Source organism: Sphingopyxis sp. GW821-FHT12F08 (genome assembly GCF_058806755.1).
This window is the reverse complement of record NZ_JBXAQA010000001.1, coordinates 112,962-554,576: the sequence shown is the minus strand read 5'-3', so window position 1 is coordinate 554,576 and position 441,615 is coordinate 112,962. Positions and strand designations below refer to the sequence as shown.

Below are 441,615 nucleotides of genomic sequence, written 5' to 3'. Positions count from 1 at the left end.
GAAGGTCAGCACGACGTCGGCGCTGCCATCGGGAACCTTGGGCCCGGCGCCGGTCGCGGGAAATTCGGCGAGCTTCAGCGCGCCATAGGTCGCGGTGTCGGCGGCCTGCTTGTCCTTGAGGCGGTTCAGGCCCCTGTCCAAGGGCGCGGCGACATAGAGGGTGCCGCCGCCCGCCTTCGACAGCGGGGCGAGGATTTCGGTATACCAGCCGCCGCCGGGCCACAGCTCGACCACGGTGTCGCCGGGCTTGACCCCGAAGAAGGCCAGCGTTTCGGCGGGGTGGCGATATTGGTCGCGGACGACGTTCGCCGGGGTGCGCGTCGGCGCGGCGACCGCTGCGGCGATCGCATCGCCGGGCTTGGCGGCTTCGCTGGCGGTGGCATTCGACGCGGGGGCGCTGCACGCGGCAACGGCGATCAGCGCTGCACTTGCAACGGCATGGAAATGACGCATATCGGGCACCTCTCTCGGGGAGCGGGCCGGTCGGTGCCGGCCCGGTTGGGGGACCGCCATAGTGCGAAGGGAAGGGCTCGGATGCAAGTGTCCATGCTGTCGGTGAGCATCGGCGCCGCCATATTGTGCGCCGTCGCCGAATGGGCGAACTGGCGGCGCAACAATCGGCGCGACGTCGACAATGTCGGCTTCATGCCCTGGCGCGGGATCGCGCTGGCATCAGCCTGCGTGACGATCTTCGCGCTCGCCTTCTGGGTGCATCAGAGGTGACGTCGCCCCCCGCGAAGGCGGGGGCCGCAATAGGCTTGGCCCGGCACCGCTGTATAGGCCTCCAGCGGCCCCCGCCTTCGCGGGGGCGACGCGCGGGTCAGAGGCACGCCTCGAGATAGGGCTGGTCGAAGCCGAACTGGCGCGCCTTTTCGAGCGTGTAGGGGCGCAGGCCCATCGAGCGATATTCGCCCATGATCTTCCCGTCCTTGTCCTCGTCCATATATTCGAACTTGAACAATTCCTGGGTGACGATGACGTCGCCTTCCATGCCGATCACTTCGGTGACGTTGGTGACGCGGCGCGACCCGTCGCGCAGGCGCTTGATCTGGACGATCAGGTCGACCGAATCGGCGATCTGCTTCGAAATCGCTTCCTTCGGGATCTTGATGTCGCCCATCAGCACCATATTCTCCATACGGCCGAGGCATTCGCGCGGGCTGTTGCTGTGGAGCGTACACATCGACCCGTCGTGACCCGTGTTCATCGCGGCGAGCAGGTCGAAACATTCGGCGCCGCGGACCTCACCCATGATGATGCGGTCGGGGCGCATACGCAGCGCGTTCTTGACGAGGTCGCCCATGTGGATCGCGCCATTGCCCTCGAGGTTCGCGGGCCGCGTTTCGAGCGGCAACCAGTGCGGCTGCTGCAGGCGGAGTTCGGCGGCGTCCTCGATCGTCAGCACGCGTTCGCCGGGGTCGATCATTTTCGACAGCGCGTTGAGCATCGTCGTCTTGCCCGAACCGGTACCGCCCGAGATGACGATATTGAAGCGGCTCGCGCCCGCGATCTTCAGCGCGGTGCACATCTTCTGGCTCATCGCGCCCCATTGGCACAGCATGTCGAGCGTGATCGGCTTGGCCGAGAATTTACGAATCGAGATCGCGGTGCCGCGCAGGCTCAGCGGCGGCACGATGACGTTGACGCGGCTGCCGTCCTTGAGGCGGGCGTCGGCGAGCGGCGTGGTCTGGTCGACGCGGCGGCCGACCATGTTGCAGATGCGCTGGGCAATCTGGAACAGATGCTGCTCGTCGCGGAACTGGATCGGCGCGATGACCAGCTGGCCCTTGCGTTCGATATAGGTCTGGTACGGTCCGTTGACCATGATGTCGCTGATGTCGGGGTCGGACAGCAATTCTTCGAGCGGGCCGAAGCCGAGCAGTTCGTCGACGAGCACTTTTTCGAGCGCGAACTGTTCGCGGCGATTCAAGGTGATGCGAAGCTCGGCGAGCACCTCGAGGATGATCGGGCGGAATTCCTCGGTCAGCTCGTCCTTGCTGAGCGTCGCGGCGGCCTCGGGATCGACGCGTTCGAGCAGGCGCGGCAGCACCTGTTCCTTGATCTTGTGAACGCTGGCTTCGAACCCTTGCGCCTTTTCGGGCTCCATCGCCTCGGCGGAAGAGCGCTGGTTCAGCCGCTCCATCGCTTCCATTTCGGGGGCCGCGCCCGCCAGCGGGTCGGGCAGCGGGGCCGCGTCGATCGCCGGGAACTGGCCGCCGCCCGAAGGCATGCCCGCGCCGCCCTGCATTGGCTTCGCCACGCCAAAGGCGGGGCGTCCTGCGGTACCGGGGCGGCGTCCGAATGCGCTCATGATGCTGTCCTGCTTTCGAATCATATCCATGGATGTGTCGCCGCCAAAGCAGACGAACCCCCAATCGACAGGGTGAATAGAGCGGAAACTTTGACATTCTCCTAATGCGGCGCGTCGGTGGGCTGCGTGCGTCGAGAGAGGTTCACGCGGAGGCGCAGAGATCGCAGAGATAGAAAAGGAGCGGCGAAGCCGCTCCTCCCCATTTCTCTCTGCGTCTCCGCGTCTCCGCGTGAACCAAATCCTCGGCGTTCTCTGCGCCTCTGCGCGAATATTCCTGGTCCTGACGCGGAGCATGAAAAAGGGGGCCGTGGCCCCCTTTTTGCGTTTCGTCATTCGCCGGCGTTTCAGCCGGCGATATGCTCGGCGAGGACGGTCAGGCCCGCCTCATTGACCTCGGCGAAGCCGCCTTCGACCTCGATCGTCTCGGGATCGGCGCCCTGCTTGGCATAGATGGTCAGCGGGCCGTTGCGCAGCGTCGCCATGAAGGGCGCATGGCCTTCGAGCACCGAGAAGTCGCCTTCGCTACCCGGCACGGTGACCATATAGACGTCGGCGGTCCGCTCGAGGCGGGCGGGGGTGACGAGTTCGAACTTCAGAGCCATGGGCTTTTCCCTTTAGCCCTCTCCCCTTCAGGGGAGAGGGTTGGGAGAGGGGGAGTCTCGCTTCGGAGCGGTCCCCTCTCCAACTCCGGCTAGGCAACCAGTTGCCGAGCCTTCGTATCCTCTCCCCTGAAGGGGAGAGGACCAGTATTACGCGTCTTCGGCGAGCTTCGCGGCCTTGGCGACCGCTTCGTCGATGCCGCCGACCATGTAGAAGGCCGCTTCGGGCAGATGGTCATATTCGCCATCGACCACCGCCTTGAACGACTTCACCGTGTCTTCGATCGCCACGAACTTGCCGGGGATGTTGGTGAAGACTTCGGCGACGTGGAACGGCTGGCTGAGAAAGCGCTGGATCTTGCGCGCGCGGGCGACGACCAGCTTATCTTCTTCCGACAGCTCGTCCATGCCGAGAATCGCGATGATGTCCTGCAGCGACTTGTACTTCTGCAGCGTTTCCTGAACGCGGCGGGCGGTCTCATAATGCTCCTGGCCGACGATCGCGGCGGTCAGCACGCGGCTGGTCGAATCGAGCGGATCGACCGCCGGATAGATGCCGAGTTCCGAGATCGCGCGGTTCAGCGTCGTCGTCGCGTCCAAGTGGGCGAACGAAGTTGCCGGGGCCGGGTCGGTCAAATCGTCCGCGGGAACGTAAATGGCCTGCACCGAGGTGATCGACCCCTTGTTGGTCGAGGTGATGCGTTCCTGCAGCGCGCCCATGTCGGTCGACAGCGTCGGCTGGTAACCCACGGCCGAGGGAATACGGCCGAGCAGCGCCGACACTTCCGAACCCGCCTGGGTGAAGCGGAAGATGTTATCGACGAAGAAGAGCACGTCCTGGCCTTCCTGGTCGCGGAAATATTCGGCGATCGTCAGACCCGAGAGCGCGACGCGCGCACGCGCACCCGGCGGCTCGTTCATCTGGCCGAACACCAGCGCAACCTTCGAACCTTCGGGGGTCGGGTTGCCGTCCTTGTCCTTGGCGATAACGCCGGCGTCGAGGAACTCGTGATACAGGTCGTTGCCTTCGCGGGTGCGTTCACCGACGCCCGCGAACACCGACGTACCGCCATGGCCCTTGGCGATGTTGTTGATCAGTTCCTGGATCAGCACGGTCTTGCCGACGCCCGCGCCGCCGAACAGGCCGATCTTGCCGCCCTTGGCATAAGGGGCGATCAGGTCGATGACCTTGATGCCGGTGACGAGGATGCTCGTTTCGGTCGACTGGTCGACGAACTCGGGAGCCTTGGCATGGATCGGCGCGACGCTGACGGCGTTGACCGGGCCCTGTTCGTCGATCGGCTCGCCGATGACGTTGAGGATGCGGCCGAGCGTCTGCGGGCCGACGGGGACCGAGATCTGCGCGCCGGTGTCGGTGACGGGCTGGCCGCGGGTCAGGCCGTCGGTCGCGTCCATCGCGATCGTGCGGACGGTGTTCTCGCCGAGGTGCTGCGCGACTTCGAGGACGAGGCGGTTGCCGTTGTTGTCGGTTTCGAGCGCGTTCAGAATCGCGGGCAGCGTGCCAGTGAACTGGACGTCGACGACGGCGCCGATGACCTGCGCGATGCGGCCCGTGGCGGTGCCGGCGGTCGCGGCGGCCCTGGGAGCAGCAGCCTTCTTCGGTGCAGCGGCCTTGGGCGCGGCGGCCTTCTTGGCAGGAGCCTTCTTTTCAGCGGGAGCGGTAGCCATGGTCTTCTTCCTTGGGTTGATCGATTAGAGCGCTTCGGCGCCCGATTTCTTCGCGGAGCTACAGCGCTTCCGCGCCAGCAATAATTTCGATGAGTTCGGTGGTGATCGCCGCCTGACGCGTGCGGTTGTAGATGATGGTCAGCTTGTTGATCAGGTCGCCCGCGTTGCGCGTCGCATTGTCCATCGCGGTCATCGACGCGCCCTGTTCGGACGCGGCGTTTTCAAGGAGGCCCTTGAAGATCTGGATCGTGATGTTGCGCGGGAGCAGGTCGGCGAGGATCGCTTCCTCGTCGGGCTCATATTCGACCGCGGCGCCGCTCGACGCCGGAACGTCGACGGGCGCGGGAACCGGGATCAGCTGCTGGCCGGTCGCTTCCTGGAGGAGTGCCGAACGGAACTTCGAATAGAAGAGATGCGCGACGTCGAACGCGCCGGCTTCGTAAAGCTCCATGACCTTCGCCGAAATCTCGTGCGCCTGATCGAAGCCGATGTCGCGGATGCCCGTCGTCTCGTAGAGCTCGGTGATCTGGCCCGCGAACAGGCGCCCGATCACCGGACGGCCCTTGCGGCCGATCAGGTAGAAGAGGACCTTCTTGCGCTGCGCCTGCAGTTCGAGCGCCTTGTCGCGTGCCGCCTTGACGATGTTCGAGTTGAACGCGCCGGCGAGGCCGCGGTCGCTGTTGAGCACGACGAGCAGGTGGGTGTCGCTCTTGCCGGTGCCGGCGAGCAGTTGCGGCGCCGAATCCGACGCGCCGACCTTCGACGCCAAGCTGGCGACGACGCCTTCGAGCCGCGTCGCATAGGGGCGCGCGGCTTCGGCCGCGGCCTGTGCCTTGCGGAGCTTGGCGGCCGCGACCATTTTCTTGGCCTTGGTGATCTTCTGGGTCGATTTGACCGAGACGATGCGCCCTTTGAGTTCCTTCAGACTGGCCATAAGTCCCGTCTTTACCCTTTGTTCGTCACCCCGGCGAAGGCCGGGGTCTCACCGTCGAGATCCCGGCCTTCGCCGGGATGACGAGGTTGATGGTTACGCGAAAATCTTGCCGAAGGCGTCGAGCGCCGCGACCAGACCCTTTTTGGCGTCGTCGCCAAGGTCCTTGGTGTCGCGGATCGTCTTCAGCACATCGGCATGGTCGCTGCGCAGATAGGCGAGCATCGCCTGTTCGTAACGCGACACGTCGGTGGTCGCGACAGTGTCGAGATAGCCGTTGGTGCCGGCAAAGATCGACGCGGTCTGCTCTTCGAACGGCATCGGCTGGAACTGCGGCTGCTTCAGGAGCTGCGTCAGGCGCGCGCCGCGGTTGAGCAGCTTCTGCGTCGATGCGTCGAGGTCCGAACCGAACTGCGCAAAGGCTTCCATTTCGCGATATTGCGCGAGTTCGAGCTTGATCGAGCCCGACACCTTCTTCATCGCCTTGGTCTGCGCGGCCGAGCCGACGCGCGACACCGACAGACCCACGTTGATCGCGGGGCGGATACCGGCGTTGAACAGGTTGGTTTCGAGGAAGATCTGGCCGTCGGTGATCGAAATCACGTTGGTCGGGATGTACGCCGACACGTCGCCGGCCTGCGTTTCGATGATCGGCAGCGCGGTGAGCGAACCCGCACCATTGTCGCTGTTCATCTTCGCGGCGCGTTCGAGCAAACGCGAGTGCAGATAGAAAACGTCGCCCGGATAGGCTTCGCGGCCCGGCGGGCGGCGCAGCAGCAGCGACATCTGGCGGTAAGCGACGGCCTGCTTCGAAAGGTCGTCATAGACGATCACGGCGTGCATGCCGTTGTCGCGGAAGAACTCGCCCATCGTGCAGCCGGTGTAGGGTGCGAGGAACTGCAGCGGAGCGGGCTCCGACGCGGTCGCGGCGACGACGATCGAATATTCCATCGCGCCATTTTCTTCGAGCTGGCGCACGATCTGCGCGACGGTCGAACGCTTCTGACCCACGGCGACGTAGATGCAGTACAGCTTCTTCGATTCGTCGGTGCCGGCGTTCGCCTGCTTCTGGTTGATGAAGGTGTCGATCGCGACGGCGGTCTTGCCGGTCTGGCGGTCGCCGATGATCAGTTCGCGCTGGCCGCGGCCGACGGGGACGAGCGCGTCGAGCGCCTTGAGGCCGGTCTGGACGGGTTCGTGCACCGAGGTGCGCGGGATGATGCCCGGCGCCTTCACTTCGACGCGCATGCGCTTGTCGGCCTTGATCGGGCCCTTGCCGTCGATCGGATTGCCGAGGCCATCGACGACGCGGCCGAGCAGGCCCTTGCCGACGGGGACGTCGACGATCGTGCCGGTGCGCTTGACGGTGTCGCCTTCCTTGATCTCGGCGTCGCTGCCGAAGATCACGATGCCGACGTTATCGGCTTCGAGGTTCAAGGCCATGCCCTGCACGCCGTTGGCGAATTCGACCATTTCACCGGCCTGGACATTGTCGAGGCCGTGGACGCGGGCGATGCCGTCGCCGACCGAGAGCACCGAACCGATTTCGCTGACCGTGGCGTCGGTCCCGAAATTGGCGATCTGGTCCTTGATGACCTTGCTGATTTCAGCGGCGCGGATTTCCATTATTCAGCCTTTCATCGCAGTCGCGAAGCTATTGAGACGGGTACGGATGCTGCCGTCGATCAGCTGGCTGCCCAGCTGGACGACGAGGCCGCCGAGGATGGCGGGATCGACGGTGGTGGCGACCGCGACATCGCGGCCGACACGGGTTTTGAGGTTCGCCGTCAGCTCCTTGAGCTGCTCGGCGGTAAGCGGGTGCGCGCTGGTGACCTTGGCGGTCACTTCGCCGCGGTGATCGGCGACGATCGCGTCATAGGCGTCGATCATCCTGGGCAGATCGGCGAGACGGCGATTCTCGGCGAGCACGCCGAGGAATTTGGTGGTCAGCGAATCGAGCTCCATCGCCTTGGCGACGGCATCGATGGCGTTCGCCGCATCGCCGCGGCCGACGACCGGGCTCGCGATCAGCGCCGACAGGTCGGCCGATTCGGCAAGGCCCGCGCGCAGGTCGGCGAGGCTCTTCGACACCGCGTCGATCGCGTTCGATTCGCGGGCCAGATCGAACAAAGCGACCGCATAGCGGCCCGCGAGGCCTGCCGTGATGTTGCCCTGAATGCCGCCGGAATTCTCCACGCGTGAAAGTCCTTTGCTACGATCCCGTGGGGGATTGGGTCGCGCGGGTTTTTGGCGGATATTCGGAAATATCCCCCGCAGCGAAGTCGCGGCGCGCCTAGCAACGATTGTGCGGCAATGCAAGGTGGGGGTTAGGATGAATCCTACCCCCTCGCACACCCATTTGCCCTGAGCTTGTCGAAGGGCCGTTCTTTCTTCAAAAGCCCTGCCAGGAAGGACGGGACTTCGACAAGCTCAGTCCGAACGGAAGAGGGGTAGCTTATGGGCGAGATGATCCGGATGACGATGGACGATGGCGCCGGGATCGCCGTCTATCATGCCGAGGCCGAGGGCGAACGCCGCGGCGGGCTGGTGCTGATCCAGGAGATTTTCGGGGTCACCGACCATATCCGCGAGCTGTGCGACGAATATGCCGCCGACGGTTACGAGGTGCTCGCCCCCGCGATCTTCGACCGCGAGCATCCGGGGTTCGAGAGCGATTATTCGGGGCCGCAGTTCGAGCGCGCGGTGCAGCTGGCGCGCGAGCTGCACCCGTTCGAGCAGAGCCTCAAGGATGCGCAGACCTGCATCGATGCGCTCAAGGGCCGGGGGCCGGTGTTCATCACCGGCTATTGCTATGGCGGCTCGGTCACGTGGCGGATGGCGCAGATCAGCCCCGACCTCGCCGCGGCCTCTTCTTATTATGGCAGCCTCGTTCCCGCCCAGTTCGCCGACCAGGCGCCGGCCTGCGCCACCGTCGCGCATTTCGGCCGCTACGATGCGGGCATCCCGATGGAGGGGGTCGAGGCGCTGATCGCGAAGGACCATCCGACCGTGCAGATCTTCGTCTATGACGCCAACCACGGCTTCAACAGCGACCGCCGCAAGGATTATCACGAAGCGTCGAGCGAACTCGCGCGCGAACGCACGCTGATGCTGTTCAAGGCGTGCGGGGGATGAGGCTCGTCTTCATCCACGGCCCCGCGGCGTCGGGCAAGCTGACCGTCGCGAAGGAACTTGCGGCGCTCACCGGGCTGTCCTTGTTCCACAATCATCTGGTGGTCGATGCGCTGCTCGCGGTGTTTCCGTTCGGCAGCCCGGGCTTCGTGACCTTGCGCGAGCGGATGTGGCTCGACGTCTTCGCGGCGGCGGTGGCCGAGGACCGCCCGCTGATCTTCACCTTCCACCCCGAGGCGAGCGTCGCGCCCGATTTCCCCGTGCGCGCCGCGGCGCTGGTCGAGGGCATGGGCAGCCGGGTCGATTTCGTCGCGTTGACCTGCGCGCCCGGGGTGGTCGCGGCGCGCGTCGAGGCGCCATCGCGGCAGGCGGGCGGGAAACTCTCGTCGCTCGCGATGCTGCGCGAACTGGAGGCGGCGGGGGCGTTCGCTTATCCGCCGCTGCCGCCGCCCGCGATCGCGATCGACACCGGCGTGGTCGAACCCCGTGAGGCGGCGCTTCAAATCCGCGCGGCGCTGGGTCTCGGCTGAGGCGGCCGGTGAAGATCGCGATCAACCTGCTGCTCTTCCTGCTCGTCTTCGCGCTCGCCGCGACGGCGATCCTCCATACCCAGCAGCGCCGCTTCATCTTTCCCGCCCCGGCGCAATATCCCGCCGCGCCGCCGCCGGGCTTCGAGCTCGTGCATACGCAGACCGACGACGGGTTGCGCCTGTCGGCCTTTTACCGCCGCGCGGCGCCGGGCAGGAAGACCTTGCTCTTCTTCCACGGCAACGGCGACAATCTGCTCGGCGCGATCCAGGCAACGCGCGGCCCCGCGGCGAGCGGCACCGGGCTGCTGCTCGCCGAATATCGCGGTTACGGCGGCAATCCGGGATCGCCGGGCGAAGCGGGGCTGTACGATGATGGCGAAGCGGCGATGCGCTGGCTTGCCGGCGCGGGGGTGGCGCCGCACGACGTCATCGTCGTCGGCAATTCGGTCGGTTCGGGCCCGGCGACCGAGCTGGCGCTGCGCCACGACGTCGCGGCGCTGATGCTCGTCTCGGGCTTTTCGAGCCTGCCCGACGTGGTGCGGAGCCAGGTGCCGCTGGTCGGCGGGCTCGTCCGCGACCGCTTCGACAATGCAGCGAAGCTGCCCAGGGTGAAGGCGCCGGTCTTTCTGATGCACGGCGATGCCGACACTTTGGTGAAGCCCGACAATCTGGCGCGGCTGCGCGCGGCGCGGCCCGACGCGACGGTCGTGCTGGTCGCGGGCGCGGGGCACGAGCTCGCCTATACCGCACCCGCGCAGGCGATCCTGACGCGCTGGGTCGAGCGATTGTCCCGGCCGCCGGGCTAACGCGTTCGCAACGCTTTTGAGCGATGGCGGGGCGGGAGGAGAGTATGATGTCCTTCGCCCTCGCGCTGATGCTGCTGACCGATTTCGGGCTCGATCCGGCGTGGAAGCCGGTCGCCGATCCGATTGCAGAAGGGCGGGGCGGCAAGGTCCAGTGCACCGAACCCGACCCGGCGGCGCGAACGTGTCGCGCCATGACCTGGTACAGCAGCGGCACCGACGGCCGGGTCGAAGTGCGGCAAGTGTCGGTGCTCGACAATATGCCCGCCTATGCGGCCGAGGTCCGCTTCGCGCTCGATCGCGACGGTGCGGCGCTCTGCACGATCGTCGACGACCGCTATATGGCGGGATTTCGCGTCGTCAGCAGCCGCGCGCCCTATGCGCCGGCCAGCGACCGGCGCCTCTACCTGCTGTTTCGCGAGGCGCTGGTCGAGGCGATGTGGAACCGCAAGGTCTGCGCCTACGGCTTTGCCCGCGCGGACGATTCGCTGCAGCAGGGTATCGGCACCGTCGACGGCCAGCTCGCGGGTGAATTGATGAGCCTCTATAGCTGGATCGACCCCAGCGCCGGCTGGCGGCTCAAGGCGCCGCCGCAGGGCTGACCACCGCGCCCTTCGCCAGCTTCTGGCACGAATAGACCAGCCGCTCGTTCGGCGACGGGGGCAGGACCGCGCGGATCGCGTCCTGCTGGGTCGCGAGGCTTGCGAGCTGGTCGGGCGCGACGCTGCAGCCCTTGATCTCGACCCCCGCGCGGACCTCGCGCGCCTTCGCCATCGTCTCGGCATCGAGCAGATAGCGGTCGACGCGGTAATCGGTGCCCGCGCCGTCGATCGACGCGATCGTCACCGTCGCCTCCTCATTGGGGACCAGGATGCGCTGCCAGCGGCCGTCGCTGCCTTGCGCATATTGGGTGCGGCCGTTGATGCAGCCGTCCTTGCCGATCGCCACCGGCACATCGGGGGTTTCGGACACGGTGATGCGGCTGCGGTCGGGGTGGATCGTGCAGAGCAGATTGCCCTCGACAAGCGCGGGGGGCAGGTCGGCGCCGGCCGTCCCCGCCTTGGTGTCGGCGGGCAGGTCGGCGTGCGCGCTCGGCCGGGTGGCGAAGAGGATCGCGGCGACCAGCATCAGCGCCGCGCCCGCGCCGCCCGCGATCTTCGCGTTGCGGACATTCTTCTGATTGTGGAACATCAGCCCCGCGCCCGCCGCGAGCGCGCCGATCACGAAAAGCACGCCGGCCAGCGCCATGCGATTCTCGCGCGCCGCCTGCGCATCTTCGTCGGCGCGCGTCTCGCGCAGCTCGCGGTCGAGCGCGGCGGCGGCTTCCTTGTCGGCATTCGCTGCGGTCTTGGCGCGCGCATCGGCGTCGCGCGCGGCGCGGTCGCGCGCGTCGGCCTCGGCCAATGTCAGGCACGGGGTGCCGATACTGCCGAAATTCTGCCCCGCGTCGGTCAGGAAGCGCGTCAGCTCGCGGTTGGCGATCGCGAAGGAAAAGGGCGAATCGCCGTCGTCGGCACGCGTCATCGCATTGTTGATGCCGACGATGCGCCCGCACTGGTCGACCAGCGGCCCGCCCGAATTGCCGCGCGCGATCTGCGCGGTGTGGACGAGCATCGCGACCCCGTCGACGCCCTGCGTGTTCGAGAGATTGCCTTCGCTGCGCACCGGGGTGCGCGGGGTGATATAGTCGCCCGCACCGCGCGCGGTCGCGGCGTCGACATTGCCGGGATAGCCCAGCGCGACGACGTCGGCACCCGATTCGAACGGCCCCGAGTAGATCGCGGCGGCGGGCACGCGCCCCTCGGTGATCTCGATCAGCGCGAGGTCGCGCTTGGTGTCGATCGCGATCAGCTTGGCGGCGTAGCTTTTCTGCCCCTCCGACGGGACGACGCCGAGCGCGACATTGTCGGGATAGCGCGCCGCCGATTCGACGACATGCGCGTTGGTGACGATGCGCGTCGGCGAGATGGCGATGCCGCTGCCATGGCCGAACCCGACGACCTCGCCGTCGACCATCGCGACGGTGACGACGCGCACGACGCTGCGCGACGCGGCGCTGATATCGTCGGCGCGCGCGGGTGGGGTCAGGGCGAAGAGGGCGAGCAGCAGCGCGAGGAGGCGGGTCATGGCGGCGAACCTAGCCGCTGGCCGCGCGAAGACAAGCTGGAGTCTGCCCTAAATATGGGGGCCCCACATCACCATCCACGCGCCCGCGCTGCCGGCGAGGATGATGACGCCGCTGACGGTCAGCAGCGCGGCGACGCCCTTTTTGGCGAGCGGCGTGCCATGCGCCCCGGCGCGCAGGTAAAGTTCGGCGACGGCGAGCGGCAGCAGCGAATTGGCGAAGGCGAGGAAGATGTCGAACGGCCCGTCCATCGCCTTGCCGATCCCCGCGCCGCCGGTGGCGATGCCCCACGCCATATAGCCGACGCGCATGAACCACACCGCGCTCGCGACGACGAACAGCCGGATCGCCCAGCGGCGATGCTCGGCGAAGCGGCGCGCGCGGGCGGCGCGCCATGCGAGGGCGGCGAAGCCGAGGATGAGCAGCGCGTCGAGCGTGATCCCGACCGCGCCCGCGAGGTTGAGCCAGGTGCCGCGCCCCCAGGTGAGCCACAGCCCGCCGAGCGCGAGCGTCAGCACGCTGATCAGATAGAGCCGCCCGTTCCAGCGGTGCACCGCCGGCCAGCGGCTGCGGATCGCGGGGATCAGCTGGACGAGGCCGCCAAGCGTGATCACCGCTGCCATCAGCACATGCACCGCGAAGAAGAGATTGCCGCCGGTGTCGCCGGGGACGAAGCCCTTGATCAGCGGCTTGGCGTTCCACGCCGCGAAATCGCCCGACAGCGAGGAGGGATAATAGAAGAGCAGGATGAAGGCGGTGAACAGCAATTGCCCCGCCGCGATGCTGAGGTAGCAAAAGGTCGCTGCGCGGCCGAGCCAGTCGGTGCCGCGCGCGGGGCGGCTGGATGCGAAGGATGCGTCGATGGTCGCCATGCTGCCGACTCCCCGGGTTCGGTGGCGAAGGTGGCGGATTGGCAATGGTGTGTCAATGTTATAATACAGTGATACGGTTTGCGGGTGAGAGGGAGCGAACAAGAGCGATCCTCCCCCAACGGGGGAGGGGGACCACCCGAAGGGTGGTGGAGGGGCACAGGAGGTTTGCGCAGCGCCAAACCGACAAGCCGCTCATTTCCGGCGACGCAGCGAAAGTGCACCAACTCACCGGCAAGGCAAACCGCCAGTGCCCCTCCACCAGCTTCGCTGGTCCCCCTCCCCGTTCCGGGGAGGATCGTCATCGCCAAACTTTGAACGCAAGCATCGGGACGCGGCCGCCGCCGCACCCGGTCATAAGGGCTCCAACGCAGTGAAAGGACCCCTCATGACCTACCAGATCACCGGGCTCGACCCCGACCCCTTCGCGCCCTATTTCGCGATGGACGATGCCGGGCTCGCCGCGGTCGGTGCCCGCCGCGTCACCGCCACCGCCGACCGCGGCTTCCCGTGCCGCATCAGCCTTCAGGACGCGCGCGCCGGCGAGGCGCTGATCCTGCTCCACCATGTCAGCCACGACGTCGCGACGCCCTATCGCAGCGCCTATGCCATCTATGTCCGGCCGGGCGTCGAAGCGGCGACCTATGTCGATACGCCGCCACCGGTGTTCGAAGGCCGCCCGCTCGCGCTCCGCGCCTTCGACGCCGACGGCATGCTGCAGGACGCGCGGCTCGCGGGACCGGGCGAGGCCGACGCGGCGATCCGCGACCTGTTGGCGGGCGAGTCCATCGCCTATATCGACGCGCATAATGCCGCGCACGGCTGCTTCGCCGCGCGGATCGAGAGGAATTGACCATGGCCTTTTCCACCATGACCGACGACGAACGCTGGGAAGCGGTGCAGGCGCGCGACAAGGCGCAGGACGGCCGCTTCGTCACCGGGGTGCTCACCACCGGCATCTATTGCCGCCCGAGCTGCGCCGCACGCCATCCCTTGCGCCAGAATGTCCGCTTCTTTGCCGACGGCGCCGCGGCGCGCGCGACGGGGCTGCGCCCGTGCAAGCGCTGCCTGCCCGACGACGTCGCACGCGACGAGAGCGCGGTGATCAAGGCGATCGCCGCGATCAAGGCGAGCGAAGAGCCGCTCGCGCTCGCCGACCTCGCGGCGCGCACCGGCTATTCGCCGACGCATTTCCAGCGCGTCTTCACCCGCCACACCGGGCTGTCGCCCGCCGCCTATGCCCGCGCTTTGCGCGAGGAGCGCGCGCGGCAGGCGCTGAGCGGCGGCGGCAGGGTGACCGACGCGATCTACGACGCGGGCTTTTCGGGGCCGTCGCGATTCTATCAGAATATGGAGGGACGCATGGGTATGACGGCTTCGGCGTGGGTCAATGGCGGCAAGGGCGCGACGATCCACTGGGCGGTGGTGCCGACCAGTCTCGGCGACATGCTCGTCGCAGCGACCGACAAGGGCGTGTGCCGGCTGAGCTTCGCCGAAGGGCGCGAGGCGCTCGAGGAGCGATTCCCCGCCGCAAACCTGATCGAAGGCGGTGACGACTTCGAAGCGCTGCTCAAAGAGGTGGTCGCCGCGGTCGAGGCGCCGGTGAACGGCTTCGACCATATCCCGGTCGACGTGAAGGGCACTGCCTTCCAGGAAGCGGTGTGGCGCGAGCTGCGCAAGATTCCCGCGGGCGAGACGCGCAGCTACACCGATATCGCCGCCGCGGTGGGCAAGCCCGGGGCGGTGCGCGCGGCGGGCAGCGCCAATGGCGCGAACAATGTCGCGGTGCTTATCCCGTGCCACCGTGTGGTACGCAGCGACGGATCGCTCGGCGGCTATGCCTATGGCCTGCCGATCAAGGACGAGCTGCTGCGGCGCGAAGGCGCGCCGGGGCAGCCGCGCCTCGACGAATTTTGAGGGGCGGCGGCTGATGGATAGCAAGCAAGCCGCGCTCGCCGTCTGGCGCGCCTTCGCGACGCGCGACGCGGCGAGCATCCGTGCGGTGCTGACCGACGATGCCGAATGGCGCGCGCCGGCGGGCAATGCGACCGCGGTCGCGCTCGGCGTGACCGACCATATGGTCGGCGCCGAGGCGATCACCCGCTTCATCCTCGACGACTATCCGCGGCTGTTCAGCAACGGGAGGCGGATCGATCCGATGTCGCTGACCGCCGAGGGCGAACGCGTCGTCTTCGAGCAGCGCCAGAGCGCGACGCTCGCCAACGGGCGCGCCTATGCGCTCGACTATGTCTTCATCTTCGAGATGCAGGGCGCGCGCGTCCGGCGCATCCGCGAATATATGGACACGAAGAGCGGCTATGATCAGGTCTTCGGATCGGCGCCCGCCGTGATGATCGCCTGACACGCCCATCGACCTTTATCGACAACAAGGGAGTTCACTATGACCGACAAGATTGCCCAGTTCAAAGCGCTGCACGTCCCCGGCGATCCGCTGATCCTGATCAACATCTGGGATGCCGGGAGCGCGAAGGCGGTCGCGGCCGCGGGCGCGAAGGCGATCGCGACGGGCAGCTGGGGTGTCGCCAGCGCACAGGGGTCTTCCGACGGCGAGAATTTCCCGCTCGACGACGCGCTCGACAATCTCGCGCGCATCCTGACGGTCACCGACCTGCCGGTGACGATCGACATGGAGGCGGGTTATGGCGACGACCCCGCGGCAGTCGGCGCGTCGGTGGCGCGCGCGCGCGCAGCGGGCGCGGCGGGGATCAACATGGAGGACCGGCTGCCGGGGCAGAAGGACCTGCTGCCGGCCGCCGAAGCCGCCGCGCGCTACCGCGCCGCCGCCGATACCGGCCTCTTCGTCAACGCGCGCTGCGACCTGTTCCTCGGACGGGACGCGGCCAAGGACGGCGACGCGCTGGTCGCCGCGACGCTCGAACGCGCGCGCGCCTATGCCGATGCCGGCGCGGGGTCGCTGTTCGTGCCTTTCCTGCTCGATCCCAAATGCATCGGCGCGATCTGCGACGCCTCACCACTGCCGGTGAACATATTGCGCGGCAAGGCCGGCCCGACGCACCGGGAGCTCGCCGCGCTCGGCGTCGCGCGGATCAGCCACGGCCACCAGCCCTGGGCGGCGGCGATGGCGTGGCTCGGCGGGCAGGCGGCGCAGGTGCTGGGCGGCGAAGAGCCCGATTATTGAGCCGAGCTGGATCCGCCGCCGAGCGATCTGATGCGGGCCATCGCCTCCTCGACCTCCTCCGGTCCCCCGTGGGGGATGTTGGCGACGGGCCGCAGCAGCGCGACAGCGTCCTCCGTACGCCCATCGCGCAGATAGAGATCGAGCAGCTCCAGCGTCCATTGATGATTGTTGGGATCGATCGCCAGCGCCTTCGCCAGATAAGCGATCGCCGCGTCCGATGCGCCTTCGTCCTCGCGGATATTTTCGAAGGTCGCGTATAGCGCGTCGATATTGCCGGGGTCCTGCCGTAGCACCTCGTCGAGCATCTTGCGGGCGGCGGCGATCCGGCTCGGGAATTGCGCCGGCGGGCCTTCGTCGGCACCGCGGGTGATCACTCGCGCGCGCAATATCCGATCGTCCGCCGTGGTATCTGCGGGCCCGAGCATGGCGTCGAGTTCGTCGGCGCGGCTATGCCCGTTGTCGTACGCGAGCAGCATCTTGACGGAAAAGGCGCCGACCACCGGATCGTCGGGATGCGCAGCAGCGATCTTTGCGATGCGTGCCAGCATGTCTTCCTGTGCCTTCACTCCGGTGGTGAAGTTGCGGACGGTCGATTTCTGACGGTAGAGTTCCAGCCGCATGCCGACCAGCGCCACCTCGCCCGACGTCAGGACGCGCGACCGGATGACTGATGCATCGGCGGGCGGCAGGACGGCAATCTTCTCGGGCGGCATGCCGGCTGCGAACCAGGCGTCGAGATCGCGGTCAAGCTGTGCCGCACCCCCGGCGAGCAGCGACGCATCGGCTTTCCCGCCCTTCGCCTTTGCATCGAGGTAGGCGCCGATATTCGCCGCCTGGCTGCCGCCCATATAATGATGGCTCGTGACCAGCCAGCCTTGGGCGTAAAAGCGGCCCATTTTCTCGCTATCGGAAAGGAGGCGCGAGGGGCGTTCCAGTTCGGCGAAGGCCATGCCGCCGACTTCCTTGAGGAAGCCGGTGATTTGCGGTGATGCCGCGCCATAGCGCATCATGCCGTCCGTGCCGCGATGGGCGGTCTCGAAGAAGGAGGCGGCGCCCTCCATATACCAACCGGGCAGCCAATTGCCGACATGCCGCAGCATGAAATAATGGGTGTATTCGTGGCGCAGCGTTTCGATTGGGTCGAAGCCGGCCGAGGGGTCCGGCGTCGCGGGCAGCAGGATGAAATTCTCGATCGGATTTGCTTCGAAAAAGCCGGCGGCAAACCCCGGCATGCCGGCCTCTGTCATCAGCTGTTCATGGTCGCCATACATGATCATTTCGACCCGACGCCCCCGACCGCGACCGGAAACGCCGAACATCTGTCTCAACAGCAGGTCGAGGTCGAGCAATTGCACGCCGAGCGTGCGGAGCGCCTCCGGCTCCATGTCGGCTTGGAGTACGAATTCCGGCGTTTCGATCCGATGCCATTCGGCGCGGGCGTCTTGCGGCTGAAACAGCAGCAAGAACATCGCTGCGGCAATCAGCGGAGCGATCCAGCTCCCGCCCGTCATGCTCTTGCCGAATATCTCGATTCCCGCCATCCGGCCCAAACCGGTTTTGCTCATCATGCTGCGCACCCTCCCCTAGATCGGGCGATGTGCCAGCGCGCCTCGGCGCTGTAAAGCGCTGGGGCGGCTATACAAAGCTATATGGATCAATATCTATCGCGAGCCGCGCTTTTGCGGGCCAGTCGATGCTGTTCACCCACTCGCGGATCGTGCCCTGCAGGTCGAAACTGCGCGGCGCATGAAGCAAAAGCCGGAAACGGTGGCGCCCGCGCAGCATCGCGAGCGGAGCGGGCGCGGGGCCATAGACCGCGAGGCCTTCGGCGACCGGCGCCTTGTCGCCCAGCCTTTTGGCGACGCCGCGCGCGACCTCGATATCCTCCGACGAAATGACCAGCGCGGCGAAGCGACCATAGGGCGGCGCGCCGGCGAACCTCCGCGCCGCGGCCTCAGCGGCGTAGAAACCGTCGCGGTCGTTCGCGACCAGCGCCGCCATCACTGGAGCGTCGGGAACACGCGTCTGTATCAACACCGCCCCCGCCTTCACTCCGCGCCCGGCGCGCCCCGCGACCTGCGCGATCTGCTGGAAGGTGCGCTCCGAGGCACGGAGGTCGCCGCCGTCGAGCCCGAGGTCGGCGTCGACCACTCCGACGAGGGTGAGGTTCGGGAAATGATAGCCCTTGGTGACGAGCTGCGTCCCGATGATGATATCGACCAGCCCACCCTCGACATTGTCGACGAATTCCGCCGCTTTCGCCGGCGACCAAAGGGTGTCGCTGGTGACGATCGCGACGCGCGCCTCGGGAAAGCGCAGCGCCACCTCGTCGGCGACGCGCTCGACCCCGGGCCCGCAGGCGACGAGGCTGTCCTCGTCCTCGCATTCGGGGCAGAGCCGCGGCGGCGGCATCACATGGCCGCAATGATGGCACGCGAGGCGGTGGACCAGCCGGTGCTCGACCATCCACGCGGTGCAGTTGGGGCACTGGATGCGGTGGCCGCAGGTGCGGCACAAGGTGAGCGGCGCGAAGCCGCGGCGGTTGAGGAACAGCAGGCTCTGCTCGCCCTTGGCGAGGCGGTCGGCGAGCGCCTCGACGAGCGGCGGCGCGAGCCAGGTGCCGCGGTCGGGCGGATCGTGGCGCATGTCGATCGCGGCGAGGTCGGGCAGCGTCGCGCCGCCGAAGCGCGCAGGCAGCTTGATGTGGCGATAGCGCCCCGCTTCGACCTGCGCGAGGCTTTCGAGCGCGGGGGTCGCGCTCGCGAGCACCACCGGCAGCCTCTCGAAATGCCCACGCATCACCGCGACGTCGCGCGCATGATAATGGACGCCGTCCTCCTGCTTGAAGCTCGTCTCATGCGCTTCGTCGACGACGATCAGGCCGAGATTGGCATAGGGCAGGAACAGCGCCGAGCGCGCGCCGACGACGATCTTCGCCTCGCCGCTCGCGATCGCGTGCCAGGCGCGGCGGCGCTCGGTCGCGCGCAACCCCGAATGCCAGGGCACCGGCTCGCAGCCGAAGCGCGCGGCGAAGCGCGTGAGCATCGGTTCGGTGAGCGCGATCTCGGGGAGCAGGACGAGCGTCTGCTTGCCCGCGTCGACCGCGGCGGCGATCGCTTCCATATAGACTTCGGTCTTGCCCGATCCGGTGACCCCATCGAGCAGCAGCGTGTCGAACTTCGCGGCGGCGACCGCTTCGCGGAGTTCTGACGCCGCCGCCGTCTGTTCGTCCGACAGCTCAGGTGGGGCGAAGCCCGGATCAGGTTCGGGATAGGGGGCGTCGGCCGACACGCTCACCGCCTCGAGCGCGCCCGCATTTACGAGCCCGCGGATCACCGCGTCGCTGACCTCGGCGAGCGCGGCGAGTTCGCGCACCATGCCCTGCCGGTCGCCGATCTTTTCGACCGCGACGGTGCGTTGCGGCGTCATCCGCGCGGGCAATTCGCCGGTGGCGCGATATTCGACGATCGGGCGGCGCGCGTCCGAAAAGGCGGCGCCGGGCAGCACCATGCGCAGCACCGCGCCTGGCGGCGCGAGATAATAGTCGCTCGTCCATTCGACGAGGCGGCGCAGCGGCGCGGGGATCGGCGGGACGGGCACGACTTCGTAGAGGTTGCGCAGGCGATTGTCGCCGACGGCTTCGGGCGCGCCGAACGCGCTGTCCTCCCACACCACGCCGCCCATCTTGCGCGGACCGAGCGGCGCCACGACGACGCTGCCGAGCGGCGCCTCGCTGCCATAGGGCACGCGATAGTCGAGCGGGCCGAGGGCGGCGGTAAGCAGGAGGACGCGGGCGCGGGTCATGGGACTGCGCAGGATATAGGGCGGCGGGTAAAATAGGAAAGCGGTGAAGGGGCGATGCGCGCAGAGGCGCGGAGGGCGTGGAGATTTTGTTCACGCGGAGACGCGGAGGCGCGGAGATCATTGAATGAACCGTTCGCCCTGAGCTTGTCGAAGGGCCGTCCTTCTCTTCGACGTAGCAAGAAAGAACGGTGCTTCGACAAGCTCAGCACGAACGGGCTCGGGTATCCTCTCCGCGCCTCCGCGTCTCCGCGTGAACCTTATGAGGTCACCGGCGTCGGCTGCTTCGGCGTTCGTTTCACCGGCTTCGGCCGCTTGAACCAGAAGCTCCATACCGCAAAGCTGCCGAGCATCGTCATCGCGAGGCCTGAGATCGTCAGCAATATCCGCCACGCCCAGCCGCCGACCTTAGACGCGTGGATCGGGAAGGCCATGTTGAATGCCTGCGCCCCGCCCGGCAGCGCCAGTGCGTCGCGCGCGGCGAGCAGCTCGCCGGTCGCGGCATCGAACGCCAGCGTCGTGCGGCCGTTGGGCAGCCATTCGGCGGGCTGCTTCATCCGCAGGCTGATCGGGTCGCCGGGCTTGCGCGGCAGGCTGAGGATACGGAATTCGGCGTCGGGGAAGCGCTGCCGCGCTTCGGTCAGCATCGCGGCATAGCCGGGTTTGTCGGCGAGCGGGCCGCCCTTGTATTTCGGCGGCTCGAGCGCCTTGGCGGTCTCGGCGACCGGACCGAAGGGCGCGACGACACCGAGCGCGAAGGGACGGAAGATCATCATCGTGCCGGTGACGATCGAGATCAGCAGCAGCGGCGCGGCGATGATGCCGATATCGCGGTGATGCCACATAATCGACGGGCGGCTCATCCGCTTGGGCCACAGCCTGAGCTGGAAGGTCCGCCGCGTGCGCCACCACAGGATCGCGCCGCTGATCACGAAGAACAGCCCGCACAGCCCGGCGATGCCGATCACCCATTCGCCGCTGTCGCCGGCGAAGAGATGGTGGTGGAAATCGAAGATCCAGAGCTCGGGCCGCTCCCACTGGCTCGCCCAGCGGACGGCGATATCGCCCGACTGGCTGGCATAGGCGCCCGCCTCCTTGCCGATGCGCAGCTGGTGCAGCCCGACGCGCGCGTCGGCATAGATGATCCCCTGCGCGCCCGGGGTCGCCATCAGCCGCTCGGTGGCCGCGGCGACCGTGGCGAGGTCGCCGCGCAGCGGGTCGCCACTGCCCGGCACCCAGATCCACAGATGCTCGTAGAGCAGGATCGTGCCCGAAAGCCCGAGCAGCACGAGCACGAGGCCGATCAGGCCTCCCGTCCAGCGGTGCAGCGTGTCGAGCAACGCCATCATTTAAAAACGATAATCCCAGCCGAGCGTGAAGCTGCGCCCCCGGCCGGCGAAATAGGACAGCTGATCGTTCGGCAGCCGCGTGTCGCTCGAATAGTCGATATACTGCTTGTTGAAGAGATTCTGCACCGACAGGCTGAGCCCGCCGACGCCGGTCTGGTAGCGGATCGAGGCATCGGTCAGCGTATAGCCGCCGAAGTCATTGTCGGCGAGCTTGAGCGGGTGGTTCGGATTGGCGTCGTCGGCGGCGCGCGCCTTGCCGTCGAAGCGGCGTTTCAGATAGACCTGCGTCTGGATGCGGGCCGAGAAGGGACCGCTCGCATAGCTCGCCGCGAGGTTCAGGCGGTCGGGCGAGATATTGGTGCCGTCGAGGTCGCTGTCGACGATGCCGTCGGGTACCGCGTCGCTGTCGAAGCGGCCGATCAGATGTGCATAGCCGAGGTTGAGCCTGAGCCCGTCGATCGGCGTCTGGACGCCGAGGTTGAGTTCGAGCCCCTGGATTTCGACGCGCAGCCGCTGGACATCGAAGATGCGGTCGGGGCGGGCGATCAGCAACTGGCCCTTGTCGCTCGACGACCAGAAATAGGTTGCGCTGGCATCGAGCGGGCCGCGCTTCAATTCGATCCCGATCTCGCGGTTGTTCGAAATGATCGGGGCGATATCGAGGAAGGTGTCGATATCGACCCCGGTCCGGTTCACGGCGCGGGTGATGCGGCCGATGTCGGGGACGGTGAAGCCCTCGGCATAGCTCGCATAGGCGCGGATGCCGTCCCACGGCTCGACGATGACGCCGCCGTTGATCAGCAGGTCGTCGAACTTGGGCTTGCCGCCGGCGACGTCAACGCCGCCATAGGTCGACACGCCGCAATTGGTCGTGACGGTTGCCGAACAGGCGACGAAGGTCGTCGACGCGAGGGTGTGGAAATCGTCGATCTTGATCGTGACATTTTCCCAGCGGACCCCGCCGGCGAGGCGGACGACACCGTCGAACAGTTTCAGGTTCGCCTGGCCGAAGGGCGCAAGGCTGCGAAAGTCGCTCGGCGGCACCCAGACGCGGTCCGTCGCGATCAGCGCCTGTTCGGTCCGGTCGACCAGCGCGTCGAAGCCGATCGTCAGCGTCAGATCCTCGAAGCCCGGCAGCGCGCGTTCATAGCTGATCTTGGCGCCCAGCTTGCGGCTGCGGTTCTGCGACTGGTCGAACACATCGCCGATCGGACCGAGCGTCGGATCCTGGAAGGTTGCGATGTAGCGGCCCAGTGCATCGCGCGTTTCGCCGCCGAAGGTATCGCGGCTGCGGTTGAAGAAGATCTGGCTGACGAAATTACCGCCGCCGAGGTCGCTGTCGGTGAGTGACAGCGCGACGCTTTCGGTGCGGTTCTGTGCCGGTTCGCCCGGCGGATTGCCGCGCACCGCGCCGGTGGGCAGCCCGGTCGCACGATTGCCCGCAACCGCGACATAGTCGCCGTCGCCCTTCAGCTCGAAACGGCTCGCGATCAGGTCGAGCCGCATCGTATCGCTGACCTCGTAGCCGAAACGCCCGAAGAGCGAGAGCGTCTTCGAATCCTGCGTTTCGCCCTGCGTCAGGTTGAGCCCGATCGGGCGCCCCTTGGCGTCCGAAAAGACGCCGCGGATTTCATAGGCCGCGCCCACGGTCGCGTCGAAGCGGCCGGCTTTATACTGGACCAACCCGGCCGCCTTGCCGCCCCTGCCCGCCTTGGAAAAATCACTGTCGGCGGTGCCCTGCATCAGCACGCGGCCCGACAGGCCGTCGACCCTGGGCGCGCCGACGGTGACCTGGTTGACGATGCCGCCGGTGCCGCCGATCCCCTGCAAGGCGTTCGAGCCGAAGATCAGCTCGACGCGGTCGATGAAGAAGCCGTCGATGGTGAAGCCGTCGCGGCTGCCGTCGCGCAGCGGGGTCGACTGCGGAATGCCATTGATCGCATAGAGCGGCGAGCGGCCGCGCAAGGTCTCGCCCGCGCCCGAGAGCTTCTGCCGCGTCGGCGAGAAGCTGGGGGTCAGCGTCGCGACCGCGTCGGTCACCGAGCCCGAGATCGCGAGCTGCTGGTCGAGGCTGTCCTTGCCGATGATGTCGATCGTCAGCGGCAGCGCATTGGGCGGCAGCGCGGTGCGCGCGGCGGTGACGACGATCGCCTCCTTGCCGATGTCGGCATCGGCCGGCGCCGCATCCTGCGCGAAGGCGGGGAAGGGCAGCGCGGTGCCGGCGAGCGCGGCGGCGAGCAGTTTGCGATTCATTCTCAACTCCTGTTTGTCGTGCCGCTAGTGCGACACATTCGCAAAGGCAAGGATTTTCGGGCGTCGGGTGGGGATGGCGGGTTTTGGGCGGTAGCGGACGTTCCCCAGCCCCTCCTCTTCAGAGGAGGGGCCTGCGAGACTTACGAACTTGTTCGTTAGTCGCAGCGGGGTGGTGGTCTCGGGCGTGGCTTAGACCCTCGGCCACCACCCCGTTCGACTAAAGGCCCGGCTGCGCCGGACCAAGTCTCTCTGCCCCTCCTCTGAAGAGGAGGGGCTTGAGGCCTGCTCCCCACGCCCAAACCGCCCCCTCAGCGCAAAGGGTGACGCCGCACCCCAAATCGCGCTATCACTCCGGCCATGCGCGAGAAGGAATTGCGGTTTGCCCTGATTTGCTACGGCGGCATCAGCCTGGCGGTCTATATGCACGGCGTCACCAAGGAGATCTGGCGGCTCGCCGCCGCGTCGCGCGCTTTTCACGACGGCAGCGGCCAGCGCGGGTCGGGCGCGGTCTATCGCGACCTGTTGATCGCCATCGCCGAGCGCGGCGGAACGCGGCTGCGCGTGCTTCCCGACATCGTCGCGGGGGCGAGCGCGGGCGGGATCAACGGCGTCTTCCTCGCGCGCGCGCTCGCGACCGGCCAATCGCTCGACCCGCTGACCGAGCTGTGGCTGAAAGACGCCGACGTCGACAGCCTGCTCGATCCCGATGCGCGGCCGCTGTCGGCGGCGACCAAATTCTGGGCGGTGCCGATCGCCGGCTGGATGATGAAGAAGCGCGGCAACGTCATCGACCGCACGGTGGGCGAGGGCGCGCAGGACGAGGTGCGCGCGAAGCTGTCGCGCTTCGTGCGCGCGCGCTGGTTCGAACCGCCCTTCGGCGGCGAGACTTTTTCGAACCTGCTGCTCGACGCCTTCGACGCGATGGAGAAGGGACCGCAGGGGCCGGTACTCGTGCCGCCGGGGCAGCCCGTCGACCTGTTCGTGTCGGTCACCGATTTTGCCGGGCACCGCGTGGCGCTGTCGCTCAACAGCCCGCCGCGCGTGACCGAGGACGAGCATCGCCTCGTCCTTCATTTTCGCGCCGATGGCCGCTCGGGCAAGCCGCTCGATGACGTCCCCGGTCTCGCGGCGGCGGCGCGCGCGACGGCGAGTTTCCCCGGCGCCTTCCCGCCCTTCACGCTGCGCGAGCTCGACACCGTGCTCGAAAAGCGCGGCGTCGCCTGGCCCGGCCGTGACGCCTTCATCCGCACCCAGCTTCCCGCGGGCGGCGACGGCGACCCCGCCGACCGCGTGCTGATCGACGGCTCGGTGCTCGCCAACGCGCCCTTCCGCCCGGCGATCGCCGCGCTCAAGCAGCGGCCGGCGCGGCGTGAGGTTGATCGCCGTTTCATCTACATCGACCCCAAGCCCGATTATCGCGCGATCAGCATCGGCACGCCCGGCGAGGCGGCGGAGGGCGAGACGCCGCGCCTGCCCGGTTTCCTGCCGACGATCCTCGGCGCGCTTTCCGAAATCCCGCGCGAACAGCCGATCCGCGACAATGTCGAGGCGATCGAAGGCATGTCGCGCCGCATCCGCCGCATGCAATATATCGTCGACGCGATGAAGGTCGAGGTCGAGGAACAGGTGGCGGCGCTGTTCGGCACCACCTTCTTCCTCGACACGCCGACCACCGCCCGCCTCGCCAAATGGCGCGCCAAGGCGCAGGAAGAGGCCGCCGCGCGCGCGGGCTTCGCCTTCTCGCCTTATGGCCATCTCAAGCTGTCGGCGATGGTCGAGGAACTGGTCGGCATCGTCGACCGGCTCGTCCCGCCCGAAGGCGACATCCACCGCGGCATCCGCCGCCAGAACATCTGGGACGAAGTGCGCGCGCGCGGGCTCGACCGCATTTCGGGCAGGCGCGGGGCGGGGGCGAGCGGCGACGCGGTGACCTTCTTCCGCACGCACGACCTCGGTTTTCGTATCCGCCGCCTGCGCTTCCTCGCGCGCGAACTCGACCGGGTGGTCGAGGCGCAGCGCGATGGACGCGATCCCGCATGCGATGCGATGCGCGACACCATCTACGACGCGCTCGGCCTCTATCTCGAGCGCGAGGGCTACAGCTGGTTCGCCGATCTCGACGTGCCCGCCGACGCCGATGCCGGGCAGTGGATCGACGCCATCGCCGCGCGGCGCGACCTGATCGGCGCCGACGCCGCCGCCGATACGCTGATCGCCGAAGGGCTGGGCGCGCTGCCCAAGGATGACCGGCGCGCGCTGCTGCTCGCCTATCTCGGCTATCCCTTCTACGACATCGCGACCTTGCCGCTGCTGCAGGGCGAAGGGTTCGACGAATTCGACCCGATCAAGATCGACCGCATCTCGCCCTCCGATGCGACCGCGATCCGCACCGGCGGCGCCGCGGCGATGCTCAAGGGGATCGAGTTCAACGCCTTCGGCGCCTTTTTCAGCCGCGCCTACCGCGAGAACGACTATCTGTGGGGGCGGCTCCACGGCGCCGACCGGCTGATCGATATCGTCGCGTCGAGCGTCACCGGCGAGGGCGCACTGGCGGGCGAGGAACTGGCTGCGATCAAGCGCCGGGCGTTCCACGCGATATTGGACGAGGAGGAGGGGCGGCTGCCCAAGATCGCGGCGCTGATCGCCGAACTCAGGGGCGAGATCGGGCCGATCTGACGGGTGTCAGTGCGAATGCGGCCCCTCGCCATGGTCGTGTTCGCCCATCACATCCTTCGACCGGTCCGGCCGGTGGCCGCGCGGATGGCCTTTTTCGCTGTTGAAGACCGACGCGACGAAGCCGTCGGTCGGCATGAAGCCGCCCTTGATCTCATATTTCGCCGCGAGGTTCATCGCGGTCACCTCGTCCTGCGTCTTGCCCGCCGCCCTGGCGCTTTCGACCGCGGCGATCACGTCGGCGAGCATCGCGCGGTACGCCGCGAGGTCGGCCTTGGTCGCGAGCGGGCCGTGCCCCGGGATGATCACGCTCGTGTCGTCGGCGAGCGCGAGCACCTTGTCGGCGGCGGCGACCACGCCATAGGCCGACCCGCCGCTGTCGAGGTCGATGAAGGGCAGGCTGACCTTGTGGAAGAACAGGTCGCCCATGTGGAAGATATTCGCGCCCCGCCAGTGCAGGATCGAATCGCCGTCGGTGTGCGCGTGCGGCGCGTGTATCACCTTGATCGTATCGCCGTTGAGGTGGAGCGTGATCCCGTCGTGATAGGTGAGCACCGGCAGCGCTTGCTTGGGGCTCGGCGGGACCGGCTTGCCGCGCACCAGCTGGTCGCTCGCCATGCGTTCGCGGACATGGTCGTGCGCCATGATCATCGCGCCCGCCTTGCCGAAATTCTCGTTCCCGCCGCTATGGTCGCCGTGCCAGTGGGTGTTGATCAGCCATTTGGCGGGGGTCGCGCCGAGCGCCGCGATCGCCGCCTCGATCTTCGGGGTCAGCGGCGCATATTGGTCGTCGACCAGGACCGTGCCGTCGGCGCCGTGGCTGACCGCGATATTGCCCCCGGCGCCGAACAGTATCGCGAGGCCGGGCGCGACGTTTTCGCTGCGGATCTCGACCTTCGACCAGTCGGTCTGCGCGAGCGCGGGCAGCGGGGCGGCGAGCAGGGCCGAAGCGAGCAGGGCGGCACGGATCATGGGGAGCCTTTCGCGGAGGAAGGCGCGAAGGTTACCGAAGCAAGGTTGGAATGCAAAGTCCTTCTCCCCTTGCGGGAGAAGGATAGGGAGCCTTATCGCGAAGCGATTAGGCGGACTTGGATGAGGGGGTCTGCGAGCCTCCGGCTCGCGCGGTCCTCTGGGCCGCGACCCCTCACCCAGCTTCGACTAGGCGGCAAGCCGCCAAGTCCGCACCCCCGCAAGGGGAGAGGGAGAAGCTAGTCCGTCAGATCGTCCCACATATCCTTGATCTTCGAGAAGAAGCCCTGGCTCGCGGGGCATTCGTCGCCGGTCTCGGTCTCGCGAAACTCGGCAAGCAATTCCTTCTGGCGCGCGCTCAGCCTGGTCGGCGTCTCGACGTCGACCTGGATGACGAGGTCGCCATGGCCGCGGCCGTTGAGCACCGGCATGCCCGCGCCGCGCTGGCGGAGCTGCTTGCCCGACTGGAGACCCGCGGGGATGCTGATCTCGTGCTTCTCGCCGTCGAGCCCGGGGATGGTGATGCAGCCGCCGAGCGCCGCGGTGGTGAAGCTGATCGGCGCGCGCGTGAACAGCGTCGTGCCCTCGCGCTCGAACAATTTGTGCCGTGCCATGTGGAGGAAGATATAGAGGTCGCCCGGCGCCGCACCGCGCGCGCCGCTCTCGCCCTCGCCCGACAGGCGGATGCGCGTGCCCTCGTCGACCCCGGCGGGGATGTTGACGGTCAGCGTCTTGCGCCGGTCGACGCGGCCCTCGCCATGGCAGCTATTGCAAGGGTCGGCGATGACTTCGCCCGACCCCTGGCACTGCGGGCAGGTGCGCTCGATCATGAAGAAGCCCTGCTGCGCGCGGACCTTGCCGTGGCCGGCGCAGGTGGTGCAGCGGTGGGTCGAGGTGCCGGGCTTGGCGCCCGATCCGTCGCACGTATCGCAGCGCGCGGCGACGTCGACCTGGATCTCGCGCGTCACGCCGGTGAAGGCGTCCTCGAGCCTTATCTCCATGTCGTAGCGCAGGTCGGCGCCGCGCGCGGGGCCGCGCTGCTGGCGTCCGCCGCCGAAGGCCGAGCCGAAGATCGATTCAAAGATGTCGCCGATATCGCCGAAATCGGCGTTTCCGCCGCCGAAGCCGCCCGCGCCGTTGACGCCCGCTTTTCCGAAGCGGTCGTAGGCCGCGCGCTTCTGGGGGTCCTTGAGGCAATCATAGGCCTCGCTGATCGCCTTGAAGCGTGCTTCGCTGTCGCCGCATCCCGGATTCTTGTCGGGGTGGTATTTCATCGCGAGCTTGCGATAGCTCGCCTTCAGCGCCGCGTCGTCGGCCGTGCGCTCGACTTCGAGCAGTTCGTAATAATCGATGTCGAGCGACATAATCTTATCGGCCCCTAGCCTTGCCTCTCATATCCGTTTGCCCTGAGCCTGTCGAAGAGCCGTCCTTTCTTCGCGGCGGAAGAGGAAGGACGGTGCTTCGACGAGCTCAGCACGAACGGCATGAGGGGATAGCCCTTTACTTCTTGTCGTCTTCGACTTCCGAGAATTCGGCATCGACGACATCTTCGTCGGCCTTGGCTTCGCCGGCTTCGTCGGCGCTGGGGGACGCCGCGGCCTGCTGTTCCTTCTCGTAGATCGCCTGGCCCAGCTTCATCGCGACCTGCGCGAGCGCCTGGGCTTTTTCGGTCATCGCGGCGGGATCGCCGCCCTCGACCGCGGTCTTGGCTTCGGCAACCGCCGCCTCGATCTCGGACTTCAGCGCCTCGTCGACCTTGTCGCCATGCTCGCGGAGCTGGCTTTCGGTCGAGTGGATCAGGCTTTCGGCGTTGTTCTTCGCCTCGGCCGCCTCGCGGCGCTTCTTGTCCTCTTCGGCGAACTGCTCGGCGTCCTTGACCATCTGGTCGATGTCGGCGTCGCTGAGCCCGCCCGAGGCCTGGATCTTGATCTGCTGCTCCTTGCCCGTGCCCTTGTCCTTGGCGTGGACCGACACGATGCCGTTGGCGTCGATATCGAAGGTCACCTCGATCTGCGGCACGCCGCGCGGCGCCGGCGGGATGCCGACCAGGTCAAACTGGCCCAGCGCTTTGTTATCGGCGGCCATTTCGCGTTCACCCTGGAACACGCGGATCGTCACCGCCGACTGATTGTCGTCGGCGGTCGAATAGACTTGGCTCTTCTTGGTCGGGATGGTGGTGTTGCGGTCGATCATGCGCGTGAACACGCCGCCCAGCGTCTCGATGCCGAGGCTCAGCGGGGTGACGTCGAGCAGCAGCACGTCCTTGACGTCGCCCTGCAGCACGCCCGCCTGGATCGCGGCGCCGATCGCGACGACCTCGTCGGGGTTCACGCCGGTGTGCGGTTCCTTGCCGAAGAAGTCCTTCACGACTTCGCGGACGCGCGGCATGCGCGTCATGCCGCCGACGAGCACGACTTCGTCGATCTCGGCGGCGCTGACGCCGGCGTCCTTGATCGCCTTCTTGCAGGGCTCAAGCGTGCGCTTGACCAGCTCTTCGACCAGCTTTTCGAGGTCCGAGCGGGTGATCGTCTTGACGAGGTGCTTCGGCCCGTTGGCGTCGGCAGTGATGAAGGGCAGGTTGACCTCGGTCGTCGCGGCCGACGAAAGCTCGATCTTCGCCTTTTCGGCGGCTTCCTTCAAGCGCTGGAGGGCGAGCTTGTCGCCGCGAAGATCGATGCCTTCGTCCTTCTTGAAGCCGTCGGCGAGATATTCGACGATCTTGCTGTCGAAATCCTCGCCGCCGAGGAAGGTGTCGCCGTTGGTCGACTTCACCTCGAACACGCCGTCGCCGACCTCGAGGATCGAGATGTCGAACGTGCCGCCGCCAAGGTCATAGACCGCGATCGTCTTGTTCTCGGTCTTGTCGAGGCCATAGGCGAGCGCCGCCGCGGTCGGCTCGTTGATGATGCGCAGCACTTCGAGGCCCGCGATCTTGCCTGCGTCCTTGGTCGCCTGGCGCTGCGCGTCGTTGAAATAGGCGGGGACGGTGATCACTGCCTGCTCGACCTTTTCGCCCAGATAGGCTTCGGCGGTTTCCTTCATCTTCTGAAGGATATAGGCGCTGATCTGCGACGGCGAATAATCCTCGCCGCCCGCCTTGACCCAAGCGTCGCCGTTGGCGCCCTTGGCGATGGTATAGGGGACGAGTTCCATGTCCTTCCTGGTCATGGGATCGTCGAAGCGGCGGCCGATCAGGCGCTTCACCGCAAAGATGGTGTTTTCGGGATTGGTGACCGCCTGGCGCTTCGCCGGCTGGCCGATCAGGCGCTCGCCGTCCTTGGCGAAGGCGACGATCGAGGGCGTGGTGCGCGTGCCTTCGACATTTTCGATAACCTTGGGTTTGCCGCCTTCCATCACCGCGACACAGCTGTTCGTGGTGCCGAGGTCGATCCCGATCACTTTTGCCATTGAATATACGTCCTTGTTGCTTCTTTGGCGCCCTGAAAAGGCACGCCGTCCATGGGTTTATGGGGGCGATATAGGTGCGCTAATCCTTGGCACAAGGACTCATTGGGCTTATCGGGAACAGGAAAATCACGCCTTTTACGGAGACTGATGCCATGAAGCCCTTCGCCTCCCGCCTGTTCCTCGGCGCCGCGCTCGCCGGGACCGCACTGTCACTGACCGCATGCGAGGAAAACCTGGGCAAGGGCCAGCCGCTCAACGTCGTCAGCGGCCATATCGTGATGGGCGCGACCCCCGACCGCCCCGCCGTCGGCTATTTCCGCGTCGAGGGCGGCCCGGTGCCGGTCGAACTGGTCGCGGTGACCGCCGACCTCGCGCAGCGCGTCGAGATGCACGAAAGCGTCAAGGAAAATGGCGTGGTGACGATGAAGCCGCTGTTCCGCGCCGATGTCCCCGCCAAGGGCGAGCTGATCTTCAAGCAGGGGGGCAAGCATCTGATGATCTGGAACATCAACCCCGCCGCGGTGCGCGCGGGCAAGCTGCCGATGGCCTTCGTCTTCACCAACAACAACAATGAGCGCATCCTGTTCGACATGCCGATCAAGCAGGCGTCGGCCGCGGGCGCCGACGGCAGCGCCGCGACCGCGCCCGCCGCGATGGACCATGCCGCGATGGGGCATGGTGAGCCGGCGGACGCGGCGAAGAAATAAGCCGGATATGGCGAGGGGCGGGGATCGCGAGGGGCGCCGGCTGACCGAAGGCGAGGTTGCGCTCGCGCGGAGCGTCTTCGGCGATGCGATCGACTATGAAGCGGTGCGCGTGCGCCGCCGCAAATGGGTCTTCTTCCAGCCGCGGCAGATCGTGATGGCGCCGATGGGGCATCTGCACTTCCACCCGAAGGGCGACGTCTATTGCGACGATTTTTCCTGCCCCGCGAAGGACGAGCTGCAAGCCAAGGGGCTGTTTATCCACGAAATGACGCATGTGTGGCAGGCGCAGCAGCGCGGCCGCTGGTACCTCGTCCTGATGCGCCACCCCTTCGCGACCTATGACTACAGCCTCAAGCCCGGCTGGCCGCTCTACCGCTACGGGCTCGAACAGCAGGCCGAGATCGTGCGCCATTACTGGATGCTCAAGGAAGGCATGACGATAGGCGGCGCGGCCGACCTCGCCGCCTATCGTGCGATCCTGCCCGCCGAATGGAAGGCCGCATGAGCGATTTCGAGTTCGTCTTCGCGCTCTACAGCCTGCTGCTCGGCCTCTCGATGGTCGAGCTGCTCGGCGGGCTAGGGCGTGCGATCGAGGCGCGTTTCGCGGCCGAGGCGACAAGCGCGCGGTTCACGATCGGCTGGCTGACCCCGCTGCTCGCGGTCTTCGTGATGCTCGACCTCCTGTCCTTCTGGAGCGCGGCGTGGGTCGCGCGCGATGATATCGCGGTGTCGAACACCACGCTGATGGCGGTCGCCGCCTTCGCGAGCCTCTATTTCCTCGCCGCGCGGCTGGTCTTCCCTTCGCACCCCGAGGGTTTTGCCGATCTCGACGTCCATTATTTCCGCATCCGGCGGATCGTCCTCGGGCTGCTGCTCGTCCTGCTCGCCGCGCAGCTCGGCTATTATCTCGCGCAGCCCGACCTCGCCGCCAATCTGGCGCGCCCGCTCGCGTGGATCATGACGCTGGTGCTCGTCGCGCTGATGGTCGCGGCGATGTGGGTCAGGAGCCCGCGGTGGAGCGCCGCGCTGCTCGCCGCGCTGGTCGCGCGCTATGTGGTGATTTACCTGCTATAGGTCTTTCGCCAGAGTTTTGAGCCTAGGAGAATGCGATGCCCGAAATCCTCGACCGCTTCCGTTCCTCGACCTGGGGGTGGCTGCGCGGCACCTTGCTCGGCTGGCTGACGCTGGCGCTCTGCCTCGTCGGGGTGGGCTTGATCATCATCGCGGCGATCTGGGTCCACAATCTGATGGTCACCTACGAGCTGACCGAGGACCGGCTGATCCTGCGCAAGGGGATTTTCGTGAAGAGCATCGACGAGGTCGAACTCTACCGCGTCAAGGACATCCGGCTCGATTTCACTTTGGTCAACCAATGGGCAGGGATCGGCACGATCAGCGTCGATTCCTCCGACGAGACGACGCGGAGCGGCGCGCTGGTCATGCCCTATATCGAGCGCGCGGCCGAACGGCGCGAGGAGCTGCGCCGGCTGGTCGATGCCGCGCGGCAGAAGCGCCGCGTGCGCGAACTCGACGTCGCGAGCGATCTGCTCTGATTTTTGCGGCTAGCCAAGGCGGCGCTGTTCGTCCTATGTTCCACGCATGGACATGCTGTCGCTTCTGCTCGCCCTTGCCGCCCTCGCCATCGGGGCGTTGATCGGCTGGCTCTTCGCGGGGCGGCAGGCGGGGGCCCTCAAGGCCGAGCGCGACGGGCTCGCCGAGCGGTTCAAGACCGCGGTGACCGATCTCGCGGCCGAGGCCGAGGCGCGCAAGGCGGCAGACCTGCAACTCGCAGGGCTGGTCAGCGAACAGCGCGCGCGCGACGAAGCGCATGAGGCGCAGATCGCGCAGCTCAAGGACGCGCAGGCGGCGCTGACTGCCCAGTTTCGCGAGGTCGGCCAGACGATGCTCGGCGAGGCGCAAAGGGCGTTCCTCGAACGCGCCGACGCGCGCTTCAAGGAAAGCGAGACGACAGCGGGGCAGAATCTGAAGGCGTTGCTCCAGCCGGTACACGAGCGGCTGGAAAAATATGAAGTCGAGGTGCGCAAGGTCGAGATCGAACGCCAGAGCGCTTTCGGCCTGCTCCACGGCCAGATCGAATCGATGCGCGCAGGCACCGAACGCGTGTCGAGCGAAGCGGCGAAGCTGGTCAACGCGCTGCGCAACGCCCCCAAGGCGCGCGGGCGCTGGGGCGAGCAGCAACTCCGCAACGTGCTCGAAAGCTGCGGGCTCAGTGAACATGCCGATTTCCAGACCGAGGTCAGCGTCGCCGATGGCGACGGCGGCCGGCTGCGCCCCGACGTCGTCGTGCGCGTGCCCGGCGGGCAGAATCTCGTGATCGACGCCAAGGTTTCGCTCAACGCCTATCAGGACGCGTTCGGCGCGGTCGACGAGAGCGACAAGGCGGCGCATCTCGCCGCGCACGCCGCGGCGATGAAGGCGCATGTCAACGCGCTCGGCGCCAAAAGTTACTGGAACCAGTTCGACGATACCCCCGACTATGTCGTGATGTTCGTCCCCGGCGAGCATTTCCTCGCCGCCGCGCTCGACCATGACGCCGGCCTCTGGGACTATGCCTTCGACCGCAAGGTGCTGCTCGCGACCCCGACCAACCTCATTGCGATCGCGCGCACCGTCGCGGCGGTGTGGCGGCAGGAAAAGCTCGCGGGACAGGCGCACGAGATCGCGGCGCTCGGCAAGGAACTCTACGCGCGCATGTCGGTGATGGGCGGACATATCGCGCGCGTCGGCAAGAATCTCGACCAGGCTACGGGGGCGTATAATGCCTTCGTCGGCAGCTTCGAATCGCAGGTGCTGACGCAGGCACGGCGCTTCGAGGCGCTCGATATCGAGACCGGCGACAAGGAGATTCCGGCGCTGCCGGTGGCCGAACAATCGGCGCGCCCGCTGGCGAAGCTCGCGAGCGCCCCGGCGGCGGTCAACGACGGGGAATAATTCCCGTCATCCCCGCGGAGGGCCCGGAGAGGCGCGCGACTCTCCAAGCGATCCAGCTTTTTCCTTCTTTGCGTTCCTTGCGCCTTTGCGTGAGATAAATTTGAATCACGCAAAGGCGCAAAGAACGCAAAGGTCTTGGGTTCAGCCGTCGGCGCCGATCAGCAAGCGAAGCAAGAAGGCTGGATTCCCGCTTTCGCGGGAATGACGATATGGGATGTGCAGGCCTCTTAGATCGCCCGCTTCAGCACCGCCGTGCGCCCCTCGGCGCCGGTCAGGATCAGCGTGCCGTCGCTCGGGAAGTCCAGGCTCACCGGCCCGCGCATCAGCGCGAAGAAGGCGTTCTCCTGCGTCATGCCCGGCCCGGGGCACGCCATTTCGGTCGCCGTCAGCGGCCCCGCGGTCAGCGTGCCGCCCTCGCGTTCATAGCTGCCCGAAAAGCGGTTGCACCCCGCGCTGCCGCTGAGCCTCCCGGCTTCGAAGACCAGCGACGTCGGCCGATCCTTCGCGACCGCGACGCCGCCGATCGACACGAAGTTCCAGTTGGTGCCCGCGAGTTCGGTGGGCGGCAATATGCCGCCGCCGCAGCCCTTCACCGTCTTGCCGTCGGCGGTCAGCGTCACTTGATCGCGGTAGCGGCGGTCGCTCATCCCGTCGCTGCACTCGCCGTGCGTGATGTCGACCGTCAGCCGCGGCGTGACGTAGCGCTCGCCGTTGAACGCGGGCCGCGCGCCGGGGTTGGGGACGAGGATCTTGGTGTCGCCATAGTCGCCGTCGTAGTTGAGCAGCCCGGGACTGATCTCGAGCGTCCAGCCGGGCTCGGTGCCGAGCGCGAAATAGCTCGCCGCGGGCGGCGTTCCGGAAGCCTGCGGCGCCTCCGCGGTGGGCACGCAGGCGGCGAGGGTTAGGGGCAGGGCCAGCGCAATAAATCGGACCATCGAACCAACTCCTGACTTCGTCATGCCGAACTCGTTTCAGCATCCATGGTCGACCTTCTCGTTCAGCGCGGCGCTTGCGGAGGGCTCTGGCCATGGACCCTGAAACGAGTTCAGGGTGACGAGGTTTCCTGGGGCACTGTTACTATGCGATGTCGAATGTCGCGTCGCTGAACGGCTAGCCCCGCCGCCGCTGGTTCAGCACCTCATAGGCCATCACCGCCGCCGCGACCGCGGCGTTCAGGCTGTCGGCCTTGCCCATCATCGGCATCTTCACGCGGACGTCGGCCGCCGCAGCACAGGCCTCGGGCATGCCCTGCGATTCGTTGCCCACGAGCACGAAGGTCGGCGCGGCATAAGCCACCGCCTGATAATCGACCGTGTCCTCGCCCAGCCAGGTTGCGACCAACTGCCCCGGGCCGCCGCGCAGCCAGGGCAGGAAATCATCCCATTCGGCCTGCACCAGCTTTTGCGTGAAGATCGCCCCCATGCTCGCGCGCACCGCCTCGACACCATAGGGATCGGTGCTCTCGCCGAGCAGGATCAGCCCGCCCGCGCCGACCGCGTCGCCGGTGCGCAGCATCGTGCCGAGATTGCCCGGGTCGCGCAGCCGCTCGGCGACGAGCCAGATCGGCGCCGCGTCGCGGTCGAGGTCGGCGAGCGCGGTCCGCGGCTCGGCGTAAATGGCGACGATCGCCTGCGCATTCTCCTTGCCCGACAGCTTCGAGAGGATCGCGGGCGTGGTGTCGATCACCTCGCCGCCCGCTGCCAGCGTCGCCGCCACGAGCGCCTGCGCCAGCGGATGCGCGGCGCCCTCTTCGGCGAGGAACAGCCATTTCGGCAGCTCCCCCGCCTCGCGCGCTTCGGTCGCGATGCGCAGCCCTTCGGCGAGGAACAACCCCTCGGCGCGGCGATGCCGCTTTTCGCGCAGCATCCGCATCCGCTTGACCAGCGGGTTGGAAAAACTCTCGATGCGTGACCGGCGGCCCGTCGGGGTCATGCCGTCAATCCTCGCCAAAGCTGTCCTTGACCAGCCCGACCAGCTTGAGCAGCGCCGCGTCGGCGCCGTCGCCGCGCGTGTGGATCGTGATCGAATCGCCCTTCGCCGCGCCGAGCATCATCAGCCCCATGATCGAGGTGCCGTTGACCCGCGATCCGCCTTTTTCGACCTCGACCGACACGCTTTCGGGCAGGCGGCTGACGAAGGTCACGAATTTGGCGCTTGCGCGCGCGTGGAGGCCGCGCTGGTTGGTGATCTCGACCGTCTCGCTGATTTCGCTCATGGACCCACCCCCAGCATTTCGGACGCGACGGAGATATATTTCTGCCCCGCCTCTTTCGCGGCGATCACCGCCGGGCGAAGTTCCATGGTCTTGCGCGCGCTTTCGAGGCGAATCAGCATCGGCAGATTGACCCCCGCGATCACTTCGGTGCGCCCGGGTTCGAGCAGGCTGATCGCCAGGTTCGACGGCGTGCCGCCGAACAGGTCGGTCAGCATGATCACCCCGCGGCCTTCGTCGACCTTGCGGATCGCATCGGCGATTTCCTTGCGCCGCATCTCCATATTGTCGTTGGGGCCGATGCACACCGTCGCGATCGCGCGCTGCGGGCCGACGACATGCTCCATCGCGGTCACCATTTCCTCGGCCAGCCGTCCATGCGTGACGAGCACCATTCCAAGAAGCGGCAATGCCTTGTCCGTGCCCATGCAGTCGAAACCCTTATGCTTGTTTGCCGCCGGTTGCGGGAGACGCGGACGGGGGCCTGCCCTCAAGCCCATCTTGCGGGGCGGAGTCAAGGTTGCGGTGGGTCACCGTCGGTGCATGGCCCGCCGAGCGTAGCGTGGCGGCAACACGTTCGGCGACATGGACCGAGCGGTGGCGCCCGCCGGTGCAGCCAAAGGCAATGGTGACATAGCTCTTCCCCTCGGCGCGGTAGCGCGGGAGGAGGGCGAGGAGCAGCTCCTCGATCTGCGCCACCGTCGCCGCATAGGCGGGGTCGGCCATGACATAGGCCGCGACGTCGGGGTCGAGCCCGGTGCCGGGCTTGAGCTTGGGGTCCCAATGCGGATTGCGCAGGTAGCGCATGTCGAACACCAGGTCGGCGTTGCGCGGCAGCCCGCGTGCGAAACCGAAGCTCAGCACGCTCAGCACCGGTTCGTCGGTCCCCGCCTCGCCGAAGCGCTGGCGTACCTCCTGCTGCAGGTCGTTGCTCGAATAATTGGTGGTGTCGATAACATGCTGCGCCCAGCGGCGGAGCGGCTCCATCGTCTCGCGCTCGCGCGCGATGCCGTCGGCGGCGGGGCGGTCCTCGGCCATCGGGTGGCGGCGGCGCGTCTCGGAGAAGCGGCGTTCGAGCTCGGCACCGGCGCAGTCGAGGAAGAGCGTGTCGATGTCGCGCCCGCCCGCCTCGCGCAGTTCCTTCATCCGCTTGACGAGCGGCGCGGGTTTGAAACCTCTACTACGACTGTCGATCCCGATCGCGAGCGGACGCGCCTCGCGCCCCGGCCCCGCGGGCGCCGCGAGCAGCGCGTCGAGCAGCGCGGGGGGCAGGTTGTCGACGACCTCCCAGCCGAGGTCCTCGAGCACTTTAAGCACCGTCGACTTGCCCGCGCCCGACAGGCCGGTGACGAGCAGCAGGCGCTGGCCCTCGTCGCTCATGCCGTGCTGCCCGGCCGGTCGCCAAGTCGATCGAGCGCCATCAGCACCTTGATCGGCGCCGACGCCTCGAACCCCGCGAGCAGCAGCGCGGGCAGCGCGTGCCCCGCGACACTCTCGCTCTGGCCCGCGGGGGGCATGCGCTCGGGGCGCTCGGTCAGCCGCACCGCCAGCGCGAGCGGGACCGGCGCGGTGAAGGGCTGGTCGACGATGCCGATGCCGCGCACCTCCATCTTGCCCGCCAGATTCGCCGGCGGGCGGCACCACAGGCGCCCGCGGTCGAACCAGATGTCGCAGCGGTCGTCGGCGACCAGCCGCGCGCCGCGGTCGATCAGGCGGAGCGCGAGGTCCGATTTGCCCTGTCCCGACGCGCCGAGAATCACGATGCCGCGGCTACCCGCCGCAACGCAGCTGGCGTGGATATTGACGATATCGAGTGCGGTCCGGCGCGGCAGCATGGCGCTCAGGCTTACCGGCGTGTCAGCGGCGGGGCAAGGTGATTGGGGACCAGATCCTCCCCATCGCGAAGGCATGGGGAGGGGGACCGCGCCCGCAGGGCGTGGTGGAGGGGTCGAAAGGTCGCACCGACGCCTGACGGCGTCGACCCCTCCGTCAGCGCTTCGCGCTGCCACCTCCCCATTGCTGCGCAAAGGGGAGGATCGGATCAAGGCGCCTCGCCATTCCCCTCCGCCGCCGGCAAGGTGATCAGCAGGCTCGCCCCCGGCTGGCCGTCGTCGCGGTCGCGCGCGGCGATATGGCCGTTGTGGCCCTCGACGATCGTGCGTGCGATCGCGAGGCCCAGCCCGCTGTGGCGGCCGAAGGCGCCCTCGGGGCGTTCGCTGTGGAAACGCCGGAAAATGGCGTCGCGCTGCGCGGGTTCGATGCCGGGGCCGTCATCGTCGACCCCGATATGGACGTCGCTGCCCAGCCGCGTCGCGCGCACGCAGACGAGCCCGCCGGGGGGCGAGAAGCTGATCGCATTGTCGATGACATTGTCGATCACACGTTCCAGCCGGTGGCCGTCGCCCATGACCATCGTCGTGCCCTTGCGCGGGCGCGCGAAGGCGATGCGCGGCTGCGGCGGGTCGCTACCCTCCGCCCGCGCCGCCCGCGCCGCGAGCATCGATTCGATCATCAGCCCGACGTCGACCGGCTCGAAACTGGTGCGCGACAATTGCGCGTCGATGCGGCTCGCGTCGCTGATGTCGGTGACCAGCCGGTCGAGCCGCCGGACATCCTCGTCGGCGATGGCGAGCAGCTGCGCGCGCTGCTCGTCGGTCTTGACGCGCCCCAGCCCCTCGATCGCCGAGCGCACCGACGCGATCGGATTCTTGAGCTCGTGCGTCACGTCGGCGGCGAAATGCTCGCCGGCGTCGATGCGTTCGCGCAGCGCCTGCGTCATGTCGCTCAATGCGCGGGCGAGCGTGCCGATCTCGTCGCGGCGGCTGGGCAGGCGCGGCACGACGACCTCGCGCGCGCGCCCCAGTCGCACGCGCACCGCGGCGCGCGCGAGCTTGCGCAGCGGCCGCACGATCGTGCGCGCGAGGAAGAGCGACAGCAGCACCGAGGCGAGCAGCACGATCGCGACGACCACCGCGAGGCGGAAGCGCTCGGCGCGCACCGTGCGCGTGATGTCGCGCGCATTGAGCGTCATCAGCATCACCTGCGGCGTGTCGAGGTCGACGACGCGCGTCGCGGTGAGCAGGGGCGTGCGTTCGGGGGCGTAGCGGAAACGCGTCGTGCCCGTGCCGCTCTTCAGCGTCTGGGTGACCTCGGGCCAGGCGGCAGCGCGGTCGACCTCGGGCTCCTCGAAATCGGGATAATTGGGCGCGCCGACGATCCAGTCGATGCCGCGGTCCATCGCGCGCGCGGCGTCGCGCTTCCACGGCTGGATAGTGGGGTCGCGCAGCGTATAGGTCGGCGGCCCATGCTCGAAACTGTCGTAGCTGCGCGCGCCGCCCGTCGCATAGAAGCGCAGCCGCGACGCGGTCGCGCGGGTGAAGGCGTCGATCAGCCGCTGGCGCTGGTCGGGGCGCGCGGCCTCGAGCGCGTCGTCGAGCATCGCGAGCTGCTCCTCCATCACCCCGATGCGCGTGTCGACCAGCCGGCTGCGATAGGTGTCGAGATAGAAGAAGCCGCCCGCGAGCAGCGCGATCGCGACGATGTTGACCGCCAGGATGCGCGTGGTCAGCGACCAGCGCGCCGACCAGACCAGCGGCTGGTCCTCGGCGTCGCGCGCGGGATCAGCCTTCGTCGGCAAAACGGTAGCCCGCCCCATAGAGCGTCGCGATCGCGTCGAAATCGGGATCGACTTCGCGGAACTTGCGCCTGAGCCGCTTGATGTGGCTGTCGATGGTGCGGTCGTCGATATAGACATCGTCCTGATAGGCGGCGTCCATCAGCTGGTTGCGGCTGCGCACGATGCCCGGGCGGCCCGCCAGCGTTTCGAGGATCAGGAATTCGGTGACGGTCAGCGTGACGTCCTTGCCGTCCCATTCGACCTTGTGCCGCGCGGGGTCCATGCGCAGGCGCCCGCGGGTGATCGGGTCGGCGACGGGTTCGTCCTCGGCGCCCGGCGCATTTTTGTTGAGCTCGACGCGGCGCAGGATCGCACGGATGCGCGCGATCACTAAGCGCTGGGAGAAAGGCTTGGCGATATAATCGTCGGCGCCCATCGCGAGGCCCAGCGCCTCGTCGATCTCGTCGTCCTTGCTGGTCAGGAAGATGACGGGCAGCTGGCTTTTTTCGCGGAGGCGCCGCAGCAGTTCGAGCCCGTCCATGCGCGGCATCTTCACGTCGAACACCGCGAGGTCGGGCGGATTGTCGATCAGCGGCTTCAGCGCCGCCTCGCCGTCCGAATAGACGCGCGTGACGAAGCCCTCGGCCTGGAGCGCGATCGATAAAGATTGCAGGATGTTGCGGTCGTCGTCGACCAGCGCGATGGTTGCCGTCATGCTCTTTCCATATGGGCGGGCTGCCCGGCAACTAGCCGATCCGCCGCCCGGTCACAACATCGCGCGCTTGATACCGGTTCCCTTACGGCGCGCGCCGCACCCGCACGCCCACCGGCCTTTAATCTTTTGACCTCATCCTGTAACCTCGCTAACGCGACCCCGATTTCGGAATCGACGTGACGTCGGCACCCATGCAGATGCGGGCCCAGCGCTTTCGCTTGGCAGTCGTTGCATAGGTATGCAGAATGGGCACGGGATATGGGAAAGGCCAAGGCAATGACGGATGTGGTGATCGGTTCGACGACCGTGAAAACGGCGGCGGAAGTGGCCGAAAACTGGGGCACGCCGCAGCTGATCGAGGAAGCGGTCCGCCAGGGCGAAGGCCGACTCGCCAAGGACGGCCCGCTCGTCGTCGCGACCGGCAAGCACACCGGCCGCAGCGCCAGGGACAAATTCATCGTCCAGGACGACGAGACTCGCGACACCATCTGGTGGGGCAAGACCAATGTCCCGATGACCCCCGATCATTTCGCCGTGCTCAAGGCCGATTTCCTCGCGCACCTTGCCGAGCGTCCGCGCCTCTATCGCCAGCAGCTGTTCGGCGGCTCGCAGGGCGAGCACCGCGTCGCGGTGCAGGTCGTCACCGAATTCGCCTGGCACAGCCAGTTCATCCGCACCTTGCTCTGCCGCCCCACCGCGGCGGAGCTGGCGGCGTTCGCGGCCGAATATACGATCATCGACCTGCCGAGCTTCCGCGCCGACCCGGCGAAGCACGGCACGCGCACCGAGACGGTGATTGCGGTCAATTTCAGCGAAAAGCTGATCCTGATCGGCGGCACGCAGTACGCGGGCGAGATGAAGAAGTCGGTGTTCGGCATCCTGAACTATTTGCTCCCGGTAAAGGGCGTGATGCCGATGCACTGCTCGGCAAACATCGGTCCGGACGGCGACACCGCGGTCTTCTTCGGGCTCAGCGGCACGGGCAAGACGACGCTGTCGGCCGACGCCTCGCGCACGCTGATCGGCGACGACGAACATGGCTGGTCGGACACCGCGGTCTTCAATTTCGAGGGCGGCTGCTACGCCAAGATGATCCGCCTCTCGCCCGAGGCCGAGCCGGAGATTTACGCGACCACCAAGCGCTTCGGCACGGTGCTCGAAAATGTCGTGATGGATGCCGAGACGCGTGAACTCGATTTCGACGACGCGAGCCTCGCCGAGAACAGCCGCGGCAGCTATCCGATCGACTTCATTCCGAACACCTCGGAACAGAATATGGGCCCGGTGCCGCAGACGGTGATCATGCTCACCGCCGATGCCTATGGCGTGCTGCCCCCGATCGCGAAGCTGACCCCCGACCAGGCGATGTATCATTTCCTCTCGGGCTATACCGCGCGCGTCGCGGGTACCGAGATCGGCGTGACCGAGCCCGAGGCGACCTTCTCGACCTGCTTCGGCGCGCCCTTCATGCCGCGCCACCCGTCGGTCTATGGCAACCTCCTCAAGGAACGCATCGCCAAGGGCGGGGTCCAGTGCTGGCTGGTCAACACCGGCTGGACCGGCGGCATGGCGACGATGGACGGCATCAAGCGCATGCCGATCAAGGCCACGCGCGCGCTGCTCAACGCCGCGCTCGACGGCAGCCTGAACGACGCCGAATTCCGCAAGGACCCCAATTTCGGCTTCCAGGTTCCCGTCGCGGTGCCCGGCGTCGATTCGGGCCTGCTCGACCCGCGCGAAGCCTGGGCCGACAAGGCGGCCTATGACCGCACCGCGCAAACGCTGGTCGGCCAATTCATCGACAATTTCGCGCAATTTGCGGAGCATGTCGACGAAGGCGTCCGCCAGGCCGCGCCGCAGGCGGCCGTCGCGGCATAATTGACCCGGATCTCTTCCGGGTGCTCATTCACCCGGAAGGACCGGACCGATGACCACCGAATATTCGCCGCGCCTGTTCGCAGGCGACCATGAAATCCGCGCGATCGGCGAGGGCCTGCTCGCGCGCACCCTGCCGCGCGAGGCGTGGACGCACGAAGCGCACCTCGGCGCCTGTCTCTGGCTGCTCAGCGAGCACTGCGACGTGGACGTCGATGCTGAGATCGCGGGCGTAATCAGCCGCTACAACGAGAGCGTCGGCGGCGTGAACGACGACACGCAGGGCTACCACGACAGCATCACCCACGCCTATGTCGCGGGGGTGCGGCGCTTCCTGTCGGAGACCGAAGAGACGAGGCTCGCTGCGCGCGTCAACGCGATGCTGCTGTCCGACGTCGGCCGCCGCGACTGGCCCTTGCGCTTCTACAGCCGCGAGCTGCTGTTCTCGGTGGAGGCGCGGCGGGGGTTTGTGGAGCCCGACCTGATGCCCTTGCCGGCCTAGAGCGTCATCCCCGGCACCCAGCCGCTTTCGGCGAGGAAGGCGGCCGGGTCCTTCATCTCGATGATCGCGCGGATCGCCGCGGCTTTGTCGGCCGACCGCGCATAATGCGCCTTGGCGACGCGATAGCCGACCCAATAGCCAAGGTCGCCCGGCCAGCCGTCGCTGCCCTGCTGATTGTACAGCCAGCGCGACCCGTTCGCCTTGCCGTCCTTTTCGGCGAGGAAGGCGGTCTCGAGTTCCATTTCGCGCCCCGCTGCCCAGGCGTGCAGGACGGGATAGGCGACCGCCCCGGTCATCTGCTCGGCGACGAACTCGGCCGCGCCTTCGACGAGTGCGGCGTGGAGCACGGTGTCGTCGGGGCTCTCGACCTGCGCCAGCGGCTGCTGGGCGTGGACATATTCATGTGCGATGACATGCACGAACCGGTCTTCGTCGTCGGCTTCCATGAACCGGGCCATGCAGAGCGTTTCGAGCCCGATGTAGAGTCCTTTGGCGTTCGCGGTTCCTGCCGTCGTTCCGCGCCCGATCGCGATGGTGATCGGCGGGAATTTGGCCGCGGGGTAAAGCGCCGCGAGCCGGTCGGTCGCTGCGACGAGGCGGGCGCGGACATTGCCGAGCTTCGCCGCGCAGCCGCGCGCATCGCTGTACAACTGCGGCTTGTCGCGGAGCGCCGTCGCCAGCCGCTCGGGCGTGATGCGGCGCAGCGCCATGAATTCGACGAGCCCGGGCGACGGTTCGGCAAGATAGCGCGCGGCCAGTATGTCGGGCTGCGTCGCGATCACCGGATCGTCGTAGAGCGCGAAGAAACGGTCGACATCGGAGGTGACGATATCGACGCGCGCCGGGCTGTCCGACGCGCGGCCGGCACCGCTCGCGAGCAACAGCGCCGGCAGCGCTGCCAGCGCGGCGAGGCGGCGCATTACCCCTTCGCCCCCGCGACATATTCGGCGACATTCAGCGCCAGCACGTCGAGCGGCACGTTGCCACCCTTGACCACGACGTCGTCGAAATCCCTGAGGTCGTATTTCGCGCCCAGCGCCTTTTGCGCCAGCCCGCGCTGGCGGACGATCTCGCTGTGTCCGACCTTGTAGCCGCACGCCTGCCCGGCCCAGCTGCAATAGCGGTCGACCTCGCTCGCGACCTCAAGCGGGTTCGAGCCATTCTCCCTGACAAAATATTCGACCCCCTGCTCGCGCGTCCAGCGCTTGGCGTGGAGGCCGGTGTCGACCACCAGGCGGCACGCACGAAAGGCGAGCGACTGGAGATAGCCGAGCCGCCCGACCTCGAAATCGTCGTAGAGGCCGAGCTCGTCGGCGAGTTGCTCTGCGTACAAAGCCCAGCCTTCGCTATAGGCGTTGAACGCCAGCATCGTGCGGATCAGCGGCATCGCATGCGCATATTCGCCCTGCCACGCGTGCCCCGGGATCGCCTCGTGCATCGTCAGGTCGGGGAGCGAATATTTGCTGTGCAGTTCGGTGGTGCGCAAATTGATCCAGAAGCGCCCCGGGATGCTGCCGTCGATCGACCCCGCGCCGCCATAGGCCGCGGGCGCGCCGGGCTCCTCGGCGAGCGGCAAGCGCTTCACCTCGACATTGCCCTTCACCAGCGTGCGGAAGGCGCGCGGCAGCTCGGCGCGGATCTTGCCGAGCCAGGTCTGGATGTAAGCGACGATCTCGGCGCGCCCCGCGTCGTTATCGGGGAATTTATATTTGGGGTCCTTGGCGAGAGCGTTCATCCGGTCGCCGACCGAACCGTCGGTGTAGCCGATCTTGCGCAGGATCGGGTCCATCTGGCCGTGCAGCGCGGCAAGTTCCTCGCGCCCCATCATATGGACCTCGTCGGGGGTCATGCGCGTCGTGGTGCTCGCGCGCAGCCCCCAGGCATACCATTCGTCGCCGCCCGGCCGCGCCCATAGGCCCGCGTCCATCGTCGCTTTGGGACGCTGCGCTTTCAACTCGGTGAGCTGGCGTTCGAGCGCCGCGGCGACGGGCCCCTGGACGATCTTCGCCGAACGCGCCCCCCAGTCGCCCGCGATCTTCGCCTCGCCCGCGCGGCGGACGAGGCTTTCGACCATCGACCCACCCGCCTTGGCATCGGTCAGGCTCGCCTCCATCTGCTTGACCGCCTTGTCGATCAGGAAGGCGGGGGCGATCAGCCCCGTGCCGCCCGCGGCCTTGAGCCGCTCGGTCTCGCCGTCGAGCACGCCGGGAAAGGCGCCCAGGCGCGACAGATAGGCCTCGGCGTCGGCGGCGCTCTTCACCGGATGGTCGCTGTCGAGGAATTTAGGGATGTCGAGATAGGCGCCGACATTCTGGATCACGACATAGGGCGTGTTGCGCCAGCCGCCGACCGCGACGTCGCCATAGGGCAAAGCGAAGCCGTCGAGCGCGACGCTGTAGGCGCTGTCGACCACCGCCAGGCTGGTGCGCGTCTTATGGTCGAGCCCGGTCTTGTCGAAGGCGCGGACGCGCGCGACGTCGGTCTTCAGCGTTTGGGCGAGCGCCTGCATCCCCGCCGCCGAACGGTCGCCGAGCTTGCCGCGTTCGGCGGCGCGCGCGCCGGTATCGATGCCGAGCGAGGTCGCACCCTCGGGCGACTGTGCCAGCAGATTGTCGGCGATCGACTGGAGCAGCGTGTCGGCGGGGCTGGTGCGGGTCCCCGTGACGATCGTCTCGGCGGCCGCGGTGCCGGCAACGGCGAGGCTTGCGGTCCCCGCGCCGAGCGCGGCGAGCGTCTGGCGGCGGCTCAGGGGGGTGGAAAGCGGATTGGACACGGGCGGCTCCCTTGCGCGACTTGTTTCTTGTGAAACCTGTCTAGGCAGGTGCGCGCGGCGGTCAACGAAAAGGGGCCGGGGAAAAAGAAAAGCCCCTCCCCTTCAGGGGAGGGGTTGGGGTGGGGTCCATCGGTCTTGCGCAAGGCCGATGGACCCCACCCGCTGCGACCAGGCAGCAAGCTGCCAAGTCTCGCTGCCCTCCCCTAAAGGGGAGGGCAAAATAAGGGTCAGTCGGTGAGGTCGGCGGGCACCGTGCCGCCGTTCGCGGCCAGCTCGCGCATCACCGCCTTGTGCAGCCAGATGTTCATCTCGGCGCTGCCGTCGAGTTCGCCGGTATAGCCGAGCTCGGTCGCGAGCTCCTTGCGGTTGGCGAGGCTCGGGTCGATGTCGAGCAGCTTCATCAGGTCGACGATCGAGGTGCGCCAGTTGAGCTCCTGCCCGGCGTTCGCGGCCTGTGCCGAGAGGATCGCCTCGACATCGACCTCGCTGATCGCGACCGGCGCGGCGGGGACGGGCTGCGGCGCGGCGGGCGCGGCTGTCGTCGCGGGGGCGGCGGGAGCAGGCGTTGCGGCCTCCGCCTTCTTGCCGAAAATCGCGTCCTTGATCTTGCTGAAAATACCCATCGTTATGCTCCCACATTGATGCGGCGGTGCGGAGTCGCACGGCCACAGACTAAGCTTGGGCACCGGGAGATGACAGCTCAATGAACGGCTCGTCCCCCGCCCGCGCGCTGCTATGATAACGCCCATCGGCGCCTTTCGATCCCTGCGCCGCAGTGGGAGCATAACATCATGAATCTGACCGATATCTTGGGCCAGGCCGGCGGCATCGAATCGATGGCCAAGGACCTCGGCATTCCCCCCGCACTCGCCAAGCAGGGCGCCGAGGCGCTGCTCCCCGCGATCCTCGGCGGCTTCAAGAAACAGGCGCAGGCGAGCGGCGGGGGCGCCGCCGGACTAGAGGGGCTGGGCGGGCTGCTCGGCCAGCTCGGCGGCGGCGGACTGCTCGACGCGGTGCTCGGTCCGCAGCCGACCCCGGTCGAGCAGGGCAACGACGTGCTCGGCCAGATTTTCGGCACCAAGGACGTCAGCCGCAGCGTCGCGGGCGATGCCGCGGCGAAGACCGGCATCGACGCCGGCACGCTCAAGAAGATGCTGCCGATCCTCGCGATGCTCGTCGCGGGCTATATGGCGAAGCAGGGCGGCAGTGAAGGCGGCGGCGGGCTGGGCGGCATGCTCGGCAATGTGCTCGGCGGCGCGATGGGCGGCGGCGCGGCGCCCGCGGCGGGCAGCGGCGGCGGCGCGCTGGGTGGCCTCGGCAGCCTGCTCGACCTGGACGGCGACGGCAACCCGCTCGACGACATCATCGGCATGGCGGGCAAATTGAGGGGGTAGATCAGGCTTTCCCCTCCCTTCCAGGGAGGGGTTAGGGGTGGGTGCGAGCGTAGCGAGCCTCGGCTCTATCCCGCGTACCCACCCCCGCTACGACTAGGCAGCAAGCTGCCAAGTCTTCGCACCCCTCCCTTTCAGGGAGGGGAGGTCATCACGCCGCCAGCAGCCGCAGCTCCTGGCGAAAATCCTCTTCCACCCCGATGCGGTCGCGCATCGGGGTGACGGCGCCGTCGTCGCTATCGCCTTCTTCGAACAGCGCGCACTCGGCTTCGCCGCCGCGCGCGAGGCTGAAGCGCTTCGCCACCTGCCCGGTCGGCCGGAAACCCAGCTTGCGCAGCACCGCGCCCGACGCCGGATTGTCGAGGAAATGGCCCGCCGAAAGCTTGGGCAGCTGCATCGCGCGCGCGATGCGCACCAGCTGGCGTCCCGCCTCGGTCGCGAAACCCAGCCCCCAATAGGGGCGCGCGATCCAGTAACCCATTTCGAGCGGACCCCCAGGATTGTCGGCGGGACTTGGCGAAATGCCGCAGCCGCCGACGAGGCGCGGCGCGCCGCCGGTGCGGCTGAAGATCAGGAAGCGCGGCTCGGCCGGGTTGATCGGCTTGGCGAGGAACTCCATCGCCTGCGCCTCATGATAGGGCCAAGGCGCGGTCGCGAGGTTGCGAACCACGCTCTCCTCGCCGATCGCCTTCGCCAGCGCGGGGGCATCTTCGATCCAGCCCGGCCGCAGCAACAGTCTTTCGGTACGCGCGAACATGTTTCTTCACTCCCAATTGCCTGTCGCCGTGGCGCCAGATGGTGACGCTTTGACGACAGTCCAGATGCGAGGGAGATGATCGGCCCGATTTTCGCGTCCGTTTGCCAAGTGATGGATAACGGGCAAGAAAAAAGGGAGACCGGGGGTGACCCGTCTCCCTCTTTTCGAACCTGGTTTCCGCTTGTGGCGGAAAGGACAGCTCCGGGTCATCCCTGGGGACGACCCTTTGGCGATCGTCCTTATTCGGCGGCTTCGGCCATCATGTCGACCGAGACATATTTGCGGCCGAGCTTGCCGTCGTGGAATCGCACACGGCCCTCGGCGGTGGCGAACAGGGTATGGTCCTTGCCCATGCCGACGTTGACGCCCGGGTACACCTTGGTCCCGCGCTGGCGCACGATAATATTGCCGCCGATCACTTCCTGACCACCGAACTTCTTCACGCCAAGGCGACGGCCGGCTGAGTCGCGACCGTTGCGCGAAGAACCGCCTGCTTTCTTATGTGCCATGACTGATGCTCCTTAATTCTTGGGCCGAGCCGCGGGTACGCGCTCAGGCTTCCTTCTTGGGGGCTGCCTTCTTGGCAGCGGGCTTCTTGGCGGGCGCTTCGGCAGCGGCTTCGGTCTTCGGAGCAGCGGCCTTCTTGGGCGCGGCTTCCTTCTTCGGAGCTTCCGGGGCCGGTGCAGCCTTGGCTTCGACGGCCGGAGCAGCCTCTTCCTTCGGCGCGGCTTCCTTCTTCGGCGCGGCCTTTTTGGCTTCGCCGACGGCGAGGATACGCAGCAGCGTCAGCGACTGGCGGTGGCCATTGCGGCGGCGATAATTGTGCCGACGGCGCTTCTTGAACACGATGACCTTTTCGCCGCGCGTCTGCGCGATGATCTCGGCCGAGACGGTGAGGCCCTTGGCATCCTTCACCTCGCCGCCGTCGCCGGCCAGCAGGATGTCGCCCAGCGACACGGTGTCACCGGCTTCACCCTCGATCTTCTCGACGGCGATCTTGTCTCCAGCGGCGACGCGATACTGCTTGCCGCCCGTGCGCACGATTGCGAACATGGTCTTCCATCCAATCAAAAAACTAAATCACCCGCGCACCAGTCACCTGCCGAAGCAGGCGATTTTTCCGGCATGCGGGAAAGTCAGGCCCACTAGCGAGCGCGGGCCGCGCTGTCAACCGCATATTTCCGTGCTTTTGCGGCTTTTTGCGGCTTGCGTTCGATTCGCCCCTTGCTGTCCGATTCGGCGCTTGCCGCCTTCGCCGCGCGCCCATATCAGGGACGGTAATGAAGCGCATCGCCCTTTTGCTGCCCGCGGCCCTTGCTGCCTCGCTGTCGCTGACGGCTTGCGCCGCCGCGCAAAATAGCGCCGCGCCGTCGCTCGCCAAGCGTCCGGTCGAGGGGCGGCTCAACGTCGCGCCGCCTGCGGTCGTCGTGCCGCCGCCGGGGCCGCTTCCCGCTGATCTCGCGGGGCGCCTCGCGCGCTGGGACGCCGATGGCAGCGCCGCGCAGCAGGCCTTCGCCGCCGAGCGCGATCCGACGGTCGCAATGGTCAATGCCGCCGCGGGCGCGTCGGTCGCCAGCGAGGCCTGGGTCGTCGCGCAGCAGGCGATCTCGCGCCTCGTCGCCGCGCGCGCGCCGATCACCGCGGCGCTCGCCGACATCGACCGGCTCTATGTCGAACGCACCACCGACGAAGCGATCGACGGCCTGCCCGACATCTACGCGCTGCGCGAGCGGCTGGCCGAGACGGTGTCGGCGCAGGATGCGGTGATCGAGGCGCTGAGCCGGCAGTTGCCGGGGGAGTAAGTCTGACAATCGAGATAAAATCCCTCCTCCCCCTTGATGGGGGAGGCAGCGAGACTTGCGAACTTGTTCGCTAGTCGCAGCGGTGGGGGTGCAGTCTCGGCCTGAAGCGTCGGTGCAAGGGCGCACCGTCACCCCCATCCAACTTCGCCTAATCGCTTCGCGATAAGGCTCCGTATCCTTCCCCCATCGAGGGGGAAGGGGGTTCAGTTCAACCCATGCTTCTTCAGCGCATGGCGAATCTGGTCGTAACTCAGCCCCAGCGCCTCGGCCGCGATCTTCTGGTTGAAGCGGCAGCGCGCCATGGTGTCGGACAGGATCTGCTTTTCATAGGCATCGACCGTCGCGCGCAGGTCGCTCACCGATCCCGAGGGCGGGGCAGCGAGCATGGGCGCCTCGGCCGACGCCCCCGTCGGAGCCGCGGTCGGTTCGACCTTGGCGGCGGGTTTTCGCACCGCCGGCTGCCACGGGCTGGCGAACGGATCGAAGCTCAGCGCATCGACGGGCTTCGCCGGATCGGCCCAGCGATAGATGGCGCGCTCGATCACGTTCCTGAGCTCGCGGACATTGCCCGGCCAGTCGTGCCCCTCCATCGCGGCGAGCGCGCGCGGACCGAAGCCCGGCCATTCGTCCCAGCCGAGCACTGCCGCCATGCGCGTCCCGAAATAGGTCGCGAGCACTTCGATATCGCCCTCGCGCGCGCGCAGCGGGGGCAGGGTGATGACCTCGAACGACAGCCGGTCGAGCAGGTCGGCCCTGAACCGGTTGTCGTCGACCAGCGCGGGCAGATGTTCGTTGGTCGCCGCGACGATGCGCACGTCGACGCGGATCGGGCGCGACGAGCCCACGCGCGTGACCTCGCCATATTCGACCGCGCGCAGCAGCCGCTCCTGCGCGCCCATCGACATCGTCGCCAGTTCGTCGAGGAAGAGCGTGCCGCCGTCGGCCTCCTCGAAGCGCCCCGCGCGCGTCCGCGTCGCGCCGGTGAAGGCGCCTGCCTCGTGCCCGAACAATTCCGACTCGATCAAGGTCTCGGGCATCGCGGCGCAGTTCATGATCACATAGGGACGGTCCCAGCGCGTCGACAGGCGATGCAGGCGCTCGGCGATCAACTCCTTCCCGGTGCCGCGCTCGCCGATGATCAGGACCGGCCGGTCGAGCGACGCCGCGAGGCTGGCGCGTTCTACCGCGTCCTGGAAGGTGGCCGATTGACCGATGAACTGCGTTTCGCGCTCCATTCCCAATGATTGGCAAATTTTCCCGCTGATTGGCAAGGGAAATTGTCAGGGGGATGCAATTCGGTGTGAAGTTGCGCTGTTTTCAGCCGATTCCGGCAATTGGCACGCCCCCTGCATAGTGTCTTGCGAACCGGCGCAACTCGCACCGGTGCAGCGAAAAAGGGACGGACGACATGAAGACGATTTTTGCCCAGGCCACCACCTTCGCGCTCAGCGCGACCGGCGCTCTGGCGATCCTCGTCGGCGTGATCGACCAGCCCAAAGTCGCCTTCGACATCGCCGCTTCCCCGGGCGGGATGGCGCTGGCGGCCGCTGCAGCCACCCCGGCGGTCGGCCAAATGGCTTGACCGGCACTGGTGCCGGGGCACTCTCCCCCCTTGCCCCGCCCCGGCACCAGCATTTTTAAACAAGACAAGGTCTCAAATATTTCGTCAGGAGTTAGTCAAATGGGTATTTTTTCACGCACCCGCGACATCATCGCCGCCAACGTCACCGACCTGCTCGACCGTGCGGAGGATCCCGAAAAGATGATCCGCCAGATCATCTTCGAGATGAACGAGACGCTCGTCGAAGTCCGCGCTTCCGCCGCCCGCACCATCGCGGACCAGAAGGAAATGCGCCGCCACATCGCCAAGCTCGAAAGCCTGCAGGACAGCTGGAAGGAAAAGGCCGAGCTCGCGCTGTCGAAGGACCGCGAAGACCTCGCCACCGCCGCGCTCGTCGAGAAGCAGAAGGCCGGCGACATGGCCGAGCGGCTGAAGGCCGAGATCGCGGTCCTCGACGAGGCGCTCGCGGGCTATGAAGCCGATATCGCCAAGCTGCAGAAGAAGCTCAGCGAAGCGCGCGCGCGCCAGTCGAGCGTCGTCAACCGCCTCGAAAGTGCCGAGAATCGCTACAAGCTGCGCGAGATGACCAACGGCGACCGCGTCGAGGATGCCTTCTCGCGCTTCGAAATCCTCGAGCGCCGCGTCGACGAGGCCGAAGGCCGTGCCGATGCGCTCGGTCTGGGCTACAAGAAGTCGCTCGACGAAGAGATCGCCGAGCTGCAGTCCGCCGACAAGGTCGCCGACGAACTCGCCGCGCTGAAAGCCGCGCAGGGCAAGAAGTAAGGAGCCGGACCGATGGAAGAAGTGATCATTGTCCCGATCGTCATCGGTACGCTCTTCCTCGGTCTGCCCTGGCTGATCCTCCACTATGTCACCAAGTGGAAGCAGGCCAAGACATTGACCGGAGAAGATGAGCAGTTGCTCGACGAACTCTACGATACGGCTCGCCGGCTCGAGAATCGTCTCCATACTGTGGAACGCATCATCAGCGCCGACCATCCCGATTTCCGCCCCGCGGTTCGCAGCGATGAAGATCTGGCGCAGCTCGAAATGACCAGGAGGAACTGAGATGTCTGCCAGCCGCACCAAATTCTACCTCGACAAGCAGAACGCCAAATGGAGCGGCGTGTGCGCCGGGATCGCCGACTATAGCGGGATCGACGTCCTCTGGGTCCGCGTCGGCGCCGTCCTGCTCACCCTGATGGGCGGCTTCCCCTGGACGCTGATCGCTTACTGGATGGTCGCCTGGATGGGCACGGCCAAGCCCTTCGCGCTCTACGGCTCGAACGAGGAAGCGAAGTTCTGGCAGGGCGTACGCTCGAACCCCGCCGCCTCGACCCGCGACATCCGCTCGCGCTTCCGCGACATCGACCGCCGGCTCGCCGACATCGAACTCTATTACACCAGCCACAACCGTCGGCTCGCCGACGAGATCGACAGCCTGCGCTGACAAGCGGCTGACGGGCAACAGGGAGAAGACACATGAATTTCGGTGGAACCGGTTTCGTCCTCGCCATCATCGCATTGTCGATCGGCGGCTGGATGTTCACCACCTGGATCCGCGCCAAGCATGGCTATCCGGTCGAGAATGAATGGGGCGGCACGGTTCATCGAACCGACCCCGACGCTGATCGAAAAATCAAGCTGTTGACCGACGACAATGCCAAGCTCGCCAGCCAGATCGGCCGGCTCGAAGAACGGATTTCGGTGCTGGAACGCATCGCGACCGAAGAGGGCGGTCAGGCTGCGCAGCTCGCCGACCAGATCGACCGCCTGCGCTGAGGGGAAAATCCATGAATCTCGATCTTCTGAACGCCATTGCCCCCGTCGCCGCGATCGTCGGCCTGGCCGGGGTCGGCGGCTGGGTCTTCACCACTTGGCTCCGCGTCAAGAACGGCTACCCGCTCGAAAACAGCTGGGGCAAAGCGGTCTATCCCAGGACCGGCGACGAGGCGATGGAACGCGTCAAGCTGATCAGCCAGGAAAATGCGCAGCTGCGCGCCGAACTGGGCTCGGTCAAGGACCGGCTCGCGGTGATCGAACGCATCGTCACCGACGAAGGCCATAGGCTGAGCCACGAGATCGAGGCGCTGCGGCACCCCGCGAACTGAGGAGGCTCCGATGGACAACCAATCTTTCGTTCTTGGCATCATCTTCTTCGTGGTCGCGGTGCCGACCATCATGGGGATCGGCTACGCCGCCTATGAGCGCCACCTGAAGTTCAAGGAAAGGCAGCTCAAGGCGATCACCAACGAGACCGCCGAAAAGGCCGCCCAATATGCGGCGCATACCGAACGGCTCGAGCAGCGCGTCCGCGTCCTCGAACGCATCGTGACCGACAAGGGAATCGATGTCGCCGACGAAATCGAAAAGCTGCGCGACGCGCCGCTCAACTGAAACGACAGGAAAGGAGCCTCCCCATGGGTCCGTTTGAAATGGTTGTCGGTATCGTCCTGATCGTGACGATCGGCGGTATCATCAAGGCCAAGCACGGCATCCGCCGCGACAACAAGGGCAATGAATATTTTGTCGGCAACGCCGCCGACAAGGAAGAGACCAAGGCCCTGCTCGCCGAAATCCGCACGCTCAAGGAGCGTATCCAGGTGCTCGAACGCATCGCCACCGACGGCAACCGCGCCGCGACCCTCGACGAAGAGATCGAGCGGCTGCGCGACCGGCCCTGAACCCGCCAAAACCCGAACGCCGACAAAGGAGCAACGCTCATGGCTTTCATCACTCCCGACCTCACCGCCGCCGCGGTCGCGCTGTCCGCGCTGGCGATCGTCAGCCTCGTCGCGCTGCGCGGCTGGCGCGACTGGATCCAGCTCAAGCGCGACGAACTCGCCGCGGGGCATGTCGCGGTCGCGCACGACGCCACCGTCCCGCACGCCGGCTCGCGCATCGAGATCGCCGACCTCAAGGAACGGCTGCGCAAGCTCGAAGCGATCGCCGCGGGCGTTGATCTCTGACGCTTTTCCTTCTCCCGTCGGGAGAAGGATAGGACGCCCGGCCGGCTTTGCCGGCCAGGCGGAGTTGGATGAGGGGCTCCCCACCCGTCGGCGGCCCCATCCCCTCACTGCTGCGACCAGGCATCAAGCCGCCAGGTCTCGCCGCCTCTCCCGACGGGAGAGGAAAAATGGGCCCCTTCCCACGCTCCCCCAAATCTGTCACTGGCGCGCCCATGCGCAGCCTCGACGATATTTTCGAAGAATATGACTTCCTCGACGGCGATGATCGCTATCGCCTGCTGATCGATCTCGGACGCAGCCTCGATCCGATGCCCGATGCGCTCAAGACCGACGCCACGCTGGTGCGCGGCTGCTCGGCCAGCGTCTGGGTCTATCCGGTGCCGCAGCCGGGCGGAGCCTTGCATTTCCTCGCCGACAGCAATGCCGCGATTACCAAAGGCATCGTCGCGCTCGTCCTCGCCGCGGTGCAGGACCGGCCCGCCGCCGAGGTCGCGGCGATGGACGTCGCCGCCGCGCTCGCCCCCTTCGACCTGACGCGCCAGCTGTCGTCGAACCGCACCCAGGGCGTCCCCAATATGATTGCGCTCGTCCAGGACACTGCCCGGCGTATCGCCGCGGGCTGAGCCATCGCGCCGCTGCGCCGGCCGGCGCCGGACTTTGCTTCTTCAAGGCAAAGAAAAGGGCGCGGGAGTTGCCTCCCGCGCCCCTTCTTCTGGCCGAAGCCGGCCGGCTTAGAAGTTGACCCGCACGCCGACGCGGATGCCGTAGAGCGACACGCGGCTGGTCAGCACCTCGTTCGGCGACAGCACGTTGCTGTACTGATACTGGGTGCAGTTGGTGCCGCTGGTCGCCGCGCAGGTCACGCGGACGATTGCCGAGTTGTACGGGAAGGCGACCTGACGGAGCGAGCCCCAGTCGCTGTCGATGAAGTTCAGCACATTCTCGACGTCGGCGAACAGCTTGAACTTCGCATCGCCGACGAACGCCGGGAGTTCCTGGCTGAAGTGCAGGTCGACCTTGAAGAAGTCGGGCGACGTCTGCGTGTTCTTCTTCACGATGCCGCCGCGATATTTCTCGAGCCCGAGCTGCGTGATCAGGCTGTCGAACGCCGTCTTCGAAGCCGCCGAATCGAAGGTCACCTTCGGATCGACGCCTGCGGTCGGAACATAAAGCAGCATGTTGCCGAGGTTGCCGACCGTGCCGAACACCGCGCCGCGACCGCCGCTGTTGTCCAGCATCGTGACGCTGTACGGACGGCCCGAACGATATTCGCCGAACAGGCTGATCCGCGTCTCGTTGTCGCCGAAGAACTCGCGCTTGAAGTCGATCCCGCCCTTCCACTGGTGGGTATATTCGTAGATCGAGCGGCCATAGGCGGCGCGGTTCGGATCGACGAAGGCGTTGTTGCCATAGTTCGACGAGGCGGTCGACGAGGTCAGCGCCCCTTCGTCCTTCACGTTCGAATAGGTGTAGCTGCCGTCGAGTGTCAGGCCGAAGTCGAACGCCTTCGAGAAGCGTGCGGTCGCAAAGAAGGCACGGCCGCGTTCGCTGTTGGTCAACTGCAGGTCGCGGTTGGTCGTCGCGACACCGTTGAAGGCACCGTAACGGGTGCGGCCATCGGGCAGCGTACCGATCGGAATCGAACGCAGGTCGGTCCAAGTGTAGCCATAGATGTTCTTGTCGTACAGGAACTGGCCGCCCACGAACCAGCCGCTACCGATCTCATAATCGGCCTGCAGCGAGGCCTTCCACTTGCGTGCGATCTTCAGGTCGGGATCGATATTGTCGGTCGGCGCCAGCGCCAGCGATGCGGTGTTGGTCGCCAGGAAGTTGTTGACGCTCGTCGGGATGATCCCGTCGTCGATGCCGTTGAGGGCATCGCAGGTCACCGATCCGGCACAGTTGGCACGCGTGATGTCGACCGAGTTGGTCAGCAGGCCGGTGTTCGAGAAGCTGTTCGACAGGAACACGTCGGGCGTGCCGCCCGAGAAGATGCCGACGCCGCCGCGGACGATCAGCTTGTCGGTGGCCTGCCAGTTGAAGCCGAAGCGCGGCTGGATCACGTCGCGGCCGTTGAACGTCTCGCGGTTGTGGAAACCGTAACGCGCGAGGAAGTTCGGGTTGAGCGGCGGCTTGGCATCGTTGCCGAACAGGTCGTAACGCACGCCAAGCGACAGCGTCAGGTCGGGCGTGGCCTGCCAGTCGTCCTGGATTCCGATGGTGTAGTTCTGCGTGCCGAAGCTGGCCGCGGCATCGTCGGGGTTCAGGCTGGGAACGGCGTTGCCGTAGCGCAGGCGGTTGGCGTTGCCCGCCGCGAAGTCGGCAAGGCTGTCGAAATAGAAGTCGCCGAGCGAGCGTTGCAGGAACAGGTTGAACACGCTCACGTCGGTGTAGCCCGCCATGAAGCGCAGCGAATGATCGCCGGCGTCGACGCGCGCGGTGAAGTCGAACGACAGGTTTTCGGTGTTCAGATCGTTCGAATGGCGGCTCACGTCGGGACCGAAGAACAGGCGCGTGCCGTTACAGCTGGTCGCCGAACCGGCCGAGGTCGCGTCGGTGCAGACTTCCATCTGCGGGAAGTCGCGGCCGCCGAACGGGGTCTGGTCGCGGTTATAGTCGCGATACGACGCGCGGAAGGTCGTCGAGAACTGGTCCGACCAGGTCGAGTTCAGCTCGAAGATGCCCGTGTTGACTTCTTCCGCCAGCTCATAGCCGTTCGACTGCAGGCCGAGCGCGAAGGGCGAGGTCAGGAAGGTGTTCTGCTGGAACTGCTGCGTGCCGACGTTGCGGATATAGGTCAGCGAGGCGCGCTGCGTGTCGCTGATGTTCCAGTCGAGCTTGCCGATGATCTTTTCGTCTTCTTCGACTGCGTTGGGCGAGAGGCCGAGGGTGTCATAGCCGTAGCGCGACTGCGCCGTGGCGCTGACCTGGTCAATCACAGCCTGGGTGAGGCCGGGAACCTGGTTGGCGAAACCGGGGCCGAAGCCGTCGTCGAACGGGTCGGTTTCCTCGGTCTTTTCATAAGCGAGCATGAAGAACAATTTGTCCTTGATGATCGGCCCGCTGATGTTGGCGCCATATTGCTTGCTGTCGAAGTTCAGCGAGATGTCGCGGCCGCGGGTGCGGTCGCCGGTCAGGCTGTCGTCGGTATAGGTGAAGAAGGCGCCGCCGTGGAACTTGTTGGCGCCCGAGCGGAGCACGACGTTGATCGCGCCGCCCTGGAAGTCGCCTTCGGCGATGTCGAAAGGTGCGACCTTGACCGAGAATTGCTCGATCGCGTCGAAGGGAACCGGGCCGCGCGAGGTCGGCAGGCCGCCGTTGTTGAGGCCGAAGTCGTCGCTGAACTGGACGCCGTCGACCGAGAAGCGGTTGAGGCGGCCGTTGTTGCCGGCGACTTCGATCGTGCGCGCGTTGGTCAGGTCCATGGTGACCAGCGGGTCACGACGGGCGAGGTCGCGGATGTCGCGGTTGACCGAGGCGACGCCTTCGATCGCTTCGCGGCCCAGCGCGGTGATCGGGCCGTTCGACTGTTCGAGCGCGCCGCCGACCGACGAGGCGGTGACGACGATCGCCGTGTCCTCGAGCATGATCGGCAGGCGGTAGGGCTGGCCGGCCTGCAGGAACAGGTCGGTGACCTGCGCCGAGTCATAGCTGTCGGAGGTCACTTCGACCGTGTAGGGGCCGCCGACGCGAAGGCCGTTGGCGCTGAAATTGCCGGTGCCGTCGGTCGTGGTGCGCGCGACGGTGCCCGACGGAACGTGGGTCACGGTGACCGTGGCGTTCGGAACCGGGCCGCTGGGCGATTCGACGGTACCGCGGACCGACGAGCTGGTTTCCTGCGCCTGTGCCGGCGCCGCGATGACCGTCGCGACGCTGATAGCCATCAGGCTCGCGGCGATCGAATAACGAAGTTTCATGAATGTCCCCTTTGGTGCATCTGGCAGGCACGCGATGAGGGGCGCGCCTGACCTGCGAGCGCCCCTGAAGCCCGCATGTGGCACGATTGTGACAGCAAATGTGACAGTGCAAGCCGCGAGCGGCGGGCCGTTTGGCCAAAGGTCAAAAAAACGCGAATTTGCGTCGCGCCGCGCGACTTATCCACAGGCGCGGCGGCGTTTTTCCCACGGGGTGTTGCTGCAATGCAACATCGCTGGCGCGCGCCGCATCGGCGCGCGCCGCGACTCAGGCGGCGTCGCCGGCGGCTTCCTTCGCCTTGTCGGCATAGACGCGCACGGGGTCCTTGCGGCCCTCGACGACATCCTTGTCGACGACGATCTCGACCACGTCGGTCAGGTCGGGCAGGTCGAACATCGTGTCGAGCAATATCGCCTCGACGATCGAGCGCAGCCCGCGCGCGCCGGTCTTGCGTTCGATCGCCTTCTTGGCGACCGCGACCAGCGCATCGTCGGTGAAGGTCAGCACGACCTCTTCCAGGTCGAACAGCTTGCGATACTGCTTGATCAGCGCGTTCTTGGGCTCGCCCAGGATCTTGACCAGCGCATCGATGTCGAGATCCTCGAGCGTCGCGATCACCGGCAGGCGCCCGACGAATTCGGGGATCAGGCCGAATTTCAGCAGATCCTCGGGCTCGATGCTCTTCAGCACCTCGCCCTGGCGGCGCTCGTCGGGGCCGGCGACATGCGCGCCGAAACCGATCGATTTGCCCTGCAGGCGGTCGCCGATGATCTTTTCGAGGCCGCTGAACGCACCGCCCGCGATGAACAGGATGTTCGTCGTGTCGACCTGCAGGAATTCCTGCTGCGGATGCTTGCGTCCGCCCTGCGGCGGCACCGACGCGGTCGTGCCTTCCATCAGCTTGAGCAGCGCCTGCTGCACGCCTTCGCCCGACACGTCGCGGGTGATCGACGGATTCTCGGCCTTGCGGCTGATCTTGTCGATCTCGTCGATATAGACGATGCCGCGCTGCGCCTTTTCGACATTATAGTCGGACGACTGGAGCAGCTTGAGGATGATGTTCTCGACATCCTCGCCGACATAGCCGGCTTCGGTCAGCGTCGTCGCATCGGCCATGGTGAAGGGCACGTCGAGGAAGCGCGCGAGCGTCTGCGCGAGCAGGGTCTTGCCGCTGCCGGTCGGGCCGACGAGCAGGATATTCGACTTCGCCAGTTCGACGTCGTCGCCGCGGCCGCTGTTCGCGAGGCGCTTGTAATGGTTGTGCACCGCAACCGACAGCACGCGCTTGGCGGTGTTCTGGCCGATGACATAATTGTCGAGGTGCTGGCAGATTTCGAGCGGCGTCGGCACCGCGCCGTCCTTGCGCGCGGCAACCCCGCCCTTGATCTCCTCGCGGATGATGTCGTTGCACAGTTCGACGCATTCGTCGCAGATGAACACGGTCGGCCCGGCGATCAGCTTGCGCACTTCGTGCTGCGACTTGCCGCAGAAGGAGCAATAGAGGGTGCTCTTGCTGTCGGAGCCAGAGAGCTTGGTCATAAAATTCCTTTTGGGGCCGGGCGAATCGTCGCCGGGCCCATGCTGGCGCCGCCCCCGCTGGAGACGCCGCCGATCATCCTAGCCCCCGTCACCCCGATTACAATATGGCAATTGGGTGACATGGATACAATGTCCCGGCTAGCAACGGGGGGCGAACGGGGCGTCAAGAAACGCGGTTACCGAGGGCTTGCCGCCCGTTCGCCTGTCCCGAATCAGGGCGTCGGGCCCTCGCTCACATCCTTGGGCGCGTCGTCGCCGGGCGCGCCGGGACGGCGGTCGAACACCTGGTCGACGAGGCCGAAAGCCTGGGCTTCGTCGGCTTCGAGGAAGGTGTCGCGGTCCATCGCCTTTTCGATCTCTTTCAGCGACTTGCCGGTATATTTGACATAGAGGTCGTTCATCCGCTTGCGGATGCGCAGGATCTCGCGCGCCTGGATTTCGATGTCCGACGCCATGCCGCGCGCGCCGCCCGACGGCTGGTGGATCATCACCCGCGCGTTCGACAGCGCGACGCGCATGCCGGGCTCGCCCGCGGCGAGCAGGAAGCTGCCCATCGACGCGGCCTGGCCGATGCAGACGGTACCGACGCGCGGGCGGATATATTGCATCGTGTCATGGATCGCCATGCCCGCCGTGACGACCCCGCCCGGCGAGTTGATGTACATATAGATGTCCTTCTTCGGATTTTCCGATTCGAGGAACAAGAGCTGCGCGACGATCAGCGAGGCCATCTGGTCCTCGACCTCGCCGGTGACGAAGACGATCCGTTCGCGCAGCAGACGGGAGAAGATGTCGAAGCTGCGTTCGCCGCGGCTCGTCTGTTCGACGACGACGGGAACCAGTGCGCTCAGCGGGTCGATCATTGGGAATTCGTCCTTCGTTGTTCGGGATGCCGCGCCGGAGAATCCGGTGGGCCTACCCCTCGCCATCTACATCGGCGGGTCGCCGCGCGGTTTCAAGGGGGCAAAAAGAAGGGCGGGAAAGTCCCGCCCCTCCGAAACCATGTGTGCCGACCTCAGTCGCCCTCGCCGGGCTCCGCCGAGAAATGCGTCTCATACTTGCCCTCGACGCCCTTATATTCGTCGGCGTCGGCGGGGGTTTCCTTCTTGACCGTGATGTTCGGCCATTCGGCGCTGAACTTGGTGTTGAGCTCGAGCCATTTTTCGAGCTCGCTCTCGGTGTCGGGCAGGATCGCTTCGGCGGGGCATTCGGGCTCGCACACGCCGCAGTCGATGCATTCATTGGGGTTGATGACGAGCATATTCTCGCCCTCGTAGAAGCAGTCGACGGGGCACACCTCGACACAGTCCATATATTTGCACCGGATGCAGGCGTCGGTGACGACATAGGTCATGGGTATTGGCTCCCTTTGAAGGCGGCGTTTGCGCCGTCCGACAGATGCGATTCCAGCGCCTCTAAGCCGCGCGGCGCGGGTGCGTCAACGCTAAGCGACTGTTGCGAATCACTCTCACCGGCTAGCCGCTTTTCCCGCTTTTGGCGCCACAGCTTTTCTGGGCGCGCCGATAGCTCAGCTGGCGGCGGGGGCCGCTTCGCCCAGCCGCACATAACAGGCCTGCGCCTCGGGCGCGGGGCCGCGGCGCTGCGGCAGCGACAGCAAGCGGATGACCTCGATCCGCTCGCCGACCGGCAGCACCAAAGTCTCGCCCGCGTGGACGGCGGCGGAAGCGCGGGTAATGCGCCGCCCGTCGAGCCGGATATGCCCCGCGGCGACCATCGCCTGCGCGATGCTGCGCGAACGTGCGAAGCGCAGATACCACAGCAATTTGTCGAGCCTGATGCTCCCCGCGGCGCCCGGCGTCGGCATCAGTCCTTCCGCGCGTCGGCCAGCAGCGCGGCGAGGCCGGCGAAGGGGCTGTGCGGCGAGGGGCCGCGGCGCGCGGCGCGGTCGGGCCGCTCGGGACGATCCTGCCGCGGCGGCGGGGCGCCCGGCTTGCCCGGTTTGCGCCGCTTGTCCTTGCGCGGCTGGCCCGGCGCCGCGACCGGCTGGCCGTTCCGCGCGGCATCGTGGCGGCCCGGCTGCTGCGGGCGTTGGCCCGATTTTTGGCCCTGCTTGTGCCCCTGCTTGTGCCGGGGTTTCTTGTCGCGGCCGCGATGTCCCGACCAGCGCCAGCGGTCGAGCTCGGGCTCGCCGACGGCGCGGAAGCCGAAGGCCTGGAGCAGCCCGCGCCGTGCCATGGTGTCGAGCCCCAGCGAGGTGGCGAGCGCGGGGTCGATCGCGAAGCCGGCGGGGGGCGGGGCGGCCTCGACTTCGTGACCGTCATCCTCTTCGCCGCCGGCGATCGGCGCCGCGGGCTTGGCGTCGGCCTGGAGCCGTGCGGCGTGCGCCTGGCGCGCGAGGCGCTCGGCCATGTCGATGCGCAGCCAGCCCTCGCCGCAGCGGCGGAACCCCGCGATGCCGAGCCCGACGACTGGGCCTTCCTTCTGCCACACCGCGCCATGCGGAGGGAGCAGGGGCAGGCGCCCGCCCTGCTGCGCGGCGAGCAGCGCGGCGCGCCAGCGCACCGCCTCGGGCTTCAGCAATATCGGGTGGAACAGGTCGAGCGAACCGATGGTGAGCCCGATCTTGCGCAGCAAGGGCCGCTCCTCGGCACTCATCGCCGCAAGCTGTTCGTCGACGCTGTCGCGCGCGACGAAGCCGCCGCCGTCGACCAGCGCGGCGAGCAACGCCCGGACCCGAGGAGGCGTGAACAGGTCGCCCGCGGCCTCGCCCATCGCGGCGAGCGGGCCGGCATGGCGCGCGAGCTGCGCCGCGACGAAGCGCTGCAGCCGCTCGACGATCGCCTGCACCTGCGGCACGTCGAGCCGGCGCAGCGCGGGTTCGACCAGGATCGCGGGCTGCACCAATGTTGGCCCCTTGGCGAGCGTTGCGATGACGTCGCCGTGCCAGGCGATGCGCGGCGTCTCGCCGGGCTCGCTGACCAGCGCCAGCACGCTGTCGTCGCCCTCGGCGAGCGACGTCGCGCGCCGCGCCAGTTCGGCGCGCAGATGCTTCTCGGCCGCCGCGAGCAGCAGCCGGTGGTCGGACGCGCGCGCCTGGGCGTCGACCTTGAATTGGAAGCCCTTCAGCGTCCCGATCGCCTCGCCGTCGACCGCGACGGTGCCGTCGGCGCCGACCGCGACCGGCAGCGCGGCGTGGCGCTGCCCCGCGTCGCGGATGAGGAGTGCGAGGCGGCGGTCGACGAAGCGCTGCGCCAGCGCGGCGTGCAGCGCGTCGGAGAGGCGCGTCTCGAGCGCCTGCGTCTGCTGGGTCCAGCCCGCGGCGTCGGCGATCCAGTCGCCGCGCTGTGCGATGAAGCAGAGCGTGCGCACCGCGGCGATGCGGCTCGCGAGCTGGTCGATATCGCCCTCGACGCTGTCGAGCCGCGCGAGCTTCTTGGCGAACCAGTCGGGATCGATCGTCCCGTCGCCGCTCGTCCGCCACTGCCACAGGCGGAGCACGGTGCGGCTGTGATGCTCGGCGCCGAGCTGCTCGAAATCGGGGAGGCCGCAGGCGTCCCACAGCCGCTGCACCGCGTCGAAATCGCTGCCGCGCGCACGCACCTCCATGTCGCCCGCCAGATGTTTGAGCACCGCGAGGTCGACCGCCTCGGGCGCGGCGCGCAGCCGCGGATGTGCGGGCGGCTGGGCGAGGTCGGTCAGCAATTGCTCGAGCGTCGCAAAGCCCGGGGTCGGATTGCGCCAGTAGACGCTTTGCATCGGCGGGAAATGATGCCCCTCGATCGCGTGGATTTCCTCGGGGGTGAAGCCGCCCTGAGGCAGGCCGACGGTGCCGAAGCTGCCGTCCTGCTGGTGCCGCCCGGCGCGCCCGGCGATCTGCGCCATTTCGCTGGTCGTCAGCCGGCGGAGGCGGCGCCCGTCGAATTTCTGGAGACTCGCGAAGGCGACATGCTGGACATCGAGGTTGAGCCCCATGCCGATCGCGTCGGTTGCGACGAGATAGTCGACCTCGCCCGCCTGGAACATCTCGACCTGCGCGTTGCGCGTGCGCGGGCTCAGCGCCCCCATCACCACCGCGGCGCCGCCCGCGAAGCGGCGCAGCATTTCGGCGATCGCGTAGACCTCCTCGGCCGAGAAGGCGACGACCGCCGATCTTTTCGGCAGCCGCGACAGCTTGCAGGTGCCGGCATAGCTCAAGGTCGAAAAGCGCGGGCGGGTGATGATTTCGGCCTCGGGCACCAGGTCGCGCACCAGCCCGTGGATGCTCGCCGAACCGAGGATCATCGTCTCCTCGCGGCCGCGCGCGCGCAGCATGCGGTCGGTAAAGACATGGCCGCGCTCGGGATCGGCGCCCAATTGCGCCTCGTCGATGCCGACGAAGGCGACGTCGCGCTCGATCGGCAGCGCTTCCATCGTCCCGAGCAGGTAGCGCGCGTCGGGCGGCATGATCCGCTCCTCGCCGGTTACCAGCGCGACCTGTTTCTCGCCCTTGATCGCGACGACGCGGTCGTAAACCTCGCGCGCCAGCAGGCGCAGCGGAAAGCCGATCATGCCGCTCGACCGGGCGGTCAGGCGCTCGACCGCCAAATGGGTTTTGCCGGTGTTGGTGGGGCCAAGGACGGCCTTGACCGGGCTGGAAGCGGGAGACGACATTTTCTTGGGGTCCAAGCTGGCATGCGCCGCGCTGCGGTGCAACAGGGGATCGACGGACGGCGACACTTTTCCCTCCCCCTCGATGGGGGAGGCAGCGAGACTTGCCCCGGATTTGATCCGGGGCTTGGTCGCAGCGGTGGGGGTGGGCTCTCGGCGTGACACGATGGTGAAAAGCGGCGCCCTCACCCTCATCCAACGCCGCCTAATCGCTTCGCGACAAGGCTTCGTATCCTTCTCCCATCAAGGGAGAAGGAGGGCTGACACGCCATATCCCGCCTCCGCCACGGCTCGCCGCAACGCCCGGCGGCGCTCCGGCCATTAAATTGACTTTAACGACCTTTCTTTACAGACGGAGGCACGGAAACATCTTCGGCGACCGGGCACGGGAGGTGCCGCGGGCGACCGGGCGGGGGTTGCAGTCTTTGTTCCAGCGTCACGAACCCATTGCGGGCATGACCGGCAACGCGGCCGCGCTGTCGATGACGCAGGCGATTCCCTTCGGGCGCAGCGGCATCGCCGACCCGCTTCCCGAGCTCAAATGGCATGAGGCGCTGCGCGATCGGCTCGCGGGGCTCGACCTCGTCCCCGATCTCGGCGACAATATCGGATCGGCGGCCTGGTGGCGCGGCCTCGCGACGCTGACCCTGCTTTGTGGCGGCGCGATTGCGACCTTCCCCGGCGTCCAGCCGCTCGTCGCGGGCGGCGCCCCCGCGCTCGACACCGCCGATTTCAACGAGGCGCGCGCGCAGATGATCGTGCCGCTCGCATTGGGCGGCGACACCGGGCGCCACATGGCCGCGACCGACGCGGTGCGCCCGCTGACGCAAACCCCCGAACGCCCGCAGATCGAACTCACCGCCACCTTGGGCAGCGGCGACAGCTTCGCGCGCCTGCTCGAACGCTCGGGGGTCGGCAGCGCCGATGCCGCGGCGCTCGCGCGGCAGGTGTCGAGCGCAGTACCGCTCGCCGACATCGCGCCGGGCACGCGCATCGACCTGATCCTCGGCCGCCGCGCCGCGCGCACCATGCCGCGCCCGGTCGACGCGCTCGCGATGCGCGCGCGCTTCGACCTGCGCATCGAAATGGAGCGGATGAACGGCCAGCTGGTGATGCGCCGCATCCCGATCACGGTCGACGCGACCCCGCTGCGTATCCGCGGCCGGGTCGGCAGCAGCCTCTATCGCTCGGCGCGCGCCGCGGGCGCCCCAGCCGAAGCGGTGCAGGCGTACCTCCGCGTCATCGGCAAGCAGATTTCGGTCGGCAGCGAGATTCGCGCCGGCGACGAATATGACATCATCGTCGACTATCGCCGCGCCGAAACCGGCGAGACCGAGGTCGGCAAATTGCTCTATGCGGGGCTCGTCCGGAACGGCAAGCAGCGGCTGTCGATGGTCGAATGGACCGTCGACGGGCGCCTCCAATGGTTCGAGGCGTCAGGCGCCGGCGAGACCAGCGGCGGCATGGTGCGCCCGACCAACGGCCGCCAGACCTCGGGCTTCGGCATGCGCCGCCACCCGATCCTCGGCTACAAGCGCATGCACAGCGGCATCGATTACGGCGGCGGTTACGGCGCGCCGATCTATGCGGTCACCGACGGCACGGTGACGATCGCCGGGCGGCACGGCGGTTACGGCAATTTCGTCAAATTGAGCCACGGCGGCGGCATGGGCACGGGCTATGGCCATATGAGCCGCATCGCGGTGCGCCCGGGCCAGCGTGTCAACCGCGGCCAGCTGATCGGCTATATCGGCTCGACCGGGCTGTCGACCGGCCCGCACCTCCATTTCGAGGTCTATCGCAACGGCCAGGCGGTGAACCCCGCCTCGGTCAGCTTCGTCACCCGCGCACGGCTCGAGGGCAAGGCGCTCGCCGACTTCCGCGCGCGCATCCGCCAGCTGACCGCGGTTGCCCCCGGTGCGGCGCTGACCCCCGTGGCGGCGAAGCAGGCCGAAGGGCCGAAGCTCGGCGGCCTCGCCGACATCGCCTCGAAGCGGGCCGGCGGCGGGATCTGAACCCCCTTAAACCCCTCCTCTTCAAAGGAGGGGCAGCGAGACTTACGAGCTTTGCTCGTTAGTCGCAGCGGGGTGGTGGCTGACAACTAACGCCAAGCCGCTGCACCACCCCAACCCCTCCTCTTCAGAGGAGGGGCTTTATGCCCAATATCCATTTGCCCCGCGGCGCCACCCCGCTATGCACGCGCCATGACCCACGCCGCCTTTCCCGACCTGCGCCTTCGCCGCACGCGCCGCACCGCGTGGAGCCGCGCGATGGTGCGCGAAAACCAGCTCACCCCCGCCAACCTGATCTGGCCGCTCTTCGTCTGCGCGGGCGAGAACAGCGAGGAGCCGATCGCCAGCCTGCCCGGCGTGTCGCGCTGGTCGGTCGACCTGATCGTCGAGCGCGTCGCCGAGGCGATCGAAGCCGGCATCCCGTGCATCGCGCTCTTCCCATACACCGAGGCCGATCGCCGCAGCGCGGACGGCGCCGAAGCGCTCAATCCCGAAAACCTGATGTGCCGCGCGGTGCGCGCGATCAAGGCGGCGCATGGCGACGCGATCGGCGTGCTCACCGACGTCGCGCTCGATCCCTATACCAGCCACGGGCAGGACGGGCTCGTCGACGACGCCGGCCATGTCCTTAACGACGAAACGGTCGCCGTGCTCGTCGGGCAGGCGCTCAATCAGGCGCGCGCCGGCGCCGACATCATCGCCCCCAGCGACATGATGGACGGGCGGATCGGCGCGATCCGCGCCGCGCTCGAGGGCGAGGGTTTCGGCCATGTCCAGATCATGAGCTATGCCGCCAAATATGCCTCGGCCTTCTACGGCCCCTTCCGCGACGCGGTCGGCTCGCGCGGGCTGCTCAAGGGCGACAAGAAGGGCTATCAGATGGACCCCGCCAACGCCGAAGAGGCGCTGCGCGAGGTCGCGCAGGACCTCGCCGAGGGCGCCGACAGCGTGATGGTCAAGCCGGGTCTTCCTTATCTGGACATCGTGACCCGCGTGAAGGCGGCCTTCGAGGTCCCCGTCTTCGTCTATCAGGTGTCGGGCGAATATGCGATGATCGAGGCCGCGGCGGCGGCGGGCGCGGGCGACCGCGACGCGCTTGTCCTCGAAACCCTGCTCGCCTTCCGCCGCGCCGGCGCCTCGGGCGTGCTCACCTATCATGCGCTCCACGCCGCGCGGCTGCTCGGCGCGTGATCGAAACCCCGCGCCTGACGATGCGCGCCTGGCGCAACGCCGATGTCGTGCCCTTTCAGGCGATCTCCAGCGACCCCAAGGTCATGGCGACGCTCGGAGCCCCGCTCGACCTCGCCGCGACCGAAGCGCTCGTCGAGCGTATGCGCGCAGTCCAGGCAGAGCATGGCCATTGTTTCTGGGCGCTCGAACGCAAGGAGGACGCGCGGCTGATCGGCTGGTGCGGGCTGATCCGCGGCCACGCCGGCCCGGTCGAAGGCCAGGCCGAGATCGGTTGGCGTCTCGCGAGCGACTGCTGGGGCACGGGCTATGCCAGCGAGGCGGCGCGCGCCGCCACCGCCTGGGGTTTCGCGAACCTGCCCGACGACGCGATCTGGTCGATCACCTGGCGCGGCAATGTCCGCAGCCGCGCGGTGATGGAACGGCTCGGCATGACCTATCGCGCCGACCTCGATTTCGACCATCCCCGGCTCGCCGCGGACAACCCGCTGCGCCCGCACGTCACCTATGCGCTGCCGCGCGCAGTTTGGAACGCTATATGACCGCTTCGCCAAGCCCGCGCCGCTGGCTGTTCGTCGCGACGATCCTCGTCGGCAGCTTCCTGCTCTTCCTCCTCCAGCCGATGGTCGCGCGCATGGTGCTGCCCAAATTGGGTGGCGCGCCCGCGGTGTGGAACAGCGCGATGCTCGTCTATCAGGCGCTGCTGCTCGGCGGCTATGCCTATGCGCATTGGCTCGGGCGCTTCACCGTGCGGCGCCAGGCGGTCATCCATGTCGCGCTGCTCGTCGCGTCCGCGCTGTGGCTGCCGATCGGCATCGCCCATATCGCGCCGCCATCGGCGGGGCAGGAAGCACTATGGGTGCCGCTGCTGCTGATCGCGTCGATCGGCCCGGTATTCTTCGCAGTCTCGGCGCAGGCGCCGCTGATGCAGCGCTGGTTCGCCGCCGACGCGCGCGCGGGCGACCCCTATTATCTCTATGCCGCCTCGAACCTCGGCAGCTTCGCCGGATTGATCAGCTATCCGGCGCTGGTCGAGCCCAATTTGCCGCTCGATGCGCAAAGCTGGGGCTGGACCGCGGGCTACGGCCTGCTCGTCGCGCTGGTCGTCGCGGTCGCCGCCGCGCGCCGGCACGCCGCGGCGCAGGTGCCCGCGAATGAGGTGGCGGCCGACGAAGAGCGCCCGACCCGGCGGCGCCAGCTCCACTGGCTGCTGATCGCCGCGGTGCCCTCGGGCCTCATGCTCTCGACGACGACGCACCTCACCACCGACATCGTCGCCATGCCCTTGCTGTGGGTGCTGCCGCTCGGCCTCTATCTGCTCAGCTTCGTGCTCGCCTTCTCGACCGTCAGCTGGCCGACGCAGATCGTTACGATCATCGCCCCGGCGGTGCTGCTCGCGGTCGGCGGCCTCGCGCTGCTCAGCACCGGCGGCGGCACGATGCTCGTCGCGCTGTCGAGCCTGCTCATGCTCTTCCTCGTCGCGACCTCGCTACACGGCTATCTCTATCACCTGCGCCCGGCGCCCAGATATCTGACGCTTTTCTATCTGGTCATGTCGGCGGGCGGCGTGGTCGGCGGATTGTTCGCGGCGCTGGCCGCGCCGCTGCTCTTCGACTGGGTCTATGAACATCCGCTGCTGGTGCTCGCAGCGGCGCTGCTCATGCCGCTGCCGGCGCTCTTCCCCTGGAACAAATGGCTGAAACTCTCGCGCGGACCCGCCATCGCGGTCGTCGCGCTGCTCGTCGCGGTCGCGGCGTTCGGGGCTTGGCGGATGACCGGCGAATGGGAAGGGCAGCTCGAAGGCACGGCGGCACTCTGGGCGCTGGCGATCCTTGTCGTCGGGCTGCTCGTGACCGGCTGGCGCTGGGCCTATGTCGCGGTGCTCGGGTGCCTGATGCTGGGGCTCGGCGGCTGGGACACGCTGCAGGAGAGCTTCACCGACAAGCGCGTGCGCAGCTATTTCGGCGTCTATACGGTCACCGACGACGAATATCGCCAGCAACGGCGCCTTGCACACGGGACGACGCTGCACGGGCTGCAGCGCACCGATGCCGGATTCGCGATGCAGCCGACCACCTATTATGGACACCAGTCCGGGGTCGGGTTGACGCTCGACAAGGCTGAAGTGCTCGCCGGTCCCGATGCGGCGGTCGGCATCGTCGGGTTGGGGACGGGCACCTTGTCCTGCTATCGCAAGCCCGGCCAGCGCTGGACGATCTTCGAGATCGACCCGGTGATGGCCGATATCGCGCGCGACCCGACGAAATTCACCTTCCTGTCGAACTGCGCCGGCGACACGCCGATCGTGCTCGGCGACGCCCGGCTTCAGGTCGCCAAGATGCCGCCCGCGCAATTCGACATCCTCGTCATCGACGCCTTCTCGTCGGACGCCATCCCGCTCCACCTGCTGACCAGCGAAGCGATCGGCATCTATGCGCGGTCGCTGAAGGCCGACGGCATATTGCTGATTCATATCTCGAACCGCTTCTTCGATCTCGAACCCGTGCTCGCCGCCGAGGCGAAGGCGCGCGGCTGGGCCTCGGCGATCCGGATGGACGATTCGGGCGCGACCGAGGCCGAGAATTATCTGACCTCGTCGAACTGGGTCGCCCTCACTGCGACGCCGCAGCGGCTGCGCCAATTGACCGGCGGCCTGCAGCCGCGCGAAAAGGGCCTCGAACGCGGCGTCTGGGTGCCGCTCGAGGCGCGCGACAATTTCTCGCGCTGGACCGACGATTATGCCTCGACGCTGCCCATCCTGTTGTGGGAACATATATTGGGAGGTCGCGGCGAATGATCCCGGAGCGTAACGACATCAGCATCATCACCGTGAACGGCAAGACGCCGCAGATCGACCCCAGCGCTTTCATCGCGCCCGGCTGCCGCATCATCGGCGACGTGCGCATCGGCCCCGACGTCAGCATCTGGTACAATTGCGTGCTGCGCGCCGACGTCAGCCATATCGTCGTCGGCGCGCGCTCGAATATCCAGGACGGCAGCGTCGTCCACTGCGACGGCCCGATGCCGCACCGCCCCGACGGTTATCCGACGATCATCGGCGAGGATGTGCTGATCGGCCATCTCGCGATGGTCCACGGCTGCACGCTGGCGGATCGTGCCTTCGTGGGGCTGAAGGCGACGGTGATGAACGGCTGCATGATCGGCAGCGACGCGATGCTCGCCGCGGGCGCCCTGCTCACCGAGAACAAGGAAATCCCCAGCCGCGAACTCTGGGCGGGCTCGCCCGCGCGTCGCGTGCGCGAGATCGGCGACGAACAGGCCGCGGGCATGCAGGTCGGCGTCGCGCATTATGTGCTCAACGGGCGAATGCACAAGGCGGCGGTCGAGCAAGGCTGACCTCCCTTCCCGCAAGCGGGAGTAGGATAAAAAAGGGCGCCCCGGTCTCCCGGAGCGCCCCTCTCTTAGACCGCTACTGCCAGCTCAGCTGAAGTTCACCATCGCATAGAGCATCGGGATCGACAGCAGGGTGTTGGTCCGCGAAAAGATCATCGCGGTCTTGCCGGCCTTGGCCTTGGTCGCATCGTCGGCTTCGACGAGGCCCAGTGCCTTCTTCTGGTTCGGCCAGATCACGAACCACACGTTGAACGCCATGATCAGCCCCAGCCACATGCCGACGCCGATCAGCTTATACGGGTCCTGCAGGCCGAGTGCGGGGATCGCATATTTGGCGTGGAAGGCGATGGCGAGACCGAGCAGCACGGTGATCGCCGCGGCCCAGCGAAACCAGAAGAGCGCGGCGGGCGCGATATGTTTCGACACGCCGGGTTTCAGCTCGGCCGGAATCTTGGGCATCGTCGGGATCTGGACGAAGTTGAAATAATAGAGCAGCCCGATCCACAGCACGCCGAAGAAGGTGTGGAGCCAGCGCATGATCGCATTGCCCGCGGCGATGCCGTCCTCGAAATTCTGGCCATTGAGGCACAGCATCAAGATGATCGCAAGCACCAGCCCCGCGCCCAGCACGGCGTGTAGATTACCGAAAAATTTGTCCATTTCTTTCCCCCTCGTTTGTTGTGGGGCGCGGCGCGACCCGGTGCCCGGGCCACGCTATGCCAGCGACGAGGGGAAGGCTCAAGCTTGCTTCACAGATCCTCCCCGCTCGGGGGGGGGGGAGGCCGAAGGCGGTGGAGGGGGCTGGCGGCCTGAAGCAGCGTTGCGCAAGGACGCCGCCGCCCTCCGTCAGCGCTTCGCGCTGCCACCTCCCCACAAGTGGGGAGGATTATGGCGATTATTTCTCGGTCGCCTCTTCGGGCAGCGCCAGCCCGTTCTTCAGCATCACCGGCAATTGGGTCAGCGTGAACAGGAAGGAGAGGGCGGTGATCCCCCATACCTTGATCGTCAGCCACAGGTCGAAGCTCATCTGCTTCGCCTGGATCAGCTCGTACATCACATGGTTGGCGATGCCGAGCGCGGCGAAGAACAGCCCCCAGTTGCGCGACAGCAGCATCCAGCCGCGTGTCGTGATCCCGTCGAGCGCCGACTGAAGCAGATATTTGAGCATCGGCTTGCCCGCGAAATAGCCGCCGAGCAACAGCGCGGCGAAGGCGCCATAGATGATCGTCGGCTTCATCACGATGAAGCTCTCGTCGTGGAAATAGACGGTCAGCGCGCCGAAGCCGACGACGAGGATGCTCGACAGCCATAGCATCGGCGAAATCCGGCCGAGCTTCCATTTCGACACCGCCATCGCGATGACGATCGCGACCATGAAGGCGACGGTGCCCTTGATCGCCGCGGTGGTCGCGGCGAATGCTCCCTCGCCGCCCGAGCTGAACTTATAGGCGAGAAAGAAGATCAGCAGCGGTCCGAAATCGATCGCGAAATTGAGCGCGCCATGCTTGGCGGGGGGCGGCGCGGGGACGGCCTCGGGGCCGGTCGGCAATTGGTCGAGCTGTTCGCTCATCGGATATTTCCTGCAATGATGCCCGCGATCTCGTCGGCATCGAACGGGCGAAGGTCGTCGATGGTTTCACCGATGCCGATCGCATGGATGGGAAGCCCGTGGCGTTCGGCCGCGGCGACGAGCACGCCGCCGCGCGCGGTACCGTCGAGCTTGGTCATGACGAGGCCGGTCACCCCCGCGACCTCGCGGAACACATCGATCTGCGACAGCGCATTCTGCCCCGTCGTCGCGTCGAGCACCAGCACGACATCGTGCGGCGCGGCGGGGTTGAGGCGGCCGAGCACGCGCTTGATCTTTTCGAGCTCGTCCATCAGCTCGCGCTTGTTTTGCAGCCGCCCGGCGGTGTCGACGATCAGCACGTCGATGCCCGTCGCGGTCGCCTGCTTGACCGCGTCGAAGACGATCCCCGCGGCGTCGCCGCCCTCGGGCCCCGCCATGATCGGCACGCCCAGCCGCTCGGCCCAGACCTTGAGCTGGCCGATGGCGGCGGCGCGAAAGGTGTCGCCCGCGACCAGCATCACGCCATAATCCTGTTCCTGGAACAGATGCGCCAGCTTGGCGATGGTCGTGGTCTTGCCCGACCCGTTGACCCCGATCACCAGGATGACCTGCGGGCGCGGGAAGGCGTCGATTTCGAGCGGTTCGGCGACCGGGCGCAGCACCGCGGCGATCTCGTCGGCGACGATCCGGCGCAGCTCTTCGGTGCCGTTCGCTGTCGCATCGCGCCGCGCCGCCAGCCGCTCGCGGATGCGCCCCGCCATCGCGGGTCCCAGGTCGGCGGTGATCAGCGCTTCCTCGATGCGGTCGAGATCCTCCTCGTCGAGCCGCGCCTTGCCGGTCAGCCCTGAGAGATTCTCGCCGAGCCGCTCGGACGTGCGCTTGAGCCCGCCGAACAGCCGCTCGCTCCAGCTCGCGCCGCTCATGCGGCCATCTCCGCGGTCAGGCGGTCGCCGTCGCGTGCGCCGATCCGCACCGGCACGATGCTCCCGGGGGTTGCGGGCTTATCGAGCATCAATCCCACGAAATTCTCGCCATGGCCGGTCAGCCCGTCGCGTTCGACCAGCATGTTCGTGCGTCTTCCCACTTGTTCGTCCATCCATTTGTACTGCCGCCGCGCATTGGCCTCGCGCAGCGCCGCGGCGCGCTCGCGCGCGACCGTGCGCCCGACCTGCGGCATGCGCGCGGCGGGCGTCCCGGCGCGCGCGCTATAGGGAAAGATATGGCCGAAGACGATGTCGCAATCGTCGATCAGCGCCAGGCTGTTCGCGAACATCGCGTCATCCTCGGTCGGAAAGCCGGCGATCAGGTCGGCGCCGATCGCGATCTCCGGCCGCGCCGCCTTCAACCGCGCGACGAGATCGACGACCTCGGCCCGCCGGTGCCGCCGCTTCATCCGCGTCAGCACCATATCGTCGCCCGCCTGCAGCGACAGATGGACATGCGGCATCACGCGCGCCTCTTCGGTCAGCAGCGCGAACAGCGCCTCGTCGATCCGGTTCGGGTCGAGCGACGACAGCCGCAGCCGTTCGACGGGCAGCGCCAGCAAGGCCTCGACCAGCGCGGCGAGGCTCGTCCCGCTGTCGTCGCCATAGCTCGCGAGGTCGACCCCGGTCAGCACGATCTCGCGCTGTCCGCGGTCCAGCGCAACGCGCGCGCTGTTGAGCACCGCGTCGACCGTCGCCGACCGCGCCGTCCCGCGTGCGATCACCGTCGCGCAAAAGGTGCAGCTGTGCGAGCAACCCGTCTGCACGCCGAGGAAAGCGCGGGCATGGTCGGCGCCCGAAAGTGCGGGAGTGTAGCCTTCGCTGCGCACCGCAGGCGCCCCGGCGCCATAGCTTTGCGCCAGCCCCTTCACGTCATTGCCGACCACCCGCGCGCCCATCGCCGCGAAGGCGTCGCGTTCCAGCTCAGCCGCGCACCCCGTCACCACGACGCTGGCCCCGGGCCGTCCGCGCAAAGCCCGCCGCACCGCCTGCCGCGCCTGCCGCACCGCCTCGTCGGTCACCGCGCAGCTGTTGAAGATGATCGCATCCTTGGCGTCCGCCGCGGTCGCCGCGGCGCGCACCGCTTCGCCCTCGGCGATGTTGAGCCGGCACCCGAAATTGACGACCTTGGGGCCGTCCATAACTTCTATGCTCATCCGAACTGCGCCCAGTCGGTCTCGCCCTCGAACACGCGCGTCGCGGCGCCGCTCATCACGATCGGCTCGCCGGGCGCCCAACGGATGATCAGGTCGCCGCCGGGCAGCGATACCGTCACCGGCGACTTCACCTTGCCCGCGCGGATCGCGGCGACCGCGGTCGCGCAGGCGCCGGTGCCGCACGCCTGCGTCAGGCCGACGCCGCGCTCCCACACCCGCAGCTGCAGGCAATCGGGGCCGTCGAGGCTCGCGACATTGACGTTGACGCGCTCGGGGAACAGCGGGTCGGTCTCGATCCGCGGGCCGAGCTCGCCAAGCGCGACCGCATCGGCCTCGGGCACGAAGAAGATGATGTGCGGGTTGCCGACGTTGACCGCCGCGCCATGCTCCAGCTCGTCCCACGCGACGGGCATGTCGCGCGTGTCCATCGGCATCGCGAGCGGGATATGCTCCCAGTCGAACACCGGCTCGCCCAGCACCACCTCGGCGCCGCCGTCGGCCGGCGTCACGCGCAGCATGCCGCCCAAGGTCTCGATCACCGACGGCTGGCCGAGCAGGGTCGCGACGCAGCGCGTGGCATTGCCGCACGCCTCGACCTCGCTGCCGTCGGCGTTGAAGATGCGCATCTTCACATCGGCATGGGTCGAGGGTTCGAGCAGGATCAGCTGGTCGCAGCCGATGCCGTGGCGCCGGTCGGCGATCGCATGCGCGCGCGCCGGGGTCATCGCGACCGGCGCCACGCGCGCGTCGATCACGACGAAGTCGTTGCCGAGGCCGTGCATCTTGGTGAAGCGATCCGCCATATCCCGCGCATGTAAGGCGGCGGGGAAGGGAAGTCTAGCGAGGCGGGGCCTTCGGGTGGAGTGCCGTTTTTTGTTTCGCGCAAAGACGCAAAGACACGAAGAGGTCGTGGTTGCCGCGAAGCGGCCTTCTCCTGCGGCAAAGCGTCAAACGCGACGCAGGATTAATATGGGGCCTGCCGGCCCGTGCTGCCTTCTTAGTGTCTTTGCGTCTTTGCGCGAAATTTTCAAATCACCGCCATCGCGGTGATCAGCCAGCCTTGCGCCGCTCGTCCGCGCCGGTGTCCCCCGCGTCCGGCGCCACCGGCGAGCGCAGCAGCCCGCGCTCGGCCAGCAGCTTCGCGGTCGCCATCGCCGACGCCGGCTTGCCATAATGCCAGCCCTGCGCCTTGGCGCAGCCGAGCCGGGTCAGTTCGATCGCGGTCGCCTCGTCCTCGACGCCCTCCGCGGTGATCGGCATCGCCAGGCTCTCGCCCAGCCGCACGATCGCGACGACGATCGCCTGCGCATCGGGGCTGCCCTGCATCGCCGCGACGAAGCTCCGGTCGATCTTGATCCGGTCGAAGGGCAACGCGCGCAGATGCGACAGCGAGCTGTAGCCGGTTCCGAAATCGTCGAGGCTCAGCGACACGCCCTGGTTCTTGAGGCTGGTGACGATCGAGCGCACCAGCGGCAGATTCTCGAACAGCGAGCTTTCGGTGATCTCGACCTCGAGCTGGCTCGCGGGGAACCCGGTCTCGACCAACAGCTTGGTAAGCTTCTGGCTGAACCAGGGGTCCTTCAACTGCTGCGGCGAGATATTGACCGCCAGCGTGATCGACGGGTCCCAGCCCTTGGCGATCTCCATCGCGTGGCGCACGACGCGCAGCGACAATTCGCCGATCAGTCCGCTTTCCTCGGCGACAGGGATGAAGCGGTCGGGCTCGACCATGCCATGGTCGGGCGAATCCCAACGCATCAGCATCTCGAACCCGACGAGGCGGCCGGTCGCGATGTCGACCTGCGGCTCGAAGAAGGGGACGAACTCGTCGCGCGGCATGCCGCTGCGGATCCCGGTCTCGATCTGGTTACGGACCTGAACCGCCATTTCCATGCCCTGCTCGAACCAGCAGAAGCGGTTCCGCCCCTCGTCCTTGCAATGATACATGGCGATGTCGGCCTGGCGCACCATCGTGTCCATCGACGTGTCGGCGGCGGTCGCCAGCGACAGGCCGATCGACGCGCCGATGCGGATCAGCTGGCCGTCATGCGTCACCGGTTCCTCGAGCGTGGCGACGATCTCGGCCGCCAGCGCCTCGATATGCGGCTTGCCCGCGGGTTCGAACATCAGCATCGCGACGAACTCGTCACCGCCCAGCCGCGCCATCAGCGCGCTCGGCGGCAGCACCCCCGCGATGCGCTCGGCGGCGACCTTCAGCATGCGGTCGCCCGCGGCGTGGCCGTGGATGTCGTTGACCGTCTTGAAATGGTCGAGGTCGAGCAGGAACAGCGCGACGTGGCGCCGCTCGGCGGCGGCGCTCTCGATCAGCGCCTGCCCCTGGTCGAGCATCGCGCGGCGGTTGAGGAAATCGGTGAGCGGGTCGCGGTCGGCGAGGTAGCGCGCCTGCTGCTCGGCCTCGGTGCGCGCGCGGATTTCGCGGTGGAGATCCTCGTAGCGGCGCCAGCCGAACAGGATCAGCGCGATATTGAGGATCAGCGTCGCGGCGAGCACCTGGTCGGTGCCGCCGCCGATCCCCGACAAGGCGCGGACGACCGACTGCATGACGCTGCTGCCGGTGCCGACGAACAGGATGGTCGCGGCCACGACGATGCCGCCCGCGACGATATCGCGTTTCGCCCCTTCGGCGCGGTCGGGCCCTTTCGGCGGAGCGGCGGTCGCCATATTTCGCATGTCCCCCACAATCAGCGGCCCTTTTGCGCCCCAAGCGGTGAAATTTGCGTTAAGTGTCGGGCGGAATGCTTTCCTCTTCCCGGAAGGGTGGGGCGACAAGAAGCGGGGGCAATATGTCGGTAATCGCAACTATTCTGATGCTTATACTGGGATGGTTCCATTGGTCAGGCTGGTGGTCGATACCGTTGGGCCTGTTTTCGTTCTGGGGTGCCCACCGCGCGCTTCCCTCGGAATCACATCGGATCAACCGCGTCGGGCTCCCGCTCTATATAGTTGGGGCCTTCTTGCTGATGAAGTTCGCGGGATGGTTACAAACCGTGATCAGCTAATTTCAAACTGACCGGCTGGCGGAGGGAGGCGACTTGCCTTTCCCCGCCATTTCCCGTATTGGCGCCCCGTTCGGCGGCATCTCGCGGCCGGGCATATCGACATCCGCGACGGAAAACCTGTCCACGGATACCGCTGGTTGGCGAGGTTTCGCTCACCGGCGTGTTTTGCGTTGCGGGCGTCGAAGACAAGGATTTTGGCTGTGTTCGATAGTCTGAGCAACCGGCTTGGCGATGTTTTCGGAAAGCTCCGCGGCCGCGGCGCGCTGACCGAGGCCGACGTGCGCGCCGCGATGCGCGAAGTGCGAATCGCCCTGCTCGAAGCCGACGTCGCGCTGCCCGTCGTGCGCACATTTGTCGACCAGGTCACCGAGCTCGCGATCGGCCAGAATGTCCTGCGCTCGGTCACCCCGGGACAGCAGGTGGTCAAGATCGTCAGCGACGCGCTGACCGAGATGCTCGGCTCCGAAACCGCCGAGCTCGACCTCGCGGTCACCCCGCCCGCCATCATCATGATGGTCGGTCTGCAGGGCTCAGGCAAGACCACCACGACCGCGAAGATCGCCAAGCGGCTCAAGGAAAAAGAGCGCAAGAAGGTGCTGATGGCGTCGCTCGACGTCAATCGCCCCGCCGCGCAGGAACAGCTCGCGGTGCTTGGGGCACAGATCGACGTCGCGACCTTGCCGATCGTCGCGGGCCAGCAGCCCACCGAAATCGCGCAGCGCGCCCTGCAGGCGGCGAAGCTCCAGGGCTATGACGTCCTCATGCTCGACACCGCGGGCCGTCTCCACGTCGACCAGCAGCTGATGGACGAGATGCAGGCGGTGTCGCGCGCGGCGAACCCGGCCGAAACCCTGCTCGTCGTCGACAGCCTGACCGGGCAGGACGCGGTGCAGGTCGCGCAGCGCTTTACCGACCAGGTGCCGCTGACCGGCGTCGTGCTCACGCGCATGGACGGCGACGCGCGCGGCGGTGCCGCCCTCTCGATGCGCGCCGTCACCGGCAAGCCGATCAAATTCGCGGGCACGGGTGAAAAGCTCGACGGGCTCGAACTCTTCCAGCCCTCGCGCATCGCGGGCCGCATCCTCGGCATGGGCGACGTCGTCAGCCTCGTCGAGCGCGCCGCCGAAACGATCCAGGCCGAAGAGGCCGAGGCGATGGCGGCGAAGATGGCCAAGGGCATCTTCGACCTCAACGACCTCCGCACCCAGCTGGGCCAGATGCGCCGCATGGGCGGCCTCGGCGCGCTCGCCGGGATGATCCCGGGGATCAAGAAGGCGCAGGTCGCGGCGGCGCAGGGCGGCGCCGACGACAAGATGCTGATCCACTTCGACGCGATCATGGGGTCGATGACCCCGAAAGAACGCGCCAAGCCCGAAATCCTGACCGCGAAGCGCAAGATTCGCATCGCCAATGGCTCGGGCACCACGGTGCAGCAGGTCAACAAGGTGCTCAAGATGCACCAGGAAATGGCGACCGCGATGAAGAAGATCCGCAAGATGGGCGGGCTCAAGGGGCTCGGCGCGCTGTTCGGCAAGGGCGGCGGCATTCCCGGAATGGGCGGCGGGGGCGGTGGCCTCGGCGGGCTGCCCGGCCTCGGCGGCGGGGCGATCCCGCCCGAACTCGCCAATCTGATGAATAAAAAGAAATAACCCGATTAATCGACACTATGCATTTGAATTAGAAAGAAGGACTTACATCATGGCTACCTCCATTCGCCTGTCGCGCGGCGGCTCCAAGAAGCGCCCCTATTACAAGATCGTCGTCGCCGATTCGCGCAGCCCGCGCGACGGCCGTTTCATCGAGCGTATCGGCAGCTACAACCCGCTGCTCGCCAAGGACAATCCCGAGCGCGTCAAGCTCGACGCAGAGCGTGCGAAGCATTGGCTGAGCGTCGGCGCCCAGCCGAGCGACCGCGTCGCCCGCTTCCTCGACGCCGCGGGCGTCCAGGAACGCGCTGCGCGCAACAACCCGAACAAGGCGGTCCCGGGCGACAAGGCCAAGGAACGCGCCGAGGAAAAGGCGCAGAAGCTGGCTGATGCCGAGGAAGCCAAGGCCGCCGCGGCCGCCGCTCCTGCCCCCGAGCCCGAAGTCGAAGCGCCGGCCGAAGAAGCTGCCGCTGACGAAGTCGTGGCCGAAGCGGCTCCGGCCGCCGAGGAAGCGCCTGCTGCTGAAGAAGCCGCCGCTCCCGAAGCCGCCGAATCGCCCGCGGCTCCCGAAGCCGCCGAATCGGACGCGACCGGTTCGGTGAAGAGCGAAGAAACCGCCGAAGCCGTCGCCGAGGCGGTGGCCGACGAAGTTCCCGCCGATGCGACCGCCGAAGACGCGACCGCGATCGCCGAGGAAGTCGCCGAGGGCGGCCCGGTTGCCGAAGAGGCTCCGGCCGAAGAAGCCCCGGCTGCCGACGCTGGCGAAGAAAAGGCCGAAGGCTAAGCCTTGGCCGACGCAAACCGCCCCGTCACCCTCGCCGCCATCGCCGGCGCGCACGGGGTGCGGGGCGAGGTGCGCCTCAAGCTGTTCGGCGAAGGCGCGGACTCGCTCCGCGCCTTTTCCGTTTTCCAGGCCGGCGAACGCAAGCTGACCTTGAAGTCGGTGCGCCCCGCGAACCAGGGCGCGGTCGCGACCTTTGCCGAGATCGCCGACCGCAGCGCTGCGGAAGCCCTGCGCGGCACTTTGCTCACCGTCCCGCGCTCGGCGCTGCCCCCACTCGCCGAGGGCGAATATTATCACCACGACCTGCTCGGCCTGCCGTGCCGCTCGACCGACGGCGCCGCGGTCGGCACCGTCGTCGCGGTCGAGAATTTCGGCGCCGGCGACATCCTCGAAATCGAGAAGGCGGCCGAAGCCGGCAAGAAGCCTGCGCGCTTCATGGTGCCGATGAACGCGCAGGCGGTGCCCGCGTGGGACGCCGACGGCGTGACCGTGAACGCGGCGTTCGTCGAATAGCGCCGCCTTCCACTAAAATTCGTTCGCCCTGAGCTTGTCGAAGGGCCGTTCTTCCTTTCTATGTCGGAAGAAAGAACAGTGCTTCGACAGGCTCAGCACGAACGGAGGTTTGGGATGCGTTCGAGTCTATCTTTTCTGATGGCTATCGCGCTTGCCGCCCCGCTCCCCGCCTTCGCCCAGGACCCCGCCCCGAAAACCCTCGACCAGCTCGCGCCCGAAATCGACGCGCTCTTCGCCAGATATCAGGCCGACGCGCATGTCCCCGGCCTCGTCTACGGCATCGTGCAGGACGGCAGGCTCGCCTATGTGAAGGGCGTCGGCGTGCAGGACCTCGACGCCAGGCGCCCGGTCACTGCCGACAGCCGCTTCCGCATCGCCTCGATGACCAAGGCCTTCACCGCGCTCGCGATCCTGAAACTGCGCGACGACGGCAAGCTCCGCCTCGACGACCTGGCCGAGCAACATATCCCCGAGATGAAAGGCTGGACCTATCCGACGAAGGACAGCCCGCGGATCCGGATCAGGGATTTGCTCCAGCATGTCGGCGGCTTCGTCACCGACGATCCGTGGGGTGACCGCCAGCAGGTGCTGCCGCAGGCCGAGTTCACCAGGATGATCGCCGCGGGTGTGCCGTTCAGCCGTGTGCCGCAGAGCAGCCACGAATATTCGAACTTCGGTTATGCGCTGCTCGGCCGCATCGTGACCAACGCCTCGGGCATGACGTACACCGACTATGTCCGCCAGACGATCCTCGCCCCGCTCGGCATGCGTGCGAGCGGCTATGACGTGACCAAGGCGCCCAAGGACCAATATGCCCGCGGCTATCGCTGGGAGAATGACGCCTGGGCGGCGGAGCCCGAAATGGCCGACGGCGCGTTCAACGCGATGGGCGGCTTGCAGGTCAGCGCGAACGACTATGCCAAATGGGTCGCCTTCCTGCTCTCGGCCTGGCCCGCACGCGACGATCCTGACACCGGGCCGGTCAGGCGCGCGACGGTGCGCGAACTCGCGCAGGGGCTGAACTTCACCGCGGTCGTCAATCGCACCGGCGCGAGCGGCGCCGAAGCGTGCAAGCTGTCGAGCGCCTATGGCATGGGCTGGCGCGTCGCGCAGGATTGCGACCTCGGGCTGACGCTGGCGCACGGTGGCGGCTATCCGGGTTACGGCAGCCATGTGATGCTGATGCCCGACACCGGCACCGGCGTCTTCGCGCTCGCCAACCGCACCTATGCCGGCCCCTCGGCGCCGGCGTGGGATACCGCGGTGGCGATGGACAAGGCGGGGCTGCTCGAAAGCCGTGCGGTCCCGGTCTCGCCGGCGGTCGCCGAGATGTTCGCGGCGACGCAAGCCGCCTATGCCGCGGGCAATCTCGAACCGCTGGACGGCAAGCTCGCGATGAATTTCCTGCTCGACCGCTCGGCGGCCAATTGGGCGGCCGAACTCGCCAAGCTCAAGGACCAGGTCGGCGCTTGCCCGACCGCCGAACCGCTCGCCCCCATGGGCGCGATGTCGACCGCCTTCCGACTCAACTGCGACAAGGGCAAGCTCGACGGCCAGCTGCTCCTCGCCCCAACCGCCCCCGTCACGATCCAGGCGCTCCGTTTCCGTGTCGCGCCGCCGGAATAGCCATGGCCTTTCTTTTCATCCTCGTCTTTTTTGTCCTTCTGTTCCCCGTGCTTGGTGCGGCGCTGGGCTGGTTCTTGCTCCGTCGTGTGTCTTTGCCGCTGGCGTGGCTCGTCGGTGTGCTGGCCGGCGTCGCGCCGGTCGCACTGTTCGCAGCCGCGATCTATCGGGGCGAAGGCGACGACCTCGACCCCGACCCGCTATTATTTCTACAATTGTCGATCGGCGTTGCCATGCTGGTAGCGTTGACGACGCTGATCGGCTGCCAGGCTGCAATGCGGCGACCGGACTGACGCATGGCTAAGCCGCCGCGATGAACACCACCCGGTCGCGCCCGCTTTCCTTCGCGGCATAGAGGTTGATGTCGGCCGACTTCATCGCCGCGCCGAAGCTCGTCTCGCGCGCGATATGGACCAGCCCCATGCTCGCAGTCACCGGCCGCTGCAGCGACGGCACCATCTGCCGGATATAGGCGCTGACGCGCTGGCGCAGCCGTTCGGCTTCGCCCGCGACCGCGCTCGCTTCGCACCGGAACAGCAGCGCGAACTCCTCGCCGCCGATCCGCGCCGCCAGTGCGCTGCCCGATCCCAGCGCGACCCCCGCGGCAAAGATCACGCGGTCGCCGACGTCGTGGCCGTGGCGGTCGTTGATCGCCTTGAAATGGTCGAGGTCGACGATCGCGATCGCGACCGGCGGCTCGGCCCTGTAGCTTTCCTCGATCGCGCGGCGGTTGGGCAGCCCGGTCAAGGGGTCAGTGTGCGCGATGACGCGCATCGCCTCGGCCTGGGCCTGCGCCTCGGTGCGTTCGCGGCGCAGGCGCATCAGCCGGTCGAGGATGCCGAGCGCGGTGAGCATCACCTCGAGCCCCAGCGCTGGGAAGAGCAAAAACAGGAACGCCTCGAACGGCGCCTGCAAAATGATGTCGTGGAACAGGCTCACCGCGTAGACGCCGCCGATGCCGCTCCACGCCGCGGCCTGGTAGCGCGCGGTGCGGCTGCCGCGCAGCAGCGCGATCGCCACCGTCGCAACGCCCAGCGCAAGCATCGCAACGAGCAGCAGGTTGCGCAGGGCGAAATAGAGCGCGGGCGGGTCGGCCATTATCGTCACCGGCGTCGTCAGCAGGATCAGGAAGGGCGGCCAGCCGAGCAGCGGCAAAAGCCGCTTGGGGATCGTCCCGGGTTCGAGATAGGCGCGCAGAAACGGCCCCGACACCGCGACGCCCAGATCGAAGAAGAGGGTGATCCACACTTGCCGTGCGAAACCGTCGGGGGCGAGCGCGGACCCCATCGCCAGCGGCGACAGCCCGATCGCGAGCGCGAGATAGGCGGCGGTGCGCACGCTCTGCCAGATCAGGAACCGCTCGCGCAGCAGCGCATAGAAGGCCGCGTTATAGGCGAGCGAGAAGAGGAGGAGGCCGAGGAAGATGCCGGTGAGCACGCCGTCCCAGGTCATGCTGGTGGCGTCGGCGAAGGAGGATTGCGCATGCGCAGGGGCCGCGGCGCCCAACAGCGCCGCTCCGGCTCCCAACCCTCGCGCCCATCGCGTCATCTTGCCCCCTGGTCAGATGGCGGAGATTAGGCGCGAACCCGCTGATTTTTGGTTAATGACATATTGGCCAACAGGCCGAAAAGGGGATCGCCCGGCGAGGGACCACCGGGCGATCGGGGCGTTCGGCCGCCCGGTCTTGGGACGCCGGCGACATGGCACGCCGGCTGGGACTGGCCCGTCAGGCCTTGGCGCGGTGCTGGCGGTCTTCCTCGACGGTGCCCGGCGTCGCCGGATTGGCCGCGCGCGGGCGGCGGACGCGTGCGGCCGGGCGGCCTTTGCGGCGCAGCGTCGACGCCATGCGTCCTGCCGCTTTCACGAAAACGCGGTCCTCGCCGGGGGCGCTGGGCAATGCGATCCATTCGCCGAAGCGCCGCAGCGCCCCCAGCATGCGGGTCAGCCCGCGGTGGAGATCGGCGCTGAAGCGATCGTGGCCCTGGTTCCAGCTGCGCATGAAATGTTCTTCCATCATCGATCGTCTCCTCGTTTCTTCGATGCCCAGGTAATGCCTGCTCGCGCCGCCCGCCGCCAACAAAAGCTTTGCATGACTATATAAGTCTGCCTTATATGATGCATGCCCAGGCTCCCGCCCCTCGCCGCCGTGAGAACCTTCGAAGCGGCCGGTCGTTTGCAGAATTTCTCGCGCGCGGCGGAGGAATTGGGGATGACGCAGGCGGCGGTCAGCTATCAGGTACGCCAATTGGAGGATCGGCTCGGCCGCGCGCTGTTCGTGCGCGAAAAGGGACGCGTGCATTTGTCCGAGACGGGGCGGCGGCTGCTCCCCGCGATCAGCCAGGCCTTCACCGCGATGGGCGACGCCTTCGCCTCCTTGGGCAGCGACGAGGCCGAGGTGCTGACGATCGACGCCGCGACCAGCTTTGGCGGCACCTGGCTCAGCGCACGCATCGGCGGTTTCCAGCTTGCCTACCCCGATCTCGCGGTGCGGATGGCGATGAACAACGCGCTCGTCGATTTCGACACGTCGAACGTCGACGTCGCGATCCGCATCGGCCGGGGGGTGTGGCCCGGGCTGCGCGCCGATTTCCTGATGCGCCAATATCTCGCGCCGATCGCATCGCCCGCCTTTATCGCGGAACATAGGATTCGCGAGCCCGCCGATCTGCTGCGCGTCCAGCGGCTCGCGCCCAACGACAGCTGGTGGGCCGCCTGGTTTGCCTTGGCCGGGGTCGCGACGCCGCCCGCGCCGTCGCGGCGGGGGATCGAGCTCGACAGCCAGTTGCAGGAGGCGAGCGCGGTGCAGGCGGGCTTCGGCGTTGCGATGATGACGCCGCTCTATTGGCAGGCGGAGCTCGCGAGCGGTCGCATGGTCCAGCCTTTCGATACGCTTTACGTGTCGGCGTCGTCCGCGATGTGGCTCGTCCACCGCGAAAACCGTGTCGGGGTGCGCAAGATCGAGCGCTTCCGCGAATGGCTGCACGCCGAGGTCGCCAAGGATCGCCACATCCTGCCCGAGGCGCTGTGGCAGCCGCCGAACTAGGCCAGACTCGACAGGCGATACTACCGCGTATATACATCATGTATATACGGAGCTTGCCATGACCAAAGAATATCGAGCGAAAGTCTTCAAGTCGGGCAACTCGCTCGCGTTGCGCTTGCCCAAAGCGCTTGGTCTTGAGGAGGGGACCGAGATGATCGTCCGCGAAGAGCGCGGCGAGTTCCGCTTTGAGCCCGCCGACAAACCGAAGGCGAAGATCGACGTCAGCGGCTTCGCGGGCAAGGCGCCTTGGCTCAAGCCGCTGCCACGCGAACTGCGCGAGTTCGACGAACGCCCGAGTACAATTGCGGCGCGCCAGGCGGCCGAGGAGGCAGCGAAGAAAGCGTGATCCGCTATCTAATCGACGCTGACAGTTCGATTTATGCGATGGTTGATGCCGCCTCGTCGGTAAACCGCCGCATTGCCGACTGTGCACCCGGCGAAATCGGAATCTCGGTGATCAGCTTTGCCGAGATCGCGCTGGGATCGCAACTGGGCAAGCCGCCACCAGCGCCCGTGCTCGACGCCTATATCGAGGCCATCCCTCTCATGCCCTTCGACGAAGCGGCTGCGCGCGCCTATGCGCAACTGCCGTTCAAACGCGCCCGTTTTGAGCGCCTGCTGGCTGCGCACGCGCTGAGCCTCGGCGTGACGGTAATAACCAACAACGAAGCCGACTTCGCCGACGTTCCGGGATTGAAGGTCGAGAATTGGACGCTGCCATGACCTTCGCCGCCGTCCCGCTGACCCTCTATCCCGACATGTTCCCCGGCCCGCTGGGGCACAGCATGGCGGGCCGCGCGCTCGAGGCCGGGGTCTGGTCGTGCGCGCCGGTTCAGATTCGCGATTTTGCGGCCGACAAGCACCGCACCGTCGACGACACCCCCGCGGGCGGCGGCGCCGGCATGGTGCTGAAGGCCGATGTGCTGGCGGCGGCGATCGACCATGCGACGACCGCCAATCCCGACCTGCCCATTCTGGCGATGACCCCGCGCGGCGCGCCCGTCACCCAGGCGCGCATCCGCACCCTTTCGGCGGGTCCGGGCGCGATCATCCTCTGCGGGCGGTTCGAGGGTTTCGACGAGCGCATCTTCGACGCGCGGCCGATCGAGCAGGTGTCGATGGGCGACATCATCCTGTCGGGGGGCGAGATGGGGGCGCTTCTACTCCTCGACGCTTGCATTCGCTTGATTCCCGGCGTAATGGGCGCGGCTTCAAGCGGAGACGACGAATCGTTCGAGAATGGTTTGCTCGAATATCCGCACTATACCCGACCTGTGACATGGGAAGGGCGCACGATCCCCGAAGTGCTGCGATCGGGGGATCATGCGAAGATCGCCGCCTGGCGGAAACAACAGGCGGAAGATCACACACGGTTACGCAGGCCGGACCTTTGGGAGCGTCATATCGATGCTCGGGACCGACCTGCCTCTGGCGCGCGGCGAAAAGAAAAGGACTAGAGGACATGAACCTCATCCAGACGATCGAAGCCGAAGAAATTGCCAAAGCGGCAAAGACCATTCCGACCTTCCGTCCCGGCGACACGCTGAAAGTCGGCGTCAAGGTGGTCGAAGGCGAACGCACCCGTGTCCAGAATTTCGAAGGCGTGTGCATCGCACGCTCGAACAAGGGCATGGGCTCCAACTTCACCGTGCGCAAAATGTCGTTCGGCGAAGGTGTCGAGCGCGTGTTCCCGCTCTATTCGCCCAACATCGACAGCATTACCGTCATCCGCAAGGGTGCCGTGCGTCGTGCGAAGCTCTACTATCTTCGTGGCCGCACTGGTAAATCGGCGCGTATTGCGGAGCGCCGCGATTACCGGTCGGAAGCCGGCGAAGGCTAAGGAGAGCTTCTCTCACCAAAAGCCGAAACAGCTTTCCAAAACGACCGGTTCCGCCAACAGGCAGAACCGGTCGTTTTTCATTTGGGCAACGCAAATCCATGCAGCAGTCCGCGTCCTTTCAGCCATCACGGCGCGCCGTCCTCGGCGCGGGGCTGTGCTTTGGGGCGCTCGGGCTGGCGGGCCGGGCCGCGGCGGCGACCACCGCCGAACGGCTCGTCGCCGCGGCGCGGCGGCAGGTCGGCGTCACCTTGGCCTATGATCCCGCCTACACCATGCTCGCCTTCCCGAACGGCGACGTCGACCGCGCCAAGGGGGTGTGCACCGACGTTTTGATCCGGGCCTATCGCGACGCGTTAGGTGTGGACTTGCAGGCGCTTGTAAACGCCGACATGAAGGCCGACTTTGGGGCCTATCCCAGGAACTGGGGCCTCCGCCGTCCCGACCGCAACATCGACCATCGCCGCGTCCCCAATCTCGCGACCTATTGGACGCGCCAGCGCGCGCGGCTTCCCGTCTCCGCCGATCCCGCCGACTGGCGGCCGGGCGACATCTTCACCGCGATGACCGGCGGGCGCTTTCCGCACACCGGCATCGTCTCCGACCGAACTACGGCAGCGGGCCGCCCGCTGATCATCCACAATATCGGCCGCGGTGCCCGCGAAGAGGATGCCTTGTTCGACCACCCGCTGACCGGCCATTTCCGCTGGAAAGTCTGACCGAATTTCACCAAGTTTTCGACGCTGAGGAGTGAGTAAATGGGTTATCGTATCGTTGTCGCCGGCGCGACGGGCAATGTCGGGCGCGAAGTGCTCGCCATCCTGTTCGAACGCGAATTCCCGATCGACGAACTGGCGCTGGTCGCCTCGTCGCGCAGCCAGGGCCTCGACATCGAACTCGGCGACACCGGCCGCACCGCCAAATGCCAGAATATCGACAATTTCGACTGGACCGGCTGGGACATGGCGATCTTCGCGATCGGCAGCGAAGCCACCAGGATCCACGCGCCGAAAGCCGCCGCCGCGGGTTGCATCGTGATCGACAACTCGTCGCTCTATCGCATGGACCCCGACGTGCCGCTGATCGTGCCCGAGGTGAACCCCGACGCGATCGACGGCTATAAAAAGCGTAACATCATCGCCAACCCGAATTGCTCGACCGCGCAGATGGTCGTCGCGCTGAAGCCGCTCCACGATGCTGCGACGATCAAGCGCGTCGTCGTCGCGACCTATCAGTCGGTGTCGGGCGCGGGCAAGGCGGGCATGGACGAGCTGTGGAACCAGACGCGCCAGATCTTCGTCGGCGACGAGAAGGACGTGCAGAAGTTCACCAAGCAGATCGCCTTCAACGTCATCCCGCACATCGACAGCTTCCTCGATGACGGTTCGACCAAGGAAGAATGGAAGATGGTCGTCGAGACCAAGAAGATCCTCGATCCCAAGATCAAGGTCACCGCAACCTGCGTCCGCGTCCCCGTCTTCGTCGGCCATTCGGAAGCGATCAACATCGAGATGGAGAATGAGCTCTCGGCCGAGGACGCGCAGCGCATCCTGCGCGAGGCGCCGGGCGTCGTGCTCCACGACAAGCGCGAGGACGGCGGCTATATCACCCCCGTCGAATGCGTCGGCGACTTCGCGACCTTCGTGTCGCGCGTGCGCGAGGATCCGACTGTCGAGAATGGCCTCAACCTCTGGTGCGTCAGCGACAACCTGCGCAAGGGCGCCGCGCTCAACGCGGTGCAGATCGCCGAGCTGCTGGGGCGTCGGCATCTCAAGAAGGGCTGAGGCACGAATATCCTCCCCATCGCGAAGCGTTGGGGAGGGGGACCGCCGCCACAGGCGGTGGTGGAGGGGTTTCGACATCTGCGCCAAAACCCCTCCGTCAGCCCTTCGGGCTGCCACCTCCCCATGGCTGCGCCAAGGGGAGGATCGGATTGCCGACGGCGAAGTCTTCGGGCTATGCCGACGGCATGACCAACCCCACAAGCTTCACCCACGCCATCGTCCGCACTCCCGCCGCCTCGGCGATCCACGGTATCCGTGCCGATGGCGGCCCCGATCCCGATTTCGCCGCGCTCGCCGCCGAGCATGACGCCTATGTCGCCGCGCTCCGCACCCTCGGCCTGACCCTCACCGTCCTGCCGCCGCTCGATGCCTTCCCCGACGCGCTGTTCGTCGAGGATGTCGCGCTAACCTTTCCCGAGGGCGCGATCCTGCTCCGCCCCGGCGCGCCCACGCGCGCGGGCGAGGTCGCCCATGTCCGCGAGGCGCTGACCGCGCGCCACGCGGGCCTGCTCGAGCTGACCGTCGGCCAGGTCGACGGCGGCGACGTGCTGCGCCTCGCCGACCGCGTCGTGATCGGCCTTTCGGCGCGCACCGACCGCACCGGCGCCGAAGCGCTCGCCGGTCTCCTCGCCGAGCTTGGCTACAAGGCCGAAATCGCCGACACCCCGCCCGGCGTGCTCCATTTCAAGACCGGCTGCGGGCTGATCGACGCGCAGACGATCTTCGCCGTCCCCGCGCTCGCCGGCTGCCCACAATTCGCCGGGCTCGAGGTCGTCGTGACGCCGCCCGGCGAAGAGGAAGCCGCCAACCTCCTCCGCATCAACGACGCCATTCTCGTCGGCGATCGCTGGACCGCGACCCACGCGCTGTTGGCAGCGCGCGGCCACGATATCCGTCCGCTTCCAACGACCCAGATCGCGCGCATCGACGCGGGGCTCAGCTGCATGTCGCTGCGCTGGTGACGGCGGTTCCGGACCCAATTCCCGTTTGTGTCGAGCGAAGTCGAGACACGCTGGCGCCCGGCTTCACGTCCCTCGACTTCGCTCGGGACGAACGGGGAGGGGAGCGTCTGTGATCCGGGCCTTCACCGCCCTCCCGCGCGCACAAAAGGCGCTCCTCGGCCTCCTCGCCGCGCTCCTCCTGCTCGCGCAGATCGCGCAGCCCTATCCCGAGATCGCGCTGCTCCAGCATATCCCGACGCTCGCCTTCCTGCTCGCGTCGCCCTCGCTGCTGCGCCGCTGGCCGCTGTCGATGGCATCGCTTGCCTGTATCGCCGCCTTCCTCGCGCTCCACACCCTCGGCGGCCGCTACGCCTACAGCAATGTCCCCTATGACGACTGGGCGCGCGCGCTGACCGGCACGACGCCCTCCGAAGCCTTTGGCTGGACCCGCAACCACTATGACCGCCTCGTCCACTTCGCCTTCGGCGCGCTGTCGGTCGTCCCCGTCGCCGAAATATCGCGCCGCTGGGGCGGGCTGACCCCGCGCGGCGCCACGCTGACCGTTCTCGCCTGGGTACTCGCGCTTTCGTGCCTCTACGAGATTTTCGAATGGCTGCTCACCATCGTCGCGGCGGGCGAGACCGCCGACCGCTACAACGGGCAGCAGGGCGACATCTGGGACGCGCAAAAGGATATGGCGCTCGCGGCCCTCGGTGCGATACTGCTGCTCCCCGTCCTTTGCAGGAGCCGATGATGCGCAACCTCACTACCCTCGTCCTGATCGGCCTGCTTGCCGCCTGCAAGCCCGCCGCCGACAGCGCGCCCGCGGACAAGGAGCCCGCCGCGCCCCCCGTTCCCGCGGCGAAGGCCGACGGCCCCGCCGCGGCGACCACCGCGGTGAGCCTCGACGGTGAGGGGCTGCGCTTCGTCGACAAGGCCGGCGGCAAGACCAGCCTCCTCGCCTTCGGCGTCCCGCGGGCGCAGGCCGAGGACGCGCTGGCGCGCGTGATGGGCAAGGAGGACGACCGCAGCAGCAACGAGGAATGCGGCGCGGGCCCGATGGAGTTCACCCGCTACGACGCGATGACGCTCAATTTCCAGGACGGCAAATTTGCCGGCTGGTTCCTCGGCAACGAACCCGGCGCCGAAAATTATTCGACGATGAGCGGCATCGCCGTCGGCACGACGCGCGCCAAGGCGGGCACATCGGCGACGATCGTGATGGCCGAGGACAGCACGCTGGGCGAGGAGTTCAGCATCGGCACGAGCGAGAATAGCGTCGGCGGCATGTTCGCCGCGCCCGGCGACAGCGCGAAGATCGACGCGCTGTTTGCGGGGGTGAATTGCTTTTTCCGGTGACGGGTGGAAGTGGTCGTTCCCAGTTTCTCCCCGGAACGGGGAGGGGGACCATGCGAAGCATGGTGGAGGGGCCGGGACGGTGCGTCATGACGCGAGGTTTCGACCCCTCCGTCAGCCCTGCGGGCTGCCACCTCCCCGTTCCGGGGAGGAATTGCATGCCCGCTCCCCCCAAAACCCACCGCCCCTAATATTCGACGATGATCCGCACCTTGTCGGCACTCACGCCGAGCGCGCGCGCGATCTGTTTGCGGCTGCGGTCGATCAGCTCCTGCATCTTGTCGGGCGCCGCCTCGCCCAGCAGTTCGGCGGCCGGGACGCCCAGGATCTTCGCGAGCGCCGCCATCCGGCTGCGCTTCGGCCGCACCCGGCCCTTTTCCCAGCCGAGGACCGACGCCGCGCTGACGTGCATGCGCTTGGCGACGTCCGCGCGATCGATCCCGGCCTTGGTGCGGAGCCGCTGCAGGCGGTCGCCGAAGGACTCCTCGGTTGCCGGTCCCGCGTCCTTTTTTTCCTCGACGCCGGGCGCGGGTTCGGTGGCGCTCTTGAGCTCCACGGCGCTCAGCGTCGCCCGCGATACCGGGCCTTCGAACTGGCATCCGAAGTGCCGTCCGCTGGCCCAGATGACGACGGCCGTGATGTCGCCGGCATGCGGAAGCTCGATCTCGATCCGGTCGCCGGCCGCCAGCTTGATGTCGCTTTCGAACAGCAGGCCCGTTCCTGAGATATTGTGGATCTGGACGTCGATGCCCCGGCTGTCGTGACGCGCGCCCTTGGCAAGCAGGCTGAGTTTCCGGCGCCCGCCATGACGCCGGTCGGCGCCGGGCACCGATGGCAGAAAATATCCGGAAATGGCCATGCAGGTTTGTTGGAGTCGGCCGGTTAATAGTTGGTTAGCGCGAGGCGGAAAGATAGCGCTCGCTTAGCCTATACCGTCACTCCGGGCTTGATCCGGGGCCTGCCTTGTCTTGAAGAAAGAGGCGGATCCCGGATCAAGTCCGGGATGACGAAGAGTGGAACCCCAACGTCCGCTCGTCCCCCGGTCCTGTGGCCGCCCCTAAACCAGCCGCCGCCCCGCCACCGCGACCGTCGCGCCGGCGGGCGTGCCGTCCTGGCCCGTTTCCTGAGCCCGTAGTTCGTCAATGCCCCATATCCGCCACCGACGCCTTCTCGGCCCCCGGTTTCGGCGGGCGTAGCAGCAGCACCAGCGGCACCGACGCCAGCGTTACCCACATCATCAGCCAGAAATCGTCGACATAGGCGACCATCGCCGCCTGCCGGTTGATCTCGGCATTGACCATCGCCATCGCGGTGTCGCCGGCGATCCCGAACCGGTCGGCGGTCGACGGGTCGAGCAGGCTGACCGAAGAATTGGTGACATGCGCCACCAGATCCTCGTGGCTCGTCTGGATATTCGCGCCCAGCAATGTCGTGACGGTCGAAATCCCCACCGACGCGCCGATGCTGCGCAAGAGGTTGAGTAGGCTCGACCCGTCGGTGCGGAACTGCGGCGCGATCGTCGCGAACGCCATGGTGTTGAGCGGGATGAAGATCAGCCCCATGCCCAGCCCCTGCACCACGCCGCTGACGATCACCGGCTGCATCCCCATTTCGAGCGACCAGTGGCTCATCTGCCACAGCGATAGCGCGGCGATCAGCAGGCCGCTGCCCACCATCCAGCGCGCGTCGATCTTGCCCAGCATCTGCCCCGCGAACCACATGCTCGCGAGGATGCCGACCCCGCGCACCGCCAGCACGACGCCGGTGTCGATCACCGGCCAGCCGAACAGATTCTGCAGCATCGGCGGCAGCAGCGCCATCGACGCGAACATCACGACGCCGATCACGATCATGAAACCCATCGCGGTGACGAGGTTGCGGTCGGCGAGCATCTTGCGGTTGAACAGGGTGTCGCGCCGCGAGGTGAACAGATGCACCGCGAACATCCACAGGCAGGCGATCGCGACCCCGCATTCGATCCAGATTTCGATGCTGTCGAACCAGTCCTGGTGCGCGCCGCGGTCGAGCATGAGCTGGAGCGCGGCGAGGCCGAGCGCGAGCATCGAGAAACCGAACAGGTCGAACTTGCGGTCGCTCTTCTTCGTCACGGGCAGCAGCGCCCACATCATCGCGATCGTCAGCAGCCCGACGGGCAGGTTGACGTAGAAAACCCAGCGCCAGTTGACGCTCTCGGTCAGCCAGCCGCCGAGCAACGGCCCCAGGATCGGCCCGACCATGATCCCCATGCCCCAGATCGCCATCGCCCGCGCCTGCTTGTCGGGCGGGTTGATGTCGAGCATCACCGACTGCGACAGCGGCCCGATGAAGGCGGCGCTGACCCCCTGCAGGAAACGAAAGACGACCATCTGCTCGAGCGACTGCGCTGCGCCGCACGCCATCGACGTGACGATGAAGCCCGCGATCGCGGCGAGGAACAATTCGCGGCGTCCGATGCGGTCGGCGAGCCAGCCGGTGATCGGCATCGCGATCGCGCTGGCGAGGATATAGCTGGTGAGCACCCAGGTCACCGTCTCGCTGGTCGCGCCCAGCGCCGACTGCATGTGCGGGATCGCGACATTGGCGATGGTGGTGTCGAGGATCTGCATGATCGACGCGCCCATGACCGCGACCATCAGGAGGCCGCGATAGCGCACGCGCTCGTGGAGCGGGACCGTATCGTCGGCGGGCAACGCCGCGGCGGGCGAACGGCGGGGGAGGGAGCGCGAGGCCATCAGGACGCCTTTGCCCTCTCCCCTTCAGGGGAGAGCATATGCAGGCTTGCGAGCTTGCTCGCTAGCCGGAGTTGGAGAGGGGGATGGATGCCGCTTTCCCCTCTCCAAGCTGCGCTAGTTCCTTTGGAACAAGCTTCGCTACCCTCTCCCCTGAAGGGGAGAGGGCAAGAGGGGCGCATCATCGCCATCGCCCTACTTCCCCGCCACCGCCCCGCTGCCGGTAAACACTCGCACATCGGCCGACAGCCCCGCGATCATGTCGCGCGCCGGCTTTTCGTCGAAGGCGATCTTCACCGGCACGCGCTGGGTCACCTTGACCCAGTTGCCCGTGGCGTTCTGCGCCGGCAGCACCGAAAATTCGCTGCCCGTGCCCGCGCCGATCGTCAGCACATGGCCGCGGATCTTCAGCCCCGGATAGGCGTCGAAGCTTATCTCGGCGCGCTGGCCGACGCGCATGTCGGCAAGGTCGGTTTCCTTGAAATTGGCCTCGACCCACGGATGCGCGGTGTCGACGAGGGTCACTGCGGGCAGCCCCGCGACCATCATCTGGCCGATCTGCAGCCGGTCCGACTGCGCGACGCGGCCCGCGCTCGGCGCGCGCACCTCGGTGCGGCCGAGGCTCACCTGAGCCTGCGCGCGCTGGACGCGCGCCGCCTCGACCTGCGGGTTGATGCCGGTTGCGGGGCCGGCGGCGAGCTTGGTACGCGCCTCGGCGGCGGCGGCCTCGGCCTGGCGCACGCGTTCGCGCGCTTGGCTCACCGCGTGGCGCGCCGCGTCATAGGCGGCCTTGGTCGTGAAGCCCTTTTCCATCAGCGCCGCCTGGCGCCCGAAATTCACCTCGGCGAATTTCACATCCTCGCGCGCCGCGGCGATGTCGACCGTGCTGGTGTTCGCGCTCGCCGACAGATTGCCGACCTCGACCTCGGCCGCGTCGATCGCCGCGGTCGCCTGCGCGACGTTCAGCCGATAGGGCTCGCCGTCGATGCGGAACAGCAATTGTCCCGCCGTCACATCCTGCCCGTCCTTCACCGCGACTTCGGTGATCCGCCCCCCGACTTCGGCGGCGATCGACACCTTGTCCATCTGGACATAGGCATTGTCGGTCGACACCGACCCGCCGCTGGTCAACCACCAGCTGACACCGCCCGCGATCAGCAGGGCGGGCAGGCCGAACATCAGCAGCCGCGTGCGCCATGTCGGTTTCGCGGCGGCGTCGGACGCGGCCGCTTGCGGCGCGGGCACGGGATCGGCCTTGGGCGCCGCCTTCGGCGGCTTGGCTTCTTCGGCTTTTGGCTGGGTGGTGGAGAGCTGGGCCATCAGATCGTCTCTTTTTCTTTTTGGCATTCGCGGCGCGACAAATTGGCGCGGACGCGCTCGACCAGCGCGGTCAGCGTCGCGCGCTCGTCGTCGCTCATCCCTTCGGTGGCTTCGGCGACGACCGCGCGCGCGGTCTGGCGCAGATGGTCGAGCAGGGGTTCGGCCTGCGCGGTCAGGTGCAGCTGCCAGGCGCGGCGGTCGGTCGGGTCGGCGCGGCGCTCGACCAGCCCGCCTTCCTCCAGCCGGTCGACCATGCGCGACAGGGTGATCGGCTCGACCTCGATAAGTTCCGCCAGTGGTCCCTGCCGGATTCCGGGGTAGCGCGCCAGATAGGTGAGCACCCGCGACTGCAACGCCGTGATCCCGCTGTCGCGCGTGCGCGCGTTGAAATCGCGGCGAAACATCCGCGCGGTGTCGTTCAGCAGGAAGCCGATGGTCTCACTCATGGCATGCGATATAATAGCAATTGCTATTAATTGCAACTACGCCCTGCGCGGCACTTTCGCCAACTTCCGCGATCATCGACAAATCGCCCGCCCGCGCTAAGATGCGTCCATGGCCCTCACCGCCGATCTCTTCTGGTCGTTCCGCTCGCCTTATTCCTATCTCGCGATCGCCCGCTACCGCGCGCTCGCCGCGAGCCACGACCTCGCGATCAACCTGCGCCCGGTCTATCCGCTTGCGATCCGCCAGCCCGACTTTTTCGAGCGCAACCATCCCAATTGGCTGAGCTACACGATGCGCGACATGATCCGCGTCGCGCAGTTCCACGGCATCCCCTTCGGCCCGCCGCGCCCCGACCCGATCGTGCAGGACATCGCGACGCGCGAGATCGCCGCCGAGCAGCCGTATATCTATCGCCTCACGCGCATCGGTCAGGCCGCCTCGCGCCGCGGCAAGAGCCTCGCCTTCGCGCATGAGGCGGCGCAGCTGATCTGGGGCGGCGCGGTGGACTGGCACCTCGGCGACCATCTCGCGGGCGCCGCAAAGCGCGCCGGGCTCGACCTCGCCGAACTCGATGCCGAGGCGACAAGCGATGCCGAGGCGCTCGACACCGAGATCGCCGCCAACCAGGTGGCGCTCGAAATCGCCGGTCATTGGGGTGTCCCGACGCTGGTCTTCGACGGCGAGCCCTTCTTCGGGCAGGACCGCATCGACATGGCGCGCTGGCGCATGGAGCAAAAGGGCCTGTTGCCGCGATGACCGACGCCGATTATTTCGAAGCGCGCGACGGCGTGCGCCTTGCGGTGCGCGAGATGGGCCCAGAAGACGATGGCGCCCGGCCGGTGCTGCTGCTCCACGGGCTCTTCTCGAGCGCCGAGGTCAACTGGATCAAGTTCGGCACCGCGGCGAAGATCGCCGAAGCGGGCTTCCGCGTCATCATGCCCGACCTGCGCACCCACGGGTCGAGCGAGGCACCGCACGAGGAGGAACATTATCCCCCCGACGTGCTCGTCCACGACCTCGAAGACCTGGTCGCGCATTATGGCCTCGACGATTTCGATCTCGGCGGCTTCTCGCTCGGCGCGCGGACCAGCGTGCGCGCGGTCGTCGCGGGAATGAAACCGCGCCGGCTGATCCTCGGCGGCATGGGGCTTGCGGGGCTCGCGGGCTGGCAGCGGCGCGGCGCTTTCTTCAAGCGTGTCATCGCCGAATATGAAAGCGCCAAGCGCGGCGACGACACCTGGCTGTCGATCCAGTTCATGAAGACGATGAAGGTCGACCGCATAGCGGCGGGGCATCTCCTCGACAGCTTCACCGATACCGCGCCCGACATGCTCGCCGCGATCTCCATGCCGACCTTGCTCGTCTGCGGCGAGCAGGACCAGGACAATGGCTCGGCCCCCGAGCTTGCCGGGGCGCTGCCCGACGCACGGCTGGTGACGATCCCCGGCACGCATATGTCGAGCGTGACCCAGCCCGAAATGGGCGAGGCGATGGCGGCTTTCCTCGCGGCTTGACCGCTCTGGCGGGCGGGTCCAAACAGCCGTCATAGCGCCATAGAGCGCCCCCACCAGACGAGGATCGCACCCCCCATGAAAGCCATGATTTCGACGATGTCGCTCGCCCTGTCGCTCGCGCTCGCCGGCCCCGCGCTGGCGGCCGAAAAGGCGAAGGACAAGCCCGCGGCGTCCAAGTCGGCCCAGCCCACCGCGGCCGACGCCGACGCCTTCATCGCCGCCGCCGAAAAGGACCTGTTCGACTATACGGTCGAGGCGAGCCAGGTGAACTGGGTCAACAGCACCTACCTCACCGAGGACACCGACGCGATGGCCTCGCGCATCAACGCGGTGGGCACCGAAAAGGCGGTCAAATATGCGCTCGAGGCCGCGAAATATGCGGGCGTGCCGGGGCTCAGCGCCGACACCAAGCGCAAGCTCGACATCTTGCGCAACGGCCTCGTCCTCCCCGCGCCGACCAAACCCGGCGCCGCGACCGAGCTCAACAACATCGCGACCGACCTCCAGTCGCAATATGGCAAGGGCCGCGGCACGCTGAAGGGCAAGGAGATCTCGGGCTCGGACATCGAGGCCGAGATGGGCAATCTCCAGCACACTCCCGCCGAATTCGCCGAAATGTGGACGAGCTGGCACGACAATGTCGGCGCGCCGATGAAGGACGATTATGCCAAGCTGGTCGGCATCGCCAATGAAGGGGCGAAGGAACTGGGCTTCGCGAACACCGGCGCGATGTGGCGCTCGGGCTACGACATGCCGCCCGAGGAATTCGCCAAGACCACCGAGCGGCTGTGGCAGGAAGTGAAGCCGCTTTATATGGCTTTGCACACCTATGTCCGCTGGAAGCTCAACGAGAAATATGGCGACGCGGTGCAGCCCAAGACCGGCGCGATCCGCGCCGACCTGCTCGGCAATATGTGGGCGCAGGAATGGGGCAATATCTATCCGCTCGTCGCGCCCGCGGGCTCGGGCGACCTCGGCTACGACATCGGCGACCTCTTGACCGAAAAGGGCAAGGGACCGCTCGACATGGTCAAGGCGGGCGAGAATTTCTATTCGTCGCTTGGCATGGAAGCGCTGCCCGAGACCTTCTGGAAGCGCAGCATGTTCACCAAGCCCGCCGACCGCGAAGTCGTGTGCCACGCCTCGGCGTGGGACATCGACAACAAGGACGATATTCGCATCAAGATGTGCATCAAGGTGAATGCCGACGATTTCGTCACCATCCACCACGAGCTCGGCCACAACTATTACCAGCGCGCCTATCAGGAACAGCCCTTCCTGTACCTCAACGGCGCCAACGACGGCTTCCACGAGGCGATCGGCGATTTCGTCGCGCTGTCGATCACCCCGCAATATCTGGTGGATATTGGTTTGCTCGACGAAGCGAAGGTGCCGAGCGCCGACAAGGACACGGGGCTGCTGCTGCGCCAGGCGATGGACAAGGTCGCCTTCCTGCCCTTCGGCCTGCTCGTCGATCGCTGGCGCTGGGGCGTGTTCGACGGCACGATCAAGCCCGCCGATTACAACAAGGCCTGGACCCAGCTGCGCACCCAATATCAGGGCATCGTCCCGCCGGGGCAGCGGCCGGCGAACGCCTTCGACCCGGGCGCCAAATTCCACATCCCGGGCAACACGCCCTACACGCGCTATTTCCTCGCGCGCATCCTGCAGTTCCAATTCTATGAGGCGGCGTGCAAGCAGGCGGGGTGGCAGGGGCCGCTCCACCGCTGTTCCTTCTACGGCAACAAGGAGGTCGGCGCGAAGCTCAATGCGATGCTCGAAATGGGCGCGTCGAAGCCCTGGCCCGACGCCTTGGAAGCCTTCACCGGCAACCGCGAGATGTCGGGCAAGGCGATGGCCGAATATTTCGCGCCGCTGAAGGACTGGCTCGACGAGCAGAACAAGGGCAAGCCGACGGGGTGGTAAGTGCCGCGCTTCGACGAATATCCGGTGGCCGGGGACGCGATTCCCCGGCCATTTTCATTGCGCCTCGATGCGCTGCTTGAAACGCGCGAGCCGCGCGCTCGCGGCGGCGGCGTGGGGGCCGATCCAGCGGTCGTGGATGTCCTGGATCGGCATTGCGTTGAGATGGTTCCACCGCTCGCGCCCGCGGCGCTCGGCGATCACCAGGCCGGCATCCTCCAGCACTTTCAGATGCTGCATCACCGTGCAGCGGTCGATGTCGGCGAAATGGTCGCACAGCGTACCCGTCGTGAGCGGCTGGTCCTTGAGGTCGTCGAGAATCTGCCGCCGGATCGGCGAGGCGAGCGCCTTGAAGGTCGCGTCGAACTGGTCGTGAATTGACATGTTATATAAATATAACATAAAAGGACGCGACTCAAGCGGAGAATGGCTATGGAACTGAAATTCCGGGTGGCGGCGCGGATCGCGAAGCCGGTGCACGAGGTGTTCGAGGCGGTCGCCGACCCCGCGAAGCTGTCGAATTATTTCACCACGGGCGGCGCCAAGGGCCGGCTCGAGACCGGAGCGACGGTCGAATGGGATTTCCACGATTTCCCGGGCGCCTTCCCGGTCTATGTCATCGAGGTCGTGGCGGACGAGAAGATCGTGCTCGAATGGCAGGCAAGCGAGGGTGAGGCGCACAATGTCGAAGGCAGTGAGCCCAAGGATGCGGACTATCGCACGCGCGTGACGATGAGCTTCAAGGGCCTCGACGACGGCCGCACGCTCGTCGAGATCGCCGAGGAAGGCTGGCGCGAAAACCAGGGGGCTTTGAGCGCGTCTTATGGCAATTGCCAAGGCTGGTCGCAGATGCTGTGCGCGCTCAAGGTCTGGATCGAGCATGGCATCAACCTGCGCGAGGGTATGTATAAATAGATCGATCCTCCCCACGCGCAGCGATGGGAAGGATCTTTCAGGCCGGATATTCCAATCTGAGTTCGCGCGTGCCCAAGGGCGCCCCCGTGTTCGCGTCGACGACGACCGGCCGGACCGGCTCGCCGGTCTCGACATCGATCTGGCGCGTCAGCGCGCCGGCGCCGTTGTGCTTGCGGCCCCAGGCGCCGATCGCCGCGAGGATCGGCAGGAAGTCGCGCCCGGCTTCGGTGAGCAGATATTCGTCGCGCGGCGGCCGCTGGCTGTAGCGGCGCTTCTCGATCAGCCCCGCCTGGGTGAGTGCGGCCAGCCGCCGCGCCAGGATGTTCGGCGCGATGCCCAGGCTGGTGCGGATCTGGTCGTAGCGCGTCAGCCCGCGGTCGATGTCGCGCAGGATCAGGACGCTCCAGCGGTCGCCGACGCGCATCAGCCCGCGGTCGACGGGGCAGGTCCCCAAAATATTTTCGTCCATAGCCATTGAAGCCATATGGAGCAGTCACTATCATTTTGCAAGCGACTGACGCCGGGACTTCTCGGGGGCCGCCTTTGAAGGAGCAAAATGATGACCATCCCCACTGGAACGGCCCTGATCACGGGCGCCTCGACCGGCCTTGGCGCCGTTTATGCCGACCGCCTCGCCGGGCGCGGCCATGACCTGATCCTCGTCGCGCGCAATGGTGCGCAGATGGAGGAACTCGCGGCAAAGCTGCGCCTCGCGCACGGCGCCCAAGTCGACGTGATCGCCGCCGACCTCACCAAGAGCGACGACGTGACGCGGATCGAGCAACGGCTGATCGACGATACCGCAATCACTTTGTTCGTGAACAATGCCGGCATGTCGCTGAACGGCGGCACGCTGGAGAATAGCGCCGCGGAGATCCAGACGATCATCGCGCTGAACATCACCGCCGCCGCGCGGCTGGGAATAGCGGCGGGCAAGGCGTTCGCCGCGCGCGGCACGGGCGCGATCGTCAACATCGCCTCGGTCCTCGCGCTCGCGCCCGAGACGTTCGAGGGCGTGTACAGCGGGTCGAAGGCCTTCCTGCTCAACCTCAGCCTGTCGCTCGCGGGCAGCGTCCGCGACCGCGGCGTGCTGGTGCAGGCGGTGCTGCCCGGCGCGACGCGCACCGAAATCTGGGAACGCTCGGGCAAGGATATCGACGCCTTTCCGGCCGAGATGGTGATGGATGCCGGCGATCTGGTCGATGCGGCGCTCACCGGACTCGACCGCGGCGAGGAAGTGACGATCCCGCCGCTCGCCGACGCGGGGCAGTGGGAGGCTTATCAGGCGGCGCGGCTGGCGATGGGGCCGGGGCTGTCGCGGCGCGAGGTGGGTGCGCGTTATCGGGTTAGCGAGGGGGTTTGACGGGCGATCCTCCCCCCGTGTCGATAGTGCGGTAAAGATTCTCCCCTTGGCGCACCCATCGGTCGCGCTCGACATCGGGGTGTCTCGACTTCGCTCGACACGAACGGAAAGAGAAGGCGGCGTTGAACCGGAACGGGGTGGGCTTTCACCCACCCCGCCTGTCTCAGATCCCGTCGACGGCCTTGCTGACGAGGATGTTCACCGCGACGCGGCGGTTCTGCGCCTTGCCTTCGGGGGTCGAATTGTCCGCCGCCGGATCGGCTTCGGCCATGCCCGTCGGGGTCAGCATGCGATAGGGCTTCCAGCCGCACGCCTGTTGCAGATAATTGACGACGCGGCTGGCGCGCTTTTCGCTGAGCTCCTGGTTGAGCTCCTCGCTGCCGGTCGAATCGGTGTAGCCGACGACAAGCAACAGCGCATTGTCCGTGCTGTTGGCCTGGCTTGCGGCGGCGCAGAGGTCGGCCTTCGCCTGTTCGGTCAGCACCGCCTTGCCCGTGTCGAAATTGACGTTGGTCGTGGCCTTGACGTTATACTGGTCGATGTCGCCGACGCGGCCGCGCAGCGCCTCGGTCGCCGCGGTCTGTTCGGCGAAGCGCTGGTCGGTGCCGGTGCGGATCATCGACGCGGTCTTGAGATCCTTGGTCTTGAGCGCGATCTGGTTGGCGACGAGGCCGCCGTCCCATTGATAGGTGTCGATCGTCACCGGCAGGCCGTTGAGCAGCGCATCGGCGGCGAGCTTGTTGCTGCTGAGGCCGAGGAAGCCGCCGCTGCCCTTGATCTTCGTATAGTCGGCGATGGCGATGGTCTGGTTGCTGCCGTCGGCGGTGGTGACCTGCATCCGGCCGTCGGTGCGCGCCGAGATCAAGCCCTCGACCTTCGGACCCTTGGTCATCTGGTCGGGGGTCGGCAGCTGCCCATAGACGGTGGCCATGGGCTCGGCTTCGGTAGTGTCCTGTGCGGCGACGCCGATCGACGCCGTGCTGGCCAGCATGGCGACCGCCAGCATGAGTTTCGGACTGCGGGAAATGGCCTTCATATATTGCTCCTTCGAATGAACGGGCCGGACTGGCCCTTGCCCGTGATCCTCGCGTCAACCTTTGCGGTGGGCGAAAAGTTCAGCGGGGCGGTGCAGGAGCGGGGTGACGCGAGCGCATCGCGCGGCGAGCCGTGCAACGGACGCCGCGCTCGCGGATTCTTAGGGTTGATATCTTCGACACCGTGCAAACGCCCTGTTTTGCGCGGCTTTTGTTGCGCTCAGGCGTTGCGTGCCATCAGCCCGCCGTCGACGGGGATCACCGCGCCGGTGATGTAGCTGGCGGCGGGAAGCACGAGGCTGAGGGTGACATGCGCGACCTCCTCGGGCTCGCCATAACGGCGGAGCGCGGTGCGGCGCCTGGCAAAGACCGCCTTATCCTCCTCGGGCACCTTGTCGGTCATGCCGGTGCGGATCGGTCCGGGGCAGATGCAGTTGACCGTGATGCCGTCCTTGCCGAGGTCGACCGCGAGGCCGCGGGTCAGCCCGGTGACGCCGGTCTTGGCGGCGACATAGGGCGTGTCGCCGGGGGTCGCGCCGAGCCCTTCGGTCGAGGCGATGTTGACGATGCGCGCGGCGTCGCTCTGGCGCAGCCAGGGCAAAGCGGCGCGGACCATGCGCTGGTGCGCGGTCAGCATCACCGCGAGCGCGCGGTGCCAGATCGCTTCATATTCGTCTTCGGCATCGAGCGGCGCGAAGCTCGATACGCCGGCGTTGTTGATCAGGATGTCAATGCCGCCGAAATGTGCCGCGATCTCCGCGACGGTGCGCTTGATCGCCTCGCCGTCGGCGACGTTGAGCGCGAAGGCTCTGGCATTGGCGCCGGCTTCGGCGGCGACGGCTTCGCACGCGGCGAGGCCCAAGTCGGTGACCGCGACCTTTGCGCCTTCGCTCGCGAGCAGCAACGCGGTCGCGCGGCCCATGCCGCTCGCGGCGCCTGTGACGATCGCGACGCGACCGGCGATGGAACGGGAGAGATTGGCGAAGTTCTGCATGGCCGGATTCACTCCCTTCTCGTCATGCTGAACTTGTTTCAGCATCCATGGCCGGCCCTCGCCTCAGACGCGGCGCAGGCGGCAACGCCGGGCCATGGACCCTGAAACAAGTTCAGGGTGACGAAGAATAAGGAGGCATGCCGTCATACTCAACGGAAGGGCGGCTCGTTGAACGCGCGGAGTTTGCGGCTGTGGAGCTTGGCGCCCTCGTCGCGCATCGTCTCGCACGCGCGGATGCCGATCTGGAGATGCGCGGCGATCGCTTCCTCATAGAAGCGGTTCGCCTGGCCGGGCAGCTTGAGCTCGCCGTGGAGCGGCTTGTCGCTGACGCAGAGCAGGGTGCCGTAGGGGACACGGAAGCGGTAGCCCTGCGCCGCGATCGTCGCAGACTCCATGTCGATGCCGATCGCGCGCGACTGCGAGAAGCGCAGCGCGCTGTCGGTGTAGCGCAATTCCCAGTTGCGGTCGTCGGTGGTGACGACGGTGCCGGTACGCATCCGCTTCTTGAGGTCGGCGCCCGTCGCGCCGGACACCGCTTCGGCGGCGGTCGCGAGCGCGACCTGCACCTCGGCGATCGGCGGGATCGGGATGGCGACCGGCAGCACGGCATCGAGGATATGGTCGTCGCGCAGATAGGCGTGGGCGAGGACATAATCGCCGATGCGCTGGCTGGGGCGGAGGCCGCCGCAGTGGCCGATCATCAGCCACGCCTCGGGGCGCAGCACTGCGAGATGGTCGCAGATCGTTTTGGCGTTCGAGGGGCCGACGCCGATGTTGACGAGGGTGATGCCGCCGCCGTCGGGCGCGATCAGGTGATAGGCGGGCATCTGATGCCGCCGCCACGCGCTATCGGCGACGAGCGCGCTGGCGTTGACGCCGGGTTGGTCGACATAGAGGCCCGCGGCGCCCGCGAGCGCGGTGTAGCGGCCGTGGCCGACCTGCGCGCCCGCCCAGGCGACGAATTCGTCGACATAGCGGTGATAGTTGGTGAACAGGATATAGCGCTGGAAATGCTCGGGCGCGGTGCCGGTATAGTGGCGGAGGCGCGCGAGGCTGAAGTCGGTGCGCAGCGCGTCGAACAAAGCGAGCGGCTGCGACGCTGCGGGGTCGGCGCCGAAGAGGCCGTCGGCGAGCTCGTCGCCGATGTCGGCAAGCTCGGTGGTCGGGAAGTGGCGCGCGAGCTCGAGCGGGGTGATGCGGCCCATGTCCGACCCGTCGCTGGCGTCGAGCACATAGGGGAAGGGGATCTGCTGCCCGGTGCGCGTGACCTCGAGGGTGATGTCGTAATGCCGCGCGAGGAGGGTGAGCTGGTCGCGCAGATAATCGGCGAACAGGTCAGGGCGCGTCACCGTCGTCTCGAAAACGCCCGCGCGCTCGAAGCGGCCGAAGGAGAGATTGTGCCCCTTCTGCCCCTCGCGCTGCTCGCCGGTGGTGGTGAGGCGGATCGCAGGATAGTCGAACAGCCCCGTCGCCGCGGCGTCGGCGGGCGGCAGCGTGCCGTCGTGGACATAGGCGGCGATCGCCGATTTGAGGTTGGTGACCGAGGTGCGGAACCGGTCCTGCAGTTCGGCGATGATCCCTTCGACCAGTGCGTCAACGGGGGCGGCGGGATCGGCGATGTTCTGGTTGTGCGATGAGTTGGATGTCATCGCGACGCTGTTGCACGAAATTGTGACAAAAGGGAAGGGGCGGGAGAAGATCCTCCCCACGCGAAGCGATGGGGAGGTGGCAGCGCGAAGCGCTGACGGAGGGGTTTCAACGTTGCATATCAACGCGACGTCGCGACCCCTCCACCACCTTCGGTGGTCCCCCTCCCCACGGCTTCGCCGCAGGGAGGATCGGGTTTCTCACAGCTGCTCGAGCATATGGTCGGCGCTCGACACCTTGAATTCGCCCGGCGCCTCGACGTTGAGCTGTTCGACGACACCGTCGTTGACGATCATCGAGAAGCGCTGGCCGCGCTTGCCCATGCCGAAGGCCTTGCCGTCCATGGTCAGGCCCACCGCTTCGGCAAAATCGCCATTGCCGTCGGCGAGCATCGTCACCGTGCCGCCGGCGTCGCCATTCTTGCCCCAGGCGCCCATGACGAAGGCGTCATTGACCGCGGTGCAGACGATTTCGTCGATGCCCTTGGCCTTGAGCTCTTCGGCCTTGTCGACGAAGCCCGGCAGATGCTTGGCCGAGCAGGTCGGGGTGAAGGCGCCGGGGACCGAGAAGAGCGCGACCTTGCGGCCCTTGAAATAATCGGCGGTGCTGACCTGTTCGGGGCCGTTTTCGGTCACCTTGACCAGCGTGGTTTCGGGCAGCTTGTCTCCGGTCTGGATCGTCATCGTCGGCATCCTTTTTCGTTTGAGGGGATTTGGATCGGCGCAGACATTGGTTTGCGGCGCGCGGGAGTCAAGCTTGTCGGAGGAAATTGGCGCGGTAGAGAAATCGGGTAAAGGACTGGACCGCGAACGCCCCGCGGGGCAAGACGGGGCGATGGATAGCGCGCCTCCCTGGTTCACCGGCCAGCTGCTGCTGGCTTTGCCCGGAATCGGCGATCCGCGCTTCGAGCATTCGGTGATCGCGATGATCAGCCACGACGAGGACGGCGCGATGGGGATCGGCATATCGGACCCGATCGAGGGCATGACCGTCGGCGCGGTGCTCGATCAGCTGGAGATCGCGCACGACGGCGATCCGCTCGACATGCCGGTGTTTCTCGGCGGGCCGGTCGAACAGTCGCGCGGCTTCGTGCTGCACAGCAGCGACTGGGGCGGCGAGGGAGCGGTCGAGGTCGCGGGGCGCTGGACGGTGTCGAGTTCGCACGACATTTTGCGCGCGATCGGTGCGGGGCGCGGACCGTCGCGCTGGCTGGTCGCGCTGGGCTATGCCGGCTGGGCCGGCGGGCAGCTCGAGGACGAGATGGTGCGCCACGGCTGGCATGTGACCCCGGGCAGCGATGCGCTGCTGTTCGATACGCCGCCCGAGCAAAGATGGCAGGCGGCGTTTGCCGAGGCCGGGATCGATGCAAGGCTGCTGACGACCGAGGGCGGCGAGGCTTAGCACAAGAAAAACCCTCCCCCGAAAGGGGAGGGGCTTTTCAGGATATCAGCGCGCCAGTGCGAGCAGCGGGCGGCCCTCGGTCAGATTGGCGAGCGCGGTGCGCGCGGCCCAGCGCGAATCGACGTAGCGGCCGCTGGCGAGTTCGAGATCGTAGCGGATCGGGCTGCCGAGCGCGGCGGTATAGGCGGCGGCGGCATCGTCGTGGCGACCCAGACGCGCATAAGCGGTGCCGAGGTTGATCAGCCGCGACGGGTCGCGGGCATCGAGCTTGGTCTCGCCGGTCAGCTTGGCGACCGCGGCGCGATTGTCGCCGGCCTTGAGCTCGGCATAGGCGACCGGCAGCGTTTCCGAATCGGCCTGCGGCCCCGTCACGACGATGATCGATTGCGCGCCGGCAGGGGTCGCGAAGGCAAGGGCGACGAGCGGCAGCAGGATTTTTTTCATCTTTGGTATCTCCCCGAAAACTTGGGAGGATTTTCTGCCTGCCGCGACAAAAAGTCAATATTTCGAGCCATATGTAACACTGATGTCACAAAGGGAAATTAAGCTAAACGCCAAGGCGCATTATAAGTCAGGATTTTCAGAATCTTGGCCGCGGCGACTCGCCGTCACATTCGGGACGCGCGAAGTGTCACAATTGCGCCTGCCGAAAATTTATTTTCACGGCCTCGCGATTTTGCGGCGGTTGAGCCGTGTCCGCGGTGCGGGATTCGCGGGATGAATATCCCTCCCCATCGCAAGTCGATGGGGAGGATCGTTACGGTCGCGAGCCGCCCAAATGCTCTTCGCATGCGATATAAAGAAAAGTTTATATTTGATCGGCGGCGGCGTTTCGGCTAGGGCGCGCACGATAATTTCGTGGCCGCTCGCCTGCGGTCGTCATTTGCCAATATGGAGAATCCCCGTGGCCACTCTCGCCGCCGACACCCGTGATTATGTCGTTGCCGACATCAGCCTCGCCGATTTCGGGCGCAAGGAAATCAACATCGCCGAAACCGAAATGCCGGGCCTGATGGCGCTGCGCAGCGAGTTCGGCGCGGCACAGCCGCTGAAGGGCGCGAAAATCGTCGGTTCGCTGCACATGACGATCCAGACCGCGGTGCTGATCGAGACGCTGACCGCATTGGGCGCCGAAGTCCGGTGGGCGACGTGCAACATCTTCTCGACGCAGGACCATGCTGCCGCCGCGATCGCCGCGACGGGCGTGCCGGTGTTCGCGGTGAAGGGCGAAAGCCTCGCCGACTATTGGGACTATGTCGGCCGCATCTTTGACTGGGGTGTCGAGGACGGCACGACCTGCAATTTGATCCTCGACGACGGCGGCGACGCCACGATGTTCGCGCTGTGGGGCGCGAAGCTCGAGGCCGGCGAAACGATGCCGGCGCCCGAGAATGAAGAAGAGATCGAGATGCAGCGCGCGCTGAAGGCGTTTGTCGCGGCGAACCCCGGTTACCTCACCAAGACGGTCAAGGCGATCAAGGGCGTGTCGGAAGAAACGACGACCGGCGTCCACCGCCTGTACCACATCGCCAAGAAGGGCGAGCTGCCCTTCCCCGCGATCAACGTCAACGACAGCGTCACCAAGTCGAAGTTCGACAATCTCTATGGCTGCAAGGAATCGCTCGTCGACGCGATCCGCCGCGGCACCGACGTGATGCTCGCGGGCAAGGTCGCGACCGTCGCCGGCTTCGGCGACGTCGGCAAGGGCTCGGCGCAGTCGCTCCGCAACGGCGGCGCGCGCGTGCTGGTCACCGAAATCGACCCGATCTGCGCGCTGCAGGCGGCGATGGAAGGCTTCGAGGTCGTGTCGATGGACGAGGCCGTCCGGCGCTCGGACATCTTCGTCACCGCGACGGGCAACGCCGACGTGATCACCGCCGAGCATATGGCGGCGATGAAGAATATGGCGATCGTCTGCAACATCGGCCATTTCGACAGCGAGATCCAGATCGCGGCGCTCGCCAACTACAAGTGGACCGAGGTCAAGCCGCAGGTCGACCTGGTCGAATTCCCCGACGGCAAGCAGATCATCATCCTGTCGAAGGGTCGCCTGGTCAACCTCGGCAACGCCACGGGCCACCCGAGCTTCGTGATGTCGGCGAGCTTCACCAACCAGACGCTCGCGCAGATCGAGCTGTGGACGCGCAGCGAGCAGTACGGCAACGACGTCTATGTCCTGCCCAAGCATCTCGACGAAAAGGTCGCGGCGCTGCACCTCGAGAAACTGGGCGTGCATCTGTCGAAGCTGAGCCAGAAGCAGGCCGACTATATCGGCGTGCCGGTCGAAGGCCCGTTCAAGCCCGACCATTATCGTTATTGATCCGTCTGGCCTTGGCGCGGAAAATATTCGCGCAGAGGCGCAGAGATCGCAGAGAAAAGAAGGGGGCGGCTTTGCCGCCCTCTTTTTATTCTTTCGCCACGCGGCGACGACAAAATCATGATCTTCTCGGCGATCTCTGCGTCTCTGCGCGAATCCTTTTCCACAGCCGCGCGCCAGGCAGAAGGCCGTACGCGGCAACCGGCGATGACATGCGATTGAAACATGCACCCATCGTCTTTACGGCTGGCTGTCATGGCACGGGCGTCGGCGGCGGAAATGCGGGAGCGTGACGGAGGATGAGCGGCACGCTGTCCCCGACGCTGACGTTTGCGCTCGGCGGCTTTGCGGCGCTGTGGCTGATGCTCGGCATCTGGGCCGCGGGGCGCGGGCTCGCGATGCAGCGGCGCGCGGCCTTTGCCGCGGCGCAGACCGAGCGGCTCGCGAGCCTGGTCGAGGCCTCGCCCTATCTGCCCGTGGTGGTGCGCAGCGACTGGCGCATCGAGGCGAGCGAGCGGCTCGGCCGCTGGCTCGGGCTCGATAAAGGCCCGCGCAATTTCGACGAGCTGCGCGGGCTGAACGCCGGGATCGAGGCGAGCGAGCATGAGGCGCTGCGCCAGGCGATCCTCGGCGCGCAGCGCGGCGCCAAGCCCTTCACGATGAGCCTGCGCCCGCAGGGCGGGTCGCGCAACATATTGGTGCGCGGCGGTCCGGCGCCGACCGCCATCGGCGGGGCGGGCAGCGTGCTGCTGTGGCTCGACGACGCGACCGACAGCCTCGCCTCGCAGATCGCACTGAAGCGGGAGCGCGACGAGGCGATGGCGGCGTTCGACGCTTTGTCGGGGCTGATCGAGGTCGCGCCCTTCCCGATGTGGTTCCGCGATCCGCGGCTCGACCTTGCGCTCGTCAACCTCGCCTATGTCCGTGCGGTCGAGGCGCCGAACGCCGCGGCGGTGATCGAACAGGGGATCGAACTGCTCGAACCCGTCGCCGGGGTCAGCGCCGCCGAAGCCGCGCAGGCGGCGCGCGTCGCGGGGGCGGCGCAGATGCGCACCGTGCCGGTCACCATCGCCGGCGAGCGGCGGATCATGCGCGTCGTCGACGTGCCGCTGGCGCCCGCGGGCGGCCAGCCGATCGGCATCGCGGGTTATGCGATCGACGTGCAGGAGCTGGAGAGCGAGCGCGGCGCGCACCGCCGCTTCGCCGACACCCAGCGCGAACTGCTCGACCGGCTGTCGGCGGCGGTCGCGCAGTTCGACGGCGAGCAGGCGCTGGTCTTCGCCAACCAGCCGTTCCGCCGCATGTTCGACCTCGACAATGACGCGGTCGCCGAGGCGCCGCCGCTCGCGCGGCTGCTCGACGCGTGGCGCGAGGCGGGGCGGATCCCCGAGGTGCGCGACTATCCCGAATGGCGGCAGGCGCATGTCGACTGGTTCGCCAGCGCCGAGGCGAGCGAGGAGGACTGGCTGCTGCGCGACGGCACGCATCTGCGCGTCGTCGCCCAGCCGACCCCCGACGGCGGGCTGCTGCTGATCGCCGAGGACCGCACCGAGCAGGTCCAGCTGGCGGGTGCGCGCGACACGCTGCTGCGCGTGCGCACCGCGACCTTCGACAATCTGTTCGAGGCGATCGCGGTGTTCGCGCCCGACGGCAAGCTGCACCTGTGGAACCAGCGCTTCCGCCGCCTGTGGGGGGTCGACGAGCCGACGCTGGCGGCACATCCGCGCGTCGATGCATTGATGGGCGGGCTCGCCGACCGGCTCGCCAAGCCGAACCAGGTGAGCATCGTCCAGGAGGTGATCCGCGCCGCGACGATGGAGCGCACCCAGCGCGCGGGCGAAATCCTGTTCCGCGACGGGCGCCATTTCGACTTCGCCGCGATCCCGCTGCCCGACGGCAATGCGCTGCTGATCATGCTCGACGTCAGCGACAACCGGAAGATGGAAAGCGCGCTCCGCGAACGCAATGAGGCTCTTGAAGCCGCCGACAAGGTCAAGACCGCCTTCCTGTCGCGGATGAGTTACGAGCTGCGCACGCCGTTGACCTCGATCGGCGGCTTCGGCGAGATGCTGCAGGCGGGCTATGCGGGCAAGCTCGGCGACCAGCAGCGCGCCTATGTCGACGCGATCATGGATTCGGTCGCAGTGCTGTCGCGCCAGATCGACAATGTCCTCGACCTCGCGCAGGGCGAGGCGGGGACGCTGACGGTCGAGCACGCGCCGGTTGACGTCGCCGCGTTGCTGAATGGCGCGCTGGATGAGGCAAAGCCGTTCGCCGTGGCCGAGAGGGTTGAGCTGGTCGGCAATATCGCGGCGGGGCTGGGCGCGATCCAGGGCGATGCCGCGCGGCTGTCGCGGCTCGTCGCGGGGCTGCTCGACAATGGGGTCCGTTATACGGCTCCGACCCGCAAGAAGGGCGGCCGCGTGCTGCTCCACGCCGAGGGCGACGCGGGGGGCATCGACATCATCGTGTCGGACAATGGCCCCGGCATGCCCGAGGCGGTGGTCGCGGTGACCAAGGGCCGGCAGGCGGGCACCCAGAGCGGCGGCATCGGCCTCGCGCTCGCGCGCCAGCTCGTCGCCGCGCACGGTGGGACGATGGAGGTGCTGAGCGAGAAGGGGCAGGGGACGCTGGTGCGCGTGAGCCTGCCGCGGGGTGGGTAATGGTGGACGAGGTTTGGTATCACCGCGCGCTTGGAAAGGATTCGCGCAGAGGCGCAGAGGACGCAGAGATTTTTTGCTCACGCGGAGACGCGGAGACGCGGAGAGATAGCTATTGCCGCGAAGCGGCATTCTCCCTGCGGCGGCGCGCCTCAGCGACAACTTCGCGATGGGAAGGGGCCTGTCGGCCCGAACACACTCCTCCGCGCCTCCGCGTCTCCGCGCGAACCAAATCCATTTCTTTGCGCACTCTGCGCCTCTGCGCAAATCCCTTCCACGATTCCGGCCGGCAATCCCGCCGATGAATGTCACCATTCCCTACACCCTCGCCGAGGCCGAGCGCATCGGCGCCGCGATCGGCGCGGCATTGATGCCCGGTGACGTCGTGCTGCTGTCGGGCGACCTCGGCGCGGGCAAGACGACGCTGGCGCGCGCCATGCTGAAGGCACGCGGGCTGGCGGGCGAGGCACCGAGCCCGACCTTCGCGATCGTCCAGCCCTATGCGCCGCCCGAGGTCGACCTCGCCATCGCGCATGTCGACCTCTACCGGATCGAGGCCGAGGACGAGCTGATCGAGCTGGGGCTCGACGACTATCTCCATGACGGCGCGATACTGATCGAATGGCCCGAGCGGCTGGGCTCGCAGGGCTGGCCCGACGCGCTGGCGCTGGCGATTTCGGGGAGCGGCGACGCGCGCGTCTTGACAGCTGCGGTGCCGACGTCTTGGGGGAGCCGATGGCCGCTCCGATGATTCCGCCCGCGCATGCGCCCGCCTTCCTTGCCGCGCATGGCTGGGGCGGGGCCGAGATATTGCCGCTCGCGGGCGACGCGTCGTTCCGCCGCTATTTCCGGATCGTCGACGGCGACCGCCGCGCGGTGCTGATGGACGCGCCGCCGCCCGAGGAAGACCCGCGCCCCTTCATCGCGGTCGCCGAATTCCTCTGCGAACAGGGGCTCAACGCGCCGACGATTTTCGCGCGCGATCTGGAGCGGGGCATGCTGCTGATCGAGGATTTCGGCGACGTGCGGCTGCGCGAGACGGTCGACGCCGCGCTCCACCGCGAAGAGGCTTATTACGCCGGTCTCACCGATCTGCTGGTCCACCTGCACGCGCGGCCGCCGATGGACGGGCTGCCGGTGCACGGGCTGGAGCAATGGCTGGGCGAGGTGATGCTGTTCAGCGACTGGTATTGCCCGGCGCTCGGGATCGAGGTCGACCGCGACGCCTTTCGCGCGGCGTGGCAGGCGGCGCTGCTCCCCGTCGAAAACGACGGCCTGTCGCGGGTTACCGTGCTGCGCGATTTCCATGCCGAGAATATCATGCTCGTCGCGGGCGCCGAGGGTGCCCAGCATTATGGCCTGCTCGATTTCCAGGATGCGCTGATCGGCCACCCCGCTTACGACCTCGCCTCGGTGCTCGAGGACGCGCGGCGCGACGTGACCCCGGCGGTCGAGGCGGCGATGCTCGCGCGCTACCAAGGGGCGACCGGGACCGACATCGAAGGTGCGTACTGGGCGCTCGCGGCGCAGCGCAACACGCGCATTCTGGGGGTGTTCGTGCGGCTGTGGAAGCGCGACGGCAAGCCCGGCTACCGCCAGTTCCAGCCGCGCATGTGGGGGCTGCTCGAACGCGACCTCGCGCATCCCGCGCTCGCCCCGGTGAAGGCGTGGTTCGACGAGAATGTGCCCGCGGACAGGCGTGCCGCGGCGTGGGAAGACTATCGGGCATGAGCGCGAAGATCGAAAGCGCGATGGTGATGGCGGCGGGGCTGGGCAAGCGCATGCGCCCGCTGACCGCGACGCGGCCCAAGCCGCTGGTGCGCGTTGCGGGCAAGCCGCTCATCGACCATAGCCTCGACCGCATCGAGGCGGCCGGCGTCGGGCATGTCGTGGTCAACGTCCATTATCTCGCCGACGCCCTCGAGGCACATCTCGCGGCGCAGAAGCGGGGGTTCAGCATCGCGATTTCGGACGAGCGCGACCTGCTGCTCGAAACCGGCGGCGGGATGATGAAGGCGCTGCCGCAGCTGACCGGCGACCCGATCCTGATCGTCAACAGCGACAATATCTGGACCGACGGGCCGCAGGACAGCATCGAGCAGCTCGCGCGCCACTGGGACGGCGAGCGGATGGACGCGCTACTGCTGGTGATCCGCCAGGCGAGCGCGACCGGGCACGGCGGGCGCGGCGATTTCCACATGGATCCGAACGGCCTGCTGTCGCGGCGCAAGCCGGGGCGGATCGCGCCCTTCGTTTATACCGGGGTCCAGCTGGTGTCGCGGCGGCTGCTGACCGATGCGCCCGCGGGGCCTTTTTCGACCAATATCTTCTGGGACCGCGCGATCGCCGCAGGGCGCCTGTTCGGGCTGTCGCACATGGGGCAGTGGTTCGACGTCGGTACCCCGGCGAGCATCGCGCCGACCGAAGCCGCATTGACGGATGGCTGACGCCAAACCCACTATCTTCTCCATCCCGGTTCACCGGGCGTTCGCCGACGCGCTCGCCGCCGGGCTGATCGCGCGCTTCGCCGATGGCGCGCTCGGGCTGGCCGAGGGGCTGATCCTGCTGCCGAGCAACCGGGCGCGCAGCGCGGTGCAGGCGGCTTTCGTGCGCGCGGGCGGACAAGGCCTGCTGATGCCGCGGCTCGCGGTGATCGGCGACGCCGATCTCGACGAATCGGTTGCGCTCGCGCTTGATCCGATCGACGAAAGCGCGGCGCTTCCCCCCGCGATCGACCCGCTGCGCCGCCGCCTGCTGCTCGCCGAGTTGATCGAGCGGCATACCCCCGCGGGCGAGGATGCGATCCGCGGCGCGGCGGCGTTCCAGCTCGCCGATGGCCTCGCGCGCGTGATCGACCAGCTCCATTATGAGGAAGTGCCCGTCTCGGCGCTGGTCGACCTCGACCTCGGCGCCTTCGCCGATCACTGGCGCGCGTCGCTGGGCCGGCTGCGGCTGCTCGTCGACCATTGGCCCGCGGCGCTCGCGGCGACGGGGCACATCGACCGCGCCGCGCGCCGCAACCGGCTGCTCGACCGGGTGACCGAGGGCTGGCGCGCCGCGCCGCCCGCGCGCTTCGTGATCGCGGCGGGGATCACCACCGCGGCGCCCGCGATCGCGCGGCTGCTGCGGACCGTCGCCGACATGGCGCGCGGCATGGTCGTGCTGCCCGGACTCGACCGGATCATGGACGACGCCGAATGGGAGGCGCTGGGGCCGGCGCGGCGCGATGCCGACACGCCCGGACGCCCGCTCGAAACGCACCCGCAATATCATCTCAAATTGCTGCTCGATCGCATGGGCGCCGCGCGCGGCGAAGTCGCCGATTGGGACGCATCCTCGCCCTTCGACGGTCCCGAAGCGCGCGCGCCCTTCGTCTCGCTGCTCTTCGCGCCCGCCAAGTTCAGCGCCAGATGGCAGGCGCCGGGCGACCTGTCGTCGGCAACAGCTGGAATTTCGAGCGCGGTCTTCGCCGACGACGGGCAGGAAGCGCAGGGAATCGCGTTGTTGATGCGCGAGGCGATCGAGACGCCGGGGCGGACCGCGGCGCTGGTGACGCCCGACCGCGGGCTGGCCGAACGCGTCGCCGCCGCGCTCGCGCGCTGGGACATATCGGTCGACGACAGCGCGGGTCAGCCGCTGGCGCGCACGCCGCCAGGAACCTTGCTACTGCTGCTTGCCGAGCTTGCCGCGGGATTCGATCCGGTCGTGCTGGTGTCGCTGCTCGGCCATCCGCTCGTCCGCAAGGGCGAGGCGCGTACCGCGTGGCTCGACCGGCTGCGCGCGCTCGACCTGTTGCTGCGCGACCCGGGGCTGGAACCCGGCTGGGACGGGGTGCGTGCGCGGATCGCCGAGCGAGGCGCGAGCGAACGGAAAGGCGAGCGCGCGGCCGCCGCCGAGCTGGCACCCTGGTGGGATGCGGTCGCCGACGCGCTCGGCGCGGCGCTGGCGCCCTTCGCCGCGCCCGCGCCGCCCGCGGCGCTGCTCGGCGCGCTGCAGGCGGCGCTCGAATGGCTCGCGGGCGATGCCGTCTGGGCGGGCCCCGCGGGGCGCGCGCTATCGGGGCTGTTCGACCAGTGGGCGCTCGCCGAAGGCGCGGGGCCGGCGCTGGTCGATCCCGCCGATTTCCCCGCGATGCTGGGGCAATTGCTGGGCGGCGAGAGCGTGCGGCCGCCGTATGGCGGGCATCCGCGGCTGTTCATCTGGGGCCTGATCGAGGCGCGGCTGCAGCGCGCCGGGCTGATGATCCTCGGCGGGCTCGACGAGGGGCGCTGGCCCGCACTGGCGCAGCCCGACCCCTGGCTGGCGCCGGGCATCCGCAAGCAGCTGGGCCTGCCCGCGCCCGAGCGCCAGCAGGGCATGGCGGCGCATGATTTCGCGGGCGCGCTCGGCGCGGGCGAGATCGTCGTGACGCGCGCGCTGCGCAGCGGCGGCGACCCGGCGGTCGCCTCGCGCTTCTGGCTGCGGCTGACCGCGCTCGCGGGCGAGCTGCCCGAACCGGCGCCGGGCGGCGTGCCGGTGACGCGGCTCGCGGCGATGCTCGACGTGCCGCCGGGCGATCCGCAGCCCGAGCGCCGACCCGCGCCGCGGCCCCCAGCGGAGGAGCGGCCGCGCCGCATCAGCGTCACCGGCGTCGACCGGCTCGCGCGCGATCCTTTCGCCTATTATGCGAGCCAGATGCTCGGCCTGTCGGCGCTCGCGCCGCTGAGCGCCGCACCCGATCCACGCTGGCGCGGGACGCGGGTGCATATATTGTTCGAACAATGGGTGCGCGCCGGCGCGAGTGCCGCGGCGTTCGAGGCCGAGCTCGAAGCGCTGGCCAACGATCCCGCGCTCGATGCGATCGCGCGCGCCTTCTGGCTGCCGCGGATCGAGCCCGCGCTGCGCTGGGCGGCGGCGCAGCTGATGGGCGCCGAGGGGCGCGAAGCGCTGGGGGTCGAAGTGCGCGGCGAGCGCACCGCCGACGGGCTGACGCTGCACGGCAAGGCCGACCGTGTCGACCGGCTGCCCGACGGAAATCTCGCGATCGTCGATTACAAGACCGGCGGCGCGCCGAGCGCCAAGGCGGCGTTCGAGAAGCTGGACAACCAGCTCGGGCTGCTCGGGCTGCTCGCGCGCGAGGGCGGTTTGGCGGGCATCGATCCCGCGGCCGTGGGCGCGCTCGAATATTGGAGCCTGCGGCCCGACCGCCGTGCCGACGGCGCGGGCAAGATTTCGAACAGCTATGGCCCGCGCAGCGAGCTCAAGAGCGCCGAGGCGGCGATCGATCATGCCGCCGACGCCTTGAGCGAGCTGGCGGCCGCCTATCTGTTCGGCGACGCGCCCTTCGTGCCCGGCGAAGCTGCGGGCTATGGCGATTATGACCAGCTGATGCGCCGCGACGAATGGTTCGGGCGCGGCGAGGAGGGGGCATGAGCGGCCCCGCGACCCTCGCGACGCTCGACGCGCGGCAGGGTGCCGCCGCCGATCCCGCGCATCATGTGTGGCTCGGCGCGTCGGCGGGGACGGGCAAGACGCAGGTGCTGTCGGCGCGCGTGCTGCGGCTGATGCTGGGGGGCGAGGCGCCCGAATCGATCCTGTGCATCACCTTCACCAAGGCGGGCGCGGCCGAAATGGCGCACCGCATCCACGAGCGGCTCGCCGCCTGGGTGCGGATGAGCGACGGCGACTTGCGGCTCGACCTGCACGCGCTCGGCCTCGACTGGCAGCAGCCGGGGCTGATGGCGCACGCACGCGCGCTGTTCGCGACGGTGATCGACAGCCCGGGCGGCGCGATCCGCGTTCAGACGATCCACAGCTTCTGCCAGACCCTGCTCGCGAGCTTTCCGCTCGAAGCCAAATTGCTCCCCGGCTTCCGCCCGATCGAGGAGGATGAGGCCGCGGCGCTGCAGCGGCAGGTGCTCGGCGAGCTTTTAAGCCCCTCCCCTTCAGGGGAGGGGTTGGGGGTGGTGGCGCGCGACAGCGCGCGCGGCGGTTTACACCACCCCGCTGCGACTAGGCCCGGCTCCGCCGAACCAAGTCTCGCTGCCCCTCCTCTGAAGAGGAGGGGTGAGAAAGAGGAACTGCGCGCCGCTGCGGCGAACCTGTCGCGGCGGCTGGGCCCCGAGGCGGCGCTGTCCTTCCTGTCGGGTTGCGCGAGCACGTTCGGCGGGCCGCGCGCGTCGCTGCCCCCCGCGGCGCATGACCTGCGCGCGGCGTTCGACCTGCCGGGCGGCGATCCCGACGCCTGGCTGGCTGGCGAACTCGCGGGCGGGGCGATCGCCGACGCCGATATCCGCGCGGTGGCGACGAGCGGCGCGAACTGGGGGACCAAGACCGGCGAGGCCTGTTCGGACAGGATGATTGGCTGGCTGATGGCCGATGCGGCGGCGCGTGTAGGCATGCTCGACGAACTGCTCGGCTCTTTCCTCACCGGCAAGGGCGAGCTGCGCGCCGATTTCGCGGGCGACAAGGGCCGGATGACCGATTGCGCCCAAAGCGCGGTGCGGATCGTCGAGGCGGCGGGCGCGCTCCGCGGCACCGCGGCGGCGATGCGCGTCGCCGACGAGCTGGCGGCGGCGTGGAAGCTCGGCAGCCGCTTCGCTGAGGGCTATGCGCTGGCGAAGCGCGAGAAGGGGCTCGCCGATTTCGACGATCTGATCACGCTCGCGGGCTCGCTGCTGCGCGTCAGCAGCTTCGGTGAATGGGTGCGCTTCAAGCTCGACCAGCGCACCGACCATATATTGGTCGACGAGGCGCAGGACACCAATATGCGCCAGTGGGGGATTGTGCTGTCGCTCGCCGAGGAATTTTTCGCGGTGCACGGCGCCGATGCCGAACGCGCGCGGACGCTGTTCACCGTCGGCGACCGCAAGCAGGCGATCTTCGGCTTTCAGGGGACCGAGCCCAAGGCCTTCGCGACCGCGCGCGACCTGTTCCATGCGCTGGGGACACGCGCGGGGCAGGATTTCCGGCAGGTCGACCTCGTCTCCAACTATCGCTCGACTCCCGCCGTGCTGGCGGTCGTCGACGCCTGGCTGGCGGCGGGCGGAACCGCGGCGATGGGGCTGGACGGCAGCGAGCCGCTGCACCGGCCGTTCCGTGGGGGCCATGCGGGGCAGGTCGAGCTGTGGGAACCGCTGCCGGTCGGCAAGGCGCTCGACGCCGCGGCCGAGGATGCGGGCGAGGAGGAGGGCGCCGGCGACGCGAGCGCGCCGGCATCGGACCCCGCGAGCATGCGGCTGGCGCGCGCGATCGCGGGCGAGGTGCGGCACTGGATCGACCATGGCAAGGACGGCCGGCCCGTCGCGCCGGGCGATGTGATGATTCTGGTGCGGCGGCGCCGCGACCTTGCGGCGCGGATCGTCGCGCGGCTGCAGGCGCTGCACGTCCCCGTCGCGGGCGTCGACCGCTTCGCGCTGACCCAGCCGCTTGGCGTTCAGGATCTGATGGCGGCGATGCGCTTCGCGGTGCAGCCGCTCGACGACCTCAACCTCGCGTCGCTGCTCGTCTCGCCGCTGCTCGGCTGGTCGCAGGATGAGCTGTACGCGCGGACGAAGGCGCGCGGCCGGACGTCGATCTGGGCGCATCTGCGTGGACACGAGGAGGCGATGCCCGCCGCGACGATGGCGGCGCTGCGCGACCTGCTCGGCATGGCCGATTATACGACGCCCTTCCGCTTCCTCGAAACCTTGCTGTCGGGGCCGATCGACGGGCGGCGCAGGCTCCATGCGCGGCTGGGGCGCGAGGCGCGCGATCCGATCGACGAACTGCTCAGCCAGGCGCTGGCGTTCGAGGCGCGCGAGACGGTGTCGCTGCTCGGCTTCCTGACGCAGGTCGAGGGCAGCGCCGCCGACATCAAGCGCCAGACCGAGGCGCGCAGCGACGTCGTGCGCGTGATGACGGTTCACGGGTCGAAGGGGCTGCAGGCGCCGATCGTCATCCTCGCCGACGCGACCGACGACGCCGCGATCGGGCACCGCCCGTTCAGCGTCGACGTCGCGGGATGGGAGAAATTGCCGGTCTTCGCCGTGCCCGCCGACGAGCGCCACGGGGCGCTCGCGGACGCGTATGAGAAGGCCGCGAAGGCGGCGTCGGAGGAGCATTGGCGGCTCTTCTACGTCGCGATGACGCGCGCCGAGGAAATTCTCGTCGTCGCGGGGGTGACGAAGAAGGCCGACCGCAGCGTGCCCGAGGGCAGCTGGCACGCCGCCGCCGATGCGGTGCTGGCGGACATGGGGCTCGACTGGGAGGAAGCGGGGCCGGCGTGGAGCCGCCGCCGCGTCCACCGCGCCAATGCGGGCAAATGGGCGAGGAAGGAAAAGGCAGCGCGCGCGGTGCCGCCGCCGCTCGTGCTGCCCGCCTGGGCGATGGCGCCCGCGCCCGAGGAAGCGCGCCCGCCGCGCCCGCTGGCGCCCTCGTCGCTCGGCGAGGACGATGTCGCGGTCGCGCCGCAGGGCGCGCTCCGCGCCGCCGCGGTCGAGCGCGGGCTGTTGCTCCACGCGCTGTTCGAACGGCTGCCGCCGGTCGCGCCCGAACGGCGGCGCGCGGCGGCGCTGCACTGGCTGGCGGCGCAGGCCCCGGCGCTGGACGAGCGCGCGCGGGGTGCGATGGTGAGCGAGGTGCTGGCGGTGCTGGAGGACCCGGCGCATGCCGCGCTCTTCGGCCCCGGCAGCCTCGCCGAGGTGCCGCTGTCGGCGGTGGTCGACGGCCTCGTCGTCGCGGGGATCGTCGACCGGCTGCTGGTCACCGACGCGGCGGTGACGGTGATCGATTACAAGACCGGGCGGCAAGTGCCGGCCTCGGCCGACGATGTCGCCCCGGCGTATCTCCGGCAGATGGCGGCCTATCGCGCGGCGCTCGCCATGATCTTTCCCGGGCGGCGGATCGAGGCGGCGTTGCTCTACACCGCGGCGCCGAAGCTGGTCTTGCTCGGCGATGCGGTGCTGGCGCCGCACAAGCCGGGCTTGGCGGCAACCAAGGCGAATTTGCCGGGTTGAGGACTTGAGCCGGACGCGCCGACTGCCTAGCTTGGAGCTAAGCAGAATTTCAGGAGACCTTCCATGGGTACCAAAGCGATTACCGACGCCAGCTTCCAGAGCGACGTCCTCGACAGCGACACCCCCGTCCTCGTCGATTTCTGGGCCGAATGGTGCGGTCCGTGCAAGATGATCGGCCCCGCGCTCGAAGAGATTTCGGACGAGCTCGCGGGCAAGGTGGTGATCGCCAAGCTCAACATCGACGACCATCCGGGCGCGCCGGGCAAATATGGCGTGCGCGGCATTCCGACGATGATCCTGTTCAAGAACGGCGAGATCGCCGACACCAAGGTCGGCGCCGCGCCCAAGAGCGCGCTCAAGGGCTGGCTCGAAAGCGCGCTCTGATCCGTCGCCCCGGCGCCGGATCGTCGGCGCCGGGGGCTTTCTACCGGTCAGTCACGCCAATAGTCGTGCCGCTCCGAACCGTCGAAACCGGCCCGAAGTCAGGCAACAGGCGCGGAAACCTCCGGCCCGAGCCGCAGGGACATGGGTCCTTGCGGCCGAGTTTCTCGATCAGCTCGACATCGCCGTGAACGAAGCGATGTCCCCGCTTGACCTGCGTTTCCGATGGATAACCTTTGCGTCGCTTCGAACTAGGCTCGAAAGCACGGCAGGTCGGCGAAGTCTTGTTCATATGCCATGACAGCCTCCTGTGGTTGACGCGCATCAAGTAGCACGCGGTCGCCGCCTAGCAGATCGCTCTCAGCTCCGATAGTCGGCGTTGATGCTGATATAGCCGTGCGTCAGGTCGCAGGTCCACACGGTCGCGCGGCCGTCGCCGAGGCCTAGGTCGGCGCCGATGCGGACTTCGAGCCCCTTGAGGTGCGCTGCGACGGGGGCCTCGTCATAGCCGTCGACGGGCAGGCCCTGCTTGGCGACCCAATGGTCGCCGAAGCGGATCGCGAGGCGGTCGCGGTCGGCGGGTTCGCCTGCCTTGCCCACCGCCATCACGACGCGGCCCCAGTTCGCGTCCTCGCCCGCGATCGCGGTCTTGACCAGCGGCGAGTTGGCGATGGCGAGCGCGACGCGCTTGGCGCTATGGTCGTCGGCCGCGCCGCTGACCTGGATCTCGATGAATTTCGACGCGCCCTCGCCGTCGCGCACGACCTGGTGCGCGAGGTCGAGCGACACCTGCCGGATCGCCGCGTAGAGCGCATCGGCGCCGGCGTCGTCCCACGATTGAAGCACTGGATTGCCCGCCTGTCCGGTCGCGAAGAGCAGCACCGTGTCGCTGGTCGAGGTGTCGCTGTCGACGGTGATGCTGTTGAAGCTGGTGCCGGTCGTCTCGCTCAGCATTTCCTGCAACAGCGCGGGCGCGACCGCGGCGTCGGTAAAGATGTAACCGAGCATCGTCGCCATGTCGGGGGCGATCATCCCCGATCCCTTGACGATGCCCGCGACGTGGACCGTGCGGTCGCCGATGATGGCGCTGGCGCCCGAACCCTTGGCGAAGGTGTCGGTGGTGCCGATGGTCTCGGCCGCCGCCTCCCACGAACAGGGCATGGCGGTCAGCGCGGCGTCGACCCCCGCGCGCGCCTTGTCCTTGGGCAGCGGCACGCCGATGACGCCGGTCGAGCTGACGAAGACGTCGCTTGGCGCGCAGCCGAGGTGGGCGGAGACCTGCGCCATGATCTGCTCGACCGCCTCGCGTCCGCGATAGCCGGTGAAGGCATTGCTGTTGCCGGCATTGACGATCAGCGCGCGCCCCGCGCCGTCCTTGACCTGCTCGCGCCCGATCTCGACCTCGGACGAGCAGCAGATGTTGCGCGTGAACACGCCCGCGACCGCGGTGCCGGGCGCCAGCTCGACATAGGCGAGGTCGCAGCGATCCCATTCCTTGTACCGCGCGCGCGCAACGCGGAGCGTCACCCCGGCGATAGCGGGGAGTGTGGGGAAGACGGCAGGGGCGAGCGGGGAGCGCGTGGTCATGATGGGGTGCGTGTAGCGGCTCTTCCTCCAACGCAAAACCCCTCCTCTTTAGAGGAGGGGCAGCGAGACTTGGGCGCTTGCGCCCTAGTCGCAGCGGGGTGGTATTTGCCGTCAGGCGCCGGCGCCGAAGTCCACCACCCCAACCCCTCCCCTAAAGAGGAGGGGCTTTAAGGATCAGGCCGGGATGCCGCTGATGGCTTTGACTTCCATGAAGTCCTTCAGCCCGAACAGTCCGCCCTCGCGGCCGTTGCCCGAGGCCTTGTAGCCGCCGAACGGCGCGCCGGGGGCAGGGCCCCAATTGTTCACCGCGACCATGCCCGCGCGCAGCTTGGGTGCGACCTTCGCGGCTTCGGACGGGTCGCCCGAGATCACCGCCGACAGGCCATATTCGGTGTCGTTGGCGACCGCGACCGCCTCGTCGAGCGTGTCATAGGCCATGACCGTCGCGACGGGGCCGAACACTTCCTCCTTGGCGATGCGCATGTCGGGGGTGACGCCCGAGAAGACCGTCGGCTTGATATAATAGCCGCGGTTGACGTTGGCGGGCAGGCCGGTGCCGCCGGTCTCGAGCGTCGCGCCTTCGTCGATCGCCGACTGGATCAGCCCCTGGATCTTGTCGAACTGCGCCTTGTTGACCACCGGGCCGATATGCGCGCCCTCGCTCAGCGGATCGCCCACCGCGGTGCCGTCGAACATTGCCTTGATCACGCCGACCGCGGCCTGCGCCTCGTCCTTCTGGACCAGGATGCGCGTCGGGGCGATGCAGCTTTGACCGGTGTTGACCAGCACGCCCGACACCGTCGGGGGCAGCACCGCGGCAAGGTCGGCGCCGGGCAGCACGATGTTCGGCGACTTGCCGCCGAGTTCCTGATGGACGCGCTTGACCGTGTCGGCCGCCGCCTTGGCGACGAGGATGCCCGCGCGGGTCGATCCGGTGAAGCTCACCATCTCGATGCCGGGGTGCGACGAGATCGCATTGCCGACGGTCGGGCCGTCGCCCTGCACCAGGTTGAACACGCCCGGGGGGACGCCCGCGGCGTCGAGGATTTCGGCAAAGATCGTCGCATTGCCGGGGCATTCCTCGCTGGGCTTCAGCACCATGCAGTTGCCGCCGGCGAGCGCGGGGGCAACCTTCAGCGCGATCTGGTTGAGCGGCCAGTTCCACGGCGTGATCATGCCGACGACGCCGATCGGCTCATAGACGATGGTGTTCGCGCCATGCTGTTCGGTGAACTGGAAGTCCTTGAGAGCCGCGATGGTGCCGAAGAAACCGCCGAGCCCGGCGGGCGCCTGCGCTGCGGCGGCGAAGCTGACCGGCGCGCCCATTTCGGCGGCCATCGATTTCGCGAGGTCGGGGATGCGCTTCTTATATTCCTCGACGATGCGGCCGAGCAGCTCGAGCCGTTCCTCGCGCGTGGTCTGCGAAAAGGTCTTGAACGCTTCCTTGGCGGCCGCAACCGCGGCATCGACGTCGGCGGCGGTGCCGAGCACGATCGTCGTCGTCGCTTCCTCGGTCGAGGGGCTGATGACCTGATGTTCCTTGCCGCCCTGGCTGTCGACCCACTGGCCGCCGATGTAATTTTGTTTCAGGTGCGTTTCGAAGCTGCTCATTTTCTCTCTCCCATCGGCGGTTCCGGATGCGTATCGGAATGCTACCTAATCACGGCGGCGAATGAATCAAGCGCGGCCGGGCGTTATATTCGTCGACCTCAGCGCTTTTCAGCCGCGAGACGTGACATCAATATGGCAGCGCGTGTCGCCTGGCGCCCGATGCTCGGCAGGTCGACCGCTTCGCCCGGGGCGTGGTCGCCGGTCGAATAGGGGCCGAGCCCCGCGAGCCCGTCGACGTCGGCGGCGACGAAGCTGATGTCGCCCGCGCCGCGCTTCAGCGGATCGAGCGGCGCCATTTCCGCGAGCCCGAGGTCGCGGTTCACGCCGTTGAGCTTCGCCAGCAGCGCACGGTTGCCGTCGGTCGGCGCCATCGAGGGATAGCCGCCGGGGTCGAAGCTCAGCTTGGCGTCGGTCAGCGGCGTATGTTCGGCGACGATCGCCGCCATCTTGGCCTTCACCCGCTCGATCTGTTCGGGCGACAGCGCGCGCAGGTCGCCGCGCGCGATCGCGATCGGCGCGATGATGTTGGTCTTGCCGCTGGCGGTCGCGCGTATGCCGCCTGCGTCGAGCACGGCGTCTTGCCCGCCCGCGATCAGCCCGACGTTGAAGGTCAGGTTGGGTTCGGGCAGCTCGGTGCGGAAGCGCGCGATGATGCGCGCCAGCTCGTAGATCGCGCCGTCGCCCGCCGCGGCGCTGAAGATGCCCGAGCTGTGCGCCGACTTGCCCGTCGCGGTGACGGTCCAGCTGTCCGACGAGCGCCGCGCGACCGATCCCATGTCGGCGTCCTTGTCGCGGACGAGACCCTCGAAATCGAGCGCGACGTCGCTGCGCCTGCTCGCGTCGATCAGGTCGGCGCGTGCCTTTTCGATCGGGTCGCCGGCGTCTTCCTCGTCGCCGGTCATGTGGATTTCGATATTGGCGTCCTTGAGCGTGCCCGCCGCCTGCATCGCGCGGAGCGCGGCGACGATGACGACCATCCCGCCCTTGTCGTCGCCCGCACCGGGGCCTTCGCCCTTGTCGCCCTTGCGCATAAAGGTCTGGAAGGGCGAATCGGGCTCGAACACCGTGTCGAGATGCGCGATCAGCAGCAGGCGCTTGGTCTCGGGCTTGCCCTTGTGCACCGCGATCAGGTGGCCGGCGCGTTTGGTTTCGGGCATCGGTTTCCACGTCACCTCGAAACCCAGCGGTTCGAGCTCGGCGCGCATCATCGCGCCGACCTTCTCGACCCCCTCGAGGTTCAGCGAACCGCTGTTCTGGTTGACCAGCCTTTCGAGCAGCGCGATCGAGCGGTCCTGTTCGGCGGCCACGGTCTTCGCCATCGCGGCTTCGGCCTTCGAGAGCTTGGCCTCCGCCGCGGGGGCGAGCGTGAGCGAAGCGGCGAGGAGGGCGGCAAGCGACAGCGATTTCATGAAGGAGCTCCTGAGGGGGGAACTCCATAGTGGCGCGCGATGCCGCGCGCCGCAAGCCCGCGTCAGGCGGGTTCCTTCACCTCTTCGAAATCGTCGAGCTTGTTCAGCGCCTGGCGCGCGATCGCATGCATCTTGAGCGTATTGACGGTCAGCCCCTTGGTGTCGTGGCCGCTCATCTCGTCGACGGTGAAGGCGACGCGCGTCTTGTTCGCCGCCAGCTCCTCGAAGGTGAATTTGAGCCCGGTCGACAGCGCGCCGTCGTCGACGCTGTAGAGGATGTGCGTCTCGCGCGGGATTTCCATCGCCACTGTGAATTTGACCTTATAGGCCTCGGGGCGCTCGCGCGGCGCGACCGATGCCCATTCGGGATCGTCCTTTTCGACCACCAGTTCGTAGAGCCGCGTCGATCCGCCGTTGGTGACCAGGGGCAGGCCGGTCTCATGGTCGTCGCCGAACATCTTGGCGAACACCTGTTCGCGCGGCGCCGCGACGGTTTTGGTCTGGCTGACCAGCTCGCTCGCGCCCTGGCCGCAGCCGGCGAGCAGCAGCGCCGCCGCGATCATCATCTTGCGCATCATCACCCCGTCCTCCGCAAATCCCGCCCGCGTCCTAGCAGTGCCGCCTTACGAAAGCGTAAGTGCGCCTTGTAAAGAATGTTTGACAGGCGCCTCCAGCAACCTGTAAAGAGCTCTTGACAGGCAAGGGAGCGAAGGTTGGAAAACCGGGTGCGCGAATATCGCGAGGCGGCGGGGTGGAGCCAGGGCGAGCTGGCCCGGCGGCTGCGCGTCTCGCGGCAGACGATCAACGCGGTCGAGACCGACAAATATGACCCCAGCCTGCCGCTCGCGCTGCGCATGGCGGGCCTGTTCGGGCTCGAGGTGCGCGCGCTGTTTATCGACGACTGGAAGCCGGAGGACGAAGGATGAGCACGGCAACGACCGAGGACCGGAAGCGCAAGTGGAAGAAGGCCGGGGTCAGCGCGCTGATCGGCGCCGCGGTGGGCGCGGGCGCGGTGTCGCTCGCGATGTGGCTGGCCGGCGACGGCATGCTGGTCGCAATGGGGTCCTCGCGGATCGTGCTCGGCGGCATCGGGCTGGTCTTCGTGCTGATCGCCGCGATGGTCGGCTTCGGGCTCGCGGCACCGCGCGCCGGGGCGAAGGTGCTCAATGTGGGCGACGCCGAGGAACTGATCGACGACCGGCCGAAGCTCTTGAGCTCGGCGCTCTACATGGGCTGGATCGGGGTCACGCTGCTGCTGCTCGCGCTCGCGCGGACCCCCGATTTTCCGGGCGGGATCGTCGCCCCGGGCGCCGCGCTCGCGGCGCTGGCGATCCTGATCGTCGCCAGCCTGCTCTCCTATTACTGGATGCGCTCCTACGACGAGTTCGACCGCCAGCTGGGGCTCGAGGGCGCGTCCTGGGCGTTCCTGATCGCCGCCGCGGTGCTGCTCCCCTGGGCCGCGTTCGACGCGCTCGGCTGGAACGCGCCGCTTGGGCCGCTCGACGTCATCGCGGTGCTCGCGGTGTCGCTGATCGCGGGCAGCTTCGTCGCGGTCGCCAAGCGCGGGATGATGGTGCGCTAAACGCTCAGGGCGTGATCCCGAAGCCCGAATATTCGGCGTCGATCCGCGCCGCCTGCAGCCGTGCGAGCGCGAGATCGGCCTGGCCGCCCGCGCGGTCGTCGCCGCGCAGCTTGACGATGCCGCGCATATAGAGCGAGCCCGGCATGTTCGGGCTGATCTTGAGCGCGGCGTCGAGGTCGGCACGCGCCTCCTCCATCCGGCCGAGGCGGAAGAAGACCATCGCGCGGCTGTCGAGCACCGCCGCCGGATCGTCGGTGAGCTCGATCGCGCGGGTGCAATCCTTGAGCGCCGATTCGAGCGCGAACGACCGCGTGCCCTTGAGCCAGCAGAGGCCGTTGAGCAGGCCCGGGTCGCCCGGCCGCTCGGCGAGCGCCTCGGTGAGCAGCGCCGCGCCTTCCGCGGCGCGCCCCGCCTTGCCGAGCGTTTCGGCCTTGAGCGCGACCCAGCCGCGCTTGTCCTTCGCCGATGCGATCTGCTCGTCATTGAGCGCAAGCGAATCGTCATATTGCTCGAGCTCGGCGAGCAGACGGATTTTGTAGTCGAGCGCGCTTTCCGACCCCGGGTCGAGTGCGAGCACCTCGTCGGTATCGGCGAGCGACGCCTTGAAGTCGCCTGTGTCGAAATAGAGGTCGGCGCGGCGCAGATAGGTCGCGGCGTCGGCCTCGCGCTTGAGCGCCTCGCTTAGGTCGGCGATCGCGGCCCTGGGCTCGAAGACGCCGCCGTAGAAGGCGGCGCGGTTGAGATAGCCGTTGGCTTCCTCGGGTGCGTCGTCGATCGCCTTCTGATAGGCGGCGAGCAGCGGGGCGAGGCGCTTCGCCTTCTTCGCCTCGGCGATCTCCTCGGTGCGCGAGGGGAAGCCGGCGGGCGCGCGCAGGCGGAACTCGCGCTGCTTGGCGGCGGCGGTCTGCGCGCGCGCGGCGGGCAACTGGTCGACCGCGACCTCGCGGCCGGTGGTCCAGATCGTCTCGCGCTGTTCGAGCATATTCCCGGCAAGCTTTGCGTCGCGCTGCATCCCGATGCCCGCGATCATCAGGTCGGCCTTGGCGTCGCCCTCCATCGCGAAGCCGTCGGCGCGCGGCAGCTTCAGGCTGATTTCGCGGACGATCAGGCTGGGCTGGCCGCCCGTGACGGGGATGCTGCGCCACGCCGCGCGGCTGCGGTCGGCGCTGACCTCGAAATCGCCGACCAGCCCGTCGAGCTTCACATAAGGACGCTGCTCGTCGCGGACCCACGGCAGGTTGCCGATGCCCGACGCGCGGATCGTCGCGGTGCCCGCGGCCTCGTCGACCGCGATCGAGCGCGTGTGGATCTGGCCGTTGTTGACGAAATCGCCGAGCGCGCCCTGCGCCAGCTCGCGCAGCTGCTCGGGGGTCGCCTGCGCGCCCATGCTCGCCATGCGCGTCGCCATCTCGCCGCGCATCGTGAACGCCATGTCAAACAAGGGCGGGAAGGCGGTGCCCGCCGACTGGTCATAGGCGATGCTGACGGTCATGTCGGGACGCGCCGGGCGCCGCACCGGCAGCGCGGCGAGGTCGGCGCCCGCGCTGGTCAGCGGCAGCGCGTGGCGGAAGGGCGGGACGTCGGCGAGATCCTCGACATGCGTGCCCGCGGTGGTGCCGTCGAGCCAATAGTCGGTCCCGTCGATCACGGCCTGGACGACGACATGGTCGAAGGCGCCGAGCGTCGGCAGCCGGTCGGGCAGCGCGTCGCCGAGCGTCGAATGGACGAGCGTCGGCTGCGCGGCGACGCCGAGGCGATCGAGCACCGCGAGCAGCAGCAAGGTCTTCGCCTTGCAGTCGCCATAGCGCAGCGACCAGGTCGCCTCGGGGCTTTGCGGGACATAATTGCCGTTGGCGAGCCCGTTGTAGAGATAGCGGATCTCGTTCTGGACGAAGGCGAGCGCGGCGGCGGCGCGCGCCTTGGGATCACTCTTCGCGGCGGCGATCTTGTCGATCGCGGCGGCGAGCGTGCCGCCGTCCTTGACCGTGCCCGTCGTTGCGTAAAGTGCCGCGACGGTGCGCGACAGGTCGGTCCAGCTGGCGAAGGTCGAGAATTCGAGACCGGGCGGGCGGCGATAGCGCAGCGGCGCGTCCTGCGGCATCTCGTCCTGCTTGATCACCGGCTGCGCCTGGGTGAGGATGTGATACGCGCCCTTGTCGGTCTCGACCGGGGCGACACCCTTGCCGAACGCCTTCCACTTCACCGGCAGCGCCTTGGGCCACAGCACGCGCAGCGACCCCTGCGCGATCGCCGCGGGTTTCGCCTGGATATCGGCAAAGGCCTCGCCATTGCCCGCGAGCACGTCGCTGCGTTCGACGATCGTCACCGAAAAGCGCACCGTGTCGCCGACGCGCAGATCCTCGATCGGCGCGGTCGCGGTGAGCAGGCCGTCGATCGCCTTCTGCTCGAAATCCTTTTCGCGGCGGAGCACGGTGAGCTTGAGGCCCTGCGCGAGCAGGTCGATCGTGGCGCCGCCGCGCACGATCTCCAGCTTGTGGACGATCAGGTCGTCGCGGTCAGGCTGCCACACGAACTGCAGATCGCTCCAGTTGCGCAGCGCGTCGGTCGAGGCGATACGAAAGGCGTGGTCGGTGAAGGTTGAGCGCTTGTCGGCCTCGATCAATATCTGTTCGTCGCTGAGCAGCCAGGGCGTCGCGGCGTCGCCCGCGGGGAGCGGCCCGGCATGCGGCACGACCCACGCGGCCGGCGCGCCATAGCCCGGGGTGTCGGCGGCAAAGGCGGGCGCGCCGAGCGCGAGGGCCGAGGCGGCCAGAAGAACGGCAAATTGACGCACGAAATGAAACTCCCCCTGATCGCCCTCATCTAGCTTGGATCATGGGCGTTACCAATGTCTTTGCGGCCGGGTCGCTGCAAAAAAAGAATAAGGGTCGATCAAGCCCCTTGGCGCCTTAAGGTCACAAAGTTCCCCGGTCGTGCGCGACTATTTTGTTACCTTTGTGCCCTTAGCGGGCGCGGCCGGTTCGCGGATCGCGGCGTTGACGAGGCCCATGTTCGGGCCGCAGTTGATGTCGACCGCGCCGCCGCGGAAGATGCGCACGGTGGTGACGCCGTTCAGCGCGCGCTCCATCGCATAGTCGAACATCCGGCCGCGGCCGAGATCGAGCGCCTGGTCCCAGGCGCAGGCGAAACTGTCGGCATCGTCGCGACCCCGCAGCTTGTACGCCGAGCGCCGGCTCATGCCGACCGCCTTCGCCGCGGCGCCGACCGACCCCATCGCCTCGAGCGCGCGGATGAAACGTTCCTGCGTCAGCGGCGTCCAGCCGTCGGCCCGGCGCCGTTGCTGCGCAGCGGGGGTGAAAGCCAGGATGCTGCCTTCGAGGAGGCGGGCGGGGGTGCCGGGGGCGGGAGTCGGATCGGTCATCCGACAGTATGGAGCATGGCGGAATAAATTAGGAAAGGGGTTTCGTGGGGGTGGGTGACGAAATAGGATTTTGGGGGGAGGTGGCGGCTTTCGGGCGGGGGGCGATCGTAATCCTCCCTGCGGCGCAGCCGTGGGGAGGGGGACCGCCGAAGGCGGTGGAGGGGCCGATGCCATAAGCGTCGGTTCAAGGCCGCGCCGCCCCTCCACCACCGCTTCGCGGCGGTCCCCCTCCCCATCGCTTCGCGACAGGGAGGATTAAGAGCGTCCGCTCCGCACTCCAAAGCCAACCCCGCGCTGGCGATCAGCGCTTGCCGCCGCTACGCTTGCCGCAAACACCAACCGGGAACCCCATCATGCCGCTCCACCGCACCGCCCTCCTCGCCACGGCGCTCGTCGCTATTGCGCCCGCCGCCGCACAAGAAATACCCGCCATTTCCGCCGCCAACCTCACCGAAACCGTGCGCACGCTCGCTTCCGACCAGTTCCAGGGCCGCGCGCCGGGGACCGTCGGCGAGGAGCGGACGGTCGGTTATCTGATCGGGCGGCTCGAAGCGCTGGGGCTCGAGCCCGCGGGGACGGGCGGCGGCTGGACGCAGCCCGTGCCGTTGCTGCGCACGCGGCTCGGCACGCCCGCGAAGCTGCAGTTCGAACGCGGCGGCACGGCGCAGCCGCTGAGCTTCGGCACCGACATCTATCTCTCGACGCTGCAGCCGGTCGATACCGCGGCGGTCGCGGCGGCGCCCTTGGTCTTCGTCGGCTATGGCGTCAGCGCGCCCGAGCGCGGCTGGGACGATTTCAAGGGCGTCGACCTCAAGGGCAAGGTCGCGGTCTTCCTGATCAACGATCCCGATTTTTCGGCCGCGGCGCGCGAGCCCGTCGCGGGCCGGTTCGGCGGCAAGACGATGACCTATTACGGCCGCTGGACATACAAGTTCGAGGAAGCGTCGCGCCGCGGTGCGATCGCCGCGCTGATCGTTCACGACACCGAGGGGGTCGGATACGGCTGGAACGTCGTCAAGGCCCCCGCCGGCGAAAATTACGGACTCGTCGTGCCGCCCGAAAAGCGGACCTCGCTGCAGCTGCAGGGCTGGGTCGCGCACGACGTCGCGGACAATCTGTTCGCGGGCGCGGGGCTGAACCTCGACAAGCTGCGCGTCGCGGCGCGGCGCAAGGATTTCAAGCCGGTCGCGCTGCCCGGCGTGGCGCTCACCGCCGAGATCCCGGTGCAGCAGGCGGTGGTGCGGAGCCAGAACGTGCTCGCCAAAATCCCCGGCACGACGCGCGCCGACGAGGTGGTGATGTACGGCGCGCACTGGGATGCCTATGGCGAGGGCAAGCCCGACGAGCAGGGGCGCATCTATCGCGCCGGGGCCAATGACGATGCGCTCGGCGTCGCAGGGCTGTTCGAGATCGCACGCCTGTTCAAGGCCGCGCCGCCGCCCGAACGCAGCCTGGTTTTCGCCTTCTGGACCGCCGAGGAGCGCGGGCTGCTGGGGTCGGAGGCCTATGCGCAGAACCCGCTGTTTCCGGTCGAGAAGACGGTCGCCAACCTGGGGCTCGATATCTTGCAGACCGCGGGTCGCGCGAGGGACGTGATCCTCGTCGGCAAGGGGCAGGGCAGCCTCGAGGACGATCTGGCGCGGCACGCCGCGACGCAGGGGCGGACGGTGTCGGTCGAGAGCCTGCCCGAACGCGGGCTCTTCTACCGCGCCGACCATTTCTCGATGGCGAAGCGCGGGGTGCCGGTCCTGCTGATGATGGGCATCGCGGGCGCTTCCGATCTCGTCGAGGGCGGTAAGGCGGCGGGGCAGCGCTGGGTCGATGACTATACCGGCCGCTGCTACCATCAGGCGTGCGATGCGTGGGACAAGAGCTGGAACCTCGATGGCGCGGTGCAGGATATCGCGCTGTTCTACGGCATCGGCGATGAGCTGGCGCGGTCGGCGAAATGGCCGGGGTGGAAGGCTGGGTCCGAGTTCAAGGAGATTCGCGATAGAAGTGCTGGGGTGCGGGAGTAGGTCGACCCCGCTCTCTCCCCTTCAGGGGAGAGATATGCAGGCTTGCCGGTTTACCGGCTAGCCGGAGTTGAGAGGGGTTTGCTGCGCTGGCGTTTTTCTCCCTCTCCAAGCTTCGCTAGCTCCTGACGGAGCAAGCTCAGCTATCCTCTCCCCTGAAGGGGAGAGGGCTTTGGGGCTCACCCCATCCCACCAAAAACGAAAAGGGCGCCCGGTCCCCCCAGACCGGACGCCCTTCACCGCGGCGCTGACCCGAAGGATCAGGCGCTGTAATACATGTCGAACTCGACCGGGCTCGGGGTCTGTTCGACGCGGTAGACCTCGTCCCACTTCAGTTCGACATAGGCCTCGATCTGGTCCTTGGTGAACACGTCGCCCTTGAGCAGGAAGTCGTGGTCGGCGAGCAGGCTGTCGAGCGCTTCGCGGAGGCTACCGCAGACGGTCGGGACTTCGGCGAGCTCCTCGGGCGGCAGGTCGTAGAGATTCTTGTCCATCGGGTCGCCCGGGTGGATCTTGTTCGCGATGCCGTCGAGGCCCGCCATCAGCAGCGCCGAATAGCAGAGATAGGGGTTGGCCATCGCGTCGGGGAAGCGGAACTCGACGCGCTTCGCCTTGGCGCCCGCGCCATAGGGGATGCGGCACGAGGCCGACCGGTTGCGGCTCGAATAGGCGAGCAGCACCGGGGCTTCGAAGCCGGGGACGAGGCGCTTGTAGCTGTTCGTCGTCGGGTTGGTGAAGGCGTTCAATGCCTTGGCATGCTTGACGACGCCGCCGATGAAATAGAGGCACATGTCGCTGAGGCCGGCATAGCCGTTGCCGGCGAAGAGCGGCTTGCCCTTTTCCCAGATCGAGATGTGGGTATGCATCCCGCTGCCGTTGTCGTCCTTGATCGGCTTGGGCATGAAGGTCGCGGTCTTGCCGTAAGCATGGGCGACCTGATGCACGACATATTTGTAGATCTGCATGCGGTCGGCGGTTTCGGTCAGCGTGCCGAAGGTGAGGCCAAGCTCATGCTGCGCGGCGGCAACCTCATGGTGATGCTTGTCGCAGGGCAGGCCCATTTCGAGCATCGTCGAGACCATCTCGGCGCGGATGTCGACCGCGCTGTCGACCGGCGCGACGGGGAAATAGCCGCCCTTGGCGCGCGGCCGGTGGCCGAGGTTGCCGCCTTCGTAGCTGCGGCCGGTGTTGGTCGGCAACTCGATGTCGTCGATCTCGAAGCCCGACTTGTTGTAGCCGGTTTCGAAACGGACGTCGTCGAACATGAAGAATTCGGCTTCGGGGCCGACATAGACGGTGTCGCCGACGCCGGTCGAGGCGACATAGGCCTCGGCGCGCTTCGCGGTCGTGCGCGGATCGCGGGCATAGCCTTCGCCGGTCGACGGCTCGACGATGTCGCAGAAGATCACCATCATCGGGGTGGCCGAGAAGGGATCGTCATAAACCGCGTCGAGATCGGGCTTGAGGATCATGTCGGACTCGTTGATCGCCTTCCAGCCTTCGATCGACGAGCCGTCGAACATCAGGCCGTCCTCGAGCGCGTCCTCGTCGATCACGCCGGCGCACATGGTCAGATGCTGCCACTTGCCCTTGGGATCGGTGAAGCGCAGGTCCACCCACTCGATGTCATTGTCCTTGATGCGTGCGATGATGTCCTTGGGCTTCGTAGCCATGGTCTGAACTTCCTTCTTGCGATGTTGTCCGGGGCGACCCGGGGTCTTGTTGAACAGGTTGGGGAGTGCCGGTGCGCCTAGAGCGCGTCCTCGTTGCGTTCGCCGGTGCGGATGCGCAGCGCGGTCTCGACCGGAATGACGAAGATCTTGCCGTCGCCGATGCGGCCGGTCTGCGCGGCGGCGGCGATCGCCTCGACCACGCGCTCGGCCATCGAATCCTCGACGATCACCTCGAGCTTCACCTTGGGCAGGAAGTCGACGACATATTCGGCGCCGCGATAGAGTTCGGTGTGGCCCTTCTGGCGGCCGAAACCCTTGGCCTCGGTCACGGTGATGCCGCTGACGCCGACTTCGTGCAGCGCTTCCTTCACTTCGTCGAGCTTGAATGGCTTGATGATCGCCTCAATCTTCTTCACGCGTCTAGTCCCCCACTGGGCTATTATCGATGCCTGCAGCCAGAGCCGGATCAGGCCCGCCTGTCCGGTTCGCACCCACCTATGAGTCGCTGCGAGGCCCCGTCATGTTGCACCAATCAAAAGCCGTGCCAATTGCCGAATCGCAAGCTTCCGGTAAGAATTTTGAAAGCAAATTGCGCCGCTGCCCAAGGGGTGAGCAGTGGCGTGGTGTTGGTGCCTAAAAAAGCGGCATATCAGCGCCCCATCGGCGCCGCGCTGTCGGCGAGGTTCGCCTTGGTCCAGTTCGAGCGGTCGATGACATAGGCGCGCAGCGCCTCGGCATCGGCGGGGGTGAGGACGTTGGCGAAGCTCACCATGCCGCGGTCCTTGAGCATGCCCTCCAGCACCACGCCCTTCCACGCATCGGCGTTGGCGAGCGTGCCCGAGACGCGGAGGTCGGGGGTGAAGCCGTTGCCGATCGCGCTGTCGCCGTGGCAGACGATGCAATAGCGCCCGAAATGCGCCTTGCCTGCGGCGACCTGCGCCGCGGTGCCGAACTGCGGCGGCGGGTTCCAGGCGAGCGTGGTCGCGACGGGCGGCGCGGGAAGCTTGCCGGTGCCGCCGAGCTTGAGCACGACGAGGCGCGGGATGTTGGGCACCTTGCGCGTCACCCCGCCCGCGACCCCGGCGACGAGCGGAAAGGCGCCGCCCTTGCTGGTCATGAAGGCGACGTACTGCACGCCGCCGACGCGGAAGGTCGAGGGCGCGCTGACGATCCCCGACTGCATGTCGATGTCGAGCAATTGCTTGCCCGTATCGGCGGTATAGGCGCGGAAACGGCCGGTGCTCGTGCCTTGAAAGACGAGGTTGCCCGCGGTGGTCATCGTGCCGCCGTTCCATGCGGCGGGATGCGCGACGCTCCACGCGACCTTGCCCGTCCGCGGGTCGAAGGCGACGAGCCGCCCGGTGGTCGCCGCGACTGCGGCGCGGAAGGCCGCCTTGTCGTCGGGCAGCATCGTGCCGGTCAGCGTGGTGCCGATGTTGAAACCGACGACCTTGCGCTTGTCGAGCTCGGTCATGTCGTTGAGATAGCCCTGTGGAATCTGCTGCGCGGGGATATAGACGAGCCCGGTCGCCGGATTATAGCTCATCGGGTGCCAGTTATGCGCGCCCAATGCGCCGGGGATTGCGATGAAGGGCTTGCCGGTCTTGTAGAAGCGCGCGTCCGGGGTCTCGATCGGGCGCCCGGTCGCCATATCGTAACCCGTTGCCCAGTTGATCCCGTCGACGAAGGGCTTGGCGTCGATCAGCTTGCCGTCGTTGCGGTTGATCGTGAAGAAGAAGCCGTTCTTCGGCGCGTGGTACAGCACCTTGGTCGGTTTGCCGTCGACTTGCTGTTCGGCGAGAATGATCGGCTGGGTCGCGGTATAGTCCCAGGTCTCGCCCGGGGTTTCCTGATAATGCCATTTATACGCGCCGGTCGAGGCGTCGAGCGCGACCACCGAGGAGAGGAACCAGTTGTCGCCTTCGCCGTTCGAGCGCGTGCCGTGGTTCCACGGATTGCCGTTGCCGACGCCCAGATAGACCTGGTCGAGATCCTTGTCGTAAACGATCGCGTCCCACACGGTGCCGCCGCCGCCCGAGGTCTGCCACTCGCCCTTGTCCGACCATGTCGCATTGGCCTTGCTGGCGAAGATGTCGTCGCTCGCCGCGCCGTCCTTTTCCTTCTTCGGATTGGGCGCGGTGTAGAAGCGCCAGCGTTCCTTGCCGGTGTCGGCGTCGTAAGCCGTGACATAGCCGCGCACCCCGAACTCGGCGCCGCCATTGCCGATCAGCACCATGTCCTTCACCACGCGCGGCGCGCCTGTGATGGTGAAAGGCCGCTCGGCGTCGAAGGTCTGGGTCGACCAGACCTCGGTCCCGGTCTTCTTGTCGAGCGCGATCAGCCGGCCGTCGAGCGCGCCGACGAAGAGTTTGTCGCCCCACACCGCGACACCGCGGTTGACGACGTCGCAGCACGCGTGGACCGCACGCTCGCCGGGGACCTTGGGATCGAATTTCCAGAGCAATTTGCCCGTCGCGGCGTCCCAGGCGGACACTTTCGACCAGGCGTGGCTGACGTACATCACGCCGTCGACGACCACGGGGGTCGCTTCCTGTCCGCGCGCATCGTCGAGGTCGGCGGTCCAGGCGATGCCGAGCTGGCCGACGTTGGACACGTCGATGTCCTTGAGCGGGCTGAAGCGCTGTTCGTCGTAGCTGAAACCGATCGCGCCCCAGTCGTCGCCGTTGCCGCCGGTCTTGAGCAGGGTCTCGCTGGCTTTCTCCGCGTCGTCGAGCGAAGCGCCGCCCGAGATGCTCTCATTCTTCGATGCGTTGCATGAAGCCAATGCCAAAGCCGCGCAGCCCAGCAGCGCAGCCGAAAAGACCCGTTTCGCCATCCCATGCTCTCCCGTTCGACGCCTATGCTTGACGTTAACGTCAAGACTGCGCGCGAAGGGGCGGGGGCGCAAGCGGGAAAATGGGGGGTGGAGGGAGGGGGGGCGATTGATCCCTCCCCCTTGATGGGGGAGGCAGCGAGACTTGCGAACCTGTTCGCTAGCCGCTGCGGTGAGGGTGAACTCTCGGTCGGAGATATCGGTGCAGGGACGCGCCATCACCCTCATCCAACTTTGCCTAATCGCTCCGCGATAAGGCTTCGTATCCTTCTCCCATCAAGGGAGAAGGAATCAGGTCCAAGGCGGCGCGTTCAGGCCCTTGGGGCTGGCGGTGAAGATTTCGCAGCCGGTTTCGGTGATGCCGATGCTGTGTTCGAACTGCGCCGAGAGGCTGCGGTCGCGGGTCACCGCGGTCCAGCCGTCGGCGAGCATCTTCACCGCATATTTGCCGGTGTTGATCATCGGTTCGATCGTGAAGAACATGCCGGGGCGGAGTTCCGGCCCGGTGCCGGGGCGTCCGGCGTGGACCACCTCGGGTGCGTCGTGGAACATCTGGCCGAGGCCGTGGCCGCAGAAGTCGCGGACGACCGAATAGCGGTGCTTTTCGGCGTGGGTCTGGATCGCGTGGGCGACGTCGCCCATGCGGTTGCCGGGCTTCGCCTGCTCGATGCCGCGCATCAGGCATTCATAGGTGACCTCGACCAGCCGCTTCGCCTTGATCGGCACATCGCCGACCAGATACATGCGGCTGGTGTCGCCGTGCCAACCATCGATGATCGTCGTGACGTCGATGTTGACGATGTCGCCCTCGCGCACCGGCTTGTCGTCGGGGATGCCGTGGCAGACGACATGGTTGATGCTGGTGCAGCAGCTGTGCGTGAAACCGCGATAGCCGAGCGTCGCAGGGATGCCGCCGCCGTCGAGCATCATCGTGCGGACCAGGTCGTCGATCGCCGCGGTGGTCACCCCGGGCTGGACGAAGGGAACGAGCGCGTCGAGGATTTCGGCCGACAGCCGGCCGGCCTTGCGCATGCCGACAAAGCCCGCCTCGTCGTGCAGCTTGATCGTGCCGTCGCGGACGGGGGTGGGCGCGCCGGTGTCGGCGGTGGTTACGGAAACATAGTCGTACATGCGGGTCATATAGTCGCTGGGGGCTCAAAAAGCGAGGGGCGGTGCAAGCCCCTCCCCTTCAGGGGAGGGGTTGGGGTGGGGGCTCGAAGCCTTGCGCAAGGCCGATGGCCCCCACCCGCTGCGACTAAGCCAGCAAGCTGGCAAGTCTCGCTGCCCTCCCCTGAAGGAGAGGGCTTTAGCTTTTTACTCCGCCGCCTTCTTCGCCTTGTCGGCTTTCGGTTTGCCCTTGCTCGCCTTCGGCGGGGCCGAGACGATTTCGAAGGTGAGCGGGTTGCCGACCTTGGCGTCGTCGCCGGTCTTCATCTTCACCTTGACCTCGCCGCCATGGACCAGCTTGCCGAACAACAGTTCCTCGGCGAGCGGCTGCTTGATCTTTTCCTGGATCAGGCGGCCCATCGGACGCGCGCCATAGAGCTTGTCATAGCCCTTGACGGTCAGCCATTCGCGGGCGCCGTCGTCGAGCTGGATGTGGACGTTGCGGTCGGCGAGCTGCAGTTCGAGTTGCAGGATGAACTTGTCGACGACGCGCGCGACGACCTCGGGCGGCAGATAGCCGAAGGGCACGATCGCATCGAGGCGGTTGCGGAATTCGGGGGTGAACATGCGCTTCACCGCTTCTTCCTGCACATCCTCGCGCGTCGACGCGCCGAAACCGATCGACTCGCGCGCCATGTCGCTGGCGCCCGCATTGGTCGTCATGATCAGCACGACGTTGCGGAAGTCGACGGTCTTGCCGTGGTGGTCGGTCAGCCGGCCATGGTCCATCACCTGCAACAATATGTTGAACAGGTCGGGGTGCGCCTTTTCGATCTCGTCGAGCAGCAGCACGCAATGCGGATTCTGGTCGATCGCATCGGTGAGCAGTCCGCCCTGATCGTAGCCGACATAGCCCGGGGGCGCGCCGATCAGGCGCGACACGCTGTGGCGCTCCATATATTCGGACATGTCAAAGCGCTGGAGCGGGATGCCCATGATCGAGGCTAGTTGTTTGGCGACCTCGGTCTTGCCGACGCCGGTCGGACCCGAGAAGAGATAGTTGCCGATCGGCTTCTCGGGATCGCGCAGGCCCGCGCGGCTGAGCTTGATCGCCGACGACAGCACCTCGATCGCGGTGTTCTGGCCGAAGACGACGCGCTTCAGGTCGGTCTCGAGCGTTTCGAGCACCTTCTTGTCGTCGCTCGACACCGACTTGGGCGGGATGCGCGCCATCGTCGCGATGACCGCCTCGATCTCCTTGGCGGTGATCGTCTTCTTGCGCTTCGACGGGGCGACGAGCATCTGCATCGCGCCGACCTCGTCGATCACGTCGATCGCCTTGTCGGGCAATTTGCGGTCGTTGATGTAGCGCGCGCTGAGCTCGACCGCGGCGTTGATCGCATCGGGGGTGTAGCGCACCTGGTGGTGGCTCTCGAACGCGCTGCGCAGGCCCGCGAGGATCTTCTTGGTATCCTCCAATGTCGGCTCGATCACGTCGATCTTCTGGAAGCGGCGCAGCAGCGCGCGGTCCTTCTCGAAATGGTTGCGGAACTCCTTGTAGGTCGTCGAGCCGATGCAGCGGATGACGCCGCCCGACAGCGCGGGCTTGAGCAGGTTCGACGCGTCCATCGCGCCGCCGCTGGTCGCACCGGCGCCGATCACCGTGTGGATCTCGTCGATGAACAGGATCGCGTGCGGCAGGCCTTCGAGCTCGGTGACGACCTGTTTCAGCCGCTCCTCGAAATCGCCGCGATACCGCGTGCCCGCGAGCAAGGCGCCCATGTCGAGCGAATAGATGACCGCGGGCAGCAGCACCTCGGGCACATCGCCTTCGATGATCTTGCGCGCGAGGCCTTCGGCGATCGCGGTCTTGCCGACGCCCGGGTCGCCGACATAGAGCGGGTTGTTCTTGCTGCGGCGGCAGAGGATCTGGATCGTCCGGTCGACCTCGGCGCTGCGGCCGATCAGCGGGTCGACCTTGCCGCCCTTCGCCTTTTCGTTGAGGTTGACGGTGAACTGGTCGAGCGCGGTTTCCTTCTTGTTCTTCGCGTCCGACTTGTCCTTCGTCTCTTCCTTCTCCTCGGGCTCGGCCTGCACCGCGGGCTTGCCGCCCTTGCCGACGCCGTGGCTGAGGTAGGACACCGCGTCGAGGCGGGTCAGGTCCTGCTGCTGGAGGAAATAGACGGCGTAGCTCTCGCGTTCGGAGAAGAGCGCGACGAGCACATTGGCGCCGGTCACCTCATCCTTGCCCGACGACTGCACATGCAGGATCGCGCGCTGGACGACGCGCTGGAAGCCGCTCGTCGGCGACGGGTCGCTGTGCCCCTCGACCTTCAGACTGTCGAGCTCGGTGTCGAGATAATGGACGACCGCCGACTGCAGGTCGTCGAGCGCGACGCCGCAGGCGCGCATCACTTCGGCGGCATGGTCGTCGTCGATCAGCGCATAGAGCAGATGCTCGAGCGTCGCATATTCGTGGTGACGCTCTGAAGCGGCCTTCAATGCGTTGTGCAGGGTCTTTTCGAGGCTCTCCGAAAAGGACGGCATTAGCTTATCTCCTTGGGGACAAGCCGGGGAGAGGCCCGCCCGATCAACACAAGGTGGCGATGCCGCCGTCGGCCTGCAAGGGAAAAGCGGTCAGCGACACGAATTTGCGCAGATGAGGGTTGGAATATGGTTAACGCGGCGTTGAAGTTTTCGGTGTTTCGGCCGCGCAATTTTATTCCAAAGGTCACGAAGGTCACGCTACGTACCCCCTCGTTTAACCCCCTATGCGGCGCGGCGGCGTCGCAGGGGTGATCGAGGCGGGGCGGCAAAACGGGCATGAGTCGATGAAGGCTATGCGCGCCGAATATATTAGGACAGCGGTTTTTTCGGCTTGGGCCAAATGGGGGCTTTGGGAATGGGGAGCGGACCTCAAACTCCTCCTCTTCAGAGGAGGGGGTGAGGAAGGTCCGCTAACGCCCGGAACGGGTCGTTGAAATCCTTGCTGCCTTATGCGGCCAGGCCGGGTGGTGCGGCTAACCCTTCTTGAACAGGGCGTCGGCGCTTGCCTTGTGGCTCGTCGCGAAGGTGATCCGCGCGCGGGTGCGTTCGATCTCGCCCTCCAGCACCGCGATGCGATCGTTCAACTCGTCGACCGACAGCGGGTCGAGCGGCTGTTTGACGAGCGCCGCCAGTATATCGTCGCGGCGGCGGGGAAGGTCGTCGTCGTCCATTGCGGGCATCCTCCTCTTTTCGCGGGCCGAACTTGTTGACCCGCCGCCCCGGCCTGTCAATAAGGCGCCCCCAAGGGAACGGGGCGAAGCAGGGGGATTTGACGTGACCAGCGTGCCGGACAGCATGACCGCCATCGCCATCAGCGCGCCGGGCGGACCCGAGGTATTGATCCCCGAAACGCGGCCCGTGCCGCGGCCGGGACCGGGCGAGCTCCTGGTCCGCGTCGCCGCGGCGGGGGTCAACCGCCCCGACGTGCTGCAGCGCATGGGCTTCTACCCGCCGCCGCCGGGGGCTTCCGACCTGCCGGGGCTCGAGATCGCGGGGACGGTCGTCGCCGTCGGGCCGGGGGGCGACACCGGGATGCTGGGGCAGGCGGTCTGCGCGCTCGTCGCGGGCGGCGGCTATGCCGAATATTGCGTCGCGCCGGCGGGAAGCTGCCTGCCGGTGCCCGCGGGTTTTTCGATGGCGGAAGCGGCGGCGCTGCCCGAGACGGTGTTCACCGTGTGGCACAATCTGTTCGAGCGCGCGTGGGTGATGGAGGGCGAGACCGTGCTGGTCCATGGCGGCACCAGCGGCATCGGCACCACCGCGATCGGGCTGTGCAAGCTCTTCGACATCAGGGTGATCGTGACGTGCGGCAGCGCCGACAAATGCACTGCGGCGACCGCGCTGGGTGCCGATCTGGCGATAGATTATTCGAGCGAGGATTATGTCGAGGCGGTGAAGGCTTTCACCGGCGGCACCGGCGTGAATGCGGTGCTCGACATGGTCGGCGGCGACTATGTGCCGCGCAACCTTGAATGCCTCGCCGAGGACGGACGCCACGTGACGATCGCCTTCCAGCGCGGCGCCAAGACCGAGATCGACATTTCGCAGGTGATGCGCCGCCGGCTGACGATGACCGGCTCGACGCTCCGCGCGCGCAGCGCCGACTTCAAGGCGGCGCTGGCGGACGAAATCGCGCGCACCGTCTGGCCGCGCCTCGCCGAGGGCGCATGGAAGCCTGCTATGGACCGGAGCTTCCCGCTGACCGACGCCAGCGCCGCGCATGCGCGCATGCAGGCGGGCGCGCATGTCGGAAAGATCGTGCTCCGCGTGGGGTGAACCGAGGAACGCGCGTGGCCTTCGGGCGGTTGGTCAGGGGCGGCGGGGGCCGTTCTTGCCACCCCTAGGAGATAGTCAATGCGCCTTTCTTATGCTTCGGTCGCGGTCCTCGCGCTCGGCCTCGCCGCCTGTTCGCAGCCGGCCACCGACCAGTCCGCGGCGCAGCCCCAGAAGAGCGCTGCCAGCGACGCGCTGCCGCCGCCGATCAAGCCCGCCGACATCCCGACCAAGGGCGGCGACGGGTCGCCGATCGAGCTGGGCGGCCTGACCCCGGCCGATGTTTCCGCGGCCAAGCTGCCGGGCGAGCTCGGGTGCAGCTTCGCCGCCGGCGCGGCGACCCCGCCGATCCTGGTCGCGATGGGCGATGTCGCCTCGAACGATCCGGCGCGGGGGATCGTCAAGCTCGGTACCACCATCGAGCGCGTCGCGGCGCCGGGCGGGTTCGGCGGCATGGCCAAGGGCGCACGCTTTACCGGCAAGGGGCTGCAACTGCGCCTCGCGCTGACCGGCCCCGCGAGCGGCGGGGGCGAATCGCCGCCGAGCCCTGCGACGCTGACCGCCGACCGTGCCGACGGCGCAGTGCGCGTCTTCGCGGGGGTTTGGACCTGCGGCCCGTAGGTCGGCTTGCGGCCTGAGCCTGATCGCAGCATAGAGGCGCGTGCGATGCCGGGGGGCATCGCAAGCGCCTTTGGGGGGAAGCGATGAGCGACTGGCCGATCCTTCACGAATATGCCGCGAGCGGCAATTGCTACAAGATCCGTCTGACCGCGGCGCTGCTCGACTATCCGATCGAGCGGCGCGAATATGACATCATGAAGGGCGAGACGCGAACGCCCGAGTTTCTCGAACAGGTCAATCCGAACGGGCGCATCCCGGTGCTGCAGGTCGGTGGGCAATTCCTGCCCGAGAGCAATGCCGCCTGCTTCTGGCTCGCCGACGGCACGCATCTGGTGCCGCACGACCGCTTCGCGCGCGCCGACATGCTGCACTGGATGTTCTGGGAACAATATAATCATGAGCCGAATGTCGCGACTTTGCGCTTCTGGATGAAATGGGTCGGCGAGGCGAATCTGAGCGACGTCCAGCGCGCGCTGGTGCCGGTGAAGCGCGAAGCGGGCGCTGCGGCGCTGAAGCTCATGGACGAGCATCTGGCGACACGCGCGTGGCTGGCCGGCGCGGGGCTGACGCTCGCCGATATCGCGCTCTATGCCTACACGCATGTCGCCGAGGACAGCGGGCTGTTCGCGCTAGCGGACTATCCCGCGGTGCAGGCGTGGATCGCGCGGGTCGAGGGCGAGCCGGGGTTTGTGGCGATGGGGGCTTAGGTGGATCGGCATTGGCTATTTTTGGTGGCGTCGCTGTTTTGCACATCCTGTGACCGCCTGGCGATCGAGCCAGCCGACAGTCTGGTCGGGGCGGCGGACTTGCCGTCGGCGAAGCAATTGTCGCAGGAGGCGATCGAGATCAACCGCGGCTTCGGTGGAGGATACGGCTTTGGCGAGCATTTCCTTTCCTATCAATTGCGGGCCGATGACCTGCTGACCGTCGTCTGGACCTTTCGGCCCGACGATGACGTCAGGGGGCGTGAGTCATTTCAGCTCTCGCGGCAAGTCGCCGACAAGGCTCGGCAAGCGTTGTGGCGGGTGCGGCCGAAGGACGCCGGAGGCATGGACCATGATGTTCGGCCAAAGGGGTGTACAAGCCACTCGCCCCATGATTTGGGCGAGATGGTAGTCCTATACACGGAGCCTTCCCAAGAGCGGTTCCGTCTGTTCACGCTGCCCTATCCTGGAAGTTGCGACAACGCTGCTGCCAGGGAGGCGCGGAAAGTCATCCGCGAGGTGCTGACGACTTTCCCGCATTCGGAGGTCGCTGCGGCCTATTCCCGAGCTGAAGCTGCGGACGAAGCGCGATAGGGGCATCGGCGGGCGCCGAATCCCCACACTTGCCCCTTTTTCGAAACCGGCATATAGCGACGCCCAATGTCCGGCCGCCCCGCGAGGGGCGGCCCTTATTATTTCCGCCCCGCGAGGGGCGGGGCTTTCATTTGCGCTTTTGGAGAGCAGTCATGGCCAATGCCGATGCCACCCCGTTGATGCCGCACGCGACCGCCGCCTGGCTGGTCGACAACACTGGCCTCACCTTCGTCCAGATCGCCGAATATTGCGGCATCCACATCCTCGAGGTCCAGGCGATCGCCGACGAGACCGCCGCGACCAAATATACCGGCCGCGATCCCGTCCGCGCGCACGAACTGTCGATGGACGAGATCGAAAAGGGCCAGAACGACCCGAACTACAAGCTCAAGATGAGCAAGCAGGCGCAGGACACGATCCGCCGCACCCGCGGTCCGCGCTACACCCCGGTCAGCAAGCGCCAGGACAAGCCCGACGGCATCGCGTGGATCCTGAAGAACCATCCCGAGGTGTCGGACGGCGCGATCGGCAAGCTGATCGGCACGACGCGCAACACGATCGGCGCGATCCGCGACCGCAGCCACTGGAACAGCGCCAATATTGTCCCCAAGGATCCGGTGACGCTCGGCCTCTGCTCGCAGCGCGAGCTGGATGCCCTGGTTGCCAAGGCGGCGAAGAAGGCGGGGATCAAGGCGCCCGAGGACAGCCGTTTCGAGGGCGACCGCGAGGCGCTGCTCGAGGAGCTGCGCGCCGAACGCACCGCCGCCAACGAAGCGCGCGCCGCCGAGGAAGCCAGCGAAGCCGCGCTCGCCGCCGCGAACGACGAAACGGCCGCATAAGGCGTGGCCTCGGTCAGCGACGAAGAGGGCATTCCGGCGGCCAGCGGCTCGCCGGACGCCTCGCTGACGCAGGACGACAGCTTCACCGCGACGAGCCGCGCCGGGCTGACCTATCCGTGGGGCGACGCCGCGCCGGGGGCGGGCGAGACGATCCGCATCGCGCCGGGGATCAGCTGGGCGCGTATCCCGATGCCGGGGTCGCTCGGCCATATCAACAGCTGGCTCCTGGATGATCATGATGGCGTTGCGGTGGTCGACACCGGGGTCTGCCTGACCATCTGTTCGGACGCATGGAAGGCGCTCTACGCCGGGGCGCTCGCCGACACGCGGATCACCCGCGTCATCGGCACCCACCTGCACCCCGACCATATCGGCCTCGCCGGATGGATCGCGAAGAAGCAGGGCGTGCAGCTGTGGATGACGCGCGGCGAGATGCTGACCGCGCGGATGATCGTCGGCGATACCGGAGAGACGGTACCCGAAGAAGCGCTGGTGCAATCGCGCGCCGCGGGCTGGGACGACGAACAGATCGAAGCGCAGAAGAACGGCGGCTGGGGCCGTTTTGCCATGGTGATGTATCCGCTGCCGCGCAGCTACACCCGGATCAAGGACGGCGACTTGCTCGACATGGGCGCGCAGCAATGGCGCGTCGTCGTCGGGTCGGGGCACAGCCCCGAGCACGCCTGCCTGTGGAACGAGCGCGAGGGTGTGCTGGTGTCGGGCGACCAGGTGCTGCCGCGGATCAGCTCGAACGTGTCGGTCAACATCACCGAGCCCGACGCCGATCCCTTGGGCGAATGGCTCGCCTCGATCGACAAGCTGATCGCGACGGTGCCCGGCGACGTGATCACCTGTCCGGCGCACGGCGAGCCGTTCAAGGGGCTGCACGTCCGGCTGATGGCGCTGCGTGACGAGCATCGCATGCGGCTCTATAATCTGGCCGAAGCGATCGCCAAGGCGCCGATGCGCGCGGTCGAAAGCTTTCCCTTGCTGTTCAACCGGCCGATCGGCCCCGACCAGCTGGGCATGGCGACCGGCGAGGCGCTGGCGCACCTCAAGCGGCTGATGGTCGAGGGGCGGGTCCGGCGCGAGGACCGCGACGGGGTGTGGTGGTACCACGGGGTCGCGTGAGGTTTCCGAGATCCCAAGCGGATTGTCGGCTTCCGGGTGGCGAACCGGCGTAGCCTTCTTTTGTAGTCCCGGCGTGTATCCGGTTGGCGTGAGTGCCACGTGACATTCCAAAGTTCAGTAAAGTTCAGCCCTGCGCGCGCCCCGCTTTGGACCTCGCGGCGTGCTGGACGCGCCCGTCGCGGCACGCCGTGGCCGCATCGGCCAGCGACCGCATTCATCCACCAAATGAAGGCTGGCACAGCCGGATAATGTAGGAAAGGCTTATTTGAAGGGATGACCGCTTTGGGGTGGGGAGCGGGCGTAGCCGATCCTCCCCGGAACGGGGAGGGGGACCAGCGAAGCTGGTGGAGGGGTACAGGCGGTTTGCCTTGCCGATGAGGTGGCGTACTGCGGCTATGTCACTAAAATGGAAGGCACTTTCGGTTTAGCGCTGCGTAAACCTCCCGTACTCCTCCACCACCCTTCGGGTGGTCCCCCTCCCCGTTCCGGGGAGGATCGCTTTTGCCCGCAATCGGTCGTTTGCTGACCTCCGTCAAAGCAGTGCCGACAGGTGTGTCCTTTTTTGTTTCGCACAAAGACGCAAAGACACGAAGAGGCTGGTGCGCGACCGCTATGTCGCCTCTTCATCAACGCTGCGTCATGATGCGGCATGGGAGGAAAAAGCGGCTTCGCGGCCCGCGCGACATCTTTGTGTCTTTGCGTCTTTGTGCGAAACCGACAGGACCGACATTCGCGACATGGCGGTCCGTATCGGTCTTGCGCGACCTCCAGTAACGTCTTTTACTTCGGCCGGTTCATCACCCAGCTGAACGCGAGTCCGTTGAAGACGGTGTAGAGGCCGTAGAGCAGCAGCGCGGTGAACCAGTTGCGCGTCGCGATCGCCATCGCGCCGACGAGCAGCAGGAATTCGAAGACATAGGTGATGTTGGGCCCGGCCTTGTCGGCGAGCGGCTGGATCATCTGGCGGATCAGCGGGTCGTCGCTTTCCATGAAGGCGCGATGCATCGCGAAATTGCCGATGCCGGCGCCGAAAATGGCGATGATCGCGATCCACATAGCTATGCAAATGGGGCGCGCGGGGTGGAAATGCCAGCGGATTTGCGGTTAAGACCGGCACGGATGCGGGGCCGCCCGCCGTCCCAACGATCGCCGGACCCGGATCCTGCCCCAGGAAGGACGTCTTCGATGACCGCTCTCCCCCGTTTCGCGGCGCTCGCGCTGCTCGCCGCCGCCGCGCCGCTCGCGCTCGCCGCCCAGCCCGACGCGCCGCCGCCAGTGACGACCGATCCCGTGCTGACCAACCCGGTGCCCGTGGTGCCCGCCGATCCCGCGCCGAAGCTGCCCGATGCGGTGCGCGCGATGATCGACGCGGCGGTTGCCGGCGGCAAGGAAGCCGATGTCGATACCATCGCGAAATTCGCGAAGGACACCAATCCCGGGGCAGGCGAGGAGATCGAGCTGATCGTCGCCGACTTCCGCGCGGCGCGCAGCAAAGCGAAGGAAGCCGAGGCCGCGGCAGCACAGGCGAAGCTCGCCGAGGCGAAGATCTGGCAGAACTGGAAAGGCGAGGGGCAGATCGGCGGGTCGCTGAGCAGCGGCAACGCCAAGTCCGCGGGGCTGAGCGCCGGCGTCGCGCTGGCGCGCAAGGGGATCGGCTGGACGCATAAATTGCGCGCGCAGGCCGATTACCAGCGCACCGACGGCAAGACCTCTGTCGAGCGCTATCTGGTCGAGGTCGAGCCGCAGTACCGCATCGACGAGCGCGGTTTCGCTTATGGGCTCGGCCGCTGGGAGCATGACCGTATCCTCGGCTACGACGCGCGCTGGAACGCCTCGGCGGGGCTCGGTTATAAATTGCTCGACGGCAAATCGGTCGCGCTGAGTCTCAAGGGCGGGCCCGCGTGGCGCCGCACCGAATTCCTGCGCGGGGTGACCGAGGACGAGCTCACCGGTTTTGCGGGGCTCGATTTCGGCTGGCAGATGTCGCCGACTTTGCGGCTCACCCAAGTTGCCTCGACCGTGGTCGGCGAGGCGAACAGCTCGACCAGTTCGCTGACCGCGCTCAGCGCGAAACTCTCGGGCAAGCTGTCGGCGCGCCTCGCCTATGCGGCGCAGATCGACTCGAGCCCGCCGCCGGGGGTCGAGAGCGTCGATACGCAGACGCGGTTTACGCTGGTGTATGGGTTTTAGGCTTCTCCCCTCCCTGCAAGGGAGGGGTCGGGGGTGGGTGCGCGCGTCTGTGCGCCTAAAAGAAATCCGGTTCGAGGACGCAAAGCCGAGGTCGGGGCATCGAGCCCCGACCTCGGCTATAACCCACCCCTAGCCCCTCCCTTGCAGGGAGGGGAACGAGATCAGCTCAATCGAACACCTCGGCCCCGCCGATCGTCTCGCCCTCGGCGAGCAGCCCGGCGCCGGGGACATGGTTGAACTCGATACGGATGCCGTCGGGATCCTCGAACAGGATCGAATAATAGCCCGGCGCCCAGGGTTCCTCCTGCGGGCCGTGGACGAAGACGATGTCGCTGCGGTCCTTCAGGAAGCCATGGATGCGATCGACCGCGGCGCGATCGCGCAGGCGGAAGCAGGCGTGGTGGAGCCCGGGGGCGCCCTGGTCGAAGCGCTTGCCCGCATTTTCGGGGCTGCCGGTGCGGATGCCGATCGCGGTGCGCCCGCCGACGCCATAGAGCATCGCGTCATTGTCGAGCACGAGCTTCAATTCGAGGTAGCGAATGACGTCGCGCCAGAAAGCCGTCGAGCGCGCAAAGTCGCCCGCGGTCAGGATGACGTGGGCGACCCCGTTCAAATCGCTCATTTTATCGCCGCGAGCGTGTAGAGGAATTCGGCGAAGCCCATCGTCGCGTCGACCAGCCCGGCGACTTTGGGATTGGTCGAATCGACCAGGAAATATTCGTCGGGGGCGTGCGCGCCCGATCCGTGACCGATACCGAAATGCGCGGCGGGGATCGACACCGGCGGCGATGTGAAGGTCGACCCCGGCCAACTGCCCGCCATGCGCGGGTTGACGCTCGTCGCGATGCCGAGCTTCTTGTAGGTCGCGAGTTCGGAGCGGACGAGGCGGCTGTCCTCGGCGACCTCGGTCGGGTCGTAGCCGCCCGACACATTGACCTCGACGTCGGTGAAGCCATGCTTGTCGAGATGCGCGCGCAGCTTCTTCTCGGCCTCGGCGCGCGTCTGGTTGGGGACGAGCCTGAGGTCGAGCTTGGCGACCGCCTTGCCCGGCAGGATCGTCTTGCCGCCGGGGCCGGTATAGCCCGCGACCAGCCCCTCGATATTGACCGTCGGTTCCTGCGCGAGGCGGATCAGCGCGTCGTCATAGGTCAGGTTGTCGATCCAGTGGGTGACCCCGAGCGCCTGTTTCTGCTGCGCTTCGTCGCCCGCCTTCGCCGCGGCGCGGATCAGCTCCTTCTCACGGTCCGTCAGCGGGCGGACATTTTCGAACCAGCCCTCGATCGCGGGTTTGTTGCCGCCGTCGGTGACCAAGGTCTGCAGCGCCTGCACCAGCCGCCAGGCGGGCGAATCGACCATCGCCTTCAGGCTGGAGTGCACGTCGCCCTTCGGCCCGCGGCCCCATTTCTCGCCGCTCGCGATCAGTTCGAGCTCGATGATCCCCTTCGATCCCAGGTTGACCGTGACATTGCCCGACTTGCCCTGCGAGGCGAAGGGGATGAAGATGCCCTCGCACTTCTTGAGCGCGGCGAGGATATTGGGCTTGGTCGCGATCTGGCGGAAATGCGGCGAGCCGATCTCCTCCTCGCCCTCGCACACGAGGACGATGTTCACCGGCAGCCTGGCCTTGGCGGCGCGGATCGCGTGGAGCGCGGCGAGGAAGCTCGCCTCGGGGCCCTTCTGGTTCACCGCACCGCGGCCCATGATCGCCTGGCCGAAACCCGGGCGGTCGACCATCTTGCCCTCGAGCGGCGGCGACGACCATTCGGCGGGGTCGAACTGCTTCACGTCGTACATGAAATAGATGCCGAGGGTGCGCGGCGCGCCGACGTCGATCGTCCCGAAGACGCCCGGATGGCCGTCGGTGGGCACGATCTCGACATTGGTGAAGCCCGCGTCTTTCGCGAGCTCGGCCATATAGGCCGCGCCCTCGGCCATGGCGCGGTTCTCGGCGGCGATCGAAGGGAGCGCGATCCAGTCGCGGATGCGCTTGACCGACGCCTCCTTGCCCAGTTCGGCGGCGCGGCGGATCGCCGCCATCGGCCCGTCGGCGGCGAGCCCCGGCAGCGGACGCATCAGCATCGCCCCGGCGGAAAGCATCGCGCCGCCGCGAATCAGATCGCGGCGGTTCCAGGCATTGACGTTACGGAAATCCATGCGGCGTCCCCTTAAGCTGTTCGTATGCGAAGCAGTTTGGCCTATCGGCGGCGGAACGCAAGCCGCGCGTTGACGGCCTCGCCGCGCAGCGCCTAACGTCTTCGTCAGGGGAGGCGGGCGATGAATTTTGCAGGCAAGAGCGTCGTGATCACCGGCGGCGCGACGGGCATCGGTTTCGCGCTGGCGAAACGGCTCGGCGCCGCGGGGGCGCGGGTGATCGTCAGCGAACCGCGCGCCGAGAAGCTCGCCGAGGCGGTCGCCACCCTGGAGGCGCTCGGCGTCGACGCGCTCGCCTTTGCGGGCGACGTCACCAATGCGGCGTCGGTCGAGGCGCTCGCCGATTTCGCGTGGGACAAGCACGGCCGCGCCGACGCGGTGATCGCCAATGCCGGGATCGGCGGCCCGCGCGCGTCGGTGATCGATTGCGACCCCGCCGAAGCGCGCGCCTTGTTCGAGGTCAATTTCTGGGGCGTGTGGAGCACGCTCGCCGCCTTCGGCCGCCGCTTCCAGGCCGACGGCAAAGCGTCGGGCCTCTATGCCACCGCGTCGGAGAATGCCTTTTTCAACGCGCTGCGCGTCAACGGCGGCGCTTATGTTGCGAGCAAGCATGCGGTGCTGGGGTTGATGGACATGCTGCGGAACGAAGTGTCGCCCGCGATCGAGGTCGGGGTGATCATTCCCGGCTGGGTCAAGTCCGACCTGACACGCCACGCCGAGCCCGCGATGGACGCCGATGCCTTTGCGGGTCGCATCGTGCCGCAGATGGAGGCGGGCGAGTTCTACCTCGTCAGCCACCCCTATAATGTCGTGCGGATGGAAGAGCGCTGGGATGAGGCCTATGCGGCCTTCGCGAAATATGCGCCGCGCGTGCCCGGCGACGAAGCGTGGGATGTACAGACGGTGATCGAATCGCAGATGGTGATCAAGCGGCGGGACTAGGGTAAGCCACCCGTCATCCCGGCGAAGGCCGGGATCCCACCGTATCGTATGGACGCACCGGCGAGATCCCGGCCTTCGCCGGGATGACGGTAGTTTAGACCGTCTCGCCCGCGGCCATCGGCGCGGCGTCGCTCACCCATTCCCAGCAGCAACGGCTCTGCGGGGTCAGCTTGAACGCGGCGTTGAGCGCCTCGACCGCGCCGCCCGGCAACGCGCTGATCCACGCGCCCTGATCGGTCCAGAGCCAAGCGAAGCGGCGGCCAGTGTTTGCGGCGTCGAGCCGCGTCGCGAGCGCGTGGTGGATGTGGGTCGAGAGATATTTGACGTGGCCGGCATAGTCGAACGTCACCGGCTCGCCGTTGACGGTCATCGCGATCGTCACCGGAATGTGGCGGTCGGTTTCCGTGCCATGCTCTATGCGCACGTTGCCGACGTCGAGGCCTCCGCCCGCGAGGCGGACGAGGTCGGCGATCTGGCCTGCCTCATCCTGCTCGGCCTTGCTGTCGTGCATCACCAGATTGGCCATCCACGCTGCGGGATCGGCGTCGGGGTGATAGTAGGACGCTTCTTCGACAGTGGTCAGGATCGTGTCGGGCTTCACGCTCTCGTCCATGTCGGCGACCCCGGCGTAGAGCAAAGCCGGGTCGGGGGTGTCGGGAGCAAAGACGCCATGCTCGGCCATGACAGCAACGACCCTGCGCACGGCGGTCCTTCGCGCCGGGCTCAGTTCGGGTGGCGGCCTGCGCGGCGGCGACGGTCCTGTCTGCGGCGCTTCGCGGCGGCGGAACAGGCCGGCGATATCGCGGACGAACGACACGATGATCGCCGCCCCGCCGGTGATGAAGGCGCCCATGAGGATCGAGAAGAACGCCTTTGCTCCGACGCCAGTGCCTTCGGAAAAGGGGACGACGAAGAAAAAGAGGAGGGCGGTGACGACGCCCGCAGCGACAAAGAACATCCGCTGTTTCGTCAAGATGCTGCCCCTCCCCGTCATCCCGGCGAAGGCCGGGATCTCGCCGTTCGAGCCTTACGTCAGCTCAGGCGAGAAGGCTATCGAACAGGTCGTTCCACTCGGGATTGGCTTCGGTAATCAGTCGCCGTTTCCAGTCGCGATGCCATTCCTTCAGCGCCTTTTCGCGCGCGATGGCTTCGGGCATCGTGGCGTGGAATTCGGCATAGACGAGTTTTCGGATATTGTAGCGTCGGCAATGCGTGGCTCCCTTGCCCGCACGATGCTGCATCATGCGCGCCGCAATGTCGCTGGTGACGCCGACGTAAAAGAGGTGATTGCTGCGGTTGGTCAGGATGTAGACGCAGGGCTGGTGCATGCGCCAATCGATACACATCGTTCCCATCATCGTCATCCCGGCGAAGGCCGGGATCTCGCCGTATCGGATGTGATTGGCCGTGAGGGGGAGACCCCGGCCTTCGCCGGGGTGACGGAATGTTTGAGACGTAGTTTGCGGTTTTGTTGTGAGCGGCGTTTCAGCCACTCGGCTTCGGCGCCTTCTTGAGGTTCTAAGTCGAGCCAATTGATGTCCATCGAGCGATCCCTGATTCGTTGTGGGATCGTCTCAATAGCAACATGTGTGACCCTTGCTCCAAATGGTCTCGTTGTAAGTCGCGGGTTTACAACGCAAGCCAACCCACGACCGATATCGTCATCCCGGCTTTCGCCGGGATGACGGTTAAGGGTGGCGCTCACGCCTTCTCGAGCAGCCCCTCGTCCTTGATCCGTTTCTGCCACAGCATCGGCGCGTTGACGTGGACGTTCTGACCTTCGCTGTCGACCGCGACGGTCACCGGGAAATCCTGCACCTCGAACTCGTAGATCGCCTCCATGCCGAGGTCGGCGAAGCCGACGACCTTGCTTCCTTTAATGGCACGCGCGACGAGGTACGCCGCGCCGCCGACCGCCATCAGATAGGCGCTCTTGTGCTTCGCGATTGCCTGCGTCGCGGCGGGGCCGCGCTCGGCCTTGCCGACGCAGGCGAGCAGGCCCTGATCGAGCATCATGTCCATGAACTTGTCCATGCGCGTCGCGGTCGTCGGGCCTGCGGGGCCGACGATCTCCTCGCCGACCGGGTCGACCGGGCCGACATAATAGATGACACGGTCGCGGAAGCTGACCGGCAGTTCCTCGCCCTTCGCCAGCATCTCGGCGATCCGCTTGTGCGCGGCGTCGCGGCCGGTGAGCATCTTGCCGTTGAGGAGTAGCCGGTCGCCCTGCTTCCAGCTCGCGACGACTTCGGGGGTCAGATTGTCGAGGTCGACGCGGATCGCCGCCTGATCGGGCTTCCAGTCGATCTGCGGATAGTCGGCGAGCACCGGCTGTTCGAGGAAGGCCGGGCCGCTGCCGTCAAGGGTGACATGCGCGTGGCGCGTCGCGGCGCAGTTCGGGATCATGGCGACGGGTTTCGACGCGGCGTGGGTCGGCCAGTCGGCGATCTTGACGTCGAGCACGGTCGCGAGGCCGCCGAGCCCCTGCGCGCCGATGCCGAGCGCATTGACCTTTTCATAGAGCTCGATGCGCAGTTCCTCGGTCGGGTTCGCGGGGCCCCGCGCGAGCAGCTCGGTCATGTCGATCGGGTCCATCAGCGACTGTTTCGCGAGCAGCATCGCCTTTTCGGCGGTGCCGCCGATGCCGATACCGAGCATGCCCGGCGGGCACCAGCCGGCGCCCATCTGCGGCACCATTTCGAGTACCCAGTCGACGATCGAATCCGACGGGTTCATCATCTTGAACTTCGACTTGTTCTCGCTGCCGCCGCCTTTCGCCGCGACGTCGATCACGACCTTCGCGCCCGGGACCATTTCGACGTTGAGCACCGACGGCGTATTGTCCTTGGTGTTGACGCGGCTGAACGCGGGGTCGGCGAGGATCGAGGCGCGCAGCTTGTTTTCGGGGTGGAGATAGGCGCGGCGCACGCCCTCGTCGACGACCTGCTGCAGGCTGCGCGGGCTGTCGAGGCGGCAGTCCATGCCCCATTTGATGAAGATAGTGACGATGCCGGTGTCCTGGCAGATCGGGCGATGTCCCTCGGCGCACATGCGGCTGTTCGAGAGGATCTGCGCCATCGCGTCCTTCGCGGCGGGCGACACTTCGCGCTCATAGGCCGCGGCGAGCGCGCGGATATAGTCCATCGGGTGGAAATAGCTGATGTACTGGAGCGCGTCGGCGATGGTTTCGACGAGGTCGTCCTCGCGGATGATGACGGTCTTCATGGGTGCAGCCCCTTTGCCCTGTTTCAGGATTCGCCCGAGTCCCTAGACCCGGCGGCGAGCCACGGGAAGGGGGTTAGACGTCGCTCTTGCGACGGCCGAAGCTGCGCGGCGCGGTGCCCGGTGGCGGCGGTGCTTCGGGTTCGCCCAAGTCGGCGGCGCGGCGCTGGGGCGCCTCGGGCTCGAAATCGACCAGCGGCGCCTTTTTGACGAGCGCATAGCCGCTGCCGATCGCCGCGGTGCCGAGCAGGCCGATCCAGCCCGCGCCGATCGCCGCGGTGAGCGTCCAGCCGAAGGCGGGGGGCGAGACGAGTGCCATCGGGACGGTGAGCAGGGGAACGAGGATCAGCGTGCCCGCGAGCTGCCAGCGCCGCGACATCTGGGTCAGCGCGGCGCCGATCGCGGCGTTGGCGAGTGCGAGCAGAAGGAACTTCGCCGCGACGGGCCAGGGCAGGCTGGCCATCGACGGCGAATATTCGCCGACGGTGAAGGCCGCCTGGATGTCGAAGAGCAGCCAATTCTCATAGGCATCGCACAGCGCGCCGGCGACCGGCAGCAGCGCCGCGGCGAGCAGCCAGCGCAGGCGGAGCTCGCGCCACAGCGCGACCAGCCCGCTCGTCACGAAGGCCGCGTAGAGCAGCATGAACAGATAGTCCTGCTCGTTTCCCGCGCGCATCGCCGCGAGCCGCGCGACCTGTCCGGGGTCGCTTTCGGGCCCGAACACCGCGAGCAGGTCGGCCTGGCTCCGCGCGAATTCGAACGCGATTACAGGCGCGCCATAGCCTGGAGCGTGGGCATAACCGGCCTGCGGAAAAACCTGCCCCAGCGACAGGCCGAAGAGCAGGGTTGCGAGGCCGAGTGCGAGCGTGGCGTACCACCAGCCGGTCGGAGCGGGCGCTCGCAGGCGCTGGGCCTCGACCCAGCGCTGGAGCCCGCTGCTCAAATTATTGGCACTCGGCGCATTTGCCGCGCACTTCGATCACCGGCCGTTCGGCGGCGAAGCCCGTCGCGTCGGCCGCGGCGCGGACGCCGTCGGACAATTTGTCGTTGTCGATGTGCACCGCGCTGCCGCAATTGTCGCAGATCAGGAAGATGCAGTCGTGCAGGCAGCCGGGGTGGCTGTTCGCGACGAAGGCGTTGGCGCTCTCGACGCGGCGGACGAGGTTGTTCGCGACGAACAGGTCGAGGATGCGATAGACGCTGTTCGGCGCGACGCGCTTGCCGCGCTTTTTCGACACGATGTCGGCGATTTCATAGGCGCTCGCGGGTTTGCCGATTTCGGCGACCGCGTCGAAAATCTGCGCGCGCATGTCGGTCCAGGCTTCGCCCGCGCCCTCGAGCGCGCTTTGCGCGGCGTTGGCGAGCGAGGCGCCGCTGGCCTCGACGTGCGGATGGTCATGCTTGCCCATTGGCGGTTCCTCACGCGCGGGGTCGTCCCGCGCCGACTGACAATCTATCGCGGATAATGCCGCGCTAACTAGCGTTCAATGTAGGCTGTTTGCGGGGCGCCCGCAAGCCGCGGACGGGTCCGTTCCGGCGCCGGTCAGTTCCGCGCGCGGCGGTTGAGGTCGTGACCCAGCGCGACGACCGCGACGCCGACCATCGTCGCGAGCACTTCGCTGCCGTCGTGCGGCCGCGACAGTGCCCCGGCCATCATGCCGAGCCCGAAGCTGCCGACCGCGAAGGGCATGATATAGCCGTGGCTGAGCACGCCCGAGAGAAGCGTGACGAGCGCGAAGCCGATCGCGATGACCAGCCCGACTTCGTGGAACAGGTGATTGTCGAGGAACACCCCGCCGACCGAGGCGAGCGAGGCGACGAAGACGGTGGTTGCGAGGCAGTGCACGAGGCACAGCCCCGACAGCCCCATCGCCAGCTGGTCGCCCGAAAGCGAGGTCAGCGGCCGCGAACCGCGCGCAGCCCGGACCACCGCGCCGAGGCGCGTCAGGACAGGGGCAGGGCTGGCGACGCGGGTCACCCGATTCTCCGTTCAACGATCTTCGCACTTGATATGGCATAACATAGCAAAGGTTACAACATCACATGCCGAATCTTTTCTTTTCGCCCCGGTGGCCGGTTCGGGCTAGCATTTTGCCGGACGAAATGGGGGAGCACGCCGAATGACCGATCTTGCCGAGCCGCTGACCTTGCCCTGCGGCGCGGTGCTACCCAATCGTATCGCCAAGGCGGCGATGACCGAGGGGATGGCGACCCCCGATGGCCGCGCGACGCCCGAGCTCGACCGGCTCTACGGCCTGTGGTCCGACGGCGGCGCGGGGCTGCTGATCGGCGGCAATCTCGTGATCGACAAGGATCATCTCGAACGCCCCGGCAATGTCGTGATCGATCGGCCGCCCGACGCCGATGCGATGGCGCGGCTGACGCGCTGGGCGGCGGCGGCAACGCGGGGCGGCAATCATTTCTGGCCGCAGCTCAGCCACAGCGGGCGCCAGACGCAGGCGAACGTCAACCGGCATCCCAAGGCGCCGTCGGACGTCAAGCTGGGGCTGTCCGGCGGCCAGTTCGGCGAGCCGGTGCCGCTGACGCTCGAAGAGATCGGCGATCTGGTGCAGCGCTTCGCGGTCGCGGCCGATGCGTGCAAGCGCGCGGGCTTCACCGGGGTGCAGATCCATGCCGCGCACGGTTATCTGGTATCGCAGTTCCTGAGCCCGCGGAGCAATGTGCGGCGCGATGCTTATGGCGGCTCGCTCGAAAATCGCGCGCGTTTCCTGATGGAAATCGTCGCGGCGGTGCGCGCGGCGGTCGGCCCGGCCTTTCCGGTCTCGGTCAAGCTCAACAGCGCCGATTTCCAGAAGGGCGGCTTCGATTTCGACGACAGCCTGCAGGTCGCGCGCTGGCTCGAGGCGGCGGGGGTCGACCTGATCGAGATTTCGGGCGGCACCTACGAGCAGCCCAAGCTGCTGGGGATCGCGGGCATGGAGGGCGAGGCGGCGCAGAATGTCGCGCCGTCGACGATCGCGCGCGAGGCCTATTTCGTCGATTTCGCGCTGGCGATGCAGGCCGCGGTGTCGGTGCCGCTCATGGTCACCGGCGGTTTCCGCACGCGCGTGGCGATGGAGCAGGCGCTGGCGAGCGGTGCCGCTGACGTCATCGGGCTCGGCCGGCCGATGTGCCTGATCACCGACGCGCCGAACCGGCTGCTCGCGGGCGCCGAAGACCTGCCGCGCTACGAGAACGACCGCGGGCTGGTGCCCGGCTGGCTCGGCTTCCTGAAACGCTTCCAGATGGTGAAGGCGATCGACGGCTTCGCGGGCATCTACTGGTTCTACCAGCAATTATGGCTGCTCGGGCATCAGGGGCGGACCGATCCCGCGCTCACCACCTTCCGCGCCTTCCGCATCCTCGAGGCGCGCAACAAGGCGATCCTGAAGGCGCGGGCGAGCCTCCCTCCCCCTTGATGGGGGAGGCCGCGAGACTTGGCAGCTTGCTGCCTAGTCGCAGCGGTGGGGGTGGTGGTGCGTCCTGACGCAACCGCGCAAGGACGCACGACCACCCCCATCCAACTTCGCCTAATCGCTTCGCGATAAGGCTGCGTATCCTTCCCCCATCAAGGGGGAAGGGGTTTGCGGGTTAGGCCGCGCCCTCTTCCGCCCGCAGCGCCTTGCGGTCGAGCTTGCCGATCATCGTCTTGGGCAGGTTCAGCCGCACCTCGACCGCGCTCACCCGCTCGTGCTTGCCGAGCTGCGGGTTGAGCCAGGCGGCGAGCGCTTCGCCCGAGACGTCGAAACCTTCCTCGAGCGTCACGAACGCCTTGGGCACCTCGCCGCGATAGGCGTCGGAGACGCCGAGCACGATCGCTTCCTTGACGGCGGGATGCTCGTAGAGATGCGCTTCGATGACGCTGGGGTAGACCTTGAAGCCGCCGACCGCGATCATGTCCTTCAGCCGGTCGACGATGCGGACGTAACCGTCCTCGTCGATCGCCGCGACGTCGCCGGTACGCAGCCAGCCGTCGGTGGTGAAGCTGTCCCCGTCGGTTTTTGGGTCGGCGTCGGGGCGGTTCCAGTAACCGCGCATGATCTGCGGGCCTTTCACCACCAGCTCGCCGGGTTCGCCCGCCGGGGCGTCGCGCATCGGGTCCTCCTTGTCGACGAGGCGGATATGCGTCGCGGGGAGCGGCTGGCCGATCGTGCCCGCCTTGACCGGGCCGTCATAGGGATTGGTCGAGACGACCCCCGCGCTTTCGGTGAGGCCATAGCCCTCGACGAGCGCGGCGCCGGTCGCGGCGACGAATTTCTCGCGCAGCTCGGCGGGCATCGGCGCGCCGCCCGAGATGCAGACGCGCAGCGAGGAGAAGTCGGTCTTGCCGAGGTCGGGGTGGTCGAGCAAAGCCTGGTACATCGTCGGCACGCCGGGGAGTGCGGTCGCCTTGGTGCGGCTGATCGCCTGCAGCGCCTGTTTCGCATCGAAGCGCGGCAGCATCGCGATCATCCCGCCGTTGAGGACGGTGCGGTTGAGCACGCAGGTGTTGGCGAAGACGTGGAAGAAGGGGAGTACGCCGAGGATGCGGTCGTCGGCGTCGTGATCGGGGTCGATGCTGTTCACCTGCCGCGCGTTGGCGGTCAGATTCTGGTGCGTCAGCATCGCGCCCTTGGGCGTGCCGGTGGTGCCGCCGGTGTACTGGATCAGCGCGATATCCTGTTCGGGGTCGATGGTTACCGGATCGGGTTTCCCGTCGTTGTCGACGAGCGCCGAGAAGCGCGTGACGCGGCTGTCGTCGGGCAGCGCCGACACCTCCTTGCGGCGGAGCATGCGGTAGAGCAAAGACTTGGCGCCGGGGAGGCCGCCCGCGACCGAGCCGACGACGAGATGCTTGAGGCTCGACCCGTCGAGCACCTTGAGCGCGGTCGGAAGCAGCGCGGTCGCGCTCATCGTGAAGAGGATGTCGGTGCCCGAATCTTCGACCTGCGCCTCGAGCTCGGCGGCGGTGTAGAGCGGCGAGAAATTGACCACCGTCGCCCCCGCGGCGAGCGCGCCATAATAGGCCGCGACATAATGCGGGACATTGGGCAGGAACAGGCCGACGCGCGTCCCCTTGCCGATGCCGCGCGCCTGCAGCCCCTTGGCGACGCGCGCGACGCCGCGCGCGACTTCGTCATAGCCGAAATGGCGGCCCATGAAGTCGAGCATCGGCGCGTCGCCCTTTCGCGCGACGCTGGCGGCGAGCATGGCGGGAAGCGAGAGCGGCGCGAATTGCTGGTCCCAGGCGGTCGGGTGGTTATAGCTCGTCGACCAGTCATAGGGGCTTGTCATCGCGGCACGTCGTCCTTCTGCGAGGTGGGAGAGGGATATCGGTCTTTACCTAGGCACGACGCGCGCGCATCGCAATCGGGGGGTGCGGCGCTTGCAGCGTTGCGGCGTCGCGGCTAGACCGGGGCCAACATGTCTGCAGGCCAATTTCAGGGGGTATCGATGCTGCATCCGTCTTTCCGGCTGATCGCGCCGCTGGCCATTTTGGCCGCGACCGCCTCGGTTCCCGCCGCCGCCAAGGACAAGGCGCCGCCGCCGGTCCCGGCGCAGATCAAGGAACTCTACGCGTGCCGCGACATTGGCGACGCTGCGGCGCGCCTCGCCTGTTTCGATCGCGAGGTCGGCGAACTGTCGGCGGCCGACCAGGCGAAGGAGATCGTCTTCACCGACCGCGAAACCGCGAAGAAGACGCGGCGCGGGCTGTTCGGCTTCTCCTTCCCCAAGCTCGGCGGGATTTTCGGCGGCGACGAGGACGAGATCAAGGAGATCGAGGCGACGATCCGCTCGGCGAGCATCGACCGCTCGGGCAAATATACGCTGGTGATGGAGGATGACGCGGTGTGGGTGCAGATCGACACCACCAAACTGCCGCGCCAGCCCAAGCCCGGGCAGAAGGTCAAGATCAAGGTCGCGACGATGGGCAGCTATTTCGCCACCATCGACGGCGGCCGCACGATCCGCATGAAGCGCGACCGCTGACGCCAGGGAGCGGCGCGGCCCGCCCGCGGCGACCGACATGAGCCACTCCGCCGCCTTGCCGCTGCCCGGCCCGGGATGCGCCCCCTTCGTGCTGCTCGACGATGCGCGGGCCGAGGGCGCGGTGGCGGCACGGCTGTTCAGCGACCCGGTCGAGGTCTTGCGCGCGGACGGCGCGGCGGAGGTCCCGGCGCTGCTCGATGCGCTCGAGGCGGCAGGGCGGCGCGGCCTCTATGCCGCGGGCTATCTCGCTTATGAGGGCGGCAAGGGGCTGGCCCCGGCATGGCGCGGTGCGCCGCCGCCGGGGGACGCCGACGCTCCGCTCGGCTGGTTCGGATTGTTCGAGCGCGTCGAGCGGATCGACGCCGATGCGGTGCCCGCGCTGCTCCCCGATCCCGCGGGCTGCTGGATCGGCTCGGTCGAGGCGGGGATCGCGCGCGCCGATTACGAAGCGGCGGTCGCAGCCGTGCTCGCCTATATCGCGGCGGGCGACATCTATCAGGCGAACCTGACCTTTCGCGCCTCGGTACCGCTGCTCGGCAATCCGCTCGCCGTCTATGCGCGGCTGCGGCGGACCGCCCGCGCGGGCTATGGTGGTTTCGTGTGGACCGGCAAGCAGGCGGTCGCGTCGCTGTCGCCCGAGCTGTTCTTCGGCTTGCGCGGGCATGAGGCGATCGCGCGGCCGATGAAGGGCACCGCCGCGCGGCTGGCCGATGCGGAGGCCGATGCGGCGGCGGCGCGGACACTGGCGGCGGACCCCAAGCAGCGCGCCGAAAATCTGATGATCGTCGACCTGATCCGCAACGACCTGTCGCGCGTCGCCGCGCCGGGTTCGGTCGCGGTGCCCGACCTGTTCCGCGTCGAGAGTTTCCCGACGATCCATCAACTGGTGTCCGACGTCACCGCGCGCCTGCCCGAAGGCAAGGGTGCAGTCGACGTGCTGCGCGCCGCCTTTCCCTGCGGATCGATCACCGGCGCGCCCAAGGTGCGCGCGATGGAGATCATCGACGAACTCGAGGCGAGCCCGCGCGGGCTCTATACCGGGTCGATCGGCTTTATCGAGCCCGGCGGCGATGCGGCGTTCAACGTCGCGATCCGCACGCTCGTGTTTCCTGCCGTCGTTCCGCCGCTAACCGGCTTGCAGGATCGACCGATTCGCGCCACGCTGGGACTGGGATCGGGAATCGTCGCCGACAGCTTACCATCTGAGGAATGGTATGAATGTCTGGCCAAGGGGGAATTTGTGGGGGCAGCGCGTGACAGTTTCGATCTGATCGAGACGATGCATTTCGACCCCGTCGACGGGGTCCAGCGGCTCGAGGGGCACCTCGCGCGGATGAAGGCGAGCGCCGAGGCGCTGGGCTTTACCTTCGATCGGCATGGCGCGCGCAACAGCCTGCAATCGGCGACCTTTCGCATGCGCAGCGCGGCGCGGGTGCGGATGCGGCTGGCACCGTCAGGAGCGCTCGCGGTCGAGGTGTCGCCGCTGCCGCGGCTCGCCGAGCTGCCCGTGCCTGTCGCGGTGCGCCCCGCGCCGATGGCGGCCGACGACTTCCGCCTGACGCACAAGACCAGCCTGCGCGCGCTTTATGACGAGGCGCGGACCGAGGCCGGGGCGGCCGAGGTCGTCTTCGTCGACGAGCCGGGCTTCGTCACCGAGGGGAGCTGGAGCAATATCTTCGTCGAGCGCGACGGCGTGCTCCTCACTCCGCCGCTGTCGCTCGGCCTGCTGCCCGGTGTCTTGCGCGCCGAGCTGATCGAGAAGGGCCGCGCGGCCGAATCGCACCTCCGCCTCGCCGACCTCGCCGACGGTTTCTTCATCGGCAATTCGCTGCGCGGGCTGGTGCCGGCGCGGCTGGCGAATCCGGTCGAAATCTGAATTGTCATCCCGGCGAAGGCCGGGATCTCGCCGGTGATTTCGAACGGCAACGGAGAGATCCCGGCCTTCGCCGGGATGACGGACATTCAGATGGTTACTTTTGGTCTGCTTGCTTTCGGCCTGCATAGGTAAATTATCCCCACGTCGCCTTGCGCATTGCAGGCATAGGCTCTAGGCGCGGCCCCGCGCAATTTCCTGCCACTTCGCATAGTCCAGGGGGACTTCCGCCATGTCGACCTTCCCGCCCCATGTCTCGGCCGCGCTCGGCCGCATCCAGCCTTCGGCGACGCTCGCCATGACCGCGCGCGTGACCAAGATGAAAGCGGAGGGGATCGACGTCATCGGCCTGTCGGCGGGCGAGCCCGATTTCGACACCCCCGACTTCGTCAAGGAAGCCGCGATCGAGGCGATCCGCAACGGCCAGACCAAATATACGCTCGTCGACGGGACGATGGCGCTGAAGGACGCGATCCGCGGCAAGTTCCGCCGCGACAACGGCCTCGACTATGGCGCCGACCAGGTCACGGTCAACGTCGGCGGCAAGCATACCCTGTTCAACGCGCTCGTCGCCACGGTCGATCCGGGCGACGAGGTGATCATCCCCGCGCCCTATTGGGTGAGCTATCCCGACATCGTCGCCTTTGCCGGCGGCACACCGGTGTTCGTCGCGGGCACCGCCGACCAAGGGTACAAGATCACCCCCGAGCAGCTCGACGCCGCGATCACCGCGAAGACGCGCTGGATCATCTTCAACTCGCCGTCGAACCCGTCGGGCGCCGCTTATTCGCCCGCCGAACTCGACGCGCTGGGCGAGGTCGTCCGCCGCCACCCGCAGGTGATGGTGATGTGCGACGATATGTACGAGCATGTCTGGTACGCCGATTTCGAATTTTCGACGCTGGCGCAGCGCTGCCCCGACCTGATCGACCGCATCCTGACGGTGAACGGCTGTTCGAAGGCCTATGCGATGACCGGCTGGCGCATCGGCTATGCTGGCGGCCCGGCGTGGCTGATCAAGGCGATCGGCAAGCTGCAGTCGCAGTCGACCTCGAACCCCTGTTCGATCGCGCAGGCGGCCGCCGCGGCGGCGCTCGGCGGGCCGCAGCAGTTCCTCGACGACCGCAACGCCGCGTTCCGGCGCCGCCGCGACCGCGTCGTCGCGATGCTCAACGATGCGCCGGGGCTCAGCTGCCCGACCCCCGACGGCGCCTTCTACGTCTATCCCGACGCCAGCGGCTGCATGGGCAAGACGACCCCCGACGGCAAGCGGATCGACAGCGACGAGGCGCTGATCGACTATTTCCTGGGTTCAGCGCGCGTCGCGGCGGTGCACGGCGGGGCTTTCGGTTTGTCGCCGGCGTTCCGCGTCTCCTATGCGACGTCCGAAGCGGTGCTCAAGGAAGCCTGCGTGCGCATCCAGCAGGCCTGCGCGGCGCTGAGCTGACGCTGAAAAGCCCCTCCTCTTCAGAGGAGGGGTTGGGGTGGTGGCGCGCGATAGCGCGTGGCGACGCCCGCACCACCCCGCTGCGACTAGGGCCAAAGGCCCAAGTCTCGCTGCCCCTCCTCTGAAGAGGAGGGGTGGCCATCGTTCCTGAACGCCGCACAACATCCCGGTTCACCGGAAAGTAAGGCCTGCTGGCTAAAGGTGATCGCCATCACTGACGCATGGTTCGGGGCGAGCCATAGGGTCGGGGTAACCAAAGCGGCTCCGGCCGCGAAACAACTAGAGATGACAGGAACAACCCATGCTCTCCATGCTTCGCTCCGACTGGTTTCCGACCATGCTCGCCGGCTTCGCGATCGGCGCCATCTTCGTGATGACGCAGCAGCCGGGACTCGTGCTGCCTTTATGATCGCAGCCCGGCGCTCGCTTGGCGTGGTGCTCGCCGCGGCGGTGGTCGCGCAATGCGCGCCGCCTGCCGCGAGCGCCGAGAGCGTCGTCAAGCTGCCCGCCGCCGCCGTCGACCCCGCGGTGCCCGGCAAGAAGGCGACCGCCGTCCTCGCGGGCGGCTGCTTCTGGGGCGTCGAGGGCGTCTTCGCCAATGTGAAGGGCGTGATCTCGGTCGAATCGGGCTATCATGGCGGCAGCAAGGCGACCGCCAAATATGAGCTGACCCACGACGGCAAGTCGGGCCATGCCGAGGCGGTGCGCATCGTCTATGACCCGAGCGTCGTCAGTTACGGCACGTTGCTGCGCGTCCTCTTCTCGGTGATCGCCGACCCGACGCTCAAGGATCGTCAGGGTCCCGATCGCGGCCCGCAATATCGCGCCGCGATCGTCCCGCTCGACGCGGCGCAGCGCCAGGTCGCGACCGCCTATCTGGCGCAGATCGGCAAGGGCAAATATTTCGCCAAGCCGATCGTCGTACCGGTCGAGACCTATAAGGCGTTTTACCGGGCCGAGCCTCTCCACCAGGACTTCATGCGCAAGAATCCCAAGAACAGCTATATCGCCTATTGGGACGCGCCCAAGCTCGCGGCGCTGAAGCGGCTGTTCCCCGACCTCGTGCGGGCGAGCCCCGCTCCCTGATATCCCAGCGGTTCCGCTGCTCATCGCGCACAGGGAATCGTTCGTCGCAAAGCACTGGTCGCCGCATCCTGCGTGCGGGACGGTCGCCATCGGCCAAAAGGGCCGGGGGACAGAATGACGGTCGCAGTCGCGGGGTTTGAATGAAGGTGAAGGTTTCGGGCAGGCATCTGCTCGCCATGGGGGCGAGCGCCATAGTGCTCGCCGGATGCGTCAGCAGCGCGGCGATCGTGCCGGCGCCGCGCGCGCCGCAGCCCCATCCCCAACCCGTCCGCAGCAGCGCAGGCGCGGTCACCGTGCCGATCGGTCCGCCGGTGCGCAGCTCGACCCCCGCGCCGCAGCTTCCCGCCGACCCCGGCTTCCGCCGCCCGCCGCCGGGACTCGACGATCGCCTGTTCCAGATATGGAAGGCCTTTCCGGGCAAGACCGGGATCGCGGTGCAGCGCATCGACGGCGAATGGACGCTCACCCAGCGCGGGAACGAACTCTTCCCGCAACAGAGCGTGTCGAAGCTGTGGGTCACGCTCGCCGTGCTCGACGCGGTCGACAACGGCCGGTTGCGGCTCGACCAGAATGTGCGCATCGGGCCCGAGGATCTGACCCTGTTCCACCAGCCGGTCGCCGATCGCGTCCGCGCCGCGGGATCGGTGACGATGACGGTGCGCGAGCTGATCGAGACTGCGATCACCCAGAGCGACAATACCGCGAACGACAGCCTGCTGCGCACCGTTGGCGGCCCCGACGCGGTGCGGCGCTTCATCGACAAGCAGGATCTGGGGGCCATTCGGTTTGGCCCCGGCGAGCGGTTGCTGCAGGCCGGCGCCGCGGGGCTCAAATGGCAGCAAAGCTATTCGGTCGGCCGCAGCTTCCAGGCGGCGCGCGCGGCGCTGCCCGAGGCGACGCGCAAGGCGGCGATGGACGCCTATCGCGCCGATCCGCCCGACGGCGCCAGCCCGGCGGCGATTGCGAACGCGCTCACCCGGCTGGCGCGCGGGACCTTGCTGTCGCCCGAATCGACGCAATTCCTGCTCGGCGTGATGACGCGCACCAAGAGCGGGCCGCAGCGGCTGAAGGCCGGGTTGCCCGCCGGCTGGACCTTCCTGCACAAGACGGGTACGGGGCAGGATTATCGGGGCATGACGGTCGGTTACAACGACATCGGCATCGCCACCGCGCCCGACGGCACGCGCTATGCGATCGTCGTGCTGATGGGCGAGGCGAGTTCGCCGGTGCCCGCGCGCATGGCGACGATGCAGTCGGTGTCGCGCGCGGTGGCGGAGTTCCATGGAAAGTAGGGCGATGAAAAAACTGCTGCTGATCCCGACGCTTGCCGCGCTGGCGCTTGCCGGCTGCGCGACGCCCGAGACGCGGCTGCGCAATGGGCTGCACGACGCGGGCCTCTCGGCGCCGATGTCGGCGTGCATGGCCGAACGCATGGTCGACCGGCTGTCGCTGGTCCAGCTGCGCCGCCTGTCGGCGCTCGGCAGCCTCAAGGACCGGCGCCTCGCCGACCTGTCGCTCGACCAGTTCCTGCACAAGGTCCGCGCGCTCAAGGATGCCGAGATATTGGCGGTGACGACCAGCTCGGCGGCGGTCTGCGCTTTTCGATAGGGTAGAAAATCTGTCGGTGCGCTGGGGGCGCCTAGGGGTAGCCACGCGGCCTGACTTGTGCTTAGGCGGCGCCGATTATCTCCCGCTCCAGAGTCGAAAGGCCCGGCAGACCTCATGAACATCCACGAATATCAGGCGAAAGAACTGCTCGCGAAATTTGGCGTCGCCATCCCCAAGGGCATCGCCGCGATGAGCGTCGAGGAAGCCGTCGCCGCCGCCAGGCAGCTGCCCGGGCCGCTCTATGTCGTGAAGTCGCAGATCCACGCCGGCGGCCGCGGCAAGGGCAAGTTCAAGGAACTCGGCCCCGATGCGAAGGGCGGCGTCCGCCTCGCCAAGACCATCGAGGAAGTCGAAGCGCATGCCAGGGACATGCTCGGCAACACGCTGGTCACGATCCAGACCGGCGAAGCCGGCAAGCAGGTCAATCGCCTCTACATCACCGACGGCGCCGACATTAAGCAGGAATTCTACCTCGCCTTGCTCGTCGACCGCGCCACCAGCCGCATCGCGGTCGTCGCCTCGACCGAAGGCGGCATGGACATCGAAACCGTCGCGCACGACACGCCGGAAAAGATCCACACGATCACCATCGACCCCGCCACCGGGATCCAGCCGCACCATGGCCGCAGCGTCGCCGCGGCGCTCGGCCTGTCGGGCGACCTCGCCAAGCAGGCGGCCAAGGTTCTCGCCGGCCTCTATGACGCGTTCCTCGCGACCGATGCCGAGCAGATCGAGATCAACCCGCTCGCGGTCTGCGAAGGCCCGAACGGCGACGAACTGCTCGTGCTCGACGCCAAGGTGGCGTTCGACGGCAATGCGATGTTCCGCCACAAGGATCTGGCCGAGCTGCGCGACCTGACCGAAGAAGACCCGGCGGAGGTCGAGGCGTCGGAATATGACCTCGCCTATATCAAGCTCGACGGCAACATCGGCTGCATGGTCAATGGCGCCGGGCTCGCGATGTCGACGATGGACATCATCAAGCTGAACGGCGAATTCCCGGCGAACTTCCTCGACGTCGGCGGCGGCGCGAGCAAGGAAAAGGTCACCGCGGCGTTCAAGATCATCCTCAAGGATCCCGCGGTGAAGGGCATCCTCGTCAACATCTTCGGCGGCATCATGAAGTGCGACATCATCGCCGACGGCATCGTCGCGGCGGCGAAGGAAGTAAACCTCTCGGTACCGCTCGTCGTCCGCCTCGAGGGCACCAACGTCCAGCAGGGCAAGGACATCCTGGCCAACAGCGGCCTGCCGATCGTCGCGGCCAATGATCTGGGCGACGCGGCAAAGAAAATCGTCGCCGAGGTCCGGCAGGTCGCGTGATAACGGGGTAAACCCTCTCCCCTTGCGGGAGAGGGTTGCGGAGACTTGCGAGCTTGCTCGCTAGTCGAAGCCGGGTGAGGGGTTGCGAGCCGAAGGCTCGCGCGGCGCAAGGCGCCGCTCACCTTCATCCAAGTCCGCCTAATCGCCTGCGGCGATAAGGCTCCCTATCCTTCTCCCCTCAAGGGAGAAGGGGTTTAGGGGACTGCTGGTTGACGTTTACGTAAACGCCAATTATGGCGCAGTGCACAATTTTTGAGAGGAGCTGAAAGAGCCATGAAAATCCTCGTCCCCGTCAAGCGGGTGCTCGATTACAACGTCAAGCCGCGGGTCAAGTCCGACGGCACCGGCGTCGACCTGGCCAATGTGAAGATGTCGATGAACCCGTTCGACGAGATCGGTGTCGAAGAAGCGATCCGGCTGAAGGAAAAGGGCGTCGCGACCGAAATCGTCGCGGTGTCCGTCGGCCCGGCGAAGGCACAGGAAACGCTGCGCACCGCGCTCGCGATGGGCGCCGACCGCGCGATCCTGGTGCAGACCGACGATGCGGTCGAGCCGCTCGCGATTGCCAAGATCCTGAAAGCCATCGCGGACGCCGAGCAGCCGGGTCTCGTGATCCTCGGCAAGCAGGCGATCGACGACGACAACAACCAGACCGGCCAGATGCTCGCGGCGCTGACCGGCTGGGCGCAGGGCACCTTCGCCAGCGCGGTCAACGTCGATGGCGATCATGTCAACGTGACCCGCGAAGTCGACGGCGGCCTCGAGACGGTGAAGCTGAAGCTTCCCGCGATCGTCACCACCGACCTTCGCCTGAACGAGCCGCGCTATGCTTCGCTGCCGAACATCATGAAGGCGAAGTCGAAGCCGCTCGATAACAAGACCCCCGCCGATTACGGCGTCGACACCGCGCCGCGGGTCAAGGTCGTCAAAGTGTCGGAGCCGCCGGTTCGCTCGGCCGGCGTCAAGGTCGCCGACGTCGATGAACTGGTTGCCAAGCTCAAGGCCATGGGAGTGCATTCATGAAAACGCTCGTTTGGGTCGAACACGACGGCAAGGCCGTCAAGGACGCCACGCTCGCAGTGGTCACCGCCGCGTCGAAGCTCGGCGAAGTCCATCTGCTCGTCGCCGGCGAAGGCGTCGATGCGGTCGCCAAGGAAGCGGCGGCAATCGCCGGCGTCGGCAAGGTCCATGTCGCCGACAATGCCGCCTTCGGTCACAATCTGCCCGAAAATGTCGCGCCGCTCGTCGCCGAGCTGATGGGCAGCCACGACGCGTTCCTCGCGCCCGCGACGACCACCGGCAAGAATATCGCGCCGCGCGTCGCCGCGCTGCTCGACGTGATGCAGATTTCGGAAATCCTGTCGGTCGAGGGCGAGAAGAGCTTCACCCGTCCGATCTACGCCGGCAACGCGATCGCGACCGTCGAGAGCTCGGACGCCAAGCTCGTCCTGACCGTGCGCGGCACCGCGTTCGAAAAGGCGGCGACCACGGGCGGTTCGGGCACGATCGAAGCGGTATCGGCGGGCGGTGACGCCGGCACGTCGAGCTTCGTCGGCGCCGAGATCGCCAAGCAGGACCGCCCCGAACTCACCTCGGCGAAGATCATCGTGTCGGGTGGCCGCGCACTGGGTTCGAGCGAGAAGTACGAAGAAGTGATCGTCCCGCTCGCCGACAAGCTCGGCGCCGCGCTCGGCGCTTCGCGCGCCGCGGTCGATGCGGGCTATGTCCCCAACGACTATCAGGTCGGCCAGACCGGCAAGATCGTCGCGCCGCAGGTCTATTTCGCGATCGGCATCTCGGGCGCGATCCAGCATCTCGCCGGCATGAAGGATTCGAAGACGATCGTCGCGATCAACAAGGACGAAGACGCGCCGATCTTCCAGGTCGCCGACTTCGGCCTCGTCGCCGATCTGTTCAGCGCCGTTCCGGAGCTGACCGGCAAGATCTGATCGATCGTGCAAGAATAGCAATGCGAAAGGGCGGTTCCGGCGGGGCCGCCCTTTTTCTTTGTCCACGGCCTGCTAGTCTCCTCTCTTCAATCGTCATTCCGGCGAAGGCCGGAATCTCGCCGATGCGTCAGGGCGCGAGGATGGGATCCCGGCCTTCGCCGGGATGACGGGGAAGGGAGATTGCATGCGTAAAATGGCTTTCGCTTTGGCCGTGGTATTCATGCCGTTGGCGCTTCCGGCGTCCACCGCCCATGCGCAAGTCGCCCCATCCGAAACGCTCTCGATCGACAAGGCGCGCATCGACGCTGCGCTTCGGCAGATGATCGCCAGCGACCGCGCGGGCGGCGTCTCGGCTTTGGTCTGGCAGGACGGGCGCGAGGTCTATCATGGCAGCGCGGGCTTCGCCGACCGCGCCGCGAACCGCCCGATGGCGCGCGATACGATCGCGCAAATATACTCGATGACCAAGCCGGTGACCGGCGTCGCGCTGATGCAATTGTGGGAACAGGGCAAGTTCCACCTCGACGACCCGCTGGCGAACTATCTGCCCGAATATGCGAATATGCGCGTCTATGCGGGCAAGGATGCGGCGGGGCAGCCGCTTTATGCGCCCACGAACCGCCCGATCACGGTGCGCGACATCCTGCGCCACACCGCGGGTTTCGCTTATGGCGCGGGATCGACCCCCGCGCACGACGCCTATGTCGCCGCGGCGCCGCTGGCGCTCGACATCGACCTTGGCGAAGCGAGCCGTCGCCTCGCGACCGTGCCCTTGCTCTACCAGCCGGGAACGCAGTGGGAGTATAGCATCGCGGTCGACGTGCAGGCGGCGCTGGTCGAGAAATTGTCGGGCCAGCGCTTCGCCGACTATGTCCGCACGCATATCTTCGAGCCGCTGAAGATGGGCGAGACCGCGTGGCGCCAGCCTAATGCGAAGCTGCCGCGCTTCGCCGCAATGTATGTGAAGCAGGACGGCAAGATGGTGCAGCAGGACGCCATGACCGCGCAGGCGCTGAACTTCCGCGATCACGAGCTGACCCCCGGCGGCTTCGGCCTCGCCTCGACGCTCGACGACTATCAGCGCTTTGCGCGCATGTTGCTGAACGGCGGCGAGTTGGACGGCGCGCGCATCCTCAAAGCTGCGACCGTGAAGCTGATGGCGAGCGACCAGCTCGACCCCGCGATCAAGGAGCGCTCGTGGCTCCCCGGCAAGGGCCATGTCGGTTTCGGCTTCGACTTCGCGGTACGCAAGGGCCCGCCGCTGAGTGCCGAGGAAAGCCGCGGCGCGGCGGGCGAATATTTTTGGGACGGCATGGCCTCGACCTTGTTCTGGGTCGATCCGGCGAACAAGCTGACCGCGGTCTTCTTCGTCCAGACTTTACCCTATGACGGCACGCTCCACCGCGACTTTCGCGCAGCTGTCTATGGGCCGGGTTACAAGGGGCCGGCGGGCGACTGAAAAAGATCCTCCCCTTGGCGTAGCCATGGGGAGGTGGCGGCGCGAAGCGCTGACGGAAGGGCAATGGCGCAACGTTGCTGACCCCTCCACCACGCCCTCCGGGCGCGGTCCCCCTCCCCAACGCTGCGCGATGGGGAGGATCGCGTCGGCGTCATTTTTCTGTCATCGACTTGGGCTTGAGCGGCTCGTCACGTCTCGGTTAGTCATCGATGGCGACGAGGAGATTCTGCCATGGCCCAGTCCGACAAACGCGCGCTGCTCGCCGAGGGTCTCGCCGCCGGCGACGATGACGCCGCACTGTACGCGCGGCTCGTCGGCGCGGGGGTGTCGGCGGCGTCGGCGAAGTATGAGATCGACCGGCTGGGCAAGGACCCGATGGCGGCGATGCTGCGGCGGCAGGCGGCGCGCGTGGCCAAGCAGGAGTGGCTGTTCGCGAACCAGCGGCGGCTCGCCTTCGAGGCCGAGGGCGGCTTTGGGCTCGACACGCTCGATAAACCCGACCCCGACTTCTTCTATCGCCACTATTATGAGGCGGGTCGCCCCGCGAAGCTCACCGGGCTGATCGACCATTGGCCCGCGCTCGCCCGCTGGTCGCTCGATCATTTCGCCGCGGTCGCGGGCGACGCGGTCGTCGAGGCGCAGGTCGAGCGCGAGGGGAATGCCGACTACGAACTCGCCAAGGACGATCATCGCCGCCTCGTGCGCTTCGGCGAGCTGGTCGACTGGCTGCGGGGGGACGAGGCGAGCAACGACATCTATCTCACCGCCTATAACAGCGGCACCAACGCCGCGGCGCTGGCGCCCTTGTGGGACGATATGGCGCCGATCGCGCTGCTCGCGCCGCGCGAACGCGACGGTTTCTTCTGGCTGGGGCCCAAAGGCACGCTGACCCCCTGGCACCACGACCTCACCAACAATCTGCTGGTCCAGGTGCTGGGCCGCAAGCGCGTGCGGCTGGCGCCGCCCTGGGCCTTTGCGCGGATGCGGAACAGCCGTCACTGCTTCTCTGACTGGGGCAATGAAGCGCTGCCCGCGGGCGAGGGCGATGCCGCGACCCCGCCGGTGCTCGAGACGGTCATCGGTCCCGGCGAGGGCATCTTCCTGCCCGTCGGCTGGTGGCACCAGGTCGAGGCGCTCGACCTGTCGGCGAGCATGAGCTTTACCAGCTTTCGCCGGCCCAACATCCATGTAGAGGATTATGCCTCTTATGGAGAAATAGCCTGATGTCCCTCGTCCTCATCACCCGCGACGATGCGGTCGCCACCGTCACCCTCAACCGCGCGCAAGCGATGAACGCGCTGTCGAAGGCGCTGCGTGCCGATCTCGCCGCCGCGATGCGCGAACTCGCTGCCGATGCGAGCATCCGCGCGATCATAGTGACCGGGGCGGGGGAGCGCGCCTTCACCGCGGGGCTCGACCTCAAGGAACTCGGCGCCGACACGAGCAATCTTGGCGCGGCCAATGCGACCGATGCCGACCAAAATCCGGTGAAGGCGATCGAGCTGTGCCCGCAACCGGTGATCGGGGCGATCAACGGCGTCGCGATCACCGGCGGGTTCGAGGTCGCGCTGGCGTGTGACATCCGCATCGCCTCGACCCATGCGCGCTTCGCCGACACCCATGCGCGCGTCGGGGTGATGCCCGGCTGGGGGTTGTCGCAGAAACTGTCGCGGCTGATCGGGATTTCGCGCGCCAAGGAACTCTCGCTGACGGGCAATTTCCTCGATGCCGAGACGGCATGCGCCTGGGGCCTCGTCAATCGCGTCGTCGCGCCTGATGAGCTGCTCCCCGCGGCGCTGGCGCTGGCGCGTGATATCGCGAGCGCCGACCCGGATATGGTGCGCGCGTATAAGGCGCTGATCGATGACGGCTACGCGCTGCCTTTCGGCGACGCGATGGCGCTCGAGGCCGAGCGCTCGACCGCCGCGAACCGCGCGGTCAGCGCCGACGCGGTCGAGGCGCGCCGCCTCGCGGTGATGGAACGCGGCCGCGAACGCGCGGGCTGAACCCATTATCACTGTGGTAACTGCCGCCGCGCTAGACGCGGCGTGAAGGGGCAGGCGTATGTTTCTCGTCAGCGACTATCAGCGGCGGCAGATCCGCGACGGCGAGCTCCGGCGCTTCGACCGCTGGTTCGTCGACACCGCGATGGGTCCCGCCTATCGCGGGCGCGACGGGCGGCTGCGCGGGGTGAAGGCCGAGGAGGCCGCGCGCTGGCGCGCCGACCTGGAGGCGCATATCGACGCGATGATCGCCGGCCTGCCGGTCCATGCGATGTGGGCGATCGGCGGCCTGCTGGCGGTCGTCTTTCTCGGCGGCTGGCTGCTCGATACGCTGGGCATCGCGCCGCGCCTCCACGCCCCCGCGATCGGGCTTGCAGTCTTCCTCGTCGAGGCGGGGACGGTTGGAATCGAGGCCTGGGACTATGTCGGCGGCTGGCGCGACCGGCGCGATACGATCGAGGCCGCGGTCGCGGCGCGCGCGCCGCTGCCGATCGATCCCCGGCACGTCGGCAGCGGGCACAACTGGTTCCAGATCGCGCTCTATGGCGTCGTCGCCTCGCTGATCCTGATCGCGGTCTTCGGCCATGTCGGGGGCGAGACGATGATCGAACGCATCCAATGGGGCTGGTTCCTCGCTGCGGCGCCGCTGGCATGGGGGCTGCATTTCGCCGCGAAATGGCACGACCGGCGCGCCAAGGACCGGTTTCGGCGCTGAAAGCGATTGGACCTTGCGGCGCGGGAAAATCCTTCGCAGGGATAAGGAATGACCGATCTCGCCCCGCTGCTTGCCGCCTTCATGACCCGCACCCTCGGACCCGGCACCCTCGCCGGCCTCGGCCGGCTGTCGGGCGGGGCGAATATGGAGAGCTGGGCGTTCGACTGGACCGGCCCAAAGGGACTGGGTGCCTATGTGCTGCGCCGTGCGCCGTCGGCCGAATATATGGCGGACCGTCCCTATGGCCATCCGACCGAGGCGGCGCTGGTCAAGGCGGCGCACAGCGCGGGCGTGAAGGCGCCCGAGGTGGTCGGCGTACTCGCCGACGGCGACGGCATGGGCACCGGCTATGTCATGCGCCGCGTGATCGCCGAGGTCAGCCCGGCGAAGATCCTCGCGAGCCCGCCGCCCTCGCTGATCGCCGATCTGGGGCGCGAACTCGCGCGCATCCATGCGATTCCGGCGGACACCGTCCCTGATGCGATCCCGCATATGGACACCGCCGCGGCGCTCGCCGAGCTCAAGGCGCGTTTCCTGACTTACGGTGGCGACCGGCCCGCGATCGCGCTCGCGATCAGATGGTGCGAGGATCATCTGCCGACGCCCGCGCCGCCGGTCCTCGTCCACGCCGACTATCGCATGGGCAATATCATGGTCGATGATGATGGGTTGGCCGTGGTGCTTGACTGGGAGCTGGCGCATCGCGGCGACGCGCATGAGGACCTCGCCTTCGGCTGCATGACCGTGTGGCGCTTCGGCCGGCTCGACAAGCCCGCGTTCGGCGTTGGCAGCCTCGACGAATATTTCGCCGCCTATGAGGCTGCCGGTGGCACGCCCGTCGATCGTGATCGCTTCCGTTTCTGGCTCGTCTATCGCACCCTTTGGTGGGCGCTCGGCTGCCTGCAGATGGGGCAGGCGTGGCGCAGCGGCGCCGACACCACGGTCGAGCGCGTCGTCGTCGGGCGGCGGACCGCCGAGCAGGAACTCGACCTCGTCGCGCTGCTCGAAGCGGAAGCGCCCGAGGCCGAGCGCGCGCGGGCTCTGCCGCCACCGACCGCCGCCACGCCGGAACCCGTCGGCGAGCCGACGAACCGCGAAATGGTGCAGGCGGTGCGCGACTGGCTGAACGAGGAAATCAAGCCGGGCGCCGCGGGGCATGGCAAGTTCCAGGTCGCGGTCGCGATGAACGCGCTCGGCATCGTGATGCGCGATTTGGGCGCCGGGACGCGCGCCGAGGATCGGACGCTCGCCGAGGCGCTGATGGCGGGTACGACGACGCTCGCCGAGCCGGGCCTGCTCGCGCGGTTGCGCCGCGCGGTGCTCGACAAATGCGCGGTCGACAGCCCCAAATATGCCGCGCTCGCCGCGGCGCGCGGCCGCTGGGGCGGATGACCGCGGCGGCGCATCCGCTCTGGGCTGCGCTCCGCGATTATCGCGTCGGTCCGGCCGACGCCGTATTGACCTTCGAGGCCCGGCTGGCGCGCGAGAATGGCTGGTCGGCGGACCATGCCGCGGCGGTGATGGACGAATATCGCCGCTTCCTGTTCCTCGCGGTGACCGCCGGTCATATGGCGGTGCCGTCCGAAGCGGTCGACCAGGCGTGGCACCTGCACCTGACCTATAGCCGCGATTATTGGGACCGCCTCTGCGACGAGATATTGAAGGCGCCGCTGCACCATGGTCCGACCGCGGGCGGCAGCGAGGAGGGACAGCGCCATTTCGCTCTCTATGCCGAAACGCTCGCCAGCTACGAGCGGCTGTTCGGCGAGCTTCCGCCCGAAGAAATCTGGCCCTCGGGCTGGCAGCGCTTCCACGTCGATCCGCGCGCGCGCCGCGTCGCGCTGGCCGACGTCTGGATCGTCCCCAAGCGCATCGTTCGCCTTGGCGCCGCCGCCGCGGCTGTGATAGCGCTGGCGGGGGTCGCGCTATGGGCATGGGGATGAGGATGCGCCGGAGATGAATCCGCTCGATTGGGACCCGCTGGCCTTTATCGGGACCTATTTTGCCTTGCTGATGGTCGTGGGGCCGGTCGCCTGGCTCCTGCCGCGGCTGCTTCGCCCGGCGGGCCGAACGCAGCGGCTGCGCGACCCCGACAGCCTCGCCTATCTCGCCGGGCGCGAGACGCGCTTCGCCGATACCGTCGCCACGCGACTGGTCGCGTCAGGCGCGGTCGAGGTCGATGGCAAGCTCTTTCGCACCGCCGCCGCGACGGGCGCTCCCGGAGCCGATCGGGCAGTGCTCGCGCTGCGCTCGCCCTTCGTCTGGAGCGATATTGTCGCCGCGCTCCGCCCCGAAGCCGCGACGCTTCGCCGTCGGCTCGAATCGGCCGGGCTGCTGCTCGACACCGACGAGCACCGCCGCCTGCGGCTGCTCGCGATCGCCCCCTATGCGGCGCTGCTGCTCTTTGGCGGAATCCGGCTTCTCGCCGATATCGCGCAGGGCGGCCCGCTCTTCGTGCTGTCGGTCATGCTGCTGCTGACGCTCCTTCCGATGGCGATCCGCTGGCGCTTCGTCAGCGACCAGACGCGCGCCGCCCGCGCCGCGCTCAAGGACGCGCGGCGCGAGAATCAGCGGTTGCAGCGTGCGCCGACGGTGCGCGAGAGCGACCTCGCCGTCGCGCTGTTCGGCACGAGTGTCCTCGCCGGTTCGGCGCTCGCAGCCTTCCATCAGCTGCGCAACCCGCATAATTCGCCCGAGGGATCGAATTCGAGCGGCAGTTGCGGCAGCAGCTGCGGCGGCGACAGCGGATGCAGCAGCGGGTGCGGTGGCGGCGGGGATTGATGCGCGGGCGCTCTCATTAAAAAGATTAGCTAGCGAAGCTTATTGCCCTTTTGTCGCCCGGCGAACGCTGGCAAGGCGGGGCGACAGCCAAGGGAGAGCGACATGGATTTTGCGATTGCACCCGACCTGCAGGCGTATCTCGACGAACTCGACGCCTTCATCGAGGCCGAGATCCGGCCGCTCGAGCTCGCCGACGACAATGTCCGCTTCTTCGACCATCGCCGCGAGCATAGCCGCACCGACTGGGACAATCAGGGCCTGCCGCGGCATGAGTGGGAGCAGCTCCTCAAACAGGCGACGCGCAAGGCCGACGCCGCGGGGCATTGGCGCTTTTCGGCGCCGAAGAAATATGGCGGCCAGGACGGCTCGAACCTGTGGATGGCGGTGATCCGCGAACATTTCGCGGCCAAGGGCCTCGGCCTCCACAACGACCTGCAGAACGAGCACAGCATCGTCGGCAATTTCCCCTTCGTCGAGATGTTCGAACAGTTCGCGACGAGCGACGCGCAGAAGCAGGAGTTCATCCTCGGCGGCTTCGAGGGCAAGCGCCGCACCGCCTTCGGCCTCACCGAACCCGACCATGGCAGCGACGCGACGCATATGGAAACGCGCGCGGTGCGCGAGACCCGCGACGGGGTCGAGGGCTGGCGGATCGACGGGCGCAAGATGTGGATCACCGGCATGCATGTCGCGACGCACTGCGCGACCTTCTGCCGCACCGGCGGCAAGGACGGCGATGCCAAGGGGATCACCTGTTTGCTGGTGCCGACGGGCACGCCGGGGATGACGGTCGACGAATATATGTGGACCTTCAACATGCCGACCGACCATCCGCGCATGACCTTCACCGACGTGTGGGTGCCCGACAGTGCGAGGCTCGGACCCGAGGGCGGCGGGCTGTCGATCGCGCAGAGCTTCGTCCACCAGAACCGCATCCGGCAGGCGGCCTCGTCGCTTGGCGCGGCGGTTTTCTGCATCGAGGAAAGCGTGCGCTACGCCCGCGAGCGTAAGCCCTTTGGCGAGGCGCTCGCGCGCAACCAGGCGATCCAGTTCCCGCTCGTCGAGCTCGCGACGCAGGCCGAAATGCTCCGGCTGCTGATCCGCAAGACCGCGTGGGACATGGACAATATGCCGCACAAGGAGGTCGAACATAACCTCAGCGACAAGGTCAGCATGTGCAATTACTGGGCGAACCGGTTGTGCTGCGAAGCCGCGGACCGCGCGATGCAGGTGCACGGCGGCATCGGCTATTCGCGGCACAAGCCCTTCGAACATATCTATCGCCACCATCGCCGCTACCGGATCACCGAGGGGGCGGAGGAGATCCAGATGCGGAAAGTGGGGGCGTATCTGTTTGGGTATCTGGGACCGCGCAAGGGGACATTGGGATGATCGCTTTCCCCTCCCTGCAAGGGAGAGGGAGAGCTAGCGCTTCCTTACAAACTCCGCGCGCAGCACCAGGCCCTTGATGCCGTCATATTTGCAGTCAATTTCCTGCGGATCGCCGGTCAGGCGGATCGATTTGATGAGGGTGCCCTGCCGCAAAGTCTGCCCCGCACCCTTGACCGTGAGGTCCTTGACGAGCGTCACCTGATCGCCATCGGCGAGCAGATTGCCGACTGCGTCGCGAACCTCGACCCGGCCTGCGGCTTCGCGTTTTGCGGCGAGTTCGGATGCGGGCATCCACTCGCCGCTTGCGTCGTCATACACATATTCATCGTCAGCCACAGGAGCGGTCCTTTCGGTTGTTCATGAGAGCGAGGATCGGGCAATCGCCAGCGCTGCGTCATAGTCGCGCGCGTGGCGGACGGTATTCGCCGAACGCCCGAGGCCGCTGCGCTTGAGCATGCGAAACGGGCGCGCCTGCACGCTGGCGAGAATGACCATCGTTCCATCGCGGCGCGCTTGCACCACAAATTCGCGCAGCGCTGCAATGCCGCTCGCGTCGAGATAGGGCACAAGCTCCATCCGCAGGATGATCGCGCGCGGCGTCCGGCCGATGCGTTTCAGTGCGTCGAGCAATTCCCCGGCAACGCCAAAGAAGAAAGGCCCGGTGATACGGAACACCTCGACCCCGGCCGGCAGCGCCTCGCGTTGCGCCGCATCCTCGCCCTCGCTTCCGGTGACGGTCACGGTCTCGCTCATCCGCGCCATGAACAGCAGGCTGGCGATGGTGACGCCGACGCCGATGGCGACCGTCAGGTCCACCAGCACGGTCAGCCCGAAGGTCAGCAGCAAGATGCCACGCTCGCCGATCGGCATGCGCAGCAAGGCGATGAAGCGGCCGGCCTCGCTCATCCCCCAAGCGATCATCAGCAGGATCGCGGCGAGCGCGGCCATCGGCACATAGGCCATAAGGTCGCTTGCGAACAGCACGAAGGCCAGCAGGAAGAGGGCGTGAAGCATCCCTGCGACGGGTGTGCGCCCGCCGGATTTGATATTGGCGGCGGTGCGCGCAATCGCACCCGTCGCGGGCAGCCCGCCAAACAATGCCGAAGCAAGGTTCGCGGCGCCCTGACCGACCAGCTCTTGATTGGAGCGGTGACGAAATCCGGTCATCCCGTCGGCAACGACGCACGAAAGCAACGCTTCGATTCCGGCGAGGAAAGCGATGGTAAAGGCAGCAGGCGTCACCTCTTGCACTTTGGCCAGCGAGAGGGTGGGCAATACAGGCGCCGGCAGGCCTTGCGGCATGTGCGGGAACCGCGAGCCGATCGTTTCCACGGGCAGATGGAGCAGCGCGACCGCTGCCGAGGCGAGGACGATGACGGCCAAATAGGCGGGCAGCTTCGGCGCGTAGCGCCGCAGGGCGACGATCAATGCCAGCGTCGCGATTCCGATGCCCGCAGCGGCGGGTGTGATGCTGTTCGCGGCTTGGACGTAAGCGATCCATTTGGGAAGGAAGTCGGCAGGCACGTCGGCGATCGCGAGACCCAGAAAATCCTTGATCTGGCTCGATGCGATGATGACGGCGATCCCCGCGGTAAAGCCGGTGATGACCGGATGCGGGATATAGCGGATCAGCCCGCCCAGCCGCATATAGCCTGCGGCGATCAGGATGAGACCCGCAAGCAGGGTCGCGAGCACCAGCCCGTCATAGCCATGCGCGGCGATGACGTTGAACACGACGACGACAAACGCCCCCGTCGGCCCGCCGATCTGGACGCGCGAGCCGCCCAGCATCGAAATCAGCAACCCGGCGACAATCGCTGTGATCAGCCCCTTGTCGGGCGAAGCGCCCGAGGCGACGCCGAGCGCCATCGCGAGCGGTAGCGCCACCACCGCGACGGTCAGTCCGGCAAAGGCATCGGCCCGAAACCGGTCGAACCCATATCCCTCGCCAAAAATGGTGAAGAGCTTGGGCGTGAAACCGCCGGGATCGCCCGGCGGGCGCCGCCTTTCCTTGCGCGTCCCATCGATCCGATCCGTCATGGTCTCGAAGATCGGCATCGCGGTCAGCCTTCCCCGGCGGTTTTGGGGACGGCCGCCGCACGCAAGCGCACGCCGCGCCCGCACCCGGTGCTCGGCTGGTTCTCGCCGATCAGTTCGACGCCCCCGGCCTCGATGGCGGCGATCACCTTCACCAGCGTGTCGATGACACCGCGCACCACCCCATCCGACGCTTCCATGCGCTGGATGGTCGGAAGCGACACGCCCGCGCGTTCGGCAAACTGCCGCTGGTCGTCCCCGAGCAGCGCACGAGCGGCGCGAAGTTGGCTGGCTGTTATCACGAGTATCAATCCTGATGCTTAAAACATCATAGATGATGGCTGATGCGCTGCCAAGCCCCCTGTCATTTGTGACTCACGCCCTGGGCCGCCCCGCCACCCCTTGGCATATCGGATATCCATGATAGGTTTCTCCCTGAAACGAAAAAATCGGGAGAGCGGAGATGTTTGATCTGGTGATTCGCGGCGGCACGATCGTCGATGGAACGGGCGGCGACGCTTTTGTCGCGGACATCGCGATCGACGGCGACCGGATCGTCGCCGTGGGCCAGAGCCTCGGCGCGGGGCGCGAGGAGATCGACGCCGCGGGCCGGATCGTCACCCCCGGCTTTGTCGACGTCCACACGCATTATGACGGCCAGGCGACCTGGGATCGGGAAATGGCGCCGTCGAGCTGGCACGGCGTGACCACCGTCGTGATGGGCAATTGCGGCGTCGGCTTCGCCCCCGCCAAGCCCGACCGCCACGACTGGCTGATCTCGCTGATGGAGGGCGTCGAGGACATTCCCGGCACCGCGCTGGCCGAGGGCATGTCGTGGAATTGGGAGACCTTCCCCGAATATATGGACGCGCTCGAGGAATTGCCGCGCACGATCGACGTCGCGTGCCACGTCCCGCACGGCGCGGTGCGCGCCTATGTGCTCGGCGACCGTGAAAAGCCCGGCGCGGTGCCGACGCCCGAGGACATGGACGAAATGTCGCGCATCGTCGAGGAGGGCATCCGCGCCGGCGCGCTCGGTTTCTCGACCAGCCGCACCGTGCTCCACAAGTCGATCGACGGCGAGCTCGTCCCCGGCACCACCGCGACCGCCGAGGAGCTGATCGTCATCGGCCGCGCGATGGGCCGCGTCGGGCACGGCGTGTTCGAAATGGCGAGCGACCTGCGCCGCGAATGGAACGAGTTCCAGTGGATGGGCGACCTCAGCCGCGAAACCGGGCTGCCGGTGACCTTCGCCGCGCTGCAGTCGATCGCCAAGGAATTGCCGCTCGACGAGCAGATCAAGGAAATGCGGCGCCAGAATGCGACCGGCGCGAACATCGTCGCGCAGATCGCGCTGCGCGGCAACGGCATCATCATGGCGTGGCAGGGCACCGTCCACCCCTTCCGCTTCAAGCCTGCGTGGAACGAGATCATCGACCTGCCGTGGGATCAGCAGCTCGCGAAGCTGCAGGACCCGGCGTTCAAGGCGCGGATGATCGCCGAACCCAATGTCTGGCCCGAAAGCGACATCATCGATTTCCTCCACATCGTCGCCGAGGGCTGGCCGGTGCATTTTGAAATGGACCCCGACTTCAACTACGAGCCGCGGATGGACGAAAGCATCATGGCGCGCGCCGCCGCCGCGGGGGTCAGCCCGTCCGAATATGCCTATGACCTCCTCATGAAGGACGACGGCAAGGGCTTCATCTATTTCCCGATCCTCAACTATCAGGACGGCAACCTCAATTTCCTCGAGGATCTGCAGCATGCCGACGACACGGTGAACAGCCTGTCCGACGGCGGCGCGCATTGCGGGACGATCTGCGACGCCGCCTCGCCGACTTTCATGCTCCAGCATTGGGTGCGCGATCGCAATGGCAACCGCATCGGCCTCGAACATGCGATCAAGCGCCAGTGCCGCGACACGGCGATGCTCTATGGGCTCGAGGATCGCGGGCTGCTCGCGCCGGGCTATCTCGCCGATCTGAACGTCATCGACATGGACGCGATCAAGCTCGGCAAGCCTTGGCTCGCCTTCGACCTGCCCGCGGGCGGCAAGCGCCTGCTGCAAAAGGCCGACGGCTATGTCGCGACGATCAAGTCGGGCAAGATCACCTTCCGCGACGGTGCAATGCAGGGGCCGACCCCCGGCGGCGTGATCCGCGGGCCGCAGCGCGTCGAAATGGCGATGGCGGCGGAGTAACACATCCCGACTCCGTTCGTGCTGAGCTTGTCGAAGCACTGTTCTTCTCTTTGACATCGCAAAGAAAGAACGACCCTTCGACAGGCTCAGGGCGAACGGTTTCAGGGGTGCGCCAAAACCGTTATGGTCCGCTCCACATCGGCCAGGTCGTTATAGGCGTGGAACGACAGCCGCATGATCGTGCCGCGGAAATCGGCATGGAGGCCATGGTCTTCCAGTGCCGCCGCGACGCGCGGCTGGTCGGCGCCGGTATCGATGCACAGCGTCCCGCCGATCGCGCCCGCCGGCCAGCGCCACTCGGGCGCCTTCGACTCCAGTGTCGCGCGCAGCATCGCCTGCAGCGCGCGGTTGTGCGCAGCGATCCGCTCGACACCGATCGCCGCAATCTCGGCAATCCCGGCGGTCGACAGGATGAAGGGCGCGATGTCGGGGGTGCCGCCCCACCAGCGCCGCGCATCGGGCGCATAGCGGAAATCGCGAATGTCCATCTCGAACGGATTCTCGTGGCTCCACCAGCCGCGTTCCATCGGGGCGAGCGCGGTACGGTCGTGCGGCGCGACCCACAGCCATGCCGCGCCGGGACCGCCGCACAGCCATTTGACGCTGGTGCCGAGCACGGCATCGACGCCCCATAGCGCGGGCGTCACCGGCGCCACCCCGACCGACTGCGCGCAATCGGCGATGCAGCGCGCGCCCGCCGCTTTCGCTGCCGATGCGACGGCGGCGATGTCGGTGAGCGCGCCGCTCACCGAACTGACGTGCATCGCGACGATCAGCGCAACGTCGTCGTCGAGCGCCGCGGTCCAGTTGGCGGCGTCGCGCACATCGGCGTCGGCGGGCAGGTAGCGCGTCTTCCATCCGGCTGCCGCGAGCCCGCTCGCGACATAGCCGATCGTCGGAAAGGCGCTCGGCGCGAGCAGGATCGTGCGGCGCTCGGTCGCCTGTCCGAGCGCCGAAATGTAGCGCGACAGACCCGTGCTGACATTGGTCGCGGGGCAAAGGTCCTGCGCTTCGACCCCGATCAGCGCCGCCAGCGCCGCGCGCCACTGGTCTATGGCATCGAGCCAGTGCGGCCACGCCTCACCCGTCTCGCGCCACGGCGCCAGCAGCCGGTCGCGGAGCAGCGCCTCGGCGGCGCGCGGCTGGCAGCCGACGCTGTGGCTCTTGAGATAGACGCTGCCGGGCGGCAGGTGGAAGCGCTCTGCGACCGCGGGCTGCAGCAGTGCGGGCGTCATAGCCCGCTCCCGTGCCCCGCCGCGCCGCCGCTGATGCTGTCGCGCTTGACGCCATATTCGGCGCCCCACCGGTCGGTCATCTCGGCGCGGATATCCCATAGTTCGGGGAAGAAGCGGTGGCGCGTGCCGGCGTTGAGCAGTTCGACCGGGCGCCCCTTGAGCGACTTCGACCCCATGCCGATCGAGCGGTGGATCAGGTAGATATGGTGCGCGCGGAAGATCTGGAACAATTCGTCGAACTCGATCAGCGCCTCGGCGACCATATAGGCCTCGTCATGCTTGTAGCCGGTGTCGTAGACGTCGGCGACGGTGCGGCCCGCGGGGTCCAGATAGGCCGCCTTATAGCGCGCCCAGAGCGGCTGCGGCAGGGTGAGCAGCAGCTGGAAACCCGGGCTTTCCTGCCCCGATCCGTTGCCGAGCTGGAGCCGGATCGACTGGTAATCGAAGGGACTCATCGTTTCGAGCAGCGAGAGCTGGTCGGTCATCATCCGCATGATGCGGTTCACCCGGTCGAACAGGCTGAGCACCCGCATCGTCTCGCCCGCGGCCATATGGCCGTCGATCTCGGTCAGGGTGAAGGCCATCAGCTTCATCCACAATTCCTCGACCTGGTGGACGATCTGGAACTGGAGTTCGTCGGGGGTGCAAAGCTCGGCGAGCGGCTTCTGGCACAGGAGCAGGCGGTCGACCGCGAGATAGACCCCATAATCCTTCATGTCGGGGGTTTCGATGCGGCGGTGGGTTTCGGTCTTGTCGAGCATGGGGCGGTCCCCTTTTTGATCTAGGGCTGTAACATTGTTCGTGACCGTAGCCCTGAGCTTGTCGAAGGGCGCTTCTCGGATAAGCGCCCTTCGACAAGCTCAGGGCTACGGCATTGATGTCAGCCGCGCGGCGCGACCCCCGCCGGGGGGCGCCGCGGCGAGCCCGACTGGCCGAGCCAGAGCAGGGGCGCCGCCCGGCTCACCGCGCCAGCAGGTCCGACGGCAGCGTGGGCTCGCCGATGATCAGCGCGAAGCGGCGCCAGATTTCGTCGCGGTCGGGGTCGCCGCGCTCGATATAGGCGCGCACGATTTCCTCGCCGAGGCCGTAATTGATCACATAGCTGCGATACTGGTCGGTGAAGCTGACCGACTGTTCGGCGCGCGCGGGCGAGACGAGCTGGTATTTCTCGGTCAGCGCGACCGCGGTCGGGCGGTCGATCAGCCCGTCGAGATATTGCTGCGCGATCGTCAGCCGCGCGCCGGTCAGCGCCTTCATCGCGTCGAGCAATTGCCAATATTGGTCGTCGGCGGGCGGCACGATGCCCGCGAGCGGCATCAGCACGTCGCGTTCGGTGTCGGGGCGCGTCTGGCCGGGGAAGGCGAGGTCGATGCCGTAATTGGCGGTGCCCTCGGCGATCAGGCTCTGCGGGCTGTACAGCGGATAAACGCTGTACTCGATCCAGCCGCGCCCCTTCACCATCTGCTCCTCGAGCTTCATGTTGAGCAGGTGATGGCCCGGATATCCCTCGTGGCAGCCGAGGTCGAGCGCGCGCGACAGGCGGATCGGCAGGTCGGTGTTGACCTGGATGATGCTGTGATAGCCGCCCTGATAGTAGTTGTAGCCGCTCCAGCTCTTGCCGGTGACGAACTGCAATTCGAAACTGTCGCCGGGTGCGAGCGCGACATGCGCGACGGTGCGCCCGCGGCAGCGCGAGATCGCCGCTTCGAACACGCCCTGCAACCGGTCCTTGGGGATGGTGAAACGGTCGAGATAGGTCTCGACCCGCGTCGCGAGCGGGCCGTCGCCGGGGACGAGCGCGTCGATCGTGGCGAGCGCGGCGTCATAGCTTTTGAGTGGGCGCAGCACCGGGCGCACGCCGAACAGGCGCTCGGCCTCCTCGGCGAAGGAGAAGCGCGCCCCGCCCATCATCATCAGCCGCGTCTCGGCGGCGCGGAGCTGCGCGGCGAGGAAGGCGCTGCGCTGGCGCTCGATGGGATCGGTCAGGTCGGCGGCGACTTCTTCGAGCTTCGCGATCAGCTGGCGCGTCGACACGAGCAGGGCCTTCTGGTCGCGGGGCGCGGCGATCGACGCGTCCATCAGCCCCTGCGGACCGTAATAGGCGTCGATATAGCCCTTTTCGTGCGTCCCGATTTCGAGGCTCAGGGACACATAGGCGGTCGCGACCGCGTCGACCGTCTGCCCGGCGAGCGTCGCGGCGGCGGGGTCGGTCGCGGCGGCGCGCACCGGCCAGTCGGCGGCGGGCGCGGGCGGCGGCGGCAGATCGGAGGGCGACCCCGACGGCGGCGGCAAGGTGGTCAGCCCGGGCACGATCGTCGCACGCGGCTCGCCGGGCGTTGCGGGCGCAGTCGCGCCCGACGGCGGCGGCAGGGCGGTCATGCCCTTCACCACCTCGATGCGGCGGACGTCGACTTCGGGCACCGCCGGCTCGGTCGCGGTCGTTTTGGCCGGGGCCGGGGATGGGGGTGCGGGCGTGGCGCTCGCCTGCGCCTTGCGCGCTTCGACGCTGCGCTTCATCTCCGGGTCGAGCGCGTAGCAGCCCGACAGCGTCGCGGTCGCCAGCAGGGCGGCGAGAGGAAGGTGCAGGCGTTGCATCATGCGGGAAGCGGCTCCGACGTGTCGCGGACGTCGCCGTCGTCGATGATCTCTTCATCGGATCGGGCTTCGACCTCGCCATGCTGCGGGTGCAGCGGCGCGAGGCGCAGTACCGCAAAACCCGCGAGCGCGGCAACCAGCGATCCCATCAATATCCCGATCTTCGCTTCTTCGATGAGCAGCGGATCGCCGGGGAAGGCGAGGCCGCCGATGAACAGGCTCATCGTGAAGCCGATGCCGCAGAGCAAAGATACGCCATAGACCTGCAGCCAGGTCGCGCCGCGCAGCTTGCCCGCGATACCCAGCTTCACGCTGAGCCACACGCTGCCGAAGATGCCGACCTGCTTGCCGAGGAACAGCCCCGTCGCGATGCCCAGCGGCAGCGGGGCGAAAAGCTGCTCTGCGGTCAGCCCCGAAATATCGACCCCCGCGTTGGCGAAGCCGAACAAGGGCACGATCGCGAAGGCGACCCAGGGGTGGAGCCCATGTTCGAGCCGGTGGAGCGGCGAGGCCGCGCTGTCGGGCGCGCCCGGCGTCGCCTCGAACGGGATCGCCATCGCCGCGAGCACGCCGGCGATCGTCGCATGCACGCCTGAGAGCAGCATCGCGTACCAGAGGATCGCGAACAGCAGCAGATAGACGGTAAGGCGCTTCACGCCGAAGCGGTTGCAGGCGCACATGATGCCGAGCACTGCGCCCGCCGCCGCGAGCGCGAGCAGGTTGATCTTGGCGGTATAGAAGAGCGCAATGATTGCGACCGCGCCCATGTCGTCGACGATCGCGACGGTGACGAGGAACAATTTGAGCGAGGTCGGCGCGCGCTTGCCGAGCAGCGCGAGCACGCCGATCGCAAAGGCGATGTCGGTCGCGGCGGGGATTGCCCAGCCTTGGATGAGGTCCACTTTCTCGCCTGCAAAGAGCATGTAAAGCGCGGCAGGAACCGCCATGCCCGCCGCCGCCGCGATGAACGGCAGCCGCCGCCGGTCCCAACTCGCCAGCCGCCCGTCGACGAACTCGCGCTTGATCTCCAGCCCGACGAGCAGGAAGAAGATCGCCATCAGCCCGTCGTTGATCCACAGATGGACCGTCATCGGCCCCAGCTTGTCGCTGAGCACCGGTCCGGTCACCGCGTGGATCATATGGTGGTAGCCCTCGCCGAGCGCCGAATTGGCGATCAGCATCGCCAGCGCCGCCGCGGCGATCAGCAGCATGCCGCCTGCGCTTTCGCTTTCGAGGAAATCGCGCAAGGCGGACGGGGCGATCGAACGGCGGGCCATGGCGAAGCTTCCTAGCCCGGCGCCCCGCGCGCGTCACCCTCTACCCGCTTTCACCGCCATATCGGCACAGTTTCCCTTTGCGCCGATGGAATTTTTGACTAATTCTAGTCGCTTGCGACGATATGACGTCAGCGGGGGCAGGGCGCTACATGGAGATGTCGACCGCGGGACTGGAAATTCTGGTCGGGCTGGCCAGTCACGAGCTGATGCTCTTCGCGTCGGTTGGTATATTATTGATCGGCTTCGACGATCTTCTTTTCGATATTCTCTGGATCGTCACGCGAAAAGGCCGCGCCGGGCCTGCTTATCTGCATGATATGCGCAAGGGCGAGCAGGTGGCCGGGCCGCTGGCGGTTTTCGTTCCCGCGTGGGACGAATCGGACGTCCTGCCAACGATGATCTGGCGCACGCTGTCGGCGTGGCAGGGCGAGAATTTTCGCGTCTATCTGGGCTGCTATCCCAACGACGCCGCGACGCTGTTCGCGGTGTCGCCGCTGGTCGCCGCCGACCCGCGGCTTCGCCTCGTGATCGGCCAGGCGGACGGGCCGACAACCAAGGGCGACAATCTCAATCGGCTGTGGGCGGCGATGGGCGCCGACGAGCGCGCCGAAGGCATCCGCTTTGCGGGGGTGGTGTTGCACGATGCCGAGGATGTCGTGCACCGCGCCGAACTGGCGCTCTATCGCGCGGGCCTCGCGCATCATGCGATGGTCCAGATCCCGGTGCTGCCGCTGCTCGGGCTCGGCCAGCAATGGGTCGCGGGCCATTATGCCGACGAGTTCGCCGAGGCGCACGGCAAGGACATGGTGCTGCGCGCGCGGCTCGGCGCGCCGCTGCCCTCGGCGGGGGTCGGCTGCGCGCTCACGCGTAATGCGCTGACCCTCTTGTCGCTCCGGCGCGGCGGTGCGCCCTTTCGCCCCGACAGCCTGACCGAGGATTATGAGATGGGGATCCTCATCGGCACCCACGGGATGAGCACCGCCTTTGTCGCGGCGGTCGACGACGAAGGCGAATGGATCGTGTCGCGTGGCCCCTTTCCCGCGACGATGTGGGGCGCGGTGCGGCAGAAATCGCGCTGGATCGCCGGGATCGCGCTCGCCGGATGGGACCATCTCGGCTGGGAGGGGCCAAAAGAAGGAAGCTGGGTCGCGCGCTGGATGCTGTGGCGCGACCGCCGCGCCCCGCTCGCGGCGGCGGTGATCCTCGCCGCCTATGGCGCGCTGGTCGCCGGGACGCTCAGCCTCGCTGGTCACGCATTGCTCGGCTGGCAGGCGCGCCCGCCCGCGGCGCTGTTGCAGTTGCTGATGGGATTGTCGGGCGCGCTGCTGCTCTGGCGGCTCGGCATGCGCGGCCATTTCGCGGCGCGCGCTTATGGCCTGCGCCAGGGGCTGTTTTCCATCCCGCGCGCCTTCGTCGCCAATCTCGTCGCGATGTTCGCGGCGCGCAAGGCGGTCGCCGACTATTGGCGCATGCTGCGCTCGGGCCGGGTGGTATGGGACAAGACCCGGCACGACGAGGGTGATGCGCTGCTGATTGCGGCGCCCCCGCCGGTGCGCGCGCGATGACGGGGGTGGCGGCCGGCCCGAACTCGCGCCGCGACGCGCGGGCGCTGCGCTTCCTGCTGCTGCTGCTCGGCGGCTGGACGGTGGTGCGCGTGATGGCGCACTGGAACCCGGCGGTCCCCTTGCCCCGGCACCCGGCGGCCGCGGGTTTTGCGGCAAAACCCGCCGAACCGCGCTGGGCGCCCGTCGCCCGAGTGGGCGATCGGGCGATGCCTGGCCCCCTGCTGGCCGTGTCGACCGTGCGTTCGCCGCGCGCCGACGCCATGATGACCATCGCGCCGTCCGCGGCGTCGGGCCGCACGGAGCATGGGCCGTGGGGCGATGGCCTCAACGCCATGCGGTCGGCGATGCTCGTACGGCTCCTGCCGCCGCTGCCGGGCGGCGCGAGCCGGGCAGCGGTCGCTGGCCCGGCGTGGGTGAAACCCGATGCGCTGCCCTATGCCGGGCCGCCGGGAACCGGCCGGCCCTATTGGATGAAACGCCAGCTCGCCGGCTGGTCGCTCGGCAGCTGGGCCTATCTGCGATCGGGATCGGGCCGCGCGCCGGGCGGGGGCATCGCCGCCGCGAGCCAGCTCGGCGGCAGCCAGGCCGGCGCGCGGCTGGCCTATGGTTTCGGCGAGAGCGGGCGGGTGCGCGCCTATAGCCGCGTTACGCTGGCGCTCGCCGAGCGGCGGCAGCGCGAACTGGCATTCGGCCTGGCCTTCGCGCCGCTCGTGCATCTGCCCGTCGATGTCGCGATCGAACAGCGCGTCGCGGCGGGCAGCGAGGGACGCACCGCGCTCGCGGCGATGGTAGTCGGCGGGGTCGGGGATGTCGCGCTGCCGGCAAACTTCCGGCTCGAGGCCTATGGGCAGGCCGGTATCGTCGGGGCGCGGCGCCGCGACGGTTTCGCCGACGCGGCGGTCGTCGTCGACCGCGAAGTCGCGCGGGGACCGAAGGGCAGCCTGCATCTCGGCGCGCTCGCGGCGGGGTCGGTCCAGCCAGGCGCGGCGCGCGTCGACGTCGGTCCGCGCGTCACGCTGCGCCTTCCCGAGGTGGGGGAGGGGAGCCGCGTCGCGCTCGACTGGCGACAGCGGGTGGCGGGCGATGCAAGGCCTGACAGCGGCCTCGCGCTGACCCTCGCCGCCGACTTCTGATTTTTGCCGATTTTCGGCTCGTCGGCGATTCCCCGCCCGCCCAAACTGGTCTAGGGTCGGCCGCAGCGCTCCATCAGGGGGCGTCCATCATGTCCGGGGCCCATGGATCTCTACCTTCCCGTCGCCAATTTGTCGGTCAATGCGCTGGTCATCATCCTGCTCGGCGGCGGGGTGGGGTTCCTGTCGGGCATGTTCGGCGTCGGCGGCGGTTTCCTGACCACGCCTTTGCTGATCTTCTACGGCATTCCGCCGACGGTCGCGGCGGCCTCGGCGGCGACGCAGGTGACGGGGGCCAGCGTGTCGGGCGCGCTCGCGCATCTCGAACGCGACGGGGTTGACCTGCGCATGGGCGCGGTGCTCGTCGCGGGCGGGCTGATCGGCTCGCTGATCGGCGCCGGCCTGTTCGAATTGCTCACCGCTTGGGGCCAGATCGATACGACGATCAATATCCTCTACGTGGCGCTGCTCGGCACGGTGGGCAGTTTCATGGCGCGCGAGGCATGGGGGACGCTGCAGGCCGCGCGCGCCGGGCTGCCCGCGCCAGCGCGCAAGCGGCGCCATCACCCGATGGTCGCGAACTTGCCGCTGCGCTGGCGCTTCTATCGCTCGGGCCTCTATATCTCGCCGCTCGCGCCGCTGCTGCTCGGCATGGCGGTCGGCGTGCTGACGATGCTGCTCGGCGTTGGCGGCGGTTTCATCATGGTCCCCGCGATGCTCTATCTGCTCGGCATGGGGACGCAGGTCGTCGTCGGCACCTCGCTGTTCCAGATCCTGTTCGTGACGATCGCGACGACGATGGTCCATGCGCTGACCACCGGCGCGGTCGACATCGTGCTCGCGGGGCTGCTGCTGCTCGGCAGCGTCACCGGCGCGCAGATCGGCGCGCGTTTCGCGCAAAAGGTGAAGCCCGAATATCTGCGCATGGCGCTCGCGGCGATCGTGCTGCTCGTGGCGCTGCGCATGGCGGTCGACCTCTTCATCCGCCCCGAAGAAATCTATACCGTGCAATGACGCGGCTCGGCGCCCTGCTGCTCGCGCTGACGCTGGGCTGGTTCGCCGCCGCGCCGGCGCGCGCCGCCGACCCGCGGCTGGTGCCCGACGTGTCGAGCCGCGCGATCGACATCCAGTACAGCTTCACCGGCGAGGAACTGCTGCTGTTCGGCGCGATCCTCTATCCCGGCCAGCGGCTGCCCGACGACCGCGCCGACATCGTCGTCGTGCTGAAGGGGCCGGTGCGTCCGATCATCCTGCGCGAAAAGCGCCGCGTCGCGGGCATCTGGGTCAATGCGAACAGCATCCGCCTGCGCACCTCGCCGGGCTTTTATGCGATCGGCTCGTCGCAGCCGATCGACCGGCTGGTCGACGAACGCACCGCCGCGATCTTCGAACTCGGCCTCCAGAATCTGTCGATGTCGCCGACGGGCTTTTCGGAAAGCGGCACGCTCGAACGCTTCGAAAAAGGGCTCGTCGATCTCTATCGACGGCTGGGGCTGTTCTACGAAAATCCGGCGGCGGTCGAGATTACCGAAGGCGTGCTCTATCGCGCACGCATCCCGGTGCCGGCGCGCGTGCCGGTCGGCACCTACCGCGCCGAAACCTTCCTGATCAGCAAGGGCCGCGTGCTCGCGGTCGCCTCGCGCAACGTCGAGATCCGCAAGGCGGGTTTCGAGCGGTTTGTCGCGCTTGCGGCGCAGCGCCATGGCTTTCTCTATGGCCTTGCGGCGGTCGCGATGTCGCTGCTGCTCGGCTATGCGGCATCGGCGGCTTTCAGGCGCCGATAACGCTAACTTTACCATCAGCTGCGATACCGGTGTCCGGGATGTTCGGGACAATCAACAGACGGGGCCGGGTAATGGATATGCAGGACGGTGGGTATAAGGCCGGCGAGGCCACGCCGGTGCAGCACGTCCGGCTGGCGGGCGGCGGCGCGACCGCGGCGCCGCTCAATCCGGCCGCGGTGCACCATCGCGACGACCTGCTGGTCGGCGAAGTCATCGACATTTCGGGCTCGTCGTCGCGCATCCTGCTCGACGCCGCCGCGCTGCGGCGCCTGTCCGAATCGGCCGACCCCGCGGTCGCGATGGCAGGGCAGGTCGGGGCGCAGATCAAGGTCCGCGTCGGCAATGTCTGGCTGCTCGCCAGCATCCGCGACCAGCAATTGCACGAACGCGGCGAGGGGCTGATCGCCGCGTCGATCGACTTTCTGGGCGAAGGCGACGAGGAAAAGATCACCGGCCGCATCCATAATTTCCGCCGCGGCGTCACGCGCTATCCGGTGCCCGGCAGCCAAGCCTATGCCGCGACCAGCGCCGATCTCAAGCAGATCTACGCCGCCGACGACCGCGCGCATGTCGAGATCGGCACCGTCTATCCGACCAAGGATATCCGCGGCTCGCTCTATGTCGACGCGATGCTCGGCAAGCATTTCGCGCTGCTCGGATCGACCGGTACCGGCAAGTCGACCAGCGCTGCGCTGATCCTCCACAAGATCTGCGAGCTCGCGCCGCAGGGCCATATCGTGATGATCGACCCGCACGGCGAATATTCGGCGGCGTTCAAGGGCACCGGCGCGCTCTTCGACGTCGACAATCTCGCGATGCCCTATTGGCTGATGAATTTCGAGGAGCATTGCGAGGTCTTCGTGACCAGCGAGGGCCGCGACCGCCAGGGCGACTGCGACGTGCTCGCCAAATGCCTGCTCCAGGCGCGGCAGAAGAACCGGCTGGCCGAGGGCATGACCAAGCTCACCGTCGACTCGCCGATTCCCTATCTGCTCTCCGACCTGCTCAACATCCTGCAGAACGAGATGGGCAAGCTCGACAAGGCGACCTCGTCGGCGCCCTTCATGCGGATCAAGGGCAAGATCGAGGAAATGCGCGCCGACCCGCGCTATAATTTCATGTTCTCGGGCATGCTCGTCGCCGACACGATGGCGGGTTTCCTCGGCAAGATTTTCCGTCTGCCGTCCGACGGCCGGCCGATTTCGATCATCGACGTGTCGGGGGTGCCCAGCGACATCACCGGGGTGGTGGTCGCGGTGCTGTCGCGCTTGACCTTCGACTATGCGATCTGGTCGCGCGGCGAACCGCAGCGCCCGGTCCTGCTCGTCTGCGAGGAAGCGCATCGCTACATCCCGTCGAAGGACGTCGGGCAGGGGCAGGCGGTGCGCAAGATTCTCGAGCGTATCGCCAAGGAAGGCCGTAAATATGGCGTGTCGCTGGGTCTCATCACCCAGCGCCCGTCGGACCTCGCCGAAGGCGTACTGTCGCAGTGCGGCACGATCATCTCGATGCGCCTCAACAACGAACGCGACCAGCAGTTCGTGAAGGCGGCGATGCCCGAGGGTGCACGCGGCTTCATCGATTCGATCCCGGCGCTGCGCAACCGCGAATGCATCATCTGCGGCGAGGGTGTGTCGATCCCGATCCGCGTCTATCTCGACACGCTCGCCGAGGAAAAACGCCCGGCGTCGAGCGACCCGCTCTTCTCGAAACTGTGGCGCGAGACCGGCGGCGAGGCCGAAATCCTCGACCGCGTCGTCAAGCGCTGGCGCAGCCAGGGACGGTAACGCCTTTCGATCGCTTCATGCTCTCTCCCCTTCAGGGGAGAGATACGCAGGCTTGGCAGCTTGCTGCCTAGCCGGAGTTGAGAGGGGTTTCGACCACTGCCCGGTCATGCCCCTCTCCAAGCTTCGCTAGCTCCTCACGGAGCAAGCTGCGCTATCCTCTCCCCTGAAGGGGAGAGGGGCTTTAGGCCCTCACTTCCGCCATTCGCCGCTCTTGTTGAACTCCTCGCGGACCTGCCCCGAACGGTTGAGCCGCGGGTCGGCGTAGGTCGGCGCGGGCGCGGCGGCTGCGGCCGCCGGCGTGCCGATCGGGCGCTCGGCCGCCGCCATCGCCTGCGGCGTCGGCGCGGGGGCGCTGGCTGGTAGCGCCGCAACCGACCCGCTGCCTTCGGGGAGCAATCCGGTCGCGGCCGCGCCGCCGCCCTTGCCCGACAGCACCGCCAGCTGCTGCGCGACCGGCGTATAGGGACCCGGCACCGGCTCGCGGCCCATATAGGGCGCACGGAACGCGTCGGGCATGCCCCAGCGGCCGCGCCAGCGGTGGAAGATATGCGCGCCGACGATGTTGGTCATCACCAGGCTCTTGCCCCAGCGCGGCCAGATCGCCTGCGTGTGATAATGGGTGGCGAGGCCGACGCCGGGGAAGACATAGCCGTTCAGCGCCGCCGACGCGACGCGGCTCGCGCGGAGCCAGTTCGGCCGGCTCGGCGCGCGCGCCATCGCGCCGTCGCAGCTGAAGGTGAACTGGCACACGCCGACGCGCTGCGATCCCTGGAAGACGACGCCGCAAATGGTGTTCGGAAAGCTCGGGTGGCGGGCGCGGTTGATGATCACCTGCGCGACCCCGCGCATGCCGTCGTCGCTCTCCGACGCCGCCTCGTAATAGATGGCCGACGTCAGGCAATAATGCGCGCGCTCGCGGTCGAGCGCGGTGACGCCGCGAAAGACATAGGATTTGGCCGGCGGCCCGACGAAGGCTTCCTCGCGCAGCGTTGCCGGATCGACCGGCGGCAGCGCGGCGGCGTCGCCGAAGCCGACGCTGTCGGGGTTCGGCAGCGTCGGGTCGAGCTTCAGCGCGTCCTCATAATCCTCGGCGTTCATGATCGCCCAGCGCGTCGGGTCATAGGCTTTGAAGTCGACCGGCACGCTGACGCTGTACGGCCCCGGGGTGAAGGCGCGCAGCTGCCCGGTGGTCGCGACGAGCGCGAGGCACGCGAACAGGCTGGCCAGCGCGAGCCCCATCCACCAGCGCCGGTCGGGTCCGGCGGGCGCGAAATCGGCCGCCGGGTCGAGCCAGGGCGATTGCGCGCTGAGGTTGAGTTCGGGCTTCATGCGGCGTTCGGCGTCTCGTGCGGCGCCCGCGCGAGTGATTCGCGCGGGGGTAGGCAGCCTGTCTTATGCCGCGAGGTGCGAATAAAATGTTGCGCCGCGGTCAGGGTGTCCCGCGAAGGGACGTTGCTGAAGGCGGGCGTTAAGGGTCGTGGCCGCGATCAGGCGGTCGATCGGTCCAGCTCGGCGATACGCTCGCGCGTCGCGGCATCGACCAGCCCGCGCATCTGTGCGAGCAGTGGGTGCTTCCCCGTATGCTGCGCGCCATAGCCGAGGTTGAACCGGTAATCGAAATCCGGGGCGTTTCGCCCCAGAAGATGCTGGAGCATCGTTTCGAGCTTGTCGAAACCCTTGACCATCTGCGCTTCGGGCGTCGCGGCGGCGCCATATTCGTCCGAAAGGGCGAGTATCTCCTGGCCTAGATCGGCGGGGAGGGGCGCGCATAGGGCCTGGAGGTCGGCGCGTTCGCGCGCTGCGCGGCCGTCGCCCGGCTGCTGGCACGTCGCGGGGACGTCGCCCGAAATCGCTTCGCCCAGATCGTGGACGACGCAGAGCTTGATCAGTTTGAGCCGGTCGTATCCGGCAAGCTCGCGGTCGAACAGCATCGCCATCAGGCACAGCCGCCAGCTATGCTCGGCGGTGCTTTCGGTGCGGCCGCCCGAGGTGATGCCGCTGCGCAGCGTGTCCTTCAGCTTCTCCGCCGCCTGGAGAAAGGCGAGGATCGCGGCGAGGCGCGACGGGTCGATGGCTTGCTCGGTCGTCATGCGGCTAGCTTAGCCCGCCGCGATGCCGGCTCAACGGCAGGAATATTTTATGCGCGGCCCCTGCGTGCGCCATCCTCGACGAGCCGCGCGAAGCTTCCGTCCGACAGCGGCATGCGCGTGTAGCGCAGGCGGCCGGCGGCGATGCTCAGTTCGGCGAAGTCGGCGTCTTCGGTCTCGACCACGACCGCGGGCGCGACCGGCGCGTACCAGCCGAGCGCATCGAGCGCCGCCTCGCCCGCGGCGATTCCCGGCGAGGCGAAGCGCCACAGCGAGCGGCCGGCGAGGTCCTCGACCCCGACCCGCCACCCGGCGATCCGCGCCGGCGACGCGGCGAACAGCCGGTGGGTGAGGTCGCAGATCAGGTGCACCGGGCGCGGTGAGTGGCGCACGAGGTCGAGCAGCGCGCGATCGGCGGCCGAGGCCGGCCTTGCCGCGAGCAGCTGCGTCACCCGGTCCTCCTCGCGCGGGCCGAGCGGCATGGTTCCCGCCTCCCACCGCGATACCGTCGTCTGCGACACGCCCAGTTCCTCGGCGAGCGCGGCCTGCTTGACGCGGTTGAGCGCGCGCCACCGCCGCAGCGAGGCGCCCAGATGGTCGCGGCAGGGCAGGATGGCGTGGGTCACGCCGCGCAGCATAGCGCGCCGTGCGCCGCGCCGGAACGCCCTTGTTAGGCAAATATTGGGAGCAGCAGCCTAGGGTCGCTCCATGACCGCGCTCGCCTTCCCCGCCTATCGTCGCAGCGCGCGTACCGATTTCCGGATGTGGCTGCTGCTCATCTTCGGCGCCTTCTTCTTCTGGGCGGGATCGGTGATCGATCCGCGCGACAATTGCAGCGAGGATGGCCGTGAATGCGCGCCCTGGCTGGTGCCGCTGGCGCAGAGGCTGGGCGCATTGGCTGGCCTCGGCGCCGCGCTCAACATGCTCGCCAACCCGAACCGCGGCAGCTTTATCGATCCCGCGACGGGCGACCTCGTCTGGTGGCAGGGTCGCATCGGCGCCGCGGGCGGCGACGAAGGCCGCATCCACCCCTCGCGCATCGGCAAGGTGAAGATCATCCGGCAGGACGAGAGCGACGATTCGGTGTCACTCTACGATCTCGACGGCGAACGCCTCGCGTGGTTCAATGAAGAGGTGATCCCCTGGCCGTACGAGCGCTGGGCGGGGACACTCGCGGCGCTATGGCCGCATATCGTGGTTGAAGTGGTGGATGATGACCCCTCGGCGGGGCGGGACGATCGGCCGTAAGCGCAATCGGACCTATCGGACGGATTTCCAGCCTGATGTAAACGCGCTAGAAGAAACCTGCCATTTGATCGTCGATCGGAAGTATCACGGACTTGGTAGGAGCTAATTATATGGTGTTTCCCTTTGGGTTGGTCGCTCATCTTGTAAAGCTTGCTTATGAAACATACGAATCGCAGCAACGCATGGACGACAGTTTTATGGGTACGCCGACGGGGGCGGCGGGAAAGATGTTGTTCGCCGCGTATAGCGACAAATTTCCCGCCAATTTCTTAGGCAGCAGCAATGATGCAGGCTTTGCTCTGATTTGCTGGCTCGAACGGGGGAATTACAAGATTACCGACGGTCGCACGCTGATCGTTTCGAAAGGCGGGTCGGTCAGGAAGATTGCGAACTGGAGTTCAAAAAAATACATATATCGTGAAGACGATACGCTGCGGTATAAATCGGATTTGACCTGCTATCCGAACGAAATCGGATCAGCTGGCTTCAAATGCTTCGAGGTAAACTGGGAAAAGGCCGTCGATCCCTGCTTTCCTCTCGCTCATAGCTGCGGCTTCGGCGAAGTCATATTGAATGACACAAGAATGGGAGAAGTGACGGCCACGATCTACGGAGAGTGGATCGGCCTGGGCATCATCGACGATCATTTCCAGGCGCGCGGCGCTTTCGCGGGGCTGCCATATGCGGCGGATCTCATGAAGCGTGCAGAGCAAAGGCATCGCCAGCGCTGATCGGGGCGCCGCCCGAAATAGAGACTGCGCTCATTCGATGGATTTGGCAGGCGCTGCCTCAAACCCCCTTGCCCGAATCCCCACCCTCGCCTATATGCGCCCTACTTCTTGACATGGTTAGCCAGTTGGGACGTCGGGGCCGCGGGCCGCGGCGGCTGTTCCTGCATGGTTTTTCCGGTCACCAAATTTGAAAGACCCGCTTGGCCGACCTCGACGTCCTCAATGCGATCATCGCGCCCGAAGCCGAGGCGATGGGCCTTGCGCTCGTGCGCGTCGCCTTCTTCGGCGGCGAGAGCGACCCGACGCTGCAGGTGATGGCCGAGCGCCCCGACACGCGCCAGCTGACGATCGACGATTGCGCCGACCTGTCGCGCCGCATCTCGGCCCAGCTCGACGCCTTGGAAGAGGCGGGCAAGGACCCGATCGAGGTGGCGTACCGCCTCGAAGTCTCGTCGCCCGGCATCGACCGGCCGCTGACGCGCCGCGCCGACTTCGCCGACTGGGCGGGGCATGAGGCGAAGATCGCGCTCAAGGAAAAGCGCGACGGGCGCCAGCGCTTCAACGGCGAGCTGATCGGCATCGATGGCGATGTCGTGACGATTTCGGATAAGGAAGGGGTGGAGCACAAGCTGCCGTTCGACGCGATCGACACGGCGAAGCTGGTCCTCACCGACAAATTGATTGCCGCAACCGTCCCGCTCTCGATCGAGGGCGCCGACGAAATGGAAGAAGAAGGACAGGACTGATGGCCACTGCCATTTCCGCCAACAAGGCCGAGCTGCTCGCGATTGCCAATTCGGTCGCCAGCGAGAAGATGATCGACAAGGGCATCGTCATCGAGGCGATCGAGGAAGCGATCCAGCGCGCCGCGCGCGCGCGCTACGGCGCCGAGAACGACATCCGCGCCAAGCTCGACGCCCAGACCGGCGACCTGCGCCTGTGGCGCGTCGTCGAGGTCGTCGAGCAGGTCGAGGATTATTTCAAGCAGGTCGATCTGGCCGCCGGCCAGAAGCTGCAGAAGGACGCCCAGCTGGGCGACTTCATCGTCGACCCGCTGCCCGCGGTCGACCTCGGCCGCATCGACGCCCAGTCGGCGAAGCAGGTGATCTTCCAGAAGGTCCGCGAAGCCGACCGCGAGCGCCAGTATGAAGAGTTCAAGGACCGCGGCAACGAGATCATCACCGGCGTCGTGAAATCGGTCGAGTTCGGCCACATCGTCGTCAACCTCGGCCGCGCCGAGGGCGTCATCCGCCGCGACCAGCAGATCCCGCGTGAATTGATGCGCGTCGGCGACCGCGTCCGCGCGATCATCCTGTCGGTGCGCCGCGAAAACCGCGGCCCGCAGATTTTCCTCAGCCGCGCGCACCCCGACTTCATGAAGAAGCTGTTCGCGCAGGAAGTGCCCGAAATCTACGACGGCATCATCGAGATCAAGGCCGCCGCCCGCGACCCGGGTTCGCGCGCCAAGATCGGCGTCATCAGCTATGACGGCAGCATCGACCCGGTCGGCGCCTGCGTCGGCATGAAGGGCAGCCGCGTCCAGGCGGTCGTCCAGGAAATGCAGGGCGAAAAGATCGACATCATCCCCTGGTCGGAAGATACCGCGACCTTCGTCGTCAACGCGCTCCAGCCCGCGACGGTGCAGCGCGTCGTGATCGACGAGGATGACGGCCGCATCGAGGTCGTCGTTCCCGACGACCAGCTCAGCCTCGCCATTGGCCGCCGCGGCCAGAATGTCCGTCTCGCCAGCCAGCTCACCGGCAGCCAGATCGACATCATGACCGAGGCCGACGCGAGCGAGAAGCGCCAGCGCGAATTCGTCGAACGCTCGACGATGTTCCAGGAAGAGCTCGACGTCGACGAGACGCTCGCGCAGCTGCTCGTCGCCGAGGGCTTCAGCGAGCTCGAGGAAGTCGCTTATGTGCCCGCCGAGGAACTCGCGGGCATCGAAGGTTTCGACGAGGAACTCGCCGAGGAGCTGCAGAGCCGTGCGACCGAAGCGCTCGAACGCCGCGAAGAAGCCGCGCGCCAGGCGCGCCGCGAACTGGGCGTCGAGGACGATCTCGCCACCATGCCGCACCTGACCGAGGCGATGCTCGTCGTGCTCGGCAAGGCCGGGATCAAGACGCTCGACGACCTCGCCGATCTTGCGACCGACGAGCTGATCGCCAAGAAGCGGCAGGACAACCGCCGCGGCCCCTCGCGCGAACGCACCGAGGACAAGGGCGGCGTGCTCGGCGAATATGGCCTGAGCGAAGAGCAGGGCAACGAGATCATCATGGCGGCGCGTGCGCACTGGTTCGACGACGAACCGGCAACCGGGGAGGCCGCCGATGCGGACCCCGCACAATGATCAGCTGAGCGAACCAGACCGCGCTGGACGGCGCGGCCAGCATGTGCCCGAAAGGCGCTGCGTCATCACCGGCGAGGTTTCGCCGGCGGAGCAGCTCGTCCGCCTGGCGCTCGGCCCCGACGGCGGCATCGCGCCCGACGTGCTCGGCAAGGCGCCGGGGCGCGGCGCGTGGATCGGCGTCACCCGCGCCGACCTCGAAACCGCGCAGGCGAAGGGCAAGCTGAAGGGCGGGCTCGCGCGGGCGCTGCACGAGGGCCAGTTCGTCATCCCCGACGACCTCGGCGCGTGGATCGAGGCGCAGCTCCAGCGCGCAACGCTCGACCGGCTCGGGCTCGAAGCGCGCTCGGGCACGCTGATCAGCGGCAGCGAAAAGATCGAACAGGCGGCGCGGCGCGGGCAGGTTCGCCTGCTGATCCACGCCAGCGACGCGGGCGAGGACGGGCGCAAGAAACTGGCGCAGGCGTGGCGCGTCGGCGAGGACGACGAAGGCTCGGGCCGCGAAGGCAGGGTCTTGCCGGTGGACCGCGCGACCTTATCTATGGCATTGGGGCGCGAGAATGCGGTGCATCTGGCGTTGACCGACGCCCGCGCCGCGGCCCGGGTGCTCGCGCATTTGAGCCGCTGGCAGTTTTTCACAGGATGGAGTAGGGACGCGACCAATCGCGATTCCGATCCGCAAAACCCGTCGCTTGGCGACGGATCAGAAATTGGGGCGGCGCCAGACGGCACCGCCGCTTCGGACGCGTTTTGAAGGAATGATGGTTTTCGATGAGTGACGAACAGGACAAGCCGACCCTCAGCCGCAAGCCCCTCGGGCTGAAGCGGACGGTCGAGGCCGGACAGGTGCAGCAGCAATTCAGCCACGGCCGCCGCAACACGGTGGTGGTCGAGGTGAAGCGTCGCCGCGTGCTCGGCCGTCCCGGCGAAGCCGCGCCCGAGCCCGTGGTCGAAGAGGTCGAGGCTGCTCCGGCGCCCGCCCCGGCCCCCGCGCCTGCCCCTGCGCCGAAGCCCGCCCCGCGCGCGAGCGAGGCCGACAGCCTGATGTCGCGCCAGGAGCGCCAGGCGCAGCTGCTGCGCGAAGCCGAAGAAGCGCGCATGAATTCGCAGGAGGAAACGCGCCGCCGCGAGGAAGCCGCGCGCGCGCGCGCTGCCGAGGAAGAAAAGGCCCGCGCCGAAGCGCGCGGCGAGCAGTCGGCGGCCCCGGTCGCCGCGCCCGCCGCCGCGCCCGCGCCCGCCGCCGAAACCGCGCCGGTCGTCGAAGCGCCCGTCGCCAAGGCCGAGGAAGCCGAAACCCCCGCGCCGCGCAGCACCACCAGCGCCGCCCCGGCGCCGCGCCGCTTCACCCCGGTCGAGGCGCCCAAGCGCCCCGAACCCAAGCGTCCCGAGCCCAAGGCCACCCGCGGCGCCGACAACCGCCGTCAGTCGGGCAAGCTGACCGTCACGCGCGCGCTGAACGAGGACGAGGGCGCGCGCGCGCGCAGCCTCGCGGCGCTCAAGCGCGCCCGCGAAAAGGAAAAGCGCTCGCACACCAGCTTCTCGGGTCCGCGCGAGAAGCAGGTCCGCGAAGTCGTGGTGCCCGAAAGCATCACGGTGCAGGAACTGGCGAACCGCATGGCCGAAAAGACCAACGACCTGATCAAGGCGTTGTTCAAGATGGGCAGCCCGGCCGCCGGCACCGATACGATCGACCAGGACACCGCCGAATTGCTCGTCACCGAATTCGGGCACGAGATCACGCGCGTCAGCGAAGGCGATATCGACATCCGCCACGACGAGGATGTCGACGACGCCGAACATCTGAAACCGCGCGCCCCGGTCGTGACGATCATGGGCCATGTCGATCACGGCAAGACCAGCCTGCTCGACGCGCTGCGCGGCGCCAATGTCGTCGCGGGCGAGGCCGGCGGCATCACCCAGCATATCGGCGCCTATCAGGTGAAGACCCCCGACGGGTCGCTCGTCACCTTCCTCGATACGCCGGGCCATGAGGCCTTTACCGAGATGCGCCAGCGCGGCGCGAACGTCACCGACATCGTCATCCTGGTGGTCGCCGCCGACGACGGGCTGAAGCCGCAGTCGATCGAGGCCATTGCCCACGCAAAGGCCGCGGGCGTGCCGATCATCGTCGCGATCAACAAGGTCGACAAGGAAGGCGCCAACCCGCAGCGCGTCCGCGAGCGCCTGCTCGAGCACGAGCTGGTGGTCGAGGAAATGGGCGGCGACGTCCAGAATGTCGAAGTGTCGGCGCTCAAGAAGACCGGTCTCGACAAATTGCTCGAGGCGATCGCGGTGCAGGCCGAGATCATGGAGCTGAAGGCCAATCCCGACCGCGCCGCCGAAGGCACGGTGGTCGAGGCGAAGCTCGACAAGGGCCGCGGTCCGGTGGCGACGATCCTCGTTCGCCGCGGCACGCTCAAGGTCGGCGACATCTTCGTCTGCGGCGCCGAAAGCGGCCGCGTCCGCGCGCTGATCGACGACCAGGGCCAGCAGATCAAGGCGGCGACTCCGTCGATGCCGGTCGAGGTCCTCGGCCTCGGCGGCGTCCCGATGGCCGGCGACACGCTGACCGTCGTCGAGAATGAGGCGCGCGCCCGCGAAGTCGCCGCCTATCGCCAGGAACAGGCGACGCGCAAGCGCACCGTGCAGGCGCCCGTCAGCCTCGAGGGCATGTTCGAGGCGCTCGCCGACAAGGCCAATGTCATCCAGTATCCGGTGGTCATCAAGGGCGACGTGCAGGGCTCGGTCGAAGCGATCGTCAATGCGCTCAACAAGCTGTCGACCGACGAGATCCGCGTCCGCGTGCTCCAGTCGGGCGCCGGCGCGATCACCGAAAGCGACGTGACGCTGGCGGCGGCGAGCAATGCGCCGATCATCGGCTTCAACGTCCGCCCGAACGCCAAGGCGCGCGAGATCGCGAAGCGCGAAAAAGTGCGCTTCATGTATCATGACGTCATCTATCACCTGACCGACGAAGTCAGGAAGGAAATGGCGGGCGAGCTGGGTCCGGAGCGGATCGAAACCGTCGTCGGCCGCGCCGAGGTCAAGGAGGTCTTCCCGGCCGGCAAGCGCGACAAGGCGGCGGGTCTGCTGGTGCTCGAAGGCATCATCCGCAAGGGGCTCCACGCGCGCCTCACGCGCGACGACGTCATCGTCTCGGCGACGACCATCGCGTCGCTGCGCCGTTTCAAGGACGACGTCGCCGAAGTGCGCGCCGGCCTCGAGTGCGGCGTCGTGCTGGCGGACACCAACGACATCAAGCCGGGCGATCACCTCGAAGTCTTCGAAGTCGAACTGCGCGACCGGACGCTCTGACGGGCGTCCGCTCCGCATAACAGGGAGGCGGCACCATGGCGCGCTACGTCGCCCTGTTCGGCAGCATCAACGTCGGCGGCAACCGGCTGAGGATGGTCGATCTGCGCTCGGCGTTCGAGGCCGAGGGGTTCAGCAACGTCGAGACCGTCGTCGCGAGCGGCAATGTGCTGTTCGACCATGATGCGCGGCCGACACGCGGGCTCGAGGAAAAGCTTGGCCTGATGGTCGACGACCGTTTCGACATGACGAGCGCGGTCGTGGTGCGCGACCGGGACGAACTGGCCGCGGGCGTCTTGGACAATCCCTTCGCGGGCACGAACGAGGACCGGTTCGTCCACACCATGTTCCTGACCGACCAGCCGACGCAGGCGCAGTTCGATCAGCTGGTGGGCGATCATCTGGGTCGGGGCGGCGAGAAGCTCGCGCTTGGCCAGCGCATGCTGTTCCTCGACTATGGCGACGGCGTCGCCGACAGCAAGCTGACCGGCCCCTTCATCGAAAGGCGCTTGGGCTGCAAGGGCACCGCGCGTAACATGCGCTCGATCGCGCGCATCGTCGCGAAACTGGACGAAGAGAAGAAGGCCAAGTGAAGAAGCCCGAAAAGGACAAGGGACCTTCGGTCCGCGTGCTGCGCGTCGGCGAGCAGGTGCGCCACCTCCTGTCCGAAATCCTCGCGCGCGGCGACGTCCACGACGATGTGCTTGCAAAGCAACCCGTCAGCATCACCGAAGTGCGTATGTCGCCCGACCTGCGCCACGCGACGGTGTTCGTGAAGCCTTTGCTCGGCAAGGACGAGGAAGCGGTGCTGAAGGCGCTGCGCACCAACACCGCCTATCTGCAGAAGACCGTCGCGTCGAAGGTGCGGATGAAATATGCCGCGAAGCTGAAATTCCTGGCGGACGAGAGCTTCGACGAAGCGAGCCATATCGAAAAATTGCTGCGTGATCCGAAGGTGGTGCGCGATCTGGAGGACAGGGACGCCGAATGAACGGCCGCTGGATCGCCGTGGTGACTGCGACTTTGATCGCGATCGCGGTGGCCATCGGTGTTCCCTTCGTCGGCGGCGAGCAGAAATGGCATGTCGCGCGCGGCGCGCTCGATGCCGATTGCAACAATAGCGGCGCTAATCCCGACGGCAGCGTACAGTTCATGGTGCCGTGCCCACGGTCGGTCATGTCGCCCGATGGGCGCTGGAGAATCGTCCAGACCCCGGCCACAGGCGGCGAACGAGAAATTTACGACGTTCGGATCGAGGAGGCGAGCGGGCGCATCATCGGTTCGATCCCTGCGCTCAACGACAGCATGCCTTTCGTGCTGCAATGGTCGCCGCGGCGCGACTGGTTCCTGATCAATCACTATATGGGGTCGGGGTTGGAGCGGCCGCGCATTTTCGAGATTACGTCGCGCGGCATCGTCGAGCATGATCGCTTTCTGAAACGCGGTGAAGACATGGCTCGACGCATCTCGCCTTGCCTGCCCGGACCGAAGCCATGGCTCTGGGTCACCGGCACAGGGCTTCGATGGTCTCCCGACGGACGCCAGTTGGCATGGGTCTTTGTGACACGTCCGGACGCATGCATCGATCACGACAATTGGGAGGGCGGCCCGATTTCTGCCGACAAGCAGTGGAAACCGTTCCTGATGATCTCGGACATCGAGACCGGCGCCGTCGTCGAGGCCTCGATTCGCCTGCTGCCGGACGACGGCAAATGGGATTTCCCGGTCGACGGACCCTATGCCGATTTCTGAGGCACTGCGCGGCTACTTCCCCTTGGGCGTCTTGATCCCTGCCGCCGCTTCCAGCTCGACCAGCGCTTCCTCCAGATAGTCGATCATCCGCTGCGCGTGCGGGACGCTGCGGCGGCAGGCGGTGATGCCGAAGTCGATATTCTCGAAATTCGACACCTGGGTGATGTTCATCGCCATGCCGTCGACGGGGATGCTTGCGGGATACATGCCGTCGAGCCGCGCGCCGTTCCAGTACATCTGCTCGCGCGGGCCTGGGACGTTGGAGATCGTCACCGAGTAAGCGGGGAATTTGTCGGCGGTGCGCGTCAGCGCGGTGAGCATCATCGGGAAGCTGGTGATCGCGGTGTAGAGCTGGATCTGCGACGCGGTCATCGCGCGCAATTGCGCCTTCGCCGAGTTCATCGATTCCTGGATCGCCGCCATGCGGCTCGCCGGATCGTCGATATGCGTCGCGAGGTTCGCGGTCACCGACGCGACCGAATTGCCCGAATCGATGTCGTCCTTGGGGCGGATCGACACCGGCGCCATGGCTTTCAATGGCTTGTCGGGCAGTTCGTTCAGCGACTGGAGATATTTGCGCATCGCCCCCGCGCACATGCCGAGCACCGCGTCGTTGATCGTGCCGTCATAGGCCTTGCCGACGCGGCGCACGCGTTCGAGCGACCAGCTTTGCGCGACGAAGCGGCGCGCGCCGGTGATGTTGCGGTTGAAGCTGGTGCGCGGCACCCCGGCGAACGGCGTGACGAGCCCGTCGCCGCCCAGCCCGACCATCGCCGCGACATATTGGTTGAGCGCCTTGGTCACCCCGACGCTGTTGCCCCATTGCTCCTTCAGGAAATCGCCGATCGCCGCGATGTCGGTCAGGCTGGGGCGCGGGGCCTTCTTCGGCGGCGGGAATTTGCGCTTATAGGCTTCATAGGCCTCGACCGAGAGCGGCGAGGCGGTGCGCCGTTCCTTGGGATCGGGCGACAGCATCGAATTGTAGAAATGGATGCTCGCCGCGCCGTCCATCAGCGCATGGTGGATCTTCTTGAAGGTCGCGATCTGGCGGTTGGGCAGCCCCGAGATGAGCGTGATTTCCCACAAAGGCCGGGTGCGGTCGAGCAGCCCCGAATGGAGCCGCGAGGCGAGCTCGAACATCTCGCGGTAGCGCCCCGGCTTGGGCAGCGCCGAGGCGCGGACATGGTAATGCATGTCGATGTCGCGGTCGGGCTCGAGCCGGATCGGGCCGTACTGGCCGAGCGCGGTGAGCTTGAGCACCTCGCTGAACGGCCGGCGCAGCCCCTCGGACTGGCGGAGCAGCGCGAGCTGTTCGTTCAGCCAGTCGGTCTCGTCGACATCGTCGGGCAGGGTGTAGAGGTTGATGCCGCCGATATGCATCGGCATCTCGCGGCTTTCGCCCACCAGGAACATCGCATCGCTGATCGGCATCAGGCGCATCGGCAGCTCTCCCCACTGATTGTGCTGCATATTTGTGCGCAGCATGACAGGGGGCGGCGAGGTGTCAAGCGACAGCGGCCGGCCGTCACCATTCAATAGTTGACATCGGCAACTATTTGACCGACGAAGATGGCATGACCGAAGCCGCTGCCCTCCCCCCGAATCCCGCGCTCACCTCCGCCGTTGCCGCACTCAGGCGCTTCAACCGCTTTTATACCCGGCGGATGGGCGCGCTCGATCCGCACTATATGGGCAGCGAGCTGTCGCTGGTCGAAGCGCGGATATTCTATGAGATCGCGGTCGGCGAACCCGTGCTGGCCAAAGCGATCCAGGAAGCGGTCGGGGTCGATGCCGGTTACCTCAGCCGCATCGTCGGCAAGTTCGCCCGGCGCGGCTGGATCGAGCGCGGGCGCGGCGCCGATGCACGCGAGCGGCCGATCATGCTCACGCCCGAAGGCCGCGCCGCCTTTGCCGCGCTCGACGCCCGAACCTTCGACGAGACGGCACGGCTGCTGGACGGGTTGCCGGGGCACGACATCGCGGCGCTGAACGCCGCGGTCGACTGGATCGCCGACCGGCTGGGGCGTGCCGAAGGGCAGGCCTGCCATATCCGGACCTGGACGGTCGGCGACATGGGCATGGTCACCGCGCGCCAATCGATCCTGTATCAGCAGGCCTATGGCTGGGGCACGCGGATGGAGGCGCTGATCGGCGAGATCACCACCGCCTTCCTTCGCGACTTCCAGCCCGGGCGCGAGCAATGCTGGATCGCCGAGCGTGCGGGGCGCATGCTCGGCTCGGTCTTCCTCGTCGCCGAGGACGAACGCGTCGCGCGGCTGCGCCTGCTCTATGTCGAGCCCGAGGCGCGCGGGCTGGGGATCGGCGCCGACCTCGTCGGGCGCTGCGTTGAGTTCGCGCGCGCGGCGGGCTATCGGGAGATCATATTGTGGACGCACGCCGTGCTGACCAGCGCGCGGAAGATCTACGCCGCGCAGGGATTCGTCGTCGAGTCGGTCGAGACCCATGACGATTTCGGCAAGCCCGAAGTGAGCGAAAGCTGGCGCCTGATCCTCGCCGACTGAACGGGGTGGAACCGCGCCGGGATTGATCCTAAGCAGCGGCGCATGGCCAAGCTCTATTTCTACTACGCCAGCATGAACGCCGGCAAATCGACGACGCTGCTGCAGGCGGATTTCAACTATCGCGAGCGCGGCATGGAGACGATGCTGTGGACCGCGGCGCTCGACGACCGTTATGGCGCCGGACAAGTGACCAGCCGCATCGGGCTGATGGCCGAGGCGCACAAGTTCGATCCCGACAGCGACATCGCCGCCGCGGTGCTCGCCGAGAACCGCCAGCGTCCGCTCGCCTGCGTGCTCGTCGACGAGGCGCAGTTCCTGTCGAAACGCCAAGTGTTCCAGCTCGCGGCGCTCGCCGACGAAGCGAATATCCCGGTGCTCTGCTACGGCCTGCGCACCGATTTTTCGGCCGAGCTGTTCCCCGGCTCGGCGGCATTGCTCGGCATCGCCGATGCGCTCGTCGAGCTGAAGGCGGTGTGCGAATGCGGGCGCAAGGCGACGATGAACCTGCGCGTCGACGAAACGGGCCGCGCGGTGGTCGAGGGCGCGCAGACCGAGATCGGCGGCAACGACCGCTATGTCGCGATGTGCCGTCGCCATTTCATGGCGAAACGGCGCGAAGCTGCGGCGGCGCCAAGGGAGATAGGCGCCGATGCTTGACCGTCTCTATGCCGAACTCGCCGATGGCGACCTGAAACTGGTCAAGCTCGCCGAGGAGCACCGCGAGGCGCTGCGCACTGTCTGCGCGGCCGATGCCGACATCTGGCCGATCTATTCGTCGAGCTTCGGTCCCGGCCATTTCGACGCCAGTTTCGACACGCTGATCGGGCGCGGCGGCCGCATGCCCTATGCGGTGTTCGACGGCGCCCGATTGATCGGCATGACCGCCTGGCTGCGTCCCGATATGTCGGCGCAGACGGTCGAGATCGGCAACAGCTTCATCCATCCCGACGCGCGCGGCACCGGCTTCAACGGGCGATTGAAGAAGCTGATGATCGATCATGCCTTCGCGGTCGGCATCCGCCGCATCGAATTCCGCATCGACGAGCGCAACGCGCGATCGCAGGCCGCGGTCGCCAAGCTCGGCTGCACCAAGGAAGCGACGCTTCGGTCCGAGCGTATCACCTGGACCGGCCATGTCCGCGACACCGCGCTCTGGTCGCTGCTGGCGGGGGAGTGGGCGGGGCGCCCTTAGTCTCGTCATCCCGGCGAAGGCCGGGATCTCGCCGGTGCGTCAGTACGATAGGGTGAGATCCCGGCCTTCGCCGGGATGACGAAAGATACAGGTCAGCCCTAGTTCAGATTCTCCGTGCTAAAACGCGCCGCATGATGAAACAGAAACTCGCACTCTCCCTGGCCGCCTTGCTGCTTCCCCTTTCTGCAGCGGCGGCCGACGAGCCCGCCAAGGACGCGCGTGCAATCGGCGTCGAGGCGAGCATCGCCTTTCCCGCCTATGGCACCGTCCGCAATTTCGAGGCCGACGGCGACGACGGCATCTGGATCGAGGACCAGCGCCGCGACTGGTATTATGCCAAGCTCACCGGCTATTGCCCCGATCTCGACTTCGTCCAGGCGATCGCGATCGACACGCGCGGCACGTCGCGGCTCGACAAGTTCGGTGCGATCATCGTCAACGGCCAACGCTGCGCCTTTACCTCCTTCGTCACCGCCGAAAAGCCGTTGCCGCGCAAGGAGCGGCTGAAGCTCGCCAAGGAAGCGAAGGAAGCCGCGAAGGCGTCCGACTCAAATTGACAAGCGGCCCCGCCGCGCCCAAGCGCGCGCGGCAATGAACGGCTGGATCATCCTCGACAAACCCCTGGGGCTCGGCTCGACGCAGGCGGTCGGCGCGGTCAAGCGCGTCTGCCGCGAGGCGGGGTTGGGCAAGGTCAAGGTCGGCCATGGCGGCACGCTCGACCCGCTCGCGACCGGGGTGCTGCCGATCGCGCTCGGCGAGGCGACCAAGCTGTGCGGGCGGATGCTCGACGCGAGCAAGGTCTACGACTTCACGGTCCGCTTCGGGGCGCAGACCGACGGGCTCGACGCCGAGGGGGCGGTGGTCGCGACGAGCGACATCCGCCCGACGCTGGCCGAGGTCGCGGCGGTGCTGCCGCGCTTCACCGGGCCGATCGAACAGGTGCCGCCGGCGCACTCCGCGATCAAGATCGACGGCGAGCGCGCCTATGACCGCGCGCGCAAGGGCGAGACGGTCGAGATGAAGGCGCGGGGGGTGACGGTCTACAGCTTGGCGATCCTCCCCGGAACGGGGAGGGGGACCAGCGAAGCTGGTGGAGGGGCACTCTCGGCCCAGCGCTCCGCCGATGCCTTGCGCAAACCGCCTGTGCCCCTCCACCATCCTGCGGATGGTCCCCCTCCCCGTGCCGGGGAGGATCTGGAGGAAATCACCCTCACCGCGCATGTCTCGAAGGGCACCTATATCCGCAGCCTTGCGCGCGACATCGCGCTGGCGCTCGGCACCGTCGGGCACGTCACGATGCTGCGCCGCGCGCGCGCGGGGCCGTTCACCGTGGAACAGGCGATTTCGCTGGACAAATTGAACGCTTTCGGCCAAGGGGCCGCCCAATCAGAAGTAATTCTGCCGCTCGAGGCAGGGCTGGTCGACATCCCGGCTCTGAACCTTTCCCCGGAAGCGGCAGGGGCGATCCGCCAGGGTCGTGTCTGGACCGGGGTAAGCGCGGATGACGGGCTCTATTGGGGACGCGACGGCGACAATCGTCCGATCGCCCTGATCGAGGCTTTGGCGGGAACGCTGAAGGTCGTGCGCGGCTTCAACCTGTAAAACACGATGTTCGAAGGAAAAAACTATGTCGATTACCGCCGAGCGCAAGGCCGAAGTCATCAAGGAACATGCCCGCGAAGCCGGTGACACGGGTTCGCCCGAGGTCCAGGTCGCGATCCTGACCGATCGCATCAACAACCTGACCGATCACTTCAAGGCGAACCACAAGGACAATCACAGCCGCCGCGGGCTGCTGATGATGGTCAACAAGCGCCGCAGCCTGCTCGACTATCTGAAGAAGAAGGACGAGGGCCGCTACGCCGACCTGATCGCGAAGCTGGGTCTTCGCAAATAAGAATGCGAGGGCGGCCCCGGATCACCGGGGCCGCTTTCATTTTGGTTGCTCGCATAGCGCGCGACCGCAGGGCCGCTCCCGCATCCGGCGGGACCGCCACAGGGGCATCAAAGCGCCCCGTACCGCCCCGGGCCGGATTGCCCGGACACAGAGGCCCCGCCCGGCATAGGGCCCGGCGGGCGAAGGAAACACCATGTTTGACGTGAAAAAAGTATCGATCGAGTGGGGCGGTGAAACGCTGACCCTCGAAACGGGCAAGGTTGCCCGCCAGGCCGACGGCGCGGTTGTCGCGACGCTCGGCGAAACGATGGTCCTGGCCGCGGTCACCGCCGCCAAGACGGTCAAGGAAGGGCAGGATTTCTTCCCGCTCACCGTCCATTATCAGGAAAAATATTCGGGCGCAGGCCGCATCCCCGGCGGCTTCTTCAAGCGCGAACGCGGTGCGACCGAAAAGGAAACCCTGGTTTCGCGTTTGACCGATCGTCCGATCCGTCCGCTGTTCCCCGAAGGTTTCTACAACGAAATCAACGTCATTGCCCAGGTCCTGAGCTATGACGGCCACAACGAGCCCGACATCCTCGCGATGGTCGCCGCGTCGGCCGCGCTCACCATCTCGGGCGTGCCCTTCATGGGTCCGATCGGCGCCGCGCGCGTCGGTTATGTCGACGGCGAATATATCCTGAACCCGACCGACGAACAGGTTGCCGCGGGCGATCTCGACCTCGTCGTCGCCGCCACGTACGACGCGGTGATGATGGTCGAATCCGAAGCCAATGAGCTGTCGGAAGAGATCATGCTCGGCGCCGTGCTGTTCGCGCACGATGCGTGCAAGGAGGTCGTCAAGGCGATCGTGAAGCTCGCCGAACAGGCGGCCAAGGATCCCTGGGACATGGCCGAACAGGCCGACCTGACTGCCGCCAAGGACAAGCTCAAGAAGCTGATCGGCAAGGACATCGCCGCCGCGTACAAGCTGACCGACAAATCGGCCCGCTCGAACGCGCTGAACGCTGCCCGCGCCGCCGCCAAGGCTGCCTTCGCCGACGCCGCGCCGCAGGACCAGATGGCCGCCGGCAAGCTGGTCAAGAAGCTCGAAGCCGAAATCGTTCGCGGCGCCATCCTCAAGGACGGCAAGCGCATCGACGGCCGCACGACGACGCAGATTCGTCCGATCCTTGCCGAGACGCACTTCCTGCCCCGCGCGCATGGCTCGGCGCTGTTCACGCGCGGCGAGACGCAGACGATCGCAACCTGCACCTTGGGCACCAAGGACAGCGAGCAGATGATCGACGGCCTCAATGGCCTGTCCTACTCGAACTTCATGCTGCACTATAACTTCCCGCCCTACTCGGTCGGTGAAGTCGGTCGCTTCGGCGCCCCCAGCCGCCGCGACATCGGCCATGGCAAGCTGGCCTGGCGCGCGCTGCACGCGGTGCTGCCGACGAAGGACGAATTCCCCTACACGATCCGCATCACCAGCGACATCACCGAGTCGAACGGCTCGTCGTCGATGGCGTCGGTTTGCGGCGGGTCGCTCGCGATGATGGACGCCGGTGTGCCGATCAAGCGCCCGGTTTCGGGCATCGCGATGGGCCTGATCCTCGAAGGCAAGGATTATGCGATCCTGTCGGACATCCTTGGTGACGAAGATCATCTCGGCGACATGGACTTCAAGGTCGCGGGCACGTCCGAAGGCATCACCACGATGCAGATGGACATCAAGATCGCGGGCATCACGCGCGAAATCTTCGAGGCCGCTTTGAACCAGGCGAAGGAAGGCCGCGCGCACATCCTCGGCGAAATGGCGAAGGCGCTGGGCGAAGCCCGCACCGAGCTGTCGGCGCACGCGCCGCGCATCGAAACGATGCAGATCGACAAGTCGAAGATCCGCGACATCATCGGCACCGGCGGCAAGGTGATCCGTGAGATCGTCGCGACCACCGGCGCCAAGGTCGACATCGACGACGAAGGCCTGATCAAGATCTCGTCGAGCGACCTCGACCAGATCGAGGCGGCCCGCAAGTGGATCAGCGGCATCGTCGAGGAAGCCGAAGTCGGCAAGATCTATGACGGCAAGGTCGTCAACCTCGTCGATTTCGGGGCGTTCGTGAATTTCATGGGCGGCAAGGACGGTCTCGTCCACGTCAGCGAAATCAAGAACGAGCGCGTCGAAAAGGTCGCGGACGTCCTCAGCGAAGGCCAGGAAGTCAAGGTCAAGGTCCTCGAGATCGACCAGCGCGGCAAGGTCCGCCTGTCGATGCGCGTCGTCGACCAGGAAACCGGCGAGGAACTCGAAGACACCCGCCCGGCGCGCGAACCCCGCGAACCGCGCGGCGATCGCGGCCCGCGCCGTGATGGCGGCGACCGCGACCGTGGCCCCCGCCGCGACGGCGGTGGCGGTCGTGACCGCGGTCCGCGCCGCGACGGCGGCGGCGACCGCGGCCCCCGAAGCGAAGGGCGCCGCGAGCGTAGCGAAGGTCCCGAAGACCAGGGCCATGTGCCCGACTTCCTGAAGGACTGAGCGCTTCTTTTATCGGAACAGGAAAGGGGCTGCCGAGAGGCGGCCCCTTTTTTGTCAGGTTTGGGGTAGAGGAGCGGCCACCCTAATCCTCCCTGTCGCGAAGCGATGGGGAGGGGGACCGCCGCGAAGCGGTGGTGGAGGGGTGGCAGCCTGAAGCCGACGCCCAAGGCCTCGACCCCTCCACCATGCTTCGCATGGTCCCCCTCCCCACGGCTATGCCGCAGGGAGGATTATTGCGTCCGCTCCCGCCCCCTATCCGCCCAGCCGGCGCGCGGCGTCCTCGCGGTACGGCGTCCAGTTGGTGGGGCAGGCCTTTACCGCCTTGGGCACCGCCTGCATGCCCTCGGTGACCCAGCAGTCGCCGTAGATCGAGCAATAACAGGCGCGGATATCGAGCTTCCAGCGCTCGCGGTTGAACGCCAGCCAGACGGCTTCGCTGTCGGGCGTGCGCGGCAGGCCGATGAAGCGCAGCTGTTCACCGGGGCGCACGGCGATGCCCGTCGACGGCGAGGTGGCGAAGGACATGCTCTTGGTGTCGCCGCCGCTGCAGCAGCTTTGCAGCAATTCGCCCGGCCCGGTGATCGCCTTGCCGCGATAGCGGATCTCGACCGGCCCCATGATCGCCGGGCCGACGCCATTGTTGGTCATCGACAGCGAGATATTGGCCTTGCCGTCATCATCGACATTGCTGGTGCCCACGGTGACGAAGGGCATCACCCCGCCGGTCTGCATCTTGCGCGTCGCATCGGCCTGGACGAAGGCGAAATAGGCGAGCGCGAGCGAGGCGATCAGCGCGGGCAGGCCGATCAGGAAATGAGCCACGGTGACGATCGGCAGATAGCGCAGCAGGCGGACGGGAAAGTCCGGCGGCGGCGCAGCGGGCGGGGGTTCGGGCGTGTCGCTCATCGCGCCATGCTAGCGCGACCCCGTCGCCGTTCCAATCGCCAGATGCAGGGCGGTCAGCGCGGTGCGGCGACGGGTGCCAGCTCGGCCTTCAGAAAGGCGACGATCTTCGGCCAGCTGTCGGCGCGCGCCGCGGCATTGCCCTCGGCGGTGCCGCCGAGCTTGCTCCAGTGCTTCGCCTCCGCCGCCACGGCAAAGGGCACCCCCATCACGCCGTGGCCGGCATCCTTGTAGCGCAGCACCAGCGGCGCGGCGGCGCCCTTGGCCTTCGCGCGCGCGGCGATCTGGTCGGTCATCGGGCAGCTCGGCCATAATGTCTCGGCCTCGCCGCAGACGAGCAGCAGCTTGCCCGCATATTTCTCGACCGGGATGGCCGCGGCGGGATTCTGGTCCAGCTCCTTGAGCCCGTTCACGAACACCGGCATCAGCCCGTCGCCACCGGGTTGGCCCTTATAGGCGAGGTGCGGCACCGGTTCGCCCTTTTCGCTCCACGACGAGCTGAACGAGCCGAGCATGTAATTCTCGCCGCTCATCCCGTCCCATACGACGCTCGACGGCATGCCGAGCGCCGCGACGCGGATGCCGGGATAGCGTGTCGCGACGAGCAGCCCCGCCTCGGCGCCCTTCGAATAGCCGACGATGCCGACGCGTTCGGCATCGACCCCAGGCTGCTTCTTCAGCCAGTCGAGGCCCGTGTAGAAATCCTCGAGTGGGATGTTCTTGAGCTTCGCCGATTTGCCCGGCGCGTTATGATAGGCGAGCTGGAGCGTCGTAAAACCCTCGGCCTGCAACGCCAGCGCCTGCGCGCGCATGTCCTTGCCCAGGCCGCCTTCGGAGCCGCCGAGCAGCAGGATCGCGGGGTGCGGGCCCGGGCCGCTCGCGGGATAAAAATTGGCGAGGATGCCGTCCGCGGCGATCCGCTGGCCGGTCGGACCCGCTTCGACGGTCCTGGCGGGCTTGGGGTCGGCGGTCAGCATATAGGCGAAACCGCCGCCGCCCACGACAACGAGCGCGCCCAGCACGCCCAACGCGATCTTCCATCTCCGCTTCATGGGCCACCCCTCCCTGTTGCTGTATTATCGATATAGTACAGCGCGGCGGATGGCTATCGAAAAATGAAGGGGCCGCGCGACGCGGCCCCTTCCGATCCTGCCCGTCGCCTGCTCAGCTTGCAAAGCGCGCAGCATAGTCGCCGCGCAGCCGCACCCAATTGTCCCAGTGCGGCGCCGGGGTCGTCCCGCGCAGCCGCGCCTCGAGCACGTCGACATGCGCGTGCCAGCCGGCGCTGACGTTGAGGCGGATGTTCAGATCCTCGATGCGTTTGTGGACGATCGTCAGCAGCACCTCGTCGCCGCGTTCTTCGAGGCGGAAGGTGACGCCGCCGGTGCTGCCCCAGCTGATCGACAGGTTGTGCGGCGGCGCGATCGCGGTGATCTCGCACGTCATGCGATGTTCGGTGTCCATGCCCTCGGGCCGCGCGCCGGGCGGATCGGTCAGCGCGTCGTTGCGCCAGACGAACTCGACCGGGGCGCCGACCTTTTCCTCCATCGCGCCCGCGGCGAGCCACTGGCGGCGCAGCTCGCCGTCGGTGAGGTAAGCCCAGACGCGCTCGATCGGTCCGGGGAGCAGACGCTGAAGGGTCAGCGTCGCGGGTTCGGTGAGCATGCCGTAATTGTCGTCGGCCAGCATCGCGGTCATTTCTCTTCTCCTTCTTTCCCGGGGAGGGGTTTCTTCGGCAGGGGTGGGGTGTCCTCCGCGCGCAGCAGCGCTTCGAGAGTGTCGAGGCGGCCGGTCCAGAAGCGGCGATAGACGCCGAGCCACTGGTCGGCGCTCATCAGCGGCGCGGGGTCGAGGCTGCAGACATGCGTGCGCCCGCGCACCTCGCGGCGCACCAGCCCGGCGCGTTCGAGCATTTTGATATGCTTCGACGCCGCGGCGAGCGACATGGCGAAGGGCTCGGCGAGCTCGCCGACGCTGCGCTGCCCGGCGGCCAGTTCGCCGAGCATCGCGCGCCGCGTGGCGTCGCCGAGCGCGTGGAAGATCGTGTCGAGGGTCTGCGAATCATATTCAACCATAGGGTTGAATATGAGCGATCAGGCGATATTGTCAACTGATTGGTTGAATTAAGTCCCGGGCAGGCCTGGCGCTATGCGAGCTTCGCGCCCTTGACCGTGAGTTTCAGCGATTTGAGCTCGATCGCCCCCGCGACGAGGTTGAAGCCGACGAACAGCGGGCCATAGCAATTCGCCGGTACCGGGATGATCGCGCGCGTTCCGATGGCGAAGCTTGTCGGCGAATAGGGCGGCGGGGTCGCGCCCTCCGCGAGAGGCGCCTCGGCCGCGGCGGTGTTGCGCGCCGCCGAACTGCCGCCGAGCTTGCCGATCAGCGCGCCCGGACGGCAGGCGGTGACGACGAACGCCGCCGGATCGAGCGGCACGCCCGCGATTCCGTCGGGCCCGCAGGCGATGCCCGGCGCGCCGAACAGGCTCCATTCGCCCTCGGCCTCGATCAGCAGATGGTCGAAATCCTCGAAGGGATCGGTGGCGACGGTCCAAGGCGCGGTGATCGGCCCCGCGCCGATGTCCTTGGTCGTGATGGCGGTCCAGGTCATGGTCATAAAATTGGTCCACAGGGCTTGGTCGATAATTTGGGCGGCGATGCGGCGATCTCGGCCGCGCGCTCCGGCGGGACGCCGACGACCGCCATGCAGGCGGCGCCGGGCGCGCCGCACAGCGGCGAGACGATCTGCACCGGCGGCGCGTCGGCGGTCTTCGCGGGGCAGAGCCAGACGTTGCGGCCGGCGCGGGCGGCGTCGCGGTTCGCGGCGTCGTCCATTTCGAGCAGGACGGGGACGAGGCCCGGACGGGTGCGGTTCGACGGAATGCTCGCCGAGTTCGACGCCCCGATCCGCGCGCCGGGGGCAACCGCCTTGGTCAGGTAGCGCGCGCCGCCGGAGAGGACGACGTCGCCGCTGTCGATCAGATGCCCCTGCGGCAAGGCGCGCGCGGCACGCATCTCGGGCACGGGGTCGTTCTTGAGCCACAGCAGGAGGAGGGCGCCCGCGATCAGCAGGGCCAGATAGAGCATCGCGATAAAGTCACCCATTCTCATGCGCTCGGTCCCGGATAATGATAGACGAGTTCGACGCCGCTGTCCGCGACGCGGGCATTGTGCAGCTTGCGCCACAAGGCGCGCTCGGCCGAGCGCGTCGTCGGCGGCTTGAGCTTGAGCAGCGGAAAGACGTCGAGCCGGTAGCGGTCGACCGCCGAATTGACGCTGTTCGCGAAGCGCACTTCGCTCTGCACCGCGAGCTCGTAGAGCGCCGCGAGCACGACAGGCGCGAGCACGCCGATCAGCACGAAGGCGGCGAGCGACTTGTTGGCGATCACGATATAGGGCAGCCAGAAGGCGGGGACGGTCACCGCCAGCGCCAGCAGCAGGACGGCGAATTCCACCTGCGCCGACCCGTCGACGACCGTGCGCGGCAGGCCCTTGTCTTCATCGGCCTCGCCCGCGCCGTTCATCGCCAGCAGGACGCGCGGCCAGAGGAAGGAAAAGGGCACGCCATAGGAATCGCGGCAGAAACGGTCGCAGAGCTGGCGCGCATCGCCGAAGCGCGTCGGTTGCCAGTCGACCGGATCGTCGAGGAAGGCGCGCGACTGGGCGGCGTCGCGGCGGTGCCTGTACTCGCTCTCGATCCGCAGCATCGCTTCGTCGAAACCGGTCTGCGTCCGGTCGAGCCGCTGCGACCAATCGTCCTGCTCGTCGGCCGAGCAGGCTTCGAGCGCCTTTTGAACCGTCGCGGCCGTGGCGTGCAGCCGCGCCTCCAGCGCCGCGCCCGGCTCGGTCGCCTCGATCAGCCGCGCCACCGCGGCGTCGAGATCGGCCACCGCGGTTTCGGCGGCTTCGATCGCGGCGAGATCGGGCTGCGGCTTGGCCGCGCCCACCTCGCGGGCGTTCTGGAGCCTCTCGATCAGGCCGCCGCGCAGCGTCTGCACCTTTGCATAATCGATGCGTGCCGCGTTGATCGCTTCGGCGTCGGCGTTCCAGTCGGCGAAGCGCGCCTTGCGCAGCGACTCGTGCAGACGCTTCGGCATCACCGACCCGTCGAGGATCGCCCCGGCGATCGTCGTGACCGGCGCCAGCGCATAGGCCAGGAACAGGATTGCGGCGATGGCGACGACGGTCGTACCGGGTTCGCTGCTCACCGCCGTCACGACCCACGCGCCGACATCGACCGGCACGACCGCGTCGGCGATCGCGGCATGCACCGCGGCGACGATCGCGACGGGCAGGAAGGCGCCCAGCCAGAAGGCCCGGCTGAAAAAGCCCTTGAAGCTGGTGAGCAGGTCGCCGACGCCCATCTCAGTTCACCAGGTCGACCGGCACATTTTTGTGATGGTTGCAAAAACCCGTCTTGATCAGCGTTCCCGGCGCGAAGATGTGGTTCTTGTTCTTGCGGCACTGCCAATAGGAGGTCCGCGCTTCGAGCGGCGCGCCGACGCCTTCCTGGATGCTGATCACCTGGGCCTGACCGCCGCCCGTGCCGCCGATGCCGAAGCTCGCTTCGTGCATTTCCAGCGCGTCGTGCGTGCTGGCGTCCATCCCACGCAGCGGCGGAGGCAGCGTCACCGACCGCTGCGTCGGCTTCGCGCCGCCGATCACCGAGATATTGCCCTTTGCGGCGTTGCGCAGCGCTTCGACGTCGATCACCGCGGGGATGCCCGCGACGCGTGTCACGCAGGCCGAGGTGCCGGCGGCGTTCATCCGCTGCAGCGCCTTTCCGATGCTCATGCCCGCGGGCAGCACCGGCAAGGTCAGTTCGCGCATCTCGGTCTCCCTTCCTACCAGCCGGCCGTGCGCAGCGCGTCCTGGAACTGCAGCGCATAGCGCGCGATCAGCTTGGCCTTGTCGCGGCCGCCGTTGATGATGTCGCGCGCGGTGATGAACTGCGCGAGGGTGCCGTCGCCGCTTTCGGGCAGGTGCCGCGCCAGCGTATGGCGTCCCTGGCCGTCGCCGCGAAACCAGCCCTCGATCATCCCGCGCCGCATGACGCGCGCCGCGATACCGGGTTCGAGCGCGCGATCGAGGTTGGCGACGAGCGTGCCGCCGAGGCCGAGCTTGGTGTCGGCCTTCTGATAATTGCTCTTGTGCGTCAGCTGGACATAGCCGCGGCCATAATGCGGATAGTAGCTGAGGTTGGCGCGGCGCCAATTCTCGCTGAGCCAATAGGCCTCGCGCACCGGTTGCATCGTCGACGCGGTTTCATGATAGGCGGTCGCGAAGGCATAGGCGCAATAGGCGATGGGCAGCGCGTCCATCGCGTTCAGGATCGCCTCGCATCCCGAAACTTCGTCGTTCGAAAGCGTTGGGCCCAATATGCCGCCACGAAGCGTGCTGAAAAATTTCGTCCGATCCATCGATTCCCCCCGAACCAAACCCCAGGAATCGCGACCATTATTATTATGGTTCTGCCGAAATTATCATGATCCCGGCCGGCCGGCAAACCAATACTTGAATATCGGGGAGCGGGCGCGCGGCGCGACTCTCGCTGGCGTCGTGCCGATGGCTACGGCGCGGCGCGATGCTCGAAACATCTTCCGTCCGCCCCGCCATGGCTTCATAAGGACAAGATGATCGCCAGCCTTCTCGCCACGCTCGCCCTCGCGGCCGCCGAACCCGCCGCCCCGCCGCCGCCCGACCCGCAGCCGGTCGCCGCCACCCCGCAGCCCGCGGCGCCCGATACGCGCCCCTATGTCGCGCTGGCCACCGACCTCGGTACCCTCACCGTCCGCCTCGAGGACAAGCGCGCACCGGTCAGCGCCAGGAATTTCCTGCGCTATGTCGATTCCAAGCGGATGGACGGTTTCAGCTTCTATCGCTCGACCAGGAGTTGGGGGCCGGCGAGCCAGCTGATCCAGGCGGGCAACCGCGGCGACGCGCGCAAAAATTATCCGCAGATCGCGCACGAGCCGACCAACGTCACCGGCCTCACCAATTGCAAGGGCGCGCTGGTGATGGCGCGGCTCGCGCCGGGCGACGCGACCACCGACTTCTTCCTGTTGCTCTCGGACATCCCCGGCTTCAACGCCGATCCGGCGCAGAGCGGCGACAATGTGGGTTTCGCGGTGTTCGGCGAGCTGGTCGGCGGCGCGGATGTGGCCGAGAAGATCTTCACAGCGCCGATTTCGCCGACCGCGGGCGAGGGCGTGATGGTCGGGCAGATCCTCGATCCGATGATCGTGATCAAGAGCGCACGCCGCGTCGCGGCTCCCGCCGACGCGCCGAAAGGCTGTATCGTCAAGGCGCCGTAATTCCGCGCCCACATCCCGATCATTTATTTTGCGTTCATGCGCGCTGTGGCTATACCGCGCGCATGACTCAGCGTCCCACCCTGCGCGCCTCGACGCGCCTGCTCGCCGCCGCCCTTGTGATCACCCCCCTGCTCGCCGCCTGCGGCGGCGGCGCCGGCGTCAAAAAGGACACGCGCTATGTCGCGCGCGACGTCAGCACGCTCTATCGCGCGGCGCAGGACCGGCTCGACCAGGGCAATTACGGCCTCGCCGCGGCGCTGTTCGACGAGGTCGAGCGCCAGCATCCCTATTCGCCCTGGGCGCGCCGCGCGCAGCTGATGAGCAGCTTCAGCTATTATATGGACCGCGAATATACCCCGGCGATCGAGGCGGCGCAGCGCTTCCTCGCGATCCACCCGGGCAACAAGGACGCGCCCTATGCCTATTATCTGATCGGGCTCAGCTATTATGAGCAGATCAGCGACGTCACCCGCGACCAGAAGATCACCCAGCAGGCGCTGGCTGCGCTGGGCGAGGTAATCCGCCGCTATCCCGACAGCCGCTACGCCGCCGACGCGCGGCTGAAGGTCGACCTGGTGCAGGACCATCTCGCGGGCAAGGAGATGGAGATTGGCCGCTTCTACCAGCGCAGCTCGAACTGGCTCGCCGCGTCGATCCGCTTCCGCGAAGTGACCGAGAAGTTCCAGACGACCAGCCACACGGCCGAGGCGCTCTATCGCCTGACCGAATGCTATCTCGCGCTCGGCGTGCCGTCCGAGGCGAAGAAGTCGGCGGCGGTGCTCGGCGCCAATTATCCCGGCAGCGAATGGTACGACCGCGCCTATAAGCTGATGCAGAAGCATGCGCCGACGGCGTGATGCGCGCGGCGTAGATTCGCTTTTTGTTCTGCGGTAAGGGCTTGTCATGCTGACGGCCCTGTCCATCGCCAATATCGTCCTGATCGAACGGCTCGACCTCGATTTCGCGGCCGGGCTCGGCGTGCTCACGGGCGAGACCGGGGCGGGCAAGTCGATCCTGCTCGACGCGCTGGGCCTCGCGCTCGGTGCGCGCGCCGACAGCACGCTGGTGCGCCAAGGGAGCGACAAGGCGCAGGTGACGGCGAGCTTCGCGCCGCCCGCACCGGGGACCGCGCTCGCTGTGCTGCTCGCCGACAACGAGCTCGAGCTCGAGCCCGGCGAGCCCTTGCTGATCCGCCGCACCTTGAAGGCCGACGGCGGCAGCCGCGCCTTTTTGAACGACCAGCCCTGCTCGGCGGCGCTGCTGCGCGAAGTCGGCGGGCATCTGGTCGAGATCCACGGCCAGCACGACGACCGCGGCCTGCTCGCGCCCGCGGGGCACCGCGCGCTGCTCGATACCTATGGCCGGTGCGACACGGCGGCGGTCGCGGCGACGCACGGCGAATGGCGCGCGGCCGCGGCGCGGCTCGCGGCGGCGCGCGCGGCGCTCGACGAGGCCGAGCGCGATCGCGAGTGGCTGACGCACTGCGTTGCGGAGCTGGCGGCGCTTGCCCCCCAGCCGGGCGAGGAAGCCCAACTCGCCGAGGAACGCGCGACGATGCAGAAGGGCGAGCGGATCGCCGAGGACATGGGCGCGATCATGGCGGCGTTCGAGGGCAGCGACAGCGGCCCCGCGCAGCTCCGCGCCGCGGCGCGGCGGCTCGACCGGCTCGCGGGCGATCATGTCCTGCTCGCCGAGGCGCTGGCCGGGCTCGACCGCGCGATCATCGAGGCCGACGAGGCCGAGCAAAGGCTGAACGAAGCCGCACGCGCGCTCGAATATGATCCCGCGCGGCTCGAGGAGACCGAGACGCGGCTGTTCGAACTCCGCGCGATGGCGCGCAAGCACCATGTCCAGCCCGACGCGCTGGCGGAGCTTGCGGGCGACCTCGCCGCGCGGCTCGATGCGATCGAGGGCGGCAGCGAAGGCCTCGCCAAGCTCGAGGCCGAGGTCGCGGCCAAGGCTGCCGCCTACACCCACGCCGCGACCGCGCTGTCGGACGCGCGGAGCAAGGCCGCGGCGCGACTCGACACCGCAGTCGCGGGCGAACTGAAACCGCTCAAGCTCGACGCCGCGCGCTTCCAGACGCTCGTCGAGCGCCTGCCCGCCGAGCGCTGGGGCGAGGGCGGCATGGACCGCGTCGAATATCTCATCTCGACCAACCCCGGCGCGCCATTCGCGCCGCTGGTCAAGATCGCGTCGGGCGGCGAACTCTCGCGCTTCATCCTTGCGCTCAAGGTCGCGCTCGCCGAGGAGGGCGGCGCGGACACGATCATCTTCGACGAAATCGACCGCGGCGTCGGCGGCGCGGTGGCGAGCGCGATCGGCGAACGGCTCGCAAGGCTTGCGGGCGCGGGCAAGCAATTGCTCGCGGTGACGCACAGCCCGCAGGTCGCAGCGAAAGGCGCGGCGCACTTCCTGATCGCCAAGTCGAGCGAAGGCACGGTGACCCGCACCGGCGTCCGCGCGCTGGGCGAAGCCGAACGCCGCGAGGAAATCGCGCGCATGCTGTCCGGCGCGGAAGTGACCGACGAAGCCAGGGCGCAGGCCGAACGGTTGCTGGAGACCGTGGGGTGAACCGCCATGGAGATCCCAAAACCCCTCCTCTTCAGAGGAGGGGCAGCGAGACTTGGTCCGGCGTAGCCGGGTCTAGTCGCAGCGGGGTGGTGCAATGAACCGCGCGCGCTATCGCGCGCCAACACCCCAACCCCTCCTCTGAAGAGGAGGGGCTTTAATGGTGAGCCGCAAGACCCTGCTGGACCGCGCGGCCAATATGCGGCGGGAACCGACTGAGGCCGAAAAGCGGCTATGGCGCTACCTGTCTGGCGCGAAGATCAATGACCTTAAATTCAGGCGGCAGACGACGATCGGCAACCGCATCGTTGATTTCTTTTGCCCTGCAAAAGGACTCATCGTCGAAATCGACGGGAATACGCACGACCGCGAACGAGATGACGCGCTGGACCGCCGGATAGCGGCACAATATGGACATCATACCATCCGCGTGACGAATGAGGACGTGCTCAAGAATATGGACGGCGTCGCAAAATATATCGAAGATGTCGCTTCCCGATTGCCTGACCGATGGCCATCGCACGGTAACTCCGAATGACGACCGCCCATCCCCTCGACCGCCCGATCTGGAACATGCTCACCGGCCGTCAGGCGCATCTGGCCGAGGGCGACGCGCGCGCCGTCCGCATCGACCGCGGCTATGGCGTGTTCGGCGTTGCGACCGATACCGGTCCCGACGCGCAGGCGGCGCTTGCTGCGCTGGTCCCCGATGACGGCGAATTGTGGATCGTCGAGGGCGAGCCCTGGCCGGTGCCGCCCGGCGCGCACGAGGTGAAGCGCGCGGTCCTGACGCAGATGGTCGCCGAGGGCTCGCTGCCCGCACCGCGCGCCAGCGAGCCGCCGATCCTCGCGCTCGGCGACGCCGACGCCCCCGAAATGGCGGCGCTCGCCGATCACGCCAAGCCGGGTCCATGGGGACCCAAGACGCATCTTTACGGCCCCTTTTTCGGTGTTCGTGAGGATGGGCGCGAAAACGGCCGTCTGCTCGCCATGGCCGGCCAGCGCATCCTGTTGCCCGGCATGGCCGAGGTCAGCGGCGTCGCGACCTGGGAGGATTGCCGTGGCCGCGGGCTCGCGCGCGCGCTGATCGGGCATGTCATGCGCGCGATGGTGGCGCGCGGCGAAACGCCCTTCCTGCACAGCTATGCCGACAATGCGGGCGCGATCGCGCTCTATGAATCGCTCGGCTTCCGCATCCGGCGGCAGGTGCATGTGCTGGTGATCGCGAAATGAACCGCCGCGAGCATCTCGCGCTGCTCGCGATGGCTGCGGCGCTGCTGCCGACCGCGAAGCTTCGCGCCCTGGAGGACATCATGGAAGAAGCCGACCCGCAATATGGCCTGCTCGGCCAGATGATCGCGCAGCCCGGCAAGCGCGCCGAACTGGTCGCGGCGCTCGCCGAAGGGACGGGCGAAATGCCCGGCAATATCGCCTATCTGATCGGCGAGGACAGCGCGAACCCCGACGCGATCTGGATCGTCGAACTGTGGGACAGCAAGGAGGCGCATGCGGCGTCGCTGGGGCTGCCCGCGGTGCAGGCGGCGATCAAAAAGGGGCGCCCGCTGATCGCGGGATTTGGTACTCGCGCCGAGTTCAAGCCGGTGGCAAAGACCGGTGCATGACCGAGATTGAATCGCTGTCCGAAGCCGATGCCGCCAATGAATTGATGCGGCTTGCGAAGACCATCGCCTATCACAGCAAGCGCTATCATGCCGAGGATGCGCCCGAGATTTCGGACGCCGATTATGATGCACTCGTCCGCCGCAACAACGCGCTCGAAGCCGCTTTCCCGCACCTGATCCGCGCCGACAGCCCGAACAATGCGGTCGGCGCCGCGGTCGAGGCGTCGCCGCTCGCCAAGGTCACGCACCGGCAGCGGATGATGAGCCTCGACAATGCGTTCAGCGGCGAGGATGTCGCGGAGTTCGGCGCGCGCGTGCGGCGCTTCCTGAACCTCGGCGAGGGCGACACTGTCGCGCTGACCGCCGAGGACAAGATCGACGGCCTGTCCTGCTCGCTGCGCTACGAAAAGGGCAAACTCGTGCAGGCCGCGACGCGCGGCGACGGCAGCGTCGGCGAGGACGTTACGCCGAACGTCGCGACGATCGCCGACATTCCGCAGCAGCTGGCGGGCAAGACCCCCGACGTCTTCGAGATCCGCGGCGAGGTCTATATGGCCAAGACCGACTTCGCCGCGCTCAACGCGCGGCTGATGGAAGAAGGGCAGGCGCTCGCGGTGCAGCGCGAGGTCGAATTCGACCCCGCGACCGTTCGCCAGTTCGCCAATCCGCGCAACGCCGCCGCGGGCTCGCTGCGCCAGAAGGACGCGAGCATCACCGCCTCGCGCCCGCTGCGCTTCCTCGCGCACGGCTGGGGCGAGGTCAGCGATGTGCCCGCCGACACCCAATATGCCATGATGAAGCGCATCGAGGCCTGGGGCGTGCCCGTGTCGCCGCTGCTCCGTCGCTTCGAAAGCGTCGCCGATGTCCTCGCGCATTACCGGACGATCGAGGCGACACGCGCCGAACTGCCCTACGATATCGACGGCGTCGTCTACAAGGTCGACCGGCTCGACTGGCAGGGCCGCCTCGGTTTCGTGGCGAAGGCTCCAAGATGGGCCATAGCGCATAAATTCCCCGCCGAACGCGCGCAAACGACGTTGGAAGCCATCGACATCCAGGTCGGCCGCACCGGCAAGCTCACCCCGGTGGGACGCCTGACCCCCGTCACCGTCGGCGGCGTCGTGGTGTCGAACGTCACGCTCCACAACCGCGACGAGATCGGCCGCCTCGGCGTGCGCCCCGGCGACCGCGTCGTCATCCAGCGCGCCGGCGACGTGATCCCGCAGGTGGTCGAGAATCTCACCCGCGACGAGGATCGCGCGGCATACATCTTCCCCGACCACTGTCCGGTGTGCGGCAGCGAGGCGGTCGCCGAGGAGGGGGAGGTCGATGTGCGCTGCACCGGCGGCCTGATCTGCAACGCGCAGAAGTTCGAGCGCTTGCGCCACTTCGTCAGCCGCGGCGCGCTCGATATCGAGGGGCTGGGCGAGAAGAGCATCCAGGAGTTCCTCGACCTCGGCTGGCTCGACAAGGGGCCCGCCGACATCTTTCGGCTGAAGGCGCATCGCGAGGAATTGCTCATCCGCGAGGGGTGGAAGGAAAAGTCGGTCGACAATCTCTTCGCCGCGATCGAGGCGAAGCGGCAGCCCGACGCCGCGCGGCTGCTCTTCGGGCTCGGCATCCGCCACGTCGGTGCGGTGACCGCGCGCGACCTGCTCAAGGGCCTCGGCGACATCGCGCGGCTGCCCGAAAAGGCGGCCGAGCTTCACGCCTGGCTCGAGGAAAATCCGCAGGGCGAGGGCGAATCGGACGGCAAATATGCCGGCCGCAAGCTCGATGCGATCAAGGCGATCCTCGAAGTCCGCGCCGATGGCATCGGTCCCGCGGTCGCCGAGGCGCTCGGCGATTTTTTCCACGAGCCGCACAATCGCGCGCTGTGGGACGATCTGCTGTCGGAAGTATCGCCGCCGCCCTATGTGGTCGAAACACGCGAAAGCGAGGTGTCGGGCATGACCGTCGTCTTCACCGGCAAGCTCGAAACCATGAGCCGCGACGAGGCCAAGGCGCAGGCCGAAGCGCTCGGCGCCAAGGCCGCGGGCAGCGTCAGCGCCAAGACCGACCTGGTCGTCGCGGGCCCCGGCGCAGGGTCGAAGCTCAAGCAGGCGTCCGCGCTCGGCATCCGCGTGATCGACGAGGGTGAATGGGCCAAGATTGTGGAGGCGGCGGGGTGAGATCCTCCCCGGGACGGGGAGGGGGACCATGCGAAGCATGGTGGAGGGGCACGTGCAGTCCGGCGCGGCGTATGACCTCTCGTGCCCCTCCACCACCCTTCGGGTGGTCCCCCTCCCCCTTCGGGGGAGGATCGGTTAGGACGATAGTAAGCGGTGCGCGGCATCACAGACGGCGCGGCCGAAATGCCGTGAGGGGGAAACATGGCAAAGCGTGATTATCTCAACGCCCTGATGCGCGATCTCGAATCGCACACCGAAGTTCGCCGCTTCGGCAGCGGCTGGCTGTCGGGCTTTTTCGCCCTCCTCTTTGCGGTCGTCGGCTTCGGGCTGGTGATCGCGCTGCGTTTTCCCGACTGGTTCGCGACCCCCGAGCTAGAGATCGTCAAGGATTGGGGCGGGTTTCGCGGCGTCGTGCATCTGGTGCTGCTCGCCAGCTACGCGCTCGCGCTGCTCAGCCTGTTGCTGCGGCCGCGCAAGGTGCTCGGCGCGACCGCGCTGATGATCGCGCTCGCCGCGACGCTGATCGGCGGCGCGAATGTCCAGCCGGCGGAGACGCGCGATTGGGGCATTTTCTTCGGGCTCGATTTCTTCGTCGTCAATTTGCTGATCACCGGCTTCATGTTCGCGCCGCTCGAGCGCGTCTTTCCGCATCGCCGCGCGCAGCGGCTGTTCCGCACCGAATGGCGCGAAGATCTTTTCTATTATCTGGTCAGCACGATGTTCGTGCAGGTGCTCGGCTTCCTCGCGCTCGCGCCCTCGACGATCATCAACGAGAATACGAGCAATTGGGAGGCGTTCCGCGCCGCCGTCGCCTCGCTGCCATGGATCGTCCAGTTCGCCATCGTGCTCGTCGCGTCGGACATGGCGCAATATTTCTTCCACCGCACCTTCCACCGCTACCCCTTCCTCTGGGGTTTCCATGCGGTGCACCACAGCGCGAAATCGATGGACTGGCTCGCGGGCTCGCGGATGCATTTCGCCGAGATCATCCTGCTCCGCGCGATCACCTCGCTGCCGCTCTTCACGCTCGGCTTCAGCCCCTCGGTGATGCAGGCCTATATCGGCTTCGTCTATGTCTGGTCGTCGCTGCTCCACGCCAATGTCGGTGGGAATTTCAACCGGCTGGGCCACTGGATCGCGACCCCGCGCTTTCATCACTGGCACCACGGGCTCGAGCGCGAGGCGTTCGACGTCAATTTCGCGATCCACTTCCCGTGGATCGACAAATTGTTCGGCACTTTCCATCTGCCCAAGGACCGCTGGCCCGAAAATTACGGCATCCCCGAGGATGTGCCGCGCAGCTATTGGGGCCAGCTGCTCTATCCCTGGACGCGCACGGGCAAGAAGACCGACGAGACGCCGGCCGAATAGGACCGCGCAGAGGCGCAGAGGTCGCCGAGATTTGTTCACGCGGAGGCGCGGAGGCGCGGAGAAAGAAGAAGGATCGGTGGCATGGCCGCCCTTTTCCTTCTCCTCTGCGTCCTCGGCGCGAATCGCTTCTTTTTTCTTCTCCGCGCTTCCGTGTGAACCTAAGGGCGGGGCGGCTTGCCACCCGGTTTGGTAGGGCATAAGGCCCCCGCGTGGGTCTCCTCGCCGCCTTTCGCCGTCCGGGCATCTTCCTCCTGCTACCGCTGCTGCTCGCGCTCGCCGCGCGCATCCTCGTCGCGCCGGGCTGGATGATCGAGACCGACGCGTCGGGGGCGATCATCGTGCGCGTCTGTTCGGACCCGAGTAATCCCGGCGGCACGATGACGATCCCGATCGAAAAGGTCGCGGGCCACGACGGGTCCGCCTCCGAGCAGCATTGCCCGTGGGGCGCGCTCGCGGCCGCGCCGATCGTCCCTGCCGAGCCCGCGCTGCCTGCCGCGCCGATGGTCATCGAACCCTCGCCGGTCGCGGTCCCGTCGCTCGGCTACGCCCCCGGCATCGCCTCGCCGCTGCCGCCGAGCACCGGACCACCTTCCCGGGCATGATCCGTCACCCCGGCAAAGGCCGGGGTCTCGCCCTCGCGTCTCGAGGCGCCGTCGTGATCCCGGCCTTCGCCGGAGTGACGATCAGTTGTCGTGCCGTCGCTGGCGCGACCTATGCCTGTAATCCTGGGAAGATTGTCCATGAAACACCACGCCTGCCGCGCGGCGCCTCTGCTTGCGCTCGCCCTTTCCTTGTCCACCGGCGCCCGTGCCGAGGACGACAGCATAATCATCGTCACCGCCCCCACCAACAGCGACGCCGCCGAGGATCGCGCGTCGCGCACGCCGGGCGGCACCGATGTCGTGCGTCACGAAGATTATGCCGACAAGTCGGTCGTCTCGCTCCGCGATACGCTCGCCTTCTCGCCCGGCGTCTATCTCCAGCCGCGCTACGGACAGGAGGTGCGCATTTCGATCCGCGGCTCGGGCCTGTCGCGCGGCTTCCACATGCGCGGACTGACGCTGCTGCAGGACGGGGTGCCGATCAACCTCGCCGACGACAATGGCGATTTCCAGGAGCTCGAGCCGATCTTCTTCGACCATCTCGAAGTCTGGCGCGGCGCCAATGCGCTGCGCTTCGGGTCGGGTACGCTCGGCGGCGCGGTCAACGGCGTGACCCCGACCGGGCGCACCGCCGGGGGGCTCTATCTGCGCGGTGACGTAGGGAGTTTCGACAGCGTGCGCGGCCTCGTTTCGGCGGGCGTCGCGGGGACGCGGGTCGATGGCTGGGCCGCGATCAGCGCCGACCGCTCGGACGGCGACCGGGCGCATGCGAAGCGGCGCAGCCTGCGCTTCCGCGGCAATGTCGGGCTGAAGCTTAGCGATACCGTCTCGACCCGCTTCTATGCGAGCTACAACGACATCGAGCAGGAGATCCCCGGCGCGCTGACCTTCGATCAGGCGCTGACCAGTCCGCGCATGGCCAGCGCGGCGGCGGTGGCGGGCGATCAGGCGCGCGATATCGTGTCGCTGCGGCTGCAGAACCGCACCGCGTTCGACTGGGGCGCGCTCCGGCTCGACGTCGGCGGCTTCGTCAATGCCAAGTCGCTCTATCACCCGATCTTTCAGGTGATCGACCAGGATTCGCTCGACGTCGGCGGCTTTTTCCGCGGCGACTATGCGGCGGGGCCGGTCGAGGTCGCGCTCGGTGGCGAAATCCGCCGCGGCGCCACCGACGCGCGTCAATATGCGAACATCGCCGGCCGGCGCGGCGCGCTGACCTTCGACGCCGACCAGCGGGCGCAGACCGCGACGCTCTACGGCGAAGTCCGCGTGCGGCCGGTCGAGGCGCTGACGTTGGTCGCCGGCGGCGTCTATGCCGATGGCTGGCGCGAGCGGACGGTCAATTTCTCGAGCGCCCCCGCGGCCAGCGGCCGGATCGCTTTCGACGCCTTCTCGCCCAAATTCGGGCTGCTGTTCGAACCCGCCGCCGATATCCAGTTCTTCGCCAACTACAGTCGCTCGGCCGAATTCCCGGGTTTCGGCGAGGTGTTCCAGACGATCGGCACCCCGCCGACGAGTAGTCTCGTGTCGGACATCCGCCCGCAACGGGCGTGGACCGCGGAAATCGGCACCCGCGGCAAGCGCGGTTTCGCGAGCTGGGACATTGCGCTGTATCGCTCGGCGCTGCAGGGCGAGATGCTGCAATTCACCACCAACACGAGCGTCCCCGCCGCGACCTTCAACGCCGGCCGCACGCTGCACCAGGGCGTCGAGGCCGGACTCGACCTCGCGCCAACCGGCTGGCTGCGGCTGCGGCAGGTCTATTGCTACAGCGACTTCCGCTTCCGGAACGACGCCCAGTTTGGCGACAACCGCCTGCCGGTCGTGCCCCGGCATATGTACCGCGCCGAGCTGCGCCTCGGCACCGACGCGCTGCATGTCGCGCCGAACCTCGAATGGGTGCCCGACGGACCCTTTGCCGATTACCGCAATCTGGTCCGCACGCCCGGCTATGCCTTGCTCGGCATGACCGGCGGCGCGCGGATCGCCGAGGGCATCGACGCCTTCGTCGATGTCCGCAACATCACCGGCAAGAAGGCGATCGGCGACATCAGCGCAGCGATTGCGGTAACGCCCGCGTCGGCGATCTACTACCCTGTCGAGCGCCGCGCGGTCTCCGCCGGCCTTCGCGCGCGCTTCTAAGGGGGGGCAGGGGATGACCGACACCAACCACATTCCGCTCTATCGCACGATCTGGCGCTGGCATTTCCATGCCGGGCTGTTCGTCATCCCCTTCATCCTGACCCTGTCGGTGACGGGCGCGGCCAATCTGTGCAAGCCCGAGCTCGACCGGTGGGAGGAGCGCGCCTGGCGCGACCTGCCGACGGCGGGCGCGCCGCGCTGCGCGACCTGCACGCGGTCACGGGCTTCTGGGTCTCGGGCCTCGCGGCGATCCTGCGGCTCCTCGCTGCCGCTGCTCGCCGCATCGCTGCTCTTGCTGTGGGTCGCCGAAAGGCTCATCCTGCCATGCCTGCCGCGTGCGGCCCGCTGGCTCGGAGTCGCGCGCGGGTAAAGGTTTCATTTGCAACCATCTCGTGCTAGGCTCTGGCGCATGAAAGACGGCTTTACCCACGTCCACGAAACCCCGCCGCCCGGCGCCGCGGCCGACTGGACGATTTCGCAAAACTGGGATGCCTTCACCGCCGACGAACATGCAATGTGGGACCGCCTCTTCGCGCGCCAGTCGGCGATGCTGCCGGGGCGTGCGTCGGAGGCGTTCCTGCGCGGCATCGACGTGCTGCGGCTCGAAAAGCCCGGCATCCCCGATTATCGCGAGCTCAACGCGCGGCTGACGGCGGCGACGGGGTGGCAGGTCGTCGCGGTGCCGGGGCTCGTCCCCGACGAGGTCTTTTTCGACCATCTCGCGAACCGCCGCTTCCCCGCGGGCAATTTCATCCGCACCCCCGAACAGCTGGACTATCTGCAAGAGCCCGACGTCTTCCACGACGTCTTCGGCCATGTCCCGATGCTCGCCGACCCGGTGTTCGCCGACTATATGGTCGCCTATGGCGAGGGCGGGCTGCGCAGCCTGAAGTTCGACGCGCTCAAGCAACTCGCGCGGCTCTACTGGTACACTGTCGAATTCGGGCTGATCCGCGAGGCCGGGGGCCTGCGCATCTACGGCGCGGGGATCGTGTCCTCCTATGCCGAGAGCGTCTTCGCGCTCGACTCGGACAGCCCCAACCGGATCGGCTTCGACCTCGCGCGCGTGATGCGTACCGACTACCGGATCGACGATTTCCAGCAGAATTATTTCGTCATCGACAGCCTCGATCAGCTGCTGGGCACCACGGTGAACACCGACTTCGCGCCGCTCTATGCTGCGAACGACGCGCTGCCGCCGATCGCCATCGCGGACATATTGCCCGGCGACGAGGTGATCACGCGCGGCACACAGGATTATGCGCTCGCCAAGAGCGGTTAGGCGCTACCAGCTGCCGAAGCTCGCGTCGGCCGGGTCCGAGCGGTGAAAGGCGCGCTCCTTGCGGCGATATCCGTAGCGCCGCCGCTTGACGAGCAGCAGGCACGGCCACTCGGCGCTGCCGCCGCGTGCGGCGAGACGGAAGCCATGTGCGCGATAGGCGGTGAGCACCGGCTCCATCTGGCGCGCGATCAGCCCCGCCAGGATCGCGCGGCCGCCCGGCGCGGTGGCGCTCGCGATATCGGGGGCGAGGGTGATCAGCGGACCCGCGAGGATATTGGCGATGACCAGATCATAGGGCGCGCGGTGGCGGATCGCGGGATGGTTGGTTCCCGGCGCGACCGCGACCGCCAGCCGCCCGCCGCCACGCCCCAGCGGCACGCCGTTGACGCCGGCATTGTCCCTGGTGACAAAGATGCTCGCGGGGTCGATGTCCGACGCGATCGTCCGCGCGCGCGGCCATAGCGCCATCGCGGCGAAGGCGAGCAGCCCGGTGCCGGTGCCGATGTCGGCGATGTTGCGCGCCGCGACGCCCTGCCGCGCCAGCCGGTCGAGCATCGCGAGGCAGCCCGCGGTCGTGTCGTGCCCGCCGGTGCCGAAGGCCTGGCTCGCGTCGATCAGGAAGGCGGTCGCGCCCGCGGGTACGCGGTCGGCGTGGCTGCTGGTGTGGACGAAGAAGCGCCCCGCCTGCACCGGCTCCAGCCCCTGCTGCGACAGCGTGACCCAATCCTCTTCGGGGAGTTCGGCGACGACGGGTGTGGCGCCCTTCGCGCTCGGCACCAGTGCCTGGAGCAGCTTCAGAAGCACCGCGCCCGGCTTGTCGTCCATATAGGCGTCGAGCTGCCATTGCCCGGCATCTTCGTCGATCTCGCGCGTCACCACGACGGGTGCCTCGGCCAGCGCGTCGAGCTCGGGGATTTCGCCCGACAGCGCCTCGGCCTCGGCGCGCGTGCACGGCAGCGAGACGATCCAGCTCATTTGGCGGCGGCTTCCTTCGCCAGCCGGTCGTCGAGCCGCTTCGCCGCCGCTGCGGCATAGGTCTTGCAGCCGGTCGCATCGACCAGCGGCGCTTCGCCCGCCAGCCGCTCGAACAGCGCGCTCGCGCCCGGATGCGGGGTGATCAAGAGGTCGCAGGGCAGCGTCGGCACCTTGGCAAAGGTCGCGCGCATCATCGCGACATAGTCGGGATGATCGCTGAAGCGGTAGGCATCGCCCGACACCGCCGACAGGCTGTCGACATAGGCGATGGTACGGCAATCGCCCGCCTCGCACGACCGCCAGGTCCAGCTGGTGCTGCCCGGCGTATGCCCCGGGGTCGCGTGCAGCGTCAGGCGAAGGTCGCGGATCGGAAGGGCCTCGCCGTCCTTGAGTTCGCGCGCGACCTTCACGCCGCGGAAGGGCGGGATGGCGCCGCGCTGCGGGTCGATCGCCTCGGGCTCGCCGCTGGTCAGCGTCGCCACCGCTTCCTTCCGGGCCAGCACCGACGCGCCGGTCGCGTCCTGCAGCGTTTTCAGCCCGCCGACATGGTCGAGATGCTCGTGACTCGCGAGCAGATAACGGACGTTCTTCGGGTCGAAGCCCAGCCGCTGGATATTGGCGAGGATGCCTGGCGCGGCTTCCTCGGTCGCGCCGTCGATCAGCACCAGCCCGTCGGGCGCCGCGATCAGCAGCGCGGTGATGCCGCAGGTGCCGACATAATAGGTGTTGCCGTGGATCTTGGCGGGCGGGGCAGGGTCGCTCCATCCGTCGCGGCCCTCGCAGGCGGCCGCGAGCGCCTTGCCCGTCGGGGCGGGCGCGGCGGTTGCGGGCGCCTGCTGCGGCGCGCAGCCGGCGAGCGCCAGCGCGGCGAGGATCGCGAGCCTAGCGGACATAGCTCGCCCCGTTCACGTCGAGCACCGCGCCGGTCATCGACGCGGGCGCATCCAGCGCGCACCAGCGCGCCATTTCGGCCACTTCCCTGGGCATCGCAACGCGCCCCAGCGGGATGTCGGCGAGCAATTTGTCGCCGCCGCGGCTGGTCAGATACTCCTCGGCCATGCCGGTCATGGTGAAGCCGGGGCAGATCGCGAACGCCAGGATATTCTCCTTCGCATAGGCGCGCGCGATCGTCTTGGTCATCGCGACCATGCCCGCCTTCGACGCCGCATAATGCCAGTGCGCGGGGCTGTCGCCGCGATGCGCGGCGCGGCTTGCGATATTGACGATGCGGCCCGCGGCCTTCCGCTCCTGCCAGTGCAGCACCGCGCGGCGGCAGAATAAGGCGCTCGCGGTCAGGTTGATCTGCAGCGTGCGGTTCCAGTTCGCGAGCCAGTCGGCATCCTCGGCATCGACCGAATTCGCCTCGAACACCCCGGCGTTGTTCACCAGCACGTCGATGCGGCCGTCCAACTGCGCGAGAGCGCGGTTCCAGATGCGGTCGGGGACCGCGGGGTCCGCCAGGTCGCCGTCGATGCTCGACAGCGCGATGACCTTGGTCGTGTCGGAAACCAGCGCCTCGGCGATCGCCGCGCCGATGCCGCGGCTCGCGCCGCTGATCAGGATATGGGTCTGCATGGGCTCGCCTTAAGGCAGGCGGGCGGCGATTGCCAAGTTCGAGAGACGCGACGCAACCTCTTTATTCGTCATCCCGGCGAAGGCCGGGATCTCACCGATGCGTCATTGCGATGGGGTGGGATCCCGGCCTTCGCCGGGATGACGATCCAAAAGACGTGCGTGTCAGGCCACCCGGCGGCTGAACTCGCTCGCGGCCTGTTCGAGCGACTGCAGCCGCTCGCCCATGCGCGAGAATTCCTCGCTCAGCACGCTGATCTCGCCCGCGACCATGCCCGAATCGTTGCGGATGCTCGCGATCGTCGACGACATCGAGTCGGCGGCAAGCGCGGTCTCGTCGACCGCCGCGGTGATCGAGGTGACCGTCTGCGCCTGCGCGTCCATCGCGTCGCGGATCCGCTGTGCCGACTGCTGGACCTCGACGATCGTCGCCTGGATCGACTGGTTCGCGCTCACCGACCCGCGCGTTGCCTGCTGGATCGCGGTGATCTTGCCCGCGATATCGTCGGTCGCGCGCGCGGTCTCGTTGGCCAGGCTCTTCACCTCCTGCGCGACGACGGCAAAGCCACGCCCCGATTCGCCCGCGCGGGCGGCTTCGATGGTCGCGTTCAAGGCGAGCAAATTGGTCTGCCCCGCGATCTCGCGGATCAGGCCCAGGATCGACTCGATCGATTCGGCGTGGTGCGACAGCGCTTCGGACATCGCGACGGCTTCGCCTGCCTGTTCGGAGGCGCGCGTCGCGACGCTGGCCGAGGCTTCGACCTCGCTCCGCGCATCCTCGATCGCGCGGATCAGCCCCGCGGCGGTCGAGGCGGCTTCGCGCATCGCGATCGCCGACTGTTCGGACGCCGCGGCGACCTCGCTCGTCTTGGCGATCATGCCCTTCGCCGCCTGGTCGGCCGAGGCCGCCTGCTTGGCGAGTTCGCGGCGCACCCCGTCGGTGTCCTGTACGAGCGACGCTATGGATTGGTCGAAATCGCCCGCGAGCGCCTGGCGCTCGGACGAGACGACCGCGCGGTCGAGCTTTTCGGCATAGCGCTGCATGATGTCATATTCGAGCAGGCCCAGCCGGTTCATCGCGCTCGCCAGGCGGATCAGCCGCGCCTCGTCGCCGCGGCACGCCTCGGCGATATATTCGAAGGTCAGCCGCTGGCTTTCGGCCATGCACGACAGCACCGACGCCAGCGGCAGGTTCACCCGCCGCGCCATATGCGTGTTCTGGCACGCGATCGTCGCGACTTCCTGGCCCGCGGCGTCGCGATATTTGACCGCGCTGTGGTGCGCGCTGCCGCGGACATAGCTGTCGTAGAGGTCGCCCTCGACGCGGCGGTCGACCGAGGGCAATTCGTTGAACACGTCCCAATAGGCGCGCGCGATCGCTTCCTCGCGCCCCGCGATGATCTGATAGATTTCGGCGCCGTCGGCGGCGAGCCGGCCGTCGAGGTCATAGAAGGGAAAGCGCTCCGACATCGAAATCGGGTCGATCTGCTGCTTATGAATCGGATTTTCCTTCACCATGATCCTGCTTCCCTCACCATGTTCGTGGCGCGCGGCGCTGCCGTCCGCTGTCACCGGCGAAAATCATGACCGATCTATGTGGGGAAGGGGTAAATTCGGCGTTAACCAGCCCCGCGAAATTTGGCCTCAGCCGTCGCCGCGCACCGGATAGCCCTCGAACGCCTTGATCGTGCGCAGCGCAAAGGCGCTGTGCATCGCCGCGACGCCGGGCAGGCGCGACAGGCAATGGCGGTGCAGCCGGTCGAAATCGGCGACGTTGCGCGCCGCGACGCGCAGCCGGTAATCCGACGCGCCCGACAAAAGCTGGCACTCGAGGATTTCGTCGAAACTCTTCACCGCCGCCTCGAACGCGGTCAGCGCTTCTTCGCTTTGCGAATGGAGGCTGATGTCGACGAAGACGTCGAGCCCCAGCCCGATCTTGTCGGGGGCGAGCCGCGCGGCATAGCCCGTGATGATCCCCTCGGCCTCGAGCGCGCGGATGCGGCGGTGGCAGGCCGAGGCCGACAGCCCGACCTTTTCGCCGAGCTCGGCGGCGGGGCGCGGTCCCTCGCGTTGCAGCAAGTCGAGCAGCCTTGTGTCGATCCGGTCCATGATCGTGCGCGTTTCCCGAATATGGCGCAAAAATTGTGCGTCCTTCTCGGCAATCCGCCGGCGATATGCAAGCACCTCGCGCAACAATTTTGCTATTAGCGCGTCATCACAAAAGGGTGCCGGCGGTGAGCGACCGCGGTGCCCGCGGATGGAGAGCGACCATGATCATCGGCACCCCCAAGGAAATCAAGAACCACGAATATCGCGTCGGCCTGACCCCCGAAAGCGCGCGCGAGCTTCACGTGCACGGCCACCGCGTGCTGGTGCAGACCGGTGCGGGCGAAGGGATTGGCGCGCACGACCGTTTTTATGTCGAGGCGGGCGCCGAGATCGTCGCGACCGCGGAGGAAATCTTCGCGCAATGCGACATGGTAGTGAAGGTCAAGGAACCCCAGCCCGGCGAGCGCGCGATGCTGCGCCCCGGCCAGATCCTCTACACCTATCTCCACCTCGCGCCCGATCCCGACCAGACGCGCGACCTGATGCAATCGGGCGCGGTGTGCATCGCTTATGAAACGGTCACCAGCCCGCACGGCGGCCTGCCGCTTCTGAAGCCGATGAGCCAGGTCGCGGGGCGCATGTCGATCCAGGCCGGCGCGACCGCGCTCGAGAAAGCGCATGGCGGCCGCGGCGTGCTGCTCGGCGGCGTCCCCGGCGTCGCGCCAGGCAAGGTGTGCGTGATCGGCGGCGGCGTCGTCGGCTTCAACGCCGCGCAGATGGCGGCCGGCCTCGGCGCCGACGTCACGATCCTCGACCGCGACCCCGAAGTGCTCGAACGCGTCGGTACCTTCTTCGAATCGCGCGCCAAGACGCGCTTCTCGAACCGCGCGAACCTCGCCGAATGCGTCGCCGAGGCGGACCTCGTCATCGGCGCGGTGCTGATCCCCGGCGCCGAGGCGCCCAAGCTCGTCACGCGCGACATGCTCGGCACGATGCAGGCCGGTTCGGTGCTCGTCGACGTCGCGATCGACCAGGGCGGCTGTTTCGAAACCAGCCACGCGACGACGCATGCCGAGCCGACCTATGTGGTCGACGGCATCGTCCATTACGCGGTCGCGAACATGCCCGGCGGCGTTGCGCGTACCAGCACCTATGCGCTCAACAACGTCACCCTGCCGCACGCGCTGCGCATCGCCGACCTGGGGTGGAAAGAGGCGCTGAAGCGCGACGTGCATCTTGCGCAGGGACTCAACGTCTGGAATGGTAAGGTGACGTTCGAAGCCGTCGCCGAAGCGGTCGGGACGGACTATGTGCCTGTCGCGCAGGCGCTCGCGTAAAACAAGGACTTGAGACGGACATGACTCCCCAGGACGACCTCCCCGACACCGGCACCGGCGAAGAAACCGAAAATGAGGTTCTGCGCGCCGCGCGTGAACTCCAGGCGCAAAAGGAAGCCGCCGAGGCGACCGAGGCGGCCGACAAGAGCGCGGCGGCGGGGAATGGCAAGAAGATCGGCTGGAAAACCGCCGCCGCCGCCGCGGGCATCGGCATCGGCTCGGCCGCGGTGCTGGCGGCGCTGCTTTACGCAAACCGCGGGAAGATCAAGTAGGGGGCGTTGCCTGCCGCTCCGGGTTGCGGCTTTGGGGGTGAGCGGCTTCAAAGATCCTCCCCATCGCGAAGCGTTGGGGAGGGGGACCGCGCCCGAAGGGCGTGGTGGAGGGGTCTCGACGCCGGCGATATTACCCCTCCGTCAGCGGCTAAAGCCGCTGCCACCTCCCCATGGCTTCGCCAAGGGGAGGATCTTACTGTCCGCTCCTGCCCGAACAATACCGCTCACCACCCCGCCCCCCAAAATTACTCCCTCACCATCCTAAGCATTTGCATATCCCGGCGGGAAGGCTTAACCGGCCCCATCGACCGATTAGAGTCAGAAAAGCGGGGCTGATATGGCTGGCAAGGAAACGAGCGGGCGACCGCGCTCGCCGCATTTACAGGTGTATAAATGGGGACCGGCGATGACGGTCTCGATCCTCCACCGCATCAGCGGCGACGGTCTCGCGATCGTCGGCGCCAGCATGTTTCTCTGGTGGCTTTACGCCATCGCCGCGGGGCCCGACGCCTATGCGGCCTTCTTGGCGATCGTGTGGAAGGACCCCAGCCCCGAAATCACGCTGGTCCACCAGATCACCAATATCCTGGGCAAGGTCGTGCTCGTCGGGTTGACCTGGGCCTTTTTCCAGCATCTCTTCTCGGGCCTCCGCCACTTCGTGCTCGACACCGGCGCGGGTTACGAGCTCAAGACCAACAAGCTCTGGTCGGCGGTCGTGATCGCCGCCGGGCTGTTCGCCACCGCCGCGACCTGGCTCTTCATCCTGTGGGGGAACCTCAATGGGTAACGGCACGCACCTCGGCAAGGTCCGCGGGCTCGGCTCGGCGCAGCATGGTTCGCACCACTGGCTGCAACAGCGGCTGAGTGCGCTCGGCAATCTGCTGCTCGTCGGTTTCCTTGTCGTCTCGCTCCTCCGCCTGCCGCTCGGCGACCATGACGCGGTGTCGCGCTGGGCGGCCGATCCGCTGGTCGCCTTCGCGCTGATCATGCTCGTGGTCAGCGTCTTCTGGCACCTGCGCCTCGGGCTGCAGGTGCTGATCGAGGATTATGTCCATGGCGACGCGACGCGGCTGCTCGCGCTCGTCGCATTGAATTTCTACGCGATCGGCGGCGCTGCCTTCGGGGTCTTCACGATCGCCCGCATCGCGCTGGCGCCCGTGGTGCCCGGCCCGGGGGGGATGTGAGATGACCGACGCGTACAAGATCATCGACCATGTCTATGACACCGTCGTCGTCGGCGCTGGCGGTTCGGGCTTGCGCGCCACGATGGGCAGCGCCGAAGCCGGCCTCAAGACCGCCTGCATCACCAAGGTGTTCCCGACGCGCAGCCACACCGTCGCGGCGCAGGGCGGCATCGCCGCCTCGCTCGGCAACAATTCGCCCGACCATTGGCAGTGGCACATGTACGACACCGTCAAGGGCTCCGACTGGCTCGGCGACCAGGACGCGATCGAATATATGGTGCGCGAGGCGCCGCAGGCGGTCTACGAACTCGAGCACGCCGGCGTGCCGTTCAGCCGCAACGCCGACGGCACCATCTACCAGCGCCCCTTCGGCGGCCATATGCAGAATATGGGCGAAGGCCCGCCGGTCCAGCGCACCGCCGCCGCGGCCGACCGCACCGGTCATGCGATGCTGCACGCGCTCTACCAGCAGTCGCTGAAGTACGACGCGGACTTCTTCGTCGAATATTTCGCGCTCGATCTGATCATGGAAGATGGCGCGTGCCGCGGCGTGATCGCCTTGTGCATGGACGACGGCAGCATCCACCGCTTCCGTTCGCAGGCCGTCGTGCTCGCGACCGGCGGCTATGGCCGCGCCTATTTCACCGCGACTTCGGCGCACACCTGCACCGGCGACGGCGGCGGCATGGTGCTGCGCGCCGGGCTGCCGCTGCAGGACATGGAGTTCGTCCAGTTCCACCCGACCGGCATCTATGGCGCGGGCGTGCTGATCACCGAGGGCGCGCGCGGCGAGGGCGGGTACCTCACCAATTCCGAGGGCGAGCGTTTCATGGAACGCTATGCCCCGTCGGCGAAGGACCTGGCGTCGCGCGACGTCGTATCGCGCTCGATGGCGCTTGAAATCCGCGAAGGCCGCGGCGTCGGCCCGCACAAGGACCATATCTACCTGCACCTCGACCATATCGATCCCGCGGTGCTGCACGAACGGCTGCCCGGCATCACCGAAAGCGGCAAGGTGTTCGCGGGGGTCGACCTGACGCGCCAGCCGCTGCCCGTCGTGCCGACGGTCCATTACAACATGGGCGGCATCCCCTGTAACTATCATGGCGAGGTCGTGACGCTGCGCGACGGCGATCCCGACACCGTCGTCCCGGGCCTGTTCGCGGTCGGCGAGGCCGCGTGCGTGTCGGTCCATGGCGCGAACCGCCTGGGCTCGAACAGCCTGATCGATCTCGTCGTCTTCGGCCGCGCCACCGGGCATCGCCTCCGCGACATCATCAAGCCCGGCGCCGCGCAAGCTGCGCTGCCCAAGGACAGCGCCGACCTGGCGCTCGGTCGTCTCGACCATTTCCGCAATGCCAAGGGCGGTTCGCCGACCGCGGTAATCCGCGACGAGATGCAGCGCGCCATGTCGGCGCATGCCGCGGTGTTCCGCACCGACGAGCTGATGGCCGAGGGCAAGGAAAAGCTCGCCCAGACCTACCAGCGGATGAACGACATCGGCGTCACCGACCGCAGCCTGATCTGGAACACCGACCTCATCGAAACGCTCGAGCTCGACAATCTGATCAGCCAGGCGACGGTGACGATGCATTCGGCGTTCAACCGCAAGGAAAGCCGCGGCGCGCACGCGCACGAGGATTTCCCGAACCGCGACGACGCCAACTGGATGAAGCACAGTATCAGCTGGTTCGACGGCTGGGGCGGCAAGGGCGGCGGCGTCCGCCTCGATTACCGCCCGGTCCACGAATATACGCTCTCGGACGATGCGGAGTATATCAAGCCGAAGGCGCGCGTTTATTGATGGTTTTTATTGACCTGACAAAACCGGGCGGCGCAACACTTCAAGAGGTTAGGAAGCTCTTGGAGAGCAAGGATGACTCCGAGCATCGGCAGTTGCGTGTAACTTCGGCGGGCATAGCGTTTTTGTCAGACGAAGTTGGTGCGGAAGACATCGATGGCCTTTGCTTTCGCTTCGAAACTTGGACTGCGGGCAACGGTTATTGCGGTGTAGAAGCAGCCGCAGACGACAAATATGTGATGTCGGTTCAGACCGATTTGAACGACAATTGGCCAGATCCAAAAGACAGCTATATCGACTGGTAATTTACGCAATCGGGTTCGTCCGTCGCATTACCAAAAATCTTCAATTTCATCCGGCACATCCTCGCGCTCGTGAAGGATGCGCACAACGATCAGTTCGGCGTCGGTGCAACGGTAGATAGCGCGATGAAATCCTGAACGGACTTTGCGGTATGTCGAAGGCAGTCCGAATGCCTCGCTGCCGATACCGGGAAACTCCGCAGCGAACGCGATCTGGCGACGAATATCTTCGATATAGCCTTTGGCTTGGGCTTCTCCGTGCTCGGCCTTGGAATATTGCGCAATCGCCAGGATGTCCGTCGCGGCCCGAGGCCGAAGGACAATTTTAAGCATTCGGAAATTGTTCGGCGATGAACGCATCCCAATCGAAAGGTTGCGGCGGGCCGCTCTCTTCGCCTTCCCTTATAAGCTGTCGCAGCCTCTCTACACGCGCATCGCGGGCCTCAGCGCGACGCAGAGCGTCGCGGATCACTTCGCTCACCGATCCAAATTCGCCCGACGCGACCTTGCGACGCGCATAATCGGTCAATTCATCGCTAAGGGCGATGGAGGTGTTCTTCGCTGCCATGATGCCAGATTACCAAAATTTGGTAACAGCGTCCAGTGACACTCTCCAAACTGGACCCATATAGAAATGCCGCTTTTCAGTAGTCCTATTCGAACCAGCCGTGGATCGGATTGAGGTCGGAGAAGGGCTCGTCGACGTTCTGGCCCAGGACCCATAATTTCTGGCAGGCGATGGTGAAGAAGATCAGCGCGATCGTCCAGACGATGATCGTCTTGATGACCTGCCAGCGCTTCGCCTCATAGGCCGCGCGCGCGCGCGCCTTATAGTCGATGCCCAGGTCGCCTTCGAACTCGGCGACCAGCTGCGCGCGCCGGGTGCGCGAAATATTTGCGAGGCTCGCGCTCTGTTCGTCACTCGTCGGTCGGCGAGTCGCCATCGTCCCTACCCTGCGCAAAACGCTAATGTCACCTCTTCCACGATAAGGCCTAGCCCCTGACAAAGGGTTAACCGCCGCCGCCTCTTTGCGATCGACTCGTCGCGATTGCGATCAGCTTGATGCGCGCACGCGCGCCGCGCAGCAGCGTGAGATCGCGGCGGGGCAGCTCCAGCGCCGCGGCGAGCAGCGTCAGCACCGCTTCGTTCGCCGCGCCGTCGGCGGGCGGTGCCGTGACGCGCAGCGACACGGTCTCGCCCTCGATCGACACCGCGTCGCGGCGCGCGCCCGGCGTCACCCGTACCTCGATCCGCCCGGCGGGCGCCGCAAGCGCGTGCAGCGCCGCCGTCAGCGCGGGATCGGGCCGGTATTTCAGATGGTAACGACCAGCTTGCCCACCGCGCTGCGGTCGCCCAGCTTGGCGATCGCCTTGCCGCCTTCGGCGAGCGCGAAGCTTTCGGTGACGCGCGGGCTGATCTTGCCCTGCTCCCACAGTGCAAACAGCCGCGCGATGTTGGCGCGGTTGCGCTTCGGTTCGCGCGCGACGAACGCACCCCAGAAGACCCCCGCGACGTCGCAGCTCTTGAGCAGGGTGAGGTTCAGCGGCAGGCGCGGGATGCCTGCGGGGAAACCGACGACGAGGTAGCGGCCTTCCCACGCGATCGAACGCAGCGCGGGCTCGGCATAGTCGCCGCCCACCGCGTCATAGATGACGTTGGCGCCGTTCGGGCCGACGGCTTCCTTGAACTTGTTCGCGAGCTCCTTCGACTGGTCCTTGTCGAACGGCTGGCGGCCATAGACCACCACCTCGTCGGCGCCGGCAGCCCGCGCGATCCCGGCCTTTTCTTCGCTCGACACCCCCGCGACGACACGCGCGCCGAACGCCTTGCCCAACTCGACCGCGGCGATGCCGACCCCGCCCGAGGCGCCGAGGACGAGCAAAGTGTCGCCCTCCTTGATATGCCCGCGGTCGACCAGCGCATGGATGCTGGTGCCATAGGTCATGAGCAAGGAGGCCCCTTCGGCGAAGCCGTGGCTCGCGGGCAGGTGATAGACATTGTGCACTGAAACCGCGATCGCTTCGGCCATTCCGCCATTGCCGCAGCCTGCGATGACCCGGTCGCCGACCTTGAAGTCGGTGACACCTTCGCCAACTTCGGCGACCAGCCCCGCGACCTCGCCGCCGGGGGCGAAGGGGCGTTCGGGCTTGAACTGATATTTGTCCTCGATGATCAGCACGTCGGGGAAATTGACCGCGCAGGCCTTCACGTCGATCACGATCTGCCCGGCGCCCGCGGTCGGTCGCGGCAGTTCGCCCAGCGCCAGCGTTTCGGGGCCGCCGGTGGCGGTCGACAAGAGAGCCTTCATCATCTTCTCCTCACACGGGGTTTACAGCGAAGGTTGCAGCCAGGGCCGGTCCTGCGCCAGCTTCTTCTCATAATCGCCGATGGCGGCGTCGCTCTTCTCGGTCAGCGAAATCTCGTCGAGCCCTTCGAGCAGGCACAGCTTGCGGAAGGGATCGATCTCGAAGGTGAAGCGGTCCTGGAACATCGTCGTCACCGTCTGGTTTTCCAGGTCGACATGGATCGGGTCGGTTGCCGCGACTTCGAGCAGCCGGTCGATGGCCGATTGAGGAAGCACGACGGGCAGGATCCCGTTCTTCACTGCATTGCCCGAGAAGATGTCGGAGTAAGAAGGCGCGATGACGACGCGGATGCCGAGGTCGCCCAGCGCCCAGGCGGCATGCTCGCGGCTCGACCCGCAGCCGAAATTGTCACCCGCGATCAGGATCGGCGCGCCCTGATAGGGGGGATTGTCGAACAGATTGTCGGGGTCGGCGCGCAGGCTCTCGAACGCCCCGCGTCCCATGCCCTCGCGGCTGACGGTCTTGAGCCAGTGCGCGGGGATGATCACGTCGGTGTCGACATTCTTGAGCCCCAGCGGGATCGCGCGGCCGTCGACTTCGTTCAGCGGGGTCATGCCATCAGCTCCCGCACGTCGGTGAGCCTGCCGGTCACCGCCGCCGCCGCCGCCATCGCGGGGCTGACCAGATGCGTGCGGCTGCCGGGGCCTTGGCGGCCGACGAAATTGCGGTTGCTGGTCGAGGCGCAGCGTTCGCCCGCCGGCACCTTGTCGGGGTTCATCGCGAGGCATGCCGAGCAGCCGGGTTCGCGCCATTCGAGGCCGGCGTCGGTGAAGATGCGGTCGAGCCCTTCGGCCTCGGCCTGCGCCTTCACCAGCCCCGATCCGGGAACGACGATCGCCCATTTGACATTGTCGGCCTTGTGGCGGCCCTTGAGCACCGCGGCGGCGGCGCGCATGTCCTCGATCCGGCTGTTGGTGCAGCTGCCGATGAAGATATTTTCCACCGGCACGTCCTGCATCCGCGTGCCGGGTTCGAGCCCCATATAGGCGAGCGATTTCGCGGCGGCCGCCTGCTTCGACGGATCGGCGAAGCTCGCGGGATCGGGAACGACGCCGGTGATCGGCACGACATCCTCGGGGCTGGTGCCCCAGGTCACGCTCGGTGCGATGTCGGCGGCGTCGATGACGACGGTCTTGTCGTAGGTCGCGCCCGGGTCGGTCGCGAGGCTTTTCCAATAAGCGACCGCTGCATCCCAGTCGGCGCCCTTCGGTGCATAGGGACGGCCCTTCAGATATTCGAAGGTCGCCTCGTCGGGCGCGATCAGGCCCGCGCGCGCGCCGCCCTCGATCGCCATATTGCTGATCGTCAGCCGGCCCTCGATGCTCAGCGCGCGGATCGCACTGCCGGTATATTCGATGACATGGCCCGTGCCGCCCGCGGCGCCGATGGTGCCGGTGATATGGAGGATGATATCCTTCGCCGACACGCCGGGGCCGACCGCGCCCTCGACGCGCACTTCCATCGTCTTCGACGGCTGGAGCAGCAGCGTCTGCGTCGCCAGCACATGCTCGACCTCGCTCGTCCCGATGCCGAAGGCGAGGGCGCCGATGCCGCCGTGGCACGCGGTGTGGCTGTCGCCGCAGACGATCGTCGTGCCGGGCAGCGAAAAACCCTGCTCGGGGCCGACGACATGGACGATGCCCTGCTCGGGCGCGGTGGCGTCGATATAGCGGATGCCATATTCGGGCGCGTTCTTCTCGAGCGCCGCCAATTGCGCCGCGCTTTCGGGATCGGCGATCGGCAGCTTGTTGCCGTTCGCGTCGAGCCGCGCGGTCGTCGGCAGATTATGGTCGGGCACCGCCAGCGTCAGGTCGGGGCGCCGCACCGCGCGCCCGCTCGCGCGAAGCCCCGCGAACGCCTGCGGGCTGGTGACTTCATGGACGAGATGGCGGTCGATGAAGATCAGGCAGGTACCATCGGGGCGCTGTTCGACGACATGCGCGTCCCAGATTTTCTCATAGAGGGTGCGGGGCCGAGTCATGCGGACCACTTAAGCCGCCTGCATAACAATGCAAGCGAGTGGCGATCAAAAACGCAATTTTCGGTCGCGTCCGTTGGAGTATAAGCGGGCCATGTCGCCGCTCGTAATCATCCTGCTCGTCCTCGCCACCGTCGTGGCGATGGAGGGCGTCGCCTGGGGCAGCCACAAATATATCATGCACGGCTTCGGCTGGGCCTGGCACCGCGACCATCACGAACCGCACGGGCATCTGCTCGAAAAGAACGACCTGTTCGCGATCTTCGGCGCGGCGCTGAGCATCGGCATGTTCGTGGCGGGCAGCCCGATGATCATGGGCGCTTCGGCATGGGAGCCGGGGACGTGGATCGGCCTCGGCGTGCTCTTCTACGGCATCATCTATACGCTGGTGCACGACGGCCTCGTCCATCAGCGCTATTTCCGCTGGGTGCCGCGCCGCGGCTATGCCAAGCGGCTGGTGCAGGCGCACAAGCTCCACCATGCGACGATCGGCAAGGAAGGCGGGGTCAGCTTCGGCTTCGTCTTCGCGCGCGATCCGGCGAAGCTGAAGGCCGAGCTCAAGGCACAGCGCGAAGCGGGGATCGCCGTAGTGCGCGAGGTGCTCGCCGACTAGGGTCAGGACCCATTGATTGCACGATCGAGGCGTCGAAATGGCGAAGATATTGGGTTCGGGTGGCCGCCGCGGGTAGCATCGCTACCCGTAAGGCTGCGCGGACCCAAGATCGAAGCCATTTCGGCGTCCCTTCGGGATTTGATCGATTTTGTCCATTGCTTCGTCGGCAAGTCTGGAAATATCGACATATTCCTGCGCCTTGCCTCCTCGCACTGAACAAAATCGCTTCAAACCTCGATCGCGCAATTAATGGGTCCCGACCCTAGCGGTAGGCGTCGACCGTCTCGAACAGCGCCGCGACGCCCCTGCGATCGCCTTCGCTGAGTTCGGGACGCCACACGTCGAAGATCAGCACGACGCGGTCGCTGTCGGCGTCGTTCCACGCCTCATGCTGTACCGAATCGTCGAAGATCAGCAGCTTGCCTTCTTCCCACTGCCGTGCCTTGCCGGCAACCTGCAGCGCGCCGGCGCCGGGAACGATCAACGGCAGGTGACAGATCAGCCGCGCGTTGATCATACCGTGATGCGGCGCGATGCGTGCGCCGGGCTGGAGCAGCGAGAACATGATCGAGGGCGAGCGCACCGAAATGCGGCACAGCGGCGCTGCCGCGAGCGCGGCGAGCGTCGCGGGAAAACGCGCTGCCATCTCGGGGATCGGCGCGCCATTGTCGATCAGGTGCAACGCCGACCACTGCGGATTGTCGTGCATGCCGTCGAAATCGACGCGCGGGCGGCCCGGCTCGTGGGTGAGATAGGGTTTGAACAGGCCCGGATCGGCCAGCGCGGCCCTTAGCTCGGCCCGGATCGCCGGGGTTTCCGCCTCGACCGCAGGCGCCCAGTCGAACTGCTCGCGCTCGTAAAAGGCGCGTTGCGGCAGGCCCGGAAAATAGAAGTTCGACGGCTTCTGCAGCTCCATCTCGACCTGTTCCTCGCCACGCACAATTGCGATCGACCGGGCAAAAGCGGGGCTGCGTGCCTCCGGCGGAAGGCCGCGTTCGGCGAGCCCGGCCTCCAGCGCGGCACCGAATTCCGCGTCGAGTTCGGCGCGCGAGGCTTCGGCCACATCGATCAGCGGCGCCACCGACGGCGGCAGGACCGCCATCGTCCCGGCGAGCCGGATCGCGTTGACGTACCAGCTGGCGGCGGTCCGCCGGTCGCCCGCGGCGCGGCGGCAATCGCCTTTCCAGACGATCGCCCGCAGCGCGCGCGCATCCTGATCGAGGATGGCGTCGGCAGCGGCTTCCTGCCCCGCACGGTCGCCCGTCAGCCGGCACGCCTCGCCCAGCATCATCCAGATCTGCGCATTGGCGAGCCCCGCATCGGCGACCGGCTGCAATGCCGTTCGTGCCGCGTCGGCGTCGCCGCGTTGCAGCGCCGCGCCGCCCTGCTGCGCCAATCGGCTCGCTTCGGCGACGGTCAGTTTCGCATCAGCCATGACGATAATCCGCCGTAATCACCCCCGCTGCCGCCAGTTCGACCTCATGGCTCTCCTCGCGCCAGCTTTCGGCGAGTGCCTGCCGCTCCCATTCGACTATCGCGGGATGCGCGAGGATGTGGTCGACCCACGTGTGCCCTGCGCCGACGTCGAGACCATAGGTGCGGATGCGAAAGGCAACCGGGGCGAAAAAGGCGTCGACCACCGAGAAATCGGGTCCCGCAAGCCACGGCCCGCCGAAGCGCATCAAGCCTTCCTCGAACAATTCGCGGATCCGCGTCACGTTCGCGCACAGCGCATCGGACATCGGCTTCGGCGTCACGCGTACGCCGACGTTCATCGTGCAATCGCCCCGCAGTGCCGAAAAGCCGCTGTGCATCTCCGCCGTCGCGCATTGCGCCCAGGCGCGCGCGTCGGGATCGGTCGGCCAGATGCCGTCGTGCCGGTCGGCGAGATAGAGCGCGATGCCGAGCGAGTCGTGGATCGTCCGCCCCTCGTGCAGCAGCGCGGGCACCTGCCCGGTCGGCGAGAAGCTGCGGAACGCATCATAGTTCACCGGCTGCGCAAAGGGTTCGATGCGGTCCTCGAACGCGATGCCCAGCCCCTGCATCAGCATCCATGGGCGGAGCGACCAGCTCGAATAATTGCGGTTGGCGGTGATCAGCACATACATGCTTCGCGCTCCTGACGGGCGATGGGGGAGGTGTAGTCGGGGTCGTGCGCGAAGGGCAGCGCGCTGCCGTCGCGGAGCGCCGCGAGCACGCTCCCGAAGTCGGTCTTGGCGCGCCAGCCGAAGCGGCACTCGGCGCGCGACGGGTCATAGACGCGGTCGACCGTCTCGGGCAGCACCCAGCCCGCCGCGGCGTAGAGTTCGGCGGCGTCGGGATGGTGGCGTGCGATCACCGCGCGCGCGTCGCGCGCCAGTTCCTCGGCCTCATCGCGGACGAAGGGCGGCGGGGCGGAGAGGATGAAGGTGTCGCAGCCGATCGCCGGCGCGGCTTCGAGCGCCGCGAGATGCGCGGCGGCGGCATCCTCGACCGTCAGGCGGCGGTTGAGCAGCTCGTTTGCCTTGAGGTTCGGGCCGCTCGGCACTGCGTGCGTGTCGTCATCCTCGGGGAAGAAGCGTCCGGTGCGCAGGATCGCGACGTTGATGCCGTGCTCGCGGTGGACGAGCCGGCACGCCTGCTCGGCAGCGAGCTTGGTGATGCCATAGATGTTGCGCGGCTCGATCGGACCGAAATCCTCGTCCATCCACCAGGCGCCCGCGTCGCCCGCGCCCGCGCGGACATCGGCGCGCACCATCAGCGAGGTGGTCGAGGTGAAGAGGAAGCGGTCGTTGCCCGCCGCGACCGCCGCCTCGATCAGATTGAGCGTGCCGGTGACGTTGACGTCGACGAACGCCTGGCGCGGATAGCGTATGATGTCGGGCTTGTGCAGCGCGCCGCCGTGGATGATCGCTTCGATGCCGTGGTCGCCCATCACCCGCTCGACCAGCGCGCGGTCGGCTACGGTGCCGACGATGTCAGTGTCCGGACCGGGCACGACGTCGAGCCCGGTAACCGCATGGCCCTTTTCGGCAAGCCGCGGCGCAAGAGTGCGGCCGAGCCAGCCCGACGATCCCGTCAGCAGCACGCGCATCGATGATTCTCCTCCGGTCTCTCGACGCGCGCCTGATACACAGGCAGTGGGCGGGGGGAAAGCACGTCCGGCGGCCCGTGCCTCAGCCGTGCGAATCCTCGGCGACCGCGCTGGTCCCCGCGGCGTGCCCCGCCACCGGGGGCAATTCGCTGAGATCGAGCCAGCGCGCACCCTCGCGCCGGTGATAACTGTCGATCGCCGCAAAGGGGACCCGGAACGGGAACCCCCAATCGCTGTTCCACAGCACGACGACGCCGGTCCGCGTCGCCGGTTCGAAGATCATCGTCGCACGATAGCCCGCGACCGCGCCCGAATGGCCCTCGAGCCGGTGGCCGCCATAGGCGAAGCTGCGCCAGCCCAGTCCATAGGATGCATCGCTGGTGGCCTGGCGCAGCGCGCCGCCATAGAGGCGCCCGGTGCCGACGCGCGGGCTGTGCGCCAGCTGCAGCACCGTGCCGGGCAGCACATCGGGACGCGTGCCCATCATCGCCTGCATCCAGGTCGCGAAATCAACGATATCGCTCTCGACTCCTGCCGCGGCGGGGACGCGCCAATAGGCCTCCTTGACCTCGCGGACGTGCTGGCCGTTGCGATGCGGCTTCGCCCAGTCCCTGGCGCCCGTCAGCCGCGCCATGCCATAGCCCGCGCTGACCATGCCGAGCGGGCGGAAAAAGCGGTCCTCGACCGCGTCGGCAAAGGGTTCGTTCGCGGCCTCGGCCAGAATCTCGCTCGCGGTGTCGAAGGCGATATTCTGATAGGTATAGCAGGTGCCGGGTTCGCACTGCAGCGGCGCGGCGGCGAGACCCGCGCGCAGCAGCTGGGGGCTCTGCCCGTCCTCCAGTTTCTCGTCATAGGCGTTCTTGGTGAGGCCGGTGCGCTGGGCGAGCAGGTCGTCGAGCCTCAGCTGTTCCTCGGCACCACCCGGCAGGCGCAGCGACGAGCTACGCCATCCCGCGACCGGGCGATCGAGGTCGACCGTGCCGTCCTTCGCCAGCTTGGCCGCCAGCACCCCCGTCGCGGTCTTGGAGACCGAGGCCCAGCGAAAGACCGTGTGCGGCGTGACCGGCGCCCCGGTCGACGCGTCGGCGACGCCATAGCCGCGCACGAAGCTGAGCTTGCCGTCCTCGACCACCGCCACCGCGAGCCCCGCCATTTCGGGGCGCTGCGCGAGGTCGCCGAGCTGCTTGTCGAGCGCGCGATAGTCGATCCGCCCGCGCCATTCGGCGGGGGTGTCGGGCAGGTTCGCGGGCGGCTTGATCGGGATGGCGACGCTGGCGAGCGCCCGGTGGTCGCCGCTGGGCGCGCGCAGGCCGAACCAGCCGGCCGATCCCAATGCGGCGATCGCGACCAGCGCGGCGATGACGCGCTTCGTGGCCTTGTTGTTGGACTGTTGCGACTTCATATTTTGGCGTGGTCTTAGCCGCGACGAGCCCTGCCGTCACCCCCGCTGCGGTCAACGCCCCAGAAAGTGCCACGCCTTGAGGGTTCCGACCGCGTAGACCGCGCCATAGACGAGTACGATCAGCGACGACCAGAGCGCGAAAGCGTCGCTATGCTGCGGCCGCCAGAAATGGAGCGGCACGAACAGCAGCGCGCGCAGCAGGTAGATGGCGGTGATCACGACCAGCCCCGTGCGCAGCAGCGGCAGCCTCGGCAGCGCACCGGCGCCTGAAAAGGCATAGGCGGCCCAGATCAGCAGTACGGCAGCAATGCCCAGCGTGATCAAAGTCGGGTGCAAATCGCCACGCGCCGCGGCGCGTGCCATGCCTTCGCCGGCACCGAAGAAGCGGTACCAGTCGGGTCCGCCGAAGATGCAGGCGATATGGAGCAGCGCGGCCGTGACCGACAGCCACCCCCCGACGATCAGCCAGGGGGTGCCCGGGCTGGCCGCGACGTCAGGCAAGATAATGCGCGGTCGTTTTTGCTGCGACTTCCCCGGCGGTCACCCCCGGCGCGAGTTCGATCAGCTTGAACGGGCTGTCGTGGTCGTCACGCCGGAACACCGCGAGGTCGGTGATGATCATGTCGACGACATTCTTGCCGGTCAGCGGCAGCGTGCACGCCGGGATGAACTTGGGGCTGCCGTCCTTGGCGTTGTGCTCCATCACGACGATGATCTTCTTGACCCCGGCGACGAGGTCCATCGCGCCGCCCATGCCCTTGATCATCTTGCCCGGGATCATCCAGTTGGCGATGTCGCCATTTTCGGCGATCTCCATCGCCCCCAATACGGTCAGGTCGATATGCCCGCCGCGGATCATCGCAAAGCTGTCCGCCGAGCTGAAATAGGCCGACTGCGGCAGCTCGCTGATCGTCTGCTTGCCCGCGTTGATCAGGTCGGCATCCTCGTCGCCTTCGAGCGGGAAGGGGCCGATGCCGAGCATGCCATTCTCCGACTGCAGCGTGACCGTCATCCCCGCGGGAATATGGTTCGCGACCAAAGTCGGGATGCCGATGCCGAGGTTGACGTAATAACCGTCCTGCAGTTCCTTCGCGGCGCGCGCCGCCATGTCGTCGCGGGTCCAGGCCATTATTGCGGCTCCCATTGCTTGTCGGAGGGGAAGGCGTCGTCCCAGCCCAGTTTTTCCCACGGGCCGTAGACGGGGTTGGGGAACAGGAACCAGCCCTTGTCCCAGAGTGCGGTGGCGCCGGCGCTCGTCGCGAGCGCCATGCGCTGCGCCGCGGGCAGGTCCTTGACGTTGAACTGCTGGCTGAAATCGCCGAGTTGGTCGCCGCCGAGGATGATCACGCAATATTTCGATGCGATCGTCGCGCGGCGCGGATCCTTGCTCGACCCGCCGGCATCGTCGCCCATCAGGAATAGCGTCTCGCCATGCTTGAACGCGCCGAGACCTGCGGCGCGCAGCGTGTCCTCGCTGCCCTTGGCATTGACGGCGCTGCGGTTGGTGTTGGCGATGACGGTGATCCCCGCGGCGCGCAGCCTGTTCACCATCTCCACGCTGCCGGGCATCGCGACCGCCTTGCCCGCGCCGCTCTTTTCCCACTGGTCCCAGATTTTCGGATCATAGGCCGATTGCGCGAAATGGCGCATCGGTCCCAAATTCCAGATCAGGGTCTCGTCGGCATCGAACACCGCGGCAAAGGGCTTGTCGCCGCACGGCTCGAACGCCGGCGCGTCCATCGACGCGCCGGGCGCCAGCACGACGCTGTCCTTCGGCCGCTCTCTGATCCGCCACACGCCATAATCGGCGATCCGCGCATTGGTCGCGCGCACCGCCACCGCCGCCTCGGGCGAGCCATAAAGATATTGCAGCGCCACTGGCGGCTTGGCGGCCTCGACAGGCACAGCGGCCGGCGGAGCCGGCACCGTCGCCACCTCGGCCGGCGCACTCGCGCAGCCTGCCAGCAACAGCGCGCTCGTTACGGCGAGGCCGCGCATCATGCCGTCTCGCGCGGGCGCACGGTTCGGAACTCGATCTTCTTGTCATAGGGCGCGCCGACGATCATCCGCTTCACATAGATGCCGGGCAGATGAATCGCATCGGGATCGAGGCTGCCGGTCGGGACGATTTCCTCGACCTCGGCGACGCAGATCTTCGCCGCGGTCGCCATCGGCTGGTTGAAATTGCGCGCGGTCTTGCGGAAGATCAGGTTGCCGCTCTCGTCGGCTTTCCACCCCTTGACGATCGCGAGGTCGGCAAAGATGCCGCGCTCGAGGATATAATCCTGACCGTCGAAATTCTTCACTTCCTTGCCCTCGGCGACCAGCGTGCCGACGCCGGTCCTGGTGTAGAAGCCGGGGATGCCCGCACCGCCGGCGCGGCAGCGCTCGGCGAGCGTGCCCTGCGGGCAGAATTCGACCTCGAGCTCGCCCGCCAGATATTGCCGCTCGAACTCCTTGTTCTCGCCGACATAGCTGCTGATCATCTTCTTGATCTGCCGCGTGCGGAGCAGCTTGCCGAGCCCTTCGCCGTCGATCCCGGCGTTGTTGCTCGCGATCGTCAGGTCCCTGGTGCCCGCATCGCGGATCGCGTCGATCAGCCGTTCGGGGATGCCGCACAGACCGAAACCGCCCGCGCAGATCTGCATGCCGTCGAAGAGCAGCCCTTCGAGTGCAGCGGCGGCGTCGGCATAGCGCTTGTTACCCATGAACGGACTCCTCGTGGTTGCGGCGCGGCGACTTTGGCCGATAAAATCCATCAATTCTAATTGTTCTATTTTTCGATTATGCATAAATGATGTCTATCAGTCGCGTCTCGCTCTACCATCTCGAAACCCTGCTCTGGATCGACCGGCTCGGCACCTTTTCGGCGGCCGCCGAGCGGCTCAATACGACGCAGCCCGCGGTATCGGCGCGGATGCGCGAACTCGAAGCGCGGCTCGGTTCGACGCTGTTCCGCCGCGACGGGCGGACGATGTCGCTGACCGCCGCGGGGCGCAAGCTGGTGCGCGACTGCGACCCGCTGCTGCGCGACATGCAGCTCGCGCTGCTCGGCAGCGGCGGTTATGGCGAAGCGAGCGGGGTGGTGCGCATCGGCGCGGGCGAGATCGCGGCGGCGAGCTGCCTGCCGGGCTTCGTCGCGGCGCTGAAGGCCGATATGCCGGGTGTCGGCCTCGAGATCGAGATCGACCTCACGGCGAACCTGATCCAGCAATTGCTCACCGGGCGCACCGACATGGTCTTCGCCGCGGGACCGGTCGCGCACCCCGCGCTCAAGACCAGCCCGATCGGCGAGGTCGCGCTCGTCTGGCTCGCCAGCCCCGCGGTCGCGGCGACTTTCGGCGAGGGCGCGAGCGTCCCCGTCTGGTCGCTCGCCAGCCCGTCGCCGATCCATGGCCGGATGCGCGAGGCGATCGCGGCGTCGCGCATCGCGCAAAAGTCGCTGAACCTCTGCAACAACGCGCGCACGATGATCGACATCGCGCGCACGGGCGGCGGCATCGGCATCTTCCCCGAACCGATGGTGCGCGGCGAACTGGCCGGCGGCGCGCTGGTCGGGATCGCCGATATGCCCGCGCTGGCGCCGGTCGAATTCCATGTCGCGATGCGCGTGTCGGACAGCGAGCCGGTGCTCGCGCAGATTTTCGAACGCGCGACGGCGCTCGATCTCGCCGAGGCGTCAGGGTAGCGGCAGGCCCAGCACCGCCGACAGGTCGGCGAGCGCCTGTTCGCCGCTCGTCACCTTGATCGCATGCATGCCGAGCGCCGCCGCGGGTTTGCAGTTGATGCCGAGGTCGTCGAGATAGACGCACTCCGCAGGTTCGACGCCGAGCGTTTCGCACATCATCAGATAGATGCGCGGGTCGGGCTTGCGCACCCCCGCCTTGCTCGATTCGATGACATGCTCGAAGCGCGCCATGATGCGCGCCACCACGGTCGCGGCCTCGTCGCTGCGCGTCATGCCCGCGCCCTTGACGCCCTTGCCGCCAGGGACATTGTTGGTGATGCAGCCGATGTGGAAACCCTTCGCCCTCAGCGTGTCGAGCGCCGCGACCATCGCCGGGCGCACCGCACCGGCGATCACGGCGAGCACGGCTTCGCCTTCGAGCTCGCACCCCAGCGCGCGCGCTTCTTCGGCGAACAGGCGGCCGAACGCCGCGGCGTCGATCTCGGCGCGCTCGAACTTCGCCCAGGCATTGTCGTCGGGGTTCGCCGCATTGACCCGCCGCACGAAATCGCGCGGCAGTCCGCGTTCCGCTTCCAGCCGGTTGAAGGCTTCAAAGGGCGAGGCGGTGATGACCCCGCCGAAGTCGAAGATGACGGTGGTGAAGTTCATGGCAAAACGACGATCCCCGCCTTGGGGTCGGCGGCACCCGACAGCATTTCCTGATAGGCGCCGAGCGCGGCCTCGCCCCCGCCGCGTTTGTCGATCGCCGCGAGCCGGGGCGCGACGTCCATGAAGGCCAGCCAGGCTTCGGCGATCTTCTGCCCGAAAGCCGGACCGCCCCAGTCGGCGATGCGCTTCTGGCTGCGGCCGGGGGCGAAGAAGCCCTGGCGTTCGGGTCCGGGCAGCCCCTCGACATCGGCCTGCGCGTCCCAATGCGATTTGCCGACGATGATCGAGGCCCTGAGCTGGCCCCCGAAATGACTGTGCACGACGCGCGTCACCGCGCCATTGCCCGCCATGTCGACCAGTGCCGCGGGGCTTGCCGGGTTGAGCGTCATGATCTGGTCGTAGCTGATCACCCGGTCGTAGATTCCCTGCGCCGCGAGCGTCTCGACATTGGCGGCGCTGGTCAGCCCGATCGTTTCGGGGCGATGCCCGGGCCGCTGGGCGAGCGAAAAGCCGAGCCCGATCGCGGTCTTGCTCGACGCGCTCGCGATCAGGATCTGCGCCGCGCCATAATCGCCCTCATCCTCGAACTGGTCGGCGATCAGCCAGCCAGTGAGGAAGAGCGGACGGAACACCGGCCAATAATCATGGTCGGCGGCGCGATAGTCGTGCAGTGCGCCGACGCGCTGATAATGGTTGTAGATCGGCGGCAGGGTGGTGCGGCGCGGGGTGACGTCGGTGAAGCCGCCGGGCCCGGCATTGGCGGTGGTCAGTACCGCGTGGCTCGCCATCGGATAATAGCCGTAGAAACTCTCGCCGACCGCGAACCCTTCGGCGGTGCTCTCGGTCACCGTTGCGAATCCCCACACCGGCAGGCGGCCCGGCGCGTCGCGTTCGGCGAAGAAATCCCAATAGCCCTGGTCGTTCCCGAACAGCCCTGCGGGCCTGCCGAACACCGCATAGGTGATGTTGTTCGCGGTCATCGCATAGCTGTCGATGCGCACGCGGACCTGCCCCGGCGCCAGCGGCTCCGCGGGATCGGCGACCAGTTCTGCACGCGCAATATCGTCGCGATCGATGTCGATCGCCCATCCGGTTTCGTTCATCTGCGGACCCCTCCGGCTGCTTGCCCGCGGACGCGGGTTCGGCGATAGTCATACAGATGGCAGCGCCCCTGACAATCGCGGTCAAACGCATCCACGATCCCGTAGCGGCAAGCGACGGCGCGCGTTTCCTCGTCGACCGGCTGTGGCCGCGCGGGGTGTCGAAGGAGAAAGCGGCGCTCGCCGCGTGGCTGAAGCCGCTGTCGCCGAGCGACGCACTGCGCAAGACCTATCATGGCGCGACGGTCGATTCGGATGACGCGTGGGATGCGTTCCGGCTCGACTATTTTGCCGAACTCGATGGCGGCGGCGATGATGTGAAGGCGGCGCTCTTCACCCTCGACGCGGCGGCGCAGGCGGGCCCGGTGACGCTGCTTTATGCCGCGAAGGACGCCGAGCGGAACAATGCCGTCGCGCTGCGCGACTGGCTGCTTTCGCGCTAACCCGCGACCGTATCGAACAGCGAGCCGATCGCGGTCGTCGCGGCCATCGCCATCGCGCCCCAGAAGGTGACGCGCGCGACGGGACGCAGCATCGGCGCATTCCCCGCCCAGGCGCCGAGCGCGCCCAGAATCGCAAGGAAGATGAGCGAGGCGGCGGACACCGTGAGGGGTAGCGTCTCGCCGCTGTCGACCAGCACCGTCGCAAGCGGTAGCGCCGCACCCGTCGCGAAACTCGCCGCCGAAGCCACTGCGGCTTGCACTGGTCGCGCCGCCGTCGCGTCGGTCATGCCAAGCTCGTCGCGCAAGTGCGTATCGAGCGCATCGTGCGCCGTCAGCTCCACTGCGACCTGTTCGGCGAGCGCGCGGCTCAGCCCGCGCTGCTCGTAAATCTGCGTCAGCTCCTCCAGCTCGAATTCGGGGTCGGCCGCGAGATGGCGCTTTTCCAGCTCGACATCGGCCCTCTCGGCATCGCCCTGCGAACTCACCGACACATATTCGCCCGCCGCCATCGACATCGCGCCCGCGACGAGCCCCGCGACCCCGGTCAGCACGATCGCATGCGGCGCGGTGCCCGCCGCGGCGACTCCCGCGATCAGGCTGGCGGTCGAGACGATCCCGTCATTGGCGCCAAGGATCGCAGCGCGCAGCCAGCCGATGCGTGTGATGGCATGGGTTTCCTCGTGCATGCACGACCCCTTACCAGAAGCGGGTGACGCCGAACTGGTCGAACAAGGCTTCGTTGGAAATAAGCGTCAGGCCCTCGATCTGGGCTTGGGCGATCAGCATGCGGTCGAAGGGATCGCGGTGGGGGATTGGCAGGGCGCCGGCGAGCCGGGCGTGGTCGGTGGTCAGAGCCAAAGACTCGAGATTGTCCTTGGCGATTTCGTCGGAGAATTCGAGCGCATGGGCTCGCGCGAAATCGAGTTTTCCAACGCGATGTTTCTGCGCGATTTCAAAAGCGGAAATGGCCGACGCATAGATCGGCGCGTCCCGCCGTTGCAGAAGGTCTCTGACCCGGGACGGCAGCATGTCGGGTGAATAGGTGGCCCACAACAAGCTGTGGGTATCGAGCAAATAACCCTCGCTCACAGTTTGTCGTTGGGATCATCGGCGTCGCAATTCCACAACGCGAGGTCTTCTTCCGGCAGCGGATCCCAGAAACCGTCTTCCAGGGGATCCTTGCCCGGTGGAATCAGGTGGGCGAGGCGGCCGAGTTGCCGCTTCGGCTTCACCACCTCTTTCACCGGCATCAGCTTTACCACCGGTTCCTTGCCGCGCGCGATCGTCACCTCTTCGCCCGCGAGCACGCGGGCGATCAGGCGCGACAGATGCGTCTTCGCTTCGTGGATGGTCACGATCGTCATGCCATCAGCTTAGCTAAGTCACTTGACTAAGTCAATGCGGCAGCTTCAATCCCGGCCGCGCCCAGCGCGTCTTCACCAGCCGCCCGGTCCCCGACAGCGTCAGATAGGCGTCCTGCATGTCGCCGCCGCCGAAGGCGATGTTGGTGGTGAAGATATCGTCGGTGGTGACGAATTCGACCAACTCGCCCTCGGGTGAGACGACGCTGATCCCGCATTCGCCGATCGTCGCGACGCAGATATTGCCGTTCGCCTCCATCGCGAGGCTGTCGAAGAATTTATAGCCCGCGGGGCGATAGAGCGGGATGCCCGGGCCGCCGGGACCCGCGTCGGGGGCGACCTTGCCCGGGGCGATGATGTTGAACTGGGTCAGGCGGCAGGTATAGGTTTCGGCGGCGTAGAGCCTGGTGCCGTCGGGCGACAGGCCGATGCCGTTGGGGTTGTAGCTGGGGTAGATCACTTCCTCGACGAAGCTGCCGTCGGCCTTGCCATAGAAGATGCCGACGATGTCGTGGCAGCGCTTTTCATAATCGACCTTGCCATGGTCGGTGAACCAGAAGCCGCCATGATGGTCGAACATGATGTCGTTGGGGCCGCGCAATATGATGCCCTGGTCGCCGGTCTTGTAGAGGATCTCGACCTCGCCGGTGTCGATGTCGATCCGCTCGATCCGCCCGCCCGAATAATCGTCGGCGATACCGTGCGGCGCCAGATAGCCGTCCGATTCGAGATAGTTGAAGCCGCCGTTGTTGCAGCAATAAAGCTTGCCGTCGGGGCCGATCGCGAGGCCGTTGGGCCCGCCGCCGGGGGTCGCGACCACCTCCTTGCGCCCGCCGGGCCAGCAGCGCGTGATCCGCCCCGCCTCGATCTCGACGACGATGACGCTGCCGTCGTCCATCGCCACCGGCGCTTCGGGAAAGCGCAATCCGTCGGCGATCAGTTCAAACTCGGCCATCCTCGTCTCCCTTGCTCTCAGTCATTCGCTGTGCTTTCGGATCATCATGCCCGTTCGTTCGCTCTTCGCCAGCCTTTTCTACGAAGCCGACGCCGGGTCGGCGGACCTTCTTGAAGAGTTGGAGCATAGCTGCCGCCAACTCGCCGAGGACGATCTGGCCGGCCGGCGCTGGAGCCGCGAGCATGGCTATAAGGGCTATACCAGCTATGCGAGCCTCGGCGACCTGCCCGAGCGCGATCCGGCGTTCCACGACCTCAAACGCCTGCTCGACAGGCACGTGAAGGCCTTCGCCAAGGCGGCGCATTTCGACCTCGCCAAGCCGCTGAAGCTCGACAGCCTGTGGGTCAATATCCTGAAACCCGGCGGCACGCACAGCGGGCATATCCACCCGCACAGCATCGTCTCGGGCACCTTCTATGTCGCGGTCCCGCCGGGATCGGGGGCACTCAAGCTCGAGGACCCGCGCCTTGCGATGCTGATGGCCGCGCCGGGGCGGACCGACGATGCGCCCGAGCACCTGCACCCCTTCGTCTATGCCGAACCAGCGGCCGGGCGCGTCTTCCTCTGGGAAAGCTGGCTGCGGCACGAGGTGATGCCGCACAGCGGCAAGGGCGAGCGGATCAGCATCAGCTTTAACTATCGCTGAGGCGGCCTATATGGGGCGCATCTGACCAACCCCCATCCCGTTCGTGTCGAGCGAAGTCGAGACACGCCGGCGCAGCGCGAGAGGCATCTCGACTTCGCTCGATGCGAACGGAATAGTTAGAAAGTCCTCCATGACCGACACCGCGACCTACGACGCCGACCTTCAGCTCTTCATCGCCGGTGCCTGGCGGAGCGGCGAGGGGCGCGAGGCGCGGCCGGTGTTCAACCCGGCAACCGCGGGCACGATCGCCGAGCTGCCCGTCGCGACCGCCGCCGACCTCGACGAGGCGCTCGCCGCCGCCGAGCGCGGCTGGCCGAGCTGGCGCGCCAAGACCCCCGACGAGCGCGCCGCGCTGATGCACAAGGCCGCGGGGCTGATCCGCGAGCGCGCCGAGCATATTGCGACCTTGCTGACGCTCGAACAGGGCAAGCCGATCGGCGAGGCGCGCGGCGAGGTGCTGTCGGCGGCGGGGCTGCTCGGCTATTTCGCCGAACAGGGCAAGCGCATCGAGGGCCGCGTGCTCCAGCGCCCGCTCGGCCAGCGCGCGATGGTCACCAGGCATCCGGTCGGCCCGGTCGCGGGCTTCAGCCCGTGGAACTTCCCGGTCAACCTGATGGTCAAGAAGATCGCGCCCGCGCTCGCCGCGGGCTGCGTCGTGATCGCCAAGGCGCCCGAGGAAACCCCGGGCTGCACCAGCGCGATCATGCGCTGCCTGGTCGACGCCGGCATCCCCGGCGACGCGGTACAGCTCGTCTATGGCGACCCCGATCAGATCAGCCGGCACCTGCTGGGCAGCCCGGTGATCCGCAAGGTCAGCTTCACCGGCTCGACCGCGGTCGGCAAGCATCTGATGAAGCTCGCCGCCGACGGAGTGAAGCGGATCACGATGGAGCTGGGCGGCCACGCCCCGGTGCTGATCTTCGACGATTGCGATCTCGAGGCGACGCTCGACAAGGTGGTGTGGCAGAAGTTCCGCAACGCAGGGCAGGTCTGCATCTCGCCGACGCGCTTCTACGTCCAGCAGGGTATCTATGACGCGTTTGTGAAGGGCTTTGCCGAGCGCACGGCGAAGGTGAAGATCGGCAGCGGTCTCGACGCCGATACCCAGATGGGCCCGCTCGCCAACGCGCGCCGCATCCCCGCGCTCGAAGCCTTGGTCGCCGATGCCAAGGCGAAGGGCGCGCGCGTGATCGCGGGCGGCGAGGCGACGGGCAACGGCTATTTCTTCCAGCCTACCGCGATCGCCGACGTGCCGGTCGAGGCCGATGCGATGAACCACGAACCCTTTGGCCCGATGGCGCTGATCCGGCCCTTCGGGACCGAGGAGGAAGCGCTCGAGCAGGCGAACCGACTGCCCTACGGCCTCGCCGCCTTTGCCTTCACCGAGAACGGTCGCCGCATCAACCGCATCGTCGATGCGATCGAAAGCGGCATGGTCGGGGTGAACAGTTTCGTGATTTCAACGCTCGACACGCCGTTCGGCGGGATCAAGGAATCGGGCTTTGGCAGCGAGAGCGGGCCCGAGGGGCTCGATGGCTATCTGGTGACCAAGGCGGTTCATATTTATTGAGCTCCAAGATTCTCCCTGTCGCGAAGCGTTGGGGAGGGGGACCGCTCGCGAAGCGAGTGGTGGAGGGGTCGGCAACGTTTGCGCCATTACCCCTCCGTCGGCGCTTCGCGCTGCCACCTCCCCTTGGCTTCGCCATGGGGAGGATCTTTTCAGTCTCTTTCCAGCCGCACAAAATCCCGCGCCATCGGCGCCAGGTGCGCGCCGCCGTCGACGAAGATCGTTTGCCCGGTCACCGCCTCGGCACGTGCAAGCCAGGCCACCGCATCGGCAATCTCGGCCGGAGCCGGCAGCACACCCAGCGGCATGCGCCGCGCAAGCCGTTCGACCTGCGGCGCCGAATAGTCGTCGGTCGCCATCGTCAGCCCCGGCGCGACGGCATTGACCCGCGCACGGCCGCCGAACGCGACCGCGAGCGTCGCCGTCGCCTGCCACAAGGCCGATTTCGACAGGCTGTAGGCGATCTGGTCGGGCACCGGATGCCGCACGCGCTGGTCGACGATATTGACGATCGCGGGGCGCTTGCCTTTGCTCGCCGCGACCAGCGCTTTCGCGAGCATCACCGGCGCCGACAAATTTACCTGCATCATCTCGGCCAGCGCCGCCGCCGACAGGTCGGCCCACTCGCCTTCGGCAAAATGTGCCGCATTGTTGACCAGCAGGTCGGGCGCGCGGCCGAATTTCTCGATCACCGCCGGGATCAGCGCATCGACCGCGGCGGGGTCGGCGAGGTCCGCAGCAAAGCGGTGACTGAGCGCTCCGGTCTCCGTCAGTGCGTCGGCCAGCACCGGATCAGCGTCGCCGGGGCTGCGCTTGTGCAGCGCCAGCGCATAGCCCTCGCGCGCCAGCCGGGCCGAAATCGCGGCGCCGACGCGGTGGAGGCCCCCCGTCACCAGCGCCAACTTCTGCGTCACTTGCGCGCCCGCCGCATCGTGATGCCGATTTCTTCGCCTTCCTCGGCGATCGCCAGCTTGACGATCTTGACCTCGACCTCGTCGACCTTGTCGTCCTGCAGGAACAGCGTGTCGATGATATGGTCGGCGACGCTTTCGATCAGCACGAAATGCACGTCCTTGGGCAGGCCGTCGGTCGCCGCGAATTTGAGGTGCATATAGTTTTTCGAGCGGCTCAATGGCGTGGTCGGCTCATAATGGTCGGCCATCGCCAGCCGCGCGCGCACCGAAATGCGCAGCGGCTGCGGCAAATGCGTTTCTTCGGAATAGATGCCGGTGAGGACATCGACGGTCAGCCCGTTCACCTCCAGCCACAATGTATCGGTCACAAGAAATTCCTGTTCGGCGGGGACGACATTCGGCTTTGCATCGCCGCGCCGCGCCCCTAAAGCGCCGCCGCATTAGCGAAAGGGTGCGCGTTGGTCGAGTTACTTCCATTGTCCGATATCGAGCCGCAGGCGGTCGAGCACCTGCTCGACGAAGCTTTCGGATCGGATCGCTTTGGACGAACCGCCTACCGTATCCGTCAGGGCATGGATGCGGTTCCGGCACTGAGCTTCGCGGCCGTCGAGGGTGGCGGGCTGATCGGTACGATCCAGTGCTGGCCCGTTGCGCATCATGCCGCCGACGGCACCGCGATCCCGCTAGTCATGGTCGGCCCTGTCGCGGTGCGCCCCGATCTCCAGCGCGGCGGCCACGGCCGTGTGCTGATGGCGCAGATGCTCGAAGCCGCCGGGACCGAAGCCGACGGCGCGCTGATGATGATCGGCGATCCCGAATATTATGGCCGCTTCTTCGGCTTCACCGCCGATGCGACGGGGACGTGGGACCTGCCCGGACCTTATGAGAAGCACCGCCTGCTCGCGCGTGCGGTGAATGGGCACGCGCTGCCGACGGCGGCGGGTATGATCGGGCCGCGGTGAAATTTGTTCACGCGAAGACGCGAAGAGGCCGCGTTTGCCGCGAAGCGGCCTTTTTCATGAAGACCTTGCGGAACACCGACCCGTCGCAGGAATGAGGGGCCTGCCGGTCCGAACCTTCTTCTTCGCGTCTTCGCGTGAACCAGATTCGCGCCGCGCCGTCGGACTTGCGCCTCGTCTCGCGGTAAAGCCGACTTGCACCCTCCGCACGTCCCCCTATGTCGGATGGATGGTCACCCCCGCGCCATCGCTTCCCAAGGACTTCGCGCAGCTGTCGCTGATCGAGGCCGCCGAACTGCTCGCGGCGCGCAAGCTGCCGCCGGTCGAGAGCTGGCATCCCGAACGCACGGGCGACAGCGCGATGGAGATTCGCGCCGACGGCAGCTGGTATCACGAGGGCGGGCGCATCAACCGGCCGGCGATGGTCAAGCTCTTCTCGACGATCCTGCGCCGCGAGCCCGACGGCGGCCATGTCCTCGTCACGCCGGCCGAGAAATTGTCGATCGCGGTCGAGGACACCCCCTTCCGTGCGGTCGAAATGAAGAGCGAGGGCGAAGGCGAGAACCGCCAGCTGCTATTCCGTCTCGATACCGACGACCTCGTGATGGCGGGCGCAGACCATCCGCTCGGCTTCGGGAGCGATCCCCATGATCCCGACCCGCGCCTCCATGTGCGCGGGACGCTCGGCAATGGCCTCGAGGCGCGCATCGACCGCGCGCTCTATTATGAGCTCGCCGAGCTGGCGCTGGCGGAGGACGAAAAGTCGCCCGCCATCTGGTCGAACGGCGCGCGCTTCCCATTGTCGAGCGCCGCCTGATGCTCTCCGAAAAATTGCGCGTCGCGCTCGAAAATCTGCTGCCCGGCGACGACGAGGACGAAACCTATCTCGGCACCCCGACGCTGCGCGATGCGGCGGTACTGATCGCTTTCACCGACCGCCCCGACCCCGGGGTGATCCTGACCCAGCGCCCGCAATGGCTGCGCAGCCACGCAGGACAAGTGGCCTTTCCCGGCGGCAAGATCGACCCCGGCGATCGCGACGCGGTCGACGCGGCGCTGCGCGAGGCCGAGGAGGAGATCGGGCTCCACCGCCGCGACGTGACGATCGCCGGCACGACCGAGGCCTATCGTTCGGGCAGCGGCTATCACATCACCCCCGTGCTCGGCGTGATCCCGCCCGACCTGCCGCTCGACCCCAATCCCGACGAGGTCGAGGACTGGTTCGAAGTGCCGCTGGGCACGCTGTTCGACCCCGCCAACTACCACCGCCAGCAAGCGCATTGGCAGGGCCATGATCGGCACTATTATGACATGATGTGGCAGGGACGGCGGATCTGGGGCGTGACGGCGGGTATCATCGTCAATCTGGCGCGGCGGCTGCCCGCGGGCTGGCACCGCTGAGGATGGGGACGACCCTGCTGCCCGACGCCGAATGGCGCCACCGCGAAGGCCTCAAGCGCATCGTCGCGGCGCTGACCGCGCGCGGCGGCGCGGTGAAGCTCGTCGGCGGCGCGGTGCGTGACACGCTGCTGGGCCTGCCCGTCGCCGACATCGACCTCGCGACCCCGCTGACCCCCGACAAAGTCACCGAAAAGCTCGAGGCGGTGGGGATCAAGGTCGTGCCCACCGGCATCGCGCACGGCACCGTCACCGCGATCGCCAGCCACGACCGGCACGAGATCACGACGCTGCGCCGCGACGTCGAAACCGATGGCCGCCGCGCGACAGTGGCTTTCGCCGACGACTGGCGCGACGATGCCGCGCGGCGCGATTTCACGATCAACGCGCTCTATGCCGACCCGAAGACGGGCGCGGTGGACGATTATTTCGGCGGGCTCGCTGACCTCGAAAGCGGGTGCATCCGCTTCATCGGCGACGCGGCGACGCGCATCGCCGAGGACCATTTGCGCATCCTGCGCTTCTATCGCTTCGTCGCGCGCTTCGGGCACGGGGTGCTGGACGCCGATAGCCACGCGGCGGTGATCGCGGCGCGCCAGTCGCTGAAAAGCCTGTCGCGCGAACGTGTTGCCGACGAACTGACCAAGATGTTGGCGCTTCCCGATCCGCGTGCGATCGTCGGCCAGATGGTCCGCGACGGGATTTTCGAAGTGATCCTGCCCGAGCTGTCGCCCGATTTCGCCGATACGCTCGATCGCTTGATTGCGAACGAAGCCGCTGTCGCCGCGGAAACCGACGCGCTGCGGCGCCTCGCCGCGCTCTTGCCTCCCGAGGCGGCGATCGCCGACCAGGTCGCCGGTCGCCTGCGCTTTTCGACGCGGCAGCGCAAGCGCCTCGCCGTGCTCGCGGGGCATCGCGCCGAACGATTGCCGCCGCCGCGCCGGCTGGCGCACGCGATCGGAACCGGCGCGGCCGCCGACGTCTATCTGCTTGCCGGGGACAGCGAAGCCGCGATGGAGGCCGCGCGGCAGCTGTCGGGCTGGCATGTCCCCGAATTGCCGCTGAAGGGCGGCGACATCGTCGCGCGCGGGGTCGCCGCGGGTCCCGAGGTCGCGCGGCTGCTCAAGGCCGTCGAAGCCGAGTGGGTGGCGGAGGATTTTCCGGATGCGGCGCGCGTCGCCGAACTGCTCGATCAGAATATCGGGCGGCTGAGCGACTCGCGCCAGTAAACGAACGCTTCATCCTCGGCCATCGGCCGCGCGAACAGGAAGCCCTGGCCGAAATCGCAGCCGAGTGCCGACAGCAGCCGCGCCTGGTCGGCGGTCTCGACTCCCTCCGCCGTGGTCTTCATCCCCAGTGCCTCGGCCAGGCTCTGGATCGTGCGGACGATCGCCACCTTGTCGCGGTCGTCGACCATATGCTCGACGAAGCTGCGGTCGATCTTGAGCACGTCGAGCGGCAGCCGCTGGAGATAGGCGAGGTTCGAATAGCCGGTGCCGAAATCGTCCATCGCGACGCGCGCCTGCAGCGCCTTCAGTTCGCTCAGCACCGACAGCGCGAGGTCGGGGTCGCCGATGATCGCGCTTTCGGTGAGTTCGATCATCAGCCGCTCGCCGCCGATGGCGTTCGCGGCCAGCGCCTGGCGCACCACCGCGGCGACGTCGTCGCGCACCAGCTGGATCGCCGAGACGTTGACCGAGAAATAGCAGTCGACCGGCACGCCGCCGTTCTTGGCGTCCCATTCGGCGAGGGTGCTCGCCGCCTTGGCGATCGCCCATTGGCCGAGCGGGACGATCAGCCCCGAATCCTCGGCGACGGGGATGAACTCGGTCGGCGATATCGACCGGTCTCCATCATTGTCCCAGCGCGCGAGCGCCTCGAAACCCGCGACCTTGCCCGTCGAAAGCTCGACCAGCGGCTGGAAGGCGAGGTGGAGGCGGTCTTCCTCGATCGCGTTACGCAGCGCGGTTTCGAGCCCGAAGCGATTGTCCGAGAGCATTGCGGCTTCGGGCTCGTAAATCTCGATGCGGTCGGTCTGTTTGGCGCGCTTCAATGCGATCTGGGCGTGGCGGATCTGGTCGGCGACATCGGTGTCGCCGCCGGGCTGGATCGTGCAGCCGAGCGCGCAATCGACGCTGACTTTCAGCTCGCCGATGCGGAAGGGATGGTCGAAACAGCCGCGGATACGCCGCGCGATCTCGCGCACGTCGGCCCGTCCGCCCGCGATGCGCGACGAGATGGCGAATTCGTCGCCGCCGGTGCGCGCCAATATATCGCCGCTGCGCAGGCTCGATTTCAGCCGCCGCGCCACGGTGATGATCAGCTCGTCGCCCGCGAGCGGGCCGATATGTTCGTTGATGCGGCTGAAACGCGCGAGGTCGAGCAGCAGGATCGCATGGTCGGCTTCGCCGTCGGCGGCGATGCGCTCTTCGACCAGCTCCTCGAACCCGGCGCGGTTGGGCAGCCCGGTCAGGCTGTCCGACACCAGCTCGCGGCGCAGGTTGCGTTCGGTCATCATTTCCTGCGTGCGATCGATCAGCGTCAGCAGGAAGAGGTTTTCGTCGCCGCATTCGCCGGACAGCACGCCGATCGACCCGCGCAGGTCGCGCGCGGCGGGGCCGTCGCCCAGCTGGCAGGCGAATTCCTGGCCGTCGTCGGGGTTCTGCGCGATGCGTTCGATTGCGCGGCGGAGTTCGATCGGGGCGTTGGCGCCGGCGGGCGAGAGGTTCAGCCGGTCGAAGGCGGCGTTGCTCGCGTGGAGGCGAAAATTGCCGCGCGCCAGCGGCCGGATAAGCGCGGCGGGTACCGGAAGGGCGTCGATCCAACCGACGAACAGGAGCGGCCGGTCATCACCGGTGCGATCAATGGGCATAAAAGAGGGTTTTGTGCGACCTTTCCCCATGGCCTCATGGGCGTAGGGGCGGGGAGTAAAAAAGCTATTTACGGCAACATGGAAAAGCGATCAGTCGAAGCGGTTGCTCCTCGGAAAGCCTTCGGGGGGATTGCGCCCCGCGGCGCCGCGCGCGACGCGCCATAAAGAGACGTCGACATTGCTGCGCATCCGGCCCGTTTCGCCGCCCATTTTCCAGCTGAGCCCGTCGGCCAGCACGATGGTCGTCGCATCGGACAGCCCCCCGTCGCGAAAGCGTTGCAGCGCGACGCCCTGGCCGCGCGCCATCACCGGCACTTCGCTCAAGGGAAAGACCACCAGCTTGCGGTTCTCGCCGATCGCCGCGACGCTGTCGTCGCCCGCGCCGACGGGGCGAACCACGGCGAGCTGCGCCTTGGGTTTCAGATTGACGACGTTGCGGCCCTTGCGCGTCTCGGCGATCAGTTCGGCCATTTGCGCGATAAAGCCGTGCCCGCTCGTCGAGGCGAGCAGCAGGCGGCCTTCGGCACTCGCGGGCATCATCGCGACGATCCGCGCTTCGGAATCGATGTCGACCATCAGCCGCAGCGGCTCGCCGAAGCCGCGCCCGCCCGGCAATTTGTCGGCGCCGACGGTGTAGAAACGCCCGTCGCTGGCCGCGATGAGCAATTTGTCGGTGGTCTGCGCGCGCACCGCGAACAGCAGTTCGTCGCCTTCCTTGAACTTGAACTCGCCCCACCCTTCGGGCGCGACATGGCCGCGCTGGGCGCGGATCCAGCCGCGTTTCGACAGGATCACCGTCACCGGCTCCTTCTCGATCATCGCATCGAGCGGGATGTCGCGCGCCGGCGCCGCCTCGGCGATCGTCGTGCGGCGCACGCCGAGCAGGGTGTCGAGGCCGTAGACGGCGCGCAATTTCTCGAGGTCCTTGCGCAGCCGCGTCTTCTGCCGCGCCGGGCTTTCGACCAGCTTCGCCAGTTCCTCGCGCTCGGCGACGAGGTCGGCCTGTTCGCGCTTGAGTTCCATTTCCTCGAGCTTGCGCAAGCTGCGGAGCCGCATATTGAGGATCGCCTCGGCCTGGCGGTCGGTCAGCACGAACTCCGCGATCATCACGGGCTTGGGCTCGTCCTCGGTGCGGATGATCTCGATGATCCGGTCGAGATTGAGGAAGGCGATGATGTAGCCGGCGACCAGTTCCAGCCGGTCGTCGATCTTCGCGATGCGGTGCTCGGCGCGGCGGACGAGCACGACGATCTGGTGCTGCAGCCATTCGGTGAGCAGCTGTTTCAGCCCCATCACCTTGGGCGTGCGCGTCGCGTCGAGGACGTTGAGATTGAGCGCGAAGCGGTTTTCGAGATCGGTCAGCCGGTAGAGGCTTTCCTTCAATATGTCGGGGTCGACGTTGCGGCTCTTGGGCACGATGACGATGCGTAGATCCTCGGCGCTTTCGTCGCGGACATCCTCGAGGATCGGGAGTTTCCTGTCGGCGATCAGCTGCGCGATCTGCTCGATCAGCTTGCCCTTGGCGACCCCGTAAGGGATTTCGCCGATCACCAGCTGCCAGGTGCCGCCCGCTTGCCGCTCGATCCCCGTTTCCTCCCAGACGCCGTCGGCCTTGCCGAGCGAAAAACGCGCGCGGACGCGAAAGCCGCCGCGGCCGGTCGCATAGGCGTGGGCAATCGTCTCGGCACTGTCGACGACGATGCCGCCGGTCGGGAAATCGGGACCCTTCACATGGTCGAGCAGTTCGGCGAGCTCGGCGCGCGGGTTCTCGATCAACACCAGCGCGGCGTCGATCACCTCGGCGGCATTGTGCGGCGGGATGTTGGTCGCCATCCCGACCGCGATCCCGCTCGCGCCATTGGCGAGCAGGTTCGGGAAGAGGCCGGGCATGATCTCGGGCTCTTCGTCCTCGCCATTATAGGTCGGCTTGAAATCGACGGTGCCCTCGTCGAGCCCCTGCATCAGGTCGACCGCGACGCGCGTCAGCCGCGCCTCGGTGTAGCGATAGGCGGCGGCATTATCGCCGTCGATATTGCCGAAATTGCCCTGGCCGTCGACGAGCGGGTAACGCAGCGAGAAATCCTGCGCGAGGCGGACCATCGCGTCGTAGACCGCAGTGTCGCCGTGCGGGTGGAACTTGCCGATGACGTCGCCGACGACGCGCGCCGATTTCTTGTAGCCCTGCGACGGATCGAGCCGCATCGCGCGCATCGCCCACAAGAGGCGGCGGTGGACGGGCTTCAACCCGTCGCGCAGGTCGGGCAGCGAGCGCGCGGTGATCGTCGACAGCGCATAGACGAGGTACCGCTCCGACAGCGCGCTGTCGAACGGGGTGTCGCTCATGCCGGGAACGGGGTCGGAAGCTGGAAGATCGTCGTCGGTGGTCGCCATTGTCCGGGGCGGATAGCAAGCCCCGCGCCGCATGGCAAAGGGCGATGGCGTTTTCACACATTCGTTCGGGTGACATGCGGCGGGCCTTGATTTGTTTTGCGTGAAGACGCGAAGAAGGTGGTGCGCGATCGAGCGGAGATTACCGATCCTCCCCGGAACGGGGAGGGGGACCATGCGAAGCATGGTAGAGGAGTACGCGAGGTCATACGCTGCGCCTGACTGCCCGTACCCCTCCACCACCCTTCGGGTGGTCCGCGTCCCCCTGCGGGGGAGGATCGGCGAGGTCCGCTAACGCCCAATAACCGCCCTCCAAGCCTCACCCTTTTTGCGACTTTGCGGCTTTGCGCGAACCTTGTTCTTGCCCGGCCTCCACGTCGTTCGCGGGCGCGGGAAAGCCGAAGAAGGCGCGGCGGGCGACCTCGCCGGCGGCGCGGAGCGGGGCGAGTTCGGCGTTATAGGCGGTTTCATAGGCCTCCACCTCTTCGGGATCGAGCTCGCGTTCGTAGTCGGGGTCGCCGAATTGGCCCTCCTCGTCGCCGATGAAGTCGCCCGGCGGCGGGAAGTTGGTGCGCAGTTCGTTCTTTTCCTCGTCGTGCCAGACGGTCATCGCTTCGGCCTCTTCCTCGGGGGTCCCGTCGGGCAGCGGCTCGGACTTGAAACCCTCGGAAAACTGCGCAACTTCATTCGCGATCGGGGTATTTTGCCACAGCGCGGCGAGCGGGTTGGCGTGGTTGTCGCGGCCCGCAAGCCAGCAGGCGAGCGCCGCGCCGGGGCCGGATGGGGCGTCGCCCTCGTCGCCTACAGGAAAATCGAGGTCGAAGAGCGCGAGGAAGCCCGGCCAGTCGCCCGCGACGATCTGCGCCAGCATCGCCTCGCCCGCCCTGGCGCGGGTTTCGACCATGCGGTCGAGCCGCGCGAGCATCGCGAGGCCGAGGCGGCCGTCGTGCCGGCGCCGCCGCGTGAGGCGGCGGTCGTCGAGCGGGTCGACCTGGCTCGTTTCCTCATAGCCCCAGATCGCGCGCTCGAGCAGCTCGTCGGCGAGCCGGTCGCGCGCGATCAGCGCCGCCGCCGCCCAGCCGATGCGGAACGCCGCGCCTTCGGGCCGCTGCTTGAGCTGATAGGCCGCCGAGGGCGACATGCTGACCATCGCCGCGGCGCTGATCACCGAGCCCGTGGCGGCAAGGGTTTCGAGGAAGGTCCGCTGGAGCGCGGGGGTCCAGTGGTAGCTGCCGGGCGCGGGGATGTCGGCGGGGCTCGGCGTCCGGGTATCGAGGTTTTCCATCGAGTCGCTCCTTTTGGTGATGTGAAACTGACATAATGAACCATATGGGCACATTTTAGGAAAGGGCTGTTTCGTCCGGGGTGATCCTATTTTTGTCGTGCGGCGGTTTTTTGGGCAGCGGGTGTCCATATTTTTCGCGCAGAGGCGCAGAGGGCGCAGAGATGTCGCACCATCGCCTCTGCGGTCTCTGTGCCTCTGCGCGCATTAATTTCACCAGTGCGGTGTGGCCGGTTACGCGTGGGATCTGCCGTAACGATCTTCCCCGCTTGCGGGGGAGGGAGACCGCGCCCGAAGGGCGTGGTGGAGGGGCTATCCGCCTGACGCGCCGCTTGAGGACGCGAGCCCCCTCCGTCAGCGCTGCGCGCTGCCACCTCCCCACAAAGTGGGGAGGATCGTCTTAAATCCGCTCCCAAAAGCCGCCCCGCCCGGGGGCGCAGGTTCGAATGGCCTTGCGGACTATATTGCAAATGAATTGCAATAACGATAATAGCGACCCATCGCAGCACAAGGATCGATCATGAGCGACCGTATCGCCGCCGCCGCCAAGCTCGCCCCCTCCGCCTCGCTGACCGTCGAGGACGTGAAGAGCGTCCGCCACTGGAACGAGCATCTGTTCAGCTTCACGATCAGCCGCCCGGCGAGCTTCCGCTTCCGGTCGGGCGAGTTCGTGATGATCGGGCTGCCCGGCGGCGAGGGGCGTCCCCTGCTGCGCGCCTATTCGATCGCCAGCCCCGCCTGGGCCGAAGAGCTGGAATTCCTGTCGATCAAGGTGCCGGGCGGCCCGCTCACCTCGCGGCTCCAGCTCATCCAGCCCGGCGATCCCGTCTATCTCGGGCGCAAGCCGACCGGCACTTTGGTCGCCGACGCGCTGACCCCGGGGCAGCGGCTGTTCCTGCTGTCGACCGGCACCGGCCTCGCGCCCTTCCTCAGCCTCGCGCGCGATCCCGATATCTATGAGCGGTTCAACCAGATCATGATCGTCCATTGCGTGCGCCGGGTCAGCGACCTCGCCTTCCGCGACGAGCTCGAAAGCCAGCTTGCGGGCGATCCGCTGGTACAGGATCAGGCGCTGCTGCAATTCCATTACCTGCCGACGGTGACGCGCGAGCCCTTCCGCACCATGGGCCGGATCGACGCGCTGATCGACAATGGCGCGCTGTTCGGCCACTCGCTGACCGGCCCCGCCGCTTTCGATCCGGCCAGCGACCGCATCATGATGTGCGGCAGCATGGCGATGATCCGCGAGTTGCAGGCGCGGTTCGAGGCGCTGGGCTTTACCGAAGGATCGAACGCTTCGCCCGGCGACTTTGTGATCGAGCGGGCGTTCGTGGGCTAGGGCCACTGCCTCTCCCTTGATCGGGGAGGCAGCGAGACTTGGCGGCTTGCCGCCTGGTCGCAGCGGTGGGGGTGCGGTTTCGGCCTGCGCTGACGGTGCCGTGACGCGCCATCACCCCCATCCAACTCCGCCAGATTGTCTTGATCGCGAAATCCCCTTCGCAAACGAAGGGAGCAGAATGCGCCAACCCCGCAAGGCGCCTTGTTTTTCTTGCGCGGCTTTCGCCTTTCGCGCATCCCGGCAACGGGAGAGGACCGTTTGTGACAGCTTTTGACGACAATCCGCCGGGGCTGGTGGCGCGCGCCGTGCGGCGCCTGCTGCTGGCGATGTACCGGCTGCGCGGCTGGAAGGCCGAGGGCGAGGTGCCCGAGCCGCGGCGCTTCATCATCATCGCCGCGCCGCACACCAGCAACTGGGATTTCGTGAACTTCCTCGGCCTCACCGCCGACCTTGGCGTGCGCGCGCATTTCATGGGGAAGCTGTCGCTGTTCAAATGGCCGATCGGCGGCTTCATGAAACAGATGGGCGGCATCCCGGTCGACCGCCACAATGCGTCGAACGCGGTGCAGCAGATGGTCGAGCAATTCGCGCGCCGCGCCGAATTCATGCTGACCGTCGCCCCCGAGGGCACGCGCGGCAAGGCGAAGAAATGGCGCACCGGATTCTACCAGATCGCGCTGGCGGCGAAGGTACCGATGGTCGTCGGCTTCATGGACTATGCGAAGAAGACCGGCGGGCTCGGTCCGCTGATCTGGCCGACCGGCGATTTCCGCGCCGACATGACGAAGGTGCTCGAAGTCTATAAAAGCTGCATCCCCAAATTTCCGGAGCGTGCGGTGACGTCGATCGATGATATCGTGGGGACCGACTAGAGCGCGGTGCTAAAATAACCCGTTTGCCCTGAGCTTGTCGAAGGGCTGTTCTTTCTTTTCAATGTTGCAAAGAAAATACGGTGCTTCGACAAGCTCAGCACGAACGGGGTTAGTGGGCAGCGAGGGCAGGAGACGGCGATGACGAGCGTGGGAATCGTGCTGGCGACCAATTTCTTCGGGCTGATCCTGGTCATCGGCCTCTTGTGGCTGATCGCGCTGCAGATCCGCGACGTGTCGTTCATCGATGCCTTCTGGGCGTTCGGGATGGTGCTGCTGGCATGGGGCACCGCGGCGCAGGTGGGCAATGCAGGACTGCGCGCGCAATTGCTGCTCGGGCTGACGACGCTCTGGGGGATGCGGCTCGCGATCCATTTGTTCGTCCGGTGGCGGCGCAGCGGCGAGGACCCGCGCTACCAGAAGATCATCACGAGCATCATGAAGAAGCGCCACTGGGGCTGGGAGGTCACCGCGCTGGTCAGCGTCTTCCTGACGCAGGCGCCGCTGCTCTTCATCACCAGCCTGCCCGCGCAGATCGGCATCTGGGCGAGCGCGGCGGCGCCGTCGTCGGCGATCGGTATCCTCGGCTGGATCGGCGTCGGCGCGGCGCTGGTCGGCATCGCCTTCGAGACCGTCGGCGACTGGCAGCTGGGCCGCTTCCGGGCCGATCCCGCGAACCAGGGAAGGGTGCTCGATACCGGGCTGTGGCGCTACACGCGCCATCCCAATTATTTCGGCGACGCGCTGACCTGGTGGGGCATTTTCCTCGTCGCCGCCGACGCCGCGATCTGGGTCGCCGCGGCGAGCGTGGTCGGGCCGCTGTTCCTGAGCTTCACCCTCACCAAATGGTCGGGCAAGGCTTTGCTCGAACGCGGCATGAAGCACACGCGCCCGGGCTATGACGATTATATCGCGCGCACGTCGGGCTTCATCCCCTGGCCGCCGAAAAAACATGGCGCTTGACCCGGGCCTCGACGCCGACGCGCCCGTTCCGGCCGACGTCAGCGCATTGGGCGACGCCCAGCGCATCCGCGCGATATTGACCGAAGCGGCGCGCGAAGGGCGCAGCGTCAGCTACTCCGAGTTGCTCGGCGACCTGGGCTTTCGTTTTTCGCGGCCCAAGATGCGCGCGGTATGCCGCACGCTTGAAGAGGTCGACCGGCTGTGCGCGGCCGACGGCGAGCCCGACATGGCGGTGCTGGTGGTGCGCGAGAGCGACCGGCTGCCGGGGCAGGGCTGGTGGGTCGGCGGGACCGCGCTGCTGCTGGGTTACGACGGCCCGTGGGAGGGCGCAGCGGCTGCGCGCTTCATTCGGGAGCAGCAGCAGGCGGTGTTTGATTTTTGGGCGGGGCGGTGAGCGGCCGAAAGCGATCCTCCCCGGAACGGGGAGGATCGGCAACGTCCGCTCCCCACCCCAAAGCTGACACGCGGCGGGCCTATTTCTTCAACCCGATCTCGCGCAGCCGTTCCTGCAGATATTCGTCCGCCGTGATCGGCGTCGGATAGAGGTTCGGGTGCGACGCGCCGATGCAATTTTCCAGCGTCTCGATCGGATAGTCCGAGCGGAAGTGGAGGAAGAAGGGCATCGAATAGCGCGCGACGCTCGCGCGGCCGGCGTCGGGGTTGCGCACGCGGTGGGTGGTCGAGGGCAGGCGGTTGTTGGTCAGCCGCTGGAGCATGTCGCCGACATTGACCGCCATCGCGCCCGGCGGGGGGCTGACCGGGAGCCAGCTGCCGTCCTTGTCGAGAATCTCGAGCCCCGCTTCCTCGGCGCCGAGCAGCAAGGTGATCGTGTTGATATCCTCATGCGCCTCGGCGCGGATGCCCTTGGCGGGGGCCTCGACCGGCGGGTAATGGAGCAGGCGCATCACGCTGTTGCCGTCCTTCACCGTGTCGTCGAAAAAATCGGGGTCGAGCCCCAGATAGCGGGCGATGCCCGACAGCAGCCGGCCGCCGACGCGGTCGAATTCGGCGAAGAGCTTGTCGTATGCGGTGCGGAAGCCCGCGACCTCGGCGGGCCAGACATTGTTCGGCTGCTGCGCGGCGAGAGGATGGCCCGCGGGCAGGTCGCGGCCGACGTGCCAGAATTCCTTGAGATCGACCTCCTTCGCGCCCTTGGCGATCTCGGTCCCGAAGGGGGTGTAGCCCCGCGCGCCCCCGCCGCCGGCGATATGATAGGCGCGCTTCTGTTCCTCGGGGAGCGCGAAGAAGGCCTTGGCCTTGTCCCACGCCTCGTCGATCAGGCCGGGGTCGATGCCATGGTCGGTGATCATCGCGAAGCCGAAGCGTTCGAAGGAGGCGCCGAATTCTTGCGCGAACCGGTCGGCGGGAAGGGCCATGGAGATTATAGGGACGGCGGCGGTCATAGGTTCATCCATATCAGGGCGGGACATGGCCCGCGACTCTGTTTCCGCATGTAGGAGCGTCGGGGATGGAGGGAAAGAGGCTCGCTCTTTTCAAGTGGGGCGGGCATGCCTAGAGAACCAAAGCCCCTCTCCTTCGGGGGAGGGGCAGCGAGACTTGGCAGCTTGCTGCCTGGTCGCAGCGGGGTGGGGTTTCGCCACCTTGTGCAAGGCCGGCAGACCCCACCCCAACCCCTCCCCTGAAGGGGAGGGGCTTAGAAAAGCGCACCGACATGGCAAAACAATATTGGCTGATGAAATCCGAACCCGACGCCTATGCGTGGGAGCAGCTCGTCAAGGACGGCAAGGGCATGTGGGACGGGGTGCGCAACCACACCGCCAAGCTGAACATGATGGCGATGGAGGTCGGCGACGAGGCGCTCTTCTATCACAGCAATATCGGCAAGTTATGCGTCGGGATCATGGAGATCGTCGAGACCGCCTCGCCCGATCCGACCGCCGACGAAGGATCGCCCTGGGTGATCGTGCGCGTCGCGCCGGTGCGCCCGCTCGCTTATCCGGTGACGCTCGCGGCGATCAAGGCCGATCCCAAGCTCGCCGACATGGACCTGATCCGCCAGTCGCGGCTGTCGGTCGGGCGCGTCACCCCCGCCGAGTGGAAGCATATCCTGAAGAAGTCGGAAAAGCCCGAGGGCTGAGCGCTCGGCCCCTCGCGTTAGGAGTGGGTGCAATCATCACCGTAGCCCTGAGCCTGTCGAAGGGCGCCTCACCGAGAAGCGCCCTTCGACAGGCTCAGGGCTACGGTTTGTTCGATAGAAAGCTGCTCAGTCCTTGAGGTGGCTCAGCGTCGCCTGCATATGCTGCGCGACCGACGGGTGCAGTGGCGACACGAATTCGCAGCCGAAACCGATGCCTTCGGCGCGGCGCACGATCGCCTCGATCGCCTGCAGCCCGGGCAGGTTCACCCAGACGTGCATACCGATGCGCAGCCGTGCGAAGGTGACGACGCGAAAGCCCGTCGCCGACAGGTCGAACAGCTCGACGTCGAAGGGATTGCACCCCGCCTCGCGCATCCGCGCGCGGCCGCCGACCTGCGTACGCGTGTCGCGGCGGACATTGCCGGCATCCTTGATCGTGAAATTGGGCTGGTACGTCACGGTCCGCTGCGTCCCATAGAAGATGGCCATAGAAGGTGGAGCGGCCACCCTAGGCGCCGATGCTTTCCGCGGCGTAACCGGACATGGTAAATTTCGTTAAAGCCGGGGTTATCCGTCCCGCGGCGGGACGCTTATTTGTCCCAGGGCGATTTTTCGGCATCGCCGCTGCTGCCGCCGTCCGACTGTTCATAAGCGCGATCGGCGGCGCGGTCGGCGGCGACGATCACCCCGGCACCCATCATCCCGCAGCCGACGAGGCCGAGGATGCTGAGGCAGCCGAGCCCCATCAGGATCGAACGGACGATATCGGTCATCGCTTGGGCCCCATGCTGAACATCGGGGCGGGATTAGCCGGGCAGGGTAAAGATCGGGTTTACTCTGACGGACGGACGCGGCCGCGGCCCGCCTTGACCGCGCTGCGCGCCTTCTTGCCGTCGACGCGCCGCGCTCTGGCTGCCTTGCTCGGCTTGGTCTTGATGCGTTTTTCGGGGCGGATCAGCGCCTGGTCGACCAGCGCGTTCAGCCGCGCGCGGGCGTCGGCGCGGTTCGCCTCCTGCGTGCGAAACTGGCGCGCGAGGATGATCAGCTCGCCGTCGGTGGTCATCTTGCTGCCCGCGAGAGTCTTCAGACGCTTATAGGCTTCGGGGTCGAGCCCGAGCGCATAGACGTTGACGCGCAACTGGCACGCGGTCGCGACCTTGTTGACATTCTGTCCGCCCGGACCGGTTCCGGCGAGGAATTTCTCCGAAAGCGCGCTTTCGGGAATGTCAGCCACGCGTCGGCTCCGCGCCCTCCGGGGCGGCAAAGCCCAGCGCGATGAAGCGGTCGGGGAAGGGGGCTTCGGCGACGATCGGCGGCTTCTCGCCGCGCCGGACGACCAGGCGTTCGGCGTGGAGCATCGTGCGATCGCGGGGGCCGCCCTTGCCATAGACGGGATCGCCGACGAGCGGAAAGCCGAGGCCTTCGAGCGCATGGACGCGGAGCTGGTGCGTGCGGCCGGTTTCGGGGCGGAAGCGCAGCAGGCTGCGGCCCCCCGCCTCGGCGAGCTTTTCCCAATGCGAGATCGACGGTTTGCCCCCCAGTTTCCGGTCGCCGTCGCCGACCATGCGCCAGCCCTCCTCGGCGGTCGATACCTTGGCGAGCGGCAGGTCGATCGTGCCGCTTGTCCCTGCGACGGCGCCGTCGACGATCGCGAGATAGGCCTTTTCGACTTCGCGCGCCTCGAACGCCTGGGTGAAGCGGCCATGCGCCTTGGGATTGCGGGCGAGCAGCAGGCAGCCCGAGGTGTCGCGGTCGAGCCTGTGGACCGCGAGCGGCCAGCGCTTGAAGCCGAATTTCAGCGTGTCGAGATGGTTGATCAGGCTGATGCCGCCATCGCGCGGGGCGTCGACGGGCAGGCCCGCCGGCTTGTCGACGACGATCGCTTCGCCATCGAGGAACAGGATATGATCGGTCAGCAGCATCGGCGGCCTATAGGCCGCGCGCCGGTCAGCCGAAAGAATAAACGTCCATGCCGAGCAGGCCATAGGTGGTGCTGGCGTGGAGGCGCTCGGCGGCGAACGGCGTGCCGCCCCCATTCGCTCCGGCGCCCATCGCGACGAACAGCGGCAGGATATGGTCGGGCGTGGGGTGATTGTCCTTGCCGTGCGGTGCACGTTCGACCGCGTGCAGCACATCGTCGACGGCGCCTGCTGCCATGCGCTCCGCCACCCAGTCGGTGAAGCCGGTCACCCACGCCGGCGCGGGGGCTTCGATCGGCTGCCGCGAGGAAAAGAGCGCGCGGAGATTGTGGGTGATGCTGCCCGATCCGACGATCAATACGTCCTCGTCGCGGAGCGGCGCGAGCGCCTGCCCTAGCGCATAATGAAATTCGGGCGAGGCGTTCGACGCGATCGAGAGTTGGACGACCGGGATGTCGGCCTGCGGATAGGTGAGCGAGAGCGGTACCCACGCGCCGTGATCGAGGCCGCGTTCGGGGTCGGCGGTGACCGCCAGGCCGTGCGCGCCGAGCAGCTCGACGATCCGGTCCGCCAGCGCCGGGTCGCCCGGCGCCGGATAGCGCATCGCGAAGAGTTCGTCGGGAAAGCCGCCGAAGTCGTGGATCGTCGGCGGGTTCGGTGAGGCGGTGACCGTCGCCCGCCCGCCCTGATAAGCGGCATCATGATGCGCCGACACCATCAGGATCGCGCGGGGGCGCGGCAGATGGGTACCCAGCCCGGCGAGGAAGGTCCGCGCCGGGCTGGGCTCGAGCGCCATCATCGGCGAGCCGTGCGAAACGAAAAGGCTCGGCAGACGGCGCATCGGTTCAGGCCGCCTGCTGCAGCGCGTCGATCGACGCGGTGGCGCGGGCGATCGCCTCGCCGTCCATCATCTGCTGGTCGGCGGCGATGATCGACACGTCGGTGATCCCGACGAAGCCGAGGACATGGCGGAGGTAGCCGGTCGCGAAATCATAGTCGCTGCCGACCGGCACGCCGCCCGAGGCGACGACCAGATAGGCCTTCTTGCCCTTGAGCAGCCCTTCGGGGCCGGTCTCGGTGTAGCGGAAGGTGCGGCGGGCGCGGGCGATCAGGTCGACCCACGCCTTGAGCGCGGCGGGGATCGCGAAATTATAGACCGGCACGCCGATGACGATCGTGTCGGCGGCTTCGAGCTCGGCGATCAGCTCGTCCGACGCGGCGAGGGCGGCGCGCTGGTCGTCGCTGCGGTCGGCATCGTCGGTGAAGTTCGCGCCGACCCAGGCTTCGGTGAGCAGCGCCGGCGGGGTGAGCGCGAGGTCGCGCTGGGTGACCGCGGCGCCATAGCCCTGTTCGACAAGGCGGGCGACGAGCTGGTCGGTGAGCTGGCGGGTGGTCGAACCGGCGTTGCGGGCCGAGGCGTCGATGCGAAGAATATGGGACATGATTTTACTCCTTTGGCTTGGACTTGGGGAAGAAGGGGGTGCCGCGAGTTCATTTTACCGGGGGGAAGGGGAACTCGCGGCACAGGGGTGGGCCGCCGCCGGGGGAGGGGGAGGCGGCGGCCCGGGGTTTCGTCAGAGGCTGTCGACCAGCACCAGTTCGGCGTCGTCGATCGCCTCGACCTCGATCGTGCCGACATCGCGGATCGCGATGCCGTCGCGGGGGTTCGCGTCCTCGCCATTGACGCGGATGCGGCCCTTGGCGGCGACGAGGTAGGCATGGCGTCCGGCGGGCAGGTCATAAGAGACCTTCTCGCCGGCGTTCACCGTCGCCGCCGCCACGCGGGCGTCGGCGCGGATCGGCAGGGCCTCGTCGCCTTCGATGCCGCTGGCCAGCGTCACGAACTGGCCAGAGCGATCGGCCTGCGGAAACTGGCGCGCCCCCCAGCCCGGATTGCCGCCCTCGCGGTCGGGCATGATCCAGATCTGGAACAGCGTCGTTTCCTCATCCTCCAAGTTGAACTCGCTGTGCGTCACGCCGGTGCCCGCGCTCATCACCTGGACATCGCCCGCCGCGGTGCGGCCGCTGTTGCCCATCGAGTCGCGGTGCGTGATCGCGCCGGTGCGGACATAGGTGATGATTTCCATGTCGCGGTGCGGGTGCGGGGGGAAGCCCGCCTGCGCCGCGATGGCATCGTCGTTCCACACGCGCAGCGCGCCCCAGCCCATGCGCTTGGGGTCATGGTAGCTCGCGAAGGAGAAATGGTGACGGGCGTCGAGCCAGCCGTGGTTGGCGTGGCCGAGGCTGTCGAATTTGCGGATGTCGATCATGGCGTCGTCCTTTCGTATCTTGTCGATCTTCACCGCCACCGCGTGGATGGAGGTGAGCTGTTGAGGACAAGATAGCGATGGCGATCGTTTCTAAAATAGCATAGATGGAAATGGATCGTTTCCATTTGGAGTGTATATGGCGCTTCCCGATTATGAAGGCTGGGCCTGTTTCGCCGCCGTCGCCGACAGCGGCAGCTTTACCGCGGCGGCGGCGGCGCTGGGGCTGTCGAAGGCGAGCGTGTCGAAGGCGGTGACGCGGCTCGAGGCGTCGCTGGGCATCACCTTGCTGCACCGCAGCTCGCGCACGGTCACCGTGTCGACCGCCGGCGCGGGGCTGCTGGGCGAGGCGCATGCGATGGTCGCGGCGGCGACCGCGGCCACTGAAGCTGCGCGCGGCGACCGCGTCGACCTGGCCGGCCCGATCCGGCTCGCGGCGCCGATGAGCTTCGGGATCAAGGTGCTGGGGCACCCGCTCGCCAGCTTTCTGGAAATGCATCCCGCGGTCGAGATCGAGGTGATGCTGAGCGACGCACGCCACGACCTGGTCGGCGAGGGCATCGACCTGGGGCTGCGCATCGCGAGCATGGAGGATTCGAGCCTGCTCGCGCGCACGATCGCGCCGGTCGCTGCGTCGGTGATCGCGAGCCCCGCCTATCTGGAGAAACATGGCACGCCGCGCCACCCGCTCGACCTCGGCCGCCACCGGCTGATCGGATATGGCCACCGCGAGAAGGCGATGCCTTTGCGCTTCCACCGCGAGGGCGAGGAAGCGACGGTGATCCCGACCGGGCCGCTCTTTACCAACAATGGCGACGTGATGATCCCGCTACTGATCGCAGGGGGCGGCATCGCGGTGCTGCCCGATTTCATATCGGCCGAGGCGCTGGCGACGGGGGCGGTGGTGCGCATCCTGACCGATTGGTCGCTGCCGCAAGCATATCTTCACCTTCTTTCGCCACCATCGCGGCTGCGCCCGGCGCGGGTGAAGGCGCTGTCGGACCACCTGGTCGATACGCTCAAACGCTCGTGCACCGGTGCGCACGCGCAGCATCTGGCGCTCGGGACGGGCGTCTAGACGGTTAAAACTGTGGCATGGAATCCTCGCGACTCGCGGATTCCTGCGGGTTAAATCAAAATTAACCTTTTCCCTTCATTGCTTTCATGGTTAATGTTCCGGCAGTCCCGCAACAGGGGTCCCGTCGGCGCATCACGCAGGTGATCAAGCGGACGGGTCGCGGGGTCATCGTGGGAAACAGTTAAGGGGTGCCCAATGCGCGTATTGCTGATCGAGGACGAGCCGACGACCGCCAAGGCGATCGACACGATGCTCACGACCGAAGGCTTCAACGTCTACACCACCGATCTGGGGGAAGAGGGCTTGGACCTGGGCAAGCTCTATGATTACGACATCATTTTGCTCGACCTGAACCTGCCCGACATGCACGGTTACGACGTGCTGAAGAAGCTGCGCACCGCCAAGGTGCAGACGCCGGTGCTGATCCTGTCGGGCATTTCCGAAATGGATTCGAAGGTCCGCTCGTTCGGCTTCGGCGCCGACGATTATGTCACCAAGCCGTTCCACCGCGACGAGCTGGTCGCCCGCATCCACGCGGTCGTCCGCCGCTCGAAGGGCCACAGCCAGAGCGTGATCAAGACCGGCAAGCTGGCGGTCAACCTCGACACCAAGACGGTCGAGGTCGATTCGACCCGCGTGCATCTGACCGGCAAGGAATATCAGATGCTCGAGCTGCTCTCGCTCCGCAAGGGGACGACGCTGACCAAGGAAATGTTCCTGAACCATCTTTATGGCGGCATGGACGAGCCCGAGCTCAAGATCATCGACGTCTTCATCTGCAAGCTGCGCAAGAAGCTGGCGCTGGCCTGTGGCGGCGAAAATTACATCGAGACGGTGTGGGGCCGCGGCTATGTGCTGCGCGACATCGACGAAGAGGGCAATGAAGTGCGCCGCGTCGCCTGACGCCCGGCGCGCTTTTCATAACAGGTACACACGGGGGAGCCGGCGCGGAGCGATCCGCGCCGGTTTTCCGTTGTGTGTGGGCCTTCCTCCCCTCCCTTCTTCAGGGAGGGGCTGGGGGTGGGTTGGCGAGCGCAGCTCGCCGTTCTAATCTGCTTGCATGCGCCGCATTTCAAAGGAAATGACCGGCCGTGCCCGCGAGCTGCGGCGCGAATCGACGCCCGCCGAACGCAAGCTATGGCGCCTGTTGTCGCGTTATCGCCCTGCGTTCACCCGGCAACTGGTTGTGGGAAACTATATCATTGACCTGGCCTGTCGCGAGGCAAAGCTGGCGGTCGAACTCGATGGCAGCCAACACCTTGATCAACAAGTTTATGATGATGAACGAACGGCATATCTGGAGCGTGCAGGCTGGCGCGTCATTCGCCTTTGGAACAGTGATGTATTGACCAATCCCGAGGGTGCTGCCCGGGTCGTGCTCGACCGCGCCGCCGAGTGCCTCGGCGGCACCCACCCCCAACCCCTCCCTTCCAGGGAGGGGAGGATAAGGACGTCGCGGTCGCGCCAGAAAGGCTAGGGGCCTCAGCGCATCCGCCAGTCGCTCTTGTGCGGATCGATCGGCGTCGCCGCGCCCAGCGACAGGCCGGGGCGCCGCGCGACGACCTTCGGCGGCGGGACGATGCGGAACTCGATGCTGTTGTCGGCCGACGGGACGCTGCCGCCGTGGGCGGTGCGCAGCTTGTCGATGTGGATTTCGCCGTCGGTCTCGATCCCGAACCGCTGGTCGCAGACCCAGCGCACCGTGCCCGCCATCGGCTCGTGACCGGGCAGATGAACGGTGAGCCTTTCGCCATTTTGCAGGCTGTGCGGGCCTTGGCCACCGATCCCGGTCGGCGAGACGTTGCGCACGGTCACGTCGAAGCGGCCGAAACGCGCGTTTTCGAGCGCCGCCTTCACGAGCCGCGACTGGCGCGGCTGGCGCTTTTCGGATGCAGAATTGTCGGCGAGATATGACATGCGCGACCCAGTACAAGCCGTCCGGTTCCCACTCCGGGCGACGAAATTGGTCCCATCGCCCGCTATAGCGGCAGATGGTAAATATTCGGATAGCACGCGCTGCGGCTGTCCCCTTTTCGGCCTATTTTTGGGGCGGCAGGCCGCCGAAGGTGACGATGCTTTCGGCGCCGCCGGCCGATACCGCCGCGACCCCGAAGAAATGGTCGTCGATCTGGACTCCTTTCAGCAGGACCTCGGTCGAATCGCCCGGCACGATGCGGCTGTCGGTCCAGTCGCTCTTGTCGGCGCGGCGCCAGCGGATGCGATAGGATGCGGCGTCCTTGACCGGGGTCCAGGCGATCGCCGTGTCCGAACTCACGGCGCCGTCGATGCTGACGCCTGCCGGCGCGGGCGGCGCGTCCGCCAGTTCGCGGGCCAGCGCGACGTTGAGCGCGGTCACCCTTGCCAGATAAGGAAAGTCCATTTCGTCGACCGTGTCGCCATATTTGCGGCCGTTCTCCGTGCGCAGATCCTGGTGCTGATGGTCGTAATCCTCGACCCCGACGGTGAAGCGGATCGCGGGATAGCCGAGTTCGAGCGCGGGCAGATGGTCGCCGCCGCGGCGGAAGCGGTCGGGGCGGCGCACCGCGAGGACTTCGAGTCCGATGGCAGGATTGGCCTGCCCCGCGCGGATCGCCGCCTTGGCGAGCGCGCGCGACGGGCCGTCGTCCTCGCCCCCGATGCCGCGCCGCGCGAGCGCCGCCGCCAGATCCTCCGACGCGCGGATGCCTTCGCTGAACACGCGGACGCGATTGTCGACGATCGTGCCGTCGGTGCCGTGGGTGCCGCCGACGATGTCGTTGTTGAGCAGCGCGGCGACCTCCCAATTCTGCTCCTTGGCGTGGCGCGCAAGCAGTCGGCCGCCCCACAGCCCCTGTTCCTCGCCCGAGAGCAGGGCGTAGACGATCGTCGCGCGGTGCTTTTGCTTCGACAGCAACCGCGCCGCCTCGATCACCAGCGCGGTGCCCGATGCGTCGTCGTTGGCGCCGGGCGCGTCGGCGGTGAAATTCATCGGATCGGTGACGCGGCTGTCGATATGGCCCGCGATCATGACGACATGCGCGGGATCACCCGTCCCCTTCTGGATGGCGAGGATATTTTCGACGATCACTCCCGCGGGCGCGCGCGGTCCTTCGAAGCGGTCCGAAATGCGCGAGACGGTCAGGCAGCCGCCGCAGGCCTTTGAAATACGCTCGAATTCGCCCGCGCCCCAGCCCCGCGCAGCGCCGATGCCGCGCTTGGGATCGGTCGCCGAGGACAGGGTGTGGCGGGTGCCGAAGGAGACGAGCTTTTCGACGTCGGCGCGGAGGCGCGCGGGGTCGGCGGCGGGGGTTTCGTCCTTCGCGAAGGCGGGGGCGGCTGCGGTCAGCAGCAGCGCGGCGAGCAGGGCGGGTCTGATCATGCCGCTTCATGCGGCGCGTGATCGTCAAAGAAAAGGAGATTGTAACGATTGCGCGTTCGTCATTGGATGGTGACTTTGGGGTGGGGAGCTGCCGTTGCCGATCCTCCCCGGCACGGGGAGGGGGACCACCCTTCGGGTGGTCCCCCTCCCCCGTTGGGGGAGGATCGCTCTTGTCCGCAACCGCCCGATATCAGCCGCCCGCTGTCTTGCTTGATAGCCAAAGAGAAAAGCCCCTCCCGGTGAGGGGAGGGGCTTTGCTGGTTTTTAGCGCAGGCCCGAGAATCGGATGTCCTGTACGCGGCCGTAACGGACGTCGCAGCTGAAGCGACCGCGGTCGTAATAACCGCCGCGGCCCCAGCGACCGCCGTAGCCGTCGCGGACGACGACCTGGCCCTTGATCTTGTAGCCGTCGCGCTTGCGGTCGATGCTCGTCACCTGGGTGACGTCGGTGTTGCCATAGCGGCGGCTGCCGCGTTCGACGGCGTTGACGCACTGGTTCACCGCGCTGCGGCTGTTGCCGTAGCGGCCATAGTCATAGCCATAGCCATAGCGCGAGTCGTCGTAGCGGCCGCGATAATCGTCGCGATAGCGGCCATCATAGCGTCCACCGCGATCGTAGCGGTCGTTGTCGCCGCTCGACAGGATCGCGGCGAGGCCGCCGAGGACGACGGCGCCGGCGATCACTTCGCCCGCACTGATCCCGTCGCCGTCGCGGTCGCGGGCCATCGCGGGGGTGCTGCCGAGCATCAATGCGCCGGCGGTGGCCGCACCAACTGCGGCCTTGGTCATCTTGGTCATAGCCATGGTTCGGTCTCCTTCAACGCAGGGGGCAGAGTTCGCCGCCTGTTGATTCGCTTTATAGAAGGAGGGGGGTGTCGCGGGTCTGAACCCCCCGCTTATCTGCGGTTCAGACTTGGTTTAGCGGGGGTTCAGGAAAAAAATCCTCCCCACGCGCAGCGATGGGGAGGTGGCAGCGCGAAGCGCTGACGGAGGGGGCGACGCCCTCAGGCGTCGGTGCAAGTTTTCAACCCCTCCACCACCGCCTGCGGCGGCGGTTCCCCTCCCCATGGCTGCGCCAAGGGGAGGATCCGGATGGTCAGCTGTTAAACGTCACGTCCACCACGCGGCCACCCCGGTAGCTGCACCCGAAGCTGCGCACCTCGTCGCCGAGGCGTGAGGCAGTGCCGGTCACGTACCAGCCGCCGTTGCTGGGCTCGGTGCCGGTGACGCTGTCGACGCGTGCGTCGTCGCCCATTTCGCCCTCGACCGCCCAGCTGCACGCATCGGTGGCGCGCGCCTCGGCTTCGTCGCCGCCATAGGCGCCGGCGGGGGCGGGCGTTTCGTCGGCCTGCGGCTCGTAGCGCGGGACTTCGCGATACTCGTCATTGTCCTGGTAGGGCGTGTCGTAGCGTTGCTCGCGGCGCTCCTGCTTGTCCTTGCTCGCGGCGCTGGCGATCGCCGCGATCGCGCCGATCACGAACAATCCGCCCAGCACTTCGCCGGTGCTGATATGGTCGCGGTCGCGGTGGTGCCAGCCGCCGTAGCGCTTGCGCGCCTCGGCGGGGGTCGCGGCGAAGGAGGTCATGAGGACCGCGGCGGCGGCGGCGAAAGTGGTGAAACGGCGCATAGAGAATAGTCCCCAAGCTGCGGGCACGGGAAAGGTCCCGCCCGCCATCGGCTCTTGGTAGGGAAAGGATGCTTTCGCGCCGCTGAACCGCCCCCTGCGCGCGGCGAAGCGTTGGCGGGCAGCAAAAGGCCCGCCGTCCCTCGCGGGAGGCGGGCCCACTGGTCTGGCTGGTCCGTGGCTCAGCAGACGCAGCGCGGCTTGGGTCTCGGCTTCCACTTCTTCTTGGCGACGTAGCGCTTCCGCACCGGGACATTCTCATAATAGGTGCGGGTCGAGGTCTCGACCGTCTCGGTCACCACGGGCGCGCCGGTGGTGATCACCGTCGTCACGACGACGCCCGGCGTATAATAGCCATAGGGGGCGCCATAGCCGTAGTGGCCGTAGCCGCCCTGCTGATAGACGGTGGTCGAGCCATGGCCGTAATAGGCCGGCGGGGGCGGGTAGCCGCCGCCGTGATGATAGCCCTGCTGGTAATAGCTGCCGCCCTGCTGGTAGTGGCCGCGGCTGGCCCACCAGTCGTCGCAGCGCTTCTTGTCCGCCGCGCTGCCGATCGCGCCGCCCGCGACTGCGCCGAGCGCGCCGCCGATGATCGTGCCTTCGGTGCGGTTGCCTTTGCCGGCGATGCGGTTGCCGGCGATGCCCCCCACAAGCCCGCCGACAACCGCGCCGCCAACTGTGCCCCCCCGGCCACAGCGGCGCTCCATGTCGGCGTCATAGCGCGCGTCGTATCCGCCGCGGGTGCCATCGTCGCCGTCATAATAGGGATCATAGGCCGGCGGCGGCGGGGCATAGCTGGTGCCCGCGCCTTCCACCGTGCCTTCATATTCGCCGTCGTAGCGGCGGCCGTCGGGCGCTTCGTAAGTCCCGTTCCAGGTTCCGGTCCAGCGCCCTTCAGCGTCGTAGGTGCCGTTGACCTGGCGATAGTCGACCTCGCTCGGCACGCGGTCGGGATAGCCGGTGTAGACGCGCGTGTCGGACACGGTCGGTGCGCCGTAGTCGAGCCGGGCCTTCTTGTCGCCGGCGTGCGCGTGGCCGGTCAGCAGCAGCGATCCGGCGGCGATTCCCAGAAGAAGTGCGGTGCGCATGGCGTAACTCCCTGTTTCCTTGGACCGCGCCCGGGGCGGCGCGGGCCATTGGTTAACAAAGTGTTTAGCAAATGCACAGCTTGTCGGCGAATCCGTTTACCTTGACCTGTTTGTCTCGATTTGGGGCAGATTCCATAGCTGAGCGCGGCCTCCCAATCCTTCTCCCTCGATGGGAGAAGGATACGAAGCCTTAGCCGCAAAGCGGCTTAGGCGGAGTTGGATGAGGGTGATGGCGCACCTTTGCGCCGCTGCTTCAGGCCGAAACCGCACCCCCACCGCTGCGACTAGCGAAGAAGTTCGCTAGTCTCGCTGCCTCCCCCATAAAGGGGGAGGGTTATAAGGCGAGCGCCGCCGCGATCCGCGCGATCAGCGCCTCGGCGCCGCTCTGGTCGTCGGGGGTGAAGCGCGACGGCAGCGGGCTGTCGAGGTCGAGCACGCCGACCAGCCGGTCGTTCGCGACGATCGGGACGACGAGCTCGCTGCGGCTGTCGGCGTCGCAGGCGATATGGCCGGGAAAGGCGTGGACGTCGTCGACGCGCTGCGTCGCGCGCAGCCGCGCCGCGGCGCCGCAGACGCCCTTGTCGAGGGGGATGCGGATGCACGCCGCCTTGCCCTGGAAGGGGCCGAGCACGAGCTCGCTGCCGTCGAAGCGGTAGAAGCCCGCCCAGTTCAAATCGGGGATCGCCTGCCAGATCAGCGCCGCGACATTGGCCATGTTCGCGATGGCGTCGGGCTCGCCCGCGACGAGTGCTTCGGCGGCGTCGGCGGTTTCGGCCCAGCGGGCGTCGGCGGCGGTGGCGGTCGGGGCGAAGGCAAAGGACATGGGTTTCTTTCGGATCAGAGGCGGCAGGTCGGCATGAAGACCGGCGCGGCGGGCGCGTCGCCGCGCCAGCTCAGCCGGAAGACGACATATTGGGCGGCGTGGTCCGAAAGAACAGGGCCATTCTTCCCGTCGAAGAGCGTCGCGACCGCCAGCGGCTCGACGCGGAGTGCATCGGAGCCGCGATAGCCGAGCAGGTCATAGGCGTCGGTCCAGGCGCGCGCGTCGGTCATCGGTGCGGGGCGGGCGGCGAAGCGGGTGTCCTTGGCGGCGAGGTGGAAGGCGGGGTCGGCGGCGAAGCGACCGCTCTTGTCGCCCGCGCGGTAATTGTTGAAATCGCCCGCCGCGATCAGCGCGCGCGCCCCACCGTTCATGTCGCCGAAGGCCGCGAGCAAGGTGTCATTCTCCTGCGTCTGGAGGCGGTGCGAGGCTTCGGCGCGGGGGATGCCAACCTTGGCGGGTTCGCGCGAATTGCGATGGGTGTTGAACAGGGCCAGCGGTTCGGGCGCGCCGGGGACGGCGACGCGCAGCGCGAGTCCGCCCTTATTCGACAGGCAGTCATAGCCCGCGCAGCTGTCGGCGCCGAAGGCATCGCGCGCCTGGTCGATGACGGGCAGGTCGGTCGCAACATAGAGGCCGCCGTCGAGCCATTTGCCGACGCCCTCGCCCTTCCACCAGCGCGCGCCGTCGGCAAAGCCGGTCGGCGGGGACGCGGCGGGGAGCTGGCGCTTGTCGTCCAGCGCCGGGCCCGGGACGATCGCGCGATAGCCGGCGACCGTCGCGATGCGCGACGCCTCGGGCGTGAAGGCCTTGTGCAGGATCAATATATCGGGGCCGAGCCCCGCCTTGCGCCGTTTCGCGATCCAGTCGGCCATGGCTGCCAGCTTCGCCTCGCGCCCGCTGCGGATCGGCCAGGGCAGGCCCTCGACGTTCCAGAGCAGGACGCGCAGCCGCATCGCCTTGCGGCCGTCGGCGAGCGTCTCGACCTTCGGCAGCGTGTACGGGTCATAGCAATCGGCGCGCCGCTCGACGCGCGCTGCGCGCCCGTCGGGCAGGATGGCCCAGACCGCCGCCGCCAGCCCCAGAAGGACGCCGGCGGCGATCCACGGCCAGCGCCTTATTCGGCGACGCTCAGCCCGGTCCATTTGGCGGCAAAGGCATATTTATCGGCGGCTTCGGCGATGACCTTGTCGGTGGGCTTGCCCGATCCGTGACCGGCGCGCGTTTCGATGCGAATGAGGTGCGGCTTGGCGCCCGCCTTCGCATGCTGGAGCGCGGCGGTATATTTGAAGCTGTGCCCCGGCACCACGCGGTCGTCGGTGTCGGCGGTGGTCACCAGCACCGCGGGATAGGCCGCGCCGTCCTTGATGTTGTGATAGGGCGAATAGCCGAGCAGGTTTTTGAAATCGGCCTCCTTCGACGGATAGCCATAATCGTCGACCCAGTAGCGGCCGGCGGTGAAGCGGTCGAAGCGCAGCATGTCCATCACGCCGACCGCGGGCAGCGCCGCGGCGATCAGGTCGGGGCGCTGGTTGGTCACCGCGCCGACGAGCAGCCCGCCGTTCGAGCCGCCCTCGATCGCGAGCTGGCCCTTGCCGGTGATGCCCTCGGCGATCAGATATTCGCCCGCGCCGATGAAATCGTCGAAGACATTCTGTTTCCGGTCGAGGCGGCCCGCGTCGTGCCACGCCTTGCCATATTCGCCGCCGCCGCGCAGGTTCGCGATCGCGAGCACACCGCCCTTGTCGACCCACGCAAGGCGGGTGGGCGAGAAGCCCGGGGTCATCGACACGTTGAACCCGCCATAGCCATAGAGCAACGTCGGCGAGCCCTTGCTGCGGTCGAGGCCCTTTTTCATCACCAGAAACATCGGCACCCTGGTGCCGTCCTTCGAGGTGTAGAAGCGCTGCTCGACGATGAAGTCGTCGGGCTTGAAGGTCAGCCTGGGCTCGGCGAAAATCTCGCTCTTTCCGGTCGCGGTGTCGAGGCGATAGATGGTCGTCGGCCGCGCATAGCTGGAAAAGGCGTAAAAGGTTTCGGGGTCGGCCGACTTGCCGCCGAAGCCCGAGGCCGAGCCGATGTCGGCGAGCTTGATGTTCGCGACCGGCTTGCCGTCCAAGGCGACCATCCGCGCCTCCGACTTGGCGTCGCCGAGGTAGGAGAGGATGATCCGGCCCCCGACGCGCGACGCGCCGACCAGCGTCGCCTCCTGTTCGCCGACGAGCTGGGTCAGCGCATCGGGCGTCTTGATGTCCATCGACACCAGCCGCTGGCGCGGCGCCCCCTTGTTGGTGAGGAAGGTGAAGCGCGTGCCGCTATTGGTCACATATTCCCAATTGTTCGCAAAGTCGTTCACCAGCGTGACCGGCTTGCCCGCACCCTTCGGCCCGATCGGATAGAGCGTCAGCCCATAGCGTTCGTCGGTGCCTTCGGAGCCGACGACGATCAGATATTTGCCGTCGTCGGTGACGATCGCGCTGTTGTTGAGCTTGGGCTTGTCGGGGGTCGCATGGATGAGCACGTCTTCGCTCTGCGGGGTGCCGAGCTTGTGGAAATAGACGGTGTGGTTCTCGTTCAAGGACTGGAACGCCGCGCCCTCGGCGGGCTGCGGGAAGCGCGAATAATAAAAGCCGCTGCCGTCCTTCGCCCAGTCGAGCGCCGAGAATTTGACCCAGCGCACTTCGTCGGAAAGGTCCTTGCCCGTCGCGACGTCCATGACGCGCACGATGCGCCAATCGGTGCCGCCGTCCTGCACCGAATAGAGGAGGTGCTTGCCATCCTCCGACGGGGTCCATTCGGCGAGCGCGGTCGCGCCGTCCTTGGCCCAGCCATTGGGGTCGATCAGCACCCGCCCTTCGCCCTTCAATCCCTCGCGTACGAACAGCACCGACTGCGGCTGCAGTCCGTCGTTGCGGGTGTAGAAATAGCGGGTGCCGGCTTTGCGGGGGAGGCCGAAGCGTTCGTAATTATAGAGCTCGGTCATGCGGCTCTTGAACGCGTCGCGGCCGGGCAGGGTATCCAAATAGGCGTCGGTGACCTTGTTCTGGTCGGCGACCCAGGCGGCGACCTTGGGATTGACGCGGACATCGTCCTCGAGCCAGCGATAGGGGTCGGCGACGTCGACGCCGAACTGCGGATCGACGGTGTTGCCGCGCTCGGTCGCGGGATAGGCGGGCGCGTCGGGCGTGGTCGCGCTCGCGGCGTCGCTCGCGGCTTGTGCGGCGGCAGGGGTCATGAACAAGGCGACCAGCGCGAGCGGCGCCGACAAAGCTTTACGAGACATGGCAAGGCGATCCTCATGGTCAGGAAATTATCGTGCGTGCCAATGTAAGGATGGAAAAGCGGCGGGCAAGCGGATTTCCTTTTTCTCCCCTCCCTTTCAGGGAGGGGTCGGGGGTGGGTGCGCCGCGCCAGCGGCGCTGCGGCCTCGCGAAGGAACACAGGTTCGCTTCGCTCACCACCCACCCCTAACCCCTCCCTGGAAGGGAGGGGAAGAGTCTGCCCTCAGGGCGTCAGGCCGGTTCCAACGTCCCTCGATACGCCACCACCAGTCCCGCGAGCGGCAGGCGGATCTCGACGTTGAACTGGAACTTCCCCCCGGCGTCGGTTTCGAAGCTCGGCCCGCCGGGCATCAGGACGCGCGGCATGGGCACGCCGAGCAGCGACCAGCGGCGCGGTACGAGCCGCAGCCGGTCGCCGTCGACGACGAGCGCCATCGCAAAGGCCGCGGGGCCGAAGCGCTCGACGAGCAGATAGGCGTCCTTCCCGCTTCCCGCATATTGCAGTGACGAAAAGCGGCGGCCGCCGAAGTCGCGCGTCCAGCGCTCGCCCTTGGCTTCGGGGGCGAAGCTCACCGTCACGGGCACCGCGGCCGCGGCCTTCGGGAAGCCGATGATCGCCGCGGCGAGGCAGGCGAGCGGGCTTTTGCCGCGGCGAACCTCGGCGACGCCGCTCCATCGCCGCGGCGCTTCGCTCGCATGGAGTTCACGCACGCGTGGGGGCAGCGTGTCGAAGGCCGATCCCAGGATGCGGCGATAGAAGGGCGCGTCCGGTTCCTCGGTGCGGAAGCCGGTGTGGATCGCGCGCGGCGCGAATAGCGTTTCGAAATCGGCGAGCGCGAGCGCGCCCGCCGATGAGCGCGCGCCGGGGGCGGGGCGCGTGCCGCTGCGCCATTTGCGGACGATCGCCTCGATCGCCATCGACGGGATATAGGGTCCATCGTCGCCCTCGGCGAGCAAATGCCAGCTGCGCTCGACCGGCTCGCCGTCCGCGCGCCCGCGCACGCGAAGGAACATGCCGCCGCGATGCTCGCCGAATTTCATCCGGTTGAGCACCCAATAGAAGAGCCGCGACAGCGGTTCGAGCGAGGGCAGGCGCAGCGCCGCGCGCGCCTTGGCCAGCAGGTTCAGGATGCGGTGGAGGATTTCGGGCACCGGCCCTGCGCCCATCCAGACATCGGTCAGTCCCGGCCAGGCGCGCGGCAGCAGCTGCAGGTCGGGGACGTCGACGAGCGAGAAATGGACATTACGCAGCGGCAGGCGGCCGGGGACCGCGACGGTGAAGCGCCGGCTTTCGGCTAGGCCTATGCCGTGCTCGTCGCGGCCGCCGCGCCGCAGCTTCACCGGCGACCCCGCATAGCCGACCACCGCGCGCATGACGTTGAGCCCGATGCCGGCATAGGGCGAAGGGGCGATGCCGCCCTCGACGCTGCTTATGTCCATCGTCTTCGCCATTTCGCGCAGCACCGCGGCGGTGAGTGCAGGAAAGCTGCTGACCCCCGACAGGACGAAGACGCCCGCCGCCTTCGCCGCCGCGTCGAAGCGGTCGACCCCGAAGACGAAATCGGCGCCGTCGGCGAAGTCGAGATAGTCGGTCTTCGCCGCGATGCATGCTTCGACCACGCGGTAGCCGTCGGCGCCATAGTCCTGGAACGGACCCGAGGCGTCGACGACGAGATCGGGCTGGTGTGCCGCGAGCGCGCCCGCGATGTCGCGGCGGTCGAGGTGCAGCGGGACGACGCGCGGCTGGCCCTTGCAGGCCGCGCACCAGGCTTCGGCGCGCTGGCGGTCGCGCCCGGCGATCAGCAGCTCGAGATCGGCGCAGTCGGCGAGCAGTTCGGCGAGACGCCCGCCGAAGACGCCATAACCGCCGAGGATCAGGATTCGCATGGGAGCCGGTGGTCCTTCACAGGATGCGCGCGCGATATTCGGGCGGAGCGACCCAGCAGGTGTCGCGCCGTCCGAACAGGCGGTAGCGATTGCGCGCGATCCAGCGATAGACGGGGTCGCGCAGCATCGCGGGGACGAGGCGGAAGACCGCCATCAGCCGCCACGGCAGGCCAAGGCCTTCGTAGATCGAGAGCACCGCATCGCTGTCGCGGCGGACGCGATCGCCGTCGACGACGAGCATGCTCACCGGGTCGGTGGGGTCGATGCCGTGCCGGCGGGCGAGCGCGGCGCCCGCTTCGCCCTGGATCGACGCCAGCCGGAAACGGCCCGCCTTGTCGTGGCGCAGCACGAACTGGGCGTTGGCCGAGCAGAGCACGCATTCGGCATCGAACAGGATGACCGGTCCGTCAGCCATCGCGGAACAGCCCGTGCTGGTTGACCAGCTCGCCGAGGCGTGGATGCGTGACCTTGAGGTCGAAGGCGAAGCGGCCATGGCCCAGATGCTGGTGCGTCACTACTGTCTCGCCGGGCGCCAACCACATGGGGAGCCGGATGCGGATACCGCACGCCTGCCAGAAATAATGGTCGGAGGTGAAGATCAGCGCGTCGGCCTCGGCGCGCACGGTCAGCGCCATGCCGAAGCCGCGGCCGATATGCTCCTCGAGCCCCGTCGGGCCGGCGAAGCTCTTGGCGCTGTGGATCGCCTGCGGGGGACCGCGGCGGCGGCCATAGAGGCGCGTCCAATATTGGCCGCCGCTCGCCCGGTCCTCGCTGACCGCGACCGCCGCGGGGGCGGGGCCGCTGACGGCGAGCGGGAGCGGCGCGCCGATCAGGCGGCAGGCCTGCGCGAGGAGCCAGCCGGCGCGCGAGAGGCGGGTCCAGACGATCTCGCCGCTGTAGGTGGCGACCGCCTGGCCGGTGAGCCGCTTGGAGAAGCGGCGGCGGACATCCTCGGGGAGCGCGTCCCAGGCGGCGCGCGGGACGAGGCGGCGGAAGCGATAGTCGTAGAGCGCGTCGTCGTCGCGCACGGAAGGGGCGGGGGCCGTTTCGACCGGTTCGCGCTGCGCTCCGCCCCACATTGTCCGTCTCCTACTGCTTGCCCTTGCCGGGGCGCCAGCCCAACAGCTTGGTCACCCCGGCGCCGAGCTTGATCAGCCGCATCAGTGCGGGCTTGGGCACGCTCAGCATCTCGTCGTGCCAGCGGCTCATCGTCGTCACGAAATCGAGCATGTCGGCGAGCCGCGCCCTGGCGCCGTCGCTGAGCCCGGGGTCGTGCGCGGCGCGCGCGACGCAGGCCTTGAGCGCCGCCTCGGCGGGATCGACCTCGCGCGCCTTGCGCCCCGCGGCGATGCGCGTGACCATTTCCCAGATGTCGGTCTCGGCGGTGAAATGGTCGCGCCGGTCGCCGAGCAAAGGCACGCGCTCGATCAGCCGCCAGCCGAGCAGCTCCTTGATCGAATTGGACACGTTCGAGCGCGCCAGCCCGAGCCGCTCGGCGATCTCCTCGGCGTGCAGCGGGCGGTCGGACACGAACAGCAAGGCATGGATTTGCGCGACCGAACGATTGACCCCCCATTGCCCGCCGAGATTGCCCCAATGGAGGATGAACTCGGTCGCCGCGGGGGACAGTTTCGACTCATGTTCGATTATTTCTGTCATGACAGAAATAATAGTCGAAACAGGAATCGAGTCAAGGCTGGTGTAGGGCTGCGACGGCGCTAGAAGGGTGTGGGTCCACGCGCGTGGAGATGCGAAAGATGCGAATGGTGATGGCGGCTGCGCTAGTGGCGGCGGGAGCGATGGGCACGGGGTTCGCGGCGCCGGCGATGGCGATCGAGCAACCCGGCGACGCCGATGCCGAGATCGCGGCGCTCGACAAGGATTTGTCGATCGCCTTCGACATGGATTATGCGACGCAGAAGGACGCGAAGCGCGACCGCTTCCTCGCGATCCGTGCGCGCGCCGCGGCCGCCGCCATACGCTTTCCCGCCGACCCCGCGAAGGTCATGCAGTTCCACGAAATCCAGGGGCTCGGGGCCTTTTACGCCGCCCAGCACAACGACCCCGAATGGAACGACGCCGAGGGCGAGAAGGCGGAAATCGTCTGGCTCAACGAGACGGTCACGCTGATCGCGCCGTCACTCGCCGAGACGGGCGGAGCGATCGGATCGCATTACGAGTTTCGCGGCGCCGCTGGGCAATTGTTCACGCTCGGGCTGCGCTACCACGACCCGCGGCTGCACCGCTGGTCGGAAACGCGCGTGCTCGCCAACCGTTACCGGATGAAAGCCTTTCCCGACAGCGATTTCGAAAGGCATCTGCTGGTGGAGGCGCTCTACGACCATGCGGTGCTGACGAAGGATCGGGCACTGATCGACGAGGCCGACCAGATCGCCGCGACGATCCGCGAGAAGGATTTGCGCGAAGCGGTGCGCGAGATGCGCGCGAAGGCCGTGGCGTCTGGCGCGCCCGGCGCGTGACCGGCCGGCGCGCGCGGGTTGCGGCGGCGGCGCGCGCGGCATATGTTAGCCGCCTGATTTCGCAGGAAGAGTAAGCCGTCATGGATTTCATCGCCAAGCCATCGCCCCAAAGCCTTGCCTTGCAGGATGAAGTCCATGCCCTCGATTACCCTCTCGAATCTTCACTACACCACAGCTGACGCCCAGCCGCTGTTCACCGGCCTCGACCTCGGCTTCGCCGCCGAGCGGACGGGGCTCGTTGGCCGCAACGGGGTCGGCAAGACCACATTGCTGCGCCTGATCGCGGGAGAAATCGAACCGCAGGCGGGCGCCGTGTCGGTGTCGGGAACCCTCGCGGTGCTGCGCCAGAGCGTCCAGCCCGGTCCGGGTGAGACGCTCGCCGGCCTGTTCGGCGTGACCGATGCGCTCGCGCTGCTCGCGCGCGCCGAGGTGGGGCGTGCGACGATGGACGAGCTCGCCGACGCCGACTGGACGCTCGAAAGCCGGATCGAAACCGCGCTCGGCCGGGTCGGGCTGGAGGCGACGCCCGACACGCCGCTCGCCGGCCTGTCGGGTGGGCAACGGACGCGCGCGGCGCTGGCGGCGGCGATCCTAGCCGAACCCGATTTCCTGCTGCTCGACGAGCCGACGAACAATCTCGACCGCGAGGGGCGGGGCGCGGTGCGTGCGCTCGTCGCCGACTGGCGCGGCGGGATGATCGTGGTCAGCCACGACCGCGAATTGCTTGGGGAGATGGACGCGATCGTCGAGCTGACCTCGCTCGGCGCGGCGCGCTATGGCGGAAACTGGAGCGCCTATCGCGCGCGCAAGGACGCCGAACTTGCGTTGGCCGAGCAGGGGCTGGCCGAGGCCGAGCGCCAGGCTGCACAAGTAGCGCGCGAGATCCAGAGCGCAAGCGAGCGCCAGGCGCGCAAGGACAAGGGCGGGCGCAAGAAGGCGGCAAAGGGCGACATGCCGCGCATCCTGATCGGCGCGCTCAAGCGCCGCGCCGAGGAGAGTGCCGGGGCGGGCGCGCGGCTTGCGGAGCGCAAGCGCGGCGAGGCTGGCGATGCGCTCGCCGCGGCGCGCACGAAGGTCGAGGTGCTGCAGCCGCTGACCGTCAGCATAGCGCCGAGCGGGCTCGCGGCGAACCGGGTGGTGGTCGACTTGCAGGACGTCACGGCGGGCTATGCCGCGGGCACGCCGGTGATCGACGGGCTAAGCTTCACGATCACCGGCCCCGAGCGGGTGGCGATTACCGGGCCCAACGGGTCCGGCAAATCGACCCTGCTCGCTTTGCTCACCGGGCGGCTCGCGCCATGGGCGGGGCGGGTGAAGGTGGTCGCCGAGCATGCGATGCTCGACCAGACGGTGTCCTTGCTCGACCCCGCGCTGTCGATCCGCGACAATTTCCGGCGCCTGCATCTCGAGACCGGCGAGAATGAGTGCCGCGCGGCGCTGGCGCGCTTCCGCTTCCGCGCCGATGCGGCGCTGCAGGTCGTCGGCACGCTGAGCGGCGGACAGATGCTGCGCGCGGGGCTCGCCTGCACGCTGGGCGCGCCGAGGCCGCCGCTGCTGCTGATCCTCGACGAGCCGACCAACCATCTCGATATCGACTCGCTGGAGGCGGTCGAGGCGGGGCTGCGCGGTTACGATGGCGCGCTGCTGGTCGTGAGCCACGATGCGGCGTTTCTGGACGCGATCGGGGTGGGGCGGTGGGTGAAGCTTGGTGGTGGATGATGGCGGGTTTGGGGTGGGAGCTGCCGGTCGCGATCCTCCCCGGAACGGGGAGGGGGACCAGCGAAGCTGGTGGAGGGGCACAGGCGGTTTGCCTTGTCGGTGAGGTTGAGCAATGCAGATAGGCAGCTGGAAATGAGCGGCTTATCGGTTTGGCGTTACGCAAATCTCCTGTGCCCCTCCACCACCCTTCGGGTGGTCCCCCTCCCCCTGCGGGGGAGGATCGCTCTTGTCCGCCACCGCCCCGAATTCCGCCCTCCGAGTTCCGCAAAACAAAAGGGACCGGAAGCGCCCGCTTCCGGTCCCTCACTTGTTCGATCGAAAGCCCGCGCTTACGCCGTCTCCATCTCGTCGTCATACTGTTCGACGGGGCCCGAATCCTGGCCCTTGGCGTCGACGTCGCGATCGACGAATTCGATGATCGCCATCGGGGCGGCGTCCGAGGCGCGGATGCCGGCCTTGATGACGCGGGTATAGCCGCCGCTCCGGTCCTTGTAGCGCTCGGCGATAGTGTCGAAGAGCTTCTTCAGCTGGGTTTCGTCGAGCAGGCGGCTCTGCGCCAGACGACGATTGGCCAGCCCGCCGCGCTTGGCGAGCGTGACCAGCTTTTCGACATAGGGACGCAGTTCCTTCGCCTTGGCGACGGTGGTCATGATCTGCTCATGCTTGATGAGCGAGGCCGACATGTTGCGGAACATCGCGGTACGATGCGCGCTGGTGCGCTGCAGCTTCCGGCCACCCGATTTATGACGCATAATCCATTCCTTCGTTTGTCAGAGGGGCCGTGCGAGGTACCCCAAGCCAGGTCGATTGCGGGCCGACCCCTTCCCGTTCTTCCGGCGAACCGTCACGGGAGTAAATCCCGTGACGTCAGTCGGCGCTTCGCGCCGCTGGCCGGCCGTTCGCGTTCGCTGGCGCGAACCGCCGCGTAGCTACGCTACGCGGCTCGCTCCCGCTTAACCCAGAAGTTCCTGTTCGAGCTTCTTGGCCATTTCCTCGATATTCTCCGGCGGCCAGCCGGGGATGTCCATGCCGAGGCGCAGGCCCATCGACGACAGCACTTCCTTGATTTCGTTCAAGGACTTGCGGCCGAAGTTCGGGGTGCGGAGCATTTCGGCTTCGGTCTTCTGAACGAGGTCACCGATGTAGATGATATTGTCGTTCTTCAGGCAGTTGGCCGAACGCACCGACAGCTCGAGCTCGTCGACCTTCTTCAGCAGGAAGCGGTTGAGCTGGTTGACGTCGCTCTCGTCGGCGGTCGCCGGCGAAGCGGCCATGCCGATCATGCCGCTGTCGTTCATCGCTTCTTCGAAGTGGACGAAGACCTGCAGCTGGTCCTGGAGGATGCGCGCGGCGTAGGCGACGGCGTCTTCCGGGGTCACGGTGCCGTCGGTGTCGACGGTCAGCGACAGCTTGTCATAGTCCAGTTCCTGGCCGATGCGGGCATTGTCGACCTTGTAGGCGACCTGGCGCACGGGCGAGAAGAGCGAGTCGACCGGGATCAGGCCGATCGGCGCGTCGGCCGGGCGGTTGGCGGTCGCGGGGACATAACCCTTGCCGGTGTCGGCGACGAGTTCCATGTTCAGCGTCGCGCCGTCGTCGAGGTGGCAGATGACATGGTTCGGGTTCATCACCTTGATGTCGCCCGACACCATGATGTCGCCGGCCTTGACGGTCGCGGGACCGGTGGCCGAAAGCTGGAGCCGCTTCGGGCCTTCGCCTTCCATCTTGAGCGCGATCTGCTTGACGTTGAGGACGATGTCGGTGACGTCCTCGCGCACGCCGGCCAGGCTCGAGAATTCGTGCAGCACGTTCTCGATCTTGATCGACGTGATAGCCGCACCCTGGAGCGACGAGAGCAGCACGCGGCGCAGCGCGTTGCCGAGCGTCAGGCCGAAACCGCGCTCAAGCGGCTCGGCGACGAAGGTCGCCTTGCGCTTGCCGTCGCTGCCGGCCTTGATTTCCAGGTTGCTGGGCTTCTTCAATTCCTGCCAGTTCCGGATATTGACAGTCATGGTCTTCCCTTTGCTTTTGGCGGGACGGGTCGGGGGCGGAAGCCGACCGGTCCGGCGTTAGGAGGTGGCGGATGCGGCCCCGGAATGGGGCGCATCCGGACAGCATCAGACGCGGCGGCGCTTGGCCGGGCGGACGCCATTGTGCGGGATCGGGGTCACATCGCGGATCGAGGTGATGTGGAAACCGACCGCCTGCAGCGCGCGGAGCGCCGATTCGCGGCCGGCACCCGGGCCCTTGACTTCGACTTCCAGCGTACGGACGCCATGTTCGGCGGCCTTTTTGCCGGCGTCTTCGGCGCAAACCTGCGCCGCATACGGGGTCGACTTGCGGCTTCCCTTGAAGCCCATCATGCCGGCGCTCGACCAGGCAATCGCATTGCCCTGTGCGTCGGTGATGGTGATCATCGTGTTGTTGAAGGTCGCGTTGACGTGGGCGACGCCCGACGAGATGTTCTTGCGTTCGCGCCGACGAAGGCGCTGCGGTTCACGAGCCATGATATATTCCTAACCTAATCCTGAATGGCCGGTGGCGGGCGTTGGCCGCTGCCCCGGCAGGGGAAAGAAACAAGGAAGCGCGCCCGGATGGACGCGCTCGACCTTATTTCTTCTTGCCGGCGATCGGCTTGGCCTTGCCCTTGCGGGTGCGCGCATTGGTGTGCGTGCGCTGGCCGCGGACCGGCAGGCCCTTGCGATGACGCAGGCCGCGATAGCAGGCGAGGTCCATCAGGCGCTTGATGTTCATCGCCGTGTTGCGGCGAAGGTCACCCTCGACCGTGTGGTCGGCGTCGAGCGTTTCGCGGATCTGCAGGATCTCGGCATCGCTGAGGTCCTGGATGCGGCGCGTGTGGTCGATGCCGAGCTTGTCGGCGATGTCGACGGCGGTCTTGCGGCCGATGCCGTGGATGTAGGTGAGCGCGATGATCACGCGCTTGTTGGTGGGCAGATTGACGCCCGCGATACGTGCCATTGGGTACTTTCTCCTGCTCCACAGGGCCGCTGGCAACGGCCCCATCTCAAAGCGTCTGATTTCCAACGCAAAAAACGGACCACGAATACGCAGCTGCGCTTCGCCGTCCGGTCAGGCTGTCGGAATGGAAGGCGCAAGTAAGGTGAGTCGTGCAGAAAGTCAAGCGAAGCGCAGGGATTTGCGGCGAGCCGGGCTGCCGCAGCGATGCGCTTTCGGTGCCGGCCCGCTTTAAGGTCTCAAAGTTCACCGGTCGGGCATGCCCGGATTGTGACCTTTGTGCCCTTAAGCTGCTTGCGATGCGGGCGAGCAGGGGAAAAATGGCATGGCGGGGGAGTTTAGGAAAGCGGTTTTTTTGGCGGGTGGGATGCGGGGGCGGGTTTCGGGCGGGAGCTGCCGCAGGCTATCATGATATTCGCGCAGAGGCGCAGAGGCCGCAGAGAGGATGGTCTTTCTTCTCTGCGGCCTCTGCGCCTCTGCGCGCATTATATATGGAAGAAGCGGTTCGATTGCTTTCGGGCGAGTAGCAGACGAGCCGACCTATAAACCCCGTTCGTGTCGAGCGAAGTCGAGACACCCATCGGGAGCGCTTGCCTTCGGGGTGTCTCGACTTCGCTCGACACGAACGGAAATAGAGGACGGTCTGGAAACCACCCTCAAATCGACGCTTCTGCCTCAACTGTCAGGGCGCCGCCGTCAGCGACACCGCGCGATCGTGCAAGCGGGCGACGACGGCCCGATGGATTCCCGGGGCGCAGGCGATGACGCCGAAGGCCTGCGCGCGCGGGGTGTTGAAGCGGAGCGGCTCGCCGAACGCGTCCGAAACCGCCGCGCCGGACTCGGCCGCGATCAGCGCCGCGGCGGCGACGTCCCATTCGAAACCCCAGCGCAAGGTCGCGACCAGGTCGGCGCGGTCGTCGGCGACCAGCGCCATGCGCAAAGCGATGCTGTTCGGCTTGGTCACCATGATCAGGTCGCGGTCGATCTTGGGCAGGCTGTCGGCGGGGACGCGCGATCCGTCGAAGATCATCCGGCGGCTGGCGCGCAGGCTCTCGCCGTTCAGCGTCGCGCCCTGGCCCTTTTGCGCGACCCACAGTTCGTCGAGCGCGGGGGCATAGAGCACGCCGAGCTCGGGGGTGCCGTCGATCACCAGCGCGACCGACACGCACCAGCCGGGGCGGCCGCGGATGAAGTCGCGCGTGCCGTCGATCGGGTCGACGCACCACATCGCGCGGCACGCCAGGCGGTCGTCATTGTCGGCGGTCTCTTCGGAAAGCCAGCCGGCCTCGGGCACCATCGCGCCGAGCACGGCCTTCAGCCGCGCATCGACCGCCAGATCGACGTCGCTCACCGGATTGTCGTGCGACTTGTTCCAGACGTTGACCGCCTTGCCCTCGCCGCGCCAGCGCGCCATCGCCATGTCGCCGACCTCGCGGGTGGCGGCGATCACGGCTTCGAGGTTGCGACCCGGCACGGCGTTCAGCTCGACGCGACGGTCATGCCGTCGATGCGCAAGGTCGGCACGTTGGTCGCGTGACGGAAGGCGAGGTCGTCGGCGGGGATCAGCGCGGCGAACATGTCGATCAGATTGCCCGCGATGGTGAATTCGGCGATCGGCTCGGCGAGCTGGCCACCCCGGATCGCGAAGCCCGTCGCGCCGCGGCTATAGTCGCCGGTGACCGGGTTGACGCCCTGGCCGATCAGCTCGGTGACATAGACGCCCTCGGTCACGCCCGCCATCAGCGCGGCGGGGGTGACACTGCCCGCGGCAAGATGGACGTTGCTGACCGCGACCCCCGACGCTCCGCCGCCGCGGCTCGCATGGCCGGTGGGGGTCAGGCCGAGCTGCTTCGCCGAGGCGGTGTCGAGCAGCCAACCGGTGAGCTTGCCCCCCGCCACCAGGTCGCGCGCCGCGGTCGGCAGCCCTTCGCCGTCGAAAGCGCGGCTGCGCAGCCCGCGCGGGCGGTGCGGCTCGTCGCGGATGACGATCGCGCTGTCGAAGAGGATCTGCTCCTCCTCGCCGAGCAGGAAGCTGGTGCCGCGCGCGATCGCCGGGCCGCTGATCGCGCCGAGCAAATGGCTGACCAGGCTGCTGGAGACGCGCGGGTCGAACAGGATCGGCAGCTTGCCGGTTGGCGCCTTGCCGGGGTTCAGGCGGGCGACCGCGCGGGTGCCGGCGCGCGTGCCGATCTCGGCGACGCCTTCGAGGTCGGCGAGATAATGGGCGCTGTGCCAGCCATAGTCGCGCTGCATGCTCGCGCCTTCGCCCGCGATGACGCTCGCCGAGAGGCTGTGCCCGCTCGCGCCATAGCCGCCCGCAAAGCCGTGGCTGGTCGCGAGCGCGATGCGCGTGCGGCTGTGGCTCGCGGTGCCGCCCTCGCTGTTGGTGACCCCGGCGACCGCGCGCGCGGCCTCCTCGACGGCGAGCGCGGCGGTGCGTAGCGCCTGCGGATCGGCCTCGCTGGCGTCGTCGAGGTCGAGGTCGGGGATCGCGCCCTTGGTGAGCAGTTCTTCGGGCGCGAGGCCCGCATAGGGATCTTCGGGCGCCTCGCGCGCCATCGCGACGCAGCGGGTGACCAGCTTGGCGAGCTCGCCCGCATCCATGTCGGCGGTCGACACGCTCGCGCTGCGCTGGCCGACGAAGACGCGGAGCGCGATGTCCTGCCCTTCGGAGCGTTCGACATCCTCCAGGGCGCCGAGGCGCATCGAGACCGAGGTCGCGGCGTTGCAATAATAGAGCGCGTCGGCGGCGTCGGCGCCCGCCTTGGTGGCGGCGTCGCACAGCATCTGCGCGCGGTCGAGGGCTTCAGCTACAGTCAGCATGGCCGCGCCTTAGGGCGCGCGCGCTTTGCCGTCAAAATCTTATCGGTGAAAGCCCAAGGATTGTCGGGCGTCAGCCGCCGATGACGGAGAGGCCGGTCGTCGCGGCCATCGCGCCGCTGACCCAGACGAAGGGCAGCGCGAGCGCGGCGACCCACAGGCGGCGGACGTCGCGGCGGAAGCGCGCGTGCAGCCCCCAGCTGGCGAGCGCCTGGCGGCTGAGATGATACCAGCGGCGTTCGGTGGTCCGCGCGATGGGCACCGCGAGGACGAGGAGCAGCGCGAGTGCGATGAAGGTGAGGGCGGTCGGCGCGCCCGCGGCGATCGCGCTCGATACGAGCCAGATCTGCAGCCCGGCGAAAACGAGGAGCGCGGCGGCGGCGTGGAACGTCATTCGGCGGCCCAGATGGCGTGCCGTGGGCACGCTGCGGGTCGTGCGCCGGAACAGGCGCGGTCCGAATGTCGATGCCATTTTTCAGCCTCCCCGGCCGGCGATTCCCAGAAACGACACGTTTTCAGCCAATAATGACCGAGTCAAGACAGAGTGCCCCTGATTCGTTAATTTAGCCCTCGATTCGCCCCGGATTTGCAACGAATCCGCGTCGGGAGGCCGAAATGCCGCCAATCGGGCAGCGAAAGTCGCGTCCGAAAGCTGCTGCGGGTCGCTGGGCCGCGACTCGGAGATGGCGCCGCGCTTCGTCGACCGAAGACTGGTTTCCGTCGAAACCTTGCATCCGCCCGGACGCCTGATAGCGTCTAGATCCTGTCCGTTCGGATCCTTTCGAAAACAGGGGAAATCATCGATGCGTCATCTCGCTTTTCTGGCGGCTCTTGCGCTGCCGCTCGCGCCCGCGCTCGCGCAGGAGGCGGCGGCACCCGCCGCCGACGTCGCGCCCAAGCCCGCGGCGCTGGTTGCCGACGGTATGCCCGACGTTCCAGCCGAGCTCGCGGCGGCGACGCGGCCCTATATGGAAAATCGCGGCGCGAGCTTCGTCGGCTGGAACCCGGTCGACAAGTCGATGCTGATTTCGACGCGTTTCGGCAACACCAACCAGATCCACCGCGTCGCGATGCCGATGGGCGACCGCAAGCAGCTGACCTTCGAGGCCGAGCCCGTCGGCGGTGCCGCCTGGTCGCCGAAGACCGGCGACCTGATGCTGGTGCAGAAGGATATCGGCGGCAATGAATTCTACCAGATCTATGCGATGAGGGACGGGCGGCTCGAACTGCTCACCGACGGCAAGAGCCGCAACGGGCTCAACGCGTGGAGCAAGGACGGCCAGCTCGTCGCTTATACCTCGACGCGCCGCAACGGCCGCGACAGCGACATCTATCTGATCGACCCGCGCAACCCCAAGTCCGACCGGCTGGCGGCTGAGGTCGAGGGCGGTGGCTGGGCGCTGCTCGACTTCGCGCCCGACAAGAGCTGGGCGCTGGTCGGAAAATATACGTCGGTGCAGAAATCGGACTTCTTCCGCCTCGACCTCAAATCGGGCGCGATGACGCCGATCGGCGATCATAGCAAGACGGTGTCGCACAATGGCGGCCAGTTCGCGCCCGACGGCACGATCTGGATCACCAGCGACGAGGGTGCCGAGTTCGAGCGGCTCGGCACGATCGACCCTGCGACGGGCGCATTCACGCCCCGCGGCCCGGCCGAGAAATGGGAGGTCGCGGGCTTCGACATCGCCGACGACGGCAGCTTCATCGCCTATACGGTCAACGAGGCGGGCATGTCGAAGCTGCGCCTGCTCGATCCGAAGACCGGCGCGGTGCGCACGGTCGAGGCGCTGCCCCCCGGCATCATCGGCGGGGTCGAGATCGCGCCGTGGGGCGAGATCGGGATCAGCTTCACCTCGGCGCGCGCGGCGGCCGACGCCTATAGCGTCGATCCGAAGACGCTGAAGGTCACGCGCTGGACCGAAAGCGAGACCGGCGGCCTCGACGTCACCAAAAATGTCGAAGCCGAGCTGGTCAAGGTGAAGAGCTTCGACGGGCTCGAGGTGTCGGGCTTCCTCTATCGCCCTGACCCCGCGAAATTCCCCGGCAAGCGCCCGCTGATCATGAACGTCCATGGCGGCCCCGAGGGGCAGTCGCGCCCGGGCTTCATGGGGCGGACCAATTATCTGATCAACGAGATGGGGGTCGCGGTCTTCTACCCCAATGTCCGCGGCTCGACGGGCTATGGCAAGACCTTCGTCAGCCTCGACAACGGGCCGTTCAAGCGCGAGGACAGCGTCAAGGACATGGGCACCTTCCTCGACCATTTCGCGAAGGACAAGACGCTCGACCCCGCGCGCTTCGGGCTGACCGGGGGCAGCTATGGCGGCTATATGTGCTATGCCGCGGCGATCCATTATGCCGACAAATTGCGCGCCAATCTCTGCGTCGTCGCGATCTCGAACTTCGTGACCTTCCTCGAGAATACGCAGGATTACCGCCGCGACCTGCGCCGCGTCGAATATGGCGACGAGCGCGTGCCCGAACAGCGCGCGAAGCTGATGGAAATCTCGCCGCTGACGCGCGTCGCCGAGATCAAGAAGCCTCTGTTCATCGTCACCGGCGCCAACGACCCGCGCGTGCCCGCGTCGGAGGCCGACCAGATCGTCAAGGCGGTGCGGGGGAATGGCGGTACCGCCTGGCATCTCGTCGGCACCAACGAAGGCCATGGCTTCGCGAAGAAGGAAAATGCCGACTATAATTTCTGGGCGTCGCTCGTCTTCTGGAAGCAATATTTGCTGAACTGATTCTTGCCGATCCTCCCCACCTGTGGGGAGGTGGCAGCGCGCAGCGCTGACGGAGGGGGGTGGCGTCCCAAAGCGGCGTTGCGTCAGGCCGCGAACCCCCTCCACCGCCTTCGGCGGTCCCCCTCCCCGCGAGCGGGGAGGATTATGCGGTTCGCCCCCATTTGACTCTCCGCCCCTCGGCGCCCAGTCTTTGGGCGACGGGGAAACGGGGGCGGCGGTCATGGCGAAGTGGGCGAAAGTCTTGGGTCTTGCGGCGATGCTGGGGCTCGCGGGATGCGCGGCGGGGCCGGCACCTTCGGGTGGCGCCCGCCCGTTGATCGCCGCGCAGGGCGCGCAGCCCGGCAGCTTCCTGACGCTCTCTGACGTCCATTACGACGGCAATAGCGCCGACATCTGGGGCCAGGGCCAGGAAACCAGCGCGATCCTGTGGACGCGCGCGCAGGCCGAAGCGAAGCGCGTCATCGCCGCCGACGATCCCGGCTTCATTCTCTATCTCGGCGACCTGCCCGCGCATGACCAGCCCGAGGCGCTGCGCGAGACGCAGTTTAAGGCGGTGCTGGGCGGGCTGCAGGGGCTGGTCGCGGGGACGAGCAAAAGGCTGCTGTTCCTGCCGGGGAACAACGACAGCGACGGCGAGGATTATTGCGCCTTCACCACCGGCGGCGAGACGCCTTTCGATGCCGCGACCGATCCCGCCGCCTGGCCGGTGATCAACGCGCAGCCGGGCGATATCATCGACGCCGGCCAATTGGCGCGGGGCTTTTATTCGGCCTACCCGCTCGGCAAGCCGGTTGCCGGCGCCTCCGGGCCCGCGTTACGCCTGCTCGCGCTCAACACGGTAATCTTCAATCCCAATTACGGGGTGTTCCAGGGCGCGAGCTGCGTCGATGCCGCGACGCGGCAGGCCGACGCCGATGCGCAGATCGAATGGCTCTATGCGCAGCTCGTCGATGCGGCGCTGAAGAAGGAGAAGGTGATCGTCGCGATGCACGTGCCGCCGGGGATCGACGGCTATGGCGGCGGACCCAATTGGAACCCGGCGCTCGCCTATACGGGGAGCGCGCCGGGGCTGACGCGCTACACGGGGCGCCCGGTGCAGGACGTCTATCTCGCGCTGGTCGCGGCCTTCTCGAAACAGATCGTCGGGACATTGAGCAGTCATACGCATTTGAACGACCTGCGCCGGTTGCGCGACTGCGACGGGCATGTCACCGAACTCGACCTGTCGATCCCCGCGGTGACCACCGACCATGGCAGCAACCCCGCGCTGAAGCTGCTGCGCCACGACGCGCGCTACGAGTGGCTGGCGGCCGATACGCGCTACGCGAGCGAGGCGACGGGCAAGGACTGGGTGGGCGGGAACCGGTTCAGCTTTGCCGACAATTATCCGTGCACGGCCTGCGACGGCAGCGAGACGCTGGGCGAATGGATCGCGAAGGTGCCCGAGCCGGATTTGCTGGGCGACATGCTCGGTTATCTGATGGTCAAGCGGTCGGTGCCGTCGAACCCGCGCCATTACAAGGCGTCGATGGATGTGCGCTGCAGCGGTTGAGGCTGGACGAACATTGGGTTTGCGGTGGGGAGCGGACCTCACCGATCCTCCCCGGCACGGGGAGGGGGACCAGCGAAGCTGGTGGAGGGGCACAGGCGGCTTGTCTTGCCGGTGAGGTAACGCACTGCAGATCCGCGGCTGGAAATGAGCGGCTTGGCGGTTTGGCGGTTTGGCGTTACGCAAACCTCCTGTGCCCCTCCACCACCCTTCGGGTGGTCCCCCTCCCCCGTTGGGGGAGGATCGCTCTTGACCGCTTCCGCCCGAAAACTGCCATCGGGCGTACGGACAGAATCAGGTCACTGCGGCGGAACCGGCAGTTCGCTCGCTTCGGGATCGGGCTGTTCGCGCTGCGGTGCGGTGCCATTGGCCTGCGCCTCCAGATCCTCCGCCGCCTTCTGCCGCTCGGCCATCGCGCGTTCCTCGGCGACGACCGCGGCCTCGACCTCGTCCGATGCCGCGTCGATGCCCGCGAGGCGCTTGGCGCGCTCGTCGGCGATCATCGCCTGCCAGTCGGTCTTGTCGGCGGCCTGCTCCTCGGCCCGGGCGCCCGCGACGAGCGCCTGGGTGCAGCCGGTGAAGCCGCCGAGCCCGACCGGCGAGCAGCTGTCGGTGCCGAAGCGGCCGACGCGTTCCATCGTCGTCACGCGGTTGAGCCATGCCTGGTTGCGCGGGTCGAGCGGGTCGCCGCCGCGGAAGATCTGCGGCACGCGGTAACGGTCCTGTTCGGGCATGCGGTTACACACGACGATCTCGTCGGCGGCGCTCGGTTCGCACTTGTCGTTGCCGTAGACGATGACCTGGTTGATTTTCTCGGCCTCCGACGTGTCCTGCGCGGCGGCGGGGAGCGCGAACAGGCTGCTGGCCATGAACAGCGCGGCGAGGGGGAGGCGGGTCATCGGATTTTCCTTCGTTATTTCGTGCGGCATGACACCGCGTGCCTGCATCCGTCATGAACGGGCAGGGGCTAGTCTATCAGATACGCTTCGACAGCGCGATGGCTGCACGGCAGCCCGCGCGGATCGCGAAGCTGAGCAGCGGATAGCCCGGCGCGCTTTCGGCGCCCGCGGCGAGCGCGGCTTCCTTATGTTCGAGCTCCTCGGCGCGGAAATCGGCGACCGCGGCGCTGAGTTCGGGGTCGCTGTCGCCGAGCTCCTCGAGCTGGTGCCGGTAGTGGCGGTCGATCTCGGTCTCGACCGCGGCGGTGCACGCCATCGCGGCGCGCGGGCCTAATGCTGCGGTCACCGCGCCGAGCGCGAAGCCCGCGACGTCCCACACCGGCTGCAGCGCGGTCGGGCGCACGCCGCGCCGCGCGACCATCGCGTCGAAGAACTTGCGGTGGCGCTCTTCCTGCTCGGCCATATGCGCGATCTCGCGCGCCATCGGGTGGCGGTCGCCCATCACCGCGAGCTGGCCGGCGTAGATGCGCGTCGCGCCATATTCGCCCGCCTGGTCGACGCGGATCATCGACGCATGTTTGTCGGCGCTGGAGGCTTTCGGGCTCATGCCGCCGATGTGGACCGGCGGCGCAGCAAGATCAAGACGAGCAGCGCCGCGCCGAACGAGAAGATCGCGTTATACCCCGCGAGCGAGATGCCGCCGAGCGTCCATTGCGCGACGTCGCAGCGGACGATCGGCGCCGCCATGATGTCGTCGAGCGTTACCGGCCCGCCGCCGGTGGTGCTGCAGGTGGTGAGCCCCTGCCACCAGCCATATTCGACCCCGGCGTGGAAGACGCCGATCGCGCCGCTGATCGCGATAGCGAGCGCCGCGAGCATCGTCAGCGCGCGCCTCGCGCGGTCGTTCTTGTTCAGCAGCAGCGCGAGCAGCGCGAGCAGGATCGCCGCCTGGTGCGGCCAGCGCTGCCAGTAGCACATCTCGCACGGGTGCAGCCCGAAGCCGAGCTGCGACACCAGCGCGCCGCCATAGAGGAGCAGGGGCGCCGCGAGCGCGACGAGTGGCGCGGCGATACGCGAGTTCAGCATAGACCTACCTATATTGTCGTCATCCCGGCGAAGGCCGGGATCTCAACCTGGCATCATATCGCACCGGTGAGATCCCGGCCTTCGCCGGGATGACGGAAGGGCTTAAAATCAGTTGCGGCGCACCGGCTTGGCGGCGGGCTTCGCGGGCGCCTTGGTCGACTGCGCCATCCGCGCCGCAGGGTTGATCCGGCCGATCGTCTGCAGCGCATAGTTCAGCTGGAAATCCTCGACGCCCTTGGCCTTCAGCTCCTCTGCGGTCGCGGTGAAGCGCGGATCGTCCTTCTCGTCCTTTTCGAGCAGGCTGTTGTCGACCTTCTTCTCGTTGACCAGGTGGCGGCGCAGGTCGCTCTCACGGAACCGCGGGCGGTTCTTGTAGTCGGGGTCCGACAGCTGCGGCACGCGGATGTCGGGTTCGATCCCGCCCTCCTGAACGCTGCGTCCCGACGGGGTGAAATAGCGCGCCGTGGTCAGCCGCAGCGCCGTGGTCTCGGTCAGCGGCAGGACGGTCTGCACCGATCCCTTGCCGAAGCTGCGCTCGCCCATCACCACCGCACGGTGCTGGTCCTGGAGCGCGCCCGCGACGATTTCGGAGGCCGAGGCCGATCCGGCGTCGATCAGCACGATCACCGGCGCGCCGCCGGCGAGGTCGCCGGGTTCGGCGAAATAGCGTTCGATGTCGCCCTTGCGCCGGCCGCGCTGCGAGACGATCTCGCCGCGTTCGAGGAACAGGTCGCTGATCCCGACGGCCTCGTCGAGCAGCCCGCCGGGGTTCGAGCGCAGGTCGAGCACCCAGCCGCGCGGCTTTTTGCCCATCGATTTTTCGACCGCCATCATCGCGGCGCGCAGGTCGGTGGTCGCATCGGCCGAGAAGCTGGTGACGGTCAGCACGCCGACGTCGCCCTTCACTTCCCATTTGACGGGCTTCAGATCGATGATCTCGCGCGTCAGCGACAATTCCATCGGCTTGTCATGGCCTTCGCGCACGACGGTGATGTCGATCTTGGTGCCCGGCTTGCCGCGCATCTGTTCGACCGCTTCGTCGAGCGTCAGCCCGAAGATCAGTTCCTTGTTGATGTGCGTGATATAGTCGCCGGCCTTGATCCCGGCCTTGTCGGCGGGGGTGTCGGCGGTCGGCGCGATGACCTTCACGACGCCGTCCTCCATCGTCACCGAGAGGCCAAGGCCGCCATATTCGCCGTCGGTCTGGGTGCGCAGGTTCGAGAAGCCGCGCGCGTCGAGATAACCCGAATGCGGGTCGAGGCTGGCGAGCATGCCGTTGATCGCGCCCTCGATCAGCTTCGAGTCGTCGACCGGCTCGACATAGTTGGAGCGCACCTCGAGGAAGACGTCCATGAAGCGCGAAATCTCGTCGGTCGTCGCGGTATCGACGGTCGCCATCGCCCCGGTCGCCAGCGGCACCAGCGCGAGCGTGCTCAGCGCGGCGGCGCCCTGCCACAGCGCGAAACGGCGCTTTGCGGACACGGGTTTCTTGGTCGTTTCGGTCATGATCGTCTTTCAGCCTTGGCGCAAGTTTCGCCTTATATCCCCGGCAGCCCATATTCCTATGCATTGCCCGGGGCGTCAAGCGATGCATCCCGATAGGGGACAATGGCAAAACGCCGCCTTAACGGCGCCCCGTCACCCCAGCATCGAGGCGATGTCGACCGGCCGCCCGGCGCGGCGCAGTTCGACGGTGATGAAGGCGTCGTCGGCCCCCGCGCGGCCGATCGGCGCGCCGGCATCGACGCTGTCGCCGACGCTCGCCGACAGGCCGATCATCCCGGTCAGGAGCGAGGTCCAGCCGCCGCCATGGTCGATGATCACGATCTTGCCGTAACCGCGATAGTCGCCGGCGAAGCTGACGCGCCCGGGTGCCGGCGCGACGACCTGGCCCCCGGGCCGCGCGGCGATGGTGATCCCGCGCGAGCGCACTCCGCTGTCGTCGACCTCGCCCAGACCCGCGACGATGCGCCCGACGACGGGCAGGCGGTACGCGCCCTCGGTCAGTTCGGCCTCGGCGGACGGCGGCGGCGTGGCGGCGGGATTGCCGCTCGTGGGGCTCCGCGGCCGCGCGACGGGGCCTGCAAGCGCGGCGAGTTCGGCGCGCACGCCGGCGTCGGCTTCGAGCGTGTCCATCAGCTCGACGATATCGCGCGCCTTTTCGCCCAGCCCCACGGCGCGGTCTGCCTCGAGCCGCGCGCTGCTCATCAGGTCGCGCGAGCGCAGCCGCCCCTCGTTCTCGAGCCGCGTCAACTCGTCGCGGCGCGTCGCGAGCTGCTTCTTGCTCGCCGCGAGCGCGGCGAGCGCGACCGATTGCTGGCGCCGCGTCTCGCGCAGTTCGGCGAGCTCGCGGCGTACGCCCGCGGTGCGGCGCTCGATCACCGGCATCACCGCGTCGAGCACCGCGCGTGCATGCACCATGTCGGTGAGCGATCCCGGCTGTGCGAGCACGCTCACCGGCGGCTGGCGCGAGAGCTGCTGCAACGAGGCGGTGAGTTCGAGCAAGGGCTGCTGCTGTTCGGCGAGCCGCGCCTGTTGCGCCGCGAGCCTCCGTCCGACCAGCGCGACGCGCGCCTCGCCGGCGCTGATATCGGCTTCGGCCGACTGGATGCGCGCGGCGAGCGCGGCGCTGCGTTTCTTCAGCCGGTCGGCGGCATTGCTCGCCGCCTGCGCCTGGCGTTCCAGCGCGGTGCTGCGCGCCATTGCGTCGAGCGATTGCGCCTTGGCGGTGACGAGTTGCTGGCGCTCGCGTGCGGCGATCGCGGCGGGGTCGAAGACGTCGCTCTGCGCAACCGCGAGCGCGCCGCCGGCGAGCGCGAGGAGCATCGCGGGCAGGGCGAGGACGGGCCTCACTGCTGGCCCTCGCGATGATAGGGATGACCCGCGATGATGCTCGTCGCGCGCCACAATTGTTCGGCGAGCATCGCGCGTGCCATCAGATGCGGCCAGGTCGCGCGGCCGAAAGCGATCGCCTTGTCGGCCTGCTTGCGTTCGTCGGGGGTGAAGCCGTCGGCGGCGCCGAGGCAGAAGCGCGCCTCGCGCACGCCGTCGTCGCGCCAGCGTTCGAGGAGTTTGGCCAAATCGAGGGAGGTGATCTGCTCGCCCGTCTCGTCGAGCAAGATGGTGCGGCAACCGGGCGCGGCAGGGGGGGCTTTGCCCCCGGTGTCAGGCAGTTCGGTGATCTTCTGCGGCCAGGTCACGCGCTTCATATAGCGGCCGACGAGGTCGGCTTCGGGGGACCGCCCGATGCGTCCCCGCGCGATGATGTGCAGCAGCATGGACGCCGCCTAACCGCTGTGCGGCGGCGGCGTCAATTCACTGCTGCGACCGGCGGCGCGTCGCCGAACGACCACATGCGCTCGAGGTTGTAGAAGCTGCGCACTTCGGGGCGGAACAGGTGGACGATCACGTCGCCGGCGTCGATCAGCACCCAGTCGGCGTTGGGCAGGCCCTCGACACGGACCAGCCGGCCCGCTTCCTGCTTGATCCGCTGCGCCAGCTTGTCGGCGATCGCCGAGACATGGCGCGTCGACCGGCCGCTCGCGATCACCATATGGTCGGCGATGCTGCTCTTGCCGGCAAGCGGGATGGAAATGGTTTCCTGGGCCTGATCCTCGTCCAGCTGGTGGAGGATCAGCGCGTGGAGGGCGTCCACGCTGTCATTCGGTGCGGCGCCGGGCGCGGCATCCTTACTGGCGGCTATCAAGCTTTTTCATTCCTTTCATGCGCTGCCAGGCGCGAATGCGTCACCGGGTCGCGCATCGCGCGGCCAGCATAGCTCTCGAACCAGCGGGGGTTGGCCTGCCGTATTGCAGTTGCGGATCGCACGTCGGGCGAAAATCGCAGGAACACGAGGGCAGGCGGTCTCCAGTCCGTCCAGCGAGATTTCTGGTCGACGGGCCGGACGAAGCGCCGAAGCCAACCCATCGCCAAGGCAGCATGGGTGCGGCCATTATAGCCCGGACGCGCGACAACCGCAATCGGCATGAGTCGCGCGATCCCCCGCCAGTCGCGCCAGCGGGGCAACCCGGCGAGATTGTCGGCGCCCATGATCCAGACGAAGCGGCGATTGGGATATTTGCGGACGAGCTTTCTGAGCGTGTCGACGGTGTAGCGCGTGCCGAGTTCGGCTTCGATCGCGGTAGCGCGGATCGGCGAGCGCCGTGCGGCGCGCTGCGCCGAGCCGAGGCGTGCGGGGAGCGACGCCATGCCCTTCGCGGGCTTGAGCGGATTGCCCGGCGAGACGAGCCACCAGAGTTCGTCGAGCCCGAGCGCGTCGATGGCATTGAGGCTGATCGCGCGATGCCCGCCGTGCGCGGGGTTGAAGCTGCCGCCGAGGAGGCCGGTGGTGATCATGGGATGGACTGCCAATCGCTGCGGTTATGCTGCACGCGCGCGATCAGGATGCCATCGGGTTCGATCTGGTAGATCAGGAGAAGCGGCGTGGCCGGCACGCGCCATTTGCGCAGCGAGCCGTCGGTGATCTGCGGTCCTGCGCGTGGGTGTTCCAGTAGGAAGTCGGCGGCATCGAGCGCCGCATCGACCGCGCGGAACCCGAACTCCGGGTCGGTCATCATGTAATAGTCTTCGATCCGGGCAAGATCCGATCCCGCCGGCCCCGACCATCGAATCCGCACCATCAGCGAGGATCGGCGCTTTTCGATTTCAGCAGCGCGCGGCGTTCGGCGATCACGCGCTTCATATCCTCATGCGAAATCCAGTCACCGGCGCTGGCCGCGTCCAGGCCCTCCTGCACGAACGTCAGAAATTCGGCTTCGCGCCGCGCATGTTCGCGCACCGCCTGCGAGACGAACCACGCTCTGCTGCGACCCTGCGCCGCAACGATCTCGTCGACGAGCGCGACGGTTTCCTCGTCGACGCGGGCTGAAATGACAGTTTGTTTGGTCATGAGTTGCAACGTATCATTTGTATACAAATGACTCAAGGACGCGTCTGGCCGCTCCCGCGCACCAGCCATTTATAGGTCGTGAGCCCCTCGAGCGCGACCGGGCCGCGGGCGTGCAGCCGTCCCGTCGCGATGCCTATCTCGGCGCCCAAGCCGAATTCGCCGCCGTCAGCGAATTGCGTCGAGGCGTTGTGCATCACGATCGCGCTGTCGACCTCGGCGAGGAAGCGTTCGGCGACCGCTATATCCTCGGTGACGACCGCGTCGGTGTGCTTGCTCGAGTGCGCATCGATATGCGCCAGCGCGCCGGCGAGGCCGCCGACCATTGCGACCGAGACGATCGCGTCGAGATATTCGCAATCCCAGTCGTTCGCGCTCGCCGGGGTGACGTGCGGGCTCAATGCCGCGACCTCCTTGTCGCCGCGCACTTCGCAGCCCGCCGCGACCAGCGCATCGACGATGGCGAGCGGCGCGGGATAGGCGCTGTCGATCAATATCGTCTCGGTCGCGCCGCAGACGCCGGTGCGGCGCATCTTGGCGTTGACCGCCAGCGCGACCGCCTTCGCCGGATCGGCGCCGCCGTCGATATAGAGATGGTTGATCCCGTCGAGATGCGCGAGCACGGGCACGCGCGCCTCGTCCTGCACGCGCGCGACCAGGCTCTTGCCGCCGCGCGGGATGATGATGTCGACCAGCCCCTGCGCACGGAGCAGCGCGCCGACTGCGGCGCGATCCTGAGTCGGGACCAGCTGCACGGCGTCGGCGGGGAGGCCCACCGAGGCGAGTCCCGCGGCGAGCGCCGCGTGAATCGCGCGGTTGCTCTGCACCGCCTCGCTGCCGCCGCGCAGGATCACAGAATTGCCCGACATCAGCCCCAATGCGGCGGCGTCGGCGGTGACGTTGGGGCGGCTTTCGTAGATGATTCCGACGACGCCGAGCGGGACGCGCACGCGGCTGAGGATCATCCCGTTGGGCCGCACGGCGCGGTCGATTTCCATGCCGACGGGGTCGGGCAGCGCCGCGACCGCCTCGACCGCGTCGGCGATGCCGCCGAGCCGCGCGTCGTCGAGCCGCAGCCGGTCGAGCATCGCCGCCGACAGGCCCGCTGCTTTGCCCGCCGCCATGTCGCGCCGGTTCGCGTCGAGGATCGCGTCGGCGCGCAGGCGGAGTTGTGCGGCGGCGGCGCGCAGCCCTGCGGCCTTGTCGGCGGTCGACACCACCGCCAGCCGCTTCGCGGCGGCGCGCGCGCGCGCGCCCATGTCGGCGATCAGCGCGTCGGCGTCGGGAACCGGGGACAGGGTGTGGGCTTTGGCGGTCATGCGCGGCCCCTATCATGCTTTGCGTTGGCGACGAAAGTCCCCGTTGCGCCCGCCGCGCGCGCTGCTACCTAGGACCGGTCTGTTATTTCGGATCGCCTTTCACCGTAGCCCCGAGCCTGTCGAAGGGCGCTTCTCGGGATAGGCGCCCTTCGACAGGCTCAGGGCTACGGTTGTTATTCGAGCGGGGCGATACGGGGCGCATGACAGGGGACATCGAAGGCATCGGGGCGGCGGTGACCGCGGGGCTGGCGGCGCGCGCGGTCGAGCCGGGGCATGGGCATGCGGCGGCGCACGACGGGCTGCGCTGCCTCAATTGCGGCACCAGCCTCGCCGGATCGCACTGCCATCATTGCGGCCAGCGCGCCGACGTCCACCGCAGCTTCGGCGCAATCGGACACGACCTGGTCCATGCGATCTTCCATTTCGAGGGCAAGATCTGGAACACCTTGCCCTTGCTTGCGTGGCGGCCGGGCGACCTCACGCGCCGCTATATCCATGGCGAGCGCGCGCGTTTCGTCTCGCCGCTCGCGCTGTTCCTGTTCGCGGTGTTCCTGACCTATGCGGTGCTCGCGATGGTCGGCAGCGGCGGCGGTTTCGGCGAGGGAATCGCCAAGGCGGCGGACGCGCAGACTCGTTCGAACGCGCTCGAGGCGAGCTTCGACGAGGAGGTCGCGCGCGTCGATGCGCGGCTGGCGGCGAAGGACGTCACCGCCGAGGAGAAGAAAAGCCTGATCGAGGAACGCGAGACGCTGGCGAAGGGCGCCGCCTATTTGGGCGTCGAGCCCGCGATGACCGAAGCCGAGCGCGCCAAGGGGCCGCTGGTGCTCGAAGACCCGAAAGAGCAGATGACGACCAGCGCCGATTTCCTGTCGCGGATGAAATTCGATACCGGGATTCCCGCGATCGACAAGGGGCTGACCAAGGCTTTCGCCAACCCTGCGCTGATCTTCTACAAGCTCCAGGCGAACGCCTATAAATTCGCCTGGGCGCTGATCCCCTTGTCGCTGCCCTTCATGTGGCTGCTCTATCCGTTCAGCCGCCGCTTCCACACCTACGATCATTTCGTCTTCGTCACCTACTCGATCAGCTTCATGCTGCTGCTGTTCGTCGTCGTGCGGCTGCTCAACCTGACCATCATCGGCGATGTCGCGACCTTCTTCGCGATGCTCTACGTTCCCTTCCACATGTATCGCCAGCTGCGCGGCGCCTATCGATCGTCGCGCTTCGGATCGCTGGTGCGCGCGACGCTGCTGCTCTTCTTCAGCCTGTGGGCGGTGATCACCTTCATGCTGCTGCTGCTTGCGCTGGGCACGATGGGGTAGCACCGAAACGTCACAAAGACCGGGCAGAGAACCGGCGCGTGTGAAAGGGAGAATCGCGATGCACGAGCTTTGGGGCCAGATCGACCGCCGCCTGCTGATCAAGCTCGGCACCGCGGGGCTAGGTGCGCTGGCGCTGCCCGGCGCGGCGCATGCGATGATGGCGCAGGGTTTCACCCACGGCGTCGCGAGCGGCGAGCCGGGACCGAACGGCGTCCTCCTCTGGACGCGCTACGCCGCACCGTCGGACGCGCGGCTGACGGCCGAGGTCGCCGAAACCGCCGATTTCGCGAAGGTCGTGGGCGGCGGCGCGGTGACCGCGAGCGGCGAGCGCGACCACACCGCCAAGCTGGCGGTCGACGGCCTCCAGCCCGGGCGCTGGTATTTCTACCGCTTCGTCGCACCCGACGGGACAAAGTCGGTCACCGGGCGCACGCGCACCCTGCCGCAGGGTCCGACGAGCGCCTTCACCCTCGCGCTCTTTTCCTGCTCGAACCTGCCCTTCGGCTGGTTCAACGCCTATGCGCATGCGAACGCACGTAACGACATCGACCTCGTCGCGCATGTCGGTGACTATCTCTACGAATATCCGGTCGGCAATTATCCCTCGCGCGGGCAGACGCTGCCCGGGCGCGAGATCCAGCCAGCGCACGAGATCGTCGCGCTCGCCGATTATCGGCTGCGCTACGCCGCCTATCGCGCCGATCCCGATCTCCAGCGGCTGCACCAGCTGTTCCCGATGATTGCGCAGTGGGACGATCACGAGTTCACCAACGACGCGTGGAAGGGCGGCGCCGAGAATCACAATGAGGGCGAGGGCAGCTGGACCGACCGCATGGCGGCGGCCGAACGCGCTTACCGCGAATGGATGCCCGTCGCCGAGACGCGCTGGCGCGATTACCAGGTCGGCGACCTCGCGACGATCTTCCTGCCCGAAACGCGGATCACCGGCCGCGACCGGCCTTTCGAGTTCGACGAGATCGTCGCGGGCGGCGGCGATGCGACCGCGAAGCTCAAGACCTTCGCCGAGTCCGATTACCGCGATCCGGCGCGCCAGATGATGGGCGCCGACCAGGAGAAATGGCTGTTCGACGGCTTCGCGGCTTCGACCAAGGCGGGCACGCGCTGGCAGGTCTGCGCGCAGCAGGTGGTGATGGGCAGCGTCTTCACCCCGCCCGAATCGGCGAACTGGTTCGGGACCGACCTTTCCGAAAATATCCGCCGCCGCGTCGCGACCGCACAGGCCGCGGCGAAGGCGGGGCTGCCGCTCAACATGGACGCGTGGGACGGCTATCCCGCGGCGCGCGCGCGGCTGCTCGCCGCGGCGCAAAAGGCCGACGCCGACCTCGTCACGCTGACCGGCGATACGCACAATGCCTGGGCCTATGACCTCAGCGAGGACGGGCGCGCCGCGGGGATCGAGATCGCGGGGCATAGCGTCACCTCGCCGGGCTATGAAAGCTATACGCGCGGCATTTCGGACGAGACGCGCGTGAGCGCGATCCGCGGTGCCTCGCCGCAGCTGCAATGGGCGAACACGCAGGACCGCGGCTATGTCACCGTCGCGCTGACGCCCGAAAAAGTGACCGCGAGCTGGCACCTGCTCGAGACGATTCGCGAGCACAAGCCCGTGATGAAGGCGACGCACAGCATGACCGCGGTGCGCGGGCGGCGGACATTCGACGCCGCTTGACAGATTCATAACTCGATGGTTATGGGATCATCCATAGCCAGAGAGTTATGAATATGCCGCAGCCGACCCCCGACCTGTTGTTCAAGGCGCTCGCCGACCCTACGCGGCGCGCGCTGTTCGAGCGCCTGTGCCGCGAGGGCGAGCAGACGGTGGGGGTACTGACCGCCGGGGCGGGGATTTCGCAGCCCGCGGTGTCCAAGCATCTCGGCATCCTCAAACAGGCCGGGCTGGTGCAGGGTCGCGACGCCGGCCGCCAGACGCATTACAGCGCCGAACGCCGCGCGCTCGCGCCGCTGGTCGACTGGACCGGCCGCATGAACCGCTTCTGGGAAGCGCGGTTCGACGATCTCGAAGATTTGCTGGGAAGGATGGATCAATGACCGAAGCCGACGTGCGCAGCGTCACCGTGGAGCGCGAAATCCCGCACCCGCCCGAAAAGATCTGGCGCGCGCTGACGACGCAGCATCTGATCGAGGAATGGCTGATGAAGAACGACTTCGGGCTCGACCTCGGCCATCGTTTCCAGCTGCGCGGCGACTGGGGCAATGTCGACTGCGAAATCCTCGACGTCGATCCGGGCCGCAGCCTGTCCTACACTTGGAACTACGCCCATGACGATCCCGCGCACCGGCTCGACAGCACGGTGACCTTCACGCTCGAACCGGTCCCCGCCGGCACCTTGCTGCGCATGGAGCAGGTCGGTTTCCGCCCCGACCAGAAACAGGCCTTCGGCGGCGCCAAGGGCGGCTGGCGCATCCATCTCGAAAATCTCGAGAAGGTCGTGGCGACGCTCGGTTGATCAGACAGGGAGAGACGTATGAACTGGAGTTTGTGGATCCGGCAGTTCCACCGCTGGATATCGATCCTCTTCACCGCGATCGTCGTCGCGATCTTCGCGATGCTGGGCGCGGGGCAGCCGCCGGTCGAATGGGTCTATTACCTGCCGCTGCCGCCGCTTTTCCTGCTGATGCTCACCGGCCTCTACATGTTTTTCCGGCCCTATTTCCGGAAGCGCGCTCAGCCGTAAGGCGGCGCATCCTCCCACTCGCCGAACGACGGATAGTCGTTCGCGACGCTCGCGGTGAAATGGGGCGCGCGCTTTTCGAGGAAGCTCGTCACGCCCTCGGCGGCGTCGGGGCTGCGCCCGCGCGCGAAGATCACGCGGCTGTCCCAGCGGTGCGCGCTCATCGGGTGCGGCGCGCCCAGCATGCGCCACATCATGTGGCGGGTGAGCGCGACCGATACCGGCGCGCTGTCGCCGGTCAGTTCGCGCGCCTTGGCGATCGCGGCGTCGACCAGCTCGCCCGGCGCGTGGACCGACTGGACCAGGCCCTTCTCATGCGCTTCAGCGGCGGGGACCAGCCGGCCCGAATAGCACCAGTCGAGCGCGGTCTGGATGCCGACGAGGCGCGGCAGGAACCAGCTCGACGCCGCCTCGGGCACGATGCCGCGGCGCGCGAAGACGAAGCCGTAGCGCGCGGTCTCGCTCGCGAGGCGCGCGTCCATCGACAGAGTCATCGTCGCGCCGATGCCGACCGCAGCGCCGTTGATCGCCCCGAGCACAGGCTTCTTCGCCTCGAAGATGCGCATCGACACGCGCCCGCCGCCGTCGCGGATCAGCGGGTGCGACCAGTCGATCGTGCCGTCCTCGGCGACCGGGCTGGGCGAGGTGCCGTCCGGCAGCAGCGCGGCTTTGTCGGTGCGCTTGTCGTAGTCGAAGGTCGATCCGCCCGCGCTGAGGTCGGCGCCCGCGCAATAGGCGCGATCGCCGTCGCCCGTGAACACCACCGCGCGCACGCCGTCGTCGGCGTCGCATTCGTCGAGCGCGGCGACGATCTCGGTCATCATCTGGGTGGTGAAGGCGTTCATCTTGCCGGGCCGGTACAGGGTCAGCAGCGCGATGCCCTCGTGGCGGTCGAGGCGAATCTCTTCGAAGCTCATGTCTCTCTCCTTGTCGTTGCGGTCATGGTCGCAAGCGATGCGGCGGAAGGCAAGCTCTAGTTTACGTAAGCGTAAAGATGTAAATGGAATCGTCGCCCCCGCGCAGGCGGGGGCCGCTGTCGGTCCATTCTTCGGCCGCTGCGCAAACCGATGGTGGCCCCCGCCTGCGCGGGGGCGACGTGACTGGTGACGCGCCGCGCCTTTGCCGCTATAGGCCCCCCGAACCGCCCCGGCGCCGCGCCTCTTGATGAGTCGTATTCGCCGGGGCCAGCTATTTGGACGTCAAGGAAAGTACGCAGCCATGGCCCGTCGCCGCCAGATCTACGAAGGCAAAGCCAAGATCCTCTACGAAGGCCCCGAACCGGGCACGCTCATCCAATATTTCAAGGACGATGCGACCGCGTTCAACGCGCAGAAAAAGGGCACGATCAGCGGCAAGGGCGTGCTCAACAACCGCATTTCCGAGCATGTCTTCACCCTGCTCGGCAACATCGGCGTGCCGCACCATTTCATCCGCCGCCTCAACATGCGCGAGCAGCTGATCCGCCAGGTCGAGATCGTGCCGATCGAGGTCATCGTGCGCAACGTCGCCGCGGGCACGCTGTCGAAGCGGCTCGGGATCGAGGAGGGGACGCAGCTTCCCCGCACGCTGATCGAATATTGCTACAAGGACGACGCGCTCGGCGATCCGCTGGTTGCCGAGGAGCATATCGCCTGCTTCAACTGGTGCAGCCAGGACGAGCTCCACGACATCCAGGACATGGCGATCCGCATCAACGACTTCATGTCGGGCATGTTCGCCGCGGTCGGCATCCGCCTCGTCGACTTCAAGCTCGAATTCGGCCGGCTCTATGAAGGTGACTTCAGCCGGATCATCCTCGCCGACGAGATCAGCCCCGACGGCTGCCGTCTGTGGGACATGAACACCAACGAAAAGCTCGACAAGGATCGCTTCCGTCGCGACCTCGGCGGCGAAGTCGAAGCCTATCAGGAAGTCGCGCGCCGCCTCGGCCTGCTGCCCGAGGGCGGCGACCATGCGGTGCTCGACCTCGAAAGCCACCGGAAGAAAAAGGGCAGCTGAGGCCCTTATTGACCCTACCCTTTAGGGGAGGGCAGCGAGACTTGGGAGCCTTGCTCCCTAGTCGCAGCGGGTGGGGCGCCGCGGCCTTGTGCGGCCTAACAGGCCCCACCCCGACCCTCCCCTAAAGGGGAGGGAGATTTAAATATTGATGCTTGTCGGAATCAGGCTCGGCTGCAGATAAGTGTAAGGCTGCATCCGCTCCGCATTGCGCGCGACGATTTCGGCCTCGACCTCCGCAAGCGCCGCCTGGAAGGTCGGCAGCGCGCCGCCTGCGGCGGTGATCGCCGGATCCTGGAACCACGCCGGATAGGGAAAGGCGTTGCTGCGATAATCGCCGAGCGGCCGGTAATAGAGCGAGCCCAGCAGTTCGAGCGTGTTGAGCTGTTCGAGCGCGAGCCCCATCGGCGGCATCGTCGCCAGCCATTCGGTCTTCGACTGGCCGCCCTGCTGCGCCGGCACCGGCTGCCACGCAGCGCCGGTCACCGCGGGAGCGAAGGCCATGATGCTCTTCTGCGGGAAATTGACCGCGGCATGCTGCGCGCTCGCGGTGAACATCAGCATCGTGCAAATGTCGACGAGCTGGGCGTGCGTGGTGATCGTGCGGAAGCCCTGGATCTGCGCCTCGCCCGCCAGCGTCGCAGTCCAGGCGGCGAGTTCGGTATCGCCCGTCACATCGGCGTCGCTGGTGTAATAATGCTCGACATAGGTTTTGGCCCAGCCGTGGATCGCGCCCCACACCAGCAAGGCGTCGTCGCGGTACGGATAGTCGGCCAGCATCGAGCTCGGGTCGACGCCGCGCGCGGCGAGGTCGGCGGGGAGCATCTTGCCATAGAAATCGAACGCCAGCCGGTCGTCGACCGCGGCGAGCTGGCTCGAGGTGATCGTGCCCGCGAAAATATGGTCGATCGGCCCGCCCGCGGCGATCAACGACGTGGCAGCCTGATTGTTGATGAAGAGCGTCCCCTCGAAATGCGGGACGAGCAGCGCCCACAGCGGGTGCACCTCGGCGAGGTGGCGGTGCGTCGCGACCGCAAAGGCCTCCATCACCAGATGCGTGCGCGCGAGATGGGTGAACAGCTCGTGATAATTGCCGTCGGCGACCTGCACGACCAGCTTCGCCATCTGCCAGCCCCATTGGTCGGCGGCGACCACCGAAGGCGTGAAGATCGGGCCGCTCGCGGCATCCTGCCCGCACTGGATCGCAACCGGCACCAGCGACGACCCGCCCGGCGGCACCGCGAACAGCGCCATCGGCTGCGCGATATATTTCTGCGCGGTACCATAGGTGCCCGCGGTCAGCACCGACAGCTCCTGATAGTCGAGCATGAACAGCCGCCCGTCGGCAAGCGCGCCCGTCAGCGTGTCGCCGTTCACCACCGCCGCATATTGCGCCTCGGTGATCGGGAAGTTGGCGGGGATCGCGGTGATCCGCGCGATCAGCATATTGTTCGGCCCCGCGACGCGCAGCCGCGCGAACTCGCTGTCGTCCTGGAAGGTATAGGCGATGCCGGGCGTGGGCAGCGTGTCGAACAAGGCGCGATAGGCGTCGAGCGTGCGCGGCGTGCCGTGCCCGAGCCCGGCGGCTTCGGTGTCGCTGATCGCGATCATGTCTTTCAGCGCATCCTTGTAGCCCTTGAGCAGGGCGACATGCATGTCGTGCTCGGCGGCTTCGACCGCGGCCTCGACATCGCCGATCACGCGCTCGAAGATATTGCCGCCGTGGTGCACGCCATGCTGCACCGCGATTTTCGTGGTCGAGGCCTCGATCGCATCGCATTGTGCGAGCGCGGCCTCATAGTCGGCGCGCGGCGTGTCGAGTTCGCCCTTGTCGACGCCGCCGATCTTCACCGCCAGCGCGTTGCGCGCGATGCCCAGCAAAATGCCGATCAGCGTGATGCCCCAGGGGATCGTCGGCTCGTTGCTCGCGGGCACCGTCGCCGCGAGCGGCAGGCCGGGCAGCGTCGGAATGTCGGTGGTCCAGGTGTAGACGGTCTGCGTCGCGGTCAGCTGCGCCGCGCGTGCCGCCCGCTGCGCCGACGTGTCATTTTGCGGCAGGCTGGGCGACGGCGACGGCAGCGCGTGGAGCGCGGCGGGCGACGCGGCGGCGGCGTTCGGCGTGGACTCGAAAGACATGGTGGGGCTCCCCTTGAAACGGTACGGAAGGACAGGGTGCCGGGCTCGCATAACATGGTTAATATTTTATGGGCTATCGCCGCGTGACTTGTACCTAGTCGGATGAAAAGTCGGGTTTCTGTTCCTTAACCGTTGTTTTACTTGGCCTTGCTACCCAACGGTCATGACGGGGGTCTATCATTGGCTGCGGACGCGGGTGTTCCCGCCGGTTCCGGACGCGATTCGCGACGATGTCGCGTTGCTCCGTGCGAACCGCGTCGAGACCTTGACCCCGATGCTGTTCCTGACCCTCGCGGCGACGACGCCGACCGCCATCTATGGCGGGGTCGCGACGGTGCATCCCTTCGTCCGCATCGGCTTCCCGGTGATCCTCGCGGTCGTCAGCCTGCTCGGTTTCCTGATCCTGTGGCGCAACCGCGGCCGCCGGATGAGCGTGCGCCGCGCGCGGCGCGTCATCGTCGAATCGACCTGGCTGTCGGGGACGATGGGCGCGATGTGCAGCAGCTGGACGGTGATCAACTGGCTCGCCGCGCCGCCCGAGCATCACAGCTACTATGCGATCATCATGGCGATGGGCTCGCTCGCGACCGCTTATTGCCTGTCGGCGATCCGCTTCGCGACCTTCGTCAACCTCGGCATCGGGCTCGCCCCGATCATGCTGCTGATGCTGACCTCGGGCAACCCGCCCGAGATCGCGGCGGGGACCAGCCTGTTCGTCGCGACCGCCTTCCTGCTGCGCATGATCGTCCAGCAGCACGGGCAGCTGGTCGACCTCCTGCAATTACAGCAACAGATGCGCGACCTCGCGCACACCGATCCGCTGACGGGCCTGTGGAACCGCCGCGAGCTCGACGCGCGGCTCGACCAGGAAATCGCCGCGGCAAGGCCCGGCACGCATTTCGCGATCGCACTGCTCGATCTCGACGGCTTCAAGCCGGTCAACGACCGCTATGGCCACGGCATCGGCGACGCCTTGCTCTGCGAAGTCGCCGCGCGCCTCCGCCACGCCTGCGGCGACCATGCGATGGTCACGCGGCAGGGCGGCGACGAGTTCGCGATCCTCGTTCCCGCGGGATCGCCGCTGCTCGACACCGCGCTCGCCGACCATCTCCTCGCCGAGCTTGCCGCGCCGTACCGGATCGACGGCGCGGTGATCCAGGTCGGCGCCAGCGTCGGCGTCGCGCGCTGGCCGGATGACGGCGGCAGCGCCAAGAAATTGTTCGAGGTCGCCGACCGCGCGGTCTATGCCGCCAAGGCCGGCGGCCGCGCCCCCATGTCGTCCGTCGAAAGCGTCGTGCAGCTCGGGTGAGCGCGGCTTGACCCCTTGGCGGGGCGCGGCCAGACAGGCAGCATGACCTTTCGTCCGTTGCTGCGCGCTTCCGCCGCGCTGTCGCCCCTTGCCTTCGCCGCCGCTCTCGCCCTCGCCGGACCCGCGCCGCTCGCCGCGCGCGAGCCCGCCGCCGCGCCGGCTGCCACTGCGACCAATCCCCAGACGGACGCCGCAAAGGCATGGAACTTCGCCGCGAGCGATATCCCGGTCGATCCGAACATCGTCTTCGGCGTGCTCCCCAACGGCATGAAATATGCGCTGCTGAAGAACAGCACGCCCAAGGACAGCGTGTCGCTGCGCATGCGCTTCGACGTCGGCAGCTTCGCCGAGGCCGACGACCAGCGCGGCCTCGCCCATTTCCTCGAACATATGGCGTTCAACGGGTCGAAGGGCGTGCCCGAGGGCGAGATGATCAAATTGCTCGAGCGCAAGGGGTTGGCCTTCGGCGCCGACACCAACGCCTCGACCGGCTTCGACGCGACCGTCTACCAGCTCGACCTGCCCAATGCCTCGGACGATCTGATCGACACCGGGCTGATGCTTATGCGCGAGACCGCGAGCGAGCTCAGCATCGATCCCGCGGCGGTCGACCGCGAGCGCGGGATCATCCTGTCCGAACGCCGCGCGCGCGATACCTATCAGCTGCGCAGCCTGATCGACCAGCTCGCCTTCCAGATGGAGGGGATGAGCGCGCCGAACCGCATCCCCGTCGGCACGGTCGAGGTGATCCAGGCGGCCCCCGCGGCGCGCATCCGCGACCTCTACGACCGCTATTACCGCCCCGAGCGCGCAACGCTGGTGATGGTCGGCGATTTCGACCCCGCCGCGGTCGAGGCGAAGGTCAGGGCGCGCTTCGCCGACTGGCGGGGCCGCGGTCCTGCGGGCGCCGATCCCGACCTCGGCACGATCGACTATAAGCGCGCCGCGGCCGCCGACGATTTCGTCGATCCCGCGATCGCCGACGGCGTCACCATCACCGCCTTCAAGCCGTGGGTGAAGCGCGGCGACACAAGCGCCCAGCGCGCCAAGGACCTCGCCGAAGGCATCGGCGAAGCGATCATCTCGCGCCGCCTCGCCAAGCTCGCGCTTGCCGAGGATTCGCCGATCCTGAACGGCTATTTCGGCGACACCAACGGCTGGGACGTCTTCGACCAGGTGACGATCGGCGCGTCTGCCAAAGAGGGCGCGTGGCGCGAGGCGCAGGCGCTGATCGAGCAGGAGTGGCGCCGTGCGGTAGAGCACGGCTTCACCCAGGCCGAGGTCGACGAGCAGCTCGCCAACCGCCGCACCGCGCTCAAGAACGCGGTTGCGGGGGTCGATACGCGGCGCAGCGAAAATCTGGCGAACACCTTGGTCGAAGCGGCGAAGGGCGACTTCGTCGTCAACCGCCCCGAAACCGCGCAGGCGCAGTTCGACGCGGTCGCGCCCTCGCTCAACGCCGCGAGCGTCAGCGCGGCGTTCAAGGCGCGCATGCAGGGCTATGGCGCGCCGCTCGTCCGCGTGACGTCGAAAACCCCGATCGAGGGCGGCACCGGCACGATCCTCGCGGCGCTCAAGACCTCGCAGCAGGTCGCGGTCGCCGCGCCCGCCGAGGCGGCGAGCACCGCCTTCGCCTACACCGACTTCGGCGCGCCCGGCAAAATCGTCAGCGACACGCGCATCGAGGACCTCGGCATCCGCCGCATCCGCTTCGCCAACAATGTCATGCTCAACATCAAGAAGACCGATTTCCAGAAGGACGCGGTGTTCCTGTCGCTGCGCATCGACGGCGGCAGCCTGCTCGCCACAAAGGACGACCCGACGCGCGTCGCGCTCGCGGGCTCGATCAGCCTCGGCGGGCTCGAGGCACACAGCCGCGACGAACTCAGCACGATCCTCGCGGGCAAGACGGTGAGCAGCAGCGTCGGCAGCGCGACCGACAGCTTCGGCGGTACCGCGCGCACGTCGCCCGAGGATTTCAAGCTGCAGGCGCAGCTGATGGCCGCCTATCTCACCCACCCCGGCTATCGCCCCGACGGGCTCGCGCTGATCCGCCGCTTCCTGCCGCAGCAATATGCCGCGAACGACGCGACGCCGGCGGCGGTGCTGGCGCGCGATGCCGGCGGCATCCTCGCCAACAACGATCCGCGCGCGACCACCCCGCCGCTCGCGACGATGATGGCGCTCGACTGGGCAGGGCTGAAGCCCGCGGTCGCCGACAGTTTCGCGCATGGCGCGATCGAGGTCGGCGTCGTCGGCGATATCGACGAGGCGGCGGCGATCGAGGCGATCCGGTCGACCTTCGGCGCGCTGCCCGAGCGCCGGGCGGCCTTCGACCCGCGTCCCGAGGCGCGCATCCGCGATTATGCGAAGGACCGCAGCGAGCGCACCCTGATCCACAAGGGCCCCACCGAGCAGGCGGAACTGCGTGCCTATTGGCCCGCGCGCGACGATAGTGACCTGGGCGAGGCGATGCGGCTGCAACTGCTGTCGCGCGTGATGCAGCTGATGCTGACCGAGGAGCTGCGCGAGAAGCTCGGCGAAAGCTACAGCCCCGGCGCGGGCGCCAGCCTGTCCGACGATTTCCCCGGCTACGGCCATCTCTTCGCGGCGAGCAACATCGATTACAAGGACCTCGCGACGACGCGCGGCGCGATCCTCGGCATCGCCAAGGCGTTGCGCGATACGCCGGTCGCCGCCGATCTGCTCGACCGCGCGCGAAGGCCCATGCTCGAGGCGATGGTCAAGGCGCGGCGCGAAAATGGCTATTGGCTGCCTTATGTGGGCGCCGCGACGAGCAAGGAAGCGCGCCTCGACCGCAGCCGGGGGAGCCTCGCCGAAGTCGAAGCCGCCACCCCCGCCGAGCTGCAGGCGCTCGCGAAACGCTATCTCACCGACGACAAGGCGCTGGTGATCAAGGCGGTGAGCGACAAAGTCGCGAGCGGGGCGGGAAGCTAGGCGCGGCGATCGACTATTTGGAGACCCTCGCCTTGCGGCGAGGGGACGGCGGCCTGGCGGTGCGCTTTCGGTATCGGGGAAATCGAGTGCGGGATCCCGCCCGTCGGGCAGCGGTCAGCGCTGCGCGGTCTCCTCGCGCCTGTCGTTTATGAGCATGGCGACCGACCAGCCCCGATTGTTGAGCTCGGTCGTTTCCTCGCCGCGCTCCGGCTTGCGGACATGGACGAGCCGCAGGCCGCTCAGTTCGTCGTCGCCTTCCTCCCATGGCAAGGCATGCCTGCTACCGAAGAGCGAACTGAGACGCGTTCGCTGGGAAGGATAGAGCACGTCGAGAATTTCCTGAGTATTTCTCATTATTTGGCCGGTACCATGCCCGCAACCGTAGAGCCACCGGTTTCGTGGCGGCATTGACTTTGCCGCCTGCACCAACTGCTTTTTGAGCAGTCTTTTTCTTGATTCCTCGTCGGTCCCTTTTGTTGGGTCTCCCTGCTCGGGGCCATCGTCCGTTCCACGCCCGAGGGCCGTGGCTCAAACCCGCCCCGGTGCCCGCGCGCGCAGGAAATTCTCGAGCGCGACGAAGATCATTTCGCGCGCGTCGCTGCCCAGCATTTCGCTCGTCAGCCAGTCGAACCGCGCGCGGTCGCGGCGACCCACGGCCCCGACCATCGCGGCGAGCAGGCTTTCGTCGAAACTGGCGCGCGGGCAGCAGGGCGGGGCGACGGCGAAGGGTTCGGGCCAGCAATGGCCGATCGCCTCGACCACCAGCCGGTAGCGCCGCGCCGCGAGGATATTGCCCCAGCGCCGCTCGAGCTCGGGCATCGGGTCGCGCTCGCTGCGGCGGCAGAGGATGCAGTAGCGGAGCGCGAGTACCGCCTGCGCGGCGTCGACGGGCAGGTCGCGGATCAGCGGCTGTTCGGTCAGTCGCCGGATCAACGTGCTGCTTTCCATGGCGTGCGTCCCTTTCCCGTGCGGCCTGGCCGATTGGCGCAGTCCCGGGCCGGGTCCGGAAAAAGCCGCCGGCCGCTGCATGGTGCAGCGGCCGGCAGGAGGGGACTGCCCGGCCTTGCTATTGAGAATTATTCGCAAATACAAGCAAAAAAAGAGGCGCCCTTGGGCGCCCCTGAAAACTGCGGTTTTCGGTATCTCGTCGCCCCCGCCTTCGCGGGGGCGACGAATCAGCTCAATCGTCGCCGACCGACTTCGACTGCAGCTGGATGTAATTTTCGATTCCCATGCGCTCGATCATCTCGAACTGCTTCTCGAGTTCGTCGACATGATGCTCCTCGCTTTCGAGGATGTCGGCGAACAGGTCGCGGCTGACATAGTCGCGCACGCTTTCCGAATGCGCGATCGCATCCTTGAGCAGCGGGATCGCTTCTTCTTCGAGCGCGAGGTCGGCCTTGAGGATCTCCTCGACCGTTTCGCCGACGCGCAGGCGGCCGAGCATCTGGAAATTGGGCAGGCCGCCGAGGAAGAGGATGCGGTCGGCCAGCTTGTCGGCGTGCTTCATCTCGTCGATCGATTCCTCGCGCTCGAAATGCGCGAGCTTCGCGATGCCCCAATTGTCGAGCATGCGATAGTGCAGCCAATATTGGTTGATCGCGGTCAGCTCGTTCTTGAGCGCCTCGTTGAGGAAATCGATGACCTTTTCGTCGCCCTTCATGGTGTCGTTCCTGTCATTTTGTCTTGGGAGTGGGATGGGCGCATTATACGCGCCCCGGCCCTCTCAGGCCAAGGTCAAAAATGGCGGAAAACCAGGAAAAATCAGGCGGTCGCGGCGACGTCGCTGATGATATTGCGAGCGAAAGGCAGGCACTGACCGCACTTGGGTTTGCGACCCAGTTGCGCATAGGCGGCCTTGGCGCACCGCACTTCGCCATTCCGCGCGACGTCGCGCAGCTGGCTTTCCCTTATTGCGTTGCAGACACAGACGACCATGTGCGAATCCTTCTCAACAAGTCCCAGATAGGGATAGTGCGAGAGATTCGCAACGGCAAAGATGCGAGTGGTTCGCATTCCGAACACACACGCGCGGCGGGTCGGGCACGTCCTTGCAGTGTGGGTGATTCGCGCCGATTCGCGCGTCGCGGCGCCTGGTCGGATGCGCTATGCCCGGCGTGAAGGAGCGCCAGGATGAGCACCGACCGCGACACCGTGCGAGCCTATGACCAGGCCGCGGCAGACTATGCCGCCGAGGCGGCCGCGATGCCCGCATGGGTCGCGGCGGAGATCGACGCCTTTGTGACCGCGCTGGGCGGCGCGGGCCGCGTGCTCGAGATCGGCAGCGGCGGCGGGCGCGATGCGCTCGCGCTCGAGGCGCGGGGGATCGACGTCCGGCGTACCGATATCGCGCAGGGTTTCGTCGACCTGCTGCGGGGCGAAGGTGTCGAGGCCGATCGGCTCGACCCGTTGACCGACGATCTGAACGACCCGCGATGTCCCGGCACGCCCTATGACGGGATCTGGGCCTGCGCCTGCCTGATCCACGTCGCGCGCGCGGATCTGGGCCGGGTGCTGGCGCGGCTTGCCGCAGCGACCCGCCCCGGCGGCCGGCTGCACGTATCGGTCCGGGAGGGCGACGGCGAGGATGTGAGCGTCGGCGGCAGCGCCGCGGCGCCGCTGCGCTACGCGGAGACCTATTGGCGCGAGCCCGCGCTGCGGTCCGCGCTCGCCGACGCTGGCTGGATCGCCGACGACATACGCCGCTGCACCGGCCGGCCCGGCGATCGCTGGTTGAGCGTGCGGGCGAGCCGGGGGTGACGCCCCTGAGCCTCGGGGCGCCGAAATGCGAAACGCACCCGGCCGCCGGAGCTTTCGCTTGCCCCTCGCGGCGTTCGCGGGCATAGGCGCGCGCATCTTTTCCGCCCCTCGACGCAAAGGCTCCCCCATGAAAGTCCAGGTCTATGTGACGCTCAAGCCCGGCGTGCTCGACCCGCAGGGCAAGGCGATCCATCATGCACTGGAAGGCCTCGGCTTCGGCGGCGTCAGCGACGTGCGCGCGGGCCGCTTCATCGAACTCGAAGTCGCCGACGATGTAAGCGACGCCGATCTCGACGCGATGTGCGCCAAGCTGCTCGCGAACACGGTGATCGAAAATTATCGCATCCAGCGCGCCTGAAGGGATCAAGAGCCATGAAGACCGCCGTCATCGTCTTTCCCGGCTCCAACTGCGACCGCGACATGGCGGTCGCGCTCGAGACGGTCAGCGGCCGGGCGCCGGCAATGGTGTGGCACCGCGAGAGCGAGCTGCCCGACGGCATCGACTTCATCGCGCTCCCCGGCGGCTTTTCCTATGGCGATTATCTCCGCTCGGGCGCGATGGCGGCGCGTTCGCCGATCCTCGCCGCGGTGACCGACGCCGCGGCGCGCGGGGTGCCGGTGCTCGGGGTGTGCAACGGCTTCCAGGTGCTGACCGAGGCGCAGCTGCTCCCCGGTGCGCTGATGCGCAACGCGGGGCTGAACTTCGTCTGCCGCACCGTGCCGCTGACGGTCGAGAACAGCCAGTCGCTGTTCACTGCGGGCTACCAGGCGGGCGAGACGATCGACATCCCCGTCGCGCACCATGACGGCAATTATTTCGCCGACGCCGCCACGCTCGACCGGATCGAGGGCGAAGGGCGCGTGGCGTTCCGCTACGCCGACGGCGTCAACGGCTCGGCGCGGAATATCGCGGGCGTACTGAACGATGCCGGCAATGTGCTCGGCATGATGCCGCACCCCGAACGCGCGATCGACCGAGCGCATGGCGGGACCGACGGGCTACGCCTGTTCGAGGCCGCGCTCGGCGTCCTCGCCTGAGGGCAGCGGAGCGGCCGCCCGCTGCGGCCACCAGCGTTCGACGATCACCAGCACGCTCGGCCACAGACACGTGTTCCAGATGTCGTGCCAGTGCGCGGTGTCGGGGGCAAGTCGCCCGCGCAGATATTCGCCCTCGACGTCGAGCCACTCGCCCAGCATTGCCGCGGCGACGACGCCGAGCCACGCGACCCACGTGGGTCGCCGCAGCCCGAGCCGCAGCGCGAGATAGATCGCCATGCCGGCATAGATGTGCAGCGCGTCCTTGCCGAGCCCGCTACCGTCGATCAGCACGATCTTGAGCTGCTGGTAGAGGAGGGTGGCTTCGTCGGTCACGGCGTCAGACTTTCGCCTTGAACGGGGTGAAGTCGGTGCCCTCGTCATAGACGTCGACGCCCTCGCGGCGCTTCAGCCAGACGACGATCGCGACCGTGACGGGCAGCAGGACTATCTCCCACCCGGTCTTGATCGCCCATTGCGACAGCACGGTCTTCATCAGCTCGCTCGTCGGCCAGCCTTCGAGACCGTAAAAGGCGATCGGATAGAAAATCAGGCTGTCGAGCCCCTGACCGATGAAGGTGCTGGCGACGAAGCGCAGCCCCATCCGGCGGCCGTTATCCGCAACCTTCATCTTGGCGACGACGAAGCTGTTCGCGAACTCGCCCGCCCAGAAGGCCAGCATCGACGCGATCACGATCCGCCAGCTGTTCGCGAACACCGCCTCATAGGCCGCCTGGTGCGGCCAGCCTGGCGCTGGCGGCAACGACACGACCACCCACGCCATGAAGGCCATGAAGGCGAGCGCGGCAAAGCCGGTCCAGATCACCCGCCGCGCGCGCGCATAGCCATAAACCTCGGTCAGCATGTCGCCGATGACATAGCTCAGCGGGAAGAACATCACCCCCGCACCGAACGGCCATTCGCCGATGAGGGGCACGTCGATTACCGACCGTTTCGATGCGCCGATGATGTTGCTGAGCAACAGGATCGCGACGAACGCCGCCATGACGAAGTCGTAATAGCGGAAATGCCGCACGGCGGCGGCATTGGTACGGGCGGGCGGCGCGGCGGGGTCGGTCATCGAACTGCTGCTTAACGCGCTTTGCTCCCCGCGCAAACCACGCTATTCGCGCTGCCCACAGCCTTGCGTGCGCGCCCGTAGCTCAGCTGGATAGAGCACCCGCCTTCTAAGCGGGTGGTCGCAGGTTCGAATCCTGCCGGGCGCGCCAGCTTTTTGTATTGCCCCTGGTGCAGGAACAGCGTCGAAGACCATCGCCGAAACGGTCCGCAGCGTTTCGGGTGTGCGGACGTGATGTGCATAGGCCGGGTGCGAGATCGTGAGCCCCTTCATCGCCAGCCGCGAAATGTCGAAGGGCGCGACCGGTTCGGCGCCCAGCATCGCGGGGCCGCCATGGTTTCGCAGGACGATCGCTTGTGCCATCACGCGATGGACGATCCGGTCAGGCCGCCAGCGGGCGGGCGCCGCGCACCAGCCGGCCGGGAAGCGCGCCTGTATGCCGCCCCTTGCGATAGGTCACGACCCCCGACACGATCGTCGCGTCATAGCCGCGGGCAAGCTGGCGGAGCCGCTTGCCGCCCGCAGGCAGGTCGTGGACCACCGAGGGGGCGTGGAGATCCAGCGCGTCGAAATCGATAATGTTGATGTCGGCCTTGGCACCGACCGCCAGCCGTCCGCGGTCGCCCAGGCCGACCAGGTCGGCGGGCTCGCTGGTCAGTGCCGCGATGGCCTGCTCGACGGGGATGCGCTGCTCGGCGTCGGCATCGGCGGCCCAGCGCTTCAGGAAGAAGGTCGGGAAGCTGGCGTCGCAGATCATTCCATAATGCGCGCCGCCATCGGCGAGCCCGACGACAGTGCCCGTATGCGCCAGCATGGTGTGGACGGCGTCGAGGTTGCCGTCGCGATAATTGGCGCCGGGCTGGTAAAGCAGCGCCTTGCCATCCTGTTCGAGCAGCAGGTCATAGGCATATTCCTCCGGCGTGATACCAAGCGCCTCGGCGCGTTTGTCGATGCGGTCGGCGATGTCGGGTTCGTAGTCTGGCGCCGTGCCCATCGGATAGGCGAAGCGGAACGCCCTGACCGTGGCGAGCGAAACCGGATTGCTGTCCTCGGGCTGTTCGGAGAGGAGTTGCGCCCGGAAGGCCGGATCGCGCATCGCGGCGACCTTTTCGGCGAGCGCCCGGTCGGCGAGCGGGCGGAAGCTCGGGTGCAGCGAAAAGGGATGGAAGCTGAGGTCGAGGCCATAGAGCATGCCGACCGGTCGCGGCGCAACCTGCGCGCGCATCGGCAGACCATCGGCGCGCGCCTCGGACAGCGCATCGAGCGACACGCGCCACTCGTCGGGGTCGCCCGTCGGCATCTGCAGCAGCGAATAGGACAGCGGGCGCCCCGATGCCTCGGCGATCCGGCGCATCAGCGCGAATTCGGCGGCGGCGGGCCCCATCACGCGCGGGATGATCTGGTAGACGCCGTCGCCGGCGTCGCGCAGCCCGGCGGCGAGCGCCTTGAGCTCATCCTCTTCGGAAAAGAGGCTCGGTGCCAGTTCGCCTGCCTTGGTCGGGTGCATCAGGTTGCGCGAGGTGCTGACGCCGAGCGCGCCGGCCTGGATCGCCTCGGTGGTGAGCGCGCGCATCGCAGCGAGGTCGTCGGCGTTGGGCGGTTCATGGTCGGCGGCGCGTTCGCCCATCACGAAGACGCGCAGGGCCGAATGCGGCAGCTGCGCGGCGATATCGATATCGAGTTCGCGGGCGGCGAGCGCGTCGAGATATTCGGGAAAGGTCTCCCAGTTCCAGGGCAGGCCTTCGGTCATCACGACCTCGGGCACATCCTCGACACCCTCCATGACCGCGACGAGCATGTCGCGCTGATGCGGCTTGCACGGCGCGAAACCGACGCCGCAATTGCCCATCACCGCCGTGGTGACGCCGTGGTTCGATGAGGGGGCGAGCCGGTTTTCCCAAAGCGCCTGGCCGTCATAATGGGTGTGGACGTCGACGAAGCCCGGGGTGACCATCCGGCCGCGGGCGTCGATCTCTTCGGCGCCCGTGCCGCCGACCGCTCCGACCGCCGCGATCCGGCCGTCCCTGATCGCGACATCGGCCGCCCGTCCCGGATTGCCCAGCCCGTCAAAGACCGTGCCGCCGCGAATCACCAGGTCAAAATCGGCCATATCCATCGTCTCCCGTCCGTTCGATCGAAACTTAGCACCGGCTTTGCGGACAGAATGTCATCTGGTTGACAATTGAGATCGCGCCGCGCAGCTTTTGGATATGGACGTCGATCTGCAGGCCCGGTTTGCTACCGATAGCTGGTTCGGCTCCTTGCCCGCCAGGCAGCGACGCGGGCTGCTGGTGCGCGGGCAGGTCCATGATGTCGAAAGCGCGGCCCATGTCTATCGCATCGGCGACCCGCCGAACGGGCTGCACGCCGTGGTCGCCGGGCAGGTGAGGCTGGTGAGCTATCCTGCGGCGGGGCAGGAACTGGTCAACATGATCGTTCGTCCTGGCCGCTGGTTCGGCGAATTGTCGGTGATCGACGGCAAGGAGCGTCCGCATGACGCCATCGCCGCGGGTCCGGCGCGCGTGCTGACGGTGCCGATGGCGGCGATCGGCGCGCTGGCGGCGGACATGCCGGGGCTGTGGCATTCGCTGGCCCTGCTCACCTGCGCGCACCACCGGCTCGGGATGCGCGAAGCGGCGCGGGTGCGATCATTGCCCGCGCTCGTCCGGCTCGCCCGGTTTCTGGCCAGCGGCGGCGAGCGGTCGGGTGGTCGGGTGCTGCGGGTCACGCAAGACGATCTGGCGCGCGTCGTCGGCGTGTCGCGCCAGCATCTCAACGGCCTGCTGCGTCATCTGGCCGACGGCGATCTTATCGCCACCGGCTATGGCGGTGTTGCCGTGCTCGACCCCGGGGGCCTGTTCATCTTTGCCGATCGCGAGGAGCGCGGCTGATCGCCATCGGCCGCTGGTCAGTGCTCGGCGCGCAGCCAGACGTCGAGCGTTCACCATTTGCGCCGCCACTGCGCGCCGCGGAAGCGCGCGCCGAGACTCTCGCGGCGGGCCTTTTGGTCGACGTGCGGCGTATCGGCGGGCAGGTGATCGCGCAGCTCCGACAGCTTGACGCGCTTGAGCGTCGGGGTCGGCGCCGAGCTGGCCTGGTACCAGCGGCCCTGGACCACGCCCTTGTAGCGGCCCGCAGGGTCGAGCCAGTTGGGGACGCCCGGGTCCTCGACCGAGATCACCGCGCGGAACTTGCCGTCGCTGTCGCGCTGCGCCTGGAAACCGTTGAGGCTCGACTGGCATTTGTCCCAGTCGATGGTGTTGAACAATTGGTCGGCGAGGAGCACCGCCCAATAGCGCACCGTGTCGGGCACCCCGGTTTCGAGGATCAGCGCCTCGCCCTCGGAAAATTCGAACAATCCCTCATAATAGGTCTGTTCGGCGAGGCCGCCGATCTCGGACCATGTGTTCAGGACGACGCTGTTGGCCGGATGCTGGCTCAGCGTCTTGACGAAATGGACGAAGAGCTGGGCATAGCGTTCGGGGAAACCCGCGAGCCGTTCGAGGCGGTATGCGATCTCGTCGGCGCTCGCGCGGCTGAACCCGCCGACATCGTCGAGCCGTTCGATCGCGATGCGGCTATCGACCTCATTCTCCCAATCGTAGCTTGCCTCGCGGATGCCGATGGTGCGCGCATTGGCGGGTAGCTGGTACCAGTCGCCCTCATAGCCCTTGGGCCGTTCGGCGCTCAGGATCACCGAAAAGCGCCCTTGGTCGTCGAGCATCAGCATGTCGGCGTCGATATGGCCGACCGACGGTCCCGGCGCATCGTCGACGCCGATATAGCCCGATCCGATGCCGATATGGACGAACAGGGTCGTCCCGCGCCAGCCCGACAGGCGATAGGTACCGCCGCTCTCGACGAAGGTCGATCGGTACATATAGTCGGGGTTGGGCGCCGCCGATTTGATCACCGGATTGAGGAAGGTGTAGAAGGTCGGGACGCGCGGGTCCTGCGCCATGATCGGGGCATAGGCCTGCGACAGGCTCATCGCCATTTGCTGGATCGCCTCCTGCTTCAACCAGGGATCGGCGGGATCGATCATATTCTCAAGGCTGCGATCGATGCCCGAAATGAGCATGATAAAGCGTTCCCATTCCATCGGGACGGCAGGGCCGGTCGACATGGCGTTGGTCCTTTGGTTCAGTTGCGCGGGATACGGGCGAAAAAGGCTTCGCCCGCTGGCTTGAGGTTGATCAGCTCGTAATAATGGCCCAGCAGCGCGGTGGTGTCGGCGTAATGATAGTCGAGCTTGTCGCCGAAACTGCCGCTGACCACGGTCGGATAGCCGGCTGCCTCGAGCTGCGCGACCGCGGCCCTGAAATCGTCGTCGCTGCGGATGAGGAAACCGAGATGGTGGAGGCGGACGCCATCCGCCGCGTCGGGGATCCAGTCGCGATAGATGCTCTGGACGGCGGGATCGGGCTCGATCAGCTCGATCATCGTGTCGCCGGCATAGCTGTTGCCGATGAAGCGGGTGCCGTGGCCGGGGCCCATGATCGCGGCCATGTCCATGATGTCCCATTCGGCGATGCCGAATTCGCGTTGGAAGCGCGCGGTCGCCGCGCTCAAGTCGCGCACGACATAGGCGATCTGGAAATGCTGCTTGAAAAGCACGGGGATGGTCATGACGAGGCTCCTGCGGGAACGGGGCGTTTGAGATCGTAACGCGCGATATAGTCGGCGAAGAGGTCGTCGATCGGGCCGCGCTCGACCGCATCATAGCTGTGCGCCGACCGCGCGTCGGCCGGGTTGGCGGCGGCCCAGGCGGCATAGCGCGCCTCGGCCTCGGCCGACATGGCGATACCGAAATGGTCATAGATGCGCGTGACGACGCCCATCGGGTCGGCGCGGATATCCTGCTGCCGGACATGGACGAAGCGCGAAGGATCGCGGTCGGATGCGACCATGCTGCGCCGCGCTGCCTCGGCCCAGAAGCTCGCTTCGCGCGCCAGCAATTTATCGCGGTCGATCGGCCCGCCCGCCATCAGTTCGCGGATGCCGCCAAGCAGGCTCATCAGCGAAGCGATCGATGCGGCGGGATCGCGGTGGGTCTGGACGATGCAGGCATCGGGAAAGGCGTTCAGCAGCCCGTCGATGCCGAAAGCATGGCTCGGATTTTTGAGCAGCCAGGGTCGCGGATCGCCAAGTCCGACAAGTTGCAGGACCCGCTTGTAGCGGAGAAAGGACGGCGTCTCGTCCTGCGCGCGGAACCAGGCGTCATAGGCGGGCGCGTCGATGTTCGACGCGAACCAGTTGCACACGAAGCTCTGCGCCATCGGCATCAGGCATTCGTCGACCTCGTCGGCCTCGGCCGAATGGGCGGTCATGATCTGCGGCGCCATTTCGCGCATCGCGGCGATCCGCTGCTCGGTCGCCTGGAACAGCGGGTGCGCATCCCATGAACCGCGCGGCGGGCGCACCATCGGGTTGGCGGTCAGCCAGCGTTCGAAGCCCTGGAACTGCGGATCCCGGCTGAGCAGCTGGTGGAGCGCGGTGGTGCCGGTGCGCGGCAGGCCGATCACGATCAGCGGGCGGGTGATCCGCTCGGCGGCATAGGCGGGGTTGGCGTTCCATCCGGCCTGGGTGACCAGCCGCCCGGTCAGCGCGCCGGTGATCGTGCCCGTCGCCGATGCCTGGCTCGCGGCGTCGGCGGGCGGGTTGGCGTCGAGCGCGTCCAGCAACACGCGCATGCCATGTCGATAGGCGCTGTCGCCGAAGTCGCTATGCCCCGTCGCGGCGACCGCGCCTTCGTGCAGTGCGTCGAAGCGGTCGAGCCAGCGGCTCATCGGCCCATCCACGGGTCGATCAGCAATTTGCCGTTGCCGCCTGTGCCCGCCCGCAGCAGTTCGAAAGCGGCGGGCGCATCGGCGAGCGAGACGGTTTCGGTGACCATCGCCCGCGCGCGGTCGCCATCGGCGTCGAGCGCGGCGACGCATTCGGCATAATCCTCGCGCGTGTAGATCAGCGAGAAGCGGACATTGACGTCCTTCATCAACGCCATGCCGGGGACGAACTGGTCGGGGACCATGCAGAAACCGAGCGAGACGATGCGGCCTTGGGGGCGGACCAGCGCGATCGAACGCGCGATCGTGCCGGGTACGCCCGCGCATTCGAAGACGATATCGGGAGCGCCACCAAGTGCGGCGGCGATGTCCTGCGGTGCGGTTTCGCTTTCAAGGATGAAATGATCGCCGCCCATCGCCTCAGCGAGCGCACGACGTCGGCCGCTGCTGGCGAGCAAAGCGACCGAGCGCACACCCTGTCGCCGCAACCAGAACAGCACCGCCAGGCCGATCGGCCCGGGGCCGATGATCAGGACACGATCGCTGGGGGAGGGAGCGGCGAGCCGCACCGCGCGGCGCCCGACCGCAAAAGGTTCGACGAGCGCGCCGTCGGCGAGCGACATGGTCGCGGGCAGGATCGTCGCGCCGCGCTCGCTGATCCGCGCGAAATCGGCGAGGCCGCCGCCATAGCCGGTCCAGCGCGAACAAAGGACATCGATGCCGGTGCGGCACGCATCGCATTCGCCGCAGCCGACGACGGGCAGCGCCGCGACATGGTCGCCGACCTTCAGCCGTTCCACCCCACGGCCGACCGCGATCACCTCGCCGGCATATTCATGACCGAGCTGCGCGCCCGCGGGCAGCGTATAGCCGTGGCCGCTGGTTGAGTGGAGGTCGGTGCCGCAGACGCCGCAGCGTGCGACGCGGACCACAGCTTCGCCGTCGCGCGGTTCGGGGTCGGGCAGATCCTCGATCGTCAGGGGTTCGCCCACCGCCTTGAACAGCGCCGCTTTCATATCTCTCTCCCGACTTTGTTTCTTCCGCTATATGAGTCGCCTTTATGGGCGAGCGATATTCCCAAATGGGAAGGACGGAGAGGATAGTGGACGACGCATGGGAGGCGCTGTTGCTGGCGGTTCAGGCGGGGCCGCTGGAGGCGCCCCCCTGGACCCGGTTCGTGCGCCTGCTGCGCGGGCATGTGGACGGCAATTTCGCCAACCTGATCTTTCGCCGCGCCGATGCCGATCCGGCGAACGGCATCGAGGTGCGCGACGCGCTGTCGCCTCCCGACTGGTTGTGGACGCGCTATCGCGAAAGCTTCGCCGATCGCGACCCGATCCCCTATTTCGCGATGCAGCCGGGCCGCGTCTATGCCTATGCCGAGCTCGACGGTGTCGCCGAGCTGGCGCACGACGCCTTTCGCGAGGAATTTCTGCGCGCCGCCGATTTCGAACATTTCCTGATCTTTCGCGTCGTCGAGCCCGGCGGCAGCAACATCTGGGTCACGATCACGCGGAGCGGTGGCAAACCGGATTTCGGCGCCGGGGACCGGGCTTTGTGCGAGCGGCTGGCGCGCGCGCTGGTGCCGGCGCTGTCCTGTTATGCGGCGCTGCTCGACCGGGCGGTCGAGACGCAAATGTATCGCCGCGCCGCCGACCTTCTGTCCTTCGGCGTCGTCTCGCTCGATTCGAACGGCGTGGTCGTGGCGGTCGACGATGCGGCGCGGCGCTGGATCGACGACGCGGGCGTGCTCGCGATCCGCGGCGACCGCCTCCATGCCTTGCAGCGCGGGATCGACCTGCCGCAGCGGATCGCCGCCGCGACCGATGCGGGCGAGGCCGAGGCGATCCATCTGGGCGACGCCGACGGGATCGACCTGCTGCTCGTCCCGCTCGATCCGCGCGCCGATGCCGGGCCGCGCGGGGTGCGCTTGATGCTCTATCTGTCGGGGCGGCGCCCGTCGCAGCGCGACATATCGGCGCATGTCGCGGCGCTGTTCGGGCTCAGCGACACGCAGGCGCGGCTCGCGATGCTGCTCGCCAACGGGCGGACCCTGGCCGAGGCGGCGGGCGATATCGGCATCACCGAACAGACCGCTCGCACCTATTCGAAGGATATCTACGCGCGCACCGGGACGACGCGGCAGGGCGAACTGATCCAGCGCATCCTGACCAGCGTCGCCGTGCTCGACTGAACGAAAAGGGCTTGCGAACACTATAGAGATATATTAGTTATACGATTGTAGGTTCATCTGAGCCTCCAATCAGGGCAACTCCAATCGAGCCGGTCTTTCGGGACCGGCTCGTTTTTTTATGTCCCGTCCGCGCCGCGCGGCCGGTCGTGAAAGCGCTGGCGGCGGGCCGCCGCGTCGCGGTCGAAACCCGCGTTGCGCATGATCTCGTGATCCAGCCCCTCCGAAAGCCGCATCCCGTCGGTGTTGTAGATCAGCCGCTTGTTCTCGGCATTGCTGTGCCAGCTGTTGGCGAGGATCGTGCGGGCCAGCTCGGTGACCGCCTCGTCCAGCTGGCCCTTGGGCACGCATTGATTGGCCAGCCCCATCGCCGCGGCTTCCTCGGCGCCATAGGGCCGGCAGGTCAGCATCATCTCCAGCGCCTTGGCATGGCCGACGCGGCGTGGCAGCCGCTGCGACATGCCCCAGCCGGGGACGAGCCCCCATTTGCCATGCGTGTCGGCAAAGCGCGCGCTGTCGTCGCAGATGATGAAATCGGCCGACAGGGCCATTTCGAGGCCGCCGGTGAAGCAGGTGCCGTGGACGGCGGCGATCACCGGCTGGCGCAGGCGCGTCAGCAGTTCGAGCGTCTGCACCTCGCGCCGCAGCCAGCCGAGCGCGTCGGCGTGCGGCTTTGCCGACAGATCGTGCCCGGCGCAGAAATCGGCGCCGGCCCCGCGCAGCACGACCAGGCCGATCGCGCTGTCGTCCTGCAGCGACAGCAGGTGCGCGCGCAGGGTGCGGAAAAGGTCGCGGTTGATCGCGTTGCGCTTGTCGGGGCGATTGAGCGTCAGCGTCGCGACGCCATCGCCATCCGCACGCAGCACCAGGTCGGCGGCATGGGTCTCTTCGGTCATCAATATGTCTCCGGTTGGGCGAGGGTCTGTCCGATCGCGCGGACGAAGCGGGCGGCGTCGGCGCCGTTGATGACGCGGTGATCGTAGCTGAGCGACAGCGGCATCATCAGGCGCGGCTGGAAGGCGGCGCCGTCCCACACCGGCTGCATCCGCGACGGGGTGACGCCAAGGATCGCGACCTCGGGCTGGTTGATGATCGGCGTAAAGCCGGTTCCGCCGATGCCGCCGAGCGAGGTGATCGTCATGCAGCCGCCCGACATCGCGCTCATCGGCAAGCCCTTGTCGCGCGCTTGCGCGGCGAGCGCGGCCAGTTCGGCCGCCAGCGTCCCCACATCCTTGGCGTCGACGTCGCGCAACACGGGCACGAGCAGGCCGAGCGGACCATCGACCGCGATGCCGATGTGGGCATATTTCTTCCGCACCAGCGTTTGTCCGTCTTCGGACAACGAGGCGTTGAATTGGGGAAAGGCCGTCAGTGCGCCGGCGAGGGCTTTGGCCAGAAAGATGAGCGGCGAAATCCGCGCCTCGGGGCCGAGCGCCCTGCGATGCGCCTCGAGCGCGGTGACGTCGACATCGTCATGATGGGTGACATGCGGTATCTGCGTCCAGCTTTGCGTCAGGCGTCGCGCGACGACTTTCTGAAAGCCGGTCATTGGCACCGCCTCGACAGGGCCGAACGCGGCGAACGGGTCTTCGGGGGAAGCGGATGTCATCCTGATCCTCTCGCTGTTATCGATGGTGAAACACTCTTCTCTTGCGCACATATATCATAATCATATAGACCTTAATGCAAGAGAGATACGCTTCGATGGCGAGGATTATGACGGAAGAGGATTATGCGGCACTCGGTCTGCAGGCGCCCTCGGCGCGAATCGATCCGCCCGGCGCGCCGCGCGATGTCGCCGGGCTGATCGATCGCGCCGCCACGCTGTGCCCCGACGACGAGGCACTGGTCGATGCCAGCGGTCGCTATGATTTTCGCGCGCTGGCGAAGGCGGTGACCGCCGCGGCCGCCCTGTTCGATGCTGCCGGAATCCGGTCCGGCGACCGCGTTGCCGCCTCGCTCGGCAATGGGAACGACCTGGTCATCGCCTTTTTCGCGGCGATGCGGCTCGGGGTGATCTGGGTCGGGATCAACAAGATCCTGCCGCTCGATGACAAGCGCTACATATTGGCGCACAGCGGCACCAAGCTGCTGCTGACCGACAGCAGTATCGAGCCGCAGGTCGCGGCGATGCGCGCCGACCTGCCCGACCTGGCGCATGCGTGGATACTCGACGCGGAGGGCGCGGACGGCGGCTGGCGCGCGGCGCTGGCCGATGCCGCCAGCGCGACGGCGCCGCAGCCCGACATCGACCCCTTCGCGCCCGCCGCGATCATGTACACCAGCGGGACGACGGGCGTGCCGAAGGGCGTCGTCCACAGCCAGCACAATATGATCATGGTCCCCGCCGCGGCCTTTGCGCACGACCTGCTGATGCCCGAGGCGCGGCGCGGGTCGGCGCTGCCGCTGACGATCACCAATGTCATGATCCTGGGGCCGGTGTCGGCCTTCCTCGCCTGCAAGCCCTTTCTCTTCGCGCCGTCGATCAAGATCGAGCCGCTGATCGCGTGGATTCGCGAGCAGGACATTGGTCAGATCGCCTTCGTGCCGACGATGATCTACGACCTGCTCCAGGCCGATCTCGACCTGCCCGCGGGCTTTCGCATGTCGTCGGGCGGCGCGCCGTTGCCGCAGGCGATCCGCGAGGCGTTTTTCCGGCGCCACGGCTATCATATCTCCACCTCTTACGGCCTGACCGAAGCGCCGACCGTCGTGGCGCAATCGTTCGACGCGGTGGCGCCCGAGGGGGCGAGCGGGCGGTCGCTGCCGCATTTCGAGATCAGCATCCGCGATGCCGACGACCGGCCGGTGCCGGTCGGGACCGTCGGCGAAGTCTGTTTCGGACCGGTGCGGACGGGACCATGGGCGAACGTCTATACCCCGCCGCTCGGCTATTGGCGCGAGCCGGAGAAGACCGCGGCGCTGCTGCGCGGCGGCGTGGTTCATTCGGGCGACCATGGCAGCATCGATGCCGAGGGCTGGCTGACCATCGCCGACCGCAGTTCGGAATTGATCCTGCGCGGCGGCTCGAACGTCTATCCGGCCGAGGTCGAGCGCATCCTGCACATGCACGACGGTGTCGCCGACTGCGCCGTCGTCGGCCGGCCCGACCTGCGCATGGGAATGCTGACCGTCGCCTGCATCCTGCCGGCGCGGCCCGATGCCGATCCGGCGGCGCTCGAAGCCGAATTGCGCGCACTCTGCCTCGACAAGCTGACGCGCTACAAGGTGCCCGACGAATGGCGCTTCCTCGACCACTTCCCGCGCAACGCGATGGGAAAGGTGGTCAAACCGAAGCTGCGCGAGATGGTCGTCGGCGCCGACTGAGCGCCGCATCCCCGAACCCGATCCGACTGGAAGGAAATCCGATGCCCCGGCCCACCCAATTTCACCGACGGCTGGACGGCTGGCGCGCGATCGTGACCGGCGCCGGCACGCTGGGCGAGGGGGTCGGAACGGGCAAGGCGATCGCGGCGCTGTTCGCCGCCGAGGGCGCGCGCGTCGCGCTGCTCGACCTGGAGGCCGATCGCGCCGCGGCGACGCTCGATCTGGTGCAGGAGCTGGGCGGCGAGGGGGTGGTGGTCGCGGGCAATGTTGCCGACCCGGACGAGGCAGCGCGAATGACCGCCGAGAGTCTGGCATGGCTCGGCGGGCTCGACGTGCTGGTGAACAATATCGGCATCGGCGCCGGGTCGGGGCCGATGCACGAGGTCGCCATTGCGGACATCGACCGCGTGATCTCGGTCAATCTGGGGACGATGTTCAACATGTGCCGCGGCGCGATTCCCGCGCTGCTCGCAGGGCAGGGCAAGGCGATCGTCAATATATCCTCGGTCGCGGGTATCCGCGCGCACGGCAATAGCGCTTATGGCCCCAGCAAGGCTGCGGTGATCCAGTTCACCGCCGAACTGGCCGTGATGTACGGCCGCGACGGCCTGCGCGCCAATTGCGTCGCGCCAGGGCATATCGTCACCCCGATGGTCGAGGCGCATCTGCAGGGCGAACGCCGCCGCGTGCGCAGCGCGATTGCGCCGCTCGGGGTCGAGGGTGATGCGTGGGATATTGCGCAGGCGGCGCTGTTCCTTGCCGGGCCCGAAAGCCGCTTCATCACCGGGGTCACCCTGCCGGTCGATGGTGGGGTGACGCAGACCGGGCCGCTGGCGGCCTATGAGCGGGTGACGGGTCTGTGAGCGGTGCCTTTGCGTCGGCACTCGTCGATTTCGGCGATCCGATCGCCGCCGATGCGCTGCTGCGCGAGGCGGAGGCGCGGACGGGACTGTCCGACTGGGGCGGCAAAAGGTGGGACGAGGAGCGGTTTCGCCGCGACCTCGATATCCTCTGTTCGAGCATCGAGGCGGGCGGCCGGCTGACCCGGACCGGCCGCGACCGAACGCACAGCCGCCTGATCACGATGCTGGTCGCGCGGCTGCGCTATCTCGATGCCCGCAAGGCGGCGACCGGCGCGGACGCCGAGCGGATCGCCGCGCCGCTGATCGGGTCCGGGATGCCGCGCGCGGGCACGACTTTCCTCCACGGCCTGATCGCGCAGGACCCCGCCAACCGCGCCGTGCCGGCGTGGGAAGCGGCGATCCCGTCGCCGCTCGCCGACGGCGGCGACCGCGCGGCGCTCTATGCGCGGATCCTGGCCTTTCAGGGCATGACCGCGCCCGACGTCACCGCGATCCATCCTTTCGGGTCGGAACTGCCTGAGGAGTGCATCTTCCTGCAGGAAGGCAATATGGGCGGCCTGTACGGCGTCTATTGGAACGTCCCCGACTATCAGGCGGCGATCGCCGACAAGATGCGCAGCGCCTTCGACTGGCAGGTCGGGGTCATGCAATATCTCCAGCTTGGCCAGCCGCCCCGGCGCTGGGCGCTGAAGGGGCCGGGGCATTTGTTCAGCTGGCGCGAGCTGCTGATCGCCTTTCCCGACGCGCGCCTCTATGTGAACCACCGCGATCCGGGCAAGGTCATTCCCTCGATCGCCAGCCTCTTTGCCAAGCTGCGCTCGCTCTTTTCCGGCGAGGCGGTCGATCGCCTGACGATCGGCGCGCAGCAACTCGCGGCGTGGGAATATGCGACGAGCGACTATGCGGCGTGGCGCGACCTCGAGGGCGCCGAAGCCCCGGTCAGCGACGTCCTTTTCACCGACCTCGTCACCGAGCCGATCGAAACCGTCGCGCGCGTCTATGACGAGCTCGGCATCGCTTTTGGCGCCGCCGCGCGCGAGGCGATGGAGCGGCATCTGGAGACCGACCATCATGGAATGGTGCCGGTGCGCCAATATGGGCTCGCCGACTATGGCCTCGACGAGGCCGCGATCGAGCGCGCCTTCGCGCCCTATATCGAGCGTTTTGGAATCCAGCGGGAAACACGGTCATGAGCAATCCGATCGCCAATCCGGGCCAGTTCGCCGCCGAGGCCGATGTGCGCGCGATGCTCGCCGACCCGCGCACCGCGGCGACGCTCGCGCAGATCGAGGCGCTGTTCGGGCGCGGTTATGGCGACCGTATTCCGGCGGAGTCGCGGCCACTGCTCGGCGCCTTTTGCGCCGAATATCTCAACAACTGGCTGTTCAAGGCCGCCGCGTCCGACGCGCAGCATCCACGCTTCGTGCGCGACTTCATGCCCGCCTACGCCTGGCATGGGCAGGAGGTGCCCGGCGCACGCACCGGCGGGGACAATCCCGACAATTGCTATCGGCTCGCCGGGATCGAGCATGGGACGCGATACCGGGTGACGGGGCGCGTCCTCGACCGCAAGGTGGCGAATATCTCGTTCACGCTGACCGCCAATTACGGCACGTCGCAGACGATCCAGACGATCGAGGATCATGACATGCATTTCGACGCCGACGGGCGGTTCGAGCTGATCATCGACGATGGCGCCGGCGCGGCGGCGGGGAACCGGCTGGTTACCCGGCCGGGCGTCAAATTCCTGTTCGTGCGCGATTCGATGATGGATTGGGCCCATGAAACGCCGCTGGACCTCGCGATCGAACGGCTCGGCGACGCCAAGGCCGGTCCGGTCGGCGTCGACGAGATGGGGACGCGTGCGACGACCAACGCGCTGGGCGATCTCTATCTGTATTTCTGGTTCCAGAATGTGTGGAGCGGGTTGACCCCCAACAGCATCACGCCCGCCCAATCCTTTCGCGGTGCCGGGGGCGGGCTGGTCACGCAGGGCATCTCCAACGGCAGCTACCGGCTCGGTCCCGACGATGCCGCGATCATCGAATATGACCCGGCGGGGGCTTCCTACGCCGCGGTGCAACTGACCGAATGGCTCTACCGTTCGCGCGACTATCATCGCATCCAGTCGAGCCTGACTGCGGCGCAGTCGGCGATCGACGGCGACGGCCGGATCCGGCTGGTGATTGCGCGGCGCGACCCGGGGGTGCATAATTGGCTCGACACCGGCGGACAGGAGCATGTGTTCTCGATCCTGCGCTGGCAACATATGCCCGCCGATGGCCCGCCGCTCGCCTCCAGCCTGCACCTGACGACGATCGACCGGCTGAAGGGCGAATTGCCCGCCGACACATGTTGGGTCGATCAGGACGAACGCGCGGCGCAACTGTCGGCGCGGCTTGCGGCCTATGGCCGGCGGATCGTTTGAGCCGATGCCCGGTCGGGCGGCGACACTGCTGGCGCTTTCGGCGGGTGCGGACGCTGGCTTGTTCCTCGCCGAGGTGCCCGAGCCCTTGTGCGTCGGACCGCCCGAGCATCAGTTCCTGTTCGGTGGCATCGCGCTCGCGGCGGCTATCGAGGCGATGGAGCGGCGAACGGGGCGGCCCGCCATCTTCGCGTCGGCGCAGTTCCTGACCTGGGCGCGACCGGGTGATGCGCTGCGTTTCGAAGCCGGTATCGTCGCCGATGGACGGATGGTGCGCCAGTGCGGGGTGACCGCCTGGCGGCAAGGAGCGGCCTTTCTTCACGTCCATGGCGCGTGCGGCGGCCGTGACGATGCGGCGGAATATCGCGGCGCGGCGATGCCTGTTGTGCCGCCGCCCGACGCCTGTGCCGGCCGGTCGGTCGCGCGGCGGCTGTCGTCGAACCTGAACGCGCTGCTCGAATTCCGGCTGGCGAGCGGCGCCATTCCCGATCGGCCCGACTGGGTCGGCCCGGGCGGCGTCGATCTGGCCTGCTGGGTCCGCGCGCGCTGCGGCGCACCGCTCGACCGCTTGTTGCAGGCCGTGATCGCCGACTGCGCGGCGTTGGCGCTCGACGGCGCACTCGGCCGCCCGGTAAGCGGCAACAGCGTCGACAATATGATCCGTTTCCTCGCCGAGCCGACGGGCGAATGGGCGCTCGCGGCGATGCAGGTCGATGGCATTCACCATGGCCTCGCCCATGTAACCACGCGGCTGTTTTCGGAACAGGGCGCGCTGCTGGCGGTCGCGGCGCAGACGATGCGGCTGCGCACCGGCCGATCAACGGGCTTGCCAAGGTTCAAAACAGGATACTAAATAATATATAACTGATTCGACCGGAGAGGACCGATCCATGACCGACGCCCCGAAAAGCCACCTGCCGCTGCGTATCGAGGAAATCACCGCCGACTGGCTGACCACGATCCTTGGCGAACGCTATCCCGGCACGGTGGTCACCGAGGTCCATATCGGCACCGTCATCGCGGGCACCGCCACCAAGGTCCGGCTGTTGCTCTCCTATAATGCGGCGGGCCATCAGCACCGACTGCCGCCGACGATGTGGCTCAAGGGCGGCTTCATCCGCCACGCCTTCACCTTCGACGAATCCTTCGTGAACGAAGCGAAATTCTTTGCGACCTGGGCGCCTGAAATGAACATCCACATTCCCGTCGCCTATTGGGCGGGCTGGGACGAGGGCGTGCAGGGGCTGGTGCTGCTCGAGGATCTGGCGGCGCGCAACGTCACGTTCGGCGATGCGCGGCGGCTGATCACGATCGACCAGCAGGCGCAGACGCTCGAGCTGCTCGCGCGGATGCACGCGCGCTGGTGGCAATCGCCGGAACTCAAGCAATTGCGCAATTTCTCGACCGTCTGGCAAGCGGCCGACCGGGTCGTGATGATGATGCTCGAACCCGGATATTTCACCGCGTGCATCAACCATCGTCGCTGCGCCGCCTATGTCGGACCCTATCGCGATCGCGACCGGATCATCGCCGGGTTGCGTACCCAGTGGAAACGGTCGATGGAAATTCCGCAATGCTTCTCGCACGGCGACGGCCACCTCGGAAACATGTTCTTCGAGGTCGACGGCAGCCCCGGCTTCCTCGACTGGCAGGCGTGGCAGGAGGGCCCCTATATGCACGATGTCGCCTATTCGATCATCGGCAACCTGACCGTCACCGACCGCCGGTCGGCCGAAAAGGACCTGATCGCCGGCTATCTCGCCGCGCTGAAAACCCATGGCGTTGCCAGTCCGCCGAGCCGCGAAGAGGCGTGGGAGGCGTATCGCCGGCACGCGATGCACGGCTTCATGTGGCCGTTCACGCCGGAGGAAATGCAGCCGATCGAAATCGTAACGGCGGAGGGCGACTGCTTCGGCGCCGCGGTGTCCGACCTCGACACCTTCGGGGCGCTCGGCGTCTGATCGCGTGACAGCGGGGGCCGACCGACTGCTCGCCGTCGCCGGGTCGCGCAACCTGCGCGACCTCGGCGGCTATGGCACGACCGACGGCCGGCGGGTGCGGCGCGGCCTGCTGCTGCGCGGCGGCCATCCGGCCGGGTTGACTGAGCAAGGGGGCGCGCAATTCGCACGTCTCGGGCTGGAGGCGATCATCGATCTGCGCACGGCCGAGGAGCGGGCGGGACAGCCCTATCCGGCGGGGCTGACCGACGGGATCGATTATTGGACGCGCGATTACGACCTCAGTCGCGGTGACCTGGTCGCGATGCTGCGCGATCCCGCGACCGGTCCCGACGAGATGCGCGCGCGGATGCTGCGAAGCTATCGGATGATCATCGATGAACAGCGACCGGGGATCGGCGCGATGTTCGCCATGTTGCGCGGCGGTCGGACGCCGCTGCTGATCAACTGCACCGCGGGCAAGGACCGCACCGGCGCGGCCTGTACGATCCTGCTCGCGGCGCTCGGGGTGCCGCATGACGTCGTACGCGAGGATTATGTGCTGACCGAACAGGTGCAGGATCCGCGCGGGCAGTTGTTCCACGTCGATCCCGACGGTCCCTTCGCCTATCTGCTGGAGATCGATCCCGAGGTGTGGCGGGTGATGATGCGCTCGGCGCCCGAATATATCGACGCCGCCTTTGCGGCGCTGGTCGAAGACTACGGATCGGTCGAGGCCTATCTCGCCGCGGTGCACGGGCTCGATACCGCGGCGCTGGTCGACCTCAGGGACGGGCTGCTCGAAGACTGACCGTCAGCGCGCCGCGCCGATCGCGCGGCACAGCAGGTCAACCTGCAGCCGCGTCATCGCCCGGAAGGTCGCAACATCGGCGGCGGCTGGCCCCAGCCCGCGCACCGAAAAGACCAGTCCGCGGGCGAGCTCTGTCGGGGTCGCGGGCAGGACGGCCGGCGCTTCCTCGACAATCAGCCGCGCGATCCGGTCCTCGAGCCCGGTATAGACGCGGCGGACGACCGGGATCGACAGATCGTCCATGTCGCGCGCGTCGGGCGTGGTGCGTTGCAATTCGAACACCTGTACCAGCCACAGGTCGCAGGCGGTGAAGATGCGGTCGGCCAGTGTCGTGGCGGCGGACAGATACGCCTCGATTTCCGCCATCCGGATTTCGTTGAGGTGCAGGACCACCGCCTCGAACACCTCCTCCTTGCCGGGGAACAACAGGTAGAGCGCGGGGCGCGACATGTCGGCGGCGCGGGCGATGTCCCCCATCGTCGTGCGTCCGAACCCGTGGCGGATGAACAGGTCGGCTGCGGCCACAACCGCCCGATCGATCTTTGCTGTCGTCGCCATTCCGTTCCCTTGGTGCCCCTTGGCGATTCTGGCTATTCTCAACGCCGCGGCTCGGCAATGACATTTTCTGTCAGATTGTCACCTGACGAATGCGGCCCCGGTCATTCGCCCTCGAATATGGGCGTGTCGCCCGACGCGAAGACGCGCACTGCGGCGAGATTGTCTTTCGTCCGTGCGGTCCGCCCGACCGCTCGCGCTTCGGCTTCGAAGCTGCTGTGAATATCCTGGCGCAGGCCGTCGGCGATGAGGCCCTTGATCTCGCCGAGCGCGGCCGTGGCATCATTGGCGAATTCGCGTGCGACCGCGCGGGCACGGGCGGGCAGGTTGGCGGTCGCAACCGTCTCTGCGGCGAGACCCCAGTCGTGCGCCGTTGCGGCATCGATCCGTTCGGCGCGCATCAACATGCGCTTCGCCCGCGGGACGCCGACCGCGCGGGGGAGCAGCCAGCTCAAACCCGAATCGGGCGCCGATGCCAGATTCTTGAACGGCGTTTGCATCCAGGCATCGTCGGCCATCACCACATAGTCGGCCGCCATCGCCAGCCCCAGCCCGATCCCGATGGCAAGACCGTTCACGCCGGCGACCAGCGGGATGGGCAGGGCGTGCAACCGGCGGAGCATCGGGTGGTAGAGCGTCTCGGCCCCGCCCAGCGGCGCGATCGTCGATTTGCCCTCCGCCAGCGCCTCGCGGTTCGCCATCAGATTATAGCCGGCGCAAAAGGCCCGGCCCTCGCCGGTCAGCAACACCGCGCGGCAGCGGCGGCGCGGCTTGGCGATCTCGGACAGCGCAACCGCGAGCGATTGCGCCATGTCGTCGCCCATCGCGTTCAGCCGGTCGGGATCGTTGAGGGTGACGGTCGCGAGCGGCCCCTCGAACGCCAGACGCACGCAAGGAAGGTCGATGGTCTCGATAGTGTCGGGCGTCATGACGCGATCCTCGAACGATGCGGGAACGGGGGCTGGGCTATTCGACCAGCCCGGCCTGCTGGTTCGCCTGGCGCCAGAAATCGCCGCCGACGATGACGTCGATTTCCAGCTCGGCCACCTCGGACACCCGGACGAACAGCATATAGATGCCGATGACATGGATCAGCTCGACGATCTGGCGCGGCGAGTAAAAGGCGGCGACGGCGTTGAACACGAAATCGTCGACCCGCACCGTCTTGACGACCTGGCGGGTGAAGGCGAGCAGCGCCTTTTCGCGGTCGTCGAACACGGGATCGCCGAACCGGTCGTCGGCGATCGCTTCGACCTTGGCGTCGGGCACGCCCATCGTCCGCGACACTTCCAGATGCTGCGCCCATTCATAGGCGCCGCGATCGAGGTGCAGCACCGCGAGCACGCAGATCTGGCGTTCGAGCGGCGGGACCTCGATCCCCGACATCATGCCCTGGACCGCCAGCCCGATACCCGGCTGGATCGACACGGCGTGCGAGAGGAGCCGGCTGAGGCTGGTTTTTCCGCCCGGCCTGTTCTCATAGGTCTCGCGCTGCTGCGGCGTCAGCTCTTCGACCGCGACCGGCGGAATGCGGCTCATCCTGTTTCTCCTCTTCCCGGGTCGAAGAGTGGCGAGGTTCGGATCGCGATGCAAGTATCAAATAACTTAGATATATGATTATACCGTTGCATCGCCAGGCGCCGTTCCGCCCGCGGGCGGAACCCGCGCTCGAACTGTGTTGACTCGCTAATCAGGTTCATTAATATAATCATATATACAACAATCACGGCCGTGAGCCGGGGTGGGGAGCGGAAATGACCGGATCGATGCGATCGCAATCCTTATCGGCACCGTCTTGCCCGGCCCCGATCTCGTGGCCAGGGGCGCCGACGGCGCGCCCGGCCGGTGAAAAAGCAATAAATAATCGGATCTTGGGAGGGATTGGAATGACAAGCTATAAACATCATCTGCTGTCGGGTGTCATGCTCGGGGGTGCGATGCTGGTATCGATGCCGGCCTTCGCGCAGGATGCGCCCGAGGCGGCGGGGCAGGATTCGGTCGGCATCGAAGACATCGTCGTTACCGCGCGCAAGACGTCGGAAAATCTGCAGTCGACCCCGGTCGCGGTGACGGTGCCGACGGGCGAAACGCTCGACAAGGCGCAGGTGACCAGCATCGAAGCACTGCCGCGGCTCGTGCCCGGCATCGTGGTCCAGCCGTCGACCGGCCAGCCGGCATCGGCCTTCATCGGCATCCGCGGCCAGTCGTCCTCCGACGCGCTACTCGCGCTCGATCAGGCGGTTGGCCAATATTTCGACGGTGTCTATATCGCGCGTTCGTCCGGCGCCTTGTTCAACTTCGTCGATGTCGAGCGGGTCGAAGTGTTGCGCGGCGCGCAGGGCACGCTGTTCGGACGCAACACCACGGGCGGCGCGGTCAGCATCATTTCGAACAAGCCGACCGGCGAGTTCGGCGGCAGCGTCCGGCTGCGTTATGGCAATTTCGATACGTGGGAAACCACCGGGGTCCTGAACCTGCCGATCCAGGGTGACGAGGTTGCGGTGCGCCTGGTCGGCCAGCATGTCCAGAACGACGGCTATGGCACCAACCTCAGCTTCAATACCCCCCTCGGCGGTGACAATGTCGACTTCCTGCGCGGCACATTGCGCGTCGCGCCGGAGGGCAGCGGGCTGACGATCACCGTCGTCGGCGACTATACCAACCGCAATGGCCAGGGACAGATTACCGGCCTCAAAAGCTACAACCGCAACCCGACCACCGGCGCCAACCAGAATGGCACGGCGCAGGCGGTTCTCAATGCCTGTTCGGGGGCGACGCCGAACCCGCTGTGCCCGGTGAAGGGGCCGCTGACGGGTGACAGCTATGGCAATTATTCGGTCAGCGTGAAGGGCAAGAGCGATTTCTACGACGTCGCGCTCAGCATGATCCCGTTCAGCAAGGCTGAATCCTGGGGCGTCGGGGTGACGACCGAATATGAACTCAGCGACGCGACCGCGATCAAGTCGATCACCGCGTGGCGCGGGGTCGATACCGAATCGCTCTCCGACAATGACGGCACGCCCTATGTGCTGACGGGCGGCCTGCGCGTCGGTGACGGCAACATCATCAACCAGACGCAATTCTCGCAGGAGTTGCAACTGTCGACGCAGGCGTTCGACGACCGGTTGCAACTGATCCTCGGCGCCTTTTATTTCACCGAAAAGGGCACCGACCTGTCGAAAAGCTATTCGGCCTTTCCGCTCGGCACGCGCCGACTGGGCTATAATGACGGCGACATCAACAACAAGAGCTACGCCGGCTTTGGGCAGTTCAACTTCAACATCACCGACGAACTGCGCTTCACCGGCGGCCTGCGCTACACCGAGGACAAGCGCTCGATCCTGCGCCGCAACCGCGCGGAAAATACCGATCCGGTCACGGGCGTTCCCAACGGCACCTTTGTGTGCAGCCTGATCGTCCCTGTCGGCGCGCCGTGCGAGGATTTGACCAAGGCGACCTTCGACTATTGGTCCTACACCGCCGGTTTCGACTGGCGTCCCAACGAGAATGTCTTCCTGTATCTCAAGACCAGCAAGGCGAGCCGTGCCGGCGGTTTCAACCCGCGCGCGACCGGCACGACGCCGCTCGTCTTCAACCCGGAAACGGTCGTCGACTATGAGTTCGGTTTCAAGCTCGACCTCCTCGACCGGCGTCTGCGCCTGAACACCGCGATCTTCCAGACGAACTATGATGACATCCAGCGGACCGTTCCGGCGATCGTCAATGGCGTGTTGTCGAACTCGATCGTCAATGCCGCGACCGCGCGCATTCGCGGGATCGAGACCGAACTGACCGTGCAGCCCACCGATGGCCTGCAATTGGGGGTCTCGGCGACCTTCCTCGATCCGAAGTTCAAGGATTTCACCATCCCGCTGTCGCTGACCGTGTTTCAGGACGTGACCGACACGCCCTATTCCTTCGCGCCCAAGCGCTCCTATTCGCTCTATGCCGATTATACGGTGCCAGTCGGCTCCGGCGAACTCAACCTGCGCGCCGACTATTCGTGGCGCAGCAAGCAATATACGACGGGCCCGCTCGTCGGCCCCGGCTATCAGGAACAGTTCAAGGATACCGCGAAGATCCCGGCCTATGGCTTGCTCAACGGCCAGATCGCCTATCGGCTCGAGGATCCGAATGTCGAGATCGCGCTCTATGCGCAGAACATCACGAAGAAGAAATATTTCCAGCGGCTGCTTGCGATCGAGAACAGCCTTGGCGTCACCGGCTATTCGCCCGGCATGCCGCGCACCTATGGTGTCCGCCTGACCTACAAGTTCGGCGGGGAATGATCGCAGGCGACGGCGCATGACCCGGTTGGCGACCGTTGCCCGGGGGCGCAGGAAGGCGGCGACCATGGTGCTGCCTTCCCTGCGCCGGCCGGAATGAGCGGGGGGTCGATCGACCTTGGCGGCCAGGTCGCGATCGTCACGGGCGCTGCAGGCGGGCTTGGCCGCGCCTATGCGCTCGCGCTGGCGGCACGCGGTGCGGCGGTGGTGGTCAACGACCTGGGCGGCGACACCCGGGGCGAGAATCCGGCGCCGACGCTCGCCGAAGCGGTGGCCGAAGAGATTTGTGCTGCCGGCGGGCGCGCCGCCGCCAGTGGCGATACGGTTGCGACGAAGGCGGGCGGGGAGGCGATCACGCAGACGGCGCTTGACCACTTCGGCCGCGTCGACATCGTCGTCAACAATGCGGGCAACCAGCGCAATGCCCTGTTCGAGGATTTGACCGAGGAGGATATCGAATCGGTCCTTGCCGTCCACCTGAAAGGCAGTTTTTTCGTCACCCAGCCTGCCTATCGGCTGATGAAGCGGCAGGGCTATGGCCGCATCATCTTCACCTCGTCGCAATCGGGCGTATTCGGTAACCCCTATCGCGCCAACTATGGCGCGGCAAAGACCGGGGTAATCGGCCTGATGCGGGTATTGGTGCAGGAAGCGCCGCCCGGAATCGCGATCAACTGCGTGATGCCCAACGCCAGCGGCAGCCGCATGGGGGCAGCGGGCGAAGCGCGCGTCGACAAGGATTTCATCGCGGCGATCCTCGCGCGCGGCAATACCTATGCCGATCGGTCGGTGCCCGACTATTGCGCGGCACTGGTGACCTGGCTTGCCAGCAGCGCCTGCGACGTCACCGGCCAGACCTATTCGGTGCTGCGCGGCCATTATGCACGGGTGTTCAGCGGTCGTGGCGCAGGCTGGGCCGCGCCGCGCGGGGCGTGCCCCTCGGCCGAGCAGATCGCCACCAACCTCGGCGCGCTTTCGGACATCCAGCGATGGAGCGAGCCGCAGAGCGGTATCGACGAGGCCGATATCGCCCGCGCGGTGCTCGACCACCTATACGGAAAGGCGGAGTAGATATGGCGATGCCCGACAATGCGACGCTGCGCAGCCTGGGCGTCCTGTTCGCCGCCACCATGTGCATCGCGATCCTGGGGGTCCACTTCCACGTCGTCGGCGCGATGGTGAAGCCGCTCGGCGACGCCTATGGCTGGAGCCGCGGCGACATCGCTTTCGCGCTGACCATCTCGAGCGTCATCCATCCCTTCACCAACATTTTCCTCGGCACGCTGGTCGATCGTTTCAGCGCGCGGCGCATCGCCTTGCCCGCCATTGCCGGCTGGGCGATCGGCACCGCCCTGCTGGGCCTGGTCGGCGGGCCGATCTGGACCTGGTATGCGGGCTATGTCCTGTTCAGCCTGCTGGGCTTCGCCGCGAGTTCGATCGTCTTCACCAAGCTGATTGTCCAGAATTTCAACAAGCGGCGGGGGCTGGCGCTCGCGACGTCGCTGGCCGGGGCGGGCGTTCTGGTCAGCACCATTCCCTCAATCGTGCTTGCTTTTGAGGGCATGTTCGGGCTCGGCGGCATCTATCCGGCGATGGCCCTGTCGGCGTTCGTGCTGATGTTCATTCCGTGCTGGCTGTTCCTGCCGCGCGAGGATGGCCCGGTCGCGGCGACCGCGCCGGCCACGCCCAAGTCCGACTGGCGCGAGGTGATCGGGTCGACGATCCTGTGGCGTCTGGCCATCGCCTTCCTGTTTGTCGCCTCGTGCGTCGGGACGTTCATCGTCCATCTCCAGCCGATGCTCGCCGACGCGGGGCTGACGCGCTCCGATGCCGCGACGGTGGCGCTGTTCATCGGCCCGGCGATGATCGCGGGCCGGCTCGGCACCGGTATGCTGTTCGACCTGTTGCCGACGCGGCTGGTTGCGGCCTGCGCGTTCAGCCTGCCGGCCTTCGCCTGTCTGTGGCTGCTCAGCATCCCGCTCAGCTATGAGAGCGCGGTCGCGCTCGCGGTGCTGATCGGGATTGCGATGGGAAGCGAGGTCGACGTGGTCGCTTATATGTCGAGCCGCTATTTCGGCATCCGCCGCTACGGCCTTGTCTTCGCGATCCTGATCAGCACCTATGGCTTCGCGGTCGGCACATCGTCCTGGGCGGCCGGCAAGGCGTTCGACGCGCTGGGCAGTTATGACGCGACGCTGTTGACGCTGATCGCCGGCGTCATCGTGGCGGTGGGCCTGGTGCTATCGCTCGGTCGGCCGCCCGAGCTCGAGCACGAATCCGCCCAGAAAGGCGCATAATATTCGTATTAATTCACCGAATGATATATACGATATTGACAGGCGATGCATCGGCGCTAGGATTTCTCGAACTCCGAAAACGGAGACTCAAAGAGGATGGGCCGCAGAGCCCGGATCGGGAGGGAGACCCCATGCGTAACTGGAAAACCATGCTGTTCGCCGGAACCGCGAGCCTGATGTTCGCGCCGCCGGCCTTTGCCTTTCAGGACGACCCTGTGGCAGCGCCCGCAGTGGGAGAAAGCGTCGGTCTGAACGACATCGTCGTGACGGCGCGCCGTCAGGAAGAGCGGCTGCAGGATGTGCCGGTCGCGGTGACGGTGCTGACGCCCGAAACGCTGGAATCCAAGGGCACGTTCAACCCTGTTGACCTGGTCCAGAGCACCCCGGGCCTCAACGTCACCGCATCGATTTCCGACCGCAACAACCTGACCTACACGATCCGCGGCCAGGGCTTTTCGTTCGGTACTGTGTTCCCGGCGGTCATCACCTATTTCAACGAAGTTCCGATCGCCCGGCTGACGCAGGGCCAGTTCTTCGACCTCGCCAACGTCCAGGTGCTGCGCGGCCCGCAGGGGGTCAATTTCGGCCGTGTGACCGACGGCGGCAACGTCATGGTCACGCCGCAGCTGCCCAAGGAGGATTTCGGCGGCTATCTGACCGGCAAGCTCGGCAGCTACGGTCTGCGCACCTTCAACGGCGCGCTCAACGTGCCGATCGTCGAGGACAAGATCCTCGCGCGCGTCGCGTTCGAAACCGCGCGCCGGTCGGGTTTCACGACCAATGTCTTCAACGGGCAAAAGCTCGACGACGTCAAATATGAATCCTTCCGCGGCGGTCTGACCCTGCGGCCGGTCGAGGGGCTCGAGAATACGACCGTCGTCTCCTATCAGCGCACCCACGACAATGGCACCGCGGTGATCTTTGCCGACTTCAACCCGGGGGCGTCGGGGCTCGCGCCGGCGATCGGGCAATTTTCCTTCCTGTTCGCGGGCGCCTATGGCATCGACCCGAGCGGCAGCGTGGTGCCGTTCCGCGCTGGCCTGACACCGCTCAGCGCGCCGGCCTATATTGCGTCGCTGCAATCGCAGCTCGCGGCCCAGAATGCGCGCGGCATCCGTCAGGTGTCGCTGGTCGATCCGACCTATAGCGAGCGCAAGAACCTCTATATCGTCAACACGACGACCGCCGACATCGCGGACAATATCCAGGTCAAGAATGTCTTTGGCTATGTCCGCGAACGCGAGGACGAGGCGTCGAACTTTGCCGCGAGCAATGGCGCGGCGGTGCTGACCTGCCACTCGGCTTGCCCGGGCGGCCTGCTGTTCACGAACCAGGAGCAGTATAGCGAGGAATTGCGGATTTCGGGCCAGCTGCTCGAAGACAAGCTCAATTTCGCGCTCGGCTTCTACATGGACGAACAGCGGCCCGCCGGACCCGCCGAAAACGCCACGATCAACGTCGCCGTCCTGAACCGCGTCGGCGTCAACAAAATCACGACCAAATCGCGCGCGGTTTATGGCTCGCTGGAATATGACATCACCGACAATCTCAGCGTCAACGGCGGCCTGCGCTACACGAGCGACAAGATCCACTCGGAACAGAATACCTATCTCAGCCCGATCGACGGGGGCCAGCAGGCGTTGTTCAACTTCCTGACCGGTCCGTTCGGAGGCAATCTGCCGCCGGCGATCGCGAACCAGGTCGTCGCCGCGACCTTCGCGCCCATACCGCACGGGCAATGCGTCACTTATGGTGCGGGTTCGGTGCTCTATGCCAGCGGGCCGGGCAACTGCATCATCCGCGACGGGAAGTTCAACGCCACGACCTGGTCGGCCGGCGCCACCTACAAGACCGACGGCGGCCAGATGTTCTACGCCAAGGTCAGCAAGGGCTATCGTCCCGGCGGGGTGAACGGGACGGCCCCTCCGGGCGTCGACCCGGCCTATAACCCCGAAACCGACATATCGTTCGAAGTCGGCGTAAAGGCGGATTTCCGGTTCGACAATGTGTTCCTGCGCACCAACCTGGCTGCCTATACCGACCGCTACAAGGGCATTCAGAAGAATGTCGTGCTGCCGGGGCCAGTGCCGGTCTCGTCGGTGCAGAATGTGAACAATGCGCGGATCAAGGGGATCGAGGCAGAGGTCACGCTGATCCCGGTCGAGGGGCTGACACTCGGCGGCACCTTTGCCTATACCGACGCGAAATTCGATCGGCAGACGCCGGTCGCCGTCGGCAATCCCTGCGATCCGACGCAGACGACCACCGTTGGCTTCTGTTCGGACAACCGCTTCAACTCGGTGCCGAAGACCCAATATTCGCTGACCTTCGATTATGAACTGCCGCTGGGCAATAATATGGGCGAGATCAGCTTCGGCGGTTTGCTCTATCACCAGTCGAGCGTCGCCTACACCGACACCAGCGCTTTGAACCCGCAGTCGATCGAAGATCCCTTCACGACGCTCGACCTCAATCTGAGCTGGAAGAATGTCGGCGGTCAGCCGGTCGATCTCGGCCTGTTCGTGACCAATGTGACGAAAGAGGTCTATCGCATCGGCACCAACAATCTGATGCAGAATTCATCGCTCGGCATCCTAGGCGAAATCTATGCCGCGCCGCGGATGTGGGGCGCGTCGCTCAAATACCGGTTCGGCGCCGACGCCGACTGACCGGGGCGCCGCAAGGAAAAGGGGGCAAGTCCGGGCGGTGCAAGCTGTCCGGCCTTTTTTTGAGGAACCGATGAAGACATGCCGACGATGAACGGGTGGTCCGTCGCTCTCGTTTGCGCCTCGGCGAGAATTATCGTTGCCCCGTTTCCGCCTCGAAACGGCGATGGGGATCAGTCCTTCGCCGCCGCCTCGCGGGCGCGCTTGGCGGCGCGCAGCATCTCGATAAAGGCGTCGGTCTCGCGCTGCAAATAGGCGTTGGTGTCGGGTTCCAGCGCGTTCTTCTGGAACAGCTCGCGGGTGAGCCGCATCTGGAGCTTCGGAACGCTCGCCAGCTTTTCGCCTACCGCGAGTGCTTCGGTCAAGACATCGGCGTCGGGCACGACGCGCGTGATCAGGCCGATTTCCTTCGCCTCCTGCGCGTCCAGCTTTTGCGATGTCAGGCAGATGTCGAGCGCGCGGCCATAGCCCACCAGCCTTGGCAGCAGCGCGGTGCAGCCGAGTTCGGGCATATATCCGAGCGACAGGAAGGGGAAACTCCAGGTCGAGCTTTCGCCGCCGATGCGGATATCCATCGGCAGGAGCTGCGTCAGGCCGAGGCCGATCGCCGCGCCATGGACGGCACCGATCATCGGTTTCGACCGCGCGAGCAGGTGAATCCAGCCACTGTCCGGCATCATGCAGATCTGTGCGATGTTGCGCTTCTTGCCGGTGTCGGGGTCGACCTCCGGCCCCGCCTTGAAATCGGTGCCGGCGCAAAAGATCGACCCTTCATGGGTCAGCACGATCGCTCCGACCGCATCGTCGGCATTCGCCGTCTCGATCGCCTGTTCGGCCTCGCGATAGAGCGGTGGGCTCCACGCGTTGCGGCGGTCCTGTTTGTCATAGGTGATGACGGCGACGGCGCCGCGCACCTCGTATCGGATATGGTCGTATGTCATCCTGCCGTCCATCAAGGAGGCCGCGGCGCCGCCGACGCCGCGGCGTATTTTCACTGCTGCAACCGCTCGACTTCATAGGCGTACATGTCGTCAATATTTTCCTTGGCGGGCTTCGGCAGTTCGACCGGCGCATCGCGCGTCGGGAGCAGGATCACGGCATTGCCCGGCGACACCACCGTGCCGTGCTGGTTCTCGACCCGGATGTCGAGATGCACCTCGTTGCGGCCTTCTTCCTGCACCTTTTTGCGGACCTGGCCTTTGATCCAATAGGTGTCGCCGGTGTAGACGAATTTGCGGTGCTGGCACGACATCTTCCACAGCCAGCCGTCGTCGCCCATCCAGTTGGTGCAGATGTTGGTCAGGAAGGTCTCGCGCAGCCCGCCATAATCATAGGGGATGGGGATGCCGAGTTCGTTCGCCCAGGCCTTTTCCCAGTGCAGGCGCTGCACCGTGTCGGGGACGTTGAGCTCGTTCGGCGTGTAGAGCCCCGGCACCTTGGCGCGGATTTTCCAGCTCTGGCGAAACGCACCCGGCGGGGTCAGCTGCATGCCCCAGCCGACGTGCCAGACGACGAGATCGCTCGTGCGCAGCGGACCGCGGACGATCGTCTGCAATTCCTCGCCCTCGATCACATCTTCCCAATAGCGGGTCTCGGCTCCGCGCAGCGTTTCGGCGGCATAGCAGGCGTCGATCTCGGCGAGCTGCGCGTCGGTATAGGGAGTCGGAAGGTCGTACTCCTTCTTCTTCTCCTTCGACGCATGACGCTCGGCGCGGATCCAGGTGCCGCGCTGGATCGCGTGCAGCTCGTCGTCCTGGTTGCGATAGATATAGCCGTTCACTTCGGACACGGTGCGGCCGGCAAAGCCGCTCTTGTCGTTGACTTGCACGCCGATCAGCGCGAACCGCTGCTTCAGCTGGTCGCCAAGGCGCAGCGGGCGCCACCATTCAAATTCCATCTGCGCCTGGTACGAACCGAGCCCGGCCAGCGGGTCGCCCTTCATCATCGCCTTCACCTCGGGGGTGATCGGCGGCGCGTCGGAGACGCCCATGGTATAGAGGAAGTTCGGCGGAGCGATCAGGCCGCCCCAGCGCGTCTTGTCGCCATAATGTTTGTCGCACCACAAGGGATTGTCGTCGCCATAACCGACCGCGAAGTGCCGCGTGCCGTCCCACGTGACCTCGTAATTGTGCGGCGGCGTGGGTTTGTTGACCTGGATGCCGATGCGCTCGCGCAGCTTGTCGATGCCTTCGTCGGTCAGGATGCCATAGGTGTCGGGCAGGTCTTTGGTCTTGGCTTCGGCCATCGGTCCTCTCGCTTCTTTTTCCGTTCTCGATGGCGAATCCTTGCAGGCGTACGAAGCATGAATCAAGTAAATTCGTTATATGATTATGACGAAGGCTTGCTCAGCCATTCCGTCATCAGCATGGTCAGTTCGGCCTTCTTGATCTTGCCCGAACCGGTTGCGGGAAGCGTTGCCTCGTCGAGTACGACGAGGCGTTTCGGCACCTTGAAGGAGGACAGCTTGCCCCTGAGGTCGGCGATCACCGCCGCTTCGTCGAGGTCGCGGCCGGGTGCCATCAGGACCGCGGCGACCAGCATCGTGTCGCCGGCCTGCGGCACGCCGACGACCCCGGCCTTTTCGATTCCCATCAGCCCGGTCATCGCCAGCTCGACCTCCATCGGCGCGACATTGGCGCCATGGACCTTGATCATCTCGCCCAGCCGCGCCTCGAACTTCAGATAGCCGTCGGCGTCGAGCCGGCAGAGGTCGCCGGTCGCATAATAGCCCTCGGCGTCGAATGTCTCGTGCCGCTCGCGCCCGTTGAGGCCGAGCATCATGCAATAGCCGCGCACCAGCAGTTCGCCGACCTCGCCCGGCGGCAGAGGTCGTCGCGTCTCCGGATCGACGACCTTGAGCTCCACCCCGGGCACGGCGCGGCCCTGCCAGAATGGGCGATCCAGCGGCAGCAGTTCGTCCCAGCGCGCCGATGTATGGCCGCCCAGCGCCTCGGTCATGCCGAAGGTTCGCGCGAAACGCCCGTTCGGATGCGTGACGGGGGCGCCGATCCGCGCCGCCAGATGGCCGCTGACGAAGCGGCCGTCGCGGACGATCCCGGCGCTGTCCATGTTCAGACGCACGACGCCGAACCCCGCGTCCTTCAACGCATCCGACTGGTGCAGCACGTCGAACCAGCCCGAATCGCCGGCGAGCGCATTGCCGCCTTCTTCCGCGATCAGCTTCCGCACATTGGCGGGCGAGCCGTCGCTGGTCGTGATCAGGCAGGCGCCATTGTTGAGGCTGTAGAACAGGGTGGCGACGAATCCCGCGACCCAGAACATCGCGCGGGTGGTGATGACGCGGTCGCCATGGCCGAAGGGGGTGAAGTCCATTCCCATCTGCCAGCTGTGGCGGATGAGCGGGCCATGGCCGTGGATGACGCCCTTGGGCGTCGCGGTGCTGCCCGACGTGTGGATGATGCAGGCGGGGTCGGCGGGGGTGACGATCGCCTCGACCCGTTCGAGCATCGCGTCGCTGATCGCGGCGTCGCCGTCCAGCAGCGCATCGAACGGTTGCGACCAGGGCCGCGACCCGCCGCCGATCACATGGATGTGGCGTAGCCGCGGTGCAGCCTCGAGATGGAGGGGGGCATCGCTGCGGGTCGCGAGCCCCGGCAGTGCCTCTTCGAGCCGGGCGAGATAGTCGTGCCGCAGGAAGGCGTCGGCGACGATCAGATGGTCGAATTCGGCATGGGCGAGCACCCACTGCAATTCGGGCGCCTGGTACAGCGTGCTCAGCGGCCCGACGATGGCCCCGATCCGCCCCGCCGCGAGCACCGCGACGACGAATTCGGGGCAGGGCGGCGCCATGATCGCGATCCGCGCGCCCTTGCCCACCCCCATCGCGAGCAGCGCCTTGGCCGCCGCAGCGGATTGCCGGTCGAGGTCGTGAAAGGTCACGCGCCGGCCATCGCGCACGAGTGCCTCGGCATCGCCGTATCGCGCGGCGAAATGGCCGATCAGGCCGGGGATCGTCGGGTTGAAATCGGGTTCGGGGTTCATGGCCGTCCCTGCAGGCTGGATTCGAACCAGTCGATCATTCCCGCATGGAAATCGCGACCGGCCGCATGGAGGCTGATATTGTGTCCGGTCCGCGGTTCGAAGCGGACCAGGCTGTACGAACTGGCGGACAGATGGTCGCGCGCCTTGGCCGCCACCTCGGGCGTCGCGATCGAACTGCGCTCGTCGTCGGCGAAGGTCAGCCGCACGGGCAGGGTGATCCGCCGCATCGCCGACGGCAGGTCGCGCGGGGCAAAGGCGGCATCGGGCATCTCGGCGCCGGGGATGGGGGCAAGGAGTGCGGCATCCGCAGCGAGCGCTTCCGCCGGAAAGGTCCCGTCCGGGCCGAAGAATAGCTGGCGCGACTGCGCGGCGTCGATCGCGGGGAAATGGGTCTGGCCGTCGGCCAGTCGCCGCCCGATCAACGCCGCCTGCATCACATCGGCATAAAGCAACGGCACCCCGCAAATGTCGATCGCGCTGATGCAGGACGCGGCCCGGAGGTCGGCGGCGATCATCAACGCCAATATGCCGCCCATCGAATGGCCCGCGAGCAGCACCGGCATCGGCCCTTCACGGTCCAGCAGTTGGTCGACGAGGTCGAGGATCACGTCGATCTGCATCGCAAGCGGCATCGGGAAAGCGAAAGCGGCGCCATAGCCGGGACGGTCGATCGCGATCGCGCGGTATCCGCGCGCGGCGGCGATGGCAATCAGCGACGTTGGTGGAGAGTCCCAATAGCCTGCCCCATAGCCGCCGCCGTGCAGTGCCAGGACGATCCCCTTGGGCGGATCATGGTCCGGCCTTTGCTCGCGCCCGGACAGGGTGACGTCGCCAAGTCGAAACACTGTCTCCACGCCGCTCTCCCCGCAAGCCCGTCATTCTGTCCGTTCGCATGGCTTGCATCATCGGTATAAACAGATAGATGATATACACAACAAAAGCCTAGCGGAGCAGAATATGAACAGCCCCATCCCCCTTTTGGCGCCCAAGCCGGACCATGTGCCGGCCGAACTCGTCGTCGATTATGATTATGTCCATCCGGAGGGATTGGAAGAGGTGGGCGTCTATGCGGCTGTGAAGCGCCTGCACGATGGGCCCGACATCATCTGGTCGCCGCGCTATGGCGGTCACTGGATGGTCACCCGCGCCGAGGATGTGAAATTCGTTCAGCTGAACTACGAGATTTTCAGCCACGAGGAATTCATGATTCCGCGCACGCTGATGCCGCTGAAGCCGCTGCCGCTGGCGGTCGATCCGCCCAACCATGCGCGCTATCGCGCGGTCATCAACCCCGGCTTCATGCCCGGCAAGGTGGCGAAGATGCGCGATGACGCCCGCGAGTTGACGATCGAACTTGTCGAAAAGCTGCTGCCGCAAGGGCACTGCGAACTGCTCGGCGATTTCGCGCGGGTGATGCCGGTGACGATGTTCCTGCGTATCGTCGACCTGCCGCTCGACCGGCGCGAGGAGTTTGTCGAATGGGGGATCGCGCTGATGTCCTCCTATGACCCCGCGGAGAGGCTCGCCGCGCAGATTCGCGTCCGCGATTATCTGAAGACGGTGCTCGACGAGCGCGACAATGGCGAGGGCGACGACCTGTTGACCCGCGTCGCGGCGTGGCGCCGCAACCCGCGTTTCCAGTCGGAAGAGGAGGTGCTGTCGATGGCGAGCCTGCTCTTCTTCGGCGGGCTCGACACGGTGGCGTCCGAAATATCCTATATCGCCCATTATCTCGCCCAGCATCCCGGGCAGCAGCGGCGCCTGCGCGAAGAGCCCCAGATCATTCCCGCCGCCTGTGAGGAATTCCTGCGCCGTTTCGGCTTGTCGAACACCGGCCGCATCCTGACCCGCGATTTCGAATATAAGGGCGTCCTGTTCAAGAAGGACGAGATGATCATGGTCCCGAACAATTTGTCGGGGATCGACGATCGGGAATATGCCTGTCCGATGGACGTCGATTTCGATCGCAACGCGCCCGCGCACAATACATTCGGCAATGGCCCGCACAAATGCGTCGGTCAGGGGCTGGCGCGCGCCGAAATCGAGATATTCCTCGAGGAGTTTGTCGGCCGCCTGCCCGAATTCCGCCTCGATCCCGACCACAAGAATGTCGAGCATTGCGGGTCGGTACCGGGCTTCGACGAACTTTATCTGCGCTGGGACTGAGAAACGCGCGTCAGCCGGCGGCAATCGCCTCGCCGCGATAGAGCGCCGCGACATCGCCGGCGCGCTGGCGCAGCACTTCGCGCTGGTTGATATAGCCCTTGTCGGCGATCTCGTCGCCGGCGGGCGGCGCGACCAGCAGGCGGAGTGCCGCGACGCGGCGCGATTGGCCGCCCGCCGCCTCATTGTGGCGCGCCAGCCGGTCGGCGACATGGGCGGCGATCGCGGGATGGCCCGCTAGCGCCGCCGCGTCGATGTCTGCCCCCGCCAGACGGCGCGCGTCGGCGATCCGCATCCAGCCGAGCGCGCGGACGTCGCCGCATCCTTCGCCCGCGATCACGACGTCTTGCAGCAGCGGATCGAGCGCATCGAGCAACGCCATGCGCAATGCGCCGACATGGACCCAGGTGCCCGACAGCAGTTTGAAATTCTCGGTCACCCGGCCGTCGAAGATCAGCCCGAGTTCGGGCCGGTCGGGATCTACGAAGCGCGCGGCATCGCCGGTGCGGTAAAAGCCCTCCTCATCGAACGCAGCCGCCGTGGCGTCGGCGTTGCCGAGATAGCCGGGGGTGACCGTCAGTTCCTTGACGCGGATTTCGAGCCGCCCGCCCGATGGCGCGAGCTTCACCACATTGCCGGCGAAGGGCAGGCCGATCGGACCGGTCGACTCCAGCGGCCAGCTGACGATCGTCGTCCCCTGCGTTTCGGTCGTTCCATATTTGGTGATGATCGGGATTTGCCGCCCGGTCGCGGCGACGGCCAGCGCCTGGAGGCGGCGGAACACATCTTCGGACAGGCCCGCCGAGCCATAGCTGAGGAAGCGCAGGTCGCGGAAGAAATGGTCGCGCAAGCCGGTGTCGGTCTCCATCGCGGTGACCAGCTCCGAAAAGAAGATCGGGGTCGAATTATATTCGGTGAGATGGATTTCGCGCAGATTGCGGATCGACTCGGCAAACTGGCCGGGCACCGGACGACCGTCGTCGATGTAGAAGCAGGCGGCTTCGTTGAAGATGTCGGCGGGCAGGGTGTTGTTGCCGCCGACATGGCTCCACGGCACCCAGGAGAGGAAGGATTTGGCGTGCACCGCATGATCCTCCTGCGCGTACATCGCCTGATGCTGCGCGACGATGCCGGTCAGGATGCGCTGGGTCTGGACGACACCTTTGGGCTTGCCCGTCGATCCCGAGGTGAAGATCGTCTTGGCATGGGTGTCGGGCGTGATCGCGACGAACGACGCGTCGACGGCATCGGTCGGAAGGGCCGCGAGCAGCTCGCCAAGCGCCAGCGTCTCGCCGTCCGGCGCGGCCTCGTCGGTGACGAGGATCAGGTCGCCCGCCTCGTTCAGCGCGCGCATCGCGGGCAGGAAAATGCGCCAGTCGTCGGCGTAGACGAGGCGCGGACGGCAGATGCCGGCGCAATGGCGCAGCCGCGCATAGTCCCCGCCGGCGAGCGAATAATTGACCGACACCGGGGTATAGGGCGCCCGCGCCATCTGCGCCGCAAGGTTGACGACCAGATGTTCGGGGCTGCCGCCTGACAGCACCATGACCGACGCGTCGGGGCCGATCCCGCGATCGATGAAAGCCTGCGCCAGCGCACACACCTGGAGCAGCGCGTCGCCGAAGGTCAGGCGCCGCCAGTCGCCGCGCGTGCCGTCGGACAGCGCCGTGCGGCGCGCGACCAGCGGCCGGTCGGGAAACTGCGTGGCGCGGTCGATGAACAAATGCGGAATCGACGGCCAGAGATCGGGCAGGTCATAGCCCGGGGTGATCAGCGTCGAACCATCGTCGCGCGCCTCGAAGCGGCAGCGGTGCGGTTCGAAAGGCAGGGGCGCATAATCCACCATCGCCGAATGCGTCAGCCGGCTAGCCCGATCAAGCCGCTTCGAGCAGCTTCCTGAGCTCGGGCTGGCTGGGCTTCATCGACGGCGTGCGCGGGAAGTCGGCGACCTCCAGCAGCTTGGTCGGCACCTGATAGGCGGTCAGCCTTTCGCGCAGATACGCCCGCAACTCGTCCACTGCGACCGCTTGCCCTGCTTTCACACGATAGCCCGCGGCGGGAACCTGGCCCAGGCGCGAATCGGGCAGCGCGACGACACAGGCTTCCAGCACAGCAGGATGGGCTTCGATCGCCTTGACCACATCGTCGGGGATGATCTTGAACCCGCCGCGGATGATCGCATTGTCGGCGCGGCCGAGGATCCACAAAAACTGGTCCTCGTCCATCCGCGCCAGATCGGTCGTGCGAACCCAGTTCCGGCCGTCGCCCAGATGCACCGCGCGCAGTTCGAGCAGCCCCTTTTCGCCATGGGGCAGCGGCGCGCCGGTTTCGGGGTCGACGATGCGGCCGTCGACGCCCGGGTTCATCTTGCCGACGCTGCCGCGCCGCTGTGCGCCCGATTTCCGGAAGTCGGGGAGCGTCCATCCGGCGACGCCGCCCGCGAACTCGGTCGCACCGTAATTCTGCAGCACCGGGATGCCGAAATGATCGTAGAATTGATCGGCAAGCTCGGGATCGAGCGGCGCGGTCGAGGTGCGGAAGGCGACAAGGCTTGCCAGGGCTTCCTTCGGCACGCCGGCGTCGAGGATCATGCGCAGCGCCGACGGCGGAGCGCCGGCGACCTTGGGTTTGTGCCGCTGTACCGCATCGACGAATTCCTCGACCCGGAAACGGTCGAGCATGCACGCCTTGCGCCCGGCCGACAGCGTGACGAACAGGCTGAAGATGCCGCCGATGTGCGAGAAGGGGGTGTTGGAGATGCTGACCGCGCGCGACAATCGGGGCGCTGCGTCGATGTCGCGATTCTCGAACACCGCGGCATCGAGGACCATCTTGGAAAAATTCGCGGCCTTCAGCGGCACCCGCTTCGGCGTGCCGGTGGTCCCGCTCGTCAGCATCTCGATCCCGATCCCCTCGGCATCGCTGCGGAAATCGGTGCCCGTCATGGCGACGATCACGCGGGCCGGATCCGTCCGGTCGCCGGTGATTTCGATGCCGAGCGCGCCGCTCTGCCGCACCGCGTCGATGATCGGCCGGCGCTGCCAATCCTGCGTCTCGGCAATCACCACCGGTGCTTTCAGGCTGGAAATATCGCCCACCAGCTTGTCGTCGGGCAGGGCGGGGTTGAGCGTGACGACGCAGCGATCGGACGTGATGATCCCGATGATGACGGCCGCGATCTGCGGGCTATTGCGCAGGATGCCGCCGATCCGCGTCCCGGGACCGATGCCGTTTTCCCCCAAAATCGCCTCGACCGCCTCGATGACCTCGGTGAGTTCGCCCCAGCTATGCCACTGCTTTTGATATTCGAGCGCGGGCGCATCCGGGTCGATCGCCAAGACCCGGCGAACGATCGTGTTGAGTGTAGGCATGCTCCCCCGAATCCTAGCGTATTGGCCTATTTAAATGTCTATCTGATTTATATGTATTTGGCTCCAAGATGCAAGCGATTCATCGGGGATCAGGAAATCAGGAAGCCGCCGTCGAGCGCCAGCATCTGCCCGGTGACGAAACGCGCCGCGGGGGATGCCAGATAGACGATGGCGCTCGCCACATCCTCGGCGCTGCCCATGCCGAGCATCAGCCGGCCGGGCTGGGTGGCGGGTCCGCCGAGACGGTCCATATCGGCTGGCGGGTCGCCCACGGGCACCGCGCCGGGCAGCACGGCGTTGATGCGGATGCCGTCGCCCGCATGGTCGAGGGCGGCGGCGCGGACCAGGCCGTTGAGGCCGGCCTTCGACGCGCCATAAGCGCCATTGCCCTTCAGCACGGGGTGGACCGAGCCCATGGTCGATACCGCGACGATCGCACCGCCACCCTGTCGCTGCATCGCCGGAATCGCCGCGCGCATCGCCAGGAAAGCGCCACGCAGATTGGAGTCGTGGATCGCGTCCCACTGGTCGAGCGCCATCGTCGGCAGCGCATAGGTGCCGATGCGGGTGACGGCATAGACCATCACGTCGATCCGGCCATGGCGCACGACGAAATCGGCGACCGTATCGGCGATCGCGGCCTCGTCGGGCGCGATATCGGCGAGCTCGGCCTGCGCCCCCAGTTCGTTGAACAGCGCCGCGGTGGCCTGTCCGATCGGTGTCGCGCCGACGATAAGCGTTTTTTTGCCGGTCACGCCGAAAATGCGTTCGAGTGTCATGCGTCCCTCCCGATCCATTCGGCGGCGCGTTCGGCGATCATGATCGTCGGCGCGTTGGTGTTCGCCGACACCGGTTCGGGCATCACCGACGCGTCGACGACACGAAGTCCCGTAATGCCGCGCACCCGCAGCTGCGGATCAAGCACCGCCATCGCGTCGCCGTCGGGTCCCATGCGACAGGTGCCGACGGCATGATAGCCGATGCCGCCAAAGCCGCGGACATAGGTTTCCCATTGGTCGTCGGTTTCGGGCATCGGGTCGGGACGCAGCGTCCCGGTGACGATCGCCGACAGCGCGGGCATCCGGCACAGCGCCTCGATGATCTTCAATCCCGCCACCAGCTTGTCGACGTCGCTTTGCGCGCTTTGCAGACGATGGTCGATCACCGGCTTGGCATCGGGGTCGGCGCTGCGCAGGCGGATTTCGCCGCGGCTTTGTGGGCGCGCGACATGGAATCCGAAGGAGAAGGACGGGCGTTTCTCGACAACCGCATCGCCCTTGTCGTTGAACGAAACCGCGACGGGCAGCATCGACAGGATGATGTCGGGGTCGGCAAGGTCGGGATCGGTGCGGAACGCCGCCATCACCTGCACCGCCGGCGTGGTGAGCAGGCCACGGTGAAACAGCATATATTTCAGCATATGACGCGCGAGGCTGAACGGGCGGAGCTGCGCGCTCATCGTCGGGATGTTCACAAATTTGGCGATGCTGATGCTGTTGTGCTCGCGCAGGTTCCGCCCGACGCCGGGCAGGTCCTTTTGGACCGCAATGCCGTGCGCGGCGAGATGATCCGCGGGACCGATGCCCGACCGCATCAGCATCGTCGGCGACAACAGGGTGCCGGCGCAGAGCAGCACCTCGCGCCGCGCGTCGATGGTGCGGCGCTGCCCGTCGATGCGCAGTTCGACGCCGGTCGCCCGGCCGTCCGTGATGACGATCCGGTCGACATGCGCGCCGGTGATGATGGTCAGGTTCGCCCGGTCGCGCACCGGATCGAGATAGGCGCGCGCCGCCGAGCAGCGCTGGCCGTCCTTCTGCGTCGCAAAGATGCGGTACACGCCGCTCTGGCTGCCGTCGCAATAATCCTCGTTGAGCGGGATGCCCGCCTGGGTGAAGGCGTCGATGACATATTGCCCGATCGGCTGCGGGTCCTGGATCGGCGACACGCTGAGCGGTCCGTGGCGGCCGTGCGACTGCATCGGCGGCCCGTGAAATTCCTCGGCTTTCAGGAAATAGGGAAAGATGTCGTCATAACCCCAGCCGGTACAGCCAGCGGCCGCCCAATGGTCATAGTCCGACCGTTCGCCGCGCATATAGACCTGGCCGTTGATCGCCGAACTGCCGCCCAGCGCCTTGCCCGCCGCCCATTGCATCTTGCGACCGCCGATCGTCGGGTCGGCCTCGGTGGGCAGGCACCAGTCGAACTGCTTGTGTCCCATCAGCTTGGCGGTGCCGGCGGGCATCTTGACCAGGAAATCGTCGCCCTTGCCGCCGGCCTCGAGCAGGATGACATGGTGGCGGGGGTTTTCGCTGAGCCGCGCGGCGAGGACGCAGCCCGCGCTGCCCCCGCCGACAATCACAAAATCCGCTTGCTGGTTCACACGCAACCCTTTCAGCGCAAGTGCATCAGCACCTGTTTGATCTGCATGAATTCCTCGAGGCCCGGGCGACCGCCTTCGCGGCCGAAGCCGCTCTGCTTGACGCCGCCAAAGGGCTGGTTCGGCGCCATCGGCAACATGCCGTTGACCGCGACGCACCCGGCCTCGAGCGCGGCGGCGACCTTGTGCGCGCGCGACAGGTCGCGCGTGTGCAGATAGGCGCCAAGGCCGAAGCGGCTGTCGTTCGCCATCGCGACCGCGTCGGCATCGTCGTCGAAGCGGACGATCGACAGCACCGGGCCGAAGACTTCCTCGCGCGCAAGATGGCTGTCATGCGCGACCCCCGCGAACACCGTCGGCTCGACATAGCTGCCCGCGGCCAGATCGCCCTGGCCGCGCCGTCCGCCGGTGACGAGCCTGCCGCCGCTTTCGGCCTTCGCCCTGTCGATCACCCCGATGATCCGTGTCGCCGCCGCTTCGTTGATCACCGGGCCGATCACCGTGCTGCGGTCCAGCGGATCGCCCAGCTTGTAGCTTTCGGCCTGGACGCGCACGCGCTCGACGAACTCGTCGAAGATCGCGCTATGGGCATAGACGCGGGTCGGCAGGACGCAGCCCTGCCCCGCCAGCGGGATCAGGCTGCAACTCGCCGCCATCGCCGCCGCCAGGTCGAGATCGGCGTCGGCGAAGATCAGGTTCGCCGACTTGCCGCCGAGTTCGAGCGCGACGGGCTTCAGATGCTCGGCGGCGGTGCGCATCACCGACTTTGCCACGATGTCGCCGCCGGTGAAGCTGATCTTGCCGACCGCCGGATGGGCGATCAGTGCGGTGCCCGCCTCGGCATCGCCGGGGACGATGTTGAGCACGCCCGGCGGCACGCCCGCCGCCAGCGCCAGTTCGCCAAAGCGCAGCGCGACGAAGGGCGTCTGCGTCGGCGGCTTCAGCACCACGGCATTGCCCGCCGCCATCGCGAGGATCGCCGTCATCGCGATCGCGACGAGCGGCGAATTCCACGGAATGATGACGCCGATGACGCCGATCGGCTCGTGCCGCGCGTAGGCAAGGCCGGTGATCCCGAAGGGCTCGCTATAGGTACCCTCGATCTTGTCGGCCCATCCGGCATAATAGCGGATCCACGACAGCGCGAGGCCGCTCGAATTGCTGGACAAGGGCGTGCCGCATTCGAGCGCCGCCATTTGCAGCAGGCTCGCGGCGTCGGCCTCGATCAGGTCGGCGAGGCGGAGCAGCGCGTCGCGCCGCTTTTCGGGGCCGAGCGCGGTCCATGCTCGCTGGCCGATCACCGCAGCACGCGCCGCCGCGTCGATCTCGGCCGCGCCGCCGATCAACACGCTTGCCTGGACCCGGCCGGTGGAGGGATTGACATGGTCGCGCGCGCCAAGACCGGTCGCCGCCGACCTGGTGTCGCCGATCAGCGGGCGGCTGTCCGAAAGCAGGTCGGTCATCGCATCAACCCTTGGTAAAGCCGGCATCGACGAGCAGTTCGGCGCCGGTGACATAGCTTGCGGCGTCGCTCGCCAGGAACAGGATCGCGCGCGCCATTTCGATCGGCTCGGCGATGCGCCCCATCGGGTTGCGCCCGGGGATCGTCGCCGGCCCGGCAATCACCGCGCCGCCCGCCGCCTGCGCCGCGCGCATCTTGTCGGGGCCGGGGGTCGCCATGCCGCCGGGGAGCACCGAATTGACGCGGATACTGTCCTTGCCGAACTCGACGGCGCCAAGGCGGGTGATCGCATCGACCCCTGCCTTGGCCGAGTCATAATGCATATTGGGAAAGATCGTCGGATGCTGCGCGCTCATCGAAGAGACGTTGACGATCGACCCGCCGCCGCGCAGCCGCATCTGCCTGACCGCTTCGCGCAGGCACAGGAAACTGCCGCGCGTGCAGACGGCGTGCATGATGTCCCATTCGGCCACCGACATGTCCATCGTATTCGCCTTGCCGCGATAGGCGGCATTGTTGACGAGAACGTCGACGCCGCCGAAAGCCTCGGCAGCGGCGGCGAACCCCGCCTGCACGGCGGCTTCGTCCGACACGTCCATTCCGATGCCGAGCGTCGGCCCCTTGTGTGCCAGCTCTGCCGCGACGGCGGCGGCGCCCTCGGCATTGAGGTCGGCGATCACAACGCTGGCGCCGACATCGAGGAAGAGGTCTGCGGTCGCCTTGCCCAACCCCGACGCGGCGCCGGTGACCAGCGCGACCTTTCCGGAGAGGGTGAAGGGAGCGAGGGCGGAAGACTCAGGGTTGCCGGCAATCGTCATATGTTCAACCTCTCCATCGATCCGGCCTCCGGCCTTGCGGACGGAGACCCTATTCGTCATGTTGAATCATGACTACAATCATATAAAACCTTTATACCTTTAAACGAGAATCGACCAACAGCACAAGCGGGAGCAGGATATGGGACAATTTGACGGCCGCGTCGCGGCCATCACCGGCGCGGGGCGCGGAATCGGGCGCGAAACAGCGCTGCTGATGGCGCGCGAGGGGGCGAAGATCGTGGTCAACGACCTCGGCGGCGGCCCGCAGGGCGGCGGCGGTGATGCCAGTTTCGCGCAACAGGTGGTCGACGAGATCAAGGGTGCGGGCGGCGAAGCGGTCGCCGAAACCTCCAGCGTCGCGTCGATGGCGGGCGGCCAGGCGGTCGTCGATTGCGCGATCGACCATTTCGGCCGGCTCGATTTCCTGATCAACAATGCCGGCATCATCCGCCCGAAACGCCTGACCGAGATGAGCGAGGAGGATTTCGACATCGTCCTCGCGGTCAACCTCAAGGGCTATTTCGCGACGATCCGCGCGGGCGCCGAACATCTGAAGAAACAGGGCGGGGCGATCGTCAACTTCGCCTCGCCCTCGGGCTTCGGTCATTATGGCATGGTGAACTACAGCGCCGCGAAGGAGGGCGTCGTCGGCATGTCGCGCACCGTCGCGCGCGAGCTCGCCGAGTTCGGCGTGCGTACCAATGTGATCCGCCCGATTTCGGGTCCGAGCAACATGAACATTCCCGAAGTCTATGAAACGCTCGGCTATGCGATGAACATGCTGAAGATTCCGCCGCTGTCGAACCACTGGATCGGCAACAGCGGCCCCGACGGCCGGCCGTGGAACGTCGCGGCGGTCGCCGCCTGGCTCTGTTCGGACCATGCGGAAAATCTGAACGGGCGCGAGCTGTTCATCAACGGCGGCCATGTCGCGCTGGTGCAGGAACCCGAATATGTCCGCAGCCAGTTCGCCGTCGACGGCTGGACCTTCGAAGGGTTATGCGACGAAGGCACGACGCGCGCGCTGACTTGGGACATTCGCAACCGCTTTACCGGCAAGTAAGGGTCGGGCGATCCGCGCCGGTCAGACGCGGATCACCACCTTGCCGAAATGTCGGCGCGCGGCGAGGTGAGCAAAGGCGGCAGGCGCCTCTTCGAAGTCGAACACGCGGTCGATGACCGGTTGGAAATGGCGCGCGGCAAAGTCGACCAGCGCGGCAAGGTCGGCGCGCGAGCCGACCGAGATGCCGCGGATGACGCCCATCGTGCGCATCAGCGGCAAGGGGCTGATCACGTTCAGCGGGTCGGCGAGCAGGCCGATCAATGCGATTTCACCCTCAGGCGCCAGTGCCGCCATCGACTGCGGCAGCGTCCCGGCGCCGCCGACTTCGACGACACGGTCGACGCCGCGCCCGTCGGTCAGTTCCAATACCCGCGCGCTCCATTCGGGATGTTCGCGGTAATTGATGACATCGCTCGCGCCGAGATCGCGCAGCCGGCCGGCCTTGGCATCGCTCGACGTCGTCGCGATCACCCGGCACCCCTTCGCCCACGCGATCTGCAGCGCGAAGATCGAGACGCCGCCGGTGCCCATGATGAGCACCGTCCGTCCCGGCCCGAGCGGCGCGCCGCGATCGAGCGCGCTCCACGCGGTGACGCCGGCGCACGGCATGGCTGCTGCTTCTTCAAAGGACAATGTGTCGGGCAAGGGGACCACCGCGCGCGCCGCAACCGCCGCCTGTTCGGCGAGCACGCCGTCGACCGCGCCGCCAAGGTCGGTCGCGATCGATCCGGCCTGCAGCGGACCATCGATCCAGCCGGGGCGAAAGGGGATGACGACGCGCGTTCCGACATTCAGATCGGTGACCGCCGACCCGATCGCGACAATCTCTCCGGCCCCGTCGGACACGGGGATGATTCCCGGCTTCGGACCATAGGGCGAGGGGCCAAAGACCATCATCAGGTCGCGGGCATTGAGCGAAACGGCGCGGATGCGTACGCGCACCTCGCCGGCGGCTACCTCGGGTTCGGGACCGTCTTCGACGATCAGATGGTCGATCGAACCATGATCGCGCAGGCGATAGAAACGCATCGTGCGGATCAGGCGCCGGCGAGGATGTCGACGTTGATGCCGATGCGGTCGGCGGGGATCGTCAACGGCCGCTCATAGGAACAGTCGCGGGCGTCGCGCGCCGTCCTGCCGCTTTGCGCCAGCATCGCGCGGGCTTCGGGGCTGATCTGGGTCGCGACCGGCTGGCCGCCCCAGTCGGGCACGCATTTGCGTGCGGCAATCCGCCATTCGCCGCCGCGCTTTTCCATCCGGTCGACATAGCGTCCGCCGCCGATCGTCAGATTCTGCCCGTTGGGATCGAGCGCGGCGAACATCCAATAGGTTTCGCAATGCGCGGTGTTGCCGTCGAGCTCGCAGCTGTGGTTGGTGATGATATGCTGGTGCGTCGCCTGGGCGTTGGTGTGATAATGGTTGACCCATGCCCAGAATTCTTCCGGTCCGGCGACGACGAAGCCATGATCGTCGATCGCGTCGGGGTGATAGGCCGAGAGGAACAGGTCGCGGTCCATCCGGTCGACGCCGCGGCAGTAGCGCGTGACGACCTCGCGGATCTGCTGCTTGTCGTAAAGCTCGCGCACTATCGCTTCGAGGGACGGTTCCATGGCGGCCCCCTCAGTTCGGCGCCTGGCCCAGCGCATGGCGCGCGGCGACCCAGCCGAAGATGAAGGAGGGCGAGATGCTCGCCCCCGCGCCCGGATAAGTCTTGCCCATCACCGAGGCGGTCGAATTGCCGGTCGCATAGAGGCCGGGGATCACCGATCCGTCGTCGCGCAGCGCGCGGGCATATTCGTCGGTCAAAATGCCGCCGAAGGTGCCGACGTCGCCGGGAAAGACCTCGATCGAATAAAAAGGCGCGGTTTCGATCTCGCCCAGGGTCGGGCTCGGCTTGTGCGTGCGATCGGCATAGACGAGGTCATAGGCCTTGTCGCCGCGGTGGAAGTCGAGGTCCTTGCCCGTCGCCGCGAAGCCGTTGAAGCGTTCGACCGTCGCCTCCAGCCCGTCGGCATCGACGCCGATCTTGGCCGCCAGGTCGCGCAGCGTCGGCGCCGATTTCAGGAAGCCGCTATCATGCCAGACCTGCGGGATCGCGCCCATGCGAAAGCCCCAGCTGTATTTCCTGAAATAGGAGGCGTCCATGATCGCAAAGGCGGGAACCGCGCCATGCGCGTAGAAATCCTGACCGTTCGCCATATAGGATTGCGCCTCGTCGGCGAAGCGCTTGCCCGCCTTGTCGACCAATATGCAATGCGGCTTGGGCAGGTCGGGGACGTTCATCAGCGGCGGGCCATCGGGCGGCACCGAGGTCGGAATCCACACCGCCTGATCGGTCAGGTCGAGCGCCGCGCCATGCGCGCGGGCGATCTCGATCATCTCGCCGGTGTCGCCGGGGTTGGCGTTGGTCCATGCGGTCGACGAGGGCTGGGGCCCGTATTTCTTGCGCAGCTCGGCGTTGTGCGCGAAGCCGCCCGCGTTGATCAGCACGCCGTCGCGCGCTTCGACCCGCCAGGGTTTGCCGTCCTTTTCGGTCACCACCCCGACGATGCGGCCATCCTGTTCGACCAGGTCGGTGACGCCGGAATCGGTCCGGATATCGACGCCATGGTCGAGCGCCATCCTCAGCATCCGTCCCTGGATCGCGGCGCCCGAGCCGACCTGGTGGATGCCGAGCAGCTTGTTGCGGATCATCCGCAGGCCGATCTTCATCATCGCGAACTTGCCCGCCCAGGTCACCTTCATCAGCGTCAGATGCTTGGTTTCGGGGCGCTTGGCAGGCACGCCGAATGCGCCGCGGCGAAGCTTGGGATACCATTCCTTGCCCAGCTTCTTGATATTGAAGATTTCGACGCCGAGCGAGCGGCCCTCGGCCAGCCCGCCGGGCAGGTCGTCATGATAGTCGGACCAACCACCGTAACGGACGAAGGGCATGCCCTTGGCTTCCAGATAGTCGACCATGCGCGGACCCATTTTCAGGAACATGTCCTTGCGCTCGCGCGATGTCGAAGGACCGACGTCGCCGACCGCCGAATCCATATAGGCGCGCGCCTTTTCATCGCTGTCGTCGACGCCTTCGCGCGCCTGCAGCGGGTGGTTCGGAATCCAGAACACCCCGCCCGACAGCGCGGTCGACCCGCCGACGACCTCGGTCTTTTCGAGGATCAGCGGCTTCTTGCCGGCATCGACCGCGGCGATCGCGGCAAGCATCGATCCGCCGCCGCTGCCGACGACGACGAAATCGGCACTTTCGTCCCAGCCGCCGCTCATTCGCCATACCCGTTCTCGATGAAGTCATCGAGGCTGCGGTGGAAATTGATCACCGCGATCTCCTGCCGCGGGTTGGGCTTGGCGCCCTTGAAGGCGCGCGACTTCATGCCCTTCTGCACCTCGGCCATATTCTGGTAATCCTGGGTCAGGATCAGCCCCCAGAAATCGACGTCGGCATGATCCTGGCTCCATTCATGCTCGACCTTCTTCGCCGTGCCCGGTGCGACGCGTTGCAGCGAATAGACGTCCCAGATGCATTTGTCGGGATCGTTGCCGAAGGGCCGCGCCCGATAGCCAAGCAGGCCTGTGGGGCCCATCAGCATGATCTGGTTGGGGAACAGATGCCAGTCGACCCCCGCCGCATACATTTGTTCGGGGGTGATGCTCGGCCATTGCTGGCCCTGCGAGACGGCATTTTCATAAATGAACTGGCCGAATTTCTGCAGCACCTCCATCGGCGGCGTCCCCTCGGGCACCTCCTGCTCGACGCGGCGGGCGGCATAGACGGTCTGCACCGACGAGCCCGCATTCAGCGTCGCCGCCATATCCTCCATATAGTCGCGGATGCCGGGGCGGATGTCGGCGGTCGGCTCGCCCCCGGTCAGCCGCGGCGAGCGCGACCCCATCGGCATCGATTCCCAATAGCCGAAGTGCGAGTGGCGGCCGCGGGCATAGCTTTGCGTCCAGTCGTCGAAATAGCGCAGCATCTGGTTGTGCGTCGTCTGGACGTGATAGCCTTCGTTGAACGCCTCCAGCGCGACTTTCCAGTTGCAGTCGAAGATCGTCGACTTGCGCCAGTGATAGTTCATGCCGCCGATGTCATAGGGGTCGAGATAGGCCTTCGCCGGGGCGAGATGCTCCTCGAGGCTGACGCTGTCGGGGTCGAGATTGATATAGACCCAGCCGCTCCAGCGCCCGAGCTTGACCGGCACAAGGTTCAGGTCGTCGTCGGTCAGTGATTCCTCGGGCCATTCGTGGCGGTCGACGACCTTGGCGATCGTCCCGTCGAGCTTCCACGACCAGCCATGGAACTTGCAGAAAAGGCGCGCGGCGTGACCGCATCCCTCGGTGATCGTGCGGCCGCGGTGCGGGCAGACATTGTAATAGGCTTTGATCTCGTCGGCCGCGACGCGGATCACCATGATCGACTGGTCGACGATGTCATAGGTGTAATAATCGCCGACGTTGGGAATTTCCTCCTCGCGGCACGCCATCTGCCACACGCGGTACCACAGCTGCTCTGCCTCCAGCTTCGCGAATTCGGGCGAGATATAATGGTCGGCCGCGACGACATAGCCGGCCCCGTCCTGCTGCAGCCCGTCCTTGGTCTGAACGTTCATCGGAATCCCTCTCCTTATGCCCGTCCACTCTGCTGAACGGACCCGCGCTCCGCAATGCCGATCGCGCGCCGGCATCGATTTTTATCATCTAACTAGGTAACATGACTTTTGGCAAGGGGCGAGTCGAACCGATGCGGCGCTTTGCGCGCGCTTGCGCCTTACAGCATTTCGGGGCAAAAGGCGCGGAACGATAAAGGAATTAAACTTGTCTAACGCTTTCGTTGCAATACCGGTCGGCAATCGCAGCAATGCCGCCGCCGTACGCGTTCCCAAAACCGCCGAACTTGTCGCGAAGCAAATCCGCAACGCCATCATCCGCGGTGAATTGGTCGACGGCGACACCTTGCCGGCCGAATCGCATTTGATCGCCGAGTTCGAAGTGTCGCGTCCGACGATTCGCGAGGCGGTTCGCATCCTCGAGTCGGAAGGGCTGGTTACGGTCGCGCGCGGCGCGCGCGGCGGCGCGCGCGTCAGCTCGCCCAATTACGAGATGATCGAGCGCGCGGCGGGCATCACGCTGCAGTCGAAGAATGTCACCATCGGCGATCTGTACGAGATGCGCACCCTCATCGAGCCTCCGGCGGCGCGGCTCGTCGCCGAGCGTAACAGCGAAAAGGCGGTGCCGATCCTGCGCGAGATGATCGAGGGCGAATTGAGCCAGATCCGCGACCGCTTCGCGATCACCGCGATGATCTCCGAATTCCACAGCACGATGATCGATCTGGCCGGCAACCAGACGCTGATCATGTTCAGCCATGCGCTGCGCGGGCTGGTGGACGAGCATCTGAACCTCGCGCAGCGGCGCAATTCGGTCGATCCGGAAATCTCGCTGCGCCAGCTGAAGTTCGGCCTGAAATCGCATTCGAAGCTTGTCGACCTGATCGAGGCCAAGGATGGCGCCGGCGCCGAGGAACATTGGAAGGCGCATATGGTCGCCGCCGGCAAGGTCTGGCTGGCGCAGGTCGGACCCCATTCGGTGGTCGATCTGATCGATTAAATTTCCCGACATCGCTCTCGACAGAAGCAGTGTAATTATATAACGGATTACACTGATAACGACGAATGTGTCTGGGAGTGAGATGGATGGCCGACAAGCAGTTGGTGGCGGATTCAGCGGTTTTGCTGGAGATCTATGCGCGGGCGGCGTTGCTGAAGGCGAACGACGAACGCGCCCGCAAGGTGATTCTCTCCGGCCAGATCGCGATGGTCTATTATTCCTACCGCGGGCAGGAGATCATTCCGTCGGTCATGGGGCAGGTGTTGCGCGACGACGACACCATCTGCACCATCTATCGCGGCATCCATGACATGCTCGGCAAGGGCTTCCCGCTGAAGGAACTGTGGGCCGAACTGGCCGGCCGGACGACGGGATCGTGCAAGGGCAAGGGCGGCCCGATGCACCTGACCTATCCGCCGAAGGGGATCATGGTCACCACCGGCATCGTCGGATCGTCGGCGCCGATCGCCAACGGGCTCGCCTGGGGTGCGCAGCTCGACAAGAGTGACCGGGTGTCGGTGTGCACCTTCGGCGATGGCGCATCGAACATCGGCGCGGTGCACGAGGCGCTGAACCTGGCGGCGGTGTGGAAACTGCCGACGATCTTCGTCTGCCAGAACAATCTGTTCGCCGAACACACGACCTTTGAAAAGATGACCGGCGGCGGCAATATCGCGGGCCGCGCCGACGGCTATGGCATTCCGGGCGTACGCGTCGACGGCAATGATCCCGAGGCGATGTATTCGGCCTTTGCCGAGGCGGTGGCGCGGGCGCGGGCGGGCGAAGGCCCGACCCTGCTCGAATGCATGACCTTCCGCTTCTATGGCCATAATTTCGGCGACGACGACAGCTATATCCCCAAGGAGCAGAAAGCGGCGGCGATGGCGGCCGACCCGGTGCCTCGCCTGCGCGCGCGGCTGATCGCCGACCGCATCGCGAGCGAGGACGAACTCGCGGCGATCGAGGCGGGGATCGAGAAGCAGATCGACGAGGCGATCGAATATGCGCTGGCCTCGCCCTGGCCCGAGCCGGACGCCCTGCGCTTCGACGTCTTCGCGAAGGAGATCGCGGCATGAGCACCACGGAAAAGGCGGCCAAGCCGAAAATCACGATCATCGAGGCGATCTCGAAAGCCTATCAGGATGCCTTTGCCGAGGATCCGAAGGTCATCACGCTGGGCGAGGACCTGGCCGATCCCGAGGGCGGCGGCATCGCCAAGATCACCAAAGGGCTGTCGACGACCTTCGGCGACGACCGCGTGCGTTCTACGCCGATTTCGGAACAGGCGATCATGGGCGCGGCGATCGGCGCCAGCCTTGCCGGCTACAAGCCGGTCGCCGAGATCATGCTGATGAACTTCACCACCGTGGCGATGGACATGATCGTGAACCATGCGGCGAAGCTGCGCTTCATGTCGGGCGGCCAGACCAGCGTGCCGATCGTCATCCGCACCATGACCGGGCTGGGCTTCGGGTCGGGCGGCCAGCATTGCGACTATCTGGAGGCGTGGTTCGCGCATACCCCCGGCATCAAGGTCTGCGCGCCGTCGACGCCCGAGGATGCCTATGGCCTGCTGCGTGCGGCGATCGACGATCCCGATCCGGTGATCTTCATCGAAAATCTGCCGACCTATCGCACCCCCATGTCCTTCGAACTGCCCGCCAGCGACCATCGCGTGCCGCTGGGCAAGGCCGCCGTGCAGCGCGAGGGCAGCGACGTGACGATTGTCACCTATGCCCGCATGGCGGTGCTCGCCCGCGCCGCTGCCGACCAGGCAGCCGCGGACGGCATATCGGTGGAGGTCATCGATCTGCGCACCATCGCGCCGTGGGACCGCGACACGGTCCTCGCATCGGCGCGCAAGACCGGCCGGGTGATCGTCATCCATGAGGCGGTGAAGGAGCATGGCGCCGGCGCCGAAATCGCATCGGTGATCAACGAGGAATTGTTCGGCGCGCTCAAGAAACCGGTCAAGCGGCTCGGCGGGGCATTCAGTGCGGTGCCCTATTCGCGCCCGCTCGAAAATGCCTATGCACCCGATGGCGAGCGGATCCTCGCGGCCATCAAAGACATCGTCAGCTAAGGAGGCCGTCAGTGGCTGTGCAAGTGATCATACCCAAGATCGGCTTTTCGATGAACGAGGGCATCCTCGCCGAATGGATGGTGGAGGACGGCGCCGAGGTGACCGAGGGCCAGCCGCTCTATGCGCTGGAAGCCGACAAATCGACGAATGAGGTCGAAAGCCCGGCGAGCGGCAAGATCCGGATCATCGGCGAAGTGGGCGAAACCTATGAGGTTGGCGACCTCATCGCGGAGATCGGGTGACGGGCGTGCCGGAGGCGGTGAGCGTCGCCGATGCCTATGCCGCGGTCGTCAACGGCCGGCGCAGCATTCGCGGCTACAAGCCCGATCCGGTACCCAAGAAGCTGCTGGCCGACATCCTGGCGCTCGCGATGCGGTCGCCCTCGTCGCTCAATACCCAGCCGTGGAATTTCTATGTCGTGACGGGCGAACCGCTCGCCCGGATTCGCGCGGAGAACACGCGGCGCAACCTCGAACGCATTCCGAGCACGCGCGAATTCCGCGGCATGGAACAATATGAGGGCGCCCACCGCGAGCGGCAGGTCGGCGTCGCCAAGCAATTGTTCGGCGCGATGGGCATCGCGCGCGACGACAAGCCGAAGCGCACCGACTGGGTGTTGCGCGGTTTCCGGCAATTCGACGCCCCGGCGTGCATCGTCGTCACTTATGACAAGATACTCGTCGGCAGCGACATCGCGCCGTTCGATTGCGGCGCGGTCGCGACCGCGATCGTCAATGCGGCCTGGTCCAAGGGGCTTGGCTGCGTCATCAACAGCCAGGGCATCATGCATTCGGCGGTGGTGCGCGCGGAGGCGGGGATTGCCGACGACCAGACGATCATGATCTGCATCGCGATCGGCTGGCCCGACGAGAGCTTTCCGGCGAACAGCGTCGTTTCAACGCGCAAGACGCTCGACGAGGCGGCGACCTTCGTGGGCTTTGGCGATTAGCCGACCGTCGCGCCGTCGCCCACGGGCAAGGCATCGATATTGACGAACAGCATCCGCGCGACCTGTGGCCCGCGGTTGCGCCAGCCGTGGGCGACGCCGCGATCGACGATCAGATCGCCGGGGACGAGTTCGACTTCGCCGGTCTCGGTGACCAGGTCGATCCGCCCGGACAGCAAAATGCCGTAATCGAGCGTGTCGGTCGCGTGCATACCCGGGCCGACCAGCTCGTCGGACGGTGCGAATTCGACGATCAGGAACTTGCTCGCCCCCGGTGCAAAGGCGAAGGAAAAGGCCTGTGCCGCGTCGTCGCTGCCGCTGTTGTCGGCGGGCGCGCCGTCCGTCTGCCACAAGGCCGTGACACGCGTGCCGCCCGCTTCGGTCACCGCCCCGCCGGGGCCGTCGAACAGGATGCATGATCGGCCACCGGCATCGAGCCCGGTGACGATGCGACGGTGGCTTTCGCTCATGGCAGGCCGTCGCCGCGCCGGATCACATCCTTGCCGCCGTCGATGAAGATCGTCTGGCCGACGACATAGTGGAGGTCAGCGCTGGCGAGGAAGGTCAGCAGGGGCGCGATCTGTTCGGGCTGGGCATAACGATCGACCGCAATCGGGGTCGCCTCGGCGAGCATCGTGCGGCCTTCTGCCGTGGCGAGGATCGGCTGCGTCATCCGCGTCAGCACCGCGCCGGGCGCGATGGCGTTGAGGAGGATGCCGCACCCCGCCCAGTCGGGCCGGATCGACTGGCGGCGAACCCAGCGGCTGAGCGCGACCTTGGTCGAGGCGTAGACCAGCCGCGAATCGCTTTCGGCAAGGCGCAGCGCTTCGGCCTCGTCGCCCGACAGGCAGGCATCGACGAGCGCATCGTCATGGCCGAGGATGACCGCCGATGACGAGACGGCGACGGCGCGGGGCGCCGGGGACGCGGCGAGCAGCGAGCGCACGCCTTCGAGCAGCGCGACAGTTCCGAAATAATTGACCCCGACCATCGCGGCGACGTCAGCGCTGGCGATGCCGGCACAGGCGATCACGCCGTCGAGCCGACCGCCGCATCGCTCGGCCGTTGCCGCGACCGCGTGCGCGCGGCCGGCGGCGGTGGTCAGGTCGGCGGCGATATCGGTTTCGTCGAGGTCGAGGCCGATCGGATGATGGCCTTCCGACTTCAGCCGCGCGACGGTCGCGGCCCCGATGCCGCGCGCCGCGCCGGTGACGAGGATCGTTCGCACCGTCATCGCGTCACACGCCCAGCGCGCCGAAGCTGTCCAAATCGACCATCGCCATCGCGAAGCGGGTCGCGGCGGCGGTGTTGTTCGCCTCGGTCTGGAAATGCGATCCGTTGAGCATCCAGATGAGCAGGCCCCAGACGACGTCGCGGCGATAGGCGGCCCAGGTATCGTCGAAGGGCGGGGCGTCCACGCCCTCGGCCCGGAGGCAATCGAGATAACAAGCGAGCAACGCGCCTTCCCAGCGCCGCCGGTCGACGAGGTCGAGTCCGGCGATCAGAAAATAGCTGACGTCGATCGACCAGGCGCCGAGGCGCGGCTGCGAATCGAGGAAGCCCGGCGTTCCGTCGGCATCGACGTAGAGATTGCCCAGATGCATGTCGCCATGGTTGATAACCGTCGCCTGCCCTTCATGCGCTTCGCGCATCGCCGCGTGCGCGGCACGGATGCGCGGTGGATCGAGCAGGAAGCGCGGCATCGCCGCGCCGCGCGGGGATGTAGCATAGCCGACGAAATGTTCGGGCGTCAGTAGCAACCCGAAATAATGCGTCATCGCGGCTTCGCTGGTGTCCGGCACCCAGGCGAATTGAGTGGCCAGTTCGGGGGCGTTCCACCAGCGCGCGTGGAGCTTGGCGAGGCCAGCCAGAAAATCTTTCGCCAGTTCAAACCCGATCGGCTGCTGCAACGACAGGAAGCGCACGTCGCGCAGGCACAGATCCTCGAGGATCACCAGCGCCTTGCCCTCGCCGTCCATCACCGCAGCCAGGCAGTCGGGGACGTTGAGTCCGGTTGTCGGCATCAGGTCGTGATAGGCGTAATATTCGTTGACGTGCATCTTCTGCATCGCGGGGCTGTGCTGCTCGAACCCGACCTTCACCATCATCGTCGGCGGCAGGTCGGGATGATCGCCGGTCACCGCGAGGCGGATCTTGGTGCAAGCGCCGTGGATCACATCGACGGGTTCGATGCGGTCGATCCGAACGCCGGGAAAGCGCGGCGCCAGCGCCTCGCCCAGCCAGCCGGGCGTGATCCCGGCGATGCTGGTCGGAACCCGCACCGCCGTGTTCAGCCCGCGTCGGCGAGGATGATTTCCCCGGCGCGCGACGCCATCGCCATCGCCGGCGCATTGGTGTTGCCCGACACCAGCGACGGCATGACCGAAATATCGACGACGCGCAGCCCCTCGACCCCGCGCACGCGCAGCTTCGGATCGACGACCGATGCGTGGTCTGCACCCATCCGGCAGGTGCCGGCGGCGTGATAGCCGCTGCCGCCGATCCGGTGATAGGCGTCGACGATCTCGTCGTCGGTCTCGATCCCGGCACTGGGATCGATCTCCGCGACGACAAAGGGCGCGAGGGCCGGCTGGGCGAACAAGGTCCGGATCGCGCGGAACAGCGCGACCGACACCCGCCGGTCATATTCGGTGGCGAGATAATTGGGATCGATCAGCGCCGGCGTCGCAATGTCCGGCCCCGCGATCAGGATGCTGCCCTGGCTTTCGGGGCGCATGACATAGCCGCCGCACATCGCGCCGTGGAAATTATGGAGCGACAGCCCCGGGGTGCTGCTGTCGATCGACATCGGCCCCATGCCGAGCTGGGCGTCGGGCCGGCCGCTGCCGGGTTCGGTGCGGATGAAGCCGCCGACCTCGAACGCCGCCGACGTCAGCGGCCCCGATTTGAACAGGAAATAGCGCAGCGCGCTGAGATAGAGGCCCAGGCCCTGAAAGGCGAAATTCTCGCTGCCGCCGCGCAGCCGATATTGCGCGCGCAGCAGCCGGTGCTCGCGCATATTGTGGCCGACGCCGGGGGCATGGTGCAGCACGCCGACGCCGACGCTCTTCAGATGGTCGGCGGGGCCGATCCCCGACCGCTGGAGCAAGGTCGGCGTATTGAGCGCGCCGGCGCTCAATACCACTTCGGTCGCGGCGATGTCGCGTTCGCCCGCGGCATCGCGAATCCGCACGCCGGTGATCCGCGTGCCTTCGTGCGTCAGGCGCAGCACGTCGGTGTCGGTGACGACGGTGACGTTCGCCCGCTCCATCGCCGGACGCAGGAAAATCTTCGCCGCGCTCTGCCGCTTGCCTTTCCAGATGTTGCGCGGCTGGTACCCGAAGCCCGAGCTGTCGAGCGAGTTGAGGTCGTCGACGGTCGGCACCCCCATTTCGGCGGCGGCGGCGATCATCGCCTCCAGGATCGGCAGCTTGGTCGGATGGATGGTGATGTTGAGCGGGCCGCCCGTGCCGCGCATGTCGGACGATCCCAGTTCGTGATTTTCGAGCGCCTTGAAATGCGGCTTCAGGTCGGCCCAGCGCCACCCGTCGCAATCCCACTCGTCATAATCGCTCGGCTGCCCGCGAACATAGACCATGCCGTTCAGCGAGCTCGACCCGCCCAGCGCCTTGCCGCGCACCCAATATTCGGGTTCGTTATGCCCGCCGGTCTTTTTCGCGACATAGGCATGGGTCAGCCTGGGATCCATCAGCGTCTTGCCGAAACCGCGCGGCATGTCGATCAGCGGGTTCGAATCGACCGGCCCGCTTTCGATCACCAGAATCCTGTGGCGGCCGCTGCGGCTCAGCCGTTCGGCGAGGACACAGCCCGACGATCCCGCGCCGACGATGATATAGTCGAACGGTCCCATGTCAGATCTCGACCATGTCGAATTCGGACTTCAGCGCGCCGCAGTCGGGACATTTCCAGTCGTCGGGGATATCCTCCCACGCGGTGCCGGGTTCGATGTCACCCGCCGGATCGCCCAGCTCCTGCTCGTAAATCCAGCCGCAATTCATGCACATCCATTTCTTCATGGCGTGGCGCTCCCGTCAGCTGTCGAACTTGACCCACAGATGCTCGGGCACGCGCAGCAAATGGCCCTTGATGTCGGGGCCGGGCTTGTCGGGATCGAGCCGCAGATTGGGCAGCTTGTCGAGGATCGCGTTCAGCGCCCGCGTCATCTCGACCCGCGCCAGATGCTGGCCGATGCACAGGTGCGGCCCACTGGCGAAGGCGATGTGGCGCGTGCTGCGGCTCCGGAAAATGTCGAAGACATCGGGGTTCTCGAACTTGCGCGGATCGCGGTTCGCCGACGCCAGCACCGTGTTGATGAAAGTGCCCTCCTTGATCGGGATGCCGTCGATTTCGGTATCCTGCGCCGCATAGCGAAAGGTCGAGGTGACCGGCCCTTCCCAGCGCAGCGCCTCGTCGATCGCCTGCGGGATCAGGTTGCGGTCGGCGACGACCGCCGCCAGCTGGTCGGGATGGGTGAGCAGCCCGGTCAGCAGCACGCTCGTGCCGCGATAGGTGGTGTCGCCGCCCGCGTTCATCAGCTGGCGCAGGAACGAAATCAGCACATCGTCGGGCAATCGCTCGCCGCCGGCCTCGACCGTGGCGAGGTGGCTGATCAGGTCGGTGCCGGGGTTCTCGCGCTTCTGGGCCAGCAGCTCGCCAAAGAAGGTTCCGAGCTTGGTGCTCGCCTCGGGCCCCTGCGGCAGGCCGATCGACGACAGGATCTGCGCGATCGCCAGCTTGTGGAATATCGGCGCCTGTTCGGGTTCCAGTTCGACCTGGGCATAGATGACCTGGAAGGGGTAATGGTGGGTGAATTCCTCGATCAGGTCGGCCTCGCCGCGCCCGATGAATTCGCCCATCAGCCGGTCGACGACGGGATCGACCACGGTCTCGCCCCATTGGGTGACGATCTGCGGCAGGAAGGCTTTTTGGAATATCTTGCGGTAATGGGTGTGTTCGGGGGCGTCCATCACCGTCACCGTATTGCCGAACGAGCGGCCGAGGTTGCGCTTGAACGCTTCCTTGTTGGTGAAGATCTCGGGCTGGGTCAGCACCTTCATCACCGCGTCGTAACCCAGCACCATCACCTGCGGCAGATGCCCCATCTGGGCGTCGGGAACGTCGGTGAACTGCATGCGATAGCTGCCCTCGACCACCGCGCCTTGCCGCATCAGCTCGTGAATCCGCGGATAGGGATCGGGGCAGTTGCCGGTCGACAGTTTCTCGACCAGGAACGGATCGAAGCTCTTGTCCTCTAGATCCTCGAGGCGGGGCATGACGGTCATGATGTCCACTCCAGGCCGAGCGCCGCGACCGCGGCCCTTGAAATCGGCAGGATCGGATCGTCCTGCGGGTCGCGCGCGTTGAACATGCGGTTGTGGCACACCGCCACGGCGAGCTGTTGATCGGGGTCGGCCCAGCCGAGCGAGCCGCCCGCGCCGGGATGCCAGACGGCGCGCGGGCTGCTGACGCGGTGGCCGCCCAGCCAATATCCGCCGATGCTGATCGGGATCGGGAAACCGAACATGACCGGATCGGGCTCGTCGCCATTGTCGCGGATCGTCGAAAATCCTGCGACGCGGTCGGCCGACAGCAGGCGAACCCCGTCCAGTTCGCCGCCGCCCGCGAGCATCGCCCAGAAACGCGCCTCGTCGCGCGCGTTGAAGATGCCGCCGACTCCGGCGATGCAGGCGCGCTGGACGTCGGGCCGCGCGAACACCGGCGGGACCAGATCGACCGCCGCCGGCATCGACCGGGCATAAAGCGTCGCGGCGGGCGGCGGCGGGTCGTTCTCGTTGCGGTTCGACATCGTTGCGACGCGGCCGGCCACGTCGTCGGGGATGCCGATCCACAGGTCCGTCAGGCCCAGCGGCGCGCTGATTTCGTCGCGGATGAACCGGCGGAAGTCGCGGCCCTTCGGGTCGGTGCGGCGCACCAGTTCGCCGATGATCCAGCCGAAGGTCATCGACTGGTACAGCGTCTTTTCGCCCGGCGGCGCGAGCGGTTCCATCGCCGCGATCGCGCCGGTCATATAGTCCCAGTCGCACATTTTTTCGGGCGTCACGCCCTCGGGCATCAGCGGCACCCCGGCGCGGTGGGTAAGCGCGTGGCGCACGGTCGCCGCCGCCTTGCCGTTCTGCGCGAATTCGGGCCAATAATCGGCGATCGGCGCGTCATAGTCGATATGGCCGCGCTCGGCCTGGATGTGGAGCGCGGTCGCCGCGACCGCCTTGGTCACCGAATAGACATTGTAGAGCGTGTCGGCATCGGCCTTGCGGCCCGAGGCCGGGTCGGCCAGGCCGTCCCACACGTCCAGAACCTTCGCCCCCTTGTGATAGGCGACGACATGCACCGCTTCTTCATGCCCCGCATCGATCGCGGCGCGGATCGCGGCGCGGACAGGACTGTCGTCGACCGCCATCATACCGCCCATTTCAGATAGAGCTTGTCGACCCCGTTGACGCTGCCCGCGGCGAATTCGGCGGGACGGTCGGGATCGACCTCGAAATCGGGGATCGCGGGCAACCATTCCTCGAGGAAGATGATCAGTTCGCGCCGCGCCAGCACATTGCCGGGGCACACATGCGGCCCCGCGCCAAAGGCCGCGTGCTTGATCTCCGACGGCTTGCGATGGAAATCGACCACGGTCGGGTTGGCGTTGATCCGGTCGTCCAGCCCGTAAAGGCATTTGGGCATCTGGATCATGTCGCCCTTTTTGAACCGGATGCCCTTATACTCATAATCGCCGGTCAACTCGCGAGCGGTGTTCGGCAGGCCGTAACGGCGCAGGAATTCCTCGCACGCGACCTGCGCCAGCTTCGGGTTTTCGACCAGCTCGTGGCGGTGCTCCGGGCTGTTCGCCAGGAAATGAGCCACGAAACCGAGCTGCGAGGCAACGGTATCCAGCCCGCCGACGAGCACCAGGATCGACATGGCGAGCACTTCGGGGGGCGTCAGCGGGCGGTCGCCGACCTCGCCGTTGACGATCATCCCCAGCAGGTCGTCCTGCGGGTTCGCCCTGCGGGCCTCGATATGGCCCATCAGATAGGCGATGAGTTCGCCCTGCGACTTGGCCTTCAGCTCGATGTCGTTGCTGCGCACGGCGATCTCGGCGCGCGGCAACAGGAATTCGCGGTCGTCCAGCGGCAGGCCCATCATGGTCAGGAAGACGTTGATCGGCAGCACTTTGGCAAAATCGTCGATGAATTCGCATTCGCCACGCGGCTTCAGCTTCGCGACGAGCGCCTGTGCGGTTTCGCGTGCCACCTCCGAATATTGCCTGACCTTTTGCGGGGTGAAACCGGTCATCAGCAGCTTGCGATAGGGGGTGTGATCGGGCGGATCGAGCGACAGCGGGATCGACTTCATCCGGCCGGGGTTCAGCGGGATGTCGAATTCATTGTGGCTGAAATGTTCGTGATCGACCTGCATCACCTGGATGTCGGCAGCGCGCGTCGCGATCCAGTAACCGCCATAATGCGGGGTCCAGACGATGTCGGGGCCCTTGTGCAACTCGGCCCAGGCCATCTGGATGTCCTCGGCCTTGCCCGCCAGCGTATAGAAGTCGAAATCGACCACCAGTTCGGGCGGCACATTGTCCGGGACCGCGACTGTCTGCGGCATCATGCGTCTCCTCACCCATCGGGTCTGCGCCCGCGCTTTTCAGCAGTTCTGACGTTTGGACAGAATTTGTCAATCCGTATTGTGCCGCTTGGGACTACACGCTTCCACCACGACTCCATCGCCGCGAAGGTGCGCGCTCCGCAGCGCATAATCAAGTGACTTAGTTATCTGATTATCACCTTTTCGATTGACTCTTTGCGGGAGGAGGATTTGAGAGGAGGGGCACGAATGATATAGAGGATTGAGGATGGAACTGGGCTTCGGGGCGGAATATGACGCCTTTCGTCGGGAGGTGCGGGATTTCATCGGCCAGCATTGGCCGCCCGCCGACGGCAATCTGAAATCGCGCGAGCATGAGCGGGCCTTTGTCATCGCGGCGATCGAGCGCGGCTATCTCCATCGCTCCATCCCCAAGCGTTTCGGTGGCAGCGAGCAGGCGCCCGACATCGGCCGGGCGGAGATCATCCGCGAGGAACTGACCAAGGCGCGGGCGCCGGCCGGACGTATCCCCGGCAACGGGCTCGTCGTCCCGACCCTGCTCGAATGGGGCACCGAGCAGCAGAAGGAGCGCTTCATCGCGCCGACACTGCGCGGCGACATCGTCTGGGCGCAGGGCTTTTCGGAACCCAATGCCGGATCGGACCTCGCGTCGCTGCGCACCAAGGGCGAGCTGGTCGGCGACACATGGATCATCAACGGCCAGAAGATCTGGACCACCCATGCGCATAAGGCGACGCATATGTTCTGCCTGGTCCGTACCGAGCCCGACGCGCCGAAACATGCCGGCATCTCCTATCTCCTCGTCGACATCCGGCAGCCGGGCGTCACCGTCCGCCCGCTGATCCAGATGACGCGGCAGAAGGAATTCAACGAGGTCTTTTTCGACAATGCCGAAACCCCCGCCGACATGCTGGTCGGTGAGCGCGGGCAGGGCTGGAACGTCACGCGCTCGACGCTGAAAGCCGAACGGTCGGGCATCTCGTCGATGACCTGGAGCCTGTCGATGTTCCGCGACCTGGTGAAGATGGCGAAGGAGGTCGAGCGCGACGGGCGACCCGCGATCAAGGACCCGCGCATCCGCGAGGAACTGGCCGCGATCGAGGGCCAGCTGATGTCGCTCACTTACTCGACCTATCGCGCGACGTCGCACGACATGCACGACCGCGACATCGGGGCCTTCCAGACGATGCCGAAACTCTACATGACCGAACTCGCGGGGCGGATTTCGAAACTGGCACGCGACATCATCGAGGATGATTTCACCGACATGGGCGGCGCGCGGCTCAAATGGATCGAGCGATTCATGATCTCGTTGTCGATGTCGATCGCCGGCGGCACGTCGAACATCCAGCGCAACATCATTGCCGAACGCAGCCTCGGCCTGCCGCGCGATCGGGGTCAGGGAGCGGGCGCATGAACTTCCTCCTGTCCGACGACCAGCTTGCTCTGCTCGCCTCGATCGAGGATCTGCTGCGCGATCGCTGCGACCCGCTGCGCGTCCACAAGATTTTCGATGTCGAGGGCGATGCGCAGTTCGATGCCGACCTCTGGGCGGGGCTGGTCGAACTCGGCCTGCCCGCGATCTTCGTGCCGGAGGAGCATGGCGGGCTGGGCCTCGCGATGGTCGACCTCGCCATCGTCACCGAATTGCTCGGCGCCTATGCGGCGCCGGTTCCCTGGCTCGGCCACACGCTTGCGACGGTCGCGATCGCGCTGGGCGGCAGCGACGCGCAAAAGGCCATATGGTTGCCGAAGCTCGCAAGTGGCGAGATATTGGCGACGGTCGCGTTCGGCGAAGGACAGGGCGCGTGGTTCCCCGACGACTGGCGCCTGACGGCCGCGGGCGGTATCAGCGGCACCAAGGTGCTGGTGCCCAATGCCGCCGAGGCCGACCTGATCGTCGTCGGGGTCGCCGAAGGGCTGGCACTGGTCGACAAGAGCGCGACTTACACGACGCAGCGCATCGACAGCGGTGACCGCACGCGGCCGGTCGATACGGTGACCTTCGATAGCGCCGCGGCCGAACTGTTGCCCGACGGGCTGGCGGCGCGCGACCGGCTGATCGACGCGGCGGCGGTGCTGCTCGCCGCCGATGCCTTTGGCGGCGCCGAACGCTGCGTGAAGATGTCGGTCGACTATGCGCGGGTGCGCGAACAATATGGTCAGCCGGTCGCGGGCTTTCAGGGGCTGCGTTACCAGCTTGTCGAAATGGCGCTGGCGACCGAACCGGCGCGCGGGCTCTACTGGTATGCCGCCCATGCCTGGGACGCTTTGCCCGACAAGGCCGCGCATGCCGCCGCGCAGGCCAAGGCGCATCTGACCGACACCTATCTTCAGGTCACGCGCGACACGGTCGAGGCGCATGGCGGCATCGGCTTTACTTGGGAGCATGACACGCACATCTATATGAAGCGCGCCATGCTCGACTGGGCCTGGCTGGGATCGCCCAGCCGCCACCGGCTCCGCGCGGCGGATCTGGCAGGCTGGTAGATGGATAGCGAAGAGGGCGTCGTTCTGTATGCGGTCGATCGCGGCGTCGCCCGGATCACCCTCAACCGTCCCGAGCGCCTGAACGCGTCGAACGGCGAACTGTCGCGCGGACTGACCGCCGCCTTCACCCGCGCCGCCGCCGATCCCGATGTTCGGGTGATCCTGCTCGCGGGCGCGGGAAAGGGTTTTTGCGCCGGCGCCGACATGCGGGTATTGGACGAGCTTTCGGACGATCCGGCGGCGGAGAATTCGGGGTCTGGCGGTCTGCGCTACGACGGGCTGATGTTGCTGCCCAAGCCGGTCGTCGCGTCGATCCATGGTCCCTGCGCGGGGATCGGCCTTGCGCTCGCCTGTGCCGCCGACATCCGCATCGCCGCCGACGATGCGGTCTTCGTCGCACCCTTCGCCCGTCTCGGGCTCTGCGCCGAGGGCGGGCTCGCCTGGTCCTTGTCGCGATTGATCGGGCCCGGAAACGCGGCCGAGATGCTGATGTCGGCGCGGCGCGTCGCTGCCGACGAGGCCTATGCCAAAGGCCTCGTGTCGCGTGTGTTGCCGTGCGAGGGCTTTCATGACGCCGCCTTCGCCTATGCGGTCGACCTTGCCGAAGGCGCGCCGTCGAGTTTCGCGCTGATCAAGCGCCAGCTCGCCGATGCCGACGGCGAGACGTTCGAGACGGCGCGGGCGAAAGCTACCGAACTGACGCGCGAGACATTGCACGGCGCCGATTTCGGCGAGGCACTGGCGGCGAAGCGCGCGGGCCGTCCCGCACGCTTCATACCCGTCACCGCGCCCTTCGCGCCGCCGGTCAGCGACGGCTAGGCTTTTATTCGAGCGTCATCAGATGCTCGGTGCGATAGACTTGCAGGCCGGCATAGTCGCCCGTGCGGACGCGGTTTGCGAAATCGGGATTGGCGATCATCATCCGCCCCACACCCAGCAGGTCGAAATCGCCGCGATTGAAGCGGCGCAGCGCCTCTTCCAGCATATGCGGCGGGCCGTCGATCACAGGGCCGTCCGTCGGTGCTGCGGCCTTGCCGCCCGCCGCGACGGCGCGCAGCGCGGCCATCGCATCCTTTTCGAGCACCTCTTTCGCAATGCCCAGCGATCCGACCATCATCGTCGGCTTGCCGGTCAACCGTTTCATCCAGCCCGACAGGCTGAGGTCCGATCCCGCAAATTCGGCCTCCCAGAATCGGCGCGTCGAGCAATCGAACAGGTCGGCCCCGGCCTCGGCCAGCGGGACGACGATGGCGGCCAGCTCGTCGGCGGAATCGGCGATGCGGGCGCGATAATCCTGCTGCTTCCATTGCGACAGGCGCAGCATGATCGGGAAGTCTGGGGCAGTCGCAGCGCGGCAAGCCGCGACGACCTCGGTCGCAAAGCGCACCCGGTTGGCGATGCTGCCGCCATATTTGTCGGTGCGGCGGTTGAAGCGCGACCACAGGAATTCGTCGATCAGATAGCCATGCGCGCCATGGATGTTCACACCGTCGCAACCGATCGCCATCGCGGTCGCCGCAGCTTGAGCATAGGCCGCTATGCAGGCGTCGATCTCGGCCACGCTCATCGGCTCCTCGACCTGCACCGGATCGGGCGGCGTTTCCGATGGATCGATCAACCCGGGCATATAGAGCCCCGACGGCCCCATCGATTTCATATGGCGGTTCGCCATCTCCAGCTTCGGGTCGCTGGCGGGATAGGGGGATCGCATCAGCGCGGCATGCCAGATCTGCGGCATGAACGCGCCGCCCTCGGCATGAACGGCGTCGGCAACCCGGCCCCACGCTTCGGCGCCCGCGCCATAAATCGTCGAACTGCTCTTCATATGCATCGCGGTCGGATGGTCGATCGCGGTGGCCTCGCCGATCACCAGCCCGGCGCCGCCTGCGGCGCGGCGGGCGTAATAGGGGGCATAGGCCGGCGCCACCACACCGTCGCTCGCCGAACCGCGCCCCATCGGCGCCATGACGAAGCGATTGCCCAGCGTCAGCCGGCCGAGCTTCAACGGCGCAAACAGCGGGGACACGTCAAGCGGTTGCCCGCGGGAGCCGCCCGCCGCACTGGCGGTTATCTGGCCCTCCGGCGCCGGCGACCCCGCATCGTCCGTCGTCTCCATCGCGGCGGTCAGCAGCATCTTGGACTCTCCCCTTGCTCGACTCCATTCGTTTAAATAGTATACTGATATAATCTAGTGGCAAGGGGGAGGCGATGGCGGTCAGCGCAAGGGACACCTGGGTTGAGCGGCTTGAAAAGGTCGAGGCGCAACTCGCGATCCAGCAACTCGCGGCGCGCTATGCGCGCGCGGTCGACAGCCGCAATCTCGCCGATCTGGGTGTGTTGTTCGCTCCGCAGACGCGCTTCGGCGAGCATGGCACCGGCGCCGACGGCGCGCGCGCCTTTTACGGCCCGGTGCTCGCGGGCTTTTATCGCAGTTTTCACCAAGTGGTCGGTCATGTGATCACCGACATCGCGGCGGACAGCGCACGCGGCACCGTCTATTGCCGCGCCGAGCATGAGGATGGCGACCATTGGATCGTCAATCTGATGATCTATTTCGACCGCTATGTGCGCGTCGGGGAACATTGGCATTTCCTCGGCCGCCGTCCGCGCTTCCTGTTCGTCGGCGATGTACATACCGCGCCGCGGTCGATCGATTTCAACAAATGGCCCGGTCGCGAGGATCGCTTTGCCTGCGAATTGCCGCAATCGGATGACAGCTGGGCCAACTATTGGGCGGCCTATCCGGGCGCCATGGCCCGGGTGACCAGCCTGCCCTGATCGGGCTCAGCGCGCCGACCAGCCGCCGTCGATCGGGATGACCAGCCCGGTCGCGCGGGCTCCGGCGGGGGAGGCGGCCCATGCCACCGCGTCGGCGATCTGCTCGGGCGAGACCATCTGCTGCGACGGGTGAAACTCGCCGACCAGCGCGGCCCTTGCTTCTTCGCTCATCGCCCTGGCGATATTCGGCGTCAGCGTCAGGCCGGGCGCGACGACATTCACGCGGATGCCGCGCCCGGCATAAAGCACCGCCGCGGCCTCGCTGAGATGCACGACCCCGGCTTTCGCGGCATGATAGGCATAGGAAGCGAAACGGGTCACCCGGATGCCCGCCAGCGAAGCGACATTGACGATGCTGCCCGATCCCGCCGCGAGCATCGGCGGCAGCGCATATTTCATGCCGAGCATGCAGCTCGTCAGGCATTGGCGCATCGTATTGTCCCACGCGCCCAGCGCGACATCCTCCAGCCCGATGCCCGCCGCGTCGCCGGCGCCGAAATTTCCGACATTGTTGACCGCGATATCAAGCCGGCCAAAGGCAGCGAGCGCGGCGGCGACGCTGCGCTCCGCATCGGGTTCGTGCGTGGCGTCGGCGCGCTCGAAACGGACCCGGTCGGCCAGGCTGGCTGCCAGCGCGCCGCCTGCGTCTTCGGCGATATCGGTGAACAGGACCGAAGCGCCATCGGCCGCCAGGCGCCGGACGATCGCCTCGCCGATGCCCGACGCGCCGCCGGTGACCAGCGCCACGCGCCCCGCGAAGCCGCCGGCGCTCATGGCGACATGAACAGGCCGCCATCGGCCTGGAAGGTCATGCCGGTCAGAAAACTCGCATCGTCGCCGGCGAGGAATACTGCGAGGCGGCCGCCGTCGCTGTAGATGTCGCCATAACGGCGCAGCGGGATCGTCTCGACCACCTTTTGCGCATGCTCGGGCTGGTTGCGCACGAAGCTCTTGAGCGCGTCGGACGCGATCGCGGGATTGATGACATTGGCGGTGATGCCATATTTGCCCCATTCGCGCGCGGCGGTGCGGGTGAGGCCGCGGATCGCCTCTTTCGCCGCATTATAGGCGGCGGAGCCTTCATAGCCGACCTGCCCCCAATAGGATCCGAAGTTGATGATGCGGCCCGCGCCCGACGCCTTCAAATGCGGGAAGGCGGCCTTCATGAAAAAATAGGTCGCGGTCGGTCCGGTCGCGAAGGTGCGGTCCCATTCGCCGTCGTTGAAATCCTCGAGCGGAGTGATCACCGGCGTCGGTGCCGGCTGCGCGGCTGTGCCGAAGCTCTGCGCATTGTTGACCAGGATATCGAGGCCGCCGAAGCGCTCGGCCGCGCCCGCCACCGTCGCCCCGATATGGTCGCGATTGCCGACGTCGCAGACCATGCCGATCGCGGTGCCGCCGGCCGCGGCGACTTCGGCCAGCGTCTCGTCGATGCTGCCCTGCGAGCGCGAGGCAACGACCATATTCGCGCCTTCGCGTGCCAGTTCGACCGCGATGCCGCGCCCGATCCCGCGCCCGGCACCGGTGACGATCGCGGTGCGTCCCGCCAGCAATCCCGCCATGATATTTTCCTTCGCTATGCGGCCGTCAGGTGAGGACGAGCCGCGAGTTTTCGTCGAACGGCAGCAGGTCGTCGCCCTCGCGGATGCGGCGCGTCCATTGCGGGTCGTGCATGATCGCGCGGCCGACCCCGACCAGGTCGAACTCGCCGCGCGCCAGCCGTTCGGCCACGCGCTCGACATTTTCGCGCGCCGCGTCGGATCCGCCGGTCTGTTTGGAATCATAGACGCCCGACGACAGGCCGACGCCGCCGACCGTCTGCGACGCCTTGCCGGTCAGCTTCTTCGCCCAGCCGGCGAGGTTCAGCGGCGATCCGTCGAACTCGGCCTTGTCGAAATAGCGCTGGCTGCCGTCGAAGATGTCGACCCCGGCGTCTGCTATCGGACCCAGCACCTCTTCGAGCTGCCCCGGCGTGTCGGCGAGGCGCGCACGGACGTCCTGCTGCTTCCATTGCGAAAAGCGGAAATTGATCACCGGGTCGGGCCCGATCTCGCGGCGCACCGCCTCGACCAGCGCGACCGCAAAGGCAGTGCGGCCCTTATGGTCGCCGCCCCAGCGATCGCCGCGGCTGTTGGTGCCTTCCCACAGGAAATTGTCGACCATATACCCATGCGCGCCGTGGATCGCGATGCCGTCGAAGCCGGCCTCCATCGCCCAGCGCGCGCTGCGCGCGAAGCCATCGATCACGTCGCCGACCTCGCTCTCGGTCATCGGTCGCCCGGGCTTGGCGGCGACCGCTTCCATATAATCGGGCGAGACCATCGCGGTCCTGTCGAGCGGACCCCAGATGCCCGAGGGCCGCACCGATTCGACGTCGGGATGCGGGCCGGTGCCCATCTGGCGCATCACGCCCTGATGCCAAAGCTGCGGCATGATCACCCCGCCCGCAGCGTGGACTGCATCGATCACCCCGCGCCATCCTTCGAGCGCGGCCTTGCCGTACATATGCGGTGCATTGTCGCCATCGACGCCGCTGCCCCCCAGCGCCGCCGGATGATCGACCCCGACCCCTTCGGTGATGATCAGCCCGGTGTCGGCGCGCCGCGCATAATAGGCCGCGACATCGGTGCCGGGCACGCCCTGCGGCGAAAAGCCACGCGTCATCGGCGCCATGACGATGCGGTTCGCAAGGGTGAACGAGCGGAGCGCGAAGGGAGAAAAGAGCGGGGAGAGCGGGCCGTCCATCGGCGTTCCTTTCGACAACGGGTTCGGTAGGGGGTCAGTCGGGCCGCGCGGCCAGGCGACCCGGCAGTTTCTGGGCGACCAGCGCACCGACCAGCGCGGTCGCGGCGACGAACAGGAAGACGCCCTCATACGCCGCCTCCGACGGGAATACCCCGGTCGGACCGCCATGATGGCCGCCGCTGGTCGACAGCAAGGTGGCGACGGTTTGCGCGCCGATCGCCATCGCGGTCGCGCGGATCACGCCCATCATGCCGGTGACTTCGCTGACCCGGTCCATCGGCGCGGCGCCGACGATGACGATCGGCACGGTGACATAGACGATGCCGAGCCCGATCGACTGGACCACCAGCAACAGCATCACGGTCACGATGTCGTCGTGCCAGGCGATCAGCGCGAGGAAGGCGGCGACCACCATCAGGCAGCCGACCGTCGCGACGGGGCGCGGGCCGAAACGCTGGTTGGCGCGTGCGACGAGCGGATAGATCAGCCCGGTCAGGATATTGGCGGGGAGCAGCAGGAAGCCGGCGAGCGTCGCGCTCAATCCCAGTCCGACCCCCGTGTCGGGCGACTGCTGGCCGAACAGCGCCATGATCTGCCCACCCTGGAACACGCCGATCGCGATCGTCACCATCAGCATATTCGCCCAGGCGATCTGCGGCGTCGCCAGCAGGCGCACGTTGATCAGCGGATTGGCGACGCTGCGCTCGCGCCAGATCCATACGACCAGCGACAGCGCCGAGATCGCACCATAGATCAGCGTCATCCGGTCGGTGAAACCGGCGTGGCCGGCCTTGTCGATCGCGAGCAACAGGCCGAGCGCCGCCGGGATGAACAGCAGGCCGCCGAGCAGGTCGTCGCGGACACCCCCGGCATCCGCTCTTTTGTCGGCCGCGACGAAAAAGGTCACCACCAGAAAGGCGATCGCCCCCATCGCCGCCGATACCTTGAAGATCATCGACCAGTCCGAATAGTCGATGATCAGCCCGCCGATCACGAGCCCGGAGGCCGCCGCGATGCTGGCGGACGAGGAAATGAGGCTGATACCCAGCGGCACGCGCTCGGCGGCGACCCGTTCGCGGATCAATCCGAAACACAGCGGAATGATCGCGCCCGCCAGTCCTTGCATTGCGCGCCCGGTAATCAGCCAGCCGAGGTCGCTGGTGACACTGCTAATCAGCGAGCCGGCGGTCGACAGCGCGAGCACCCACAACAGGATGCGCCGCCGCCCCATCAGGTCGCCGAGCCGCCCGAACAGCGCGGCGCCTGCCGCCGACGACAGCATGAACGAGGTGACGAGCCAGCCCGCGGCCGAGGTGCCGCCGAAATCGGCGACAAGGCTGCGCATCGCGGCATAGATCATCGTCAGCTCGAGCGCGGCGACGATCTCGGCGATCATCAACGGGATGACGAGACGATAGAAGATCGTCGGACCCGGCGGCGCGGGCGATGCTTCGGTCACGTCACTCTCTCCCGTCCCTTGCTCTCGTCGTTCGCCCCGGTCAGCCCCGCGGCAGGCCGAGGATGCGCTCCGACACGATGTTGCGCATGATCTCGTTCGACCCGCCGGCGATCGTCCAGCCATAGCTTTTCAGGAAATCGTTCATGCGCAGCCGGCTGCTGTGCCCGGTGCCCGGGATCGACGGCTGCCACTTCAGCGCCTCGATGCCCTCGGCGCGGAGCAGGAATTCGGTGTAGCGCTGAAGGAACGGACCCCAGATCAGCTTGATATAGGTCGGCAGCGTCGGCGACGCCTTGTCGGGATTGGCCTCCAGCTCGATCAGCAGCTTGCGGATCATCAGCCGCAGCGACTGGAGCTCGGCGTGGAAGGCGGCATATTCGCGGCGCAGCTGGACGTCCTTCATCCAGCCGTCCTTCGCCTCCTTGGCGTCGAGTTCGAACGAGCGCGCCAGTCGCTCGACCGCGCCGAAGATCAGCAGGCCGCGTTCGGTCGACAGCGTCGATTGCGCGATGTTCCAGCCATTGCCTTCGGCCCCGATCAGGTTTTCGACCGGGATCCTGACGTCGTCGAGGAAGATTTCGGCGAATTCGGACTCGCCGGTGATCTGCAGGATCGGGCGGACCGCGACCCCGGGCGTCTTCATGTCCATGATGAAATAGGAGATGCCGTCATGCTTGCGCTTGCCGTGCGGATCGGTGCGCGCGAGCAACAGGCAATAATCGGCGTGCATCGCGGCGGAGGACCAGATCTTCTGCCCGTTGACGACATAATGATCGCCCTCGCGCCGCGCCGCGGTGCGCAGCGAGGCAAGGTCGGACCCCGCGCCGGGTTCCGAAAAGCCCTGGCACCAGATATCGGTCCCCTGGGCGACACCGCCGATATAGCGGTCCTTTTGTTCCTGCGTGCCATGTTCGAACAAGGTCGCCGGGGTGTGGAACAGCGAGATGGTGAACATGTCGAGTTCGGGCGCATCGGCGCGCGCAAATTCTTCATAGACGATGATCTGATAGGCAAAGGGAATGCCGGGCCCGCCCCATTCGCGCGGCCAATGCGGGGTCGCGAGCCCGACCTTGCGCCGTTCCTCCAGCCAGTCGACGACGATCGCCTTCAGCTCGGCTTCGCGCACCGCCTGCCAGGTCCGGCGCCAGTCGGCGGGAACGGCGGCCGCCAGCCAGTCGCGAATTTCCTGGCGAAAGGCTGCTTCGTCGCCGACCTTGGAAACAATGTCGTAGGTCCGGGCCATCATGCGGCCTCCAACAGGTCGGCAATGCGGTCGAGCAGGACGACCCGCGTGCCGAACAAGGCTTCGTTGAGCTTGCCGCGCTTCAGATAGATGTGCGGGAAAAATTCGGCGGTGAAACCGACCCCGCCGTGCAGCTGGATGCAGTCGCGGGCGATCTCCGCGACCACCCGCGTCACATGCTGCTTGGCCGACAGCGCGTCGAGCAGCGCATGGGGATCGTCGGCGGTCCGTGCGGCGGCCTGTTCGACCAGGCCGCGCGCCGCGACCAGCGCTGCCTGGTGGTCGGCGACCCGATGCTTCAGCGCCTGGAACGATCCGATCACGACGCCGAATTGCTCGCGCAGCTTCATATAGTCGATCGTGCCGGCCAGCGCCGCTTCACCCCCCCCGACCGCATCGGCCGCGATCGCGATCGCCGCGGTCCGCAGCAACAGGTCGTCGAGTTCCGCCGGGTCGACGGGCTGGATGATCGCTACGTCGCCCACGGCCACGCCGTCGAGCGTCACCATAGCCAGCGTGCGGGTCGCGTCGGTCAGCGCGTCGGGCGCGATCGTCACGCCCGCGGCATCGGTCGGCACGACGATCCAGCAGGGCCGGCCTGCCCGGTCGCCGCGCAGGAACAGGATATTCGCCGATGGCGCGTCGATCATGTCGGCCACGCTGCCGCTCGCCGTACCGCCGCCGTCGATCGCGACCACGCCGTCGGCGGGCTGCGCGACCGCTGCGCGCAGCGACCCGTCCGCCAGCCGGGGCAACAGATCGGCCCGTTGCGCGTCGCTTCCCGCCGCGACGAGCAGCGCGGTGGCCAGCGTCGTGCCGAGCATCGGCACCGGCGCGGCCGCCGCCCCCAGCGCGCCATGCAGCGCCGCCGCCGCTTCGTTGCCGAGGCCCAGGCCACCGTGGCTTTCGGGCACGGTCAGCGCGGTCCAGCCGAGCGCCGCCATCTGGTCCCACAGCGTGTCGGCGTGGATGCCGGGCGCGCGCGACCAGGCGACGGCCTTGTCGCGCGGCCATTCGGCGCCCAGCATTTCGGCAAAGCTATCGGCAAGGACGCCAAGGTCGATGTCATCGGACATGATGCGTGGGGTTCCTGTTCACTCGTCGACGAAATCGGGCGGGCGCTTGTCGATCATCGCCTGCACCGCCTCGCGGTGATTGGGCGACTCCCACGACCGGGTCTCGAGCCGCAGCATCTCGCCCATCAGGCGCCGCGCCTTGTCGAGGATGTCGAGGTTCAGTGCCTGCTTCGTCGTCTGCAGCGCACTCGGCGATTTCGACAGGAAGGTTTCGACCCATTTGGCGACCATCGCGTCGAGATCGTCGCGCGCGACCGATTCGGTGATCAGCCCCTTGGCGGCGGCTTCCTTGCCGCGCAGCGGATCGCCGCCCAGCAGATGGCGCCGCGCCTCGACCAGCCCGACCAGATTGGGCCACAGCAAAGCGCCGCCGTCGCCCGCCGCCAGGCCGACGCTGACGTGCGGATCGCCGATCAGTGCATCCTCGACCGCGATGGTGATGTCGGCGGCCAGCGCCAGGCTGGCGCCCATGCCCATCGCATGGCCGTTGATCCGCGCGATGACGGGTTTCGGGCATTCGAGCATCGCGACGATGATCGCGCGCGCTTCGAAAATGCCGACGTGCCATTTTTCGCGGTTACCCCAATTGTCGATCATCTTTTTGGGGTCGCCGCCGGCGCAGAAGCCGCGCTCGCCCGCGCCGGTAAATACGATCACGCGCACGCCGGGGTCGGCCCCGGCGTCGGCCCAGATGCGCGTCAGTTCCTCATGCGCCTCGGGCGTCATGCCGTTCAGTGGCGGGTTGTCGAGCGTGATCGTCAGGACATGGCCGTCCTGCCCGACCTTGATGGCCGAATAGTTCGCGTATCGCGCTGGCACCCTCAATCCTCCTAACTGGTATACCATATCTCTTGCATCGAAGTGCGGTTCGCGGCAAGCCCCATTCGACATCGAGGATGAGGGAGAGAGTTTCATGGCCGACGCGAATGCGATCCTGCTCGTCATGCAGAACCCGAAGCCGGGCCGCGATGCGGCGCATCGCGACTGGTATGTCGCGCACCATCTGCCCGATGTGTGCGGCGTGCCCGGCGTCCTGCGCGGCGAGTTTCTGGCAATCGCCGATGCTGCCGAGGCGCCGCGCTGGTCGAACGCCGCGGCCTATTGGCTCGACGGCGACCCCGCCGCCGTGCTCGGCGAAATATTCCGCCGCGCGGGCGGCGGCGAATGGGTGATGAGCGACACGCTCGACGGCGAATCGATGATGATGGCGATCGGCGAGGCGCTGACCGGGCGCGTCCGCTCGGCGGTGACGCCCGATGCCGGGGGCGGGGATCGGCTGGTCTATATCGTATTGACCAACGCGACGCCTGGCGACGATGCGGCGTTCAACGACTGGTACAGCGGCACGCATATTCCCGACGTGCTGGCGATTCCGGGCTTCGTCGCCGCACAGCGTTTCCGGCTGGTCGACCATCCGGCGCTGCGCGCCTATCCGTATCGCTATGCCGCGCTCTACGAGGTAGCGACGGGCGCCGCCGAATCCGCGTTTGCCGAGTTGGCGGCGCGCGCCGGAACCGAACGGATGATATTGTCGCCGACGCTCGACACGTCGGGGGTCGCCGCCGCGCCCTTCGCCTCCGAAGGTATTTGCCCGGGCTCAGCCTGAAAATTCGGCCTCGATCTGCTCCTGCCGCCGCTCGATCCGTCGGATCCAGCGGCGCGCATGGTCGAACATCGCGCGCATCGCCTCCATCGCGCCATCGCGGTCGCCCGCCGCAATGGCCTCGACCATCTCGCTGTGCCGCAGCTTGAGTTCGGGCAGGAAATTTTCATCGGGCCGCGGCATTACGGTCAGGCCATAACGCAGCGCGACGCCGACGAACAACGCGATCGCGGGGCTGCCGCTATGGTCGGCGATGATCTGGTGAAATTCGCACGCCGAGGCGAGATAATGGCTCGCCGATGCCCTTTCGAGCCGCTCCAGCGCCTTGCGGAGCGCCTGCAGCGACTCGGCGTCGGCCCGGTGCACGAATTTTTCGACGGCGGCGATTTCGAGGCAGCTTTGCGCCTCCCACAGATGCGACAGCGGGATGCGCGAATAGGTGAGGTAGGTCGATGCCAGCTCGATCGTATAGGTCGGGTCGCATGCACGGATGATCACGCCGCCCTGCGCGCCGGTCTTGACCCGGACGATGTCGTGGAGTTCCAACGGTCGCAACGCCTCGCGCAGCACTGCGCGGCTCACGCCGTAGCGCCGCTGGAGATCGCCTTCATTGCCGAGATTGGTGCCGCGTTCCGCGCCCGCGCTTTCGATATCCTGCACCAGGCGCAACGCGATCGTCTCGCTCAGTTTCGGCAGCGATCCGGCGACCATGCGCTCGTTCGCCAGGTCGGTTATCGTGCGGCTGTCCAGCGCCTCGAGAAACAATCCGATCGCCTGGTTGTCGGCGTTGCCGGCGCGCAGCCGCGGCGCCGTGCGCAACAGGGCGGCGGTTTCGTCGAGCAAGGGCCGTTCCACCGACGCCAGCCCGAAATAGGTTTTCGCGCCATAGACGATCGCGTGGCGCGGCGGCGCCTTGACGACCAGTCCGCCATAGACGCCGCGCCGCATCCCCGCCGCGCCATGCCATTCGAGCTGACGCACCGCCTCGCGGAACGTCGCGCGCGATATGCGGAACATCTCCATGAAATCGGCCTCGGTGCCCAGCACTTCGCCCTCGTTCCAGCCGCGCCGGATGATCTCGCCGATGATCCGCTCGGCGACGATCTCCCCCAATTTTCGCCTGCGCTTGCTCGCGCCTATCATGGCCAATCTGTCCCCCGGGAGAATGAAGCCCCACTCGTGGTCCGACACTTGTTGAATTTCCTCTCGTTTGACAAGCGAGCGATGTCGCGAATAAGTATACCAATTAAGAGGAGAGAGGAAGATGGAGTTCGCGTGGAGCGATTCGGAGGAGGCGTATCGCGCCGAACTCCACGAGGTGCTGGCCACGCTTCCCGACGATTGGTGGGACGAATATGCACCGCACGGCCCGTCGAGCCCGAAGCTGATGGACCATGCGCGCCTGTTCAACGCCCGGCTCGCCGAACGCGACCTCATCGTGCGCCACTGGCCGAAATCCTATGGCGGCGCCGACGCGAGCGCCTGGCAGCAGATCATCATCAGCGAGGAAATGTGGTCGATCGGCGAACCGCGATCCTCGCTCTATCTCGGCACCAACTGGGCCGGCCCCGCGATCATGAAATTCGGCACCGAGACGCAGAAGCAACGCTATCTGCAGGCGATCGCCGCGGGCGAGCTGCTCTGGTGCCAGGGCTTTTCGGAACCCGAGGCCGGCACCGACCTTGGCAATATGCAGACGCGCGCCGAACCCGACGGCGGCGATTATGTCGTCAACGGATCGAAAATCTGGACTTCCTATGCGGCGCGCGCCGACATCATGTTCCTGCTCGCGCGCGTCGGCGGCAAGGGCAAGGGCGGCGTCAGCTGTTTCATCGTGCCGATGGATACGCCGGGCATCGAAATCCGGCCGATTGCCGGCGTCCACTCGCAGCATGATTTCCATGAGGTCTTCTTCACCGACGCCCGCCTCCCGGCCGACGCCCTGCTGGGGGAAGAGGGCAATGGCTGGACCATCGTCCAGACGATCATCCATTACGAACGGATCGGCGCCGGCCGTTATGAAAAGGCCGCGCGCGGCCTGGCGCATATCGTCGATGTGCTGCGGGCGCGCGGCGATTTCGACGATCCCGTGGTGCGCGCCGATTGCGCCGCCGCGCTGGCGATGGTGGAAGCGGCGCGTCTCCAGACCTATCTGGTCATCGACGGCCGCGCCAAGGACCGCGACCCCGGCGCGGAAACCTATCTCGCGCGCTGGGCGATGATCCAGGCCGACCATGCGGTCGCCAACCTGACCTCGACCTATTTGCCCGACCTGCTGGTCGACGGCGCCGACGGCCATCTGCGCGCGCAGTTCAACTCGGCGATCACCGCCGGCATCGCGGCGGGCGCGGCGGAGGTGCAGCTCAACATGATTTCGGGCCGCCATCTTGGCCTGCCGCGGGGCAACTGATCGATGGATTATGATTTTTCCGCCGATCAGCAGGCGCTGCGCGAAACGATCGTGCGGATGGTCGCCGACAATCGCGACCTGCCGCGCACCGGCAATGTGGTCGAACCACGTGCCTTCCATCGCGCGGCGACGCTCGAGGCCGCCCTGGCCGCCGGCGGCTTTTTCGATGTCGCGCTCGAGCCCGGGTGCAGCGCGGTCGATGCGGCGGTGCTCGTCTATGAAAGCGCGCTGTCGCCGCTGGTGTTCGAGGTCGGCGCCTCGGGACTCGTCGCGCCGCTGCTGACCGGGCGGGTGTTGCCGCGCCCGATCGCGATCGCCCGTCTCGCCGACCTGCCGCGCGGGGTCCGCTTCCTCGGCGAAGCCCGCACCTTGCTCGTCGATCTCGGCGACGATGTCGCGGTCGTCGATCTGGCGGGGGTGGAGGTCATCGAACTCGGCGGCGTCTATGCCTATCCGCTCGGCAAGCTCGCCACGCCGCTCGATTTTGCCGCCGCGCCGCGCCTTGGCGCGGGCAAGGCCGACGAGCTGCGGCGGCTGTGGCGGATCGCGCTGGCGCTCGAAATCGCCGCCGCGATGCAGGCGGCGACCGATTTCACCACCGACTATGTCAAGCAACGCCATGTGTTCGGACGCCCGGTCGGTTCGTTCCAGGCGGTGCAGCATCGCCTCGCCGCCGATGCAGAGAAATGCCGCGGCGCCTATTGGCTGGCGATGAAGGCGGCGTGGAGCGGCAGCGGGCTCGACGCGGCGCTCGCCGCGCTGCACGCGCAGCGCGCGATCGCACAGGTCAATTACGACGTGCACCAGTTCAACGGCGCGCTCGGCATGACGCTCGAACATGCGCTGCATCTGTGGACCTTCCGCCTGCGCTGGCTGGTTGGCGAAATGGGCGGTTGCCGCACCCATGCGGCGGCGATCGCCGACCTCGCCTGGCCGGCGCCGCCGGCGAAGGCGGGCTGATGAGCGCCGAAGCCACCCCGCCGCTGCTGCGCCACATCTATGAATGCGCCCACGGTGCCTATGTGCCGACGCGGCTCGCGACGGGGCCGTGGGACCGCCGCCTGCAAAGCGGCGTGGTGCTCAACGCGCTGATCGCACATCTGATCGAAGAGACGCCCAGCCCGGTGCCCATGGTCACCAGCCGTCTGCTGCTCGACATGATGAAGCCGACGATGATGGCCCCGGTCGAAACCCGCGTCACTGTCGTGCGCGAGGGGAAGAGGCTGCAATTGCTCGACGTCGAACTGGTGCAGGACGGTGCGGTCACCGCGCGGGCGTCGGCGCTGCGCATCCGCGCGGCGGAATCGCCCGGCACCGACGCACCGCGCCATATCCTGCCCCCGCCCGGCCTGCCCAGCCTCAACGGCAACCGCTCGCCGCTTCAGCATATGAGCGAGACCCGGCTCGAATCGGGCGGACTCGAAGTCCCCGGCCCGGGCGTCGTCTGGGCGCGCATGGCGGGCGAGATCCTGCCCGGCATCGCCATCTCGCCCTTCGTCCAGCTCGCGATGGCGGCCGATTTCGGCAGCGGCACGTCGAGCTTCGTCGACTGGCGCGAATGGAGCTTCGCCAATGTCGACATCAGCCTGCACCTGACCCGCATGCCGACGGGCGAATGGGTCCGCGTCGCCGCGGAGACACAGGGGGCGAGCAATGGCATCGCGATCGTTCATTCCAGACTCGCCGACGAACAGGGCGAACTCGGGCACGCCCATCAGACCTTGTTCCTGGATAAAAGGAAAAGCGCATGAACCGCATAACCTCGCCCTTCGGGTGGGAATCGACCGCCGCCGAAGTCGCGGCCGGACATGATCTGTCGGGCAAGCGCGCCATCGTCACCGGGGCCACCGCCGGGCTCGGGGTCGAAACCGCGTGGGTGCTGGCGAAACAGGGGGCAGAGGTCGTGCTCGCGGTCCGCGATACGGCTGCGGCCGAACCATTGGCGGCCGGGATCGCTGCGGCGGGGGGCAAGGCCAGCGTCGCGGCGCTCGACCTTGCCGACCTGCGCTCGGTCGAGGCCTTTGCTGACGCCGACAGCGGCGCGCCGCTGCATCTGCTGATCAACAATGCCGGAATCATGGCCTGCCCGCTGATGCGCACCGCGCAGGGCTTCGAGATGCAGCTGGGCGTCAACCACATCGGCCATTTCCATCTCGCCACCCTGCTGCTCCCCGCGCTGAAGGCGGCAATGCGCGCGCGCGTCGTCGCGGTGGCGTCGAGCGGGCATTTGTGGAGCGGCTTCGATTTCGACGACCCCAATTTCGAGCGCACCGACTACGATCCGCTCGCCGCCTATGGCCGGTCGAAGACCGCCAATGCACTGTTCGCGCTCGAACTCGATCGCCGCTGCCGCGACGACGGCATCCGCGCCTTTTCGCTGATGCCCGGGGGGATCCACACCTCGCTCGGTCGCCACATGACCGACGAGATCCGCCAGCGGCTCGGCGTCGATCCGGCGCAGGCGAGCCAGTATAAATGGAAGACGGTGGAGCAGGGCAGCGCGACGACGATCTGGGCCGCGCTCGGCCACGAACTCGACGGCAGCGGCGGCCTCTATCTCGAGGATTGCAACGAGGCGCTGCCCAACCAGGAGGGCCGGCGCGACGGCGTCAAGGCCTGGGCGCGCGACCCCGAAGCCGCTGCGCGGCTGTGGACATGGACCGAAGCCGCCATCGCGGCGACCAAGTGAAGGAAAGCAGCATGAAGGTCGATCTGGAAGGCAAGGTGGCGCTGGTCACCGGCGGCGGGCGCGGCATCGGCCGCGTCATCGCGACGCAGCTGGTGCTAAATGGCGCGAAGGTGCTGATCGCGACCCGCACCGCGGCGAGCGGGCAGGAGGTCGCCGACGAATTGCGCGCGATGGGCGGTGCGGTCGAACTGGTCGCGCTCGACCTATCGACCCGCGACGCCTGCGACGCGGCGGTGCAGGCGGCGGTTGATGCCTTTGGCGGGCTGAACATCGTCGTCCACAACAGCGCGATCTTTCCCTTCACCCCCTTCGAACAGATCAGCGACGAGGAATTCGACAGTGTTCTCAGGACCAATCTCTACAGCTTCCTGTGGCTCGGCCGCGCCGCGCTGCCGCACATGAAGGGCGGCGGCAACGGCCGCTTCGTCGGCATCTCCTCGCTGATCGGCAACCATGCCTGGCTCGCGGGACTCGACAGCTATGCCGCATCGAAGGGCGGTATGAACGGCCTTGCGCGCAACATGGCGCTCGAATTCGCCAAATATGGCGCGACGGTGAACATCATCGAACCCGGGTTGGTGATCGACGATCGCAGCCCCAAGATGGACGATGCCACGCGCGACAAGATCGTCCCCAACATTCCGCTCCAGCGCGCCGGGCTGCCCAGCGACATCGCCAATGCGGTGATGTTCTTCTGTTCGCCGACCTCAGAGTTCGTCACCGGTCAGGCGCTGATCGTCGACGGTGGCCATATGCTGCCCGACATGTCGAGCTATGCCATGGCGTCGCGGGTGTGAACGGCGAACTCGCCGGCAAGGTCGCGCTGGTCACCGGCGCGGCGGGGGGCATCGGGGGCGCGATCGTCCGCCGCTTCGCCGCGCAGGGCGCGCGGGTGATGGCGACCGATCGCGATGCGGCGGGGCTCGAGCAACTGGCGGCGGATGTGCCGGGGCTGGTCGCCCGCGCCGCCGACATCACCGCAGCCGATGGCGTCGCCGACCTGTTCGCGGCGCTCGACGCCGCCTTCGGACGGATCGACATTCTCGTGAACAATGCCGGCATCGGCGGTCCGCGCGTCAAGCGGCTGCACGAACTGGAGCTGGCCGAATATGATGCGGTGATGGCGGCGAACCTGCGCGCGCCGCTGGCGCTGACGCGGGCGGCGCTGCCGCTGATGATCGCGCAAGGGGGCGGGGCGATCGTCAATCTCGCGTCGCCTGCGGGAATGCACGCGGTGCCGCGCGTCGGCCCCTACAGCATCTCCAAGGCGGGCATGGTCATGCTGACCAAGCAGACTGCGAAGGAATATGCCGCCGACGGCATCCGATGCAACGCGGTCGCACCCGGGGTCACCGACACCGCGATCCTCGACGGCCTCCCCAAGGCGCATCTCGACCAGATCGTCGCGATGATCCCGCAGGGCCGCATCGCGCAGCCCGACGAGATCGCGGCGATGATCGCCTTTCTGGCGAGCGATGCGGCGAGCTTCGTCAACGGCTCGATCGTCATGGTCGACGGCGCGGCGGGGACCTGAACGAAAGGCGAGCGAGCGATGTTTTCACTCAAGGGCAGGACGGTCGTGGTGACCGGCGGCGGGCGCGGCATCGGACGCGGTATCGCGCGCGCTTGCGGACGCGCCGGGGCGAATGTCGTGATCACCGGGCGTAGTCTGGCGCCGCTGGAGGAAACGGGGGTCGAGCTTACGGCTCTCGGCGCCGAACATCTGCTCGTCCCCGGCGACATCATGTCGGCGGCGGGACTCGACGAAATCGTGGCGAAGGCGACCGAACGCTTCGGCGCGATCGACGGTTGGGTGAACAATGCCGGCAGCGCCAACGCCGCCGACGTCGGCCCGATGCTCGGCATCGACGAGGGACAGTGGGACCGCGTCGTCGACCTCAATCTCAAATGGACCTTTTTCGCGATGCAGGCGGCGGCGCGGGCGATGGCCGGGCGCGGCGGCAGCATCGTCAACCTGTCGTCGCGCAGCGGGTCGCAGCCTTGCCCGCCGACCGCGCATTATGGCGCGGCGAAGGCCGGCGTCGACAGCCTGACCGCGACCGCAGCGGTCGAATGGGGACATCTCGGCATCCGCGTCAACGCGATCGCGCCGGGGGTCGTGCTCACCGAAAATTCGGCGACGATGGCCGATCCGGCGCGGCGCAGGCGGCAGGTCGAAACCGTGCCGCTGCAACGCCTCGGCGTCGTCGACGATGTCGGCCCGCTCGCGGTCTATTTTCTGTCCGACGAAAGCAGCTGGGTGTCAGGCACCGTCGTCCCGGTCAACGGCGGCAGCCGCATCCCGATCGGGCTGCTGACCTATCTCCATCACAAGAACAAGGATGTCGCGGTCTGACCGCCGCGCGCCTGGCCGGGGACCAGCTTGCCGAGCAGCTGGACGGCCGGGTTGGCCGGACCCCAGGCGTCGGCGTGCAGGCGCCCCGCCGCGATCGCCAGCGCCCGCGCCCTTTCGCTGATCAGCGCGAAACGATAACCGGCGAAGACGATATGCCAATCCATCGCCTGCGCCTTGCGCCCCGCTGCCGCTTCCCACAGCGCCAGCGTCGCGGCCTCGCCGCCGATCCCGTCGAGGCGGAGGACACCGGCGGTTTCGCTGATCATGCGATCGTAGAAGAGCCACCAGCCAAGGTCGCTCTCGGCGCCGCCGAGCGAGGCGGTCTCCCAGTCGAGCAATGCCGTGCAGCGATCATCGGCGAACAGCATATTGGGCAGCCGCGCGTCGCCCCAGGCGAAAGCGGCAGGGCGCGGGGAGGGCCGATGATCCTCCAGCCATTGCCGGGCGCGGTCATAGAGCGGCAGCTGGGGTACAGCCGACCAGCGGCGATAGGCGTCCCACCGCGCCAGTTCCTGCGCGTCGGCGTCGGTGTCGGCCGCCACGCCGGGCGGCACGAGGAAAGCGAACGCGGCCGGATCGACCCGGTGGAGCCGCGCGAGCAGGCCGATGCCCTCCGCCCACATCGCCTCGCGCGCGGCGGGGGTGGCCTCCGCCAGCAGCCCCTCGCGGTGATAGTCGTTCGGCGCCGCGGCGCCGGGCGCGCGTTCCATCAGGAAAAAGGGCGCGCCGAAGAGGGCCTCGTCGCGCTCCAGCGCGATGGCGGCGGGGATTGGCAGGCCGGGTTCGCGCCCCAGCGCATCGATCACCCGATATTGGCGCGTGATCGATGCGTCCTGATAGACTTGGTGCCCGCGCGGTTCGATGCGCAGCACCCATCCCGCCGGTCGGCCATCGATCCGCGCGTCGACCACCCATGTCTCGCTCGATGCGCCGCCGGTCGCGGCGGCGACGGCAGCGATCTCGACCGGACCCAGCCGGCCCTGTGCCCATTCGGCAAGGTGCCGCTTTACGTCGTCCGCGCTGCGGTCACCCTGCGGCATCGATCCTCCCTCCGTCCCTCGCGGCCCCTGTCAGGATAGCGCCATGCACATCTTCTCCGAAGCCGACGATTGTCCGCACCCGCCCGGCGACGACCCTTTGTGGCAGGAAAGCAGCCTGTTCGTCTGGCACGATCCGGACGCCGGCGTCGGCGGCTTCTGGCGGCTGGGGCAGGAACCCGTTGCGGGCGCAACAAACAGCTGCTTCGGGCTGTTCACGCACGACGGGCTGCGGTTCCGCTCGAACGTCACCGGCGTGGCGCTCGACCCTGCCGACCGCGGTACGGCGCATATGGCGTGGGGCCCGCACCTCAAGGTCGCGTTCGGCGGAGGCGCCGCGATCACCGCCGATTTTCCCGATTGCGAGGCCGAGCTCCGCTTTGCCGATTTCCATCCGCGTTTCGACTATCATGCGATCGCGGTGCCGGGCGCGCGCCTGACCGGCGCGGCCCATCATTTCGAGGTGTCGGGACGCATGACCGGCGCGGTCCGCATCGGCGACCGCGAAATCACGATCGACGCGCTCGGTTATCGCGACCGCTCGTGGGGACGGCGCGACTGGTCGCAAAGCCGCGGCACGCGCTGGTGGCCCTGCGTCTTCGGCCCCGACCTCACCACGCATATCATCCATCTGGTGCAGGACGGGCGGGTGCTGAAGGTCGGCTATGTCTGGCGCGATGGCCAGACGATCGCCATCGTCGACAGCGACGTCTTGGTGGGCCTGGAGTCCGACGCGCTGACGCCGCGACATGGCACGGGCATCTTGCACCTCGCGACCGGCGAGACACTGACCATCGGCTGCGACCGTGCCGATGCGATCCTGATGCAGGTGCGCGGTTACAGCGCGGTCGAGACGATCGGCACCGCGACGCTTGGTGACCGGCGCGGCTTTTCCAATCTCGAGGTCAGCACCAATCCGGCCGGCGGCGCGTCGGCGCCGCTTTGCACGCTGGGCTCGAACGCGACCGACGGCTTCAGCCGCCGCGCGCCCTGACGCGAAGGAACGCCGCCGCGTCAGTTTTCGGACGCGCGGCGCAGCGTTTCGGCGTGGTCGCCGTCGAACACCACGACGATCCGCTTGCCCGGCGCGGCGCTCGGCACATAGTCGGCGCGTTTCTGGCGCACCCCGGGATGCTCGATGCGGATGAACGTGTCGTCGTCGACGGTGAAGCGCCGCTCGGCGCCATCGGGTGTGCGGACACGGATGCTGTCGCTGTCGGCGGCTATGATGTCCGCCAGCAGGACGCGCGGATCGGCCGCCGACTGGACCCGTGTGTCGATCGTCACGCGGCAGCGGTTGGATGTGTTGGGCATGCTGGCGTGCGGGGTGCAGGGGTTGAGGATCAGCACATCGCCGGGATAATAATCGGTCGTCGCCCAGCTTTCGTCGGGGATGACCCCTTCGGGGATTGAACTCGGCGTCTTGGCGATATTGTGAAAGAAACCGCGGTTGCACTGGCGTACCGCCAGCATCAGCCCGCCGACCTCGCGTTCGCAATCGGTCAGCGGCGTCCACACCGGTTTGTAATTGACGATCCCCGGGCTGAAAAAGCCGTCCTGATGCACCCCCGTGACCGATCCGCCCGGCGGATAGGCGCGATATTGGACGATCGGAATGATGCACGCGGGCTCGCCGAGGATTTTTTCCATCAGCCGCATATTGGCGGGCTTTTCGATCAGCCTGCGCGCAATCCCGGAAAATTCCGGGCTTTCCTCCATACCGCCGGGCGATGGCTTGCCCGTCCACAGCGGCTCGGTCGCGCCGGGTTCGATCAGGCCGTGGCGCTCCATCACCGCGAACATCGCCGCGCGCGCCTCTTCGACCGATGCGGGGTCGAGCACGTCGCGCAGCAGGATATAGCCCTCCTCGTCGTGGAAGCACATCAGCGCCGCATGGTCATCGAGCAGGTGATTGCAGTCCCGCAACCGCTGCACCGGCTTCACGCTCAGCACGTCGAGATCCTTGGCATCGGGCATCGAGAGCGCTTGCATCGGTCGTCCTTTCAGATTCTCTCCGCCGCGACCGGGATCGACCGGTTCGCCAGCATCGCCGATGATTTGAGCCGAGCGGCACCTCGACAACAAGGGGCATTTTTGTCATTCTCCATGGGTATTTTTCCGAAAAGTGCCTATGTCCTTCATCGCCGCCATCGTCACCACCCCCAGCTATGTCGCCAGCCTCGGCGCGATGATCGACGCCCATGCGCGGCTGGGTGAGGTGTTCGCGACCAACCCGGCGCTCGGCGACTATGCACGGATGCAGACCGAGCTGCGGCTGCTCGCCGCCGAACCCGGGCCGATCGCGCTGGTCGGCGGGCGCAGTTTCCCGGCCGACCTTCCGCTCCGCGACGCGCGCGACCCGCGCCTCGTCTTCCTGCCGTCCTTCCAGCTGCCCGATCCCGATGCCTTCGCGGCGCGGTTGCCCGCCTTCGCGCCCTTTTACGCCTGGCTGCGCGGCCAAGGCGCCAGGGGCATCGATATCGGTGCGTGCGGGGCGAGCGTCTTTCATCTCGCCGCAGCCGGGCTGCTCGATGGCCGCAGCTGCGCCCTCAACCCGCGCCTCGTCCCGGCGATGCGGCGCCTGTTTCCGCGCGTCGCCGTCGATACCGACAACAGCATCTGCCGCGCCGGTCCGATCTGGTCGTGCGCGCGCGACACCGACAGCGCGGCGCTGGTCGCGCGCCTGTTCGCCGAGGCCTATTCGGTCGCGGTGGGGCGCGGCATCGCGGCGCGCGAGCCCCCGGGCCCGCTCGCCGGCCCGCTGTCGGCGGCGGCCGACCCTTTCGTCGCCCGCGCCCAATTGTGGATTCGCGACCGCTTCACCCGCCGCTTCCGCATCGCCGACCTGGCCCGCGATCTCGGCGTCAGCCACCAGTCGCTGATCCGCCGCTTTCGCGCGGCGGGGTCGGCGACGCCGCGCGAGTTCGTCCAGCGCACCCGCGTCGACGCGGCGGCGATCATGCTCACCGAGACGCGCCGCTCGGTGACCGAGATCGCACAGCTCGTCGGCTATGCCGATATTCCGTCCTTCCGGCGCGTCTTCATCGCGGCGACCGGCCTGTCGCCCGCCGCCTATCGCCGGTCGCATCGCGCGGGCTCTTGACAATCGCCGCCGATTGCGGCTGGTAAAACATCTATATCATTAAGCGGAAAATTGCCACCGGGCGTCCGCAGCGGGAGACGATGTCATGGCGCTTGATCCGGCACTGCGCGACCGATTGATGTTGCCGGCGGTCTGCGCGCCGATGTTCCTGATCAGCAATCCGGCGATGGTTATCGCTGCGTGCCGGGCGGGCATCATGGGCGCAATCCCGCGCCAGAATGCCCGCAGCACCGAGCAATTCGAGGCCTGGATGCGCGAAATCCGCACCGCGCTCGACGCTTTTGCCGACGAAAATCCCGGCGCGCGAATCGGCCCGCTCGCGGTGAACCTCGCCACGAAGATGGAACCCGGCGAGGCGGCGCAGCACCTCGACCTCTGCCGGCGGTATGGCGTCGACATCATCATCACCGCGATCGGCAATCCGGCCGAGATCGCGGCGCGGGTGCATGATGCGGGGCTGAAGATCTTCCACGACGTCGTGTCGATGCGCTTCGCTGAAAAGGCGATTGCGGCGGATGTCGACGGGCTGACCTGCGTCGGCGCGGGCGGCGGCGGCCATTCGGGCAGCATTGGCCACCTCGTGCTCGTCCCGCGCATTCGCCGTATCTTCGACGGGACGCTGCTGATGGCGGGGTCGATCTCGACCGGCGCGGCCATCCGCGCGGCGGAAATATTGGGCGCCGACCTCGCCTATATGGGCACGCGCTTCATCGCCACGAAGGAAGCGGCGATCGATCCGGCCTATGCCGCGATGCTGACCGACAGCCATTCGGAAGACCTGATGTTCACGCCGAAAATCGCCGGCGTCGCCGCCAACTGGCTGCGCCCGTCGATGGAGCGGCTCGGCCTCGATCCGAAAAACCTGCCGCAGCCGACAGTAGCGCACGGCCGCGGCTATGATCATCTGCCCGATGGGGTGAAGCCGTGGAAAAATCTCTGGTCGGCGGGGCAGGGGATCGATCTGATCGACGACGTGCCGTCGATCGGCGACCTCGTCCTTCGGCTTCGTCAGCAATATGCGATCGCTTGCGACCAGGCGAGCTTTGCCGATGTGGCGCGGCTGATCGACCAGTCGCTCGACGCATCGCCCCAATAGACGACCGGTTTTTCGGGCAGCGGCTGTCGCGAAGACGATCAATTTTCACGTCCCTCCCATTTGGCAATTGGTAGGTCCGAAGAAGCGTTTACGCCGCCGCCGCCGCGCCAAAACCGGATCAGCCGACCGACAGAAACGCCGCCACCGTCAGCCGCCCGTCGCGCGGTGGCGGAAGAAGGCGGTGCCGTCGTGCCCCGCCGACAGATAATGGACCAGCGCGATGCAGTCGGGGGTGAAGGCATCGCAGTGCGGCAACCGCTGGGGAACCGACAGCGCGCCCGCCGGGGTGCAGACGATCGAGAAGCTCGCGTCGATCACCTCGACCGCGCCGCTGCGCCCGAAGGCCTGTGCCACCGCCCGGGCGATCAGCGGCCGCTGAACTCTCAGATAGTCGCCCGGCAGTTCGGCGCGCAGCCCGGGATACAATAGCGATCCTACCCCGCCGGGGGAGGGGGACCACCCGAAGGGTGGCGGAGGGGCACGGGAGGTTTGCGCGGCGCCAGACCCGAGAGCCGTTCTTTCCGGCGACATAACCGCGGCACCCCACCTCACCGGCAACGCGAACCGCCTGTGCCCCTCCACCAGCTTCGCTGGTCCCCCTCCCCGTGCCGGGGAGGATTCCCCATAATCGAAAATTCCGGTCACTCCCCTTCAACATTCCAATTGTCGCACTGCAACATAGCTGGCTAGAGGGAGCCTCCAACCATAAGGAAAGGCTCTCCATGTCCGTGCTCAACACCACCCTCAAACCCTTCAACGCGACCGCCTATAAGGACGGCAAGTTCGTCGACATCAGCGATGCCGACGTGAAGGGCAAATGGGCGGTCTTCTTCTTCTATCCGGCCGACTTCACCTTCGTCTGCCCGACCGAACTCGAGGACCTCGCCGACATCTACCCGACGCTCCGGAAGATGGACGTCGAGGTCTATGCGGTGTCGACCGACACGCATTTCTGCCACAAGGCCTGGCACGACACCTCGCCGGCGATCGGCAAGATCGATTATTATATGGTCGGCGACCAGAACCACAGCATCTCGAACAATTTCGAAGTCCTGCGTCCGGGCGTCGGCCTCGCCGACCGCGGCACCTTCGTGCTCGACCCCAATGGCGAGATCCAGCTGCTCGAAATCACCCCCGAGGGTGTGGGCCGCAACGCCGCCGAACTGCTGCGCAAGATCAAGGCGCTGCAGTACTGGGTCAGCCACCCGGGCGAAGTCTGCCCCGCGAAGTGGGAAGAGGGCGCCGAAACGCTCGCCCCGTCGCTCGACCTCGTCGGCAAGATCTAAGCAGATCGCATAATATCGGAGGGGCGGCGGCACGACCGCCGCCCCACGGCTTCTCTCCCCTCTCGCAGGAGCTCTCCCCATGCTCGACGCCAATCTGAAGCAGCAGCTTCAAGGCCTCCTCACCAATCTTCGGGAACCGATCGAACTGCTCTCGTCGCTCGGCGACGATGCCAAGTCGGCCGAGCTGGCGACCTTGCTCGACGATATCGCCGCGCTGTCGGACATGGTCAGCGTGACCCAGACTGACGACGATGCGCGCCGCCCCAGCTTCCTGATCCGCCGCGCCGGCGACGCGCAGGTCGCCGTGCGTTTCGCCGGCATCCCGATGGGGCATGAATTCACCTCGCTCGTCCTCGCGCTGCTCCAGGTCGGGGGCCATCCCCCGAAGGTCGCGCCCGAGGTGCTCGAACAAATTGCCGCGCTCGACGGCGACTATCATTTCGAAACCTATTTTTCGCTGTCGTGCCAGAATTGCCCCGACATCGTGCAGGCCTTGAATCTGATGAGCGTCGTCAACCCGTGCATCACGCACACCGCGATCGACGGCGGGCTGTTCCAGGCCGAGGTCGAGGCGCGCGCGATCATGGCGGTGCCGACGATCTTCCTCAACGGTCAGAATTTCGGCCAGGGCCGCATGGAACTCGAACAGATTCTCGCGAAGCTCGACAGCGGCGCCGAAGCCAAAGCCGCCGCGAAGATCGCCGCCAAGGACGCCTTCGATGTGCTCGTCATCGGCGGCGGCCCCGCCGGAGCAGCCGCCGCCATCTACGCCGCGCGCAAGGGCATCCGCACCGGCATCGCCACCGAGCGCTTCGGCGGGCAGGTGCTCGACACGATGGCGATCGAGAATTTCATCTCGGTGCAGCACACCGAGGGTCCGAAGCTCGTCGCGCAGCTCGAACAGCATGTGAAGGATTACGACGTCGACATCATGAACCTCCAGCGCGCCGAGAAACTGATCCCCGCGAAGACCGAAGGCGGCCTGCACGAGGTGACGCTCGCGAGCGGCGCGTCGCTCAAGGCGCGCACTATGATCCTCTCGACCGGTGCACGCTGGCGCCAGCTCGGCGTGCCGGGCGAGGACCAGTATCGCAACAAGGGCGTGGCTTACTGCCCGCATTGCGACGGCCCGCTCTACAAGGGCAAGCGCGTCGCGGTGATCGGCGGCGGCAACAGCGGCGTCGAGGCGGCGATCGACCTCGCGGGGCTCGTCGCGCACGTCACGCTGATCGAATATGACAGCGAACTGCGCGCCGACGCGGTGCTGCAGCGGAAATTGGCCAGCCTGCCGAACGTCAGGATCGTCACTTCGGCGCTGACCACCGAGGTGCTCGGCGACGGCGAGAAGGTGACCGGCCTTTCGTACAAGGACCGCAACAAGGACGAACTGCACCAGGTCGAACTCGAAGGCATATTCGTCCAGATCGGCCTCGTTCCCAACACCGAATGGCTGAAGGACAGCGTTACCCTGTCGCGCCACGGCGAGATCGAGGTCGACCACCGCGGTGAGACGAGCCAGGCGGGCATCTTCGCCGCGGGCGACTGCACGACGGTGCCGTACAAGCAGATCGTCATCGCGATGGGCGAAGGCTCGAAGGCGGCGCTGTCGGCGTTCGACTATATGATCCGCCTGCCGACCGAGGTGGAAGCCGAGGCGGCCTGATATTATCGTCACCCGGACTTGATCCGGGGTCCCGCTTTCCTTCAGATGAGCGGGACCCCGGGTCGAGCCCGGGGTGACGAGGTTGCGATGGCCGAAAAGAAAAAACCACCCGCGCCGATCCCGCTTTGCCGCTTCGAGGAACTGGCCGAGCGCGAGAACCGGCGGCGCGAGGAAGAGGCGCGTAAACCGAAGCCGAAGCCCCGCTAACCCGCCATCCCCGCAAACCTTTTCGGCGGCATCCCCACCTGCCGCGCGAACGCCGTGCTGAACGCACTCGCCGACCCGTAGCCGACGGTAAGTGCAATCTCCTCGATCCGCCCGGCGCCGCGGCGCAGCAGATCTTTCGCAAGATTCATCCGCCAGCCGAGCAGATATTCCATTGGCGGCACCCCGACGGTGCGGGCAAAGCGCTCGAAAAAGGCCGAGCGTGATAGTGCCGCCTCCTTCGCCAACTCGGCCGTCGTCCACGCTCGCGCGGGTTCGGCGTGCATCTGGCGGATTGCCGCCGCGAGCCGCGGATCGGCGAGTCCGCGCAGCAGCCCCGGCGGCGTCGCTTCGCCGCCGACCGCGCGCAGCGCCTCGACCAGCAAAATCTCGACCAGCCGCGCGAGCAGCAGGTCGCGCCCCGGCCGCTCGGCGCCGGTCTCCTCGCGGAGCATCGCGACGAGCGCCGCCAGTCGCTGGGCGCCGCGCAGGTGGATCATCGCGGGCAGCTGCGACACCAGCAAGCTGGCGTCGGGCGAGGCGAAGGCGAAGTAGCCGCCCATCATCCGCACATCGGGCGGGCCGTCGGCGCAGCCGTGGCGCACCTCGCCGGTGATCCCCACCGTCGCATGCGGGTCGAGCAGCGCCGGATCGGCGGGGACGAAGCCCGACATGGTGAAGCCCGGCGTCGCGGGCAGAAGCACGAAATCGCCCACCTCCAGCGTCACCGCCTCCAGCCCGTCGACCGCGAGCCGGCACGATCCTTCGATTATGGTGCAGAATCCCGGGTGCCCGAAATCCGAATAGCGCACCGCCCACGCGCCCGCGCCGCTGATCCCCTTGGAAAAGACGGTGCTGGGCCGCAGCAGCGCGATGAGATCAGAGAGGGGGTCGAGCATATGGACGATCAATAATGAAATATGGATAATGGATTATAGATAGTCCGGAAGTCGCGGTCTAGAGGTTTTGCATCGCAACTCGAAAGGAACGACGTCCATGAAGACCATCCTGATCACCGGCTGCTCGTCGGGCTACGGCCTTGAAACCGCCCGACATTTCCTCGCCCACGGCTGGAAAGTGGTCGCCACCATGCGCACACCCTCCGCGGTACCTTTGCAAACTTCCGGAAATCTCCGCCTCCTCCCCCTCGACGTCACCGACGATATGAGCATCGCCGCCGCGATCGACGCCGCGGGTCCGATCGACGTGCTCGTCAACAATGCGGGTATCGGCCTGTTCGGCTCGCTCGAACATTCGCCGATGGCGAAGATCCGCTCGGTCTATGCGACCAACACGCTCGGCACGATCGCGATGACGCAGGCGGTGATCCCCGGCATGCGCGCGCGGGGCTCGGGGGTGATTGTCAACGTCACCTCGTCGGCGACGCTCGCGCCTTTCCCCTTCGCCGCGGCCTATACGGGCAGCAAGAGCGCGATCCAGGGTTTCACCGGCAGCCTCGCGCACGAACTCGCGCCGCTCGGCATCGCGGTGAAGCTGGTCGAGCCGGGCTACGGCCCGACCACCGCCTTCGCCGCGAACACCGAGATCCGGCTCGAGGATGTCCTCCCAGAGCCCTATTGGACCTATGCCGAGCCGATCCTCGCCGCCATGGCCCAGCCCGCGCTGTTCACGGCCGAGGCCGATGTCGCCGCGGCGGTGTGGGCGGCGGTCCACGACGAAACCGGTGAGCCGCATTTCCCCGCGGGTGCCGACGCGCTCGCGCTGGCCGCCTGAGGCCTCAGGCGCGGGTAAAGTGCATCACCCAATTGACCTCCCACGTCGCGCCGCCGTCGGTCGAAAAGGCCTGTTCCCACCTGGCCGACCGCGGCGCGATGTCCGACCAGCGAAAGCGCACGATCACCGGCGTGCCCTTCCAGCTGTCCTCGGCGAGGAAGGTGCCGACGCCGTCCTCGAAGCGCCCGCGCACCGGCACGTCGAGCCGGTCGGTCGCGCGCGAATCGAGCCACCAGATCGCCCATGACTGCGTCGCCGGGTCGAAGGCGCGCAGCGCCACGCCGCGATAGGTCTCGTCCGGCGTATGGAAGACATTGTCCTCGACATTGGCGGCCCCGCCGAGCAGCGGCCAATTCTCGCTGCTGCCGTCGAACTCCATCCAGTCGTCGCTGCCGACCAGCCGCTCGCGCAGCTTGCGATGGCGGACGTTCCAGCGGCCGACGAGAAAACCCCAGTCGCCGCCCGGCGCTGGCGTCGCGGCCGCCGCTGCCCCGGCCGATCCCGCCATCGCGGCACCCCCGCCAACGAGCGCAATTTCTAGCAGCCCGCGGCGCGTCATATCCATGTCGATCATCTTGCCTCTCCCTCGTGCGTGGGAGTGCTGGTACAACGCGCTACCTGACAATCTTTGTCAGTTATTCACGCGTCCGTCGAAATATTCGGGATCGGCGAGCCGCGCTTCGGCGACCAGCCGCTCGGCATGTTTGGCGAGGCGCACAATCTCTTCGGGCGTGAAGAGCAGCCCCAGCTTGCTCCGCCGCCACAAGATATCGTCGGTGCTGCGCGCCCATTCGCGCGTCACCATCCAGCGCAGCTCGGCGACGCTCAGCCCGTGCGCGATCTCGCCGCCGAGGTCGTCCCAGCCCTGCGCCCCGCCCAGCCACGCCCGCGCCTCGGTGCCATAGGCCTTGACGATGCGGTCGACGCTCGCCGCGGGCAGGAAGGGGTGCGCCAGCTTGATTTCGGCCTTGAGCGCCGCGGCGCCGTCGGTCGGGAAATCGCCGCCGGGCAGGGGCTTCTTCCCGGTCCAGGGCTTGCCCGCCAGCGCGTCGATATCCTCCGCCAGCGCGTCGACCGCGGCCTCGGCGACATGGCGATAGCTGGTGATCTTGCCGCCATAAATGGTGAGCAAAGGCGCGCCTTCGTCGCTGTCGAGATCGATGCGGTAACCGCGCGTCGCCGCTTCGGGGCGCCCCGATCCATCCTCGATCAGCGGGCGCACCCCCGAATAGGTCCACACGACGTCGGCGGGCACCACCGGCTCGCGGAAATAGAGGCTCGCGCCCTCGCATAGATAGGCGATCTCCTCCTCGCTCGCCTTCACCTCGCCCAGCGGCCCGTCGTGATCGAGGTCGGTCGTGCCGATCAGCGTGAAGTCGCGCTCATAGGGAATGGCGAAGAAGATGCGCCCGTCGGGGAGCTGGAAGAAATAGGCGTAATCATGCTCGAATTTCTTGCGCACGACGATATGCGACCCGCGCACCAGCCGCATCGCATAGTCGGGTTCGGCATCGGCGCGTCGCAGCAGGTCGAGCACCGCCGGCCCCGCGGCGTTGACGACGCTGCGTCCGGTGAAGCGATAGTGGTGGCCGTTGTCGCAGCGCGCCTCGACCACCCACAGCCCGTCCTCGCAGCGCAATTGCTCGGCGCGCGTGCCCGTTCGGACTTTTGCGCCATGCGCCGCGGCATCGCGCGCGTTGAGCATCACCAGCCGGGCGTCGTCGACCCAGCCGTCCGAATATTCGAAGCCATGGACATATTGGTCCTGCAGCGGCGCGCCCGCGGCGTGCCGGCGCAAATCGATCGAGCGCGTCGCGGGCAGCCTTTTGCGCCCGCCGATATGGTCGTAGAGGAACAGCCCCAGCCGCAGCAACCAGCGCGGGCGCAGGCCGCTGCGATAGGGCAGCACAAAGCGCAGCGGCCGGATGATGTGCGGCGCGATGCCCCACAGCAGCTCGCGCTCCTTCAGCGCCTCGCGCACCAGCGCGAACTCATAATGTTCGAGATAACGCAGCCCGCCGTGGATCAACTTGGTCGAGGCCGAGGACGTGCCCTGCGCCAGGTCGCCCTGCTCGATCAGCAGCACCCGCGCCCCGCGCCCCGCGGCGTCGCGCGCGACCCCGGCGCCGTTCACCCCGCCGCCGATCACGATCACATCATAGGGGTGGGCGCTGTCGGGCATCGCGAACCCCTATGGCAGCGCGCCGGTCTTTGCCAAGTGGGATCGCATGCGGCTTACGTATGCTCGTTGCATTCGCACGGTCCATACGCCACCTCTGATCGCGGATATCCAAGGGGACGATCGTGAGCGTCAAAGTCGAGACATTGGTCCTGTTCGGGGCGACGGGCGACCTTGCCCAGCGTATGCTCTTCCCCTCGCTCTACAATCTCCACCTCGACGGGCTGCTCGCGCCCGAACTGATGATCGTCGCTTCGGGCCGCTCGACGATGGACCGCGAAGCCGCGCACAAGCTGGTGCGCGCGGCGCTGACCGACCATCTCCCCGCCGACCGCCTCGACGATGCCGCGATCGCGGCCTTCCTCGATCGCATCGACTATTGCTCCGTCGATGCCGGCGCGGGCACCGGCTACGACGACCTTGCCGCGCAGCTCGGCGACCGGCTCGGCCGCCCGATCGGCGCCTATCTCTCGACTCCCCCGTCGATGTTCGGTCCGATCGCGCAGGGGCTTAAAAGCGCAGGGATCGCCTGCACCGAATGCCGCATCGCTATGGAAAAGCCGATCGGCCACGACCTCGCCTCGTCGCACGCGGTCAATGCCGAGGTCGGCGACGCCTTCGCCGAAGACCATGTGTTCCGCATCGACCACTATCTGGGCAAGGAGACGGTCCAGAACCTCCTCGCACTGCGCTTCGCGAACATGCTCTTCGAGCCGCTGTGGAACGCGCAGGCGATCGACCATGTCCAGATCACCGTCGCCGAGACCGTGGGTCTCGAAGGCCGCGTCTCCTACTATGACGGCGTCGGCGCGCTGAAGGACATGGTGCAGAACCATATGCTCCAGCTGCTTGCGATCATCGCGATGGAACCTCCCGCGAGCGTCTCGTCGACCGCGGTGCGCGACGAAAAGGTCAAATTGCTGCGCAGCCTCCGCCGGATGAAGGCCGAGGATGTGAAAACGCACAGCGTAAAGGGCCAGTACACCAGCGGCGCCGTCGGCGGCGCGGCGGTGACGGGCTACGCCGACGAACTCGGCCAGCCATCGAACACCGAGACCTTCGTCGCGATCAAGGCCTTCATCGACAATTGGCGCTGGAAGGGGGTGCCCTTCTACCTGCGCACCGGCAAGCGCATGCCCGAGCGCAAGTCCGAGGTGCTGATCCAGTTCAAGCCGGTGCCGCACAATATCTTCGCGCGCGTCGGCGCCGCGAAGCTCGACGCCAACAGCATGATCATCAACCTCCAGCCCGAAGAGAATATTCGCGTCAAGGTGATGGCCAAGCAGCCCGGCCTCGACCGCGACGGGGTGAAGCTCAAAGAGGTGACGATGGACGTCTCGCTCTCGCACAGCTTCGCCGGCGAGCGCCGCCGCATCGCCTATGAACGCCTGCTCCTCGACTTCATCGAGGGCGACCAGACCCTGTTCGTGCGCCGCGACGAGGTCGAAGCGCAATGGCAGTGGATCGATTCGATCCGCGACGCCTGGGCCGCGGTCGACCTGGCGCCGCAGAGCTACACCGCGGGCAGCTGGGGTCCGAGCGCGTCGATCGCGCTGATCGAGCGCGACGGGGCGAGCTGGCATGATTGAGGAAATAGCACGTCGCCCCCGCGAAGGCGGGGGTCGCTGGAGGCCTTTTCCGGCAGCGTTGCGTCAACCGACTGCGGCCCCCGCCTTCGCGGGGGCGACGGGAAATATTCATGACTGATCTCCACCCCACCATCGCCGCCATCACGGACCGCATCATCGCCCGCAGCGCGCCGCGCCGCGCCGCCTATCTCGACCTCATGGACCGCCAGCGCGACGCCGGCACCAACCGCGGCAATCTGTCGTGCGGCAACCTTGCGCATGGCTTCGCCGCCTCGGGCGAGGACAAGCCCGCGATCCGCGCCGGCGCCGAAATGAACATCGGCATCGTCACCAGCTACAACGACATGCTCTCGGCGCATCAGCCCTATGGCCGTTACCCCGAGCAGATCAAACTCTTCGCGCGCGAGGCCGGCGTCACCGCGCAGGTCGCGGGCGGCGTTCCGGCGATGTGCGACGGAGTGACGCAGGGGCAGGCGGGGATGGACCTGTCGCTCTTCAGCCGCGACAATATCGCGCAGGGCACGGTGATCGCATTGAGCCATGCGATGTTCGAGGGCGCACTGCTGCTCGGCATTTGCGACAAGATCGTCCCCGGCCTCTTGATCGGCGCGCTGCGCTTCGGCCACCTGCCGCAAATCCTGATCCCGGCGGGTCCGATGCCCTCGGGGCTCGCCAACAAGGAAAAGCAGCGCGTCCGCCAGCTTTATGCCGAGGGCAAGGCGACGCGCGACGAACTGCTCGAGGCCGAGGCGGCGAGCTACCACGGCGCGGGCACCTGCACCTTCTACGGCACCGCGAACAGCAACCAGATGATGATGGAGCTGATGGGGCTGCATATCCCCGGGAGCGCCTTCACCAATCCCGGCACCAAGCTGCGCCAGGAACTGACGCGCGCCGCGACGCACCGCATCGCCCAGATCGGCTGGGACAGCGACGACTATCGCCCGCTCGCGCGCTGCATCGACGAAAGGGCGATCGTCAACGCCGCGATCGGCCTGCTCGCGACGGGTGGCTCGACCAACCATGCGATCCACCTGCCCGCGATCGCGCGCGCGGCGGGGATCGTGATCGATTGGCAGGATTTCGACGAGCTCAGCCACGCGGTGCCTTTGCTCGCGCGCGTCTATCCGAACGGCGCGGGGGATGTGAACAATTTCCACGCCGCGGGCGGCATCGGCTTCGTCGTTCGCGAATTGCTCGATGCGGGGTTGCTGCACGGCGATGTACTCACGGTCGGCGGGACGATGGCCGACTATGGCGCCGAGCCTGTGCTGGTGAACGATGAGCTTCACTGGCAGGCCGCGCCCGCGACAAGCCGCGACGACACCATGTTGCGCCCGGTCGCCGCGCCCTTTTCGCCCGACGGGGGCATGCGCCTGCTCGCGGGCAATCTCGGCCGTGCGATCATCAAGACCAGCGCGGTCGCCGAGGATCGCTGGACGATTGAGGCGCCGTGCCGGATCTTCGACGACCAGAACCAGGTGCTCACCGCCTTCAAGGCGGGCGAGCTCGACCGCGATGTCGTCGTCGTCGTCCGCTTCCAGGGACCGCGCGCCAACGGCATGCCCGAACTGCACAAGCTGACCCCGGCGCTCGGCGTGCTGCAGGACAAGGGGTACCGCGTCGCGCTGCTCACCGACGGCCGCATGTCGGGCGCTAGCGGCAAGGTGCCCGCGGTGATCCATCTGTCGCCCGAAGCCTTGCCCGGCCCCGATGGCGTCAGCGGCCCGCTGGCCTTCCTCGTCGATGGCGACATCGTCCGCGTCTGCGCGCGCAAGGGCGAGGCGATTGCGCTCGTCGACGAGGCCGAATGGGCGGCGCGCACGCCCGCTGTCGCGCCGCCGCCCGCGCTTGGCGTCGGCCGCGAACTGTTCGCGCTGTTCCGTCATCACGCCGACGAAGCCGAAAAGGGCGGGTCGGCGGTGTTGGCGGCGATGGAGGCGGTTACAGGATAACCCCTAAATCCGTTAGTGCTGAGCTTGTCGAAGCACCGTCCTTCTTTTCGCGACGTTGAGAAAAGAACGGCCCTTCGACAGGCTCAGGGCGAACGGAGTTTGTGATTTCGAACGGAGTAGAAAATGACCGACCAATCCATCGACCAGATCATGCGCCTCGCGCCCGTCATCCCGGTGATCGTCATCGACCGGGTCGAGGATGCGGTGCCGATGGCCGAGGCGCTGGTCGCTGGTGGCCTGAAGGTGCTTGAGGTCACCTTGCGCACCCCCGCGGCGCTCGACGCGATCACCGCCATGAAATCGGTCAAGGGCGCGGTCGTCGGCGCGGGCACCGTGCTCAACCCTGCGATGCTCAGCGCCGCCATCCACGCGGGCGCCGAATTCATCGTTTCGCCGGGCCTGACCGACAATCTCGGCAAGGCGGCGGTGGCGAGCGGCATTCCCTTTCTGCCCGGCACCGCCAACGCCGGCGACATCATGCGCGGCATGGATTTGGGGCTCGACCGTTTCAAATTTTTCCCCGCGATGACCAGCGGCGGCATCCCGGCGCTGAAGGCGCTTGCGGGGCCCTTCGGCCAGGCGCGCTTCTGCCCGACCGGCGGGATCACGCTGGCGACCGCGCCCGAGTGGCTCGCGCTCGAAGCCGTGCTCTGCGTCGGCGGCAGCTGGGTGGTGCCGTCGGGCCCGCTGGACCCGGCCCGGATCGAGACATTGGCGCGTGAAGCCGCGGCGCTCAAATCCTGATCGTCATCCCCGCGAAGGCGGGGATCGCTGTCAGGTTTGCGCAACGCAGCGAGCGGCCCCCGCCTTCGCGGGGGCGACGAATGGGCGCATTGATAAACACCATCTTTACTGCCACTGTGCCTAGGTAAAGCGGCAATATAGCCGCCTGTGGGGAGACCGCTGTGCCACGACCGCAGCCGCATCTGGAAGAAGTACTCGCGTCCGAACCCGGGCCGCATATCGCCGCGCTCTTCGATTTCGACGGCACGATCATCTCGGGCTATTCGGCGACCGCGATGCTGCGCGAAAAATTCCAGCGCCGCGAAATGTCGGTCGAGGAAATCGCCGAGACCGCGCAGATCATCGCGCAGCACAGCCTGGGCACGATCGGCTTTTCGGGGCTGATGTCGGGCGCCGCCAAATTCATGAAGGGCGTCGAGGAAGAGAGCTTCATTGAGTTCGGCGAGGAACTTTATAAAAAGCATATCGCGCGCAAGATCTACCCCGAGGCGCGCGCGATCATCGAGGCGCATCAGGCGAAGGGCCACCGCGTCGCGATCATCTCGTCGGCGACGATCTACCAGATCGAACCGACCGCGCGCGACCTCGGCATCGAGCATATCAAATGCTCGGCGTACGAGATCGAGGACGGGGTGTTCACCGGCGAGATCATCCGCCCCCTGTGCTTCGGCGAGGGTAAGGTGCTCGCGGCCGAGGAACTCGCCGCCGAGTTCGGTCTCGATCTCGACCAGAGCTTTTTCTATTCGGATAGCGACGATGATATCGAACTGCTCGAACGCGTCGGCAAACCGCGCCCGCTCAACCCCAACCTCAAACTGAAAGCAATCGCCGAGGAAAATGGCTGGCCGGTGCAGCGTTTCGGCAGCCGCGGCACGCCGTCGTGGATCGATTATACGCGCACCATCTATGCCACCGGATCGCTCGTCGGCGCCTTCGCCGCCGGACTGCCGATCTGGGCGCTGACGCGCTCGCAGCGCGAGGCGGCGAATTTCTCGATCGGGCTGTTCGGCGACTTCGCGACCGCGATCACCGGCGTCGAGCTCGAGGTCGAGGACGAAAAGCATCTCTGGTCGTCGCGCCCCTGCGTCTTCATCTTCAACCACCAGAGCAAGGCCGACGTGATGATCCTCGCCAAGCTCATCCGCCGCGACATGGGCGGGGTGGGCAAGAAGGAAATCAAGGACATCCCCATCCTCGGCAAGCTGATGGAATGGGGTGGCACCGTCTTCGTCGACCGCGCCGACGGCAAGAGCGCGATCAAGGCGATGGAGCCGCTGGTCGACGCGATCAAGGTCGAGGGCAAGTCGATCTGCATCTCGCCCGAGGGCACGCGCAGCCTGACGCCCAAGCTCGAACCGTTCAAGAAGGGCGCCTTCCACCTCGCGATGCAGGCCGGGGTGCCGATCGTCCCGATCGTGATCCACAATGCGACCGACGTCGCGCCCAAGAACGAGTTCGTCATGCGCCCCGCGACGGTGCGCGTCACCGTCCTGCCGCCTGTCGACACGTCGAAATGGAGCGCAAGGACGATGAACAATCATGTCCGCGACGTCCGCAACATGTTCCTGCGGACGCTGGGTCAGGCCGAGGAGACGGTTGCGGAATCGGTGGCAAAGGAACCTGCGTCCGAAACGGCGGCGCCCGAGGCCAAGCCTGAGAAGGCGCCGAAGAAGAAAGCCACGGGCGCCAAGAAGACGTCTCCTCGAAAGGGAAGGGCCGTCTAAATCATGCCGATTCCCTCCGTTCGTCCTGAGCTTGTCGAAGGACCGTTCTTCTTCGCAACATCGGAGAGAAAGAGCGGCCCTTCGACAAGCTCAGGACGAACGGGCATATTGAATCGGAACCGGCGTGGTGGTTCTCGCTCATTGAAAGTGGGCGCGTAAACGGTGGCCGACGGAACGCTCCGCACCCCGATTTTGACGGAGGACGCGGCCGACCGGCTCTATATCATCGACGCGCGCAACGGGGTCGAGCGCCGGCTGCTGCTCGACTGGGTTCACGCCACCGCAGGCGACAGCGCGCCGCAATGGGCGAGCCTCGCGATCGAGGATGACGATCATGCGCTGCCGCTCGAGATGCTGCGCGCGCGGCTCGATGGCCAGCCGTCGCGGCAGGTCGTGCCGCTGCGCATCGCCTGGCGCATCCCGGGGTTCGAGCGCGAGCGCGCGCTCAAGTTCCGCCACCTGATCTTCGGTGACCCGCGCCATCCCGGCCCGATCCGCGCGCGGCTGATCCTGCTCCGCGACCGGCGCCGCGCGCAGATCCTGGTCGGCGAGGCGGCGACGCTCGACGCCCTGCGTGACCGGTTCCGGCAGCAGACCGGCGGCGGGGATGGCGCCGGGGTCGACGGCCAGGAATTCGCGGGCTTCGTCGCGCGGCAGGCGGGGCTCGCGCTCGACGTCGCCGAACGCGGTATCCGCGGCACGCGCTACAAGGTGCCGCGCTTCGTCGCCGATAGCCTCCGCACCAATCCCAAGTTCCGCGCCGCGCTCGCCGAACTCGCCGAAACGCTCGGCCGTCCGGTCGCCGACCTCTACCGCGAGGCGCGCCCGCTGATGAAGGAGGTCATCGCGCGTCCTTCGGCGTTGTTCCTCGACCTGCGCGCGCGGCTCGACCGCATGATGTTCGGCGGCTACGCGCCCGAGATGGAGATCGACGCCGCCGAACTCGCGAAGCTGCGTTCGATCCTGCGCGAGCACCCCACCGCGATCCTCTTCACGCACAAGACCTATATCGACGGCGCGACGCCGAGCCGCCTCGCCTATGAAAACGACATGCCGATGCTGCATCTGTTCGGCGGCGCCAACCTTGACATCGCGGTGATCGGCGAATTCTACCGCCGCTCTGGGATGATTTTCGTGCGCCGCAGCTTTCAGGACCAGCCGGTCTACAAGCTGGTGCTGCGTCATTATATCGCCTGGCTGCTCGCCAAGCGTTTCCCGCTGAGCTGGGCGTTCGAGGGGACGCGCTCGCGCCTCGGCAAGCTGATGCCGCCCAAATATGGTCTGATGAAATATGTCCTCGACGCGGCGCATGCAACGGGGACGAAGGACGTTCATTTCGTGCCTTTCGTGACCAGCTTCGACCTGATCCTCGACGTCGAGGAATATGCCGCCGAACAGACCGGCCGCGTGAAGAAGCCCGAGAGTCTCGGCTGGTTCGTCGGCTATATGCGCAACCTCAAAAAGCCTTCGGGGCGCATCCGGCTCGACATCGGCCGGCCGATCGTGATCGACGATGCGCCGGGTCCCGAGGACAAGCGCGCACTGGAGAAGATCGCCTTCTCGATTGCGGTCGAGGCCAATCGCGTCACCCCGCTGACCGTTTCGTCGGTGATGTGCCTGATCCTGCTCGGCACCGCGCCGCGCGGCGCCACCGCCGCCGAACTGCTCGCGACGATCGGTGCGCTCAAGGAGTGGGCGCGCGCCCGCGACATCCGGCTCAGCAAGGAACTCGAAAGCGGCGATGATGCCGCGCTGTCCGCCACCGTCGACACGCTCGTCGAAAGCGGGCTGCTCACGCGCTACGAAGCGGGCAGCGAAAATGTCTATTCGATCGAACCCGCGCATCATCCGATGGCGAGCTATTATCGCAACATCATCGTCCACCATTTCCTCGACCGCGCGATGATCGAGATCGCCTTGTTCCAGCTGCGCGATGCCGACAGCAGCGATGCGACCGCGGCCTTCTGGGCGCATGTCGATCGGCTGCGTGACCTGTTCAAATTCGAATTTTTCTACCCGCCGCGGGGCGAGCATCATGCCGCGATCGAGGCCGAGCTGGCGCGCATCGACCCCGCCTGGGCCAAGCGCCTCGCGAGCGGCGACCGCGGCGTGGTGCAGCTCATCCGCCGCTGCCAGCCGCTCGTCGGCCATGCGGTGCTGCTGTCCTTCGCCGAGGCCTATTCGGTCGTCGCCGACCTGTTGTCGCGCGCACGGCCGGGTGATGCCGTCGACGAAAAGACGCTGCTCGAGCGCGCGCTGGTCGAGGGCAAGCAGGCCTGGCTGCTGCGCCGGATCAGCAGCGAGGCGGCGATCGGCAAATTATTGTTCGCCAACGGCCTGTCGCTGATGCGCCATATGGGGCTCGCCGAACCCGCGACCCCCGACATTCTCGCGGCGCGCCGCGCGCTGCTGATGGAACTGCGCGGGCTCGCCAACGTCATGGAATCGATGCGCCTTGCGACACTGGCGCTCGCGGACCGATTGCCGACCACAGGAGGACAGGATGCTTAAACAGCTCAGCGCGCAGGACGCCCAGTTCCTCTACACCCAGACCGCGAACAACCTCACGCACATCATGGGGGTCTATATCTACGACCCCTCGACCGCGCCCGGCGGTTTCGTGCGCTTCAAGGACATCATCCGCCACGTCGAGAGCCGCGTCGACACCTCGCCCTTGTTCAAGCGCCGGCTGCACCGCCTGCCCTTCGACATGGACCATCCCTATTGGGTCGAGGACGAGCATTTCGACATCGAGGCGCATATGAGCCACGCGCGCCTGCCCGAGCCCGGCGACTGGCGGCAATTCTGCATCGCAGTCGCGCGCTATTTCTCGAAACCGATGGATATGAACCGCCCGCTGTGGGACATCTACATCATCGAGGGGCTCGACCGGATTCCGGGGATTCCGAAAGGCAGCTTTGCGATGCTCCACCGTGTCCATCATGCCGCGGTCGATGGCGCGTCGGGCGCGCACGCCTTCATCGCGATGAGCGATATCGATGCGCAGGGCACCCCCGCGATTGCCGCGCCGCCGCCGTCCGAAGACCTCGGCCGCGCGCCGTCGAGCGCCGAGACGCTGACCCGCGCCTGGTCGGCGTCGATGCAGTCACCGGTGAAGTTCGTGAATGCGCTGCTCAAGGTCTCGCCCGCGATCGTCGCCTCGGCGCGCAAGTCGATGGCCGAGGGCGGGATGACCGCCGGCGTCCCCGAAACGCGCTTCAACGCGCCGGTCGGCCCGCACAAGATGTTCGATGCGACCACCGTCGCGCTCGCCGATGTCGCAGCGATCCGCAAGAAGGTGCCGGGCGCGACGGTCAACGACGTCGTGCTCACCACCGTCGGCGGCGCGCTGCGCAAATATCTCGCGAAACACAAGGAACTGCCGAAGGAGAGCCTCGTCGCGGTCGCGCCGATCAACCTTCGCGGCAAGGACAAGGGCGCGGGGAAGGCGTCGACGCCCGGCAACCAGGTCTCGGCGATGAGCGTGCCCGTGCGCACCGATATCGCCGATCCGCTCGATCGGCTCGCGGCGATCCGCGACTATACGGTCGAGGCGAAGGAGGCGAAGGCGGGGGTCAGCGCGCGGATCATGACCAACCTGTCGCAACATATTCCGGGCGCGACGATGGCCGCGGTCGCGCGCATCCTGACCAGCGAGCGCTTCGCTGTCCGCGGCACCAACCTCTTCATCTCGAACGTGCCCGGCGCGCAGGTGCCGCTCTATCTCGCGGGCGCGCAGCTCGTGCAGCAGCATGGCATGGCGCCGCTCGCGAACAATATGGGGCTGTTCGTCGCGACGCCGAGCTACAACGGCCGCATCGCCTTTTCGATCATCGGCGAACGCGCGATCATGCCCGATATCGCCTTTTTCCGCGAGTGCATCGACGAAAGTTTCGCCGACCTGATGGCGGCCGAGCCCAAGCCCGAAAAGCCGGCGCCGGGGCCGAAAGCCGCTACGGCAAAGCCGAAACCCGCCGCAAAACCCAAGCCCGCGCCCAAGGCGCCGGCCAAAAGCGGGACGGCCCCGGCGACCAAAACCAAGCGGAAACCGGTTGCCAAAGGCAACGCAACCCGCAAGACTCAGAAAAAATAAACCATGTTTCGCAGGATCACTGAATGCTCTTCACTCCGACGCTCAGCGCCGACCGCGATCTTGTGACCGCGTCCGACTACGCCGCCTGGTCGAAGGCCGCGCGCGAGCACGACCGGAAATCGGGGATGCAGGCGTGGCGCGACGCCGACGAGAGCAAGCATTTCGATTACAAGGCGATCCGTGCCCGGCTCGAGCGGCTGCGCAGCCTGTCGGCGGCGGGTGACGTCAAGGGACTGCTCTTTGTCCTCAACGAGGGCATCCATGGCAATATCGACGGCATGGGGCACGAGCGCCTCTATGCAAAGGCGCGCTTCGGCACCAAGACGCTGATCGAGGATTATGTCGCCGAGGTGGTGTCGGCGCTCGACAAGATCGCGGCGTCGCGCAGCATCGGCCGCGAGGAAAAGCGCGACTTCTTCCGCCGCGCGCAGCATTGCTACGGCCGCTCGGCGCTCCTGCTGTCGGGCTCGGGCAGCTTCCTGTTCTTCCACATCGGCGTCGTGAAGGCGCTTTGGGAAGAAGGCGTCTTGCCCGCGATCATGTCGGGCGCCAGCGGCGGCTCGATCGTCGCCGCGGTGGTGTGCACGCGCAAGAATGCCGACATCGGCGCCTTTCTCGCGAGCGACCGTCTCGCCAACCCCGACCGCAGCCCCGATACGCGCCGCCTTGCGCCCGACGAGGTGCGCGGTCGCCTCGCCGACCTGATCCCCGACCTGACCTTCCAGGAAGCCTATGAGATCAGCGGCCGCCATTTGAACGTCTCGGTCGCGCCCGCCGAAAAACATCAGAACGGGCGTATGCTCAACGCGATCACCGCGCCCAATGTGCTGATCCGCGAAGCGGTGCTGGCATCGTGCGCGGTGCCCGGGGTCTTCCCGCCGGTGATGCTGATGGCGCGCGACGAAAAGGGCGCGCGCGTGCCTTACCAGCCCGACCGGCGCTGGGTCGACGGGTCGGTGACCCACGATATCCCGACCAAGCGGCTCGAGCGCCTCTACGGCGTCAACCATCATATCGTCAGCCAGGCGAACCCGATCGCACTGCCCTTCGCGACCGATACGCGCAAGCAGATGGCGCCGATCGAGGCAATCCAGCATGCGTCGATGGCGACCTTCAAGGCGTGGCTCAATGCCAATATGATCATCTTCCAGAAGCCGCTCGAATGGGTTCCCCCGATCAACAGCATCGCCAATCTGGCGCGCTCGGTGATCAACCAGGAATATACCGGCGACATCAACATCATCCGTCCGCCCAAATTCTGGTCGCCGGCCAAAATCCTGTCGGACCTGGCGCAGGAGGATATCGACGAGCTGATCGACACCGGCCAGCGCACCGCCTGGCCCAAGGTCGAAATGGTGCGCACCCAGACCGCGATCAGCCGTGCGCTGGAGGGCATTTTGGCGAAGCTAGACAAGGCCGGCGACGACGGCCCGGGGCATCGTAGCGCCGCGTTGAAAAAGGCGGTGCGCTGAGGTGGCGGACGGCGCGGTGATCCTGCCCGCCGGATCGGCCGGCGCTGGCGCGAGGCTCCACATCACTCACTGGCTACCAGCGGGGCTCCCCAAGGCGGTCGTGCTGCTCGCACATGGCTATGCCGAACATGCCGGGCGCTACGACCATGTCGCGAAGCGGCTGACCGATGCGGGCTATGCCGTCTATGCGATCGACCATTGGGGGCATGGCCGCTCCGACGGCACCCCCGGTTTCGTGCCGCGCTTTAGCGCCTTCACCGACGGCATGGCCGAACTGCTGACCCTCGTCGAGGTCAACCATGGCGACACGCCGCGGCTGCTGCTCGGCCACAGCATGGGCGGGCTGATCTCGACCCTGTTCCTGATCGAGCGCCAGTCGGCGTTCGCCGCCGCGGCGCTGTCGGGCCCCGCGATCGTGCCCGGCGCACCGCCGTCGCGCTTCACGATCTGGATCAGCCGTTTCCTGTCGCGCTTCTTCCCGCGCCTCGGGGTGCTCGCGCTCGACGCCAATGGTGTCAGCCGCGATCCGGCGGTGGTCGCCGCCTATCTCGCCGACCCGCTCGTCTACACCGGCAAGATCGGCGCGCGGCTCGGCAAGGAGTTCATGGACGCGATGGCCGCGGCGCAGGCCGGCGCGCCCAGGATCACGCTCCCGATCCTGCTCCAGCATGGCGACAAGGACAGCCTCGCGTCGGTCGCGGGGTCGCAATATCTGTTCGACCATGTCGGATCGGCCGACAAGATTCTGAAAATCTACCCGGGCCTGTTCCACGAAATCTACAACGAGCCCGAACGCGATGCGGTGCTGGACGATCTGGTCGGCTGGTTCGACGCGCATGTTCTGCGGCCACAATAACGCCCTCCCCTTCAGGGGAGGGTAGCGAAACTTGCTAGCTTGCTGGCTAGTTGCAGCGGGTGGGGGCCATCGGCCTTGCGCTACGCCGCAAGCCCCCACCGGCGTTGGGTGGATCAGCCCCCGGCTGATCCAGGTCATGCCGGGGGCATGACCGACCCAACACCCCCCTCCCCTAAAGGGGAGGGGCTTTAGGAAGTCCCATGCGTATCCTTCTCGTCCTGATCGTCGCGCCGCTGATCACGCTGGCCTTGCTCTACTTCCTCTTCCCCGGCCGGCTCGTCGCCTTCGGCCGCTGGATGCTGCGCAAGCGCGGCGGGACGGTGCAGAAGAGCGTGACGGTCGACGGCCGCGACTGGCCCTATCTGGAGGGCGGCGATCCGTCGAAACCCTTGCTGCTGCTCGTCCACGGCTTCGCGGGCGACAAGGATAATTGGTCGATGATCGCGCCGCATCTTACGCGCGACTATCATGTCATCGCGCCCGATCTGCCGGGCTTCGGCCAGAATGAGCGCAACCCCGAACTCGCCTATGATATCGCGGCACAGACCACGCGGCTCAAGCAGTTCGCCGATACGCTGGGGCTCCAGCGTCCGCATTTGGCGGGCAACAGCATGGGCGGCTGGATCGCGCTGCGTTATGCGCTCGACTATCCCCACGCGCTCGCCAGCCTGACCCTGCTCGACAACGCCGGGGTCAATGGCGCGAACCAGAGCGACCTCCAGAAACAGGCGGCGAACGAGGATTATAACCCGCTGGTGCTGGCGAGCCTGGAGGATGCCGACCGGCTGGTCGCGATGGTGGTGCACAAGCCGCCCTATGTGCCGGCGCGACTCAAGCCCGTCTTCTATGCCGACGCGCTCAAATATCGCGACCAGCTCGACACCATCTTCTGGATCATCGCCAACGAGGGCCGCGACCATCCGCTCAACGACCGGCTGGGCGAGGTCAGGGCGCCGACCTTGATCATCTGGGGCCGCCACGACCGGCTGCTCGACGTCAGCTGCGTACCGGTGCTCGAAGCCGGCATAGCGGGGAGCCAGAGCCATATCTTCGAACATGTCGGCCATGTCCCGATGATCGAGGATCCGAAAGCGACCGCCGCGGTGATGAAGGGCTTTCTTGCCAGGCATCCATAAACCGCCGTCACCCCGGGCTTGACCCGGGGCCCGCCTTGTCTTGAAGAAAAAGGCGGATCCCGGATCAAGTCCGGGATGACGAAATGAGAGCCCAGCTTGCCAACCTCCCAATCACTCGCCACTCTCGCGAAAAACAGGGAGAGCGGTTCATGCGGTTGAAGGTCGGCCTGCTCGGCGGGGGCAGCTGGGGCACGACGGTGGCGGCGGTGGTGTCGCGCAATGCGCCGATCACTCTGTGGGCGCGCGACGCCGAAACCGTCGCGAGCATCAATGGCTCGCGCGAAAACAGAAAATATCTCCCCGGCATCACCTTGCCGTCGGCGCTGCGCGCGACGAACGACATGGCCGCGGTCGTCGCGGGCGCCGATGTGCTCGTGATGGGCGTGCCCTCGCACAGCTTCCGCGGGGTGCTCGAGGAGGCGAAGGCGCATCTCCGCCCCTGGGTGCCGGTGATCAGCCTGACCAAAGGCCTCGAACTCGCGTCGGGCAAGCGCATGACCGAGCTGATCGAGGAAGTGCTGCCCGGCCATCCGGTCGGCGTGCTCACCGGCCCCAACCTCGCGCGCGAGATCATGGCCGGGCAAGCGGCGGCGAGCGTCTTGTCGATGGAGGACGAGATCGTCGTGCGTGCGCTCCAGCCGGTGTTCCATTCGGGGCTGTTCCGCGTCTACACCAACACCGACCTGCTCGGCTGCGAGCTCGGCGGGGTGCTCAAGAATATCATCGCGATCGCGGTCGGCATGGGCGACGGGCTGGGGGCAGGGGACAACACCCGCTCGGCGCTGATGACGCGCGGGCTGGCCGAGATCACCCGGCTGGGCGTTGCGATGGGCGGGCGCGCCGAGACCTTCGCGGGGCTCACCGGCATGGGCGACCTGATCGCGACCTGCACCAGCCCCTTGAGCCGCAACCGCCATGTCGGCGTCGAACTGGGCAAGGGGCGCAAGATCGACGACATCATCGCGGGGATGAACATGGTCGCCGAGGGCGTGAAGAGCGCGCCGACGGTGATCGCGCTCGCCGAAAAGCACGGCCTCGCGATGCCGATTGCGCAGGACGTATACGACGTGACGCAGGGCAAGCGCGACGCGCAGGAGGTGTTTCGCGGTCTCCTCCGCTCGTCGGTGGGCGACGAAGCGCACCCGGGATAGAAACCACCGCCCTCACCCTTCCGGCGCTTCGCGCCTCCCTCCCTCTCCCGGCGGGAGAGGGAAGGGGCCCGCCGGCGAAGCCGGTGGGAAGGGTGGGCGATGGTTTTTTCGGCGATTTCACCGCCAGACGTTCCGAATCTCCGTCGAGCCGGGAAGAAATCGGCCCGCTGGCTCGTTCTTCCTGCGACCCGCATCATCCGGGCGTGTCAATCAGGAGATGGACGATGAAAAAGTGGACCACTCTGGCAATTTGCCTGGCGCTCCCCGCTGGCGCCTTCGCCGCGGTTCCCTATGGCTCGATGCCGCCGGGATTCGATCCGCCGCCGGTACGCTCGGCGCCGATCGCGGGCGTCTACAACCAATATTGGTATAATTACAAAGCCGATATCATGGAGGCCGAGAAGGAGCTGGTCAGCGACCTGCGCCACGCGACCGACCGCGAGGACCGCTGGGACGCGTGGGACGAGTGGACCGTCGAGGTGGCCGACGCCGACAAGGATTATGTCAAGGAAATGCGCAAGAAAGGCTATCGCACCGGCCGCGTGACGGTCGGCGGCTGAGCCGCGCCATCAGTTCCCCGGAGGGAGACTTCCGGGTCGCAAGGGAAGGGCGGGTGTCACATGGGGCGCGCGCCCTTTCTCTTGGGTAGGTTTCGATTGCCGAAGCGATCCTCCCCGGCACGGGGAGGGGGACCACCCGAAGGGTGGTGGAGGGGCACGTGCAGTCGGGCGCGGCGCATGACCTCCCGTACCCCTCCACCATGCTTCGCATGGTCCCCCTCCCCCTGCGGGGGAGGATCGCTTCTTCAATAACTCCGCGGCATCCCCAGCACATGCTCCGCGACATAGGACAGGATCATGTTCGTGCTGATCGGCG

The 441,615-nt window shown here is 67.1% G+C and carries 436 protein-coding genes, 1 tRNA gene and 1 pseudogene (2 of these 438 running past the window's edge); 214 read left to right on the top strand and 224 right to left on the bottom strand.

All coding sequences use genetic code 11. The features are described from left to right. Positions 1-453: the 5' portion of a class I SAM-dependent methyltransferase gene (locus tag AC1RNQ_RS02725; protein ID WP_493168726.1), read on the bottom strand. 375 nt of this gene lie to the left of the window's left edge; the window shows 453 of its 828 coding nt (coding positions 1-453); its start codon is at positions 451-453; its stop codon lies beyond the left edge, outside the window. 81 nt (positions 454-534) lie between these two features. On the opposite strand from AC1RNQ_RS02725, the gene AC1RNQ_RS02720 reads away from it, so the two are divergent. Then, a complete protein-coding gene (locus tag AC1RNQ_RS02720) occupies positions 535-723 on the top strand; it encodes a hypothetical protein (RefSeq protein WP_493168724.1) in 189 nt (62 codons plus the stop codon). A 97-nt stretch (positions 724-820) separates the two neighbouring features. Here the strand turns inward: AC1RNQ_RS02720 and AC1RNQ_RS02715 are convergent, their stop codons facing one another. From AC1RNQ_RS02715 to AC1RNQ_RS02690, 6 genes are all read right to left on the bottom strand, one after another. After that, the gene (locus tag AC1RNQ_RS02715; RefSeq protein ID WP_493168723.1) at positions 821-2,311 is read right to left on the bottom strand and encodes a TadA family conjugal transfer-associated ATPase; all 1,491 of its coding nucleotides are present in this window, start codon (positions 2,309-2,311) and stop codon (positions 821-823) included. A 344-nt stretch (positions 2,312-2,655) separates the two neighbouring features. Next, positions 2,656-2,913, bottom strand: a complete 258-nt coding sequence (locus AC1RNQ_RS02710; protein WP_493168721.1) for an ATP synthase F1 subunit epsilon — start codon at positions 2,911-2,913, stop codon at positions 2,656-2,658. Between the two features lie 147 nt (positions 2,914-3,060). Next, the gene (gene atpD, locus AC1RNQ_RS02705) at positions 3,061-4,599 is read right to left on the bottom strand and encodes a F0F1 ATP synthase subunit beta (protein WP_493168719.1); all 1,539 of its coding nucleotides are present in this window, start codon (positions 4,597-4,599) and stop codon (positions 3,061-3,063) included. Between the two features lie 58 nt (positions 4,600-4,657). After that, positions 4,658-5,533, bottom strand: coding sequence for a F0F1 ATP synthase subunit gamma (locus AC1RNQ_RS02700; RefSeq protein WP_493168718.1), 876 nt, complete (start codon positions 5,531-5,533; stop codon positions 4,658-4,660). 93 nt (positions 5,534-5,626) lie between these two features. Then, entirely contained in the window at positions 5,627-7,156 is a 1,530-nt protein-coding gene (gene atpA / locus AC1RNQ_RS02695) for a F0F1 ATP synthase subunit alpha (protein ID WP_493168716.1), read from the bottom strand. Positions 7,157-7,159: 3 nt separating this feature from the next. Beyond that, positions 7,160-7,726 (bottom strand): F0F1 ATP synthase subunit delta, encoded by a 567-nt coding sequence (locus AC1RNQ_RS02690; protein ID WP_493168715.1) that lies wholly within the window; start codon positions 7,724-7,726, stop codon positions 7,160-7,162. A 261-nt stretch (positions 7,727-7,987) separates the two neighbouring features. Here AC1RNQ_RS02690 and AC1RNQ_RS02685 point away from each other — a divergent pair, with 261 nt between their 5' ends. From AC1RNQ_RS02685 to AC1RNQ_RS02670, 4 genes are read left to right on the top strand one after another with little or no spacing between them, the layout of a single operon-like run. Then, a complete protein-coding gene (locus AC1RNQ_RS02685) occupies positions 7,988-8,665 on the top strand; it encodes a dienelactone hydrolase family protein (RefSeq protein ID WP_493168714.1) in 678 nt (225 codons plus the stop codon). After that, complete coding sequence (locus AC1RNQ_RS02680; RefSeq protein WP_493168712.1) at positions 8,662-9,192, top strand: AAA family ATPase; 531 nt, start codon at positions 8,662-8,664, stop codon at positions 9,190-9,192. Before AC1RNQ_RS02685 ends, AC1RNQ_RS02680 begins: the two co-directional genes overlap by 4 nt. Positions 9,193-9,200: 8 nt before the next feature. Then, positions 9,201-9,998 carry an alpha/beta hydrolase gene (locus AC1RNQ_RS02675; RefSeq protein WP_493168711.1) on the top strand — a complete coding sequence of 266 codons (798 nt, stop codon included), beginning with the start codon at positions 9,201-9,203 and terminating at the stop codon, positions 9,996-9,998. 44 nt (positions 9,999-10,042) lie between these two features. After that, on the top strand, positions 10,043-10,597 hold the full coding sequence (locus AC1RNQ_RS02670) for a hypothetical protein (protein WP_493168709.1): 555 nt from the start codon (positions 10,043-10,045) through the stop codon (positions 10,595-10,597). On the opposite strand, the gene AC1RNQ_RS02665 is transcribed toward AC1RNQ_RS02670, so the two are convergent. Together AC1RNQ_RS02665 and AC1RNQ_RS02660 are read right to left on the bottom strand one after the other, a co-directional pair. Continuing rightward, entirely contained in the window at positions 10,575-12,122 is a 1,548-nt protein-coding gene (locus tag AC1RNQ_RS02665) for a S1C family serine protease (RefSeq protein WP_493168707.1), read from the bottom strand. The two genes, AC1RNQ_RS02670 and AC1RNQ_RS02665, sit on opposite strands and share 23 nt — an antisense overlap. A 48-nt stretch (positions 12,123-12,170) precedes the next feature. Further along, a complete protein-coding gene (locus tag AC1RNQ_RS02660; RefSeq protein WP_493168706.1) occupies positions 12,171-12,992 on the bottom strand; it encodes a DUF2306 domain-containing protein in 822 nt (273 codons plus the stop codon). 385 nt (positions 12,993-13,377) lie between these two features. On the opposite strand from AC1RNQ_RS02660, the gene AC1RNQ_RS02655 reads away from it, so the two are divergent. The 4 genes from AC1RNQ_RS02655 to AC1RNQ_RS02640 are packed head-to-tail and all read left to right on the top strand — an operon-like array spanning position 13,378 to position 16,149. Further along, on the top strand, positions 13,378-13,842 hold the full coding sequence (locus tag AC1RNQ_RS02655; protein WP_493168704.1) for a DUF1203 domain-containing protein: 465 nt from the start codon (positions 13,378-13,380) through the stop codon (positions 13,840-13,842). 2 nt (positions 13,843-13,844) lie between these two features. Beyond that, entirely contained in the window at positions 13,845-14,906 is a 1,062-nt protein-coding gene (gene ada / locus AC1RNQ_RS02650; protein WP_493168702.1) for a bifunctional DNA-binding transcriptional regulator/O6-methylguanine-DNA methyltransferase Ada, read from the top strand. A gap of 13 nt (positions 14,907-14,919) precedes the next feature. After that, positions 14,920-15,351 (top strand): nuclear transport factor 2 family protein, encoded by a 432-nt coding sequence (locus AC1RNQ_RS02645; RefSeq protein WP_493168700.1) that lies wholly within the window; start codon positions 14,920-14,922, stop codon positions 15,349-15,351. Positions 15,352-15,390: 39 nt separating this feature from the next. After that, the gene (locus AC1RNQ_RS02640; RefSeq protein WP_493168699.1) at positions 15,391-16,149 is read left to right on the top strand and encodes an isocitrate lyase/PEP mutase family protein; all 759 of its coding nucleotides are present in this window, start codon (positions 15,391-15,393) and stop codon (positions 16,147-16,149) included. On the opposite strand, the gene AC1RNQ_RS02635 is transcribed toward AC1RNQ_RS02640, so the two are convergent. The 4 genes from AC1RNQ_RS02635 to AC1RNQ_RS02620 form a co-directional block, all read right to left on the bottom strand. Then, a complete protein-coding gene (locus tag AC1RNQ_RS02635; RefSeq protein WP_493168697.1) occupies positions 16,143-17,717 on the bottom strand; it encodes a tetratricopeptide repeat protein in 1,575 nt (524 codons plus the stop codon). The genes AC1RNQ_RS02640 and AC1RNQ_RS02635 overlap by 7 nt on opposite strands. Positions 17,718-17,784: 67 nt before the next feature. Next, positions 17,785-19,953: a primosomal protein N' gene (locus AC1RNQ_RS02630; RefSeq protein ID WP_493168695.1), complete on the bottom strand. Its 2,169-nt coding sequence runs from the start codon at positions 19,951-19,953 to the stop codon at positions 17,785-17,787. Positions 19,954-20,210: 257 nt separating this feature from the next. Further along, a complete protein-coding gene (locus tag AC1RNQ_RS02625; protein WP_493169389.1) occupies positions 20,211-21,296 on the bottom strand; it encodes a PepSY-associated TM helix domain-containing protein in 1,086 nt (361 codons plus the stop codon). Between the two features lie 3 nt (positions 21,297-21,299). Continuing rightward, complete coding sequence (locus AC1RNQ_RS02620; protein WP_493168694.1) at positions 21,300-23,552, bottom strand: TonB-dependent receptor; 2,253 nt, start codon at positions 23,550-23,552, stop codon at positions 21,300-21,302. Positions 23,553-23,909: 357 nt separating this feature from the next. Between AC1RNQ_RS02620 and AC1RNQ_RS02615 the strand changes: the two genes are divergently transcribed. Continuing rightward, on the top strand, positions 23,910-26,228 hold the full coding sequence (locus tag AC1RNQ_RS02615; RefSeq protein WP_493168692.1) for a patatin-like protein: 2,319 nt from the start codon (positions 23,910-23,912) through the stop codon (positions 26,226-26,228). A gap of 6 nt (positions 26,229-26,234) precedes the next feature. Here the strand turns inward: AC1RNQ_RS02615 and AC1RNQ_RS02610 are convergent, their stop codons facing one another. From AC1RNQ_RS02610 to dnaK, 3 genes are all read right to left on the bottom strand, one after another. Then, a complete protein-coding gene (locus tag AC1RNQ_RS02610; RefSeq protein WP_493168690.1) occupies positions 26,235-27,197 on the bottom strand; it encodes an MBL fold metallo-hydrolase in 963 nt (320 codons plus the stop codon). A 236-nt stretch (positions 27,198-27,433) separates the two neighbouring features. Further along, positions 27,434-28,558 (bottom strand): molecular chaperone DnaJ, encoded by a 1,125-nt coding sequence (gene dnaJ / locus AC1RNQ_RS02605; RefSeq protein ID WP_493168688.1) that lies wholly within the window; start codon positions 28,556-28,558, stop codon positions 27,434-27,436. Positions 28,559-28,694: 136 nt separating this feature from the next. Beyond that, the gene (gene dnaK, locus AC1RNQ_RS02600) at positions 28,695-30,602 is read right to left on the bottom strand and encodes a molecular chaperone DnaK (RefSeq protein WP_493168686.1); all 1,908 of its coding nucleotides are present in this window, start codon (positions 30,600-30,602) and stop codon (positions 28,695-28,697) included. Between the two features lie 152 nt (positions 30,603-30,754). Here dnaK and AC1RNQ_RS02595 point away from each other — a divergent pair, with 152 nt between their 5' ends. The 5 genes from AC1RNQ_RS02595 to AC1RNQ_RS02575 are packed head-to-tail and all read left to right on the top strand — an operon-like array spanning position 30,755 to position 34,261. Next, positions 30,755-31,309 carry a copper chaperone PCu(A)C gene (locus AC1RNQ_RS02595; protein ID WP_493168685.1) on the top strand — a complete coding sequence of 185 codons (555 nt, stop codon included), beginning with the start codon at positions 30,755-30,757 and terminating at the stop codon, positions 31,307-31,309. Between the two features lie 7 nt (positions 31,310-31,316). After that, positions 31,317-31,814 carry a vgr related protein gene (locus tag AC1RNQ_RS02590; RefSeq protein ID WP_493168684.1) on the top strand — a complete coding sequence of 166 codons (498 nt, stop codon included), beginning with the start codon at positions 31,317-31,319 and terminating at the stop codon, positions 31,812-31,814. Then, a complete protein-coding gene (locus tag AC1RNQ_RS02585; protein ID WP_493168682.1) occupies positions 31,811-32,383 on the top strand; it encodes a hypothetical protein in 573 nt (190 codons plus the stop codon). Before AC1RNQ_RS02590 ends, AC1RNQ_RS02585 begins: the two co-directional genes overlap by 4 nt. A gap of 35 nt (positions 32,384-32,418) precedes the next feature. Next, positions 32,419-32,862, top strand: coding sequence for a PH domain-containing protein (locus AC1RNQ_RS02580; protein ID WP_493168681.1), 444 nt, complete (start codon positions 32,419-32,421; stop codon positions 32,860-32,862). A 46-nt stretch (positions 32,863-32,908) separates the two neighbouring features. Next, positions 32,909-34,261, top strand: coding sequence for a DNA recombination protein RmuC (locus tag AC1RNQ_RS02575; RefSeq protein WP_493168680.1), 1,353 nt, complete (start codon positions 32,909-32,911; stop codon positions 34,259-34,261). Positions 34,262-34,488: 227 nt separating this feature from the next. On the opposite strand, the gene AC1RNQ_RS02570 is transcribed toward AC1RNQ_RS02575, so the two are convergent. The 8 genes from AC1RNQ_RS02570 to AC1RNQ_RS02535 all read right to left on the bottom strand — a co-directional run bounded on the left by AC1RNQ_RS02570 (position 34,489) and on the right by AC1RNQ_RS02535 (position 40,804). Further along, positions 34,489-35,196 (bottom strand): META domain-containing protein, encoded by a 708-nt coding sequence (locus tag AC1RNQ_RS02570; protein WP_493168678.1) that lies wholly within the window; start codon positions 35,194-35,196, stop codon positions 34,489-34,491. Positions 35,197-35,371: 175 nt separating this feature from the next. Further along, positions 35,372-36,193: a TrmH family RNA methyltransferase gene (locus tag AC1RNQ_RS02565; RefSeq protein ID WP_493168677.1), complete on the bottom strand. Its 822-nt coding sequence runs from the start codon at positions 36,191-36,193 to the stop codon at positions 35,372-35,374. A gap of 4 nt (positions 36,194-36,197) precedes the next feature. Then, positions 36,198-36,476, bottom strand: a complete 279-nt coding sequence (locus tag AC1RNQ_RS02560; protein ID WP_179493804.1) for an HPr family phosphocarrier protein — start codon at positions 36,474-36,476, stop codon at positions 36,198-36,200. Then, positions 36,473-36,901: a PTS sugar transporter subunit IIA gene (locus tag AC1RNQ_RS02555; protein WP_493168676.1), complete on the bottom strand. Its 429-nt coding sequence runs from the start codon at positions 36,899-36,901 to the stop codon at positions 36,473-36,475. Before AC1RNQ_RS02555 ends, AC1RNQ_RS02560 begins: the two co-directional genes overlap by 4 nt. Positions 36,902-36,914: 13 nt before the next feature. Further along, entirely contained in the window at positions 36,915-37,853 is a 939-nt protein-coding gene (rapZ, locus tag AC1RNQ_RS02550; RefSeq protein WP_493168674.1) for an RNase adapter RapZ, read from the bottom strand. Beyond that, complete coding sequence (locus AC1RNQ_RS02545) at positions 37,850-38,308, bottom strand: HPr kinase/phosphorylase (RefSeq protein WP_493168673.1); 459 nt, start codon at positions 38,306-38,308, stop codon at positions 37,850-37,852. Before AC1RNQ_RS02545 ends, rapZ begins: the two co-directional genes overlap by 4 nt. A 206-nt stretch (positions 38,309-38,514) precedes the next feature. Beyond that, positions 38,515-40,128, bottom strand: coding sequence for a sensor histidine kinase (locus AC1RNQ_RS02540; RefSeq protein ID WP_493168672.1), 1,614 nt, complete (start codon positions 40,126-40,128; stop codon positions 38,515-38,517). Then, positions 40,094-40,804: a response regulator gene (locus tag AC1RNQ_RS02535; protein ID WP_493168670.1), complete on the bottom strand. Its 711-nt coding sequence runs from the start codon at positions 40,802-40,804 to the stop codon at positions 40,094-40,096. The genes AC1RNQ_RS02540 and AC1RNQ_RS02535 overlap by 35 nt, the downstream gene beginning before the upstream one ends. A 276-nt stretch (positions 40,805-41,080) precedes the next feature. Here AC1RNQ_RS02535 and AC1RNQ_RS02530 point away from each other — a divergent pair, with 276 nt between their 5' ends. Both AC1RNQ_RS02530 and AC1RNQ_RS02525 read left to right on the top strand, forming a co-directional pair. Then, on the top strand, positions 41,081-42,682 hold the full coding sequence (locus tag AC1RNQ_RS02530) for a phosphoenolpyruvate carboxykinase (RefSeq protein WP_493168668.1): 1,602 nt from the start codon (positions 41,081-41,083) through the stop codon (positions 42,680-42,682). A 49-nt stretch (positions 42,683-42,731) separates the two neighbouring features. Further along, the gene (locus AC1RNQ_RS02525; protein ID WP_493168667.1) at positions 42,732-43,181 is read left to right on the top strand and encodes a hypothetical protein; all 450 of its coding nucleotides are present in this window, start codon (positions 42,732-42,734) and stop codon (positions 43,179-43,181) included. On the opposite strand, the gene AC1RNQ_RS02520 is transcribed toward AC1RNQ_RS02525, so the two are convergent. From AC1RNQ_RS02520 to AC1RNQ_RS02510, 3 genes are all read right to left on the bottom strand, one after another. Further along, positions 43,178-44,101 carry a DUF2268 domain-containing putative Zn-dependent protease gene (locus tag AC1RNQ_RS02520; RefSeq protein ID WP_493168665.1) on the bottom strand — a complete coding sequence of 308 codons (924 nt, stop codon included), beginning with the start codon at positions 44,099-44,101 and terminating at the stop codon, positions 43,178-43,180. The genes AC1RNQ_RS02525 and AC1RNQ_RS02520 overlap by 4 nt on opposite strands. Then, positions 44,101-45,954 carry a DUF885 domain-containing protein gene (locus AC1RNQ_RS02515; RefSeq protein ID WP_493168664.1) on the bottom strand — a complete coding sequence of 618 codons (1,854 nt, stop codon included), beginning with the start codon at positions 45,952-45,954 and terminating at the stop codon, positions 44,101-44,103. Before AC1RNQ_RS02515 ends, AC1RNQ_RS02520 begins: the two co-directional genes overlap by 1 nt. 227 nt (positions 45,955-46,181) lie before the next feature. Then, a complete protein-coding gene (locus AC1RNQ_RS02510) occupies positions 46,182-46,577 on the bottom strand; it encodes a DUF3597 domain-containing protein (protein WP_493168662.1) in 396 nt (131 codons plus the stop codon). A 168-nt stretch (positions 46,578-46,745) separates the two neighbouring features. Between AC1RNQ_RS02510 and AC1RNQ_RS02505 the strand changes: the two genes are divergently transcribed. Beyond that, positions 46,746-47,348, top strand: coding sequence for a DUF937 domain-containing protein (locus AC1RNQ_RS02505; RefSeq protein ID WP_493168660.1), 603 nt, complete (start codon positions 46,746-46,748; stop codon positions 47,346-47,348). Positions 47,349-47,496: 148 nt separating this feature from the next. On the opposite strand, the gene AC1RNQ_RS02500 is transcribed toward AC1RNQ_RS02505, so the two are convergent. From AC1RNQ_RS02500 to rplU, 3 genes are all read right to left on the bottom strand, one after another. Further along, positions 47,497-48,102, bottom strand: coding sequence for a GNAT family N-acetyltransferase (locus AC1RNQ_RS02500; RefSeq protein WP_493168659.1), 606 nt, complete (start codon positions 48,100-48,102; stop codon positions 47,497-47,499). Positions 48,103-48,341: 239 nt separating this feature from the next. Further along, complete coding sequence (gene rpmA / locus AC1RNQ_RS02495; protein WP_493168658.1) at positions 48,342-48,611, bottom strand: 50S ribosomal protein L27; 270 nt, start codon at positions 48,609-48,611, stop codon at positions 48,342-48,344. Positions 48,612-48,654: 43 nt separating this feature from the next. Further along, complete coding sequence (rplU, locus tag AC1RNQ_RS02490; protein WP_493168656.1) at positions 48,655-49,155, bottom strand: 50S ribosomal protein L21; 501 nt, start codon at positions 49,153-49,155, stop codon at positions 48,655-48,657. A gap of 227 nt (positions 49,156-49,382) precedes the next feature. Here rplU and AC1RNQ_RS02485 point away from each other — a divergent pair, with 227 nt between their 5' ends. After that, positions 49,383-49,904 (top strand): hypothetical protein, encoded by a 522-nt coding sequence (locus AC1RNQ_RS02485; protein WP_493168655.1) that lies wholly within the window; start codon positions 49,383-49,385, stop codon positions 49,902-49,904. A gap of 203 nt (positions 49,905-50,107) precedes the next feature. Here the strand turns inward: AC1RNQ_RS02485 and pspF are convergent, their stop codons facing one another. Next, a complete protein-coding gene (gene pspF, locus AC1RNQ_RS02480) occupies positions 50,108-51,139 on the bottom strand; it encodes a phage shock protein operon transcriptional activator (RefSeq protein WP_493168654.1) in 1,032 nt (343 codons plus the stop codon). Positions 51,140-51,312: 173 nt separating this feature from the next. Between pspF and AC1RNQ_RS02475 the strand changes: the two genes are divergently transcribed. The 10 genes from AC1RNQ_RS02475 to AC1RNQ_RS02430 all read left to right on the top strand — a co-directional run bounded on the left by AC1RNQ_RS02475 (position 51,313) and on the right by AC1RNQ_RS02430 (position 55,057). After that, the gene (locus AC1RNQ_RS02475) at positions 51,313-51,486 is read left to right on the top strand and encodes a hypothetical protein (RefSeq protein ID WP_493168653.1); all 174 of its coding nucleotides are present in this window, start codon (positions 51,313-51,315) and stop codon (positions 51,484-51,486) included. 99 nt (positions 51,487-51,585) lie between these two features. After that, positions 51,586-52,248, top strand: a complete 663-nt coding sequence (pspA, locus tag AC1RNQ_RS02470) for a phage shock protein PspA (protein ID WP_493168651.1) — start codon at positions 51,586-51,588, stop codon at positions 52,246-52,248. A gap of 12 nt (positions 52,249-52,260) precedes the next feature. Then, the gene (gene pspB / locus AC1RNQ_RS02465) at positions 52,261-52,533 is read left to right on the top strand and encodes an envelope stress response membrane protein PspB (RefSeq protein ID WP_058807398.1); all 273 of its coding nucleotides are present in this window, start codon (positions 52,261-52,263) and stop codon (positions 52,531-52,533) included. 1 nt (position 52,534) lies between these two features. Further along, entirely contained in the window at positions 52,535-52,915 is a 381-nt protein-coding gene (gene pspC, locus AC1RNQ_RS02460; RefSeq protein ID WP_493168649.1) for an envelope stress response membrane protein PspC, read from the top strand. A gap of 32 nt (positions 52,916-52,947) precedes the next feature. Beyond that, entirely contained in the window at positions 52,948-53,247 is a 300-nt protein-coding gene (locus AC1RNQ_RS02455; RefSeq protein WP_493168648.1) for a hypothetical protein, read from the top strand. A gap of 11 nt (positions 53,248-53,258) precedes the next feature. Next, a complete protein-coding gene (locus AC1RNQ_RS02450; RefSeq protein ID WP_493168647.1) occupies positions 53,259-53,576 on the top strand; it encodes a hypothetical protein in 318 nt (105 codons plus the stop codon). A gap of 10 nt (positions 53,577-53,586) precedes the next feature. Further along, entirely contained in the window at positions 53,587-53,862 is a 276-nt protein-coding gene (locus AC1RNQ_RS02445; protein WP_493168645.1) for a hypothetical protein, read from the top strand. A gap of 23 nt (positions 53,863-53,885) precedes the next feature. Further along, positions 53,886-54,149, top strand: coding sequence for a hypothetical protein (locus tag AC1RNQ_RS02440; RefSeq protein ID WP_493168643.1), 264 nt, complete (start codon positions 53,886-53,888; stop codon positions 54,147-54,149). A gap of 39 nt (positions 54,150-54,188) precedes the next feature. Beyond that, positions 54,189-54,434 (top strand): hypothetical protein, encoded by a 246-nt coding sequence (locus tag AC1RNQ_RS02435; RefSeq protein WP_493168641.1) that lies wholly within the window; start codon positions 54,189-54,191, stop codon positions 54,432-54,434. Between the two features lie 212 nt (positions 54,435-54,646). Then, entirely contained in the window at positions 54,647-55,057 is a 411-nt protein-coding gene (locus AC1RNQ_RS02430) for a SufE family protein (RefSeq protein ID WP_493168640.1), read from the top strand. A gap of 108 nt (positions 55,058-55,165) precedes the next feature. On the opposite strand, the gene AC1RNQ_RS02425 is transcribed toward AC1RNQ_RS02430, so the two are convergent. The 6 genes from AC1RNQ_RS02425 to AC1RNQ_RS02400 all read right to left on the bottom strand — a co-directional run bounded on the left by AC1RNQ_RS02425 (position 55,166) and on the right by AC1RNQ_RS02400 (position 64,499). Continuing rightward, positions 55,166-58,351: a TonB-dependent receptor gene (locus AC1RNQ_RS02425; RefSeq protein WP_493168639.1), complete on the bottom strand. Its 3,186-nt coding sequence runs from the start codon at positions 58,349-58,351 to the stop codon at positions 55,166-55,168. Positions 58,352-58,616: 265 nt separating this feature from the next. After that, positions 58,617-59,888 carry an ATP-dependent Clp protease ATP-binding subunit ClpX gene (gene clpX, locus AC1RNQ_RS02420; RefSeq protein WP_493168637.1) on the bottom strand — a complete coding sequence of 424 codons (1,272 nt, stop codon included), beginning with the start codon at positions 59,886-59,888 and terminating at the stop codon, positions 58,617-58,619. A gap of 212 nt (positions 59,889-60,100) precedes the next feature. Next, on the bottom strand, positions 60,101-60,751 hold the full coding sequence (gene clpP, locus AC1RNQ_RS02415; protein WP_493168636.1) for an ATP-dependent Clp endopeptidase proteolytic subunit ClpP: 651 nt from the start codon (positions 60,749-60,751) through the stop codon (positions 60,101-60,103). Between the two features lie 152 nt (positions 60,752-60,903). Then, a complete protein-coding gene (gene fdxA, locus AC1RNQ_RS02410; RefSeq protein WP_493168635.1) occupies positions 60,904-61,242 on the bottom strand; it encodes a ferredoxin FdxA in 339 nt (112 codons plus the stop codon). A gap of 174 nt (positions 61,243-61,416) precedes the next feature. Then, on the bottom strand, positions 61,417-61,713 hold the full coding sequence (locus AC1RNQ_RS02405) for an RNA-binding S4 domain-containing protein (RefSeq protein WP_493168633.1): 297 nt from the start codon (positions 61,711-61,713) through the stop codon (positions 61,417-61,419). After that, a complete protein-coding gene (locus AC1RNQ_RS02400; RefSeq protein WP_493168631.1) occupies positions 61,713-64,499 on the bottom strand; it encodes a helicase-related protein in 2,787 nt (928 codons plus the stop codon). The genes AC1RNQ_RS02405 and AC1RNQ_RS02400 overlap by 1 nt, the downstream gene beginning before the upstream one ends. A gap of 452 nt (positions 64,500-64,951) precedes the next feature. Between AC1RNQ_RS02400 and AC1RNQ_RS02395 the strand changes: the two genes are divergently transcribed. From AC1RNQ_RS02395 to AC1RNQ_RS02375, 5 genes are all read left to right on the top strand, one after another. Continuing rightward, a complete protein-coding gene (locus AC1RNQ_RS02395; RefSeq protein ID WP_493168629.1) occupies positions 64,952-66,511 on the top strand; it encodes a M23 family metallopeptidase in 1,560 nt (519 codons plus the stop codon). Between the two features lie 189 nt (positions 66,512-66,700). Further along, the gene (hemB, locus tag AC1RNQ_RS02390; RefSeq protein WP_493168628.1) at positions 66,701-67,699 is read left to right on the top strand and encodes a porphobilinogen synthase; all 999 of its coding nucleotides are present in this window, start codon (positions 66,701-66,703) and stop codon (positions 67,697-67,699) included. Next, positions 67,696-68,238, top strand: coding sequence for a GNAT family N-acetyltransferase (locus tag AC1RNQ_RS02385; protein WP_493168626.1), 543 nt, complete (start codon positions 67,696-67,698; stop codon positions 68,236-68,238). The genes hemB and AC1RNQ_RS02385 overlap by 4 nt, the downstream gene beginning before the upstream one ends. Further along, the gene (locus AC1RNQ_RS02380; protein WP_493168624.1) at positions 68,235-70,493 is read left to right on the top strand and encodes a spermidine synthase; all 2,259 of its coding nucleotides are present in this window, start codon (positions 68,235-68,237) and stop codon (positions 70,491-70,493) included. The genes AC1RNQ_RS02385 and AC1RNQ_RS02380 overlap by 4 nt, the downstream gene beginning before the upstream one ends. After that, a complete protein-coding gene (locus AC1RNQ_RS02375) occupies positions 70,490-71,053 on the top strand; it encodes a gamma carbonic anhydrase family protein (protein WP_493168623.1) in 564 nt (187 codons plus the stop codon). Before AC1RNQ_RS02380 ends, AC1RNQ_RS02375 begins: the two co-directional genes overlap by 4 nt. A gap of 84 nt (positions 71,054-71,137) precedes the next feature. On the opposite strand, the gene AC1RNQ_RS02370 is transcribed toward AC1RNQ_RS02375, so the two are convergent. The 6 genes from AC1RNQ_RS02370 to AC1RNQ_RS02345 form a co-directional block, all read right to left on the bottom strand. Then, complete coding sequence (locus AC1RNQ_RS02370) at positions 71,138-71,710, bottom strand: urate hydroxylase PuuD (protein WP_493168622.1); 573 nt, start codon at positions 71,708-71,710, stop codon at positions 71,138-71,140. A 235-nt stretch (positions 71,711-71,945) separates the two neighbouring features. After that, positions 71,946-72,620 carry an inner membrane-spanning protein YciB gene (locus AC1RNQ_RS02365; protein WP_493168621.1) on the bottom strand — a complete coding sequence of 225 codons (675 nt, stop codon included), beginning with the start codon at positions 72,618-72,620 and terminating at the stop codon, positions 71,946-71,948. Then, complete coding sequence (gene ftsY / locus AC1RNQ_RS02360; RefSeq protein ID WP_493168619.1) at positions 72,617-73,543, bottom strand: signal recognition particle-docking protein FtsY; 927 nt, start codon at positions 73,541-73,543, stop codon at positions 72,617-72,619. Before ftsY ends, AC1RNQ_RS02365 begins: the two co-directional genes overlap by 4 nt. Next, complete coding sequence (locus AC1RNQ_RS02355) at positions 73,540-74,760, bottom strand: MiaB/RimO family radical SAM methylthiotransferase (protein WP_493168618.1); 1,221 nt, start codon at positions 74,758-74,760, stop codon at positions 73,540-73,542. The genes ftsY and AC1RNQ_RS02355 overlap by 4 nt, the downstream gene beginning before the upstream one ends. Next, a complete protein-coding gene (gene dapF / locus AC1RNQ_RS02350) occupies positions 74,757-75,563 on the bottom strand; it encodes a diaminopimelate epimerase (RefSeq protein ID WP_493168616.1) in 807 nt (268 codons plus the stop codon). The genes AC1RNQ_RS02355 and dapF overlap by 4 nt, the downstream gene beginning before the upstream one ends. A gap of 247 nt (positions 75,564-75,810) precedes the next feature. Beyond that, positions 75,811-77,442 carry a putative bifunctional diguanylate cyclase/phosphodiesterase gene (locus AC1RNQ_RS02345; protein WP_493168614.1) on the bottom strand — a complete coding sequence of 544 codons (1,632 nt, stop codon included), beginning with the start codon at positions 77,440-77,442 and terminating at the stop codon, positions 75,811-75,813. 538 nt (positions 77,443-77,980) lie between these two features. Here AC1RNQ_RS02345 and ffh point away from each other — a divergent pair. The 5 genes and pseudogenes from ffh to AC1RNQ_RS02320 all read left to right on the top strand — a co-directional run bounded on the left by ffh (position 77,981) and on the right by AC1RNQ_RS02320 (position 82,639). Further along, positions 77,981-79,429: a signal recognition particle protein gene (ffh, locus tag AC1RNQ_RS02340; protein ID WP_493168612.1), complete on the top strand. Its 1,449-nt coding sequence runs from the start codon at positions 77,981-77,983 to the stop codon at positions 79,427-79,429. Positions 79,430-79,478: 49 nt separating this feature from the next. Then, positions 79,479-79,982, top strand: a pseudogene (gene rpsP, locus AC1RNQ_RS02335) (30S ribosomal protein S16); the annotation flags it as partial. Between the two features lie 231 nt (positions 79,983-80,213). After that, complete coding sequence (gene rimM, locus AC1RNQ_RS02330) at positions 80,214-80,723, top strand: ribosome maturation factor RimM (RefSeq protein WP_493168610.1); 510 nt, start codon at positions 80,214-80,216, stop codon at positions 80,721-80,723. A gap of 138 nt (positions 80,724-80,861) precedes the next feature. Beyond that, positions 80,862-82,349: a serine hydrolase domain-containing protein gene (locus tag AC1RNQ_RS02325; protein WP_493168609.1), complete on the top strand. Its 1,488-nt coding sequence runs from the start codon at positions 80,862-80,864 to the stop codon at positions 82,347-82,349. A 2-nt stretch (positions 82,350-82,351) separates the two neighbouring features. After that, on the top strand, positions 82,352-82,639 hold the full coding sequence (locus AC1RNQ_RS02320; RefSeq protein ID WP_493168608.1) for a hypothetical protein: 288 nt from the start codon (positions 82,352-82,354) through the stop codon (positions 82,637-82,639). A gap of 7 nt (positions 82,640-82,646) precedes the next feature. Here AC1RNQ_RS02320 and AC1RNQ_RS02315 read toward each other — a convergent pair whose 3' ends face one another. Together AC1RNQ_RS02315 and AC1RNQ_RS02310 are read right to left on the bottom strand one after the other, a co-directional pair. Continuing rightward, positions 82,647-83,852 (bottom strand): sensor domain-containing diguanylate cyclase, encoded by a 1,206-nt coding sequence (locus AC1RNQ_RS02315; RefSeq protein ID WP_493168606.1) that lies wholly within the window; start codon positions 83,850-83,852, stop codon positions 82,647-82,649. 220 nt (positions 83,853-84,072) lie between these two features. Beyond that, positions 84,073-84,363 (bottom strand): hypothetical protein, encoded by a 291-nt coding sequence (locus AC1RNQ_RS02310; RefSeq protein WP_493168604.1) that lies wholly within the window; start codon positions 84,361-84,363, stop codon positions 84,073-84,075. A 102-nt stretch (positions 84,364-84,465) separates the two neighbouring features. Between AC1RNQ_RS02310 and AC1RNQ_RS02305 the strand changes: the two genes are divergently transcribed. The 10 genes from AC1RNQ_RS02305 (at position 84,466) to AC1RNQ_RS02260 (ending at position 91,310) form a co-directional block, all read left to right on the top strand. Further along, positions 84,466-85,389, top strand: coding sequence for a LysR substrate-binding domain-containing protein (locus AC1RNQ_RS02305; RefSeq protein WP_493168603.1), 924 nt, complete (start codon positions 84,466-84,468; stop codon positions 85,387-85,389). Positions 85,390-85,447: 58 nt separating this feature from the next. Beyond that, positions 85,448-85,735 carry an AbrB/MazE/SpoVT family DNA-binding domain-containing protein gene (locus tag AC1RNQ_RS02300; protein WP_493168602.1) on the top strand — a complete coding sequence of 96 codons (288 nt, stop codon included), beginning with the start codon at positions 85,448-85,450 and terminating at the stop codon, positions 85,733-85,735. Further along, positions 85,732-86,112 carry a type II toxin-antitoxin system VapC family toxin gene (locus tag AC1RNQ_RS02295; protein ID WP_493168600.1) on the top strand — a complete coding sequence of 127 codons (381 nt, stop codon included), beginning with the start codon at positions 85,732-85,734 and terminating at the stop codon, positions 86,110-86,112. The genes AC1RNQ_RS02300 and AC1RNQ_RS02295 overlap by 4 nt, the downstream gene beginning before the upstream one ends. Further along, the gene (trmD, locus tag AC1RNQ_RS02290) at positions 86,109-86,846 is read left to right on the top strand and encodes a tRNA (guanosine(37)-N1)-methyltransferase TrmD (RefSeq protein ID WP_493168599.1); all 738 of its coding nucleotides are present in this window, start codon (positions 86,109-86,111) and stop codon (positions 86,844-86,846) included. Before AC1RNQ_RS02295 ends, trmD begins: the two co-directional genes overlap by 4 nt. 5 nt (positions 86,847-86,851) lie before the next feature. Continuing rightward, positions 86,852-87,229 (top strand): 50S ribosomal protein L19, encoded by a 378-nt coding sequence (gene rplS / locus AC1RNQ_RS02285; protein ID WP_058816170.1) that lies wholly within the window; start codon positions 86,852-86,854, stop codon positions 87,227-87,229. Between the two features lie 98 nt (positions 87,230-87,327). Further along, positions 87,328-87,945, top strand: coding sequence for a DUF1287 domain-containing protein (locus tag AC1RNQ_RS02280; protein ID WP_493168597.1), 618 nt, complete (start codon positions 87,328-87,330; stop codon positions 87,943-87,945). Between the two features lie 39 nt (positions 87,946-87,984). Beyond that, a complete protein-coding gene (locus tag AC1RNQ_RS02275) occupies positions 87,985-89,010 on the top strand; it encodes an aspartate-semialdehyde dehydrogenase (protein WP_493168596.1) in 1,026 nt (341 codons plus the stop codon). 185 nt (positions 89,011-89,195) lie between these two features. Then, complete coding sequence (locus AC1RNQ_RS02270) at positions 89,196-89,972, top strand: arginine deiminase family protein (protein WP_493168594.1); 777 nt, start codon at positions 89,196-89,198, stop codon at positions 89,970-89,972. A 109-nt stretch (positions 89,973-90,081) separates the two neighbouring features. Further along, complete coding sequence (locus tag AC1RNQ_RS02265) at positions 90,082-90,705, top strand: DUF2238 domain-containing protein (protein WP_493168592.1); 624 nt, start codon at positions 90,082-90,084, stop codon at positions 90,703-90,705. Continuing rightward, a complete protein-coding gene (locus AC1RNQ_RS02260; RefSeq protein WP_493168590.1) occupies positions 90,705-91,310 on the top strand; it encodes a hypothetical protein in 606 nt (201 codons plus the stop codon). The genes AC1RNQ_RS02265 and AC1RNQ_RS02260 overlap by 1 nt, the downstream gene beginning before the upstream one ends. Positions 91,311-91,494: 184 nt before the next feature. Here AC1RNQ_RS02260 and AC1RNQ_RS02255 read toward each other — a convergent pair whose 3' ends face one another. The 4 genes from AC1RNQ_RS02255 to AC1RNQ_RS02240 form a co-directional block, all read right to left on the bottom strand. After that, on the bottom strand, positions 91,495-92,166 hold the full coding sequence (locus tag AC1RNQ_RS02255; protein WP_493168588.1) for a helix-turn-helix domain-containing protein: 672 nt from the start codon (positions 92,164-92,166) through the stop codon (positions 91,495-91,497). A gap of 280 nt (positions 92,167-92,446) precedes the next feature. Beyond that, positions 92,447-94,039, bottom strand: a complete 1,593-nt coding sequence (locus AC1RNQ_RS02250; RefSeq protein WP_493168587.1) for an MDR family MFS transporter — start codon at positions 94,037-94,039, stop codon at positions 92,447-92,449. 192 nt (positions 94,040-94,231) lie between these two features. Continuing rightward, a complete protein-coding gene (locus AC1RNQ_RS02245) occupies positions 94,232-95,356 on the bottom strand; it encodes an HlyD family secretion protein (protein WP_493168586.1) in 1,125 nt (374 codons plus the stop codon). After that, a complete protein-coding gene (locus AC1RNQ_RS02240) occupies positions 95,356-95,802 on the bottom strand; it encodes a MarR family winged helix-turn-helix transcriptional regulator (protein WP_493168585.1) in 447 nt (148 codons plus the stop codon). The genes AC1RNQ_RS02245 and AC1RNQ_RS02240 overlap by 1 nt, the downstream gene beginning before the upstream one ends. Positions 95,803-95,911: 109 nt before the next feature. On the opposite strand from AC1RNQ_RS02240, the gene AC1RNQ_RS02235 reads away from it, so the two are divergent. From AC1RNQ_RS02235 to AC1RNQ_RS02225, 3 genes are all read left to right on the top strand, one after another. Further along, positions 95,912-96,559: a 2-hydroxychromene-2-carboxylate isomerase gene (locus tag AC1RNQ_RS02235; RefSeq protein WP_493168584.1), complete on the top strand. Its 648-nt coding sequence runs from the start codon at positions 95,912-95,914 to the stop codon at positions 96,557-96,559. Then, on the top strand, positions 96,556-97,317 hold the full coding sequence (locus tag AC1RNQ_RS02230) for an alpha/beta fold hydrolase (RefSeq protein ID WP_493168583.1): 762 nt from the start codon (positions 96,556-96,558) through the stop codon (positions 97,315-97,317). The genes AC1RNQ_RS02235 and AC1RNQ_RS02230 overlap by 4 nt, the downstream gene beginning before the upstream one ends. 75 nt (positions 97,318-97,392) lie before the next feature. Further along, positions 97,393-99,243, top strand: coding sequence for a M2 family metallopeptidase (locus AC1RNQ_RS02225; protein ID WP_493168582.1), 1,851 nt, complete (start codon positions 97,393-97,395; stop codon positions 99,241-99,243). A 54-nt stretch (positions 99,244-99,297) separates the two neighbouring features. Here AC1RNQ_RS02225 and AC1RNQ_RS02220 read toward each other — a convergent pair whose 3' ends face one another. Then, positions 99,298-99,624: an ArsR/SmtB family transcription factor gene (locus AC1RNQ_RS02220; protein ID WP_493168581.1), complete on the bottom strand. Its 327-nt coding sequence runs from the start codon at positions 99,622-99,624 to the stop codon at positions 99,298-99,300. 48 nt (positions 99,625-99,672) lie between these two features. Between AC1RNQ_RS02220 and AC1RNQ_RS02215 the strand changes: the two genes are divergently transcribed. Then, positions 99,673-100,155 (top strand): SRPBCC family protein, encoded by a 483-nt coding sequence (locus tag AC1RNQ_RS02215; protein ID WP_493168580.1) that lies wholly within the window; start codon positions 99,673-99,675, stop codon positions 100,153-100,155. Between the two features lie 37 nt (positions 100,156-100,192). On the opposite strand, the gene AC1RNQ_RS02210 is transcribed toward AC1RNQ_RS02215, so the two are convergent. After that, complete coding sequence (locus tag AC1RNQ_RS02210; RefSeq protein ID WP_493168579.1) at positions 100,193-100,630, bottom strand: winged helix-turn-helix transcriptional regulator; 438 nt, start codon at positions 100,628-100,630, stop codon at positions 100,193-100,195. An 84-nt stretch (positions 100,631-100,714) separates the two neighbouring features. On the opposite strand from AC1RNQ_RS02210, the gene AC1RNQ_RS02205 reads away from it, so the two are divergent. Then, positions 100,715-101,518: an SDR family NAD(P)-dependent oxidoreductase gene (locus tag AC1RNQ_RS02205; protein WP_493168577.1), complete on the top strand. Its 804-nt coding sequence runs from the start codon at positions 100,715-100,717 to the stop codon at positions 101,516-101,518. A gap of 163 nt (positions 101,519-101,681) precedes the next feature. Here AC1RNQ_RS02205 and AC1RNQ_RS02200 read toward each other — a convergent pair whose 3' ends face one another. From AC1RNQ_RS02200 to AC1RNQ_RS02185, 4 genes are all read right to left on the bottom strand, one after another. Next, positions 101,682-102,554, bottom strand: a complete 873-nt coding sequence (locus AC1RNQ_RS02200; protein WP_493168576.1) for an OmpA family protein — start codon at positions 102,552-102,554, stop codon at positions 101,682-101,684. 218 nt (positions 102,555-102,772) lie between these two features. Continuing rightward, positions 102,773-103,546 (bottom strand): SDR family NAD(P)-dependent oxidoreductase, encoded by a 774-nt coding sequence (locus tag AC1RNQ_RS02195; protein WP_493168574.1) that lies wholly within the window; start codon positions 103,544-103,546, stop codon positions 102,773-102,775. Between the two features lie 149 nt (positions 103,547-103,695). Beyond that, positions 103,696-105,195 carry an AMP nucleosidase gene (locus tag AC1RNQ_RS02190; RefSeq protein WP_493168572.1) on the bottom strand — a complete coding sequence of 500 codons (1,500 nt, stop codon included), beginning with the start codon at positions 105,193-105,195 and terminating at the stop codon, positions 103,696-103,698. Between the two features lie 198 nt (positions 105,196-105,393). Further along, on the bottom strand, positions 105,394-105,876 hold the full coding sequence (locus tag AC1RNQ_RS02185) for a peroxiredoxin (RefSeq protein ID WP_493168570.1): 483 nt from the start codon (positions 105,874-105,876) through the stop codon (positions 105,394-105,396). Positions 105,877-106,027: 151 nt separating this feature from the next. Here AC1RNQ_RS02185 and AC1RNQ_RS02180 point away from each other — a divergent pair, with 151 nt between their 5' ends. After that, on the top strand, positions 106,028-106,594 hold the full coding sequence (locus AC1RNQ_RS02180) for a YqgE/AlgH family protein (protein ID WP_493168568.1): 567 nt from the start codon (positions 106,028-106,030) through the stop codon (positions 106,592-106,594). A 45-nt stretch (positions 106,595-106,639) separates the two neighbouring features. Here AC1RNQ_RS02180 and AC1RNQ_RS02175 read toward each other — a convergent pair whose 3' ends face one another. Then, positions 106,640-107,038 carry a hypothetical protein gene (locus AC1RNQ_RS02175; protein ID WP_493168567.1) on the bottom strand — a complete coding sequence of 133 codons (399 nt, stop codon included), beginning with the start codon at positions 107,036-107,038 and terminating at the stop codon, positions 106,640-106,642. A gap of 460 nt (positions 107,039-107,498) precedes the next feature. Between AC1RNQ_RS02175 and ahcY the strand changes: the two genes are divergently transcribed. From ahcY to trxA, 8 genes are all read left to right on the top strand, one after another. Continuing rightward, the gene (ahcY, locus tag AC1RNQ_RS02170) at positions 107,499-108,914 is read left to right on the top strand and encodes an adenosylhomocysteinase (protein WP_493168565.1); all 1,416 of its coding nucleotides are present in this window, start codon (positions 107,499-107,501) and stop codon (positions 108,912-108,914) included. A 296-nt stretch (positions 108,915-109,210) separates the two neighbouring features. Beyond that, positions 109,211-111,574: a PAS domain-containing sensor histidine kinase gene (locus AC1RNQ_RS02165; RefSeq protein WP_493168564.1), complete on the top strand. Its 2,364-nt coding sequence runs from the start codon at positions 109,211-109,213 to the stop codon at positions 111,572-111,574. A 298-nt stretch (positions 111,575-111,872) separates the two neighbouring features. Then, the gene (gene tsaE, locus AC1RNQ_RS02160) at positions 111,873-112,322 is read left to right on the top strand and encodes a tRNA (adenosine(37)-N6)-threonylcarbamoyltransferase complex ATPase subunit type 1 TsaE (RefSeq protein ID WP_493168562.1); all 450 of its coding nucleotides are present in this window, start codon (positions 111,873-111,875) and stop codon (positions 112,320-112,322) included. Next, a complete protein-coding gene (locus AC1RNQ_RS02155) occupies positions 112,307-113,302 on the top strand; it encodes an aminoglycoside phosphotransferase family protein (protein ID WP_493168560.1) in 996 nt (331 codons plus the stop codon). The genes tsaE and AC1RNQ_RS02155 overlap by 16 nt, the downstream gene beginning before the upstream one ends. Beyond that, entirely contained in the window at positions 113,299-114,018 is a 720-nt protein-coding gene (locus tag AC1RNQ_RS02150) for a nucleotidyltransferase family protein (protein ID WP_493168558.1), read from the top strand. The genes AC1RNQ_RS02155 and AC1RNQ_RS02150 overlap by 4 nt, the downstream gene beginning before the upstream one ends. After that, positions 114,011-116,983: a double-strand break repair protein AddB gene (addB, locus tag AC1RNQ_RS02145; RefSeq protein WP_493168557.1), complete on the top strand. Its 2,973-nt coding sequence runs from the start codon at positions 114,011-114,013 to the stop codon at positions 116,981-116,983. Before AC1RNQ_RS02150 ends, addB begins: the two co-directional genes overlap by 8 nt. Next, a complete protein-coding gene (locus AC1RNQ_RS02140) occupies positions 116,980-120,546 on the top strand; it encodes a UvrD-helicase domain-containing protein (protein ID WP_493168556.1) in 3,567 nt (1,188 codons plus the stop codon). Before addB ends, AC1RNQ_RS02140 begins: the two co-directional genes overlap by 4 nt. Before the next feature lie 63 nt (positions 120,547-120,609). Beyond that, positions 120,610-120,930: a thioredoxin TrxA gene (trxA, locus tag AC1RNQ_RS02135; protein ID WP_493168555.1), complete on the top strand. Its 321-nt coding sequence runs from the start codon at positions 120,610-120,612 to the stop codon at positions 120,928-120,930. A gap of 40 nt (positions 120,931-120,970) precedes the next feature. On the opposite strand, the gene AC1RNQ_RS02130 is transcribed toward trxA, so the two are convergent. The 5 genes from AC1RNQ_RS02130 to AC1RNQ_RS02110 form a co-directional block, all read right to left on the bottom strand. Next, positions 120,971-121,219: an SEC-C metal-binding domain-containing protein gene (locus tag AC1RNQ_RS02130; RefSeq protein WP_493168553.1), complete on the bottom strand. Its 249-nt coding sequence runs from the start codon at positions 121,217-121,219 to the stop codon at positions 120,971-120,973. Positions 121,220-121,287: 68 nt separating this feature from the next. Beyond that, complete coding sequence (gene argJ, locus AC1RNQ_RS02125; RefSeq protein ID WP_493168552.1) at positions 121,288-122,514, bottom strand: bifunctional glutamate N-acetyltransferase/amino-acid acetyltransferase ArgJ; 1,227 nt, start codon at positions 122,512-122,514, stop codon at positions 121,288-121,290. Between the two features lie 174 nt (positions 122,515-122,688). Beyond that, on the bottom strand, positions 122,689-124,125 hold the full coding sequence (locus tag AC1RNQ_RS02120) for an aldehyde dehydrogenase family protein (protein ID WP_493168551.1): 1,437 nt from the start codon (positions 124,123-124,125) through the stop codon (positions 122,689-122,691). A gap of 98 nt (positions 124,126-124,223) precedes the next feature. Beyond that, complete coding sequence (locus tag AC1RNQ_RS02115) at positions 124,224-125,534, bottom strand: M20/M25/M40 family metallo-hydrolase (protein ID WP_493168549.1); 1,311 nt, start codon at positions 125,532-125,534, stop codon at positions 124,224-124,226. 62 nt (positions 125,535-125,596) lie between these two features. After that, positions 125,597-126,112 (bottom strand): hypothetical protein, encoded by a 516-nt coding sequence (locus AC1RNQ_RS02110; RefSeq protein WP_493168547.1) that lies wholly within the window; start codon positions 126,110-126,112, stop codon positions 125,597-125,599. 135 nt (positions 126,113-126,247) lie between these two features. On the opposite strand from AC1RNQ_RS02110, the gene AC1RNQ_RS02105 reads away from it, so the two are divergent. Next, the gene (locus tag AC1RNQ_RS02105) at positions 126,248-126,460 is read left to right on the top strand and encodes a helix-turn-helix transcriptional regulator (protein ID WP_493168545.1); all 213 of its coding nucleotides are present in this window, start codon (positions 126,248-126,250) and stop codon (positions 126,458-126,460) included. Beyond that, entirely contained in the window at positions 126,457-127,116 is a 660-nt protein-coding gene (locus tag AC1RNQ_RS02100; RefSeq protein WP_493168543.1) for a hypothetical protein, read from the top strand. The genes AC1RNQ_RS02105 and AC1RNQ_RS02100 overlap by 4 nt, the downstream gene beginning before the upstream one ends. A gap of 4 nt (positions 127,117-127,120) precedes the next feature. On the opposite strand, the gene AC1RNQ_RS02095 is transcribed toward AC1RNQ_RS02100, so the two are convergent. Next, complete coding sequence (locus tag AC1RNQ_RS02095) at positions 127,121-129,910, bottom strand: DUF3857 domain-containing protein (RefSeq protein ID WP_493168542.1); 2,790 nt, start codon at positions 129,908-129,910, stop codon at positions 127,121-127,123. A gap of 147 nt (positions 129,911-130,057) precedes the next feature. Continuing rightward, on the bottom strand, positions 130,058-130,498 hold the full coding sequence (locus AC1RNQ_RS02090; protein ID WP_493168541.1) for a hypothetical protein: 441 nt from the start codon (positions 130,496-130,498) through the stop codon (positions 130,058-130,060). Positions 130,499-130,851: 353 nt separating this feature from the next. Here AC1RNQ_RS02090 and AC1RNQ_RS02085 point away from each other — a divergent pair, with 353 nt between their 5' ends. Further along, entirely contained in the window at positions 130,852-132,516 is a 1,665-nt protein-coding gene (locus AC1RNQ_RS02085) for a M20/M25/M40 family metallo-hydrolase (RefSeq protein WP_493168539.1), read from the top strand. A gap of 257 nt (positions 132,517-132,773) precedes the next feature. On the opposite strand, the gene glnA is transcribed toward AC1RNQ_RS02085, so the two are convergent. The 6 genes from glnA to AC1RNQ_RS02055 form a co-directional block, all read right to left on the bottom strand. Then, positions 132,774-134,186: a type I glutamate--ammonia ligase gene (gene glnA / locus AC1RNQ_RS02080; RefSeq protein ID WP_493168537.1), complete on the bottom strand. Its 1,413-nt coding sequence runs from the start codon at positions 134,184-134,186 to the stop codon at positions 132,774-132,776. A gap of 77 nt (positions 134,187-134,263) precedes the next feature. Further along, the gene (locus AC1RNQ_RS02075) at positions 134,264-134,602 is read right to left on the bottom strand and encodes a P-II family nitrogen regulator (protein WP_037518110.1); all 339 of its coding nucleotides are present in this window, start codon (positions 134,600-134,602) and stop codon (positions 134,264-134,266) included. Positions 134,603-134,835: 233 nt separating this feature from the next. Further along, positions 134,836-137,022 (bottom strand): PQQ-dependent dehydrogenase, methanol/ethanol family, encoded by a 2,187-nt coding sequence (locus tag AC1RNQ_RS02070; RefSeq protein ID WP_493168534.1) that lies wholly within the window; start codon positions 137,020-137,022, stop codon positions 134,836-134,838. Positions 137,023-137,310: 288 nt separating this feature from the next. Further along, on the bottom strand, positions 137,311-138,150 hold the full coding sequence (gene map, locus AC1RNQ_RS02065; protein WP_493169387.1) for a type I methionyl aminopeptidase: 840 nt from the start codon (positions 138,148-138,150) through the stop codon (positions 137,311-137,313). A gap of 183 nt (positions 138,151-138,333) precedes the next feature. Then, positions 138,334-140,673 (bottom strand): ATP-dependent Clp protease ATP-binding subunit ClpA, encoded by a 2,340-nt coding sequence (gene clpA, locus AC1RNQ_RS02060; protein ID WP_493168532.1) that lies wholly within the window; start codon positions 140,671-140,673, stop codon positions 138,334-138,336. A gap of 473 nt (positions 140,674-141,146) precedes the next feature. Further along, positions 141,147-141,344 carry a DUF1192 domain-containing protein gene (locus tag AC1RNQ_RS02055; protein WP_493168530.1) on the bottom strand — a complete coding sequence of 66 codons (198 nt, stop codon included), beginning with the start codon at positions 141,342-141,344 and terminating at the stop codon, positions 141,147-141,149. Between the two features lie 103 nt (positions 141,345-141,447). Between AC1RNQ_RS02055 and AC1RNQ_RS02050 the strand changes: the two genes are divergently transcribed. The 6 genes from AC1RNQ_RS02050 (at position 141,448) to AC1RNQ_RS02025 (ending at position 146,335) form a co-directional block, all read left to right on the top strand. After that, a complete protein-coding gene (locus AC1RNQ_RS02050; protein ID WP_493168528.1) occupies positions 141,448-142,449 on the top strand; it encodes an NAD(P)H-quinone oxidoreductase in 1,002 nt (333 codons plus the stop codon). Between the two features lie 78 nt (positions 142,450-142,527). Then, positions 142,528-143,067, top strand: a complete 540-nt coding sequence (locus AC1RNQ_RS02045; protein WP_493168526.1) for a hypothetical protein — start codon at positions 142,528-142,530, stop codon at positions 143,065-143,067. A gap of 83 nt (positions 143,068-143,150) precedes the next feature. Then, positions 143,151-143,774: a glutathione S-transferase family protein gene (locus tag AC1RNQ_RS02040; RefSeq protein ID WP_493168524.1), complete on the top strand. Its 624-nt coding sequence runs from the start codon at positions 143,151-143,153 to the stop codon at positions 143,772-143,774. Then, positions 143,775-144,365 (top strand): hypothetical protein, encoded by a 591-nt coding sequence (locus tag AC1RNQ_RS02035; protein WP_493168522.1) that lies wholly within the window; start codon positions 143,775-143,777, stop codon positions 144,363-144,365. A 179-nt stretch (positions 144,366-144,544) separates the two neighbouring features. After that, positions 144,545-145,204 carry a cell cycle transcriptional regulator TrcR gene (locus AC1RNQ_RS02030; RefSeq protein WP_493169386.1) on the top strand — a complete coding sequence of 220 codons (660 nt, stop codon included), beginning with the start codon at positions 144,545-144,547 and terminating at the stop codon, positions 145,202-145,204. Between the two features lie 3 nt (positions 145,205-145,207). Beyond that, the gene (locus tag AC1RNQ_RS02025; RefSeq protein ID WP_493168520.1) at positions 145,208-146,335 is read left to right on the top strand and encodes an MBL fold metallo-hydrolase; all 1,128 of its coding nucleotides are present in this window, start codon (positions 145,208-145,210) and stop codon (positions 146,333-146,335) included. Between the two features lie 780 nt (positions 146,336-147,115). Here the strand turns inward: AC1RNQ_RS02025 and AC1RNQ_RS02020 are convergent. Next, the gene (locus AC1RNQ_RS02020) at positions 147,116-147,391 is read right to left on the bottom strand and encodes a hypothetical protein (protein ID WP_493168518.1); all 276 of its coding nucleotides are present in this window, start codon (positions 147,389-147,391) and stop codon (positions 147,116-147,118) included. Positions 147,392-147,520: 129 nt separating this feature from the next. On the opposite strand from AC1RNQ_RS02020, the gene AC1RNQ_RS02015 reads away from it, so the two are divergent. Further along, positions 147,521-148,525: a DUF481 domain-containing protein gene (locus AC1RNQ_RS02015; protein WP_493168516.1), complete on the top strand. Its 1,005-nt coding sequence runs from the start codon at positions 147,521-147,523 to the stop codon at positions 148,523-148,525. A gap of 166 nt (positions 148,526-148,691) precedes the next feature. On the opposite strand, the gene AC1RNQ_RS02010 is transcribed toward AC1RNQ_RS02015, so the two are convergent. Further along, a complete protein-coding gene (locus AC1RNQ_RS02010; protein ID WP_493168514.1) occupies positions 148,692-149,147 on the bottom strand; it encodes a VOC family protein in 456 nt (151 codons plus the stop codon). Continuing rightward, positions 149,144-150,679, bottom strand: coding sequence for a M20/M25/M40 family metallo-hydrolase (locus tag AC1RNQ_RS02005; protein WP_493168512.1), 1,536 nt, complete (start codon positions 150,677-150,679; stop codon positions 149,144-149,146). The genes AC1RNQ_RS02010 and AC1RNQ_RS02005 overlap by 4 nt, the downstream gene beginning before the upstream one ends. 120 nt (positions 150,680-150,799) lie before the next feature. On the opposite strand from AC1RNQ_RS02005, the gene AC1RNQ_RS02000 reads away from it, so the two are divergent. Further along, positions 150,800-151,618 (top strand): SDR family NAD(P)-dependent oxidoreductase, encoded by an 819-nt coding sequence (locus AC1RNQ_RS02000; RefSeq protein WP_493168510.1) that lies wholly within the window; start codon positions 150,800-150,802, stop codon positions 151,616-151,618. Positions 151,619-151,712: 94 nt separating this feature from the next. Here AC1RNQ_RS02000 and AC1RNQ_RS01995 read toward each other — a convergent pair whose 3' ends face one another. The 6 genes from AC1RNQ_RS01995 to AC1RNQ_RS01970 all read right to left on the bottom strand — a co-directional run bounded on the left by AC1RNQ_RS01995 (position 151,713) and on the right by AC1RNQ_RS01970 (position 156,818). Continuing rightward, positions 151,713-152,591: a hypothetical protein gene (locus AC1RNQ_RS01995; RefSeq protein ID WP_493168508.1), complete on the bottom strand. Its 879-nt coding sequence runs from the start codon at positions 152,589-152,591 to the stop codon at positions 151,713-151,715. 64 nt (positions 152,592-152,655) lie between these two features. Beyond that, positions 152,656-153,111, bottom strand: a complete 456-nt coding sequence (locus AC1RNQ_RS01990) for a GIY-YIG nuclease family protein (RefSeq protein ID WP_493168506.1) — start codon at positions 153,109-153,111, stop codon at positions 152,656-152,658. A 208-nt stretch (positions 153,112-153,319) separates the two neighbouring features. After that, positions 153,320-154,843, bottom strand: coding sequence for a fumarate hydratase (locus AC1RNQ_RS01985; protein WP_493168504.1), 1,524 nt, complete (start codon positions 154,841-154,843; stop codon positions 153,320-153,322). A gap of 73 nt (positions 154,844-154,916) precedes the next feature. Further along, the gene (locus tag AC1RNQ_RS01980; RefSeq protein ID WP_493168502.1) at positions 154,917-155,783 is read right to left on the bottom strand and encodes a hypothetical protein; all 867 of its coding nucleotides are present in this window, start codon (positions 155,781-155,783) and stop codon (positions 154,917-154,919) included. 1 nt (position 155,784) lies between these two features. Further along, positions 155,785-156,249 (bottom strand): Fur family transcriptional regulator, encoded by a 465-nt coding sequence (locus AC1RNQ_RS01975; protein WP_493168500.1) that lies wholly within the window; start codon positions 156,247-156,249, stop codon positions 155,785-155,787. 134 nt (positions 156,250-156,383) lie between these two features. Further along, complete coding sequence (locus AC1RNQ_RS01970) at positions 156,384-156,818, bottom strand: MerC domain-containing protein (protein WP_493168498.1); 435 nt, start codon at positions 156,816-156,818, stop codon at positions 156,384-156,386. A 142-nt stretch (positions 156,819-156,960) separates the two neighbouring features. On the opposite strand from AC1RNQ_RS01970, the gene AC1RNQ_RS01965 reads away from it, so the two are divergent. Further along, the gene (locus AC1RNQ_RS01965) at positions 156,961-158,259 is read left to right on the top strand and encodes an NADH:flavin oxidoreductase/NADH oxidase family protein (RefSeq protein ID WP_493168497.1); all 1,299 of its coding nucleotides are present in this window, start codon (positions 156,961-156,963) and stop codon (positions 158,257-158,259) included. Between the two features lie 172 nt (positions 158,260-158,431). Here AC1RNQ_RS01965 and AC1RNQ_RS01960 read toward each other — a convergent pair whose 3' ends face one another. Continuing rightward, on the bottom strand, positions 158,432-160,114 hold the full coding sequence (locus AC1RNQ_RS01960) for an AMP-binding protein (RefSeq protein ID WP_493168495.1): 1,683 nt from the start codon (positions 160,112-160,114) through the stop codon (positions 158,432-158,434). A gap of 159 nt (positions 160,115-160,273) precedes the next feature. On the opposite strand from AC1RNQ_RS01960, the gene AC1RNQ_RS01955 reads away from it, so the two are divergent. The 17 genes from AC1RNQ_RS01955 to AC1RNQ_RS01875 all read left to right on the top strand — a co-directional run bounded on the left by AC1RNQ_RS01955 (position 160,274) and on the right by AC1RNQ_RS01875 (position 178,446). Beyond that, positions 160,274-160,810, top strand: coding sequence for a hypothetical protein (locus tag AC1RNQ_RS01955; RefSeq protein WP_493168493.1), 537 nt, complete (start codon positions 160,274-160,276; stop codon positions 160,808-160,810). 37 nt (positions 160,811-160,847) lie between these two features. Beyond that, positions 160,848-162,686 (top strand): aminodeoxychorismate synthase component I, encoded by a 1,839-nt coding sequence (pabB, locus tag AC1RNQ_RS01950; protein ID WP_493168492.1) that lies wholly within the window; start codon positions 160,848-160,850, stop codon positions 162,684-162,686. 229 nt (positions 162,687-162,915) lie between these two features. Next, on the top strand, positions 162,916-164,130 hold the full coding sequence (locus tag AC1RNQ_RS01945; protein ID WP_493168490.1) for a pyridoxal phosphate-dependent aminotransferase: 1,215 nt from the start codon (positions 162,916-162,918) through the stop codon (positions 164,128-164,130). Between the two features lie 405 nt (positions 164,131-164,535). Continuing rightward, a complete protein-coding gene (gene msrA, locus AC1RNQ_RS01940) occupies positions 164,536-165,216 on the top strand; it encodes a peptide-methionine (S)-S-oxide reductase MsrA (RefSeq protein ID WP_493168488.1) in 681 nt (226 codons plus the stop codon). Between the two features lie 140 nt (positions 165,217-165,356). Further along, a complete protein-coding gene (bla, locus tag AC1RNQ_RS01935; protein WP_493168486.1) occupies positions 165,357-166,508 on the top strand; it encodes a class A beta-lactamase in 1,152 nt (383 codons plus the stop codon). 4 nt (positions 166,509-166,512) lie between these two features. Next, positions 166,513-166,824 carry a hypothetical protein gene (locus AC1RNQ_RS01930; protein ID WP_493168484.1) on the top strand — a complete coding sequence of 104 codons (312 nt, stop codon included), beginning with the start codon at positions 166,513-166,515 and terminating at the stop codon, positions 166,822-166,824. Positions 166,825-166,938: 114 nt separating this feature from the next. Further along, positions 166,939-168,147 (top strand): ADP-forming succinate--CoA ligase subunit beta, encoded by a 1,209-nt coding sequence (sucC, locus tag AC1RNQ_RS01925; RefSeq protein ID WP_493168483.1) that lies wholly within the window; start codon positions 166,939-166,941, stop codon positions 168,145-168,147. A 273-nt stretch (positions 168,148-168,420) separates the two neighbouring features. After that, positions 168,421-169,170: an electron transfer flavoprotein subunit beta/FixA family protein gene (locus tag AC1RNQ_RS01920; protein WP_493168481.1), complete on the top strand. Its 750-nt coding sequence runs from the start codon at positions 168,421-168,423 to the stop codon at positions 169,168-169,170. After that, positions 169,167-170,096, top strand: a complete 930-nt coding sequence (locus AC1RNQ_RS01915; RefSeq protein ID WP_493168479.1) for an electron transfer flavoprotein subunit alpha/FixB family protein — start codon at positions 169,167-169,169, stop codon at positions 170,094-170,096. Before AC1RNQ_RS01920 ends, AC1RNQ_RS01915 begins: the two co-directional genes overlap by 4 nt. A 184-nt stretch (positions 170,097-170,280) precedes the next feature. Next, positions 170,281-171,555: a serine hydrolase domain-containing protein gene (locus tag AC1RNQ_RS01910; RefSeq protein WP_493168477.1), complete on the top strand. Its 1,275-nt coding sequence runs from the start codon at positions 170,281-170,283 to the stop codon at positions 171,553-171,555. 231 nt (positions 171,556-171,786) lie between these two features. Next, on the top strand, positions 171,787-172,779 hold the full coding sequence (locus AC1RNQ_RS01905; protein WP_493168475.1) for a cupin-like domain-containing protein: 993 nt from the start codon (positions 171,787-171,789) through the stop codon (positions 172,777-172,779). After that, positions 172,779-173,561: an enoyl-CoA hydratase gene (locus AC1RNQ_RS01900; protein ID WP_493168473.1), complete on the top strand. Its 783-nt coding sequence runs from the start codon at positions 172,779-172,781 to the stop codon at positions 173,559-173,561. Before AC1RNQ_RS01905 ends, AC1RNQ_RS01900 begins: the two co-directional genes overlap by 1 nt. 58 nt (positions 173,562-173,619) lie before the next feature. Then, a complete protein-coding gene (locus AC1RNQ_RS01895; protein WP_493168471.1) occupies positions 173,620-174,273 on the top strand; it encodes a hypothetical protein in 654 nt (217 codons plus the stop codon). A gap of 48 nt (positions 174,274-174,321) precedes the next feature. Next, complete coding sequence (locus tag AC1RNQ_RS01890; RefSeq protein ID WP_493168470.1) at positions 174,322-175,665, top strand: phosphotransferase family protein; 1,344 nt, start codon at positions 174,322-174,324, stop codon at positions 175,663-175,665. Next, positions 175,662-176,216 (top strand): glycine-rich domain-containing protein, encoded by a 555-nt coding sequence (locus AC1RNQ_RS01885; protein ID WP_493168469.1) that lies wholly within the window; start codon positions 175,662-175,664, stop codon positions 176,214-176,216. Before AC1RNQ_RS01890 ends, AC1RNQ_RS01885 begins: the two co-directional genes overlap by 4 nt. 13 nt (positions 176,217-176,229) lie before the next feature. Further along, entirely contained in the window at positions 176,230-177,054 is an 825-nt protein-coding gene (locus tag AC1RNQ_RS01880; RefSeq protein WP_493168467.1) for a TIGR04222 domain-containing membrane protein, read from the top strand. Between the two features lie 102 nt (positions 177,055-177,156). Beyond that, positions 177,157-178,446: an acyl-CoA dehydrogenase family protein gene (locus tag AC1RNQ_RS01875; RefSeq protein WP_493168465.1), complete on the top strand. Its 1,290-nt coding sequence runs from the start codon at positions 177,157-177,159 to the stop codon at positions 178,444-178,446. Positions 178,447-178,479: 33 nt separating this feature from the next. Here the strand turns inward: AC1RNQ_RS01875 and AC1RNQ_RS01870 are convergent, their stop codons facing one another. The 3 genes from AC1RNQ_RS01870 to AC1RNQ_RS01860 are packed head-to-tail and all read right to left on the bottom strand — an operon-like array spanning position 178,480 to position 180,785. Next, the gene (locus tag AC1RNQ_RS01870) at positions 178,480-178,782 is read right to left on the bottom strand and encodes an alkylphosphonate utilization protein (protein WP_493168463.1); all 303 of its coding nucleotides are present in this window, start codon (positions 178,780-178,782) and stop codon (positions 178,480-178,482) included. Between the two features lie 21 nt (positions 178,783-178,803). Then, entirely contained in the window at positions 178,804-180,486 is a 1,683-nt protein-coding gene (locus AC1RNQ_RS01865; protein WP_493168461.1) for a SulP family inorganic anion transporter, read from the bottom strand. A gap of 23 nt (positions 180,487-180,509) precedes the next feature. Further along, entirely contained in the window at positions 180,510-180,785 is a 276-nt protein-coding gene (locus tag AC1RNQ_RS01860; RefSeq protein ID WP_493168459.1) for a helix-turn-helix domain-containing protein, read from the bottom strand. Positions 180,786-180,946: 161 nt separating this feature from the next. Between AC1RNQ_RS01860 and AC1RNQ_RS01855 the strand changes: the two genes are divergently transcribed. After that, positions 180,947-182,686, top strand: a complete 1,740-nt coding sequence (locus AC1RNQ_RS01855; protein ID WP_493168457.1) for an N-acyl-D-amino-acid deacylase family protein — start codon at positions 180,947-180,949, stop codon at positions 182,684-182,686. A gap of 101 nt (positions 182,687-182,787) precedes the next feature. Here the strand turns inward: AC1RNQ_RS01855 and AC1RNQ_RS01850 are convergent, their stop codons facing one another. From AC1RNQ_RS01850 to nhaA, 4 genes are all read right to left on the bottom strand, one after another. Beyond that, on the bottom strand, positions 182,788-183,921 hold the full coding sequence (locus AC1RNQ_RS01850) for an aminotransferase class V-fold PLP-dependent enzyme (protein WP_493168455.1): 1,134 nt from the start codon (positions 183,919-183,921) through the stop codon (positions 182,788-182,790). Continuing rightward, positions 183,918-184,682: a tryptophan 2,3-dioxygenase family protein gene (locus AC1RNQ_RS01845; protein WP_493168453.1), complete on the bottom strand. Its 765-nt coding sequence runs from the start codon at positions 184,680-184,682 to the stop codon at positions 183,918-183,920. The genes AC1RNQ_RS01850 and AC1RNQ_RS01845 overlap by 4 nt, the downstream gene beginning before the upstream one ends. 199 nt (positions 184,683-184,881) lie before the next feature. Next, positions 184,882-186,519: a hypothetical protein gene (locus AC1RNQ_RS01840; RefSeq protein ID WP_493168451.1), complete on the bottom strand. Its 1,638-nt coding sequence runs from the start codon at positions 186,517-186,519 to the stop codon at positions 184,882-184,884. Next, a complete protein-coding gene (gene nhaA, locus AC1RNQ_RS01835; protein WP_493168449.1) occupies positions 186,516-187,793 on the bottom strand; it encodes a Na+/H+ antiporter NhaA in 1,278 nt (425 codons plus the stop codon). The genes AC1RNQ_RS01840 and nhaA overlap by 4 nt, the downstream gene beginning before the upstream one ends. A gap of 122 nt (positions 187,794-187,915) precedes the next feature. Between nhaA and AC1RNQ_RS01830 the strand changes: the two genes are divergently transcribed. The 5 genes from AC1RNQ_RS01830 to AC1RNQ_RS01810 all read left to right on the top strand — a co-directional run bounded on the left by AC1RNQ_RS01830 (position 187,916) and on the right by AC1RNQ_RS01810 (position 194,059). Further along, entirely contained in the window at positions 187,916-189,358 is a 1,443-nt protein-coding gene (locus tag AC1RNQ_RS01830) for a glycosyl transferase family protein (protein ID WP_493168447.1), read from the top strand. Beyond that, entirely contained in the window at positions 189,355-190,491 is a 1,137-nt protein-coding gene (locus tag AC1RNQ_RS01825) for a hypothetical protein (RefSeq protein ID WP_493168445.1), read from the top strand. Before AC1RNQ_RS01830 ends, AC1RNQ_RS01825 begins: the two co-directional genes overlap by 4 nt. 102 nt (positions 190,492-190,593) lie before the next feature. Beyond that, complete coding sequence (locus tag AC1RNQ_RS01820; RefSeq protein WP_058806418.1) at positions 190,594-191,502, top strand: sulfite exporter TauE/SafE family protein; 909 nt, start codon at positions 190,594-190,596, stop codon at positions 191,500-191,502. Continuing rightward, a complete protein-coding gene (locus AC1RNQ_RS01815) occupies positions 191,499-192,272 on the top strand; it encodes a TIGR02186 family protein (protein WP_493168443.1) in 774 nt (257 codons plus the stop codon). Before AC1RNQ_RS01820 ends, AC1RNQ_RS01815 begins: the two co-directional genes overlap by 4 nt. Before the next feature lie 71 nt (positions 192,273-192,343). Then, positions 192,344-194,059: a helicase HerA domain-containing protein gene (locus AC1RNQ_RS01810; protein ID WP_493168441.1), complete on the top strand. Its 1,716-nt coding sequence runs from the start codon at positions 192,344-192,346 to the stop codon at positions 194,057-194,059. Between the two features lie 189 nt (positions 194,060-194,248). On the opposite strand, the gene AC1RNQ_RS01805 is transcribed toward AC1RNQ_RS01810, so the two are convergent. The 3 genes from AC1RNQ_RS01805 to AC1RNQ_RS01795 all read right to left on the bottom strand — a co-directional run bounded on the left by AC1RNQ_RS01805 (position 194,249) and on the right by AC1RNQ_RS01795 (position 196,772). Further along, complete coding sequence (locus AC1RNQ_RS01805; RefSeq protein ID WP_493168439.1) at positions 194,249-195,388, bottom strand: cell wall hydrolase; 1,140 nt, start codon at positions 195,386-195,388, stop codon at positions 194,249-194,251. A 158-nt stretch (positions 195,389-195,546) separates the two neighbouring features. Further along, positions 195,547-196,149: an HD domain-containing protein gene (locus AC1RNQ_RS01800; protein ID WP_493168437.1), complete on the bottom strand. Its 603-nt coding sequence runs from the start codon at positions 196,147-196,149 to the stop codon at positions 195,547-195,549. A gap of 47 nt (positions 196,150-196,196) precedes the next feature. Then, positions 196,197-196,772 (bottom strand): helix-turn-helix domain-containing protein, encoded by a 576-nt coding sequence (locus AC1RNQ_RS01795; RefSeq protein ID WP_493168436.1) that lies wholly within the window; start codon positions 196,770-196,772, stop codon positions 196,197-196,199. Between the two features lie 82 nt (positions 196,773-196,854). On the opposite strand from AC1RNQ_RS01795, the gene AC1RNQ_RS01790 reads away from it, so the two are divergent. The 9 genes from AC1RNQ_RS01790 (at position 196,855) to AC1RNQ_RS01750 (ending at position 205,539) form a co-directional block, all read left to right on the top strand. Next, positions 196,855-197,394, top strand: coding sequence for a hypothetical protein (locus tag AC1RNQ_RS01790; protein ID WP_493168434.1), 540 nt, complete (start codon positions 196,855-196,857; stop codon positions 197,392-197,394). 110 nt (positions 197,395-197,504) lie between these two features. Beyond that, on the top strand, positions 197,505-198,125 hold the full coding sequence (locus AC1RNQ_RS01785) for a hypothetical protein (RefSeq protein ID WP_493168433.1): 621 nt from the start codon (positions 197,505-197,507) through the stop codon (positions 198,123-198,125). Positions 198,126-198,325: 200 nt separating this feature from the next. Further along, positions 198,326-198,871 (top strand): ribosome maturation protein RimP, encoded by a 546-nt coding sequence (rimP, locus tag AC1RNQ_RS01780; protein WP_493168431.1) that lies wholly within the window; start codon positions 198,326-198,328, stop codon positions 198,869-198,871. Beyond that, complete coding sequence (gene nusA / locus AC1RNQ_RS01775; RefSeq protein WP_493168429.1) at positions 198,871-200,478, top strand: transcription termination factor NusA; 1,608 nt, start codon at positions 198,871-198,873, stop codon at positions 200,476-200,478. Before rimP ends, nusA begins: the two co-directional genes overlap by 1 nt. After that, positions 200,459-201,229, top strand: coding sequence for a DUF448 domain-containing protein (locus AC1RNQ_RS01770; RefSeq protein WP_493168427.1), 771 nt, complete (start codon positions 200,459-200,461; stop codon positions 201,227-201,229). The genes nusA and AC1RNQ_RS01770 overlap by 20 nt, the downstream gene beginning before the upstream one ends. 17 nt (positions 201,230-201,246) lie before the next feature. Then, positions 201,247-203,790, top strand: coding sequence for a translation initiation factor IF-2 (infB, locus tag AC1RNQ_RS01765; RefSeq protein WP_493168425.1), 2,544 nt, complete (start codon positions 201,247-201,249; stop codon positions 203,788-203,790). Positions 203,791-203,825: 35 nt separating this feature from the next. Beyond that, positions 203,826-204,380 carry a DUF1697 domain-containing protein gene (locus AC1RNQ_RS01760; protein WP_493168423.1) on the top strand — a complete coding sequence of 185 codons (555 nt, stop codon included), beginning with the start codon at positions 203,826-203,828 and terminating at the stop codon, positions 204,378-204,380. Then, positions 204,377-204,778 carry a 30S ribosome-binding factor RbfA gene (gene rbfA / locus AC1RNQ_RS01755; RefSeq protein ID WP_493168422.1) on the top strand — a complete coding sequence of 134 codons (402 nt, stop codon included), beginning with the start codon at positions 204,377-204,379 and terminating at the stop codon, positions 204,776-204,778. Before AC1RNQ_RS01760 ends, rbfA begins: the two co-directional genes overlap by 4 nt. Continuing rightward, on the top strand, positions 204,775-205,539 hold the full coding sequence (locus AC1RNQ_RS01750) for a hypothetical protein (protein ID WP_493168421.1): 765 nt from the start codon (positions 204,775-204,777) through the stop codon (positions 205,537-205,539). The genes rbfA and AC1RNQ_RS01750 overlap by 4 nt, the downstream gene beginning before the upstream one ends. A gap of 12 nt (positions 205,540-205,551) precedes the next feature. Here the strand turns inward: AC1RNQ_RS01750 and AC1RNQ_RS01745 are convergent, their stop codons facing one another. Beyond that, on the bottom strand, positions 205,552-207,024 hold the full coding sequence (locus AC1RNQ_RS01745; RefSeq protein WP_493168419.1) for a WS/DGAT/MGAT family O-acyltransferase: 1,473 nt from the start codon (positions 207,022-207,024) through the stop codon (positions 205,552-205,554). An 89-nt stretch (positions 207,025-207,113) separates the two neighbouring features. On the opposite strand from AC1RNQ_RS01745, the gene AC1RNQ_RS01740 reads away from it, so the two are divergent. The 7 genes from AC1RNQ_RS01740 (at position 207,114) to pnp (ending at position 213,668) form a co-directional block, all read left to right on the top strand. Then, the gene (locus AC1RNQ_RS01740) at positions 207,114-208,061 is read left to right on the top strand and encodes a bifunctional helix-turn-helix transcriptional regulator/GNAT family N-acetyltransferase (protein WP_493168417.1); all 948 of its coding nucleotides are present in this window, start codon (positions 207,114-207,116) and stop codon (positions 208,059-208,061) included. A gap of 42 nt (positions 208,062-208,103) precedes the next feature. Further along, on the top strand, positions 208,104-208,718 hold the full coding sequence (locus tag AC1RNQ_RS01735; RefSeq protein ID WP_493168415.1) for a thymidine kinase: 615 nt from the start codon (positions 208,104-208,106) through the stop codon (positions 208,716-208,718). After that, positions 208,711-209,253 carry a GNAT family N-acetyltransferase gene (locus tag AC1RNQ_RS01730; RefSeq protein ID WP_493168413.1) on the top strand — a complete coding sequence of 181 codons (543 nt, stop codon included), beginning with the start codon at positions 208,711-208,713 and terminating at the stop codon, positions 209,251-209,253. The genes AC1RNQ_RS01735 and AC1RNQ_RS01730 overlap by 8 nt, the downstream gene beginning before the upstream one ends. A gap of 131 nt (positions 209,254-209,384) precedes the next feature. After that, the gene (locus AC1RNQ_RS01725; RefSeq protein WP_493168411.1) at positions 209,385-209,810 is read left to right on the top strand and encodes a DUF6491 family protein; all 426 of its coding nucleotides are present in this window, start codon (positions 209,385-209,387) and stop codon (positions 209,808-209,810) included. Positions 209,811-209,844: 34 nt separating this feature from the next. Next, entirely contained in the window at positions 209,845-210,855 is a 1,011-nt protein-coding gene (truB, locus tag AC1RNQ_RS01720; RefSeq protein ID WP_493168409.1) for a tRNA pseudouridine(55) synthase TruB, read from the top strand. Between the two features lie 25 nt (positions 210,856-210,880). Further along, complete coding sequence (gene rpsO / locus AC1RNQ_RS01715; protein ID WP_077147162.1) at positions 210,881-211,150, top strand: 30S ribosomal protein S15; 270 nt, start codon at positions 210,881-210,883, stop codon at positions 211,148-211,150. A gap of 193 nt (positions 211,151-211,343) precedes the next feature. After that, positions 211,344-213,668, top strand: coding sequence for a polyribonucleotide nucleotidyltransferase (pnp, locus tag AC1RNQ_RS01710; protein ID WP_493168407.1), 2,325 nt, complete (start codon positions 211,344-211,346; stop codon positions 213,666-213,668). A 252-nt stretch (positions 213,669-213,920) separates the two neighbouring features. On the opposite strand, the gene AC1RNQ_RS01705 is transcribed toward pnp, so the two are convergent. From AC1RNQ_RS01705 to AC1RNQ_RS01665, 9 genes are all read right to left on the bottom strand, one after another. Next, a complete protein-coding gene (locus AC1RNQ_RS01705) occupies positions 213,921-214,574 on the bottom strand; it encodes a hypothetical protein (RefSeq protein ID WP_493168405.1) in 654 nt (217 codons plus the stop codon). Positions 214,575-214,627: 53 nt separating this feature from the next. After that, positions 214,628-215,623: an alpha/beta hydrolase gene (locus tag AC1RNQ_RS01700; RefSeq protein WP_493168403.1), complete on the bottom strand. Its 996-nt coding sequence runs from the start codon at positions 215,621-215,623 to the stop codon at positions 214,628-214,630. A gap of 112 nt (positions 215,624-215,735) precedes the next feature. Then, positions 215,736-216,269, bottom strand: coding sequence for an SRPBCC family protein (locus AC1RNQ_RS01695; protein ID WP_493168401.1), 534 nt, complete (start codon positions 216,267-216,269; stop codon positions 215,736-215,738). After that, positions 216,266-216,646 carry an ArsR/SmtB family transcription factor gene (locus AC1RNQ_RS01690; protein WP_493168399.1) on the bottom strand — a complete coding sequence of 127 codons (381 nt, stop codon included), beginning with the start codon at positions 216,644-216,646 and terminating at the stop codon, positions 216,266-216,268. Before AC1RNQ_RS01690 ends, AC1RNQ_RS01695 begins: the two co-directional genes overlap by 4 nt. Before the next feature lie 71 nt (positions 216,647-216,717). After that, positions 216,718-217,188, bottom strand: a complete 471-nt coding sequence (locus tag AC1RNQ_RS01685; protein WP_493168397.1) for a hypothetical protein — start codon at positions 217,186-217,188, stop codon at positions 216,718-216,720. Beyond that, positions 217,185-217,682 (bottom strand): hypothetical protein, encoded by a 498-nt coding sequence (locus AC1RNQ_RS01680; protein ID WP_493168396.1) that lies wholly within the window; start codon positions 217,680-217,682, stop codon positions 217,185-217,187. The genes AC1RNQ_RS01685 and AC1RNQ_RS01680 overlap by 4 nt, the downstream gene beginning before the upstream one ends. Further along, positions 217,679-218,935, bottom strand: a complete 1,257-nt coding sequence (locus tag AC1RNQ_RS01675; protein WP_493168394.1) for a hypothetical protein — start codon at positions 218,933-218,935, stop codon at positions 217,679-217,681. The genes AC1RNQ_RS01680 and AC1RNQ_RS01675 overlap by 4 nt, the downstream gene beginning before the upstream one ends. 1 nt (position 218,936) lies before the next feature. Further along, entirely contained in the window at positions 218,937-219,401 is a 465-nt protein-coding gene (locus tag AC1RNQ_RS01670) for a hypothetical protein (protein ID WP_493168392.1), read from the bottom strand. Positions 219,402-219,415: 14 nt separating this feature from the next. Next, the gene (locus AC1RNQ_RS01665) at positions 219,416-219,991 is read right to left on the bottom strand and encodes a hypothetical protein (RefSeq protein ID WP_493168391.1); all 576 of its coding nucleotides are present in this window, start codon (positions 219,989-219,991) and stop codon (positions 219,416-219,418) included. A 213-nt stretch (positions 219,992-220,204) separates the two neighbouring features. On the opposite strand from AC1RNQ_RS01665, the gene AC1RNQ_RS01660 reads away from it, so the two are divergent. The 12 genes from AC1RNQ_RS01660 (at position 220,205) to phhA (ending at position 232,646) form a co-directional block, all read left to right on the top strand. After that, entirely contained in the window at positions 220,205-220,885 is a 681-nt protein-coding gene (locus AC1RNQ_RS01660) for a peptidylprolyl isomerase (protein WP_493168390.1), read from the top strand. 62 nt (positions 220,886-220,947) lie between these two features. Next, complete coding sequence (locus AC1RNQ_RS01655) at positions 220,948-221,742, top strand: outer membrane protein assembly factor BamD (protein ID WP_493168389.1); 795 nt, start codon at positions 220,948-220,950, stop codon at positions 221,740-221,742. A 46-nt stretch (positions 221,743-221,788) separates the two neighbouring features. Further along, a complete protein-coding gene (gene recN, locus AC1RNQ_RS01650) occupies positions 221,789-223,459 on the top strand; it encodes a DNA repair protein RecN (protein WP_493168387.1) in 1,671 nt (556 codons plus the stop codon). Between the two features lie 157 nt (positions 223,460-223,616). Beyond that, the gene (locus AC1RNQ_RS01645; protein WP_493168385.1) at positions 223,617-223,994 is read left to right on the top strand and encodes an endonuclease domain-containing protein; all 378 of its coding nucleotides are present in this window, start codon (positions 223,617-223,619) and stop codon (positions 223,992-223,994) included. Next, complete coding sequence (locus AC1RNQ_RS01640) at positions 223,991-224,689, top strand: GNAT family N-acetyltransferase (RefSeq protein WP_493168384.1); 699 nt, start codon at positions 223,991-223,993, stop codon at positions 224,687-224,689. The genes AC1RNQ_RS01645 and AC1RNQ_RS01640 overlap by 4 nt, the downstream gene beginning before the upstream one ends. After that, on the top strand, positions 224,686-225,078 hold the full coding sequence (locus AC1RNQ_RS01635; protein WP_493168382.1) for a putative quinol monooxygenase: 393 nt from the start codon (positions 224,686-224,688) through the stop codon (positions 225,076-225,078). The genes AC1RNQ_RS01640 and AC1RNQ_RS01635 overlap by 4 nt, the downstream gene beginning before the upstream one ends. Further along, positions 225,075-227,249 (top strand): NAD-dependent DNA ligase LigA, encoded by a 2,175-nt coding sequence (gene ligA, locus AC1RNQ_RS01630; RefSeq protein ID WP_493168380.1) that lies wholly within the window; start codon positions 225,075-225,077, stop codon positions 227,247-227,249. The genes AC1RNQ_RS01635 and ligA overlap by 4 nt, the downstream gene beginning before the upstream one ends. 201 nt (positions 227,250-227,450) lie before the next feature. Continuing rightward, positions 227,451-228,620, top strand: a complete 1,170-nt coding sequence (locus AC1RNQ_RS01625) for a sterol desaturase family protein (protein WP_493168378.1) — start codon at positions 227,451-227,453, stop codon at positions 228,618-228,620. A 209-nt stretch (positions 228,621-228,829) separates the two neighbouring features. After that, entirely contained in the window at positions 228,830-229,222 is a 393-nt protein-coding gene (locus AC1RNQ_RS01620; RefSeq protein ID WP_493168375.1) for a hypothetical protein, read from the top strand. 138 nt (positions 229,223-229,360) lie between these two features. Next, positions 229,361-231,364 (top strand): TonB-dependent receptor family protein, encoded by a 2,004-nt coding sequence (locus AC1RNQ_RS01615; protein WP_493168373.1) that lies wholly within the window; start codon positions 229,361-229,363, stop codon positions 231,362-231,364. Between the two features lie 13 nt (positions 231,365-231,377). Beyond that, on the top strand, positions 231,378-231,734 hold the full coding sequence (locus AC1RNQ_RS01610; protein ID WP_493168371.1) for a PepSY domain-containing protein: 357 nt from the start codon (positions 231,378-231,380) through the stop codon (positions 231,732-231,734). A gap of 39 nt (positions 231,735-231,773) precedes the next feature. Then, positions 231,774-232,646 carry a phenylalanine 4-monooxygenase gene (phhA, locus tag AC1RNQ_RS01605; RefSeq protein WP_493168370.1) on the top strand — a complete coding sequence of 291 codons (873 nt, stop codon included), beginning with the start codon at positions 231,774-231,776 and terminating at the stop codon, positions 232,644-232,646. Positions 232,647-232,649: 3 nt separating this feature from the next. On the opposite strand, the gene AC1RNQ_RS01600 is transcribed toward phhA, so the two are convergent. The 5 genes from AC1RNQ_RS01600 to AC1RNQ_RS01580 all read right to left on the bottom strand — a co-directional run bounded on the left by AC1RNQ_RS01600 (position 232,650) and on the right by AC1RNQ_RS01580 (position 237,302). After that, positions 232,650-233,621, bottom strand: a complete 972-nt coding sequence (locus tag AC1RNQ_RS01600) for a 50S ribosomal protein L11 methyltransferase (protein WP_493168368.1) — start codon at positions 233,619-233,621, stop codon at positions 232,650-232,652. After that, complete coding sequence (gene bla, locus AC1RNQ_RS01595; protein WP_493168367.1) at positions 233,618-234,514, bottom strand: subclass B3 metallo-beta-lactamase; 897 nt, start codon at positions 234,512-234,514, stop codon at positions 233,618-233,620. Before bla (AC1RNQ_RS01595) ends, AC1RNQ_RS01600 begins: the two co-directional genes overlap by 4 nt. After that, complete coding sequence (locus tag AC1RNQ_RS01590; RefSeq protein WP_493168365.1) at positions 234,504-235,196, bottom strand: SDR family NAD(P)-dependent oxidoreductase; 693 nt, start codon at positions 235,194-235,196, stop codon at positions 234,504-234,506. The genes bla (AC1RNQ_RS01595) and AC1RNQ_RS01590 overlap by 11 nt, the downstream gene beginning before the upstream one ends. Before the next feature lie 162 nt (positions 235,197-235,358). After that, the gene (locus AC1RNQ_RS01585; RefSeq protein ID WP_493168364.1) at positions 235,359-236,711 is read right to left on the bottom strand and encodes a methyl-accepting chemotaxis protein; all 1,353 of its coding nucleotides are present in this window, start codon (positions 236,709-236,711) and stop codon (positions 235,359-235,361) included. Positions 236,712-236,837: 126 nt separating this feature from the next. Beyond that, positions 236,838-237,302 (bottom strand): Lrp/AsnC family transcriptional regulator, encoded by a 465-nt coding sequence (locus tag AC1RNQ_RS01580; RefSeq protein WP_493169384.1) that lies wholly within the window; start codon positions 237,300-237,302, stop codon positions 236,838-236,840. A gap of 161 nt (positions 237,303-237,463) precedes the next feature. Between AC1RNQ_RS01580 and ald the strand changes: the two genes are divergently transcribed. From ald to AC1RNQ_RS01550, 6 genes are all read left to right on the top strand, one after another. Further along, the gene (ald, locus tag AC1RNQ_RS01575; RefSeq protein WP_493168362.1) at positions 237,464-238,579 is read left to right on the top strand and encodes an alanine dehydrogenase; all 1,116 of its coding nucleotides are present in this window, start codon (positions 237,464-237,466) and stop codon (positions 238,577-238,579) included. Between the two features lie 20 nt (positions 238,580-238,599). Beyond that, positions 238,600-238,851, top strand: a complete 252-nt coding sequence (locus AC1RNQ_RS01570) for a hypothetical protein (RefSeq protein ID WP_493168361.1) — start codon at positions 238,600-238,602, stop codon at positions 238,849-238,851. A gap of 337 nt (positions 238,852-239,188) precedes the next feature. Continuing rightward, positions 239,189-239,638, top strand: coding sequence for a succinate dehydrogenase, cytochrome b556 subunit (sdhC, locus tag AC1RNQ_RS01565; protein ID WP_493168359.1), 450 nt, complete (start codon positions 239,189-239,191; stop codon positions 239,636-239,638). Beyond that, a complete protein-coding gene (sdhD, locus tag AC1RNQ_RS01560; protein ID WP_493168358.1) occupies positions 239,631-240,035 on the top strand; it encodes a succinate dehydrogenase, hydrophobic membrane anchor protein in 405 nt (134 codons plus the stop codon). The genes sdhC and sdhD overlap by 8 nt, the downstream gene beginning before the upstream one ends. Before the next feature lies 1 nt (position 240,036). After that, the gene (gene sdhA, locus AC1RNQ_RS01555; protein ID WP_493168356.1) at positions 240,037-241,839 is read left to right on the top strand and encodes a succinate dehydrogenase flavoprotein subunit; all 1,803 of its coding nucleotides are present in this window, start codon (positions 240,037-240,039) and stop codon (positions 241,837-241,839) included. Next, the gene (locus AC1RNQ_RS01550) at positions 241,839-242,141 is read left to right on the top strand and encodes a hypothetical protein (RefSeq protein WP_493168355.1); all 303 of its coding nucleotides are present in this window, start codon (positions 241,839-241,841) and stop codon (positions 242,139-242,141) included. The genes sdhA and AC1RNQ_RS01550 overlap by 1 nt, the downstream gene beginning before the upstream one ends. A gap of 27 nt (positions 242,142-242,168) precedes the next feature. Here the strand turns inward: AC1RNQ_RS01550 and AC1RNQ_RS01545 are convergent, their stop codons facing one another. The 7 genes from AC1RNQ_RS01545 to leuC all read right to left on the bottom strand — a co-directional run bounded on the left by AC1RNQ_RS01545 (position 242,169) and on the right by leuC (position 246,486). Beyond that, on the bottom strand, positions 242,169-242,471 hold the full coding sequence (locus tag AC1RNQ_RS01545; protein WP_493168353.1) for a type II toxin-antitoxin system RelE/ParE family toxin: 303 nt from the start codon (positions 242,469-242,471) through the stop codon (positions 242,169-242,171). Then, on the bottom strand, positions 242,464-242,706 hold the full coding sequence (locus AC1RNQ_RS01540) for a type II toxin-antitoxin system ParD family antitoxin (protein ID WP_493168352.1): 243 nt from the start codon (positions 242,704-242,706) through the stop codon (positions 242,464-242,466). The genes AC1RNQ_RS01545 and AC1RNQ_RS01540 overlap by 8 nt, the downstream gene beginning before the upstream one ends. Before the next feature lie 85 nt (positions 242,707-242,791). Beyond that, on the bottom strand, positions 242,792-243,082 hold the full coding sequence (locus AC1RNQ_RS01535; RefSeq protein ID WP_493168350.1) for a hypothetical protein: 291 nt from the start codon (positions 243,080-243,082) through the stop codon (positions 242,792-242,794). Between the two features lie 67 nt (positions 243,083-243,149). Then, positions 243,150-243,389 carry a DUF167 domain-containing protein gene (locus AC1RNQ_RS01530; protein ID WP_493169382.1) on the bottom strand — a complete coding sequence of 80 codons (240 nt, stop codon included), beginning with the start codon at positions 243,387-243,389 and terminating at the stop codon, positions 243,150-243,152. A gap of 62 nt (positions 243,390-243,451) precedes the next feature. Beyond that, positions 243,452-244,447 (bottom strand): NADPH:quinone oxidoreductase family protein, encoded by a 996-nt coding sequence (locus AC1RNQ_RS01525; protein ID WP_493168349.1) that lies wholly within the window; start codon positions 244,445-244,447, stop codon positions 243,452-243,454. Positions 244,448-244,468: 21 nt separating this feature from the next. Continuing rightward, positions 244,469-245,059 (bottom strand): 3-isopropylmalate dehydratase small subunit, encoded by a 591-nt coding sequence (gene leuD, locus AC1RNQ_RS01520; RefSeq protein ID WP_493168348.1) that lies wholly within the window; start codon positions 245,057-245,059, stop codon positions 244,469-244,471. Next, a complete protein-coding gene (leuC, locus tag AC1RNQ_RS01515; RefSeq protein ID WP_493168346.1) occupies positions 245,056-246,486 on the bottom strand; it encodes a 3-isopropylmalate dehydratase large subunit in 1,431 nt (476 codons plus the stop codon). The genes leuD and leuC overlap by 4 nt, the downstream gene beginning before the upstream one ends. A 91-nt stretch (positions 246,487-246,577) precedes the next feature. Between leuC and AC1RNQ_RS01510 the strand changes: the two genes are divergently transcribed. Beyond that, complete coding sequence (locus tag AC1RNQ_RS01510) at positions 246,578-247,096, top strand: sterol desaturase family protein (RefSeq protein WP_493168345.1); 519 nt, start codon at positions 246,578-246,580, stop codon at positions 247,094-247,096. Between the two features lie 262 nt (positions 247,097-247,358). Here AC1RNQ_RS01510 and AC1RNQ_RS01505 read toward each other — a convergent pair whose 3' ends face one another. The 8 genes from AC1RNQ_RS01505 to AC1RNQ_RS01470 all read right to left on the bottom strand — a co-directional run bounded on the left by AC1RNQ_RS01505 (position 247,359) and on the right by AC1RNQ_RS01470 (position 254,279). Next, positions 247,359-248,531, bottom strand: a complete 1,173-nt coding sequence (locus AC1RNQ_RS01505; protein WP_493168342.1) for an aspartyl/asparaginyl beta-hydroxylase domain-containing protein — start codon at positions 248,529-248,531, stop codon at positions 247,359-247,361. Continuing rightward, complete coding sequence (locus AC1RNQ_RS01500; RefSeq protein ID WP_493168341.1) at positions 248,524-249,204, bottom strand: glutathione S-transferase family protein; 681 nt, start codon at positions 249,202-249,204, stop codon at positions 248,524-248,526. The genes AC1RNQ_RS01505 and AC1RNQ_RS01500 overlap by 8 nt, the downstream gene beginning before the upstream one ends. Continuing rightward, positions 249,192-250,169, bottom strand: coding sequence for an NAD-dependent epimerase/dehydratase family protein (locus AC1RNQ_RS01495; RefSeq protein WP_493168339.1), 978 nt, complete (start codon positions 250,167-250,169; stop codon positions 249,192-249,194). Before AC1RNQ_RS01495 ends, AC1RNQ_RS01500 begins: the two co-directional genes overlap by 13 nt. An 82-nt stretch (positions 250,170-250,251) precedes the next feature. Continuing rightward, the gene (locus AC1RNQ_RS01490; protein WP_493168337.1) at positions 250,252-251,571 is read right to left on the bottom strand and encodes a serine hydrolase domain-containing protein; all 1,320 of its coding nucleotides are present in this window, start codon (positions 251,569-251,571) and stop codon (positions 250,252-250,254) included. A 51-nt stretch (positions 251,572-251,622) separates the two neighbouring features. Beyond that, entirely contained in the window at positions 251,623-252,072 is a 450-nt protein-coding gene (locus AC1RNQ_RS01485) for a hypothetical protein (protein ID WP_493168335.1), read from the bottom strand. After that, positions 252,065-252,700: a CoA transferase subunit B gene (locus AC1RNQ_RS01480; RefSeq protein WP_493168334.1), complete on the bottom strand. Its 636-nt coding sequence runs from the start codon at positions 252,698-252,700 to the stop codon at positions 252,065-252,067. Before AC1RNQ_RS01480 ends, AC1RNQ_RS01485 begins: the two co-directional genes overlap by 8 nt. Then, a complete protein-coding gene (locus tag AC1RNQ_RS01475; RefSeq protein WP_493168332.1) occupies positions 252,700-253,572 on the bottom strand; it encodes an HAD family acid phosphatase in 873 nt (290 codons plus the stop codon). The genes AC1RNQ_RS01480 and AC1RNQ_RS01475 overlap by 1 nt, the downstream gene beginning before the upstream one ends. Beyond that, positions 253,569-254,279 (bottom strand): CoA transferase subunit A, encoded by a 711-nt coding sequence (locus AC1RNQ_RS01470; RefSeq protein WP_493168331.1) that lies wholly within the window; start codon positions 254,277-254,279, stop codon positions 253,569-253,571. Before AC1RNQ_RS01470 ends, AC1RNQ_RS01475 begins: the two co-directional genes overlap by 4 nt. 89 nt (positions 254,280-254,368) lie before the next feature. Between AC1RNQ_RS01470 and AC1RNQ_RS01465 the strand changes: the two genes are divergently transcribed. After that, entirely contained in the window at positions 254,369-255,259 is an 891-nt protein-coding gene (locus tag AC1RNQ_RS01465) for a LysR family transcriptional regulator (RefSeq protein WP_493169381.1), read from the top strand. Here the strand turns inward: AC1RNQ_RS01465 and AC1RNQ_RS01460 are convergent. Both AC1RNQ_RS01460 and AC1RNQ_RS01455 read right to left on the bottom strand, forming a co-directional pair. After that, positions 255,251-255,907: an HAD-IA family hydrolase gene (locus AC1RNQ_RS01460; protein ID WP_493168330.1), complete on the bottom strand. Its 657-nt coding sequence runs from the start codon at positions 255,905-255,907 to the stop codon at positions 255,251-255,253. The genes AC1RNQ_RS01465 and AC1RNQ_RS01460 overlap by 9 nt on opposite strands. Further along, complete coding sequence (locus AC1RNQ_RS01455; protein ID WP_493168328.1) at positions 255,904-257,010, bottom strand: DUF2855 family protein; 1,107 nt, start codon at positions 257,008-257,010, stop codon at positions 255,904-255,906. Before AC1RNQ_RS01455 ends, AC1RNQ_RS01460 begins: the two co-directional genes overlap by 4 nt. Positions 257,011-257,066: 56 nt before the next feature. Between AC1RNQ_RS01455 and AC1RNQ_RS01450 the strand changes: the two genes are divergently transcribed. Further along, positions 257,067-257,450: a DUF488 domain-containing protein gene (locus AC1RNQ_RS01450; protein WP_493168327.1), complete on the top strand. Its 384-nt coding sequence runs from the start codon at positions 257,067-257,069 to the stop codon at positions 257,448-257,450. On the opposite strand, the gene AC1RNQ_RS01445 is transcribed toward AC1RNQ_RS01450, so the two are convergent. Genes AC1RNQ_RS01445 through AC1RNQ_RS01430 form a run of 4 tightly spaced genes read right to left on the bottom strand, consistent with a single transcriptional unit; the run spans position 257,447 to position 259,766 of the window. Then, entirely contained in the window at positions 257,447-258,136 is a 690-nt protein-coding gene (locus AC1RNQ_RS01445; RefSeq protein ID WP_493168325.1) for a VIT1/CCC1 transporter family protein, read from the bottom strand. The two genes, AC1RNQ_RS01450 and AC1RNQ_RS01445, sit on opposite strands and share 4 nt — an antisense overlap. Before the next feature lie 10 nt (positions 258,137-258,146). Next, a complete protein-coding gene (locus AC1RNQ_RS01440; RefSeq protein WP_493168324.1) occupies positions 258,147-258,539 on the bottom strand; it encodes a type II toxin-antitoxin system VapC family toxin in 393 nt (130 codons plus the stop codon). Further along, positions 258,536-258,814, bottom strand: coding sequence for a type II toxin-antitoxin system Phd/YefM family antitoxin (locus AC1RNQ_RS01435; protein ID WP_493168323.1), 279 nt, complete (start codon positions 258,812-258,814; stop codon positions 258,536-258,538). The genes AC1RNQ_RS01440 and AC1RNQ_RS01435 overlap by 4 nt, the downstream gene beginning before the upstream one ends. 31 nt (positions 258,815-258,845) lie before the next feature. Beyond that, positions 258,846-259,766, bottom strand: coding sequence for an SMP-30/gluconolactonase/LRE family protein (locus AC1RNQ_RS01430; protein WP_493168322.1), 921 nt, complete (start codon positions 259,764-259,766; stop codon positions 258,846-258,848). Positions 259,767-259,812: 46 nt separating this feature from the next. Between AC1RNQ_RS01430 and AC1RNQ_RS01425 the strand changes: the two genes are divergently transcribed. Together AC1RNQ_RS01425 and AC1RNQ_RS01420 are read left to right on the top strand one after the other, a co-directional pair. Continuing rightward, on the top strand, positions 259,813-260,412 hold the full coding sequence (locus AC1RNQ_RS01425) for a TIGR02466 family protein (protein ID WP_493168321.1): 600 nt from the start codon (positions 259,813-259,815) through the stop codon (positions 260,410-260,412). A gap of 130 nt (positions 260,413-260,542) precedes the next feature. After that, on the top strand, positions 260,543-261,982 hold the full coding sequence (locus AC1RNQ_RS01420; RefSeq protein WP_493168319.1) for an NAD-dependent succinate-semialdehyde dehydrogenase: 1,440 nt from the start codon (positions 260,543-260,545) through the stop codon (positions 261,980-261,982). A gap of 149 nt (positions 261,983-262,131) precedes the next feature. Here AC1RNQ_RS01420 and AC1RNQ_RS01415 read toward each other — a convergent pair whose 3' ends face one another. Beyond that, positions 262,132-262,893, bottom strand: a complete 762-nt coding sequence (locus tag AC1RNQ_RS01415) for an SDR family oxidoreductase (RefSeq protein ID WP_493168317.1) — start codon at positions 262,891-262,893, stop codon at positions 262,132-262,134. Beyond that, positions 262,890-263,261, bottom strand: a complete 372-nt coding sequence (locus AC1RNQ_RS01410) for a dihydroneopterin aldolase (protein ID WP_493168315.1) — start codon at positions 263,259-263,261, stop codon at positions 262,890-262,892. The genes AC1RNQ_RS01415 and AC1RNQ_RS01410 overlap by 4 nt, the downstream gene beginning before the upstream one ends. A 90-nt stretch (positions 263,262-263,351) precedes the next feature. Between AC1RNQ_RS01410 and AC1RNQ_RS01405 the strand changes: the two genes are divergently transcribed. The 4 genes from AC1RNQ_RS01405 to AC1RNQ_RS01390 all read left to right on the top strand — a co-directional run bounded on the left by AC1RNQ_RS01405 (position 263,352) and on the right by AC1RNQ_RS01390 (position 266,479). After that, complete coding sequence (locus tag AC1RNQ_RS01405) at positions 263,352-263,855, top strand: GNAT family N-acetyltransferase (RefSeq protein ID WP_493168313.1); 504 nt, start codon at positions 263,352-263,354, stop codon at positions 263,853-263,855. Between the two features lie 226 nt (positions 263,856-264,081). Beyond that, a complete protein-coding gene (locus AC1RNQ_RS01400) occupies positions 264,082-264,669 on the top strand; it encodes a DUF1285 domain-containing protein (RefSeq protein WP_493168312.1) in 588 nt (195 codons plus the stop codon). Then, a complete protein-coding gene (locus AC1RNQ_RS01395) occupies positions 264,669-265,253 on the top strand; it encodes a CoA pyrophosphatase (protein ID WP_493168311.1) in 585 nt (194 codons plus the stop codon). The genes AC1RNQ_RS01400 and AC1RNQ_RS01395 overlap by 1 nt, the downstream gene beginning before the upstream one ends. A 2-nt stretch (positions 265,254-265,255) precedes the next feature. Further along, positions 265,256-266,479, top strand: coding sequence for a CCA tRNA nucleotidyltransferase (locus AC1RNQ_RS01390; protein WP_493168309.1), 1,224 nt, complete (start codon positions 265,256-265,258; stop codon positions 266,477-266,479). On the opposite strand, the gene AC1RNQ_RS01385 is transcribed toward AC1RNQ_RS01390, so the two are convergent. From AC1RNQ_RS01385 to AC1RNQ_RS01375, 3 genes are all read right to left on the bottom strand, one after another. Further along, positions 266,443-268,122 carry a putative bifunctional diguanylate cyclase/phosphodiesterase gene (locus tag AC1RNQ_RS01385; RefSeq protein WP_493168307.1) on the bottom strand — a complete coding sequence of 560 codons (1,680 nt, stop codon included), beginning with the start codon at positions 268,120-268,122 and terminating at the stop codon, positions 266,443-266,445. The genes AC1RNQ_RS01390 and AC1RNQ_RS01385 overlap by 37 nt on opposite strands. Positions 268,123-268,212: 90 nt before the next feature. Beyond that, positions 268,213-270,513: a DNA topoisomerase IV subunit A gene (gene parC, locus AC1RNQ_RS01380; protein ID WP_493168306.1), complete on the bottom strand. Its 2,301-nt coding sequence runs from the start codon at positions 270,511-270,513 to the stop codon at positions 268,213-268,215. A 316-nt stretch (positions 270,514-270,829) separates the two neighbouring features. Further along, the gene (locus AC1RNQ_RS01375; protein WP_493168305.1) at positions 270,830-271,795 is read right to left on the bottom strand and encodes a hypothetical protein; all 966 of its coding nucleotides are present in this window, start codon (positions 271,793-271,795) and stop codon (positions 270,830-270,832) included. A 517-nt stretch (positions 271,796-272,312) separates the two neighbouring features. On the opposite strand from AC1RNQ_RS01375, the gene AC1RNQ_RS01370 reads away from it, so the two are divergent. The 4 genes from AC1RNQ_RS01370 (at position 272,313) to AC1RNQ_RS01355 (ending at position 275,357) form a co-directional block, all read left to right on the top strand. Further along, positions 272,313-273,131, top strand: a complete 819-nt coding sequence (locus AC1RNQ_RS01370; protein WP_493168304.1) for a ferredoxin--NADP reductase — start codon at positions 272,313-272,315, stop codon at positions 273,129-273,131. A 260-nt stretch (positions 273,132-273,391) separates the two neighbouring features. Continuing rightward, positions 273,392-274,003, top strand: coding sequence for a lysophospholipid acyltransferase family protein (locus tag AC1RNQ_RS01365; RefSeq protein ID WP_493168303.1), 612 nt, complete (start codon positions 273,392-273,394; stop codon positions 274,001-274,003). Positions 274,004-274,141: 138 nt separating this feature from the next. Further along, positions 274,142-274,963 carry a DUF1295 domain-containing protein gene (locus AC1RNQ_RS01360; RefSeq protein ID WP_493168302.1) on the top strand — a complete coding sequence of 274 codons (822 nt, stop codon included), beginning with the start codon at positions 274,142-274,144 and terminating at the stop codon, positions 274,961-274,963. Continuing rightward, positions 274,953-275,357 carry a ribose-phosphate pyrophosphokinase gene (locus AC1RNQ_RS01355; protein ID WP_493168300.1) on the top strand — a complete coding sequence of 135 codons (405 nt, stop codon included), beginning with the start codon at positions 274,953-274,955 and terminating at the stop codon, positions 275,355-275,357. The genes AC1RNQ_RS01360 and AC1RNQ_RS01355 overlap by 11 nt, the downstream gene beginning before the upstream one ends. A gap of 79 nt (positions 275,358-275,436) precedes the next feature. On the opposite strand, the gene AC1RNQ_RS01350 is transcribed toward AC1RNQ_RS01355, so the two are convergent. Next, positions 275,437-276,366, bottom strand: a complete 930-nt coding sequence (locus AC1RNQ_RS01350; RefSeq protein ID WP_493168299.1) for an isopenicillin N synthase family dioxygenase — start codon at positions 276,364-276,366, stop codon at positions 275,437-275,439. A 269-nt stretch (positions 276,367-276,635) separates the two neighbouring features. Here AC1RNQ_RS01350 and AC1RNQ_RS01345 point away from each other — a divergent pair, with 269 nt between their 5' ends. Then, a complete protein-coding gene (locus AC1RNQ_RS01345) occupies positions 276,636-277,061 on the top strand; it encodes an EVE domain-containing protein (RefSeq protein WP_493168298.1) in 426 nt (141 codons plus the stop codon). 126 nt (positions 277,062-277,187) lie between these two features. Here the strand turns inward: AC1RNQ_RS01345 and AC1RNQ_RS01340 are convergent, their stop codons facing one another. From AC1RNQ_RS01340 to AC1RNQ_RS01310, 7 genes are all read right to left on the bottom strand, one after another. After that, the gene (locus AC1RNQ_RS01340) at positions 277,188-277,550 is read right to left on the bottom strand and encodes a PilZ domain-containing protein (RefSeq protein ID WP_493168297.1); all 363 of its coding nucleotides are present in this window, start codon (positions 277,548-277,550) and stop codon (positions 277,188-277,190) included. Between the two features lie 101 nt (positions 277,551-277,651). Next, positions 277,652-277,834 (bottom strand): hypothetical protein, encoded by a 183-nt coding sequence (locus AC1RNQ_RS01335; protein ID WP_493168295.1) that lies wholly within the window; start codon positions 277,832-277,834, stop codon positions 277,652-277,654. Positions 277,835-277,893: 59 nt separating this feature from the next. Continuing rightward, on the bottom strand, positions 277,894-278,295 hold the full coding sequence (gene arfB, locus AC1RNQ_RS01330; RefSeq protein ID WP_493168294.1) for an alternative ribosome rescue aminoacyl-tRNA hydrolase ArfB: 402 nt from the start codon (positions 278,293-278,295) through the stop codon (positions 277,894-277,896). Then, the gene (locus AC1RNQ_RS01325; RefSeq protein WP_493168292.1) at positions 278,288-278,983 is read right to left on the bottom strand and encodes an RluA family pseudouridine synthase; all 696 of its coding nucleotides are present in this window, start codon (positions 278,981-278,983) and stop codon (positions 278,288-278,290) included. The genes arfB and AC1RNQ_RS01325 overlap by 8 nt, the downstream gene beginning before the upstream one ends. A gap of 25 nt (positions 278,984-279,008) precedes the next feature. Then, entirely contained in the window at positions 279,009-279,821 is an 813-nt protein-coding gene (locus AC1RNQ_RS01320; RefSeq protein WP_493168291.1) for a DODA-type extradiol aromatic ring-opening family dioxygenase, read from the bottom strand. A 4-nt stretch (positions 279,822-279,825) separates the two neighbouring features. Further along, positions 279,826-280,422 (bottom strand): FMN-dependent NADH-azoreductase, encoded by a 597-nt coding sequence (locus AC1RNQ_RS01315; protein WP_493168290.1) that lies wholly within the window; start codon positions 280,420-280,422, stop codon positions 279,826-279,828. Between the two features lie 132 nt (positions 280,423-280,554). After that, a complete protein-coding gene (locus tag AC1RNQ_RS01310; RefSeq protein WP_493168289.1) occupies positions 280,555-281,250 on the bottom strand; it encodes a pirin family protein in 696 nt (231 codons plus the stop codon). Between the two features lie 136 nt (positions 281,251-281,386). On the opposite strand from AC1RNQ_RS01310, the gene AC1RNQ_RS01305 reads away from it, so the two are divergent. From AC1RNQ_RS01305 to AC1RNQ_RS01295, 3 genes are all read left to right on the top strand, one after another. Then, entirely contained in the window at positions 281,387-282,325 is a 939-nt protein-coding gene (locus tag AC1RNQ_RS01305; RefSeq protein ID WP_493168287.1) for a LysR family transcriptional regulator, read from the top strand. Between the two features lie 195 nt (positions 282,326-282,520). Continuing rightward, positions 282,521-283,228: a response regulator transcription factor CtrA gene (gene ctrA / locus AC1RNQ_RS01300; protein ID WP_058806510.1), complete on the top strand. Its 708-nt coding sequence runs from the start codon at positions 282,521-282,523 to the stop codon at positions 283,226-283,228. Positions 283,229-283,385: 157 nt separating this feature from the next. Continuing rightward, a complete protein-coding gene (locus AC1RNQ_RS01295) occupies positions 283,386-283,802 on the top strand; it encodes an endonuclease domain-containing protein (protein WP_493168285.1) in 417 nt (138 codons plus the stop codon). Between the two features lie 5 nt (positions 283,803-283,807). Here the strand turns inward: AC1RNQ_RS01295 and AC1RNQ_RS01290 are convergent, their stop codons facing one another. The 12 genes from AC1RNQ_RS01290 to AC1RNQ_RS01235 form a co-directional block, all read right to left on the bottom strand. Beyond that, positions 283,808-284,242 carry a PilZ domain-containing protein gene (locus AC1RNQ_RS01290; RefSeq protein WP_493168284.1) on the bottom strand — a complete coding sequence of 145 codons (435 nt, stop codon included), beginning with the start codon at positions 284,240-284,242 and terminating at the stop codon, positions 283,808-283,810. 121 nt (positions 284,243-284,363) lie between these two features. Further along, a complete protein-coding gene (locus AC1RNQ_RS01285; protein WP_493168282.1) occupies positions 284,364-285,683 on the bottom strand; it encodes a M28 family metallopeptidase in 1,320 nt (439 codons plus the stop codon). Between the two features lie 264 nt (positions 285,684-285,947). Then, positions 285,948-286,487, bottom strand: a complete 540-nt coding sequence (locus AC1RNQ_RS01280; protein ID WP_493168280.1) for a hypothetical protein — start codon at positions 286,485-286,487, stop codon at positions 285,948-285,950. A 292-nt stretch (positions 286,488-286,779) separates the two neighbouring features. Then, entirely contained in the window at positions 286,780-287,310 is a 531-nt protein-coding gene (locus tag AC1RNQ_RS01275) for a hypothetical protein (protein ID WP_493168278.1), read from the bottom strand. Between the two features lie 179 nt (positions 287,311-287,489). Then, the gene (locus AC1RNQ_RS01270) at positions 287,490-288,395 is read right to left on the bottom strand and encodes a glycine zipper 2TM domain-containing protein (RefSeq protein ID WP_493168276.1); all 906 of its coding nucleotides are present in this window, start codon (positions 288,393-288,395) and stop codon (positions 287,490-287,492) included. 334 nt (positions 288,396-288,729) lie between these two features. Continuing rightward, positions 288,730-289,218 (bottom strand): GAF domain-containing protein, encoded by a 489-nt coding sequence (locus AC1RNQ_RS01265; protein WP_493168274.1) that lies wholly within the window; start codon positions 289,216-289,218, stop codon positions 288,730-288,732. 14 nt (positions 289,219-289,232) lie between these two features. Then, complete coding sequence (locus AC1RNQ_RS01260) at positions 289,233-290,360, bottom strand: exonuclease/endonuclease/phosphatase family protein (RefSeq protein WP_493168273.1); 1,128 nt, start codon at positions 290,358-290,360, stop codon at positions 289,233-289,235. Further along, positions 290,333-292,498 carry a prolyl oligopeptidase family serine peptidase gene (locus tag AC1RNQ_RS01255; protein WP_493168272.1) on the bottom strand — a complete coding sequence of 722 codons (2,166 nt, stop codon included), beginning with the start codon at positions 292,496-292,498 and terminating at the stop codon, positions 290,333-290,335. The genes AC1RNQ_RS01260 and AC1RNQ_RS01255 overlap by 28 nt, the downstream gene beginning before the upstream one ends. Before the next feature lie 229 nt (positions 292,499-292,727). After that, positions 292,728-294,383, bottom strand: coding sequence for a saccharopine dehydrogenase family protein (locus AC1RNQ_RS01250; protein ID WP_493168271.1), 1,656 nt, complete (start codon positions 294,381-294,383; stop codon positions 292,728-292,730). A gap of 16 nt (positions 294,384-294,399) precedes the next feature. Continuing rightward, positions 294,400-294,798, bottom strand: a complete 399-nt coding sequence (locus AC1RNQ_RS01245; RefSeq protein WP_493168270.1) for a thiol-disulfide oxidoreductase DCC family protein — start codon at positions 294,796-294,798, stop codon at positions 294,400-294,402. Then, positions 294,791-295,411: a DUF4166 domain-containing protein gene (locus AC1RNQ_RS01240; RefSeq protein WP_493168269.1), complete on the bottom strand. Its 621-nt coding sequence runs from the start codon at positions 295,409-295,411 to the stop codon at positions 294,791-294,793. Before AC1RNQ_RS01240 ends, AC1RNQ_RS01245 begins: the two co-directional genes overlap by 8 nt. Positions 295,412-295,472: 61 nt before the next feature. Continuing rightward, positions 295,473-296,042 (bottom strand): GbsR/MarR family transcriptional regulator, encoded by a 570-nt coding sequence (locus tag AC1RNQ_RS01235; RefSeq protein ID WP_493168268.1) that lies wholly within the window; start codon positions 296,040-296,042, stop codon positions 295,473-295,475. 98 nt (positions 296,043-296,140) lie between these two features. Between AC1RNQ_RS01235 and AC1RNQ_RS01230 the strand changes: the two genes are divergently transcribed. Together AC1RNQ_RS01230 and AC1RNQ_RS01225 are read left to right on the top strand one after the other, a co-directional pair. Next, a complete protein-coding gene (locus AC1RNQ_RS01230) occupies positions 296,141-296,863 on the top strand; it encodes a hypothetical protein (RefSeq protein ID WP_493168265.1) in 723 nt (240 codons plus the stop codon). A gap of 135 nt (positions 296,864-296,998) precedes the next feature. Then, on the top strand, positions 296,999-298,582 hold the full coding sequence (locus AC1RNQ_RS01225; protein ID WP_493168264.1) for an ABC-F family ATP-binding cassette domain-containing protein: 1,584 nt from the start codon (positions 296,999-297,001) through the stop codon (positions 298,580-298,582). 329 nt (positions 298,583-298,911) lie between these two features. On the opposite strand, the gene rplQ is transcribed toward AC1RNQ_RS01225, so the two are convergent. The 7 genes from rplQ to AC1RNQ_RS01190 all read right to left on the bottom strand — a co-directional run bounded on the left by rplQ (position 298,912) and on the right by AC1RNQ_RS01190 (position 304,850). Beyond that, on the bottom strand, positions 298,912-299,334 hold the full coding sequence (gene rplQ / locus AC1RNQ_RS01220; RefSeq protein ID WP_493168262.1) for a 50S ribosomal protein L17: 423 nt from the start codon (positions 299,332-299,334) through the stop codon (positions 298,912-298,914). 201 nt (positions 299,335-299,535) lie between these two features. Then, on the bottom strand, positions 299,536-300,594 hold the full coding sequence (locus AC1RNQ_RS01215; RefSeq protein ID WP_493168261.1) for a DNA-directed RNA polymerase subunit alpha: 1,059 nt from the start codon (positions 300,592-300,594) through the stop codon (positions 299,536-299,538). 105 nt (positions 300,595-300,699) lie between these two features. Next, positions 300,700-301,089, bottom strand: a complete 390-nt coding sequence (gene rpsK / locus AC1RNQ_RS01210) for a 30S ribosomal protein S11 (protein ID WP_003040416.1) — start codon at positions 301,087-301,089, stop codon at positions 300,700-300,702. A 103-nt stretch (positions 301,090-301,192) separates the two neighbouring features. After that, complete coding sequence (rpsM, locus tag AC1RNQ_RS01205; RefSeq protein WP_493168260.1) at positions 301,193-301,561, bottom strand: 30S ribosomal protein S13; 369 nt, start codon at positions 301,559-301,561, stop codon at positions 301,193-301,195. A 679-nt stretch (positions 301,562-302,240) separates the two neighbouring features. Then, entirely contained in the window at positions 302,241-303,032 is a 792-nt protein-coding gene (locus tag AC1RNQ_RS01200) for an inositol monophosphatase family protein (RefSeq protein WP_493168259.1), read from the bottom strand. Positions 303,033-303,037: 5 nt separating this feature from the next. Then, positions 303,038-304,381 carry a TldD/PmbA family protein gene (locus AC1RNQ_RS01195; RefSeq protein WP_493168258.1) on the bottom strand — a complete coding sequence of 448 codons (1,344 nt, stop codon included), beginning with the start codon at positions 304,379-304,381 and terminating at the stop codon, positions 303,038-303,040. A gap of 70 nt (positions 304,382-304,451) precedes the next feature. Next, positions 304,452-304,850 carry a hypothetical protein gene (locus tag AC1RNQ_RS01190; RefSeq protein ID WP_493168256.1) on the bottom strand — a complete coding sequence of 133 codons (399 nt, stop codon included), beginning with the start codon at positions 304,848-304,850 and terminating at the stop codon, positions 304,452-304,454. A gap of 331 nt (positions 304,851-305,181) precedes the next feature. Here AC1RNQ_RS01190 and AC1RNQ_RS01185 point away from each other — a divergent pair, with 331 nt between their 5' ends. Together AC1RNQ_RS01185 and AC1RNQ_RS01180 are read left to right on the top strand one after the other, a co-directional pair. Then, the gene (locus tag AC1RNQ_RS01185) at positions 305,182-307,125 is read left to right on the top strand and encodes a S9 family peptidase (RefSeq protein ID WP_493168255.1); all 1,944 of its coding nucleotides are present in this window, start codon (positions 305,182-305,184) and stop codon (positions 307,123-307,125) included. Between the two features lie 220 nt (positions 307,126-307,345). Next, on the top strand, positions 307,346-308,677 hold the full coding sequence (locus tag AC1RNQ_RS01180) for a metallophosphoesterase family protein (RefSeq protein WP_493168254.1): 1,332 nt from the start codon (positions 307,346-307,348) through the stop codon (positions 308,675-308,677). Between the two features lie 296 nt (positions 308,678-308,973). On the opposite strand, the gene AC1RNQ_RS01175 is transcribed toward AC1RNQ_RS01180, so the two are convergent. The 11 genes from AC1RNQ_RS01175 to AC1RNQ_RS01125 form a co-directional block, all read right to left on the bottom strand. Then, positions 308,974-309,573, bottom strand: a complete 600-nt coding sequence (locus AC1RNQ_RS01175; protein ID WP_493168252.1) for a hypothetical protein — start codon at positions 309,571-309,573, stop codon at positions 308,974-308,976. Positions 309,574-309,649: 76 nt separating this feature from the next. Next, positions 309,650-310,180, bottom strand: a complete 531-nt coding sequence (locus AC1RNQ_RS01170; RefSeq protein ID WP_493168250.1) for a demethoxyubiquinone hydroxylase family protein — start codon at positions 310,178-310,180, stop codon at positions 309,650-309,652. Further along, the gene (locus tag AC1RNQ_RS01165) at positions 310,177-310,659 is read right to left on the bottom strand and encodes a disulfide bond formation protein B (RefSeq protein WP_493168249.1); all 483 of its coding nucleotides are present in this window, start codon (positions 310,657-310,659) and stop codon (positions 310,177-310,179) included. The genes AC1RNQ_RS01170 and AC1RNQ_RS01165 overlap by 4 nt, the downstream gene beginning before the upstream one ends. 108 nt (positions 310,660-310,767) lie before the next feature. After that, positions 310,768-312,165, bottom strand: coding sequence for a S41 family peptidase (locus AC1RNQ_RS01160; protein ID WP_493168248.1), 1,398 nt, complete (start codon positions 312,163-312,165; stop codon positions 310,768-310,770). A gap of 132 nt (positions 312,166-312,297) precedes the next feature. Next, on the bottom strand, positions 312,298-313,512 hold the full coding sequence (locus tag AC1RNQ_RS01155) for a murein hydrolase activator EnvC family protein (protein ID WP_493168247.1): 1,215 nt from the start codon (positions 313,510-313,512) through the stop codon (positions 312,298-312,300). Next, positions 313,509-313,937 carry a 23S rRNA (pseudouridine(1915)-N(3))-methyltransferase RlmH gene (locus AC1RNQ_RS01150; RefSeq protein WP_493168245.1) on the bottom strand — a complete coding sequence of 143 codons (429 nt, stop codon included), beginning with the start codon at positions 313,935-313,937 and terminating at the stop codon, positions 313,509-313,511. The genes AC1RNQ_RS01155 and AC1RNQ_RS01150 overlap by 4 nt, the downstream gene beginning before the upstream one ends. Positions 313,938-313,969: 32 nt before the next feature. Next, complete coding sequence (gene rsfS, locus AC1RNQ_RS01145; RefSeq protein ID WP_197411701.1) at positions 313,970-314,365, bottom strand: ribosome silencing factor; 396 nt, start codon at positions 314,363-314,365, stop codon at positions 313,970-313,972. Beyond that, positions 314,362-315,015, bottom strand: a complete 654-nt coding sequence (locus AC1RNQ_RS01140) for a nicotinate-nucleotide adenylyltransferase (RefSeq protein ID WP_493169379.1) — start codon at positions 315,013-315,015, stop codon at positions 314,362-314,364. The genes rsfS and AC1RNQ_RS01140 overlap by 4 nt, the downstream gene beginning before the upstream one ends. After that, a complete protein-coding gene (locus AC1RNQ_RS01135; protein WP_493168243.1) occupies positions 315,012-315,299 on the bottom strand; it encodes a type II toxin-antitoxin system RelE/ParE family toxin in 288 nt (95 codons plus the stop codon). Before AC1RNQ_RS01135 ends, AC1RNQ_RS01140 begins: the two co-directional genes overlap by 4 nt. Continuing rightward, positions 315,299-315,568 carry a CopG family ribbon-helix-helix protein gene (locus AC1RNQ_RS01130; protein WP_493168241.1) on the bottom strand — a complete coding sequence of 90 codons (270 nt, stop codon included), beginning with the start codon at positions 315,566-315,568 and terminating at the stop codon, positions 315,299-315,301. Before AC1RNQ_RS01130 ends, AC1RNQ_RS01135 begins: the two co-directional genes overlap by 1 nt. A 32-nt stretch (positions 315,569-315,600) precedes the next feature. Beyond that, complete coding sequence (locus tag AC1RNQ_RS01125) at positions 315,601-316,884, bottom strand: glutamate-5-semialdehyde dehydrogenase (protein WP_493168240.1); 1,284 nt, start codon at positions 316,882-316,884, stop codon at positions 315,601-315,603. Between the two features lie 200 nt (positions 316,885-317,084). On the opposite strand from AC1RNQ_RS01125, the gene AC1RNQ_RS01120 reads away from it, so the two are divergent. From AC1RNQ_RS01120 to AC1RNQ_RS01100, 5 genes are read left to right on the top strand one after another with little or no spacing between them, the layout of a single operon-like run. Continuing rightward, complete coding sequence (locus AC1RNQ_RS01120) at positions 317,085-318,206, top strand: DUF3667 domain-containing protein (protein WP_493168238.1); 1,122 nt, start codon at positions 317,085-317,087, stop codon at positions 318,204-318,206. A gap of 58 nt (positions 318,207-318,264) precedes the next feature. Continuing rightward, a complete protein-coding gene (locus AC1RNQ_RS01115) occupies positions 318,265-319,896 on the top strand; it encodes an alkaline phosphatase D family protein (RefSeq protein WP_493168236.1) in 1,632 nt (543 codons plus the stop codon). Positions 319,897-319,949: 53 nt separating this feature from the next. Continuing rightward, on the top strand, positions 319,950-320,276 hold the full coding sequence (locus AC1RNQ_RS01110) for an ArsR/SmtB family transcription factor (protein WP_493168234.1): 327 nt from the start codon (positions 319,950-319,952) through the stop codon (positions 320,274-320,276). Next, positions 320,273-320,695 (top strand): SRPBCC family protein, encoded by a 423-nt coding sequence (locus tag AC1RNQ_RS01105; protein WP_493168232.1) that lies wholly within the window; start codon positions 320,273-320,275, stop codon positions 320,693-320,695. Before AC1RNQ_RS01110 ends, AC1RNQ_RS01105 begins: the two co-directional genes overlap by 4 nt. 18 nt (positions 320,696-320,713) lie before the next feature. Continuing rightward, a complete protein-coding gene (locus tag AC1RNQ_RS01100; RefSeq protein ID WP_493168231.1) occupies positions 320,714-320,923 on the top strand; it encodes a hypothetical protein in 210 nt (69 codons plus the stop codon). On the opposite strand, the gene AC1RNQ_RS01095 is transcribed toward AC1RNQ_RS01100, so the two are convergent. Beyond that, positions 320,914-321,837, bottom strand: a complete 924-nt coding sequence (locus AC1RNQ_RS01095) for a crotonase/enoyl-CoA hydratase family protein (protein WP_493168229.1) — start codon at positions 321,835-321,837, stop codon at positions 320,914-320,916. The genes AC1RNQ_RS01100 and AC1RNQ_RS01095 overlap by 10 nt on opposite strands. Positions 321,838-322,138: 301 nt before the next feature. Between AC1RNQ_RS01095 and purC the strand changes: the two genes are divergently transcribed. Next, on the top strand, positions 322,139-322,918 hold the full coding sequence (gene purC, locus AC1RNQ_RS01090; RefSeq protein ID WP_493168227.1) for a phosphoribosylaminoimidazolesuccinocarboxamide synthase: 780 nt from the start codon (positions 322,139-322,141) through the stop codon (positions 322,916-322,918). A 138-nt stretch (positions 322,919-323,056) separates the two neighbouring features. Here the strand turns inward: purC and AC1RNQ_RS01085 are convergent, their stop codons facing one another. Next, on the bottom strand, positions 323,057-325,051 hold the full coding sequence (locus AC1RNQ_RS01085) for a lipoxygenase family protein (RefSeq protein WP_493168225.1): 1,995 nt from the start codon (positions 325,049-325,051) through the stop codon (positions 323,057-323,059). A 163-nt stretch (positions 325,052-325,214) separates the two neighbouring features. Here AC1RNQ_RS01085 and AC1RNQ_RS01080 point away from each other — a divergent pair, with 163 nt between their 5' ends. Together AC1RNQ_RS01080 and AC1RNQ_RS01075 are read left to right on the top strand one after the other, a co-directional pair. Continuing rightward, on the top strand, positions 325,215-326,360 hold the full coding sequence (locus AC1RNQ_RS01080) for a GGDEF domain-containing protein (RefSeq protein WP_493168224.1): 1,146 nt from the start codon (positions 325,215-325,217) through the stop codon (positions 326,358-326,360). A gap of 42 nt (positions 326,361-326,402) precedes the next feature. Further along, the gene (locus tag AC1RNQ_RS01075) at positions 326,403-329,318 is read left to right on the top strand and encodes a M16 family metallopeptidase (RefSeq protein ID WP_493168222.1); all 2,916 of its coding nucleotides are present in this window, start codon (positions 326,403-326,405) and stop codon (positions 329,316-329,318) included. Positions 329,319-329,432: 114 nt separating this feature from the next. On the opposite strand, the gene AC1RNQ_RS01070 is transcribed toward AC1RNQ_RS01075, so the two are convergent. The 4 genes from AC1RNQ_RS01070 to AC1RNQ_RS01055 all read right to left on the bottom strand — a co-directional run bounded on the left by AC1RNQ_RS01070 (position 329,433) and on the right by AC1RNQ_RS01055 (position 331,256). Then, on the bottom strand, positions 329,433-329,672 hold the full coding sequence (locus tag AC1RNQ_RS01070) for a hypothetical protein (protein ID WP_493168221.1): 240 nt from the start codon (positions 329,670-329,672) through the stop codon (positions 329,433-329,435). Positions 329,673-329,846: 174 nt separating this feature from the next. Then, positions 329,847-330,266, bottom strand: coding sequence for an addiction module antidote protein (locus AC1RNQ_RS01065; protein WP_493168219.1), 420 nt, complete (start codon positions 330,264-330,266; stop codon positions 329,847-329,849). A 232-nt stretch (positions 330,267-330,498) separates the two neighbouring features. Then, positions 330,499-330,981 (bottom strand): bacterioferritin, encoded by a 483-nt coding sequence (bfr, locus tag AC1RNQ_RS01060; RefSeq protein ID WP_493168217.1) that lies wholly within the window; start codon positions 330,979-330,981, stop codon positions 330,499-330,501. 101 nt (positions 330,982-331,082) lie between these two features. Further along, positions 331,083-331,256, bottom strand: coding sequence for a (2Fe-2S)-binding protein (locus AC1RNQ_RS01055; RefSeq protein WP_058807878.1), 174 nt, complete (start codon positions 331,254-331,256; stop codon positions 331,083-331,085). Between the two features lie 195 nt (positions 331,257-331,451). Between AC1RNQ_RS01055 and AC1RNQ_RS01050 the strand changes: the two genes are divergently transcribed. The 3 genes from AC1RNQ_RS01050 to purQ all read left to right on the top strand — a co-directional run bounded on the left by AC1RNQ_RS01050 (position 331,452) and on the right by purQ (position 333,116). Continuing rightward, positions 331,452-332,078: a class I SAM-dependent methyltransferase gene (locus tag AC1RNQ_RS01050; protein ID WP_493168215.1), complete on the top strand. Its 627-nt coding sequence runs from the start codon at positions 331,452-331,454 to the stop codon at positions 332,076-332,078. A gap of 127 nt (positions 332,079-332,205) precedes the next feature. Continuing rightward, on the top strand, positions 332,206-332,436 hold the full coding sequence (gene purS, locus AC1RNQ_RS01045; protein ID WP_493168213.1) for a phosphoribosylformylglycinamidine synthase subunit PurS: 231 nt from the start codon (positions 332,206-332,208) through the stop codon (positions 332,434-332,436). Between the two features lie 14 nt (positions 332,437-332,450). After that, on the top strand, positions 332,451-333,116 hold the full coding sequence (purQ, locus tag AC1RNQ_RS01040; RefSeq protein ID WP_493168211.1) for a phosphoribosylformylglycinamidine synthase subunit PurQ: 666 nt from the start codon (positions 332,451-332,453) through the stop codon (positions 333,114-333,116). Here the strand turns inward: purQ and AC1RNQ_RS01035 are convergent. Further along, on the bottom strand, positions 333,078-333,449 hold the full coding sequence (locus tag AC1RNQ_RS01035) for a hypothetical protein (protein WP_493168210.1): 372 nt from the start codon (positions 333,447-333,449) through the stop codon (positions 333,078-333,080). The two genes, purQ and AC1RNQ_RS01035, sit on opposite strands and share 39 nt — an antisense overlap. A gap of 4 nt (positions 333,450-333,453) precedes the next feature. Then, on the bottom strand, positions 333,454-334,194 hold the full coding sequence (locus tag AC1RNQ_RS01030; RefSeq protein WP_493168208.1) for a queuosine precursor transporter: 741 nt from the start codon (positions 334,192-334,194) through the stop codon (positions 333,454-333,456). A 71-nt stretch (positions 334,195-334,265) separates the two neighbouring features. Here AC1RNQ_RS01030 and AC1RNQ_RS01025 point away from each other — a divergent pair. After that, positions 334,266-334,342, top strand: a tRNA-Arg gene (locus AC1RNQ_RS01025). 231 nt (positions 334,343-334,573) lie between these two features. Here AC1RNQ_RS01025 and AC1RNQ_RS01020 read toward each other — a convergent pair. Beyond that, positions 334,574-336,301 (bottom strand): N-acyl-D-amino-acid deacylase family protein, encoded by a 1,728-nt coding sequence (locus tag AC1RNQ_RS01020; protein ID WP_493168206.1) that lies wholly within the window; start codon positions 336,299-336,301, stop codon positions 334,574-334,576. A gap of 100 nt (positions 336,302-336,401) precedes the next feature. Between AC1RNQ_RS01020 and AC1RNQ_RS01015 the strand changes: the two genes are divergently transcribed. Further along, positions 336,402-337,082, top strand: a complete 681-nt coding sequence (locus AC1RNQ_RS01015) for a Crp/Fnr family transcriptional regulator (protein WP_493168205.1) — start codon at positions 336,402-336,404, stop codon at positions 337,080-337,082. 50 nt (positions 337,083-337,132) lie between these two features. On the opposite strand, the gene AC1RNQ_RS01010 is transcribed toward AC1RNQ_RS01015, so the two are convergent. The 4 genes from AC1RNQ_RS01010 to AC1RNQ_RS00995 are packed head-to-tail and all read right to left on the bottom strand — an operon-like array spanning position 337,133 to position 340,993. Next, a complete protein-coding gene (locus tag AC1RNQ_RS01010; protein WP_493168203.1) occupies positions 337,133-338,317 on the bottom strand; it encodes a DUF1214 domain-containing protein in 1,185 nt (394 codons plus the stop codon). 17 nt (positions 338,318-338,334) lie between these two features. Next, positions 338,335-338,820, bottom strand: a complete 486-nt coding sequence (locus AC1RNQ_RS01005) for a VOC family protein (RefSeq protein ID WP_493168201.1) — start codon at positions 338,818-338,820, stop codon at positions 338,335-338,337. Further along, entirely contained in the window at positions 338,817-339,980 is a 1,164-nt protein-coding gene (locus AC1RNQ_RS01000; RefSeq protein ID WP_493168200.1) for a sulfotransferase family protein, read from the bottom strand. The genes AC1RNQ_RS01005 and AC1RNQ_RS01000 overlap by 4 nt, the downstream gene beginning before the upstream one ends. Next, positions 339,977-340,993, bottom strand: coding sequence for an alcohol dehydrogenase catalytic domain-containing protein (locus tag AC1RNQ_RS00995; protein ID WP_493168199.1), 1,017 nt, complete (start codon positions 340,991-340,993; stop codon positions 339,977-339,979). The genes AC1RNQ_RS01000 and AC1RNQ_RS00995 overlap by 4 nt, the downstream gene beginning before the upstream one ends. Before the next feature lie 86 nt (positions 340,994-341,079). Here AC1RNQ_RS00995 and AC1RNQ_RS00990 point away from each other — a divergent pair, with 86 nt between their 5' ends. Further along, the gene (locus tag AC1RNQ_RS00990) at positions 341,080-342,171 is read left to right on the top strand and encodes a helix-turn-helix transcriptional regulator (protein WP_493168197.1); all 1,092 of its coding nucleotides are present in this window, start codon (positions 341,080-341,082) and stop codon (positions 342,169-342,171) included. 116 nt (positions 342,172-342,287) lie between these two features. On the opposite strand, the gene AC1RNQ_RS00985 is transcribed toward AC1RNQ_RS00990, so the two are convergent. Both AC1RNQ_RS00985 and AC1RNQ_RS00980 read right to left on the bottom strand, forming a co-directional pair. Beyond that, positions 342,288-343,064 carry an enoyl-CoA hydratase/isomerase family protein gene (locus AC1RNQ_RS00985; RefSeq protein WP_493168195.1) on the bottom strand — a complete coding sequence of 259 codons (777 nt, stop codon included), beginning with the start codon at positions 343,062-343,064 and terminating at the stop codon, positions 342,288-342,290. Continuing rightward, a complete protein-coding gene (locus tag AC1RNQ_RS00980; RefSeq protein WP_493168193.1) occupies positions 343,064-343,777 on the bottom strand; it encodes a 2-oxo acid dehydrogenase subunit E2 in 714 nt (237 codons plus the stop codon). Before AC1RNQ_RS00980 ends, AC1RNQ_RS00985 begins: the two co-directional genes overlap by 1 nt. 107 nt (positions 343,778-343,884) lie before the next feature. On the opposite strand from AC1RNQ_RS00980, the gene AC1RNQ_RS00975 reads away from it, so the two are divergent. From AC1RNQ_RS00975 to AC1RNQ_RS00945, 7 genes are read left to right on the top strand one after another with little or no spacing between them, the layout of a single operon-like run. Beyond that, entirely contained in the window at positions 343,885-345,495 is a 1,611-nt protein-coding gene (locus AC1RNQ_RS00975; RefSeq protein WP_493168191.1) for a class I adenylate-forming enzyme family protein, read from the top strand. Positions 345,496-345,536: 41 nt separating this feature from the next. Further along, on the top strand, positions 345,537-346,358 hold the full coding sequence (locus AC1RNQ_RS00970) for an SDR family NAD(P)-dependent oxidoreductase (RefSeq protein ID WP_493168189.1): 822 nt from the start codon (positions 345,537-345,539) through the stop codon (positions 346,356-346,358). Then, positions 346,355-347,551, top strand: a complete 1,197-nt coding sequence (locus AC1RNQ_RS00965) for a sulfotransferase family protein (protein ID WP_493168187.1) — start codon at positions 346,355-346,357, stop codon at positions 347,549-347,551. The genes AC1RNQ_RS00970 and AC1RNQ_RS00965 overlap by 4 nt, the downstream gene beginning before the upstream one ends. After that, positions 347,548-348,786 (top strand): hypothetical protein, encoded by a 1,239-nt coding sequence (locus tag AC1RNQ_RS00960; protein ID WP_493168185.1) that lies wholly within the window; start codon positions 347,548-347,550, stop codon positions 348,784-348,786. The genes AC1RNQ_RS00965 and AC1RNQ_RS00960 overlap by 4 nt, the downstream gene beginning before the upstream one ends. Before the next feature lie 4 nt (positions 348,787-348,790). Next, positions 348,791-349,636, top strand: a complete 846-nt coding sequence (locus AC1RNQ_RS00955) for an acyl-CoA thioesterase (RefSeq protein WP_493168184.1) — start codon at positions 348,791-348,793, stop codon at positions 349,634-349,636. Between the two features lie 37 nt (positions 349,637-349,673). Beyond that, the gene (locus AC1RNQ_RS00950) at positions 349,674-350,744 is read left to right on the top strand and encodes a phosphotransferase (protein ID WP_493168183.1); all 1,071 of its coding nucleotides are present in this window, start codon (positions 349,674-349,676) and stop codon (positions 350,742-350,744) included. Positions 350,745-350,748: 4 nt separating this feature from the next. Next, a complete protein-coding gene (locus AC1RNQ_RS00945; protein WP_493168182.1) occupies positions 350,749-351,531 on the top strand; it encodes a tyrosine-protein phosphatase in 783 nt (260 codons plus the stop codon). A 3-nt stretch (positions 351,532-351,534) separates the two neighbouring features. Here the strand turns inward: AC1RNQ_RS00945 and AC1RNQ_RS00940 are convergent, their stop codons facing one another. From AC1RNQ_RS00940 to AC1RNQ_RS00930, 3 genes are all read right to left on the bottom strand, one after another. Continuing rightward, entirely contained in the window at positions 351,535-352,089 is a 555-nt protein-coding gene (locus AC1RNQ_RS00940; protein ID WP_493168180.1) for a TetR/AcrR family transcriptional regulator, read from the bottom strand. 101 nt (positions 352,090-352,190) lie between these two features. Then, on the bottom strand, positions 352,191-353,015 hold the full coding sequence (locus AC1RNQ_RS00935) for an enoyl-CoA hydratase/isomerase family protein (protein ID WP_493168179.1): 825 nt from the start codon (positions 353,013-353,015) through the stop codon (positions 352,191-352,193). A gap of 37 nt (positions 353,016-353,052) precedes the next feature. After that, positions 353,053-353,625: a carboxymuconolactone decarboxylase family protein gene (locus tag AC1RNQ_RS00930; RefSeq protein WP_493168178.1), complete on the bottom strand. Its 573-nt coding sequence runs from the start codon at positions 353,623-353,625 to the stop codon at positions 353,053-353,055. A gap of 347 nt (positions 353,626-353,972) precedes the next feature. On the opposite strand from AC1RNQ_RS00930, the gene AC1RNQ_RS00925 reads away from it, so the two are divergent. The 4 genes from AC1RNQ_RS00925 to AC1RNQ_RS00910 all read left to right on the top strand — a co-directional run bounded on the left by AC1RNQ_RS00925 (position 353,973) and on the right by AC1RNQ_RS00910 (position 361,338). After that, positions 353,973-356,375, top strand: a complete 2,403-nt coding sequence (locus AC1RNQ_RS00925; RefSeq protein ID WP_493168177.1) for a TonB-dependent receptor — start codon at positions 353,973-353,975, stop codon at positions 356,373-356,375. Positions 356,376-356,468: 93 nt separating this feature from the next. Further along, a complete protein-coding gene (locus AC1RNQ_RS00920; RefSeq protein ID WP_493168175.1) occupies positions 356,469-357,443 on the top strand; it encodes an SDR family NAD(P)-dependent oxidoreductase in 975 nt (324 codons plus the stop codon). 2 nt (positions 357,444-357,445) lie between these two features. After that, the gene (locus AC1RNQ_RS00915; protein ID WP_493168173.1) at positions 357,446-358,669 is read left to right on the top strand and encodes an MFS transporter; all 1,224 of its coding nucleotides are present in this window, start codon (positions 357,446-357,448) and stop codon (positions 358,667-358,669) included. Between the two features lie 131 nt (positions 358,670-358,800). Further along, positions 358,801-361,338 carry a TonB-dependent receptor gene (locus tag AC1RNQ_RS00910; protein WP_493168171.1) on the top strand — a complete coding sequence of 846 codons (2,538 nt, stop codon included), beginning with the start codon at positions 358,801-358,803 and terminating at the stop codon, positions 361,336-361,338. A 170-nt stretch (positions 361,339-361,508) separates the two neighbouring features. Here AC1RNQ_RS00910 and AC1RNQ_RS00905 read toward each other — a convergent pair whose 3' ends face one another. The 4 genes from AC1RNQ_RS00905 to AC1RNQ_RS00890 form a co-directional block, all read right to left on the bottom strand. Further along, complete coding sequence (locus tag AC1RNQ_RS00905; protein WP_493168170.1) at positions 361,509-362,330, bottom strand: enoyl-CoA hydratase/isomerase family protein; 822 nt, start codon at positions 362,328-362,330, stop codon at positions 361,509-361,511. Further along, a complete protein-coding gene (locus AC1RNQ_RS00900; protein WP_493168168.1) occupies positions 362,327-363,580 on the bottom strand; it encodes an FAS1-like dehydratase domain-containing protein in 1,254 nt (417 codons plus the stop codon). The genes AC1RNQ_RS00905 and AC1RNQ_RS00900 overlap by 4 nt, the downstream gene beginning before the upstream one ends. A gap of 83 nt (positions 363,581-363,663) precedes the next feature. After that, positions 363,664-365,337, bottom strand: a complete 1,674-nt coding sequence (locus AC1RNQ_RS00895) for a class I adenylate-forming enzyme family protein (protein ID WP_493168167.1) — start codon at positions 365,335-365,337, stop codon at positions 363,664-363,666. Further along, positions 365,334-366,191 (bottom strand): alpha/beta fold hydrolase, encoded by an 858-nt coding sequence (locus tag AC1RNQ_RS00890; RefSeq protein ID WP_493168165.1) that lies wholly within the window; start codon positions 366,189-366,191, stop codon positions 365,334-365,336. The genes AC1RNQ_RS00895 and AC1RNQ_RS00890 overlap by 4 nt, the downstream gene beginning before the upstream one ends. A 103-nt stretch (positions 366,192-366,294) precedes the next feature. Here AC1RNQ_RS00890 and AC1RNQ_RS00885 point away from each other — a divergent pair, with 103 nt between their 5' ends. Further along, on the top strand, positions 366,295-367,503 hold the full coding sequence (locus tag AC1RNQ_RS00885) for a cytochrome P450 (protein ID WP_493168164.1): 1,209 nt from the start codon (positions 366,295-366,297) through the stop codon (positions 367,501-367,503). Positions 367,504-367,513: 10 nt separating this feature from the next. Here the strand turns inward: AC1RNQ_RS00885 and AC1RNQ_RS00880 are convergent, their stop codons facing one another. The 6 genes from AC1RNQ_RS00880 to AC1RNQ_RS00855 form a co-directional block, all read right to left on the bottom strand. Continuing rightward, positions 367,514-369,343 (bottom strand): AMP-binding protein, encoded by a 1,830-nt coding sequence (locus AC1RNQ_RS00880; RefSeq protein ID WP_493168162.1) that lies wholly within the window; start codon positions 369,341-369,343, stop codon positions 367,514-367,516. A 31-nt stretch (positions 369,344-369,374) separates the two neighbouring features. After that, positions 369,375-370,871, bottom strand: coding sequence for a class I adenylate-forming enzyme family protein (locus AC1RNQ_RS00875; protein ID WP_493168160.1), 1,497 nt, complete (start codon positions 370,869-370,871; stop codon positions 369,375-369,377). An 89-nt stretch (positions 370,872-370,960) separates the two neighbouring features. Further along, on the bottom strand, positions 370,961-371,650 hold the full coding sequence (locus tag AC1RNQ_RS00870) for an SDR family NAD(P)-dependent oxidoreductase (RefSeq protein ID WP_493168159.1): 690 nt from the start codon (positions 371,648-371,650) through the stop codon (positions 370,961-370,963). Then, positions 371,647-373,251: a GMC family oxidoreductase gene (locus AC1RNQ_RS00865; RefSeq protein ID WP_493168158.1), complete on the bottom strand. Its 1,605-nt coding sequence runs from the start codon at positions 373,249-373,251 to the stop codon at positions 371,647-371,649. The genes AC1RNQ_RS00870 and AC1RNQ_RS00865 overlap by 4 nt, the downstream gene beginning before the upstream one ends. An 11-nt stretch (positions 373,252-373,262) precedes the next feature. Further along, entirely contained in the window at positions 373,263-374,711 is a 1,449-nt protein-coding gene (locus AC1RNQ_RS00860; RefSeq protein WP_493168157.1) for an aldehyde dehydrogenase family protein, read from the bottom strand. A 4-nt stretch (positions 374,712-374,715) separates the two neighbouring features. Further along, on the bottom strand, positions 374,716-375,528 hold the full coding sequence (locus AC1RNQ_RS00855) for an SDR family NAD(P)-dependent oxidoreductase (RefSeq protein ID WP_493168156.1): 813 nt from the start codon (positions 375,526-375,528) through the stop codon (positions 374,716-374,718). A gap of 139 nt (positions 375,529-375,667) precedes the next feature. Between AC1RNQ_RS00855 and AC1RNQ_RS00850 the strand changes: the two genes are divergently transcribed. Continuing rightward, on the top strand, positions 375,668-376,591 hold the full coding sequence (locus AC1RNQ_RS00850) for an SDR family NAD(P)-dependent oxidoreductase (RefSeq protein ID WP_493168154.1): 924 nt from the start codon (positions 375,668-375,670) through the stop codon (positions 376,589-376,591). Positions 376,592-376,612: 21 nt separating this feature from the next. Here the strand turns inward: AC1RNQ_RS00850 and AC1RNQ_RS00845 are convergent, their stop codons facing one another. From AC1RNQ_RS00845 to AC1RNQ_RS00830, 4 genes are read right to left on the bottom strand one after another with little or no spacing between them, the layout of a single operon-like run. Next, the gene (locus tag AC1RNQ_RS00845; protein ID WP_493168152.1) at positions 376,613-377,620 is read right to left on the bottom strand and encodes a zinc-dependent alcohol dehydrogenase family protein; all 1,008 of its coding nucleotides are present in this window, start codon (positions 377,618-377,620) and stop codon (positions 376,613-376,615) included. Positions 377,621-377,628: 8 nt separating this feature from the next. Beyond that, positions 377,629-378,201, bottom strand: a complete 573-nt coding sequence (locus AC1RNQ_RS00840; RefSeq protein WP_493168150.1) for a nuclear transport factor 2 family protein — start codon at positions 378,199-378,201, stop codon at positions 377,629-377,631. 10 nt (positions 378,202-378,211) lie between these two features. Beyond that, positions 378,212-379,861, bottom strand: a complete 1,650-nt coding sequence (locus AC1RNQ_RS00835; RefSeq protein ID WP_493168148.1) for an FAD-binding protein — start codon at positions 379,859-379,861, stop codon at positions 378,212-378,214. After that, positions 379,858-381,201 (bottom strand): aromatic ring-hydroxylating oxygenase subunit alpha, encoded by a 1,344-nt coding sequence (locus AC1RNQ_RS00830; protein ID WP_493168147.1) that lies wholly within the window; start codon positions 381,199-381,201, stop codon positions 379,858-379,860. The genes AC1RNQ_RS00835 and AC1RNQ_RS00830 overlap by 4 nt, the downstream gene beginning before the upstream one ends. A gap of 205 nt (positions 381,202-381,406) precedes the next feature. On the opposite strand from AC1RNQ_RS00830, the gene AC1RNQ_RS00825 reads away from it, so the two are divergent. From AC1RNQ_RS00825 to AC1RNQ_RS00805, 5 genes are all read left to right on the top strand, one after another. Continuing rightward, entirely contained in the window at positions 381,407-382,198 is a 792-nt protein-coding gene (locus AC1RNQ_RS00825) for a FadR/GntR family transcriptional regulator (RefSeq protein WP_493168145.1), read from the top strand. An 86-nt stretch (positions 382,199-382,284) separates the two neighbouring features. Continuing rightward, positions 382,285-383,274, top strand: coding sequence for a thiamine pyrophosphate-dependent dehydrogenase E1 component subunit alpha (locus AC1RNQ_RS00820; protein ID WP_493168143.1), 990 nt, complete (start codon positions 382,285-382,287; stop codon positions 383,272-383,274). Beyond that, positions 383,271-384,281, top strand: coding sequence for an alpha-ketoacid dehydrogenase subunit beta (locus tag AC1RNQ_RS00815; RefSeq protein ID WP_493168142.1), 1,011 nt, complete (start codon positions 383,271-383,273; stop codon positions 384,279-384,281). The genes AC1RNQ_RS00820 and AC1RNQ_RS00815 overlap by 4 nt, the downstream gene beginning before the upstream one ends. 11 nt (positions 384,282-384,292) lie before the next feature. Next, entirely contained in the window at positions 384,293-384,523 is a 231-nt protein-coding gene (locus AC1RNQ_RS00810; protein ID WP_493168140.1) for a biotin/lipoyl-containing protein, read from the top strand. Further along, positions 384,520-385,230, top strand: coding sequence for a nitroreductase (locus AC1RNQ_RS00805; RefSeq protein ID WP_493168139.1), 711 nt, complete (start codon positions 384,520-384,522; stop codon positions 385,228-385,230). The genes AC1RNQ_RS00810 and AC1RNQ_RS00805 overlap by 4 nt, the downstream gene beginning before the upstream one ends. Here AC1RNQ_RS00805 and AC1RNQ_RS00800 read toward each other — a convergent pair. The 8 genes from AC1RNQ_RS00800 to AC1RNQ_RS00765 are packed head-to-tail and all read right to left on the bottom strand — an operon-like array spanning position 385,227 to position 392,871. Continuing rightward, positions 385,227-385,697, bottom strand: coding sequence for a cupin domain-containing protein (locus AC1RNQ_RS00800; protein ID WP_493168137.1), 471 nt, complete (start codon positions 385,695-385,697; stop codon positions 385,227-385,229). The genes AC1RNQ_RS00805 and AC1RNQ_RS00800 overlap by 4 nt on opposite strands. Then, complete coding sequence (locus AC1RNQ_RS00795) at positions 385,694-386,461, bottom strand: SDR family oxidoreductase (RefSeq protein ID WP_493168136.1); 768 nt, start codon at positions 386,459-386,461, stop codon at positions 385,694-385,696. The genes AC1RNQ_RS00800 and AC1RNQ_RS00795 overlap by 4 nt, the downstream gene beginning before the upstream one ends. A gap of 4 nt (positions 386,462-386,465) precedes the next feature. Next, positions 386,466-387,509, bottom strand: coding sequence for a protein kinase family protein (locus AC1RNQ_RS00790; RefSeq protein WP_493168134.1), 1,044 nt, complete (start codon positions 387,507-387,509; stop codon positions 386,466-386,468). Positions 387,510-387,517: 8 nt separating this feature from the next. After that, positions 387,518-389,098: a GMC family oxidoreductase gene (locus AC1RNQ_RS00785; protein WP_493168132.1), complete on the bottom strand. Its 1,581-nt coding sequence runs from the start codon at positions 389,096-389,098 to the stop codon at positions 387,518-387,520. 1 nt (position 389,099) lies between these two features. Beyond that, a complete protein-coding gene (locus AC1RNQ_RS00780) occupies positions 389,100-389,264 on the bottom strand; it encodes a rubredoxin (RefSeq protein ID WP_493168130.1) in 165 nt (54 codons plus the stop codon). 15 nt (positions 389,265-389,279) lie between these two features. After that, on the bottom strand, positions 389,280-390,530 hold the full coding sequence (locus AC1RNQ_RS00775) for a cytochrome P450 (protein ID WP_493168128.1): 1,251 nt from the start codon (positions 390,528-390,530) through the stop codon (positions 389,280-389,282). After that, positions 390,527-391,678 (bottom strand): serine hydrolase domain-containing protein, encoded by a 1,152-nt coding sequence (locus AC1RNQ_RS00770; RefSeq protein ID WP_493168126.1) that lies wholly within the window; start codon positions 391,676-391,678, stop codon positions 390,527-390,529. The genes AC1RNQ_RS00775 and AC1RNQ_RS00770 overlap by 4 nt, the downstream gene beginning before the upstream one ends. Next, on the bottom strand, positions 391,666-392,871 hold the full coding sequence (locus AC1RNQ_RS00765) for a cytochrome P450 (protein ID WP_493168124.1): 1,206 nt from the start codon (positions 392,869-392,871) through the stop codon (positions 391,666-391,668). Before AC1RNQ_RS00765 ends, AC1RNQ_RS00770 begins: the two co-directional genes overlap by 13 nt. A gap of 244 nt (positions 392,872-393,115) precedes the next feature. Between AC1RNQ_RS00765 and AC1RNQ_RS00760 the strand changes: the two genes are divergently transcribed. From AC1RNQ_RS00760 to AC1RNQ_RS00750, 3 genes are read left to right on the top strand one after another with little or no spacing between them, the layout of a single operon-like run. Beyond that, positions 393,116-394,285, top strand: coding sequence for an acyl-CoA dehydrogenase family protein (locus AC1RNQ_RS00760; RefSeq protein WP_493168122.1), 1,170 nt, complete (start codon positions 393,116-393,118; stop codon positions 394,283-394,285). After that, positions 394,282-395,358, top strand: a complete 1,077-nt coding sequence (locus AC1RNQ_RS00755; protein WP_493168121.1) for an acyl-CoA dehydrogenase family protein — start codon at positions 394,282-394,284, stop codon at positions 395,356-395,358. Before AC1RNQ_RS00760 ends, AC1RNQ_RS00755 begins: the two co-directional genes overlap by 4 nt. Next, on the top strand, positions 395,359-396,177 hold the full coding sequence (locus tag AC1RNQ_RS00750) for an enoyl-CoA hydratase-related protein (RefSeq protein WP_493168119.1): 819 nt from the start codon (positions 395,359-395,361) through the stop codon (positions 396,175-396,177). It abuts the gene before it with no gap. Between the two features lie 4 nt (positions 396,178-396,181). Here AC1RNQ_RS00750 and AC1RNQ_RS00745 read toward each other — a convergent pair whose 3' ends face one another. Then, the gene (locus AC1RNQ_RS00745; RefSeq protein ID WP_493168118.1) at positions 396,182-397,492 is read right to left on the bottom strand and encodes an oxidoreductase; all 1,311 of its coding nucleotides are present in this window, start codon (positions 397,490-397,492) and stop codon (positions 396,182-396,184) included. A 74-nt stretch (positions 397,493-397,566) separates the two neighbouring features. On the opposite strand from AC1RNQ_RS00745, the gene AC1RNQ_RS00740 reads away from it, so the two are divergent. Continuing rightward, on the top strand, positions 397,567-398,136 hold the full coding sequence (locus tag AC1RNQ_RS00740) for a nuclear transport factor 2 family protein (RefSeq protein ID WP_493168116.1): 570 nt from the start codon (positions 397,567-397,569) through the stop codon (positions 398,134-398,136). 6 nt (positions 398,137-398,142) lie between these two features. Here the strand turns inward: AC1RNQ_RS00740 and AC1RNQ_RS00735 are convergent, their stop codons facing one another. From AC1RNQ_RS00735 to AC1RNQ_RS00705, 7 genes are read right to left on the bottom strand one after another with little or no spacing between them, the layout of a single operon-like run. Continuing rightward, positions 398,143-398,910, bottom strand: coding sequence for an SDR family NAD(P)-dependent oxidoreductase (locus AC1RNQ_RS00735; protein WP_493168115.1), 768 nt, complete (start codon positions 398,908-398,910; stop codon positions 398,143-398,145). Next, positions 398,907-399,698 (bottom strand): SDR family NAD(P)-dependent oxidoreductase, encoded by a 792-nt coding sequence (locus AC1RNQ_RS00730; protein ID WP_493168113.1) that lies wholly within the window; start codon positions 399,696-399,698, stop codon positions 398,907-398,909. Before AC1RNQ_RS00730 ends, AC1RNQ_RS00735 begins: the two co-directional genes overlap by 4 nt. A gap of 25 nt (positions 399,699-399,723) precedes the next feature. Continuing rightward, entirely contained in the window at positions 399,724-400,881 is a 1,158-nt protein-coding gene (locus tag AC1RNQ_RS00725; RefSeq protein ID WP_493168112.1) for an NADH:flavin oxidoreductase, read from the bottom strand. A 34-nt stretch (positions 400,882-400,915) separates the two neighbouring features. Next, positions 400,916-402,340, bottom strand: a complete 1,425-nt coding sequence (locus AC1RNQ_RS00720; RefSeq protein WP_493168111.1) for an MFS transporter — start codon at positions 402,338-402,340, stop codon at positions 400,916-400,918. Positions 402,341-402,380: 40 nt separating this feature from the next. Next, positions 402,381-403,586 (bottom strand): acyl-CoA dehydrogenase family protein, encoded by a 1,206-nt coding sequence (locus AC1RNQ_RS00715; protein WP_493168109.1) that lies wholly within the window; start codon positions 403,584-403,586, stop codon positions 402,381-402,383. Continuing rightward, positions 403,583-404,659 carry an acyl-CoA dehydrogenase family protein gene (locus AC1RNQ_RS00710; protein WP_493168107.1) on the bottom strand — a complete coding sequence of 359 codons (1,077 nt, stop codon included), beginning with the start codon at positions 404,657-404,659 and terminating at the stop codon, positions 403,583-403,585. Before AC1RNQ_RS00710 ends, AC1RNQ_RS00715 begins: the two co-directional genes overlap by 4 nt. Before the next feature lie 18 nt (positions 404,660-404,677). After that, the gene (locus AC1RNQ_RS00705) at positions 404,678-405,478 is read right to left on the bottom strand and encodes an enoyl-CoA hydratase/isomerase family protein (protein ID WP_493168105.1); all 801 of its coding nucleotides are present in this window, start codon (positions 405,476-405,478) and stop codon (positions 404,678-404,680) included. A 94-nt stretch (positions 405,479-405,572) separates the two neighbouring features. Here AC1RNQ_RS00705 and AC1RNQ_RS00700 point away from each other — a divergent pair, with 94 nt between their 5' ends. After that, the gene (locus AC1RNQ_RS00700; protein WP_493168104.1) at positions 405,573-406,265 is read left to right on the top strand and encodes a hypothetical protein; all 693 of its coding nucleotides are present in this window, start codon (positions 405,573-405,575) and stop codon (positions 406,263-406,265) included. Here the strand turns inward: AC1RNQ_RS00700 and AC1RNQ_RS00695 are convergent. After that, positions 406,257-407,375 (bottom strand): GntR family transcriptional regulator, encoded by a 1,119-nt coding sequence (locus AC1RNQ_RS00695; protein WP_493168102.1) that lies wholly within the window; start codon positions 407,373-407,375, stop codon positions 406,257-406,259. The genes AC1RNQ_RS00700 and AC1RNQ_RS00695 overlap by 9 nt on opposite strands. Positions 407,376-407,526: 151 nt before the next feature. Here AC1RNQ_RS00695 and AC1RNQ_RS00690 point away from each other — a divergent pair, with 151 nt between their 5' ends. From AC1RNQ_RS00690 to AC1RNQ_RS00660, 7 genes are read left to right on the top strand one after another with little or no spacing between them, the layout of a single operon-like run. Next, complete coding sequence (locus AC1RNQ_RS00690; protein WP_493168100.1) at positions 407,527-408,672, top strand: acyl-CoA dehydrogenase family protein; 1,146 nt, start codon at positions 407,527-407,529, stop codon at positions 408,670-408,672. A 3-nt stretch (positions 408,673-408,675) separates the two neighbouring features. Further along, complete coding sequence (locus AC1RNQ_RS00685; RefSeq protein ID WP_493168099.1) at positions 408,676-409,632, top strand: acyl-CoA dehydrogenase family protein; 957 nt, start codon at positions 408,676-408,678, stop codon at positions 409,630-409,632. Further along, the gene (locus AC1RNQ_RS00680) at positions 409,632-410,423 is read left to right on the top strand and encodes a thioesterase family protein (RefSeq protein ID WP_493168098.1); all 792 of its coding nucleotides are present in this window, start codon (positions 409,632-409,634) and stop codon (positions 410,421-410,423) included. Before AC1RNQ_RS00685 ends, AC1RNQ_RS00680 begins: the two co-directional genes overlap by 1 nt. Continuing rightward, entirely contained in the window at positions 410,420-411,361 is a 942-nt protein-coding gene (locus AC1RNQ_RS00675; protein WP_493168097.1) for an SDR family NAD(P)-dependent oxidoreductase, read from the top strand. The genes AC1RNQ_RS00680 and AC1RNQ_RS00675 overlap by 4 nt, the downstream gene beginning before the upstream one ends. A gap of 11 nt (positions 411,362-411,372) precedes the next feature. Next, positions 411,373-412,158, top strand: coding sequence for an SDR family NAD(P)-dependent oxidoreductase (locus tag AC1RNQ_RS00670; RefSeq protein WP_493168095.1), 786 nt, complete (start codon positions 411,373-411,375; stop codon positions 412,156-412,158). Continuing rightward, on the top strand, positions 412,155-412,895 hold the full coding sequence (locus AC1RNQ_RS00665) for an SDR family NAD(P)-dependent oxidoreductase (protein WP_493168094.1): 741 nt from the start codon (positions 412,155-412,157) through the stop codon (positions 412,893-412,895). The genes AC1RNQ_RS00670 and AC1RNQ_RS00665 overlap by 4 nt, the downstream gene beginning before the upstream one ends. Before the next feature lie 18 nt (positions 412,896-412,913). After that, on the top strand, positions 412,914-413,717 hold the full coding sequence (locus AC1RNQ_RS00660; protein ID WP_493168092.1) for an SDR family NAD(P)-dependent oxidoreductase: 804 nt from the start codon (positions 412,914-412,916) through the stop codon (positions 413,715-413,717). Here AC1RNQ_RS00660 and AC1RNQ_RS00655 read toward each other — a convergent pair. Beyond that, positions 413,690-414,757, bottom strand: coding sequence for a phosphotransferase family protein (locus tag AC1RNQ_RS00655; protein WP_493168090.1), 1,068 nt, complete (start codon positions 414,755-414,757; stop codon positions 413,690-413,692). The genes AC1RNQ_RS00660 and AC1RNQ_RS00655 overlap by 28 nt on opposite strands. Positions 414,758-414,800: 43 nt before the next feature. On the opposite strand from AC1RNQ_RS00655, the gene AC1RNQ_RS00650 reads away from it, so the two are divergent. After that, positions 414,801-415,748 (top strand): DUF7064 domain-containing protein, encoded by a 948-nt coding sequence (locus AC1RNQ_RS00650; protein WP_493168088.1) that lies wholly within the window; start codon positions 414,801-414,803, stop codon positions 415,746-415,748. A 20-nt stretch (positions 415,749-415,768) separates the two neighbouring features. Here the strand turns inward: AC1RNQ_RS00650 and AC1RNQ_RS00645 are convergent, their stop codons facing one another. Beyond that, positions 415,769-416,746 (bottom strand): phytanoyl-CoA dioxygenase family protein, encoded by a 978-nt coding sequence (locus AC1RNQ_RS00645; RefSeq protein ID WP_493168086.1) that lies wholly within the window; start codon positions 416,744-416,746, stop codon positions 415,769-415,771. Between the two features lie 139 nt (positions 416,747-416,885). Here AC1RNQ_RS00645 and AC1RNQ_RS00640 point away from each other — a divergent pair, with 139 nt between their 5' ends. Beyond that, positions 416,886-417,857, top strand: coding sequence for a GlxA family transcriptional regulator (locus AC1RNQ_RS00640; RefSeq protein ID WP_493168085.1), 972 nt, complete (start codon positions 416,886-416,888; stop codon positions 417,855-417,857). An 85-nt stretch (positions 417,858-417,942) separates the two neighbouring features. Continuing rightward, positions 417,943-418,953, top strand: a complete 1,011-nt coding sequence (locus tag AC1RNQ_RS00635) for an NAD(P)H-dependent flavin oxidoreductase (protein WP_493168084.1) — start codon at positions 417,943-417,945, stop codon at positions 418,951-418,953. Between the two features lie 147 nt (positions 418,954-419,100). Here AC1RNQ_RS00635 and AC1RNQ_RS00630 read toward each other — a convergent pair whose 3' ends face one another. After that, positions 419,101-419,379 carry a DUF6445 family protein gene (locus AC1RNQ_RS00630; protein ID WP_493168082.1) on the bottom strand — a complete coding sequence of 93 codons (279 nt, stop codon included), beginning with the start codon at positions 419,377-419,379 and terminating at the stop codon, positions 419,101-419,103. 296 nt (positions 419,380-419,675) lie between these two features. On the opposite strand from AC1RNQ_RS00630, the gene ahpC reads away from it, so the two are divergent. Both ahpC and ahpF read left to right on the top strand, forming a co-directional pair. Next, positions 419,676-420,239: an alkyl hydroperoxide reductase subunit C gene (gene ahpC, locus AC1RNQ_RS00625; RefSeq protein WP_493168081.1), complete on the top strand. Its 564-nt coding sequence runs from the start codon at positions 419,676-419,678 to the stop codon at positions 420,237-420,239. A gap of 79 nt (positions 420,240-420,318) precedes the next feature. Further along, complete coding sequence (gene ahpF / locus AC1RNQ_RS00620) at positions 420,319-421,902, top strand: alkyl hydroperoxide reductase subunit F (protein ID WP_493168079.1); 1,584 nt, start codon at positions 420,319-420,321, stop codon at positions 421,900-421,902. Between the two features lie 203 nt (positions 421,903-422,105). Here ahpF and AC1RNQ_RS00615 read toward each other — a convergent pair whose 3' ends face one another. Continuing rightward, positions 422,106-423,005, bottom strand: a complete 900-nt coding sequence (locus AC1RNQ_RS00615) for an AraC family transcriptional regulator (protein WP_493168077.1) — start codon at positions 423,003-423,005, stop codon at positions 422,106-422,108. A gap of 97 nt (positions 423,006-423,102) precedes the next feature. Here AC1RNQ_RS00615 and AC1RNQ_RS00610 point away from each other — a divergent pair, with 97 nt between their 5' ends. Then, positions 423,103-423,840, top strand: a complete 738-nt coding sequence (locus AC1RNQ_RS00610; RefSeq protein ID WP_493168075.1) for an SDR family oxidoreductase — start codon at positions 423,103-423,105, stop codon at positions 423,838-423,840. A 4-nt stretch (positions 423,841-423,844) separates the two neighbouring features. Here AC1RNQ_RS00610 and AC1RNQ_RS00605 read toward each other — a convergent pair whose 3' ends face one another. Beyond that, positions 423,845-424,414, bottom strand: a complete 570-nt coding sequence (locus AC1RNQ_RS00605) for a DUF1579 domain-containing protein (RefSeq protein ID WP_493168073.1) — start codon at positions 424,412-424,414, stop codon at positions 423,845-423,847. 57 nt (positions 424,415-424,471) lie between these two features. Next, positions 424,472-426,022, bottom strand: coding sequence for a glycerol-3-phosphate dehydrogenase (glpD, locus tag AC1RNQ_RS00600; RefSeq protein WP_493168072.1), 1,551 nt, complete (start codon positions 426,020-426,022; stop codon positions 424,472-424,474). A gap of 182 nt (positions 426,023-426,204) precedes the next feature. Between glpD and zwf the strand changes: the two genes are divergently transcribed. The 11 genes from zwf to AC1RNQ_RS00545 all read left to right on the top strand — a co-directional run bounded on the left by zwf (position 426,205) and on the right by AC1RNQ_RS00545 (position 441,299). Beyond that, positions 426,205-427,608 carry a glucose-6-phosphate dehydrogenase gene (gene zwf, locus AC1RNQ_RS00595; RefSeq protein ID WP_493169377.1) on the top strand — a complete coding sequence of 468 codons (1,404 nt, stop codon included), beginning with the start codon at positions 426,205-426,207 and terminating at the stop codon, positions 427,606-427,608. Positions 427,609-427,718: 110 nt separating this feature from the next. Continuing rightward, entirely contained in the window at positions 427,719-429,563 is a 1,845-nt protein-coding gene (gene edd, locus AC1RNQ_RS00590) for a phosphogluconate dehydratase (protein WP_493168071.1), read from the top strand. Positions 429,564-429,686: 123 nt separating this feature from the next. Continuing rightward, positions 429,687-430,307: a bifunctional 4-hydroxy-2-oxoglutarate aldolase/2-dehydro-3-deoxy-phosphogluconate aldolase gene (gene eda / locus AC1RNQ_RS00585; RefSeq protein WP_493168069.1), complete on the top strand. Its 621-nt coding sequence runs from the start codon at positions 429,687-429,689 to the stop codon at positions 430,305-430,307. Positions 430,308-430,468: 161 nt separating this feature from the next. Continuing rightward, complete coding sequence (locus AC1RNQ_RS00580; RefSeq protein ID WP_493168067.1) at positions 430,469-432,031, top strand: HAD-IB family hydrolase; 1,563 nt, start codon at positions 430,469-430,471, stop codon at positions 432,029-432,031. Between the two features lie 162 nt (positions 432,032-432,193). Further along, positions 432,194-434,542: a glycerol-3-phosphate 1-O-acyltransferase gene (locus AC1RNQ_RS00575; protein ID WP_493168065.1), complete on the top strand. Its 2,349-nt coding sequence runs from the start codon at positions 432,194-432,196 to the stop codon at positions 434,540-434,542. Continuing rightward, positions 434,535-436,124, top strand: coding sequence for a wax ester/triacylglycerol synthase family O-acyltransferase (locus AC1RNQ_RS00570; RefSeq protein ID WP_493168064.1), 1,590 nt, complete (start codon positions 434,535-434,537; stop codon positions 436,122-436,124). Before AC1RNQ_RS00575 ends, AC1RNQ_RS00570 begins: the two co-directional genes overlap by 8 nt. 23 nt (positions 436,125-436,147) lie before the next feature. Further along, positions 436,148-437,596: a DUF3336 domain-containing protein gene (locus tag AC1RNQ_RS00565; RefSeq protein ID WP_493168063.1), complete on the top strand. Its 1,449-nt coding sequence runs from the start codon at positions 436,148-436,150 to the stop codon at positions 437,594-437,596. A gap of 1 nt (position 437,597) precedes the next feature. Then, positions 437,598-438,452, top strand: coding sequence for an alpha/beta hydrolase (locus AC1RNQ_RS00560; protein WP_493168061.1), 855 nt, complete (start codon positions 437,598-437,600; stop codon positions 438,450-438,452). Positions 438,453-438,652: 200 nt separating this feature from the next. Further along, a complete protein-coding gene (locus tag AC1RNQ_RS00555; protein WP_493168059.1) occupies positions 438,653-439,588 on the top strand; it encodes an alpha/beta fold hydrolase in 936 nt (311 codons plus the stop codon). Between the two features lie 149 nt (positions 439,589-439,737). Then, positions 439,738-440,739 (top strand): NAD(P)H-dependent glycerol-3-phosphate dehydrogenase, encoded by a 1,002-nt coding sequence (locus AC1RNQ_RS00550; protein ID WP_493168058.1) that lies wholly within the window; start codon positions 439,738-439,740, stop codon positions 440,737-440,739. 224 nt (positions 440,740-440,963) lie between these two features. Continuing rightward, positions 440,964-441,299, top strand: a complete 336-nt coding sequence (locus AC1RNQ_RS00545) for a hypothetical protein (RefSeq protein WP_493168056.1) — start codon at positions 440,964-440,966, stop codon at positions 441,297-441,299. Positions 441,300-441,544: 245 nt separating this feature from the next. On the opposite strand, the gene AC1RNQ_RS00540 is transcribed toward AC1RNQ_RS00545, so the two are convergent. Further along, on the bottom strand, positions 441,545-441,615 hold the final stretch of the coding sequence (locus tag AC1RNQ_RS00540; RefSeq protein WP_493168055.1) for an acyl-CoA dehydrogenase family protein. 1,084 nt of this gene lie beyond the right edge of the window; only the last 71 of its 1,155 coding nucleotides appear in the window; the start codon falls outside the window, past its right edge; it ends in the stop codon at positions 441,545-441,547.

What these genes read in the sequence shown, in the direction of transcription:
- AC1RNQ_RS02320 (WP_493168608.1), top strand. Translation starts at nt 82,352, where the DNA reads ATGGCCTTTCTTTTCATCCTCGTCTTTTTTGTCCTTCTGTTCCCCGTG.
- AC1RNQ_RS00735 (WP_493168115.1), bottom strand. Translation starts at nt 398,910, where the DNA reads ATGAGCGCCGGCGGCTTCGCGGGGCGCGTGGCGCTGGTCACCGGCGGC.
- infB (WP_493168425.1), top strand. Translation starts at nt 201,247, where the DNA reads ATGAGTGACGAACAGGACAAGCCGACCCTCAGCCGCAAGCCCCTCGGG.
- AC1RNQ_RS01190 (WP_493168256.1), bottom strand. Translation starts at nt 304,850, where the DNA reads ATGGCATCGACATTCGGACCGCGCCTGTTCCGGCGCACGACCCGCAGC.
- AC1RNQ_RS01305 (WP_493168287.1), top strand. Translation starts at nt 281,387, where the DNA reads ATGGCGCTTCCCGATTATGAAGGCTGGGCCTGTTTCGCCGCCGTCGCC.
- AC1RNQ_RS01570 (WP_493168361.1), top strand. Translation starts at nt 238,600, where the DNA reads ATGACTCCCCAGGACGACCTCCCCGACACCGGCACCGGCGAAGAAACC.
- AC1RNQ_RS00730 (WP_493168113.1), bottom strand. Translation starts at nt 399,698, where the DNA reads ATGGCGGGATTGCTGGCGGGACGCACCGCGATCGTCACCGGTGCCGGG.
- AC1RNQ_RS02280 (WP_493168597.1), top strand. Translation starts at nt 87,328, where the DNA reads ATGCAGCAGTCCGCGTCCTTTCAGCCATCACGGCGCGCCGTCCTCGGC.
- AC1RNQ_RS02120 (WP_493168551.1), bottom strand. Translation starts at nt 124,125, where the DNA reads ATGAGCAGCTTCGAAACGCACCTGAAACAAAATTACATCGGCGGCCAG.
- AC1RNQ_RS00685 (WP_493168099.1), top strand. Translation starts at nt 408,676, where the DNA reads ATGGATTATGATTTTTCCGCCGATCAGCAGGCGCTGCGCGAAACGATC.
- AC1RNQ_RS01135 (WP_493168243.1), bottom strand. Translation starts at nt 315,299, where the DNA reads ATGGTGCGGATTCGATGGTCGGGGCCGGCGGGATCGGATCTTGCCCGG.
- AC1RNQ_RS00740 (WP_493168116.1), top strand. Translation starts at nt 397,567, where the DNA reads ATGGCGGTCAGCGCAAGGGACACCTGGGTTGAGCGGCTTGAAAAGGTC.
- AC1RNQ_RS02355 (WP_493168618.1), bottom strand. Translation starts at nt 74,760, where the DNA reads ATGAGCATAGAAGTTATGGACGGCCCCAAGGTCGTCAATTTCGGGTGC.
- AC1RNQ_RS01250 (WP_493168271.1), bottom strand. Translation starts at nt 294,383, where the DNA reads ATGCGAATCCTGATCCTCGGCGGTTATGGCGTCTTCGGCGGGCGTCTC.
- AC1RNQ_RS02000 (WP_493168510.1), top strand. Translation starts at nt 150,800, where the DNA reads ATGAATTTTGCAGGCAAGAGCGTCGTGATCACCGGCGGCGCGACGGGC.
- AC1RNQ_RS02100 (WP_493168543.1), top strand. Translation starts at nt 126,457, where the DNA reads ATGAGCACGGCAACGACCGAGGACCGGAAGCGCAAGTGGAAGAAGGCC.
- AC1RNQ_RS02525 (WP_493168667.1), top strand. Translation starts at nt 42,732, where the DNA reads ATGACCACCGAATATTCGCCGCGCCTGTTCGCAGGCGACCATGAAATC.
- AC1RNQ_RS00915 (WP_493168173.1), top strand. Translation starts at nt 357,446, where the DNA reads ATGGCGATGCCCGACAATGCGACGCTGCGCAGCCTGGGCGTCCTGTTC.
- purQ (WP_493168211.1), top strand. Translation starts at nt 332,451, where the DNA reads ATGAAGACCGCCGTCATCGTCTTTCCCGGCTCCAACTGCGACCGCGAC.
- AC1RNQ_RS02325 (WP_493168609.1), top strand. Translation starts at nt 80,862, where the DNA reads ATGGCTATCGCGCTTGCCGCCCCGCTCCCCGCCTTCGCCCAGGACCCC.
- AC1RNQ_RS02195 (WP_493168574.1), bottom strand. Translation starts at nt 103,546, where the DNA reads ATGCAGAACTTCGCCAATCTCTCCCGTTCCATCGCCGGTCGCGTCGCG.
- ahpF (WP_493168079.1), top strand. Translation starts at nt 420,319, where the DNA reads ATGCTCGACGCCAATCTGAAGCAGCAGCTTCAAGGCCTCCTCACCAAT.
- AC1RNQ_RS02240 (WP_493168585.1), bottom strand. Translation starts at nt 95,802, where the DNA reads ATGAGTGAGACCATCGGCTTCCTGCTGAACGACACCGCGCGGATGTTT.
- AC1RNQ_RS02630 (WP_493168695.1), bottom strand. Translation starts at nt 19,953, where the DNA reads ATGACCCGCGCCCGCGTCCTCCTGCTTACCGCCGCCCTCGGCCCGCTC.
- ald (WP_493168362.1), top strand. Translation starts at nt 237,464, where the DNA reads ATGATCATCGGCACCCCCAAGGAAATCAAGAACCACGAATATCGCGTC.
- AC1RNQ_RS01540 (WP_493168352.1), bottom strand. Translation starts at nt 242,706, where the DNA reads ATGGCAGCGAAGAACACCTCCATCGCCCTTAGCGATGAATTGACCGAT.
- AC1RNQ_RS02575 (WP_493168680.1), top strand. Translation starts at nt 32,909, where the DNA reads ATGGACATGCTGTCGCTTCTGCTCGCCCTTGCCGCCCTCGCCATCGGG.
- AC1RNQ_RS00550 (WP_493168058.1), top strand. Translation starts at nt 439,738, where the DNA reads ATGCGGTTGAAGGTCGGCCTGCTCGGCGGGGGCAGCTGGGGCACGACG.
- AC1RNQ_RS01350 (WP_493168299.1), bottom strand. Translation starts at nt 276,366, where the DNA reads ATGACCGCCGCCGTCCCTATAATCTCCATGGCCCTTCCCGCCGACCGG.
- AC1RNQ_RS01820 (WP_058806418.1), top strand. Translation starts at nt 190,594, where the DNA reads ATGGATCTCTACCTTCCCGTCGCCAATTTGTCGGTCAATGCGCTGGTC.
- AC1RNQ_RS00820 (WP_493168143.1), top strand. Translation starts at nt 382,285, where the DNA reads ATGGCCGACAAGCAGTTGGTGGCGGATTCAGCGGTTTTGCTGGAGATC.
- AC1RNQ_RS01175 (WP_493168252.1), bottom strand. Translation starts at nt 309,573, where the DNA reads ATGACCCGCCTCCCCCTCGCCGCGCTGTTCATGGCCAGCAGCCTGTTC.
- pspC (WP_493168649.1), top strand. Translation starts at nt 52,535, where the DNA reads ATGTCTGCCAGCCGCACCAAATTCTACCTCGACAAGCAGAACGCCAAA.
- AC1RNQ_RS01865 (WP_493168461.1), bottom strand. Translation starts at nt 180,486, where the DNA reads ATGACGGATCGGATCGATGGGACGCGCAAGGAAAGGCGGCGCCCGCCG.
- AC1RNQ_RS01800 (WP_493168437.1), bottom strand. Translation starts at nt 196,149, where the DNA reads ATGACGACCGAGCAAGCCATCGACCCGTCGCGCCTCGCCGCGATCCTC.
- AC1RNQ_RS01080 (WP_493168224.1), top strand. Translation starts at nt 325,215, where the DNA reads ATGACGGGGGTCTATCATTGGCTGCGGACGCGGGTGTTCCCGCCGGTT.
- AC1RNQ_RS01390 (WP_493168309.1), top strand. Translation starts at nt 265,256, where the DNA reads ATGGGGACGACCCTGCTGCCCGACGCCGAATGGCGCCACCGCGAAGGC.
- AC1RNQ_RS01115 (WP_493168236.1), top strand. Translation starts at nt 318,265, where the DNA reads ATGCACGAGCTTTGGGGCCAGATCGACCGCCGCCTGCTGATCAAGCTC.
- tsaE (WP_493168562.1), top strand. Translation starts at nt 111,873, where the DNA reads ATGAATGTCACCATTCCCTACACCCTCGCCGAGGCCGAGCGCATCGGC.
- AC1RNQ_RS01550 (WP_493168355.1), top strand. Translation starts at nt 241,839, where the DNA reads ATGGTTTTTATTGACCTGACAAAACCGGGCGGCGCAACACTTCAAGAG.
- AC1RNQ_RS01825 (WP_493168445.1), top strand. Translation starts at nt 189,355, where the DNA reads ATGACGGGGGTGGCGGCCGGCCCGAACTCGCGCCGCGACGCGCGGGCG.
- AC1RNQ_RS02010 (WP_493168514.1), bottom strand. Translation starts at nt 149,147, where the DNA reads ATGAGCGATTTGAACGGGGTCGCCCACGTCATCCTGACCGCGGGCGAC.
- AC1RNQ_RS01345 (WP_493168298.1), top strand. Translation starts at nt 276,636, where the DNA reads ATGGCAAAACAATATTGGCTGATGAAATCCGAACCCGACGCCTATGCG.
- AC1RNQ_RS01335 (WP_493168295.1), bottom strand. Translation starts at nt 277,834, where the DNA reads ATGACCGATATCGTCCGTTCGATCCTGATGGGGCTCGGCTGCCTCAGC.
- AC1RNQ_RS00925 (WP_493168177.1), top strand. Translation starts at nt 353,973, where the DNA reads ATGACAAGCTATAAACATCATCTGCTGTCGGGTGTCATGCTCGGGGGT.
- AC1RNQ_RS00850 (WP_493168154.1), top strand. Translation starts at nt 375,668, where the DNA reads ATGGGACAATTTGACGGCCGCGTCGCGGCCATCACCGGCGCGGGGCGC.
- AC1RNQ_RS01770 (WP_493168427.1), top strand. Translation starts at nt 200,459, where the DNA reads ATGCGGACCCCGCACAATGATCAGCTGAGCGAACCAGACCGCGCTGGA.
- AC1RNQ_RS01055 (WP_058807878.1), bottom strand. Translation starts at nt 331,256, where the DNA reads ATGGTCGTCTGTGTCTGCAACGCAATAAGGGAAAGCCAGCTGCGCGAC.
- AC1RNQ_RS01495 (WP_493168339.1), bottom strand. Translation starts at nt 250,169, where the DNA reads ATGCGCGTGCTGCTGACGGGATCGTCGGGCTGGCTCGGCCGCACTCTT.
- AC1RNQ_RS00885 (WP_493168164.1), top strand. Translation starts at nt 366,295, where the DNA reads ATGAACAGCCCCATCCCCCTTTTGGCGCCCAAGCCGGACCATGTGCCG.
- AC1RNQ_RS01425 (WP_493168321.1), top strand. Translation starts at nt 259,813, where the DNA reads ATGCCCGTTCGTTCGCTCTTCGCCAGCCTTTTCTACGAAGCCGACGCC.
- AC1RNQ_RS02005 (WP_493168512.1), bottom strand. Translation starts at nt 150,679, where the DNA reads ATGGATTTCCGTAACGTCAATGCCTGGAACCGCCGCGATCTGATTCGC.
- AC1RNQ_RS02520 (WP_493168665.1), bottom strand. Translation starts at nt 44,101, where the DNA reads ATGCGCCGCCTCGCCGCGCTGGCAGCGCTGCCGGCGCTGTTGCTCGCG.
- AC1RNQ_RS00950 (WP_493168183.1), top strand. Translation starts at nt 349,674, where the DNA reads ATGACCGACGCCCCGAAAAGCCACCTGCCGCTGCGTATCGAGGAAATC.
- AC1RNQ_RS01965 (WP_493168497.1), top strand. Translation starts at nt 156,961, where the DNA reads ATGACCGATCTTGCCGAGCCGCTGACCTTGCCCTGCGGCGCGGTGCTA.
- AC1RNQ_RS02085 (WP_493168539.1), top strand. Translation starts at nt 130,852, where the DNA reads ATGCCGCTCCACCGCACCGCCCTCCTCGCCACGGCGCTCGTCGCTATT.
- AC1RNQ_RS02715 (WP_493168723.1), bottom strand. Translation starts at nt 2,311, where the DNA reads ATGAGCGCATTCGGACGCCGCCCCGGTACCGCAGGACGCCCCGCCTTT.
- AC1RNQ_RS01230 (WP_493168265.1), top strand. Translation starts at nt 296,141, where the DNA reads ATGCGAATGGTGATGGCGGCTGCGCTAGTGGCGGCGGGAGCGATGGGC.
- AC1RNQ_RS02655 (WP_493168704.1), top strand. Translation starts at nt 13,378, where the DNA reads ATGACCTACCAGATCACCGGGCTCGACCCCGACCCCTTCGCGCCCTAT.
- AC1RNQ_RS02190 (WP_493168572.1), bottom strand. Translation starts at nt 105,195, where the DNA reads ATGACATCCAACTCATCGCACAACCAGAACATCGCCGATCCCGCCGCC.
- AC1RNQ_RS02110 (WP_493168547.1), bottom strand. Translation starts at nt 126,112, where the DNA reads ATGATGCGCAAGATGATGATCGCGGCGGCGCTGCTGCTCGCCGGCTGC.
- AC1RNQ_RS01615 (WP_493168373.1), top strand. Translation starts at nt 229,361, where the DNA reads ATGAAACACCACGCCTGCCGCGCGGCGCCTCTGCTTGCGCTCGCCCTT.
- AC1RNQ_RS01315 (WP_493168290.1), bottom strand. Translation starts at nt 280,422, where the DNA reads ATGTCCCATATTCTTCGCATCGACGCCTCGGCCCGCAACGCCGGTTCG.
- AC1RNQ_RS00840 (WP_493168150.1), bottom strand. Translation starts at nt 378,201, where the DNA reads ATGGAACCGTCCCTCGAAGCGATAGTGCGCGAGCTTTACGACAAGCAG.
- AC1RNQ_RS02270 (WP_493168594.1), top strand. Translation starts at nt 89,196, where the DNA reads ATGACCAACCCCACAAGCTTCACCCACGCCATCGTCCGCACTCCCGCC.
- AC1RNQ_RS01510 (WP_493168345.1), top strand. Translation starts at nt 246,578, where the DNA reads ATGTCGCCGCTCGTAATCATCCTGCTCGTCCTCGCCACCGTCGTGGCG.
- AC1RNQ_RS00765 (WP_493168124.1), bottom strand. Translation starts at nt 392,871, where the DNA reads ATGATGCCGCAGACAGTCGCGGTCCCGGACAATGTGCCGCCCGAACTG.
- AC1RNQ_RS00605 (WP_493168073.1), bottom strand. Translation starts at nt 424,414, where the DNA reads ATGATCGACATGGATATGACGCGCCGCGGGCTGCTAGAAATTGCGCTC.
- AC1RNQ_RS00980 (WP_493168193.1), bottom strand. Translation starts at nt 343,777, where the DNA reads ATGACATCCGCTTCCCCCGAAGACCCGTTCGCCGCGTTCGGCCCTGTC.
- AC1RNQ_RS01815 (WP_493168443.1), top strand. Translation starts at nt 191,499, where the DNA reads ATGACGCGGCTCGGCGCCCTGCTGCTCGCGCTGACGCTGGGCTGGTTC.
- AC1RNQ_RS01735 (WP_493168415.1), top strand. Translation starts at nt 208,104, where the DNA reads ATGGCCAAGCTCTATTTCTACTACGCCAGCATGAACGCCGGCAAATCG.
- addB (WP_493168557.1), top strand. Translation starts at nt 114,011, where the DNA reads ATGGCTGACGCCAAACCCACTATCTTCTCCATCCCGGTTCACCGGGCG.
- AC1RNQ_RS01370 (WP_493168304.1), top strand. Translation starts at nt 272,313, where the DNA reads ATGAGCGACCGTATCGCCGCCGCCGCCAAGCTCGCCCCCTCCGCCTCG.
- AC1RNQ_RS02710 (WP_493168721.1), bottom strand. Translation starts at nt 2,913, where the DNA reads ATGGCTCTGAAGTTCGAACTCGTCACCCCCGCCCGCCTCGAGCGGACC.
- AC1RNQ_RS02500 (WP_493168659.1), bottom strand. Translation starts at nt 48,102, where the DNA reads ATGTTCGCGCGTACCGAAAGACTGTTGCTGCGGCCGGGCTGGATCGAA.
- AC1RNQ_RS01910 (WP_493168477.1), top strand. Translation starts at nt 170,281, where the DNA reads ATGCGTAAAATGGCTTTCGCTTTGGCCGTGGTATTCATGCCGTTGGCG.
- sdhC (WP_493168359.1), top strand. Translation starts at nt 239,189, where the DNA reads ATGGCTGGCAAGGAAACGAGCGGGCGACCGCGCTCGCCGCATTTACAG.
- rpmA (WP_493168658.1), bottom strand. Translation starts at nt 48,611, where the DNA reads ATGGCACATAAGAAAGCAGGCGGTTCTTCGCGCAACGGTCGCGACTCA.
- AC1RNQ_RS01880 (WP_493168467.1), top strand. Translation starts at nt 176,230, where the DNA reads ATGAATCCGCTCGATTGGGACCCGCTGGCCTTTATCGGGACCTATTTT.
- AC1RNQ_RS01985 (WP_493168504.1), bottom strand. Translation starts at nt 154,843, where the DNA reads ATGAAGACCGTCATCATCCGCGAGGACGACCTCGTCGAAACCATCGCC.
- hemB (WP_493168628.1), top strand. Translation starts at nt 66,701, where the DNA reads ATGACCCACGCCGCCTTTCCCGACCTGCGCCTTCGCCGCACGCGCCGC.
- AC1RNQ_RS01850 (WP_493168455.1), bottom strand. Translation starts at nt 183,921, where the DNA reads ATGACGCCCGCACTGCTGCAGCCCGCGGTCGCAGAGCGCTTCCACCTG.
- AC1RNQ_RS00655 (WP_493168090.1), bottom strand. Translation starts at nt 414,757, where the DNA reads ATGCCGCAGGGTGACCGCAGCGCGGACGACGTAAAGCGGCACCTTGCC.
- AC1RNQ_RS00750 (WP_493168119.1), top strand. Translation starts at nt 395,359, where the DNA reads ATGGATAGCGAAGAGGGCGTCGTTCTGTATGCGGTCGATCGCGGCGTC.
- trxA (WP_493168555.1), top strand. Translation starts at nt 120,610, where the DNA reads ATGGGTACCAAAGCGATTACCGACGCCAGCTTCCAGAGCGACGTCCTC.
- AC1RNQ_RS01920 (WP_493168481.1), top strand. Translation starts at nt 168,421, where the DNA reads ATGAAAATCCTCGTCCCCGTCAAGCGGGTGCTCGATTACAACGTCAAG.
- AC1RNQ_RS01455 (WP_493168328.1), bottom strand. Translation starts at nt 257,010, where the DNA reads ATGAACGAAACCGGATGGGCGATCGACATCGATCGCGACGATATTGCG.
- AC1RNQ_RS00970 (WP_493168189.1), top strand. Translation starts at nt 345,537, where the DNA reads ATGCCCCGGCCCACCCAATTTCACCGACGGCTGGACGGCTGGCGCGCG.
- AC1RNQ_RS01845 (WP_493168453.1), bottom strand. Translation starts at nt 184,682, where the DNA reads ATGCTCGACAAGACCGAAACCCACCGCCGCATCGAAACCCCCGACATG.
- rplS (WP_058816170.1), top strand. Translation starts at nt 86,852, where the DNA reads ATGAACCTCATCCAGACGATCGAAGCCGAAGAAATTGCCAAAGCGGCA.
- leuC (WP_493168346.1), bottom strand. Translation starts at nt 246,486, where the DNA reads ATGACTCGGCCCCGCACCCTCTATGAGAAAATCTGGGACGCGCATGTC.
- fdxA (WP_493168635.1), bottom strand. Translation starts at nt 61,242, where the DNA reads ATGACCTATGTCGTCACCGACGCCTGCATCCGGTGCAAATATATGGAC.
- AC1RNQ_RS02205 (WP_493168577.1), top strand. Translation starts at nt 100,715, where the DNA reads ATGACCATCCCCACTGGAACGGCCCTGATCACGGGCGCCTCGACCGGC.
- AC1RNQ_RS02680 (WP_493168712.1), top strand. Translation starts at nt 8,662, where the DNA reads ATGAGGCTCGTCTTCATCCACGGCCCCGCGGCGTCGGGCAAGCTGACC.
- AC1RNQ_RS01085 (WP_493168225.1), bottom strand. Translation starts at nt 325,051, where the DNA reads ATGTCTTTCGAGTCCACGCCGAACGCCGCCGCCGCGTCGCCCGCCGCG.
- AC1RNQ_RS01830 (WP_493168447.1), top strand. Translation starts at nt 187,916, where the DNA reads ATGACGTCAGCGGGGGCAGGGCGCTACATGGAGATGTCGACCGCGGGA.
- AC1RNQ_RS01215 (WP_493168261.1), bottom strand. Translation starts at nt 300,594, where the DNA reads ATGACTGTCAATATCCGGAACTGGCAGGAATTGAAGAAGCCCAGCAAC.
- AC1RNQ_RS01065 (WP_493168219.1), bottom strand. Translation starts at nt 330,266, where the DNA reads ATGGAAAGCAGCACGTTGATCCGGCGACTGACCGAACAGCCGCTGATC.
- AC1RNQ_RS02090 (WP_493168541.1), bottom strand. Translation starts at nt 130,498, where the DNA reads ATGACCGATCCGACTCCCGCCCCCGGCACCCCCGCCCGCCTCCTCGAA.
- AC1RNQ_RS02030 (WP_493169386.1), top strand. Translation starts at nt 144,545, where the DNA reads ATGCCGCACGCGACCGCCGCCTGGCTGGTCGACAACACTGGCCTCACC.
- clpP (WP_493168636.1), bottom strand. Translation starts at nt 60,751, where the DNA reads ATGATCGACCCGCTGAGCGCACTGGTTCCCGTCGTCGTCGAACAGACG.
- AC1RNQ_RS02260 (WP_493168590.1), top strand. Translation starts at nt 90,705, where the DNA reads ATGCGCAACCTCACTACCCTCGTCCTGATCGGCCTGCTTGCCGCCTGC.
- AC1RNQ_RS01785 (WP_493168433.1), top strand. Translation starts at nt 197,505, where the DNA reads ATGGTGTTTCCCTTTGGGTTGGTCGCTCATCTTGTAAAGCTTGCTTAT.
- AC1RNQ_RS02395 (WP_493168629.1), top strand. Translation starts at nt 64,952, where the DNA reads ATGACCGGCAACGCGGCCGCGCTGTCGATGACGCAGGCGATTCCCTTC.
- purC (WP_493168227.1), top strand. Translation starts at nt 322,139, where the DNA reads ATGGCCCGTCGCCGCCAGATCTACGAAGGCAAAGCCAAGATCCTCTAC.
- AC1RNQ_RS02670 (WP_493168709.1), top strand. Translation starts at nt 10,043, where the DNA reads ATGATGTCCTTCGCCCTCGCGCTGATGCTGCTGACCGATTTCGGGCTC.
- AC1RNQ_RS01280 (WP_493168280.1), bottom strand. Translation starts at nt 286,487, where the DNA reads ATGGCTATGACCAAGATGACCAAGGCCGCAGTTGGTGCGGCCACCGCC.
- AC1RNQ_RS02130 (WP_493168553.1), bottom strand. Translation starts at nt 121,219, where the DNA reads ATGAACAAGACTTCGCCGACCTGCCGTGCTTTCGAGCCTAGTTCGAAG.
- edd (WP_493168071.1), top strand. Translation starts at nt 427,719, where the DNA reads ATGACTGATCTCCACCCCACCATCGCCGCCATCACGGACCGCATCATC.
- AC1RNQ_RS01585 (WP_493168364.1), bottom strand. Translation starts at nt 236,711, where the DNA reads ATGGTGAAGGAAAATCCGATTCATAAGCAGCAGATCGACCCGATTTCG.
- pabB (WP_493168492.1), top strand. Translation starts at nt 160,848, where the DNA reads ATGAGCCACTCCGCCGCCTTGCCGCTGCCCGGCCCGGGATGCGCCCCC.
- AC1RNQ_RS02055 (WP_493168530.1), bottom strand. Translation starts at nt 141,344, where the DNA reads ATGGACGACGACGACCTTCCCCGCCGCCGCGACGATATACTGGCGGCG.
- AC1RNQ_RS00955 (WP_493168184.1), top strand. Translation starts at nt 348,791, where the DNA reads ATGCCCGGTCGGGCGGCGACACTGCTGGCGCTTTCGGCGGGTGCGGAC.
- AC1RNQ_RS02220 (WP_493168581.1), bottom strand. Translation starts at nt 99,624, where the DNA reads ATGTCAATTCACGACCAGTTCGACGCGACCTTCAAGGCGCTCGCCTCG.
- AC1RNQ_RS02200 (WP_493168576.1), bottom strand. Translation starts at nt 102,554, where the DNA reads ATGAAGGCCATTTCCCGCAGTCCGAAACTCATGCTGGCGGTCGCCATG.
- AC1RNQ_RS01900 (WP_493168473.1), top strand. Translation starts at nt 172,779, where the DNA reads ATGTCCCTCGTCCTCATCACCCGCGACGATGCGGTCGCCACCGTCACC.
- recN (WP_493168387.1), top strand. Translation starts at nt 221,789, where the DNA reads ATGCTGACGGCCCTGTCCATCGCCAATATCGTCCTGATCGAACGGCTC.
- AC1RNQ_RS00960 (WP_493168185.1), top strand. Translation starts at nt 347,548, where the DNA reads ATGAGCAATCCGATCGCCAATCCGGGCCAGTTCGCCGCCGAGGCCGAT.
- AC1RNQ_RS01810 (WP_493168441.1), top strand. Translation starts at nt 192,344, where the DNA reads ATGGATATGCAGGACGGTGGGTATAAGGCCGGCGAGGCCACGCCGGTG.
- AC1RNQ_RS00975 (WP_493168191.1), top strand. Translation starts at nt 343,885, where the DNA reads ATGACGGAAGAGGATTATGCGGCACTCGGTCTGCAGGCGCCCTCGGCG.
- AC1RNQ_RS01610 (WP_493168371.1), top strand. Translation starts at nt 231,378, where the DNA reads ATGACCGACACCAACCACATTCCGCTCTATCGCACGATCTGGCGCTGG.
- AC1RNQ_RS00760 (WP_493168122.1), top strand. Translation starts at nt 393,116, where the DNA reads ATGGAACTGGGCTTCGGGGCGGAATATGACGCCTTTCGTCGGGAGGTG.
- AC1RNQ_RS00875 (WP_493168160.1), bottom strand. Translation starts at nt 370,871, where the DNA reads ATGCCTACACTCAACACGATCGTTCGCCGGGTCTTGGCGATCGACCCG.
- AC1RNQ_RS01905 (WP_493168475.1), top strand. Translation starts at nt 171,787, where the DNA reads ATGGCCCAGTCCGACAAACGCGCGCTGCTCGCCGAGGGTCTCGCCGCC.
- AC1RNQ_RS02255 (WP_493168588.1), bottom strand. Translation starts at nt 92,166, where the DNA reads ATGGCCATTTCCGGATATTTTCTGCCATCGGTGCCCGGCGCCGACCGG.
- AC1RNQ_RS00645 (WP_493168086.1), bottom strand. Translation starts at nt 416,746, where the DNA reads ATGCAAGCGCTCTCGATGCCCGATGCCAAGGATCTCGACGTGCTGAGC.
- clpX (WP_493168637.1), bottom strand. Translation starts at nt 59,888, where the DNA reads ATGACCAAGCTCTCTGGCTCCGACAGCAAGAGCACCCTCTATTGCTCC.
- AC1RNQ_RS02040 (WP_493168524.1), top strand. Translation starts at nt 143,151, where the DNA reads ATGAGCGACTGGCCGATCCTTCACGAATATGCCGCGAGCGGCAATTGC.
- AC1RNQ_RS02405 (WP_493168633.1), bottom strand. Translation starts at nt 61,713, where the DNA reads ATGCCGACGCCGGGCGCCGCGGGGAGCATCAGGCTCGACAAATTGCTG.
- rpsK (WP_003040416.1), bottom strand. Translation starts at nt 301,089, where the DNA reads ATGGCTCGTGAACCGCAGCGCCTTCGTCGGCGCGAACGCAAGAACATC.
- atpD (WP_493168719.1), bottom strand. Translation starts at nt 4,599, where the DNA reads ATGGCTACCGCTCCCGCTGAAAAGAAGGCTCCTGCCAAGAAGGCCGCC.
- glnA (WP_493168537.1), bottom strand. Translation starts at nt 134,186, where the DNA reads ATGGCTACGAAGCCCAAGGACATCATCGCACGCATCAAGGACAATGAC.
- AC1RNQ_RS00570 (WP_493168064.1), top strand. Translation starts at nt 434,535, where the DNA reads ATGCTTAAACAGCTCAGCGCGCAGGACGCCCAGTTCCTCTACACCCAG.
- AC1RNQ_RS01150 (WP_493168245.1), bottom strand. Translation starts at nt 313,937, where the DNA reads ATGCTGCTGCACATCATCGCGCGGGGACGCATCGGGCGGTCCCCCGAA.
- AC1RNQ_RS02165 (WP_493168564.1), top strand. Translation starts at nt 109,211, where the DNA reads ATGAGCGGCACGCTGTCCCCGACGCTGACGTTTGCGCTCGGCGGCTTT.
- AC1RNQ_RS02310 (WP_493168604.1), bottom strand. Translation starts at nt 84,363, where the DNA reads ATGATGGAAGAACATTTCATGCGCAGCTGGAACCAGGGCCACGATCGC.
- AC1RNQ_RS02115 (WP_493168549.1), bottom strand. Translation starts at nt 125,534, where the DNA reads ATGAAATCGCTGTCGCTTGCCGCCCTCCTCGCCGCTTCGCTCACGCTC.
- AC1RNQ_RS00870 (WP_493168159.1), bottom strand. Translation starts at nt 371,650, where the DNA reads ATGACACTCGAACGCATTTTCGGCGTGACCGGCAAAAAAACGCTTATC.
- AC1RNQ_RS01895 (WP_493168471.1), top strand. Translation starts at nt 173,620, where the DNA reads ATGTTTCTCGTCAGCGACTATCAGCGGCGGCAGATCCGCGACGGCGAG.
- AC1RNQ_RS02230 (WP_493168583.1), top strand. Translation starts at nt 96,556, where the DNA reads ATGACCGACGCCGATTATTTCGAAGCGCGCGACGGCGTGCGCCTTGCG.
- atpA (WP_493168716.1), bottom strand. Translation starts at nt 7,156, where the DNA reads ATGGAAATCCGCGCCGCTGAAATCAGCAAGGTCATCAAGGACCAGATC.
- AC1RNQ_RS01680 (WP_493168396.1), bottom strand. Translation starts at nt 217,682, where the DNA reads ATGAGAATGGGTGACTTTATCGCGATGCTCTATCTGGCCCTGCTGATC.
- dnaJ (WP_493168688.1), bottom strand. Translation starts at nt 28,558, where the DNA reads ATGTCGCTCGACATCGATTATTACGAACTGCTCGAAGTCGAGCGCACG.
- AC1RNQ_RS01235 (WP_493168268.1), bottom strand. Translation starts at nt 296,042, where the DNA reads ATGACAGAAATAATCGAACATGAGTCGAAACTGTCCCCCGCGGCGACC.
- AC1RNQ_RS01225 (WP_493168264.1), top strand. Translation starts at nt 296,999, where the DNA reads ATGCCCTCGATTACCCTCTCGAATCTTCACTACACCACAGCTGACGCC.
- AC1RNQ_RS01580 (WP_493169384.1), bottom strand. Translation starts at nt 237,302, where the DNA reads ATGGACCGGATCGACACAAGGCTGCTCGACTTGCTGCAACGCGAGGGA.
- bla (WP_493168367.1), bottom strand. Translation starts at nt 234,514, where the DNA reads ATGTCCGCTAGGCTCGCGATCCTCGCCGCGCTGGCGCTCGCCGGCTGC.
- pspB (WP_058807398.1), top strand. Translation starts at nt 52,261, where the DNA reads ATGGAAGAAGTGATCATTGTCCCGATCGTCATCGGTACGCTCTTCCTC.
- AC1RNQ_RS01105 (WP_493168232.1), top strand. Translation starts at nt 320,273, where the DNA reads ATGACCGAAGCCGACGTGCGCAGCGTCACCGTGGAGCGCGAAATCCCG.
- AC1RNQ_RS01875 (WP_493168465.1), top strand. Translation starts at nt 177,157, where the DNA reads ATGGATTTTGCGATTGCACCCGACCTGCAGGCGTATCTCGACGAACTC.
- AC1RNQ_RS02435 (WP_493168641.1), top strand. Translation starts at nt 54,189, where the DNA reads ATGGCTTTCATCACTCCCGACCTCACCGCCGCCGCGGTCGCGCTGTCC.
- AC1RNQ_RS00920 (WP_493168175.1), top strand. Translation starts at nt 356,469, where the DNA reads ATGAGCGGGGGGTCGATCGACCTTGGCGGCCAGGTCGCGATCGTCACG.
- bfr (WP_493168217.1), bottom strand. Translation starts at nt 330,981, where the DNA reads ATGAAGGGCGACGAAAAGGTCATCGATTTCCTCAACGAGGCGCTCAAG.
- AC1RNQ_RS02505 (WP_493168660.1), top strand. Translation starts at nt 46,746, where the DNA reads ATGAATCTGACCGATATCTTGGGCCAGGCCGGCGGCATCGAATCGATG.
- AC1RNQ_RS00910 (WP_493168171.1), top strand. Translation starts at nt 358,801, where the DNA reads ATGCGTAACTGGAAAACCATGCTGTTCGCCGGAACCGCGAGCCTGATG.
- AC1RNQ_RS00745 (WP_493168118.1), bottom strand. Translation starts at nt 397,492, where the DNA reads ATGCTGCTGACCGCCGCGATGGAGACGACGGACGATGCGGGGTCGCCG.
- AC1RNQ_RS02685 (WP_493168714.1), top strand. Translation starts at nt 7,988, where the DNA reads ATGGGCGAGATGATCCGGATGACGATGGACGATGGCGCCGGGATCGCC.
- AC1RNQ_RS02565 (WP_493168677.1), bottom strand. Translation starts at nt 36,193, where the DNA reads ATGACCCCGACGGGCCGCCGGTCACGCATCGAGAGTTTTTCCAACCCG.
- rpsO (WP_077147162.1), top strand. Translation starts at nt 210,881, where the DNA reads ATGTCGATTACCGCCGAGCGCAAGGCCGAAGTCATCAAGGAACATGCC.
- truB (WP_493168409.1), top strand. Translation starts at nt 209,845, where the DNA reads ATGAACGGCTGGATCATCCTCGACAAACCCCTGGGGCTCGGCTCGACG.
- AC1RNQ_RS01660 (WP_493168390.1), top strand. Translation starts at nt 220,205, where the DNA reads ATGATCGCCAGCCTTCTCGCCACGCTCGCCCTCGCGGCCGCCGAACCC.
- AC1RNQ_RS01465 (WP_493169381.1), top strand. Translation starts at nt 254,369, where the DNA reads ATGTCTATCAGTCGCGTCTCGCTCTACCATCTCGAAACCCTGCTCTGG.
- AC1RNQ_RS01310 (WP_493168289.1), bottom strand. Translation starts at nt 281,250, where the DNA reads ATGATCGACATCCGCAAATTCGACAGCCTCGGCCACGCCAACCACGGC.
- dnaK (WP_493168686.1), bottom strand. Translation starts at nt 30,602, where the DNA reads ATGGCAAAAGTGATCGGGATCGACCTCGGCACCACGAACAGCTGTGTC.
- AC1RNQ_RS01640 (WP_493168384.1), top strand. Translation starts at nt 223,991, where the DNA reads ATGACGACCGCCCATCCCCTCGACCGCCCGATCTGGAACATGCTCACC.
- AC1RNQ_RS02535 (WP_493168670.1), bottom strand. Translation starts at nt 40,804, where the DNA reads ATGACGGCAACCATCGCGCTGGTCGACGACGACCGCAACATCCTGCAA.
- AC1RNQ_RS00835 (WP_493168148.1), bottom strand. Translation starts at nt 379,861, where the DNA reads ATGAGCGGCGGCTGGGACGAAAGTGCCGATTTCGTCGTCGTCGGCAGC.
- AC1RNQ_RS02475 (WP_493168653.1), top strand. Translation starts at nt 51,313, where the DNA reads ATGAAGACGATTTTTGCCCAGGCCACCACCTTCGCGCTCAGCGCGACC.
- rplQ (WP_493168262.1), bottom strand. Translation starts at nt 299,334, where the DNA reads ATGCGTCATAAATCGGGTGGCCGGAAGCTGCAGCGCACCAGCGCGCAT.
- AC1RNQ_RS02045 (WP_493168526.1), top strand. Translation starts at nt 142,528, where the DNA reads ATGCGCCTTTCTTATGCTTCGGTCGCGGTCCTCGCGCTCGGCCTCGCC.
- AC1RNQ_RS02150 (WP_493168558.1), top strand. Translation starts at nt 113,299, where the DNA reads ATGAGCGCGAAGATCGAAAGCGCGATGGTGATGGCGGCGGGGCTGGGC.
- AC1RNQ_RS01110 (WP_493168234.1), top strand. Translation starts at nt 319,950, where the DNA reads ATGCCGCAGCCGACCCCCGACCTGTTGTTCAAGGCGCTCGCCGACCCT.
- AC1RNQ_RS01120 (WP_493168238.1), top strand. Translation starts at nt 317,085, where the DNA reads ATGACAGGGGACATCGAAGGCATCGGGGCGGCGGTGACCGCGGGGCTG.
- AC1RNQ_RS02540 (WP_493168672.1), bottom strand. Translation starts at nt 40,128, where the DNA reads ATGGGGCGGGCTACCGTTTTGCCGACGAAGGCTGATCCCGCGCGCGAC.
- bla (WP_493168486.1), top strand. Translation starts at nt 165,357, where the DNA reads ATGAAGGTGAAGGTTTCGGGCAGGCATCTGCTCGCCATGGGGGCGAGC.
- AC1RNQ_RS02400 (WP_493168631.1), bottom strand. Translation starts at nt 64,499, where the DNA reads ATGTCGTCTCCCGCTTCCAGCCCGGTCAAGGCCGTCCTTGGCCCCACC.
- AC1RNQ_RS02590 (WP_493168684.1), top strand. Translation starts at nt 31,317, where the DNA reads ATGGCGAGGGGCGGGGATCGCGAGGGGCGCCGGCTGACCGAAGGCGAG.
- AC1RNQ_RS00830 (WP_493168147.1), bottom strand. Translation starts at nt 381,201, where the DNA reads ATGAACGTTCAGACCAAGGACGGGCTGCAGCAGGACGGGGCCGGCTAT.
- AC1RNQ_RS02700 (WP_493168718.1), bottom strand. Translation starts at nt 5,533, where the DNA reads ATGGCCAGTCTGAAGGAACTCAAAGGGCGCATCGTCTCGGTCAAATCG.
- AC1RNQ_RS01740 (WP_493168417.1), top strand. Translation starts at nt 207,114, where the DNA reads ATGACCGAAGCCGCTGCCCTCCCCCCGAATCCCGCGCTCACCTCCGCC.
- AC1RNQ_RS02155 (WP_493168560.1), top strand. Translation starts at nt 112,307, where the DNA reads ATGGCCGCTCCGATGATTCCGCCCGCGCATGCGCCCGCCTTCCTTGCC.
- AC1RNQ_RS01885 (WP_493168469.1), top strand. Translation starts at nt 175,662, where the DNA reads ATGACCGCGGCGGCGCATCCGCTCTGGGCTGCGCTCCGCGATTATCGC.
- AC1RNQ_RS01100 (WP_493168231.1), top strand. Translation starts at nt 320,714, where the DNA reads ATGAACTGGAGTTTGTGGATCCGGCAGTTCCACCGCTGGATATCGATC.
- AC1RNQ_RS01760 (WP_493168423.1), top strand. Translation starts at nt 203,826, where the DNA reads ATGGCGCGCTACGTCGCCCTGTTCGGCAGCATCAACGTCGGCGGCAAC.
- AC1RNQ_RS00700 (WP_493168104.1), top strand. Translation starts at nt 405,573, where the DNA reads ATGGCCGACGCGAATGCGATCCTGCTCGTCATGCAGAACCCGAAGCCG.
- argJ (WP_493168552.1), bottom strand. Translation starts at nt 122,514, where the DNA reads ATGACCACGCGCTCCCCGCTCGCCCCTGCCGTCTTCCCCACACTCCCC.
- AC1RNQ_RS01635 (WP_493168382.1), top strand. Translation starts at nt 224,686, where the DNA reads ATGAACCGCCGCGAGCATCTCGCGCTGCTCGCGATGGCTGCGGCGCTG.
- AC1RNQ_RS02250 (WP_493168587.1), bottom strand. Translation starts at nt 94,039, where the DNA reads ATGGCCTCGCGCTCCCTCCCCCGCCGTTCGCCCGCCGCGGCGTTGCCC.
- leuD (WP_493168348.1), bottom strand. Translation starts at nt 245,059, where the DNA reads ATGACCCCGCTGAACGAAGTCGACGGCCGCGCGATCCCGCTGGGGCTC.
- AC1RNQ_RS01285 (WP_493168282.1), bottom strand. Translation starts at nt 285,683, where the DNA reads ATGATCAGACCCGCCCTGCTCGCCGCGCTGCTGCTGACCGCAGCCGCC.
- AC1RNQ_RS01290 (WP_493168284.1), bottom strand. Translation starts at nt 284,242, where the DNA reads ATGTCATATCTCGCCGACAATTCTGCATCCGAAAAGCGCCAGCCGCGC.
- AC1RNQ_RS01700 (WP_493168403.1), bottom strand. Translation starts at nt 215,623, where the DNA reads ATGAAGCGGAGATGGAAGATCGCGTTGGGCGTGCTGGGCGCGCTCGTT.
- AC1RNQ_RS00635 (WP_493168084.1), top strand. Translation starts at nt 417,943, where the DNA reads ATGGCGCTTGATCCGGCACTGCGCGACCGATTGATGTTGCCGGCGGTC.
- AC1RNQ_RS02445 (WP_493168645.1), top strand. Translation starts at nt 53,587, where the DNA reads ATGGACAACCAATCTTTCGTTCTTGGCATCATCTTCTTCGTGGTCGCG.
- AC1RNQ_RS00800 (WP_493168137.1), bottom strand. Translation starts at nt 385,697, where the DNA reads ATGAGCGAAAGCCACCGTCGCATCGTCACCGGGCTCGATGCCGGTGGC.
- AC1RNQ_RS01130 (WP_493168241.1), bottom strand. Translation starts at nt 315,568, where the DNA reads ATGACCAAACAAACTGTCATTTCAGCCCGCGTCGACGAGGAAACCGTC.
- AC1RNQ_RS01095 (WP_493168229.1), bottom strand. Translation starts at nt 321,837, where the DNA reads ATGAGCTTCGAAGAGATTCGCCTCGACCGCCACGAGGGCATCGCGCTG.
- ftsY (WP_493168619.1), bottom strand. Translation starts at nt 73,543, where the DNA reads ATGAGCGGCGCGAGCTGGAGCGAGCGGCTGTTCGGCGGGCTCAAGCGC.
- pspA (WP_493168651.1), top strand. Translation starts at nt 51,586, where the DNA reads ATGGGTATTTTTTCACGCACCCGCGACATCATCGCCGCCAACGTCACC.
- AC1RNQ_RS01665 (WP_493168391.1), bottom strand. Translation starts at nt 219,991, where the DNA reads ATGGATCGGACGAAATTTTTCAGCACGCTTCGTGGCGGCATATTGGGC.
- AC1RNQ_RS01480 (WP_493168334.1), bottom strand. Translation starts at nt 252,700, where the DNA reads ATGGCCTGGACCCGCGACGACATGGCGGCGCGCGCCGCGAAGGAACTG.
- AC1RNQ_RS02485 (WP_493168655.1), top strand. Translation starts at nt 49,383, where the DNA reads ATGAAGCGCATCGCCCTTTTGCTGCCCGCGGCCCTTGCTGCCTCGCTG.
- AC1RNQ_RS00640 (WP_493168085.1), top strand. Translation starts at nt 416,886, where the DNA reads ATGTCCTTCATCGCCGCCATCGTCACCACCCCCAGCTATGTCGCCAGC.
- AC1RNQ_RS01450 (WP_493168327.1), top strand. Translation starts at nt 257,067, where the DNA reads ATGGCAGCGCCCCTGACAATCGCGGTCAAACGCATCCACGATCCCGTA.
- AC1RNQ_RS01625 (WP_493168378.1), top strand. Translation starts at nt 227,451, where the DNA reads ATGGCAAAGCGTGATTATCTCAACGCCCTGATGCGCGATCTCGAATCG.
- AC1RNQ_RS01015 (WP_493168205.1), top strand. Translation starts at nt 336,402, where the DNA reads ATGGACGTCGATCTGCAGGCCCGGTTTGCTACCGATAGCTGGTTCGGC.
- AC1RNQ_RS00815 (WP_493168142.1), top strand. Translation starts at nt 383,271, where the DNA reads ATGAGCACCACGGAAAAGGCGGCCAAGCCGAAAATCACGATCATCGAG.
- AC1RNQ_RS01005 (WP_493168201.1), bottom strand. Translation starts at nt 338,820, where the DNA reads ATGACCATCCCCGTGCTTTTCAAGCAGCATTTCCAGATCGCCTATGTC.
- AC1RNQ_RS01645 (WP_493168385.1), top strand. Translation starts at nt 223,617, where the DNA reads ATGGTGAGCCGCAAGACCCTGCTGGACCGCGCGGCCAATATGCGGCGG.
- AC1RNQ_RS02580 (WP_493168681.1), top strand. Translation starts at nt 32,419, where the DNA reads ATGCCCGAAATCCTCGACCGCTTCCGTTCCTCGACCTGGGGGTGGCTG.
- AC1RNQ_RS01050 (WP_493168215.1), top strand. Translation starts at nt 331,452, where the DNA reads ATGAGCACCGACCGCGACACCGTGCGAGCCTATGACCAGGCCGCGGCA.
- AC1RNQ_RS02070 (WP_493168534.1), bottom strand. Translation starts at nt 137,022, where the DNA reads ATGGCGAAACGGGTCTTTTCGGCTGCGCTGCTGGGCTGCGCGGCTTTG.
- AC1RNQ_RS01260 (WP_493168273.1), bottom strand. Translation starts at nt 290,360, where the DNA reads ATGGACCGGGCTGAGCGTCGCCGAATAAGGCGCTGGCCGTGGATCGCC.
- AC1RNQ_RS01420 (WP_493168319.1), top strand. Translation starts at nt 260,543, where the DNA reads ATGACCGACACCGCGACCTACGACGCCGACCTTCAGCTCTTCATCGCC.
- AC1RNQ_RS00860 (WP_493168157.1), bottom strand. Translation starts at nt 374,711, where the DNA reads ATGACCGACCTGCTTTCGGACAGCCGCCCGCTGATCGGCGACACCAGG.
- AC1RNQ_RS02215 (WP_493168580.1), top strand. Translation starts at nt 99,673, where the DNA reads ATGGAACTGAAATTCCGGGTGGCGGCGCGGATCGCGAAGCCGGTGCAC.
- sdhA (WP_493168356.1), top strand. Translation starts at nt 240,037, where the DNA reads ATGACCGACGCGTACAAGATCATCGACCATGTCTATGACACCGTCGTC.
- AC1RNQ_RS02185 (WP_493168570.1), bottom strand. Translation starts at nt 105,876, where the DNA reads ATGACGATCCAGACCGGAGACAAGCTGCCCGAAACCACGCTGGTCAAG.
- AC1RNQ_RS01020 (WP_493168206.1), bottom strand. Translation starts at nt 336,301, where the DNA reads ATGGCCGATTTTGACCTGGTGATTCGCGGCGGCACGGTCTTTGACGGG.
- glpD (WP_493168072.1), bottom strand. Translation starts at nt 426,022, where the DNA reads ATGCCCGACAGCGCCCACCCCTATGATGTGATCGTGATCGGCGGCGGG.
- AC1RNQ_RS01180 (WP_493168254.1), top strand. Translation starts at nt 307,346, where the DNA reads ATGGCGAAGTGGGCGAAAGTCTTGGGTCTTGCGGCGATGCTGGGGCTC.
- AC1RNQ_RS00565 (WP_493168063.1), top strand. Translation starts at nt 436,148, where the DNA reads ATGCTCTTCACTCCGACGCTCAGCGCCGACCGCGATCTTGTGACCGCG.
- map (WP_493169387.1), bottom strand. Translation starts at nt 138,150, where the DNA reads ATGTACGACTATGTTTCCGTAACCACCGCCGACACCGGCGCGCCCACC.
- AC1RNQ_RS01915 (WP_493168479.1), top strand. Translation starts at nt 169,167, where the DNA reads ATGAAAACGCTCGTTTGGGTCGAACACGACGGCAAGGCCGTCAAGGAC.
- AC1RNQ_RS01470 (WP_493168331.1), bottom strand. Translation starts at nt 254,279, where the DNA reads ATGGGTAACAAGCGCTATGCCGACGCCGCCGCTGCACTCGAAGGGCTG.
- AC1RNQ_RS01500 (WP_493168341.1), bottom strand. Translation starts at nt 249,204, where the DNA reads ATGTATGTGCTGATCACCGCCAACCGCAATTATTCGAGCTGGTCGCTC.
- AC1RNQ_RS02370 (WP_493168622.1), bottom strand. Translation starts at nt 71,710, where the DNA reads ATGGACAAATTTTTCGGTAATCTACACGCCGTGCTGGGCGCGGGGCTG.
- AC1RNQ_RS00985 (WP_493168195.1), bottom strand. Translation starts at nt 343,064, where the DNA reads ATGACCGAAGAGACCCATGCCGCCGACCTGGTGCTGCGTGCGGATGGC.
- AC1RNQ_RS02585 (WP_493168682.1), top strand. Translation starts at nt 31,811, where the DNA reads ATGAGCGATTTCGAGTTCGTCTTCGCGCTCTACAGCCTGCTGCTCGGC.
- AC1RNQ_RS00610 (WP_493168075.1), top strand. Translation starts at nt 423,103, where the DNA reads ATGAAGACCATCCTGATCACCGGCTGCTCGTCGGGCTACGGCCTTGAA.
- AC1RNQ_RS02635 (WP_493168697.1), bottom strand. Translation starts at nt 17,717, where the DNA reads ATGATGAGCAAAACCGGTTTGGGCCGGATGGCGGGAATCGAGATATTC.
- AC1RNQ_RS02225 (WP_493168582.1), top strand. Translation starts at nt 97,393, where the DNA reads ATGAAAGCCATGATTTCGACGATGTCGCTCGCCCTGTCGCTCGCGCTC.
- AC1RNQ_RS00995 (WP_493168199.1), bottom strand. Translation starts at nt 340,993, where the DNA reads ATGAAAGCGGCGCTGTTCAAGGCGGTGGGCGAACCCCTGACGATCGAG.
- AC1RNQ_RS02720 (WP_493168724.1), top strand. Translation starts at nt 535, where the DNA reads ATGCAAGTGTCCATGCTGTCGGTGAGCATCGGCGCCGCCATATTGTGC.
- ahpC (WP_493168081.1), top strand. Translation starts at nt 419,676, where the DNA reads ATGTCCGTGCTCAACACCACCCTCAAACCCTTCAACGCGACCGCCTAT.
- AC1RNQ_RS00770 (WP_493168126.1), bottom strand. Translation starts at nt 391,678, where the DNA reads ATGGGCGGTATGATGGCGGTCGACGACAGTCCTGTCCGCGCCGCGATC.
- AC1RNQ_RS00785 (WP_493168132.1), bottom strand. Translation starts at nt 389,098, where the DNA reads ATGGGACCGTTCGACTATATCATCGTCGGCGCGGGATCGTCGGGCTGT.
- AC1RNQ_RS01670 (WP_493168392.1), bottom strand. Translation starts at nt 219,401, where the DNA reads ATGCGCGAACTGACCTTGCCGGTGCTGCCCGCGGGCATGAGCATCGGA.
- AC1RNQ_RS02640 (WP_493168699.1), top strand. Translation starts at nt 15,391, where the DNA reads ATGACCGACAAGATTGCCCAGTTCAAAGCGCTGCACGTCCCCGGCGAT.
- phhA (WP_493168370.1), top strand. Translation starts at nt 231,774, where the DNA reads ATGAAAGACGGCTTTACCCACGTCCACGAAACCCCGCCGCCCGGCGCC.
- rapZ (WP_493168674.1), bottom strand. Translation starts at nt 37,853, where the DNA reads ATGAGCGACGAGGGCCAGCGCCTGCTGCTCGTCACCGGCCTGTCGGGC.
- AC1RNQ_RS02235 (WP_493168584.1), top strand. Translation starts at nt 95,912, where the DNA reads ATGGCCCTCACCGCCGATCTCTTCTGGTCGTTCCGCTCGCCTTATTCC.
- AC1RNQ_RS01685 (WP_493168397.1), bottom strand. Translation starts at nt 217,188, where the DNA reads ATGACCATGACCTGGACCGCCATCACGACCAAGGACATCGGCGCGGGG.
- AC1RNQ_RS01010 (WP_493168203.1), bottom strand. Translation starts at nt 338,317, where the DNA reads ATGTCGACCGGCCCTGCCGTCCCGATGGAATGGGAACGCTTTATCATG.
- AC1RNQ_RS01960 (WP_493168495.1), bottom strand. Translation starts at nt 160,114, where the DNA reads ATGACAAGCCCCTATGACTGGTCGACGAGCTATAACCACCCGACCGCC.
- AC1RNQ_RS01545 (WP_493168353.1), bottom strand. Translation starts at nt 242,471, where the DNA reads ATGCTTAAAATTGTCCTTCGGCCTCGGGCCGCGACGGACATCCTGGCG.
- AC1RNQ_RS02610 (WP_493168690.1), bottom strand. Translation starts at nt 27,197, where the DNA reads ATGATCCGTGCCGCCCTGCTCGCTTCGGCCCTGCTCGCCGCCCCGCTG.
- AC1RNQ_RS02595 (WP_493168685.1), top strand. Translation starts at nt 30,755, where the DNA reads ATGAAGCCCTTCGCCTCCCGCCTGTTCCTCGGCGCCGCGCTCGCCGGG.
- AC1RNQ_RS02645 (WP_493168700.1), top strand. Translation starts at nt 14,920, where the DNA reads ATGGATAGCAAGCAAGCCGCGCTCGCCGTCTGGCGCGCCTTCGCGACG.
- msrA (WP_493168488.1), top strand. Translation starts at nt 164,536, where the DNA reads ATGATCGCAGCCCGGCGCTCGCTTGGCGTGGTGCTCGCCGCGGCGGTG.
- AC1RNQ_RS01355 (WP_493168300.1), top strand. Translation starts at nt 274,953, where the DNA reads ATGGCGCTTGACCCGGGCCTCGACGCCGACGCGCCCGTTCCGGCCGAC.
- AC1RNQ_RS01265 (WP_493168274.1), bottom strand. Translation starts at nt 289,218, where the DNA reads ATGTCCTTTGCCTTCGCCCCGACCGCCACCGCCGCCGACGCCCGCTGG.
- AC1RNQ_RS02625 (WP_493169389.1), bottom strand. Translation starts at nt 21,296, where the DNA reads ATGGCGTTGCTCGACACGCTGCACCGCTGGACGGGAGGCCTGATCGGC.
- AC1RNQ_RS02545 (WP_493168673.1), bottom strand. Translation starts at nt 38,308, where the DNA reads ATGCTGCCGCGCCGGACCGCACTCGATATCGTCAATATCCACGCCAGC.
- sucC (WP_493168483.1), top strand. Translation starts at nt 166,939, where the DNA reads ATGAACATCCACGAATATCAGGCGAAAGAACTGCTCGCGAAATTTGGC.
- AC1RNQ_RS02570 (WP_493168678.1), bottom strand. Translation starts at nt 35,196, where the DNA reads ATGGTCCGATTTATTGCGCTGGCCCTGCCCCTAACCCTCGCCGCCTGC.
- AC1RNQ_RS01295 (WP_493168285.1), top strand. Translation starts at nt 283,386, where the DNA reads ATGCGCCGCATTTCAAAGGAAATGACCGGCCGTGCCCGCGAGCTGCGG.
- AC1RNQ_RS01030 (WP_493168208.1), bottom strand. Translation starts at nt 334,194, where the DNA reads ATGACCGACCCCGCCGCGCCGCCCGCCCGTACCAATGCCGCCGCCGTG.
- pspF (WP_493168654.1), bottom strand. Translation starts at nt 51,139, where the DNA reads ATGGAGCGCGAAACGCAGTTCATCGGTCAATCGGCCACCTTCCAGGAC.
- AC1RNQ_RS00855 (WP_493168156.1), bottom strand. Translation starts at nt 375,528, where the DNA reads ATGACGATTGCCGGCAACCCTGAGTCTTCCGCCCTCGCTCCCTTCACC.
- AC1RNQ_RS01945 (WP_493168490.1), top strand. Translation starts at nt 162,916, where the DNA reads ATGTCGACCTTCCCGCCCCATGTCTCGGCCGCGCTCGGCCGCATCCAG.
- AC1RNQ_RS01255 (WP_493168272.1), bottom strand. Translation starts at nt 292,498, where the DNA reads ATGTCTCGTAAAGCTTTGTCGGCGCCGCTCGCGCTGGTCGCCTTGTTC.
- AC1RNQ_RS01170 (WP_493168250.1), bottom strand. Translation starts at nt 310,180, where the DNA reads ATGAGCCCGAAAGCCTCCAGCGCCGACAAACATGCGTCGATGATCCGC.
- AC1RNQ_RS02020 (WP_493168518.1), bottom strand. Translation starts at nt 147,391, where the DNA reads ATGTGGATCGCGATCATCGCCATTTTCGGCGCCGGCATCGGCAATTTC.
- AC1RNQ_RS01955 (WP_493168493.1), top strand. Translation starts at nt 160,274, where the DNA reads ATGCTGCATCCGTCTTTCCGGCTGATCGCGCCGCTGGCCATTTTGGCC.
- AC1RNQ_RS01270 (WP_493168276.1), bottom strand. Translation starts at nt 288,395, where the DNA reads ATGCGCACCGCACTTCTTCTGGGAATCGCCGCCGGATCGCTGCTGCTG.
- AC1RNQ_RS00715 (WP_493168109.1), bottom strand. Translation starts at nt 403,586, where the DNA reads ATGATGGCCCGGACCTACGACATTGTTTCCAAGGTCGGCGACGAAGCA.
- AC1RNQ_RS02345 (WP_493168614.1), bottom strand. Translation starts at nt 77,442, where the DNA reads ATGGCGACCGCCGCTCCGCCGAAAGGGCCCGACCGCGCCGAAGGGGCG.
- AC1RNQ_RS00615 (WP_493168077.1), bottom strand. Translation starts at nt 423,005, where the DNA reads ATGCTCGACCCCCTCTCTGATCTCATCGCGCTGCTGCGGCCCAGCACC.
- AC1RNQ_RS01840 (WP_493168451.1), bottom strand. Translation starts at nt 186,519, where the DNA reads ATGATGCAACGCCTGCACCTTCCTCTCGCCGCCCTGCTGGCGACCGCG.
- AC1RNQ_RS01400 (WP_493168312.1), top strand. Translation starts at nt 264,082, where the DNA reads ATGGTCACCCCCGCGCCATCGCTTCCCAAGGACTTCGCGCAGCTGTCG.
- AC1RNQ_RS01325 (WP_493168292.1), bottom strand. Translation starts at nt 278,983, where the DNA reads ATGCTGCTGACCGATCATATCCTGTTCCTCGATGGCGAAGCGATCGTC.
- trmD (WP_493168599.1), top strand. Translation starts at nt 86,109, where the DNA reads ATGACCTTCGCCGCCGTCCCGCTGACCCTCTATCCCGACATGTTCCCC.
- AC1RNQ_RS00940 (WP_493168180.1), bottom strand. Translation starts at nt 352,089, where the DNA reads ATGGCGACGACAGCAAAGATCGATCGGGCGGTTGTGGCCGCAGCCGAC.
- AC1RNQ_RS01165 (WP_493168249.1), bottom strand. Translation starts at nt 310,659, where the DNA reads ATGCTGAACTCGCGTATCGCCGCGCCACTCGTCGCGCTCGCGGCGCCC.
- AC1RNQ_RS00675 (WP_493168097.1), top strand. Translation starts at nt 410,420, where the DNA reads ATGAACCGCATAACCTCGCCCTTCGGGTGGGAATCGACCGCCGCCGAA.
- AC1RNQ_RS01525 (WP_493168349.1), bottom strand. Translation starts at nt 244,447, where the DNA reads ATGAAGGCTCTCTTGTCGACCGCCACCGGCGGCCCCGAAACGCTGGCG.
- AC1RNQ_RS01385 (WP_493168307.1), bottom strand. Translation starts at nt 268,122, where the DNA reads ATGCCCATTGATCGCACCGGTGATGACCGGCCGCTCCTGTTCGTCGGT.
- AC1RNQ_RS02210 (WP_493168579.1), bottom strand. Translation starts at nt 100,630, where the DNA reads ATGGCTATGGACGAAAATATTTTGGGGACCTGCCCCGTCGACCGCGGG.
- AC1RNQ_RS00555 (WP_493168059.1), top strand. Translation starts at nt 438,653, where the DNA reads ATGCGTATCCTTCTCGTCCTGATCGTCGCGCCGCTGATCACGCTGGCC.
- AC1RNQ_RS00895 (WP_493168167.1), bottom strand. Translation starts at nt 365,337, where the DNA reads ATGAACCCCGAACCCGATTTCAACCCGACGATCCCCGGCCTGATCGGC.
- ctrA (WP_058806510.1), top strand. Translation starts at nt 282,521, where the DNA reads ATGCGCGTATTGCTGATCGAGGACGAGCCGACGACCGCCAAGGCGATC.
- nusA (WP_493168429.1), top strand. Translation starts at nt 198,871, where the DNA reads ATGGCCACTGCCATTTCCGCCAACAAGGCCGAGCTGCTCGCGATTGCC.
- AC1RNQ_RS02430 (WP_493168640.1), top strand. Translation starts at nt 54,647, where the DNA reads ATGCGCAGCCTCGACGATATTTTCGAAGAATATGACTTCCTCGACGGC.
- AC1RNQ_RS01340 (WP_493168297.1), bottom strand. Translation starts at nt 277,550, where the DNA reads ATGGCCATCTTCTATGGGACGCAGCGGACCGTGACGTACCAGCCCAAT.
- AC1RNQ_RS00545 (WP_493168056.1), top strand. Translation starts at nt 440,964, where the DNA reads ATGAAAAAGTGGACCACTCTGGCAATTTGCCTGGCGCTCCCCGCTGGC.
- AC1RNQ_RS01805 (WP_493168439.1), bottom strand. Translation starts at nt 195,388, where the DNA reads ATGAAGCCCGAACTCAACCTCAGCGCGCAATCGCCCTGGCTCGACCCG.
- AC1RNQ_RS00690 (WP_493168100.1), top strand. Translation starts at nt 407,527, where the DNA reads ATGGAGTTCGCGTGGAGCGATTCGGAGGAGGCGTATCGCGCCGAACTC.
- AC1RNQ_RS01655 (WP_493168389.1), top strand. Translation starts at nt 220,948, where the DNA reads ATGACTCAGCGTCCCACCCTGCGCGCCTCGACGCGCCTGCTCGCCGCC.
- AC1RNQ_RS01000 (WP_493168200.1), bottom strand. Translation starts at nt 339,980, where the DNA reads ATGAGCCGCTGGCTCGACCGCTTCGACGCACTGCACGAAGGCGCGGTC.
- AC1RNQ_RS02455 (WP_493168648.1), top strand. Translation starts at nt 52,948, where the DNA reads ATGAATTTCGGTGGAACCGGTTTCGTCCTCGCCATCATCGCATTGTCG.
- AC1RNQ_RS02375 (WP_493168623.1), top strand. Translation starts at nt 70,490, where the DNA reads ATGATCCCGGAGCGTAACGACATCAGCATCATCACCGTGAACGGCAAG.
- AC1RNQ_RS00755 (WP_493168121.1), top strand. Translation starts at nt 394,282, where the DNA reads ATGAACTTCCTCCTGTCCGACGACCAGCTTGCTCTGCTCGCCTCGATC.
- AC1RNQ_RS01855 (WP_493168457.1), top strand. Translation starts at nt 180,947, where the DNA reads ATGTTTGATCTGGTGATTCGCGGCGGCACGATCGTCGATGGAACGGGC.
- rpsM (WP_493168260.1), bottom strand. Translation starts at nt 301,561, where the DNA reads ATGGCACGTATCGCGGGCGTCAATCTGCCCACCAACAAGCGCGTGATC.
- AC1RNQ_RS02305 (WP_493168603.1), top strand. Translation starts at nt 84,466, where the DNA reads ATGCCCAGGCTCCCGCCCCTCGCCGCCGTGAGAACCTTCGAAGCGGCC.
- AC1RNQ_RS00670 (WP_493168095.1), top strand. Translation starts at nt 411,373, where the DNA reads ATGAAGGTCGATCTGGAAGGCAAGGTGGCGCTGGTCACCGGCGGCGGG.
- AC1RNQ_RS00660 (WP_493168092.1), top strand. Translation starts at nt 412,914, where the DNA reads ATGTTTTCACTCAAGGGCAGGACGGTCGTGGTGACCGGCGGCGGGCGC.
- AC1RNQ_RS01360 (WP_493168302.1), top strand. Translation starts at nt 274,142, where the DNA reads ATGACGAGCGTGGGAATCGTGCTGGCGACCAATTTCTTCGGGCTGATC.
- AC1RNQ_RS01075 (WP_493168222.1), top strand. Translation starts at nt 326,403, where the DNA reads ATGACCTTTCGTCCGTTGCTGCGCGCTTCCGCCGCGCTGTCGCCCCTT.
- AC1RNQ_RS01975 (WP_493168500.1), bottom strand. Translation starts at nt 156,249, where the DNA reads ATGGGCAAGCATGACCATCCGCACGTCGAGGCCAGCGGCGCCTCGCTC.
- AC1RNQ_RS01375 (WP_493168305.1), bottom strand. Translation starts at nt 271,795, where the DNA reads ATGGAAAACCTCGATACCCGGACGCCGAGCCCCGCCGACATCCCCGCG.
- AC1RNQ_RS01195 (WP_493168258.1), bottom strand. Translation starts at nt 304,381, where the DNA reads ATGCTGACTGTAGCTGAAGCCCTCGACCGCGCGCAGATGCTGTGCGAC.
- dapF (WP_493168616.1), bottom strand. Translation starts at nt 75,563, where the DNA reads ATGGCGGATCGCTTCACCAAGATGCACGGCCTCGGCAACGACTTCGTC.
- AC1RNQ_RS01125 (WP_493168240.1), bottom strand. Translation starts at nt 316,884, where the DNA reads ATGACCGCCAAAGCCCACACCCTGTCCCCGGTTCCCGACGCCGACGCG.
- AC1RNQ_RS02365 (WP_493168621.1), bottom strand. Translation starts at nt 72,620, where the DNA reads ATGAGCGAACAGCTCGACCAATTGCCGACCGGCCCCGAGGCCGTCCCC.
- AC1RNQ_RS02015 (WP_493168516.1), top strand. Translation starts at nt 147,521, where the DNA reads ATGACCGCTCTCCCCCGTTTCGCGGCGCTCGCGCTGCTCGCCGCCGCC.
- eda (WP_493168069.1), top strand. Translation starts at nt 429,687, where the DNA reads ATGACCGACCAATCCATCGACCAGATCATGCGCCTCGCGCCCGTCATC.
- AC1RNQ_RS02245 (WP_493168586.1), bottom strand. Translation starts at nt 95,356, where the DNA reads ATGGCCCAGCTCTCCACCACCCAGCCAAAAGCCGAAGAAGCCAAGCCG.
- AC1RNQ_RS01930 (WP_493168484.1), top strand. Translation starts at nt 166,513, where the DNA reads ATGAAAAAACTGCTGCTGATCCCGACGCTTGCCGCGCTGGCGCTTGCC.
- AC1RNQ_RS01445 (WP_493168325.1), bottom strand. Translation starts at nt 258,136, where the DNA reads ATGCACGAGGAAACCCATGCCATCACACGCATCGGCTGGCTGCGCGCT.
- AC1RNQ_RS02665 (WP_493168707.1), bottom strand. Translation starts at nt 12,122, where the DNA reads ATGACCCGCCTCCTCGCGCTGCTGCTCGCCCTCTTCGCCCTGACCCCA.
- AC1RNQ_RS00845 (WP_493168152.1), bottom strand. Translation starts at nt 377,620, where the DNA reads ATGCGTTTCTATCGCCTGCGCGATCATGGTTCGATCGACCATCTGATC.
- AC1RNQ_RS01590 (WP_493168365.1), bottom strand. Translation starts at nt 235,196, where the DNA reads ATGCAGACCCATATCCTGATCAGCGGCGCGAGCCGCGGCATCGGCGCG.
- zwf (WP_493169377.1), top strand. Translation starts at nt 426,205, where the DNA reads ATGCTCTTCCCCTCGCTCTACAATCTCCACCTCGACGGGCTGCTCGCG.
- AC1RNQ_RS01725 (WP_493168411.1), top strand. Translation starts at nt 209,385, where the DNA reads ATGATGAAACAGAAACTCGCACTCTCCCTGGCCGCCTTGCTGCTTCCC.
- AC1RNQ_RS02555 (WP_493168676.1), bottom strand. Translation starts at nt 36,901, where the DNA reads ATGGGCACGGACAAGGCATTGCCGCTTCTTGGAATGGTGCTCGTCACG.
- AC1RNQ_RS00650 (WP_493168088.1), top strand. Translation starts at nt 414,801, where the DNA reads ATGCACATCTTCTCCGAAGCCGACGATTGTCCGCACCCGCCCGGCGAC.
- AC1RNQ_RS02615 (WP_493168692.1), top strand. Translation starts at nt 23,910, where the DNA reads ATGCGCGAGAAGGAATTGCGGTTTGCCCTGATTTGCTACGGCGGCATC.
- AC1RNQ_RS01745 (WP_493168419.1), bottom strand. Translation starts at nt 207,024, where the DNA reads ATGCTGCGCACAAATATGCAGCACAATCAGTGGGGAGAGCTGCCGATG.
- AC1RNQ_RS02425 (WP_493168639.1), bottom strand. Translation starts at nt 58,351, where the DNA reads ATGAAACTTCGTTATTCGATCGCCGCGAGCCTGATGGCTATCAGCGTC.
- AC1RNQ_RS01675 (WP_493168394.1), bottom strand. Translation starts at nt 218,935, where the DNA reads ATGGGCGTCGGCGACCTGCTCACCAGCTTCAAGGGCTTTTTCAGCCGG.
- AC1RNQ_RS00680 (WP_493168098.1), top strand. Translation starts at nt 409,632, where the DNA reads ATGAGCGCCGAAGCCACCCCGCCGCTGCTGCGCCACATCTATGAATGC.
- AC1RNQ_RS00710 (WP_493168107.1), bottom strand. Translation starts at nt 404,659, where the DNA reads ATGTCCGATGACATCGACCTTGGCGTCCTTGCCGATAGCTTTGCCGAA.
- ada (WP_493168702.1), top strand. Translation starts at nt 13,845, where the DNA reads ATGGCCTTTTCCACCATGACCGACGACGAACGCTGGGAAGCGGTGCAG.
- nhaA (WP_493168449.1), bottom strand. Translation starts at nt 187,793, where the DNA reads ATGGCCCGCCGTTCGATCGCCCCGTCCGCCTTGCGCGATTTCCTCGAA.
- AC1RNQ_RS02660 (WP_493168706.1), bottom strand. Translation starts at nt 12,992, where the DNA reads ATGGCGACCATCGACGCATCCTTCGCATCCAGCCGCCCCGCGCGCGGC.
- AC1RNQ_RS01160 (WP_493168248.1), bottom strand. Translation starts at nt 312,165, where the DNA reads ATGACCGAAACGACCAAGAAACCCGTGTCCGCAAAGCGCCGTTTCGCG.
- sdhD (WP_493168358.1), top strand. Translation starts at nt 239,631, where the DNA reads ATGGGTAACGGCACGCACCTCGGCAAGGTCCGCGGGCTCGGCTCGGCG.
- pnp (WP_493168407.1), top strand. Translation starts at nt 211,344, where the DNA reads ATGTTTGACGTGAAAAAAGTATCGATCGAGTGGGGCGGTGAAACGCTG.
- AC1RNQ_RS01435 (WP_493168323.1), bottom strand. Translation starts at nt 258,814, where the DNA reads ATGACGATCGTGACCATCCACGAAGCGAAGACGCATCTGTCGCGCCTG.
- rplU (WP_493168656.1), bottom strand. Translation starts at nt 49,155, where the DNA reads ATGTTCGCAATCGTGCGCACGGGCGGCAAGCAGTATCGCGTCGCCGCT.
- AC1RNQ_RS02620 (WP_493168694.1), bottom strand. Translation starts at nt 23,552, where the DNA reads ATGAATCGCAAACTGCTCGCCGCCGCGCTCGCCGGCACCGCGCTGCCC.
- AC1RNQ_RS01690 (WP_493168399.1), bottom strand. Translation starts at nt 216,646, where the DNA reads ATGGTTGAATATGATTCGCAGACCCTCGACACGATCTTCCACGCGCTC.
- AC1RNQ_RS02180 (WP_493168568.1), top strand. Translation starts at nt 106,028, where the DNA reads ATGGATAGCGCGCCTCCCTGGTTCACCGGCCAGCTGCTGCTGGCTTTG.
- AC1RNQ_RS02560 (WP_179493804.1), bottom strand. Translation starts at nt 36,476, where the DNA reads ATGAGCGAAATCAGCGAGACGGTCGAGATCACCAACCAGCGCGGCCTC.
- AC1RNQ_RS01430 (WP_493168322.1), bottom strand. Translation starts at nt 259,766, where the DNA reads ATGGCCGAGTTTGAACTGATCGCCGACGGATTGCGCTTTCCCGAAGCG.
- AC1RNQ_RS01460 (WP_493168330.1), bottom strand. Translation starts at nt 255,907, where the DNA reads ATGAACTTCACCACCGTCATCTTCGACTTCGGCGGGGTCATCACCGCC.
- AC1RNQ_RS02450 (WP_493168647.1), top strand. Translation starts at nt 53,259, where the DNA reads ATGAATCTCGATCTTCTGAACGCCATTGCCCCCGTCGCCGCGATCGTC.
- AC1RNQ_RS02510 (WP_493168662.1), bottom strand. Translation starts at nt 46,577, where the DNA reads ATGGGTATTTTCAGCAAGATCAAGGACGCGATTTTCGGCAAGAAGGCG.
- AC1RNQ_RS01535 (WP_493168350.1), bottom strand. Translation starts at nt 243,082, where the DNA reads ATGGCGACTCGCCGACCGACGAGTGACGAACAGAGCGCGAGCCTCGCA.
- ligA (WP_493168380.1), top strand. Translation starts at nt 225,075, where the DNA reads ATGACCGAGATTGAATCGCTGTCCGAAGCCGATGCCGCCAATGAATTG.
- AC1RNQ_RS01185 (WP_493168255.1), top strand. Translation starts at nt 305,182, where the DNA reads ATGCGTCATCTCGCTTTTCTGGCGGCTCTTGCGCTGCCGCTCGCGCCC.
- AC1RNQ_RS01275 (WP_493168278.1), bottom strand. Translation starts at nt 287,310, where the DNA reads ATGCGCCGTTTCACCACTTTCGCCGCCGCCGCCGCGGTCCTCATGACC.
- AC1RNQ_RS01505 (WP_493168342.1), bottom strand. Translation starts at nt 248,531, where the DNA reads ATGGCTGATGCGAAACTGACCGTCGCCGAAGCGAGCCGATTGGCGCAG.
- AC1RNQ_RS00930 (WP_493168178.1), bottom strand. Translation starts at nt 353,625, where the DNA reads ATGAGCCGCATTCCGCCGGTCGCGGTCGAAGAGCTGACGCCGCAGCAG.
- AC1RNQ_RS01245 (WP_493168270.1), bottom strand. Translation starts at nt 294,798, where the DNA reads ATGGCTGACGGACCGGTCATCCTGTTCGATGCCGAATGCGTGCTCTGC.
- AC1RNQ_RS00775 (WP_493168128.1), bottom strand. Translation starts at nt 390,530, where the DNA reads ATGACCGTCATGCCCCGCCTCGAGGATCTAGAGGACAAGAGCTTCGAT.
- AC1RNQ_RS01695 (WP_493168401.1), bottom strand. Translation starts at nt 216,269, where the DNA reads ATGACCGCGATGCTGGCCGACGACAATTACGGCATGCTCACCGAACCC.
- AC1RNQ_RS02300 (WP_493168602.1), top strand. Translation starts at nt 85,448, where the DNA reads ATGACCAAAGAATATCGAGCGAAAGTCTTCAAGTCGGGCAACTCGCTC.
- AC1RNQ_RS01070 (WP_493168221.1), bottom strand. Translation starts at nt 329,672, where the DNA reads ATGAGAAATACTCAGGAAATTCTCGACGTGCTCTATCCTTCCCAGCGA.
- AC1RNQ_RS01750 (WP_493168421.1), top strand. Translation starts at nt 204,775, where the DNA reads ATGAACGGCCGCTGGATCGCCGTGGTGACTGCGACTTTGATCGCGATC.
- AC1RNQ_RS01705 (WP_493168405.1), bottom strand. Translation starts at nt 214,574, where the DNA reads ATGAGCGACACGCCCGAACCCCCGCCCGCTGCGCCGCCGCCGGACTTT.
- AC1RNQ_RS01140 (WP_493169379.1), bottom strand. Translation starts at nt 315,015, where the DNA reads ATGATCACCACCGGCCTCCTCGGCGGCAGCTTCAACCCCGCGCACGGC.
- AC1RNQ_RS02380 (WP_493168624.1), top strand. Translation starts at nt 68,235, where the DNA reads ATGACCGCTTCGCCAAGCCCGCGCCGCTGGCTGTTCGTCGCGACGATC.
- AC1RNQ_RS01320 (WP_493168291.1), bottom strand. Translation starts at nt 279,821, where the DNA reads ATGCGCCGTCTGCCGAGCCTTTTCGTTTCGCACGGCTCGCCGATGATG.
- AC1RNQ_RS01600 (WP_493168368.1), bottom strand. Translation starts at nt 233,621, where the DNA reads ATGAGCTGGATCGTCTCGCTGCCGTGCACGCGCGCCGAGGCCGAGGCG.
- AC1RNQ_RS01790 (WP_493168434.1), top strand. Translation starts at nt 196,855, where the DNA reads ATGACCGCGCTCGCCTTCCCCGCCTATCGTCGCAGCGCGCGTACCGAT.
- purS (WP_493168213.1), top strand. Translation starts at nt 332,206, where the DNA reads ATGAAAGTCCAGGTCTATGTGACGCTCAAGCCCGGCGTGCTCGACCCG.
- AC1RNQ_RS02530 (WP_493168668.1), top strand. Translation starts at nt 41,081, where the DNA reads ATGACGGATGTGGTGATCGGTTCGACGACCGTGAAAACGGCGGCGGAA.
- AC1RNQ_RS02175 (WP_493168567.1), bottom strand. Translation starts at nt 107,038, where the DNA reads ATGAAAAAAATCCTGCTGCCGCTCGTCGCCCTTGCCTTCGCGACCCCT.
- AC1RNQ_RS02275 (WP_493168596.1), top strand. Translation starts at nt 87,985, where the DNA reads ATGGGTTATCGTATCGTTGTCGCCGGCGCGACGGGCAATGTCGGGCGC.
- clpA (WP_493168532.1), bottom strand. Translation starts at nt 140,673, where the DNA reads ATGCCGTCCTTTTCGGAGAGCCTCGAAAAGACCCTGCACAACGCATTG.
- AC1RNQ_RS00935 (WP_493168179.1), bottom strand. Translation starts at nt 353,015, where the DNA reads ATGACGCCCGACACTATCGAGACCATCGACCTTCCTTGCGTGCGTCTG.
- AC1RNQ_RS00780 (WP_493168130.1), bottom strand. Translation starts at nt 389,264, where the DNA reads ATGAAGAAATGGATGTGCATGAATTGCGGCTGGATTTACGAGCAGGAG.
- AC1RNQ_RS02440 (WP_493168643.1), top strand. Translation starts at nt 53,886, where the DNA reads ATGGGTCCGTTTGAAATGGTTGTCGGTATCGTCCTGATCGTGACGATC.
- AC1RNQ_RS00900 (WP_493168168.1), bottom strand. Translation starts at nt 363,580, where the DNA reads ATGGCCGAAGCCAAGACCAAAGACCTGCCCGACACCTATGGCATCCTG.
- AC1RNQ_RS01475 (WP_493168332.1), bottom strand. Translation starts at nt 253,572, where the DNA reads ATGATGCGCGGCCTCGCCGTAACGAGCGCGCTGTTGCTGGCAGGCTGC.
- AC1RNQ_RS01395 (WP_493168311.1), top strand. Translation starts at nt 264,669, where the DNA reads ATGCTCTCCGAAAAATTGCGCGTCGCGCTCGAAAATCTGCTGCCCGGC.
- AC1RNQ_RS01890 (WP_493168470.1), top strand. Translation starts at nt 174,322, where the DNA reads ATGACCGATCTCGCCCCGCTGCTTGCCGCCTTCATGACCCGCACCCTC.
- AC1RNQ_RS00725 (WP_493168112.1), bottom strand. Translation starts at nt 400,881, where the DNA reads ATGGACGGCCCGCTCTCCCCGCTCTTTTCTCCCTTCGCGCTCCGCTCG.
- AC1RNQ_RS01730 (WP_493168413.1), top strand. Translation starts at nt 208,711, where the DNA reads ATGCTTGACCGTCTCTATGCCGAACTCGCCGATGGCGACCTGAAACTG.
- AC1RNQ_RS02140 (WP_493168556.1), top strand. Translation starts at nt 116,980, where the DNA reads ATGAGCGGCCCCGCGACCCTCGCGACGCTCGACGCGCGGCAGGGTGCC.
- AC1RNQ_RS00795 (WP_493168136.1), bottom strand. Translation starts at nt 386,461, where the DNA reads ATGACGGTGCGAACGATCCTCGTCACCGGCGCGGCGCGCGGCATCGGG.
- parC (WP_493168306.1), bottom strand. Translation starts at nt 270,513, where the DNA reads ATGGCGACCACCGACGACGATCTTCCAGCTTCCGACCCCGTTCCCGGC.
- AC1RNQ_RS01490 (WP_493168337.1), bottom strand. Translation starts at nt 251,571, where the DNA reads ATGAAGTCGCAACAGTCCAACAACAAGGCCACGAAGCGCGTCATCGCC.